General features: G+C 47.3%; 461 protein-coding genes, 23 tRNA genes, 3 rRNA genes, 1 other RNA gene, 10 pseudogenes, 4 riboswitches and 1 other annotated feature (2 of these 503 cut by a window edge). Of the genes and pseudogenes, 134 read left to right on the forward strand and 364 right to left on the reverse strand.

Going from position 1 to position 455,191, the window contains the following annotated elements; all coding sequences use genetic code 11:
- The 3 genes from ytrA to NYE62_RS15215 all read right to left on the reverse strand — a co-directional run.
- On the reverse strand, positions 1 to 369 hold the 5' portion of the coding sequence (gene ytrA, locus NYE62_RS15205) for a GntR family transcriptional regulator YtrA (RefSeq protein ID WP_003152275.1). 24 nt of this gene lie to the left of the window's left edge; only the first 369 of its 393 coding nucleotides appear in the window; it begins with the start codon at positions 367 to 369; its stop codon lies off the left edge, out of view.
- 38 nt (positions 370 to 407) lie between these two features.
- A complete protein-coding gene (locus NYE62_RS15210; RefSeq protein ID WP_003152273.1) occupies positions 408 to 524 on the reverse strand; it encodes a hypothetical protein in 117 nt (38 codons plus the stop codon).
- Between the two features lie 193 nt (positions 525 to 717).
- Entirely contained in the window at positions 718 to 990 is a 273-nt protein-coding gene (locus NYE62_RS15215; RefSeq protein WP_003152272.1) for a YtzC family protein, read from the reverse strand.
- 237 nt (positions 991 to 1,227) lie between these two features.
- On the opposite strand from NYE62_RS15215, the gene NYE62_RS15220 reads away from it, so the two are divergent.
- From NYE62_RS15220 to NYE62_RS15230, 3 genes are all read left to right on the forward strand, one after another.
- Positions 1,228 to 2,196 carry a TIGR01212 family radical SAM protein gene (locus NYE62_RS15220; protein WP_007408822.1) on the forward strand — a complete coding sequence of 323 codons (969 nt, stop codon included), beginning with the start codon at positions 1,228 to 1,230 and terminating at the stop codon, positions 2,194 to 2,196.
- On the forward strand, positions 2,193 to 2,774 hold the full coding sequence (locus NYE62_RS15225; protein ID WP_040237837.1) for a class I SAM-dependent methyltransferase: 582 nt from the start codon (positions 2,193 to 2,195) through the stop codon (positions 2,772 to 2,774). The genes NYE62_RS15220 and NYE62_RS15225 overlap by 4 nt, the downstream gene beginning before the upstream one ends.
- Before the next feature lie 122 nt (positions 2,775 to 2,896).
- Complete coding sequence (locus NYE62_RS15230; RefSeq protein WP_003152265.1) at positions 2,897 to 3,091, forward strand: hypothetical protein; 195 nt, start codon at positions 2,897 to 2,899, stop codon at positions 3,089 to 3,091.
- Between the two features lie 17 nt (positions 3,092 to 3,108).
- Here the strand turns inward: NYE62_RS15230 and NYE62_RS15235 are convergent, their stop codons facing one another.
- From NYE62_RS15235 to NYE62_RS15245, 3 genes are all read right to left on the reverse strand, one after another.
- Entirely contained in the window at positions 3,109 to 3,918 is an 810-nt protein-coding gene (locus NYE62_RS15235; RefSeq protein WP_061860812.1) for a glycerophosphodiester phosphodiesterase family protein, read from the reverse strand.
- Between the two features lie 110 nt (positions 3,919 to 4,028).
- Positions 4,029 to 5,108 (reverse strand): tetraprenyl-beta-curcumene synthase family protein, encoded by a 1,080-nt coding sequence (locus NYE62_RS15240; protein ID WP_031378716.1) that lies wholly within the window; start codon positions 5,106 to 5,108, stop codon positions 4,029 to 4,031.
- 20 nt (positions 5,109 to 5,128) lie between these two features.
- A complete protein-coding gene (locus tag NYE62_RS15245; protein WP_094032148.1) occupies positions 5,129 to 5,908 on the reverse strand; it encodes an alpha/beta hydrolase in 780 nt (259 codons plus the stop codon).
- A 46-nt stretch (positions 5,909 to 5,954) separates the two neighbouring features.
- On the opposite strand from NYE62_RS15245, the gene NYE62_RS15250 reads away from it, so the two are divergent.
- Positions 5,955 to 6,470 (forward strand): gamma carbonic anhydrase family protein, encoded by a 516-nt coding sequence (locus NYE62_RS15250; protein ID WP_025285156.1) that lies wholly within the window; start codon positions 5,955 to 5,957, stop codon positions 6,468 to 6,470.
- Positions 6,471 to 6,647: 177 nt separating this feature from the next.
- On the opposite strand, the gene alaP is transcribed toward NYE62_RS15250, so the two are convergent.
- The 3 genes from alaP to metK form a co-directional block, all read right to left on the reverse strand.
- Complete coding sequence (gene alaP, locus NYE62_RS15255; RefSeq protein ID WP_017418420.1) at positions 6,648 to 8,051, reverse strand: alanine permease AlaP; 1,404 nt, start codon at positions 8,049 to 8,051, stop codon at positions 6,648 to 6,650.
- 204 nt (positions 8,052 to 8,255) lie between these two features.
- The gene (gene asnB, locus NYE62_RS15260; RefSeq protein WP_003152255.1) at positions 8,256 to 10,154 is read right to left on the reverse strand and encodes an asparagine synthase (glutamine-hydrolyzing); all 1,899 of its coding nucleotides are present in this window, start codon (positions 10,152 to 10,154) and stop codon (positions 8,256 to 8,258) included.
- Positions 10,155 to 10,297: 143 nt separating this feature from the next.
- Complete coding sequence (gene metK / locus NYE62_RS15265) at positions 10,298 to 11,500, reverse strand: methionine adenosyltransferase (protein WP_003152253.1); 1,203 nt, start codon at positions 11,498 to 11,500, stop codon at positions 10,298 to 10,300.
- Positions 11,501 to 11,669: 169 nt separating this feature from the next.
- Positions 11,670 to 11,809: riboswitch (SAM riboswitch) on the reverse strand.
- A gap of 197 nt (positions 11,810 to 12,006) precedes the next feature.
- On the opposite strand from metK, the gene pckA reads away from it, so the two are divergent.
- The gene (gene pckA, locus NYE62_RS15270; protein WP_020956242.1) at positions 12,007 to 13,590 is read left to right on the forward strand and encodes a phosphoenolpyruvate carboxykinase (ATP); all 1,584 of its coding nucleotides are present in this window, start codon (positions 12,007 to 12,009) and stop codon (positions 13,588 to 13,590) included.
- 117 nt (positions 13,591 to 13,707) lie between these two features.
- A protein-coding gene (locus NYE62_RS15275; RefSeq protein WP_342497035.1) for an IS3 family transposase occupies positions 13,708 to 14,858 on the forward strand; the annotation gives its coding sequence in 2 pieces (ribosomal slippage) (positions 13,708 to 13,981 and positions 13,981 to 14,858; 1,152 coding nt in all).
- 64 nt (positions 14,859 to 14,922) lie between these two features.
- Here NYE62_RS15275 and NYE62_RS15280 read toward each other — a convergent pair.
- Positions 14,923 to 15,165: a DUF2584 domain-containing protein gene (locus NYE62_RS15280; protein ID WP_003152249.1), complete on the reverse strand. Its 243-nt coding sequence runs from the start codon at positions 15,163 to 15,165 to the stop codon at positions 14,923 to 14,925.
- A gap of 57 nt (positions 15,166 to 15,222) precedes the next feature.
- The gene (locus tag NYE62_RS15285; protein ID WP_342497036.1) at positions 15,223 to 15,996 is read right to left on the reverse strand and encodes a prolyl oligopeptidase family serine peptidase; all 774 of its coding nucleotides are present in this window, start codon (positions 15,994 to 15,996) and stop codon (positions 15,223 to 15,225) included.
- Between the two features lie 138 nt (positions 15,997 to 16,134).
- Between NYE62_RS15285 and NYE62_RS15290 the strand changes: the two genes are divergently transcribed.
- From NYE62_RS15290 to NYE62_RS15300, 3 genes are read left to right on the forward strand one after another with little or no spacing between them, the layout of a single operon-like run.
- Positions 16,135 to 17,139, forward strand: coding sequence for an ABC transporter substrate-binding protein (locus NYE62_RS15290; protein WP_032871656.1), 1,005 nt, complete (start codon positions 16,135 to 16,137; stop codon positions 17,137 to 17,139).
- An 11-nt stretch (positions 17,140 to 17,150) separates the two neighbouring features.
- Positions 17,151 to 17,933 carry an ABC transporter ATP-binding protein gene (locus NYE62_RS15295; RefSeq protein ID WP_003152246.1) on the forward strand — a complete coding sequence of 261 codons (783 nt, stop codon included), beginning with the start codon at positions 17,151 to 17,153 and terminating at the stop codon, positions 17,931 to 17,933.
- Entirely contained in the window at positions 17,908 to 18,720 is an 813-nt protein-coding gene (locus NYE62_RS15300) for an ABC transporter permease (protein WP_014418698.1), read from the forward strand. The genes NYE62_RS15295 and NYE62_RS15300 overlap by 26 nt, the downstream gene beginning before the upstream one ends.
- Positions 18,721 to 18,754: 34 nt before the next feature.
- Here NYE62_RS15300 and ytkD read toward each other — a convergent pair whose 3' ends face one another.
- The 3 genes from ytkD to NYE62_RS15315 form a co-directional block, all read right to left on the reverse strand.
- Positions 18,755 to 19,234, reverse strand: coding sequence for an RNA deprotection pyrophosphohydrolase (gene ytkD / locus NYE62_RS15305; protein WP_144665063.1), 480 nt, complete (start codon positions 19,232 to 19,234; stop codon positions 18,755 to 18,757).
- A gap of 132 nt (positions 19,235 to 19,366) precedes the next feature.
- Complete coding sequence (locus NYE62_RS15310) at positions 19,367 to 19,771, reverse strand: holin family protein (RefSeq protein ID WP_007408834.1); 405 nt, start codon at positions 19,769 to 19,771, stop codon at positions 19,367 to 19,369.
- A 151-nt stretch (positions 19,772 to 19,922) separates the two neighbouring features.
- On the reverse strand, positions 19,923 to 20,360 hold the full coding sequence (locus tag NYE62_RS15315) for a Dps family protein (RefSeq protein WP_007408835.1): 438 nt from the start codon (positions 20,358 to 20,360) through the stop codon (positions 19,923 to 19,925).
- A gap of 123 nt (positions 20,361 to 20,483) precedes the next feature.
- Between NYE62_RS15315 and ytzI the strand changes: the two genes are divergently transcribed.
- The gene (gene ytzI, locus NYE62_RS15320) at positions 20,484 to 20,633 is read left to right on the forward strand and encodes a YtzI protein (protein ID WP_007408836.1); all 150 of its coding nucleotides are present in this window, start codon (positions 20,484 to 20,486) and stop codon (positions 20,631 to 20,633) included.
- Here the strand turns inward: ytzI and NYE62_RS15325 are convergent.
- Together NYE62_RS15325 and NYE62_RS15330 are read right to left on the reverse strand one after the other, a co-directional pair.
- Positions 20,630 to 21,073, reverse strand: coding sequence for a FixH family protein (locus tag NYE62_RS15325; protein WP_020954287.1), 444 nt, complete (start codon positions 21,071 to 21,073; stop codon positions 20,630 to 20,632). The two genes, ytzI and NYE62_RS15325, sit on opposite strands and share 4 nt — an antisense overlap.
- A 114-nt stretch (positions 21,074 to 21,187) precedes the next feature.
- Positions 21,188 to 21,661 (reverse strand): S-ribosylhomocysteine lyase, encoded by a 474-nt coding sequence (locus NYE62_RS15330; RefSeq protein ID WP_003152237.1) that lies wholly within the window; start codon positions 21,659 to 21,661, stop codon positions 21,188 to 21,190.
- A 124-nt stretch (positions 21,662 to 21,785) separates the two neighbouring features.
- On the opposite strand from NYE62_RS15330, the gene yidD reads away from it, so the two are divergent.
- The gene (gene yidD / locus NYE62_RS15335; RefSeq protein ID WP_007613292.1) at positions 21,786 to 22,013 is read left to right on the forward strand and encodes a membrane protein insertion efficiency factor YidD; all 228 of its coding nucleotides are present in this window, start codon (positions 21,786 to 21,788) and stop codon (positions 22,011 to 22,013) included.
- Here yidD and NYE62_RS15340 read toward each other — a convergent pair.
- Positions 22,010 to 22,579: a carbonic anhydrase gene (locus NYE62_RS15340; RefSeq protein WP_003152233.1), complete on the reverse strand. Its 570-nt coding sequence runs from the start codon at positions 22,577 to 22,579 to the stop codon at positions 22,010 to 22,012. The two genes, yidD and NYE62_RS15340, sit on opposite strands and share 4 nt — an antisense overlap.
- 118 nt (positions 22,580 to 22,697) lie before the next feature.
- Entirely contained in the window at positions 22,698 to 22,946 is a 249-nt protein-coding gene (locus NYE62_RS15345; protein WP_003152229.1) for a type B 50S ribosomal protein L31, read from the reverse strand.
- A gap of 197 nt (positions 22,947 to 23,143) precedes the next feature.
- Between NYE62_RS15345 and NYE62_RS15350 the strand changes: the two genes are divergently transcribed.
- From NYE62_RS15350 to NYE62_RS15360, 3 genes are read left to right on the forward strand one after another with little or no spacing between them, the layout of a single operon-like run.
- Positions 23,144 to 24,475 carry a cytochrome ubiquinol oxidase subunit I gene (locus NYE62_RS15350; protein ID WP_227051564.1) on the forward strand — a complete coding sequence of 444 codons (1,332 nt, stop codon included), beginning with the start codon at positions 23,144 to 23,146 and terminating at the stop codon, positions 24,473 to 24,475.
- Positions 24,476 to 24,497: 22 nt separating this feature from the next.
- The gene (locus NYE62_RS15355; RefSeq protein ID WP_342497037.1) at positions 24,498 to 25,538 is read left to right on the forward strand and encodes a cytochrome d ubiquinol oxidase subunit II; all 1,041 of its coding nucleotides are present in this window, start codon (positions 24,498 to 24,500) and stop codon (positions 25,536 to 25,538) included.
- A gap of 57 nt (positions 25,539 to 25,595) precedes the next feature.
- Positions 25,596 to 25,754 (forward strand): DUF1540 domain-containing protein, encoded by a 159-nt coding sequence (locus NYE62_RS15360; RefSeq protein WP_007408842.1) that lies wholly within the window; start codon positions 25,596 to 25,598, stop codon positions 25,752 to 25,754.
- A 30-nt stretch (positions 25,755 to 25,784) separates the two neighbouring features.
- Here NYE62_RS15360 and NYE62_RS15365 read toward each other — a convergent pair whose 3' ends face one another.
- From NYE62_RS15365 to NYE62_RS15410, 10 genes are all read right to left on the reverse strand, one after another.
- The gene (locus NYE62_RS15365; protein WP_144665064.1) at positions 25,785 to 26,651 is read right to left on the reverse strand and encodes a metal ABC transporter permease; all 867 of its coding nucleotides are present in this window, start codon (positions 26,649 to 26,651) and stop codon (positions 25,785 to 25,787) included.
- Entirely contained in the window at positions 26,641 to 27,927 is a 1,287-nt protein-coding gene (locus tag NYE62_RS15370; RefSeq protein ID WP_144665065.1) for a metal ABC transporter permease, read from the reverse strand. Before NYE62_RS15370 ends, NYE62_RS15365 begins: the two co-directional genes overlap by 11 nt.
- Entirely contained in the window at positions 27,927 to 28,679 is a 753-nt protein-coding gene (locus tag NYE62_RS15375) for a metal ABC transporter ATP-binding protein (RefSeq protein WP_053284962.1), read from the reverse strand. Before NYE62_RS15375 ends, NYE62_RS15370 begins: the two co-directional genes overlap by 1 nt.
- A 20-nt stretch (positions 28,680 to 28,699) precedes the next feature.
- Positions 28,700 to 29,617, reverse strand: coding sequence for a zinc ABC transporter substrate-binding protein (locus NYE62_RS15380; RefSeq protein WP_144665066.1), 918 nt, complete (start codon positions 29,615 to 29,617; stop codon positions 28,700 to 28,702).
- 269 nt (positions 29,618 to 29,886) lie between these two features.
- Positions 29,887 to 31,002 carry an o-succinylbenzoate synthase gene (gene menC, locus NYE62_RS15385; protein WP_241457638.1) on the reverse strand — a complete coding sequence of 372 codons (1,116 nt, stop codon included), beginning with the start codon at positions 31,000 to 31,002 and terminating at the stop codon, positions 29,887 to 29,889.
- Positions 30,999 to 32,462, reverse strand: a complete 1,464-nt coding sequence (locus NYE62_RS15390) for an o-succinylbenzoate--CoA ligase (RefSeq protein ID WP_241457639.1) — start codon at positions 32,460 to 32,462, stop codon at positions 30,999 to 31,001. The genes menC and NYE62_RS15390 overlap by 4 nt, the downstream gene beginning before the upstream one ends.
- An 87-nt stretch (positions 32,463 to 32,549) precedes the next feature.
- Positions 32,550 to 33,368 (reverse strand): 1,4-dihydroxy-2-naphthoyl-CoA synthase, encoded by an 819-nt coding sequence (menB, locus tag NYE62_RS15395; protein ID WP_007408846.1) that lies wholly within the window; start codon positions 33,366 to 33,368, stop codon positions 32,550 to 32,552.
- Positions 33,369 to 33,426: 58 nt separating this feature from the next.
- Positions 33,427 to 34,251: a 2-succinyl-6-hydroxy-2,4-cyclohexadiene-1-carboxylate synthase gene (menH, locus tag NYE62_RS15400; RefSeq protein WP_342497038.1), complete on the reverse strand. Its 825-nt coding sequence runs from the start codon at positions 34,249 to 34,251 to the stop codon at positions 33,427 to 33,429.
- A complete protein-coding gene (menD, locus tag NYE62_RS15405; protein WP_342497039.1) occupies positions 34,239 to 35,975 on the reverse strand; it encodes a 2-succinyl-5-enolpyruvyl-6-hydroxy-3-cyclohexene-1-carboxylic-acid synthase in 1,737 nt (578 codons plus the stop codon). The genes menH and menD overlap by 13 nt, the downstream gene beginning before the upstream one ends.
- Positions 35,972 to 37,387 (reverse strand): isochorismate synthase MenF, encoded by a 1,416-nt coding sequence (locus NYE62_RS15410; protein ID WP_342497040.1) that lies wholly within the window; start codon positions 37,385 to 37,387, stop codon positions 35,972 to 35,974. Before NYE62_RS15410 ends, menD begins: the two co-directional genes overlap by 4 nt.
- A 282-nt stretch (positions 37,388 to 37,669) precedes the next feature.
- Between NYE62_RS15410 and NYE62_RS15415 the strand changes: the two genes are divergently transcribed.
- Together NYE62_RS15415 and NYE62_RS15420 are read left to right on the forward strand one after the other, a co-directional pair.
- Positions 37,670 to 38,389, forward strand: a complete 720-nt coding sequence (locus NYE62_RS15415; RefSeq protein WP_060673706.1) for a TraR/DksA C4-type zinc finger protein — start codon at positions 37,670 to 37,672, stop codon at positions 38,387 to 38,389.
- A 156-nt stretch (positions 38,390 to 38,545) separates the two neighbouring features.
- Positions 38,546 to 39,016, forward strand: coding sequence for a tryptophan-rich sensory protein (locus tag NYE62_RS15420; protein ID WP_342497041.1), 471 nt, complete (start codon positions 38,546 to 38,548; stop codon positions 39,014 to 39,016).
- Between the two features lie 35 nt (positions 39,017 to 39,051).
- Here NYE62_RS15420 and NYE62_RS15425 read toward each other — a convergent pair.
- The 24 genes from NYE62_RS15425 to NYE62_RS15540 form a co-directional block, all read right to left on the reverse strand.
- Positions 39,052 to 39,123 (reverse strand) — tRNA-Glu (locus tag NYE62_RS15425).
- A 3-nt stretch (positions 39,124 to 39,126) separates the two neighbouring features.
- A tRNA-Ser gene (locus tag NYE62_RS15430) sits at positions 39,127 to 39,217 on the reverse strand.
- A 3-nt stretch (positions 39,218 to 39,220) separates the two neighbouring features.
- Positions 39,221 to 39,295, reverse strand: a tRNA-Asn gene (locus NYE62_RS15435).
- A 10-nt stretch (positions 39,296 to 39,305) separates the two neighbouring features.
- Positions 39,306 to 39,382 (reverse strand) — tRNA-Ile (locus tag NYE62_RS15440).
- 15 nt (positions 39,383 to 39,397) lie between these two features.
- Positions 39,398 to 39,471 (reverse strand) — tRNA-Gly (locus tag NYE62_RS15445).
- An 8-nt stretch (positions 39,472 to 39,479) separates the two neighbouring features.
- A tRNA-His gene (locus NYE62_RS15450) sits at positions 39,480 to 39,555 on the reverse strand.
- 20 nt (positions 39,556 to 39,575) lie between these two features.
- Positions 39,576 to 39,651 (reverse strand) — tRNA-Phe (locus NYE62_RS15455).
- Positions 39,652 to 39,661: 10 nt separating this feature from the next.
- Positions 39,662 to 39,738: transfer RNA gene (locus NYE62_RS15460), tRNA-Asp, on the reverse strand.
- Between the two features lie 6 nt (positions 39,739 to 39,744).
- Positions 39,745 to 39,821, reverse strand: a tRNA-Met gene (locus tag NYE62_RS15465).
- 19 nt (positions 39,822 to 39,840) lie between these two features.
- A tRNA-Ser gene (locus tag NYE62_RS15470) sits at positions 39,841 to 39,933 on the reverse strand.
- A gap of 7 nt (positions 39,934 to 39,940) precedes the next feature.
- Positions 39,941 to 40,017, reverse strand: a tRNA-Ile gene (locus NYE62_RS15475).
- Positions 40,018 to 40,019: 2 nt separating this feature from the next.
- Positions 40,020 to 40,096: transfer RNA gene (locus NYE62_RS15480), tRNA-Met, on the reverse strand.
- 20 nt (positions 40,097 to 40,116) lie between these two features.
- A tRNA-Ala gene (locus tag NYE62_RS15485) sits at positions 40,117 to 40,189 on the reverse strand.
- A gap of 4 nt (positions 40,190 to 40,193) precedes the next feature.
- Positions 40,194 to 40,270: transfer RNA gene (locus tag NYE62_RS15490), tRNA-Pro, on the reverse strand.
- 16 nt (positions 40,271 to 40,286) lie between these two features.
- Positions 40,287 to 40,363: transfer RNA gene (locus NYE62_RS15495), tRNA-Arg, on the reverse strand.
- Positions 40,364 to 40,372: 9 nt separating this feature from the next.
- Positions 40,373 to 40,458: transfer RNA gene (locus tag NYE62_RS15500), tRNA-Leu, on the reverse strand.
- 19 nt (positions 40,459 to 40,477) lie between these two features.
- Positions 40,478 to 40,552, reverse strand: a tRNA-Gly gene (locus NYE62_RS15505).
- 9 nt (positions 40,553 to 40,561) lie between these two features.
- Positions 40,562 to 40,645: transfer RNA gene (locus NYE62_RS15510), tRNA-Leu, on the reverse strand.
- Between the two features lie 10 nt (positions 40,646 to 40,655).
- Positions 40,656 to 40,731, reverse strand: a tRNA-Lys gene (locus tag NYE62_RS15515).
- Between the two features lie 37 nt (positions 40,732 to 40,768).
- A tRNA-Thr gene (locus NYE62_RS15520) sits at positions 40,769 to 40,844 on the reverse strand.
- A gap of 29 nt (positions 40,845 to 40,873) precedes the next feature.
- A tRNA-Val gene (locus tag NYE62_RS15525) sits at positions 40,874 to 40,949 on the reverse strand.
- A gap of 23 nt (positions 40,950 to 40,972) precedes the next feature.
- Positions 40,973 to 41,088 (reverse strand): 5S ribosomal RNA (gene rrf, locus NYE62_RS15530).
- Between the two features lie 50 nt (positions 41,089 to 41,138).
- A 23S ribosomal RNA gene (locus NYE62_RS15535) occupies positions 41,139 to 44,068 on the reverse strand.
- 233 nt (positions 44,069 to 44,301) lie between these two features.
- A 16S ribosomal RNA gene (locus NYE62_RS15540) occupies positions 44,302 to 45,851 on the reverse strand.
- Together the 16S, 23S and 5S rRNA genes with 21 tRNA genes alongside form the textbook arrangement of a ribosomal RNA operon.
- Positions 45,852 to 46,217: 366 nt before the next feature.
- Positions 46,218 to 46,318, forward strand: a riboswitch (TPP riboswitch).
- A 100-nt stretch (positions 46,319 to 46,418) separates the two neighbouring features.
- Here NYE62_RS15540 and thiT point away from each other — a divergent pair.
- Positions 46,419 to 47,000 carry an energy-coupled thiamine transporter ThiT gene (thiT, locus tag NYE62_RS15545; RefSeq protein WP_012118271.1) on the forward strand — a complete coding sequence of 194 codons (582 nt, stop codon included), beginning with the start codon at positions 46,419 to 46,421 and terminating at the stop codon, positions 46,998 to 47,000.
- Between the two features lie 30 nt (positions 47,001 to 47,030).
- On the opposite strand, the gene NYE62_RS15550 is transcribed toward thiT, so the two are convergent.
- On the reverse strand, positions 47,031 to 48,560 hold the full coding sequence (locus tag NYE62_RS15550; RefSeq protein WP_007613317.1) for a flotillin family protein: 1,530 nt from the start codon (positions 48,558 to 48,560) through the stop codon (positions 47,031 to 47,033).
- Between the two features lie 19 nt (positions 48,561 to 48,579).
- The gene (locus NYE62_RS15555; protein WP_007410165.1) at positions 48,580 to 49,110 is read right to left on the reverse strand and encodes an NfeD family protein; all 531 of its coding nucleotides are present in this window, start codon (positions 49,108 to 49,110) and stop codon (positions 48,580 to 48,582) included.
- 146 nt (positions 49,111 to 49,256) lie between these two features.
- On the opposite strand from NYE62_RS15555, the gene NYE62_RS15560 reads away from it, so the two are divergent.
- Positions 49,257 to 49,745 (forward strand): DinB family protein, encoded by a 489-nt coding sequence (locus NYE62_RS15560; protein ID WP_144664216.1) that lies wholly within the window; start codon positions 49,257 to 49,259, stop codon positions 49,743 to 49,745.
- Between the two features lies 1 nt (position 49,746).
- On the opposite strand, the gene NYE62_RS15565 is transcribed toward NYE62_RS15560, so the two are convergent.
- The 3 genes from NYE62_RS15565 to betB all read right to left on the reverse strand — a co-directional run bounded on the left by NYE62_RS15565 (position 49,747) and on the right by betB (position 53,098).
- Entirely contained in the window at positions 49,747 to 50,328 is a 582-nt protein-coding gene (locus tag NYE62_RS15565; protein WP_003152182.1) for an MOSC domain-containing protein, read from the reverse strand.
- 71 nt (positions 50,329 to 50,399) lie between these two features.
- The gene (gene gbsB, locus NYE62_RS15570; protein ID WP_003152181.1) at positions 50,400 to 51,608 is read right to left on the reverse strand and encodes a choline dehydrogenase; all 1,209 of its coding nucleotides are present in this window, start codon (positions 51,606 to 51,608) and stop codon (positions 50,400 to 50,402) included.
- A 17-nt stretch (positions 51,609 to 51,625) separates the two neighbouring features.
- On the reverse strand, positions 51,626 to 53,098 hold the full coding sequence (gene betB, locus NYE62_RS15575) for a betaine-aldehyde dehydrogenase (RefSeq protein WP_342497042.1): 1,473 nt from the start codon (positions 53,096 to 53,098) through the stop codon (positions 51,626 to 51,628).
- A 200-nt stretch (positions 53,099 to 53,298) separates the two neighbouring features.
- On the opposite strand from betB, the gene NYE62_RS15580 reads away from it, so the two are divergent.
- The 3 genes from NYE62_RS15580 to NYE62_RS15590 all read left to right on the forward strand — a co-directional run bounded on the left by NYE62_RS15580 (position 53,299) and on the right by NYE62_RS15590 (position 55,383).
- Entirely contained in the window at positions 53,299 to 53,853 is a 555-nt protein-coding gene (locus NYE62_RS15580) for a GbsR/MarR family transcriptional regulator (RefSeq protein WP_032869843.1), read from the forward strand.
- Positions 53,854 to 54,011: 158 nt separating this feature from the next.
- A complete protein-coding gene (bslA, locus tag NYE62_RS15585) occupies positions 54,012 to 54,551 on the forward strand; it encodes a biofilm surface layer hydrophobin BslA (protein WP_015240450.1) in 540 nt (179 codons plus the stop codon).
- A gap of 163 nt (positions 54,552 to 54,714) precedes the next feature.
- Positions 54,715 to 55,383: a TrkA family potassium uptake protein gene (locus NYE62_RS15590; RefSeq protein WP_007613331.1), complete on the forward strand. Its 669-nt coding sequence runs from the start codon at positions 54,715 to 54,717 to the stop codon at positions 55,381 to 55,383.
- 33 nt (positions 55,384 to 55,416) lie between these two features.
- Here the strand turns inward: NYE62_RS15590 and NYE62_RS15595 are convergent, their stop codons facing one another.
- Positions 55,417 to 56,262, reverse strand: coding sequence for a glucosaminidase domain-containing protein (locus tag NYE62_RS15595; protein ID WP_014418724.1), 846 nt, complete (start codon positions 56,260 to 56,262; stop codon positions 55,417 to 55,419).
- Between the two features lie 141 nt (positions 56,263 to 56,403).
- On the reverse strand, positions 56,404 to 57,579 hold the full coding sequence (hmpA, locus tag NYE62_RS15600; protein WP_338683725.1) for an NO-inducible flavohemoprotein: 1,176 nt from the start codon (positions 57,577 to 57,579) through the stop codon (positions 56,404 to 56,406).
- A gap of 219 nt (positions 57,580 to 57,798) precedes the next feature.
- Here hmpA and NYE62_RS15605 point away from each other — a divergent pair.
- Positions 57,799 to 58,314 (forward strand): annotated as a pseudogene (locus NYE62_RS15605) (cupin domain-containing protein); the annotation flags it as partial.
- A gap of 186 nt (positions 58,315 to 58,500) precedes the next feature.
- Here NYE62_RS15605 and NYE62_RS15610 read toward each other — a convergent pair.
- Both NYE62_RS15610 and NYE62_RS15615 read right to left on the reverse strand, forming a co-directional pair.
- A complete protein-coding gene (locus NYE62_RS15610; protein WP_015240452.1) occupies positions 58,501 to 58,821 on the reverse strand; it encodes a hypothetical protein in 321 nt (106 codons plus the stop codon).
- Between the two features lie 1,225 nt (positions 58,822 to 60,046).
- Positions 60,047 to 61,177: a Rap family tetratricopeptide repeat protein gene (locus NYE62_RS15615; protein ID WP_338683726.1), complete on the reverse strand. Its 1,131-nt coding sequence runs from the start codon at positions 61,175 to 61,177 to the stop codon at positions 60,047 to 60,049.
- Positions 61,178 to 61,499: 322 nt separating this feature from the next.
- Between NYE62_RS15615 and NYE62_RS15620 the strand changes: the two genes are divergently transcribed.
- Positions 61,500 to 61,703 (forward strand): hypothetical protein, encoded by a 204-nt coding sequence (locus tag NYE62_RS15620; protein WP_080130012.1) that lies wholly within the window; start codon positions 61,500 to 61,502, stop codon positions 61,701 to 61,703.
- A gap of 507 nt (positions 61,704 to 62,210) precedes the next feature.
- Here NYE62_RS15620 and NYE62_RS15625 read toward each other — a convergent pair.
- The 3 genes from NYE62_RS15625 to NYE62_RS15635 all read right to left on the reverse strand — a co-directional run bounded on the left by NYE62_RS15625 (position 62,211) and on the right by NYE62_RS15635 (position 64,494).
- Positions 62,211 to 62,283, reverse strand: a tRNA-Ala gene (locus tag NYE62_RS15625).
- 128 nt (positions 62,284 to 62,411) lie between these two features.
- On the reverse strand, positions 62,412 to 63,242 hold the full coding sequence (locus tag NYE62_RS15630) for an undecaprenyl-diphosphate phosphatase (protein WP_015240453.1): 831 nt from the start codon (positions 63,240 to 63,242) through the stop codon (positions 62,412 to 62,414).
- Positions 63,243 to 63,333: 91 nt separating this feature from the next.
- On the reverse strand, positions 63,334 to 64,494 hold the full coding sequence (locus NYE62_RS15635; protein ID WP_007408629.1) for an AI-2E family transporter: 1,161 nt from the start codon (positions 64,492 to 64,494) through the stop codon (positions 63,334 to 63,336).
- A gap of 179 nt (positions 64,495 to 64,673) precedes the next feature.
- Between NYE62_RS15635 and NYE62_RS15640 the strand changes: the two genes are divergently transcribed.
- Complete coding sequence (locus NYE62_RS15640) at positions 64,674 to 65,660, forward strand: Gfo/Idh/MocA family oxidoreductase (protein ID WP_060561859.1); 987 nt, start codon at positions 64,674 to 64,676, stop codon at positions 65,658 to 65,660.
- A 31-nt stretch (positions 65,661 to 65,691) separates the two neighbouring features.
- On the opposite strand, the gene NYE62_RS15645 is transcribed toward NYE62_RS15640, so the two are convergent.
- From NYE62_RS15645 to NYE62_RS15665, 5 genes are all read right to left on the reverse strand, one after another.
- A complete protein-coding gene (locus NYE62_RS15645) occupies positions 65,692 to 66,216 on the reverse strand; it encodes a type 1 glutamine amidotransferase domain-containing protein (protein ID WP_342497043.1) in 525 nt (174 codons plus the stop codon).
- Between the two features lie 65 nt (positions 66,217 to 66,281).
- Positions 66,282 to 68,288, reverse strand: coding sequence for a methyl-accepting chemotaxis protein (locus NYE62_RS15650; RefSeq protein WP_039254117.1), 2,007 nt, complete (start codon positions 68,286 to 68,288; stop codon positions 66,282 to 66,284).
- A gap of 115 nt (positions 68,289 to 68,403) precedes the next feature.
- A complete protein-coding gene (locus tag NYE62_RS15655; RefSeq protein ID WP_007408632.1) occupies positions 68,404 to 70,389 on the reverse strand; it encodes a methyl-accepting chemotaxis protein in 1,986 nt (661 codons plus the stop codon).
- Positions 70,390 to 70,516: 127 nt separating this feature from the next.
- Positions 70,517 to 72,505 (reverse strand): methyl-accepting chemotaxis protein, encoded by a 1,989-nt coding sequence (locus NYE62_RS15660; RefSeq protein WP_039254114.1) that lies wholly within the window; start codon positions 72,503 to 72,505, stop codon positions 70,517 to 70,519.
- Between the two features lie 184 nt (positions 72,506 to 72,689).
- Positions 72,690 to 74,675, reverse strand: a complete 1,986-nt coding sequence (locus tag NYE62_RS15665) for a methyl-accepting chemotaxis protein (protein WP_039254112.1) — start codon at positions 74,673 to 74,675, stop codon at positions 72,690 to 72,692.
- A gap of 141 nt (positions 74,676 to 74,816) precedes the next feature.
- Between NYE62_RS15665 and NYE62_RS15670 the strand changes: the two genes are divergently transcribed.
- Positions 74,817 to 75,554, forward strand: coding sequence for a protein-glutamine gamma-glutamyltransferase (locus tag NYE62_RS15670; RefSeq protein ID WP_007408635.1), 738 nt, complete (start codon positions 74,817 to 74,819; stop codon positions 75,552 to 75,554).
- 17 nt (positions 75,555 to 75,571) lie between these two features.
- On the opposite strand, the gene NYE62_RS15675 is transcribed toward NYE62_RS15670, so the two are convergent.
- From NYE62_RS15675 to NYE62_RS15705, 7 genes are all read right to left on the reverse strand, one after another.
- Positions 75,572 to 75,823 carry a hypothetical protein gene (locus NYE62_RS15675; protein ID WP_007408636.1) on the reverse strand — a complete coding sequence of 84 codons (252 nt, stop codon included), beginning with the start codon at positions 75,821 to 75,823 and terminating at the stop codon, positions 75,572 to 75,574.
- A gap of 25 nt (positions 75,824 to 75,848) precedes the next feature.
- Entirely contained in the window at positions 75,849 to 76,880 is a 1,032-nt protein-coding gene (locus NYE62_RS15680; protein WP_199022121.1) for a nitronate monooxygenase, read from the reverse strand.
- Positions 76,873 to 77,295, reverse strand: coding sequence for a secondary thiamine-phosphate synthase enzyme YjbQ (locus tag NYE62_RS15685; RefSeq protein WP_012118289.1), 423 nt, complete (start codon positions 77,293 to 77,295; stop codon positions 76,873 to 76,875). The genes NYE62_RS15680 and NYE62_RS15685 overlap by 8 nt, the downstream gene beginning before the upstream one ends.
- Before the next feature lie 121 nt (positions 77,296 to 77,416).
- Positions 77,417 to 79,075, reverse strand: coding sequence for an alpha-glucosidase (locus NYE62_RS15690; RefSeq protein ID WP_342497044.1), 1,659 nt, complete (start codon positions 79,073 to 79,075; stop codon positions 77,417 to 77,419).
- 89 nt (positions 79,076 to 79,164) lie between these two features.
- Positions 79,165 to 80,454, reverse strand: coding sequence for a hemolysin family protein (locus tag NYE62_RS15695; protein WP_003152126.1), 1,290 nt, complete (start codon positions 80,452 to 80,454; stop codon positions 79,165 to 79,167).
- A 42-nt stretch (positions 80,455 to 80,496) separates the two neighbouring features.
- Positions 80,497 to 81,174, reverse strand: a complete 678-nt coding sequence (locus NYE62_RS15700; RefSeq protein WP_003152125.1) for a zinc metallopeptidase — start codon at positions 81,172 to 81,174, stop codon at positions 80,497 to 80,499.
- Between the two features lie 46 nt (positions 81,175 to 81,220).
- Positions 81,221 to 81,484 carry a hypothetical protein gene (locus tag NYE62_RS15705; protein ID WP_015418085.1) on the reverse strand — a complete coding sequence of 88 codons (264 nt, stop codon included), beginning with the start codon at positions 81,482 to 81,484 and terminating at the stop codon, positions 81,221 to 81,223.
- Between the two features lie 132 nt (positions 81,485 to 81,616).
- Here NYE62_RS15705 and NYE62_RS15710 point away from each other — a divergent pair, with 132 nt between their 5' ends.
- Positions 81,617 to 81,871 (forward strand): atypical membrane-integrating protein, encoded by a 255-nt coding sequence (locus NYE62_RS15710; protein WP_023357104.1) that lies wholly within the window; start codon positions 81,617 to 81,619, stop codon positions 81,869 to 81,871.
- Entirely contained in the window at positions 81,868 to 82,854 is a 987-nt protein-coding gene (locus NYE62_RS15715) for a potassium channel family protein (protein ID WP_007408644.1), read from the forward strand. Before NYE62_RS15710 ends, NYE62_RS15715 begins: the two co-directional genes overlap by 4 nt.
- Here NYE62_RS15715 and NYE62_RS15720 read toward each other — a convergent pair.
- From NYE62_RS15720 to NYE62_RS15730, 3 genes are all read right to left on the reverse strand, one after another.
- Entirely contained in the window at positions 82,851 to 83,255 is a 405-nt protein-coding gene (locus NYE62_RS15720) for a YugN-like family protein (RefSeq protein WP_012118292.1), read from the reverse strand. The genes NYE62_RS15715 and NYE62_RS15720 overlap by 4 nt on opposite strands.
- A 22-nt stretch (positions 83,256 to 83,277) precedes the next feature.
- Positions 83,278 to 83,631 (reverse strand): hypothetical protein, encoded by a 354-nt coding sequence (locus NYE62_RS15725; RefSeq protein ID WP_015418089.1) that lies wholly within the window; start codon positions 83,629 to 83,631, stop codon positions 83,278 to 83,280.
- Positions 83,632 to 83,696: 65 nt separating this feature from the next.
- The gene (locus NYE62_RS15730) at positions 83,697 to 85,049 is read right to left on the reverse strand and encodes a glucose-6-phosphate isomerase (protein WP_007408647.1); all 1,353 of its coding nucleotides are present in this window, start codon (positions 85,047 to 85,049) and stop codon (positions 83,697 to 83,699) included.
- Between the two features lie 397 nt (positions 85,050 to 85,446).
- Here NYE62_RS15730 and NYE62_RS15735 point away from each other — a divergent pair, with 397 nt between their 5' ends.
- Together NYE62_RS15735 and ycaC are read left to right on the forward strand one after the other, a co-directional pair.
- Positions 85,447 to 86,013: an NADPH-dependent FMN reductase gene (locus NYE62_RS15735; RefSeq protein ID WP_144664230.1), complete on the forward strand. Its 567-nt coding sequence runs from the start codon at positions 85,447 to 85,449 to the stop codon at positions 86,011 to 86,013.
- Positions 86,014 to 86,137: 124 nt separating this feature from the next.
- On the forward strand, positions 86,138 to 86,782 hold the full coding sequence (gene ycaC / locus NYE62_RS15740) for an isochorismate family cysteine hydrolase YcaC (RefSeq protein ID WP_014418745.1): 645 nt from the start codon (positions 86,138 to 86,140) through the stop codon (positions 86,780 to 86,782).
- A gap of 280 nt (positions 86,783 to 87,062) precedes the next feature.
- On the opposite strand, the gene NYE62_RS15745 is transcribed toward ycaC, so the two are convergent.
- A complete protein-coding gene (locus NYE62_RS15745) occupies positions 87,063 to 88,235 on the reverse strand; it encodes an iron-containing alcohol dehydrogenase (RefSeq protein WP_015418091.1) in 1,173 nt (390 codons plus the stop codon).
- Between the two features lie 86 nt (positions 88,236 to 88,321).
- The gene (locus NYE62_RS15750; RefSeq protein WP_007408652.1) at positions 88,322 to 89,485 is read right to left on the reverse strand and encodes an iron-containing alcohol dehydrogenase; all 1,164 of its coding nucleotides are present in this window, start codon (positions 89,483 to 89,485) and stop codon (positions 88,322 to 88,324) included.
- A gap of 231 nt (positions 89,486 to 89,716) precedes the next feature.
- Between NYE62_RS15750 and NYE62_RS15755 the strand changes: the two genes are divergently transcribed.
- Positions 89,717 to 89,953, forward strand: a complete 237-nt coding sequence (locus NYE62_RS15755; protein ID WP_003152104.1) for a DUF378 domain-containing protein — start codon at positions 89,717 to 89,719, stop codon at positions 89,951 to 89,953.
- 47 nt (positions 89,954 to 90,000) lie between these two features.
- On the opposite strand, the gene yugI is transcribed toward NYE62_RS15755, so the two are convergent.
- The 3 genes from yugI to NYE62_RS15770 all read right to left on the reverse strand — a co-directional run bounded on the left by yugI (position 90,001) and on the right by NYE62_RS15770 (position 92,260).
- Complete coding sequence (gene yugI, locus NYE62_RS15760; RefSeq protein WP_007408653.1) at positions 90,001 to 90,393, reverse strand: S1 domain-containing post-transcriptional regulator GSP13; 393 nt, start codon at positions 90,391 to 90,393, stop codon at positions 90,001 to 90,003.
- Between the two features lie 196 nt (positions 90,394 to 90,589).
- Complete coding sequence (locus tag NYE62_RS15765; protein WP_095352724.1) at positions 90,590 to 91,759, reverse strand: aminotransferase; 1,170 nt, start codon at positions 91,757 to 91,759, stop codon at positions 90,590 to 90,592.
- Positions 91,760 to 92,260, reverse strand: a complete 501-nt coding sequence (locus NYE62_RS15770) for an Lrp/AsnC family transcriptional regulator (protein ID WP_003152098.1) — start codon at positions 92,258 to 92,260, stop codon at positions 91,760 to 91,762.
- A 152-nt stretch (positions 92,261 to 92,412) separates the two neighbouring features.
- Between NYE62_RS15770 and NYE62_RS15775 the strand changes: the two genes are divergently transcribed.
- The gene (locus NYE62_RS15775; RefSeq protein WP_007408654.1) at positions 92,413 to 93,234 is read left to right on the forward strand and encodes an alpha/beta hydrolase; all 822 of its coding nucleotides are present in this window, start codon (positions 92,413 to 92,415) and stop codon (positions 93,232 to 93,234) included.
- Positions 93,235 to 93,258: 24 nt separating this feature from the next.
- Here NYE62_RS15775 and NYE62_RS15780 read toward each other — a convergent pair whose 3' ends face one another.
- Positions 93,259 to 93,519, reverse strand: coding sequence for a DUF1871 family protein (locus NYE62_RS15780; protein WP_015418093.1), 261 nt, complete (start codon positions 93,517 to 93,519; stop codon positions 93,259 to 93,261).
- An 86-nt stretch (positions 93,520 to 93,605) separates the two neighbouring features.
- Here NYE62_RS15780 and NYE62_RS15785 point away from each other — a divergent pair, with 86 nt between their 5' ends.
- The 3 genes from NYE62_RS15785 (at position 93,606) to NYE62_RS15795 (ending at position 96,609) form a co-directional block, all read left to right on the forward strand.
- Positions 93,606 to 94,769 (forward strand): MalY/PatB family protein, encoded by a 1,164-nt coding sequence (locus tag NYE62_RS15785; protein WP_015240471.1) that lies wholly within the window; start codon positions 93,606 to 93,608, stop codon positions 94,767 to 94,769.
- A gap of 122 nt (positions 94,770 to 94,891) precedes the next feature.
- Positions 94,892 to 96,175, forward strand: a complete 1,284-nt coding sequence (locus NYE62_RS15790; protein ID WP_144664232.1) for a HAMP domain-containing sensor histidine kinase — start codon at positions 94,892 to 94,894, stop codon at positions 96,173 to 96,175.
- Positions 96,176 to 96,222: 47 nt separating this feature from the next.
- Positions 96,223 to 96,609 carry a kinase-associated lipoprotein B gene (locus NYE62_RS15795; protein WP_015240473.1) on the forward strand — a complete coding sequence of 129 codons (387 nt, stop codon included), beginning with the start codon at positions 96,223 to 96,225 and terminating at the stop codon, positions 96,607 to 96,609.
- A gap of 24 nt (positions 96,610 to 96,633) precedes the next feature.
- Here NYE62_RS15795 and kapD read toward each other — a convergent pair whose 3' ends face one another.
- Positions 96,634 to 97,251 (reverse strand): 3'-5' exonuclease KapD, encoded by a 618-nt coding sequence (kapD, locus tag NYE62_RS15800; protein ID WP_003152084.1) that lies wholly within the window; start codon positions 97,249 to 97,251, stop codon positions 96,634 to 96,636.
- A 151-nt stretch (positions 97,252 to 97,402) separates the two neighbouring features.
- Between kapD and NYE62_RS15805 the strand changes: the two genes are divergently transcribed.
- The 3 genes from NYE62_RS15805 (at position 97,403) to NYE62_RS15815 (ending at position 101,046) form a co-directional block, all read left to right on the forward strand.
- A complete protein-coding gene (locus NYE62_RS15805; protein ID WP_342497045.1) occupies positions 97,403 to 98,647 on the forward strand; it encodes a multidrug efflux MFS transporter in 1,245 nt (414 codons plus the stop codon).
- Positions 98,648 to 98,736: 89 nt separating this feature from the next.
- The gene (locus tag NYE62_RS15810) at positions 98,737 to 100,611 is read left to right on the forward strand and encodes a transglycosylase domain-containing protein (RefSeq protein ID WP_342497046.1); all 1,875 of its coding nucleotides are present in this window, start codon (positions 98,737 to 98,739) and stop codon (positions 100,609 to 100,611) included.
- A gap of 21 nt (positions 100,612 to 100,632) precedes the next feature.
- The gene (locus NYE62_RS15815) at positions 100,633 to 101,046 is read left to right on the forward strand and encodes a thiol-disulfide oxidoreductase DCC family protein (RefSeq protein WP_014305710.1); all 414 of its coding nucleotides are present in this window, start codon (positions 100,633 to 100,635) and stop codon (positions 101,044 to 101,046) included.
- Between the two features lie 14 nt (positions 101,047 to 101,060).
- Here NYE62_RS15815 and NYE62_RS15820 read toward each other — a convergent pair whose 3' ends face one another.
- Positions 101,061 to 101,618, reverse strand: a complete 558-nt coding sequence (locus NYE62_RS15820) for a YufK family protein (protein ID WP_007408662.1) — start codon at positions 101,616 to 101,618, stop codon at positions 101,061 to 101,063.
- Positions 101,619 to 101,792: 174 nt separating this feature from the next.
- Here NYE62_RS15820 and malK point away from each other — a divergent pair, with 174 nt between their 5' ends.
- From malK to nupQ, 6 genes are all read left to right on the forward strand, one after another.
- Positions 101,793 to 103,394, forward strand: coding sequence for a malate sensor histidine kinase MalK (malK, locus tag NYE62_RS15825; protein WP_342497047.1), 1,602 nt, complete (start codon positions 101,793 to 101,795; stop codon positions 103,392 to 103,394).
- Positions 103,387 to 104,094, forward strand: a complete 708-nt coding sequence (locus NYE62_RS15830; protein WP_003152077.1) for a response regulator — start codon at positions 103,387 to 103,389, stop codon at positions 104,092 to 104,094. Before malK ends, NYE62_RS15830 begins: the two co-directional genes overlap by 8 nt.
- A 400-nt stretch (positions 104,095 to 104,494) precedes the next feature.
- Entirely contained in the window at positions 104,495 to 105,568 is a 1,074-nt protein-coding gene (locus NYE62_RS15835; RefSeq protein WP_007408665.1) for a BMP family protein, read from the forward strand.
- Positions 105,569 to 105,709: 141 nt separating this feature from the next.
- Positions 105,710 to 107,242, forward strand: a complete 1,533-nt coding sequence (locus tag NYE62_RS15840) for an ABC transporter ATP-binding protein (protein ID WP_342497048.1) — start codon at positions 105,710 to 105,712, stop codon at positions 107,240 to 107,242.
- Positions 107,235 to 108,281, forward strand: coding sequence for an ABC transporter permease (locus tag NYE62_RS15845; protein ID WP_007408667.1), 1,047 nt, complete (start codon positions 107,235 to 107,237; stop codon positions 108,279 to 108,281). The genes NYE62_RS15840 and NYE62_RS15845 overlap by 8 nt, the downstream gene beginning before the upstream one ends.
- The gene (gene nupQ / locus NYE62_RS15850; protein WP_003152071.1) at positions 108,282 to 109,241 is read left to right on the forward strand and encodes a guanosine ABC transporter permease NupQ; all 960 of its coding nucleotides are present in this window, start codon (positions 108,282 to 108,284) and stop codon (positions 109,239 to 109,241) included.
- A gap of 45 nt (positions 109,242 to 109,286) precedes the next feature.
- Here the strand turns inward: nupQ and NYE62_RS15855 are convergent, their stop codons facing one another.
- Complete coding sequence (locus NYE62_RS15855) at positions 109,287 to 109,505, reverse strand: hypothetical protein (RefSeq protein WP_007408668.1); 219 nt, start codon at positions 109,503 to 109,505, stop codon at positions 109,287 to 109,289.
- 243 nt (positions 109,506 to 109,748) lie between these two features.
- Here NYE62_RS15855 and NYE62_RS15860 point away from each other — a divergent pair, with 243 nt between their 5' ends.
- Genes NYE62_RS15860 through mnhG form a run of 7 tightly spaced genes read left to right on the forward strand, consistent with a single transcriptional unit; the run spans position 109,749 to position 115,518 of the window.
- Positions 109,749 to 112,151 (forward strand): Na+/H+ antiporter subunit A, encoded by a 2,403-nt coding sequence (locus NYE62_RS15860; protein WP_342497049.1) that lies wholly within the window; start codon positions 109,749 to 109,751, stop codon positions 112,149 to 112,151.
- The gene (locus NYE62_RS15865) at positions 112,148 to 112,579 is read left to right on the forward strand and encodes a Na(+)/H(+) antiporter subunit B (RefSeq protein WP_342497050.1); all 432 of its coding nucleotides are present in this window, start codon (positions 112,148 to 112,150) and stop codon (positions 112,577 to 112,579) included. The genes NYE62_RS15860 and NYE62_RS15865 overlap by 4 nt, the downstream gene beginning before the upstream one ends.
- Positions 112,579 to 112,920, forward strand: a complete 342-nt coding sequence (locus NYE62_RS15870; RefSeq protein WP_003152063.1) for a Na(+)/H(+) antiporter subunit C — start codon at positions 112,579 to 112,581, stop codon at positions 112,918 to 112,920. Before NYE62_RS15865 ends, NYE62_RS15870 begins: the two co-directional genes overlap by 1 nt.
- Entirely contained in the window at positions 112,913 to 114,394 is a 1,482-nt protein-coding gene (locus NYE62_RS15875) for a Na+/H+ antiporter subunit D (protein ID WP_342497051.1), read from the forward strand. The genes NYE62_RS15870 and NYE62_RS15875 overlap by 8 nt, the downstream gene beginning before the upstream one ends.
- A gap of 5 nt (positions 114,395 to 114,399) precedes the next feature.
- Positions 114,400 to 114,876 (forward strand): Na+/H+ antiporter subunit E, encoded by a 477-nt coding sequence (locus NYE62_RS15880; RefSeq protein WP_327954468.1) that lies wholly within the window; start codon positions 114,400 to 114,402, stop codon positions 114,874 to 114,876.
- On the forward strand, positions 114,876 to 115,160 hold the full coding sequence (locus tag NYE62_RS15885; protein WP_012118311.1) for a Na(+)/H(+) antiporter subunit F1: 285 nt from the start codon (positions 114,876 to 114,878) through the stop codon (positions 115,158 to 115,160). The genes NYE62_RS15880 and NYE62_RS15885 overlap by 1 nt, the downstream gene beginning before the upstream one ends.
- On the forward strand, positions 115,144 to 115,518 hold the full coding sequence (mnhG, locus tag NYE62_RS15890) for a monovalent cation/H(+) antiporter subunit G (RefSeq protein WP_003152056.1): 375 nt from the start codon (positions 115,144 to 115,146) through the stop codon (positions 115,516 to 115,518). Before NYE62_RS15885 ends, mnhG begins: the two co-directional genes overlap by 17 nt.
- Before the next feature lie 39 nt (positions 115,519 to 115,557).
- Here the strand turns inward: mnhG and NYE62_RS15895 are convergent, their stop codons facing one another.
- From NYE62_RS15895 to degQ, 6 genes are all read right to left on the reverse strand, one after another.
- Complete coding sequence (locus NYE62_RS15895) at positions 115,558 to 115,941, reverse strand: hotdog fold thioesterase (RefSeq protein WP_007408674.1); 384 nt, start codon at positions 115,939 to 115,941, stop codon at positions 115,558 to 115,560.
- Between the two features lie 21 nt (positions 115,942 to 115,962).
- Complete coding sequence (locus NYE62_RS15900) at positions 115,963 to 116,607, reverse strand: response regulator transcription factor (RefSeq protein ID WP_003152052.1); 645 nt, start codon at positions 116,605 to 116,607, stop codon at positions 115,963 to 115,965.
- 80 nt (positions 116,608 to 116,687) lie between these two features.
- Positions 116,688 to 118,994, reverse strand: a complete 2,307-nt coding sequence (locus tag NYE62_RS15905; protein ID WP_342497052.1) for a histidine kinase — start codon at positions 118,992 to 118,994, stop codon at positions 116,688 to 116,690.
- Between the two features lie 22 nt (positions 118,995 to 119,016).
- On the reverse strand, positions 119,017 to 119,193 hold the full coding sequence (comX, locus tag NYE62_RS15910; protein ID WP_013353396.1) for a competence pheromone ComX: 177 nt from the start codon (positions 119,191 to 119,193) through the stop codon (positions 119,017 to 119,019).
- A gap of 18 nt (positions 119,194 to 119,211) precedes the next feature.
- On the reverse strand, positions 119,212 to 120,087 hold the full coding sequence (locus NYE62_RS15915) for a polyprenyl synthetase family protein (RefSeq protein WP_144664417.1): 876 nt from the start codon (positions 120,085 to 120,087) through the stop codon (positions 119,212 to 119,214).
- A gap of 151 nt (positions 120,088 to 120,238) precedes the next feature.
- The gene (degQ, locus tag NYE62_RS15920) at positions 120,239 to 120,379 is read right to left on the reverse strand and encodes a degradation enzyme regulation protein DegQ (protein ID WP_003152043.1); all 141 of its coding nucleotides are present in this window, start codon (positions 120,377 to 120,379) and stop codon (positions 120,239 to 120,241) included.
- 465 nt (positions 120,380 to 120,844) lie between these two features.
- On the opposite strand from degQ, the gene NYE62_RS15925 reads away from it, so the two are divergent.
- Entirely contained in the window at positions 120,845 to 121,186 is a 342-nt protein-coding gene (locus NYE62_RS15925; protein WP_144463936.1) for a hypothetical protein, read from the forward strand.
- 6 nt (positions 121,187 to 121,192) lie between these two features.
- Here the strand turns inward: NYE62_RS15925 and NYE62_RS15930 are convergent, their stop codons facing one another.
- The 16 genes from NYE62_RS15930 to NYE62_RS16005 all read right to left on the reverse strand — a co-directional run bounded on the left by NYE62_RS15930 (position 121,193) and on the right by NYE62_RS16005 (position 138,891).
- Positions 121,193 to 122,416: an EAL and HDOD domain-containing protein gene (locus NYE62_RS15930; RefSeq protein WP_007408678.1), complete on the reverse strand. Its 1,224-nt coding sequence runs from the start codon at positions 122,414 to 122,416 to the stop codon at positions 121,193 to 121,195.
- 129 nt (positions 122,417 to 122,545) lie between these two features.
- Complete coding sequence (locus tag NYE62_RS15935; RefSeq protein ID WP_015418109.1) at positions 122,546 to 124,012, reverse strand: nicotinate phosphoribosyltransferase; 1,467 nt, start codon at positions 124,010 to 124,012, stop codon at positions 122,546 to 122,548.
- A gap of 17 nt (positions 124,013 to 124,029) precedes the next feature.
- Positions 124,030 to 124,581 (reverse strand): isochorismatase family cysteine hydrolase, encoded by a 552-nt coding sequence (locus NYE62_RS15940; protein WP_003152033.1) that lies wholly within the window; start codon positions 124,579 to 124,581, stop codon positions 124,030 to 124,032.
- Positions 124,582 to 124,677: 96 nt separating this feature from the next.
- Complete coding sequence (locus tag NYE62_RS15945; RefSeq protein ID WP_061862533.1) at positions 124,678 to 125,076, reverse strand: YueI family protein; 399 nt, start codon at positions 125,074 to 125,076, stop codon at positions 124,678 to 124,680.
- 65 nt (positions 125,077 to 125,141) lie between these two features.
- Complete coding sequence (locus NYE62_RS15950) at positions 125,142 to 125,390, reverse strand: YueH family protein (RefSeq protein WP_003152028.1); 249 nt, start codon at positions 125,388 to 125,390, stop codon at positions 125,142 to 125,144.
- Between the two features lie 72 nt (positions 125,391 to 125,462).
- A complete protein-coding gene (locus NYE62_RS15955; RefSeq protein WP_007408682.1) occupies positions 125,463 to 125,684 on the reverse strand; it encodes a spore germination protein in 222 nt (73 codons plus the stop codon).
- Between the two features lie 61 nt (positions 125,685 to 125,745).
- A complete protein-coding gene (locus NYE62_RS15960) occupies positions 125,746 to 126,852 on the reverse strand; it encodes an AI-2E family transporter (RefSeq protein ID WP_015418110.1) in 1,107 nt (368 codons plus the stop codon).
- A 136-nt stretch (positions 126,853 to 126,988) separates the two neighbouring features.
- The gene (locus NYE62_RS15965; protein WP_003152023.1) at positions 126,989 to 127,225 is read right to left on the reverse strand and encodes a DUF2642 domain-containing protein; all 237 of its coding nucleotides are present in this window, start codon (positions 127,223 to 127,225) and stop codon (positions 126,989 to 126,991) included.
- Positions 127,226 to 127,362: 137 nt separating this feature from the next.
- A complete protein-coding gene (locus NYE62_RS15970) occupies positions 127,363 to 127,893 on the reverse strand; it encodes an HD domain-containing protein (protein ID WP_007613450.1) in 531 nt (176 codons plus the stop codon).
- A 163-nt stretch (positions 127,894 to 128,056) separates the two neighbouring features.
- Entirely contained in the window at positions 128,057 to 128,788 is a 732-nt protein-coding gene (locus tag NYE62_RS15975; protein ID WP_015418111.1) for a (S)-benzoin forming benzil reductase, read from the reverse strand.
- Between the two features lie 60 nt (positions 128,789 to 128,848).
- Entirely contained in the window at positions 128,849 to 129,322 is a 474-nt protein-coding gene (gene essA, locus NYE62_RS15980) for a type VII secretion protein EssA (RefSeq protein ID WP_007408686.1), read from the reverse strand.
- Positions 129,323 to 129,329: 7 nt separating this feature from the next.
- Positions 129,330 to 132,455, reverse strand: coding sequence for a type VII secretion protein EsaA (gene esaA / locus NYE62_RS15985; RefSeq protein WP_342497053.1), 3,126 nt, complete (start codon positions 132,453 to 132,455; stop codon positions 129,330 to 129,332).
- Positions 132,452 to 136,927, reverse strand: a complete 4,476-nt coding sequence (gene essC, locus NYE62_RS15990) for a type VII secretion protein EssC (RefSeq protein ID WP_342497054.1) — start codon at positions 136,925 to 136,927, stop codon at positions 132,452 to 132,454. The genes esaA and essC overlap by 4 nt, the downstream gene beginning before the upstream one ends.
- Positions 136,928 to 136,981: 54 nt before the next feature.
- Positions 136,982 to 138,268, reverse strand: a complete 1,287-nt coding sequence (essB, locus tag NYE62_RS15995; protein WP_039063744.1) for a type VII secretion protein EssB — start codon at positions 138,266 to 138,268, stop codon at positions 136,982 to 136,984.
- A gap of 14 nt (positions 138,269 to 138,282) precedes the next feature.
- Entirely contained in the window at positions 138,283 to 138,522 is a 240-nt protein-coding gene (locus NYE62_RS16000) for an EsaB/YukD family protein (protein ID WP_007408690.1), read from the reverse strand.
- Positions 138,523 to 138,597: 75 nt separating this feature from the next.
- The gene (locus NYE62_RS16005) at positions 138,598 to 138,891 is read right to left on the reverse strand and encodes a WXG100 family type VII secretion target (RefSeq protein WP_003152013.1); all 294 of its coding nucleotides are present in this window, start codon (positions 138,889 to 138,891) and stop codon (positions 138,598 to 138,600) included.
- A gap of 315 nt (positions 138,892 to 139,206) precedes the next feature.
- Between NYE62_RS16005 and NYE62_RS16010 the strand changes: the two genes are divergently transcribed.
- From NYE62_RS16010 to NYE62_RS16020, 3 genes are all read left to right on the forward strand, one after another.
- On the forward strand, positions 139,207 to 140,436 hold the full coding sequence (locus NYE62_RS16010; protein ID WP_007408691.1) for a PucR family transcriptional regulator: 1,230 nt from the start codon (positions 139,207 to 139,209) through the stop codon (positions 140,434 to 140,436).
- Between the two features lie 103 nt (positions 140,437 to 140,539).
- On the forward strand, positions 140,540 to 141,670 hold the full coding sequence (gene ald / locus NYE62_RS16015) for an alanine dehydrogenase (RefSeq protein WP_003152011.1): 1,131 nt from the start codon (positions 140,540 to 140,542) through the stop codon (positions 141,668 to 141,670).
- A 117-nt stretch (positions 141,671 to 141,787) separates the two neighbouring features.
- Positions 141,788 to 142,465 carry a YukJ family protein gene (locus tag NYE62_RS16020; RefSeq protein WP_342497055.1) on the forward strand — a complete coding sequence of 226 codons (678 nt, stop codon included), beginning with the start codon at positions 141,788 to 141,790 and terminating at the stop codon, positions 142,463 to 142,465.
- Positions 142,466 to 142,509: 44 nt separating this feature from the next.
- On the opposite strand, the gene NYE62_RS16025 is transcribed toward NYE62_RS16020, so the two are convergent.
- From NYE62_RS16025 to NYE62_RS16060, 8 genes are all read right to left on the reverse strand, one after another.
- Positions 142,510 to 142,725: an MbtH family protein gene (locus NYE62_RS16025; RefSeq protein WP_007408694.1), complete on the reverse strand. Its 216-nt coding sequence runs from the start codon at positions 142,723 to 142,725 to the stop codon at positions 142,510 to 142,512.
- An 18-nt stretch (positions 142,726 to 142,743) separates the two neighbouring features.
- Positions 142,744 to 149,871: an amino acid adenylation domain-containing protein gene (locus NYE62_RS16030; RefSeq protein WP_342497056.1), complete on the reverse strand. Its 7,128-nt coding sequence runs from the start codon at positions 149,869 to 149,871 to the stop codon at positions 142,744 to 142,746.
- 14 nt (positions 149,872 to 149,885) lie between these two features.
- Positions 149,886 to 150,812, reverse strand: a complete 927-nt coding sequence (locus NYE62_RS16035; protein WP_342497057.1) for an isochorismatase — start codon at positions 150,810 to 150,812, stop codon at positions 149,886 to 149,888.
- Positions 150,813 to 150,829: 17 nt separating this feature from the next.
- The gene (locus tag NYE62_RS16040; RefSeq protein ID WP_007408697.1) at positions 150,830 to 152,455 is read right to left on the reverse strand and encodes a (2,3-dihydroxybenzoyl)adenylate synthase; all 1,626 of its coding nucleotides are present in this window, start codon (positions 152,453 to 152,455) and stop codon (positions 150,830 to 150,832) included.
- A gap of 18 nt (positions 152,456 to 152,473) precedes the next feature.
- Entirely contained in the window at positions 152,474 to 153,670 is a 1,197-nt protein-coding gene (gene dhbC, locus NYE62_RS16045; RefSeq protein WP_033574907.1) for an isochorismate synthase DhbC, read from the reverse strand.
- 23 nt (positions 153,671 to 153,693) lie between these two features.
- The gene (locus NYE62_RS16050; protein WP_040238941.1) at positions 153,694 to 154,479 is read right to left on the reverse strand and encodes a 2,3-dihydro-2,3-dihydroxybenzoate dehydrogenase; all 786 of its coding nucleotides are present in this window, start codon (positions 154,477 to 154,479) and stop codon (positions 153,694 to 153,696) included.
- Positions 154,480 to 154,614: 135 nt separating this feature from the next.
- Positions 154,615 to 155,484 (reverse strand): alpha/beta hydrolase, encoded by an 870-nt coding sequence (locus tag NYE62_RS16055; protein ID WP_342497058.1) that lies wholly within the window; start codon positions 155,482 to 155,484, stop codon positions 154,615 to 154,617.
- 175 nt (positions 155,485 to 155,659) lie between these two features.
- Positions 155,660 to 156,256 carry a sulfite oxidase-like oxidoreductase gene (locus NYE62_RS16060; protein ID WP_251257637.1) on the reverse strand — a complete coding sequence of 199 codons (597 nt, stop codon included), beginning with the start codon at positions 156,254 to 156,256 and terminating at the stop codon, positions 155,660 to 155,662.
- Between the two features lie 99 nt (positions 156,257 to 156,355).
- Between NYE62_RS16060 and NYE62_RS16065 the strand changes: the two genes are divergently transcribed.
- Positions 156,356 to 156,949: a biotin transporter BioY gene (locus NYE62_RS16065; RefSeq protein WP_007408702.1), complete on the forward strand. Its 594-nt coding sequence runs from the start codon at positions 156,356 to 156,358 to the stop codon at positions 156,947 to 156,949.
- Between the two features lie 46 nt (positions 156,950 to 156,995).
- Here the strand turns inward: NYE62_RS16065 and NYE62_RS16070 are convergent, their stop codons facing one another.
- Positions 156,996 to 158,324: a Na+/H+ antiporter NhaC family protein gene (locus NYE62_RS16070; RefSeq protein ID WP_144664251.1), complete on the reverse strand. Its 1,329-nt coding sequence runs from the start codon at positions 158,322 to 158,324 to the stop codon at positions 156,996 to 156,998.
- Positions 158,325 to 158,456: 132 nt separating this feature from the next.
- Positions 158,457 to 159,947: a leucyl aminopeptidase gene (locus NYE62_RS16075; RefSeq protein ID WP_040238937.1), complete on the reverse strand. Its 1,491-nt coding sequence runs from the start codon at positions 159,945 to 159,947 to the stop codon at positions 158,457 to 158,459.
- A 147-nt stretch (positions 159,948 to 160,094) separates the two neighbouring features.
- Between NYE62_RS16075 and NYE62_RS16080 the strand changes: the two genes are divergently transcribed.
- Positions 160,095 to 160,571 carry a divergent PAP2 family protein gene (locus NYE62_RS16080; protein ID WP_085342294.1) on the forward strand — a complete coding sequence of 159 codons (477 nt, stop codon included), beginning with the start codon at positions 160,095 to 160,097 and terminating at the stop codon, positions 160,569 to 160,571.
- Positions 160,572 to 160,600: 29 nt separating this feature from the next.
- Here NYE62_RS16080 and NYE62_RS16085 read toward each other — a convergent pair whose 3' ends face one another.
- From NYE62_RS16085 to NYE62_RS16100, 4 genes are all read right to left on the reverse strand, one after another.
- Positions 160,601 to 161,242, reverse strand: a complete 642-nt coding sequence (locus NYE62_RS16085) for a 3D domain-containing protein (protein WP_015418127.1) — start codon at positions 161,240 to 161,242, stop codon at positions 160,601 to 160,603.
- 100 nt (positions 161,243 to 161,342) lie between these two features.
- Positions 161,343 to 161,663 carry a YuiB family protein gene (locus NYE62_RS16090; protein WP_003151989.1) on the reverse strand — a complete coding sequence of 107 codons (321 nt, stop codon included), beginning with the start codon at positions 161,661 to 161,663 and terminating at the stop codon, positions 161,343 to 161,345.
- Positions 161,664 to 161,731: 68 nt separating this feature from the next.
- A complete protein-coding gene (locus NYE62_RS16095; RefSeq protein ID WP_007408708.1) occupies positions 161,732 to 161,857 on the reverse strand; it encodes a YuiA family protein in 126 nt (41 codons plus the stop codon).
- A 173-nt stretch (positions 161,858 to 162,030) separates the two neighbouring features.
- Positions 162,031 to 163,251 carry an NAD(P)/FAD-dependent oxidoreductase gene (locus NYE62_RS16100; RefSeq protein WP_033574903.1) on the reverse strand — a complete coding sequence of 407 codons (1,221 nt, stop codon included), beginning with the start codon at positions 163,249 to 163,251 and terminating at the stop codon, positions 162,031 to 162,033.
- 311 nt (positions 163,252 to 163,562) lie between these two features.
- Here NYE62_RS16100 and yumC point away from each other — a divergent pair, with 311 nt between their 5' ends.
- On the forward strand, positions 163,563 to 164,558 hold the full coding sequence (yumC, locus tag NYE62_RS16105; protein WP_003151984.1) for a ferredoxin--NADP reductase 2: 996 nt from the start codon (positions 163,563 to 163,565) through the stop codon (positions 164,556 to 164,558).
- 40 nt (positions 164,559 to 164,598) lie between these two features.
- Here the strand turns inward: yumC and NYE62_RS16110 are convergent, their stop codons facing one another.
- The gene (locus tag NYE62_RS16110; protein WP_003151982.1) at positions 164,599 to 164,742 is read right to left on the reverse strand and encodes a hypothetical protein; all 144 of its coding nucleotides are present in this window, start codon (positions 164,740 to 164,742) and stop codon (positions 164,599 to 164,601) included.
- A gap of 217 nt (positions 164,743 to 164,959) precedes the next feature.
- Between NYE62_RS16110 and guaC the strand changes: the two genes are divergently transcribed.
- On the forward strand, positions 164,960 to 165,940 hold the full coding sequence (guaC, locus tag NYE62_RS16115) for a GMP reductase (protein WP_012118338.1): 981 nt from the start codon (positions 164,960 to 164,962) through the stop codon (positions 165,938 to 165,940).
- Positions 165,941 to 166,002: 62 nt separating this feature from the next.
- Here the strand turns inward: guaC and NYE62_RS16120 are convergent, their stop codons facing one another.
- The 7 genes from NYE62_RS16120 to NYE62_RS16150 all read right to left on the reverse strand — a co-directional run bounded on the left by NYE62_RS16120 (position 166,003) and on the right by NYE62_RS16150 (position 170,973).
- Positions 166,003 to 166,224 (reverse strand): DUF5970 family protein, encoded by a 222-nt coding sequence (locus NYE62_RS16120; protein ID WP_003151978.1) that lies wholly within the window; start codon positions 166,222 to 166,224, stop codon positions 166,003 to 166,005.
- 16 nt (positions 166,225 to 166,240) lie between these two features.
- The gene (locus NYE62_RS16125; RefSeq protein WP_015418130.1) at positions 166,241 to 166,768 is read right to left on the reverse strand and encodes a stage II sporulation protein M; all 528 of its coding nucleotides are present in this window, start codon (positions 166,766 to 166,768) and stop codon (positions 166,241 to 166,243) included.
- Positions 166,765 to 167,469, reverse strand: coding sequence for an ABC transporter ATP-binding protein (locus NYE62_RS16130; protein WP_015418131.1), 705 nt, complete (start codon positions 167,467 to 167,469; stop codon positions 166,765 to 166,767). Before NYE62_RS16130 ends, NYE62_RS16125 begins: the two co-directional genes overlap by 4 nt.
- Complete coding sequence (locus NYE62_RS16135; protein WP_342497059.1) at positions 167,462 to 169,117, reverse strand: hypothetical protein; 1,656 nt, start codon at positions 169,115 to 169,117, stop codon at positions 167,462 to 167,464. The genes NYE62_RS16130 and NYE62_RS16135 overlap by 8 nt, the downstream gene beginning before the upstream one ends.
- 82 nt (positions 169,118 to 169,199) lie before the next feature.
- On the reverse strand, positions 169,200 to 169,535 hold the full coding sequence (locus NYE62_RS16140) for an uberolysin/carnocyclin family circular bacteriocin (protein ID WP_003151973.1): 336 nt from the start codon (positions 169,533 to 169,535) through the stop codon (positions 169,200 to 169,202).
- Positions 169,536 to 169,602: 67 nt separating this feature from the next.
- Complete coding sequence (locus tag NYE62_RS16145; protein WP_007408715.1) at positions 169,603 to 170,175, reverse strand: hypothetical protein; 573 nt, start codon at positions 170,173 to 170,175, stop codon at positions 169,603 to 169,605.
- Between the two features lie 258 nt (positions 170,176 to 170,433).
- The gene (locus tag NYE62_RS16150) at positions 170,434 to 170,973 is read right to left on the reverse strand and encodes a GNAT family protein (RefSeq protein ID WP_032867147.1); all 540 of its coding nucleotides are present in this window, start codon (positions 170,971 to 170,973) and stop codon (positions 170,434 to 170,436) included.
- 376 nt (positions 170,974 to 171,349) lie between these two features.
- Here NYE62_RS16150 and NYE62_RS16155 point away from each other — a divergent pair, with 376 nt between their 5' ends.
- Complete coding sequence (locus NYE62_RS16155) at positions 171,350 to 172,111, forward strand: SDR family NAD(P)-dependent oxidoreductase (RefSeq protein ID WP_342497060.1); 762 nt, start codon at positions 171,350 to 171,352, stop codon at positions 172,109 to 172,111.
- A gap of 142 nt (positions 172,112 to 172,253) precedes the next feature.
- On the opposite strand, the pseudogene NYE62_RS16160 reads toward NYE62_RS16155, so the two are convergent.
- A pseudogene (locus tag NYE62_RS16160) lies at positions 172,254 to 172,346 on the reverse strand (iron-sulfur cluster assembly accessory protein); the annotation flags it as partial.
- A 276-nt stretch (positions 172,347 to 172,622) separates the two neighbouring features.
- Here NYE62_RS16160 and NYE62_RS16165 point away from each other — a divergent pair.
- Entirely contained in the window at positions 172,623 to 173,297 is a 675-nt protein-coding gene (locus NYE62_RS16165) for a hypothetical protein (protein WP_327955387.1), read from the forward strand.
- 120 nt (positions 173,298 to 173,417) lie between these two features.
- Here the strand turns inward: NYE62_RS16165 and NYE62_RS16170 are convergent, their stop codons facing one another.
- From NYE62_RS16170 to NYE62_RS16360, 39 genes are all read right to left on the reverse strand, one after another.
- Positions 173,418 to 173,867, reverse strand: coding sequence for a putative toxin-antitoxin system toxin component, PIN family (locus NYE62_RS16170; protein WP_327955385.1), 450 nt, complete (start codon positions 173,865 to 173,867; stop codon positions 173,418 to 173,420).
- Entirely contained in the window at positions 173,857 to 174,003 is a 147-nt protein-coding gene (locus NYE62_RS16175; protein WP_327955383.1) for a hypothetical protein, read from the reverse strand. Before NYE62_RS16175 ends, NYE62_RS16170 begins: the two co-directional genes overlap by 11 nt.
- A 307-nt stretch (positions 174,004 to 174,310) precedes the next feature.
- Positions 174,311 to 174,532, reverse strand: a complete 222-nt coding sequence (locus tag NYE62_RS16180) for a phage holin (RefSeq protein ID WP_327955381.1) — start codon at positions 174,530 to 174,532, stop codon at positions 174,311 to 174,313.
- A 19-nt stretch (positions 174,533 to 174,551) separates the two neighbouring features.
- On the reverse strand, positions 174,552 to 175,463 hold the full coding sequence (locus NYE62_RS16185) for an N-acetylmuramoyl-L-alanine amidase (protein WP_342497061.1): 912 nt from the start codon (positions 175,461 to 175,463) through the stop codon (positions 174,552 to 174,554).
- 76 nt (positions 175,464 to 175,539) lie between these two features.
- Positions 175,540 to 175,749 (reverse strand): BhlA/UviB family holin-like peptide, encoded by a 210-nt coding sequence (locus NYE62_RS16190; RefSeq protein ID WP_013351581.1) that lies wholly within the window; start codon positions 175,747 to 175,749, stop codon positions 175,540 to 175,542.
- 3 nt (positions 175,750 to 175,752) lie between these two features.
- Positions 175,753 to 175,953: an XkdX family protein gene (locus NYE62_RS16195; protein WP_166705830.1), complete on the reverse strand. Its 201-nt coding sequence runs from the start codon at positions 175,951 to 175,953 to the stop codon at positions 175,753 to 175,755.
- Between the two features lies 1 nt (position 175,954).
- Positions 175,955 to 176,239, reverse strand: a complete 285-nt coding sequence (locus NYE62_RS16200; protein WP_082998420.1) for a hypothetical protein — start codon at positions 176,237 to 176,239, stop codon at positions 175,955 to 175,957.
- Positions 176,240 to 176,253: 14 nt separating this feature from the next.
- Complete coding sequence (locus NYE62_RS16205; RefSeq protein WP_342497062.1) at positions 176,254 to 177,657, reverse strand: BppU family phage baseplate upper protein; 1,404 nt, start codon at positions 177,655 to 177,657, stop codon at positions 176,254 to 176,256.
- A 46-nt stretch (positions 177,658 to 177,703) separates the two neighbouring features.
- Positions 177,704 to 180,259, reverse strand: a complete 2,556-nt coding sequence (locus tag NYE62_RS16210) for a peptidase G2 autoproteolytic cleavage domain-containing protein (RefSeq protein WP_327954955.1) — start codon at positions 180,257 to 180,259, stop codon at positions 177,704 to 177,706.
- A gap of 16 nt (positions 180,260 to 180,275) precedes the next feature.
- Positions 180,276 to 182,156, reverse strand: a complete 1,881-nt coding sequence (locus NYE62_RS16215; protein ID WP_327954994.1) for a prophage endopeptidase tail family protein — start codon at positions 182,154 to 182,156, stop codon at positions 180,276 to 180,278.
- 23 nt (positions 182,157 to 182,179) lie between these two features.
- Entirely contained in the window at positions 182,180 to 183,007 is an 828-nt protein-coding gene (locus NYE62_RS16220; RefSeq protein ID WP_327954956.1) for a phage tail domain-containing protein, read from the reverse strand.
- A complete protein-coding gene (locus NYE62_RS16225; RefSeq protein WP_327954958.1) occupies positions 183,007 to 187,287 on the reverse strand; it encodes a phage tail tape measure protein in 4,281 nt (1,426 codons plus the stop codon). Before NYE62_RS16225 ends, NYE62_RS16220 begins: the two co-directional genes overlap by 1 nt.
- Before the next feature lie 201 nt (positions 187,288 to 187,488).
- Positions 187,489 to 187,851: a hypothetical protein gene (locus NYE62_RS16230; RefSeq protein WP_147786002.1), complete on the reverse strand. Its 363-nt coding sequence runs from the start codon at positions 187,849 to 187,851 to the stop codon at positions 187,489 to 187,491.
- Entirely contained in the window at positions 187,851 to 188,456 is a 606-nt protein-coding gene (locus tag NYE62_RS16235) for a major tail protein (RefSeq protein WP_327954959.1), read from the reverse strand. Before NYE62_RS16235 ends, NYE62_RS16230 begins: the two co-directional genes overlap by 1 nt.
- A complete protein-coding gene (locus NYE62_RS16240; protein WP_166705836.1) occupies positions 188,457 to 188,837 on the reverse strand; it encodes a hypothetical protein in 381 nt (126 codons plus the stop codon).
- Entirely contained in the window at positions 188,834 to 189,247 is a 414-nt protein-coding gene (locus NYE62_RS16245; RefSeq protein ID WP_327954961.1) for an HK97-gp10 family putative phage morphogenesis protein, read from the reverse strand. Before NYE62_RS16245 ends, NYE62_RS16240 begins: the two co-directional genes overlap by 4 nt.
- Positions 189,231 to 189,572, reverse strand: coding sequence for a phage head closure protein (locus NYE62_RS16250; RefSeq protein ID WP_327954962.1), 342 nt, complete (start codon positions 189,570 to 189,572; stop codon positions 189,231 to 189,233). Before NYE62_RS16250 ends, NYE62_RS16245 begins: the two co-directional genes overlap by 17 nt.
- A gap of 6 nt (positions 189,573 to 189,578) precedes the next feature.
- Positions 189,579 to 189,818 carry a head-tail connector protein gene (locus NYE62_RS16255; RefSeq protein WP_327954963.1) on the reverse strand — a complete coding sequence of 80 codons (240 nt, stop codon included), beginning with the start codon at positions 189,816 to 189,818 and terminating at the stop codon, positions 189,579 to 189,581.
- 2 nt (positions 189,819 to 189,820) lie between these two features.
- The gene (locus NYE62_RS16260; RefSeq protein WP_327954964.1) at positions 189,821 to 190,111 is read right to left on the reverse strand and encodes an Ig-like domain-containing protein; all 291 of its coding nucleotides are present in this window, start codon (positions 190,109 to 190,111) and stop codon (positions 189,821 to 189,823) included.
- Positions 190,112 to 190,349: 238 nt separating this feature from the next.
- The gene (locus NYE62_RS16265; protein ID WP_268540724.1) at positions 190,350 to 191,504 is read right to left on the reverse strand and encodes a phage major capsid protein; all 1,155 of its coding nucleotides are present in this window, start codon (positions 191,502 to 191,504) and stop codon (positions 190,350 to 190,352) included.
- Positions 191,504 to 192,262, reverse strand: a complete 759-nt coding sequence (locus tag NYE62_RS16270) for a head maturation protease, ClpP-related (RefSeq protein WP_327954965.1) — start codon at positions 192,260 to 192,262, stop codon at positions 191,504 to 191,506. Before NYE62_RS16270 ends, NYE62_RS16265 begins: the two co-directional genes overlap by 1 nt.
- The gene (locus NYE62_RS16275; RefSeq protein ID WP_327954966.1) at positions 192,207 to 193,487 is read right to left on the reverse strand and encodes a phage portal protein; all 1,281 of its coding nucleotides are present in this window, start codon (positions 193,485 to 193,487) and stop codon (positions 192,207 to 192,209) included. Before NYE62_RS16275 ends, NYE62_RS16270 begins: the two co-directional genes overlap by 56 nt.
- A gap of 11 nt (positions 193,488 to 193,498) precedes the next feature.
- Positions 193,499 to 195,280, reverse strand: a complete 1,782-nt coding sequence (locus tag NYE62_RS16280) for a terminase large subunit (RefSeq protein ID WP_327954969.1) — start codon at positions 195,278 to 195,280, stop codon at positions 193,499 to 193,501.
- On the reverse strand, positions 195,255 to 195,578 hold the full coding sequence (locus NYE62_RS16285; RefSeq protein ID WP_168748409.1) for a P27 family phage terminase small subunit: 324 nt from the start codon (positions 195,576 to 195,578) through the stop codon (positions 195,255 to 195,257). The genes NYE62_RS16280 and NYE62_RS16285 overlap by 26 nt, the downstream gene beginning before the upstream one ends.
- Positions 195,579 to 195,732: 154 nt before the next feature.
- Entirely contained in the window at positions 195,733 to 196,041 is a 309-nt protein-coding gene (locus NYE62_RS16290) for an HNH endonuclease signature motif containing protein (protein WP_342497063.1), read from the reverse strand.
- A complete protein-coding gene (locus NYE62_RS16295) occupies positions 196,031 to 196,339 on the reverse strand; it encodes a hypothetical protein (protein WP_327954971.1) in 309 nt (102 codons plus the stop codon). Before NYE62_RS16295 ends, NYE62_RS16290 begins: the two co-directional genes overlap by 11 nt.
- A 115-nt stretch (positions 196,340 to 196,454) precedes the next feature.
- On the reverse strand, positions 196,455 to 196,715 hold the full coding sequence (locus NYE62_RS16300) for a hypothetical protein (RefSeq protein ID WP_268540731.1): 261 nt from the start codon (positions 196,713 to 196,715) through the stop codon (positions 196,455 to 196,457).
- 1,061 nt (positions 196,716 to 197,776) lie between these two features.
- A complete protein-coding gene (locus NYE62_RS16305) occupies positions 197,777 to 198,661 on the reverse strand; it encodes a replication/maintenance protein RepL (RefSeq protein WP_342497064.1) in 885 nt (294 codons plus the stop codon).
- Between the two features lie 63 nt (positions 198,662 to 198,724).
- Positions 198,725 to 199,015, reverse strand: a complete 291-nt coding sequence (locus NYE62_RS16310) for a hypothetical protein (protein WP_327954974.1) — start codon at positions 199,013 to 199,015, stop codon at positions 198,725 to 198,727.
- A gap of 1 nt (position 199,016) precedes the next feature.
- Positions 199,017 to 199,829, reverse strand: a complete 813-nt coding sequence (locus NYE62_RS16315; protein WP_327954975.1) for a hypothetical protein — start codon at positions 199,827 to 199,829, stop codon at positions 199,017 to 199,019.
- A gap of 66 nt (positions 199,830 to 199,895) precedes the next feature.
- A complete protein-coding gene (locus NYE62_RS16320; RefSeq protein WP_327954977.1) occupies positions 199,896 to 200,267 on the reverse strand; it encodes a MarR family transcriptional regulator in 372 nt (123 codons plus the stop codon).
- A 102-nt stretch (positions 200,268 to 200,369) separates the two neighbouring features.
- Complete coding sequence (locus tag NYE62_RS16325; protein WP_076984065.1) at positions 200,370 to 200,600, reverse strand: helix-turn-helix transcriptional regulator; 231 nt, start codon at positions 200,598 to 200,600, stop codon at positions 200,370 to 200,372.
- A 516-nt stretch (positions 200,601 to 201,116) separates the two neighbouring features.
- Positions 201,117 to 201,293 (reverse strand): hypothetical protein, encoded by a 177-nt coding sequence (locus tag NYE62_RS16330; protein ID WP_164461506.1) that lies wholly within the window; start codon positions 201,291 to 201,293, stop codon positions 201,117 to 201,119.
- A complete protein-coding gene (locus tag NYE62_RS16335) occupies positions 201,286 to 201,627 on the reverse strand; it encodes a hypothetical protein (RefSeq protein ID WP_327954980.1) in 342 nt (113 codons plus the stop codon). Before NYE62_RS16335 ends, NYE62_RS16330 begins: the two co-directional genes overlap by 8 nt.
- The gene (locus NYE62_RS16340) at positions 201,624 to 201,824 is read right to left on the reverse strand and encodes a hypothetical protein (protein WP_040221626.1); all 201 of its coding nucleotides are present in this window, start codon (positions 201,822 to 201,824) and stop codon (positions 201,624 to 201,626) included. Before NYE62_RS16340 ends, NYE62_RS16335 begins: the two co-directional genes overlap by 4 nt.
- Positions 201,825 to 202,145 (reverse strand): hypothetical protein, encoded by a 321-nt coding sequence (locus NYE62_RS16345; protein ID WP_327954982.1) that lies wholly within the window; start codon positions 202,143 to 202,145, stop codon positions 201,825 to 201,827.
- A 37-nt stretch (positions 202,146 to 202,182) separates the two neighbouring features.
- On the reverse strand, positions 202,183 to 202,725 hold the full coding sequence (locus NYE62_RS16350; protein WP_327954984.1) for a hypothetical protein: 543 nt from the start codon (positions 202,723 to 202,725) through the stop codon (positions 202,183 to 202,185).
- Positions 202,718 to 202,855 carry a hypothetical protein gene (locus NYE62_RS16355; protein ID WP_327954985.1) on the reverse strand — a complete coding sequence of 46 codons (138 nt, stop codon included), beginning with the start codon at positions 202,853 to 202,855 and terminating at the stop codon, positions 202,718 to 202,720. Before NYE62_RS16355 ends, NYE62_RS16350 begins: the two co-directional genes overlap by 8 nt.
- Before the next feature lie 467 nt (positions 202,856 to 203,322).
- Positions 203,323 to 204,498 (reverse strand): AimR family lysis-lysogeny pheromone receptor, encoded by a 1,176-nt coding sequence (locus NYE62_RS16360; RefSeq protein ID WP_327954987.1) that lies wholly within the window; start codon positions 204,496 to 204,498, stop codon positions 203,323 to 203,325.
- 119 nt (positions 204,499 to 204,617) lie between these two features.
- On the opposite strand from NYE62_RS16360, the gene NYE62_RS16365 reads away from it, so the two are divergent.
- A complete protein-coding gene (locus NYE62_RS16365) occupies positions 204,618 to 204,833 on the forward strand; it encodes a helix-turn-helix transcriptional regulator (RefSeq protein ID WP_101605383.1) in 216 nt (71 codons plus the stop codon).
- Between the two features lie 315 nt (positions 204,834 to 205,148).
- Here NYE62_RS16365 and NYE62_RS16370 read toward each other — a convergent pair whose 3' ends face one another.
- Together NYE62_RS16370 and NYE62_RS16375 are read right to left on the reverse strand one after the other, a co-directional pair.
- The gene (locus tag NYE62_RS16370; RefSeq protein WP_327954988.1) at positions 205,149 to 205,487 is read right to left on the reverse strand and encodes a hypothetical protein; all 339 of its coding nucleotides are present in this window, start codon (positions 205,485 to 205,487) and stop codon (positions 205,149 to 205,151) included.
- A 270-nt stretch (positions 205,488 to 205,757) separates the two neighbouring features.
- A complete protein-coding gene (locus NYE62_RS16375; protein WP_342497065.1) occupies positions 205,758 to 205,901 on the reverse strand; it encodes a hypothetical protein in 144 nt (47 codons plus the stop codon).
- Positions 205,902 to 206,082: 181 nt separating this feature from the next.
- Between NYE62_RS16375 and NYE62_RS16380 the strand changes: the two genes are divergently transcribed.
- Positions 206,083 to 206,310 carry a helix-turn-helix transcriptional regulator gene (locus NYE62_RS16380; RefSeq protein ID WP_014470972.1) on the forward strand — a complete coding sequence of 76 codons (228 nt, stop codon included), beginning with the start codon at positions 206,083 to 206,085 and terminating at the stop codon, positions 206,308 to 206,310.
- A 272-nt stretch (positions 206,311 to 206,582) separates the two neighbouring features.
- Here NYE62_RS16380 and NYE62_RS16385 read toward each other — a convergent pair whose 3' ends face one another.
- From NYE62_RS16385 to NYE62_RS16410, 6 genes are all read right to left on the reverse strand, one after another.
- Complete coding sequence (locus NYE62_RS16385; protein WP_327954990.1) at positions 206,583 to 207,314, reverse strand: helix-turn-helix domain-containing protein; 732 nt, start codon at positions 207,312 to 207,314, stop codon at positions 206,583 to 206,585.
- Between the two features lie 158 nt (positions 207,315 to 207,472).
- Positions 207,473 to 208,504, reverse strand: coding sequence for a tyrosine-type recombinase/integrase (locus NYE62_RS16390; protein ID WP_327954992.1), 1,032 nt, complete (start codon positions 208,502 to 208,504; stop codon positions 207,473 to 207,475).
- Positions 208,505 to 208,733: 229 nt separating this feature from the next.
- A complete protein-coding gene (locus NYE62_RS16395; protein ID WP_003151967.1) occupies positions 208,734 to 209,096 on the reverse strand; it encodes an iron-sulfur cluster assembly accessory protein in 363 nt (120 codons plus the stop codon).
- 78 nt (positions 209,097 to 209,174) lie between these two features.
- Positions 209,175 to 210,029, reverse strand: coding sequence for a diaminopimelate epimerase (gene dapF, locus NYE62_RS16400; RefSeq protein WP_144664257.1), 855 nt, complete (start codon positions 210,027 to 210,029; stop codon positions 209,175 to 209,177).
- Positions 210,030 to 210,152: 123 nt separating this feature from the next.
- Positions 210,153 to 211,370, reverse strand: a complete 1,218-nt coding sequence (locus NYE62_RS16405) for a NupC/NupG family nucleoside CNT transporter (protein ID WP_007408720.1) — start codon at positions 211,368 to 211,370, stop codon at positions 210,153 to 210,155.
- A gap of 134 nt (positions 211,371 to 211,504) precedes the next feature.
- Positions 211,505 to 211,741, reverse strand: coding sequence for a YuzB family protein (locus NYE62_RS16410; protein ID WP_007408721.1), 237 nt, complete (start codon positions 211,739 to 211,741; stop codon positions 211,505 to 211,507).
- Between the two features lie 266 nt (positions 211,742 to 212,007).
- Between NYE62_RS16410 and NYE62_RS16415 the strand changes: the two genes are divergently transcribed.
- Entirely contained in the window at positions 212,008 to 213,075 is a 1,068-nt protein-coding gene (locus NYE62_RS16415) for an NAD(P)/FAD-dependent oxidoreductase (protein ID WP_007613539.1), read from the forward strand.
- Between the two features lie 37 nt (positions 213,076 to 213,112).
- Here NYE62_RS16415 and NYE62_RS16420 read toward each other — a convergent pair whose 3' ends face one another.
- Positions 213,113 to 213,439 carry a YuzD family protein gene (locus NYE62_RS16420; protein WP_015240509.1) on the reverse strand — a complete coding sequence of 109 codons (327 nt, stop codon included), beginning with the start codon at positions 213,437 to 213,439 and terminating at the stop codon, positions 213,113 to 213,115.
- Between the two features lie 79 nt (positions 213,440 to 213,518).
- Here NYE62_RS16420 and NYE62_RS16425 point away from each other — a divergent pair, with 79 nt between their 5' ends.
- Positions 213,519 to 213,854, forward strand: coding sequence for a NifU family protein (locus NYE62_RS16425; RefSeq protein ID WP_169510385.1), 336 nt, complete (start codon positions 213,519 to 213,521; stop codon positions 213,852 to 213,854).
- Between the two features lie 40 nt (positions 213,855 to 213,894).
- On the opposite strand, the gene NYE62_RS16430 is transcribed toward NYE62_RS16425, so the two are convergent.
- The 5 genes from NYE62_RS16430 to yutH all read right to left on the reverse strand — a co-directional run bounded on the left by NYE62_RS16430 (position 213,895) and on the right by yutH (position 220,477).
- Positions 213,895 to 215,871, reverse strand: a complete 1,977-nt coding sequence (locus NYE62_RS16430; RefSeq protein WP_327941870.1) for a S9 family peptidase — start codon at positions 215,869 to 215,871, stop codon at positions 213,895 to 213,897.
- Positions 215,872 to 215,973: 102 nt separating this feature from the next.
- Positions 215,974 to 216,903: a homoserine kinase gene (gene thrB / locus NYE62_RS16435; RefSeq protein ID WP_040238923.1), complete on the reverse strand. Its 930-nt coding sequence runs from the start codon at positions 216,901 to 216,903 to the stop codon at positions 215,974 to 215,976.
- Positions 216,900 to 217,958: a threonine synthase gene (gene thrC / locus NYE62_RS16440; RefSeq protein ID WP_032867132.1), complete on the reverse strand. Its 1,059-nt coding sequence runs from the start codon at positions 217,956 to 217,958 to the stop codon at positions 216,900 to 216,902. The genes thrB and thrC overlap by 4 nt, the downstream gene beginning before the upstream one ends.
- Positions 217,958 to 219,259, reverse strand: a complete 1,302-nt coding sequence (locus NYE62_RS16445) for a homoserine dehydrogenase (RefSeq protein ID WP_003151938.1) — start codon at positions 219,257 to 219,259, stop codon at positions 217,958 to 217,960. The genes thrC and NYE62_RS16445 overlap by 1 nt, the downstream gene beginning before the upstream one ends.
- A gap of 201 nt (positions 219,260 to 219,460) precedes the next feature.
- Positions 219,461 to 220,477 carry a spore coat putative kinase YutH gene (yutH, locus tag NYE62_RS16450; RefSeq protein ID WP_342497066.1) on the reverse strand — a complete coding sequence of 339 codons (1,017 nt, stop codon included), beginning with the start codon at positions 220,475 to 220,477 and terminating at the stop codon, positions 219,461 to 219,463.
- 154 nt (positions 220,478 to 220,631) lie between these two features.
- On the opposite strand from yutH, the gene NYE62_RS16455 reads away from it, so the two are divergent.
- Positions 220,632 to 221,132 carry a phosphatidylglycerophosphatase A gene (locus NYE62_RS16455; RefSeq protein WP_003151934.1) on the forward strand — a complete coding sequence of 167 codons (501 nt, stop codon included), beginning with the start codon at positions 220,632 to 220,634 and terminating at the stop codon, positions 221,130 to 221,132.
- A gap of 27 nt (positions 221,133 to 221,159) precedes the next feature.
- Here the strand turns inward: NYE62_RS16455 and NYE62_RS16460 are convergent, their stop codons facing one another.
- The 4 genes from NYE62_RS16460 to lipA all read right to left on the reverse strand — a co-directional run bounded on the left by NYE62_RS16460 (position 221,160) and on the right by lipA (position 223,813).
- Positions 221,160 to 221,930 carry a TIGR01457 family HAD-type hydrolase gene (locus NYE62_RS16460; RefSeq protein WP_040238919.1) on the reverse strand — a complete coding sequence of 257 codons (771 nt, stop codon included), beginning with the start codon at positions 221,928 to 221,930 and terminating at the stop codon, positions 221,160 to 221,162.
- 33 nt (positions 221,931 to 221,963) lie between these two features.
- A complete protein-coding gene (locus NYE62_RS16465) occupies positions 221,964 to 222,398 on the reverse strand; it encodes a DUF86 domain-containing protein (protein WP_020956293.1) in 435 nt (144 codons plus the stop codon).
- Between the two features lie 25 nt (positions 222,399 to 222,423).
- The gene (locus NYE62_RS16470; protein ID WP_003151928.1) at positions 222,424 to 222,699 is read right to left on the reverse strand and encodes a YutD family protein; all 276 of its coding nucleotides are present in this window, start codon (positions 222,697 to 222,699) and stop codon (positions 222,424 to 222,426) included.
- 217 nt (positions 222,700 to 222,916) lie between these two features.
- On the reverse strand, positions 222,917 to 223,813 hold the full coding sequence (gene lipA, locus NYE62_RS16475) for a lipoyl synthase (RefSeq protein WP_003151923.1): 897 nt from the start codon (positions 223,811 to 223,813) through the stop codon (positions 222,917 to 222,919).
- A 202-nt stretch (positions 223,814 to 224,015) separates the two neighbouring features.
- Here lipA and lytH point away from each other — a divergent pair, with 202 nt between their 5' ends.
- Positions 224,016 to 224,993 (forward strand): L-Ala--D-Glu endopeptidase, encoded by a 978-nt coding sequence (gene lytH / locus NYE62_RS16480; RefSeq protein WP_032876720.1) that lies wholly within the window; start codon positions 224,016 to 224,018, stop codon positions 224,991 to 224,993.
- Positions 224,994 to 225,030: 37 nt separating this feature from the next.
- Here lytH and yunB read toward each other — a convergent pair whose 3' ends face one another.
- From yunB to NYE62_RS16510, 6 genes are all read right to left on the reverse strand, one after another.
- On the reverse strand, positions 225,031 to 225,789 hold the full coding sequence (yunB, locus tag NYE62_RS16485; RefSeq protein WP_020954305.1) for a sporulation protein YunB: 759 nt from the start codon (positions 225,787 to 225,789) through the stop codon (positions 225,031 to 225,033).
- A 126-nt stretch (positions 225,790 to 225,915) separates the two neighbouring features.
- Positions 225,916 to 227,310 carry a bifunctional UDP-sugar hydrolase/5'-nucleotidase gene (locus NYE62_RS16490; RefSeq protein ID WP_015240513.1) on the reverse strand — a complete coding sequence of 465 codons (1,395 nt, stop codon included), beginning with the start codon at positions 227,308 to 227,310 and terminating at the stop codon, positions 225,916 to 225,918.
- Positions 227,311 to 227,327: 17 nt separating this feature from the next.
- Positions 227,328 to 228,149, reverse strand: coding sequence for a sulfite exporter TauE/SafE family protein (locus tag NYE62_RS16495; protein ID WP_007613562.1), 822 nt, complete (start codon positions 228,147 to 228,149; stop codon positions 227,328 to 227,330).
- A 19-nt stretch (positions 228,150 to 228,168) separates the two neighbouring features.
- Complete coding sequence (locus tag NYE62_RS16500) at positions 228,169 to 229,020, reverse strand: DUF72 domain-containing protein (RefSeq protein WP_015240515.1); 852 nt, start codon at positions 229,018 to 229,020, stop codon at positions 228,169 to 228,171.
- 26 nt (positions 229,021 to 229,046) lie between these two features.
- Positions 229,047 to 229,400 carry a hypothetical protein gene (locus NYE62_RS16505; RefSeq protein ID WP_007408736.1) on the reverse strand — a complete coding sequence of 118 codons (354 nt, stop codon included), beginning with the start codon at positions 229,398 to 229,400 and terminating at the stop codon, positions 229,047 to 229,049.
- A 72-nt stretch (positions 229,401 to 229,472) separates the two neighbouring features.
- Positions 229,473 to 230,837 (reverse strand): allantoinase, encoded by a 1,365-nt coding sequence (locus tag NYE62_RS16510; RefSeq protein ID WP_032867130.1) that lies wholly within the window; start codon positions 230,835 to 230,837, stop codon positions 229,473 to 229,475.
- A 179-nt stretch (positions 230,838 to 231,016) separates the two neighbouring features.
- Here NYE62_RS16510 and NYE62_RS16515 point away from each other — a divergent pair, with 179 nt between their 5' ends.
- A complete protein-coding gene (locus NYE62_RS16515; RefSeq protein WP_251257633.1) occupies positions 231,017 to 232,612 on the forward strand; it encodes a PucR family transcriptional regulator in 1,596 nt (531 codons plus the stop codon).
- A 144-nt stretch (positions 232,613 to 232,756) separates the two neighbouring features.
- Here NYE62_RS16515 and NYE62_RS16520 read toward each other — a convergent pair.
- Positions 232,757 to 233,012 (reverse strand): annotated as a pseudogene (locus NYE62_RS16520) (XkdF-like putative serine protease domain-containing protein); the annotation flags it as partial.
- Positions 233,013 to 233,110: 98 nt separating this feature from the next.
- Between NYE62_RS16520 and NYE62_RS16525 the strand changes: the two are divergent.
- The gene (locus tag NYE62_RS16525; protein WP_158676941.1) at positions 233,111 to 233,476 is read left to right on the forward strand and encodes a hypothetical protein; all 366 of its coding nucleotides are present in this window, start codon (positions 233,111 to 233,113) and stop codon (positions 233,474 to 233,476) included.
- 71 nt (positions 233,477 to 233,547) lie between these two features.
- Here NYE62_RS16525 and NYE62_RS16530 read toward each other — a convergent pair.
- The 4 genes and pseudogenes from NYE62_RS16530 to allC all read right to left on the reverse strand — a co-directional run.
- Positions 233,548 to 233,714, reverse strand: a pseudogene (locus NYE62_RS16530) (hypothetical protein); the annotation flags it as partial.
- A 941-nt stretch (positions 233,715 to 234,655) separates the two neighbouring features.
- A complete protein-coding gene (locus tag NYE62_RS16535; protein WP_144664266.1) occupies positions 234,656 to 235,852 on the reverse strand; it encodes an MFS transporter in 1,197 nt (398 codons plus the stop codon).
- 121 nt (positions 235,853 to 235,973) lie between these two features.
- A complete protein-coding gene (locus NYE62_RS16540) occupies positions 235,974 to 237,227 on the reverse strand; it encodes an alanine--glyoxylate aminotransferase family protein (RefSeq protein WP_060561910.1) in 1,254 nt (417 codons plus the stop codon).
- 18 nt (positions 237,228 to 237,245) lie between these two features.
- Entirely contained in the window at positions 237,246 to 238,487 is a 1,242-nt protein-coding gene (gene allC / locus NYE62_RS16545; protein ID WP_040238909.1) for an allantoate deiminase, read from the reverse strand.
- A 199-nt stretch (positions 238,488 to 238,686) separates the two neighbouring features.
- Here allC and NYE62_RS16550 point away from each other — a divergent pair, with 199 nt between their 5' ends.
- Entirely contained in the window at positions 238,687 to 239,556 is an 870-nt protein-coding gene (locus NYE62_RS16550; RefSeq protein ID WP_032876691.1) for an endonuclease, read from the forward strand.
- 49 nt (positions 239,557 to 239,605) lie between these two features.
- Here NYE62_RS16550 and ugpC read toward each other — a convergent pair whose 3' ends face one another.
- Complete coding sequence (gene ugpC / locus NYE62_RS16555) at positions 239,606 to 240,712, reverse strand: sn-glycerol-3-phosphate ABC transporter ATP-binding protein UgpC (protein ID WP_327954749.1); 1,107 nt, start codon at positions 240,710 to 240,712, stop codon at positions 239,606 to 239,608.
- A gap of 155 nt (positions 240,713 to 240,867) precedes the next feature.
- Here ugpC and NYE62_RS16560 point away from each other — a divergent pair, with 155 nt between their 5' ends.
- Positions 240,868 to 241,596, forward strand: a complete 729-nt coding sequence (locus NYE62_RS16560) for a GntR family transcriptional regulator (protein WP_053574106.1) — start codon at positions 240,868 to 240,870, stop codon at positions 241,594 to 241,596.
- 24 nt (positions 241,597 to 241,620) lie between these two features.
- Here the strand turns inward: NYE62_RS16560 and NYE62_RS16565 are convergent, their stop codons facing one another.
- The 5 genes from NYE62_RS16565 to NYE62_RS16585 form a co-directional block, all read right to left on the reverse strand.
- Positions 241,621 to 242,475, reverse strand: coding sequence for a PfkB family carbohydrate kinase (locus NYE62_RS16565; protein WP_040238907.1), 855 nt, complete (start codon positions 242,473 to 242,475; stop codon positions 241,621 to 241,623).
- A gap of 13 nt (positions 242,476 to 242,488) precedes the next feature.
- The gene (locus NYE62_RS16570) at positions 242,489 to 243,373 is read right to left on the reverse strand and encodes a carbohydrate ABC transporter permease (protein WP_095284433.1); all 885 of its coding nucleotides are present in this window, start codon (positions 243,371 to 243,373) and stop codon (positions 242,489 to 242,491) included.
- Positions 243,374 to 243,376: 3 nt separating this feature from the next.
- Positions 243,377 to 244,255 (reverse strand): sugar ABC transporter permease, encoded by an 879-nt coding sequence (locus NYE62_RS16575; RefSeq protein ID WP_023357120.1) that lies wholly within the window; start codon positions 244,253 to 244,255, stop codon positions 243,377 to 243,379.
- 36 nt (positions 244,256 to 244,291) lie between these two features.
- The gene (locus NYE62_RS16580; RefSeq protein ID WP_199022658.1) at positions 244,292 to 245,557 is read right to left on the reverse strand and encodes an extracellular solute-binding protein; all 1,266 of its coding nucleotides are present in this window, start codon (positions 245,555 to 245,557) and stop codon (positions 244,292 to 244,294) included.
- A 73-nt stretch (positions 245,558 to 245,630) separates the two neighbouring features.
- The gene (locus NYE62_RS16585; protein WP_032867108.1) at positions 245,631 to 246,617 is read right to left on the reverse strand and encodes an SIS domain-containing protein; all 987 of its coding nucleotides are present in this window, start codon (positions 246,615 to 246,617) and stop codon (positions 245,631 to 245,633) included.
- Between the two features lie 196 nt (positions 246,618 to 246,813).
- Between NYE62_RS16585 and NYE62_RS16590 the strand changes: the two genes are divergently transcribed.
- Positions 246,814 to 247,740: a MerR family transcriptional regulator gene (locus tag NYE62_RS16590; protein ID WP_039063594.1), complete on the forward strand. Its 927-nt coding sequence runs from the start codon at positions 246,814 to 246,816 to the stop codon at positions 247,738 to 247,740.
- A gap of 33 nt (positions 247,741 to 247,773) precedes the next feature.
- On the opposite strand, the gene NYE62_RS16595 is transcribed toward NYE62_RS16590, so the two are convergent.
- Genes NYE62_RS16595 through NYE62_RS16605 form a run of 3 tightly spaced genes read right to left on the reverse strand, consistent with a single transcriptional unit; the run spans position 247,774 to position 249,828 of the window.
- The gene (locus tag NYE62_RS16595) at positions 247,774 to 248,364 is read right to left on the reverse strand and encodes a sporulation delaying protein family toxin (protein ID WP_007410098.1); all 591 of its coding nucleotides are present in this window, start codon (positions 248,362 to 248,364) and stop codon (positions 247,774 to 247,776) included.
- Entirely contained in the window at positions 248,357 to 249,301 is a 945-nt protein-coding gene (locus tag NYE62_RS16600; protein WP_017418970.1) for a sporulation-delaying protein SdpB family protein, read from the reverse strand. Before NYE62_RS16600 ends, NYE62_RS16595 begins: the two co-directional genes overlap by 8 nt.
- The gene (locus tag NYE62_RS16605) at positions 249,298 to 249,828 is read right to left on the reverse strand and encodes an SdpA family antimicrobial peptide system protein (RefSeq protein ID WP_040238904.1); all 531 of its coding nucleotides are present in this window, start codon (positions 249,826 to 249,828) and stop codon (positions 249,298 to 249,300) included. The genes NYE62_RS16600 and NYE62_RS16605 overlap by 4 nt, the downstream gene beginning before the upstream one ends.
- Positions 249,829 to 249,952: 124 nt before the next feature.
- Here NYE62_RS16605 and NYE62_RS16610 point away from each other — a divergent pair, with 124 nt between their 5' ends.
- Positions 249,953 to 250,225 (forward strand): DUF1648 domain-containing protein, encoded by a 273-nt coding sequence (locus NYE62_RS16610; protein ID WP_007410095.1) that lies wholly within the window; start codon positions 249,953 to 249,955, stop codon positions 250,223 to 250,225.
- Between the two features lie 38 nt (positions 250,226 to 250,263).
- Here the strand turns inward: NYE62_RS16610 and NYE62_RS16615 are convergent, their stop codons facing one another.
- From NYE62_RS16615 to NYE62_RS16625, 3 genes are all read right to left on the reverse strand, one after another.
- Positions 250,264 to 250,638 carry a nucleotide excision repair endonuclease gene (locus NYE62_RS16615; protein ID WP_007410094.1) on the reverse strand — a complete coding sequence of 125 codons (375 nt, stop codon included), beginning with the start codon at positions 250,636 to 250,638 and terminating at the stop codon, positions 250,264 to 250,266.
- Between the two features lie 65 nt (positions 250,639 to 250,703).
- Complete coding sequence (locus tag NYE62_RS16620) at positions 250,704 to 251,819, reverse strand: FAD-binding oxidoreductase (RefSeq protein WP_199022135.1); 1,116 nt, start codon at positions 251,817 to 251,819, stop codon at positions 250,704 to 250,706.
- Positions 251,820 to 251,856: 37 nt separating this feature from the next.
- Positions 251,857 to 252,558: a class I SAM-dependent methyltransferase gene (locus tag NYE62_RS16625; RefSeq protein WP_199022136.1), complete on the reverse strand. Its 702-nt coding sequence runs from the start codon at positions 252,556 to 252,558 to the stop codon at positions 251,857 to 251,859.
- A 73-nt stretch (positions 252,559 to 252,631) separates the two neighbouring features.
- On the opposite strand from NYE62_RS16625, the gene NYE62_RS16630 reads away from it, so the two are divergent.
- Entirely contained in the window at positions 252,632 to 253,093 is a 462-nt protein-coding gene (locus NYE62_RS16630) for a DUF2691 family protein (RefSeq protein WP_199022137.1), read from the forward strand.
- Between the two features lie 136 nt (positions 253,094 to 253,229).
- The gene (gene csn, locus NYE62_RS16635) at positions 253,230 to 254,066 is read left to right on the forward strand and encodes a chitosanase (RefSeq protein ID WP_342497067.1); all 837 of its coding nucleotides are present in this window, start codon (positions 253,230 to 253,232) and stop codon (positions 254,064 to 254,066) included.
- Positions 254,067 to 254,101: 35 nt separating this feature from the next.
- Here the strand turns inward: csn and sufB are convergent, their stop codons facing one another.
- From sufB to NYE62_RS16730, 19 genes are all read right to left on the reverse strand, one after another.
- Complete coding sequence (sufB, locus tag NYE62_RS16640) at positions 254,102 to 255,499, reverse strand: Fe-S cluster assembly protein SufB (protein ID WP_007410090.1); 1,398 nt, start codon at positions 255,497 to 255,499, stop codon at positions 254,102 to 254,104.
- A 19-nt stretch (positions 255,500 to 255,518) separates the two neighbouring features.
- Positions 255,519 to 255,962 carry a Fe-S cluster assembly sulfur transfer protein SufU gene (sufU, locus tag NYE62_RS16645; protein WP_003151877.1) on the reverse strand — a complete coding sequence of 148 codons (444 nt, stop codon included), beginning with the start codon at positions 255,960 to 255,962 and terminating at the stop codon, positions 255,519 to 255,521.
- On the reverse strand, positions 255,952 to 257,172 hold the full coding sequence (sufS, locus tag NYE62_RS16650; protein WP_007410089.1) for a cysteine desulfurase SufS: 1,221 nt from the start codon (positions 257,170 to 257,172) through the stop codon (positions 255,952 to 255,954). Before sufS ends, sufU begins: the two co-directional genes overlap by 11 nt.
- Positions 257,172 to 258,485, reverse strand: a complete 1,314-nt coding sequence (gene sufD / locus NYE62_RS16655) for a Fe-S cluster assembly protein SufD (RefSeq protein WP_015240539.1) — start codon at positions 258,483 to 258,485, stop codon at positions 257,172 to 257,174. Before sufD ends, sufS begins: the two co-directional genes overlap by 1 nt.
- Positions 258,486 to 258,502: 17 nt before the next feature.
- Positions 258,503 to 259,288 carry a Fe-S cluster assembly ATPase SufC gene (gene sufC, locus NYE62_RS16660; RefSeq protein WP_003327022.1) on the reverse strand — a complete coding sequence of 262 codons (786 nt, stop codon included), beginning with the start codon at positions 259,286 to 259,288 and terminating at the stop codon, positions 258,503 to 258,505.
- A 176-nt stretch (positions 259,289 to 259,464) separates the two neighbouring features.
- A complete protein-coding gene (locus tag NYE62_RS16665) occupies positions 259,465 to 259,617 on the reverse strand; it encodes a hypothetical protein (RefSeq protein ID WP_003151857.1) in 153 nt (50 codons plus the stop codon).
- 192 nt (positions 259,618 to 259,809) lie between these two features.
- Positions 259,810 to 260,196, reverse strand: a complete 387-nt coding sequence (locus NYE62_RS16670) for a carboxymuconolactone decarboxylase family protein (RefSeq protein ID WP_015387747.1) — start codon at positions 260,194 to 260,196, stop codon at positions 259,810 to 259,812.
- Positions 260,197 to 260,280: 84 nt separating this feature from the next.
- Positions 260,281 to 261,096 (reverse strand): methionine ABC transporter substrate-binding lipoprotein MetQ, encoded by an 816-nt coding sequence (gene metQ / locus NYE62_RS16675; RefSeq protein WP_012118382.1) that lies wholly within the window; start codon positions 261,094 to 261,096, stop codon positions 260,281 to 260,283.
- A 13-nt stretch (positions 261,097 to 261,109) separates the two neighbouring features.
- Positions 261,110 to 261,778, reverse strand: coding sequence for a methionine ABC transporter permease (locus tag NYE62_RS16680; RefSeq protein ID WP_003151851.1), 669 nt, complete (start codon positions 261,776 to 261,778; stop codon positions 261,110 to 261,112).
- Complete coding sequence (gene metN / locus NYE62_RS16685; RefSeq protein WP_003151850.1) at positions 261,771 to 262,796, reverse strand: methionine ABC transporter ATP-binding protein MetN; 1,026 nt, start codon at positions 262,794 to 262,796, stop codon at positions 261,771 to 261,773. The genes NYE62_RS16680 and metN overlap by 8 nt, the downstream gene beginning before the upstream one ends.
- 105 nt (positions 262,797 to 262,901) lie before the next feature.
- Positions 262,902 to 263,008, reverse strand: a riboswitch (SAM riboswitch).
- Positions 263,009 to 263,118: 110 nt separating this feature from the next.
- Positions 263,119 to 263,469, reverse strand: coding sequence for an SCP2 sterol-binding domain-containing protein (locus NYE62_RS16690; RefSeq protein ID WP_007410085.1), 351 nt, complete (start codon positions 263,467 to 263,469; stop codon positions 263,119 to 263,121).
- A gap of 96 nt (positions 263,470 to 263,565) precedes the next feature.
- The gene (locus NYE62_RS16695) at positions 263,566 to 263,886 is read right to left on the reverse strand and encodes a thioredoxin family protein (protein ID WP_003151847.1); all 321 of its coding nucleotides are present in this window, start codon (positions 263,884 to 263,886) and stop codon (positions 263,566 to 263,568) included.
- A gap of 2 nt (positions 263,887 to 263,888) precedes the next feature.
- The gene (locus tag NYE62_RS16700; RefSeq protein WP_033574882.1) at positions 263,889 to 264,254 is read right to left on the reverse strand and encodes a toprim domain-containing protein; all 366 of its coding nucleotides are present in this window, start codon (positions 264,252 to 264,254) and stop codon (positions 263,889 to 263,891) included.
- A gap of 69 nt (positions 264,255 to 264,323) precedes the next feature.
- A complete protein-coding gene (locus NYE62_RS16705; RefSeq protein ID WP_033574881.1) occupies positions 264,324 to 264,560 on the reverse strand; it encodes a YusG family protein in 237 nt (78 codons plus the stop codon).
- Positions 264,561 to 264,614: 54 nt separating this feature from the next.
- On the reverse strand, positions 264,615 to 264,998 hold the full coding sequence (gene gcvH, locus NYE62_RS16710; RefSeq protein WP_003151844.1) for a glycine cleavage system protein GcvH: 384 nt from the start codon (positions 264,996 to 264,998) through the stop codon (positions 264,615 to 264,617).
- Between the two features lie 59 nt (positions 264,999 to 265,057).
- Positions 265,058 to 265,414: an arsenate reductase family protein gene (locus NYE62_RS16715; RefSeq protein ID WP_003151843.1), complete on the reverse strand. Its 357-nt coding sequence runs from the start codon at positions 265,412 to 265,414 to the stop codon at positions 265,058 to 265,060.
- Positions 265,415 to 265,527: 113 nt separating this feature from the next.
- Complete coding sequence (locus tag NYE62_RS16720) at positions 265,528 to 267,312, reverse strand: acyl-CoA dehydrogenase family protein (RefSeq protein ID WP_033574880.1); 1,785 nt, start codon at positions 267,310 to 267,312, stop codon at positions 265,528 to 265,530.
- Between the two features lie 18 nt (positions 267,313 to 267,330).
- Entirely contained in the window at positions 267,331 to 268,506 is a 1,176-nt protein-coding gene (locus NYE62_RS16725) for an acetyl-CoA C-acetyltransferase (protein ID WP_003151841.1), read from the reverse strand.
- A gap of 10 nt (positions 268,507 to 268,516) precedes the next feature.
- Positions 268,517 to 270,886: a 3-hydroxyacyl-CoA dehydrogenase/enoyl-CoA hydratase family protein gene (locus NYE62_RS16730; RefSeq protein WP_144664275.1), complete on the reverse strand. Its 2,370-nt coding sequence runs from the start codon at positions 270,884 to 270,886 to the stop codon at positions 268,517 to 268,519.
- Positions 270,887 to 271,076: 190 nt separating this feature from the next.
- Here NYE62_RS16730 and NYE62_RS16735 point away from each other — a divergent pair, with 190 nt between their 5' ends.
- Complete coding sequence (locus tag NYE62_RS16735; protein WP_003151836.1) at positions 271,077 to 271,217, forward strand: YuzL family protein; 141 nt, start codon at positions 271,077 to 271,079, stop codon at positions 271,215 to 271,217.
- Between the two features lie 29 nt (positions 271,218 to 271,246).
- On the opposite strand, the gene NYE62_RS16740 is transcribed toward NYE62_RS16735, so the two are convergent.
- Positions 271,247 to 272,155, reverse strand: a complete 909-nt coding sequence (locus tag NYE62_RS16740; RefSeq protein ID WP_144664277.1) for a proline dehydrogenase family protein — start codon at positions 272,153 to 272,155, stop codon at positions 271,247 to 271,249.
- 556 nt (positions 272,156 to 272,711) lie between these two features.
- Here NYE62_RS16740 and NYE62_RS16745 point away from each other — a divergent pair.
- The 5 genes from NYE62_RS16745 (at position 272,712) to NYE62_RS16765 (ending at position 277,350) form a co-directional block, all read left to right on the forward strand.
- Positions 272,712 to 274,337, forward strand: a complete 1,626-nt coding sequence (locus tag NYE62_RS16745) for an MDR family MFS transporter (RefSeq protein WP_251257629.1) — start codon at positions 272,712 to 272,714, stop codon at positions 274,335 to 274,337.
- A gap of 195 nt (positions 274,338 to 274,532) precedes the next feature.
- Positions 274,533 to 274,790, forward strand: a complete 258-nt coding sequence (locus NYE62_RS16750; RefSeq protein ID WP_015418171.1) for a hypothetical protein — start codon at positions 274,533 to 274,535, stop codon at positions 274,788 to 274,790.
- An 11-nt stretch (positions 274,791 to 274,801) separates the two neighbouring features.
- Positions 274,802 to 275,134, forward strand: coding sequence for a spore coat protein (locus NYE62_RS16755; protein WP_007613617.1), 333 nt, complete (start codon positions 274,802 to 274,804; stop codon positions 275,132 to 275,134).
- A gap of 138 nt (positions 275,135 to 275,272) precedes the next feature.
- A complete protein-coding gene (locus tag NYE62_RS16760) occupies positions 275,273 to 275,734 on the forward strand; it encodes a MarR family transcriptional regulator (protein ID WP_003151828.1) in 462 nt (153 codons plus the stop codon).
- Positions 275,735 to 275,754: 20 nt separating this feature from the next.
- Positions 275,755 to 277,350: an MDR family MFS transporter gene (locus NYE62_RS16765; protein ID WP_033574876.1), complete on the forward strand. Its 1,596-nt coding sequence runs from the start codon at positions 275,755 to 275,757 to the stop codon at positions 277,348 to 277,350.
- A 113-nt stretch (positions 277,351 to 277,463) separates the two neighbouring features.
- On the opposite strand, the gene NYE62_RS16770 is transcribed toward NYE62_RS16765, so the two are convergent.
- A complete protein-coding gene (locus tag NYE62_RS16770; RefSeq protein ID WP_031378373.1) occupies positions 277,464 to 278,351 on the reverse strand; it encodes a LysR family transcriptional regulator in 888 nt (295 codons plus the stop codon).
- Between the two features lie 120 nt (positions 278,352 to 278,471).
- Here NYE62_RS16770 and NYE62_RS16775 point away from each other — a divergent pair, with 120 nt between their 5' ends.
- Together NYE62_RS16775 and NYE62_RS16780 are read left to right on the forward strand one after the other, a co-directional pair.
- A complete protein-coding gene (locus NYE62_RS16775) occupies positions 278,472 to 279,218 on the forward strand; it encodes an acetoacetate decarboxylase (protein ID WP_342497068.1) in 747 nt (248 codons plus the stop codon).
- A 13-nt stretch (positions 279,219 to 279,231) separates the two neighbouring features.
- Entirely contained in the window at positions 279,232 to 280,272 is a 1,041-nt protein-coding gene (locus NYE62_RS16780; protein ID WP_014418834.1) for a 2-dehydropantoate 2-reductase, read from the forward strand.
- Positions 280,273 to 280,464: 192 nt separating this feature from the next.
- Here NYE62_RS16780 and NYE62_RS16785 read toward each other — a convergent pair whose 3' ends face one another.
- From NYE62_RS16785 to NYE62_RS16800, 4 genes are all read right to left on the reverse strand, one after another.
- Positions 280,465 to 280,710 (reverse strand): YusU family protein, encoded by a 246-nt coding sequence (locus NYE62_RS16785; RefSeq protein WP_003151822.1) that lies wholly within the window; start codon positions 280,708 to 280,710, stop codon positions 280,465 to 280,467.
- A 24-nt stretch (positions 280,711 to 280,734) separates the two neighbouring features.
- Entirely contained in the window at positions 280,735 to 281,559 is an 825-nt protein-coding gene (locus NYE62_RS16790) for an ABC transporter ATP-binding protein (protein ID WP_012118397.1), read from the reverse strand.
- A gap of 155 nt (positions 281,560 to 281,714) precedes the next feature.
- Entirely contained in the window at positions 281,715 to 282,152 is a 438-nt protein-coding gene (locus NYE62_RS16795; protein ID WP_025285240.1) for a YusW family protein, read from the reverse strand.
- Between the two features lie 118 nt (positions 282,153 to 282,270).
- A complete protein-coding gene (locus tag NYE62_RS16800; RefSeq protein WP_144664281.1) occupies positions 282,271 to 284,052 on the reverse strand; it encodes a M3 family oligoendopeptidase in 1,782 nt (593 codons plus the stop codon).
- Between the two features lie 132 nt (positions 284,053 to 284,184).
- Here NYE62_RS16800 and NYE62_RS16805 point away from each other — a divergent pair, with 132 nt between their 5' ends.
- Positions 284,185 to 285,024: an oxidoreductase gene (locus tag NYE62_RS16805; RefSeq protein WP_174747297.1), complete on the forward strand. Its 840-nt coding sequence runs from the start codon at positions 284,185 to 284,187 to the stop codon at positions 285,022 to 285,024.
- Between the two features lie 89 nt (positions 285,025 to 285,113).
- A complete protein-coding gene (locus NYE62_RS16810; RefSeq protein ID WP_251257627.1) occupies positions 285,114 to 285,578 on the forward strand; it encodes a Dps family protein in 465 nt (154 codons plus the stop codon).
- Positions 285,579 to 285,624: 46 nt separating this feature from the next.
- Here NYE62_RS16810 and NYE62_RS16815 read toward each other — a convergent pair whose 3' ends face one another.
- Complete coding sequence (locus NYE62_RS16815; RefSeq protein WP_025285242.1) at positions 285,625 to 286,986, reverse strand: S1C family serine protease; 1,362 nt, start codon at positions 286,984 to 286,986, stop codon at positions 285,625 to 285,627.
- A gap of 276 nt (positions 286,987 to 287,262) precedes the next feature.
- Between NYE62_RS16815 and NYE62_RS16820 the strand changes: the two genes are divergently transcribed.
- On the forward strand, positions 287,263 to 287,940 hold the full coding sequence (locus tag NYE62_RS16820) for a response regulator transcription factor (RefSeq protein ID WP_007410069.1): 678 nt from the start codon (positions 287,263 to 287,265) through the stop codon (positions 287,938 to 287,940).
- Positions 287,937 to 289,292: a HAMP domain-containing sensor histidine kinase gene (locus NYE62_RS16825; RefSeq protein WP_033574868.1), complete on the forward strand. Its 1,356-nt coding sequence runs from the start codon at positions 287,937 to 287,939 to the stop codon at positions 289,290 to 289,292. The genes NYE62_RS16820 and NYE62_RS16825 overlap by 4 nt, the downstream gene beginning before the upstream one ends.
- Before the next feature lie 26 nt (positions 289,293 to 289,318).
- Here the strand turns inward: NYE62_RS16825 and spxO are convergent, their stop codons facing one another.
- Positions 289,319 to 289,483 (reverse strand): anti-adapter protein SpxO, encoded by a 165-nt coding sequence (spxO, locus tag NYE62_RS16830; RefSeq protein ID WP_003151811.1) that lies wholly within the window; start codon positions 289,481 to 289,483, stop codon positions 289,319 to 289,321.
- Between the two features lie 178 nt (positions 289,484 to 289,661).
- Between spxO and NYE62_RS16835 the strand changes: the two genes are divergently transcribed.
- Positions 289,662 to 290,537, forward strand: coding sequence for a TetR/AcrR family transcriptional regulator (locus NYE62_RS16835; protein ID WP_094032474.1), 876 nt, complete (start codon positions 289,662 to 289,664; stop codon positions 290,535 to 290,537).
- Between the two features lie 36 nt (positions 290,538 to 290,573).
- On the opposite strand, the gene fumC is transcribed toward NYE62_RS16835, so the two are convergent.
- Both fumC and NYE62_RS16845 read right to left on the reverse strand, forming a co-directional pair.
- On the reverse strand, positions 290,574 to 291,962 hold the full coding sequence (gene fumC, locus NYE62_RS16840; protein WP_007410064.1) for a class II fumarate hydratase: 1,389 nt from the start codon (positions 291,960 to 291,962) through the stop codon (positions 290,574 to 290,576).
- A gap of 67 nt (positions 291,963 to 292,029) precedes the next feature.
- Positions 292,030 to 292,215 (reverse strand): YvzF family protein, encoded by a 186-nt coding sequence (locus tag NYE62_RS16845; protein ID WP_003151806.1) that lies wholly within the window; start codon positions 292,213 to 292,215, stop codon positions 292,030 to 292,032.
- A 116-nt stretch (positions 292,216 to 292,331) separates the two neighbouring features.
- On the opposite strand from NYE62_RS16845, the gene NYE62_RS16850 reads away from it, so the two are divergent.
- From NYE62_RS16850 to NYE62_RS16860, 3 genes are read left to right on the forward strand one after another with little or no spacing between them, the layout of a single operon-like run.
- Positions 292,332 to 293,774 (forward strand): spore germination protein, encoded by a 1,443-nt coding sequence (locus NYE62_RS16850; protein WP_020954311.1) that lies wholly within the window; start codon positions 292,332 to 292,334, stop codon positions 293,772 to 293,774.
- Positions 293,749 to 294,849, forward strand: a complete 1,101-nt coding sequence (locus NYE62_RS16855; RefSeq protein ID WP_007410062.1) for a spore germination protein — start codon at positions 293,749 to 293,751, stop codon at positions 294,847 to 294,849. The genes NYE62_RS16850 and NYE62_RS16855 overlap by 26 nt, the downstream gene beginning before the upstream one ends.
- Positions 294,846 to 295,961, forward strand: a complete 1,116-nt coding sequence (locus tag NYE62_RS16860; protein ID WP_020956323.1) for a Ger(x)C family spore germination protein — start codon at positions 294,846 to 294,848, stop codon at positions 295,959 to 295,961. Before NYE62_RS16855 ends, NYE62_RS16860 begins: the two co-directional genes overlap by 4 nt.
- Positions 295,962 to 296,003: 42 nt before the next feature.
- On the opposite strand, the gene NYE62_RS16865 is transcribed toward NYE62_RS16860, so the two are convergent.
- The 11 genes from NYE62_RS16865 to NYE62_RS16915 all read right to left on the reverse strand — a co-directional run bounded on the left by NYE62_RS16865 (position 296,004) and on the right by NYE62_RS16915 (position 305,843).
- Positions 296,004 to 296,636 carry a response regulator transcription factor gene (locus NYE62_RS16865; RefSeq protein ID WP_251257625.1) on the reverse strand — a complete coding sequence of 211 codons (633 nt, stop codon included), beginning with the start codon at positions 296,634 to 296,636 and terminating at the stop codon, positions 296,004 to 296,006.
- Entirely contained in the window at positions 296,614 to 297,696 is a 1,083-nt protein-coding gene (gene liaS, locus NYE62_RS16870; RefSeq protein WP_003151796.1) for a two-component system sensor histidine kinase LiaS, read from the reverse strand. The genes NYE62_RS16865 and liaS overlap by 23 nt, the downstream gene beginning before the upstream one ends.
- Positions 297,693 to 298,424, reverse strand: coding sequence for a cell wall-active antibiotics response protein LiaF (gene liaF, locus NYE62_RS16875; protein WP_033574865.1), 732 nt, complete (start codon positions 298,422 to 298,424; stop codon positions 297,693 to 297,695). Before liaF ends, liaS begins: the two co-directional genes overlap by 4 nt.
- A 26-nt stretch (positions 298,425 to 298,450) precedes the next feature.
- A complete protein-coding gene (locus NYE62_RS16880) occupies positions 298,451 to 299,320 on the reverse strand; it encodes a DUF4097 domain-containing protein (protein ID WP_033574864.1) in 870 nt (289 codons plus the stop codon).
- 105 nt (positions 299,321 to 299,425) lie between these two features.
- On the reverse strand, positions 299,426 to 300,103 hold the full coding sequence (locus NYE62_RS16885; protein WP_007410057.1) for a PspA/IM30 family protein: 678 nt from the start codon (positions 300,101 to 300,103) through the stop codon (positions 299,426 to 299,428).
- 13 nt (positions 300,104 to 300,116) lie between these two features.
- On the reverse strand, positions 300,117 to 300,497 hold the full coding sequence (locus tag NYE62_RS16890) for a protein liaI (RefSeq protein WP_033574863.1): 381 nt from the start codon (positions 300,495 to 300,497) through the stop codon (positions 300,117 to 300,119).
- A gap of 166 nt (positions 300,498 to 300,663) precedes the next feature.
- Complete coding sequence (locus NYE62_RS16895; RefSeq protein ID WP_007410055.1) at positions 300,664 to 301,932, reverse strand: MFS transporter; 1,269 nt, start codon at positions 301,930 to 301,932, stop codon at positions 300,664 to 300,666.
- A 165-nt stretch (positions 301,933 to 302,097) separates the two neighbouring features.
- Positions 302,098 to 302,667, reverse strand: a complete 570-nt coding sequence (locus tag NYE62_RS16900; protein WP_007410054.1) for a cob(I)yrinic acid a,c-diamide adenosyltransferase — start codon at positions 302,665 to 302,667, stop codon at positions 302,098 to 302,100.
- Positions 302,664 to 303,893, reverse strand: coding sequence for an ATP-binding cassette domain-containing protein (locus NYE62_RS16905; RefSeq protein ID WP_256683632.1), 1,230 nt, complete (start codon positions 303,891 to 303,893; stop codon positions 302,664 to 302,666). The genes NYE62_RS16900 and NYE62_RS16905 overlap by 4 nt, the downstream gene beginning before the upstream one ends.
- Positions 303,890 to 304,936 carry an iron ABC transporter permease gene (locus tag NYE62_RS16910; protein WP_025285248.1) on the reverse strand — a complete coding sequence of 349 codons (1,047 nt, stop codon included), beginning with the start codon at positions 304,934 to 304,936 and terminating at the stop codon, positions 303,890 to 303,892. Before NYE62_RS16910 ends, NYE62_RS16905 begins: the two co-directional genes overlap by 4 nt.
- The gene (locus NYE62_RS16915) at positions 304,899 to 305,843 is read right to left on the reverse strand and encodes an ABC transporter substrate-binding protein (RefSeq protein WP_012118415.1); all 945 of its coding nucleotides are present in this window, start codon (positions 305,841 to 305,843) and stop codon (positions 304,899 to 304,901) included. The genes NYE62_RS16910 and NYE62_RS16915 overlap by 38 nt, the downstream gene beginning before the upstream one ends.
- A 187-nt stretch (positions 305,844 to 306,030) precedes the next feature.
- Here NYE62_RS16915 and NYE62_RS16920 point away from each other — a divergent pair, with 187 nt between their 5' ends.
- The gene (locus tag NYE62_RS16920) at positions 306,031 to 306,822 is read left to right on the forward strand and encodes an SDR family oxidoreductase (protein ID WP_007410049.1); all 792 of its coding nucleotides are present in this window, start codon (positions 306,031 to 306,033) and stop codon (positions 306,820 to 306,822) included.
- Positions 306,823 to 306,873: 51 nt separating this feature from the next.
- On the opposite strand, the gene NYE62_RS16925 is transcribed toward NYE62_RS16920, so the two are convergent.
- The 5 genes from NYE62_RS16925 to NYE62_RS16945 all read right to left on the reverse strand — a co-directional run bounded on the left by NYE62_RS16925 (position 306,874) and on the right by NYE62_RS16945 (position 311,217).
- Entirely contained in the window at positions 306,874 to 307,752 is an 879-nt protein-coding gene (locus NYE62_RS16925) for an SMP-30/gluconolactonase/LRE family protein (protein WP_007410048.1), read from the reverse strand.
- Positions 307,753 to 307,815: 63 nt separating this feature from the next.
- Positions 307,816 to 309,558 carry a HAMP domain-containing sensor histidine kinase gene (locus NYE62_RS16930; RefSeq protein ID WP_012118418.1) on the reverse strand — a complete coding sequence of 581 codons (1,743 nt, stop codon included), beginning with the start codon at positions 309,556 to 309,558 and terminating at the stop codon, positions 307,816 to 307,818.
- On the reverse strand, positions 309,555 to 310,274 hold the full coding sequence (locus NYE62_RS16935) for a response regulator transcription factor (protein WP_003151779.1): 720 nt from the start codon (positions 310,272 to 310,274) through the stop codon (positions 309,555 to 309,557). The genes NYE62_RS16930 and NYE62_RS16935 overlap by 4 nt, the downstream gene beginning before the upstream one ends.
- A 173-nt stretch (positions 310,275 to 310,447) precedes the next feature.
- On the reverse strand, positions 310,448 to 310,684 hold the full coding sequence (rsoA, locus tag NYE62_RS16940; RefSeq protein WP_061047091.1) for a sigma-O factor regulator RsoA: 237 nt from the start codon (positions 310,682 to 310,684) through the stop codon (positions 310,448 to 310,450).
- Positions 310,681 to 311,217 carry a sigma-70 family RNA polymerase sigma factor gene (locus tag NYE62_RS16945; protein WP_087920805.1) on the reverse strand — a complete coding sequence of 179 codons (537 nt, stop codon included), beginning with the start codon at positions 311,215 to 311,217 and terminating at the stop codon, positions 310,681 to 310,683. Before NYE62_RS16945 ends, rsoA begins: the two co-directional genes overlap by 4 nt.
- A 243-nt stretch (positions 311,218 to 311,460) precedes the next feature.
- Here NYE62_RS16945 and NYE62_RS16950 point away from each other — a divergent pair, with 243 nt between their 5' ends.
- The 4 genes from NYE62_RS16950 to NYE62_RS16965 all read left to right on the forward strand — a co-directional run bounded on the left by NYE62_RS16950 (position 311,461) and on the right by NYE62_RS16965 (position 314,646).
- Positions 311,461 to 311,616: a YvrJ family protein gene (locus NYE62_RS16950; RefSeq protein ID WP_012118419.1), complete on the forward strand. Its 156-nt coding sequence runs from the start codon at positions 311,461 to 311,463 to the stop codon at positions 311,614 to 311,616.
- Between the two features lie 117 nt (positions 311,617 to 311,733).
- Entirely contained in the window at positions 311,734 to 312,894 is a 1,161-nt protein-coding gene (locus NYE62_RS16955) for an oxalate decarboxylase family bicupin (protein ID WP_342497069.1), read from the forward strand.
- 66 nt (positions 312,895 to 312,960) lie between these two features.
- On the forward strand, positions 312,961 to 313,383 hold the full coding sequence (locus NYE62_RS16960) for a YrvL family regulatory protein (RefSeq protein ID WP_031378358.1): 423 nt from the start codon (positions 312,961 to 312,963) through the stop codon (positions 313,381 to 313,383).
- Between the two features lie 112 nt (positions 313,384 to 313,495).
- Positions 313,496 to 314,646, forward strand: a protein-coding gene (locus NYE62_RS16965) for an IS3 family transposase (protein ID WP_342497024.1) whose coding sequence is annotated in 2 segments (ribosomal slippage) — positions 313,496 to 313,769 and positions 313,769 to 314,646 — 1,152 coding nt in all. Because the reading frame shifts where the segments join, the coding sequence is not laid out codon by codon here.
- Positions 314,647 to 314,710: 64 nt separating this feature from the next.
- Here NYE62_RS16965 and NYE62_RS16970 read toward each other — a convergent pair.
- The 3 genes from NYE62_RS16970 to NYE62_RS16980 are packed head-to-tail and all read right to left on the reverse strand — an operon-like array spanning position 314,711 to position 317,580.
- Complete coding sequence (locus NYE62_RS16970; RefSeq protein WP_007613715.1) at positions 314,711 to 315,514, reverse strand: ABC transporter ATP-binding protein; 804 nt, start codon at positions 315,512 to 315,514, stop codon at positions 314,711 to 314,713.
- A gap of 18 nt (positions 315,515 to 315,532) precedes the next feature.
- On the reverse strand, positions 315,533 to 316,543 hold the full coding sequence (locus NYE62_RS16975; RefSeq protein WP_007410040.1) for an iron ABC transporter permease: 1,011 nt from the start codon (positions 316,541 to 316,543) through the stop codon (positions 315,533 to 315,535).
- Positions 316,543 to 317,580, reverse strand: coding sequence for an iron ABC transporter permease (locus NYE62_RS16980; protein WP_029973587.1), 1,038 nt, complete (start codon positions 317,578 to 317,580; stop codon positions 316,543 to 316,545). Before NYE62_RS16980 ends, NYE62_RS16975 begins: the two co-directional genes overlap by 1 nt.
- A gap of 247 nt (positions 317,581 to 317,827) precedes the next feature.
- On the opposite strand from NYE62_RS16980, the gene NYE62_RS16985 reads away from it, so the two are divergent.
- Entirely contained in the window at positions 317,828 to 318,766 is a 939-nt protein-coding gene (locus NYE62_RS16985) for an iron-hydroxamate ABC transporter substrate-binding protein (protein ID WP_012118425.1), read from the forward strand.
- A gap of 45 nt (positions 318,767 to 318,811) precedes the next feature.
- Positions 318,812 to 318,889: pseudogene (locus tag NYE62_RS16990) on the forward strand (SAM-dependent methyltransferase); the annotation flags it as partial.
- 52 nt (positions 318,890 to 318,941) lie between these two features.
- On the opposite strand, the gene NYE62_RS16995 reads toward NYE62_RS16990, so the two are convergent.
- Positions 318,942 to 320,354: an amino acid permease gene (locus tag NYE62_RS16995; RefSeq protein ID WP_007410036.1), complete on the reverse strand. Its 1,413-nt coding sequence runs from the start codon at positions 320,352 to 320,354 to the stop codon at positions 318,942 to 318,944.
- 108 nt (positions 320,355 to 320,462) lie between these two features.
- A riboswitch (Lysine riboswitch) is annotated at positions 320,463 to 320,644 on the reverse strand.
- A 122-nt stretch (positions 320,645 to 320,766) separates the two neighbouring features.
- Entirely contained in the window at positions 320,767 to 320,907 is a 141-nt protein-coding gene (gene sspJ / locus NYE62_RS17000; RefSeq protein WP_007410034.1) for a small acid-soluble spore protein SspJ, read from the reverse strand.
- A 183-nt stretch (positions 320,908 to 321,090) separates the two neighbouring features.
- On the opposite strand from sspJ, the gene NYE62_RS17005 reads away from it, so the two are divergent.
- Both NYE62_RS17005 and NYE62_RS17010 read left to right on the forward strand, forming a co-directional pair.
- Entirely contained in the window at positions 321,091 to 321,573 is a 483-nt protein-coding gene (locus tag NYE62_RS17005; protein WP_003151759.1) for a metal-dependent hydrolase, read from the forward strand.
- Positions 321,574 to 321,614: 41 nt separating this feature from the next.
- On the forward strand, positions 321,615 to 323,471 hold the full coding sequence (locus tag NYE62_RS17010; protein ID WP_342497070.1) for an LTA synthase family protein: 1,857 nt from the start codon (positions 321,615 to 321,617) through the stop codon (positions 323,469 to 323,471).
- A gap of 30 nt (positions 323,472 to 323,501) precedes the next feature.
- Here the strand turns inward: NYE62_RS17010 and NYE62_RS17015 are convergent, their stop codons facing one another.
- Positions 323,502 to 324,428 (reverse strand): substrate-binding domain-containing protein, encoded by a 927-nt coding sequence (locus tag NYE62_RS17015; RefSeq protein ID WP_043020702.1) that lies wholly within the window; start codon positions 324,426 to 324,428, stop codon positions 323,502 to 323,504.
- A 117-nt stretch (positions 324,429 to 324,545) separates the two neighbouring features.
- Here NYE62_RS17015 and modA point away from each other — a divergent pair, with 117 nt between their 5' ends.
- The 7 genes from modA (at position 324,546) to NYE62_RS17050 (ending at position 331,178) form a co-directional block, all read left to right on the forward strand.
- Entirely contained in the window at positions 324,546 to 325,343 is a 798-nt protein-coding gene (gene modA / locus NYE62_RS17020) for a molybdate ABC transporter substrate-binding protein (RefSeq protein WP_342497071.1), read from the forward strand.
- Complete coding sequence (gene modB, locus NYE62_RS17025; protein WP_039253873.1) at positions 325,324 to 326,007, forward strand: molybdate ABC transporter permease subunit; 684 nt, start codon at positions 325,324 to 325,326, stop codon at positions 326,005 to 326,007. Before modA ends, modB begins: the two co-directional genes overlap by 20 nt.
- Before the next feature lie 94 nt (positions 326,008 to 326,101).
- Positions 326,102 to 326,749: a response regulator transcription factor gene (locus NYE62_RS17030; protein WP_007410028.1), complete on the forward strand. Its 648-nt coding sequence runs from the start codon at positions 326,102 to 326,104 to the stop codon at positions 326,747 to 326,749.
- On the forward strand, positions 326,746 to 327,858 hold the full coding sequence (locus NYE62_RS17035; protein WP_052250236.1) for a sensor histidine kinase: 1,113 nt from the start codon (positions 326,746 to 326,748) through the stop codon (positions 327,856 to 327,858). The genes NYE62_RS17030 and NYE62_RS17035 overlap by 4 nt, the downstream gene beginning before the upstream one ends.
- A gap of 119 nt (positions 327,859 to 327,977) precedes the next feature.
- Positions 327,978 to 328,913, forward strand: a complete 936-nt coding sequence (locus NYE62_RS17040) for an ABC transporter ATP-binding protein (RefSeq protein ID WP_020956334.1) — start codon at positions 327,978 to 327,980, stop codon at positions 328,911 to 328,913.
- A 23-nt stretch (positions 328,914 to 328,936) separates the two neighbouring features.
- On the forward strand, positions 328,937 to 330,031 hold the full coding sequence (locus NYE62_RS17045; RefSeq protein ID WP_119001919.1) for an ABC transporter permease: 1,095 nt from the start codon (positions 328,937 to 328,939) through the stop codon (positions 330,029 to 330,031).
- A 1-nt stretch (position 330,032) separates the two neighbouring features.
- A complete protein-coding gene (locus tag NYE62_RS17050) occupies positions 330,033 to 331,178 on the forward strand; it encodes an ABC transporter permease (protein WP_039253868.1) in 1,146 nt (381 codons plus the stop codon).
- A 32-nt stretch (positions 331,179 to 331,210) separates the two neighbouring features.
- On the opposite strand, the gene NYE62_RS17055 is transcribed toward NYE62_RS17050, so the two are convergent.
- Positions 331,211 to 332,041, reverse strand: a complete 831-nt coding sequence (locus NYE62_RS17055; protein WP_007410023.1) for an aldo/keto reductase — start codon at positions 332,039 to 332,041, stop codon at positions 331,211 to 331,213.
- Positions 332,042 to 332,262: 221 nt separating this feature from the next.
- Between NYE62_RS17055 and NYE62_RS17060 the strand changes: the two genes are divergently transcribed.
- Positions 332,263 to 332,748 carry a hypothetical protein gene (locus tag NYE62_RS17060; protein ID WP_039253864.1) on the forward strand — a complete coding sequence of 162 codons (486 nt, stop codon included), beginning with the start codon at positions 332,263 to 332,265 and terminating at the stop codon, positions 332,746 to 332,748.
- A gap of 39 nt (positions 332,749 to 332,787) precedes the next feature.
- Here the strand turns inward: NYE62_RS17060 and NYE62_RS17065 are convergent, their stop codons facing one another.
- The 5 genes from NYE62_RS17065 to NYE62_RS17085 all read right to left on the reverse strand — a co-directional run bounded on the left by NYE62_RS17065 (position 332,788) and on the right by NYE62_RS17085 (position 341,976).
- Entirely contained in the window at positions 332,788 to 334,803 is a 2,016-nt protein-coding gene (locus tag NYE62_RS17065; RefSeq protein ID WP_039253862.1) for a Na+/H+ antiporter, read from the reverse strand.
- A gap of 347 nt (positions 334,804 to 335,150) precedes the next feature.
- A complete protein-coding gene (cysI, locus tag NYE62_RS17070) occupies positions 335,151 to 336,866 on the reverse strand; it encodes an assimilatory sulfite reductase (NADPH) hemoprotein subunit (protein WP_039253860.1) in 1,716 nt (571 codons plus the stop codon).
- A gap of 27 nt (positions 336,867 to 336,893) precedes the next feature.
- Positions 336,894 to 338,702, reverse strand: a complete 1,809-nt coding sequence (locus tag NYE62_RS17075; RefSeq protein ID WP_007410019.1) for an assimilatory sulfite reductase (NADPH) flavoprotein subunit — start codon at positions 338,700 to 338,702, stop codon at positions 336,894 to 336,896.
- Positions 338,703 to 338,876: 174 nt separating this feature from the next.
- Positions 338,877 to 341,195: an RNA polymerase recycling motor HelD gene (helD, locus tag NYE62_RS17080; RefSeq protein WP_039253856.1), complete on the reverse strand. Its 2,319-nt coding sequence runs from the start codon at positions 341,193 to 341,195 to the stop codon at positions 338,877 to 338,879.
- A gap of 172 nt (positions 341,196 to 341,367) precedes the next feature.
- Positions 341,368 to 341,976, reverse strand: a complete 609-nt coding sequence (locus NYE62_RS17085; RefSeq protein ID WP_039253855.1) for a trimeric intracellular cation channel family protein — start codon at positions 341,974 to 341,976, stop codon at positions 341,368 to 341,370.
- 222 nt (positions 341,977 to 342,198) lie between these two features.
- Between NYE62_RS17085 and NYE62_RS17090 the strand changes: the two genes are divergently transcribed.
- On the forward strand, positions 342,199 to 342,999 hold the full coding sequence (locus NYE62_RS17090; protein WP_015418210.1) for a zinc-dependent metalloprotease: 801 nt from the start codon (positions 342,199 to 342,201) through the stop codon (positions 342,997 to 342,999).
- A 33-nt stretch (positions 343,000 to 343,032) separates the two neighbouring features.
- Here NYE62_RS17090 and NYE62_RS17095 read toward each other — a convergent pair whose 3' ends face one another.
- The 6 genes from NYE62_RS17095 to csoR all read right to left on the reverse strand — a co-directional run bounded on the left by NYE62_RS17095 (position 343,033) and on the right by csoR (position 349,592).
- On the reverse strand, positions 343,033 to 343,452 hold the full coding sequence (locus NYE62_RS17095) for a disulfide oxidoreductase (protein WP_039253854.1): 420 nt from the start codon (positions 343,450 to 343,452) through the stop codon (positions 343,033 to 343,035).
- Complete coding sequence (locus NYE62_RS17100) at positions 343,442 to 344,113, reverse strand: DsbA family protein (protein ID WP_012118444.1); 672 nt, start codon at positions 344,111 to 344,113, stop codon at positions 343,442 to 343,444. Before NYE62_RS17100 ends, NYE62_RS17095 begins: the two co-directional genes overlap by 11 nt.
- 117 nt (positions 344,114 to 344,230) lie before the next feature.
- Entirely contained in the window at positions 344,231 to 346,342 is a 2,112-nt protein-coding gene (locus NYE62_RS17105; RefSeq protein WP_342497072.1) for a heavy metal translocating P-type ATPase, read from the reverse strand.
- A gap of 149 nt (positions 346,343 to 346,491) precedes the next feature.
- Entirely contained in the window at positions 346,492 to 348,921 is a 2,430-nt protein-coding gene (locus NYE62_RS17110; RefSeq protein WP_342497073.1) for a heavy metal translocating P-type ATPase, read from the reverse strand.
- 83 nt (positions 348,922 to 349,004) lie between these two features.
- Positions 349,005 to 349,211, reverse strand: a complete 207-nt coding sequence (gene copZ, locus NYE62_RS17115) for a copper chaperone CopZ (protein WP_015240581.1) — start codon at positions 349,209 to 349,211, stop codon at positions 349,005 to 349,007.
- 75 nt (positions 349,212 to 349,286) lie between these two features.
- Entirely contained in the window at positions 349,287 to 349,592 is a 306-nt protein-coding gene (gene csoR, locus NYE62_RS17120) for a copper-sensing transcriptional repressor CsoR (protein WP_003151723.1), read from the reverse strand.
- A gap of 138 nt (positions 349,593 to 349,730) precedes the next feature.
- Here csoR and NYE62_RS17125 point away from each other — a divergent pair, with 138 nt between their 5' ends.
- Positions 349,731 to 350,771 (forward strand): oxidoreductase, encoded by a 1,041-nt coding sequence (locus tag NYE62_RS17125; RefSeq protein ID WP_342497074.1) that lies wholly within the window; start codon positions 349,731 to 349,733, stop codon positions 350,769 to 350,771.
- A gap of 63 nt (positions 350,772 to 350,834) precedes the next feature.
- On the opposite strand, the gene NYE62_RS17130 is transcribed toward NYE62_RS17125, so the two are convergent.
- The 11 genes from NYE62_RS17130 to NYE62_RS17180 all read right to left on the reverse strand — a co-directional run bounded on the left by NYE62_RS17130 (position 350,835) and on the right by NYE62_RS17180 (position 359,993).
- A protein-coding gene (locus tag NYE62_RS17130) for an IS3 family transposase (RefSeq protein WP_241457897.1) occupies positions 350,835 to 351,985 on the reverse strand; the annotation gives its coding sequence in 2 pieces (ribosomal slippage) (positions 350,835 to 351,712 and positions 351,712 to 351,985; 1,152 coding nt in all).
- A gap of 119 nt (positions 351,986 to 352,104) precedes the next feature.
- The gene (locus tag NYE62_RS17135) at positions 352,105 to 352,740 is read right to left on the reverse strand and encodes an FMN-dependent NADH-azoreductase (RefSeq protein WP_015240584.1); all 636 of its coding nucleotides are present in this window, start codon (positions 352,738 to 352,740) and stop codon (positions 352,105 to 352,107) included.
- A gap of 194 nt (positions 352,741 to 352,934) precedes the next feature.
- Entirely contained in the window at positions 352,935 to 354,263 is a 1,329-nt protein-coding gene (locus NYE62_RS17140; RefSeq protein ID WP_342497075.1) for an LLM class flavin-dependent oxidoreductase, read from the reverse strand.
- Positions 354,260 to 354,547 (reverse strand): glutaredoxin family protein, encoded by a 288-nt coding sequence (locus NYE62_RS17145; RefSeq protein ID WP_061860873.1) that lies wholly within the window; start codon positions 354,545 to 354,547, stop codon positions 354,260 to 354,262. Before NYE62_RS17145 ends, NYE62_RS17140 begins: the two co-directional genes overlap by 4 nt.
- A gap of 2 nt (positions 354,548 to 354,549) precedes the next feature.
- Positions 354,550 to 355,566 (reverse strand): LLM class flavin-dependent oxidoreductase, encoded by a 1,017-nt coding sequence (locus tag NYE62_RS17150; RefSeq protein ID WP_053574073.1) that lies wholly within the window; start codon positions 355,564 to 355,566, stop codon positions 354,550 to 354,552.
- Entirely contained in the window at positions 355,563 to 356,342 is a 780-nt protein-coding gene (locus NYE62_RS17155; RefSeq protein WP_342497076.1) for an amino acid ABC transporter ATP-binding protein, read from the reverse strand. Before NYE62_RS17155 ends, NYE62_RS17150 begins: the two co-directional genes overlap by 4 nt.
- On the reverse strand, positions 356,339 to 357,046 hold the full coding sequence (locus NYE62_RS17160) for an amino acid ABC transporter permease (protein WP_342497077.1): 708 nt from the start codon (positions 357,044 to 357,046) through the stop codon (positions 356,339 to 356,341). Before NYE62_RS17160 ends, NYE62_RS17155 begins: the two co-directional genes overlap by 4 nt.
- A gap of 15 nt (positions 357,047 to 357,061) precedes the next feature.
- Entirely contained in the window at positions 357,062 to 357,784 is a 723-nt protein-coding gene (locus tag NYE62_RS17165) for an amino acid ABC transporter permease (RefSeq protein WP_342497078.1), read from the reverse strand.
- A 22-nt stretch (positions 357,785 to 357,806) separates the two neighbouring features.
- Positions 357,807 to 358,619: an amino acid ABC transporter substrate-binding protein gene (locus tag NYE62_RS17170; RefSeq protein ID WP_061890826.1), complete on the reverse strand. Its 813-nt coding sequence runs from the start codon at positions 358,617 to 358,619 to the stop codon at positions 357,807 to 357,809.
- Between the two features lie 25 nt (positions 358,620 to 358,644).
- The gene (locus NYE62_RS17175; protein WP_342497079.1) at positions 358,645 to 359,457 is read right to left on the reverse strand and encodes an amino acid ABC transporter substrate-binding protein; all 813 of its coding nucleotides are present in this window, start codon (positions 359,455 to 359,457) and stop codon (positions 358,645 to 358,647) included.
- Entirely contained in the window at positions 359,454 to 359,993 is a 540-nt protein-coding gene (locus NYE62_RS17180; RefSeq protein WP_039253835.1) for a GNAT family N-acetyltransferase, read from the reverse strand. The genes NYE62_RS17175 and NYE62_RS17180 overlap by 4 nt, the downstream gene beginning before the upstream one ends.
- 151 nt (positions 359,994 to 360,144) lie before the next feature.
- On the opposite strand from NYE62_RS17180, the gene NYE62_RS17185 reads away from it, so the two are divergent.
- Positions 360,145 to 361,035 carry a LysR family transcriptional regulator gene (locus tag NYE62_RS17185; RefSeq protein ID WP_032867938.1) on the forward strand — a complete coding sequence of 297 codons (891 nt, stop codon included), beginning with the start codon at positions 360,145 to 360,147 and terminating at the stop codon, positions 361,033 to 361,035.
- A 38-nt stretch (positions 361,036 to 361,073) separates the two neighbouring features.
- Here NYE62_RS17185 and NYE62_RS17190 read toward each other — a convergent pair whose 3' ends face one another.
- The 8 genes from NYE62_RS17190 to NYE62_RS17225 form a co-directional block, all read right to left on the reverse strand.
- Positions 361,074 to 361,868, reverse strand: a complete 795-nt coding sequence (locus tag NYE62_RS17190) for an SDR family oxidoreductase (RefSeq protein ID WP_085342326.1) — start codon at positions 361,866 to 361,868, stop codon at positions 361,074 to 361,076.
- A gap of 114 nt (positions 361,869 to 361,982) precedes the next feature.
- Positions 361,983 to 362,288 carry a barstar family protein gene (locus tag NYE62_RS17195; protein WP_144463900.1) on the reverse strand — a complete coding sequence of 102 codons (306 nt, stop codon included), beginning with the start codon at positions 362,286 to 362,288 and terminating at the stop codon, positions 361,983 to 361,985.
- Positions 362,289 to 362,363: 75 nt separating this feature from the next.
- Positions 362,364 to 362,726, reverse strand: a transfer-messenger RNA (tmRNA) gene (gene ssrA, locus NYE62_RS17200).
- Between the two features lie 167 nt (positions 362,727 to 362,893).
- Positions 362,894 to 363,364 (reverse strand): SsrA-binding protein, encoded by a 471-nt coding sequence (smpB, locus tag NYE62_RS17205; RefSeq protein ID WP_003151688.1) that lies wholly within the window; start codon positions 363,362 to 363,364, stop codon positions 362,894 to 362,896.
- Positions 363,365 to 363,503: 139 nt separating this feature from the next.
- On the reverse strand, positions 363,504 to 365,837 hold the full coding sequence (rnr, locus tag NYE62_RS17210) for a ribonuclease R (protein ID WP_007409987.1): 2,334 nt from the start codon (positions 365,835 to 365,837) through the stop codon (positions 363,504 to 363,506).
- 18 nt (positions 365,838 to 365,855) lie between these two features.
- Positions 365,856 to 366,596 carry a carboxylesterase gene (locus tag NYE62_RS17215; protein ID WP_007409986.1) on the reverse strand — a complete coding sequence of 247 codons (741 nt, stop codon included), beginning with the start codon at positions 366,594 to 366,596 and terminating at the stop codon, positions 365,856 to 365,858.
- 118 nt (positions 366,597 to 366,714) lie between these two features.
- A complete protein-coding gene (secG, locus tag NYE62_RS17220; RefSeq protein ID WP_003151681.1) occupies positions 366,715 to 366,945 on the reverse strand; it encodes a preprotein translocase subunit SecG in 231 nt (76 codons plus the stop codon).
- 123 nt (positions 366,946 to 367,068) lie between these two features.
- Positions 367,069 to 367,254: a helix-turn-helix transcriptional regulator gene (locus tag NYE62_RS17225; protein ID WP_087920807.1), complete on the reverse strand. Its 186-nt coding sequence runs from the start codon at positions 367,252 to 367,254 to the stop codon at positions 367,069 to 367,071.
- A gap of 195 nt (positions 367,255 to 367,449) precedes the next feature.
- Between NYE62_RS17225 and NYE62_RS17230 the strand changes: the two genes are divergently transcribed.
- The 3 genes from NYE62_RS17230 to NYE62_RS17240 all read left to right on the forward strand — a co-directional run bounded on the left by NYE62_RS17230 (position 367,450) and on the right by NYE62_RS17240 (position 368,715).
- Positions 367,450 to 367,860 carry a helix-turn-helix transcriptional regulator gene (locus NYE62_RS17230; protein WP_039253821.1) on the forward strand — a complete coding sequence of 137 codons (411 nt, stop codon included), beginning with the start codon at positions 367,450 to 367,452 and terminating at the stop codon, positions 367,858 to 367,860.
- Between the two features lie 24 nt (positions 367,861 to 367,884).
- Positions 367,885 to 368,316: a helix-turn-helix transcriptional regulator gene (locus NYE62_RS17235; protein ID WP_003151674.1), complete on the forward strand. Its 432-nt coding sequence runs from the start codon at positions 367,885 to 367,887 to the stop codon at positions 368,314 to 368,316.
- An 81-nt stretch (positions 368,317 to 368,397) separates the two neighbouring features.
- Positions 368,398 to 368,715, forward strand: coding sequence for a winged helix-turn-helix transcriptional regulator (locus NYE62_RS17240; RefSeq protein ID WP_003151672.1), 318 nt, complete (start codon positions 368,398 to 368,400; stop codon positions 368,713 to 368,715).
- A gap of 84 nt (positions 368,716 to 368,799) precedes the next feature.
- Here NYE62_RS17240 and NYE62_RS17245 read toward each other — a convergent pair whose 3' ends face one another.
- The 9 genes from NYE62_RS17245 to NYE62_RS17285 form a co-directional block, all read right to left on the reverse strand.
- A complete protein-coding gene (locus NYE62_RS17245; protein ID WP_342497080.1) occupies positions 368,800 to 370,203 on the reverse strand; it encodes a HAMP domain-containing sensor histidine kinase in 1,404 nt (467 codons plus the stop codon).
- The gene (locus tag NYE62_RS17250; RefSeq protein WP_007613820.1) at positions 370,194 to 370,856 is read right to left on the reverse strand and encodes a response regulator transcription factor; all 663 of its coding nucleotides are present in this window, start codon (positions 370,854 to 370,856) and stop codon (positions 370,194 to 370,196) included. The genes NYE62_RS17245 and NYE62_RS17250 overlap by 10 nt, the downstream gene beginning before the upstream one ends.
- A gap of 21 nt (positions 370,857 to 370,877) precedes the next feature.
- Positions 370,878 to 371,648: a lantibiotic immunity ABC transporter MutG family permease subunit gene (locus tag NYE62_RS17255; protein WP_342497081.1), complete on the reverse strand. Its 771-nt coding sequence runs from the start codon at positions 371,646 to 371,648 to the stop codon at positions 370,878 to 370,880.
- Positions 371,645 to 372,379 (reverse strand): lantibiotic immunity ABC transporter MutE/EpiE family permease subunit, encoded by a 735-nt coding sequence (locus NYE62_RS17260; protein WP_326150655.1) that lies wholly within the window; start codon positions 372,377 to 372,379, stop codon positions 371,645 to 371,647. Before NYE62_RS17260 ends, NYE62_RS17255 begins: the two co-directional genes overlap by 4 nt.
- Positions 372,376 to 373,089 carry a lantibiotic protection ABC transporter ATP-binding protein gene (locus NYE62_RS17265; RefSeq protein WP_007409980.1) on the reverse strand — a complete coding sequence of 238 codons (714 nt, stop codon included), beginning with the start codon at positions 373,087 to 373,089 and terminating at the stop codon, positions 372,376 to 372,378. Before NYE62_RS17265 ends, NYE62_RS17260 begins: the two co-directional genes overlap by 4 nt.
- Positions 373,090 to 373,200: 111 nt before the next feature.
- Positions 373,201 to 373,878: an ABC transporter permease gene (locus NYE62_RS17270; RefSeq protein WP_015240601.1), complete on the reverse strand. Its 678-nt coding sequence runs from the start codon at positions 373,876 to 373,878 to the stop codon at positions 373,201 to 373,203.
- 18 nt (positions 373,879 to 373,896) lie between these two features.
- Positions 373,897 to 374,766 carry an osmoprotectant ABC transporter substrate-binding protein gene (locus tag NYE62_RS17275; protein ID WP_223252814.1) on the reverse strand — a complete coding sequence of 290 codons (870 nt, stop codon included), beginning with the start codon at positions 374,764 to 374,766 and terminating at the stop codon, positions 373,897 to 373,899.
- A 62-nt stretch (positions 374,767 to 374,828) separates the two neighbouring features.
- Positions 374,829 to 375,482: an ABC transporter permease gene (locus NYE62_RS17280; protein ID WP_061047073.1), complete on the reverse strand. Its 654-nt coding sequence runs from the start codon at positions 375,480 to 375,482 to the stop codon at positions 374,829 to 374,831.
- Between the two features lie 16 nt (positions 375,483 to 375,498).
- Entirely contained in the window at positions 375,499 to 376,644 is a 1,146-nt protein-coding gene (locus NYE62_RS17285) for a betaine/proline/choline family ABC transporter ATP-binding protein (RefSeq protein ID WP_038459874.1), read from the reverse strand.
- A gap of 285 nt (positions 376,645 to 376,929) precedes the next feature.
- On the opposite strand from NYE62_RS17285, the gene NYE62_RS17290 reads away from it, so the two are divergent.
- On the forward strand, positions 376,930 to 377,463 hold the full coding sequence (locus NYE62_RS17290) for a GbsR/MarR family transcriptional regulator (RefSeq protein ID WP_003151660.1): 534 nt from the start codon (positions 376,930 to 376,932) through the stop codon (positions 377,461 to 377,463).
- A 33-nt stretch (positions 377,464 to 377,496) separates the two neighbouring features.
- Here NYE62_RS17290 and opuCD read toward each other — a convergent pair whose 3' ends face one another.
- From opuCD to opuCA, 4 genes are read right to left on the reverse strand one after another with little or no spacing between them, the layout of a single operon-like run.
- Entirely contained in the window at positions 377,497 to 378,171 is a 675-nt protein-coding gene (gene opuCD / locus NYE62_RS17295) for a glycine betaine/carnitine/choline/choline sulfate ABC transporter permease OpuCD (RefSeq protein WP_003151658.1), read from the reverse strand.
- A 17-nt stretch (positions 378,172 to 378,188) separates the two neighbouring features.
- The gene (gene opuCC / locus NYE62_RS17300; protein WP_088005516.1) at positions 378,189 to 379,082 is read right to left on the reverse strand and encodes an osmoprotectant ABC transporter substrate-binding lipoprotein OpuCC; all 894 of its coding nucleotides are present in this window, start codon (positions 379,080 to 379,082) and stop codon (positions 378,189 to 378,191) included.
- A gap of 37 nt (positions 379,083 to 379,119) precedes the next feature.
- Entirely contained in the window at positions 379,120 to 379,773 is a 654-nt protein-coding gene (locus NYE62_RS17305; protein ID WP_003151654.1) for an ABC transporter permease, read from the reverse strand.
- 19 nt (positions 379,774 to 379,792) lie between these two features.
- Positions 379,793 to 380,932, reverse strand: a complete 1,140-nt coding sequence (gene opuCA / locus NYE62_RS17310; protein ID WP_003151651.1) for an osmoprotectant ABC transporter ATP-binding protein OpuCA — start codon at positions 380,930 to 380,932, stop codon at positions 379,793 to 379,795.
- A 260-nt stretch (positions 380,933 to 381,192) separates the two neighbouring features.
- Here opuCA and NYE62_RS17315 point away from each other — a divergent pair, with 260 nt between their 5' ends.
- Positions 381,193 to 381,750, forward strand: coding sequence for a GbsR/MarR family transcriptional regulator (locus NYE62_RS17315; protein ID WP_014418904.1), 558 nt, complete (start codon positions 381,193 to 381,195; stop codon positions 381,748 to 381,750).
- A 20-nt stretch (positions 381,751 to 381,770) separates the two neighbouring features.
- On the opposite strand, the gene NYE62_RS17320 is transcribed toward NYE62_RS17315, so the two are convergent.
- Positions 381,771 to 382,403 (reverse strand): NAAT family transporter, encoded by a 633-nt coding sequence (locus tag NYE62_RS17320; RefSeq protein WP_015418237.1) that lies wholly within the window; start codon positions 382,401 to 382,403, stop codon positions 381,771 to 381,773.
- A gap of 438 nt (positions 382,404 to 382,841) precedes the next feature.
- Here NYE62_RS17320 and NYE62_RS17325 point away from each other — a divergent pair.
- Positions 382,842 to 383,551: pseudogene (locus NYE62_RS17325) on the forward strand (zinc ribbon domain-containing protein).
- Positions 383,552 to 383,591: 40 nt separating this feature from the next.
- On the opposite strand, the gene NYE62_RS17330 reads toward NYE62_RS17325, so the two are convergent.
- Positions 383,592 to 385,382, reverse strand: a complete 1,791-nt coding sequence (locus NYE62_RS17330) for a hypothetical protein (protein WP_342497082.1) — start codon at positions 385,380 to 385,382, stop codon at positions 383,592 to 383,594.
- Between the two features lie 131 nt (positions 385,383 to 385,513).
- Between NYE62_RS17330 and NYE62_RS17335 the strand changes: the two genes are divergently transcribed.
- Positions 385,514 to 385,975, forward strand: coding sequence for a GNAT family N-acetyltransferase (locus NYE62_RS17335; protein WP_095352649.1), 462 nt, complete (start codon positions 385,514 to 385,516; stop codon positions 385,973 to 385,975).
- Positions 385,976 to 386,018: 43 nt separating this feature from the next.
- On the opposite strand, the gene NYE62_RS17340 is transcribed toward NYE62_RS17335, so the two are convergent.
- From NYE62_RS17340 to NYE62_RS17420, 17 genes are all read right to left on the reverse strand, one after another.
- Positions 386,019 to 387,254 (reverse strand): MFS transporter, encoded by a 1,236-nt coding sequence (locus NYE62_RS17340; protein ID WP_015418240.1) that lies wholly within the window; start codon positions 387,252 to 387,254, stop codon positions 386,019 to 386,021.
- The gene (locus NYE62_RS17345; RefSeq protein ID WP_020956359.1) at positions 387,229 to 388,149 is read right to left on the reverse strand and encodes a TIM barrel protein; all 921 of its coding nucleotides are present in this window, start codon (positions 388,147 to 388,149) and stop codon (positions 387,229 to 387,231) included. The genes NYE62_RS17340 and NYE62_RS17345 overlap by 26 nt, the downstream gene beginning before the upstream one ends.
- A 7-nt stretch (positions 388,150 to 388,156) precedes the next feature.
- Positions 388,157 to 388,834 (reverse strand): PIG-L family deacetylase, encoded by a 678-nt coding sequence (locus tag NYE62_RS17350; protein WP_023357140.1) that lies wholly within the window; start codon positions 388,832 to 388,834, stop codon positions 388,157 to 388,159.
- Entirely contained in the window at positions 388,797 to 389,555 is a 759-nt protein-coding gene (locus tag NYE62_RS17355; RefSeq protein ID WP_007409964.1) for a WbqC family protein, read from the reverse strand. The genes NYE62_RS17350 and NYE62_RS17355 overlap by 38 nt, the downstream gene beginning before the upstream one ends.
- Positions 389,528 to 390,409, reverse strand: coding sequence for a GNAT family N-acetyltransferase (locus NYE62_RS17360; RefSeq protein WP_023357141.1), 882 nt, complete (start codon positions 390,407 to 390,409; stop codon positions 389,528 to 389,530). The genes NYE62_RS17355 and NYE62_RS17360 overlap by 28 nt, the downstream gene beginning before the upstream one ends.
- Before the next feature lie 11 nt (positions 390,410 to 390,420).
- Positions 390,421 to 391,677 carry an aminotransferase class V-fold PLP-dependent enzyme gene (locus NYE62_RS17365; protein WP_039253797.1) on the reverse strand — a complete coding sequence of 419 codons (1,257 nt, stop codon included), beginning with the start codon at positions 391,675 to 391,677 and terminating at the stop codon, positions 390,421 to 390,423.
- On the reverse strand, positions 391,643 to 392,572 hold the full coding sequence (locus NYE62_RS17370) for an NAD(P)-dependent oxidoreductase (RefSeq protein WP_032867004.1): 930 nt from the start codon (positions 392,570 to 392,572) through the stop codon (positions 391,643 to 391,645). Before NYE62_RS17370 ends, NYE62_RS17365 begins: the two co-directional genes overlap by 35 nt.
- Entirely contained in the window at positions 392,569 to 393,699 is a 1,131-nt protein-coding gene (locus NYE62_RS17375) for a DegT/DnrJ/EryC1/StrS family aminotransferase (RefSeq protein WP_032876966.1), read from the reverse strand. The genes NYE62_RS17370 and NYE62_RS17375 overlap by 4 nt, the downstream gene beginning before the upstream one ends.
- A 48-nt stretch (positions 393,700 to 393,747) precedes the next feature.
- Positions 393,748 to 395,082, reverse strand: coding sequence for a nucleotide sugar dehydrogenase (locus tag NYE62_RS17380; protein WP_064116018.1), 1,335 nt, complete (start codon positions 395,080 to 395,082; stop codon positions 393,748 to 393,750).
- A gap of 265 nt (positions 395,083 to 395,347) precedes the next feature.
- Positions 395,348 to 396,628 carry a M20/M25/M40 family metallo-hydrolase gene (locus tag NYE62_RS17385; RefSeq protein ID WP_144463893.1) on the reverse strand — a complete coding sequence of 427 codons (1,281 nt, stop codon included), beginning with the start codon at positions 396,626 to 396,628 and terminating at the stop codon, positions 395,348 to 395,350.
- Positions 396,629 to 396,796: 168 nt separating this feature from the next.
- Positions 396,797 to 398,089, reverse strand: a complete 1,293-nt coding sequence (eno, locus tag NYE62_RS17390) for a phosphopyruvate hydratase (RefSeq protein WP_007409956.1) — start codon at positions 398,087 to 398,089, stop codon at positions 396,797 to 396,799.
- 27 nt (positions 398,090 to 398,116) lie between these two features.
- Positions 398,117 to 399,652 carry a 2,3-bisphosphoglycerate-independent phosphoglycerate mutase gene (gene gpmI, locus NYE62_RS17395; RefSeq protein WP_003151620.1) on the reverse strand — a complete coding sequence of 512 codons (1,536 nt, stop codon included), beginning with the start codon at positions 399,650 to 399,652 and terminating at the stop codon, positions 398,117 to 398,119.
- Positions 399,645 to 400,406, reverse strand: coding sequence for a triose-phosphate isomerase (gene tpiA, locus NYE62_RS17400; RefSeq protein WP_003151618.1), 762 nt, complete (start codon positions 400,404 to 400,406; stop codon positions 399,645 to 399,647). Before tpiA ends, gpmI begins: the two co-directional genes overlap by 8 nt.
- Before the next feature lie 25 nt (positions 400,407 to 400,431).
- Complete coding sequence (locus NYE62_RS17405; protein WP_003151616.1) at positions 400,432 to 401,616, reverse strand: phosphoglycerate kinase; 1,185 nt, start codon at positions 401,614 to 401,616, stop codon at positions 400,432 to 400,434.
- A 321-nt stretch (positions 401,617 to 401,937) separates the two neighbouring features.
- On the reverse strand, positions 401,938 to 402,945 hold the full coding sequence (gene gap, locus NYE62_RS17410; RefSeq protein WP_007409954.1) for a type I glyceraldehyde-3-phosphate dehydrogenase: 1,008 nt from the start codon (positions 402,943 to 402,945) through the stop codon (positions 401,938 to 401,940).
- A 33-nt stretch (positions 402,946 to 402,978) separates the two neighbouring features.
- Positions 402,979 to 404,013, reverse strand: coding sequence for a gapA transcriptional regulator CggR (gene cggR, locus NYE62_RS17415; protein WP_003151607.1), 1,035 nt, complete (start codon positions 404,011 to 404,013; stop codon positions 402,979 to 402,981).
- 264 nt (positions 404,014 to 404,277) lie between these two features.
- Entirely contained in the window at positions 404,278 to 405,672 is a 1,395-nt protein-coding gene (locus NYE62_RS17420; protein ID WP_003151605.1) for a sugar porter family MFS transporter, read from the reverse strand.
- 256 nt (positions 405,673 to 405,928) lie between these two features.
- On the opposite strand from NYE62_RS17420, the gene NYE62_RS17425 reads away from it, so the two are divergent.
- Positions 405,929 to 407,017, forward strand: a complete 1,089-nt coding sequence (locus NYE62_RS17425) for a GntR family transcriptional regulator (protein ID WP_141137941.1) — start codon at positions 405,929 to 405,931, stop codon at positions 407,015 to 407,017.
- A gap of 35 nt (positions 407,018 to 407,052) precedes the next feature.
- Here NYE62_RS17425 and NYE62_RS17430 read toward each other — a convergent pair whose 3' ends face one another.
- A complete protein-coding gene (locus NYE62_RS17430; RefSeq protein ID WP_094032506.1) occupies positions 407,053 to 408,060 on the reverse strand; it encodes an LLM class flavin-dependent oxidoreductase in 1,008 nt (335 codons plus the stop codon).
- A gap of 275 nt (positions 408,061 to 408,335) precedes the next feature.
- Between NYE62_RS17430 and NYE62_RS17435 the strand changes: the two genes are divergently transcribed.
- Positions 408,336 to 408,743, forward strand: a complete 408-nt coding sequence (locus NYE62_RS17435; protein WP_003151600.1) for a hypothetical protein — start codon at positions 408,336 to 408,338, stop codon at positions 408,741 to 408,743.
- A gap of 33 nt (positions 408,744 to 408,776) precedes the next feature.
- Here the strand turns inward: NYE62_RS17435 and NYE62_RS17440 are convergent, their stop codons facing one another.
- Positions 408,777 to 409,655 carry a LysR family transcriptional regulator gene (locus NYE62_RS17440; protein ID WP_040238863.1) on the reverse strand — a complete coding sequence of 293 codons (879 nt, stop codon included), beginning with the start codon at positions 409,653 to 409,655 and terminating at the stop codon, positions 408,777 to 408,779.
- Positions 409,656 to 409,752: 97 nt separating this feature from the next.
- Here NYE62_RS17440 and NYE62_RS17445 point away from each other — a divergent pair, with 97 nt between their 5' ends.
- Positions 409,753 to 410,670 carry a DMT family transporter gene (locus tag NYE62_RS17445; RefSeq protein WP_003151595.1) on the forward strand — a complete coding sequence of 306 codons (918 nt, stop codon included), beginning with the start codon at positions 409,753 to 409,755 and terminating at the stop codon, positions 410,668 to 410,670.
- A gap of 34 nt (positions 410,671 to 410,704) precedes the next feature.
- On the opposite strand, the gene NYE62_RS17450 is transcribed toward NYE62_RS17445, so the two are convergent.
- Positions 410,705 to 412,045, reverse strand: coding sequence for an amino acid permease (locus tag NYE62_RS17450; protein ID WP_040238862.1), 1,341 nt, complete (start codon positions 412,043 to 412,045; stop codon positions 410,705 to 410,707).
- 61 nt (positions 412,046 to 412,106) lie between these two features.
- Positions 412,107 to 412,346: a binding site (T-box leader), on the reverse strand.
- 91 nt (positions 412,347 to 412,437) lie between these two features.
- Positions 412,438 to 412,596 (reverse strand): hypothetical protein, encoded by a 159-nt coding sequence (locus NYE62_RS17455; protein ID WP_186314438.1) that lies wholly within the window; start codon positions 412,594 to 412,596, stop codon positions 412,438 to 412,440.
- A gap of 151 nt (positions 412,597 to 412,747) precedes the next feature.
- Here NYE62_RS17455 and NYE62_RS17460 point away from each other — a divergent pair, with 151 nt between their 5' ends.
- The 3 genes from NYE62_RS17460 to NYE62_RS17470 all read left to right on the forward strand — a co-directional run bounded on the left by NYE62_RS17460 (position 412,748) and on the right by NYE62_RS17470 (position 416,689).
- Positions 412,748 to 413,605: a MurR/RpiR family transcriptional regulator gene (locus tag NYE62_RS17460; protein ID WP_342497083.1), complete on the forward strand. Its 858-nt coding sequence runs from the start codon at positions 412,748 to 412,750 to the stop codon at positions 413,603 to 413,605.
- A gap of 184 nt (positions 413,606 to 413,789) precedes the next feature.
- Positions 413,790 to 415,334 (forward strand): gluconokinase, encoded by a 1,545-nt coding sequence (gene gntK / locus NYE62_RS17465; protein ID WP_342497084.1) that lies wholly within the window; start codon positions 413,790 to 413,792, stop codon positions 415,332 to 415,334.
- A gap of 26 nt (positions 415,335 to 415,360) precedes the next feature.
- Positions 415,361 to 416,689 (forward strand): GntP family permease, encoded by a 1,329-nt coding sequence (locus NYE62_RS17470; RefSeq protein WP_007407373.1) that lies wholly within the window; start codon positions 415,361 to 415,363, stop codon positions 416,687 to 416,689.
- 35 nt (positions 416,690 to 416,724) lie between these two features.
- Here NYE62_RS17470 and NYE62_RS17475 read toward each other — a convergent pair whose 3' ends face one another.
- The 5 genes from NYE62_RS17475 to NYE62_RS17495 form a co-directional block, all read right to left on the reverse strand.
- Positions 416,725 to 417,447, reverse strand: coding sequence for a lactate utilization protein C (locus NYE62_RS17475; RefSeq protein WP_342497085.1), 723 nt, complete (start codon positions 417,445 to 417,447; stop codon positions 416,725 to 416,727).
- Complete coding sequence (locus NYE62_RS17480) at positions 417,447 to 418,877, reverse strand: LutB/LldF family L-lactate oxidation iron-sulfur protein (protein WP_007407375.1); 1,431 nt, start codon at positions 418,875 to 418,877, stop codon at positions 417,447 to 417,449. Before NYE62_RS17480 ends, NYE62_RS17475 begins: the two co-directional genes overlap by 1 nt.
- Before the next feature lie 27 nt (positions 418,878 to 418,904).
- Complete coding sequence (locus tag NYE62_RS17485) at positions 418,905 to 419,621, reverse strand: (Fe-S)-binding protein (protein WP_060562541.1); 717 nt, start codon at positions 419,619 to 419,621, stop codon at positions 418,905 to 418,907.
- A 181-nt stretch (positions 419,622 to 419,802) separates the two neighbouring features.
- Positions 419,803 to 420,993 (reverse strand): PLP-dependent aminotransferase family protein, encoded by a 1,191-nt coding sequence (locus NYE62_RS17490; protein WP_342497086.1) that lies wholly within the window; start codon positions 420,991 to 420,993, stop codon positions 419,803 to 419,805.
- 30 nt (positions 420,994 to 421,023) lie between these two features.
- Positions 421,024 to 421,743 (reverse strand): FadR/GntR family transcriptional regulator, encoded by a 720-nt coding sequence (locus NYE62_RS17495; RefSeq protein WP_007407377.1) that lies wholly within the window; start codon positions 421,741 to 421,743, stop codon positions 421,024 to 421,026.
- Between the two features lie 205 nt (positions 421,744 to 421,948).
- Between NYE62_RS17495 and lutP the strand changes: the two genes are divergently transcribed.
- Complete coding sequence (gene lutP, locus NYE62_RS17500) at positions 421,949 to 423,625, forward strand: L-lactate permease LutP (protein ID WP_342497087.1); 1,677 nt, start codon at positions 421,949 to 421,951, stop codon at positions 423,623 to 423,625.
- Positions 423,626 to 423,662: 37 nt separating this feature from the next.
- Here the strand turns inward: lutP and rpoN are convergent, their stop codons facing one another.
- Positions 423,663 to 424,973, reverse strand: a complete 1,311-nt coding sequence (gene rpoN, locus NYE62_RS17505; RefSeq protein ID WP_064115370.1) for an RNA polymerase factor sigma-54 — start codon at positions 424,971 to 424,973, stop codon at positions 423,663 to 423,665.
- 77 nt (positions 424,974 to 425,050) lie between these two features.
- Here rpoN and yvfG point away from each other — a divergent pair, with 77 nt between their 5' ends.
- Positions 425,051 to 425,269, forward strand: a complete 219-nt coding sequence (gene yvfG / locus NYE62_RS17510) for a protein YvfG (protein WP_003151570.1) — start codon at positions 425,051 to 425,053, stop codon at positions 425,267 to 425,269.
- 13 nt (positions 425,270 to 425,282) lie between these two features.
- On the opposite strand, the gene NYE62_RS17515 is transcribed toward yvfG, so the two are convergent.
- The 15 genes from NYE62_RS17515 to NYE62_RS17585 form a co-directional block, all read right to left on the reverse strand.
- Positions 425,283 to 426,248 (reverse strand): polysaccharide pyruvyl transferase family protein, encoded by a 966-nt coding sequence (locus tag NYE62_RS17515; protein ID WP_251257267.1) that lies wholly within the window; start codon positions 426,246 to 426,248, stop codon positions 425,283 to 425,285.
- Positions 426,227 to 427,399, reverse strand: coding sequence for an aminotransferase class I/II-fold pyridoxal phosphate-dependent enzyme (locus NYE62_RS17520; RefSeq protein ID WP_144664352.1), 1,173 nt, complete (start codon positions 427,397 to 427,399; stop codon positions 426,227 to 426,229). The genes NYE62_RS17515 and NYE62_RS17520 overlap by 22 nt, the downstream gene beginning before the upstream one ends.
- A gap of 4 nt (positions 427,400 to 427,403) precedes the next feature.
- The gene (locus NYE62_RS17525) at positions 427,404 to 428,051 is read right to left on the reverse strand and encodes an acetyltransferase (RefSeq protein WP_039253774.1); all 648 of its coding nucleotides are present in this window, start codon (positions 428,049 to 428,051) and stop codon (positions 427,404 to 427,406) included.
- On the reverse strand, positions 428,048 to 428,656 hold the full coding sequence (locus NYE62_RS17530; RefSeq protein WP_007407383.1) for a sugar transferase: 609 nt from the start codon (positions 428,654 to 428,656) through the stop codon (positions 428,048 to 428,050). The genes NYE62_RS17525 and NYE62_RS17530 overlap by 4 nt, the downstream gene beginning before the upstream one ends.
- Positions 428,653 to 430,170 carry an MATE family efflux transporter gene (locus NYE62_RS17535; RefSeq protein WP_031378306.1) on the reverse strand — a complete coding sequence of 506 codons (1,518 nt, stop codon included), beginning with the start codon at positions 430,168 to 430,170 and terminating at the stop codon, positions 428,653 to 428,655. Before NYE62_RS17535 ends, NYE62_RS17530 begins: the two co-directional genes overlap by 4 nt.
- Positions 430,167 to 431,201 (reverse strand): glycosyltransferase, encoded by a 1,035-nt coding sequence (locus NYE62_RS17540; protein ID WP_039253771.1) that lies wholly within the window; start codon positions 431,199 to 431,201, stop codon positions 430,167 to 430,169. The genes NYE62_RS17535 and NYE62_RS17540 overlap by 4 nt, the downstream gene beginning before the upstream one ends.
- Positions 431,198 to 432,274: a polysaccharide pyruvyl transferase family protein gene (locus NYE62_RS17545; RefSeq protein ID WP_039253768.1), complete on the reverse strand. Its 1,077-nt coding sequence runs from the start codon at positions 432,272 to 432,274 to the stop codon at positions 431,198 to 431,200. The genes NYE62_RS17540 and NYE62_RS17545 overlap by 4 nt, the downstream gene beginning before the upstream one ends.
- A gap of 4 nt (positions 432,275 to 432,278) precedes the next feature.
- Positions 432,279 to 433,316 (reverse strand): glycosyltransferase family 2 protein, encoded by a 1,038-nt coding sequence (locus NYE62_RS17550; protein ID WP_031378303.1) that lies wholly within the window; start codon positions 433,314 to 433,316, stop codon positions 432,279 to 432,281.
- A gap of 18 nt (positions 433,317 to 433,334) precedes the next feature.
- Complete coding sequence (locus NYE62_RS17555) at positions 433,335 to 434,438, reverse strand: EpsG family protein (protein WP_007613926.1); 1,104 nt, start codon at positions 434,436 to 434,438, stop codon at positions 433,335 to 433,337.
- Between the two features lie 3 nt (positions 434,439 to 434,441).
- On the reverse strand, positions 434,442 to 435,578 hold the full coding sequence (locus NYE62_RS17560; RefSeq protein WP_095352637.1) for a glycosyltransferase family 1 protein: 1,137 nt from the start codon (positions 435,576 to 435,578) through the stop codon (positions 434,442 to 434,444).
- A complete protein-coding gene (locus NYE62_RS17565) occupies positions 435,571 to 436,413 on the reverse strand; it encodes a glycosyltransferase family 2 protein (RefSeq protein ID WP_039253760.1) in 843 nt (280 codons plus the stop codon). The genes NYE62_RS17560 and NYE62_RS17565 overlap by 8 nt, the downstream gene beginning before the upstream one ends.
- Entirely contained in the window at positions 436,410 to 437,549 is a 1,140-nt protein-coding gene (locus tag NYE62_RS17570; RefSeq protein ID WP_199022173.1) for a glycosyltransferase family 4 protein, read from the reverse strand. Before NYE62_RS17570 ends, NYE62_RS17565 begins: the two co-directional genes overlap by 4 nt.
- 15 nt (positions 437,550 to 437,564) lie before the next feature.
- Positions 437,565 to 439,382, reverse strand: coding sequence for a nucleoside-diphosphate sugar epimerase/dehydratase (locus NYE62_RS17575; protein WP_185156493.1), 1,818 nt, complete (start codon positions 439,380 to 439,382; stop codon positions 437,565 to 437,567).
- Positions 439,383 to 439,603: 221 nt separating this feature from the next.
- Positions 439,604 to 440,284, reverse strand: a complete 681-nt coding sequence (locus NYE62_RS17580; protein ID WP_007407393.1) for a CpsD/CapB family tyrosine-protein kinase — start codon at positions 440,282 to 440,284, stop codon at positions 439,604 to 439,606.
- A 5-nt stretch (positions 440,285 to 440,289) separates the two neighbouring features.
- Positions 440,290 to 440,997, reverse strand: a complete 708-nt coding sequence (locus NYE62_RS17585) for a Wzz/FepE/Etk N-terminal domain-containing protein (protein WP_095352635.1) — start codon at positions 440,995 to 440,997, stop codon at positions 440,290 to 440,292.
- Positions 440,998 to 441,241: 244 nt separating this feature from the next.
- On the opposite strand from NYE62_RS17585, the gene NYE62_RS17590 reads away from it, so the two are divergent.
- Both NYE62_RS17590 and NYE62_RS17595 read left to right on the forward strand, forming a co-directional pair.
- On the forward strand, positions 441,242 to 441,697 hold the full coding sequence (locus tag NYE62_RS17590; RefSeq protein ID WP_003151541.1) for a helix-turn-helix domain-containing protein: 456 nt from the start codon (positions 441,242 to 441,244) through the stop codon (positions 441,695 to 441,697).
- A gap of 80 nt (positions 441,698 to 441,777) precedes the next feature.
- Entirely contained in the window at positions 441,778 to 443,226 is a 1,449-nt protein-coding gene (locus NYE62_RS17595) for a carboxylesterase/lipase family protein (RefSeq protein ID WP_342497088.1), read from the forward strand.
- A 38-nt stretch (positions 443,227 to 443,264) separates the two neighbouring features.
- Here the strand turns inward: NYE62_RS17595 and NYE62_RS17600 are convergent, their stop codons facing one another.
- Positions 443,265 to 443,795 (reverse strand): dihydrofolate reductase family protein, encoded by a 531-nt coding sequence (locus tag NYE62_RS17600; RefSeq protein ID WP_342497089.1) that lies wholly within the window; start codon positions 443,793 to 443,795, stop codon positions 443,265 to 443,267.
- A gap of 80 nt (positions 443,796 to 443,875) precedes the next feature.
- Positions 443,876 to 444,505, reverse strand: coding sequence for a YitT family protein (locus NYE62_RS17605; RefSeq protein ID WP_342497090.1), 630 nt, complete (start codon positions 444,503 to 444,505; stop codon positions 443,876 to 443,878).
- Positions 444,506 to 444,638: 133 nt separating this feature from the next.
- Between NYE62_RS17605 and NYE62_RS17610 the strand changes: the two genes are divergently transcribed.
- Positions 444,639 to 445,157 (forward strand): GNAT family N-acetyltransferase, encoded by a 519-nt coding sequence (locus NYE62_RS17610; protein ID WP_342497091.1) that lies wholly within the window; start codon positions 444,639 to 444,641, stop codon positions 445,155 to 445,157.
- Positions 445,158 to 445,213: 56 nt separating this feature from the next.
- Here the strand turns inward: NYE62_RS17610 and NYE62_RS17615 are convergent, their stop codons facing one another.
- The 4 genes and pseudogenes from NYE62_RS17615 to NYE62_RS17630 form a co-directional block, all read right to left on the reverse strand.
- Complete coding sequence (locus NYE62_RS17615) at positions 445,214 to 445,702, reverse strand: phenolic acid decarboxylase (RefSeq protein WP_014305882.1); 489 nt, start codon at positions 445,700 to 445,702, stop codon at positions 445,214 to 445,216.
- Positions 445,703 to 445,723: 21 nt separating this feature from the next.
- On the reverse strand, positions 445,724 to 445,882 hold the full coding sequence (locus tag NYE62_RS17620; protein ID WP_342497484.1) for a DUF3237 family protein: 159 nt from the start codon (positions 445,880 to 445,882) through the stop codon (positions 445,724 to 445,726).
- 254 nt (positions 445,883 to 446,136) lie between these two features.
- Positions 446,137 to 446,420 (reverse strand): annotated as a pseudogene (locus tag NYE62_RS17625) (DUF1433 domain-containing protein).
- A gap of 238 nt (positions 446,421 to 446,658) precedes the next feature.
- Positions 446,659 to 446,995 (reverse strand): annotated as a pseudogene (locus tag NYE62_RS17630) (DUF1433 domain-containing protein).
- 193 nt (positions 446,996 to 447,188) lie between these two features.
- Between NYE62_RS17630 and NYE62_RS17635 the strand changes: the two are divergent.
- Positions 447,189 to 447,362: a helix-turn-helix transcriptional regulator gene (locus NYE62_RS17635; protein WP_342497092.1), complete on the forward strand. Its 174-nt coding sequence runs from the start codon at positions 447,189 to 447,191 to the stop codon at positions 447,360 to 447,362.
- A gap of 49 nt (positions 447,363 to 447,411) precedes the next feature.
- On the opposite strand, the gene NYE62_RS17640 is transcribed toward NYE62_RS17635, so the two are convergent.
- Positions 447,412 to 447,756, reverse strand: coding sequence for a DUF1433 domain-containing protein (locus NYE62_RS17640; RefSeq protein ID WP_342497093.1), 345 nt, complete (start codon positions 447,754 to 447,756; stop codon positions 447,412 to 447,414).
- 60 nt (positions 447,757 to 447,816) lie between these two features.
- On the opposite strand from NYE62_RS17640, the pseudogene NYE62_RS17645 reads away from it, so the two are divergent.
- Positions 447,817 to 447,933, forward strand: a pseudogene (locus tag NYE62_RS17645) (sporulation transcription factor Spo0A); the annotation flags it as partial.
- Between the two features lie 181 nt (positions 447,934 to 448,114).
- On the opposite strand, the gene NYE62_RS17650 reads toward NYE62_RS17645, so the two are convergent.
- Positions 448,115 to 448,429 carry a DUF1433 domain-containing protein gene (locus NYE62_RS17650; RefSeq protein ID WP_014305887.1) on the reverse strand — a complete coding sequence of 105 codons (315 nt, stop codon included), beginning with the start codon at positions 448,427 to 448,429 and terminating at the stop codon, positions 448,115 to 448,117.
- A gap of 51 nt (positions 448,430 to 448,480) precedes the next feature.
- Here NYE62_RS17650 and NYE62_RS17655 point away from each other — a divergent pair.
- Positions 448,481 to 448,834: pseudogene (locus NYE62_RS17655) on the forward strand (lipase); the annotation flags it as partial.
- Between the two features lie 202 nt (positions 448,835 to 449,036).
- Here the strand turns inward: NYE62_RS17655 and NYE62_RS17660 are convergent.
- Positions 449,037 to 449,378, reverse strand: coding sequence for a DUF1433 domain-containing protein (locus NYE62_RS17660; RefSeq protein WP_342497094.1), 342 nt, complete (start codon positions 449,376 to 449,378; stop codon positions 449,037 to 449,039).
- 50 nt (positions 449,379 to 449,428) lie between these two features.
- Between NYE62_RS17660 and NYE62_RS17665 the strand changes: the two genes are divergently transcribed.
- The 3 genes from NYE62_RS17665 (at position 449,429) to NYE62_RS17675 (ending at position 452,287) form a co-directional block, all read left to right on the forward strand.
- Positions 449,429 to 450,850, forward strand: coding sequence for a lipase (locus NYE62_RS17665; protein ID WP_342497095.1), 1,422 nt, complete (start codon positions 449,429 to 449,431; stop codon positions 450,848 to 450,850).
- A gap of 16 nt (positions 450,851 to 450,866) precedes the next feature.
- Positions 450,867 to 451,178: a hypothetical protein gene (locus tag NYE62_RS17670; RefSeq protein WP_144463886.1), complete on the forward strand. Its 312-nt coding sequence runs from the start codon at positions 450,867 to 450,869 to the stop codon at positions 451,176 to 451,178.
- A gap of 257 nt (positions 451,179 to 451,435) precedes the next feature.
- A complete protein-coding gene (locus tag NYE62_RS17675; protein ID WP_015240651.1) occupies positions 451,436 to 452,287 on the forward strand; it encodes a pentapeptide repeat-containing protein in 852 nt (283 codons plus the stop codon).
- A 105-nt stretch (positions 452,288 to 452,392) separates the two neighbouring features.
- On the opposite strand, the gene NYE62_RS17680 is transcribed toward NYE62_RS17675, so the two are convergent.
- The 3 genes from NYE62_RS17680 to NYE62_RS17690 form a co-directional block, all read right to left on the reverse strand.
- Positions 452,393 to 453,436: a tyrosine-type recombinase/integrase gene (locus tag NYE62_RS17680; RefSeq protein WP_144463885.1), complete on the reverse strand. Its 1,044-nt coding sequence runs from the start codon at positions 453,434 to 453,436 to the stop codon at positions 452,393 to 452,395.
- Positions 453,437 to 453,636: 200 nt separating this feature from the next.
- A tRNA-Arg gene (locus NYE62_RS17685) sits at positions 453,637 to 453,712 on the reverse strand.
- A 215-nt stretch (positions 453,713 to 453,927) separates the two neighbouring features.
- On the reverse strand, positions 453,928 to 455,191 hold the 3' portion of the coding sequence (locus tag NYE62_RS17690; protein WP_144664385.1) for a glycoside hydrolase family 32 protein. Its footprint extends 206 nt past the window's final position; the window shows 1,264 of its 1,470 coding nt (coding positions 207-1,470); the start codon falls outside the window, past its right edge; it ends in the stop codon at positions 453,928 to 453,930.

A 455,191-nucleotide genomic window follows, 5' to 3' on the forward strand; every position in this document is an offset into this window, starting at 1 on the left:
CACATCAGCGCTGATTTCCTTTATCCATTCCTGCAGCTTCTCCAGCTCAACTCCCGCGTAATGGGCATCGATGATGAGCTGTTTCAATTGCTCTTTTATCATCGTCATCTTCCCTTCAACCAATGTCGTTTTTGCATTCTCCGATATATACGTTCCTCTTCCCCTCAGCGTTTCAATGACACCATCGCGTTCGAGCTCCTTGTACGCTTTGCTGACTGTGTTCGGATTGGCGATAATGATCGTTGCCAATTCCCTGACAGAAGGAAGTTTATCCCCCGGCTTCATGATCCCTTTTAAACAAAGCTCTTTCAATTGCTGTATGATCTGCTCATAAATCGGAGTTGAGCTTCTCGGATCGATTTGAATCATTTACTTCCCTTCTTTCTTTTACGAGCTGCTCTCTTTCTTTAAATGTTCTGCCATTGAAAACCGATGACGACAAGAACGACAAACAGACTGCTTGCCAAAACCGAGGCGGCGATAATAAGAGGCACATCTTGTTTTACGGATCTTTTGTTTTTCATGAAAGTTCCCCTTCCCTATGGTTAACATTTATATGTCGATTTCATTTTTCGAGTGTTTTATGTGTATTACATCAAGTAGTACACGTAATACAATAAACACACTCCGCCCTATTGTCAATTCTTTTTTTAAAAGAAATACAAAAAAACCCGCCGGGATTCCGGCAGGTTTGCTGAACCATTTGAAATGGCGCGGTCAGTAATCAAAATTACGCTGCAAAATCATATTGTTTTGCAAGGTCTGCAGCTGCAATCTCATTCGGTAAAGCTGCTCTCTTTGCTGATCATTCGCAGATAATGACAGCTTGTTTAATTCATTCACCGCGTTTTCAAGCATCATTTGCGCTTCACTGTACTCATTATCATTATAATGCTCTTGTTTCGAAGCGGTCATAAATTGCTCATTCGCAAATTCATACGCCTGTTCGCTTCTTTGGAGATGTTCATCTACTGATTGTCTTGTTGCCAACGAAACCCCTCCTCAGTGAATGGGAAATCAAACTTAGTTTGAGCGGACCAAAAATAATAACACCCGAAGGTTGCAGGAAAGAGAACCAAATTTTCCGCGTTTAAGCTAAAAGAATGAGAATCCTGCCCGCAGTCATAATAAACAAAAGAAAGCCGCATCCTGTTTTCAGATTGTGAACCCCCATCATTCATGCTACAATTTTAGGATGCATCTGATGTGAGGGAGGCTTTTTGAACATTGAACGAGAATAACCCTTTTCCTTATTCAAATACGGAAAAACGGTACCATACATTAAATTATCATCTGCGGGAGCATTTCGGGCATAAAGTGTTTAAAGTCGCGCTTGACGGCGGTTTTGACTGCCCGAATCGGGACGGCACGGTTGCACACGGAGGCTGTACATTCTGCAGCGCGGCGGGCTCCGGCGATTTTGCCGGCAATCGGGCCGATGACTTACTCACGCAATTTCACGATATCAAAAACCGCATGCACGAAAAGTGGAAAGACGGCAAATATATCGCATATTTCCAAGCGTTCACGAATACGCATGCCCCGGTAGAGGAGCTGCGTGAAAAATTCGAATCCGTCCTCAAGCTTGACGGCGTTGTCGGCATGTCGATCGCGACCCGTCCGGACTGCCTTCCGGACGATGTCGTGGAATATTTGGCCGAACTGAATGAGCGGACCTATTTGTGGGTTGAACTCGGGCTGCAGACCGTGCATGAGCGGACCGCCCTTCTGATCAACCGCGCCCATGATTTTGACTGCTATGTTGAGGGCGTCAATAAACTGAGAAAACACGGCATCCGCGTTTGTTCCCATATCATTAACGGGCTTCCGCTTGAAAACAGGGACATGATGATGGAGACGGCCAAAGCCGTCGCTGATTTGGATGTGCAAGGCATTAAAATTCACCTGCTTCACTTATTAAAAGGCACACCGATGGTGAAGCAATATGAAAAAGGAAAGCTGGAGTTCCTTTCTCAAGAAGAATATGTAAGTCTTGTATGTGATCAGCTCGAAATCATTCCCCCGGAAATGATCGTTCACCGCATTACGGGAGACGGGCCGATCGAATTAATGGTCGGACCGATGTGGAGCGTCAATAAGTGGGAAGTACTGGGCGCCATTCAAAAAGAGCTGGAAACACGGGGAAGCTATCAAGGAAAGCTCTTCAGAAAGATCGGGGAGGAGACCGCCCTATGACCTTGATGCACATCCTCCCTTTCAGTAAAGAATTGCTGAAGTCCGCCGCACAGGAAGGTGATATCACGGTTGACGCGACGATGGGCAACGGACATGATACATATTTCCTGGCCGGCCTTGTCGGTGAGACAGGACATGTCCATGCCTTTGATATTCAAGCGGACGCACTCGCTAAAACGAAGGAGCGGCTCGGTGCCGACTTCAGTCCGCGCGTCACGCTTCACCATAAGAGCCATGATCAAATAAAGGCATCGCTGCCTGAGGATGCGCACGGTCGTGTGGCTTGCGCCGTGTTTAATCTCGGCTATCTGCCCGGCGGCGATAAAAGCATTACGACAAACGGCCGCTCAACCATTTCCGCGATCGAACAGCTCCTTGAACTGCTGAAGGAGAACGGGCTGATCGTTCTCGTTGTGTACCACGGGCATCCTGAAGGCAAGACGGAAAAAAGTGCATTACTGGAGTACTGCAGCAATCTTGATCAGGAAAAAGCGCGCGTGCTGAGCTACGGCTTTCTCAACCAGCGAAACGACCCGCCGTTTATTATAGCGATTGAAAAGAAATCTGCCGGCAAATAAAGAATCGGCCTGTCATAAGCGGGCCGATTCTTTTTGTGTTTACTTTTCAAGAAAAATCAATTACTATGAAATAATGGAAAAAAATACATCTTTTAAGTGTAACATCTGGGAGGAGCGGCAGTTTGAATATTCTTCGCATCATATTTTCAAGTGTTCCCTATGTGATGTTCGTCATCATTTTATCAAGACATTTAGGATTTGAGTTCGCGAAAACCTATTACTGGTGGTTTGCTGCATTTTTTGTCATCGGGCTGATCGGCAAATTCGCAATGCACCTTGCGGCAAAAAAGAAACCGTTAAAAAAAGAGACAGCGTAAAATGCGCATGTCTCTTTTTATTTACTGTTTTGCAGCACGCCGCGTGTATAAGCGGGATTGTTTGTAAAGACACCATCTGCTTTTTGTTTCAGCATAATAGGCGTCAGCGTATGCTCGTCTTCCTTATCAAAAAACACGTGCACTTTCATCTTATTGTGATGAATGCGCTTCACGACTGCTTCATTTGCCAATTTGGCGTTGAGCCCGACTGTATCAGCATACGTTCTGATGGTTTGCAGCTGCTTATCATTTATCTCCTCAGCCTCGTTATCTTTTAATAATCGAACAAGAGGAACTTTTTTATCCATAGATCGAACTTTCTTTAAGCTCTTCCCGCTAAAAGACTCAATGACTGCTTTATGGCTGGAAATCAGCTTATGTTTTTGTAATATGTCAATCAGTTTCTTTTCCATCACCAGGCTGCCGTTGCTTTCTCTTGTCTCAATATAGTAATTGGCAGTTTGTCCGAATTTCTGTATGATTTCTTCTAATGTTAAAATCTTTTCTCCTTTTCCCGCATTCAGTTTCTTAATCTGAGCCAAAGACAGATCATCTGTCATCCCTTTACCATCTGTTGTCCGATCTACCGTGTTATCGTGAATTGCAATCAGATGGCCGTCCTTTGTCTCCCGTAAGTCTATCTCAATATAATCTGCTTTGTCTTTAATGGCACGCGCATAAGACAAAGCTGTATGTTCCGGCTCAATCGCAGAAGAGCCCCTGTGCGCTATCAAGACAGGATGATAGCCGGCGGAAGCATGGATGACGGAGCAGCCTCCGGAAATGGAAAGTAATGCTATGACCGCTAAATACTTTAATTTTTTCATAAAATTAAAGTATCATATTCTGCAGGCGCAAACAATGTTTCATTTCATACTTCACGTCATAAATAAAAAACTGCACCGTCATGATTTACACGAGAGGCGCAGTTCACCCATTACGAACTTTTCGTCCAAGCCATCTTCTGAAATTTGCGGTAGGCTCTTCCGTTGATATAAAAGAAAAATGACGTTTTTCCGCTTGCCCTGATCAGCTTTCGCGCGAGGCGGCCCATTTCTTTTTGGCCGGCGACTTTGTCATCGGATAAATAGACGCCGAGCAGCCCCCTGTTGATCAGCCGATGAAAATTTTCATGCGGAATGCCTTGCAAATGTTCATCCGCTTTTTCAATAAAATGCTGCAGTCTCTGCATCATTTCTTCATGAGACTGATAATACGTACAGAAATTCAGATCGCCTTCAAGCAGATCCTCTTCCTGGTCAATTAAATAATCAAGCAGTATATGCAGCCCTTGTATGTACGGAAAATAACTGCTGCGGATTTTCTCAGCGGTATGTTCGTTAAAATCAGGCTGGAATGAGTAAGCAACGAGACAGAAAATACCTAACGTCGATCCGGCGCAGGCCGAGAACTCAAACCACTCCATTTCCGGAAGCTGTGACCGGTACTGCTCAAACCAGGCTTTAAGCCTCGGAACGCGTTCATGCTCAACGACATGCTTATGAACCTGAAGGTCGCAATAATAATCACACAGCTCAAGCAAATAAGGTTTAATGATACCGTAATGTTCTATTGACCCGAGCACCCGCTGGCATGTTCTGACCAGCTCATGAAGATAACCGCCGTCATCCCGCTCGTCTCTGTACTGATAGTACGGCCGCACCTCGGCACCGACCGTCAGCGCGTCACGCATGGAGAGATGAAGCATGCGGAAGTCCTCGGGATCAAGCGAGGTGCTGCGGTCGCACAGATTGTCCAGATAATCACTGATTGTCTGATACGCGATGATAAATTGCACGCATTTCTGTTTCTGCTCTCCCGAAAGCAGGGCTAAAATGCCGCCGCCTTCACAATGAAATGATTTATCGCGGATACTTGCGGCCGCCTGCTGCCGCAGTTCGGTATTTTTAATGGAATCTGATTTTTCCCGCCACATGTTCAATTCCTGATGAACGAGCGGAAAAATTTCCCGATACACTTTTGCCATAAGGTTAAAAGGATGTTCCGGTACTGTCAACATATGCACCCCCAGCGAATTCAAATATACTGATCTGTAAAGGCTTTTGCCGCCTTAAACACAGTTTCTCTTTCCGGTTCATTAAAAATTTCATGATAAAGCCCTTCCCATTCCCGGTACGATTTATTATGGGAAGCCACACCGGAAAACCATTTGCGGACCTTCATTTTATCGACGATTTTGTCATCTCCGCCCTGCATAAGCAAAAGCGGCACCTTTAAAAACGCATCAGTCGGCACCATAGCGGCATCAATGGTTTTTAAAAGCTCTCTGTACCATCTTACGGATACCTTCGTGACATATAAAGAATCGTTTTGATCCGCTTCAATCATATCCGCATTCCTCGTTGCCATATCAGGTGATAAGCCGGAATCCACTCTGAGGGACGGAGCGAGGACGTTCAGTCCTTTAGACGCAAAATCAAGGACTTTATTGACTTTTATTTGCAGACCCAGACAAGGTGATGATAAAATGAGTGCCGTAATGCGGGGATTTCTCTGCTGCTTAAACCATTCTATCGCAATCAGTCCGCCCATGCTGTGGCCCAAAAGGAAAACGGGCGCTTCAAGCGTTCTCGCTTTATCAACCCATATATCTACTTCATCAATGTATTCTTGGAAAGAGCGAATATGCCCTCTGGCGCGGGTCGACGTTCCCTGACCGGGCAAATCGCCCATCACCACGTTATATCCGGAAGATCTCCACATTTCAACGAGCCATTTATAGCGCCCGTGGTATTCGCTCGCCCCGTGGATAATGACAATGGTACCGACGGGCCTGTCTGCTTTCCAAGTCCACATGCAGTTCACCTCTTACATAAATTTAGAGAAAGAAGGATGAGACATGATAATCTACCCTTATAAACAATTTACGCCTGACATACATCCTGAAGCGTTCATTGCGGATAACGCCGTCATTACGGGCGACGTCGTGATCGGAGAACAATCAAGCATTTGGTTCTCAGCCGTCATCCGGGGGGATGTTGCGCCGACAAGGATCGGAAAAAGAGTCAGCATACAAGACTTGAGCTGTCTGCATCAAAGTCCGAACCGCCCGCTTCTTATTGAAGATGACGTCACGATCGGCCATCAGGTTACACTGCACAGCGCAATCATCAAAAAGAATGCTTTAATCGGTATGGGCTCCGTCATTCTTGACGGGGCGGAAATCGGAGAAGGCGCGTTTATCGGCGCCGGAAGTCTCGTTCCTCCGGGCAAAACCATTCCTCCCGGCTGTCTTGCGTTCGGCCGGCCCGCAAAGGTTATCCGCCGGCTGACAGAAGAAGACATACGGGACATGGAAAGAATCAGAACGGAATATGTTGAAAAAGGCCGATACTATAAAACACTGCAAGAGAAATAAAAATAGATCAGCTTTGTTTTACTACTGTACCATTTTTCAAAATATTATTTAAGTAAAAACCATTTGCATTCTCCCGATTGTCAGGAAACAGAAGCAAAATGTTCAGGAATTTGTTTTATTCTTTCCCCGCCGGCCCGATCCTATGAAAAAAAGAGCCCATGTCCCGGGCTCTTTTTTTTACGCTTTTTCGGCGAATGTCTGTCCGTTTTCCAGACCTATGTCTTTTCTTTTATGGAAACCTTTCCCGTAATAGGCGGCTAATAATATGCCGAACCAGACAGGCCCGATGATGACGGCCACCCGGGTCTCTGCATCAAAAGCCATCAGCACAACGACAAAAGCGAGAAATGCCAGCGAGATATATGAGGAAAAGGGGTATAAAGGCATTTTATATTTGAGTTTTTTCCGTTGTTCCGGCTGTAAGCTTTTACGGTATTTCATTTGGGAAAGCAAAATAATCGACCATGTCCAAATCGCTCCGAACGTCGCAATGCTCGTCACCCACGTAAACACTTTCGCCGGCACCACGTAGTTCAGCAGAACGCCGATGCATAACGCACCCGCTGAAACCAATACCGCTTTTCCCGGCACACCGCCTTTTGTGACCGTACCGTATGCTTTAGGCGCTTCATTTTGCTCCGCCAGATTGAACAGCATGCGCCCCGTGCTGAAGATCCCGCTGTTGCAGGAAGAAAGAGCCGCCGTCAATACGACAAAATTAATGATTCCGGCTGCAGCGGGTATTCCGATTTTTTCAAATGTCAAAACAAACGGGCTTCCGCCTGAACCGATTTCCTGCCACGGATAAATTGACATAATGACAAACAAAGCTCCGACGTAAAAAATGAGAATGCGCCAAAAAACAGTATCTATGGCCCGCGCCAGTGATTTTTCCGGATTTTTGACCTCACCGGCTGTGACACCGATCAGCTCAATCCCGAGATAGGCAAACATGACCATTTGAAGCGACAGCAGCACCCCTTTAATCCCATTCGGGAAAAAGCCGCCGTGACTCCATAAATTGCTGATTCCGAGCGCAACGCCTCCGTTTCCGAGACCGAATACGATCATCACCAGACCGATCGCGATCATTGACAGAATCGCCAAGACTTTAATGAGCGCAAACCAGAATTCAAGCTCACCGTACGCTTTGACCGCCAGAAAGTTGACAGCCGTCATAATGACGAGTGCACAAAGCGCCCATATCCATGACGGCACGTCAGGGAACCAGTAGCCCATATAAATGCCGACCGCGGTGATTTCCGCCATGCAGGTAACAACCCATAAAAACCAATAATTCCAGCCTGTTAAAAACCCGGCAAGCGGACCGAGATAATCTCTGGCATACCGGCTGAATGAGCCGGCTACAGGCTTTTGAATCGCCATTTCCCCTAATGCCCGCATAATAAAAAACATAATCAGCCCGCTGCAGGCGTAGGCGGCTAAAATCCCCGGCCCGGCAAGCTTTATGGCAGAAGCCGACCCGAGAAACAGCCCGACTCCAATCGCGGCGCCCAACGACATAAGCGAGATATGCCGCTCTTCCAAGCCGCGGTGAAGCGTTTTTTCTTTGTTTTGCATAACTCTCCCTCCCCCTGATTTTGACAAAGAAACAACAAACCGAGACGAAATAGCCAGAAAACACTTTCCGGAATCTACCCGATTAGTCCTATTATAACCTTTTTCTGAATATTGCGTAATACTTTGTCGAAAACAGAGCGGAATAGACGGTTTACAAAAAAACAATAGAAAAAAGGCTTTCGATAACATCGAAAGCCTTTTGGATTAAACGAAAATGACTTCTTTCGGCTGATGATTCAGCTCTTCCGGCACCAGTCTTTTTTCAACATTGATGCTGTGCCAGATCATGAAGATCAGCACGGTCCAGATTTTGCGGCTGTTGTCCGCTCTGTCGGCACAATGATCTTCCAGAAGCTGAAGGACATAATCCTTTTCAATATAAGCATCTGTTTCACTTTCACGAATGATGTTGCGAACCCATTCGTTCATTTCATTTTTCAGCCAGTGGCGGATCGGCACAGGGAAGCCGAGTTTTTTGCGGTTAAGCACATGATCAGGCACTACCCCTTCAGCAGCTTTGCGCAGAAGGTATTTCGTCGTGCCGTTTTTCGTTTTCAGTTCATCCGGAATTTTAGAAGCCACGTCAAACACGACTTTATCAAGGAACGGCACGCGCAGTTCCAATGAGTTGGCCATCGTCATTTTGTCAGCCTTTAACAGGATGTCGCCGCGCATCCACGTATGGATGTCAACATACTGCATTTTATTAATGTCGCTGTATGAACGGCTTTCCGTAAAGTACGGCTTCGTGACATCACGGTATGAAAGCTCTGGATTGTAATGTTTGAGCAGCTGTTTTTTCACGGGCTCTTCAAAAATCTTCGCATTACCGATATAACGCTCCTCAAGCGGTGTGCAGCCGCGGACTAAGAGGCTTTTCCCTCTCATTCCTTCAGGCATGACGGACGCCACATGAAGAAGCATTTTTTTCAGACCGGACGGAATGCGTTCAAACGGTTTAAGCGAAAGCGGTTCGCGGTAAATATTGTACCCGCCGAACAGCTCGTCCGCGCCTTCCCCGGATAACGCGACCGTTACATGTTTTTTCGCTTCTTTCGCGACAAAGTACAAAGGAATCGCCGCCGGATCTGCAAGCGGGTCATCAAAGTGCCAGACGATTTTCGGAAGCTCGTTCATATACTCCTCAGGAGAAATGACTTTGCTGATGTTTTCAATTCCGAGCGCGGCAGCCGTTTCCTTCGCTACGTCAACCTCACTGAAGCCCTGCTGCTCAAAACCGACGGAAAATGTTTTAAGGCTCGGGTGAAATTCTTTCGCAACTGAGACGATAAAAGAAGAGTCAATACCGCCGGATAGAAACGAACCGACAGGCACGTCACTTCTCATGTGGACTTTGACAGAGTCAAAGATTGCGTCTCTGACTTCTTTCACCAATTTATCTTCATCAGACTGAACAGGCTTGAAGTTCGCTTTGAAATATGTTTTAAACGCGATGTCGCCTTCCGGGCGGATCGTAAACTGGCTGCCCGGCTCAACTTTTTTCACTTCAGCGTCAAGCGTGCTCGGTTCAGGAACGAATTGGAAAGACATATATTGCTGTAAAGAAGCTGTATCAAGATCAATGCCGTTTTGAGCGGCCATTAAACTTTTTCTTTCAGATGCAAAATACACTTTGTCCCCGATGGTTGTGTAATACAGCGGTTTAATGCCGAACGGGTCTCTCGCGCCGTACATGACGCGGTCAGCTTTGTTCCAGATTAAAAACGCAAACATTCCGCGAAGCTTTGAAGCAGCTTCTTCTTTATAATGACGGTATGTCGCAAGGAGCACTTCGGTATCGGAATCTGTATTGAAAGTGTAGCCTTTCGCTTCAAGCTCTTCTCTCAATTCAATGTAGTTATAGATTTCGCCGTTAAAAATGATCCAATATTTTTCGTCTTCATATGATAAAGGCTGTCCGCCGTTTTCTACGTCAATAATACTGAGCCGTCTGAAGCCGAATCCGACGTGCTCGTCATGATAATACCCATCGCTGTCAGGACCGCGGTGAACGATCATTTGGTTCATTTGTTTGATTAGCTCTTCTTGATCTGCGGTTTGAGTTAATGGATGCTTATTAAAAACACCGACAAATCCACACATAGTATAGCCTCCATAAGTGTAATTTTCTAATTGGACCCCCTTTTTATAGACGCTTTGTTACGCCATTGGTTTCACGCTATGTAAAAAATAAGCATGGCAGCATCTACAAAAAGGGAAAGCCGCTTAAGTAAGCGGCTATAAAATTATTCTCCTAGTGCTTCTTTGCGAAGCGCATCCGCCTTGTCAGTACGCTCCCAAGGAAGATCCACATCATGACGTCCGAAGTGGCCGTAAGCAGCTGTCTGCTTATAGATCGGGCGGCGCAGATCAAGCATTTTAATAATGCCGGCAGGTCTCAGGTCGAAGTTATTCCGTACGACTTCGATCAGTTTTTCTTCAGAAGCTTTTCCTGTATCAAATGTATTGATAGAAATAGAAACAGGCTGTGCCACGCCGATTGCGTATGCAAGCTGCACTTCACAAGAATCAGCAAGACCTGCTGCCACGATGTTTTTCGCTACGTATCTCGCAGCGTATGCCGCAGAACGGTCTACCTTCGTCGCATCCTTACCGGAGAATGCGCCGCCGCCGTGGCGTGCATATCCGCCGTATGTGTCAACGATGATTTTACGGCCGGTAAGACCCGCATCACCTTGAGGTCCGCCGATTACGAAACGTCCCGTAGGATTGATGAAGTATTTTGTCTCTTCATCGATCAGTTCCTCAGGCACGACAGGGTTAATGACATGCTCTTTCAGATTGCGCTGAATCTGCTCAAGCGTAATTTCCGGGTGGTGCTGAGTTGAAATGACGATCGCGTCGATGCGGACCGGCTTGTTGTTTTCATCATATTCAACGGTAACTTGCGTTTTGCCGTCAGGGCGAAGGTACGGAAGAATGTCTTCTTTGCGGACTTCGCTCAAACGGCGGGCTAATTTATGCGCTAAAGAGATCGGAAGCGGCATAAGCTCTTTCGTTTCGTTACACGCATAACCGAACATCAGGCCTTGGTCTCCCGCTCCGATTGCTTCGATTTCAGCATCGCTCATTGTGCCTTCACGCGCTTCAAGAGCCTGATCGACACCCATTGCGATATCCGCAGACTGTTCATCAATTGATGTTAAAACAGCGCAAGTCTCCGCATCAAATCCATATTTGGCGCGTGTGTAGCCGATTTCTTTAATCGTTTCACGGACTGTTTTCGGAATGTCAACGTATGTTGATGTAGTAATCTCTCCGCTTACCAGCACAAGTCCTGTCGTTACAGATGTTTCGCAGGCCACGCGCGCGTTCGGGTCATTTTTTAAAATCTCATCTAAGATACTGTCAGAAATTTGGTCACAGATTTTGTCCGGATGACCCTCAGTAACAGATTCAGATGTAAATAGTCGACGGTTTTTACTCATTCACTTTTCCTCCTGAAAAAAGATCTTTTGCAAGACCTTTTCATATGATACGGAACTCGCTCCCTCTTAATACAATGTCATACTATATCAGAGAATGTTAATTGGCATATTTTATGAAATAAAAAAACCTTTTCCACTCGAGGAAAGGGTTTGGTCTGTGTGCCTTTCACTCTTATCGCTCAAGGAAAATATTAAACCTTGCATCAGGTTAGCACCTTGGTTTCCCACAGTGTTTTCACCTGCTTTTTTACAGAGAAACCGGTTGCTGGGCTTCATCGGGCCTGTCCCTCCGCCAGCTCGGGATAAGAGTATCCGCTCAATGAAATATCTTATCGTAAAAGGGCGGAAAGTGTCAATATGAATTAAAGCGATTACGCGCCTTTATTTCGGGAAGCAATGGAAAAACACAAACAAAAAACCGCAAATAGTATAGACTATTTTCAGATATATGTTATACTAATTCCACATTCAGCGAAATACAAATAAACCGGCAAAGGAAGGTTTTTATGAAATTAGTTGATTTAACCGCAGATCTTCAAGCATTACTTGCAAGTCCGAATGTGCATCATAATTTATCGGCTCCAAAACTTACCGAAAAAGTGATCAGCCGAAATGAAGGAACGCTGACATCAACGGGCGCCGTACGCGCCACCACCGGCGCATATACAGGCCGGTCACCTAAAGATAAATTTATCGTCCGTGAACAAAGCACAGAAAATCAAATTGATTGGGGCGCGGTGAATCAGCCCATTTCTGAAGAGGCGTTTGAAAAGCTGTACGCCAAAGTCGTCAGCTACTTAAAACAGCGGGATGAACTGTTTGTGTTTGAAGGATTCGCGGGAGCGGATGAAAAATACAGACTCCCGATTACGGTCGTAAATGAATTTGCGTGGCACAATTTATTCGCGCGCCAGCTGTTTATCAGACCGGAGACGGATGAAAGAGACACGCAAGCGCAGCCTTTCACCATTCTCTCAGCTCCGCATTTTAAAGCAGATCCGGAGACGGACGGCACGCATTCGGAAACATTTATCATTGTCTCTTTCGAAAAGCGCGTCATTTTAATCGGCGGCACCGAATACGCCGGAGAAATGAAAAAATCAATATTCTCCATTATGAACTTCCTGCTTCCACAGCAGGATATACTGCCGATGCACTGCTCAGCCAATGTCGGTGAAAAAGGCGATGTCGCCCTGTTTTTCGGCCTTTCCGGCACAGGGAAAACGACGCTTTCAGCCGATGCGGACCGCAAACTGATCGGCGATGACGAGCACGGCTGGTCAGATTCCGGCGTTTTCAACATTGAAGGCGGATGTTACGCTAAATGTATCAATCTGAGCGAGGAAAAAGAACCGCAGATTTTTCGTGCGATCCGCTTCGGGTCTGTTCTTGAGAATGTCGTGCTTGATGAAAAAACGGGTGAAGCGGATTACGACAATTCCTTCTACACGGAAAACACAAGAGCCGCATATCCGATTGAGATGATCGGCAATATCGTGCAGCCGAGCATTGCCGGCCATCCGCAGGCGATCGTCTTTTTAACGGCGGACGCATTCGGTGTGCTCCCTCCGATCAGCAAACTGACGAAGGAACAGGCGATGTATCACTTCTTAAGCGGGTACACCAGTAAACTCGCGGGAACCGAGCGCGGCGTGACATCTCCGCAAACGACTTTCTCGACGTGCTTCGGTTCACCGTTCCTTCCGCTTCCGGCGCATGTATATGCCGAAATGCTCGGGCATAAAATCGACGAACACGGCGTTCAAGTCTTCCTGGTCAACACAGGCTGGACCGGCGGAGGGTACGGAGTCGGAGAACGGATGAAACTTTCGTATACAAGAGCGATGGTCAAGGCCGCTATTGAAGGCAGACTGAACCAGACTGAGATGACGGCAGACAGCATTTTCGGCCTGCGCAGTCCCGTTCATGTTCCGGGCGTTCCGGATGAAGTTCTTCAGCCTGAAAACACATGGAGCGATAAACAAGCATACAACGAAAAAGCGCTGTTTTTGGCCAATGAGTTTAAAGAAAACTTTAAAAAGTTTTCCCATGCGGACTCGATTGCCAAAGCCGGCGGACCTCTCGTGTAATCAAAAAAGCCAAGGGCGTTTAGGGACTGACCCCATAATATGAGACAAACAAAAAACACCTTCAAGTTTGAAAACGGATCGTTGTTATCCGAAATTAGACTTGGAGGTGTTTTTTCTATGGGGACAAGAGTGAGTTATCCGGTTGAAGTGAAACAGAAGGCTGTAGAAATGAGATTGGCAGGCGTACCTATGAAAGAGATCCTGCAGGAGTTGAATATTAAGAATAAGACACAGGTTCAGACATGGGTTAGATGGTATAAGGCTGGTGATACACATCGATTCGAACAGCCTGTTGGAAAGCAATACACTTACGGAAAAGGTCCGGAGTATTCTTCCGATTTAGAGAAACTGCAGGCAGAGATTCGTTACCTGAGACAACAGAATGAAGTTTTAAAAAAGTACAACGAATTGGAAAGGAAGTTGATAGCGAAACGTCAGTCGAACTTGTAGAAATATTGCACAGCACAATGACCGTACAGGATATCTGTATTCATTTAGGTATCTCTCGAGCGTCTTATTATCGTTGGAAGAAGAATCTGATGAAGGATCATCCCAAGCGCCATTTGGAAAAACAAATCGGCACGTTGTGCCGAGAACACAAGTATCGATATGGCTATCGGAAAATCACAGCCATATTAAAAAAGGGAATGCGTATGAATCATAAAACGGTTCAGCGCATTATGCAGAAGAATCAGTGGCAATGCCGGGTTAAGGTGAAAAAGCGCAAGAAGAATGGGCAGCCATATGCCGTGGCCGAGAATATATTGGATCGGAACTTTCAGTCTGATCGCCCTCTGGAAAAGCTAGTAACGGATATCACATATTTGCCTTATGGGCAGAAACAATTGTATCTTTCCAGTATATTGGATTTATACAATGGAGAAGTGATTGCTTTTACGATTGGCGATAGACAGGACACAGATTTTGTCTTACACACACTTGATCAGCTGCCCGTACTGCCAGAGAACTGCGTGTTACATAGTGACCAAGGTTCTGTTTATACATCTTATGAGTATCAGAAAGCTGTTAAAACAAAAGGCATTACCATGAGCATGTCCCGCAAAGGGACACCCGCTGATAATGCCTCCATCGAATCGTTTCATTCCTCACTAAAGTCTGAAACGTTCTACCTCGACAGGTTGGAAAGCACTACGACGACCATCGTAGAGCAAACTGTCGAAACCTATATATACTATTATAACAACATTCGTATTCAAACGAAACTAAACAACCAGCCGCCGGTCACATACCGACAGCTGGCTGCTTGAAGGTGTTTTGATCCCTGTCTCAAAAACGGGGGTCAGTCCCTTTATGCCCTCGGCTTTTGTTTTTTCAGTTTGTCGAATGGAGCGACGTGAGTCTGTATGTAATGCTTGTCCGGCCGTTCGCCCATTCGAGCTTTTGGACCTCGCCGGTGCCGGATTTCTCGCCGGTTTTCGTTTTGCGCACGTCCATCGGAATATCAAGAGGATAGACGCGGTAGCCCTCTTTCTCCAATAAAAAGATATTTTCCTCTATCCTTTTTTCATTGCCTTTTGTCACAATCATGGTATTAAATTCAACAGGCATTCCCAAAATGAAAATCCCCTTTCATTCTCTTATTCTTTATTATCATATCATAAATCAGGCATCTTACCGTGTCTTCATCCATTCCGCCAGCCGCCGGACAATGCGTCTGTTTTCCTGCGGCGGAAAATAATGCGTAAAACCGCTGTAATACCAAGTTTCCACCGGTTTCCCCGCCTCTTTCAGCTTGTCCTCGATCATTCGGGCGTGTTCGATCGAAACATTCTCATCATTCTCTCCATGGATGAGCAGCACAGGGGCCTGAATGCGGTCTGCTTTTTCAAACGGCGAACGCCATCTGTATTCATCCGGCACCTTTTTCGGCGTGCCCCCGATCACCCGCTTCATCATCCGCCGCATATCCTTCCGCTCTTCATAAGTAAGCACCATATCGCTCACACCGCCCCATGATACGAGCGAAGCCGCTTGACGCCCCATTTCAATCGCGGTCAAAAGCCCCATGATACCGCCCCGGGAAAAACCGAAAATATGCACCCGCCCTTCCCTGACGTTCGGATGCTCCCGAAGCAGGCGGAAAGCGGAGAACGCGTCCTCTCTGTCCTCTCCCGCAAAATCTTCATTTCCCTCGCCGCCCTGGTTGCCTCTGTAATAAGGCGCAAACACGACAAAACCCTGGGAAGCGAATTGAACGATTCTTCCGGGGCGTACCATGCCGACATTTTTTATGCCGCCGCGCAAATATAAAAAACCGTCATATGTTCCCGGCGACGCAGGCTCGGCAAGGAGCCCCTTTACCTTCAGCCCTTCTGACTCATAGCATACCTCAAAGAGGCGGATATGCGGACTCGGAGACGGGAACCTTTTCTTTTCTGCCAGCAAAACAATGGCCTCCTTATATCATCAGTTTTTTTATTCTTTCCCAACGTGAATATGGGCACTCACACATTTTTTATACCCATCATACGATATGTAAAGCAGAAAAGGTTATTTTAACGCTTAAAACAAGGAGGTTACACCGTGAACAAATGGCTCAAAACGGGCTGTGTTTTTGTCATATGCGCCTTTTTCCTGCTCATTCTTCCGGCTTGCAGACAGGAAGAAAGTCTGACAAAGGTAAAGGTGGCGGAAGTCACACACTCCATCTTCTATACGCCTCTGTATGTCGCTGAAGCAAAAGGTTTCTTTAAAAAAGAAGGGCTCCAAGTGTCACTTCAAACAACATGGGGCGGAGACAAAACAATGACATCGCTTTTGTCAAACGGGTCTGATATCGCGCTGGTCGGTTCTGAAACATCCATTTACGTGGAGGCGCAGGGAGCAAAAGATCCGGTCATCAACTTCGCGCAGCTGACACAGACGGACGGCACATTTCTCGTGTCGCGGAAGGATGAGAAATCATTCAAATGGAGCGATTTAAAAGGAAAAACATTTCTCGGCCAGCGAAAAGGCGGCATGCCCCAAATGGCCGGTGAGTACGTCCTGAAAAAGAATCACATAGAGCCGAAAAAAGACATTAACCTCGTTCAAAACATTGATTTCGCCAATATTTCCAACGCATTCGCATCCGGAACGGGTGATTATGTGCAGCTGTTTGAACCGACGGCATCCCAATTTGAAAAAGAAGGCATCGGCCATATCGTCGCATCCTTCGGAGAAGCTTCCGGCCAAATGCCATACACAACCTTTATGGCAAAAGAAAGTTATTTGAAAACCAATGAAAAGACGGCGGAAAAATTCACCCGCGCCATCTATCGCGCCCAGCAATGGGTGGAAAGCCATCCGGCCAAAGACATCGCAAAAACGATTCAGAAGGAATTTGCCGATACCGATCCGGCCATTATCGAAACATCAATAGAGCGATATAAAAAACAAAAGTCATTCTCTGCAGACCCAGTTCTGCAAAAGGATGAATGGGAACAGCTTCAATCTATTATGGATGAAGCCGGAGAGCTCCCGAAACACATTCCGTACAGCAAACTCGTCAACACAAAAATCGCCAAAAAAGTCACCTCAGAACAATAGGAGGAACATGAATGTCTTTTTTACATGTGGATCATGTAACACATACTTATTTCTCGCTGAAAGAAAAGACAACCGCCGTGAAAGATATACATTTTCAGATTGAAAAAGGGGATTTCATCTCCTTTCTCGGACCGAGCGGATGCGGAAAAACAACACTCCTGTCCATTCTGGCCGGCCTTATTACTCCTGCGCAAGGCCGGGTGCTGATTGAAGGAAGTGTGCCGAACCATAAAGAACACCAAATCGGTTATATGCTTCAGCAGGATTATTTATTTCCTTGGAAATCAATTGAGGAAAATGTGCTGCTCGGTTTACACATTTCAAAAACATTAACAGAAGAAAAAAGAGCTGAAGTTCTCAGCCTTCTGCCTAAGCTCGGATTAATCGGCGTTGAAAAGAAATACCCGAAAGAGCTGTCAGGCGGGATGCGGCAGCGGGCGGCACTTGCCAGAACTCTTGCGCCGGACCCGGGACTGCTGCTCCTTGATGAACCGTTTTCCGCGCTGGACTTTCAAACGAAGCTTTCCTTGGAAAACCTTGTCTTCAGAACATTAAAGGATTTTCAAAAAACCGCCGTGCTCGTCACCCACGATATCGGTGAAGCCATCGCCATGAGCGATACGATCTATTTATTTTCGAATCAGCCGGGCACCATCCACCAAATATTCACCGTGCCTAAGGAGCTCGCGGCTTTAGATCCGTTTGACGCGCGTCAGGATCCGGCCTTTCAGCCGCTGTTTCAAACCATATGGAAGGAGCTGAATTCCCTTGAAAAACAGCAGCGGCACGATTGAACAGCTTCATCAGCAGTTTAAGAAAAGACACCAAAAAGAAAAGCTCCGGATCCGTGCGTATCAGGCCGCCATTTTTATCGTATTTTTTGCCGGATGGGAAATATCGAGCAGGGCGGGCTGGATCGATCCGTTAATCTTCAGCTCACCCTCCGCCGTTTGCAGGCTTTTAGTTGAAAAGATTGCGGACGGATCCCTTGCGGCGCACATCGGCGTAACCTTAGGAGAAACCGTTCTCGGCTTTTTGCTCGGCACGCTCCTCGGCACATGCCTCGCCGCTCTGTTATGGTGGTCAAACAGGCTCGCCCGGGTTTTAGACCCGTACCTCGTCATTTTAAACGCGATGCCGAAGGTCGCACTCGGACCGATTCTCATCGTGGCACTCGGACCGAATTTCACAAGCATTGTCGCCATGGGAGCAGTCATCAGTGTCATTATCACGACAATCGTCGTCTTTACGGCTTTTCAGGAAGTGGATGAAAACTATATTAAGGTGATGAAAACCTTCGGAGCGAAAAGAAGCATCATGTTTAAAGAAGTCATTCTGCCGGCATGCGCTCCCGCGATTATTTCCGCGCTTAAAGTGAACGTCGGTTTATCCTGGGTCGGTGTCATCGTCGGCGAGTTTCTCGTTTCCGAAAAAGGTCTGGGCTACATGATCATTTACGGATTCCAGGTCTTCAATTTCACTCTTGTGTTCTTAAGCCTTCTGATCATCGCAATTTTTGCGACATTGATGTATCAGGGAGTCGAACTGTTAGAAAGAAAATGGACGAAAGGAAAAATTTAAAAAAGACCCGTGCGTAAACGCCGGGTCTTCGTTTTTATGATTGAAATACGCCGTCCTCTTTCAGCTTTTTCAGACTGATCGGAAGCACCGAATCTTTCATAATGAAACTGAATCTTTTATTTCGCGGGAGATTCTCCGGCAGTTCGCTGAACAGCACCGGCCCCTTTGTTTCAAAATAGTCAGCCTGTTGTTCAAGCTTTTCAATATCGGCAAAATAAATATTCTTCACGATTACCTTTTCCCTGCCGAGAACTTTATACTGTCCGACGTACTTCAGATGTCTTACCGCGGCGCCGGTTTCTTCTTTCACCTCGCGCAGGGCCGCTTCCTCCGCACATTCCATCGGCTCCACTTTTCCGCCCGGAAATTCAAACCCCCGGTCTTCGTGCTCAGTCAAAAGCCACTTATCTCCATATCGGCATATGACCCACACGTGCTTCGGGCTGTCTGAAAAAGGCTGGTGCTCAAAGGAGAGCTGAACAGTGTTCTGATAATAGTCTTTAAACTCGTACATGTTTATCCCTCTAATCCGTTCCTTCATATCTTCCATACATCATACCACAGTTGCGTTTGTTCGGAAGCCCTTTATCAAAAATTCAGAGGAAAACCATCATACCCGCTAGTATAGCCTCCTTTGAAGCAAATGTTACGGTTTGCGCTTGAATTTATTTTTCAAAGTATCCAATAGGTCGACGAGCACCTGCGGAACCGGTATGCCCAGCGAGCTTGCCGTAATCACGATCTGAACCGATTCGTATAAGATATAAAACATGATAGCCAAATTACGGATGGCGCCTTCGGTATGAAGCAGCTGGTCAAAAAAATGGCAAACTGAGACTAATGCCAGGGTCACGATTTTTTTGACCAGCCGCGCAAAAAGCTTTCTTGCGCTCAGCTGCTGCAAAAGAGATTCTTTTAAGCTTGTACTGATAAACTCAATCGCCATGACCGATAGCAAAATCAGAAACGAATACTGAAAACCTCCGAAGAAAAACCCCGCTGCCGACACGATCACTGCAAAAAACGAAAAGATGCCAAAGTCTTTGCCCACTTGATCCAACATCCTTTCACAGAAACGGCCTTACATTATTCTATGAAAAGTGAATGGAACGGACTGGATTTTTCAGAAAAATGGACAACACCTCTCTTCGGCAGCCAAATAAAAGACCGAGTGCTTTATAGCCCCGGTCTTCCCTTGTTGATTATCCCAAATACGCTTTCAGCATCCAGTTATGTTTTTCGATATTCTGGTGAATGGCAAGCAGCATATCACCGGTCGTTTCGTCTCCTACCTCATCTGCGAGATCCATGCCGCTTTTCAGCTCTTCCGCAATGACAGTGAAATCATCATAAATGTTCTGTACCATTTGTTCTGCGCTCTCATTGCCTTCCGCTTCTTTTACAGACGCTGTCTTCAATGATTCCGTCATTGTGCCGATCGGCTTGCCGTTTAATGCCAGCAGACGTTCTGCCAGATCATCAATATATGTAGCCGTTTCGTTATACAGCTCCTCGAACTTTTCATGCAATGTGAAAAAGTCCTTCCCTTTGACGTACCAATGATAGTTATGTAATTTCACATACATGACCGTCCAGTTTGCAACTTGCTTATTGACTGCGTCCAATAGTTTTTCTGACATGCCTATCTTCCTCCTTTGGTTTACTATTGATATACCCTATATATCGTGTGTTAAAACAAAATTTTTAGCCCTTGATTTTACGGATGGAAAATATGTTATGATTTGTTAAAAAGGAGGGATTTCATGCTGCTTCTTCTGAGCTTCGGCTTTCTTATCGTGCTCGCCGTGCTGCTTTTATCCATCTGGTCGACTGTAAGAGCTTATAATGTAAAACATACGATTGACCCGCCGGAGGACGCATCAAAAGGCTTGACGGATAAAAAAAATCCTTAATGATGATGCGTCTGTTCCTCATGGCCGGAGGAATCATCGGCAGCTTCAGCACCCCCGACACGCACTTTTACAGTCGGCATATTATGCTGCTGTTTTGCCGTTACGTGGGATTGAACGGTATACACACCCTCTTCATCAAATTCAGTCCGCAGGTGATACGCCCCTTTTTCCTCCTTGGCCTTGCTTGTTTTGCTGCTGCCTTTTTTTCCTTCTTTCCATACTTCAAACATGACTTCATCCGCATCCGTGACACGCTTGCCGCCGTAAAAAACTTCCGCCTTGTATTCCGCTTTTTCATGCGGTGCAGTCGTTTCCGGTCCTGTAAGCTTGACCTCAAGCGCTTTAGGCTCTTCATCCGCGGAGGTTTTGTCCGAATTGCCCCCGCAGGAAGATAATAGAAATACCATACCGCACATACCTGCCAATACAGCCCGTTTCATCCCATCACTCCTTTATGTTTGCTTCTATTTTAGCAAACGCTTACACATAAGGTGTGACATTTTTTAGAAATATGTAAAAAAGCCTTTTTGCATGTCAGCAAAAAGGCCTGTTTTTTATCCGAACACTTTCAGCAAATCTTCTTTATCTTGTGACAGCCAGAAACGCATCAGGCGTTTCGCGCCTTCTAAGTCATGAAGTTTCGCCTGGCCGCACTGTTTTTCGTTGGCCGCCGGAATCTCCGTAATATCGATGGCTTCTTTCAGCGTAGCGTCAAGCAGGTCTACAATTTCTTCCGCTGTCGGCTCGCCGCTGACAACAAGATAATAGCCTGTCTGGCAGCCCATCGGTGAGATATCTATGATGTCGAAGTGATCGTATTTCTCAGAATGTGTGCGAATCGTAAACGCAAGCAAGTGCTCAAGCGTATGAATCGTATCCGGCTTCATCGCCTGTTTGTTCGGCTGGCAGAAGCGAATGTCAAACTTATTCACGACGCCGTCTGTTCCGACTTTATGCACTCCGCAATGTCTTACATACGGAGCCACAACCGCATTATGGTCAAGCTCAAAACTTTCTACTGAAGGCATAATGGCACTCCCTTTTTTTCAGAATATGCATCCATTATAACACAGTTTTCCGATAAGAATTGTGGCGGAAGCTTTTCAATCTGAAATTTTTTTTCTATACTAGCATCAGAAAGGTGGTTTTTTGATGAAAACCATAATGATTGCTTTAATCCGCGGATACCAGAAGTTCATCTCTCCGCTGACGCCGCCGTCATGCCGCTTTTATCCGACGTGTTCGCAGTACGGAATCGAAGCCGTCAAGACTCACGGCGCATTAAAAGGCGGATGGCTGACACTGAAGCGGATTTTAAAGTGCCACCCTTTTCATCCGGGCGGTGTTGATCCCGTACCGGACAAAAAAGAAAAACATTAGTCCATATGCTGGTAGCCGTCGATCACCAGATCAAGTTTACCGGTTTCAGGATCAATCACCAGACCGTGCACCGGCACATTGTCAGGGAATAGCGGATGGTGTTTAATGACGTTTACGCTGTCTGTAACACTCGCTTCTACTGAATCAAAGCTTTTCAGCCATTGATCAAGATCAACTCCTGAGTGCTTCAGCATGTCAATCCGCTCTTTCGGAATACCGCGGTCGATAATTTTATCGAGCATATCCTCGCTGTTGATTTTGCTCATGCCGCAATCATGGTGGCCGATAACGCAGACTTCATCGGCGTTTAATTCGTATACGGCCACTAAAAGGCTGCGCATGATACTTCCGAACGGGTGGGCGACAAGCGCGCCGGCACTTTTAATAATTTTCACATCGCCGTTTCGCATGTTCATCGCATGCGGAAGCAATTCTACAAGACGTGTGTCCATACAGGACAAAATCGCCATTTTTTTATCCGGGAATTTAGATGTTTGGTATTTTTCATAATCTTTGTTTTTAGTGAACTGCTCATTAAATTGCATGATATCGTTTAGAAGACTCATCTTGGTGTTTCCTTTCTGCTTTTTTATTCACAATATAACATAAGACGGGTCATTTCGTCACTCCCCGCACGAGATGACAAAGTGCTCAATAAATAAGACAAACCCCATTGGGCTTGTCTTATTTCCCCATATTGTATTTTTTGTTGAACTGTTCGACTCTCCCGCCTTTTTCGTTGAATTTTTGGCGGCCTGTATAAAACGGATGCGTATCTGAGCTGACCTCTACTTTAATCAGCGGGTATGTCTTTCCGTCTTCCCACTCTGCCGTTTCCTCTGACGTTTTCGTAGAATGGCTTAAAAAGCGATAGCCGCTGTTCACATCTTGAAAAATCACTTGATGGTTATCCGGATGAATATCTTTTTTCATGCTGATCTCCCTTTCTCAAATCGTAATAATTACGTTTTATTTTAAACCTTAAATACCCGCTTGTCAATCATATATGCCCTGATCCCTTGGTTTCTAAACCCTGCACATATATGGAATCGGAAGAATAATCTAATCGCTTCAGCAAATAATATAACCACATTACATAAAACGGTAATTTAGAAAGGCGGTTTATGATCGTGGATGATTTAGTATTAGCCAGAAGCCTGTTCGGGACAACCATGGGCTTTCATATTATTTTTGCGACGCTTGGTGTCGGCTTGCCTCTGATGATTTTAATGGCTGAATTGATTTATCAAAAAACAAAAGATCCGCATTATGCCATTATGGCGAAAAGGTGGACGAAGGCGCAGGCTGTTCTGCTCGGCGTGGCGATACCGACCGGAACGATCGCGGGTACACAGCTTGCCCTTTTGTGGCCCGGATTCATGGAAGTCATCGGCAGGGTGATGTCACTCCCGTTTCAGATTGAAATTTATGCTTTCTTTATCGAAGCGCTGTTTATGTCCATTTATGTCTACGCCGCTGACCGGCTGACTCCGGCGATGCGTATCATTGCCGTTATTTTCGTTTTGATCGGCGCCGCGGCATCCGCCGTCTTAATCACAAATGTTCACGCATTTGAAGGAACGCCGGCCGGCTTTAAAATTTCAAACGGCAAAATCACTGACGTCGAACCTTGGGCAGCGTTTTTTAATCCAAGCTTTTTCACCACCGCGGGCCATGTCGTTCTGACGGCTTTCATGACCGGGGCATTTATCGTTGCGTCAGTTGCGGCTTATAAAATGCTGAGAACGAGAAAACAGGAGCAGGTATACCGCTTTCACCGAAAAGCGCTGCTGCTCGCCTTAACGATCGGCGGAATCTTTTCCATTCTTGCCTCTTTAAACGGTCACGAGTCAGCCCAGCTTCTTTACGAATACCAGCCTGAGAAGCTTGCGGGCGCAGAAGGGCTCTTTGAAACTAGATCACACGCTCCGCTTGCGATCGGGGGTTTTACTGATGCAAAAGAAGAAAAAGTAAAATGGGCGATAGAGGTGCCGTGGGCTTTAAGCTTTTTGGCCGCAAACAGCTTTGATACCGTCGTCAAAGGATTGAACGCGTTTCCGAAAGACGAGTGGCCGCCTTTATTCATCCATACACTGTTTAACGGAATGGTCGGCATCGGAATGCTGCTCATTTTGTACTCAATCATCGGCATCGTGTGGAGAAAAATTTTAAAGAAAGACAGCTTTCCGACTTGGCTTTTGATTTTATTTTTAACCGCAGGACCGCTCAGTCTGATCGGAATTGAATTCGGGTGGATATTCGCTTGTACGGGGCGGCAGCCATGGGTGATTTACCATCTCTTGAAAACGTCTGATGTCGTCACGACAACCGGTTCAATCGGTTTGCTGTTCATCCTGTTTACGGTCGTTTACGCCATTTTGGCAGCCGCAGTCATTTATGTGCTGCTTTATTATTTCCGCAAACATCCCGTTGAGGAGGATGTAAAAGCGGCGGAATCCTAACTATAGAAAGGGCTGAATTAAAATGGACATTACCATGGATGCTCTCATTGCGATATCAATCGTATGGGGCTTCGTGTTTATCTACGCGGTCATGGCAACGATGGACTTCGGAGCCGGCTTTTGGTCGATGATTTATTTAAATAAAGAACAAACAAAGGCGACAAACATCGCCAACCGTTATTTGTCCCCGACATGGGAAGTGACCAACGTCTTTATCGTCGCAATCGTTGTCGCCCTATTCAGCTTCTTTCCAGGGGCAACCTTCGTGCTGGGAACCGTTTTATTGATCCCGGGGAGTCTTATTTTGCTGCTTTTAGCCATCCGCAGCGGCTTTCTCGTCTTCTCCAATACGGCGAAGGAAAGAAAAATCATGAGATATATCTCCGGAATTTCGGGCTTCATTATTCCCGCTGTGCTGATTTTGGTCCTTCCGGTCACACACGGAGGATTTATTGAGAAGACGGGCGGAGTGTATCAACTGAATTTGGCAAATGTCTTTACAAGCCTTAATGCGTATGCGTTTATCGGCTTTGCCATTTTAAGCACTTTATTTTTATCTTCACTGCTTCTGGCCGATTTTTCAAATGTTGCGGAAGAGGAGCATGCGTACCGCATCTACAGACGGAGTTCTTTACTAACAGGGCCGCTTTCGCTTCTATTTGCCTTCTTCATTATGCTGACATTACGAAACGAAGCCGGCTGGCTGTATACGGGGATGATGAAAGACAAGACATGGCTTATCCTGTCTGTTATCATGTTTTTCATTGCCGGCGCGGCCCTGTTTTTGCCGAATAAACGCTTCGGCCGCAACCTCGGCAAACCAAGAATCGCCATGATCGCCATTGCGCTTCAATACTTTCTGGCAAGCTATGCATACGGACGGGCGCATCTTCCTTATATGATTTATCCTGATATTACGGTCATGTCAGGATTTACGGAGCCGGCCACCTTCAGGGCGCTGTTTATGACGTATATCGTCGCTTTCATCATTTTGTTTCCCGGGTTTTATTTCTTCTGGAAGCTCTTTATGAAAGACAGACGTTATATCCGCCAGGAGGAATAACAAAAATCAGGGCGGCTCATACTAATGGCGTACCTTTTATCTTGGAGGGGAGCCAGCATGGACCAAAAAATTCTGTGTGAAGTCAATAACTGTTCATATTGGGGCAGAGGAAACAAATGCACGGCCGACGCGATTTATGTGGTCAGCCATACAGGCGAAACCGCTGAAAAAAGTGAAGAAACGGATTGCAAAACCTTTAAACCGCATGATTTATAAAAGAAAAGAGCTGTTTTATACAGCTCTTTTTCATTTCCGCGCCGCAAGCCTTTTTGAAATCAGCCCCTGAGCCGGGGAAAACAGAAAGGCCAGCAGAAAAAACACGCCGGTCATCGCAGCCATCGCACCTGAAATTGACACGTTGAGCCATGTGGCGGCCCCATATCCCAATACGGCTGACACCCCGCCGATACCCGCGCTGATGAAAAGCATGGAAGAAAGACGGTTTGTCAGTAAATAGGCGGCTGCAGGCGGTACAATCAGCATCGCAACGACTAAAACCGCTCCCACTGAATCAAAAGAAGCAACCGTCGTAAGCGACAGCATACCCATCTGCACATAATGAATGACCAGGACAGGAATGCCGATGGCTATCGCCATTTCCGGGTCAAAGGCGGCGATTTTAAATTCTTTATAGCAGCAGACAATCAGCAGCACATTGATGATGAGCACAGATAAAATCATCCAAAACGCTTTAGGGCCGATATCGAAGCCGAACAGCTGAGCTGTATTCCACGGAACGAAAGCAATTTCTCCCATAAGCGAATGTTCTATATCAAGATGTACATGTTTGCCGTATACAGACAGCAGAATGACGCCGACCGCAAACAATGACGTAAAGACGACACCGATAGCCGCGTCAGACTGAACGCCTTTACTGTGCAGAAACTGTACGAAAAAAGCCGTCAGCAGCCCAGATGCCGCAGCTCCGATAAACATCGGAATTCCGTTAAGGGCTCCCGTCACAAGGAAAGCGCCGACAATTCCGAGCAGCACCGTGTGGCTGATCGCGTCAGCAAGCATCGCCATGTTTCTCAGCACAAGAAAAGTGCCGATTAACGCGCAGCTCACCCCGACTAAGATTCCCGTTGCGATAATCCACGCTTCATAACTCATTGTAAGCGCCTCCTTTCTCCTTTTGAAGTGATTGGTTCGGCATTCGCCCGTGCAATCGTAAAAGCTGCAAAAGCTTTTCTTTCAGTTCTTTCGGCAGAAGATCCGGATGAAACTCGTCCCTGGCGGCCGTTTCTATACCGGCCAGTTCTGTTTCATGCATGAGGTAAACTTCATACATGCGCTGTGATAAGACAATTTCGTATCCCTTCGTCAGCCCTGCGTCCGTCATCCGCCATTGTTCGGCTCCGCTGCGCTTGAGGTATCCCTTTTTCTCCAGTTTCCTGATAGGGCGCTCCCACTCTTTTTTCAACATCTGCCCGGTGACTGAGGTTTCATTCGTTTGTTCGCTCATCTCGTAAATAGCTGAGAGCGTTTGTTCAAAAGCGGTCTTTTTTCTCAGCCGGAAAAGTTTAACCGTCTTTGACACCAGCCCGCGGCCCGGAGCGAATAATAGAGAAAACAGAAAAACGGAAGCCGCGCTTAAAATAATTAACGGCCCGGTCGCCATACCGTCCGTCGTCGTACTTAAAAGTGTTCCCGCCACACCGGATAACCCGCCGATTAATCCGGACAGCACGATCATGACCGTTAAACGCTCCGTCCAATACCTTGCGGCGATCGCCGGCGTAATAAGCATGGCCGCCATTAAGATGACACCGACCGTCTGCAGCCCGATCACAACCGCACAAACAATTAAAAAAACCAGCAGTCCGTTCAGAAACCTGACAGGCAGTCCCGCCCCTTTCGCAAATGCCATATCAAATGTGATCAATTTAAATTCCTTAAAAAAGACGGCGCACAACAAAAGCAGCACGGCAGAAATGACTCCGATGATGACAATGTCCTGTTTAACGAGTGACGCCGCCTGACCGAATAAAAAAGAATCAAGCCCGCTTTGGCTTCCGGAACCGAGTCTTTGAATATAGGTCAGAAGAATAATGCCGATCCCGAAAAACACGGACAATACGATGCCGATCGCAGAATCCTCCTTCGTTTTTGAGTGCTCCGTGATGTTCTGGATGCACCAAGTCCCCGCAAGCCCCGCGGCAGCCGCTCCGATCAAGAAGAACAGCATCGTCTTTTCTCCGGCAATGAGAAACGCAAGACATACTCCGGGCAAAGCCGAATGAGCCATGGCGTCGCCGATCAGACTCTGCCTCCTGAGAAGCACAAAGCTTCCCAACACGCCGCTTGCCATGCCGAGAAGCAAAGTTCCCGCCAACACCCATTGGGTATTCGGTTCCTGAAGCTGAAGCCATATATGATGCAGCGCCATCAGCCCGTTCCCCCTTCGGCCAGGAGGTGATCTTTCAAAAATGCCAGCCTTCCTCCGTACGTTTTTTGTAAATTTTCGATTGTAAACACGTGTTCAGTCGGTCCGAAAGCAATCTTTCTCATGTTCAGCAGCAGCATCCAATCAAAATACTCCTTTGCCGTCTGCAGGTCATGATGGACGACGAGCACGGTTTTTCCTTTTTGTTTTAATTCCGTCAACAGCGTGATAATCGCCCGCTCCGTAGCGGCGTCAACTCCCACAAACGGTTCATCCATAAAGTATATATCCGCATCCTGACATAAAGCCCGGGCCAGAAAAACCCGCTGCTGCTGGCCTCCTGAAAGCTGGCTGATCTGCCTTTTGGCATATTCAAGCATACCGACCTTATCCAAACAGGTTTCAGCAAAATCAATATCACGTTTTTTCGGACGCCTGCACCAGCCGATATGCCCATATCTTCCCATTAAAACGACATCCAGAGCGCTTGTCGGAAAATCCCAATCCACAGAACCGCGCTGCGGAACATAGCCGATCCTCTTCCGCTCCTTTTCTGATGATTTCCCATAAATAGAGACCGTTCCGGAGGCGCTTGGCGTTAATCCTAAAACAGCTTTTATCAACGTTGATTTTCCGGCTCCGTTCGGCCCGATAATCCCGATCAGTTTTCCTTCCGGCACCTGCATGGTGACGTTCTGCAGGACCGGTTTTTTGTGATAGGCTACCGTCACATTTTCAATGCTGACAGGATACACGTCATTCTCTCCCTTCCTGTTTATTTTAATGAGCTGACAATCGTATCTATGTTATGGGCGAACATACCGGCGTACGTGCCCTCTTTTGTCCCCTTTTCGCCCATGGCATCTGAATACAGCCAGCCGCCGACCGAAACATCATGACCTTTTTCTTTGGCGCCCTCAACAACCGCGTTTATTGACTTTTTCGATACGCTGCTTTCCGTAAACACAGCTTTAATTTCCTTATCCGCAAGCAGACTGACAAGTTTTTGAACATCTTTCAGTCCGTAATCAGAGTCCGTGCTCAGCCCTTGAAGTCCTCTGACCTCAAATCCGTATTCCTTGCCAAAATACGCAAAGGCATCATGTGCCGTAACTAGTACACGGCTTTTTTCGGGAATTGTCCCGATTTTTTCTCTCGATTTTTTATCTAAAGATTTCAAATTCTCTTTATACTCTTGAGCGTTTTTGGTAAAGTCGTCTGCATATTCGGGTTTTGCTTTTTTTAATTGCGCTTCGATTTCGTCAACGGCATACAGCCATAACGGAATGCTGAACCATACATGCGGATCATACATATTCTCACCCGCTGGAATCAATTTCTCCTTCGGTATTGATTCAACCACTGCTGCGGACGGCTTTTGCCTGCTGATTTTCGTTAACATATGCTCCATTTTCCCCTCTAAGTGAAGTCCGCTGTATAAAACAACATCCGCCTCCGTTAATTTTTTCGTATCTCCTTGTGATGCTTTATAAAGATGCGGATCGACTCCAGGCCCCATCAGTGACGTCACTTCAACATGGTCTCCGCCGATATGTTCAGCGGCGTCAGCCACCTGAGAAGTGGTAGCCGTAATCGTGAGCTTTCCTTTTTGTCCGCCTGAAGATTCAGAGCTGCATGAAGACAATGCAAAACAAACCATCAGCACAGACGCCATTACACTGCTTTTTTTCATATCCGTCCCCTTTCCTTTGTCCCGTTCTCTTTTAAATGTGATGTTGATGTCAGTCTTATGACAATTCTTTATATTTAAGAACAAATGATTGATACAGGACAAAAAGTTTCCTCTGTGCAAAATTATCGCACACACTCACATTTGTCAAGTGTCCGCTCATTAAAAAAACCGGCTGATACAGCCGGTTCAAACGGGGGAAGGGGTGATGATGAACAGTTTCAATATAACAGCAGCATACAGGCAGCTCAACTCGCTGAAATGTCTTTTTATCAGTTGTTTGTCGTAAAAACGTCCATTTGGGTGACGTATTTTCTCATTATTTCCTGATTGACTTCGACACCCAGTCCGGGACCGTCCGGAACAGAGATGAACCCTTCTTCGATACGGATGTCGGGAGTGACAATATCCTCCTCCCAGTATCGGTCTGATGAGGAAATATCACCCGGTATCGTAAATTGCGGCAGCGAAGCAAGCGCGACTGTCTGCGCTCTCGAAATGCCGGTTTCAAACATTCCGCCGCACCAAACCGGCATGTGATGCTCTCTGCATAAGTCATGTATTTTTAAAGCCTCTGTCAGGCCTCCTATACGCGCCGGTTTTATGTTAATGATTTTACAGCTCCCAAGCTCAATCGCCCGCCTTGCGTCATCATATGAGCATATGCTTTCATCAAGGCATACCGCGGTTCTTAAATGTTTCTGCAGGTGGCGGTGATCGACAATATCATCTGCCTGAAGCGGCTGTTCTATCATCATGAGCTGGAATTCATCCAACTCTTTCAGCCTGCTGATGTCTTTCAGTTCATATGCCGAGTTGGCATCCGCCATCAGCGGTACGTTCGGAAAACGGCTGCGGATGGATCTGACCAGATCAACGTCATGGCCGGGCTGAATTTTTATTTTTATACGTTGATAACCTTCTTTTACGTATTGCTCAATTTCCCGAAGCATCTCATCAGCCGAAGCCAGACCCACCGCCACGCCGGCGGGCACTTTATCTCTTTTGCCCCCTAAGGCTTCTGCGAGAGATATCCCCTTTTTCTTGGCATATAGATCCCACACGGCTGATTCAAGCCCCGCTTTTGCCATGCGGTTTCCTTTGAAACGCGCGAGACTGTCAGGCACTTCTGACGGATGGAAAAACTCGCGGCCTACGACATTTGGGATGAAAAAATCTCTCAGCATATGCGCGCATGTCTGAATCGTTTCTTCTGTATACCACGGAGAAGAAAACGCCGATACCTCCCCCCAGCCGGTTCTCCCGGTTTCATCGATCGCTTCCACGATCAAAAATTTACGATCCTGCAGCGTTTCAATACTTGTTTTAAACGGTTTTTTCAGCCTCATACTTACATGATAAAGGGTGATTTTTTCAATCTTAATCATGACAATTCTCCTTTACGAAGCTCATTCAGCCGATGCCTCATCAGTTTATTGGACGCGTTCCGCGGGAGCCCGTCAACCTTGAAAAAAGCAACCGGTATTTTATATTTAGCAAGCCGCTCACGGCAAAAGGCGGTCAGCTCCTCAGAACTGACAGAAGAAGTCAGTACGAGAAAAGCATGCGGCACTTTCCCCCATTTCGGATCTTCGGCTCCCGAAACACCGGCCTCCGCTACAGCCGGATGGGCAAGCAGCGCCGCTTCCACTTCTGCCGGGTAGATGTTTTCTCCGCCTGAAATAATGAGGTCCGACCGCCTGTCCAGCACGTATAAAAACCCTTCATCATCCAAATAGCCAAGATCGCCCGTTTTAAACCATCCATTATGAAAAGCGGCCTGGTTCGCGTCGTCACGATGATAATACCCTTTCATTACATTCGGGCCTTTCACCGTAATTTCACCGTGTTCAAACGGCGCACAAGGGTTTCCGTCTTTTTCAATTCTAATTTCGCATGAAAACAGCGGTTTACCGGCCGAGCCGAGCTTGTCCATGCTGAATTCCGGAGAAAGCGTGACAATCTGTGAGCAGGTTTCAGTCAAGCCGTAAGATTGGAATACCGGAAATTGTTTCCTGCGGCATTCTTCAAGGAGCGGCAGCGGTGCCGGACCCCCGCCAAGCAGAATGCAGCGCAGTGATTCAGGACATTGTTCAGTTTCCGCAAGCAGGCCCGAAAGCATGGTCTGCACCGCTGAAATGATCGTGACCTGATGGGAGCTGATGCTGTCCAGCACATCAGTGACAGAAAATTTTTGATGAAGCACGACAGGCATACCGTAAATGACCGACTTAAACAGCGCAGACAGACCGCTGATATGAAATAGCGGCAGCGCAATAAGCCAGCGGTCCCGCTCCGTGACCCCCAGATTCAGCGCAGACGATACAGCGCTGGAATAATGATTACCGAAAGTCTGCTGCACCCCCTTCGGCCTTCCCGTTGTTCCTGACGTATACATAAGAGTCGCCGTATCATCAAGCGTTACATAAGCTTCAGGTTCAATGTCTCCCGCGGCTTTGGCCTGCAGCTCGTCCACGTCCGCGGCGGCGACCGCAGATGCATATTCTTCACGGCAAAAACCGTCCTCCGTCAATAAAAGCTTAGCCTGTGAATCTTTGAGCTGAAACATCCGTTCCTGTTTCGAGAGCTTCGTATTCAACAGCACAGCTTCCGCCCCTAATAAGAAGCAGGCGTGAACGGCATAAACCATTTCCGGTCTGTTAGAAAGCAAAATCGCGGCCCGGTCTCCTTTTTTAAGCGAGCAGTATTTATACAGCCGCGCGGCCATTTGTTTAGAAGCATGATATAATTCTCTGAATGTCATCTGTTTGTTTTCAAATATGAGAGCGATTCTCTCTGGTGTCAGCTGAGCCCTTTGAATGAGCCAATTCGGCTGTTCTGTCAGCATGTTATCATCTCCGAGGTAAAAGTACTGTTTTTGAAAAGAAAACAGCTTGGACCAGAGCGGCTCAAGCTGTTTCGTAGTGTCATCTGATCACGGAAAACGAGGGAATTGACCGAAATCGGGACTGCGTTTCTCTTTAAAGGAATCGCGGCCTTCTTTCGCTTCGTCAGTCGTATAATAAAGAAGCGTTGCATCTCCTGCAAATTGCTGAATTCCGGCGAGGCCGTCTGTATCAGCGTTAAATGCCGCTTTAAGGAAACGAAGGGCTGTAGGGCTTTTCTCAAGCATTTCTTCACACCATTTAATTGTTTCCTCTTCAAGTTTCTCTAATGGGACAACTGTATTGACAAGCCCCATGTCGAGCGCTTCCTGCGCGTTGTATTGACGGCACAGGTACCAGATTTCACGGGCTTTCTTATGTCCGACGATACGCGCCAGGTAACCTGAGCCGTAACCGGCATCAAAGCTTCCCACTTTCGGTCCGGTTTGGCCGAAAATCGCGTTATCGGCCGCAATCGTTAAATCACAGACGATATGAAGCACATGGCCTCCGCCGATGGCATAGCCTGATACCATCGCTACGACCGGTTTAGGAATCACGCGGATCAAACGCTGAAGATCAAGCACATTCAGACGCGGGATCTGATCGTCTCCGACATATCCGCCGTGACCGCGGACTTTTTGGTCTCCGCCTGAACAGAATGCTTTATCTCCCGCTCCCGCAAGAACGATGACACCAATATTGGAGTCATCACGCGCACGAGCAAACGCGTCAATCATTTCTGATACCGTCTTAGGAGTAAATGCGTTATGTACCTCCGGGCGGTTAATTGTTATTTTTGCAATACCGTTATACGTCTCGTACAGGATTTCATCGTACTGACGTTCACTTTTCCATTCTGCAGCCATTGATATGACCTCCTTCATTTTTGCCTGAGTCCGGCCGAAAAGCTATTTTCTTTATGCTTTACAAGCCGTATAAAAACTCACTTACTATCTTACCAAAAATTCGCGGCTGTTCCACATGTACCGTGTGCCCCGCCTTTTTGACAACCTCTATTTTACTTGATGGGAGCAGGTTATGCACCTTTTGATTAATAACGCAAAACTTTTCATCCCATTCACCGCATATGAGCAGAACTGGCGCTTTGATGCGGTGTAATGCCTCCCACCAGGAAGGTTGTGAGCCCGTCCCCATTCCGAGCAGGCTTCCTGCAAGTCCGGACGGATTATTCTTCAGCCTGCCGGCACGGATGGACGCCTTTACGCTGTCCGGCAGAGAAAGCTGCGTGGCAAACAACGGAATGCCCTCCCAATAATCAACAAACGATGTTATACCTTCCCGCAATATAAAGTCAGCAAGCTTCCGGTCTGACTGAATCCGCTTTTTACGTTCCTGAAGCGTGCTGAGGCCCGGGGTTGTACTTTCCAAAACAAGCGCTGACACCCGATGCGGAAATGCCTGTGCAAAGGAATAAGCAAGTCTTCCCCCCATAGAATAACCAATAAGTTTCACTTTGTGAAGTTTTAATTGATCAAAAACGGCGGCAAGGTCCGCAACCTGCCGGCTCGCACTGTACCTTGCCGCTTGCACAGGCGCGTCTGTCTCCCCGTGACCCAGGCAGTCAATCATCACCATTCGTTCGCTGGGAAACATGCCGCGTAAAAACATCCATGATTCTTTGCTGCCCGTAAATCCATGCAGACAAACAATAGCTTCAGATGATTCGTGTCCGCTATCAGCAGCACGATAGCATACGCCGTCGGCCGTTTTAACTGTTACAGTTTCCATTCTTTTTTCACTTCCCGCACTGCGGCCTGCAGCAGATCGCGATGGAATTGAACTCTTGATGTCCGATCTGTTTTCAGCTCGATTATATGAAGTCCGGGCTTGTCCGCCTGCGGCTGATACGCATCCTTAAATGCTTCCCATGTCTCAGGGCAAGTATACGTCCCGCCGTACAGTGCGGCGGCATGCCGGAAATCAAGGCCCGTCGGCGTACCGAACAGTTCTTCAAAATGAGACTTATCAGATGCCTGCGGCAAAAACGAGAAAATCCCGCCGCCATCATTGTTTATTAAAATAACCGTAAGCGGAATTCCAAGTTTTTTAGCCGCTAACAGCCCGTTTAAATCATGATAAAACGATAAATCTCCAATGACAAGCGTGACAGGAGCTTTTGTACCTTCACACAGTCCCATAGCCGAGGAGACAACTCCGTCAATTCCGTTAGCGCCGCGGTTGGCATAAACACGGAAGGAACGATCTTGTTTTTCAAAGAACGTATCCACGTCGCGAATCGGCATGCTGTTGCCGACAAAAATCGAACTGCCTTCAGGGACAAGGTGCTGAAGCTGACGATATACATTTCCTTCAAATGATAAATCATCCATTCTCGCGGCCTGTAAATGACTCCGGAACCGCTCATTGACAAACTGCCATTTCTCAAGCCATCCGGACAGCCGTTTTCCGATTTCAGCTGAACGGACCGCTTCCAAAAACACAGACGGATGGCAATGAATCATATGCGCGCCGGCCTGGGTGGGATCTCTCCATCCTCCGTCTTCATCGACGATAAACTGCTCAATGGCAGGATCATCTCTGAGCCATAAAAAGAGCGGTTTGGAAACCGGCATCGGACCGAAGCGGATCACAGCGTCGGGACGCAGCGCCTCTTTTATTTCTTCATCTTTTAAAAACGAGTCATAAGCATCAATAATCACCGTCTTATCATGCTCCCCGTTTCGGAGATTTGAAAGCGGATCAGCTAAAACCGGGAACTGAAGCATCTCGGCAAGCGCGATGATTTGCTGCTTTTCTGCTTCACCGTGAATTTCGCCGCAGACGATCATACCTCTTTCGGTCCCCGCAAGACGCTCTGTAATATGATAGAGAGAATCTTGATCAGCTGACTGAATCCCTGTTGTGACTGAGACGTGCCGCCCCTTTCTCATTCTTTCAAAAGGTCCGGCTGATAAATCCGGCATCAAAGGCTCTCTGAGCGGCACATTGATATGGACTGGCCCCATCGGGCGCTTCCCGGCTTCACTTACGGCTCTGCCGGCCAATGTTCTGATATAGCTCAGCATTTGAGGATTTTCTTCAGGCAGAGCCGAGTCTGTGAAAAACTTAACAAAGTTACCGAACAGAAAATGCTGGTTAATCGCCTGAGGCGCCCCCACTTCCCTCAATTCATGAGGCCGGTCAGCAGTCAGGACAATAAGAGGCACTCTTGAATAATGAGCTTCAATCACGGCCGGATAGAAGTTAGCCGCCGCCGTTCCTGACGTACAAATCAGCATGACCGGACGCTGGCGGGCTTTTGCAAGACCGAGTGCGAAAAAACCTGCGGATCGTTCATCAATCTGTATATGGACTTGAATATCCGGGTGGGCCGCCGCCAAAACCGCCAAGGGAGTTGACCTCGATCCCGGGCAAACAACTGCGTCGGTGACACCCGATAGAGCGAATTCATCAATAAAACTTCCGATATAATGTGTAATCGGGTTTGTCAAAGCCTTTCACCTCCTAAAGCAGAGATCATCGGCTTTAGTTTAATTTGTGTTTCTTCATATTCTGATTGCGGATCTGAATCTTCAACAATGCCGCAGCCTGCGAAAAGCCGCGCACTTTTGCCTTCAATCAGCCCTGATCGGATAGCCACGACAAATTCTCCGTTTTCCCTGCCGTCCATCCAGCCGATCGGTGCCGCGTACCATCCACGTGTCATCGGTTCAATATCAGCGATAACTTCAACAGCTTTCTGCTGGGGAGCTCCGCCCAATGCCGGTGTGGGATGCAGCTTTTCAATTAAATCAAACAGCGAAGCGGACGTTTTAAGATGGCCTGAGATCGGTGTATATAGATGCTGAACACTTTTCGTTTTATATAATTGCGGACCTGCAGGCTTTTTCACATCGCTGCAGCTCGACAAGAAAGAATCGTGTATCATCTGAACCACAAAATCATGTTCCGCGAGATTTTTTTCGTCATGCAGCAGCTCTTTGCCGAGACGGTTATCTTCTTGTTGATTTTCTCCGCGCTTAATTGAACCTGCCAGACAGGTGGACATGACGTCTTTGCCGGATTTTTTGATCAGCCGTTCCGGTGAAGCGCCGACAAAGCATTTATCTCCCTGCTCAATCGCAAAAACATAGCTTGTCGTTTGGTCCTTCAAAAGCTTGCGGACAACGCTCTCCGCCGGAATAGGCCCATCATATGACAAAACGACTTCCCTTGCCAGCACGACTTTATCATATTGATTTGCTTTCATATCATTTGTTGCTGTTTTAATGGCTTCAAGCCAGTTTTCCACATCAAGTTCTTCCGCTTTTGTTAAAACAGGATATTCTTCATACTCGATTGAAGAAACTGAAAAAGCTTCCGAAAAAGATTTCAGACGTTTCAGCGTATCTTCTGCCTGATTACCGTCTGCCGCCCATTGATTGACGGTTAAATAATCACCATCTGCCGTCTTTGTCAGCATGAGTGAGGGGATAAAGAACAGTCCTTCTTCGAACCCGTTCCATTCGTCTCCTCTCTCTTCAGCGGGATTAAATGAAAAACCGCCGAATAAGACAGGGCCGACCGCGGTATGCGCCGCCTCTTCTTCTTTATGAATATGAAAAGCCGTCTTTTTAAAGCGCTCCCATTGTTCAAAAACGTCGTGATAACGCTTTCCATTTTTTTCATTCGATTGGAACAGCGCTTCTGTGCCAAGACCGACTATTGTTAATTCACTACCGGGTTCTGACCAAAAAAATCGTTTGCCTTTATATTTTTTTGCTCCGTCTTTGAAAAATGATAGAGGGTCTAAAGACGCAATACGTCTTGAATAGCTCAATAAGACAGCATGGTTGACTTGTTTGGCTTTATGTAATGCATGATCTGCTTCCTCTCGGAACGTATGCTGCACCGTTGTCACCATGAGACATTCCTCCATAATCCGTTAAATGCTTTTAATACAATACACCTGTGATGACTTTGTGTCAAACACACAGATTTGAGCACGACAAAATGCCCGCATTTCTTATTATAAACCTTTTTGCGCAAATGAATAAAGAAACAAACTCGAATTTTCTTTCCCCACTCTCGGCAATCACTGTATCCTTTTACTTCCTCATGGGAAAATGACTATTTTTATCCACCATTTTTCTGCGCAAAAGCGTTCATACTAACAGTAAGTATCACATAGAAACGAGGGATTAATGTGCTTACAAACGAACAGATCACACACTTAAAAAAAGAATTGGAAGAAGCCAGACATGATATTTTGAGCCGCTTTAAAGAAAATGACGAATTTCAGTTAACTGATGAATTCCCGTATCAGTCATCCGGCGAATTGTCTTCCTATGACAATCATCCCGGCGATCAGGCGACCGAATTATATGAGCGGGAAAAAGACCTGGCTCTGCTCGACCATGAACGAGAGCACCTTCGCGACATTGATTACTCTCTGAAACAAATTGAAAACGGCACATACGGCACATGTGAAGTCAGCGGCAAGGACATTCCTTATGACAGACTCGAAGCTCTGCCGACGGCTACGACATTGGCGGAATATTCCTCGCAGGATGCCGTTTCCAAAGACAGGCCGATTGAGGAGGAAACACCGTTCGGACAGTTTGAATTTGATGATGATGAATCAATCCGGGCGGCTTACGATAGTGAAGATGCTTATCAGGATGTTGAGGAATACGGAAACTCAGAAACGCCTCAGGATTTAGAGGATCCTCCGCTCAGCTATGGGGATATGACAATGAACTCGGAAGAAAACATCGGCTATGCTGAGGATTATGAAAACTTTATCGCGACAGATATTACCGGAAAAAACATTTCCGTGTACCCAAGCAAAGCACACGAAAAATATGAACAGGAACTGGACGAAGAAGGAATTATGACGACCTTTGGCGATCTTCATGCTGATTAAAACCCCGGCCTGCCGGGGTTTTTGAATACAAATAAATGGTTTGCTGCATTTTTACACTGAAAACTCATACACTTAATGATGCATGAGCCTTTTAAAAGGTTTAATATTTCCAAAAAAGGGAACTAACGTATTGACATTGAATGACGGAGGGAACAAATGAAAAAGAAGTATATCGGTGCGATTATTGTATTTATCATTACATATGTCTTGTTTTCTTTAGCGGGGGTTCTCTTTCCCATCGACCGTGAATGGTATGACGCGCTGCAAAAACCTGACTGGACGCCGAGCGGATCAGTGATCGGCATCATATGGGCGGTTTTGTTTGCGCTTATTTCGCTCTCAGCAGCCATGATATACGCAAAGTTTTCATGTAAAGAATCCAAAGCTTTTTGGGTGATGCTTCTCATCAATTATATCGTGAATCAAGGATTCAGCTATTTTCAATTCACACAGAAAAATTTGCTTGCTGCATCTATCGATTGCCTGCTTGTGGCTGTGACAACACTCATTCTGTTGCTCATTGCCGGTAAATACAGTAAAGCTTCAGCCTGGCTTCTGGTTCCTTATTTATTATGGAGCGCTTTTGCCACATACTTGTCTTTTACCATTTACGCTATGAACGCATAATAAAAAACCTTGCATAGTATGCAAGGTTTTTTTAATGACCCGTACGGGATTCGAACCCGTGTTACCGCCGTGAAAGGGCGGTGTCTTAACCGCTTGACCAACGGGCCTTATGGCGGAGAAGGAGGGATTTGAACCCTCGCGCCGCTTACACGACCTACACCCTTAGCAGGGGCGCCTCTTCAGCCACTTGAGTACTTCTCCGTATGGCTCCACAGGCAGGATTCGAACCTGCGACCGATCGGTTAACAGCCGATAGCTCTACCACTGAGCTACTGTGGAAAAATCATCATGGTGGGCCTGAGTGGACTCGAACCACCGACCTCACGCTTATCAGGCGTGCGCTCTAACCAGCTGAGCTACAGGCCCATGACAATATAAAAATGGAGCGGGTGATGGGAATCGAACCCACGACATCAGCTTGGAAGGCTGAGGTTTTACCACTAAACTACACCCGCATGTTGTATGGGGCGATTGATGGGAATCGAACCCACGAGTGCCAGAGCCACAATCTGGTGCGTTAACCACTTCGCCACAACCGCCAAAACAATATTAAATTAAATGGTGGCTCGGGACGGAATCGAACCGCCGACACACGGATTTTCAGTCCGTTGCTCTACCAACTGAGCTACCGAGCCTTTTTATAAATGGCGGTCCGGACGGGACTCGAACCCGCGACCTCCTGCGTGACAGGCAGGCATTCTAACCAACTGAACTACCGGACCATTTTTTGGTTGCGGGGGCAGGATTTGAACCTGCGACCTTCGGGTTATGAGCCCGACGAGCTACCGAACTGCTCCACCCCGCGATGATAATTAAATTAGATATGGCGGAGGAAGAGGGATTCGAACCCCCGCGGGCTTTGACACCCCTGTCGGTTTTCAAGACCGATCCCTTCAGCCAGACTTGGGTATTCCTCCGTATAAGTGGTGGACCTTGTAGGACTCGAACCTACGACCGGACGGTTATGAGCCGTCTGCTCTAACCAACTGAGCTAAAGGTCCAATGGTAGCGGCGGAGGGGATCGAACCCCCGACCTCACGGGTATGAACCGTACGCTCTAGCCAGCTGAGCTACACCGCCAAAAAACAATTAAAATCAAGTGGAGCCTAGCGGGATCGAACCGCTGACCTCCTGCGTGCAAAGCAGGCGCTCTCCCAGCTGAGCTAAGGCCCCAAAATGGTCGGGAAGACAGGATTCGAACCTGCGACCCCATGGTCCCAAACCATGTGCTCTACCAAGCTGAGCTACTTCCCGTTTTCAAAAGTATGTATGGCGCGCCCGAGAGGAGTCGAACCCCTAACCTTTTGATCCGTAGTCAAACGCTCTATCCAATTGAGCTACGGGCGCAACAATAAGTGCCGAGGGCCGGACTTGAACCGGCACGGTAGTCACCTACCGCAGGATTTTAAGTCCTGTGTGTCTGCCAATTCCACCACCCCGGCATGGATGGTATAGTATAGTTGGAGCGGAAGACGGGATTCGAACCCGCGACCCCCACCTTGGCAAGGTGATGTTCTACCACTGAACTACTTCCGCGTTTGGCAATGCGGATGAAGGGACTTGAACCCCCACGTCTGTAAAGACACTAGAGCCTGATTCTAGCGCGTCTGCCAATTCCGCCACATCCGCAAGAAAAACATGGTGAGCCATGAAGGACTCGAACCTTCGACCCTCTGATTAAAAGTCAGATGCTCTACCAACTGAGCTAATGGCTCTTATTACAAGAGACTTATATAGTATAACATATAAAGGTGGTGCCGGCAAGAGGACTTGAACCCCCAACCTACTGATTACAAGTCAGTTGCTCTACCAATTGAGCTACACCGGCTTAATACGCCAACTTATGTATGATAGGAATGGTGGAGGATGACGGGCTCGAACCGCCGACCCTCTGCTTGTAAGGCAGATGCTCTCCCAGCTGAGCTAATCCTCCGTATATTACACTTACGTGTAATGGCTTGGCGGCGTCCTACTCTCACAGGGGGAAACCCCCGACTACCATCGGCGCTGAAGAGCTTAACTTCCGTGTTCGGCATGGGAACGGGTGTGACCTCTTCGCTATCGCCACCAAACCATTGAGAGTGTTCTCTCAAAACTAGATAACAGTAAGCATACATTCAAATTGGTTAAGTCCTCGATCGATTAGTATCTGTCAGCTCCATGTGTCGCCACACTTCCACCTCAGACCTATCAACCTGATCATCTTTCAGGGATCTTACTTCCTTGCGGAATGGGAAATCTCATCTTGAGGGGGGCTTCATGCTTAGATGCTTTCAGCACTTATCCCGTCCGCACATAGCTACCCAGCGATGCCCTTGGCAGAACAACTGGTACACCAGCGGTGCGTCCATCCCGGTCCTCTCGTACTAAGGACAGCTCCTCTCAAATTTCCTGCGCCCGCGACGGATAGGGACCGAACTGTCTCACGACGTTCTGAACCCAGCTCGCGTACCGCTTTAATGGGCGAACAGCCCAACCCTTGGGACCGACTACAGCCCCAGGATGCGATGAGCCGACATCGAGGTGCCAAACCTCCCCGTCGATGTGGACTCTTGGGGGAGATAAGCCTGTTATCCCCGGGGTAGCTTTTATCCGTTGAGCGATGGCCCTTCCATGCGGAACCACCGGATCACTAAGCCCGACTTTCGTCCCTGCTCGACTTGTAGGTCTCGCAGTCAAGCTCCCTTGTGCCTTTACACTCTGCGAATGATTTCCAACCATTCTGAGGGAACCTTTGGGCGCCTCCGTTACCTTTTAGGAGGCGACCGCCCCAGTCAAACTGCCCACCTGACACTGTCTCCCCGCCCGATAAGGGCGGCGGGTTAGAAGGTCAATACAGCCAGGGTAGTATCCCACCGATGCCTCCACCGAAGCTGGCGCTCCGGTTTCCAAGGCTCCTACCTATCCTGTACAAGCTGTACCAACATTCAATATCAGGCTGCAGTAAAGCTCCACGGGGTCTTTCCGTCCTGTCGCGGGTAACCTGCATCTTCACAGGTACTATAATTTCACCGAGTCTCTCGTTGAGACAGTGCCCAGATCGTTGCGCCTTTCGTGCGGGTCGGAACTTACCCGACAAGGAATTTCGCTACCTTAGGACCGTTATAGTTACGGCCGCCGTTTACTGGGGCTTCAATTCGCACCTTCGCTTACGCTAAGCGCTCCTCTTAACCTTCCAGCACCGGGCAGGCGTCAGCCCCTATACTTCGCCTTACGGCTTCGCAGAGACCTGTGTTTTTGCTAAACAGTCGCCTGGGCCTATTCACTGCGGCTCTCTCGGGCTTGCACCCTAACAGAGCACCCCTTCTCCCGAAGTTACGGGGTCATTTTGCCGAGTTCCTTAACGAGAGTTCTCTCGATCACCTTAGGATTCTCTCCTCGCCTACCTGTGTCGGTTTGCGGTACGGGCACCTCTCACCTCGCTAGAGGCTTTTCTTGGCAGTGTGGAATCAGGAACTTCGCTACTATAATTCGCTCGCCATCACAGCTCAGCCTTCACGGGAAACGGATTTGCCTATTTCCCAGCCTAACTGCTTGGACGCGGATATCCAATACCGCGCTTACCCTATCCTCCTGCGTCCCCCCATTGCTCAAATGGTGAGGAGGTGGTACAGGAATATCAACCTGTTATCCATCGCCTACGCCTTTCGGCCTCGGCTTAGGTCCCGACTAACCCTGAGCGGACGAGCCTTCCTCAGGAAACCTTAGGCATTCGGTGGAGGGGATTCTCACCCCTCTTTCGCTACTCATACCGGCATTCTCACTTCTAAGCGCTCCACAAGTCCTTCCGGTCTTGCTTCACAGCCCTTAGAACGCTCTCCTACCACTGTTCGAAGAACAGTCCGCAGCTTCGGTGATACGTTTAGCCCCGGTACATTTTCGGCGCAGAGTCACTCGACCAGTGAGCTATTACGCACTCTTTAAATGGTGGCTGCTTCTAAGCCAACATCCTGGTTGTCTAAGCAACTCCACATCCTTTTCCACTTAACGTATACTTTGGGACCTTAGCTGGCGGTCTGGGCTGTTTCCCTTTCGACTACGGATCTTATCACTCGCAGTCTGACTCCCAAGGATAAGTCATCGGCATTCGGAGTTTGACTGAATTCGGTAACCCGGTAGGGGCCCCTAGTCCAATCAGTGCTCTACCTCCGAGACTCTTACCTTGAGGCTAGCCCTAAAGCTATTTCGGAGAGAACCAGCTATCTCCAGGTTCGATTGGCATTTCACCCCTACCCACACCTCATCCCCGCACTTTTCAACGTGCGTGGGTTCGGGCCTCCATTCAGTGTTACCTGAACTTCACCCTGGACATGGGTAGATCACCTGGTTTCGGGTCTACGACCACGTACTCAATTCGCCCTATTCAGACTCGCTTTCGCTGCGGCTCCGCATCTTCTGCTTAACCTTGCACGGGATCGTAACTCGCCGGTTCATTCTACAAAAGGCACGCCATCACCCGTTAACGGGCTCTGACTACTTGTAGGCACACGGTTTCAGGATCTCTTTCACTCCCCTTCCGGGGTGCTTTTCACCTTTCCCTCACGGTACTGGTTCACTATCGGTCACTAGGGAGTATTTAGCCTTGGGAGATGGTCCTCCCGGATTCCGACGGAATTTCACGTGTTCCGCCGTACTCAGGATCCACTCAGGAGAGAACGAAGTTTTGACTACAGGGCTGTTACCTCCTATGGCGGGCCTTTCCAGACCTCTTCATCTACCTCGTTCCTTTGTAACTCCGTACAGAGTGTCCTACAACCCCAAGAGGCAAGCCTCTTGGTTTGGGCTGGTCCCGTTTCGCTCGCCGCTACTCAGGGAATCGCATTTGCTTTCTCTTCCTCCGGGTACTTAGATGTTTCAGTTCCCCGGGTCTGCCTTCTCATATCCTATGTATTCAGATATGGATACCACTCCATTACGAGTGGTGGGTTTCCCCATTCGGAAATCTCCGGATCAAAGCTTGCTTACAGCTCCCCGAAGCATATCGGTGTTCGTCCCGTCCTTCATCGGCTCCTAGTGCCAAGGCATCCACCGTGCGCCCTTTCTAACTTAACCGTTAAAAAGAATCACTACGTGATATCTTGCATTACTAATTGAATGTGAATTACTTCTGTTATCTAGTTTTCAAAGAACAACGCATAGGACATGCTAACACATGCGTTGCCACAGGAAGTGGCGCATTTAGCAGGTGTTCCTATGTTTTGAAGGAATGATCCTTCAAAACTAAACAAGACAGGGAACGTTCTGTTTATAAGACCCAAGGTCTTATATTCCGTTAAAATCCTTAGAAAGGAGGTGATCCAGCCGCACCTTCCGATACGGCTACCTTGTTACGACTTCACCCCAATCATCTGTCCCACCTTCGGCGGCTGGCTCCATAAAGGTTACCTCACCGACTTCGGGTGTTACAAACTCTCGTGGTGTGACGGGCGGTGTGTACAAGGCCCGGGAACGTATTCACCGCGGCATGCTGATCCGCGATTACTAGCGATTCCAGCTTCACGCAGTCGAGTTGCAGACTGCGATCCGAACTGAGAACAGATTTGTGGGATTGGCTTAACCTCGCGGTTTCGCTGCCCTTTGTTCTGTCCATTGTAGCACGTGTGTAGCCCAGGTCATAAGGGGCATGATGATTTGACGTCATCCCCACCTTCCTCCGGTTTGTCACCGGCAGTCACCTTAGAGTGCCCAACTGAATGCTGGCAACTAAGATCAAGGGTTGCGCTCGTTGCGGGACTTAACCCAACATCTCACGACACGAGCTGACGACAACCATGCACCACCTGTCACTCTGCCCCCGAAGGGGACGTCCTATCTCTAGGATTGTCAGAGGATGTCAAGACCTGGTAAGGTTCTTCGCGTTGCTTCGAATTAAACCACATGCTCCACCGCTTGTGCGGGCCCCCGTCAATTCCTTTGAGTTTCAGTCTTGCGACCGTACTCCCCAGGCGGAGTGCTTAATGCGTTAGCTGCAGCACTAAGGGGCGGAAACCCCCTAACACTTAGCACTCATCGTTTACGGCGTGGACTACCAGGGTATCTAATCCTGTTCGCTCCCCACGCTTTCGCTCCTCAGCGTCAGTTACAGACCAGAGAGTCGCCTTCGCCACTGGTGTTCCTCCACATCTCTACGCATTTCACCGCTACACGTGGAATTCCACTCTCCTCTTCTGCACTCAAGTTCCCCAGTTTCCAATGACCCTCCCCGGTTGAGCCGGGGGCTTTCACATCAGACTTAAGAAACCGCCTGCGAGCCCTTTACGCCCAATAATTCCGGACAACGCTTGCCACCTACGTATTACCGCGGCTGCTGGCACGTAGTTAGCCGTGGCTTTCTGGTTAGGTACCGTCAAGGTGCCGCCCTATTTGAACGGCACTTGTTCTTCCCTAACAACAGAGCTTTACGATCCGAAAACCTTCATCACTCACGCGGCGTTGCTCCGTCAGACTTTCGTCCATTGCGGAAGATTCCCTACTGCTGCCTCCCGTAGGAGTCTGGGCCGTGTCTCAGTCCCAGTGTGGCCGATCACCCTCTCAGGTCGGCTACGCATCGTCGCCTTGGTGAGCCGTTACCTCACCAACTAGCTAATGCGCCGCGGGTCCATCTGTAAGTGGTAGCCGAAGCCACCTTTTATGTCTGAACCATGCGGTTCAAACAACCATCCGGTATTAGCCCCGGTTTCCCGGAGTTATCCCAGTCTTACAGGCAGGTTACCCACGTGTTACTCACCCGTCCGCCGCTAACATCAGGGAGCAAGCTCCCATCTGTCCGCTCGACTTGCATGTATTAGGCACGCCGCCAGCGTTCGTCCTGAGCCAGGATCAAACTCTCCGATAAAGTAGTTTGACTGACTACGCACATCGCTGTGCGATTTATTTAAAACTTTGAATTAACAGGTACGTTTTGTCTTGTTTAGTTTTCAAAGATCATTACCGCTTGTTGAAGCAGCTTTATTATCTTACCACTCAGCTTCTTTTATGTCAACAACTTTTTTTAAGTTGTTTGCGAAGCTTTTCGTTGTTGTCTGCTGTTCATCAGCGACGTTTAATAATATAACACCCTTTTGAAAATATGACAATAGTTTTTTTAAAAAAATCATTAATTATTTTCTTTAATACTTATTTCAGTTTCTCTTCTATAGAAAGATAAGCTGTCTTGTGGTTTGGCATATTTTCTTGTATAGTAAGATTGAACTAAATACTTGATGACCACAAGGGGAGCATTAAAGCTGAGAGTGAACATTTTGTTCTGACCCTTTGAACCTGTTAGTTAACGCTGGCGTAGGGATGTGGCAAAGCCAAATGATTTGCAGTTTATGCAAGCAGCGCGCGGACCTTTTCCCATCCTTCCCCGCGCTGCTTTTTTGTTTATCCTTGTTACGGTTGTCTGACCAGGGGGAAAACTATGAATCATTCAACACGGCTTGTGCGCTTAATTGAAATAGCGATTATGACCGGGGCGGCTGTCATTCTGGACATTGTCTCAGGTATGTTTCTCCGGATGCCCCAAGGCGGTTCGGTCTCTATTATGATGATTCCGATTTTTTTGATTTCATTCCGCTGGGGAGTGAAAGCCGGGCTTACGACAGGCTTTTTGACAGGGATTGTCCAGATCGCCATCGGCAATTTGTTTTTGCAGCACCCGGTGCAGCTATTTCTTGATTACATCGCGGCATTTGCAGTTCTCGGTTTCAGCGGCTTGTTTGCTTCCGGTGTACGAGAATCGGCATTGAATAAAAAAAGAGGCGCTTTAACGATGTATGTTATAGGCGGTGTTTTCATCGGCAGTGTGCTGCGCTATGCGGCACATGTGGTCTCCGGAGCTGTCTTTTTCGGAAGCTATGCTCCGAAAGGCACGCCGGTATGGATTTATTCGTCCGTCTACAACGCGACTTATATGATTCCTTCTTTTATCCTTTCGGCCATTGTCCTTATCTTATTATTCATGACTGCGCCGCGGCTTCTTGAAGCTAAGCGGACAAACTGAAACAGCAGGCGGTTTACGCCTGCTGTTTTTTTATTCCGGGCTGTGCCGTTCGTTTGAATCACTCAGTTCTTTTGTAAGTTCATTTATACTTTGTTTTATGTTTCCTTTGCCTGAAAAATTCTCAATAAGCTCTTTTACATTGATTCCGGAAGATGCTTTTAAGCTTTCCTGAAGACCGGCCATTAAATTGGTTGCGTAGCCTGTGACTTTATTGGCCCCGCCATTTTCACCGCTTCCTCCCGTATCAACGACGGTTATTTTATCAATGTTGGAAAGAGGCGCTGAGACTTGCTTCGCATATTCAGGCAGCATTTTCACAATCATATCAAGGATTGCAGCCTGCCCGTATTTTTCGAATGCTTCGGCGATTTTTTCTTTAGCTTCCGCTTCTGCGAGACCTTTCAGGCGGATGACTTCCGCTTCGGTTTCTCCTCTCGCCTTTTCAGCCTCTGCTTTAGCAAGACCGTCAATTCTCACGCGTTCCGCTTCCGCCTTGGCCATCGCTTCGATGCTGTACTGCTCGGCATCTGCTTCTGCGAGCTGCTTCGCTTTTGCGGCCGCGGCCGCTTGTTCCACCGAGTAACGGTCAGCATCGGCTTTTTTCTTCACTTCAGAGTCATATTGGCGCTCACGGCGCAGAATTTCTTTTTCCTCCAATTCAATCTGCTTTTGCCGCTCAATAATTTTAATTTGCATTTCCTGCTCTGTCACCTGCTGGCGGGCTTTTGCTGTTTCAAGATCATATGCCTGGTCGGCATTGGCTTTTGCTGTATCCTGCTCTCTTCTGTATTCCGCCATTTTCAGCTGATTGATTTTTTCCGCTTCAGCTATTTCCGTCGCCCGCTCCAGCTCTGATTTTTTTGCGTCTTTATCAGCGGCCGCGCGTTTAATCCTCGTCTCTTTATCCGCTTCTGCCGTGGCAATGTCCGCATCCCGCTTGACTTGGGCGATTCTGGGCTTACCTAATGATTCAAGATAGCCGTTTTTATCTCGGACGTCTTTAATCGTAAAAGAAACGATCACGAGCCCCATTTTAGCAAGATCCTGAGACGCGACCCGCTGGACTTCCTGAGAAAACTTTTCCCTGTTTTTATAAATCTCTTCAACGGTCATAGAGCCGAGGATGGAGCGCAGATGGCCTTCCAGCACCTCCCGCGCCTCCTGCTCACGGTCTTCCTTAGATTTCCCCAAAAATTGTTCAGCTGCTGTTGCGATTTCACCGATGGAGCCTCCGATTTTAATAATGGCGGTTCCGTCGGCCATTACCGGCACGCCTTGTTCTGTATAGACTTCAGGTGTAGAGACATCAAGTTTGCTTGACAGTAAACTGAGAGGTTCTGCCTGCTGGAATACCGGGAGCACGAACGTTCCCCCGCCCCGGACGATTTTTAAACGATTTCCGCCTTCATCAATGTGGACGTTCTTATTTCCCAAATAACTTCCGGTCACGATAAGGGCTTCGTCCGGCCCCGCCGTCCGGTACTTCGTAATAAATACAGCAATAAGTGCGATGAGTAAAAAGAATACGATTCCGATGACGATGATAATCGGCATAGTCATAACAGTTCCCCCTTAGATATCAGATTGGTTCATGCGGCGTCACAAAAAGCACTCCGTCTTTTACGTCAATCACTAATACGGCCGTTCCGTACTTGATCTGTTCTTGATCAAAGCTGACGGCTGATTTAGAGATGGCGCCCCCTATTCCCTCTATGATCACTTCTCCATAGCCGTCTTTCGGGACGGAAGTAATGACCCTGCCGACTCTGCCCTTTAAATCCGTCTCTCGATAAGCGAGCGATTCTTCCGCTGATGAAAGCGGGACAAGGACGAAGAAGTGAAGCAGGCTGACCAAAAGAACCGAAAGAACAAATGAAAGCAACGCAATGACAGAACTTGATAGCGGAGCGGCGATTTCGCCGATATAACCTGAGGCTGAAAAGATTGTTAAAAAAGACAGAATCAATGCAGGGTTTAAAAATGAAACAGGAATGGCTTCCGAGAGGCCGTGAAACACATCTTGAAAAAACAGAATCAAAAGCGTGAGACTTCCCGAAATAATCAATGTGTAAAGATAGACCGTTTCAAGCGGCAGATGAAATATGTCCATCTTCTATCCTCCTTTCGGCCGAGGTGTCGGAGTGTTACTTTATATACGGATGTAAAGGTGAATGGTTTCAATTTTCTGATAAGGAAGGCTGATTACATGATTATCCAATCCGGATATGATATGTTTACTCTAAAGGAGGAGATAGGATGAGCATTTTTAATGAAGCCAGACAGCAGATCTGGGAAGAACTGAAAGGACTCTCTGATGAGGAATTCAACCGAAAGCCCGCGGCTGATGAATGGAGCGTGCGGGAAGTCCTTGACCATTTAAAGAAAATTGACGAAACAGCGCAGACCCTTTTATCAAAGCAGGCAAAAGACGCACCGTTAAAAGAAATAGAAGAAAAACCGATGGAGTTTATAGAGGACAGAACAGATAAACGGCCGGCGCCGTCACACCTCGAACCTGAGCAAAACCGATTACCAGTCATTGAAGCAAAACAGGAATTAGATACGGCAAGACAGCAGCTGACCGCAGTTATTTCATCATTAAACGAGGAAGACTTTGAACGTGTGCTTCCCCATCCTGTTTTTCAAGAACTGACGATCCGCCAGTGGATTGATTTTATCGGCCATCATGAAAAGCGTCACATTAATCAAATAAAAGAAATCAAACAAAAAATCGAAAAGGTCTGAGTCAGACCTTCTCGATTTTTTTCTTGGCGCGTTTCGGTTCATAAGAATGGATGGTGACCGCATCGCCCGTGCATATGTCACCCGGGCGTTCAACAATACAGACAATTCCTCTTCTGCCCATCGCGTGCCTCACAAACGCCGCGGCGAGTTTTGGCTGATCCGGATAAAAGGATTGAATGACTTCTCCCGGCTGAATGCACGGATCATTTTCTCCCTCGCACAACAGAGACGCACCGCTCGGAAATATCATTCTGCTTCCTTCCTTAAGCGGCGTCAGTGCAGAAAAACCGCTGATTGCGATATTAGCGCCGAGCCATTCGGGAAAGATATGAGAAATCCCCATCTTCTCCGCAATGTCATCACATTCCTCCATGGACACGATTGAAATCTGTCTCCGGTTAAAAATTTCTGTTCCTCTTTCATACATCGGCTCACGCGCGCCGGCCTTTTTTGTCAGTCCGAAATGCAGGTCACCGGGAAACCCGCCGTATTCCGCACGAAGCTTGTCCATCTTTTTGGTAACAAATTGTTCGGTATCCGCTATATATACGCCTTCCGTCTTTGCTGTTATGCGTTTCCACATCAGCCGCCACCGCCTTTTTCTTGACATTATCCTTAAAAAACCCCGCTCTGTAAAGGAGCGGGGTTCATTTATTATACCGTTTTCGGCGTTAAGTCAAAGCAGCGTTTGTAAATCCAGTTGTATGCTTTCTCATTCAAATCTCTTGGATTTCCGAAAGTTTGCGGATCTTTCATGGCTTCTTTTGATAAACGTTCAATCATGTCCGGAGACACACCTTGTTCTTCTAAACTCGGCACCTCTAAATCTTTTACAAGATCATACATCCAGTTGACGGACGCTTTTGCCGCTTCTTCGGTTGTCATGTTGCTTGTATCGATTCCGAATGCTTTGGCGATGCGGGCGAATTTTTCCGGATAGCCTTTCCAGTTGTATTCCATTACCGGCCCCATCATAGCTGCGACGCATTGTCCGTGAGCGACAGGGATGATGCCGCCGAGCGTCTGGCTCATCGCATGCGCCGCGCCTGCTGATTCACTGCCGTATGAAAGGCCGGCAAGCATCGCCGCCTGCGCCATGCCGTATCTTGCTTCCAAATCCTCTCCGTCCGCAAACGCGCGCTTAATATAATGCGCCGCATATTCAATGGCCATTAAAGCGACGGCATCAGTGATCGGCTGCGCGAATTTCATCGTATAGCACTCGATGGCGTGCGCAAGTGCGTCAATACCTGTCATGGCCGTCACATGCGGAGGCATGGACGTGTGCAGCTCAGGGTCAATGACCGTTAAATGCGCGGCGATAAGCGGTCCGCCCGTATTGAATTTAAATTCTCTTTCCTCATCTGTAATGACCGCCCATTGTGTGACCTCTGAACCTGTTCCCGCAGTCGTCGGGATCGTTGTCAGCGGAGGAATACGGTTTTCCAGCGGCTTTTTGCCTTCCGCGGCTTCATAATCAAGCACGCTTCCTTCGTGTGTCGCTTCTACCCCGATCGCTTTCGCTGTATCCATGGAGCTTCCGCCGCCGACAGCCACAAGGCCGTTGCAGTTTTCTTTTTTATACAGTTCTGATCCTTCGTTTACAAGACGTACAGGCGGGTTCGGCTCCACTTTGTTAAACAGGACGACTTCGATGCCCGCTTCCTGTAAAGATTCAATGACCGGGTTTGCCACTCCCGCGTTATAAATTCCCGGGTCTGTTACGAGCAGCGCTTTTGTGACGCCAAGCGCTCTGACTTCACTTCCCGCGTGCTGAATCGCACCGATTCCGTGTTTAATGACTGTCGGGATTTCGAATGTATGGAATTTATGCATGCTTTCTACTTTCATATTTAATGTCATATTGTATCTCCTCCTCGTTATGCTTGAAACCAGTTCACAGCCGCTGGTTTCGTGTTGCGGTAAATATGTTTGATTTCCGTGTATTCTTCCAGACCGATTTTGCCGAGTTCGCGGCCGAAGCCCGATTGTTTGTACCCGCCCCATGGCGCTTGCGCGAAATACGGGTGGAAATCATTGATCCATACCGTTCCCATCCGCAGTTTGGCGGCTACGCGTTCGCATTTTTCAATATCCTTTGACCATACCGCTCCGGCCAGCCCGTAAATGGTATCGTTGGCAAGTCTGATCACTTCTTCTTCAGATGAAAATGACTCAACTGTTAAAACGGGGCCGAAAATCTCCTCTTGGACTATCCGCATATCAGACTTGCAGTTTGAGAAAATAGTAGGTTCATAGAAGAAACCGTTTTGAAGGGCGGGATCATCAGGACGTTTGCCGCCTGTTTCCAGTTTTGCCCCTTCTTCGATACCGATTTCTACGTATTTTTCGACTTTGGCCCGATGCTCGGCGGAAATCAGCGGACCGCTTTCCGTATCTTCATGAAAACCATTTCCTAATTTGATGCGTTTCGTGCGCTTGATCAGCTCGGCTAAAAATTCATCATGAATGGCTTTGTCCACCAAAAGACGTGACCCTGCCGAACAAACTTGGCCGGCATGGAAAAACACGGCGTTCAGCGCTTGATCTGCAGCTGTTTCGAGATCTGCATCTTGAAATACGATATTCGGATTTTTGCCGCCAAGCTCCAGGGCAATCTTTTTCACATTGCCGCTTGCCGCCTGCATGATTTTTTTGCCTGTTTCAATTCCGCCCGTAAAAGAGACCAAATCGACGTCGAGGTTTCTCGCCAGCTCATCGCCGACAGAGGCGCCCGGCCCCAGCACAAGATTGGCGACCCCTTTCGGAATACCGGCTTCTTCTATTAATTGAAAGACTTTAATGGTTGTCAGCGGAGTAATCTCGCTCGGCTTTAAAACGATCGTGTTTCCGGCCGCAAGAGCGGGAGCGATTTTCCAGCTCGCCTGAAGGAGCGGATAGTTCCACGGCGTAATTTGTCCGCATACGCCAATTGGCTCTCTGACGATTTTACTTACGGAATCGGGAATCGGAGATGAAATGACCTCGCCTCCGTCTTTATCCGCCAAACCGGCATAATATTGAAATACATTTGCGATATCATCCATATCGGCTTTACTTTCTTCAATCGTTTTTCCTGTATCGAGCGATTCCAGCTCAGCTAATTCGTTCAGATCGCGTCTGATTAATTCCGCAATTTTCAGAACAAATTGTCCGCGCTCGAGCCCGGAAAGCACCGGCCACTCCCCTTCATCAAATGCTTTTCTGGCTGCGGCGATGGCTTTCACCGCATCGTTCCGGTCTCCTTCGCATACCGTTGCAATTTCTTCTTGATTAAATGGATTAATGATACGGCGGGTCTGTTTTTTTTCTGCACTGATCCATTCGCCGCCGATATAAAGCGTTTTGCTCATAAGAGTCCTCCTTACCGAAAAGTAAGTTTGTTAAATAAAAATTTAATGTTTTTAACAATATTAATTTAACATATGTTTTTTTGCCTGTCAAAACCCGGTCAGTCCGTTTAGATTTTGACATTTTGTCATGATTCGTTAAGATTAAGAACATAAAGAAATGACTTAACAAATTTAAACTTCAAGAGGAAAAGAGGGACAGTATGGATGAGAATCCAGAATTCGCAGCTATAGAACAAGCTAGGGATCTTGTCATTGATTCCATTGCAGAGACGATGGATCTTTACGGAATCACTCGAAGTGTCGGGATTTTATACGGAACAATGTATATGAGGGATGAAATGACGCTTGACGAAATGCGTGAGGAACTGCAGATGAGCAAACCGAGTATGAGCACAGGCGTAAAAAAGCTGCAGGATTTAAATGTGGTCAAAAAAACCTTTCACCGCGGCACACGGAAGCATACGTTTGTAGCGGAAAAAGATTTCTTTACGTTTTTCACGAATTTCTTCCCGCCGAAATGGGATCGTGAAGTTCAGGTGAATTTGTCCGCCATCGAACAGGCCCAGGCGGATTTGCAGTCCGTTTTGCTGGCCGAGGAAGGCAACACGGAATTACAGGAAGAAGCGCGGCAGTTATATGATCAGCTTGAAAGTTCGAAAGCTTATTATCATTGGCTGAAGCGTCTCGCTGACTCGGTTCAGAGCGGGGAAATTTTTAAATTTATTCCGATAGAAACGGACGAAAAAAACGCCTGAATCAAAATCAGGCGTTTTTTGTCGTGATTTGATTATTTTTGAGAAAATATAGGAACATAACCCCATTTACTTCCATTAAAATTGATGGTAAATTTTTATAGGTATGGTCGTTCTTTTTTAAGAACAATCAACAAATTTTTTTAGGGGGATTTATGAAAATGAAACAGAAATTTTTCTCAACTGTCATGGCAAGTTTATTCGGCCTGGTTTTGCTTCTTTCTCTGCCGACAGCGTCATTCGCCGCTGAGTCAGGCTCAACCGTTCACGAACCGGAAATGTCCACGAAAGCGACTGCTACCTTATTTGCAAAATATACAGGTGCCAGCCAGCAGGAATGGTCATTTTCTGATATCGAATTGACGTACCGTCCGAACACGATCCTGAGCTTAGGCGTTATGGAATTTACCCTTCCTAGCGGATTTGCGGCTACAACAAAAGATACAGTCAACGGACACGCTTTGCGTGAAAGACAGATTCTGAATAACGGCAAAACAGTCAGACTTCCGTTAAACATTGATTTGCTCGGCGCAGCGGAATTCAAGCTTTCTCTTAATAATAAAACATTGCCTGCTGCAGGTACATATAAGTTCCGTGCAGAAAATAAATCATTAAGCATCGGCTCTAAATTCTATGCTGAGGACACAATTGTTGTTCAAAAACGCAGCACACCGCCGACACAGCCTTGCAACTGCAAATAATTGCGAAAAACGGACCGGCACAAGCCCATCGCTTGTCAGCCGGTCTTTTTTCGTGCTGTTTTCTTTCTTCCGGCCCTCGCATTGACAAACCCTTGAAACAGGAGTACATTCTTGTTTGTTGTATTTGGAGTGACGAAAACAGTTTCTTAAGGAGTTATGAGGATTGGGAAAAATCAAAAATAAACAATTTGCCGTCATCGGACTCGGACGTTTCGGCGGAAGCATCTGTAAAGAGCTTTTTAAAATGGGGCATGAGGTGCTTGCGGTCGATATCAGCGAAGAGCGGGTCAACGCATACTCCTCTTATGCCACGCATGCTGTGCGGGCAAATTCAACGGAAGAAAGCGAGCTTCAGTCGCTCGGCATCAGAAATTTTGAATATGTCATCGTAGCAATCGGCGCCAACATTCAGGCAAGCACGCTGACGACGCTGTTATTGAAGGAGCTGAACATCCCTAATATTTGGGTGAAAGCGCAAAACTATTATCATCACAAAGTGCTTGAAAAGATCGGTGCTGATCGTATTATCCATCCCGAAAAGGATATGGGCGTGCGGATTGCGCAAAGCCTCTCGGATGAAAACGTCTTAAATTATATTGATTTGTCAGATGAATACAGCATCGTGGAGCTTTCAGCCACGAAAAAGCTGCATTTAAAATCCATTCTTGATCTTGGCGTCCGGGCCAGATTCGGCTGCACCATTCTCGCCTTGAAACATAACGGAGACATTCAGCTGTCCCCTTCTCCGGAGACTGTCATTCATGAATGTGACTGCCTTGTGCTGATGGGGCATAAACGTGATATTAAAAGGTTTGAAACTGAAGGAATGTAAAAAAGCCGGCGGGCTGCCGGCTTTTTTTGATGCTTATGTTTCTTCACTTAACTGGACGGCGGTTTGGTCAACCCAGCCGATCAGCTCATCTTTCACTTGAATTTGGTACCAGACGGATTCTCCGTTTTGTTTTTCAGATACGACTTTAATATGCTGGCCGGTAAACTTTTGCGCCGATGCCAGTTTAATAGAATGCCGCTCTTTTGACGGCTTGGACCACACGTCTTCAATGGCGTGGTCTTTGATGGCGCCTTTCATATCAACTGCTTTAAGAGAGGCATTGATTTTGTCATATTCATTCAGGTTATAGGTTTCTATGACATCTTTAATTTTTTCAGCATAGCCGGGGTCTGTGGCGTAGCCGGATTTTTGAAGGGCAGCCGCCGCTGTTTTATAATTGTCCGCTTCAATGACAGGCTTATACTTCTTTTTATTCCAAGACGTTCCGTTGACAAATAATTTGGCATGGTCATCCATTGATTCAAAAAACGTGCTGTATTTACGGAATTTTGCCCGAATCGTTTTTCGTTTTCCTTTTTCAAATTCATCCGTTTTCATCGTGACGTGTTTTCCTTTATAATCACCTTTTACACCGAACAGGTTGCGCGCTTTCCCCGCAAGCTCACTGTTCCCCCAGTCCGATTCGAGAATGGCCTGTGCGAGGGTGATGCTCGGAAGGACATGATATTTCTCATATAAAATTTGAGCATGCCCCGAAAGGCTGTCAATAAAGACCTGCTGCTCGTCCACCTCTTCAGGCGGTTTTTCTTCCGTCACTATGAATTTCGAAAACACCATTGATACCAGAAATAATCCGAATATAAGAGATACAGCAAAAAGGCACCCAAGCACCCTTTTGGTCTTTGCTTTCTTTTTCATATCAACCTTCCTTTAATTCCGGAATCACTAGATTTATAATTTTACTGGTCATTGATGAAAATTTCAATAAAATAGGGAAAAAGACGGAGAAAGAACACATTGTGCAAATAAAAAAGACTCCTCTTTGAGGAGTCTTTTTGGTTATGCCATGCTCAGCTGAGGGCCGAACAATTCATATTGAACGGAATCAGTGTCAAACCCGAGTGCAAGAATCATATCTTTCATTTGCGTCATAAACTGCGCTGATCCGCACAAGTAAAATTCAGCATCTTGATTCAGATGAAGCTGCTCCAAGAAGGTTTGATCAATCCTGCCGCTGTAAAAAGGCTTGTCTCCTGAGCGGTCTTGTTCTGCCGGTTCACTGTATACATAAATGACGTTAATATTCGGATGATTCTCCGCAGCTTGTTCAGCCTCTTTGCGGAACGCGGCGTACTCTCCGTTTTTCGCGGCATGAATAAAAGTAACGGCACGCTCCGGCTGTTTTTCGGCGGCTGTTTTCAGCATGCTCATCATCGGCGTGATTCCGGAGCCGGCACTGATAAGAACAACCGGTTTTTCGGAAGAAGACAGCTTGAAATCCCCAGCGGGTGCGCTGACTTCAAGTTTATCTCCCTCTTGAACTTCATTGTGGAGATGAGAAGAAACCGCTCCGTCCTTTTTCACAGAAATCCGATATGCCCCTTTTTGAGAAGCATCAGACAGGCTGTACTGGCGAATGTGCGTATAAGGAGAATCCGCAATCCGCACTTTAATGCTGATATATTGTCCCGCTTCAAATCCAGGAAGCGAAGAGCCGTCACTCGGTTTGATATAAAATGATGTGATATCTTTGCTTTCTTTCGTTTTCTGTATAACCGTAAATTCTTTATACCCCTGCCATCCGGCTTCATTGTACATGTCTTTTTCAATGCCGATGAAAGCCTCCGCAATAACACCGTAGGCTTTTTCCCATGCCTGCATAACCTCAGGAGTTGCGGCATCCTGCAGCACATCCTTAATTGCCAGAAGCAGATACTTTCCGACAATCGGATAATGTTCCGGTTTTACACCGATGCTTGTGTGTTTATGGCCGATCTGTCTGACCGCCGGAATGATTTGTTCTAATTGATCAATATTCGCCGCAGCCGCAATGACTGCATTTGCCAATGCTGCGCGCTGAGTCTGTTTCTTTTGGTTCGTTTGGTTAAACATATTTAACAGTTCGGGATGATCTTGAAACATCAGGTTATAAAAGCGTCCGGTGATGTTTTCTCCATGTGTTTTCAATACGGGTACTGTGCTTTTGATGATGTCTATTGTTCTCTCATCCAGCATGTTAATCCTCAACCCTTCTAAAGATGTATTTTCAATATATCTTTATAGTAAGAGATATTTCGAATAAAAGATATATTGAAAATGAATCTTTAAAAAAGTCGTCACAATATTGTGTTGGATTTGGAATTTATGGATTTCACCTCCTTTTTTTTATCACCCGGTGAAACAGGGACACATATATTTGGGAATATACGTTTAAAGATGAAAGCGGGGGAGTGCATGGTTTCCGATATCGATTACACGTCTCCGAATACACAATTCACTTATGATGTGAATGAGAGCCGTTTTTTTACGAAAGATGCTCGGAACTTTATCAATGTATTGGGGATTAAACAGTTAAACACGCTTGAAAATATTTCATTATTAGATATCTTTCTGAGCAAAACAAATGTGATTGAACCGCATACCCATCAAAACGCCGCTGAATTGGTGTACTGTATTTCGGGTTCCGCGGTGGTGTCGATGCTGAATCCGTTCACCCAGAAAATACGGAATTATCCGATCTCTTCAGGACAAGTGGCGAATGTTCCGCAGGGGTGGTGGCATTATGAAGTCGCCACTTCAGACAAAACCCACCTTTTGGCCATATTTGACGCCCCTTCGCCTGAAGTGATATACGGCTCGGATATTCTCCGTCTGACGCCGCCAGAGATCATGGCGCATACGTACTGTCTGAATGAGCATGAGTGGGAAAAAGCCGTTTCACCGATCCGGCAATCAACTGTGATAGGCCCCGATAAATACTGCGGACAGACTGAAAACACGGGGATTCATGATATGAATACGCCTTATCAGCCAAATACGCATTATCCGAATGATCCGTATCGGCATTATGATACGCCGTTATATTGGGGATATTAAACGGAGAGCCAGAGCGGCATTGACAGAAAGAGCCCCTCATTGAAGAGGGGCTCTTGATCATTACGGTCCGGTTCCGCAGCTTACTTTGTACTCGCCTTCGGACGATTTTTTTGAATAACATACGTGCGGCGTCTGTCCGGTATCATCTTTCCAATTGAACCAATTTACATAATAAAGGTTCCCGGCCTCTCCGCCGCCTTCTTCTTTTCGAAGAATCGCAAAGTAGCTTTGATACGGATATCCTTTTTTATAAATGTCATGCCTGATGGCTCCTTTTTCTGAAGCAGACGTGAAGACGACGGGAGAAAGAGCCGGGAGCGCTGTTAAAAGAAGTGCCAGTGCCGCTGAAAGAGTTAGTAGAAGATAGATTTTCTTTTTCATTTTTCTCTCTTTCCTTTATTTTGAGTTGTTAGAAATGAAGCAGAACATAGAGGCTGCCGCAGAGGATTAAAAACTTATAAAGGTATGGACCCAAGGGGGCTCGAACCCCTGACCTCTACGCTGCCGGTGTGGAGATGAGTTCCTGATACGAACAGACGTTTTGTTTCAAACCCTAATCTTTTATTTGGCTAAAAATGAATAAGTTGGTCCCCAAATTGGATAATAAATTAAAGGTTAATTTTCCACTAGACCTGCCATCAAAACGCCCATCACAATCAATAATAATAGTAAAAGTAAACAAAGTGCTAGGATAACAAAAGAAATGTTCTTTGCAATTCCTTTAGGCGATTTGATTGCTAGAATACTCCCCACGACAATTCCTAGGATTCCAAGCGCCCAATGAATATGAGGCAGAAAGCACAATGCGAATAAAAGGATGATAAGCGACACTATTCCAAAATACTTTCTCATTTCTCTCCTTTCTATTTTCCCTCCATTAAATTTGAAAATTGAGCTTATCAATTCTTATATATTCTTAAGATCTAAAAATATAGAGTGCCATATTTTTTTAATATTAGCATAGATTTATCGTTCGAGCTTTAAGACGACGAATACATACGCGAGGTTATCTGCGCAGTTCATAAGGGGGATACATGGCTTATTATATTTGATTCTCTTTTATCCGTTGATACTTATGAAGTTGGGAGATGATCAAATGACTGATTTCGAATGAAAAGTGTACCGGATTATCTTTAACATGATCCAATTCGGAAAAAACCCCTCCTTGGATGAATTGAAGAGAAAAACCGGCAAGGATGAACGCGCTATCCGGGAAGCAGTGAAGAACCTCATGAGGCAGCGTATGCTGAAATGGGATAAGAATAAAAACAAGTGGATGTTTTGAAACAATATAATGAAGAAAGGAAAAAAGCCTTTTCCGAAGAAAAGGCGTAAGCTGATCAAGTCTGGAAACGATCTGAGGCAGTTTGAAAGGTATCATGTGTTTGTTTTTCCACTGTGTTCACACCCACTTCGCATATAAAAGATAACGACAGACCCAAAATAATGAAAATGCTTTTTTTAAAATTCATACAGGCACTCTCCTTCTTAGGTTTGATTACGATCAGACGAAACTTGATAAGATCCATCAAATGAAACAGCCGATGTTGCTAGACCGATCCCTGACATTAAAACGACAGCCGACACAATGATAAATACGCCTTTTCTAAAATTCATACAGGCATTCTCCCCTCTGAATTTGTTTTTGCGTTTGAATCATTTTTTGATGATAAAAATAAGATTTGTCATATTGCTTTGACTCTGCATAAACAGCAGCCGTATCAAGAGCAATATCTTCTACATACGAATAGTTTTTATTTTTCTCAAGGTAATCAATTGTTTTTTTGATTCCCATTTGGTCTATTGCATTAATATATAAAGCCTCCAAATATTTTTGCAGAGATTCAAACAGCTTATCTCCTTGAAATATCGCTGATGAAAGTCCCTTTTTGCTGATTTGAATCGCCTCGCTTGTTTTCCCTTGTTTAAATAGAAGCTTTGCGTATGTAAACAAGGAATGCGGAAGGTTACCCAATTTATACTTTTCAGATATCTCCGCTGCTTTTTTTAAGTAGATTTCAGCTTTATTGTATTCTTCTAAGTCTCCGTAATTCTTTCCTATGTTGTAATAAGCAGAACTGAGCAGCCTTTCATTATTGTTTACTTGTTTCGACAACTCTAAAGCTTTTTCTAAATGCGGCAAGCTTTTTTCATAACGTTTAAAGTCTACATAGTTCCCTGATACGACAAATAGACATTGAATTTTCCGGACCTTATACAACTCATACTGATCGTAAATATCGAGCGCTTGCTTTACGTGATGCATGGAGACGTGGCTTTGTTTCATACCGTAATATGCTTCAGCCAGTTTAAAATGAAACTCCGCTCTCTCAATTTCATCATGCACATGAACGAGTTGTTTTTCAGCCTCTCTATAAAAGCCGATCGCCTTTACATACTGCTTTTGATCAAATTCATACATGCCGCGGAAAAATAAAGAATAATAGCACAGCAGGCCGGAAATTCCTTTATTTGATGCTTCGATTTTTTCCAGCAGCTCGTCAATTGTCGGTCTCACGCGGGTAGTCACCGGTTCTAAATAATCCAGCATAAGCTGATGGCGGAATTTCATGAGGGTGTAGTAAATCAGTAGATACTCGTCTTCTTCCATCTCATTTATTTCTTGTTCCACTTCCGCTTTCAAAATCTCCGCATCCGGAACACTGAACTGACATATCATTTTGTACCATTCATTGATCTTAACGCCAACCTCTGATGATGGTAAAACAGAACTCACAAGGCCACTCCTCCTTTTATATAATATTCTAACATTTCCAAATTATGTTTGAACGAAAAAAAACCGCAATTTGTTTGCGGTCTACCAGATTACTTATTTTCACGTAACTGTTGGAAACGACCATCCCATTTGCGATAATAAAACTAATGTATGGGGAATATAATTGGGAGGGATTAAGGATGTGTCATTTTAAAATGCGCCTTACTTTATCACTCAAATGTTTAAAACTCTATGAAAATGTTTACTTTGGGATAGTGTTTATAAGTAGACTCTCTACAAGTCTACTTTATTTTTTTCTCATAAATAAACGAGGTGAAAATCAATGGATGGTATAAAATTTTTAGAAGATATGACACGACTCGGAGTAATCATTTTGGTGTTCTCCGGATATGCTGTTTATTGGAAATTAGGTAAAACAAAAAGAGAGCGAGGGCTTACAAAATTTGAAGCTTGTCTTAGGTTCTCTGTGATGTTTGGTATATTAGCTTGGGGGATTTCGACTCTTGCTTTGAGTTTATGGTCATAATCCTTTTTGTCAATATTCGATCTATAGTCTAAACAGATTAAAATCAGATAAATGCACCCGCAATTTTCCAAAATAGGGGGTTATAATATGGCGTTTATACAGTGCAATGATTGGGCGGTTTTCGGCATGGTGAAGGACTTGCCTTTCAATCGCATTTGGATGTGGATTGGGAAAGAGGCGGCTTCTATGTAAATCGATCAATTTCTAAAACGGTCAACGGGCAGCCTCTTGTAAAACCACCTAGGCTCTCCTTATAGAAGCCGCTGAAAATATAAGCGCCATTCAGAAACGCGCCGATCATGCAAGCCGAAGACATGTAACTAGAAAACCTTGGAAATGAGACAGCTCAATATTTTGATCAATTCAATCCTAATTTGAAGGCGAAAAGCAACTAAACTTCCTCAAAATAAATTTTTCGTCCCCAAATTGTCCCCAATTGCTTTTTGGGACTATTGGCCCTGTTCCTGACAAACAAAAAAACCCTTATAGAATAAGGGTTTAAAGGTATGGAGCCAAGGGGGCTCGAACCCCTGACCTCTACGCTGCCAGCGTAGCGCTCTCCCAGCTGAGCTATGGCCCCGTGCTGTAACGTCATGTTTTATTATAGACGAGTCTTCTATGAATTTCAAGCAGAAAATTCAGTTTGCTCATATTTTCCTGAGACGTTTTTCGAACATAAAAAGAAGACCCTCCGGGGGGCCTCTTCGTTTATCGCACGAGCATGATTAAAATGATGCCGAGGATGACACGGTAAATGGCGAACGGGACAAGCTTAATCCGGTTAATAAGCCGAAGAAAAAATTTGACGACTAAGAGGGCGACGATAAAGGCGCAAATAAAGCCGACAAGAAAAAACGGAATCATGTCATAAGAAAGACTGCTCCAGTATTTCACCAGCTTCAGAAGGCTTGCGCCCGCCATAATCGGAATAGCCATAATAAATGTGAAGTCTGCGGCTGCCCGGTGATTCAAGCCGACAATGACACCTCCGGCAATCGTTGAGCCTGAGCGGGAAAATCCGGGCCATAAGGCGAGACACTGGAATAATCCGACACAGAAAGCCTGTTTGTAGGTGATTCTGTCCACCGTATCGATCGTTTCTTTCCTTTTATTGATCCAGTCCGCTATAAGCATAAGCACGGCTCCGGCAATTAATCCGTAAGCGACCGTTCTGACGGAGAATAAATAGCGGTCAATGAAATCCTCAAATAAAAAGCCGAGCACCGCCGCCGGAACAAGACCGACGGCGATTTGCGCGATGGTCAGCCTGTATCCCTTCTGCTGATCGCGCGTGACGTTTTTTTTGAGGCCGAGTAAATGTAATATCCGATCCTTAAACACAATGGCCACCGCCAGAATCGAACCGAGCTGAATCACCACTTTGAAGGAATTGGCGGCTTCCGGATTCATCAGGCTTCCGGATTTCAGCCAGATGTCATCCGCTATGATCATATGTCCCGTGGAAGAAACCGGCGCATACTCCGTCAGCCCTTCCACGATTCCCAAAACGGCTGCTGTGAACATCTCCCATAGTGTCATCCCATTCTTCCCTTCATTCATCATTTACAAAAGAGAAGCTCTCCTCTGAAGGAAAGCCTGTCTTATAATAAATATCATATCCGTTCCGATTTTATGACTTCGATCCAGCATCATTTTTTTCTTCTTCATATAAATGCGAACGCATTTTGAACCAATCAAACAGATGGGTCGTGACCACTTTGATGACCGCATACCCCGGGATGGCTAAAATAATGCCGACAACCCCGAACAGCTTTCCGGCGGTTAAAAGAACAAAGATGATGGTAATCGGGTGAATGTGAAGATTTTTCCCCATGATCTGCGGCGAAATTAATTTCCCTTCCACGAGCTGGACAACGGTCCATACAATCGCAAGCTTCAGCAGCATAAGGGGCGAAGTGACCAACGCGATAATAATCGCCGGCGTGATGGCAATGGTCGGCCCTAAATACGGAACAACGCTCGTACAAGCGGCAATGACCGCAAGCAGTGACGCATAATCAAGTCCGATAATCAGATAGCCGATAAATAATAAAAACCCGATGCAGAAGCTGACGATGACCTGTCCTCTGATATAGGAACTTAATCTGTGGTTCATTTCACTAAGCATCGTATACGTTTGTTCTTTCAGACGGGTGGGCACAAACTTTAAGATATAAATCGGCAGTTTTTTGCCGTCTTTCAGCAAATAGAACAGAATAAACGGCACGGTCACAATTGAAATAATCACTTCGGTCAGCGCGCCGATAAAATTCCCGACTCCGGTAAATGTGCTGTTTGCAATTGTCGCCGCCTGCGCCGATACTTTATTAGCAAGATCGGAAATGTTGATATTCATCGTCTTTTGCGCCTGATTTACAAAATCGCTTCCGATCAGGCTTTTCGTCTGATCTTCAACGATATCCACATATTTCGGCAGATTGTCGATCAGGCTCATGATCTGTTCCTTTAAAAACGGAATAATTGAAACGACCGTAATCGTAATCAGCCCTATAATAATGAGGTAAAGGAGCAGGATGGAATAGACTCTTTTCACTCTTATTTTTTCCAATATATCTACGATCGGATTAAGCAGATAATAAACAATTCCTGTCAAAATGACGGGGAGCGCAATCGTTTTGAGCAGGACGATAATAGGTGTGAAAATAAATGATGTCTTCATAAAGACAAGGATATTGAGACCGATGAGCAGCAATACAAGCAAAAACAAGACAAATTTATTGTCTAAGAAAAACTGTTTAAATCTGCCGCCCCATGTTTGCAATGTTTCCACTATTGTTCCTCCATCATATGTATTTTACTTAAATTGTACACTATCGTTCCTGTAATGAAAAATAATAACCGGTCTCTATGGGAATTTTTCCTATCCCTTTAGCTGGCAGCCTTTTTTCCATTTATGTTTCTCAGAAAAAAAGCTATAATGTAAGCCAATACATAGAAGGAGCGATAGCAATGATTCGATTTGCAACAGTCGGAACGAATTGGATTACAGAACGATTTCTGGAGGCGGCTTCTGCTATTGATGATTTTCAATTAACGGCGGTTTATTCCAGAACTGAGGAACGCGCGGCGGAATTCGCCGGCAAACACGGCGCTGCTCATTCTTTCACCAGCCTGAAAGAAATGGCGGAAAGCAAAGCCTATGACGCGGTGTATCTCGCCAGCCCGAATGCATTTCACAAAGAGCAGGCGGTCCTTTTTATGGAACACGGCAAGCATGTACTGTGCGAAAAACCGTTTGCGTCTAACGCAAGGGAAACGGATGAAATGATTCACGCAGCCAAAACGAACGGCGTTCTCTTGATGGAAGCCATGAAAACAACGTTCCTGCCGAACTTCAGCATGCTTCAAAACCACTTACATAAAATCGGACCCGTCAGGAGATTCACGGCAAGCTACTGCCAATATTCATCACGATATGATGCATATAAGAACGGTACGGTGCTAAACGCGTTTAAGCCTGAATTATCGAACGGTTCGTTAATGGACATCGGCGTGTACTGCATTTATCCGGCAGTCGTCCTGTTCGGCAAACCGAAAAACGTCATTGCGACCGGTCATAAACTAGCATCCGGCGTTGACGGCGAAGGCACGGTCATTCTGTCATACGACGGATTTGAAGCGGTGCTGATGCATTCGAAAATCTCAAATTCGTTTGCCCCGGCGGAGATTCAGGGTGAAGACGGCACGATCGTTCTGGACAGCATTCACGGACCGGAACGGGCGGAAATCCGCTATCGTGACGGCCGGACGGAAGACATTTCAGTCCCTGATCTGAAACCATCGATGTACTACGAAACGGCTGAATTCATCAATCTTCTTCGAAACGGACAGCGGGAGTCTTCCGAAAATACATTTGAACGTTCTTTCATTACGGCAAGCATTATGGAAGAAGCGAGAAAACAAATCGGAATTGTCTTTCCCGCCGATCAAAACTAAAAACATCCGCCCGGATTCGGGCGGATGTTTTTTATTTGGACGCTAACAGGTCAGCAAACGCTTTTGCATACTGCGGAAGGTCGGGCGGGCGGCGGCTTGATACAATGTGTCCGTCAGTTACGACAGCTTCATCCAGCCACTGTGCCCCTGCATTTGTCATGTCGTCTTTGATACCGGGCGTGCTCGTTACTTTTTTTCCTGCGAGAATTCCGGCAGATATGAGCACCCAGCCCGCATGGCAGATCTGGCCGATCGGCTTTTTCTGCTCGTTCATCGTACGGATGATGTCCAAAACTTCGGGATATCTTCGCAGTTTGTCAGGAGCCCAGCCGCCAGGCACGAGCACGGTATCATACTCCTGGATAATCAGGCTCTTAACATCGTAATCCGCCGTCGCGGGCACGCCGTATTTTCCTTTGTATGAACGGCCCGCTTCTTCTCCTATTAAATGAACGATCGCGCCTTCCTCTCTCAGCCGGTAGACGGGATACCAAAGCTCTAAGTCTTCAAAATCGTCACTGACAAGCGCTATGACTTTTTTACCTTCTAATCTCATCACTGCCACTCCCTTCTTTTATATTAGTGTATCGCTTTTTTCAGATGAGGAAAAGAAACAGCTCGCTACAGCTGTTCTTCGTCTTCAGACTGAATCGTAAATTTCCGTGTGACCTGCTGCAGTTCTTCAGCCATATGCGCAAGCGTTTCGGCGGATGAACTGATTTCTTCCATGGAGGCCAGCTGCTCTTCAGCTGAGGCGGCGATGTCTTGAATGCCGGCGGACCCTTCTTTGGCGACTGAGGTAATGTCCTCCACCGCGTTTGTCACATTTTGCGACCCGGCTGCAAGCTTCTCAAGCGTTCCGTTCATATGCTGCAAGGCGCCTGAAATCTGAGTCGTCATTTCTGAGATTTTTTTGAAGCTTTCGGCCGTTTGATCCGTAATATCGAGGCCTTCCTTCACATCTTGATTCACCGCTTGGAATACGGAAAGCGATGTGGCGATTTCTTTGACGATTTCCTGAATCAGCGTTTCGATTTCCTTCGCGGAGCCGGCTGATTGTACGGCAAGCTTTCTCACTTCTTCCGCAACGACGGAGAAGCCCCGCCCGTATTCGCCTGCTCTGGCTGCTTCAATGGCAGCGTTTAAGGCAAGCAGATTTGTTTGATCGGCAATGCCGTTAATGACGTTGAGAATGCTCTTAATGTCGTGCGACTTCGTTTCCAGCCCTTTTACGACCGCTTCCGCCTGCTGTACGGAACGATCAATTGTTTTCATCTGGCCTACCGTTTTCGCCACTAATTCTTCTCCGCTTCCGGCCGTTTCAGAGGTTTGGATGGCGGATTCAGTGATTTCCGCCGATACATTCGCCGTCTCGGCAATGCCGGCATTCATTTGGGAAAGATGATCAGCACTTTCTCCCAATTTCTCGCTTTGTGATTCGTTTCCGTTTGAGAATTGTTCAATCGCCAGTGTAATATGCTCTGTCGCCTTGCTTGTCTGTCCGGCGGATGCCGTCAGCTCTTCGGATGAAGAAGCGACATGTTCGACGGATGATTGGATGACGCCGATGACAGACCGGAGTGATGCCGACATCTCATTGAAGCTTTGGCTGAGCTGCCCGAATTCATTTTTTGACTTGATGTCAATGACTTCCGTTAAATCGCCGTCACTGATTTTAGCTGATGTTGAAACAAGTTTTTTGAGCGGTTTTGCAATCGAGCGAATGATAAAAAAGATTAAAATACCGCCGACGATAAGAGAAACCGCCAGGATGATCAGCGCCATTTTCATGACAGGCGAGGCTGCGTCATGGATCTCACTGACAAAAAATGTGCCGGCGATTTTCCAGCCCGTCAGTTTGTTTGTCGTGAAGGCCATTTTCTTCTGCTGTCCTTCAAACATGTATTCAAACGATCCGCTTGATTTGGAAAATACTTCTTTCATCCACTCTCCGGAGCCCTCCGTTCCCGCTTTTATAGTCGGATGGGCGATGTATTTTTTATCTCCCGTTGTAATGAAGGCAAATCCTTTATGACCGATCTGCACACGTTCGGAAGCGTTCAGCAGGTCGCCCAGATTAATATCAAGCGCCACAACGCCTGATCCGTCTTTTGTCTGCTGGGCAATCGTAACGACCGTCTGTCCGGTTGCAGCGTCTTTATAAGGCTCGGTAAACACCGGCTGTCCGCTTTTTTCAACCGCTTTTGTGTACCACTCGCGCGTGAGCGGATTATAATCGGACGGCATATCAACGGACGGATATTTCACGAACGCTTTGTCGCGAGACGCGGCGTAAATTGACGCGACATCGTCATTTACGGTGACATACTGCTTCATATTGTCGAGCAGTACCGATTTATTTTTTGTGTTCAGTTTTTCCTTAGTGATTGATTCGCTGTAGTAGTCAATCGCTTTCAGCTTGCCTTCGAGCATGTTTTCCAGCACGCTGTTCAGTTCGCTGACATTTCCCTGGGCGCTGTGGGTCAGTTCGCTTTCTAATGTACTCCCCGCCGTTTGGTAGCTGAAGTAGGCGAGTATGCCGACCGGAAGCACCAATACGGCTAAAAATGCCGCGATCAGCGGCTTGCTGATGGATGGCTGTTTGATCCAATGTATCAGTTGTTTCATTTTTTCAGTCTCCTTCTTTGAAAAGCTAAATCTAATATCGTCAGATAGGACAAAAGATTTATTAAAAAAACTAAAAAAAACACCCAAACAGCACATTTGGGTGTTCTATGACCTATTAATCTATTTTAAATCGTTTCGTCATATCACGTAATTCTTCCGCCATTTGGGATAACGTTTCCGAAGACGAACTGATTTCTTCCATTGAAGCCAGCTGTTCTTCGGCGGAGGCCGCAATATCCTGAATGCTGGCGGAGCTTTCTTTTGCGATGGACGCGATTTGCTCAGAAGCTCCTGAAATCTGCTGAGAGCCTGCTGTCAGCTGTTCTACCGTCGCATTCATATTTTGAATTTCTCCGGCGATCTGGTTCGTCATTTCAGAAATCCGTTTGAAGCTCGTTTCGGTCTGATTCGTAATATCCAGTCCGCTCTCCACCTCTTTGTTGACGGATTGGAACATGCCGAGAGATGTATTGATTTCGTTGACGATTTCTATGATTAAGCTTTCGATTTCTTTCGCTGAATCGGCAGACTGGACCGCAAGTTTTCTGACCTCTTCGGCGACGACTGAGAAGCCCCGCCCGTATTCACCCGCACGTGCGGCTTCAATTGCCGCGTTCAGCGCAAGAAGGTTTGTCTGGTCAGCGATTCCGTTAATGACACGGAGAATGTTTGTAATGTCTTTTGATTTTGTTTCAAGTCCGCGCACCACTTGTTCAGCTTCTTTCACTGACCGGTCAATGACGTTCATTTGGCCGACCGTCTGGTGGACGAGCTTTCCGCCTGAATTGGCGACTTCCGCTGATGTGGCGGAGGATTCGGTAATGACGGCAGATGCTTTCGCCATATCTTTAAGCCCGCTGTTCATTTGGTAAATATGTTCCGCCGCGCTTTCAATGTTTTCACTTTGGCTTTCATTTCCGTTAGAAAATTGTTCGATCGCCAGTGTGATATGTTCGGTTGCCTTGCTTGTCTGCTCCGCTGAAGCCGTCAGCTCCTCTGAGGAAGATGCGACGTTATTCACGGAATCCTGGATGGCATGGATGAGAGACCTGAGCGAAGCGGCCATATTGTTAAAGCTTTTGCCAAGCTCGCCTAATTCATCTTTTGACTGAATCTCGATCGTTTCTGTTAAGTCGCCTTCACTGATCTGTTTCGATGATGTCACAAGCTGCTTGAGCGGTTTTGTGATTGAACGGATAATTAGCACCATGACGATGGTTCCGATCACAATCGCTAATACGAGAACGAGCAGGGACAGATGAAGGATCGGCAGGGCCGCTTCATGAATTTCGTCCAGATACATCGTTCCGGTAATCTTCCAGCCTGTCAGCCCGTTTGTATCATAAGCCATTTTCTTTTCCTGGCCGTCGTATTTGTATTGAAAATCACCTTTTTTGCTGGTGAACAGCTGTTCAGCCCACTCCCCGTTTAATACTGTGCCTGACGTGCGGTTCGGGTGGGCGACCACTTTTTTGTCTTTCGTCAGGATAAAAGCGTAGCCTGATTTTCCGATGTTCACTTTCTTTGTCGTTTTCAGAAGCTCATCGATTTTCATATTGATGGCGACGACTCCTGAGCCGTCTTTCGTCTGCTGAACGACCGTCACGACCATCGTATTGGTGGAAGCCGTGCGGTAAGGATCTGTTACAACAACTTTCCCCTTATTTTCCACGGCCTTTTTATACCAGTCTCTTTCAAGCGGATTATATCCTTTAGGCATCTGCAGATCCGGATACCGTGTGAAATGTCCTTCCGTGTCACTCGTATAAATGGATTCCACGTCTTTATTGATCTTCATGTACTCTGTGAATTTATCGGTAATTTGCGATTGGTTTTTCGGCTTGTACCGATCCTTTGTGAGCCAGTCGCTGAAATATGCCGTTCCGTCTTCCTTTTGGCTGATGCTTGTGTTGATCATATCGTTAATCTGCTGCACATTATCTAGTGCGCTTCCCATCATCTGCCTGTCAAGCGTGCTTACCGCCGATTGATAGGCGATAAAAGCCAGCGTTGAAATAGGAAGAATGAGTATGGCCAAAAAAGAAATGAGCAGTTTTCTTGTAAGCGATCTCTGCTTGATGATTTGCACAATTTTTTTCATCTGCTATATCTCCTCTTGCGTGTTTACCCTTCATATCGGCAATTATGGGTAATTATACACATCCAAAAAGAAGAAATATAACGAAACATACTTTTTACCTATCTTAAAATTAGTCTTTTAGACTTAATTAAGAGTTTATCTTAAAACGCTTTGTCAGTTCGCGTAATTCTTCCGCCATTTTTTCCAGCGTGACGGCGGAGGAACTGATTTCCTCCATGGACGCAAGCTGCTCTTCAGCTGAAGCCGCGATGTCCTGAATGCCGGCCGCGCTTTGTCTGGAGACGGCCGCGATATCCTCTGAAGCGTTTGATACTTCCTGAGACCCGGCAGAAAGCTGTTCCACGGTTGCATTCATATTTTGCAGTTCACCGGCAATCTGATTTGTTTTAACGGAAATGTCCCGGAAGCTTTTTTCCGTTTCGTCCGTTAACTGAAGTCCGCTTTTCACCTCGTGATTGACGGATTCCAGCATTCCGAGCGAAGTATGAATTTCTTTGACGATTTCATGAATTAAGGATTCGATTTCTTTCGCTGAATCGGCGGATTGGACGGCAAGCTTTCTCACTTCTTCGGCAACGACTGAAAAACCGCGTCCGTATTCTCCCGCTCTTGCCGCTTCAATGGCTGCATTTAAAGCAAGGAGATTCGTTTGATCGGCAATGCCGTTAATGACGCGCAAAATGCTGGTGATGTCCTGCGATTTGAGTTCAAGCCCTTGTACGACTTGCTCCGCTTTACTTACGGATTGGTCAATGGCGCCCATCTGGCCGGCTGTTTTCTTGACAAGCCGCTCACCGGCGCCGGATATCTCCGCCGATTCAATTGACGTTTCCGTCACCACGGCTGCCGCTTCCGCCAGATCACTGAGCCCGTCTTTCATCTCATTCACTTGGGCTGTCGCTTTATCAATACTCTCACTTTGGTCTTCCGTTCCATTAGAAAACTGTTCAATCGCAAGGGTGATATGTTCCGTTGCTTTGCTCGTCTGCTCAGCCGAAGCCGTCAGCTCCTCTGAGGAAGAAGCGACATGTTCAACAGAGTCCTGAATTCCCTGAATAAGCGAACGGAGTGAATCTGTCATATGATTAAAACTTTTACCGAGCACGCCCAGCTCATCTTTAGAGCTGACATCAATGGTTTCCGTCAGATCTCCGCCGCTGATTTTTTCCGCTGAAGCTACGAGACGTTTTAACGGTTTGGTAATTGAGCGGATGACAAAATAAATGAAAATCATCCCTGCGGCAATGGCTATCGCCAATATGATAACGGCCAGAGTCAGAACCGGTCTTGCCGCATCCTTGATTTCTTCCACGGACATGGTTCCGCTGATCTTCCAGCCCGTCGCTTCATTGGTCACGTACGCCATTTTTTTCGCTTTCCCGTTCAGCGTATATTCAAAGTCGCCTTTTTGCCCGCTGAATAATGTATCAACCCATTTTCCCGATACCGCCGCGCCGGCTTTTTCATCACTGTAGGCAACGGCTTTTTTATTTTTGCTGAGGATAAAGGCGTATCCTTCTTTTCCGATGTTCACTTCTTTTGTCATCGTGATGAGATCGTCGATTTTTATATCAATGGCGACGACGCCTGATCCGTCTTGCGCCGCGCGGGCCATGGTGACAACCATCTTTTTGTTTGAGATGGACTCATAAGGGTCTGTGATGATGGTTTGGCCTTTATTCTCCATAGCTTCCTGATACCAGCTTCTTTCAAGCGGATTGAAATCGGCCGGCATATCGGCATGCGGATAACGGGTAAACGTTCCTTCCTTGCTGCTTGAAAATACGGCGGATGCTTTATCATTGCTTTCAATAAACTGTTTGAACCTTTCTTGCATTTCCGTTTGGTTTTTTTCTTTAAATTTAGCGCTTGTCGCCCATTCGCTGAAATATGCTGAGCTTTTTGTAAACATTCCGATCCGGTCATCAATCATATTGTTTAAGATTTGCACATTTCCTTCGGCGCTTTCCATCATTTGCTTTTCAACGGATGAAGCCGCCGAACGGTAGGCGCCGGCAGCCAATACTGCTACCGGAATGATTAAGATCAGTAAAAATGAAATGATCAGTTTTTTGGCTATTGATTTTCTGGCGATTTTTTTTGCTGTTTTTTTCAATTTTGTAAACCTCTTTCAATCATTTACTGTTTATATCGGCCAACTCCCTTTTTATTACATTGAAAATTAAGTCATAAATGAAAAATAGTTCTATGTACTCCCTTTGTATGCAAGACTTTTTATTCAATTATCCGGCTGTCACTATAAAAAAGGACGCCTTCCCTCCGGAAAGCGTCCTTTTTTACTAGTTGATTTTAAATTGTTTCGTTAATTCCCGCAGTTCTTCGGCCATTTGCGCCAAAGTATCGGCGGATGTGCTGATTTCTTCCATTGATGCAAGCTGTTCTTCTGCGGATGCGGCAATATCCTGAATGCTTGCTGCGCTTTCCCTAGATACGTCCGCAATATCCGTCACTGCGGCTGAAACGTGCTGGGAGCTGTCTGACAGCTGTTCAACCGTGCCGTTCATCGATTGAAGCTTCTCGGCGATATCGTTTGTCATGCCGAAGATATTCTGGAAGCTTTCTTTCGTGCGGTCCGTCACGGCAAGTCCTGATTGAACTTCTTCATTAACGGATGTGAACATGTGAAGTGATGTATTAATCTCAGCCGTGATTTCCTGAATGAGTTTTTCAATCTCTTTGGCAGAACCGGCGGATTGGACGGCAAGCTTGCGCACTTCTTCGGCTACCACTGAGAAGCCCCGCCCGTATTCACCGGCTCTTGCCGCTTCAATGGCTGCATTTAAAGCAAGCAGGTTTGTCTGATCGGCAATGCCGTTGATGACTCTTAAAATATGAGTGATGTCTTTTGATTTGGCCTCAAGGCCTTTTACAACCGCTTCCGCCTGCTGGACCGATTGATTGATGAGATTCATCTGCCCGACGGTTTGCTGCACATATTCTTCCCCTGTGCCGGCAGCTTCCTTCGATTGTTTAGATGCTTCCGTAATGGATGATGATGTGCGGGAAACGGCGGCGAGTCCGTCATTTATATGATTCAGCTTGGCTGAGCTTGAATCGACTTTTTCGCTTTGCTCTTCGTTTCCGTTTGAAAACTGCTCAATCGCCATCGTAATATGTTCCGTCGCTTTGCTTGTCTGCGAAGCTGAAGCAGTCAGCTCTTCTGATGACGCGGCCACATTGTCGACAGAGTTTTGGATCGCGCTGATCAGTCCGCGCAGAGATTCTCCCATTTCATTAAAGCTCGCGCCGAGTTCGCCCAATTCATCTTTCGAGCGGATATCAATGGTTTCAGTCAAGTCTCCGCCGCTGATTTGTTTAGAAGAGCGGACAAGCCGTTTCAGCGGTGACGTAATGGATCTGACAATCAACAGAATTAAAATTCCCCCGATAATAATGGATGCTGCAAGGACGATCATTCCCATCGTCAGCACCGGTTGTGAGGCGTCTTTAATTTCGGTGAGCTCCATGCTCCCCTCTATTTTCCATCCGGTCAGTTTATTTGTCGTAAACGCCATTTTTTTATTTTGATCATCGAGCTTGTATGAAATAATGCCGCTGTCTTTGCTGTATACCTCATTCAGCCACGGGGTTGAAACTTTATCGCCAGGTTTGTGGTCTTTATGCGCGACATAGGTTTTATTTTTGGACGTGATAAACACGAATCCTTTTTGTCCGATTTTGATTCCCTGCATTTGCTTCAGCAGCTGGTCAATCGTAATATCCATGGCCACTACGCCTGTTCCGTCCTGCATCTGCTTTGCCACGGTAACGACCATGCTGCCGTCGCTTGCCGCGGTGTAAGGGTCGGTGACAACGAGCGTGCCGCCAGCCTTCACAGCGTCTTTATACCAAGTGCGTGTTCTCGGATCGTAATCGGCCGGAGTATTCTCCTTCGGCGCCTGTGCGTAGCTGCCGTCTTCCGTTCCTCCGTAAATGCGGGCTACGTCCTTATGAATAGACGTGTATTGCCCGAACTTTTCTTCAAGAGCAGACATGTTTTTCTTTGAGAAGGATGACCCTTTTAACGTTTCACTGAAAAATTCAATTGCCTTTGCTTTTGCGCCGATATCATTTGTAATCGTTGTGTTAAAAGATTCGATGTTATTTTTCGCGTTGCCTGAAATCTGATCATCCAGCGAATTGCTCGCCGTATGGTATGAACTGAATTCTAACACGAGAATCGGTATGATTAAGATCACGATAAATGAAATGATTAATTTACGTGAAATCGATGCCTTTGTGCACCAATTAATGAATTTTTTCATATTAAGCTGCTCCCTCAAGTGTGATACCTTATATATCGGCTCAGTCTTCACATTTTGTTAACATTTCCTCCTTTTTTATGACTTGATTTTCATTGCCCAAGCTTCCTGCATATCTTATAAAAAAAGATAGGGGGCGCGCAGATGATTATCATATCCGGCCAAGTGCTACGGCCTCAGGACATCGCGAACTGGCAGACGGAAGAAAGCCTTGTTCCGTATATAAATGAACTGCTCAATTCTCCCGTACAATTCGATTACGGGTCGATTGCTGAACTGATGTTCGAGGTGCGGCTGCGCCGCCATATTGTGGAAGCCGCAAGAGAACTGCACGGATCAGGTGTGAAATTTGCAACTTTCGCCAAAACATACGGAAATACGGCTTATTGGAGAGTGACGCCGGAAGGAGCCTTGGAGCTGAAGTACAGAATCCCCGCTTCAAAAGCGATTCGGGACATTATTGAAAATGGGGCGTTTTACGCATTTGAATGCGCTACCGCCATTGTTGTGATTTATTATCTGGCCGTCTTAAAGACAATCGGTGAAGAACGGTTTAACCGGCGTTTCCGGGATATCACTTTGTATGACTGGCACTATGAGCATCTGCCGATCTACACGGAAACCGGCAGCCACTTTTTACGGGGAGATTGTTTATATTTTAAAAATCCTGATTTTAATCCTGCAAAGGCTCAGTGGCGGGGAGAGAATGTCATTGTGATGGGGAATGATCAATATTTCGCCCACGGTCTCGGGATTCTGACCGCTGAACAAATCATCCAGAGATTGAATTCTTTAAGAAAAAAAAATGCCGTGCAGCCGGCTTATCTGCTTAACCAGGCAACAAGGCTTGATGCACCCGCGCTTTATCAGATCATGCATTAAAACAATCCCATCGTCTGTCATTGTGACGATGGGATGCGGAATGCTTTTCTTTTCCGGTAAAAAGCCGTCGTGCCGAGCGCTTGGTTTGCAGCCCATTCAAACTTCTCTAAATCATGTCGGGTGACGGCTCTGTCCCGTCGGCTCCATTTAATGGCGCGGACAAAGTAATACCCTTTAATCGGCGCCATGGTGACTTTGGAATGCGGAAAATCTTCAAAGACAAACTCAATAGTCCCTCTTTTTTTATAGGACATTTGAAGAATCTTCATCATCCATCACCTCACGATTTCTGGATTATGATTCGCACAATCCGTCCAAAACGGTTTTCACGTCTGTCGGCCCTTCAAGTTTCGCGGCGGACTGGCCGGCCCATAAAGACATATACTCCGCGTCTCCTGATTGAGCCGCGTGCCCGCGCATCGGCTTTGTCAGCGTATTATGCAGCGGATAAGGCAGCGTATTTCCCTCGTCAGCCTCATATGTTTTCATGAACTGATTCACGATTCCCCGCGCCTGTTTTCCCGAAAACAGAGTGGTCAGCCGCGTGTCGGCTCCTTTTGATTCGGCAATGGCTTTTTGATATGCCGGTGAGGCGCTGCTTTCTTCACAAAGGAGAAACGGTGTTCCTACTTGAACGCCGTCCGCACCCAAACATCGGGCCGCCTGCACGCCGCGGCGGTCAAAAATGCCGCCTGCCGCAATCACCGGGATATTCAGCGCGTCTCTAGCCTGCGGAATCAGCGCCATAAGGCCGAGAGCCGGTTCTCCTTTAACCGGCAGAAACGACCCGCGATGTCCGCCGGCTTCTATTCCCTGAAGGATAACGGCGTCCATCCCCCGTTCTTCAAAGGCCTTCGCTTCCTCCGGCGTTGTCGCCGTGCCGAAAAGGAAACAACCGCTTTTCTTCAGCTTTTCCGCCGTTTCTTCCGGCGGCAGGCCGAAGGTGAATGAACACGCTTTGACTCCGTAACGGATCAGAAGCTCCGCTTTTTCCTCGAAATCATTCCATTCTTCTTTCAGATCAGAGAACGGCTTGGCGTCTTTGGCCCTCGGGATGCGGGCTTTCCATTTTTCAACAAGTTCCGGCTCAGGCATCTTCCTTTCTTCCGGGACGAAAAGATTTACTTGAAAGGAGCGGTCCGTCAGCTCTTTCATCTCGATAAGCTGTTTTTCAAGCGCTTGCGGACTGACGTATCCTGAAGCGAGGCTTCCGAGCGCCCCTTCATTTGATACCGCCGAAGCCAGACGCGGCGTGACCAGCCCGCCGGCCATCGGCGCCTGAATGACGGGCTTTGTTAATGATAATGCACTCATCCACTCACTCATTTGTGTTTTCCTCCGGTTCAGCCTGTATTTTGATATAACATGTTCTGTTTCGCGGACCGTCAAATTCGCAAAAATAAACGCCCTGCCATGTTCCGAGTATCAGGCGCCCGTCTTCTATGATGACATGCTGGGAGGCGCCGGTTGTACTCGCTTTCATATGTGCTGCCGTATTTCCCTCCATATGCCGGTCCAGTTCGTGCTCCCACGGATACATTTCATCAAACCTTCTGAGCATATCCCTCTTCACATCCGGATCGGCATTTTCATTTATGGTAATGCCGGCGGTTGTATGGGGACAGTATATGAGCGCCAAACCGTTTTTTACGCCTGTTTTGCGGAGAAACGCTTCAGCTTCATGTGTGATGTCGATCATTTCATCCCGTCTGTTTGTTTGAATCTGCAATTTTTTCAGCATATAGATGCCTCCTTTCTTTTTCTCTTCCTTTCCCATATTCGTTTCTGTATTTGTCTTTTCCTGTCGGATCGCGATGATAAACGCAGATCACAAAAAACTTCAGCCTCGGGACTGAAGTTTTTCACCATATATATACGCGGGCCTCATAAGGCTTTAAAAGAAAGGATGTTACATGGCGGTGCGCTTCTGTCTCTGCGTTTGCAAGCACGAGAGAATCGGAGTCAAGCGGATAACCGGGATGCCTGTATAAAGCGGGGGTTCGGGACAGATTTGTGATGATCAGGGCGGTTTTTGTTCCGTTTTTTCTTAGATAGGCATAAATCTGCCGGTCATTCGGAAGCAGCAATTCGTATGTGCCGCTGATCAATACGCCGTGTTCTTTTCTGAGGGTGAGCAGCCGTCTGTAGAAATGGTATACGGATGTTTCATCCTGCAATTGTGATGCAGCATTCAGCCATGTGTGGTTCGGATTCACTCCGAGCCACGGAGAAGCATCAGAAAACCCGCCGTTCGCCTCACCGCTCCATTGCATCGGTGTCCGTGAATTATCCCGGCCCTTCTTCCAGATGATCTTCATCACTTTTTCATGCGGAACGCCGCGGGACGTCTCTTTTTCATACAGATATTTCATTGCGGCGTCATCATAATCTTCAATGGATGGGAACGAAACATTGGTCATTCCGAGCTCCTGCCCCTGGTAAATAAACGGCGTGCCTTTCATCAGCATATACATCGCGGCGAGTGCCTTGGCGCTTTCTGTCAAAAACCGTTCGTCACCCCATACCGAGACGGAACGGGGCTGATCGTGGTTCTCCATAAATAACGCGTTCCAGCCCTTTCCTTCAAGACTGTTCTGCCAGCCGGACAAGACGCGCTTAAGCGCCGGAATGGAGATGCTTTGATCATCTTCCGTATCCCAGAGGCCGAGATGTTCAAATTGAAAAATCATTTGAAAGACGCCGTTTTCTTCACCGGCCCAATCAGCCGCCTCCCAAGCCGCCACTCCGTTCGCCTCGCCGACCGTCATGATCGGATAGCGCGAAAATGTTTCCCGTTTCAGCTCTCTTAAGAGATCCATTATGGCTTCCCCATTCATATGATACGGGAAAGACGGGACGTACGGGAGACCGTCCGGATTCGGCATGTCAGGGAGCCCTTCTTTTTTCTTAATGTGAGAAATGGCATCCACCCGGAAGCCGTCTATGCCTTTATCAAGCCACCAGCGGACCATCTCATAAACGGACTGCCTCATCGCTTCGTTTTCCCAATTTAAATCAGGCTGTTTTTTGTCAAACAGGTGCAGGTAATACTGGCCGGTCTCTTGATCATATTCCCACGCTGATCCGCCGAAAATGCTTTCCCAATTGTTCGGCTCTTTGCCGTTTTTTCCGTCTCTCCAGATGTACCAGTCCCGTTTTTCGGAATCTTTCGCCGAGCGTGATTCGATAAACCAAGGGTGCTCATCGCTTGTATGGTTGATGACGAGGTCTATAATCAGCTTCATGCCGAGCGCATGGACATCCGCAAGGAGCCGGTCAAAATCCTCCATCGTCCCGAATTCGCCGGCAATTTGTTTATAATTCCGAATATCGTAGCCGTTGTCCGCGCCCGGCGAGTCAAAAACGGGACAAAGCCAAATCACATCCGCCCCCAACTCTTTTATGTAACGAAGTTTTGCTCTGATGCCGTTCATGTCGCCGATTCCGTCCCCGTTCGAATCCATAAAGCTTCGGGGATAAATTTGATAGACGGCCGCCGTTTTCCACCAATCCGTTTTCATACCGACACTCCTTTCTTTACAGCATATGAAGGAGCGGGACGAAGAAGCATTTTTTCCATAAAAAAAGCCTCATTGCAAAAGCAGGAGGCTCAGAAATCAGTTTTTTTAATTTCAACGAAGCGGATATGATGGTCTTCCGCTTCCAGCACCTTAAATTCACACCCTTCGGCATGAAACACATCACCATTTTTCAGCTCCATTTTTTGTGTTAAGAGCCAGCCGGCAATCGTGTCAATGTCTTCATTTTCGATGGCGATATCAAGGAGATCATTCACCTCTTCTATGAGCGCCTTGCCGTCCATCACATAGTGGTGTTCGCCTTTTTTGACGATGTGGGGCATTTCATCCTGGTCATATTCATCACGGATTTCCCCGACGATTTCCTCCAATATGTCTTCGACGGTCACAAGTCCCGCCGTGCCGCCGTATTCGTCAACGAGAATCGCCATATGAATCCGCTCCTTCTGCATGCGGATCAAAAGCTCCTGAACGGGGATGCTTTCAATGACTCTGATGACCGGACGCATAATTTCTTTTAATTCAATGGAGCGGCCGAGAAAATACGCCTTAAATAAATCCTTATTGTTAATAATGCCGAGAATGTGATCTTTGTCTTCCTTAATAACCGGATATCGCGTATACCGTTCGTTGATGATCAAATGTATGGCTTCATCAACTGACTGTTCAAGCGAGATGACGGCGATTTCGGTGCGCGGCACCATGATTTCTCTGGCGACCCGGTTATCGAATTCAAATATTTTATTGACGTAACGGAATTCAGATTGATTGATTTGACCTTTTTTATAGCTTTCAGACAAAATCAGCCGCAATTCTTCTTCACTGACCACGACCTCATGTTCTTTCACCGAATGAAAACCGAACAGCTTGACCAAAAATCCGGCTGAGCCGTTTAACAGCTTAATAAACGGATACATCACTTTATAAAAGAGGATGAGCGGTTTCGCCGTCCACAGACTGACGGCTTCAGCTTTTTGAATGGATATCGTTTTCGGCGCAAGCTCGCCGATGACGACGTGCAGATACGTGACGGCGATAAACGCTGCAATAAACGTGACGACGTGCGTAATGGATGACGGCATTCCGATCAGGCTGAAAACAGGATGAAGAAGCCGCTGAATCGTCGGTTCACCGAGCCAGCCGAGTCCGAGCGCCGTAATCGTAATGCCGAGCTGGCACGCTGATAAATATTCATCGAGATTTGAAATCACCCTGTGCGCCGCGAGCGCCCGGCTGTCTCCGGTTTCAACCAGCTCCGCGATTTTTGAACCGCGGATTTTGACAATCGCAAATTCCGCAGCGACAAAGATGGCCGTTAATCCGATTAACAGCATAATGAGAATCAGTTTTAATATAAGCAAAAAAACCCCTACCGCAAACGGTAAGGGGCCACCTCCTTCGTGTTAATTCTCATCACGACCATTTAAGAAAATCATCACAAAACGAAGCAGCTCGAATAATGAAACGAGCGCCGCAGCCACATACGTCAGCGCGGCGGCGTTCAGCACTTTATTCACGCCGTGTTCTTCACTGTTGCGAATGAATCCTTCCGACACGATAATCCGCTTCGCCCTCGCGCTGGCATTAAACTCGACAGGCAGTGTGACAAGCTGGAAAAAAACAGCGGCCGAAAACAAAATAATGCCGAGTCCGATTAAGTTCAAGCTGCCCAGGAGCATCCCGCCCAAGAAAAGCAGAGGGGCAACCCCGGAGGCAAAATTGACGACCGGAAAAATTTTGTGCCTCAGCACAAGCGCGCCGTATGATTCCTGATGCTGCAAAGCATGTCCGACTTCATGGGAAGCGACGGAAATGGCGGAAATGGAGCGGCCGTAATATACCGGCTCAGATAAACGCACCACCCGCTCCGTCGGGTCGTAATGGTCTGTTAAAGTGCCTCTTACCGGTTCTACCGGCACATCATATAAACCGTTAATATCAAGAATCCGTCTTGCCGTTTCCGCCCCCGTCCGCTGACTGGAAGCTTCTACGTCTGAGTATTTCTGAAAATTGCTTTTCACTTTAAATTGTGCCCAAAACGACAATCCCAATGCAGCAATTGTTAAAAAGATAAACAGCATATTATCCTCTTCCTTTTTCTCTTATATCGTACGATTTGCTTATATATTATTTTAATGATTGTCCGCTTTCCTGTACAGAAATCCGCTTCTTTTTTCTGACAGGAATCAAACCTCCGAGCATGATGAGGATACACCCGGCCAATCCGATGTAAAACGGAAACGTGCCTGCGGTCTCTTTTGCAAAAACAAGCCATGAAAATCCGCCGGACATATGATTGTATCCATTCAAATCGAAAATAAGCAATACGGCCGCCGAAGCGAGCAGCTGCGCTCCGGCCAGCGCCGCCAGCAGTTTTTGAATGACTGTCATTTGACTCACCCTTTTTCGGTCCGCTTTCTTTATCATATGAAAAAATGAGGGTGAATATGTTTTCGGCGATTTTTGAAAGACATCAAACGAACTGGGACATACTGTATAAAAAAAGATACAGGTGTGATCGACATGAAAGTGACAAATGGCGAGAAAGAACAGCTGAGCAATGCGATAGACAGAATGAACGAGGGGCTTGACGCCTTTATCCAGCTCTATAATGAGGCGGAAAACGACGAACCTCTCATACAGTTTGAAGATGAGACGGCCGATTTAATCAGACATGCGCGTGACTCATACGGCCAGGAACAGCTGGACGAAAAACTAAACACCATTATTAAGCAGATTTTATCCATCTCTCTGTCGAAAGAAGAGCCGGGCGAATGAAATCAAACCGTTTATTTATTTCCTGGCTGAGATGGCCGTTATATGTTCGGATCGGACTGATCATTATCGCCTTGATTTTATTGTTCGGCCAACTCATTTACATGCTTGAACCGAAGCAATTCACGTCTGTGTTTGAAGGGGTTTGGTGGGCGGTTATTACGGTGGCCACAGTCGGCTACGGCGATTACGTTCCCCAGACGCCGCTCGGGCAGATTGCCGGCATGGTGCTTGTATTAAGCGGAGCGAGTTTTGTGACCGCCTATTTCGCCACGCTTTCTTCAGCCGTGTTCAGCAAACAGCACCGCTATGTCGAAGGCAAGGTCGCCTTTAAAGGCAAGGGGCACGTCATTCTTATCGGATGGAATGAGAAGTCGCATATGCTGCTGAAAGAACTGCAGCACATCGCACCGTCAAAAACTGTCGTCCTGATTGATGATTCATTAAGGGAAGGGCCGCTTATTGAAAACGTCCATTTCATCCGCGGACATGCCGCTGATGACAGTACGCTCAATAAGGCGAATATTACGGAAGCCGATACCGTCATTTTGACAGCAGACCAGCAGAAAAATGAATCCGAAGCTGATATGCTGTCGGTATTAACGCTTCTCGCCATCAAAGGGCTGCATCCGTCCGTTTATTGTATCGTGGAAATTTTAACGGAACGGTATGTCAAAAACGCCGAGCGCGCAGGAGCCAATAAGATTCTGTGCACATCACGCCTGTCGAGCCGGGTGATGTTTGAGCATTACCGGGTCAAGCTGCAGCTTGCCAAACCGCAAACGCTGTCAGATCTGACGCTGGAGAAAAAGGTGCGCATCATTCCCGTCCCCGAGGAATTAAAGGGTTCATCTTATCATGACTGTGCGCTCTATTATCTCAAACGGAATACCACGATCATCGGCATACAAAAAGAAGAGGGGCCGATGCTGACCCCTCCCCTGTCATACCAGGTGCTCGATACTGATCTGTTTTTGGCTCTTTAATGCAGCAGGACGTCTTCCAGCTCTTTCACAAGCGAGATGCCGATATCTGTATATGAGCGGTCAATTGCTGCATCCCGCCGTTTCGGCTCGGAGAATTGGTTGAATAATGACTCAAAAACACCGCCGCCTGCGTGATCATCCGTTTCCTCCTGATAGACGTGCCTCAGCAAAAAGGGGGTGCCGATTGTAACGGCGGCCCCCCGTTCATCCAGGTGTCCCTTATTTGCTTCAACAGGGATACGGAGAAATAAATAGCCGTCCTGATCGGAAATTTTGTAATCAAAGAACCCGCGGTCATACTCCCAGCCGCCTCCGATGGTATAACCGATCGGTTTCAGCACCTGTTCCAGTTCGCGGAGTAAAAACGATTGCCCTTCAAGTGAAGATGGAATGCTGATCATGTGCATATGCTCCTTTTTGTCTTTAGCGTCCCCGCTCTGCGGCATCTTCATACGGCGCCCGGGAAGAATCGGGAGCGGCAGACAGACGCCGGAAAGAGATAACGGCGCATTCAATCAGAACATACGTCACAATTGCGGAGAGAACGGCTTCCGTTGAAATATAGAAAACGGCGGCATAGAGACAGCACTTCGTGATCAGCGACTGCATCCGGCCAATCTTCAGTTTCAGCCGGACCATGTCCGTAAACAAGCCGAGAGGGAAAGCGAAAAACAGGATGGTTTGTAAGAGGGATTCAGGAGACAGTTTTAGTGCCGAATAGACAATAGCGGCGGAACAGACGGAAATGACGGCATGCTTACATAAGAGTCGTATCATTCATCATCACACCTTTCACGGTTTAAAAAAGGCTGACCCGTCATGCTGAGGGCCAGCCTTTCTTTTTATTTTTCAAGGCGTTTTTCAAGCTCTGCTTTTTTCTCTTCAAAGCCCGGTTTGCCGAGAAGCGCGAACATATTCACCTTATAGGCTTCAACACCCGGCTGATCAAACGGGTTGACTCCGAGCAGATAACCGCTCATCGCCACCGCTTTTTCAAAGAAATAGACGAGATATCCAAATGTATATGCATTAAGCTCCGGAATATTGACAATTAAGTTCGGCACTTTTCCGTCTGTATGGGCAAGCATCGTGCCTTCGAACGCTTTTTTGTTGACGAAATCGACCGTTTTGCCGGCTAAGTAATTTAAGCCGTCGAGATCATTTTCCGCTTCTTCAATTGTCAGCTCATGCTTCGGTTTTTCAACGTTTAATACAGTTTCAAACAGATCGCGTCTGCCTTCCTGCACGTATTGACCGAGAGAGTGAAGGTCTGTTGAGAAGTTAGCGGAAGAAGGATAGATGCCTTTTTCATCTTTTCCTTCACTTTCGCCGAAGAGCTGCTTCCACCATTCCGCAAAGTATTGCAGCGCAGGCTCATAGTTGATAAGCATTTCAATGGTTCTTCCTTTATTATACAGAACGTTGCGGACGACGGCGTATTGGTAAGCCGCGTTCTCTTCTAATTCCGAGCTGGAAAAGTCTTTGCTTGCATCAAGAGCGCCTTTCATCATTTCATCGATATCAGCCCCGCTTACCGCAATCGGCAGAAGACCTACCGCAGTCAGAACGGAGAAACGTCCGCCGACATCATCAGGAATAACGAATGATTCGAAGCCTTCTTCATTAGAAAGAGTTTTTAAAGCGCCGCGCTCTTTATCTGTCGTCGCGTAAATCCGCGCTTTCGCTTCTTCTTTTCCGTATTTTTCTTCAAGAAGTTTGCGGAAAATCCGGAAAGCGATTGCAGGTTCCGTCGTCGTGCCTGATTTAGAAATGACATTGATAGAGAAATCAGCGTCTTCCAAAAGATCCATAACATCTTTCATATAAGTTGAGCTGATATTGTTGCCGATAAAGATAACTTGAGGGTTTTTGCGCTTGTCTTTCGGCAGAACGTTATAGAAAGAATGATTGAGCGCTTCAATCGCCGCGCGGGCGCCTAAGTATGAACCGCCGATACCCACGACGAGAAGCACGTCTGAATCTGATTTGATTTTTTCAGCGCTTTTTTTAATGCGCGCGAATTCTTCTTTATCGTAGTTTTCAGGGAGGTCCACCCATCCTAAAAAGTCGCTTCCGGCGCCTGTTTTTTCATGGATATTATGGTGTGCCGTTTTTACGAAATCACGTGCGTATGTAAGTTCATGTTCATTGAAAAAAGGTAACGCTCTTGAGTAATCAAAGCGTACATGCGTCATTTGCTTGTCCCTCCATCACGGTGAATTGTTTTCTCTTTCACTTTATATGAACTCACCCGCTAAATCAAGTCATGAAGAAAGCATGATGAATACGGGATTTGCGCTAAAAATGCATTCATTTTTTATACAATATCCCGGATTCGATATGGTTATATTTGTAATAATCGTGAGAGGCATAACGAATCGAATGTTGGTGATCCAGGAACGTATCACCTTTACTTTGGAGCAGGATGACATCCATCGCCAATCCCGATGGGACGTTTCTTTTTATACAGTACTCCTCTTGAGAGGCTGCCACGAAGGAATATTAAGGAATAAATGTCCAATTTTAAAAATAGTGTCTATATTTGGAGTATCGTGTTAAGATGAAAGTGATTTTAAACCGGGAGGTGATTTTATGACTAAAACCATTGGTCTTATTTGTGGAAGTTTACGAAAAAACTCGTATAATCGAGCAATTGCTCAATCATTGATTGACTTCGATAATGCGGCTCAATTTCGTTGGGTTGAAATAGACAGTCTTCCTTTTTTTAACGAAGATTTAGAAATTGCCGGAGCACCAGACTCCGTAACATCCTTTAGAGCTGATATACAAGACGTTGACGGCGTCATCATTGTAAGTCCAGAGTACAATTCCGGAATTCCAGGGGTATTAAAAGATGCATTGGACTGGGCATCGAGACCGCGGACCTCTTCTGTTTTAAACAGAAAACCGGTTGGCTTAATAGGAGCAACCCCCGGAGGGTTCGGTACTGCCTTTGGTCAAACGCAAATGCGAGAAGTACTCGAAGCTATGCAAGTCAATGTTTTGCCCTTTCAAAAAATGCTGATTTCGCAAGTCCATGAGAAAATTGATTCCGCTCAAAACATACTTACGGATGAACAAACAAAACGTTATCTTCAACGCTATTTACAACAGTTCATCCATTGGATTGATCATGCTCCGGTTCCCGTTCCAAATTAATTGAAGGATCATCCCCCTCACGAAAAGTCACCTCAGAAATAACTTTCTTTCTATACAGCATATGAATAGATTTACCGTTTTCAATTCACAAACTTACTTGCCTTAATTCAAGGAGGATGATAAAATGTCTGATCTTTATTCCCGTCTTTCAAAAGATGATGCTGCCGTGCTTTTAGTTGACCATCAAACCGGCCTTATTTCCGGTCTCGTGCGTGACTATGGCGTTGATGAATTTAAAAACAATGTATTGGCTCTCGGTGATACGGCTAAATTCTTTGATTTACCGGTTATTTTAACAACGAGTTTTGAAAATGGACCCAACGGACCGCTCATGCAAGAACTCGTTGATCTCTTTCCTGATGCGCCAAAAATAGCCCGTCCCGGACAAATTAATGCATGGGACAATGAAGACTTTGTTAAAGCCATTGAAGCGACTGGCAAAAAACAGCTGATTATCGCGGGGGTTGTAACAGACGTCTGCGTTGCTTTTCCTGCGCTTTCTGCCATTAAAGCAGGCTACGAAGTGTTTGTTGTGACAGATGCTTCGGGGACGTTTAATAAGCAAGTAGCAGATGCATCATTAACGCGTATGGCTCATGGCGGCGCGCAGCTTATGAACTGGTTCAGCGTAGCATGCGAGTTACAGCGTGATTGGCGCAACGATGTTGAAGGTTTTGGCGCATTAATCTCCAGTCATCTTCCCGGTTATCAAAACTTAATGGGAAGCTATATGGGGGCGCAGCGGGATCTTAGTACACAAAATGCATAAAAGGAGCGCTGATTGAATCAGCGCCCCTTTTTTAAATTCGCGGCTCTTCATGATTTAGATTTTGTGTAAATAGATGATCGGCAATCGCAAAGTCAATTGATCCTTTTCTGCTAAATGTACAGAAACAGGGAGTCAAATCCGCATCATGTGAGATTTCCATAGTTGTCTCATGGCAAGGGGTGTTTCACTTGCTCTTGATGCACTAATGAAGGGACTCCCAAAACGGTTACATCTGCATCTTGAAAATCTATTTCATCTTCACCCCGGCCGGGAATGTATCTTACAGTGACGCCTTTAAGATGGCAAGTACGTCATCTTTGTTCAGTTTTTGGAAATTGCCGAATCCGCCGTATTCCATTTCTTTTGCGGCGATGTCTGCGATCAGCTCAAGCTTGTCTTCACCGATGTCATAATCCGCAAGGCGGGACGGTGCGCCGAGGCTTGTCCAGAACGCGGACAATTTATCAATCCCTTCAAGCGCAATTTCTTTATCCGTTTTGCCTTCAGTATCAATGTCAAACATGTTGAGCATCAGGTTTTTAAAACGGTCTACATTTGTATCCAGCGTGTATCTCATCCAGTTCGGGAACAGAATCGCAAGTCCTCCCGCGTGAGGGATGTCATAAACCGCTGATACGGCGTGCTCCATCGTATGGGAAGCCCAATCGCCGAAATAGCCCATTTGCAGCGTGCCGTTTAATGCGATCGTACCCGCGTATAAAATCGTTTCACGGTGCTTATAGTTCTCAAGGTCTTCCAAAAGTTTCGGCGCTGTTTCAATTACCGTCTGAAGGACCGCAAAACACATTCTGTCCTGAAGCGGCGTGTTTTCAACATTGTGGAAGTATTGTTCAAATACGTGGCTCATCATATCCACCATGCCGTATACGGTTTGGTTTTCCGGAACGCTGAAAGTATTCTCAGGATCTAAAATGGAGAAACGCGGATGAGTGACATTGCTGCCCCATACGAATTTTTCGTTTGTTTCCCAATTTGTGATAACGGAATCAGGGTTCATTTCAGAGCCTGTCGCCGCAAGCGTCAGCACCGTGCCGAACGGGAGCGCGTCCTGCGCCGTTACTTTTTTGCTGTAAATGTCCCATGCGTCGCCGTCATATTTCGCACCGGCCGCAATCGCTTTTGTACAGTCGATGACACTTCCGCCGCCGACTGCGAGAAGGAAATCTATCTCATGCTGTCTGCACAGCTCAATTCCTTTATTTACCGTTTCCAGACGCGGGTTCGGTTCAACGCCCGCAAGCTCATGAACGGCTGCGCCTTCTTCTTTTAAGATGCCTGTTACTTGGTCATACAGGCCGTTTCGCTTAATGCTGCCGCCTCCGTATACAAGCAGCACGTTTTTCCCGTATTGCTTCAGCTCTTTTTTCAATTGGTCGATTTGACCTTTTCCGAAAATCAGTTTCGTCGGATTGTAGTACGTAAAGTTCTCCATTTATCATGACCTCCAAAAAAATCGTAAGGGAATTACTATAACACAGAAAAAAAGGAGCTGCCAATCCGGCCGCCCCCTTTATGTTATTACAATGATGCTTTCAGTATCGCAAGCACGTCTTCTTTCTGCAGTGACTTGAACTGTCCGAATGCTCCGTTTGCCATCGCTTTATCTGCAATCGTATCCAGCTTCTCATCAGAAATATCATAATCAGCGAGTCTGTTCGGAGCGCCCAGGCTCGTCCAGAAATCAGATAGCCTGCTGATTCCTTCAAGTGCGATCTCTTCATCTGATTTGCCTGTCTCGTCAATATCGAAGACACGGACGGCAAGCTGTTTAAAGCGGGCCGGATTTTCTTTGAGCACATGTCTCATCCAGTTCGGGAACAGAATCGCTAAACCTCCGGCGTGCGGTATATCGTAAACCGCTGATACCGCATGCTCGATGTTGTGTGTGGCCCAATCCCCTCTTGCGCCCATTGACAGCATTCCGTTTAATGCGATCGTGCCTGTATATAAAATCGTCTCACGAAGCTCGTAGTTCTCCAGATCATTGATCAGCTTCGGCGCTGTTTCAATCACCGTGCGCAGAAGCGATTCACACATCCGGTCCTGATACGGCGTGTTTGACGTGTGGTGGAAATATTGTTCAAACACATGGCTCATCATATCGACCATGCCGTAAATGGTGTGGTCTTTCGGAACGGTAAATGTGTTTACCGGATCGAGAATAGAGAATTTAGGGTAAACGAGCGGGCTCCCCCATCCGTATTTCTCTTGTGTCTCCCAGTTTGTGATGACTGATCCGGAGTTCATCTCTGAACCGGTTGCCGCAAGTGTCAGCACTGTTCCGAAAGGCAGCGCTTCTTTCGGCTGGTGTTTTTTCGTGACGATATCCCACGCGTCGCCGTCATATTTAGCGCCCGCCGCGATGGCTTTCGTGCAGTCAATGACACTTCCGCCGCCGACGGCCAATAAGAAATCGATGCTGTTTTCTTTACAGAGCGCAACACCTTTGTTCACCGTTGAGACACGCGGATTCGGCTCTACGCCTGCCAATTCATGTACGGTAACTCCCGCTTTTTTCAGAAGTTCGGTTACTTGATCATAAAGACCGCTGCGCTTAATGCTGCCTCCTCCGTATACGAGCAGCACGTTTTTTCCGTACGGTTTGATTTCTTCAGGAAGTTTTTCAACCTCTCCCTTTCCGAAAATCAATTTGGTCGGATTCCAATATGTAAAGTTTTGCATGACATCTCCTCCTTTGGATTTATATTATGCAGAAAGATGACGTTCAATGTAAAGCAATCCGCTTTTTTGACGGCGCATCACATGGTTTACAGACAGCGGCTTCCCGGGAAAGGCACTTGTACAGCCTGAGACAGTGTGTGATTTTACACGGCGGAGAATGTAGTATGCATAGATTCTTTGCTTTGTCACAATCTATAACTGTTTCACGAATTCATAGAGGAGGTTGTTTACATGAGTGTTATTCAGCGTATCTGTCTCGTATTAACGATTATCGGCGCTATTAACTGGGGACTGATCGGGTTTTTCCAATTTGATTTAGTAGCAGCCATCTTCGGCGGCCAAGGATCAGCTCTGTCGCGGATTATTTACGGCCTTGTCGGCATCGCCGGTCTGATCAATCTCGGCCTGCTGTTTAAGCCGAACGAAGAAACATCCCGCGAGGAAGCGGCAAATCCGGAAGTCAGATAAACATAAAAAAAGCACCGAACATACATATCCGGTGCTTTTTTTAATGATTATTTTTTGATAAGGTCTTTGCGGTTGGACTGTTCAATCCACTCTTCAAGCTTATCTTTCAATGTGTTGAAACCTTGCGGAGCAGATGTTTCTTCAGAAGCTTGAGCCGCTTTCGGTTTTCTTGGTTTGCTTTCTTTTCTTTCAGGCGCCGCTTGAGTCGCACGGATAGAAAGGCTGATTTTGCCTTTTTCTTCGTCAACCGCAAGTACTTTTACTTGTACTTCGTCACCGATAGAAAGGTGCTCGTTAATGTCTTTTACGAAACCGTGAGTGACTTCAGAAATGTGAACAAGTCCTTGAGTTTCTTCATCTAATGCAACAAACGCACCATACGCTTGTAATCCTGTTACTTTACCAGTGTAAACACTGCCCACTTCAAATTTTGCTGCCATTCATAACAACTCCTAAGTTAAATTAAATACAGATTATACGCAATTTAAAATTATATCATACAAGTTTGTTTTTCGCAAAGAGAACTTTTTTACATCATCATGTTTAAGCACAGATAAAGGAGGGTATACTATGATTACGAAGGCTTTCTAGTATTCCCCCCTTTTATTTGGATGCGAACCGGGTTCGTATCTTTTTTTATGCCCTTTTTTCAACAAACCGTTTGATTCTGACGAGCGCTTCCTGAATCTGCTCAATGGATGTCGCATAGGAACATCTGATGTAGCCTTCGCCGCTCGGGCCGAATACATTCCCCGGAACGACGGCTACTTTTTCTTCAATGAGCAGCTGTTCCGCGAATTCTTCTGAACTCATGCCGGTCGACTGAATGGAAGGAAAGGCGTAAAATGCTCCGCCGGGGTGGTGGCAGCCGAGTCCGATTTCGTTCAATGTCTCCACAATCAGGTTTCGGCGTCTCCGATAGCTTTTCTTCATTCTTTCGACGTCTTCCTGGCCGTTTTTCAGCCCTTCAAGCGCCGCGTACTGAGCCATGGAAGGCGCGCACATCATCGCGTGCTGATGAATTTTGAGCATGGCATCCCTGATCACGGGAGGCGCCGCCGTAAATCCGAGTCTCCACCCCGTCATGGCAAATGCTTTGGAGAAGCCGGAAATAAGGACCGTGCGTTCCTTCATGCCGCGGATGGCCCCCATGCTCGTAAATGGCTCATCATACGTCAGCTCGGCATAAATTTCATCGGCAAGCACGATCAAGTCGTGTTTTTCAGCGAAAGCAGCGATGGATTCAAGCTCTTCTTTCGAATAGACGGAACCTGTCGGATTTGACGGCGAGCATAGAAGCAGCGCTTTTGTTTTGTCCGTCAGGGCCGCTTCAAAATCGTCTGCAGATGCTTTGAAACCTTTTGCAGCGACAGTCTGAATCGGCACCGGCTTCGCCCCCGTCAAGGTCACGAGTGATTCATATGCGACAAAACACGGTTCGGGAATTAACATTTCCTCTCCAGGATTCATAATGGCGCGGACAGCGAGATCAAGCGCCTGGCTTGCCCCTACCGTAACGATCAGTTCACTGTCAGGCGAATAACTCAGGCCGAACCGCTGATCTAAGTAGCGGCTGATTTCTTCTCTCAGTTCATAAAGACCCGCATTTGCCGTATAAGCCGTATAACCCTGTTCTAAAGAAAGAATACTCGCTTCCCTCACGTTCCAGGCCGTCACAAAGTCAGGCTCTCCCACTCCCAGTGAAATGACGCCTTCCATCGTGGCGGCCAGATCAAAGAACTTGCGGATGCCTGACGGTTTAATCTGCTGCACGTAGTCAGATAAATAAGAAGTCTTCGTTTCCATTTACGGAGACACCACGATTCTTTTGTCATCGTCTCCGCTTTCAAAGACTTTGCCGTCATGCTTATATTTTTTCAGGATGAAGTGCGTTGTCGTGGAAACGACAGACTCAAGGGTGGACAATTTTTCAGACACGAAGCTTGCCACGTCTGACATCGTGTTGCCGCGAATAACGACAGATAAGTCATACACCCCTGACATCAGGTACACTGATTCAACTTCCTGGAATCTGTATATCCGCTCAGCGACTTCATCAAAGCCGACATTTCGTTTCGGAGTGACTTTTACGTCAATCATCGCCGTGACGCCTTCCAAACCGTCGACTTTGCGCCAGTCGATCATCGCCGCATAATCAATGATGACTTTTTCCTTTTCAAGCTTTTCAATGATGCTTTTGACTTCTTCGGCGGGAATGTTTGCCATTTTCGCAATCGTTTCCGCATCAACGCGGCTGTTTTCGTCTAAAATTTCTAATATTTCTGTTTCTTTTTCGGTCAGCTTCATACGTTTCACACCTTTGCATTATCAAAAATCTTCATGACATTATATCACGATTTTCGACAAATGCTAAGAAAAACCCGAAAGAAACCAGAGCTAAAATCTGACAATCAAAAAAGCCTTTACATTACAACAAAGAAAGGACGGCGAAGGCTCTCATGGAAGCTGTTTCACCGATTAAACGGGCCGCGATAGACGGAGTTGAGCTGTATTACGAGCATTATGAAAATCCCGGCAGACAGACACTCGTCTGCGTACACGGTTTTTTATCTTCGGCATTCAGCTTCAGAAAACTGATCCCGCTGCTCAGAAACCATTATGATATTATCGCCGTTGACCTGCCTCCTTTCGGGCAATCGGAAAAGTCACGGACTTTCGTATATACTTACGCAAACCTCGCCAAGCTTCTGATCGGACTTCTGGAAAAGCTCGGTATCAGCCGGGCCGCACTCATCGGCCATTCAATGGGCGGCCAGATTTCCTTATCCGCGTCTCTTCTCAGACCCGAGCTTTTTTCTAAAATCGTCCTGCTGTGCAGCTCAGGGTATTTAAAGCGCTCGCACCCGTCGATTATATTCGGGACGCATCTCCCTTGTTTTGACCTGTATCTTAAGTATTGGCTTTCAAAAGACGGCGTGCTGAACAACCTGTTAAATGTCGTTCACGACCGGACGCTTATCGATCAGGAAATGATTGACGGTTACGAAAAACCATTTACAGACCGCCAGATTTTCAAAGCGATGACAAGGTTTATCAGACACAGGGAGGGCGATTTAGAGCCCGAGGATTTGAAGAAAGTGCAAAACCCCGCTCTTTTAATCTGGGGAGAAGAAGACCGTGTCGTTCCGGTCTCAGTCGGAAAACGGCTTCATGACGACCTGCCGGATTCCATTCTGTATTCACTCAAGGATACGGGGCACCTCGTACCCGAAGAGCGCCCGGAGTTTGTTTCGGAGCGGATTTTTGAATTTATTCAATAAAAAAACCGGCGGAACCGCCGGTTTTTAAGGGGTGCAGGAGCTGCTTTCTTTTATGAACAGAAGCTGCTCGGCGGCCTTTTGGCAGCCTTCGATCGGAAGCTTTCGCTCAAATGAAGCTTCAAAGATATCCTGAATGGCTGCTGCCAGCTTGTCGGCACGGTCTTCACTGTAGACGGCCTGAACGATATCGACGGCTTCTGTCTCATAAAAATCTTCTCCATATTTAAACGGATCCCACTTGGCAATGATTTTCATCATTTCCATGACCGCTTGGCTTTCTTCCATTTTCATCACCGCTTATAATAAAGTTTGCAATTCTATTTTATCATAGATACGCTGTGCAAAATAATGATACTACAGGAGTGACATACATGAACTTTGATCTTCGAGAAAACCGTCTTGGCACACAATCGGTGAAATGGGACAAGGCGGAAGCGTTATTCGGCGTATCGGATGCGCTTCCGATGTGGGTTGCCGATATGGATTTCCGCGCTCCCGAAGCGGTCACTGACGCCTTAAAAGCCCGCCTTGACCACGGCATATTCGGTTATACGTCTCCTGACGAAAACACAAGAGAAGCCGTCGCTTCATGGCTTGAGACGCGGCACGGCTACCGGCCCGATCCCGCAAGCATAGCGTTCAGTCCCGGTGTTGTCACGGCAATCAGCATGGCCGTACAAGCCTTTACCGAACCGGGCGATCCGGTGTTGATTCAATCACCGGTGTATACGCCTTTTTATCAGATGATCAAGGAAAACAAACGGCAGGTTTTACATAACCCGTTACGGGAAGAAAACGGCGTCTACTGTATGGATTTTGAGGATCTTGAGAAAAAGCTGAACGATTCTGAGGTCAAGCTGATGATTCTTTGTAATCCCCACAATCCGTCCGGCAGAGCGTGGAGCCGGGATGAGCTTATGAAGCTCGGATCGCTGTGCGCCGCCCATAACGTCACCGTCGTTTCTGACGAGATACATTCCGACTTGATGCTGTACGGAAAGCCGCATACGCCTTTCGCTTCTCTGTCTGAGGAGTTTGCGCGGATTTCCGTTACTTGTGTCGCGCCGAGCAAGACGTTTAATATTGCCGGCATTCAGGCATCCGCCATTATCATTCCCGATCGGTATAAGCGGGCAAAATTCTCCGCCGCATTGCATCAGAACGGAATTTCCAGCCTCAACACATTTGCGGTTGCAGCAATCGAAGCGGCTTATACAAAGGGAGGCCCTTGGCTTGACGCGCTGATTCCTTACATTGAAGGGAATATGAAATTGGCTGAGGACTTTTTAAGAAAAGAATTGCCGAAAGTCCGCATGATGAAGCCTGACGCTTCCTATTTGATCTGGATGGATTTCAGCGAATACGGATTTTCAGATGCCGAGCTCAAAGAAAGAATGCTCAAAAAAGGGAAAATCATATTAGAGCCGGGAACAAAATACGGACCGGGCGGCGAAGGATTTATGAGACTTAATGTCGGCTGTTCAGCCGCCGCCGTAAAAGAAGGGCTTGAGAGAATGAAAGCAGCGCTCGCTTAGCAGCGGAAAGAACGCCTTTATCAGATGAGATAAGGGCGTTCGCTTTAGAGAAATATATACTTTTTTTTCCGGTAAAGATGTTATAATAGATTCATATTTACATAGGAAAGGATTTCGCATAAATGGAGATTGTAAAGGATTACCTGCTTCACTTCTCTTTTATTTTATTCCCTATTTTTCTTTATCAAGTCTTCTGGCTCAGCAAGCCCGATTTGCTTGTGCCGAGAGCGAACCGCCTGCTGGTCGCCGTATTTGCAGTGTCATCTTCCTTATTATGTACGGCTTTTCCCATCCAGGAGCTTCATTCCGTCCGTTACGGTTTGCAGCTGATTCCCATTATCGTCTGCCTGCTTTATTCCGGTACCGCCGCAGGACTTGCCGCAGGGGCGGCATCCGTTTTTTTTCAGCTCATATGGTTTGAACCTTCCGCTCTTTTTTTCTTATCCTTAATTCCTTTTTTAATCATCATCCCTATCCAGCTCCAAACGAAATGGCCTTTTTTTTCAAAGCGGAAGAAACTGCTTTTCGCTCTTCTCATCGGCTGCACTGAAACCGCCTTATTAACCGCATCTGTCTTCATCTATTCCGCGACCAATATTTTCAATTTTCAAAATCTATCTTCCGTTTATTATGAGGCGGCAGTATCTGTTTTTTTTCAAGTCAGCGCCCTTTTGCTGTGCATTTATTTGATTGAGATCATTGATGAGAATGCGTCCATGCGGGCAAGGCTGATTCACTCAGAAAAAATGGCCGTCGTCAGCGAGCTTGCGGCAAGCGTCGCCCATGAAGTCCGCAATCCGCTTACGGTCGTCAGAGGTTTTGTGCAGCTGCTGTTCAGCGGCGAGCAGCTTCAGGACAAATCCCACTCCGGATATCAGAAACTTGTGCTGTCCGAACTCGACCGGGCTCAGACGATCATTACGAATTATCTCGATATGGCGAAGCAGGATGACTATGAAAAAGAAAAGTTTGATATTTCTCTGCTCGTAAAGGAAACAGGTTCCTTAATGGAGTCTTATGCCAATTTTAAATCGGTGACCGTTACGGTTCGAAGCGAGCCTGATTTATATGTGTTCGGCGATGTAAAAAAACTGAAACAGGCCTTCATTAATCTGATTAAAAACAGTATTGAAGCCGTGCCCTCTGAAAACGGCCGAATCGAGGTCTCCGTCCAAAAACAGGAAGAGATGATTCTCATTCAGATTACGGATAACGGAATCGGCATGTCCGATGAAGAACTGCAGAAACTCGGCAAGCCGTATTATACGCTGAAAACGAACGGCACCGGGCTCGGGCTTACCGTGACATTCTCGATTATTCAGCATCATGAAGGCTCCGTCTGTTTCACCAGCGGCGAGCACTCGGGCACAACGGCCTCAGTCAGGCTTCCGGCAGCTGTTCACTAGCCAACCGCGTTGATCTTTTATAGAATAACTAGAGAGAGGTGAACGCTATGAATACGTTTGAAATCGGCACAATCGTAAAAGGGTTTTATAAAACAGGAGCATACATAGGGGAAGTGACAGACGTCAGGCCCAATCACTATTTAGTGAAAATTAAAGCCGTTCTGACGCATCCCGCTCAAGGAGATCTTCATCATCCGAAGCAGGCGGATGTTCCGTTTTTTCATGAAAGAAGAGCGCTTGCATTCGGGGAACAGACAAACATACCGCATCAGATGGTCAAACCGTTTGATGGCGAGGTGCCTGATTATACGGCTTCCTTACAAGCGGCGTCTGCCCGGCTGAAAGATCAGCTTACAGCGGACGGCTCAGAATGGGCGGAACGTTCGCTCGACAACTTGGCCGCGTTAGAGCGTGACTATTTTAAAAGAACTTGACCCAGTCGGCATGATTGGGTTTTTTTATGTGGCCCGGCGAAACAGTTCAGTCAGATCGACGCGATCACCGATCGTCGGAGGTTTCGGTTTTTCAAGATATTGTTTATCCCGCTCGACAAGCTTGAATAATTTGTATGTCGTCCGCGCATCATCCAGCGCTTTATGATGCGTGCCCGTCCCTTTATCGCCATACTCTTCTGCCGCTTTCCAAAGGCCGGTCAATGTTCTGTCGCCGAAGAAATTTTTGTATTCAAGGGACAGATCCCGAAGTTCTCCTTTGAACGGAAAAGGGATGTGGTTAAACATGCAATTTTGCTTTAACACTTTCATATCCATATTGCCCCAGGTGACGATCGTGCAGTTTTTATCAGGATCAAGCTCATTTAATTTGCGGATGAATTCATTAAACGTGATTCCGCCGTCCACGTCTTTTTGGGTGATGTTCAGAAAGGTTTTGCATCGTTTCGTCAGCTTCGGAAATTTTTTCGGTTTGATATAACTCGAAAACGTTTCAGTCACTTCATCATTCACTGTCTTGACAATCCCCGCTTCAATAATCTCGGGAAAGAAATTTTGCGGGCTGTATTTTCCGTCAGGCATTGTAAATTCAAAATCAATAATGAGCAGACTGCGCTGATCCACTTTTTTTACACCTGCCTTTCCTCCGATCAAAAATGATATTTTATGATAGTATATCAGTTTCCCCTCTGAAACTTTCTTCATTTTCTAAAAATAATGAATTTTCCTATATCCGCATCGAAAATACAAATACCGGATTCATTCCTATATACTAATGATTAGATACACGAAAAGTAAAGAAGGTGATGTTATTTCTGTCCGTAAGAAGAACTTCGTCGTCATTTGGATTACAAATTTCTTTATTTCCGCCAGCATGACCATGATTGTTCCGTTTCTTTCGTTATATATCGAAACGATCAGCCCCCATTCGGGCGGGTATGTGCAGAGATGGAGCGGGTATGTGTTCGGCGTCACGTTTTTAATGGCGTTTGTGATTTCCCCGTTTTGGGGCAGATTCGGCGATAAACGCGGCTACAAAAAAATTCTCTTGATTACAGGAACCGGCATTGCCGTCAGCATTTTATTGATGGGGTTTGTGACATCCGTTTATCAGCTGTTTGTCCTGCGGCTGCTTATGGGTCTAGTAACAGGCTTTGTTCCGACATCGCTTGCCATGATTTCGGCGCAGACGCCGAAAGAGACTGCCGGGAAGACGCTCGGCACGCTGCAGATGGGTCAGGTGTCAGGCACTTTATTCGGACCGATGCTGGGCGGGCTGCTCGCTGACAGCTTCGGGTTTACGTACACGTTTTTTATTACGTCTTTTGTTATTTTCGCATCCGTGCTTCTCGTTTTATTTCAGGTGAATGAGCAGCCGCTCGGCGAGAAACAAAACAAGCGGAAAACCTATTCCAGAAAACAGGTGCTCTCTTATATTTTTCACCAGCCCGCGCTTTGGGCGATGATGGTGCTTACCATGATCGTGCAGACCGGCAATTTCAGTATTCAGCCGCTGCTCGCTTTATATGTCAATGAGCTGCACGGACCTGTTAATTTAGCTTTTTTCTCCGGAATGGCGTTTTCAGCGACCGGACTCGGAAGCTTACTGCTTGCCCGGAAATGGGGGGACTTCGGCGACCGCTTCGGCCACAGCCGGATCTTAATCGTGCTTTTGATTGCCTCAGCGGTGTTTTTCATTCCGCAGGCGCTCGCCTCCTCCCTCTCCATTCTGTTAGTCTTCAGATTTCTGTTCGGCATGGTCATGGGCGGCACGCTCCCCTGCATTACGGCCGCAATCCGCGTCAGGGCGCCGGGCAGCATCCAGGGAGAGGTGCTCGGCTATAACGTCAGCTTTCGTTTTCTCGGAAATGTGCTCGGCCCTCTGCTCGGAGGTGCGGTCTCAAGCGGTTTTTCCATTTCGGCTGCTTTCTACGTCACCGCCTTTCTCTTTTTAATAGGCGCGGGGCTCTTATGGATGGCGGGACATCTGCACAAGGATACAGCGTCAAATGCGGGCTGACCGGCAGCGATCACGATTTCTTCTAAATTTAACCTTCTCGTATTCTTAAAAGAATGATACGATATGGCTAGAAATCAGGAGAAAAGAGAGTGACCATGGTACGTAAAATAATCGGATGGATTTTGCTGCTCGGCATTATCCCGTTGTGTGCATTTACAGTTATTGCTTCCGGCAAAGAGGTAAAACAAATCAAGCCTTTTGATCAGGTGCTCGATAAACATATTGATTTAAAAGCGATCAACCTGGTTCAAAACAGTTACATGTATGACAGGGACGGAAGCCTTGTTTCTGAGATTGTCAGCGATCATGAGAACCGCGTGATCGTGCCCTTTAATAAAATACCGAATGAGGTAAAACAACTGTTTTTAACCTCTGAAGACCGTCATTTTTATGAGCATAAAGGGTTTGACTTTATGGGGATGGTCAGGGCGGCCGCCTCCAATTTCAAAGATCATAAAATTGATCAGGGCGCCAGCACCATCACCCAGCAGCTGGCAAGGAATGTGTATTTAAGCCATGAACGCACCTTCAGCCGAAAACTGACGGAGCTGGCCTATTCCTATCAGCTTGAGAAAAAATACAGCAAAGATGAGATTTTAGAAGGCTACTTAAATACGATTTATTTTAATAACGGCGTATACGGTGTCGGTTCGGCGGCACAATTTTATTTCAGCAAGCCGCTGAAATCTCTCACTTTGGGAGAAATGGCCTTTATCTGCGCCATCCCTAATAACCCTACATTATATGATCCTCTCAAGCATTTTGATTATACGAAAAAGCGACAAGTCAGATTGCTTAACGGATTAAAAAAAGCAGGCGTTATATCCGGGAAACAGCTGAAAAAAGCCGAAAAGGAAAAGATCAAGCTTGATATAAACGAAAAAACAAATAAATATCCTGACTATGTTTCCTATGTAAATGATGAATTCACACAGCTTGTTTCATCATCCGAAGGCTATGACAAACGTCTTGAAAAAGCTTCCGGAAAGGCGAAACAAAAAATACAGAGTGAGCTTTCAGACAGAGTCAGCACATTGTTAAAAGACGGCGTGAAGATTTATACGGCGCTGAATCCGTATATGCAAAACCAGGTCGTCGCCCAAGTGAATCAAAATCTGCCGTATGCAGGTGTCCAAGGCGGAGCGGCCGTGATTAATCATCAGACACATCAGATTATCGCGCTTTCAGGCGGGAAAGATTATCATAAATATGATTTCAACCGTGCCTATCAGGCATACAGACAGCCCGGTTCATCCATTAAGCCGCTGCTTGATTACGGACCTTACATTGAAAAGACCAGCGCAACGCCACACAGCAAGATTGACGCAAGCAAATTCTGCAGTGCGGATTACTGTCCGCAAAACTACAATAACCGCACGTACGGTACGGTCACGCTGGAAACGGCGTTTAAATACTCGTACAACACACCAGCCATCAGAATCATGGACCGCGTCGGCGTCAATAAGGCGTTCAGCTACCTTGAACCGTTTCATTTCGCGAAGCTGGTCAGCGCGGATTACCGTCTGCCTGCGGCGCTTGGCGGTTTTACAAACGGCATGACGCCGCTTGAAATGACCAATGCGTACACCACGTTCGGCAACAACGGCGTTTATACGCCGAGTCACGCGATTACAAAAGTGACTGATTTAAAAGGAAAAACGATATTAAAATGGAAAGATGAGCCGACGCAGGTATTCAGCGTGCGGACCAACATGCAGATCAAAGAAATGATGAAAGCCGTCGTCAAGAGCGGTACAGGAAAGAAAGCGAACTTTAAAGCTCCGTACGTCGGCGGAAAATCAGGAACGTCAAATGACTATCACGATATGTGGTTTGTCGGCCTGACGGACGCTTATACGATGGGGGTATGGGTCGGCAAGGATACACCGTCAAGCGTCGAATACCTTCATGACGCAAGCCCTCAGCTTTCGATCTGGAAAAACACGCTGCAGGCAGCTTATTAAAGATAACGGAGGGGATCCGCTTTGAAACCAGCTCAGCTTCCGGACCGCGTACTTTTGTTTGACGGCGTCTGCAACTTATGCAGCGGCGCCGTTCAATTCATCATTAAACGCGATCCGGCCGGCAAAATCTCATTTGCATCATTGCAATCAGATACCGCCCGGGAGCTTTTGGCATCAGAAGGACTTCCGACAGAACAATTTGACAGCATGATTTTTATCGAAAACGGGCGGATATACAAAAAATCCGCAGCCGTGTTAAAGGTTTCCCGTCATCTCCGCGGAGCCTGGCGGCTGTCAGCGGTTTTTTTCGCAGTGCCCCGCCCCCTCAGGGACAGAGCCTATTCTTTCATCGCCCGGCGCCGTTACAAATGGTTCGGAAAAAGGGAAGCATGCATGCTCCCCTCCCCTGAGATCAAAAACAGATTTCTGTCTTAACAAAAATGGCTAGCTTACACAGGTAAGCTAGCCATTATGCTATTATAAAGCTTGATAAAGATGTACAAAATACCGATAACAAAAGTAAACCAAAACAGAATCTCAAGCAATATAAAACCGATCAGCGAAACGATCGAGAGTGTCGAATAGATTCTGTACACCATGAAAATCAAATAAACGAGCGTAACAACGGCAAATAACGCCGCAATCCAAAAACCATTCTGCACGAGCGCAAAGGAAAGAATTCCTCCGCCTACATAAATTAAAGAGCCTAATCTGATTTTTTTCAGATTGTCCCCTTCAGGGTCATTTGTGAAAAACAAAAGAGACAGCTCTGTCACTGTGTTTGCAATCAGCTTCAAAGCCGAAAAGAGCATAAAATACACAAGGGCGAACGCTGCAAAAAGCGCCAGTCTGATCCCTTTCTCAGAGAAATAATCCAGCATCCCCTGATACATGCCGAGCGTCTGAAGTATCTTCATGACATAAAGCGAGGTAGAAATGGATAATGACGAACTAAAAAGCAGAATCGCAACGAGCGGAAAATAACCCGTCCAATAAGTATTTTTCATATAAAAAGTCCCTTTCTGTAATCTACCTCACTTATTATGGAGGACTTAAAACACATTGACAAGATAAAAAATACCATTTTTCCTCACTTTTACGAAATAAGGGCCTGATCTTCACAAACCGGCTTTTTCGGAGTAAAGTAGAACGCGGGAATGATAAACGTAAGGAAGGCTGTTATGAAAAAAACATTAAAATTGCAAACCCGATTAACGATATTCGTCTGTATTGTCGTCCTTATCGCACTTTGTATCACCTTTTTCACGATCAGCGTCCAAACAGCAGACCGCGTGAAAGAAGAAGAACGGACGACCGCGCTGCGCACCGCAAAGCTGGTCGCGGAAACACCGAGTGTCGCGCGGGCATTGCAAACAAGAAAAGGGCTGAAAGAGCTCCGGGATTATACATTAGACGTCCAGCATACGACAGGAACCGAATTTGTCGTGGTGATGGATATGAACAGCATCCGCCTCACCCACCCCGACGCAAATAAAATCGGGAAGAAATTCACCGGCGGAGATGAACAGCCGGCGATGCACGGGCATATCAAAACGAGCACATCAGCGGGAACTCTCGGAAAATCCATGAGAGCCTTCGTACCGATCTATGGAAAAGATAAAAAACAAGTGGGCGTCGTTTCGGTCGGAATTTCGCTTAACAAAATACAGGATGTCGTCAGCCACAGTTTGAGACCGCTTTATTTCATCATCTGCGTAAGTATTTTTGTCGGCGTCATCGGAGCCGTCATTGTCGCCCGCACCGTCAAAAACATTATGTACGGTCTTGAGCCTTATGAAATCGCCACCCTCCTGGAAGAGCGGAGCGCCATGCTCGAATCAACGAAGGAAGGCATCCTGGCGGTTGACGCGCGTGGAAAAATCAAGCTTGCCAATGCGGAAGCGAAACGGCTTTTTATTAAAATGGGTATTCCGACTAATCCGGTCGATCAAGATGTGAACGATATTCTCCCGAAAAGCCGGCTGAAACAAGTGATTGAAACGAAAAAACCGCTTCAGGACAGGGATATCCGCATTAACGGGCTTGAGCTGGTCTTTAATGAGGTTCCGATTCATCTGAAAGGACAAACCGTCGGAGCGATCGCCACTTTCAGGGACAAAACGGAGGTCAAACATTTAGCAGAACAGCTGTCCGGTGTTAAAATGTATGCAAACGCATTAAGAGCCCAGTCTCATGAATTCATGAATAAGCTTCATGTTATTTTAGGGCTTGTCCAGTTAAAAGAATACGATGATCTCGGCACTTACATTAAAGACATTGCCATTCAGCAGAAGACGGAAACAAGCGAGATTATAAGTGATGTCAAAAGTCCGGTTCTCGCAGGGTTTCTTCTAGGAAAACAAAGCTACATACGCGAACAGGGCGCTGATCTGGACATTCAGCTCGGCAGCCTGATCCCGAATGCGGCGGATCCGGCCGCCATCCATGAGCTCATTACGATTATCGGAAACCTGTTAAACAACGCGCTCGACGCGGTGGCGCAGATGCCGAAAAAAAACATTACGTGCTCGATGCGGTTTCAGGATCGCCAGCTTGATATAGAGATTACGGACACGGGAGCCGGAATGTCTGCGGCAGACCAAGCCCGTATTTTTGAACAAGGTTATTCCACGAAAGGGACAAACCGGGGGTTCGGCCTCTATTTCACCCAGCAGGCAACAGAAAATTTAAAAGGCCATATGATTGTGACAAGTGAAAAGAATGAAGGAACGACTTTCAGTCTTCGCATTCCGTATGAACCGAAGGAGGAAAATGATGATTAATGTACTCATAGTTGAAGACGACCCCATGGTGGGTGAATTAAATAAACGCTATCTCAGCCAGATTGAAGGATTTCAGCTGAAAGGGATCGCATCATCCTTTCAAAGCGCGCTGCACGTGCTGAGCGAGCATCATATCGATCTCATCCTTCTTGACATTTACATGCCGGGAAAAAACGGGCTTGAGCTTTTAACGGAAATCCGCAAACAAAATGAATCGGTTGATGTCATCGTCATTTCGGCCGCAAGCGAGCTGGACGTCATCAAAAAAACGCTTCGGTACGGCGCCGTCGATTATCTAATCAAACCATTTGAATTTGACCGCTTTCAAACCGCTCTTTCCGACTACAGACGCAAGCAGAAAGTTTATCAATCACACAGAAGCATGACACAGAAAGAATTGGATGCCGAGCTTTTTCAAAAGAAAGAAGCGGCGGAAAAGGTTCACCTTCCGAAGGGATTGACAAAAAGCACGCTTAAACTCATCTGGGCGAGCATTGAGTCTTTCGGTGACGGCTCTTTTACCACAGAAGATCTCGCCAAGCATACTGAAATCTCGCAAGTCTCCATCCGGAAATACCTTAAATTTCTGGAAGACATACAAGTGCTGAATGTAGAGATGGCGTACGGCACGATCGGCAGACCCGTCTTCCAATATCATATCAACACCGGCAATGTCAGCAGCATCAAACAATATTTATAATGTCAAAAAGCGCCGTTCCGCTGTGAACGGTGCTTTTTTACTGTCATATCCCGTGACAAAAGGCTTGAGATTCCTTTTTTGTATGCTATATAAGGATAATGACCCGGCTGATTCTCCTCTGTTTTATCCAGATGAGGAAGCCGATTCATAAAATTGATATTTTTTAAAAAATAAGCAAATTTCTATTTATTTATGGCGGGTAAAATGATAAATTATGATTGGTTAGCAGCTCTTTTCAGATAAGTCATAAGTCCCGAACACGGAAGAGACAGCCGCTCAAGGCGGGAAAAAGAGAGACGTCTCATCATTATTATCAGAAAGTTTTTTCGATTCTGCATCCGGTACGGGGACTCAGTCTGAATTGAACGGCACAGCCATATTTTACAGGGGGGTTATATCTTTGAAAAAACGCAAAATCGGAATGGCGATGGCGCTCATCGCGGCGGCCGGAACCATATTAAGCGCATGCGGTTCAAGTGACAAAGCAAACGGCTCCGGCAGCAAAAACTTTACCGTCGGCATGGTAACGGACATCGGCGGTGTCGATGACAAATCATTTAACCAGTCCGCCTGGGAAGGTATTCAGGCATTCGGAAAAGACAACGGGCTTACAAAAGGCAAAAGCGGTTTTGACTATCTTCAATCAAAATCAGATGCAGATTATACAACGAACTTAAATAAATTAGCGCGGGAACACTTTGACCTGATTTACGGCGTCGGGTATCTGATGCAGGATTCCATCAGCGAAATCGCCGATCAGCGCAAAGACACCAATTTTGCGATCATTGACGCCGTTGTCAAAAAAGACAACGTGGCGAGCCTTACATTTAAAGAGCAGGAAGGTTCATTCCTCGTAGGAGCGGCCGCTGCGCTATCGAGCAAAACGGGAAAAGTCGGATTCGTGGGCGGAATGGAGTCTGAATTGATCAAAAAATTCGAAATCGGCTTCCGCGCGGGTGTACAAGCCGCAAATCCAAAAGCGACCGTCGAAGTGAAATATGCGGGCGGATTTGACAAAGCCGATGTCGGCAAGGCGACGGCTGAAAGCATGTACAAATCAGGCGTTGACGTCATTTATCACGCGGCCGGCGCAACGGGAACGGGCGTCTTCACAGAAGCGAAAAATCTAAAAAAAGAAGATCCGAAGCGGAACGTATGGGTTATCGGTGTTGATAAAGACCAGTACGCGGAAGGTCAAGTCAAAGGCACAAAAGACAATGTCACTCTCACATCAATGGTCAAAAAAGTGGATACGGCCGTGGAGGACTTAACGAAAAAAGCGAGTGACGGCAAATTCCCGGGCGGCAAAACATTAACATACGGTTTGGCGCAAGATGCAGTCGGCATCTCGGATCACAAGGAGAACCTTTCTGACGATGTCATTAAAGCAACAGACGATTGGAAGAAGAAAATCGCGGACGGACTCGAGATCCCTTCAACTGAAAAAGAATTGAAATCCTTCAAGGCTGAGTAAGAACCAGGGGATAAGGAGACTTCCGTGCTTATCCCCTCTCTTTTATGAAAAGAGCGGTGAAGGAAAAGCTGCATCTCTTGCAGCTTTTCTTTTGCCAAGCTCTTTCTCATCAAAGTATCTCTGAAAAGGAGCGTCAAATCGGTGGATTATATCATTGAAATGCTTAATATACGCAAGGAGTTTTCCGGAATCGTCGCCAATGATGACGTCACGCTTCAAGTAAAAAAAGGCGAAATACACGCCCTTCTCGGTGAAAACGGCGCCGGAAAATCGACACTCATGAACGTTTTATTCGGCCTGTATCAGCCGGAAAAAGGCGAGATCCGGGTGCGGGGCGAACGCGTTCACATCAACAGCCCGAACAAAGCCAACGATCTCGGCATCGGGATGGTGCACCAGCATTTTATGCTTGTGGATACCTTTACCGTCTCAGAAAATATCATTCTCGGAAAAGAGCCGAAAACTTTCGGCCGAATTGACAGACAGCGCGCCGCCCGGGACGTGCGCGATATTTCCGACCGTTACGGCCTGCACATTGATCCTGAAGCCAAAGTTGCCGATATTTCCGTCGGTATGCAGCAGCGGGCGGAAATATTAAAGACCCTCTACCGGGGCGCCGACATTCTCATTTTTGACGAGCCGACCGCGGTGCTGACCCCGCACGAAATTCAAGAACTGATTCAGATTATGAAAAATCTTGTCAATGAAGGAAAATCAATTATCCTCATCACCCACAAATTAAAAGAGATTATGGAAGTCTGCGACCGTGTCACCATCATCCGGAAAGGAAAAGGCATTACAACACTCGAGGTCGCACATACGGATCAAGATGAACTGGCAAGCCTTATGGTCGGACGCGAAGTGTCATTCAAGACGGATAAACAAGCGGCCGATCCGAAACAAGAAGTGCTTTCACTTTCTGATGTAACGGTTAAAGACGCGCGCGGCGTTGAGGCGGTCAAACAGCTCTCCCTCTCAGTCAGAGCCGGTGAAATCGTCGGCATTGCGGGCGTTGACGGAAACGGCCAGTCTGAATTAATTGAAGCCATTACAGGTCTCAGAAAAACGAATGCCGGCACGATCACGTTAAACGGCAAACAGCTGCAAAACATGCCGCCCAGGAAAGTCACTGAAGCCGGCATCGGGCATATTCCGCAGGACAGGCATAAACACGGGCTCGTCCTTGATTTTCCGATCGGAGAAAATATCGTGCTGCAAAGTTATTACCAAAAGCCCTACTCTTCTTTCGGCATATTAAATAAACACACGATTTATGACAAAGCGCGAAGCCTGATTGAAGAATACGACGTCAGAACACCTGATGAATATACGCCTGCGCGCGCTCTCTCCGGGGGGAATCAGCAAAAGGCCATTATCGGCCGGGAAGTGGACAGAAATCCGGATCTTTTAATTGCGGCCCAGCCGACGCGGGGACTCGATGTCGGTGCGATTGAATTCGTCCATAAAAAGATCATTGAGCAGCGTGACGCCGGTAAAGCGGTGCTTCTGTTATCTTTTGAACTTGATGAAATAATGAATCTCAGCGATCGCATCGCCGTCATCTTTGAAGGCAGCATCATCGCAAACATCAATCCGCTTGAAACAAACGAGCAGGAGCTCGGACTTTTAATGGCGGGAAGTAAGCAAATGGAGGCGGGGAAAACACATGATTAATCGACTTTCTCATCTGGCTGTGCCGCTGATTGCGATCATCCTTGGGTTAGCTGCGGGTGCGGTCATCATGCTCGCCAGCGGCTACAATGTCGTAAGCGGGTATTCGGCTCTTTGGAGCGGCATTTTCGGAGAAGTGTATTACATCGGGGAATCGATCCGCCAGATTACGCCATATATTTTGTCCGGATTGGCCGTGGCATTCGCATTTCGGACCGGCCTGTTTAATATCGGGGTTGAAGGACAGCTCCTTGTCGGCTGGACCGCCGCGGTGTGGGTCGGCGCTTCCTTTGACGCCCCCGCTTACATCCACCTTCCGCTTTCGTTATTGGCGGCTGCGGTTGCGGGCGGCATTTGGGGCCTGATTCCCGGATTTTTAAAAGCCCGTTTTTTTGTCCACGAAGTGATTGTCACGATCATGATGAATTATATCGCTCTTCATTTAACCAATTATCTCATTTCCGATGTCATGACGGACCACCGGGACAAAACAGACAAAATTCATGAAAGCGCGTCGCTCCGCTCACCGTTTTTAGAGCAGCTGACAGATTACTCCCGCCTTCACTGGGGCATTCTGATCGCTCTGTTTGCGGCAGTCCTCATGTGGTTTATCATTCATAAAACAAAAAGCGGATTTGAATTCCGGGCTGTCGGCTTTAACCAGCACGCCGCACAATACGCCGGAATGAGCGTCAGAAAAAATATGATGTACGCCATGATGATTTCCGGCGCCTTCGCGGGGCTTGCCGGCGCGATGGAAGGACTCGGAACCTTTCAATACGCGGCGGTTAAGGGCGCCTTTACCGGCGTCGGCTTCGACGGCATTGCGGTTGCGCTTCTCGGCGGCAGCACGGCAATCGGCGTTGTTCTGGCGGCATGTCTTCTCGGCGGCCTTAAAGTCGGGGCATTAAATATGCCGATTGAATCCGGGGTGCCTTCTGAAGTCGTTGACATCGTCATCGCCATTATTATTTTGTTTGTGGCATCAAGCTACGCCATCCGTCTCATCCTTGATAAATTGAAGAAAAAGGGGGCGAAGTAAGTGGACTTCCTGCAGATTTTATCCATTATTGTCCCGGCAACACTCGTATATGCGGCTCCGCTTATTTTAACCGCTCTCGGCGGCGTGTTTTCTGAAAGATCGGGGGTTGTCAACATCGGTCTTGAAGGACTGATGATTATCGGCGCCTTTACAAGCGTCATGTTCAACTTATTTTTCGGACGCGAGCTTGGCGCCGCCGCTCCGTGGCTCGCCTTGGCTGCGGCTATGATTGCCGGCGGACTGTTCTCACTGATCCACGCGGCCGCCGCGGTTTCTTTCCGCGCCGATCAGACGGTAACCGGTGTGGCGATCAATATGCTCGCGTTAGGAGCGACACTGTTTATCGTCAAGCTGATCTACGGAAAGGCGCAGACTGATAAAATCCCGGAGCCCTTTTACAAAACGAACATTCCCGGGTTAAGCGATATTCCGGTTTTAGGAAAGATTTTCTTTTCCGACGTATATTATACGTCGATTTTAGCCATCGTACTGGCCTTTGTTTCCTGGTTTATTTTATTCAAAACGCCGTTCGGCCTCCGCATCCGTTCTGTCGGGGAACATCCGATGGCGGCCGATACGATGGGAATCAACGTGTTCGGCATGCGCTATATCGGCGTCATGATCAGCGGGCTGTTCGGCGGGCTCGGCGGCGGTGTATATGCTTCCACGATCGCGCTTGATTTCACGCACTCCACCATTTCCGGGCAAGGCTTTATCGCTCTCGCCGCGCTGGTTTTCGGCAAATGGCATCCGATCGGCGCGCTCGGGGCTGCGCTGTTCTTCGGGTTTGCACAGAGTTTGAGCATTATCGGCTCGCTTTTGCCCCTGTTCAAAGACATTCCGAATGTATACATGCTGATGGCTCCTTACATTCTGACCATTCTCGCGCTTGCCGGCTTCATCGGCCGCGCGGATGCGCCTAAAGCCAACGGCATCCCTTACATTAAAGGAAAACGCTGATTGCCACAAAAAAAAGAGTTCCGCACCCTGGTGCCGGAACTCTTTTCATCTATATACGATTCTGATATACTCACGCGGCTGAAACGGTGTTTGCATTGATTCAGCCGCACTCAGCTTGTCTTCTGCGTATTCCGCACCGAGAAAAAAACGCTCCCAATTATCTGCCTCCGTCTGCTGCCGCGTTTTGCAGAAATCGTCCGCTATGAATGTTCCTGCAATAATAGAACAAAATATTCCAATACAGGCCGCCGCCTTTCTCTTCATCTGACCAGCTCCTTTTTTAAAAGCTTGATCTGAAAGATAAATGTATATACAAAGATCAGGATATTTGATAAATTTATTTTGGGTTCAAAAGACCACAAAAACACAGAGAGGAATACATTATGCCGTAGCAGGGTAAAAAAAAGTGCGATATAATTTGTACTGGGTCCTATGACCGTGAATTGATTAATTCACTCTTACATAAAGCAGTTGCTTGATGAAAAAACAAGCAAAGGAGGTCTTCTGTTGCAGCTGTTACATTTCGCGATTTTGGCGCCTTTTTTATTTGCATTTATCGTTCCCTTTCTTTATAAACGGGTAAAACAAGTCCATACAGGCTGGTTTGTGCTGATAGTGCCCGTTGTGCTGTTTGTTTACTTTATCAGCAAGCTCCCTGTCACAATGGCTGGGGAAACCGTCCGATATGCGGCCGAATGGATTCCGTCCCTCGGTATTAACTATACCGTTTATCTTGACGGACTCGGGCTGTTATTCGCTTTATTGATTACGGGCATCGGCTCTTTGGTGACGCTTTACAGTATTTTTTACTTATCGAAGGACAAAGAAAAGCTCGGCCCCTTTTATGTGTACCTGCTGATGTTTATGGGCGCGATGCTCGGCGTTGTGCTCGTCGATAACGTTATCGTGCTTTATATGTTCTGGGAGCTGACAAGCCTGTCATCCTTCTTATTAATCGGGTATTGGCATAAGCGGAAGAAATCACGCTACGGTGCGGAAAAGTCACTGCTGATTACCGTCGGCGGCGGGCTGTGCATGCTCGGCGGCTTTATCCTGCTGTATCTGATGACGGATTCTTTCAGTATCAGGGAAATGGTCAACCAGGTGCATATTATCGCAGGCCATCCGTTCTTTATTCCGGCGATGGTTCTCCTGTTATTGGGAGCCTTTACGAAATCAGCGCAGTTTCCGTTTTATATCTGGCTGCCTGATGCCATGGAGGCGCCGACTCCTGTCAGCGCCTATCTGCACTCGGCTACAATGGTGAAAGCGGGAATTTATGTGATTGCCAGATTCAGTCCGGTTTTTGCATTTTCACCCGTCTGGTTTTGGACGGTTGCCTCAGTCGGTCTGATCACGATGGTATGGGCTTCCTTTAATGCGATTAAACAAACCGATTTAAAAGCGATTCTGGCATTTTCCACAGTCAGCCAGCTCGGTATGATTGTATCGATGCTCGGCGCAGGAGCCGCCGCGCTTCATTACCAGCATTCAGAGTATTTTACGGCGGCTGTCACCGCGGCTGTGTTTCACTTAATTAACCATGCTACTTTTAAAGGAAGTTTATTTATGGCGGTCGGCATTATCGACCATGAAACGGGAACACGGGACATCCGCAGGCTCGGCGGACTGATGGCGCTTATGCCGGTAACGTTCACCGTTTCACTGATCGGAACGTTTTCCATGGCGGGCCTCCCTCCGTTTAACGGCTTTTTAAGTAAAGAAATGTTCTTTACAAGTATGCTGCGGATTGCTCATGCAGATATTTTCAGCCTGGATACGTGGGGCGTGCTGTTCCCCGTTCTCGCATGGATCGGGAGCGCCTTCACTTTCATCTACAGCATGAAGCTGTTTTTCAGAACGTTCAGCGGCGCGCGCAAACCTGATCAGCTTGAAAAGACGCCGCATGAAGCACCGCTCGGCATGCTGATTTCGCCGGTGATTCTTGCCGCTTGCGCCGTCAGTCTGTTTTTTGCACCGAACGTTTTGTCTTACAGCCTGATTGAACCGGCGATGAACTCCATTTATCCGGCTCTGTTAACCGGCGGAGATACATTCCATGTCCATATTTCCCAGTGGCACGGGGTGACGGCTGAGGTAATGATGACCCTCGGCATCATCATTGTCGGCACGATCGGTTACGTAACGCTGTCTAAATGGGAGCGGTTGTACGGTCTGTTTCCGAAAAAACTGACGCTGAACAAGCTTTACGATGCGGTGACGGGCAGTATGGAAAAAAGATCTTACCAGCTGACGTCATCTTATATGACCGGATTTTTGCGGGATTATCTGCTGTATATCTTTGCGGCGTTTATCATTCTCATCGGGGCGGCGTTCGTCACAAAAGGCGGCTTTTCCATGACAGCGAAAGGCATGGCTGAAATCGGCCTTTATGAAATCGTGCTGTCCCTCGTTATGGTGAGCGCAACGATTGCGACTGTGTTCGCCAAATCGCGGCTGACGGCCATTATCTCACTCGGTGTTGTCGGGTACACACTCGCGCTGTTTTTCGTGATTTTCAGAGCGCCCGATCTGGCGCTCACGCAGCTCGTCATTGAGACGATATCCGTCGCCTTGTTTCTTCTTTGTTTTTACCATCTGCCGAAAATGCGGCGGAAAAAGAAGACAAGAACATTCCGGATGACGAATTTTATCATTTCTCTCGGTGTCGGCGTCATCGTGACAATGCTCGGAATCGCGTCTTCCAGCGAAAAAACAAACGACAGCATCTCCTCCTTTTTCACCGCTTACAGCCATAAGCTCGGGGGAGGAAACAATATCGTCAACGTCATCCTCGTTGATTTCAGGGGATTTGATACGATGTTTGAAATCACGGTGCTGTCGATTGCCGCACTCGGGATTTACGGCATGATCAGAACAAAAGTAAAAGAGGAGGGAGAAGAGCGTTGAGACAGCAAAACACAAACGACATCATCCTTCAGACGGCAACGAAGCTTGTATCTTTTATCATTCTGCTTTTCTCTTTCTATTTATTTTTATCGGGACATAACGCTCCCGGCGGAGGATTTGTCGGCGGACTGATTACGTCTTCGGCCACCGTGCTGTTGCTTTTGGCCTTTGATTTAAAAACCGTCAAATCGATTTTGCCCGTCAATTTTATTTATGTGGCGGGCGCGGGTCTGCTTATCGCGATTGCAACGGGTGCAGGTTCGTTCTTATTCGGAGCACCCTTTCTCACCCATACATTCGGTCATTTTCATCTCCCGGTGCTTGGGAATACGGAGCTTGCGACGGCCACTTTGTTTGATTTAGGTGTGTATCTTGTTGTTGTCGGCGTGACGATGACCATTATTCAAACGATTGGAGAGGAAGAATAATGGAAATCTTAATGTCTGTCATTGCCGGTATTTTGTTTATGGCGGCAACCTACCTGCTGCTTTCTAAAAGTCTGCTGCGCGTGATTATCGGCACCGCGCTTTTAAGCCACGGCGTCCATTTGCTGCTCCTGACCATGGGCGGACTGAAAAAAGGCGCTCCTCCCATACTGGGCGGAAAAAGCACGTCGTTTGTCGATCCGCTGCCGCAGGCACTCATACTGACGGCGATCGTTATTTCGTTCGGCGTCACGTCCTTTTTGCTTGTGATGGCGTTTCGCGCCTATCAAGAACTGAAAACGGACGATATGGATCGAATGAGGGGAAATGATCAACATGAATAACTTTGTGATATTGCCTATTCTGGTGCCGCTGCTTGCCGCAGTGATGCTGATTTTTATGAACAGGCACGTGATGCTGATGCGGATATTCAGCACTGCCGCTTCCTGTGTCTCCATCGTCATCAGCACCGCTCTCGTTCAGACGGTTTTCACACACGGAATTCAGACGCTGACACTCGGCGGATGGAAAGCGCCGTACGGCATTGTGCTCACCGCGGATCAGCTCGCCGCACTGCTTGTTTTGACAACCGCCATAATCGGGCTGCTCGTCACCCTGTACTCCTTCCGCTCCATCGGAGAAAAAAGGGAGCGCGCTTTCTATTATTCAGGGGTGCAGTTTCTTCTGGCCGGCGTAAGCGGAGCGTTTTTGACGGGTGACCTGTTCAACATGTATGTCTTTTTTGAGCTTCTGCTTATCGCGTCCTACATGCTGATCGTGCTTGGCGGAACGAAAATTCAATTAAGAGAATCATTGAAGTATATCGTGTTTAACATTGTATCATCCGCGTTTTTTGTCATCGGCGTCGGTTACTTATATGCGGTGACGGGCACGCTGAATATGGCTGATCTAAGCGTAAAAATAAGTGAATCGGGCCAGACCGGGCTGATCACCGTCATCGGCGTCCTTCTTCTCGTCGTTTTCGGTTTAAAGGGCGGGATATTCCCGCTGTATTTCTGGATGCCGGGCTCTTATTACGCCCCGCCGGCTGCGATTTCGGCCTTATTCGGGTCTCTTTTGACGAAAGTCGGCCTGTACGCCATTTTAAGAGTATTCACCCTGATCTTTATTCACGATACGGGCTTTACCCACCAATTGATGATGTGGCTTGCGATGCTGACGGTGCTATTCGGCGTCATCGGATCTATCGCCTTTTCGGATGTCATGAAAATCGTCATCTACAATATTATTACAGCCGTCGGCGTGATTTTGTTCGGCATTGCCATGAACACGCCGGACTCCATTCAAGGAGCGGTTTATTACTTGATTCACGATATGCTGATTAAAGGAGCGCTTTTCATGCTCGCCGGCACGCTTATCGCATTGACGGGCACTGCCAGCCTGCATAAAATGGGCGGACTGATCACCCGTTATCCCGTTTTGGGATGGATGTTCTTTATTTCAGCCATATCTCTGGCCGGCATCCCGCCGTTCAGCGGATTTGTGGGCAAGCTGAAGATCGCGGAAGGCGGGTTCGATAAGGGGGAAACTTTGTTTTCCGTATTGATTCTCTTATCAAGCCTGCTTGTGCTCTATTCCGTGCTGAAGGTGTTTACGACGGCTTTTTGGGGGGAAGAAAAAGAAGTCCCCGGCGCAGGCGGACGGTCCGCAAAAGGACTTCTTTATCCGGCAGCCGCTTTTCTCCTTTTGTCGCTTCTGTTCGGGCTCGGAACCGAATGGGTTTCACCGTATGTCAATCAGACGGCTGAGAATCTGCTGAATCCGGAAAAATACATTGAAGCTGTTTTGAAGGAGTAGATGGCATGGCTTTTCAACTATTATTAAATGTTCTTCTCGCTGTTTGCTGGATGTTTCTCACAAACAGCCTCAGCGCGGCGGGTTTTATGACCGGATTTATCGCGGGCTTGGCGGCGCTGTTTTTTTTCCGGCGCTTCTTCTCGCGGCCGTTTTACATTTGGAAAGTATGGTCAGGCATCAAACTGGCGCTGATCTTTATAAAGGAATTATATTTGGCCAATGTCAGCGTACTGAAAACCGTTATATCGCCGAAACTGAACATCCGCCCGGGCATTTTCGCGTTTAAGACGGAATTGACGGAGGATTGGGAGATCACGCTGCTCTCGCTGTTAATCACTTTAACACCGGGTACGCTCGTGATGGATATCTCCGATGACCGGTCGATTCTCTATATACACGCCATGGACATTGAAGATGCGGAGAAAGCGATCCATGACATCCGCGTCTCTTTTGAGAAAGCCATTCAGGAGGTGAGCCGCTGATGTTTACGTTTATTCTGCAATTATCACTCGGCATTATGGCGGTTTCGACTCTTCTGTACGTCATTCGCGTCATAAAAGGGCCTACGATACCGGACCGGGTCGTCGCGCTTGATGGGATCGGCATTAATCTGATTGCCATGACCGCGCTTGTATCCATTCTCTTAAACACATCGGCCTTTTTGGACATCATTCTGCTGCTCGGCATTTTATCGTTTATCGGCACGATTGCCTTTGCTAAGTTTTTGGAGAAAGGAGAGATTATCGAAAATGATCGAAATCGTTAAATGGGCCGTCGCCGTTTGTATTCTGATGGGATCGCTGATCTGCCTGGTCGCGTCTTTCGGCACACTCAGGCTTCCTGATGTGTATACGCGCGCCCACGCCTCTTCAAAAGGCTCGACACTCGGTGTTAATTTGGTATTGCTCGGGGTGTTAGGCTACTTGTGGATGCTGACCGGAGAAATTTCTGTAAAAATACTGCTCGGCATCATTTTTATCCTGCTGACGGCGCCGGTCGGAGCGCACCTCATATGCAGGGCCGCGTACAATTCGGGAGCGGCGCTTGATAAAAGAAGCGTTCAGGATGATTACAAAGGGATCAGAAACTTTGTGATCAAACGTAAAGAAGATTCATATTTGTAAAAACAAACAGCCGGACGATTCAGGGTTCCGGCTGTTTGTTTATTTTGTTATAACAGCCAGCGTGCAGCGGGAAACACAGATCAGCCTTTCCCGTTCATCGAAAATGTTAATCCCGTACACAATGGTTGCCCTGCCTGTGTGAACGGGTTTCGCAATCGCCGTGACCGTCCCGCCCTCTTTCACGGATTTTAAATGATTGGCATTAATCTCAAGCCCGACACACGCCTGGTTCGACCGGTCGATAAAATGCTGGGCCCCGACACTTGCAACAGTCTCCGCCAGCGCTGCTGACGCGCCACCATGCAGATATCCGAAAGGCTGCACCGTCCTCTTATCCACCGGCATCACCGCCACGCATCTCTCCGGTGTGTTTTCAGTGATTTCAATACCGAGTGCGCCGAGCAATGTATTGTTCAGATTCATAGGTCATTCTCCCTTCAAGATTTATAGTACGTTATCTGACTTGGCGATCAGCACCGCTTCAGTTCGGGAGCCGACATTCAGCTTGTTAAAAATGGATGTCAGGCTGTATTCAATTGACCGCTTGCTTAAGTGAAGCGCATCTGCGATTTCCTGATTGGTCAAACCTTTTTCGACCTCTTGGAGAATATGGCGCTCTCTCGGGGTTAACCGATCCTGCTCACTTTGAGGGGAAGAAGACGTTTTTGTTTTTTGCTGGGTCATCAGCTGTTTGAAATAGGAGAAATCAACTAAAATCTGTCCGTTGAGCACGTGATATATGTATTGCATGATTTTCTCTTTAGATTCGGTTTTGCTGATGGCGCCGTGCAGGCCCGCGCGGATGGATTCTTCAAAATAATCTTCAACCTCATAGCCTGTGTAGACAATGATTTTACAGAGAGGATTCTCTTTTAAGATTTTCTTAGAAAGCTCTATGCCGCTGATGTCATCACCCAGATTTAAATCCATTAATATGAGATCGTAAGCTGAAAAATCATGCCGGAGAACGAATTGTTCACTGGCATCAGGACTGAGGCAATCGACAGAAAGATTCGTGTCCGTTTCCAGAATCGTCTTGGTGCCCTCCATGACAGCCGGATGATCATCAATCACTAGTATCTTTTTCATGGTTTCCTCCCTTTTACTCACTCATTTCCATTTTATTAAAAAGACTTGGCTTCTGCCAAGTCGATTTGGTGATAAATTGGTTACAATTCCATTTCAATATCTACTTTAAAACCGTTTCCTTCACTTGTGTCGATTTTCATCCGTCCGTCAAGCGCACGGACGCGCTCCTTAATACCCGAAAGACCCATGCTCATCGACTGGCCGCCGCCTTTTTCCTGATTGCAGCCGACACCGTCGTCTTCATAATGCAGAATCACTTTATTTTGAATGCTGATCAGCATAATCAGCACCTCATTCGCCTGTGAATGCTTCATGGCGTTCGAAAGAAATTCCTGAATAATGCGGTACAAATTCAGCTGCGTATCCAAATCCAGCGCCGCCGTAAACCGGCCCGTATTCAGACGGATATGAAACGGCGCACGCTCCTGCTGCTGCGCGGCAAGCTTGGATACCGCCTTGACCAGACCCAAATCATACAGCAGCTGAGGACGCAGCTCATGGCACGTCTCCCGGGTCATCAAAATGACATCCGACATCTGCTCATTCATCTGATGAAGCTTGTCCTGCACCTCTAACTGGCAAGGCTCTTCTTTCTTAAAATCTGCCAGAAACAGCTCACACTGGCGCTTCAAAGAAATCAAGTCCTGCAGCACTGAATCATGCAGATCACGGGCCAAATCCGAACGCTGCTTTTCCTCGATCGTAAACATCAGCTTTTTGAGCCAGACCGGGTTTGAGCCTTGTTGTTTTAGATCTTGTAAATGGTTCATGAGTTCTTCGATCTGTAATATGTTTTCCATTGAAACACTTGTATAAAAAGACAATGTCTTTAACCAAGATATCTCATCTCTTGTCAGTCTCGGAGTATTAATGCTCGACAAACAAAGCAGAACGTATGAGTTTGCCCCTCTTTCTCCAATCTTCATCAGAAAACCTTGATTTACTTCAATAATCTTTCCAATCTCTGATGTGACTTTAACAAATTCTTTTTTATACGGCTGCCAGTTCGGTTCACTGTTCTGTTTATCAAAATACAGAATGTCTCCGTCAGAATTGATTTCAAATATATAAGCTTTACTAACAGGCAAGACGTCCAAAATAGTCTTTTTCAAATTCATAAACACTTGATTTAAAGCTGATACGCTTTTAAGAAGCTGTGTATATTTATAAATGCTGTCTTGATAATTATATTTTTCTGAAAAACGTTTCAGGCGGAATTTGTAGTCTAATACCTCTTTAGTGTAAAAGACTGCTAAAAAAATCAAAAACACATATAAAGTGATTTGAATGGTGTTAAAGTGATTCCCTTTACTTTCATATAAGATAGAAAGCCATACAACCCCTATTGTAGGAACAATAGACAAAAAACTATAGTATCTAATTCTTCCCAACAAAAAGTCTATATCATAAATCTTGTTGACAACAAATTGATAAACCAATGCCAACGGAATAATGAGCAGAAACGGAGCCGTTACTATAGCTGAATAAATATACTGTCCTAAAATAATTTCAGAAAGAAGATAAAGAACAGTAAATGGTAAAAAAGCTATTGTGTTAGATATTAGTAACACTTTTAATAGATAAGCATGATCTCTCTTTCTATAAATAATGCCATAATAAATAATGTACATATACACTATTATTATCTCGATAAAAAATGTTAATAAATTCATATCTCTAACAAAGTATAAATCATATCGATATCTAAAAAGTTCTGTAACAACGTTAAGGACAGGTAAACTGTAAAGAATATATACTATACTCTTTGCGGAAAATTTTATTTTTAATTCTTTAAAATATTGATATAAAAAATGCAGGTATAGTACAGGCACATTTAAAAAAGTGAAAAGATTAACATATCTATTTATCTCATATCCTCTTGTTACACCGCCTGCACTTAAATAAGCTATCGATATAAAAATTAAGAAGCAGATTAAAATATAAGCAGAAACTGTATTTTTTATACGATTGACTTTGTATATATAGAAAATACATAATAAGCTTAGTGCAAATAATATACAAGGGACAATATAAATAAAGAAACTGACTGAACTGTTTAAAGACAAATCCTCTGAACCATGCAATTGAATTTCATGATTACCTCTCTCAACCTTTAAGTTATTAGCCTTTGCTAAATACCCATTTTTAACATTTTGAGAAGAAGGCATGTGCCCATTTATCTCTAGAATTTTGTCCCCTTCTTTTAAATTCAAGTATCTCCCATAAGAGGACTTTGTAATTTTAACAACTTCAAGCTCATGTTTTGATGTTTCAACAACATAGGTTCCGACTAAAATTCCATTCTGGGTAAAGTATATAATATGTGCAATATAGAAAAAACTAAATATCAACAGTGCGATTGAAAGGTGCTTAATAAAATACCTCAATGGATCACAACTCTCTTAAAAATTATTGATCCCAAAATGTAAATTCAGGTTTTTTCTTATAAGTGCTGTTACTGAATATCTCTATAATTGCAGGAATAATTGAATGCGGAATTCCGATCAAGCAAACTTCCCCCTCTTCCAATTGATGGATCACTCTTGGATTTTCTATAAGATAATTCACAATGTCTTGTTTCTTCATATTACTCCCCCATAATTCTCACCATAGATTAATTCTTATGTTCAACTTTTCTATTTCGTTATTAATTTCATTTTCATATATTTTAATTAACATTAAAACATATTGTCTGACTCCTGCTTTACTAAGCAATTCTTCAAAATAATCTCTGTCCGATATGAGAGAGTAATAGCTGTTTTTAGAATTCATCATATTTAAAACTTTTTTTGAGGCACTATTAAACTGACGATTTAAAAACAAGTTTATCAAAGTTCTTTTCTTCTTCTTTATATCACTGCGGCTTTTATCAAATAAACCATAATAGTCATTTTCGATTTGTTTAATCATGCCAATTTTATAAGAGTAATTCTCAATTGCTTCGTTAAATTCGCCACTTGCAAGCATCGTCCCTAAAACAGCAGACATTGCAGTTAACGATCCTGATTTCTGTTTTATCATACGTAGACATTCTTCTTCAGTCTCCGGAAAATTTCTTAAATCATTATGCTGACCTTGCATTGCATTTAAGGCATATTTTATTGCATACTGTGAAAATTCGATGTTTGATTCAAGCTCACAAATGGTTTGCAGGCTTATTGAATACAGAGAAGTCGCCGCATTCAGAGATATAGCATGGTCAGTTTGCATCCATGCCTTATTAGAGTTGTCTTCATCTTCAATATCGTCAAAAATATCAAAAGCTAAAATTAAAAGTTCAATTCCGGCTGCCAGTTGTGTGATTTCCGAGGAATGTGTACCCTTAAAAGCAACATAATGCTGGAAAGCAAGGATACCGAATGAAAAATGCTTCTTTTCATTAATGAAGGTCAAAAGAGTCTCTTCTAAATGAAGATTATCGACTTTCTCCCTAACAATTTCCTTCATCTTCTCTTTAATCGTTTCGGCATCTAAACATATTTGCTCAATAATTGTCTTCACCCTCCCATTCTATTTTACTAAATGCAGGTGATGAAAGACAGCAGGTTTTTCGTTTTTTAACAATCGTATAATACTTTATCCACGAAATGGATAAAAAATGCACAAAAAAAAGACTTGTTTCCAAGTCTTTTTAAGAAATTTTCATTGCATATGAGAATTTATCGAGCTGATCAATGCTTTTGTTAATGTTTCGTAATGAGTCGGTTGTTTCTCTGATATCATTTTCAAGTCGGAATAATAATTGCTTTACTTCTTCTAATTTGTTTTCCACCGTTTCCACACTCCTTTTTTTGAAAGATCAATGAATTGTGTATGGTGAACGAGTCCTAGGTATTTGATCTGTTACTAATAGTGTAAACGTTTTTGCGGGATTTTTCACCGAAAAGTATGTGTAAAAGTATCTGCGTGACACCGCAAACCAGGGTAATCCCATAGTCCCGAATGGAGCATTTAGCGAACAGGACTATATAACTACCAGAAAGGCAGACGTTTAGGATGAAGCAGACCAATCTGGCGGTTCTGCTGTTTTTTTAACGGTTTTCCGACAAACCGGCAAGGACTATAGTCCCTGCCGTCGCAATTTCAAAACAGAATGGGCGAACAGCGTCGCATAACCACCGACAAACACCGAAAAGACCGCAACCCCCGCATTGTGGTCTTTTTGCATGTCATAACTCGTTATCACGCCGCCTATACTCATGTATAACCAATGTTTTCTCAGGAAGGAGGCCGCCGTATGCATTATGTGTATCCATGCTTCCCTGTTTTCGCCGCGCCATACCGGCATCCTGCGCCCAGTGCCCCGGTTCACGCAGATATTTTGACAGCGTCCGCAAAAGAGGCTGCGGGCATGCTGGAGGATGCGCGCCTGCTCCTTGCGCGGCTGTCGGCGTCAAAAGAGCTTGCGCGCCGTATCCTCACCGCAGCGCAATCATCTGACACCGCAGCGGTCAAGCGGCTCATTAAGCAGACCGGCATCAAAAATGACTTTGACGTGACGTATAATCCCGACGGCATCCGTGTCAGTCTGATCAGAGAGCAAAGCCGGTTTATCATCGCCCTCAGGTGGTCGGTTTAAAGCGGCTCAATCCACGATCAGCTGCCGGCACCATTCGATCGCCTGTAAGTAACATTCATACGCTTCTTCTTTGTTCAGTTCTTTTCCCCACTCGTCACAGTCCCAGTTGTTGCATTCAATGGCTTTGACGAACGCGAGCATCTTATAATAATCGTTTTCATAACCGAGCAGCGCCTGTCCGACTTCATCGATTAAAGGCAGTTCTTTGATGATATCCTCCAGCTCCCTGTGGAGAAGCGTATCGATGAGCGAAAACATGCCGATCAGCATGTAAGAAGAGGGCTGGGGCCTTCCGGTTCTTTTCGCCAGCAGTTCGCACAGTTTGGCCCTGATTAAGGAAATCTTAATGATTTCTTTTTGGCTTGAGTGGCTTTTCGCCGTTAAATCTCTGAATGAAAGAATGTAAATCAAGCGCTTAATCTCATTCAGCCCAAGCATCATGATGGCCTGCTGGATGCTGTCTATCTTTTTTTTCAGCCTTGTTTGCGATCCGTTTAAAAAACGCAGAATCTGATACGATAAGCTGACGTCCCGCTCTATGTATTCCGTCACGCGCTGTATATTGGGCTGGTCATTGTTTAATTCGCTTAAAAGCTGGTAGTAAGAATGAAAATGAAACGTCAGATCATTTCCGCTGATGACACGCGGTTCACTGAAAAAATATCCTTGAAACAGGTGAAAGCCGTCTATGGCCGCCTGTTTATAATCTTTTCTCGTCTCCACTTTCTCCGCTAAATAAATCAGACTTTTACAGCTGTACGTCTGAATGATTTTTTTGCGCTCCAGACGCGAGGATTGCAAAAAGTCGATTTTTAAAATATCAATATATTTCATCAGCTGTTCCACTAACTCTTCATTTTCCGGATTGATGGCGTAAAAATCATCAAGTGCTAATGTATATCCTAATTTCTTCAGCTGTCTGCATCTTGAGATGAGTGCCGGAGTGATCGGTATGTCCTCAAGAATTTCGATAATAAGCTGGTCAGGATCAAAGGAGGTAGGGAGATCTGAAAACATCAGGCTTTCTGTAAAATTCACAAAGCAGCGTTTCCCCTCAGTCAGCTTTTCGATTCCGATGTTGATAAAGCTGTTAATAATGAGATCCGTCGTAGCTTTATCTCCATCAGCGGCCGAATAACGGTTCTCTTCGCTCTCCCGGTAAAGAAGTTCATAAGCAACAACCTGTTCGTTTCTGTTGAAGATAGGCTGTCTCGCAACAAACACCTTCATTCATTTACCCCCTTAGATGCGGCCTTCGAACATAAGTATATCAAATAACTTGACGAAATTTGTCTAAATGTGAAAAATATTATCACAACAAAAAGGCCTTTCCAGAGAAAGGAAAGGCCGCTTTGTCTTCTATTCAAGTTCCCGTTTCAGCTTGCTTTTGATTTCATGAATCCGCTGCATCTTGTTGCTCCAGCAGTCTTCGCTTAAATCGACCGGATATTCTTCCGGCTTGCTGATCCGTTTGTATTCCTCCCACAGAAGTTTGAGGTTATCCTGCACGTATTGCTGGATGTCGGTAATTTCGGGATTATCATAGCATAAAACGCCGTTTTCAAAAATCGGCTCATGCAAGTCTTTCGCATAGAAATCAGTGACGAATTTGCTGACGAACGTGTGGACGGGATGGAACATTTTTAAGCGTTTCTGATCATTTACCCGCTCGTCATAAAGCGCGATATAATCACCTTCCGAGTGGTGATTCAGCTTGTTGATAATCCGGTATACTCTCTTTCTTCCCGGCGTTGTCACTTTTTCAGGGTTTGACGAAATTTTAATGGTGTCAGTCAGTTTGCCGTCCTCTTCAATGGCGACAAGCTTGTAAACCGCGCCGAGGGCCGGCTGATCGTATGCGGTAATCAGCTTCGTGCCGATGCCCCACGTATCGATTTTCGCTCCTTGGGATTTCAGATTTAATATCGTGTGCTCGTCAAGATCGCTTGAAGCAATGACCTTTGCGTCTGTGAAACCCGCTTCATCAAGCATTTCACGCGCTTTTTTTGACAGGTACGCCAAGTCCCCGCTGTCCAGGCGGATGCCGATGAAGTTGATCCGGTCGCCGAATTCCTTTGCGACTTTAATCGCATTCGGCATGCCCGAACGGATCGTATCGTACGTATCTACGAGAAACACGCAGTCTTTGTGGGTCTCCGCATATTTCTTAAATGCCGTATATTCATCGCGGTACGCTTGTACGAGCGCATGAGCGTGCGTGCCGGATACCGGTATATTAAAACGCTTTCCGGCTCTTACATTACTCGTCGCGCTGAAGCCGCCGATCAGAGCCGCTCTCGCTCCCCACATAGCCGCATCCATTTCATGGGCGCGCCGCGTTCCGAATTCGAGGGCGTCTTCGTCACCGACAACGCCTTTAATGCGGGCCGCTTTCGTGGCGATTAATGTTTGGTAATTCACAATGTTAAGCAGAGCCGTCTCAATCAGCTGGGCTTCGATCAGGGGCGCTTCGACCCGCATAATCGGTTCGTTGTTAAAAACGAGCTCGCCTTCTTTCATGCTGTAAAGAGATCCGGTAAAAGAAAGATCCCGTAAATACTCAATGAAATCATCAGCATAGTGCAATTCCGTTTTTAAATAATTCAGATCGCTGTCGGTAAATTTGAAGTTCTCCAAGTATTCGATTGCTTTTTCTAAGCCCGCAAATACCGCATAGCCGTTTTCAAAGGGAAGCTTTCTGAAAAAAAGCTCAAAAATCGCTTTTTTCTCATGAATGCCGTCTCTCCAGTACGTTTCGGCCATATTAATTTGATAAAGATCTGTATGTAAAGACAAACTGTCGTCTTTAAAACCATGCTCCACCAAAATTGTTTTCCCCTTCCTTACTCTGCCACTTGCGCTCCGATGCTGTTCTTAAAATGGGACAGGGCCCATTCATGCCCTTCCGGATTAAAGCTGGCCACAGCGTTTTGATGAATGACAATCTGAAAGCCCTTGTTGTAGGCATCAACCGCCGTGTGAAGAACGCAGATGTCCGTGCACAGGCCCGCAAGATGCAGCTCAGTGATCTGCCGTTCCCGCAGTTTCAGCTCTAAATCCGTTCCCGCAAAAGCAGAATATCTCGTTTTTTCCATATAATTTACGTTTTTTGCGTGTTTATGTTTCTCATAAAGAGGCGATAGCCTTCCGTACAGCTCTTTGCCCTCCGTGCCGTTGATATTATGCGGAGGAAACAGGCGTGTCTCGGGATGAAAGTCATCGTCTGCATCATGCGAATCTACCGCAAAGACAACGTAATCACCGTTTTCTATAAATGCTTGCGTCAAACTGACAATCGTATCTTCAATCTGTCTCGCGGGTTCTCCGCAGGTTAATGCCCCGTTCTCTGCTGCAAAATCATTCGTATAATCAATGCATATAAATGCTTTTTTCATAGCCGGCCTCCCCGCCATTCATATGAAAACCATTATATCCTATCTCCACTTGTAAGTGAATTGGCATTGTAAAATGACAAACGGTGTTTTGCCCTTTTAAGATTTCAGGAGTGAGCGCTGAAAAATGTCATCCTGTACGTAAATGCCGTCAAGGTTCACGGCATAATCGGCGGCAAAAACCAGGCCGAGCGGCGTTTCGAATTGAAGATCCGATATGACGGAGCTTCGGACACCGGCAAGTGCGGCAAGCTTCATATATGGTGAATAAGCATGATACGGGAGCCTTCCGTTTATATAGAGCACCGCGTCTTTTCGGCTTTTCAGCGCCTGTTTCACTTCTTCATACGGCTGCTTTTGCAGCACCTGCCCCTTCGTCAGGGCAATGATGACTCTTTCACGCAGCGAGCCTAAAAATAAATGGCGTTCATCCGGTTTCGTCTGCAGAGGGCCGTACATCCCCTGCTGTAAATAAAGGTCAACCGTTTTTTCGCTCATCGGCCTGTCCCTCCTCAGCTTGTTTTACAATTATCTCCCCGGACGGGACGCGGTAAACCGCTTCGTTACATTTCAGCCACCCAATGGGAGATCTTGCCGGCGAGCTCTCCGGCGGGTTCTTCTTCAATCAGCTTGCTGAATGATTGTAAAAGCCGCTGCGCCAGCGCCTTTTTCTCTTCTTCATAGGAAATGATCGTGCTCCACTCAAGTTCCGGAACGGCTACAAGGGTATGCTGTTCTTTTTTATTTTCATGCAGATATACATCACCGATCATTCCGGACTGCACGGTAATATTCGCTTTTCTGATTTTCATAAAAAATTCCCCTTTTATAAAGACTGATTCTATTATACTACAAAAAAGCGACAGCCTCCTAAAAGGAGGCTGTCACGCGTTAAACCAATCAGGTTCGTCAAACACATCGATGTCTTCAAAGCGCGTTTTGCTGAATTTATTAGTGACTTTGACAAAATCTCCGGAATGAAACGCCCCTGCCCCCGCGCCTGAGTGGTCAACGGCTTTGGGAGAAATGGCAAACACGTCACCGAAGCTCGCCGCAGCGTCTCCGGCTAAACTCATAATATAAATCGGTCCCACAATTGCAGGCATACCCACACCTCCGCTTTTCTTTACAGCATTTTATGCGCTGCATCGGGAGTTGTGCCCGTTTTTATTTCGGCTTGCGGCTGTCTTCTAGCTTTGACCGCTGACGAAGTTTGATAAGCCGGACGATATTTAAGACAAAAGCTTTTAAAACCGCGTAAACCGGCACGGCCAGAATCATTGCGAGAATGCCGCCGAAACTGCCCGCTCCGATAAGCAGAAGAATAATGGTGAGCGGGTGGGTATTGAGCCGTTTCCCGATGACAAGCGGAGAAAGCAGGTTCCCGTCAAGCTGCTGGACGACAACGACAACAATAACGGCAAACAGCGCCTTAGCCGGCGAATCCATAAACGCGATAATCACTGCGGGCGCCGCCCCGAGAAACGGCCCTAGGTACGGAATGATATTGGTGACGGCTATCACCATCCCGAGAATTAACGCATACTGCAGGCCGATGATCCAATATCCGATAAAGCATGCCGTTCCGACAAAGAGACAAATCAGCAGCTGGCCTTGGAAATAGGCGGCCAATGTGACATATAAGTCATTAAATATTTTCCGACCTTCCGCCCGGTAGGAAGTAGGCAGGATTTTAACCGCCAAGAGCGGAAACCGCCGGCCGTCCTTCAGCATATAAAACAAAATGAACGGAACGGTGATCACGACAAGCGTGATATTCGTAACGACGCCGAACACGGCCGACAGGCTTGCCGTAATATTTTGCGGAAGGCTTTGTAAAAATCCCGTCAGAGACTGCTGGATTTTTTCTATCGACACATAATCCTGCGTCATCATCCACGTAAACCATTTGGAATGGGATAATTGCGCCGTCAAGACTTGAATCTGATGAATGTAATCAGGGAAATTGTTAATCAGCCCCGTGACCTGGGAAGCCACAATCGGTCCGATGGCGGTGAACATAAAGGCAATCAGGCCGATGAAAACGAGATAAATGAGCAGGATCGCCAATGTCCGGGGGATTTTTTTCTCAAGCAGGCGTACGATCGGATTAAAAATGAAAAACAAAATGCCCGAGATCAAAATCGGAAAAAACAGCGTGGTGATAAAACCGAAAAACGGCTGAAAAATAAACGAAACTTTCGTTGATACGTAAATAATGAGCAAAACGAGCAAAATTTGCAGCGTCCAAAAATGGACCTTTGATTTCAACAAGCGGTTTCCTCCTATTGTCATGTGAACTTGTACTGTGATTGTACCAAAAAAAGCCGCCGTGCATCTATGTATCTCAAAAAAGAAGACGCACCGGGGTTCTATAGGGCCGCCTCCGGTTTGCGCCTTATTCGGGCTGTTACACGCGTTCGGTATAATCAGGCATGACGGAAACCACATGGCGGTTTCTGATATAAAATACACGGTCATGCGTTTCTTCAATGGCGATGTGATCCGGAGTGGCATCAATCAGCCGTCCTCTGACAATGCGTCTGACGGTTTGAATGATAAACCTTGAGCCGATAAGTTTATGGATGGTCTGATAAACGTAAGGGTCCACTAACGAGACGATTTGCGGGCTTCCTTGATGGGCCATTTTCGCTGATCCCCTTTACTATGTTTTCCTTCAGCATATGCAGCGGACAAAGGCTTTGACACAGTACGTCTATCGGAGCGGAAAAGGTGTTAGTGAGCATGCGGAGTTATGTAAGCGGAAAAGGCCGCATGAGTGGCCTAGACTGAGCTTCTTATGGGATATTGGGCTTGGTCAATTAACTGATCAAGCTTTTGGATTTGTTTGAGCGCGGCCGTGTGATCCATTTGGCGGTAATGGTGATGCCCGCCGGGTTCTTCATCGAGTTCATCTGCTTGTTTCACGATTTGCTGGAGCGTATTCTTGTCCAGTTCGCCTTCAGGCAGATAGGAATCGGTGTGAAGCAGAATCGCCAGCGCAATGTCCTTCGCCGCTTTCGGTTCTTCACCGAGCCGGATGAGCAGCTTATGCGCCCGTTCCGCGCCTTTAATGGCATGGATATCGTTTCTTCTGTACTTTTCATAATCCCATTTGCCGTCTGTGTACCATTCATAATGGCCGACGTCATGCAGTAAAGCCGCTTTCGCCGCAAGATCCGGGCTGACACCTGCTTTTACGGCAAGACGGTATGCATGAAACGCGCAGGCGATCGCATGGGCGACACCGGAACGCTGTAAATACTTTTGTGCGATTGGATGGGTGAAGACATCCATTAACGTTACATTTCTCATGGAAACCCCTCCTTAATATATTTTTAGAATCCTAACATAAATCGAGAAGAAACTCAATTCATCTGATATATTTCTTATACCCCTTATACGTTGTTTCATTCATCATATGCCGCCGGACCCCGAAGTGATTGTACAAACAAAAAAGAGCAGCGTAAAAGCTGCTCTACAAAAATTCTTTAATATCGTATATCCGTCCGTTTTCCGGCTCGCCCGCGATCAGTGAGTGAATGACGCCGGCGATGTATTCCGGGCTTCTGAGGTTTTTCGTTTCTTTCAGATTGCGGAACCGCTCGATGTCATGGAAATCTTCTTTTGACGAAGAACGGATGACGGCCTGCATGTCTGTATCCATCACTCCCGGCGAGAATGAGATCATGCGGACCGGCAGCTCTTCATCTTCCTGTTCAAACCCGAATGTTCTCGTAAACATATCAAGCCCCGCTTTTGAGCTGCAATACGCGCTCCAGCCTTTATAAGGATTTTTCGCCGCGCCCGATGTGATGTTGACAATTGTTTTGCTGCCGCTGAACGCTTCGAAACGCTTTGTGAACATTTGGCTGAGCAAAACGGGCGCCGTCAGATTAAGGGTGTAATGGCGGTTCAATTCTTCGGCGGAAGCCTCTTTCGCCCGCTTGATCGGTTCCACCATGCCGGCATTATTGATCAGTGTGACGGCGGAGTACCGCTTCTTCTCAGCTTGATCAAGAATCGCCTTCATCTGCCGCTCTGTATCTGCCAAATCGGTTAAATCAACACTGTATTCTGTCAGCCCCTCACGCTTTTCCCCGCTTATCGTTCTTGAAAGCGCGGCGACTTCGGCTCCTTCTTGCAGCGCCTGTTCCGTCAGCGCCCGGCCCAAGCCTTTTGACGCGCCTGTTATAAGAAAAAACTGCATGAAACTCCTCCTTTTTTTCTTATTTTACGGGCTGTCTTCCCGCAAACACAAGCGATCCGTTTACCGTTTTGCCTTTTCCTGCGCCGTGACTTTCGGGATCAGATAGATCATCGCCGCAATCCCGAGGAGGATCAAGACGGCATAAATGACAGGAAGCAGATAAGAAGTCTTTTTCTCTTCCGTTTCCATATCTGCCGAGGTACGCCGCACCGCAGGCTCGGCAAATGTGATACCCAGTTTTTTCGATTGCGCTTTGATCGTATTCGGCTCCGTGTCTGACGATGTAAACAACTTTGATATCAGTTTGTCATCCGGGTTTTCGGCCGGCTGATCAAAGGTAATATCCTTCTGTTCTTTCGGAAGCGCCGTTTTTTCCTCGGAGTAGGCATCGTCGTGCAGGTAATCCGTACGAATTTCAATGTCTTTCTTTTCATATTCATTCGGCTTGACATCAGTATTTTCCTCATTCGCGGCTGCGGCTTGGGGAAGGAAAAGGAAAAAGGAGAGAGCAAACAGCAGCAATCCTTTTTCCATGAACGTGTTACGCCTCATAAGACTGATCACTTTCCTCCGTTTTTTCCGCAAACAGCCGAATGACGAGCGGAAGCGCCGCCGCAATCAGCGTAATGATCGCAAGAACCGTTACCCCCATCGCAAACAGATGGCCCGTTCCGTATTGAATATCGATATAGACTTTCGAAACCGGACTGTCAAAGGTGAAGTTCGGCATAATCAGGTCGATCAAAGGCGCCACATAAAAGAGAATGAGCGCAGATGATGCAATCCATCCGGTGATTGAGCTGAAGACAAAGGCTGCCCGGATAAAAGCTGAACTCGCCGCAAGCAAGAGAATCGTAAAGACTGACCATTTAATGGTCTGATCGTCCGGAAGCGAGTAGATATTCAGACCGAACAGACTGATCATCAATCCGACCATAATGTTTAAAATCCCAAAGAGCGCGCCTTTGACAAGAAGCGGCGCCTGCTGATAATACGAGCTGAAATAGCCGATCAGAAGACTGCTGATCAGGACGATCACCAAAATGACGACCGGCGGAACATTCTGAACCCGGTCTTCCGGCACCTCTCCGCTGATTTTAAGCGGGTTGGCGAGATAATCGTAAACGTAGCCGTTTTCCTGTCCGTCAACGAGCGCGTTCCCTAAAATGCCGTACACGTCATTTCTGATCAATTTCGTGGAATTGACGTTTTTGCCCCAGTTGCTGTTCAGGGTGTCCGCTTTATGCTGGACGTCATTTACGCTTTGCTGCATATTGTCGGTATAGCTGATGATGCCGGACTGGCGTTCTGACAGATGGCCCATCGTGTCAGACATTTGCAGGACTTCGCGGCCGACTGTATCCTGAGCGCCGAGCGCCACCGTTCCGGTTAATCCGTCTCCGCTGAACGCGGCCGCTTCCTGCACGGCGCCTTCAGCCAGCTGATCGGATGCTTTCGCCGCGCTGTCTGAAATGCTGGCGAGCTCATCGAGCACTCCGGCTTGTTCATCTCTGATATAGGTACTGTAGTTATCCGAGAATTCGGTCATGCCTTTAATGAAATTGCTGATGTCTTCATCTGTCTGCATCTTGTTGTTTTTCAGGTTTTCCCAGCTTGCCGTTTCTTCCGGTTTGATCGCGAGAACGGTTTGGACTTCGCCTTGCTGAGCTTTCAGCACCCTGTTTTTCACATCAGGCAGCGAGCCCGCGTCAAGAGAGTGATAGAGTGTCGCCTCATACAGGGATAAATCATTATAGTAACTCATTAAATCGGATATCTTTTTTGTATTAATGTCAGCGGCAAATATCTGTTCAAGAGCAGATTTGCGGCCGCTATCCAATGACGGGTAGTTCAGAATGTTCTGTTCCGTTCTTACAATCATTCTGTAAATGGTATTGAAGTCTTGTTTTCTCGTTTCTTCTGATTCTTCCAGCTTTCTCTTTAATTTTTCTGCACGTTTTTCAACTTTGGCAATCTGGTCTTTAAGGCCTTGGATTTCTTCATCAAGAGCATCGAGACGTTTTTTCAGTTCTTCATTATGAGTCTGCTGTTTCTCTTCCAGCTCTTTTTCAATTTGCTGAATGCGCTCTGCGGCTTGGTTCAGCCTTTCTTTCGCCTCAGATATGTCCGTGCCGCCGTCCCCTTCAGAATCGTTCGGATCGTCCGCCGGCTCATCAGCAGGCGGAGTGACGTTTTTAGCGGCAGTGGCGGTCTGGACGGTTTTTGGCTCCTGATCGCCTGTGTTATCGGAAGCAGGCTGCTCTTCTTTTGTGCCGTCTTCCGTTTTTCCGTCTTCTCCGGGATTCGTTCCGTTATCCGGATCGGTATCGCCGGAGTTTTCACCGTCATCGCCTTGGCCCGGTTTTTCAGGGGCCGGATTTTCTTCTTCCGGTTCTTTTAATCCGTCAGAAATGTGATTGATTTCAGCGGAGATGCGCTTTAATTCGTCACGCTGATCATCAAGGTCAATTTTCAGATCACCGGGTTTTTCTTCTTCCGGTTTTTCTTCTTCTTTCGGTTCATCCGAGCCGTCATCACCCGGGTCCTTTTCCGGAACGGTTAATGCCGGCCGATCCCTTTTCATAAGGGTTTGGATACTGTTCAGTGTTTCAAATCTTGCTTGAGCTTTATATTGAGTCAAATAATTGTCCAGTAAATTGGATTGAATATTCGCCATCCCGTGTTCCTGATCAGGAACCTGCGCTTCTCTCACCTGTTGGGCGGCAAAAAGAGCCGATCCCGTCTGGTCAAGCTGTGTCTGCGCCCGGTTTATGCCTGAAGACAGCCCGCTCATCATCGTGCTGAACTGGTTGGCGGCCTGCTGTGCTTTAATGGCGTTCAGTCCGGCTGTGATTTGCTTTTGATTTTGTTCCTGCGCGGCCATCAGCAGTTTTTTCTGATTTTCTTGATATTGTTTATAGCGCTCGACCGTGTCGGCAAAGTCTTTAAGCGTGGTTTTGGCTTCATCTGCCGAAGTCAATTTTTCTTTTGCCGCGCCCTGCGCTTCATTCATTGATTTTTTCAGTTCGTCAATCAGGTCTTTTTGCCGTTTGATTTCACCTGCCAAGTCATTGGAGCTCGGCTTGTAAAAGTTGTACATGACGTTTTGAAACTCTGATTCTTTATTGACGATCTTGTCAAAATCGCCTCGGACATTGTTCACTTTTTGTGAGACGAAATTCCAATATAATGCCGACATTTTTTTATTCATTGATTTTTGGGCGTCTTCTAGCTCACGCTGCACCTTTTCTTTGTTGACGGCGTTCAGGTTGCTTTGAATATTGAATGTCAGCGTGGCTTTTTGCGGACGCTCCTTGTCATAGCTTAAGATGTCTTTTGAAAAATCGGATGGAATGTAAACGACGGCGTCATACTTCTTAGCCGCCAGACCGTTTTCAGCCGCGCTCCTATTGACAACCGTCCATGAATAATCCGGACGGCCGCCGAGAGCGGCCGCTACTTCTTTACCGAAATGGACGGATTCCTCTTCCTCATTTTCATCTGTTTGTAAGCCCATGTCTTCGTTCACGACTGCGATTTGGCGGGTGGCGTTGATTTTTTGTTTTCCCGGGTCATCGCCGATAAACCGGAAAAACAGCACCGGCAGCAGCAGAATGATGACGACCGCGGCTATTAATTTGATCAGGCTTTTTCGTTGTTCAGTCATCTGACGGCCTCCCTTTCCGCTGAACATAAAGGTATTTGGATTTTTTGCTCTTTCCCGTTTTCAACCAAATAGCCGAAGCCCGGCTGAATGTCCGGTTCCTGCCTTTGGTAAGGCAGCGGAATGACATTTTGTTCGGATTTTTTCACAAGCAGCATCGCGTGGCGGATCTGTTTCATTTCCGTCGTTAAGGAATCATAACCTTTTGAGAATTCGCTGTGATTGCCCGCTGGGATAAAACTGAAGCCCACATGCGCGTAAGATTTCATAAACATCGCCAGCTTGTCCTGAATGGCGGTGTCGATCGTCTGCTGGAATCTTGTAATGCCGTCGGCCATTAACACGACCGGAGAGAAACTGAGTTTGTACACATCGCCATTTTTGACGGCCTGCGCATACTGAGCTTCGCGCTCCGTGAAAATGGCTTCTGCCGTTTCGATCCACTGCCGGACGTCTTCTTTTGTGTCCAGATAGCTGACCTTTGTTTCCTGCGCATACTGCGACAGTCCGCGGTCAATCGAGTCAAACAGCCCGACCCGTTCCGTACCTTCACGCAGCAGGTGATTCAGCATCACTTTCAGGATGTTTGTTTTTCCACGCTGTGTCTGGCCTAAGATAAGGCAATGCTTATTTTTGCCCAGATCAAAGTACACAGGGCTGACCTTTTCCTCATGAAGCCCGACAGGAATGCGGAACGGCTCTTGATCCGGGCCGAGACGGAGTGAAAATTCGCCGGCCGTCAGCCTATCCGGAAGCATCGGAATCGGGTCTGGGCCGGCTGTTCCGGCGTGGCGCTCAGCTAATGCTTTGACATCGGCTTTCAGCGCCTGGAACATCTCGAGGTCATTTTCCGCTTCAGCCGGAAGAAACATTTGCGCGAAATACAGTTCTTCTTTTTGGATCATCACGCGGCCCGGGATCGGTTCGAGACTGAACGGCGGACGCCCGTAAATGGAGTATCCTTCTGACTGATCCATTAAATAATGGACGACTTTCGTTTTTATGTTGTTTAACAGCGACTGGCGGACGGCGTTTACCCTCGTTGCGGTCAGCAGGAAGTAAATGCCTAAGCTTTGCCCGTCGCGTGAAATCTGGATAAATTCCGTTTCTAATTCATGCATTTCATCTTTTACGATGTCGAAATTGTCAATTGTGATAAATATAAACGGCAGCTCTTCTTCACTGAGCGAATTGTACATTTTGATATGGCTGACTTCTTTTTCTCTGAACAGCCGTTTCCGCCGCTCGATTTCTTCCTTGATGCGGATCATGAATTTTTCGATCTTTCTCATTTGATCCATTAAGAAATAGTCTGCGGTGTGCGGAAGCTTTGCCAATGGCAGAAGTGTGCCGTTTCCGAAGTCAAAGATGTACATATGAAGCTCTTCCGGCGTGTATCCTTCCGCGAAGTTCATCAGGAAGGTGATGGCAGCCACTGACTTGCCGTAGCCGGATGAGCCGAAAATGCCGATGTTGCCGTCATCCATCATCGTATAAGCGAGAGGCGCCTGTCTTTGCTGATCAGGCTCATCAACGCAGGCGATGAAGAAGCGGTCTTTTTCCTGCGCGGGGTAAAGCGTGCGCGGGATACGTTCGGCAAGCGGCGGAAGCCACGGGCTTGGCAGCTTTTCAATGCCCATTTCATTTTGAATCCGCTCGATTTCTTCGACTACGGCTTCTATTTCTGCCGGGGCGTCTTTTTTCGCCGCATCATCCGCGTCCACCTCAGACAGCGGAATTAAGCCGGTGTCGGTAACGATGGCAATGTCATCCTCGGTGCCGTATACATCTTCCATGTAAGGGGCGCCGCTCCAGGCAGACTGGAACTGCTCATACACTTCGTTATTTCCGACTTGCAAGTAGCCGCGTCCGGTGACCGTAATATTCGCCGCATCACTGTTTTTCAGGATTTCTTTACTGTCACTTGCATCCTGCACTTTCAGCGCGACCTTAAAGCGTGAGTTGCTCCATATTTGGTCGTCAATGATGCCGCCCGGCTTTTGCGTGGCGAGAATTAAATGCACACCAAGGCTCCGTCCGATGCGGGCCGCGCTGACAAGCTCCCTGATAAAGTCAGGCTCTTCGCTTTTCAGCTCGGCGAATTCATCTGAAATCAAAAACAGGTGCGGCATCGGAATATCCGTTTCTCCCTGTTTATACAGCTTTGTATAGTCATTGATGTGATTGACGCGATATTGATCAAACAGCCGCTGCCGTTTTTTCAGCTCGCTCTTAATGGATGCAAGCGCCCTGATACTGAAGTTTCTGCTTCCTTCAATATTCGTGATGGTCCCGAGAAGGTGCGGCATCTTGCGGAACGGCTGGGCCATTCCTCCGCCCTTATAGTCAATCAGCAAAAACGCCGCTTCATGCGGGTGGAAATGAACGGCCAATGACAGGATGTACGTTTGCAGAAATTCACTTTTCCCGGAGCCGGTCGTTCCCGCCAGCAATCCGTGCGGCCCGTGCGCTTTTTCATGCAGGTTTAAATAGACGATGTCGTCTTTTCCTTTATAGCCGATCGGAACAGCCAGCGATTTTGCAGACTCACTTGTCTCCCACTTCTGTCTGATGCCGATTTCTTTTACTTCCTTCGCATGAAACAGCTCCAGAAATGAGACCGTTTCAGGAATGGAATTCGTCATTCCGACCTGATGGTGCAATGTCCGAAGCGTCCGGGAAAACCGCTCGTTGTTTGTCCGTTCATGCCTGTCCAGCTTAAACGGGATCTGCACCGCTTTTTTCTGCTGAATGAGAATGTCTCCCTCATCTTCATTAATGTAGCGGACGAGGGTGTGAATGTTTTCTGCCAGGCTTTCCTTCGTTTCCGCGGCAATGATTGCCGAGATGCCGAGATGCTCATGCCGGCCTTCGATGTATTCTAAAATGACGTGCTCTGCGATCAGCTGCTGATTTGTGATGACAAAGACAAAATGCGGCTGGAAGATCTTCTTTTCTTTATCTTCTTCCAAATCCCGCTCCCGCAGCAGCTCGTAAATGGACGATAACAATTGATCGCGGGTCTGTTCATTGTAAATAAATCCTTTCGCGTACATATGAGGCAGCTGAAATTGCGGCAGCCACTTCATCCATTCCCATTCCTTATATTCGTCCTCATGAAAGATAAAGACAAATCGCAGGTCATGGTAGCTGTTGAAGAACGCGAGCTGGCCGATCAGCTGATGAATTTCATTTTTGACGATCTGGGGTTTCCCGACAAGCCCCATCGGCCCTTCTTGTAAATCAACGGTCACGGGCGCATGGCGGATATCTTTATACACACGCTGCATGTGCTGCGACTGCTCCATCAAGTCATCCACATCACGGTTCGCCAGGTCTCCGCCGCTCATTGAAATCTCGTAGCTTGCCGGGACCGTGCCCGTTCCGAGCCGAAGCATCAGAAAATCCCTGCTTTCCAGCGATTTCTCCCAAATGCGGCCGCTGATTTCAGAAGTTAAATATTTCATTTTTTCAAACGGGGGAAAATGATGCGTCAGCACTTGCAGCTGTTTTTCCGACAGCGTCTGAAGCTCTTTCCGCTTGCTTTCTAAATACTGCTTGTACACACGCTCCCGTTTTTCCTCCCGTTTTTTCCGCTGGTTTTTTTCACGGAAATACTGCACGGTGGACGTAATGAGAGTCATCATAAACATCGCCAAAGAGACAAGGATGAATATGCCCCTCGGCTGTATAATGGCGACAACCCCCATTACAATCAGCATGACCAAAGGAGGCAGAATGACGAGCCACAGCCCCCGGTTATTCTGTTCGCTTTCCTGCGAGGGAAAGCTGAATGAAACGCGGTCTTCTGGAAGATCGTAGACCATACGCGGCGTTCTTCGATATTGCGGGTATTTCTTTTTCATTTCGGTGCTTGGTTTTACCGTTTTGGTTAAACCGGTTTGAAGCTTTTCGTGATGAACGATTTCTAAAAGGTCGTCCTCCGTCAGCCTCACACGCAGAAAATTCCACAGCAGCTCATCTCCCGTCCGGAGCCTTTCGGGAGCTTCTGCAAGTTTTCCGTTCACATAAACGTCCTGGCCATCAGGGACGACAGACCAGCATCCTCCCGACTTTCGCAGATAAAAAGCCCCTGTTTGAGCGGAGGACGGCTCTTTGTATATATCCGCTTCCTCTGTTTCTGATGAGAAAACGATCTCATCCTTCCCGCCGATAAAATAAACGGAGTATTCTTCTTTGTCAGGGGTGAGCAGAAGCCGCATCGTCTCTTCTTCAATCCGGCAGGGCATTTCATTTCCTATTGTCAATTCGCCGGCACAGTTATTTCCCAGGAAAACATCATAACGATCTGTTTCTTTTCGATAAAGGGTTGCGGCGTTTTGCCGTAACGAAAGTGTGCCGACCGTGATTGTATCTTTCATATCCGGACCGACCGTAATCGGCTGAGACGGCGGGAGTTCAGACAGCTGAATCTTTTGTACGTGTTCTCGGTAAAAGACCCATAACAGACTCATATGGCGAACCTCCTGACAGCCTGATCGTTACCTGCGGCCATTTGATGTGTGCTGTTATTTTTTTTCATCTTTTTTCTCATCTTTCTTGTCGTTCTCTTTGTTATCTTTCGCTTTGTCTTGTTTGCTTTCATCCTGTCCGGCGGAAGCTTCGGCGGTGTCACCGTTTTCCTCCGCTTCTTTATGCTGCTCCTCCGCCTCTTTTTTCGCCTTCGCAAGCTCGCTTTCCACGGCGTCCAGTTCTTTCTGCTTTTCGTCGTCTTTCATACTGTCATCCGCTAATAATTGCTGTTTATATTTTGTAAGTCCGAGCCAGATGTACGGGTTGTACTCAAGATTGCGGCCGATTTTGATGGCTTCTTCATTTTCCCCTCTGCCGATATCAATCCAATAAAGGAAATGCTTCGGGTCTGATTGCAGCGTGACCAGATTCCCGATGTTTTTCCGCTGCTCTTCCCTCAGATTTTCAACTGCCACATAAGAGGAAGCAAGCTCGTACTGGACAGATTCCGGGAGGCTTTCCGCATCGTATTTGGCGAGTGTGTCAATGACTTTGCTGTACTGCTGATTTAAAAAATAGCGGTTGCTTTCCGTAATTGCCTCTTGCTTTGGCTGGGCGAAAAACAGAACGTATAAGGAGTAAAGAAGTGTCGGCACAAGGAGGACGGCAAGCGCCAGACCGGCGTATCTTTGGATTTTCCATTTCTTTTTCGGCAGTTTTATGTATGTCTTGTCCCTTTCTTCGAGGGAATCAATTGCGGTTTGAATGGTTTCTTCCAGTTCTTCAATCGTCTCCGCCTCTAGCACGCTTTTCACCTCAGGAGAGAAGTGAAGCGTCTCCTTGTACTTCAAATATTCATCGAAGGTGTACGCCCCGTCAGCTGCAAGCGCCGCACAGGCTTTGAGCTCTTTTAACACCCTTTCTCTATCTTCCTCATAAGGCGGAAGGCTTTCCTTTACGCCGTAATGAAGAAAGTAAGGCGTCAGCGCTTTATCAAACACGATATTTTCAGGGGCGGCAATCAGATTGAGACGTTTCAGCTTATGCTGTTTCACGGCTTGGACGAGACGGTAGGCAAATTGCCACCTGCTTTTTTTATCTTTTCCTTTTATATAGCGGAAAGCCTGATAAGAAGAAGGAGGTTTGATTGTGATGGTTACTTCGTCTTCTGAAACTGAGACCTCTTTTTGAAAAAAAGGATCAGCATCTTTAATCACGTTTGCTTCCAGCCCGTCAAGAAGCTTGATTTTTTCCCGCTGGAAGGTGAACGTGAAGCCTGATTCGGTTTCTTCCCGGACGGCGTCTAATTCTGTTTCTAAATAAGATCTGTTATGACCTGTCATTCCACCATGTCCTTTCATAAAATTTCAAGGCGGTCTCCGTTCGTAATGCCGCAGTCAGATAGCTTTTGTTCTCCGGAAAAAACCGCTTCTTTATTGACCACTCTGATCCAATAGCCTTCACGCGGCGGAACGGATACATGCTGAGCCTGCCGGGCAATATCAATGACTTTTTTCACAGAATGGTAATCTGACAATCTGAGATCGAAGACGCTGCCGTTATAATGTGTTAAATCTATTGTAATATCGATATACATATTCATATCACCCTTACATAGAAAGAGCGCCGTCTTCTTGATTGAATCAGGCGCTCCGTTTCTTCATTCATCTTATTATCCGCGAATTTGGTTAGCGATATCTTGGTCAGTAGACTCAAGCGTATTTGCCGTTTGATCGAGCTGATGATTCACATCTTGAAGCAATTCAGACATTTTAATAAATGAAGGTTTCAGCTGCTCATATTGATCTGCGAATGCTTCACTTGAAGCACCTTCCCACATGCCTTTCAAATCAGAAATCATGCGGTTCAGGCGGTCAACCTGATTCATGACTTCCTGACTTTCAACGCCATATTGCTTAGCCATCGCTCTTAGCTCTTCGGGTGTGACACGAATTAATCCAGACATATTCCTTATACCCTCCTGTGTCATCAGCCTAAATATGGGCTAATTCACTTATTTTTTGAACGTCATTATTATAAAAACAACCATTCGGCACAGTCAAACAAATCTGTTTTAATTTTACAAAATGAGTCTTATGATATATTGGATTTTTCGTCACATTTACACATTTTGTAAATATAGTAGTATGATTTTCTTATTATTTTCGTTTTCATCGAATGATCTTATTGTCCTAGTCTATTTCCCTGCAAAGATGCCTTTCAGTCTGAAAAGCAAGATGGTAAGATCAAGATATGAAGCTATGAAAAAGTAGGGATACAGATGACCAATCCAAAGGATCCATTTAAGTACAGTTTCGACAGGCTTGAAGATGTTGCCGACCATATCAGTGAAGTTCTTCAATGCCCCATTACAATAGAAGACGTTAATCATAAACTGCTTGCATACAGCACGCACAGCGATTGTACAGATCCGGCCCGGACGTCGACGATTATCGGGCGGAGGGTGCCGGAAAAAGTCATCAACAAACTCTGGAAAGACGGAACCATTCCGGCCCTTTTAAAAACGGACCAGCCGATCAAAGTGAAAGAAATCGACGAGGTGGGCCTGAGCAACCGCGTGGCGATTTCCATCTGGAAAAACAGTCAGGTTCTCGGATTTATTTGGGCGCTTGAGATCAAAAAAAAGCTCAATGACGAAGATCTGAAGACACTTCAGCTGGCAGCCAAAGCGGTGCGGAACAAGCTTTTGCACCTGCAGATCCGCAAAACGAAAATCGAAGAGCGGGGCCAGGAGTTTTTTTGGAAAATGCTGACCGGCCATATTTATCAGGAAGCCGAAATGGCCGAAGGGTTTCATAAGCTCGGGATGGCGCTGCCGTCCGTGTTCAGCGTCATGATCATCCGTTTACATGATGAGCTGACTGAAAAGACGGAACAGCAGCTGCAATATTTGCAGGAAACGACACAGCAGATTCATGTCATGCTGGCGACTGTTGATTCAAATGAATTAATCTTATTAGCCGCGCCGAAAACCGATCAGCCTTTTAAAGATGTAAAGCACTTCGCCCTTCATATTCAAAAACAGCTGAAGGAACGATATAAAATTGAGGATGCGTCGATTGCGGTCGGCGGTATTTACGAATCGATTTCTTATGTTTACCGCTCCTATCAGGAAGCGCTTTCCGTATTAAAAGCGAAAGAGCGGTTTGTGAGAGAAACCAAACACCTTTTCAGCTTTTCGGAACTCGGCATTTATCAGTACCTGGATGTGTTGGATGAAAAACGCAAGCACAGCGGCTATATGAACTATTCCCTCTCAAAGCTTGAGCAGTATGACAGGGAGCACCAAGCCGATATGGTAAAAACGCTCGAACATTTTATTGATGCCGACAGCAACGTCAACACCGCCGCTAAAGCGCTTAACATCCATGTCAATACATTGAATTACAGGCTGAAAAGAATCAGCCAGATCGCAGAAATCGACTTAAAAAATGTGAATGAAAAGTTTACGATTTACCTTGATATCAAACTTCGCAGCATGGGTTCGTGAAATTTCACAAATCCGTGTTTTTTTATTTTCTGTTTCAAACAAAGAATTTTCGCAAAAATCGCGCTACACTTGAAACATCACACAAACATTGGGGGAAACAGACATGATTATCGGGGTTCCAAAGGAAATCAAAAACAATGAAAATCGAGTGGCTTTAACACCTGGAGGCGTTTCACAGCTTATCGGAAACGGCCATCGGGTTCTTGTGGAATCCGGAGCGGGACTCGGAAGCGGCTTTACAAATGAAGATTATGTATCAGCAGGGGCGGAAATTCTGGAGGACAGAAAGCAAGTATGGGATGCGGAAATGGTCATGAAGGTAAAAGAACCGCTGGCTGAAGAGTATGCGTATTTCCGTCAAGGTCTGGTCTTATTCACTTACCTTCATTTAGCTGCAGAGCCGGAATTAGCTAAAGCGCTTACAGAAAAAGGCGTGACAGCTATCGCGTACGAAACGGTAACGGACGGACGTTCCCTTCCGCTGCTTACGCCGATGTCCGAAGTGGCCGGCAGAATGGCCGCGCAGATCGGGGCTCAGTTTCTTGAAAAACCAAAGGGCGGAAAAGGAATTTTATTAGCCGGCGTACCGGGTGTATCCCGCGGAAAAGTCACGATCATCGGAGGGGGCGGCGTCGGAACAAATGCCGCGAAAATGGCTGTCGGACTCGGTGCCGATGTGACAATGATCGATTTGAACGCAGACCGCCTGCGTCAGCTTGATGATATTTTCGGGCATCAGATTAAAACATTGATGTCAAACCCTGTAAATATTGCAGATTCCGTCGCGGAAGCGGACCTTCTGATCTGCGCCGTGCTCATCCCGGGAGCCAAAGCGCCGACTCTCGTTACGGAAGAAATGGTTAAACAAATGAAACCGGGTTCCGTCATTGTTGATGTTGCCATCGATCAGGGCGGCATTGTGGAAACCGTTGATCATATTACAACCCACGATAATCCGACTTACGAAAAACACGGCGTCGTTCACTACGCTGTCGCCAATATGCCGGGCGCCGTACCGCGTACGTCTACGCTCGCATTAACGAATGTAACCGTTCCTTACGCGCTTCAAATCGCCAATAAAGGCGCGGCACAAGCCATTGCAGACAGCCCTGCGCTTAAAGCGGGCTTAAATACGGCTAACGGACATGTCACGTATGAAGCGGTAGCCAAAGACTTAGGCTATGACTACGTGCCTGCTGAAAAAGCAATGCAAGGTTCGGCTGCAAAAGCTTAATAGATATGAAGAGGACAGCCTGATCAGCGGGCTGTCCTTTTTTCTTTCTCATAAAAGGAAAAACGGCCCCCTGTCTCGAATATCAATTCATATCCCGGAAGAAAAAGGAGGATTCATATGGCTGTTCAGCACTATGGTGTATTAAAAGGCACTGTGTCAGATATGAAAAGGGAAACAGATGATGATTCTCCGCATTTTCAAGTCGAGGTGCTAGGCGAGCCTTATACGCGCTATCGCTGTGCGATCAATGTCATGTCAAGTTCAAAAGAATCAGAGGTTCTGTATGCGGCACGCGATCATTTTGACGCAAGCGCGATCACCCTGCTGCCCAACATTCCGTATGGATATACCCCAATTGATGAAACCAGCCGTGAGCTGGCGCTGGATTATGTCCGCGGCGGATTGTTTGATCCCCGGAACATGGTGCCCCTCCCGCATGAAGTCACCGGTCCGGATAATGACTTAAATGACTTTATTGAGACGTACATGCAAAAAGCGAAATCAGAAAAAGCCACCGTCTATATTTACGGCTCTAAATTCGGGCCGGAGCCGGGCGCTGATAAGATTTTCGGGTTCAAGCCGACAAACGGCATGCATAATATTCATATGAATCAGGGAAACCCAATTGATACACGCTGGAAGAAGGATAACGGAACGTGGCACGACGGCGGTATTTTAATCCAGTTTGCAGACCAGTGGGCCGCGGTCTTTTTGGCTTTTCTGTCTCAGTCATGGTGCACGGATGAAGAAGGCCACCCTTATACATTTTGTGATCATACACAGCTTAACGGCTGATGTCCGCATAAAAAGCCTGCCGAAATAACGGCAGGCTTTTCTTATTACATTTTAGCGGCTTCGGCCTGTTTCAGGCTTTCCGGCCTCATATCACGCCAGTTTGTTTCAATATATTCGAGACAAACTGGGCGGGTTTCATTCGTGAGGCGGGTTTCCCAGCCGTCCGGCACATCCAGATAGGCCGGCCACAGTGAGTACTGGCCTTCAGCATTGACGAGCACATGGTATGAGCCGTCTTCCCGTTCAAATGGATTTGTCATATCATCTCTTTCCTTTCTTTACCGGACTGTACGCCGTCCGTTTAATTTCTCTGCCAGAATCGCGCCGATGTCGGCAAGCGGGCCCGGCTGGCACATATCTTTATGGCGGCAGTCTAAGTCATACCGCTCGATTTCCCCCGTAATATACGGTTTCCAAGTATCCGGCTCAATCGGGTCAAACCACTCCGGAATAATTGTGGATCTGAAGAACAGCACATCTCCGTGGAACGGTTTCGGCTTGTATGTTCCTAACAGCCCGACAGAATTAATGTACGTGTCTTTCAGATTCATCATCACTGACTCGTCCAGGCTGGCTAATGCGCTTCCCTCACGGCGGAGAATGGTCAGCGCGGTGTCAAAATCAAGCGGCTGATCCCCGAGGCTGTCCGGGTCGTACCCTCCCAGGGCAAGCAGCGCGATGACGGCTTCCTCGTCATCAGGCGCATTTTTTATCGGCAGAAAATGATTCGGATACGCGTCAAGCATCACCAAAAGCGAAACCTCTTCACCCCGGCTCTGTAATTGTGTCGCCATGGCCTGAATGACATTCCCTCCGAGAGACCAGCCGAGCAGACGGTACGGCCCTTTCGGCTGCACGGTGCGGATTTTTTCAATATAATCCGCCGCCATGTCATCTAGGCTTTGCGGAAGCGATTCTTTTTTTCCGATGCCTCTCGCCTGTAAGCCGTATATCGGATAATCAGCCTCTAAAGAAGACATCAGCCCGGCATAACACCAGCTGAGACCGCCGGCCGGATGGACACAGAACAACGGTGTTTCTTCTCCTGCCGTTCTGAGCGGAAGAAGAACATCAAGCGCGCTTGCGCCCGTTCCTGACTCAAGTCTTTCAGCAAGACTTGCCACCGTAGGAGCTTCAAATAATGTTCCGATACTCAGCTCGGCTCCCATCGCTTCCCGAATACGGCTCATTAAATGAACCGCAAGCAAAGAATGGCCGCCTAAATCAAAGAATCTGTCATCAATACCGACACGCGGCAGGTGAAGCACCTCTGCGAACAGCTCACACAGCATTTCTTCCTGCGGCGTTCTCGGCCCCCGGCCGGTGACCTCCGTTTGGAAGTCAGGCACAGGGAGCGCTTTTCGGTCAAGCTTTCCATTCGGTGTCAGCGGCAGTTCATTCATTTGGACAAAAGCTGACGGAACCATGTAATCCGGCAGGCTTTCTTCGGCAAACCGGCGCATGTTTCCCGTGTCCAAGGTGCTGCCGGCAGATCGGACAAGGTAGGCGGCCAGCCGTTTATCTCCCGGCCGGTCTTCACGGACGACTACGGCGGCATCCTCAACATCCGGATGTTTGACGAGAACCGCTTCGATTTCTCCCAATTCAATCCGGAAACCGCGGATTTTAATCTGGTGGTCCGCCCTGCCCATATAATCAAGAGAACCGTCCGTCCGCAGACGGGCTAAATCCCCCGTCCGGTACATTCTCGTTCCCGGCGGGCCGTACGGATCAGCCACAAAGCGTTCGGCGGTCAGGCTTTGCCGCCCTAAGTAGCCGCGTGCCACGCCTCCTCCGGCCACATACATTTCGCCCGTGATGCCCGGGGGCACAGGCTCCAGCCGATCATCAAGCACATATACGTTCAGATCAGGAATGCCGCAGCCGATGAGGCTGTTTGCTCTCAGTTCGGCAATGTTTTTGTCTAATTCAAGGTAACTGACGTGCACCGTCGTTTCCGTAATGCCGTACATATTCACGAGTACCGGCTGATTGTCCGCGTGGCGGCTGTACCAATCCTCAAGCCGGCTCAGCTCAAGCGCCTCGCCGCCGAAGATGATATATCTGAGTACGAGCTGACGCCCCAGCTCTTTGTGTTCTTTTTCCGCATGCATCAGCTGGTAAAACGCTGACGGCGTTTGGTTAAGCACGGTTACCCGCTCTTTCACGAGGAGATGTAAAAACGCTTCCGGCGATCTGCTGATGTCATGCGGCACGACGACGAGACGTCCGCCGTGAAGCAGCGGCCCCCACATTTCCCAGACAGAGAAATCGAAAGCGTAGGAGTGAAACATCGTCCATACATCATCAGAATGAAAGTGATACCAATGCCGCGTCGACTCAAACAGCCGGATAACATTGCTGTGCGGAATGATGACACCTTTCGGCACACCTGTTGATCCCGACGTGTAAATGACGTAGGCCGGGTGAAGCGGTGACAGCGGCCGAATCCGGTCAGCGTCCGCAGGGTTCGTGACGGCATATCGCTCAAGTGTTTCTTTATTCTGCGGGTCATCCAAGATGAAGGCCGGCATGCCGCTTTCGATAGAGAGCTTACTTGCGCCTTCACGGTTGGTAAGCATAAATACGGGCTTGGCATCATGTAACATAAAAGCAATGCGGTCCGCGGGATAATCAGGATCAAGCGGCAGATACGCTGCCCCCGTCTTCAGGACGGCTAACAGCCCGACAATCATATCTAAAGAACGCGGCAGCGCCAGTGCGACAAACTGCTCCGGGCCGACGCCGCGGGCAATCATCATGTGCGCGAGCTGATTGGCTCTTTCATTCAGCTCTTTATAAGTGAGTCCGCTCTCTTCAAAAACTGCCGCCGTTTCATCCGATTTTGCGGCGGCTTGTATTTCAAACAGTTCAGGCAGTGTCTGCCGAGGCTGAATATGCTGTTTTGCCCGTTTAACCGGCAAAAGCTTCCGGCGCTCTTCATCAGAAAGAATGGTTAAGCTTCCGATCGGTTTTTCCGGATGTGATGCGGCATCTTCGAGCAGAAGAAGCAGGCGTCCGGCAAGTGCTTCAGCCGTTTCTTTTCTAAATAAGTCCGTACTGAACTCCAGCAGGCCTTCAATACCGGCAGGCGTGCCGTCGTCATGGCGCTGTTCAGCCAATTCCAGCGTCAAATCAAATTTGGACGATCCGACACTGCTGATTTGCAGGCTTGTTTCCATATCAGGAAGACTGAGTACAGGGTCAGGCGTATTTTGGAATGCGAGCATCACTTGGAACAGCGGATGTCTTGACCGGGAACGAACCGGATTCAATTCTTCCACGAGACGTTCAAACGGCACGTCCTGATGTTCATATGCTGCGAGATTCATTTCCCTGACCCTTTCAAGGAGCTCACAAAAGCTCGGATCGCCAGAGGTATCGGTTCTCAGTACGAGTGTATTAATGAACATACCCACAAGGTCTCCCAATGCGTCATCACTGCGGCCGGCTATCGGACTGCCGATCGGAATATCGGTCCCTGCACCGAGCCGGGTCAGTAACGCGGAAAGCCCTGATTGAAGCACCATAAACAGGCTTACGCGCTGATTTCTGGCAAGTGAGAGAAGACGGGCATGAAGCTCTTGGCCGATGTTGACCCGAATGACGCCGCCCCTGTAGCTTGATTCAGCGGGACGCGGAAAATCAGACGGCAGCTCCAGCTGATCCGGTACATTTTCAAGCGTTTTCTTCCAGAAATCCAGCTGGCGCGCAATTAAGCTCTCAGAATCAGACGCGCTGCCTAAAAGCTGCTGCTGCCAAAGCGCATAATCCGCATATTGAACCGCCAGCGGCGCCCATTCTGCTTTTTCACCTGTTTGCCGGGCGATATAGGCTATGGATAAGTCACGCATGAGCGGATTCAAGGACCAGCCGTCACCTGCAATGTGATGCAGGAGAATCATCAGCGTATACTCGCCGTCACCAAGATCAAACAGCTCGGCTCGGACGGCCGGCTCTTTAGCGAGATCAAACCGATATCGTGCCGCAGCGGCAAGCATGTCTTGGAGCTCGTTTTTGTCTGCACGTGTCACTGTAAACACAGGGCGGGCTTCTTCAGCAGATAAAATGAGCTGATGAGATGATCCCTTATTTTCCGGAAAAACGGTGCGCAGGCTTTCATGACGGCTGACAACATCGTAAAAGGCGTGTTTCAGCGCTGATTGGTCAAGCTTGCCTGACATGCGGACAATCACCGGAATGTTATAAGTCGGGCTTGGCCCTTCAAGACAGTAGAGAAACCATAGACGCAGCTGCGCAAATGACAGCGGGATGTGCTCCGGCCGGTCAAACGGCTTGAGCTTAGGCCGCGCACTCTTTGCGGTGTCAAGCTGTGCGGCGAGCCCGGCAACGGTCGGCGTATCAAACAGGCGGCCGATGCCAAGCTCTGCGTCCATCGTCTCCCGAACCCGACTCATCAGGCGTCCGGCTAAGAGCGAATGTCCGCCCAATTCAAAGAACCCGTCATCAATTCCGACCCGCGCGAGACCGAGAACCTCGGCAAACAGATCGCATAATATTTCTTCCTGCGGCGTCCGCGGCCCTCTGTCAGACAGGACAGCGGAAAAATCAGGTGCAGGCAGAGCGCTGCGATCGAGCTTCTTATTCGGCGTCAGCGGCAATTCTTTCAGCTGTACAAACGCGCCCGGCACCATATAATCGGGCAGGCTTTCGGCCATATATGCACGAAGTCCGCCGATATCAAGGGGCTGATCCGCGACAGCGTAAGCCGCCAGCCGCTTATCTCCGGGCTGGTCTTCACGGACAATGACGGCGGCCTGCGAAATACCCGGATATTTCGACAGCACCGACTCAATTTCTCCTAATTCTATCCGGAACCCGCGGATTTTAATTTGATGATCGGCTCTGCTGATATAATCAAGCGAGCCGTCCTCACGCCAGCGCACGAGATCTCCCGTCCGGTACATCCTCGCGCCCGCGGGCCCGTACGGATCGGCAATGAATCTTTCCGCTGTTAAATCAGGACGGTTATAATAACCTCTGGCAAGCCCCTCGCCCGCGATATAAAGCTCGCCCGCGATTCCCGGCGGGACGGGCTGCAATGCGGCGTCCAGCACATATACCCGCGTGTTCCAAATCGGCTTTCCGATCGGAGGCGCCCCTGTATGGCCTTTTGCAAGCGGCTGTGCGGCCGACCAGATTGTTGTTTCAGTCGGCCCGTACAGATTCGTCACTGTACACCTTGATTCAAGCAGAGCATGCATAAGCGCGTTCGGAAGCGCCTCACCTCCGACAAGCACCTGCAGCGCCCGGAGAGAATCCGGTTCATTGGTGACTAATGAATGCCACAATGTCGGCGTTGCCTGCATGATTGAAATACCGTATGAGTGAATCATGTGCGCAAGCGCCCGCGGTTCCTGAATCGTCTCTTTACGTGCGATGACGCACCCCGCCCCGCTGATGAGCGGAAGGAAGAGTTCAAGTCCGGAAATATCAAACGCCGCAGTCGTAACGGCAAGCAGGCGGTCTTGTTCGCCTAGCGGGAACATTTCCCGCATGGATAAGAGGAAATTGCTTACGCTTTTTAATGTGACGACTACGCCTTTCGGTTTGCCCGTTGAGCCCGATGTATAAATGATATAAGCGGGGTGCAAAGGCGAACATTCCGCCTGAGCGGGACAGTCAGCATTTTGAGCGGCAACGGTTTTTACCGTATTCGGGTCATCGAGAATGATCCTTTTTGCATCACTGTCTTCCGGCATGCGGCCGGATAATTCCATCGTTGTAATCAGGCATGCAGGCTGTGCATCTTTGAGCATGTATGTGATCCGCTCAGAAGGAAAATCAGGATCAAGCGGCAGGTATGCGGCTCCCGTTTTCAAAACGGCCAGCATGCTCACGGCCAACTCCTGTGACCGCGGAAGCAGCAAAGCGGCAAATTGTTCCGGTCCGAGCCCCTTTTCCTTTAGCATGCCGGCAAGCTGGTTCGCGCGCTTGTTCAATTCGGCATAGCTGAGCTCTTCGTTTTCGGTGATGATTGCCGGCCGGTCCGGTGTTTTTACGGTCTGTTCGTAAAACAGCTCCGGCAGACTTTTCTGCTTCTCGGCCTTGCACGTGTCATTCCAGCTATCCAGTACGCGGAGACGTTCACTTTCAAGCAGAAGGTTGAGTGTGCCGATTTTTTGTGTCTGGTCTTTCACAGCTGATTCCAACAGAAGCAGGAATCGTTTTTGATGGTTTTCAATATCTTCGGCGCTGTACACTTCCGGATTCGCATCAAAGTCCACACGCATTCCGCTTCCGTCCGCTCTGTCGTAAACGTTAATTGACAAATCATCAACAGGCCCTGCTGATAAATTATGGACGGTCCCTGGCGCTCCGGCGAAATCAAGCGCGTAGTCAAACGGCATCACATTGACTTGCGGGCCGAACAGCCTGCGATTTTCTCCGAGCAATTTAAGGTCGCGGCGCATGTCTTCATGGCGGTATTTCTGATGGCGCCGGATGTTTCGGATTTCTTTTGCCACTTGGCTGACGGCCTCATGAAAATTCATATCCGGGCGGAGCGAAAGCCGCAAAGGCAGCAGATTCATGACCATACTCGGAATATTCAGTGAAATTGAGCCGATCCGCCCCATCATCGGTAAACCGAGCACGATATCCCCTGCGTTTGTCATCCGATGGACATATACCGCCGCTGCGGCCGTGACGGCTTCATGCCAGTTCGGAATCGCTTTTACATGCTGTAAAGCCGTTTCAGAAAGATAAGCCGTGCTTCTCCGAAAACGTGTTGACGTTCGCGGCGCTCTTTCTGCCAAACTGACGACATCAGGTTCATCCGCAAATTTCTCCATCCAAAATTCCCGATCTTTCAGGAATTGATCAGACGCGCGGTACTCTTGATCTTCTTTTACCAGATCCTCCAAAGAACCGAAGGAGCGCCCGTTATCCGGACGTCCTTCCCGTATTGCGGTGTACATTTGCGCCGTACGCCGTGCCAGCAGTGAAAAACCGTAGCCGTCTATCGCAATGTGGTGAATGCGCTGATACCAGAAAAAGCGTTCCGGTCCCGCCTGAAATAAAATGTCGCGGAACAAAGGCCCGGCCGCCATATCAACGGGCTCAGCCAAATCTGTCTGCATGAGTCTGAGTGCGGCCTGCTTCGGATCAGCTTCTGAACTCACATCTATGACATCGATCGCAGCCTCAAATGGAGGATTGATGATCTGCTTCGGCCCGTCTGCTCCCTCCTCGAAGCGGGCGTGTAATGACGCGGCTTCCGTCAGCACGCGTTCGAGAGCGGTTTTAAATATGTTCACATCGATCGCGCCGTTTATCTCAACGTACTCGCCTGTATTGTAAATCGGATTATCAGGATCAAGCTGCTGCGCAAACCAGATACCGGCCTGTGCGCCTGTCAGAGGCAGCTGTTGTGTATCATGCATTCTATTCTCTCCCTTTATAAATAATCTGCGTTCGGCAAGACTTTTTGAGATCGGGAAGAAAGAAGTCTCCACCACTCTTCCAGCGTCGGGTTCTCCGCCAGTTCCACAAACGTCACTTCAGCTCCGTCACGGCGCCATTGTTCGACAAGGCTCATGATTCTGACGGAGTCAAGACCTCTGTCCAGCAGGTCTTCATGATCCGGAATATCAGACGGTGATTCTTGAAGAATCGCCGCAATTTGTTCCCGCACCCGGTCTTTTGTCAATACGGCGGAAACCTTCTCTTCTCCTTCAGAAACCGGCGCGTCGCCCAGCAGCTCCAGCACTTCGTTTGTCAAAGCTGTGTAAGCGCAGCGCTGAGACGCATATTCGATGGCCATCTTATGTTTTTCTGAAGAAAAATCAGCAACGGCGTCTCCGATAAAGAAGCTTTGGATATCATCCATAAATGCTTCACAGGCTGTGACGAGACAGCCGATGTGTGCATAAATTCCCGTAATCATGAGCTGGTCTCTGCCGCTTTCACGCATGATCTCAAGGAGATTCGTCCGTTTAAACGCGCTGTATCTCCACTTTGTGAGGACAATGTCCTGATCATCCGGGGCAAGCTCCGGAATGACCTTTTCTTCATAAGGCCCGCTTTTTAGCCCCGGCCCCCAAAAATCCGTCAGCAGCGCACGGTCCGCCGGGTCTTGGCTGCCCGGCTGTGCGGTATACACCACCGGAATGCCAAGTGCTTTGCATTGCTCTTTTATTTTTTTGATATTCTGAGACGCCTCTGTGATCGGAGCTTCACCTTTCGCAAAAGCATCGACGAAATAATTCTGCATGTCATGGATCAGAAGCACCGCGCGTTTCGGATTCAGCGTCCACGATACTTTATTTTCAGGCATATCTGACGCTGTCGGCAGCGCATATGCGGGAATAGACGGTATAGCCAATGTAAACACTTCCTTTTTTAAGATTGTTTGATTTCAGCCGGCTTTACTTTTTGGGCGATCGTTTCGCGAAGATCCTTTTTACTGACCTTGCCGACGCCGGTTTTCGGGAAAGAAGCGATAAATTCAATCCGGTCGGGGATTTTATATGCCGCCAGTCCGCGCTCACGCAAAAATGCTTTCAGCTCTCCCGGTTTCGGCGCTTCTCCTTTCGGGATGACGAACACACAGGATCGCTCCCCGAGAAAATCGTCCGGCATTGAAACCATGGCCGCGTCATGAACGGCAGGATGCGCAAGAAGGTGATTTTCCACCTCCTCAGCGGCTATTTTTTCACCGCCCCGATTGATTTGATCTTTCGCACGCCCTTCGACGATGATATAGCCGTCCGCCGTCAGTTTGACGATATCGCCGGTCTGATAAAATCCGTCGGCTGTGAATGATCTTTCATTATGTTCAGGCGCTTTATAATATCCGCGAATCGTGTAAGGGCCGCGTGTAAACAAATGTCCCGCTTCACCGGGGGCGACATCCCGCCCGTCATCGTCTAAAACCCTTACCTCATCAAAAGGTGACATCGGTCTGCCTTGCGTATTGACAATGATCTCTTCAGGATCATCCAGTCTCGTATAATTCACCAATCCTTCCGCCATTCCGAAAACCTGCTGAAGGGTGCATCCGAAAGCGCTCTTTACGCGGCGGGCCGCCTCAGCGCTGAATTTGGCGCCTCCCACCTGCAGCACTTGAAGGCTTGATAAATCATCACTTCGCGAACCGGATGCGTCCATCCACACCATCGCAAGCGGCGGGACGAGCGCTGTAATCGTGACACGTTCTTTCTCAATTAACGGGAAGCAGTCATCCGGGCTCGGCGTCGGTGACAGAACAACCCGGCCTCCGGCATATAAAGTTCCCAGCACACCTGGCGAGCTGAGCGGATAATTATGCGCTGTCGGCAGAGCAGCCAAATAAACGCTGTGTTGATCCAAGCCGCATATTTCCGCGCTGATGCGCAAACTGTATATGTAATCGTCGTGTGTTCGCGGAATCAGCTTGGACAGCCCCGTACTGCCTCCTGAAAGCTGTAAAAAGGCGACTTCCGCCGGGCTTACCTCTTCCAGCTGAACAGGCTCTCTATGCAGGCTGCTCAGTTCTTGAAACTCTTCAGCTTCGCCGGCCACAATGACATGCGCCAAATCCGGAAGTTTGTCTTTCACCTGTCTGGCAAGCGCCCTGTAATCAAAACCTGAATGCATATCAGGAATGATGTATGCTTTCGCCTCTGCAAACTCGCAGAAATACGTAATCTCACTGCTTCTATGAGAAGGCAGCGCGAAAACGGGCAGCGCTCCCAGCCGGAACAGCGCGAAAATCACTTCAAAAAACTCAGCGATATTCGGCAGCTGAACGACAACGCGGTCTTCCTTTTGAATTCCGAGCTTATGCAGCCCCGCCGCTAAACGATCTGCCCTTTCATCTAATTCTTTGTAGGTCCAATGTACATCTTTACACGTCACGGCAGTTTGATTTCCGTATAAAGCCGCGCGCTCTTTCAGCATTCCTCCGAACGTCTCACCCTTCCAGCAGCCGTCTTTTCGGTATTTGTCAGCCCATTCTTCCGGCCATGGCGTAAATCCAGTCAGCACGATCCGTTCCCTCCTTTTTTACAACTCATCTTGGTAAAGCCCCATCGCCCGGAGCATGGTGCGGAATTTGGCCGAGGTCTCGTCCAATTCATCCTGCGGCTTTGATCCGGCGACAATCCCGGCACCCGCAAAGAGCCGGAGAGACCTTGTTTCCGCTTCGGCGCAGCGGAGTGCGATAATCCATTCTCCGTCACCCTCAGCATCACACCAGCCCGCCATTCCCGTGTAGAAATTGCGGTCAAACGGCTCAATATCCTGAATCGCTTCTCTCGCCGCATCCGTCGGCGTTCCGCATACCGCGGGTGTCGGATGCAGGGCGATGGCCAGCTCAAGTGATGTCGTTGACGGATCACGCAGCTCTCCCTTTACCTCGGTGGACAGGTGCCACATCGCCTCAGTTTTAATGAGTGACGGTTTTTCCGGCACATCAAGCACACGGCAGAACGGTTTAAGGGCGGCGGCCACGGCGGCCACGACTACGGCATGTTCATGCAGATCTTTTGCTGATTGCAGCAGTTCTTCCGCTCTTCTCTGATCCTCGGCGGGATCTGTGCTGCGAGGTCTGGAACCTGCCAGCGGATTGGACAGAATCGATGTTCCGTTTTTGGACAGCAGCAGTTCAGGACTTGCGCCGAAAAGCGTTTTTCTTGTTTCTGACGTTCCCGTCACATCCGCAGCGAATGTATAGCCGCGCGGGTTGTGCTGCGCCAAATGCTTGACGGCCTGTGGAATGTCGATATTCTTTTCAGCGGTCAGATGAAGCGTCCTTGACAGCACGATTTTGCTGAGCGGACCGTCCGTAATGTTGAATACGCCTTGTTCCACACCGCTCATAAAGCCCTCAGGCTCCGGAACGGGACGGATGTCATATGTATTGGATTGCGGCTTTTCTGCGGAAGATTCCGCAAACGAAAGCGGGCCTGCCGTATGAACATTCTTCGGTACAAAAAGCCGGGAAGCTTTTCTGCCGTCAAAAGGAATGGCGCCGGCCGCAATCGGATGTTTGATGCCGGCTTGCTTTGCCTCAAGAAGCGTCTGTCTCACGCGTTCAGGCAGTGAATCCAGCTGATTTTCCGCGTCTGTATCAGGCACTTCCGCAAACATTCCTTCCGCAAGCATCGTACTTTTCGGGGAAGCTAAAAAGAACGCCCCGGGCTTGTAAGCATCCAGCACCTCTTTTGCAGACACTTCCGCCAATAAATGTTGATTTGTCATGTTTGTCCCTCCTTCTCGTTACATCAAACGCCTAAAGTAGCGCCGCCATCAACGCATAAATCATGCATCGTAATATGGTTTGCCTGTTCAGAAGCCAGAAACAAAACGGCATTTGCAATATCAGAAGGCTTCGCCAGCTTTTGAAGCGGAATTCCCGTTTTATATGTATCAAGCGAACCTCTGATGACGTCCCAGGCTCCGTTCTCGTCCTGCCACAGCGCCCGCTGCATGTCGGTTTCCGTTGAACCCGGAGATACGATGTTGCAGCGGATATGATGGGCCGCAAGCTCCAGTCCGAGGCATTTCGTAAACATGACGGCAGCCGCTTTTGACGCCGCATAAGCCGCCATGGAAGCACGCGGAACGCCGGCTGCATTCGAACCGACCGTAACGATGGCGCCTTTTTGACGCTCAATCATGTATCGGCTTACAGCCCGTGACACATGAAATACGCCGGTCGTATTAACAGAAAATGTTTGATCCCAATCTTCATCACTGAGGGATTGCACCGGACCCGGCCGCAGCACGCCCGCAACGTTCGCCAATATTTCAATAGGTCCCATGTCGCGTTCAACGGCGGCGATGATATCATTGACAGCCGCACTGTCAGATACATCTGCGGCAAACCCCTGCGCCTGCACGCCTTTTTTCCGAAGTCTGTCAGTAAGCCCGAGAAGCAGGTCTTCATTTGTATCTATAGCTGCCACATTTACGCCTTGTTCAGCAAGGGCAAGCGCTGTTGCTTCTCCGATGCCTTGAGCGGCGCCGGTGACAACGGCCGTTTTCCCTTTCATTCCCAATGCGTCCATATTATCATTCCCTTTCTATATTGATAATGATTATCATTATCAACTATGATTCAAGACAATCATATCCAAATCAAAACACGCAGTCAATTAGAAAATTAGAATCAGCCGCATTTAGTTCGAAGGGCCTGTTTTTTCTCATGCGGGAGAATACGGGGTATGCGGTCCTCCCGGATTCAGGCAGAAACGCAGGGCCCTGCTGATTAAAACGGGCAGGACAGAAATATGGCCCTCTCCTTCAAACTCGCTGTATTCAGCACGGACTCCATCATCTTCAAATCCGGATAATAAAGAGTACAGCGCCTCTGCGTGCTGCGGGATTCTGCTTTTATGTGTTTTTTCAATTTCTCCCGCAGCCAGCAATACGCTGACTTGAAGATTTTCCGCAGAGAGCCGGTCTGACAAACGTTCCGCTTTTTCCTGAATAAAACGCTTGTTCCAGTGAATTGACGGACTCCCGGCAACATAGGTCTGGAACATGTCCGGCCTCATCAAAAGCACTTGCAGCACAAAAAGACCGCCCAGCGAATGGCCGAAAATCGTCTGCCTGCCTCTGTCGATCGGATAATCCCGCTCCATCGCGGGCTTTACTTCTTCTTCTATAAAACTCAGAAACGCTTCCGCCCCTCCCTGTTCGGGCCATGCCGCGCCGCGCGGATGCACCGGCAGTTCTGATTCAGAAAGCGGCATCGTAAAATCACTGTGACGTTCGGCGGAAAACGGCTGATCTGTCGGGTAGCCGATTCCGACAATCACCGCCGGAACAACGCCTGTTTTTTCAGGCCGTCGGCTTTGCACCCGCAAAGCTTCGGCCATTGTGCCGAATACGGAATTCGCATCGAGCAGGTATATGACGGGGAAGCCGGATGCAGGCGGTTCTTCCTGAGGAAAAGAGACAAAGATACGATACATACGGCCTCCTTTTGAGCGCATTTCTCTTACTTCTGTGCCCGGAACCGCGTATCGGCCGTCCGGCGCGAAACCCCGCTTTATTTGTTTTCCGTCCATTATGTGTTCATCCCCTTTGCGGCAATTGCTTTATCTATGCTTATTGATAATGATTTTCAATATCAAAAGACACCTCAAATAATAGGTTTTTTGCCAAACAAAGTCAATGGATTTTTGATATAAAAAAAGCACCTTATTTCAATAAGGTACCTAAGAACTATATAGTGATAGGGGCTTAATCCCATGTAAAGCGCTCATTCTTCCATGGATCTCCCCTTATATGGTAGCCGTTTTTCTCCCAAAAGCCGGGGTGGTTTTCCTTTGTGAACTGAATGCCGCGCAGCCATTTTGCGCTTTTCCAAAAATAAAGATGGGGGAAAACGCCTCTGAGCGGATAGCCGTGCTCTGGCGTTAACGGCTCGCCGTTATGCGCATATGCCAGCAGGGATGTTTCCCGCGCAAAATCAGAAAGCGGCAGGTTGGCCGTCCAGCCCTCTTCAGCGTGCAGAATGACGAATCCCGCTTCTTTGTGCACGCCCGCTTTCTCAGCGATGTCTTTGGCGCGTATTCCCTGCCAGATATTATCAAGACGGGACCAGCCCGTGACGCAATGAATATCATTTTTCACTTCGGCTTCAGGAAAGGATTTGATATCTTCAAAGCTTAACAGCATAGGACGGTCAACAAGTCCGTACACTTGCAGATTCCATTTTGACATATCTTCATAATAAGGAACATTTCCGGCGTGAAGCACGGGAAACTTCGTTGTGACATTTTGGTTTGGCGGAATCCGTTCCGACTGTTTTGTTTGTTTCGTTTTCCCGAAAAACATATGGCTCCCTCCATTTAGTAAACCTATATTAAATCTTTGTTGACAATCAATCACCCTTCGATTACGCTAATCTGGTACAAGTGTAAGGGGGAAAAACAAATGAAACAACGCAACCTTCGCGCGGGCGATATGGCGCTTATCGGCATGTTTGCCGCACTGATGGCCGTCGGCGCCAACATTACATCAATGGCTCCTTTTTTGCAAGTTGCGGGAATTCCGTTATCGCTGCAGCCTTTCTTTTGTCTGTTAGCCGCGATGCTTCTCGGCGCCAGACGGGCAGCCATTGCAATGACGGTATACGCATTGGCCGGACTCGCGGGGGCGCCTGTTTTCGCTCAATTCTCAGCAGGCTTTGCGCCGTTTATCGGAAAGAGCGGCGGATTTATTCTCGCTTATATCCCGGCGGCATTTGCAGCCGGATGGCTGCTGGAAAAAACAAAAAAACCCGGCCGCCTGCATTATGCATGGGCCTCTTTGATCGGTACCGCCGTCATTTATATCATTGGCACGACCTATACGTATATTGCGCTGAAATTATGGCTTCATGCTCCGATCAGCTACGGAATGGCCTGGTTTTACATGATATGGTTTTTCATAAAAGATATCGTTTTAGCACTGTTATTGGCATCAATCGCGCCTGCCGTTTACAGGTCTATTCATAAAGCGACGGGGTTCAGCAGAAACCCGGCGTAAGATGTTCTCAGCATACAAAAAGGCTCCCCTTTCCGGGAGCCTTTTTTTACAGGACAAGCGCGGCAATCCAGCCGAATATCACAAGCGGAATGTTATAGAAAAGAAATGTCGGTACGCACGTATCCCAAATGTGGTGGTGCTGTCCGTCGGCGCTGAGGCCTGACGTCGGCCCGAGCGTACTGTCACTTGCAGGAGAACCCGCATCGCCGACCGCGGCGGCCGCTCCGATTACGGCAATCGTCGCCATCGGACTGAATCCGAGCTGAGCGCACAGCGGGACAAATATGGTCGTAATGACGGGTACGGTTGCAAATGATGATCCGATTCCCATCGTGATTAATAAACCGACCACCAGCATCAGGAGCGCGCCTAATGATTGGCTGTGGCCGATAAAGCCTGTTGATGCTTTGACCAAGGAAGCCACATCGCCCGTTTTATTCAATACATTTGAAAAACCGGCCGCAACAAGCATGACAAACCCGATAAAGGCCATCAGAATCATGCCGTCCGTGATCAGCTTATCCGCTTCATTGCGCTTCATGACTCCGCTGATAAACAGCGTAAACAAGCCGGCAAGCGCGCCCATGATCATACCTTCCACTCCGAGCACTTGTGACAGATAGAGCTGAACGGCAAGCGACACGGCAATGGAGATCAAGGCGATGGCAATGCTTTTTTTCGTATAAGGAGAAGACGATAGTCCGGCAATCTCCTTCGTCTCATATTTCTTCGGTTTCCGGAAGACGATGACGGCTAAAATTAAACCGACCGCCATCCCGGCCGTCGGGATGATTAAAGCATACGGGATATCACTGAGCGGCACCTTTAAACCGGCTGACGCCATATTATCTCTCAGCATCCCCTGGAAAATCTGTCCGAATCCGACAGGCAGAACGATATAAGGCGCAGTCAGTCCGAATGTCATCACACACGCGATCAGTCTGCGGTCTATTTCAAGTTCGTTAAATATTTTTAAAAGCGGCGGAATCAATACAGGAATAAACGCAATGTGAACGGGCACCACGTTTTGCGAGAAACAGGATATGATTAAAATAATCAGTACGATTAACACTTTTGACAGTGCTTTTTTCCGCGAATCTTCCTTTTTTCCGATTAGTTTGACAGACGCTTCCACCATTGCATCGGGAAGCCCCGTCTTTGTCAGCGCCGCGGCAAATGCTCCGAGCAGCGCGTAGCTGACCGCGACGGTGGCATTTCCGCCGAGACCGTCCGTAAAAGCCTTCACCGTCTCTCCTAGGCCTAAGCCGCCGGTCAGCCCGCCGGCAAGCGCGCCGATCATTAAAGCTATAATAATATTGACACGCAGCAGGCTTAAGACGAGCATAAGCAATACTGCGACAACAACAGCATTCATTGATGAGTCCCTCCAAAAATCCTTTAGTTTGCTAATGTAGTAGATAATTAAAGTTACCATATATTCTGCGCTTTAGTCAACTAAAGATTTTGGAAATCGAAAAACCCGCTGCATCAAGGCAGCGGGATGCTGTTATCTTTCGGGCGTAAAGCGCTCAGTCAAAACAGCCAACGTCCTTGCCATGACGCCTGTTGCGCCGGCAGGGCCGAAGCATGTCGCTTTATTCGCCGTTGCGGTTCCCGCAATATCGAGATGAACCCACGGCGTGTTTTCCGCGAATTCACCAATGAATGCCCCCGCCATAATCGCGTGGCCTTCTCTTCCCGGAGAATTGTTCAAATCAGCCATCTGACTGTTTCTCACCCGTTTTTTATCCTTTTCTGTAATCGGAAGCTGCCAGATCGGCTCGCCGGATTCTTTCGCCGATTCCGCCACCTGTTCATAAAACGCGGCGTGATTGGTCATGGCGCCCGTCATTTCGTTTCCTAAGGCGACAATGACACCGCCCGTTAACGTTGCGACGTCTACGAGGACAGAGGCTCCGTGCTGCTTGGCATATGTGATGCCGTCGGCAAGCACGAGACGCCCTTCCGCATCGGTGTTCAGGATCTCAACGGTTTTTCCGCTGAGCGAAACGATGACGTCATCCGGCTTCATCGCATCGGACGAAATCATGTTGTCCGTAGACGGTATGACAGCGAGCACGTTTTGTTCAGGCCGCAGTTCGCCGATAATTTCCATTGCCCCTAATACCGAGGCGGCCCCTCCCATATCGCTTTTCATGCCGACGATGCCGGTTTTCGGCTTAATTGAATATCCGCCCGTATCAAAGGTAATTCCTTTACCGACCAGGCCGATAACGTCTTCCCACTGATCTTTGCCCTGATACTTCAGAACGATCATTTTCGGCGGTTCGGATGAGCCCTTGTTAACAGCAAGCAGCCCGCCCATGCCGAGCTCTTCCATTTCATCTTTTTCTAAAATTTCACACTCGAAATCGTATTTTGCCGCCAGCTCAGCGGCATATGACGCCAAATCAGTGGCCGTCAGCATATTACCCGGCATATTCACAAGCGTGCGGGCTGAATTCGTCCCTTGGCCGTATGCCGCGCCGACGTTCAGGCCGGCCTGCACTTCCCTCAGGTCTTCTTCGGTCACGGCGCAGACTGATTTCAGTTCCTGATCCGGCTCATTTGATTTATGTTTATAATCCTGCACTTCGTAAACCGCAAGCAGACAGCTTTCTGAAAGCGCATGAGCGGCATCGGCGGCAGGCACTTCCCCGGAGACGAATGTATCGAGCAAAACGGATACTTCCTGTTTTTTATCTTGATGAACCTGCTGAAATACTCGTGCAAAGCATTCTTTCGTATCTTCAAACGAATAATCCGCTTCTCTTCCCAGGCCGATAAAATAAATACGTTTCATACCGGTCGCAGCCGGAGGGTATACTTTTGATACACGATTGCGTTTGGCGGACACATCACCATCCTTTAACAGCTGGGTCAGATGACCGTCCAATTTATCATCCAATTCCTTCGTAAATCCGTTCAGCGTGCTTTTTTGAAAAAGACCGATGACCAGTGTTTCGGGATGCCGCAGTTGATCAGATGCATAAAACATGAGTACACACTCCTTATGTGGGTATTTGTTATGTAAAGTGGTATAATGAAAAAACATTTTTCATTGATTTTATTTTACCAAACTAAGGGCGTTTTCTGCAGTTTTTCGATACGATCGGAATCAGCAGATACAGAAAGGATGTTGCATATGGATGTACTTATGAATTTTCCTTTACTGGCGAGTTTTGCCGCCATTATTTTTGCCCAAGTTGTAAAAGTGCCTATTCAATTTATCGTATCCAAAAAACTTGAATGGTCTCTTGTGACGAGCACCGGCGGCATGCCGAGCTCCCATTCCGCCGCCGTCACCGCGCTGTCAACCGGAGTCGCTTTGGAACAGGGACTGGACTCGCCCCTGTTTGCAGTCGCCGCGATTTTCGCCGTCATTACGATGTTCGACGCTACAGGTGTCAGGCGGCATGCGGGTGAACAGGCGACGGTCATTAATAAACTGGTCATCGACTTTAATCGGTTTGTCAGCGAAGCGAAGGACTTTCAGAAAGCGGAAGAGAAGGAAAAACAGAAGAAACTGAAAGAACTGCTCGGCCATCAGCCGATTGAAGTGTTCTTCGGCGGCGTCACCGGTATTGTGCTGACATTGATTTTAGATTATTTCTTTATGTAAAAAACGCTTCAGCGGATGCTGAAGCGTTTTTATTCTTTTACCGTTTTGTATTGATTTCTGAACACTTGCATCGACTTGGTTTCGTTCAGCTTTACAAGTTCGTCCTCGGTCACTGTGCCGTTCCCTTTTTTAATCATGTAGACCTCAAGTGTTTTTTTGCCCCAATTGTTATAGACGTCCTTGACGGTGTCAAAGTAGAGGTCAAGGCGGCTGCCTTTAATTTTTGAGCCGGTATCGGCGACAACCCCGTATCCGTAATTCGGTATAAACAGAATCGTCCCGATCGGGAAAACAGACGGATCGGCCGCAACAGTTGAATATAAATCGCGTTTGACCTTCACGCCTGAATATGTAATTCCGTACTGCGGATGACCCGGAGATTTTCCGGTAGATTCCGCTCCGGCGGTATAACCGGTGGCCGTCACCTTTTGTGACGGATAGCGTTCCCAGTCAAAAGCTTCTTCCAGCGGTTTTATCCTGCCTGATGCCTTCTTTTCCGGCTGATTCTGTAAGGATTGAAACGGAGTGCCGATGTTTTTCAAAACGGCGCCGCGATGTTCCGTCATCCAATTTGTCAGATCCTTTGCTTCAACACCGGTTATGGAAAAGTATGTCGCATGGCATGCGCCCAAAAAGAGCACGATCATGAATACGCGTCTGATTATCGTCAATCTGAAATCACTCTCCTCCGAGTCATTGTTCCCAACTCGGTGAGGTGCTATACAAAAAGCGCCGCGGCACAAAAAAAGCTTTCTCGAATAAGAAAGCGGCTTAAAACATTTGATATCCTCTTTTTCTGAGCGCCTTTATGGCAATGCCTGACATGATGGCTCCCGCCAGTCCGCCCGCCAAAATCACGACATCCGCAACCGCTAATGACATGATGCGCTGAAACAGGCTTTGAAAGGATTCCCCCGGCGCCTGCACGTAACTGATCATCTTTTTATTGCTGATAATGAAAAGGCATACAATCGGATAAACAACAGCCATAATCCACGACATTCTAAGCAGCATGTTCAACAGAAAGCCTATGCCGAAAAACAGTACAAAAAATAGTACAATTGAGATCAGGACAACCGGCAAACTAATCACAAACATCCACCCCCTACAGCACTTTCAGTGTACCTCGGGGGCGGTAAAAAAGTCAACGTCTGGAAAAATCAGCGTCTCTCTTTGCCGCTTCCCTGGCAGGAGGGACATGTTTCGGAGCCGCCAAGAAGCAATTGAAAATACCCTTTACCTGAGCAGAACGGACACGCCGCCGTGCTTTTTGCTGTCGTTTTCATGCGGATCACCCTTTTTCTTAATTTTCTGATAATATATCATATTTACTTGTCAAGCACCAAGTCAGAATATGTAACAAAATAACTCATGTAAGCGAAAACATTCATTTTTTTCTTTTACATTCTTTTGATAGCGCTCTTTTTTAAAAGAAGAGAAAACCCGCGGCCGCGGGTTTTCAGAAGAATTTAAACTTCCCTTTTTTCAGCGTCAGGCCCAGCCCGCCGATCATAAAGAGCGAGCGGTTGTCAATGACCTTTTTCATAAAGGATGCCGGCGTGCCTTTGAGCTTCCTGCCGTATACGACTCCGACGGCGTTATGCTCACCGAGGGAGGCAACGGTTCCTTTAATGTCAGGCTTGAACTCTTCAAGCTGGCCTCCTTTAATCAAACCGCCCAGATTTTTGGCGACCGTTTCTCCTTGCTGCATCGCGATCTGAGCAGTCGGCGGGTACGGCCGTTCCGTCTCTTCATTGATAAAGAGCGAGCTGTCGCCGAGAATAAAAACATCATCATGACCCGGCGCCCGAAGATCAGGGTTGACCTTGACACGGCCGCGCATATTTTCAAAACCCGCTTCCTCCACGATCGGATGTCCGCGCACGCCCGCGGCCCAGACAACGGTCTGCGATTTGATTTCTTCCGGCTCTTCATCTTTCTTGCCGACTGTGACACCGTCTGCGCGGCATTCTTGAACCGCGGTGCCGATTTTAAATTCAACGCCTTTGCTCTCAAGGTATTGAACGGCGTATTCGACAAGCTCCGGATCAAATCCCGGCAAAACCGTCGGGGCGGCCTCGACACAGACGATCCGGACGAGACTTTCATCTATATCATAATATCTGCATAACTCCGGCTTGCGGTTCGCAAGTTCACCGAGAAATTCAATTCCCGTAAAGCCCGCTCCGCCGACAACGATGGTTAAGCGGTCAGGGCGTTTTTCGGCCTCCGTATTGTATGTCGCAAATTGGAGCTCAATATGGTCTTTCAGCTGGCGCGACGTATTAATATTCGCGATCGGAAAAGCGAATTCTTTTAAGCCTTTAATCCCGAATGTTTCAGGGACGGCGCCAAGCCCGATGACAAGATAATCATAAGGGATGTCCCCTTGTGAAAGCGTCACCTTTTTATTTTGCACATCTATCGCTTTTACGGTATCCTGCACAAATTTGACCCGTGATTCATTGATTACATCTTTTATTTGATATCTGCAGCGGTCATGATGCAGCGTTCCTGCGCTCGCTTCATGCATCCATGTCGTTTCATAATGATAATTGTGTTTATTGACCAAAGTAATGTCAGCGTCATTTGCCCCGATATGCTTCGGAAGCCTTGTTACTGTCATTAATCCACCATAACCTGCACCTAAAACCACGATTTTGGGTTTATTCAATGCCATCACATCCACCTTCTTTTTTTTGCTGTTAGACGCATAATCAAATCAACATTTGTATTAGCTTCAGCTTATTGGCAGGATTTTATGAAATGAAATATAAAATTTTTTAGAAAACCGCACATGTCTGCATATCACCATACTATCCGGAAGAATCAGAAAACATTCAGGAAAAAACAGATTGGAATTTGTCCCCATATTAGCGGCGGCCGCAACTTTTTTCAAGAATGAAGCGGCCGGGCGGTTTTCGGCACTCGTCATCCTTTTAAATTGTATGTTATAATTAATAACAATTTTCAATTAGGAGGCAATTTGGTATGCAAGAGGATTCAAAGGTTTATGATATTACGGTCATCGGCGGCGGCCCGGTCGGCCTGTTTACCGCTTTTTACGGGGGAATGAGACAGGCGAGCGTCAAAATCATCGAGAGCCTGCCTCAGCTTGGCGGCCAGCTCAGCGCGCTGTACCCTGAAAAATATATTTATGACGTAGCCGGATTCCCGAAAATCCGCGCCCAGGAACTTGTGAACAACTTAAAAGAGCAAATGGCAAAGTTCGATCAGACCATCTGCTTAGAGCAGGCCGTTGAATCTGTTGAAAAACAGGCGGACGGTGTGTTTAAGCTTGTCACGAATTCAGAAACGCATTATTCAAAAACGGTTATTATCACCGCGGGAAACGGCGCATTTAAGCCGAGAAAGCTTGAACTGGAATCAGCGGAACAATATGAGGGCAAAAACCTGCACTACTTCATTGACGACCTCAATCAATTCGCAGGCAGACGCGTTGCCGTTCTGGGCGGCGGCGATTCCGCGGTTGACTGGGCGCTCATGCTTGAGCCGATCGCGAAAGAAGTCAGCATCATCCACCGCCGTGATAAATTCCGCGCGCATGAGCACAGTGTCGAAAACCTGCATAATTCTAAAGTCAACGTGCTGACACCGTTTGTTCCCGCTGAACTTGTCGGTGAAGACCGGATCGAACAGCTCGTTCTCGAAGAAGTGAAAGGCGACCGTAAAGAAATCATCGAAATTGATGACCTGATCGTAAACTACGGCTTTGTTTCTTCTCTCGGCCCGATTAAAAACTGGGGACTTGACATCGAGAAAAATTCCATCGTCGTTAAAAGCACGATGGAAACGAATATTGAAGGCTTCTTTGCCGCCGGAGATATCTGCACATATGAAGGCAAAGTCAAGCTGATCGCCAGCGGTTTCGGCGAAGCTCCGACAGCCGTGAACAACGCGAAGGCTTACATGGACCCGAAAGCGCGCGTCCAGCCTCTGCATTCTACAAGCATGTTTGAAAAATAATATAAAAAAGAGTCTGTGTCATACCGGCACAGACTCTTTTTTATTTAAACATCCAAATATAATTCATGACGGTTCCGACAACGAGCGCAATGACAAGCGCCGACACGACCCAAATCGTGCCTAAAATAATCCGGTCCTGAATTTTTTGGGCTTTCGGGCTGTGCCCGGGCTGTTTTTGTTCCACACCGGCCCCTCCCTTCTTCTGCAAATCTATCTATCGTAACAAATGTCTTACAACACCCAATACTACTATGATAACCAAACTGCAAATGGATGACAAGCTGACCGCATATGAGGCAGCTTGAAATCATTTGACATTCCTGACAAAACAAAGTACATTATAAAAAGACGAACATTTTAATTTCATTCAATTATATTATTCGCTTTTAGGGGTGTTATATATGGAAAATGTATTTGATTACGAAGATATTCAGCTGATTCCTGCAAAATGCATTGTGGACAGCCGATCTGAATGTGATACATCAGTTACATTGGGCGGACACACGTTTAAACTTCCGGTCGTGCCGGCCAACATGCAGACGATAATAGATGAAAACATCGCGGCCTGGCTCGCGGAAAACGGGTATTTTTATATCATGCACCGCTTCGAGCCGGAAAAACGCCTGGCTTTTGTCCAAGATATGAAAGCGCGCGGACTGATTTCTTCCATCAGTGTCGGCGTGAAGGAAAATGATTATGAATTCATCCGGGAGCTGAAAGCACAGGAGCTTGTGCCGGATTATATTACCATTGATATCGCGCACGGCCATTCCAATGCCGTGATCAGCATGATTCAATTTATTAAAGAACATGTCCCGGAAAGCTTTGTCATCGCAGGGAATGTCGGGACGCCTGAAGCCGTAAGGGAGCTGGAACGCGCGGGCGCCGACGCGACAAAAGTGGGAATCGGCCCCGGGAAAGTCTGCATCACCAAAATTAAAACCGGCTTCGGAACCGGCGGATGGCAATTAGCCGCGCTTCGCTGGTGCGCAAAAGCGGCGAGCAAACCGATCATTGCTGACGGCGGCATCCGCACGCACGGCGATATCGCGAAATCCATCCGATTCGGCGCATCTATGGTCATGATCGGATCATTATTCGCCGGCCACGAAGAATCACCGGGACAAACGATCGAAATCGATGGAAAGCTGTACAAAGAATATTTCGGCTCCGCTTCTGAATTTCAAAAAGGCGAAAAGAAAAACGTCGAAGGCAAAAAAATGCATGTCGAACATAAAGGGTCTTTACAGGACACGCTGGTTGAAATGGAGCAGGATCTGCAATCTTCCATCTCTTACGCCGGCGGCAATACACTCGAAGCCATCCGCAATGTCGACTACGTGATCGTAAAAAACTCTATTTTCAACGGCGACAGATTTTAACACGCAGCAGAGCCGCAAAAAAAAATAAAAAAATGACATTCAATATGAATGTCATTTTTTTATTAAATACCGAAATAAAGAGCCGCACTGGCCAACAGATTAATCACAAAAATAAACAAAAAGATGTAACGAATGAATTTATTTTGCACCGGAGCAAATATAAAGAGATATAGTCCTGCCACCCCAAAAGTAAGAACAGGAAACAGCCACTCAAAGGATAAAGAAATGATATAACCGATAATCATAACAATCGGCACACCGATTAATGATAATTTACTTCTCATATGATTTCTGCCCCTTTTACTTAAAAATTGGTGTGATGTAAGCTTCAATAATGGCAGCGGCGATCAGCAGACAAATAATTATGAGCACCAATATTCCAATATGCCTGAACATTGAAGCCATTATCTTTTTTTCCTTAGAAAAACACAGCCTGATGACCAATTCAACGCCCTTAAAACCAATGGCGCCACTTAATAATAACGCGGGAACTTCAAATATACCATGAGGAATTAGCAGTAAAAAAATCTGATAAAAAGGAACCCCGCTATGCAGATTTTCTATAATAGAGCCGCTTAAAATAAACCCGTTGGTGAATAAATAAAAGATTGAGGTCAACCCAAAGGTAAAAAAACCCGCGGCTAAAAACAGACAAGCGATTGCATTGTTTTTCAGCAGTTCAACCGCGCCTGATGAGCCGTTGTAAGACGCGGTTGAAACAAAGTGATCGGAAAAAAACGCAGCGATCACACCGCCTGAAAAAAACAGCAATGATGCGGTTAACGGAATGGCGGACGTCCTGATTGCCGGCAACATGCGGTTCATCATGTATAGATACTCTCAGCCAATTTTTCAATCTCTTCTAATGAATGCTCGGATGACTGATACTCCGCCGCAAAAACGCCTTCATGTATAATACCGATCGTATCGCACAGCGAATGCGCCAGCTCCAGCAAGTGAGTCGATAACAGGACCGTATGTCCCTGCTTGACGTACTCCTTTAATAACGTCCGTATCGTTTTACCGCTGATTAAATCAATGCCCGTCAGCGGTTCGTCAAGAATTAATATCTTTGGCTGATGAATGAGCGCGGCCGCAATTGATAATTTTTGTTTCATTCCATGTGAATATGTTTTAATCAGCTGATTTCCGTCTTGAGCAAGCTTCAGCGTCTCTAACATATTCTTTATATACTCATTTGTCCGCTGAGACGGCACTTCAAACATCTCCGCTGTAAAACGCAAGTATTCGACTCCCGTTAAGTAATCATATAAAAAGGCATGGTCGGGCACAAAACCGATATCAGCCGATATTTGCCCCCCCTCTTCTGAATCCAGTTCCTTACCGTCAATCATGACGCTGCCTGAAGTCGGTTTAAGCAGGCCCGAAATGATTTTCAAAGTCGTTGTTTTCCCGACTCCATTAGTCCCCAGCAAAGCATAAATTGAGCCTTTTTTCACCTCAAACGAAATATCTTTCAACACCTGTTTTTCACTATAGTTTTTTTGTATATTCACTAATTTAATCATTGTTCGCAAACCTTTCCGCCATATTGATTCTGCGAAGAAACAGAAACATGACTCCATAGTTTAATAGTGTGAACAGGACAAAAATACCTGATGCAGAATGAATAAGCATCATTTCAAGTTCCGGCTTTTTATAGATAAAATACGACGTGATCGCAGCGATTTGAAGCGACACAATGAAAATGAAAGATCCGTATAAGTTGTTATACGTCTTTGCTTTCCCCGCTTCTCCAATTTCGTACATATGCTCCCAGTTTTTCTTAGGATACAGGGCGGTGCTTGAAATCTGGACAAGACTGTATAAAAAACCCGAACATAAAAACACAATAAACAAGTAAATCGTCAGCGCAGCGGAAGACGAAAAAAACACCGTAATCAAAATGGTGATGATGAACGAATAGATAAGAGCGGCGAGATTATAAATACATACTTTCGGAAACACCAGCTGCCACGCATGTTTGATATTCCGGTGAAACAAATGCTGATTTTTTATTTCCCCGTCAACTGATAATACTGTTTTGAGCGCATCTCCGACGAGCTGATACGAAAAGTTCGCAATGATAACCGCCGCAGACACGATGGCGGCTGCCGAATACCCGATAAAATGATGCGATAGAAGCGGAATACAAAAACCTAAAAACAGCATGAACAAATACAGCATACTGCCGAAGTTCCTGATAAAAAACCCGTCAATTCTCGATAAAAACAGCAGATCCTTTTGAAAAACGGCATGAAATATTTTGTTATTTCTATATAATTTCAGCTTTGGCGCAAAATCTGCGTTTTTCAAAAACATATAAGGAATAAGGTCCATTTTCTTCAGCGTGGCCGACCACAGTTTAAACATCCCCGCCGTTAAAAGGACGGCGGCCGCAAACACCGCGGCGAAAACGAGCACGGAATGTGAGCGGAATGCTAACCATACATACGGCGTATTCATGAGGATGTTCCGGAAAGCCGGTGACTCCGTAAAGCTTGAAATATCCTTTGCGGTATACTCCCCAAACACGAGAAGATAAACGGCATACCCGACTGCAAGCGGAACCAGCAGGCTGACGCTGAATAAAATGCCTTTTATGATTTTCAAGTAAAACAATTTGCTCCACATATTTGTAAGAAGATAAACAACATAAGAAAACAGCATAGATAAAAATAAATTGAGAAGAAAATAAACGAAGCCCAAGAAAAATACGATGACCGCCGCAGACCCGGTCATGCCTGCGCTTGATAAAAACAAAAAGACCGGAAAAACAAAAAGATACCATACGAAAATGGTTTTTTTGATCGCCTGGCCGGCAAAAACAGAAAACAGCTGTAAAAAACGAACCTTTTTTAATTGATGAATGACCTTGCGCGTATCCAGCAGAAAGGCATTGTGGTGTTCTTTAAAGAAGCCGGCAGCCCAAAAAAGCTGCTCAAGTGAAACGGCGATTAAAACAAATTGCCCCCATGCGCTGAGGGGCAGCTGAATCAGTTTTGTCCCGAATACAACACCGCATCCCAGGAAAACGAGATATAAACATAACAGAGAAATAATAATGGCAGACAGCAGTTTGCTGTTGAGTTGAGGAATGCCCCAATCTTCCTTTCTTTTTCGAAACGATGACAGGGTATTATATTTGATAAGAGCCGCAATTTGTTTGACTATCATACTTTCAATCCTTACATATGTATTTGGGAGAGAGGCTCTTTTTGCAGCTTGTACAAAAAGAGCAATTATTTATTGATCGATTTTACCAAGCAGCTGCGTATTTTTTGCCGTATTTCTTAATCATTGTTTTTGCTGTTGCAACGATTGCATAAGAAATCGCGCCTGCGCCTGTAACGATACCGATAAGAGAAATGATAGAAGCAATTGTTGATGCCGCATCAATAATATCAATTGCTTTTTTAGCTGCGGCTGTAGAGATGCCGAGAGTAGAAGCTAATTCAGCATTGGCTGAGAATGCATGAGCCGCCGCCACGTTTAATTCAGTTCCCGTTAATAATAGTGCATAAACCAATGTTGCTGCAGCAAGAGCCGCGCCAAACAAAATGAAAGACTTTTTATTAGATTTTACTAAGTTCATCATAACATCTCCCTACTCTGTTTTTTTAATTTATAATAAAATTCAGCTTAATTGACTCTCTCCCGAGCTAAATTTTATCCGCCATAAAATAGTTTAAGAAAATAGTAAAGAGTTTTAGTAAAACAAAACATCCAGTCAAAATGATTCTCTTGCCTTTACTGAGATCGGTCAGTTTTCCCGCAGCAGCATAAAGAGCCGCGATTGATATGAGCAGAAATGGATCCAGCAGCTGCAGACTCAAGCTGGTGCCGCCGGCAGAATATATAAGCGAGGAATCAGCCGTTAAGTAGTTAACAACTGAAAGAATCAACATTTTAAATGCCGAGATTAAAGAAGTCAGCGTATATAGAAGCAAATATATTTTTTTCGGTTTTTTTGTACCGAGAATAAAAGCGGCAACGAATAACAGAAATCCGCCTATCAGAATTTCCACAAAAGTTGTGAAGATCATAAACCCTTGCAGAAACATGACAATCGTACGAACACTTTTCTCCCCGATATCGTAGGTATTTTCTCCGACGGAAGAATAATACGACTGCAGAACTTTATCTGAAATACTGAATTGGAAGAGTAATGAACAGATCAAAATGATGAAAAAAGAACTTAAAAATATTTTTTTATTGCTCAATTGACCTATCATATTATCATCCTTTTCTTACAAAATAAATTAACTATTCTATACTTTTACAATTTAGTTTAATCCTATCAAAAAATCAATATCCTTTCGAAAAATATGACTTTAGAACGCGTTGACAAAGAGCACAACTTTCAGAGTTTTTGGTGCTATGTACCCTTTATTTTTTTTCGAATTTGCAAATAGTATGATTTAGACAATTGATTTGAAGTTTTAGGAAGAATCTGTCGAAAGAGACGCAGGATATAAAAAAGGAGGATATCGTCATGTATCCTCCGGATGTATGATCGCCAGCACCTGATGATCTTCCCATTTTCCATTTATTTTTACATTTTTTCTCGCAATGCCTTCTTTATGAAAGCCAGCTTTTTCGAGCACCCGGATTGACGCCTTATTGTTCGGCATAACTCCGGCTTCTATCCGATGCAGTTCCAGCTCATTGAATGCATATTCGACTGCCAGCTTAACAGCCTTCGTCGCATAGCCTTTCCCGTTATATTTGCCATCTAAAAAATAACCGATAAAAGCGCTTTGGAGGGAACCCCGAACCACCTGAAAAAGGCTGATCGTGCCAATCAGGGTCTGATCCTGAAGAAAAATGCCGAAGCTGTATTCAGTATCATTTTCTGCATTCTTCAGTGATTGTTCAATTCGTTTTTTCCGGCCTTCCAGCGTATAAAAATCCTCTTGTCTCGTCATGGCAAACCGTTCAAAAAACATGCGGTTTTCCGTCTGCAAAACCAGTTCCTGCTCTGCATCATTCAAGCTGAGCGGCCTGATATCAACGCTGTTTCCTTCCTGCATATGCATCGCCGTCCTTTTGTTTTGATCAGAAACGTTTTTTTAATTGCCTCTCACCCATATGATACGGTACGCTTTATCGCATCAAGAAAATTCCAAGACTTTACGTTCACCTTTCCTTTCGTGACCTATGTCTGATGTGAGTAACCGAAACGGAAGCACAAGGTTCTTTTGTTGACTTAAACCGTGCTTTAAGCCGTATCATCATATTGTGACAAGGAAAGAATAGTTTTGGCGGGTTTCCCGATGATCTAAAAATCAATTTTACAGAATCACTGCTGTCTTATTTCATGCCTATTTGCGGGATGAATATATTGATTGGATCAAAGCTGAAATGTTGACAAAGAAATGTAAAAACAATCGGAAAAGAGGAGTTAATATGAAACTGACGGGAAATACAATACTGATTACAGGCGGAAATGCCGGAATAGGATTGGCTTTCGCAGAACGGTTTTTAAAAGCGGGAAATAAAGTTATCGTGACCGGACGGCGTGAGCACGCTCTTCAAAAAGCAAAGGAAACATTCCCGGATCTTATTACATATGTCAGTGATTTGAGCATTCCATCTGAACGTATATCACTGTTTGATTGGGTGAAAGAAAATTATCCGGAAGTGAATGTGTTAGTAAACAACGCGGGGATTCAACAACGTTTTCATGTGCTGAAAGTGGATGCGAAGGACAATTGGGACTATTTCAATAAAGAAATCACAACGAACATTGAAGCTCCCTTCCACCTGTCTATGCTGTTCGCTCCGTTTTTTGCCGGAAAAGAAGATGCGGCTTTCATTAACGTCTCTTCGGGATTGGCTTTTACACCGCTTGCCATTGCACCGATCTATTCAGCAACGAAAGCGGCGCTTCATTCATTTACAATGAGTCTGAGACATCAGCTTTCTGATTCATCTGTAGAAGTGATTGAAGTTGCGCCTCCGGCGGTGAATACAGATTTAGGCGGAGCAGGGCTGCATACTCAAGGAGAACCGCTGGATGAATTCGCTGATGGGATTTTTAAAGGACTGAAAGAGGGCAAACAAGAAATCGGATATGGTTCTTCAGAAGAACGGCTGCGCATGTCACGGGATAAAGCCGATGAACATACGGAAAATATGTACAATGCGATGAAACATACAATCGAATAACCTCTTTGAAAAAGGAAAACCCGCTTCTGTTGAGCGGGTTTTCCTTTTATTAAACAGATAAACGCCTTTTTTAACAATGGTGCAAGCGCCACCGGAAAGAAAGACGTCATATTTTTTCATCCTAATAATGGCGGGTTGACCCTTAGCACTCTTCCGGCGTACCGGCGTTTTTGGCCGTGCGGAAAGATGAACCGCAGCCGCAGGAAGCGATGGCATTCGGGTTGTCAATGGTGAAACATACGATCAGTTTACGTTAGATGAAAACCCGATCATATCAACGTTTATGTACGATTTGTACGATTGTTATTATTCGTTTAGATTGTTAACGCCGCGTATTCCTAGCGACGAATCTCGTTAACAACATAATACCCAAACTTTCCTCGAATGACAAGCGTTGTTATCCGAATTCTCACGTTTTATTTTAGCTTTTATAAACGATGAAAAATTCTGTATCTTTCCCACATCGAATAATTTAAAATTAAGTCGATATAGATAAAAAGGGGGAATACGTATGAAAAAATCGTTATGGTTTGCGGTTATAGTCGGCTGTCTCGTTTTCGTCACGGCTGCTTGCGGCAAGGGAACGGAGTCATCTACGGGGGCTACCAAGAAAGAAGAAACATCGTCGTCTGAGGCAGCAGAAAAAGACACATCTTCTACTGAGAAAAAGACGTTATCAAAAGCCAGCGACAGCTTGAAAGATCCTAACGTCGGTACGATCACGGCCGATTCCGTGAAAGATAATAGCGACAAGTCGTTAAAGATCGGAGATTTAAAGATCACGTTTAAAGACGCGAAAGTATTAACTGCGACTAACTTGACGGATGGGTTTAAGACATCGCTTAACGATGCCTTCGGCGAAGACATGGACGAGTTCACATATGCGCAAATATCATACGATATTGAAAACGTAGGCTCAGATGAAATCAAGAAATGGAACGGATTCGAAACCGCTGTTGATAGCGAAGGGCAGCAAGCTGATTTAAGCTTTAACGATACGTTGGGCGCACCTAACCCGTCAGCTACCGAGATAATGTCCGGCGCAAAAGTCGGAGATAATATGGTGCTTGTTCCGGTGCTGAAAGGCGAGAGTAATGTGCGGATTAAGGCTGCGGATGTACTAAAAGATTCGCACGCAAAAGACTTCATCGTGCACGGGAAAGATATTAAAATTGATCTATATTAAACAAAAAAAAAACTCCCCATCCTATTAAAGATGGGGTTGTTCGCTTATCAAAAAGATTCGCGTAATCACAAAAAGACCGTCGATCGGTTTCGGCAGTCTTCGTCTGATTGAGTTATGTACTTAAGAGATGATTTGTTCATCGGATTCGATGTATTCTGTGGGAGTGCAGCATGTGAAAGGCACGTTACTTAAGCTTAACATTCCACTCTTCTTGTCTAACGTCACTAGATGAGTAGCGTCTGCAACGTAAGCAGTATCCACAAACATCTGGTCATCGGGATCTTTTATTTGTTGCGTTGGTACTTTTAGGTGCTTAGTGTTTACTGATTTCCCTAATTGAAACATACGTGATGCATTATTCAAGACTTCACTAGTCAGAGCTTCGTCTAATCGAAGGTTGTTGCATTCTCTCTTTAAGATATACATCAACTCACCTATTGTTTCCCGTGAAAAAACAAGCCTTGCATCTTTATGCTCAAGGCTCGAAAAGAAAATTTCACTAGCATTTCCATCAAGACCGAATATACTCTCTACAAAGACGCATGTATCCGCAACAATTCTATCTCCCATTCTTATCATCTTCGATTGATCTTACAATCTGTTGGTAAGAAACTCGATTTTCCTTCATCTTCGTTTGCATTATCTGTCTAATATTTTTCATAGCCTCGGATTGAGTTTTGGGAATAGTCATATGATTAATAGCCATATTTTCATCCTCCTTTTTCTCACGCATCAAATATCACCTCACCATAATTCTATTACGGCGGTCTATTATATATTCGACGAATGTATAGTCATTGTAATACATAGTGACCGCACAAACAAGGTTTTTCCACTTCTTAGTAGACCTTTCCCTTATTCTTTCTAATTTATGCCTTGTTTTATACATTCATTCTACCCAGCTCCTTTATTACCAAGTGGCAATAGTACGACAACACCAATGCATCCAAAAATTGAACGAAAAATGACCGGAGAAAACGTCTCAAACGCCCTCTCCGAAATCGTTTCGTTATTTATTCGCCTTTTGTACGCGCAATCTTCGTCACTTTGTTATCCTTCCAGTACGCCCACAACGAAGTCGCTCCGAGGAACATTAACGAAATAAAGTCCTGCACGCCGGCTTCGTCAACCGGTATCGGACTATGTCCCGTCATTGTTAAACCGCTATTTACGAGCGCAACCAAAAGAAGCACGAATCGAGCGACCGTGCCTGCGCTAATTTTCTCCGTATTCATATTACCGTCTCCCTTTTCGTTATTTTATTGTTGCGCCGGTCGACTTCGCAGCGTAGATGTTTACCTTTCCGAACTGATCCGTCTTGATCGTGTACACGTCGGTCTGCGGATTACCGAGAACCTCGTATTTCAGGCCACCGAATTTCTTAGGACGCAATAGGCCGCATTCGTTCCCTTTGACCGGCGCCTTGTTTGTCGGATAGATGCGCCATGAATCGGCCGAAGCCGGAAGGTAAACGTATTTCTTACCGCTGGATGACGGTTTAGAAGAGCCGGCCGCACCCGTCAACTTTAGAACTTGGCCGACCGAAATCTTATTCGCATTCTTAATGCCATTATATGCTTGTAACTTCGCCATACTGACGCCTGTTTTCACCGCAATTTCGGACAAAGTGTCGCCTTTCTTAACGGTGTACGTCGCCCCGCCTGTCTTGGTTTCTGTCTTCGCTGGTGAAGATGGCGCGCCGCTTATACCGGCCTTAAAAGAGTCCCACCGATCAAGCAATTTGCGCGGACAATACTTACCGGACCAGTGTTGATGTGGAACGACATTTGCAAGGGAAATACCCTGTTCCTTCATGAGCTTTTTGATCAACCATTGAGCATTCGTCACGGCTTTCTCAAAATCTCCATCGCTATTCTCACAAATTTCAATACCGATAGATTTCCGGTTGCCGGTTCCGCTGTTCCCGTCTCCCGCGTGCCATCCGTTTTCATTCAATGGCAGATGTTGATATATCTCTTTTTCGTCAACCGTAAAATGCCAGCTGGTAGGTGTTTCTGGATTTTTCTCATAACGGGCGTGCATGGCTGCGCTTGCCCCTCTCGCCGTGTTCGCCGTGTTGTGAACTGTGATGTATGCCGGGTCCATTGCGTATCCCGGTCTGTTATTGTGTCCTACTGGAATAAAGTCCTTTGTGATTTTCACCATGTTTCATCGTCTCCTTTTTCATAATTTAAAAAGCCCGCCGGGACTCTCACCTGACGAGCGTGTTGCGTTTATTCAGTTATTCTCTTCCGCGGAATTTCTCTTCGAGTCTATCGATCTTGTCGATGATGACGTCATACTTATCGCTAAATTTATCGAGTAAGTCCTGTAGCCGCGATTCGCGCTCCCTATTCGATTTCATTACGTAAATCAGCAGCCACGTAAAAAGGACCGCGAACGGTCCCTGCGTTAAAAAATATTTGAGTACGTCTAATTCGCCGCCGTTCAATAACTACGCCTCCTGTCCGCTCACTTTTTCGTTACTTCCGGTAGAGTCTTCGCTGGGAGGCGTGTTGGGATCGTACGGTTCACCGGTAATCTCTTCGTATTGTTCCGGCGTGATGCGGCCGACCGCAACGACATCATAAACTTGTTTTTTCGTCCATCGACCCGTTTCATAAAACCCTTTGATATACGTGAACCAATCTATCATATTATGAGCCTCCCATCGCAATTAGATAGTATAGATCCGCGACCTGCTGCGACAGGACTTCAATTTCGCTTGGTTTTGGCGCAGGTGGTTTTACACTGTCGATATAATCTTGTGTTGCCGCCTCAACCCAAACGCCCTTTTTAGGATCATATTTCGGATCGTATAATCCGGCAGGAATTAACGCCGTTGTGCAATTTGGGGGCAGTTTCTCGCCTGCCTCCGTATTTATTTCGATATCCGCTTCGCCGTCATATTTGAAATTCTCATCGTAGAAAAGAACGTGCACATTCATCGCCTCCATTACCATAGTGGAATCCCGATATTAAAAGATACTCGCGTAACACTCGCCGAGTCGGTTGCTGAAAAACCATCGAATCTCAAATCGCCATCAATCGTAAAGGCAAAGCGCGCAGTCCCGTAAGATCCGATCGTAGGCACGACAAAGTCCACGGTCTGCGTCGGCTTATAAGTGAATTTGGCAACCGAAGTACCCGCGGCCGGTAGTGACCCGAATGTACCACGCAGTTTAATTTCGTTATTCGCAACGGAAAACTTGAACGGATAGCTGGCGTTTTGTTGCGCACCGTTAATCAAAGTAACGTTATTCCATGTCGCGGTCCACGGACTATTCCACTTATCTTTATCCGCCTGTACAACGTGAATGTCCGTTCTGTTGGCGTGGGCATCTACCTTTGATTGCGCTCCTTCTACCGATTCGAGCTCTCGCCACGACGTCCAAGATTCCGAACTCGCGACCTTATTACGCATAAATTTCCGCCGGCCCGAAGACGTCGAATCGTTGCTGCTATAGGTCATATATTCCTGATACGCGTACGTGCTATAGTTATGAACGAGCAGATATCCGTTGTTATTTACCGGTGCATTTAACGCTGTCGTTGCGCCGCTCATGTAATAAAATCCGGTATCTGTCACCGTATTAAAATCGACGCCCGTCATGTACTTTGCCGCGCCGGTATCCTGCGTCAATTTAAACAACTGCGATCCGTTCCACTTGTCCTTCTCAACTTTTGATGTGTGACGTTCTCCGTTGTTGTCGTGTTGGCGAAACGCATAATAGTCGGCCTGTCTAACATTTTCAACGTTACTAAGTCCGATCTGATCCTTCGTCACTGAGTGCGGGTTATCCGTCCGATCTGCGTGTTCGTCCGTGTACGCTTTGCTGTCCGCAAGAGCCTTATCGGCTTTTTCTTGCGCCCCTTCTTTCGTTTCAATATTTTCGAGGTCTTCAAATTTCTTGCGTAGCTCTTCGATGGTTTGGATTGCTTCGTCATATAGTTCGTCGATTTTCTTGCGCAGTTCTTCGAAGTCATCGATATAATACTCCGCAATAGGAACAATATCCGTATCAATCAGCGCCTTGTCGATAGTGAACGAAAATTTATGAACGGAAAGCGCCTGGCTGTTCGCGTAATATAGATTAAGCTCCGCGTTGACTGTTCCGTAATGCTTGATTTCATTAGCAGTTAAGACGTATTGTGATACGCCGTCAATCGGATCTACAATTTCTACGTTCTTTATAAACCGGCTGCCGTCCGCCATATACATTACAAGTTTTCCGCTAACAGCCGACAGGGGCAGAGGCGCCCCGTCTTTCGTTAACGAGAAGATCAAACGCGCTGTATCGATATCCTGCGTACTGAATTGAATATTCGTGTGTATGTTCGTTTTAGTCCGGCTCGTCACTTCAAACGCAAGTGGTGCGTTATTGTATATCACTACAAAACCTCCTTTACCGCATAAAAATAACGGCTACACCGTATCCCTTTTCGGAATCGTAAGCCGTCTTAATTCGCATTACTTTAAATCCGCCATTGTCCGCTGTTTTCGTTGCAATACCGTCGGTACCCGCCGTAACTCTATCGCCTACTTTGACAGTGTCGTCAATGCGTACGTGTATTTGCCCGATAAGCCCGACTATATGCCACTCAACGCGCTCATCACGCGGAATATATTCAAGGGTCGGATCATAGTTCGGATTCTCTTTCGGTACGGTCAGCTCGCGGCCATTCTCGATGATTGTTTCGTAGATCATGCCGCCAAACTCGTTACGCAAGAACCGATCATTCCAGTAAAAACCCGCGCCTCCCAATACAACGCCCGCAGTTTCAGATATAATGCCGTCCACGCTATCCCCTGGCTGCGCTTTTCGGATTTTATCGCCTTCGAGCGTTACCATGAGGCCGGAATCAATTCTCTGTCCGTCCAGTGACTCGAAATACTCTGCGACGTCCTTAAAGTCTGAAACGCTTTCGACCCGGCCGACGCCTTGAATATTACCGTTCATGGAGTCGATCTTCCATTTGATGTTCCCTGCAGATGCTTCGCCAGAACCATATCCGCCTACAACCGTATAACCGTCATCGTTTATTACGGACTGTGACGATAAGATGGTACGGGCCGGGCCGTCGCCTTTTGTATGCGAATTGTTCGTTGCGAGAATAGCCTGCCGCGATCCTTCAGTCGATGAGCCTCCCGAAACGCCTCCCATAAAGTTTCTAGGCCCTTTCGCAACATTATCACCCGTGGCCGCAATGATTGCGCTCGTCGGATCTAGTGGTGATCCGCTCGTGGTAGCGCCTTTGAATCCGCCTTTAAAATTCGTAGGAACAACGCTATACGACCGCCCTCCGAGGTTTGCCGCAGACGCATATCCAGTCGCGTTAATTGCCGCAAGTTCTACTTGGTTGTTCGGAGAATAAACGCCCATCTCACCACTATCTCCGATCAATGTGGCGCCAATCAGGGAAGCATTATAAACCCCGCCACCGAACGCGACACCAATCGGTGAAGACTCGGAGATGGTTACGCCGGAGATCTGTACATAGTCAGTTCTTTGCGCGCCGCCAAAAGCTCGAATGTCATGGCTGGCCGTTTTAAATCCGCGCATTTTGATACCGTCAACGTTGATATAGCGAGACTTAAATTGAAACGCGACCATCGGATTATCCTTGTAATCGTATTGCGGATCGCCAATCGCAGTAAAATTCGAAATTTGAACGTGCTTATAGGCTGAGATAACCAGCGCTCTCGGAGAAATTCCCTCATATAAACTATTAAAGACCGGCTCAATTGACGTGCAGTTAGCGAAAGTCACATGGTATGCTGATTTACTCTCCGGGTCAGATGCGCTATGGTGTCCGATGTGTCTTGCGTCGTAAGAGCGAACGTCTCTATAAGAGATATGGTTCGTCACATGGACGTTTTGAGATGCCGGCCATTCTGTATGCGCCTTGACTTCGACACCTCGAATATTTCCGCTTGTATAGCAACTATCTACCCAAACGTTTTTTGAACCGTCATCGATTTCGATCCCATTCGAGTTAGATTGGCCGGCTGCGTGCGCCTTTCCGCTAGGATTCATACAATGCGAATTTGAAATGAAAATGTATTCGCTATAATGCGTCGTAATACCGTCGTCACCGTATCCGGACGCGACGCAGTTATCCAGCCAAACGTAATATGAACCGTCAGCCGTATAATTTTCCGCAGTAATATCGTATGTCGAAGCCGTTATGTCAAAGCCATGTAGGCCGGGATTTACCGCCTCTACATCCTTAACCCAACCGAATTTTACTTTCGCGTAAGTTAAACAGCTCGAATGAATACCGCCAGTCGCTCTCACGCCGCCTTGGCGATCCGGATTCCAATCGAGTGTCATCCCCTCTACGTAAATATTTCTGTTTCCCCCGGTATGGTCTGCGTTTGTAATAACCCACTCGCTCGCCGGCGTATCTTCGTGCAGCTTCAGCGTAGTAACGCCTTTTCCCTGACCGACAAGATATGTCCATGACGGCAACTTGACGCCTTTAACGATATACGTGCCGGCCGAGAGATTAAGCCGCACCTTACCGTCACTAAGCGCCTGTACGAAAGCTTCCGTACTGTCTGTTTCACCGGTAGGATCGGCACCATAGTCGTCTACATTTACATCACGTTGAATCTTTCGGAGTAACTTATAATACTCTTTATCTAGCCGCTCTTTTAGTAGAGGTTCGATGTTACCTTCCGCATCGACGCGGGCGTCTACGACCTCTTTTACGTTCGTTCCGTCTGCGTTTAAAATAAGATTTCGCAGCCTGTTGTACAATCCGTCGATATATGTGCGCAAAGAAAAACCGCCATGACTGATTTGCTCAGAAGTATGGGCGGTCTGCGCTTTCTTATGTTTATCCAGGTTACTATTTACATCATTTATTCCGTTTTCAGTAAGCCGTGCGTTTTCGTCTAACTGCGATAATAGCTTCGAGTTAGGATACGGCTCGTGTTGCTTAATCAACCGGACCAAATTGAACACCCCTTTTTTATTTGAATGCCACTACATTAACGTATATCTTTGAGCCACCGGAAACCGTCGCAGGATTCACTATCGACTCATTCTTAAATAGAGTGATGGAAAAGCGATTTGTCGGAGTACCGTTGTAATCAAGACCCGCAACGTAGCCGCCTTGTTTAAGGTTAGAGGAAGTGTCTACGTCGGCAGAAACGACTTGAAGGTCATCGTCTGTATCCAGGTTGATCGTATTTCCCGATAAGGATGCCTCTCCTGCGCCGCTAATTACGTCCCACGCGCCTGCATTGAATTGAAGTACATACGAGAGGCTGCTCGGGGTAGACCCCATATCCGTTTTGACTGTCGCTAATATTTCCTTTTTTGCAGCTTCTATGCTCGCGGCTACTGATGCAGTTTGAGACTGAAAATACTTCTGCTGCTGATTTATTCGTCTTCGGCTGTCAGTCTGAAGATCGTATATATCCTTACGGAAATTATTAAAAGTAATCTCCGGCTTATCTCTTTTGTCTAAAGGGTTATACGTCATACTAATTGCACGGACATCATCCTCGAATGTAGTTCCGTTCCGCTCGGTGTCTGCAATAACATGCAGCGTGTCTCCTTTTGTGATCTCGTCCTCAATCCCTTCAAGTCCCGGATCGTCGAATTCTTCGAAATCTACATCGAGAGCAACTTCGGGGAATGGGTTTACCTTCTTCTTTAAAACCGCGAGCATATCCGCCTCTTTAGTGATTGAGTCGTCTCGCACCGTATCCGCCCATATCGGCCGCCCGTCAATTAAAAAATTCTTCTCGTCCGGGTGAACGTAAAGGACCGGCGGGAAAACGTACTTTTCGTTATCGTTTTCAAAATTGCGGTATGTTTGAATTATGTTGCCGCGAAGCAGGTACATGACCGGATCAACTTTTTTCGCTCCCTTTGTGTTCGGATTACTTGAATCTCTGCCCGAAAAAGTCGCAGTGACATCGTATTTCTTACTCGTTAAACCGCGCACTACCTCAATCGTCTGCTTTTCAGGATTAGAAACGTCTTTGTATACCGATATGCTTTTGCTCGTATCTTTATCGATCTGAAACTTCCATTTACCGCCGAGCTTCGAAACTAACGTCGTAAAACTGAAACCTGTGCCCGTAAAAGAAAACTTAAACACGGCGCCAACCTTTTTTGTGTAATCCGCATTTAGCACTGAGTCAAACGACCATTCACCGGTCTTTGAATCGTAGGAAATAAAATCGTTGCTAAGTATGTCTTTTTCATCCTTTAGTTTTCCGTAACCTCGAATTCTAGTCGTTGTGTTAGTTTCGGACACAGACAACTGAATGCCGTTAACGTTTGCCTGAACATCGAGGGTTTTGTTGATCTTTCGTCCCATTTTTTTATAGACGTAAATAGTAGTATTATCCACGTCGAACTCCACCTCGAAAGTGGATTGAATATCATCCATCAATTCTATGGAAAACTTATCACCGAAATTGTCCAGTTTTTGGGCCGCAATATTCGCGGCATCAGGCATGATTTTATACGAAAAACCGGAATCTTCTAGTGCGTGTTTTAGAGCACTATCAAGCGATTGGGTTCCCGAAATTATTTTATCAATTCGGTGTCCTTGCAATCTCATTAGATATAGGTGCGTCGCAGTGACCGTTTTTGTCAAACTTTCACCATCTTGGGAGGTTTGGACGTCGCGAATAAAGTACCGTTGTGACTTATGAACCCTCTCATCGATGTATATAATATTTCTCCCTACCAATGCATTAAAAGGAAGTTTAGTTGCCTCTTCTAGTGAGTAGGTAAACGTCATCTCTTTCTTACCGGTAGTAGCGTCGTTAACGCGGGGAGCAGCGTCGATCAATTCGTATTTTTGCCCCGTTTGTTTATCCTCTACAAACATTTGATTCACGCGACAAACCTCCTTTACTTATAATAAAAATGCGTAATGAACTGTAGATCACTATAAGTCGCATTAGAGATGATGAATTCGTTTTTTCCAGGCAAAAGAGTCGGGAACCTTCCCTGCTTATTTACAATCGACGACCCTTTGATTACGTATTGTTTATTCAATGTCAGTAAATCGCCCTTTTTAAACGTCCCTAGTAGCTTCACGCTTTGATTCGTTGTTTTATTGGTGATAACGATGTCTTTTCCCTCAAAGTACATACGAGCATTGTAATCGTGTTCGATCGGCGATAATCTTACGTCACCGACATTATAGACGTTGAACCTTTTAAGATTAGTAAACCTGTATTGAGGATTATCGAACTCCCCAACGTTCATTCCTAAGCCGTAGTGCTCGCCGTTTAGATCTACCGGAGTCAGACTATTAAAAATAGATTCAGCCAGCCCTTGAACAGCGGTAAGGTTAAACGTAATCGTTCCCCACGTTTGATGAGAGTTTTGTTGTACGGAGAAGCTATCGTCACACGTAACTAACCAGCGCTTATGGGGCTCGTAAGTACACGTTACATAGTACGGATCTTCTTTTACGAAGAGGTTATAGATGTCGTGACGGTATGTGTAAAACTGTTGCGCGTTAGCTACATCCAACGCAAGCTCGACCGATATTTTCCTCTCCGTATATCGCCCCGCATTTCCTTTTCTCGGAATTAATATCCCATTTCGATAAGGTAACGTAGTAGATTTGCGCTCAAAAACCGGCGCATCTGGTGTAAATGCCGCTAGACTAACGCCCGGAAGGGACTTGCTAACCGGTACGCCGTCTACTAATAAATCTAAATCCTTCATCAGTTCGTCCCTCCCGTTGCAAATAGTCTATTATTCATCGTTTGTGTGCTTCTTGCGTCTAGTACTTTACCAACCTTCTTTGTGTCGAGGTAAATATCCGGGTTCTTACTAGCGATCTCCGCTAAATAAGCGTTCTGCTCCTCTAATAGAGCGATTTGACGGTCTTGGCGCGCCGTAACCGGTTCAAGTGATGGAACTTGCGGAACACTCTGCGCTGGGACTCCGAGCTCCTGTCCGGCCCGCGCCCATATACCGATACTTCTTTCCCGATATTTCGGATCTGTCGTAATGATATGTTCGTCATACCCGCGTTCATTTAATGCGGCAAACTTGGTACCGCCCGCACCAGGCGAAACTCCGCCCGCAGCGTACCCAATATACGGGCCGCCCCGAGCCATCGACACTAACCCCGGATGATTAAAGATACCGCCGTATCTGCTGTTCAAATAGTTGATAGCAGCAAGGATCTGGTCAACCGGATTTTTTATATTTCCGTGGCCAGGCTCCTTGTGGGCGTTGAAGGTACTCGGAATAAACTGCATGAGCCCCTGTGACGGATGTCCGGCTTTGGCGTTGCTATCCCATCCGTTAACCACGTTAGGATTTCCGCCAGACTCTTTCATCGCAATAGTTTCGAGAGCTGAAGCGAACTGAGAACCGAGGCCCTTTATCGCTAAGGCTTGCGCAACCCACTTTTTAACCGCAGCAGAGCCGCCTTCTCCGACAAATGATCCGATTGAGCCCATAAGGCTGTCTATGCCTTTAATCGCAAGATTTCCGACCGCCTTTAACGGGCTGCCGCTGATATTGGTGAACCAGCTAGGAACAAGGCTATCCGCAATACCAAACATTCCGCTTGCTTTTTCCCACAGGAAGTCGGCGCCTTTCATAATCCAATCGAAATACTTACCGACACCGCCCTCATAGCCAGGGAACCCGTGATTTTTTAAAATTCGCTCAGTCTGCTTGTTTGGTAGAACCGATGTACCCGGGCGCAAATTACGAAGCTCCGGGCCACTGCTGCCGGATAAATAGGTGCCGACGCCCGGCTCGTGAATTAGTTCGCGGCCTTTCTCACTCGTAATCGCTAAACCGCCTGGGTGTCCGCTAGATGGCGTCCCTTTTGCGTAGGCTCCGATTTGCGCGCCGCCGAGTGATCTTCCCGCGGTTTTTGGTGCTGACTTCTTTTTCGTTTTAGGCTTAGATTTTTTTTCTCCGCCTGAGAAAATGCCCTTAATCCAGTCCCACGCGTCGCCGACTTTATCCATCATCATGTCCCATCCGGATTTAACCGATCCAGTTTCGGTATCGATCTCATCCGCATGCTCTCCGGCTTGCTTTTTGGCTTCAGAGACGACTTTTTTATGCATACTCTTCGCAGCTTTTACGGAATCATCCCGTTGCCGCTTCGCCTCTTTAATCATTTTGTCTGCCTGCGCATTCGAAATTGAACCCGTTTCGTCACGTTCCCGAATAATGGCCGCGACAGTTTTGTCATACTTCGAAGTGGCCGCCTTCACTGCCCCGTCGCGCGCTTTTATGCTGTTCTTAATGGTGTCCGCTGCTTGTCGAGCTGTGATATTTTTTGATTCATTGCGAAGTTTTCCTAAAATCGCCTTCTGCTCGACCTCGCTCTTACTCATCGTTTTGACAGCCGTAGTCATCATGCTCTTTTGAATACTGTTGATCGTACTCTTCTCTTTTTGAGTGAGTTGACGCTTTTCTGAGCTTGCTTTGTTCAAAATCTGTTTTATCTGTTCTTGCCCTTTGCTTACAGCGCCTTTCTGTTCGTCTTGCTTTTTTCTTACATTTTCGAGAATCGCCTGCTGCTCTTTTTTACTAAGGCTTTTGCTAGTAGATAAAAACGCACTAAGGGATTTATAGCTTTGATCTCCCTTCGTCTGAATACTCGTTTTGATCTGATCGCCCATTTGGTCGAAATTCTTAACAATGCTATTCGCGGCTTCTTTTGATACCTTTTGCCCGGACCAGTTCAACTGATTAAGTTGAGCAGTCGCCTTATCATTCAAATTCTTATAACCGAGAACTGCTTTGGTTGTTGTGTTGGAAACTTTATTGCCGAAGCTATCAAGCGCCGGGATCTGCTCCTTTTGAAGATGCTTATAAAGTTTATAACCGCCTTCCGCGAGTAAGCTTACGCCGGTTATCGTCAATCCAATCGGGCCGCCTAACGCAGCAAAGCCCAACCGGGCAACGCCGGCCACCCGTGCGACACTTCCGATATTTTTTACAAGTCCTAGAGCTTTGACGCCTAAACCGCCGAAACGTCCCGCAGTTTGAGCAACCCCACCTGTTAAAGTAGATGCCGCCTTTCCTGCTGCTTGCGCCTTACTTCCGAACCCAAGCATACCGCCGGCCGCAACTAACGCCTTTTTACCGAATCCTAGTAACCCGGCGCCACCTTTTAATATCTCGGGGAGAAACATCGTCGCAATGCCGAGTACGTTCCCCCACTTGCCTCCGAACATCGCCATAGCCCCGCCGGCCGCGACTGCACCGCCCCGTAGACCTCGAAGACTTCTCGTGCTCCGCCCAACAGCCGCCGTACTCACGTTCATCTTAGTTGTTGCCGCAACGTTTGCGGCCGCTAGCTGTGCGGTAGACGTCCGGGTCAACGCGGTTTCTGCGCGAAATCGCCCTAATGCTGCAGCACCTCGTCCGGCAGCCCCGACTAACTTACCGACACTAGAGACGACTGCTCCTAGCGCGATTACGATCGGAGGAAATGCGGCTGCCAAAAGACCGGCGATTACTACGGTATTCTGCATCGACGGCGACAGGTTGTGAAACCACTCGGTAAAGTCACCGATCACTTCTCCGGTTTTCTTTAAAGCCGGCTCCAGTTTATCCATGAGTATCTCGCCGACCGGAATAAGATTAGTTTGTAATTCTCGGAAGGCTTTCGCAGCTCGGTCGTTTAGGTTATCCCGAAGCGCTGCTCCCGTTTTCTTAGTCGCACCCTCAACGTCAGAAAAACTATTTTTAACGTTCGCAAGTGCTGAAACGCCTTTTTGCCCCAGGTCTTCAAACTGAGTTCCCATAATGGCCTGCCCGGCTTGATAAGCCTTGCTTTTATTCGACATGCCGTCGATATCTTTCATTATGGCGGTAAATACTTGATCTCCGCCTTTTCCGGTCTTTTTAAACTCAGCATACAGGTTCTGCGTATGTTTTGATAACGTCTTTATCGCGTCGCCTGCGCTACCGTCTGACAAACGGATGTTCATCTCTTTGACCAGGTCGCCGACTTTATCAAGCTGGAAAGCTCCGGTTTCTGCGCCCGCCTCAAAGATGGAAAACATCTGCTCGACGGAGAAGCCCGCTGCCGAGAACTGATTGGAATACTCGTTAATTGAGTCCAAAAACTCTCCGGAATAATCTAGGCCCTTTTGGAATCCTGAAGTAATCATATCCATCGACTGATCCACGGAGAGATTATCGAAAGAGTTTTGCATGGCGTTAATTGATTTCGTGATGTCGTTTCCTTCTTGATCGAAGGCTTCAGCGATTGTCATCGTACTTTGGGTCACGCGTTGGATTGTATCGTTTGAAGCATCCCCGAGCGACTTTATATTTCTGCGAACATTGCTCAATACGTTTGTTACTTCTCCGACATTCTCTCCGAAGCCCTCTTTCCAGATGTTCGTAGCAGCCTTGGTCGCCTTCTCGGCTTCTTCTTTGGTGAGGCCCATCTGCGCCTGTATTGATCCCTGCGCCTTTTTTACATCGCCCGCTGATTTAAGAGCCATAACGCCGAGCGCCGCGACCGGGGCGGTAATTCCCGCGACTCCCACCTTACCGAGTGTTTTTAGTCGATCACTTTGTTTTTCGAGCCGCTCGCTGTAATCCTTTAAGCTGTTACCGGCCTTGGTCCACGCGGAATTCTGCGTATTTATTTCGAGAGTTGTTTGCTCTAATTGCCGGCCGAGATAGTTATACGCAGCAACTTCGTTATTAATCTGTTGGGCCAACTGCAAAGCGACTTTAGAGTTTTCGCCTTTCTCACGCGCAAGTTCTTGATATTTATTGCGCATTTGCTCAATCTTAGATGACTGTAGTTGGTATAGCTTCGAGAGCCCTTCCTGACGTTCTCGCAACTTATCAGATGCATCCCCAAGTCGGCCAAATTGCGAAGATGACGCCTTCATTTCGCTACGAACTAACGCCATCTTTTCTTTGATGTTATCTACGCCCTGCGAAAAGCCGTTGTCGTCAAAGCTTAACCGCATTACCATATTTCCTAAAACTTCATTAGACACTTACTCACCTCCTCGTTTAAAAGACATGATCGATTGGTACTGTCTTAAGAGTCGCTCGCTCCCGTTTCTTCTTCTCGATCGGATCGTCTAACATCTCTTGCCGTTCCAGTAATCGAATATAAAAAAGGTAGTCGCTTTCATCGATTTGATGTAGCGACCACCCTTGTCTCATAAGTGAAAGGTAAGCGTCCTCCATGTTTTCTATTGCTTGGTCGATTGTGATTCGGCGACCAACTTTTCTATCAACTTTCCCATATCAACTTCTTCCGCGCGCTTTTCTAATTCCTCGCGCGTAGGATACCCTAAAATATTTACGCCGATGATGTCATAAATCACATCTCTGTGACCAATTGTGTTTAAGCCATTATCCAAGTCTGATTTAGTGAATTGCTTGTCGAAAGCTTCTACAATCAACTTGAACTGCCTATCCAGTAGCTCAATCGGATCGTGGTCGGGATCTTGGGCGTACTTCTCAACCTCTAAAGCCTCGCGCTTGATTTTAAACTTTACGAAGCTCTGCGTGTACGTTTTTTCTTCTCCCTTAATATTAAGAGTGATTTCCATTAAGCAGCACCTCCCTCAGTTGGGGTAGTAGTTCCAGTGTCCGCTAGTTTAGTAACATCGAATACTTTATCGAAGAATGTGCTTTCGAATTCTTCAAAACCTGGGATACCACTATCACCAACGATTTTAAAGACCTTATCGCTACGCTGAATAAATGTACCTTCGATTTCATCGGTTTGAAAATCGATCTTGTCTTCCGCTGTCTTACGATCTTCTGACGGAAGGCCAAATCGTCCTTTTGTAAGCCAAACCATACGCTTAGTTCCGTCCTCTTTTGTCCCTGTAAATCCTAGCGCGACATAAGGAGGTACGGCATCTTGTTTAAACGCGATAACACCTTTTACTAACTTCTGGCCTGTGATATCGGCTAAAACGTCCATAGGAATTTCCGAAACTCCTAAACTTACTTTTGTTTCACCGATCTGTGTCTTAGCGATAATTGGTCCGTTATTTGCATATAGAGTCCCATTCTCGCTACTCGTATCTACTTTCGCAGAAATAACCGGCGCAAAGTCCTTAACTTCACCGTATTGAATATCGCCTTTTTCGTCTTTAACCAACTTTGCATATACTAAGTTCTCAAGCCCAACTGATACACTACCCATCTATATTTCCTCCTTTAATTTTACGGTTGTTCTATAAAGCAGCGCCTTCCGGAAAGCATCACGCTCGTTTTCGTCGAAAGACGAAGACGTGACTCTCCGGCATCTGAGCGCCTTCATTTTCCTGTCAATGGCCGTTTGAATCGGGCCTATATTGTCATCTGCTTTGATCCATACGTTTACCTGCAAATCGATATCAGATGCGACAGCTTCGTTTCCCCAATACTCCGTATCGATGTTGTCTGTCTCGATAACAAGAATGCACGGAAACTCTGCCGCGACTTCTTGCGGTAAGTTGCCGGCGTATACCCGGCCGCCTGTCATTTCGTTAATGATCGGATCATTAAAAAGTTCTCGCGCAATGACCGGTTCATAATTAATCATGTCCCTAACCCCTTACGCATTTCAGCCGCAATTGCACGCTGAACGGCCTCACTTTTCACACGAAGAGCTCTTGTCATGAATGGGTTTCCTCTCACAAACTTTCCGTTTTTCGCGGTAAAGCCTTCATGTGTAAACTTTGCCCGCCATGCTGTCTTTGCAGAAGGACCGACATCAAAACTTACAGAATCAGGAATTATTCGATCTCTTTTAGGCGTCTGTTTTACTTGAATGTCATCTCGAATGTGCTCATGGTGGATGTCGGAAACTGGAACTTCTTGCTTAATGCCCTCAGCCAATACCTTGCCGCCTGCACGCAGGGCTTTTATTTGCGCTTTTTTTACATCCTTGCCCATCAGGGATAAGCGCCGTTCTAACTCGTCGATACCATCGATATTAGTTGATATCCGCATGATCCCACCCCACACATTGCAGTGTCAGTAAGGTCCTATCCTGGAGGTCCGGGATGGTTTGTTCAATTTTAAATTCCTCATCGTTGAACACCACGCGCATTCCAGGCTCTATTCCTTTGCGGTATCGAATGCGAAACCATACTGTGGTTTCTTGATGTTCGGCGGCCGCCTGTATAATCCAGCGCCCCCGTGGTTGCATGATTTCCGCCCAGGGTTTAGCATAAGAAACCCATTTGTGCTCCGGCTTCATTGTTTCCTCGTTCTGTCCAGTGATTCGCTTTTCAATTCGAATGCGATTTTTCAATTTTCCCGGATCAAATCCCAAATCTCATCACCTCAATTGCAGAATCATACCGGCGATTTTTGTTCCGCTGTTAGCTGTCGTCCTGTTTTCGTAGGCGTCCGCAACAAAGATCAGCGCCGCCATCTTGTACAGGTCCGACGTGGTGTCCGTTACGCCTGCGTTTTCCATATGCTTTTCTGCTGCGGAAATAAAAAAGGAGATGAGGTTATCGTCCTCATCTCCATCAATCCGCAAGTATTCTTTTGCTTCATCAAGCGTAAGTGCCATCGTTATTCACCTGCCGGAGGTGCCGGTTCGTTAACCGTAATAGCCACCGTTTTCTTAATCGAAGGTTTCGACTTAGACGCAACAGTGATCGTGGTTGTGCCGGCCGCTTTAGCCGTTACTAAGCCGGAGCTAGATACGGTTGCTGTCGCGGTGCTGCTAGACGTAAAAGTCACGCTTTGGTCTGCGCTTGAAGGCGTGACCGTTGCGTTAATCTTATACGTATCGCCCACCGTTAAGGTCTTGGAGGTTTCCGTTACGTTGACGCTTGTAGGCTCGGTCGCTAACGTAGTCACCGAGAGCTCGGCGCTAAGTGGCGACGGGTCGCCGGTGTTAGGAATTGCGCGCACCTGATACTTATATGTTGTTAATTGCGTCAAGCCACTGTCTGCAAACGATGTCCCTACGCGAGATCCGATAGATACTCCGTCTCTGTATACCTCGTATTCTTTAATGCCCCCATTAAAGGTTACGGCGTCCCAACTAAGGGACACCGATGTGTCTTTAGGAGTCGCCGTTAACCCTTGGGGCGCATTAGGGCGTAGTTACAACGGATGCAATTCGGAACGCAGATTTAAGCTTGATTTTATGATCGAACCAAGCAGTCAACACGAATAGGTTTTCGCCTGTGTTGATATCTTTGTCGCTCTCGTAAGTGATCGCTGGATCGTAGTTAAAGTGAGAATAACGGAAGTCACCAACGATTGGTTTAACTGCCGCATCAGAGAACACAACTGGCTTGCCGATAATTTGCTCCGGTTGAGCGTTATAAAGAGTTGCGCTTCCATTTGCGAGCGTTTCAATAATTTCCAAGTAATCCGCATAAGTCATCATAACCTTTGCGTTCTCGCGGAAATCTTCTGGAAGGTCAGCAATCGCCTTTTTAATAGCCTTGTACGTAGATTCTCCGGAAACTTCTTTGATGCCAGCGCCATAGAAAGACATCTCTTCTTCACCAGTTTTCGGCTTTGTAGCAAAAGAAACTTTCTTTTCCTTTGCGGCTAAACCAGATTGAAGCGCACCCTCAACAGTTGCGACTAATGCCGTATCCGCTGCCGCGAGAATAGTCTCAGAAACTTTAGCCTTTACTTTGAATTTTTTACGACCGAAAGTAACTACATCTCCATCGACTTCGATCTCTTTAGCAGTCTCTGTATCTTGAATAAAATCGTCATCATCTAAAGTGAAGTCTACTTTAGGAATTTCAAGGTTAGTAACGCTTGTGTACGTAGATACATCACGAAGTGGATTCTTTACGAATGGCTCATGGATTAGTTCTTCAGAAACCGTTTTCGGCAGTAATTTCTCTCCACCTGTTCCATTGTTATCTCCGAGGACCGCTCGCACTTCTTGTGCCGGAACCTCACGACGCATTGCAGCACGGATGAGGCCAGCTTTTGCGGCTGCTCTGCGCACAGATGCGTCAGAACTTTCAAGCCCTGCGCTTGCTCCTGCGTTCTCTTTCTCCATTGTCGCTTGAATTCTTGCCTTTTGTTCCGCTTCTTTAGCATCATGCTGACTTTTTAAAATGTCATAACGGGCTTGTAACTCTGTTTTTCTCTCTTTAAGAGCTTTTAATTCATCCATGCTTGCTTTAGGATCAGCAGCCTTATTTACAATCTCCTGATCAATATTTGTCAATTGAGAACCAACAGTATTTAGATTTGCCTTCAGATCAAATAGTTCCATTAAATAATTCCCCCATCATTTTTTAATTTAAGTAAACTCGTCTCTGCTTCCGCGATAAGTTGCTCACGGAACAGGCGCTCTCTTTCCGCCTGTTTTTCGTCATCTTGCGTCTGATTAAGTAAAGCGTCAGGCGTATTCCTGTAACTCGCGAATAACTTTGTATCTACCTTCGCGGCCACTTGTTTAGGGGCTTCGATACTGTCGCAGAGCCCTAATTCGAGGCATTCTTGCGCTGTAAGCCACGTTTCATCATCCAAAAGCGCGATTAAACGGTCGCGATCAAGCTTTTCGCCTGCTTTTCCGAGATAAGCCTCGATAAGACTTTCGCGAATACGGTCCATGTCATCGGCCTGCTTGCGGAGTTCGTCCGCGTTTCCTTGCGCTAAGGTCCACGGGTTGTGAATCATCATCATCGTGTTTGCGGGCATAAAAATAGCATCACCGGACATTGCGATGACGCTTGCGATACTGGCCGCCAGCCCGTCGACGTAAACGTTAACGTGGGCTTTGTGCCGCTTTATGATGTTGTAGATCGAATTCCCTTCGAAAACGGAACCGCCTGGCGAGTTAATGTAAACGTTTAGCGTAGAAACGTCGCCAAGTTCGTCTAAATCCGCCTTAAAGGTCTGCGCTGTTACTTCATCTCCCCAAAATTGGGTCGAACTAATTTCGCTGTAAATGTAAATCTCACCAGCTTTAGCGTCATTCTTCGCCGCTTTGATTTCCCAGAACTTCTTTATTGTTCTCACCTCCTTCATCTGATTCGCTTAGTGTCGGAGGCTTCGGTGCGTCGGTGCTCGTGATTTTCTGCTGCGCGACTTGGTCGATCGGGAATAAATCTTTGCTCAAATAAAGCGTGTCCCCGCCCTTTTCTGGCGGTAAATCCTCCCACGCACGCACTTCATTCGGCTTAAACCAGCCGCTCCGGATGCCTTGTTGATAGAAATTACCGCGAGTCTGCATGTCCCCACGCAATAACGCGTTCATGCTGAACTTAAAATAATAACCGGCCTTGCGTTCCTGATCGGTCAGCAGCTTCCGGTTAAATTCCTTTTCGTATTGAGTTGCGATAGGCATCAGCGTGCCTTGCACATAATCGATGTAAAGTTGCTCCATGTTCGATACGCTGCCTTGCGTTTCGCCGAGCATGTATAACGGTATGTTAAAAGCCTGCGCAACCCTTGAACGAGTCACCTTTTCGACTTCAAACGCTTTCGTATCGATGAATTCCTTTTTTAATTCACGTATTTTTACGCCCTGTTCTTGAATTAAGATGCCGCCGTTATCTCTATAGAAGCTTTTAAAGTTCTCGAGCATCTTCGCTTTGCGTGGCTCGTCTAATTGTGTAGCCAGTTCGAGAATAAACGATATCTTAGCGCCGTCCATCTGTTCGAGACTGAACGTCCTTACATCGCGATCAAAGTCCAGCGCACCTCGCAGAACCTTTAACGGCGAGATTCCTTTGAGGCCGTCAATTGATACATGCTTTACGTGAATCATATCCATGTTGTGGACGAAGTAATTTCCGTTATCACCGAACACCTCGTACCAGAGTTCACGGGTTGTTTCTTCAACGATCGGCTGTACTCGTGAAGGGTCTAAAACTTCCAACCCGATTACTTCGTAACGCATTCCGTAACGTTTTATGGCGTATGCATTGCCGTAAACCGCCCGATGCGTCTCTAAAAGTCCGATCATTTCACCGGAAGTCATGTTATGGTTCGGCGCGTACGTTAATAGTTCGGATGCCTGCGACTCGATCGGTTGGTAGTTCTTGTACGCCTTGATAGGTAGGCTTGCCATCGTGTTTGATAACCGCGATACAGCCGAGAACACCGTTTCGTTATCGGCCAGCGATTGCTCTCCATAATTTCCGAAAATACTGGCGCGAGGAATAAACCAATGCGCGATATCCTTTTTAATGGCCGCCTTTGCTTCAGGTGCACCTCTGAAAAAGCTTCGTACGTTGCTCCAAAAGCCCATTTTCTCACCTCCTAACCGTTTAATAGATCGTTAATCGAGATAAATCCGACGCTTCCGGCTTCAACCGGCTTTGCCATGTCGAGATATACCTGCGAATGAGCGTTAAGGAAAGCAGCAAATCCGTCTATTTTCCGGTAGCGCGTTTGCTTGGTCGGCAGCCAGTTTCCGTTGCGATCCTCAACGAGCTTGACGTTGTTTAAGTACCACGTAAAGAGTTTGTTTTCGTTATGCACCACTCCACCGTCGAGCAGTAACTCTTTGACGTTCTTCAACGGATCACTCAGTGTGATATAACCCTGCCGCACAACCTCCGTCTGGAATCCGTAGTTTTGCAAGTCTTGGACCAACCGCATCGCATTCGCCGGGTCAAACGTGATCTTTTCGATCTGATATTTGCGCGACATTTCAACGAACCAGTCGTAAACGTACTCGTATTCCACGTATTCGCCCGGAATAATAGTCAAATAGCCGTCATCTTGCCACTCTCGGTACGGTATTTTCTCGTTATCTTTCTCGACCTTTGCCGCCGGGACCCATGAATGAGACAAAACAAAAACGCGATTATCCGGCAAAATAAATTCCAGACACGCGCTCGTAAAGTCTTCCGTTTGCGATAAGTCGAATCCGCCGATGCATCTCATGCCGCGCAATGATTCCGGATCATGATATTTGTTATTGCGTTTTATGACTTCGAAGTCTACGAAGCTCTGCTCGCCATTATCTACGAACATATTAAACTGCTTCGTAATCCAATCGTTCCTTTCTTGCGGGATGTCCCTATCCGATCGGTAGTCCCTAATCATTGTCGGAAGTTTCATCGTCACTCCCATATTCGGGTTTGCTTTTATCCATTCAGTCGGCTGATCAATCTCCTTTTCATCGTCTAACTCTGCAATAAAGTAGAATTTCTGATCCTGTTCATTCGAGCCTTCGAGAACATCGGATGCCACCTCGTAATACTCAACTAATGGGCCGTCTAAAACGTATCCTGCTGTCGTAATATAAATAACCATCGGCTGTCTTCGAGCAGTCCAGGATCGCTTCATTACGTTTATCAACTTAAAGCCTTGAAACTCGTGGATCTCATCAAAAATTCCGAGATGAGTATTAAGCCCATCAAGCTTTTTACTATCGGATGCTCTCGGCTCAATACGACTCAGAGATTTTTTATCGAATATCCCTTTTTGGTTTTCCCTCATATTTCTCCGAAGCGCCGGCGACTTCTGAACCATCGCCCGACTTTCATCGAAAAGTTCCCCGGCCTGCTGCTTCGAATTGGCTAAGACGTAAACACGCGCCCCAGGTTCATTATCTTTTGATATCGCAAAGTTTGCTAATCCACTAATCATCGTTGTTTTACCATTTTTACGCCCGATGAATACGAGCCCTTCACGAAATCTTCGCATACCTGTATCGCGATGAACCCAACCGTACAGTGACCCGATTACGAAATGCTGCCACGGCTGAAGCGTTAAGTTTGAATAATCCCCTTTCGAAGGTTTGCAGTATTTCTCGATAAACCGGATAGGTCGGTGACCTTTCTCGATATCAAATACGTAAGGGAACTCGTCAGTTCCGGCGCGATCCAAGTCTCGTAGATGACGTTTACACGCCAAAACATTTTTCCGACTTGCCTTGATTTCTCCCGTAACAACTTTCTCAGCATAAAAGGTCGTAAGCAGATTTTCGGCAGGTTTTTCGCATATAAATCCGGCCATTTTTTGTGTTTTTAGCCAGTTTTCGAACCATTTTTCGAGCTCTGTAAGGCTAGAATTCGTCGTAATCGTCGTCATTTTCACCACCACCCGCGTTTAGTTCTTTGCGCTGTGCCGGCGTAAGATCGAGCGATTTCAGAAGGTTATTCAACGTCGTAACCGTCTTCGTAAGCTCAATCGCTAACGGATTTTTGACGAGGTTTTCCGCGCCTGCCTTGTTCGTATGCCGCATCATTAAAGGGTTTTCCGCCACTTCCTTTTTTAATCGGCGGTAGAACTTATGCGTATCGACGTATAAATCGATAAGCTCCTCGTCCGATTCCGTATACCTGTCGCCAAGATATTCGCGCAGTCTTTTCGCAGTTGGTACCGCCATATGATCGCTCCTTTCGTCCGGGGATTTACCCCCTTTAATGTAAAATTTCCGTTCGCGCTACAAGCGAAGGACCCCCGCCGGTCCTTACGTTTTTGCCTTCGGATGCCAACGGGTAGGGGGCTATATATCCGGGTTAGCCTGCGCCTTCACCACGTTAATCTTGCTTCTTCTTCTTCGCCTTTCCAGCTGGTCCAGCGCCTTTTTCCGGGTGCCTTCGGTTGTGGCACGGATTGCATAAACTTACGAGATTTTCGAGCGTTAACGATAATTCCGGATGATCGCGGAGTTCTTTGATATGATGAACCGTCTGAGCCTTCGTTATCTTACGTTCTTTGAGGCAGTCTTGGCATATGCCATGGTCACGCGCGAGAGCCAACGCCCTACACTCCGTCCATGCCTTCGACTTATAGAACGCTCGTGCTTCGGGATCACGCTTGTGTTTGTCGTAGTAGTTATGCGCCATAAGCCCGTTCGCCTACCGCCAGTTCCTTCGTCTCTACAACCGGAGCGCCTGCGCTTTCCTTAGTGTGTTTGATGCGGTAATAAGTAGAGCCGCATTGGTCAGCGTCCTTAGTGCGCCATTCGAAGTCTATCGCAATACGACCGGTAATCTCCTCGCCTTTGTATACGATGCGTGGTATCGATTGTTCATCCGTTAGTTCTATCGTTAGTAAGTTCGATGCGGGTTCCACGCGCTTACATTCAGCACCACATGGCTTACTATCTTTACGATGAATGCGGCTGCCTTTTAGTTCAATCACACTGCCTCTCCCCTTTCGTTAAATAAAGCGTCAATCACTCTATAGTGACTTAGGCCTTCGTTTAGTCTGTTCAAGCAGTTCCGCCATCCCATCTCTGTTGTAACTTGGGCTTCGCTTAGAATACTTCATCAATAAAGCGAGGTTTTGTTACGGCTTTGCCTATCTCAGAAGACACAGGGACGTACGCCCCATCCTCACGAACTGCGAAGTAATGGACATGGTCACATCCCTTAATACAAGATGAAAAGCCATGCTTAACCTGTTCTTCTCGCAACTCTCTCAATACCTGAATCGCTGCATTAGCTTCGTGTTGAATCGTTTTTAACCCGGCAACAGTTTCAGATACATCAACGTTCCTCAGAATACGGTTATCCATCATCTCATCTCCTTTTCCTTTAAATGTTTTGCTTCTCGATAATCCAAGTTAATTTTGAAGGAAAAAAGAACTTTCAGGACCGTCTTTAAAATAAGCCATAGACATAGCGTCCATCTCTTCCTTTTCATTCAGCACACATACAAACACGAAAAGACCGCCAAAATCGTTGGCAGCCTCGTCCTGGTTGCGGAACGTACAGTAAAAACGGTAGATATACGTACAGGTTGCAATCCTATACGGTGAGACAGTGTTTGCAGCTCCGTTTTCCGCCGGAGTACGCAAGCACAAAAAAGCCTCCGCCGTAGGGTGCGGAAGCCTCGTTCTGATTGCGTATGTTGGCTTTTAGCAAGTTGCAATAACTTGACACGCCGCCTTGGCTATTCGTTTATTGTGCGGACGAGGATTTGCACCTCGCATGGACGGATTTCAACAACCGTTAGCCAAATCGGCTATTAAGTAGCCCCGTAGTCTACTTCACAGTACCGTCTTTATGTTCGTCTAAGCGTCTACCTATTCCGCCACCGCATTCGTTTATTGTAGAAACACGAGCATGATACCATAAAGAAAGGCGCCCAATTGTCGACCGTTTTCTAGTTAGTTATTTCCGAAAATGACGCCCTTCTTTATAGTCATCTCTCTACTACGTATAGACAGCTAACGCCCTATAATGTGCATGCTTCTTCTCATAACGTAAGACAGCATATCGGTGTTTTGTGTGCATATCATTCTCATAAAACATAGATAACTGAAGGACTGGAATGTGCATAAAAAAGAATAGCGTCCACTACGTCGCTTACGCTCCTCCGTGGACGCGGATATTAATTATTTAGTACCTTAATCGCGATAGAAGTAATATTAAATGAATATCCCCGCCGGAGAGAGTGAAACGAACGGCAGGCGGAATGTATTTATTCCCTTTAAGACAGGGTTTAATATAGATAAGAGGAGATTTACACTTAAAAACATGACAAACCCATACGCACCAACGCCTCAACCCACTTTCATACCACGTCATATTTGATACGCAACCTGCCGACTACACGCCATATTTGATACGCAACTCACTCCGGACGGTCTAATTCACGGAAATGGCCTCGGACCGTGTTCGTGTATTCCGTCTCTTTTTCCGCCCGAAACATAACGTCAGGGTTTACGACGATCGCTGAATTTCTCGCTCGCATCTTCATTACGAGGTTTGCCTGCATAAGCGCGCTCATATGCCGTTTGACTGTCGGTAAGCTTTCGCAAATCACTTCCGATAGTCTCTCCTGCGTCATGTGCTCGATCGTTTCGCCTTTAGACGTTGGATTCTCGCATAAGTAGTATTCGGTTTGGTGAAAATACGGCAGCATCTTGTATAAGAGGCCGCATTCCGGAAGCGTCAGATCACGAATACGGCGCTTTGTCTCCTGCTGATACAGTTTCGTATAGGTTGCGCCGGCAATCGTCTTCCCGATGCTGTGAAAGCTCTCTGAAACGTAATACTGCGTCCCGGCGCCGTGCCCTTTACGGATAATCGCGCCAGCTTTTGTCAATGCGGCCAGCGTGCGGCTTGTTTGGCGCTTCTTCTTTCCGATTATCTCCGCAATCATATCGAGGTTCATCGGTTCACCCTTATGGAAGAGTAATCCGCGTTTCTGAAACTTCAGGTACGGAAGCAACTTTATAAGCGCACCGAGCTCCGAAAGAGATAGCGCTGCTGTGAGGGCCTTTACAGGCTCATCGTAACAATTAACATAATACTTCGAAGAACGGTCCTCATTTTGGCGTTTAATATAGCTATACCGACGGCGACTTTCGATCTGGTCGGTTGTTATAAACCGGCCGGTTCTTCCCTGCTTATCCATGTAGAATGGCCCGTTGATACGGTGCAGCTCCGCGTCAGGCGCTTCCGTCTTAATCTCTGCGAATTTACGCTGCCAGTCCTTCAATTCCGGTTTCGTCAAGTAATTTCCTCCTGTAGTTTAGTTGATTAGCACAAAATGTGACAAATAAGCCGGCAGGCCCGTTTATTCAGGGGGCCCGCCGTTCAACTCTTCAATTGTAACAATATTCTGTAAAGATTGGATAATAATCGGTTTTACATCGTAGCCGGAGCCAAGGTGCTCTGACATGATAGCGCAGGCAAGCATAGATTTCGCAAGCTGTTTATTGGGTGCCGTAACCGTTTCTTCTCGTTCTCCCGACACCGTCCCATATCCGGTAAATTCGGGCATCGGAAACGCGTGGGTATCATAAGGATCTGAAAGCTTAAATAACGGCTTTATCATCGGTTTATAGACAATTTTGTAAGTTTTCATATTACGCTTCCCCCTTAATTGCATTTATTAGTTCATTTAACGGCATGTCTCTTTCGTAATAATCAGCAAGCTTCCCGTCCAAGCGATCGTGTGATGCTACGCTTATATCAGTGAGGTATAACGCCAATGCCTCGATCCCCTGAACGTCGAACAGCAGCTCGATATGGCTGCCTTCGCTTTTGAAGAACAGGTTTTTAATTGCTTCAAGAACCGCTACTAGGTAGTTATCGAAATCAACCGGAGTATCCCAATCGCTCAATTCGTACACAATATCGACAATTTCCTCCAACGTCTTGGCTCCGGATAAGAACTCATCTATATAGGCCGCAATGCCCTCGTGCCACACAACAAGTCCGGATAGTACAACCCCCTCGACTTCCCTTAACTCTGCCGCTAGGCTTGCGCAGTTTTCTTCGGACTTCGCGTTCAGCTTACGGACAGACTCAAAGAATTCGCGTAAAAGCAACTTCCTCTCGCTGACTTTATATTGCTCGCGGCCGGTCAGCTCGATCGCTTCTTCGACGTCCGGGACGTTTTCCCAATTGCCATTAACTGCGGCTTCCAGTGCGTTAATCATAACTTCGAAGCTAACATTATCGCATTCTGTTTCGTACAAAAGATCGTAAATAATCTCGGGAGCTCCATCTGCTCCAAACAGCGCATCGTCCAACAAAAATGTGCGGCCTTCTGCAAGATCAATAGTAGCGTTACGTCCGAATACCTTTTCGAAATCATGCTCTTTTTTGTAGTCATTGCGACGACTGTCCAAGATAACTGTAATAAGATTGCGCTCAATTTCCGTAAATTTTTTCATTATAAATTCCCCCATTTAGTAGTTTTTATTGTTAATCTTTTGTACATCATCCTGATTTGTAAGATGTTAACTTGCGCAGTATCCCTCGCCGCGAGCCGCCCAATATGCATATACGCTCGCTATTTTTCCGACGGCCGCCGTTATGTGCTTAGAAACGACACTTCTATCAATGCCGAGATATTCAGCGGCCATCTGTTGCGTAAGATCGTCGAAATAGATAAGCTCTAATGCCCTATGCTGAAGCGCTGTAAGGCCTGCCACATCTATAGCATCCTTTAAATCTAAGAGTATGTCTGATGCGGCTGTATCGCCTACAAATCGCCGAGAATCAATGGCGTTATAGTCACGCAATAGATTGCGAACGCCTTCCGCATCATTTAATTGATATGTCGCCTCATATCGGCGATGGTAGTCCGGTCTGTTGGTCGCTGATCCCATTGCGTCCCCTCCATTTTTGTGGTAGTTTTTAATTGGGTACTTTTACTCTCTTATCTTATTTTGATATAATGATCACCACCTTAAAGCCGCGAAGAACTCTGTTTAATTTACAAGTTCTCGCAGACTGTCATATTTTTCTTTGTATTCGAGAAGACTCTCTGTAATCTCTATCCGTTCAATAATTCGGTGTTGCGTGCGTCTTGATACCGAGCGTTCCTTTCTTTCAATTGCACTGACTGTCTTTTTGCTAATCCCTAATAACTCCGCAAACTGTTCTTGTGTCATGTTCTTGTGTCGTCGAAGTAGTTCAAATAATTCGCTAGTGATTTCCATAAGCAGGCTCCTTTCTGCGCTTAATTAGCTGTTTCTGGCCGAAAGTCTACATCCAGTGTAAATTGGCCCCTCTACTTTATAACGGGCAGGCGGCCTTCATTTGTGCGACGACCTAATTTTTTACAAATTTCTTCTAAGCCTTGCCACGATTGAAGTTTAGTGACAAAAAATTTTTTTTCAAACCAACCGATAATATGCACTATTTTTGAAAATCGCGCATTTATTTTCGAAAATCCAAAGATGTTTTCCGTATCAACTAAAGCACCCGGCAGCCTCCTTAAGAGATAATACCCGTGACCTTTTCAGGCCGCACAATTCAACGTGAATTTGTTCCCTCGCTATTAACTGCGTATTAACTTCCGGATTGGCACAACCTCTTCGTATAATAGATGCGAAATAACTTTGAAAAACGGACACTTTTCTGTTGAACTTTCTTCCGTCACTATTAACTGCGTATGCACTTCGGAAATTGGACAAAAAATGAGCCGGCGTTTAACCGGCTTTTATTGCGGAACCTCAATCAATTAACTTTTCCGGAACATCGTGAACGGTTCCCGACTGTCCCTCGATCTTATAGATCCGCTCTTCGTGCTGCCGGCCGATTATCTTACCGGTCATGGCTTCGGCTGATAACCACGTCAGGCCCTCCGACCGCGTTCCCCAATAACGTACAGTTTCGCCTACTTTATACACGGCTTTCGCCTCCCGTGAAAAGCATCCGCATGAACTGCGCGACACTCATATCTGCTATTTCGCGGCCGTCGAGCATCTTTAGGGCCGCCGTAGCCTTAGCGAACTCAAATGAGAACGATTCCGGGTGTGCATCGTCGTACAAGTGGTATCCGTCATTCTTTTGCGTTAGGCCGCCCGTGTCGTAAAACGCAAACCTGCCGCCGCCCCACGCATCAAAGTCGCACAATGCTACCGTATCCGCTGCGATGAGGTAGGCGTCGTGGGTTTCTTTATATGGGAAGTCTGTCGATCCGTGTCGGACCAAATGCACCTTCTGCGCTTGGAACTCGCTCATGCCGGCAGCACCTCCTGCTCACCAAAAAGTTCAAGTGCCGCAGTGGCAGTAATTTCTCCGCAGCCAGAACGTGCCAACTGAGATACTTGCGGTAAAAGAGTGAAAAAGTCCTCCGGCTTCAAATTGACATAACGGTCAGTTCCTGCCGGATACACGTTAAACCATCCGACAATTGTGCGTACATAGCGAACTTGCATTTACGCCGCCTCCTTTCCGTACTTACCGGCCAAGAACAACATAAGCTCGACTGCGGACATGGCTGCGATCTCCTCTAAGCTCGGAACAGATCCGCTTTCCGGCACCGAATACGCTACATCTTCGTGAACTTCAGAGAACCATCCGATTTCCGGTCCGTTTAAGCCTTCATACAGTGAGTAGAGGCAGACTAGTTGCTCGTTTTCCTCAGCATTTGTCATGGTGATTACATGACCATTCCCGATATTAACTGCGTCAATTTCTTCTTCAAAACGCTTACCGTCCTCGACCAACCAAAGATGATTTACTTTTACTTTTTCCATTACGTTTCCCCCTCGAATTTTAGTTCCGTCCGCAATCTTAGATATAAGGTACAAGAGCACGCTCTAATTCAGTCCGTTCTTTTCTGAATGCTGATCTATCCTCATGTAGTCGCTTATTATCTGCGCAAAGGTCCGCTAAACGACTGTTTAACGTCGCGGCTTCTTCGACGCTTGCGTCAATTAATTCGAAGCGTACTTTAGCGATTTCGTAACTATTTTCGTGAAAAGCGAGTTCAGCTTCGCACCATTTACGGTGGGTTTCGTCTCTTCTCGCGATCAAAGTCTCTTTAGTCGACTCCTTAAGCGATTGTCGTACCTCTTCTGATAAGTTGTGCGGTGACTGTAGCGCGTAATCAATAGGGAAAACATCTAAGACGGTGCCATTCTCAGCGATAACAAGACGGACTTTTTCTTTGTAGTTGTCATATACCGCTTGGCTGCCGCTTGTTGATTCGAGCGACCAAACGAACACGGCGCCTTGTGCGTATTTAATTAATGCGTTCGGTGCCAGTGCATTTGTAAGACTGAGACGAGATACCGCATTTTTTACTGCTGATCGAGAAACGTTATATTTAATCATTGTCGAACCCTCCGAAGTTGTTGTTTTGAGCGCCGGAATCCGTTTTCCAAATCGCCCATACCATGCAGCCTAAGATAAACACTACGATTACTGCGGATATTTCCAATATCCATGCGAAATCGACTGGCATATCGTTGACCTCCATTCAATTTTCCGAAGGTGTTCGCATACTGTTCGCCTTGTAAAATCCGGTGACAACGGATAAAATACAAAATAAGTAACTAAACCTTCGGGTTTTTTGGTTGCTTAAAAATGCTGTTATGTGAGAGTAACAGCGATGACAAATACGATTACTCCGCCAAGAGTGTAAATGTCGTGTTTGTTGTATCTTCTAACTGAGATTTACGGGTCGCCCGCGCCAACGGGTCGGCCTTTTTGTTGTGCGTTCGCCAAAACGCGTTTGCCTTTAAGAAAAATATACCACTACTTTACAAAAGAGTTTGAATTTTTAAGCCATTTCGCAATTTTTAAATTTCCCTGAATTTTAGGGTTAGCCCGCCGACAAGCACCAGCGGGCAAAAGCATCAGGCTCCAGGATTAAGCTCAGCTACTTTGAACTCGCCTTTTGCACTGTTTGTTACAGGTTGTTCTTTGTGGCTAAGATACCCGGCAGATACCAATACGATCCCAGTGATTAAAACAGCTAATAACTTCTTTTTCAAAACTAATCTCCACCTTATCAATTAATTTTATCGACTTCAAAGCCTCAACTTGCTCACCGTCGACACCAAATCGAGCAAGATCATCGGCAATTAAATAAGCAAATAAAAAATTCTTTTTACTGAAGAAATAGCTTATACCTTCATATATCGATGACAGGCTATTCTTTGATATAAAACCAAAGTATTTTATGAAATCAGCCTCATCTCGTAATGTCATATTCATTAAGAAGCTCTTCATCTCCGGAATAGACATTCCTTCTCGAACATCGAAATACAATCTAGCTAGTTCGAAGTTTGTTTTAGTTTCAGCGATAAGATCAGTTCTTTCGATTTTGCTCATCGCCTGATAACTGCGTTCAAGATACTTCAAACATAAAGATTTATTGCTAAGTAAGTAAGACATCCCAAGCCCATAATATCCATCCGATAGCGCTTTGTAGCTTATATTGGAGTGAATTAAAATTTCTGCGAAACGTCGCGCTGCTTCAAAATTAGAGAAATGAAGATGTACCGGCATCATAACCTCAGATAATCTGTAAGTATAGCATTGCTTAAAAAAAGATCTTCTGCCATTTCCTAGTTTTTGAATTTCTTTCTCGATCTTCTTAGCTCTCGTTAATATCCCAAGGAAGTCCTTTTTGTAGTAAAGCATGTAGCAGTTATAGATATTCACTATGATCGACAAGCTTTTGTCCTTCGACGTGCGAACACTTTTAAGCTCGTTATATAGATCGAGAAACGGAATCTTTCCTCTCATAAAACTGTAGATTAATCCATACACACTTCGGTACAAATCTAGGTATTCATCATTTTTCGTTTTACACAACAACTCTCCAAGAAGATCCACGTCCCTCTTAACCGCCGCATACTCGAAAGCGTGTTTAAGTGATTCGGTCGTGACAAGCACCCGACACCACTTCTTCATGACATCGTGATACTCAGACCCTTTGCAAACTTGCGCTATCTTAAGCATTGAAATGAATCCGATGGTATCAGACTCCTTCAAATCAGACAGAGTAGTCCCTGATATCCCAGCCATTCCTGCTACTTTTGTAGGTTTTAGATCGCAATCTTCAATCAAATTGAAAATTTCGTCCGATAAACTTTTCAAACCCTTCCCCTTCTTCCTCCAAATTATTGTGCATCCAGGAACGAATAGAAAAACAGACGGCAATAGTTTATAATTTCCTTCGTAAAGCCCGATAAAAGCTTTACGGAGGTGTTTAATCGGTGAAGTACAGACCAGGACGGTGTCTACTTCGCGACTTGTTAATCGAATGTGGCTTTACACAAACGATGCTTGCGGACAAAAGCGGTTACGATAAGAGTCATATCTCTAAGTACGTACAGGGTAAACAAGAAATGACCCTCGGAACTGCTCGAACATTTGCGCAGATCTTAAACTGTACCATAGACGATCTGTACGAATGGATTCCGCAAGAATAGATGGTCGCTGGCGGGGTTAAGCATCACCCGTCAACCGATAAGTGGCTTACATAAGCCACCTACATTTTCACCCGTACAAGTGTTCCCTTGTTGTTCACTATATTACCTGATTATTGAGAATTTTTCCGTCGAAATATGTCGAAAGTCACAAAGTTTTTAGAGGTAATTGTTGACAAATGAACCTAAACTACTTGAAAAGTCTGCCGAGAGCCTTCCCGGCCGCCCTCCGAACGATCCTTTGACCGATTTTCCCGCGTTTGACTGCGTTGATATCGCCGAGAATTCGCGCAATTAGGTACAGTGTACTACGGATATTCATGAAACCACCGCCTTTTTCTCCGCTTTCCTTTCGGCAACCGTGAGCATGAATTCAAGAACCGACATACTTGCGATCTTTTCGATCGGGACATCGGAGAGCCAACCGTCGTCGTATATATCATGTAAAACCCGGTCATTATCTCCGATTTCCCAAGCGCCATGATCGCCAGCCATTTCATAAAGCATAATACCGCAACCCTCTTCGTAGCCAATCGCCAAGTTACCGCCTACGTGAACGAGCTGTTTGTCCTTCCGCAAGTCTTTTCCTTCTCCTGCGAAATTGTATATAACGTACTCAGCCGGAATAAGGCTGTTTTTATTGATAACGTTTGTCATAACGGATCATCCTTTCGTTTAGTGGCGTCCGACGACTTCGCTGCCGCCGAACGCCGTTTTGTTTTTCATCGGTACAGCAATTTCCACACGATCAAACCGCAATATACGACCGCTGTGCCAATTCCGATGAAGTCTAAAACAGAAAGTGCTGTAAAATTCATGCTTGCGATCCAGAAGCAAAGGGCAACGATTAGAAAAATTTCGATTGTATCAATCTTTTTCATATGTGGTATAATTGATTGAACAGCCGGGGCTTTCGCCCCGTCTTGGTTACTTGCGACGTTTCTTCTTGGAGGGAGAGCGTCGCTTTTTGCTTTTCGTCTCTTTTCGCATCTTTCGAAGTTCTAACAAGAGTTTCAGAATCGTCAGCCAAGATGCGGTGATAACGGAAAGCTTTGTTATTAGTTCAATCAATCTTCCGTCCTCCTTTCTGTTTTTGAAGGACTGTTGTTCCGTCCTTCTAATACTATAATACACTTTTGTGTAGTTTAAGTCAACACTTTTATGTATTTTTTCTATACTTTTTTGTATTATTCCTATGCATATATGTTATAATAAGTGCATAAACATAGCAAGCATTTTCGGAGGTATTAGAATGACGAAGAAATCATTAACCTTAAAACCAAATTATAAACCACTAGAGATGACTTTATTAAAGAAAGACATAACAAAGAAACAACTGAAGGATGATCTACGCATCTCCCCGACAATCATGGCGAAGTTCTCAGCCGGCGAATTTGTTTCGTTGACTACAATCGCTTATATTTGCGAATACTTAGACTGTCCGATCGAAGAGGTCGTCCAGTTCGAACGCCAAGACTGACCCGCCCTCCACACAACGCCTTTCTACGCTGATATAATTGACGTAGGGAGGTGTTTTTAATGGAAAATATAAAATGTGCAGCCTGCGGCTTTGCAGAAGGCGAGCGAAGTTTTGTCACAATTGTGACAGATAGTGGCTACGTTTTTCTTCTGAAAAGTAGAGGATTGAACTCAGCAACTCAGGATAGAGATCCAGCTAAACTAGTTATGTGCCCAGATTGCAAAACGGTCCGCATTCGAGAACTTAGACGCTGAATGTTCAGCGTCTTTTTTTTATGCTTCCAAGTCATCGAATCGATCTGAAAGCAAACGATCGAGCATCCGGTCCAGTACACCATTATAATAGCCGGCCAAGTTGCGGATAGGCTTCCGTTTAGTCGCTATAAACGTTTGGCGAACGGCTTCCAGTCCGATTCCTTGAAGAGTATCGGCAGCATACACGCCTTTTAAATACGACGTATGCGCAAGGTATATGCCGTACAGCTTGCTCGTTAATCTGCGATCGCTGACAAACGTTTTGACCGCAGACTTAAACGCAGCATACGTATTCTGTAAGAACTTTAATTTGCTTTGAGAAATAACAGCTTCGTTCTCCCGTTTCGGGACTTCCGGCTTTGTCTCCGTTGGCTTTTCGGCTTCTTGGCGGGGTAACACGGACGGAGTAGCATCGGTCTTAACAGCCGGCAGGATAACGTACATATTGGCGCCGTTGCCGCCGGATACTGGCCGATATTTAATTTCTTTGCGGATAATTCCGAGATCGACTAAACGCTTAACGGCCCGAATCACGGTAACACGGTGCCGGCCGATTAATTCTGCGATAGATGCGAGCTTCAGGTACGCCACACCCGGCGTTTTGACGGCATGACGAGACAACACCTTTAGAACCTCGATTGAGGCAGGCGTTAGATCGGATTTATTGCGGTATATGTGCGTACGGATGGCGCCGTTAAGCTCGTCCACTGAACGGAATGACGCCATTTTAGAGGCTTCTTTCGTATACATTCGGCTCTCTCCTCGATAAGAGACGCCGGTCCGTCGGAAAAATGGACGCACTTAAATAAGCGTTGACAAGTACGCTTTTTTCCGATAAGATAGACGTAGGGTAGGGCGTCATATCTATCGGATTTATTTCCGCTGGATGGCGTTCTTTTTTTTTGTTTTTAGGCTTTTTTCTTTCTAATTGTCGTCAGCGGTGAAAAGTCGTCGTGGCTTCTTCGCATTGCTCTCGTATCCATTTGTATATAACGACGCATTGTTCTAATGTCCGACCATCCTCCGATCTTCTGTAACGTAAACGGATCACAACCGTTTAGTATCATCGTTTTAGCCCAAGTATGCCGGTATACGTGCGCAGTAACCTTCTTATCTTTTACACCGGCTTTTTCCGCATAATACTTCAGCCTCTTATTAAAATGATTTGCGCCCAAGGGCTCGCCATAACTGGATAGAAAAATACGATCAGTCGTAAAGTGTGATTTATTTTCTGTGATAAGCTGAAGCAAAAGCTTTACGCAATGAGCAGATATAGGTACTAACCGATGCTTTCTGTTTTTACTAACATCGGCGTTAATCGTTATGAATCGGCTTGAAAAATCTATATCCTTTTCACGTAGGCTCAACAACTCCTCGATGCGAAGCCCGGAATCTAGCAGGCAATTCATAGCGCAGTAATCACGAAAGCCCACATAATCCCGTAAATTCGGTTGCCGCAATATGTCTTTAATTTCATCATCAGTAAAACAGTTTGTAAGATCGATGTCCTGCCGGAGCAGCTTAACGCGTGCAGTCGGATTTACCTCAATCAACTCTTCACGGTCAAGATAATTAAACATCGCTTTAATTGTTCGCAAATTAATATTTATCGTCGTATCTGAAAGCCCGACTTTATTATCGTCTGATTTTATATACTTGTGCCCGTGATACCGCGGCTTGTCGTATTTCATGTAGTTAATATAGTTCCTTAAAATCTCCGTGGTGATCTCATCGATATATGTAACTTCGTAGTTGTCGTTAAGCCATTCGGTAAAATACCGCCACATCTTTTTATAATCTGTGAGCGTTCTTTCGCGAAGTCCTTCCGTTCTTTTACCGGCCAAAGCGATTTCTAATGCTTCGCTAAGTAGTAACCGCGGGTAGTCTTTTTTGGCCGCTGAAACATTCGTAACTCTTCGTCGTTTCTTATTTAACGCCATAATAAAAACGCCTCCCTTAACGATGATTTAAGTTACATCGCTAAGAAAAGCGTCATCAACAATCCTAACAACCGTAAAACAGGGTTGTTTTTATTCCGAATAATAACGATTAATCGCGGATTTTTCACTGCAATCCGTAATCCTCCGATTCAGTTTCCGATTAGATGATCGATTCATATCTCGGAAATAGGATCGAGTAGAAAAACGTTGATATACCAACGGTTGACCCTTAGCACTCTTCCGGCGTACCGGCGTTTTTGGCCGTGCGGAAAGATGAACCGCAGCCGCAGGAAGCGATGGCATTCGGGTTGTCAATGGTGAAACCGCCGCCCATCATGGACTGTTTGAAGTCAATGATCGTGCCGGTCATAATATCAAGGCTTTCGCTGTCGACCAAAACGGTGATTCCGTGCTGTTCAAACATGCTGTCTTTTTCGCCTTTTTCGTGCTCAAATCCCATTCCGTAAGACAGGCCGCTGCAGCCGCCGCCTTTTACGCCCACACGGAGAAACGCGTTTTCTTCTTCATGCTCTTTCATCATATCTTTTATATGCAAAGCCGCTGCTTCAGTGATGGTTACTGGAACACTCATAGGTAGACCTCCTTTTTTTAAAAACGGATGCTGATATCTATTATAAACCTTGAGGAGAGTATTTCTCAAACGAGCTGTTTACAAATAATAGACGCCGCTGCATACGGTTTCGGCGGGTCCCGTCATCAGCACGTGCCCGTTGTCCTGCCAATTAATCACAAGGTCGCCTCCCGCTAAATGAACGGTGATATCCCGGTTTCGTTCGGAAACACCGTTCAATACGGATGCGACAGCCGCCGCACAGGCGCCTGTTCCGCAAGCCTGTGTAATGCCGGAGCCGCGTTCCCATACGCGGAAATGAAGTTCATCGGCGCTGACGGTTTCCACAAATTCGACATTGACGCCTTCCGGAAATCTCGAGTCTTTTTCAATGACGGGACCGAGCGTTGTAAGAGGCGCTTGATTGATATCCGCAACCGGAAAAACAATATGGGGGTTTCCCATTGATACGGCTGTTCCGGAAAGCTCCGTTTCTCCAAAAACAAAGGTTTCATCGATCGTCCGTTCATCTTCATTGCCGAGCATCGGCAGCTCTTTTTTGGTGAGGCGCGGTTCGCCCATATCAACGGCGACTTCACGCACAATCCCGTTGTCCTCTGTAATGTCTGCTTTCACTAGACCTGAAAGCGTCTCAATGAAAAAGGACGTTTCTTCTGTCAGCTTATGTTCGTATGCGTACTTTGCCACACAGCGAAGGCCGTTGCCGCAATTTTTCCCTTCAGAGCCGTCATTATTAAAAATCCGCATTTTGACGGGCGCTTTTTCTGACGGACAGATGAGGATCATTCCGTCAGAGCCGATGCCCGTGTGAATGCTGGACACTTTAACGGCAATCTCAGACAGCCGTTCTTCCGGCAGCTGTTCTTCAAATTGATTTACATATATATAACTGTTTCCAAGACCGTGCATCTTGGTAAAACGGAATGAATTCATATCGGCCTCCAACTTTTTTTCTTTTACTTAGTATAAAAGCTCTTCCCCTCGGACACAATACAAATATCCCCCGTTTTTCATACATAAAAGCTCCCTGCATATGCAGGGAGCTTTTATTGTTTACTAAATAAACATGCCGGCAATCGCCGCGCTGAGAAGGTTTGCGAGTGTTCCCGCAATAACCGCTCTTAATCCGAGGCGCGCAATGTCCGAACGGCGGCTTGGGGCCAAACCGCCCAGTGTGCCGAGCATAATCGCAATCGAAGAGAAGTTGGCAAATCCGCACAGCGCAAAGCTGATAATCGTAGACGTTTTTTTAGAAAAGTCCGCAATATGCGGACCGAAGTTTGAATAAGCGACAAACTCATTCAGCACAAGTTTCTGTCCGATATAGCTTCCCGCTCCGAGCGCTTCATGCCAAGGAACGCCGATTACAAATGCGATCGGTGAAAACACGTAACCGAGAATGGATTCTAATGTAATATGTTTGAAACCGAACCAGCCGCCGATTCCGCCGAGAATTCCGTTCACTACGGCGATGAGCGCGACAAACGCAAGCAGCATGGCGCCGACATTTAGAGCAATCTGAAGGCCCGTGGACGCGCCTTTTGCCGCTGCATCAATCACGTTAGCGGCGCCTTCGCCTTCTTCGTCCATATTAAAATCGCCTTTTATCGTCTGCGTTTTTTCCGTTTCAGGTATTAAAATTTTTCCGAACACGAGACCGGCGGGAGCCGCCATAAAGCTGGCCGCCAGCAGGTATTCGATCGGAATGCCTAACAGGGCGTAACCGAAAAGCGTCGAACCCGCTACAGCCGAAAGGCCGCTCGTCATAATCGTAAACAGCTCGGAACGGGTCAATCCCGCAATCAGCGGTTTAATGGCAAGCGGTGATTCAGACTGTCCGACAAAAATATTCGCAGCCGCCGCAAGCGATTCCGTTCTGCTTGTCCCAAGAAGTTTTGACAGTCCGCCTCCGATGACGCGAAAGATGAGCTGCATGATTTTCAAGTGATACAAAACGGCAATCAGCGCTGAGAAAAAGATAATGACCGGCAGAACGCTCAGCGCAAAAGCCGGGCTGCTGCCCACTTTTATCAGCGGGCCAAAAATAAAGCTGATGCCTTCGTTCGCATAATCAATGAGAAGCTGCACACGGCTTGAGAACCATAAAAATACGGCCCGTCCGGCGTCCCACTTTAATACGATGAATCCGAAGGCCATTTGTAAACATAAACCGACAATGACGGTTCGCAGGTTAATTTTGCTTTTCTTCTCTGATAACAAAAAAGCAATGGCTAATATAGCAACTGCCCCGAGCAGCCCCCAAACGATATTCAATGAATCCACCTCTAAAATTTTATTTAAAAAAAGTCTTTATTAAGATAACAATATTTATTTTTGCTGTCTACAAATTTTTTATTTTGCCAAAACCCGGGGCGCAATAAAAAAGAGACCCCGTTCGGAGCCTCTGATTAAAACATCGGATTTTCTTCTATGAATGTATATATGTTGTCAACCAGTTCAGCAGGCGTGCCTCCCGTAACCACTTCGCCGTTGACCAGGGCGAACAGGGACTCCATGCATTTCCCGCAATAGCTTAAACAGCCGTATTCAAGCACGTCCAAGTTCGGATCCTTCTCTAAGATCTCAAGTGCTTCCTGGGAACCGCGCGCTAAATTGCTGACACAGAATTCAATCATCGGATTCATGCGGTTTCACCTCACATATGTACCTTATCCTAACGGAATTTCCTCTATTCGTCAAAGATCCGGTTTCACACTCAATGTTATCGTAACATATTAATTCAGGTTAAAGGTTTTACTATTACGTGTTTTCTGGTCAATTTGTAGGTTATTTTAAAACTATTATTGTGGTTTTAGATCAAATTCGATATAATTCAAGATGTTATTTTACATAGTTCGTTATTTTGTAACAACATTGACTACCATATTTTTCGGGCAAAAGGGGAATCATTATGAAAAAATTGGTCTTGATCGGCGGGGGTTACGGAAACATGCGGGTGCTGCACCGCTTACTGCCGAACCAGCTTCCGTCAGATATATCCATCACGCTGATTGACAGAAACCCGTATCACTGCTTAAAAACAGAATATTATGCGCTCGCCGCCGGCACGATTTCTGATCATCATATCAGGGTGTCTTTTCCTGAGCATCCGAATCTGGATGTTCAATACGGTGAGGTGGCTTCCGTCGACACGAAAAACAAACAGGTTCTGTTTCATGACCGCGAACCGATTTCTTACGATGACGCGGTGATCGGACTGGGCTGCGAGGATAAGTATCATAACGTGCCCGGCGCGCCGGAACATACTTACAGCATTCAGACCATTGATCAGTCACGCGAAGCCTATCAAAAGCTGAACAACCTCGGCGCCAATGCATCTGTCGCTATCGTCGGAGCGGGATTAAGCGGCGTGGAGCTTGCCAGTGAATTAAGAGAGAGCCGTGACGATCTGAAGATTATGTTATTTGACCGGGGCGACCTGATTTTATCAAGCTTTCCGAAAAGACTCAGCAAGTATGTTCAGAAATGGTTTGAAGAACACGGCGTCACCATTATCAATAATGCGAATATTACAAAAGTGGAAGACGGGATCGTTTATAATCATGATGAAGGAATACCGGCCGATGCCATCGTGTGGACGGCGGGAATTCAGCCGAATAAAGCCGTCAGAGAACTGGACGCTGAAAAAGATCCGCAAGGCCGCATCGTTTTAACACCGCATCACAACCTTCCGGGCGATGAGCATGTTTACGTCGTCGGTGATTGCGCGAGCCTGCCGCATGCGCCGAGCGCCCAGCTGGCTGAAGCGCAAGCGGAACAAATTGTGCAGATCCTCCTGAAACGCTGGAACAATGAAGAGCTGCCGGAAACAATGCCGCAATTTAAGCTGAAAGGCGTTCTCGGTTCACTCGGAAAAAAAGCGGGCTTCGGTCTTGTCAACGACCGTCCGCTCATCGGGCGTGTGCCCCGTTTATTAAAATCAGGCCTTTTATGGATGTACAAGCATCATAACGGCTGATAAGAAAAAAGCCGCTGATTGCGATCAGCGGCCATTTTTAAGAGCCTGCAACATAGCCGCGCTTTTCCATTTCTTCATATATATCTTTTAAATGCGGATTCCCTTCCCCCACAATGACATCCTCCACCAGCACGAGCGGATAGAAAAATTCATCGTTTCTGATGCGCTCCGCAAGCTCTTCTGTCTCCTTTTGCTGAGGCGGTGCGTCAATATCAATATACCGCATGTGAAAAGGCTGCTCCGGATATTTCCGTTGCAGCGCCGCCTCCAGCCATTCAAACGTATCTTTGGCGCTCGGCATATTCACGCAGCTTGCGCAAAGCGTTTCAGCGCCGTAAACACTGAGCGTAACCGGCTTTGTCATGTATATCATCCCCTTTACACCAGTATACAAAGGACGAGGCAGCTTTTGTATAAAAAACGGTTTTTATGTTCAAGTTTAAATATGCTATAATGGGGAAAGCAGCTTTGCAAACCAAACATTAGATTTTTACCGTTACTGTGAATATAATGGTTTTATGTATATGAAAGGAGCGAATCTCATGACTGAGGTTGAAATGAAAGAGCAAGTACAGGAAGTATTGGATAAATTACGCCCGTTTCTGCTTCGTGACGGCGGTGACTGTGAGCTTGTTGATGTAGACGAAGGCATTGTAAAGCTTCGCCTCCTTGGCGCATGCGGCAGCTGCCCAAGTTCAACGATTACGCTGAAAGCCGGAATCGAACGCGCCCTTCTTGAAGAAGTACCGGGTGTCGTTGAAGTAGAACAAGTATTTTAATCATAAAACCAGGCTGCATGACAGCCTGGTTTTTTATTTTTTACAAATAGCCATCAAACCATGAACAAATATAACGGATGCGTTTCATCCGCTGTTCCGGATGGCCGCTTCTCGACAGCTCATGCGTAGCTTTCGGAAATCGGATGAACGACGTCGTTTTGTTCAGTTTCTTCAATGCGGTAAAGAGCTGCTCCGCCTGCTCTATCGGACAGCGGTCATCTCGCTCACCATGCAGGATCAAAAGCGGCGTCGAAACGCGGGACGCATATTTTACAGGAGAACGATCCCAAAGCTTATCCGCTTCCTCAAACAAATCATGTCCGAGCTGCCAGTCGGTAAAAAAGAAACCGATATCGCTGACACCGTGGAAGCTGAACCAATTTGAAATGGAGCGCTGCGTGACGGCTGCTTTAAAACGGCCGGTCTGCCCGACAATCCAATTCGTCATAAACCCTCCGTAGCTTCCGCCCGTCACACCGAGACGGCCGCTGTCAATAAACGGATACGCCTGAACGGCTTCATCCACCGCCTGCATGACATCACGGTAATCTCCGCCTCCGTAATCACCCCTGACACGATTGACAAAATCCTGCCCGTAGCCATGGCTTCCTCTCGGGTTGACATACACGACAGCATATCCTTGTGCGGCCAGCACTTGGAATTCGTGAAAATACGTATGGCCGTACATCATGTGAGGCCCGCCGTGTATGTATAGAATGAGCGGATAGGTTTGATCCTCTTCAAAAACGGCGGGCTTTAAAAACCAGCCGTTTACCGTCAGCCCGTCCTTTGTTCCATATTGCAGCTTTTCCGGCACGGATATGATGCGCTCCTCAATAAACCGATTATTGTCAAATGTCAATTGCTTCTCTTCCCCATCTTCAAGTGAAATGCTGTAAAGCTCGGAAGGCTGTACGGGTTTGGCAATGACAGCGATACAGCTTTTCTGATCAGGATGAAAAGCAAAACCATTCACGTACTCTTCTTCTAATCGGATCGGATATACGAGGCCGTCAATCGAGATATAATAAATACCGGTGCTTCCCTGCTCGCTCCCGAGAACGTAAAATCCCTGCCCGTCGTTTGTCCATACCGGCCGGGGCGTCACTCCTCCTATGATTGAATCCGCAATCAGCGCATCGCTCAAATGAACATCCAGCATGTCGGTCAGGCAGGACAGCCGCTCAGTTTTCACGTCGTACAGCCACGCTTTCTCTAAAGTCGCATTGCGAAATTCATTTTCATGGCCAAGCATCGCGATATAAGAACCGTCCGGTGAAAACACGCAGGAACCGAAAGAACCGCGGTGCGGCGTAATCTGCTTCAGGCTTCCATCCGCCAGATTCATCAGATAGACATCGCTCGGCTTTCCGGCGTCACCCGGCTCGCATAAATTGGCGGTAAACGCAAGCTGCCTGCCATCCGGTGAAAAGGCCGCGCCATAATGATCCGCTTCATGATCCGTCAGCTGCTGAATCTCCCCCGTTTCAAGATGAATCAGCACAAGCTGGGACCAGCTTCCGTTCAGCAGGCCTTTCCCGTCACGTTTATATGTTAATGACTGAATATCAACCGGCTCATACTCGTCATGCTTCTTTTTTTCTTTCTCATCGGCGCGCTCCGCTGATGTCAGACTGACGGACACAAGCACGGATCTGCCGTCGGGCGCCCATATCGGATCTGATACGCCCCAAGGAATATCGGCCGCCTGTTCCGCCTCTCCGCCGGCAGCGTCGATGATGTACAGCTGAGGGATGCCGTTCTCCCTGTCAGAAACAAAGGCGAGGCGCCGTCCGTCAGGTGACCACCGCGGACTTGTATTTCTGTTGTCCCCGAAAGTCCACGGGTTTGAGATGCCGGATTCTGTGTCATATACCATAATGGCTGAGGAATAGGAATCACGCTTATGATTGACTGTTGTCCGGACGTAAGCGGCTCTTCTGCCGTCAGGGGCATATTGCGGGTCTGTCACGGATACGAGTGACGCAATGTCCTCCTCGGTTATGAGTTTTTTCAATCGTATCTCCTCCTTTTCTTTTTTATTTCGCTTCCCTAAATAAAAATCCTTCTCCAGAAAAAGAAAGCGTCCTTCTCTGATGGGAAGAACGCTTTTTTATCATTATACACTTTTCACCTGCTCTAAAGGATTCCGTTCAATTACGCTTCCTTCTGACGGGACGGTAAGCGCCGCAATCTCACAGTGGGGGAAATGCTCAGAAAGCTGTTTTCTCAGCTCTTCTCCCTTTCCTTTTTCAATCAGGACAAGAATCGTCGGTCCCGCTCCGCTCAGCGCCGTCCCGTAGGCGCCTTTCATTTCGGCCGCATGTTCCACCTTTGAAAGCTCAGGAACAAGCATGGCGCGGTACGGCTGATGGAGGATGTCTTTTCTCATCATTTTCCCGGCGAGCGCCCAGTCATTTGACATGATCGCAGCAACGAGAAGGTTGCTGACGGCGCTTGCTTTAACGGCGCGTCGGTACGGCAGCTCTTTCGGGAGCACGTCTCTTGCGTCCCTGGTCAGAACTTCGTAAAACGGAATCACTGCCACAACGTCGATATCCGCTTCGGCAACACGCACGATATGTGTTTCATCTTTTTCGTGAAGGCCGATCACAAGCCCTCCTGCAAGGGAAGCAGCGGCATTATCAGGGTGCCCCTCTTCAAGACTGGCTAAGTGCAGCTTGTCGCTTTCCGACAGCTGCAGGCCGCATAACTCATCCGCAAGCTCAATGGCGGCGACGATAGCGGCCGCGCTGCTTCCGAGACCCCGCGCAAGGGGGATGTCACTCCACACTTTGACATGGGCGGGCGGCAGCTCTTTCTGATAGCGGTCAGCCGTCCGTTTGGCGACTTGGTAGATGAGGTTGTCCGTTCCTTGAGGGATGCCCGCGACAGTTTCGGTTTCCGCCGAGAACTGCCATTCATCGTTTCGGAAAACCGAAAGCTTCAAATATCTGCTGAGCGCCATCCCGACGGAATCAAACCCAGGCCCTAAGTTGGCGGTGCTTCCCGGAACCGTAATGGAAAACAGCATCTCCGCCTCATTCATACACGCGCCGCTCCATTTAAGTATTCCAGAATACTGTCCTCATCTGTCGGCAGTGTAATCGGTTTTATGTCAGATACGTCTACAGCCGTGTTCGGATCTTTCAGGCCGTTTCCGGTCAAAACTGCGACAACCTTGCTGCCTTTTGGAATTTCACCGGATTTTACCTGTTTCAAAACGCCGGCGATGGATGCACAGGAGCCCGGTTCGGCAAACACGCCTTCTTCACGGGCAATCAGCTGATAAGCGTGAAGAATTTCTTCATCTGTGACTTCATCAATTTTCCCGGCTGATTCTTCCGCAGCGAGCACCGCTTTGTCCCAGCTGGCAGGATTCCCGATTCGGATTGCCGTCGCAACGGTCTCTGGATTTTTAATGACTTCGCCGCGGACGATAGCCGCAGAACCTTCCGCCTCAAAACCGCGCATTTTCGGAAGTCCGGTGCCGTTTTTCTCATGATATTCTTTGAACCCTTTCCAGTAGGCCGTGATATTCCCGGCGTTTCCTACCGGGATCGCCAGAATGTCCGGCGCTTCGCCGAGCTGTTCGCATACTTCAAAGGCCGCTGTTTTTTGCCCTTCAATCCGGTAAGGGTTTACTGAATTCACTAATGCAATCGGTGATTTTTCGCAAATCGACCGGACGATGGCCAGCGCGTCGTCAAAGTTTCCGTCAATCGCGATGATTTCCGCACCGTACATGACGGCCTGCGCAAGTTTTCCGAAGGCGATTTTTCCGTCCGGGATGATGACGATGCATTTCATGCCGGCTCTCGCCGCGTATGCCGCAGCTGCCGCGGATGTGTTCCCTGTAGAGGCGCACATGATGGTATCATTGCCTTCTTCTTTCGCTTTGGCGACCGCCATGACCATGCCGCGGTCTTTAAAGGATCCCGTCGGATTAACGCCCTCTGTTTTCACATGCAGTTCAATTCCGAGCTTTTCGGAAAGTTTCGGCAGGTGAATCAGCGGCGTGTTGCCTTCATGCAATGTCAGGGCCGGCGTCTGATCCGTCACCGGCAGAAATTCTTTATATTGATGGATGAGTCCTTTCCACATTAGCTCCAACCGTTCCCTTCTACGCGATATGTGCTTTTTACTTCTTGTACGACTTCGAGGTCATTTAAGTTTTGCAGAATGTCACTGAAATCTTCTTCCGATGTATGATGCGTGACGATGACGATTTCCGCGAGGTCGTCATGGCCTTTGATCGGCAGCTGCAGAATTTTTTCAAAGCTGACGCCGCGCTCTGAGAAGGCCGATGTGATTTTTGAAAAAGAGCCGACCTGGTCTTTGACGTGAATTCTTAAAAACTGCTGGGCATAGATATCAGACGGCTGCTTCAGATTTCTTTCAAACTGCGGGGCGACAAAGCTGTTTCCGTTTACGCCGAGACGCATGTTTTTCATGACCGCGACCAGATCGGAAACGACCGATGTCGCAGTCGGCATGCTTCCGGCTCCGGGGCCGTAAAACATCGTTTCGCCGACGGCTTCTCCGTACACGTAAACGGCATTAAACTCGTTATGCACCGCAGAGAGCGGATGATGATCCGGCAGCAGTGTCGGCTGAACGCTGACTTCGATTTTATTGTCATCACGCTGGGCGATGCCGATCAGCTTCATCGTATAGCCGAGCCGTTTGCTGAAGCTGATGTCTTCATCCGTTATCCGGGAAATTCCTTTTACTTTGACATCGTCCAGATCGACATTCATAGAGAAGCCGAGACGGGCTAAAATCGCCATCTTGCGTGCGGCATCGAGGCCTTCTACATCGGCGGTCGGGTCCGCTTCCGCGAATCCGAGATCCTGCGCTTCCTTCAGCACTTCTTCATACGGGCTTTTTTCTTTAATCATTTTCGTTAAGATAAAGTTCGTCGTTCCGTTGACGATTCCCATCATTTTTGTGATCCGGTCAGAGGAAAGGCCTTCTTCGAGCGTGCGTAAAATCGGGATTCCGCCGGCGACACTCGCTTCATAATACAAGTCACAGCCATTTTCCTTTGCGGCGGCTAAAAGCTCTGACCCGTATACGGCGATCAGATCTTTATTTGCGGTCACAACATGTTTTTTCGCTTTCAAGGCATCAAGAAGATATTGCTTCGTCTGTTCGACACCGCCGATGACTTCAATAATCACGTCGACTTCAGGGTCATCGATCACATCATAGACTTCTGTCGTCAGCACTTCTTTCGGCAGGTCTGCGTCTCGTTTTTTATCAATATCTTTAACTAGCACTTTTTTGATCGTCACCGGACAGCCGACCTGGTGCATAAGCTTATCCTGATGATCTTGTATAATTTTGACGACTCCGCTTCCCACGGTTCCCAGTCCTAACAGTCCAATACGAATCGCTTCCAAAGAGAAACTCCACCTTTCTTCCTTTTGTCCACTAGAAAAGGACAATTGTTAACCCTTCACAGACATTTAAGTTACAAATATTATATAAGCCCGCATTTGTTTTGACAAGCGGCTGAATATTGTTTCTACGGATATGAAAACGCTTAACACACTGATATGACAAGATTCCCTATTTTCTAAATATTTTTACGTCATATTTTCTTACGAACTGATTCCTTTTCCGAGCCACGCCACAGGCGGGACAAAAACCTGCGCCGACCTGACATTCATCATGTTGTGACATGTCTGTAAAAACTGTTCATAGCGGGTGCAGTCGGCAAGAATGTAGTCAAGCTGCTCTTCGTAATACTGTTTTTCAGAATCATGAGAAATGTAATAGCTCTCCACCGTCTCGAAGAAATGGAGCGGAAACAGCAGGCGGCTGTAAAACAGGCGTTTGGAAAAGGAGGATAACGGCGTAACTTGCTCATATTCCTGCAGAAACAAAAACCCATCTTTGAGCAGGTCGTCACGATGATACAAATATGTGTTGCGCATATATTCCGCAATATCACGGGCAGCATGGTCGAATACCCAATCGCCCGGAATGCGGATCAATGATTCCTCCGACCAGGTATCCCGTTCCATCCGCTGATGGCAGATTGTCCCCGAGTCTTCTGCGCCGGGATTGTCATCCAGCTCCGTATCCACTAAATATTGAATGGCGTTTTCCGCTAAGCCTGAATAATAAGGAAATGCTTCGATCATTTTCTTTTCGAACGGTTCAAGCGGAGACATATGAATTTTCTGCATCCAGAATGATTCCAGCTGATCCACCCGTTTTCCCCATAAGTCCTTCCATTGGCCGATCCTGCCCGCTTCTTTCACTTCGTACGGAAAACCCCGCCCTTTTCTGTGAAATTCGGCAAGCTCCCCTCCGACAGAAAACGACCGGTTTGAGACGGGAATCGGCGCTTTTAAGAGCGCATACGTTTTGCCTTCGTCCTCAAAGGTCAGTTCTCCTTCCTTCGTAAAGATAAACACTGAAACGTATGGGTCACTTTGTTCTTGTAAATACTGACTCATGTAGTAAAGCTCCGTCAGCTCTGATTGCGAAAACCCGGAAACGGGAATTATAAGAAAGAAGGAATTAGGCGTCTGGAAGCATTGGTATTTCTGATAAACGGAGAGCTGTCTGACGTGGATGCCGTATTTTTCTTTAATGATGCTTTTCATCATAATCACCTGCCTGAAAAATTAGAGCTATTCACATCGTAGTCATACGCCGGCGGAATTATGAATACATATTGTAATCCTTTGAATCAAGTGGAGAAACATCGTACACATCGGAAGAGTGTTGTATAAACTAGTAAAAAAAGATTGGGTGAAGCAAATGTCAGAAAAGGAACAACTGAATCAGGTGGAAGCTGTCGCCAGGGCGCGTTTAAAAGAACGGGGGGTTGAGACGGACGATATTGCCGAGCTGGTGTATTTCCTTCAAAAAAAATATCATCCTGATTTGACGATGGAGGTATGCAGGCTCAATGTGGACCGTGTCATCGCAAAACGCGAGGTGCAAAACGCCATTTTAACGGGAATAGAATTAGATGTGCTCGCCGAACAAAAAAAGCTGTCTGAACCGCTTCAGACTATTCTGGCCATTGATGAAAGCCTGTATGGGGTTGACGAGGTGCTCGCCTTCTCTATCGTGAATATATACGGCTCAATCGGCTTTACGAATTACGGCTACATTGACAAAGAAAAACCCGGCATTCTCGGGCGGTTAAATGATAAATCTACGGGCGAATGCCATACGTTTCTTGATGATATCGTCGGCGCAATCGCAGCAGCGGCTTCAAGCCGGCTTGCTCACAGCGCCAGAAATACAGAATAAGGACGGCCGTCATGGCCGTCCCTTTTTTTATAGATGTTCAATCCATTCGGTTAAAGAGTCAATCGCATATGTCGGCTTTTGGTCGTAATCTGCCATATGCTCACGCTTTGTCACTCCGGTATGAACCAGCAGCGTATCCATGCCCGCATTGATGCCGGCCATAATATCCGTTGCATAGTTATCGCCGACCATGAGTGTTTCGGAAATATCCGTTCCGAGCACACGCATCGCCTGTTCCATAATAATGGATTCAGGCTTGCCGATAAAGACAGGCTCAACGCCCGTTGACACCGTCAAAACGGATGTGAGCGAACCGTTCCCTGGTAAAAGCCCTCTTTCAGTCGGAATGGCAACGTCGCCGTTTGTTGAAATGAACCGGGCGCCGTTTCTGATCGCAAGGCATCCCGTTGCCAACTTTTCATATGTAATGCCGCGGTCGATTCCCACAACGACAAAGTCCGCGTTTTCTTCTCCGAAGCTCAGCCCGTTTTCTTCAATGGCCTGACGGATGCCTTCTTCGCCGATCACATACACCGACGCGTCTTCTTTCTCCTGGGCGATATGCTGCGCAGTCGCCATGCTCGTCGTGAAGACCTGCTCTTCAGATGCCGGAATGTCAAAGCTCATCAGCTTGTCCGCCACCTGCTTCGGCGTCCGGGAAGAATTGTTCGTCACGAATAAATACGGAATGCCGCGCGCTTTAAGCGTTCTCACGAATTCACACGCTTCTTCGATTTTTTCCGTCCCGTTGTACATTGTGCCGTCCAAATCTATCAAATATCCTTTATAATCCTTCATACTCAACACTCCTGTGGATTTTCTCACTCGTTGTTATTTAAATGCGGAAACAGGCCCTAATTCTGTTTCCAGGTAGGTTCTTACACGGGCCGGAAAGGCTTTCAGCACATCTCTGTTTGACGTGATCAGCGTAAACAGCTCCTGATGATCGGCGTGCTGATATTCCTGGACAAGCTGCTTTCTGGAAGAGATCAGCTGCTTCAGCTTATTTCCTTCATCCTCAGCTACCACCTTTTCATCCGTCAGAATATCCATGATGTCGTCATAACTCCCCGGATCGCGCATGATAAAGCCGTCAATCATATCATTTCCGACATCGAGAATGCATTCGATCATAAGATGGCTGATCCGCTCAAGCGCCCTTTTTTCGATCTCGCTCTCCCATGCAGGCGTGCTGTCAAACAGCGCCAGCTGGGTCTCAAAAAAACGGAGTGTTTGTTCGATATTATTTCTGTCAACAAAATACACGTGACAGCATCCCCTTCTGCATCAATTATTTTCTGATTCGTTTTAAAACAAAATACGCGCAGCCGAAATTGCAGTATTCGTAAATGTATTCGTCCAATGTGCTGATTTTCGTTTCAAAGGTTGCTTTTTGATTCTGGTCATCAAAGAAGCCTTTGAGCCGCAGCTGACTGTATCCCCAGTCTCCCACAATGTAATCATATTTATTTAATATGTCTGAATAGCGGGCTTTGAACGCTTCTTCATTAAAGCCGTTTTTAAAATCGTGTACGAGTTCAAACTCGGCATTTTGAATAAGAATCATGTCTTCACCTCTTTTATCACTCTTTACTATCATAATTCATTGACTTCTGTCCATCAATTGCAAAATGAGACGGTTCGGACGGACGGAGAATTTTTCCTCTTTATATCCAGTGTAGCGGTTCAGACGATCCTTATTCAAGAATGACTTTTTCCCTGCAAAAACGGCTCCATCACAAAAAACCCAAAACCTGCGGCGTTTTGGGTTTTTTCGGCTTATCTTATGCTTGGGCCTGGCGTTTTTTAGACGCTTCGTTCACTTGTTCATCCGCATGGTAGGAAGAACGGACAAGCGGGCCTGCTTCACAGTGGCTGAAGCCTTTTTGCATCGCGATTTCTTTCAGTTCGGCAAATTCGTCCGGATGATAATATTTTTGGACTTTTAAATGTTTTTTCGACGGCTGCAGGTATTGGCCGATCGCCATGATGTCGACATTGTTCGCAAGCAGGTCGTCCATCACTTCAATAATTTCTTCCTTCGTTTCGCCGAGACCGATCATAATGCTTGATTTCGTCGGGATGTCAGGCTGCATTTCTTTCGCACGGCGCAAGAATTCCAAAGAACGGTCATATGTTGCGCGGGCCCGGACTCTCGGTGTCAGGCGGCGGACGGTTTCAATGTTGTGGTTCAGAATATCAGGACGGGTATCCATTAATGTTTTCAGGTTGTCGTAATTTCCGCCCATATCGGATGGCAGCACTTCAATTGTCGTGAACGGGCTTTTTCTGCGGATCGCCCGGACCGTTTCCGCAAAGACGCCTGCTCCGCCGTCTTTCTGATCATCACGCGCTACGGCCGTGATGACGGCGTGTTTTAAATTCATCAGCGCGACGGAATCAGCTACGCGTTCCGGTTCCTGCAGATCCAGCTCGGTCGGCAGACCCGTTTTTACAGCGCAGAAGCGGCATGCTCTCGTACAGACGGAACCGAGAATCATGAACGTCGCCGTACGTCTGACAGCCCAGCATTCATGGATGTTCGGGCATTTTGCTTCTTCACATACGGTATGCAGATTATTTTCACGCATTAATTTTTTCAGACCCGTATAGTTTTCATTCGTGTTCAGCTTTATTTTGAGCCATTCCGGCTTTCTCAGATGCTCGTCTTTCTTTGCCATTTCCCCATCATCTCCATTATCCCTTTATTCATGTTCGTGTGCGAAAAATTTCTATTTCACGATGGATATAAAACTTGCGGATTTCTATTCAATAGTCACTTTAACATAGGAAAAATTTCTCGACAAGGGAAGAGAATTACTTACATTTTCTCGGATTGTTGCCGCAAACTATTTGTATTCAATCCTGAAAGGAGATCATGTTGTGAAAGTTCTGTTATCTGCTCTTCTCCTTTTATCAGTTTTCTGTCCGGCTGCAAGCGGAAAAGAACAATCGGCTCCTGTTTACGGCGAACGGATGCAGTTGTACCGCAAAGCCGAAGCAGTCACGCAGATTCCTTGGTATGTGCTTGCGGCAGTTGATCAATATGAAGAAAATGTCCGCTCAAACCGAAAGGATCTGCCGGAAAAAGCGGGAATCATCAGCATTTATATTCCGGATCATTTGTGGAGCGGCCCTGAAAATCCAAATCCTAAGGACGATGCGCCTCTCAGCATTAAAGTATTTGACGGGATCGGCCTGGACGGCGACGGCGACGGAAAAGCCGAGGTAAGCAATGATGAGGATATCCTTTATACATTTGCTCAGTATTTAGCGGGATTCGGAACCGATCTTGACCATATCCGCATCGGTCTCTGGAATTATTACCGCCGTGATCAGACGGTCGGCATTATCACCGAATTCATGACACTGTTTAAAACGTTCGGCCGCCTTGATCTCGGAGAGCACGCTTTTCCGCTTCCCGTGAAGACGGATTACAGCTACCGCAGCACATGGGGCGCCGCACGGGGTTTCGGCGGGCGCCGGATTCACGAAGGAACGGATCTGTTCGCTCATTACGGGCTCCCCGTCAGATCGACCTGCTACGGTATTGTTGAAATGAAGGGCTGGAACCGTTTCGGCGGCTGGAGAATCGGCATCAGGGATATCAATAACACGTATCACTACTTCGCTCACCTGAACGGCTTTGCAAAAGGTGTGCATAAAGGCCAGATCGTCAAACCCGGAGAGGTGATCGGCTCTGTCGGCAGTTCTGGGTACGGACCGCCGGGCACCGCGGGAAAATTTCCGCCGCATCTTCACTACGGGATGTATAAAGATAACGGCAGATCGGAATGGTCTTTTGATCCGTATCCCCATTTAAGGGCATGGGAACGAAAAGAAATCCGCAGGAAAAAGTAAACACACAGCCGCCAGGAAAGATTGCGGCTGTGTGTTTTTATTTATCTTTCTTCTGTTTTTCACTCGGCAGCTGGACGGAAGGCGTCACACCTGACCCGCCGCTTCCGTTATAAAACTGCGGCACCTCTCCTTGAATCGCTTTAATGGAGACCGGAATATTATTTGTCACGACTGATGTCTTACTGGCAAACGGAATAATGACCTTCACTTTTATTTCCACAAAAATACTGATATCGATCAGGGCATTGTTAATGCCATACGGCTTTATTTTTGTTTTCACATCAGTTAACGCATCACCGATCAGGTTAAAGCGCACGGGGATTTTCGGCCCCAGATTTCCGAGAATGCTGTTTCCCGTGACCTGCCCTAAGGGAATATCGATCATAATTTCATCGGCCGTTTTCGCGCCTTTTTCCGTTTCATGCTGCTTATTGTTCGACTCCGCTTCCTTCAGATGAGCCTGAAGCTGCTTTGTCACTTTCGCCTTCATGCTGTTGACCATTTGTGTATTAAAATCCATCGTTGTGACTTTTCCGTTTTCATCCGTTTTCATATCGACCATATCTTTCACATTGTCGCTGTGAGACATGTATTCTTCAATGGATTCCGTAATGACCTCTGTCGCCACCCGTTTGGTTTCCATTTCTCCTATGTTCATCAGCACCGGTTTGATTGAGGAGTTGATCATCCAAAGGCTGATGACCGTCGATATGATAAAAAAAGCAAACGACAGAAGAAGCACATATCGAAAAGGCAAAGGCCCTCTCTTGCGAAGAGCGCTCCGGTATCTAGGCAAGAAAAATCCCCCCTTACATATCACAATGTATGCTTGTAAGAGGGGACATAGTATTTTATTTTCACTCTTAAAAAGTCCCGCTTACCTTCACTCGGATGTAAAGGAACGGTCGGCGGATATCTGACATTACGGCTGCCGCGCGAGCTTCCAGGCGAGCAGATCCCTTAAAAACTCCGGCATAAAGTATTGCTTTTCTTTTGAATCGCGGATGTAAGGGAACAGCTTTCCGAGTGTAAACATGTCGAGAACGGCAACCGAGTATATCCGCTCCGGATCAATCTCTTCTCCGTTCACTTTCACATTGAGGAGATGTGTCACACCGTCTTCAAGAATGCCGGCCTCTGCCTCCGCTCCGGCATATACCATCCTGCCCATCACTTCCCCGCGGAAGCCGAGGCCTTTTATCCGCAGCTGCTCCATTTGTTCCGAGGCAGCCTGGCTGATTGTTTCCTGGAGTTCCCTGCCTGATAGACGAACGGCCACCGGATTGATCGGATGAGGGCAGATGCGGTGCAGGTCAAGCTTTGTGACAGGCCCCTTCTGTAAAGGCCCCAAAATAACGCCTGAATTCACCATGCTGACTTCACAGCCGCACCAGCTTTTCAGCGCTTCGGCTAATAGAAGCGGGAGCGGCGATTCCTCAAACCACTTCACGCCGGCTTCTTCATTCAGGTTGGCGACTTGTTCGGAGAGCAGGTTTTCCGCTTCCCGTTCCTTCTCTTTCAGAAAAGCCGCCGTATCTTCAGATTCCCCTTGCCAATCAGCCATTTTCTGTACAGACGCCTGTTTGCTGACAATGGTTCGTGATTCACTTTCTATCGTCAGCTCGACACAGCCGACATAGTTCCCGTATTTCTCCGCACATGCAAGCAATACGCCGTTTATGTCCTGTCCGTCCTCAAGAAGGTGGTGCGTATGTGATTCAAGAATGACATCGATGTCCGGAAATTTTTCCGCTGCGGCCCGGTCATCGATCAGGCCTAAATGAGAAAGCAGAATGATGATGTCCGCTTTGCCCTTGATATCGTCAAGTGATTCTTGAATGCTTTTTTCCGCATCCGTCACCGTCCAGCCTAGTTTTTGATAGACGGGATAATACGGCACCGTGACGCCGAGTATGCCGGCGGTCATCCCGTTTTTCAGCGTTTTGATCACGTAGGGCTCGGCCCATTCCGGCCGCTGTCCATCCGCGTCAAACAGGTTAGACACAATGACGGGAAACGCGGCATGGGTATATAAATCCGCCAGCTCATCGTGAGGCAGCGTAATTCCTTCATTATTCCCGACGGCAGCCGCATCGATCTCAAGCCGGTTTAACAAGTCGACATTCGCTTTGCCGAAGGTCGCTTCCGTTATCATTTGGAATCGGTCCATATGATCGCCGATGTCGAATACGAGTGTTTCCTCCCCGTTTTTTTCATGCTCACTTCTCTTCTGCTCAATATAATGTACGATTTTCGGCCAATTTTCGAAATGGCTGTGCAAATCATTCGTATGATATAAACGGAGCTTCTCTAACATACCATCTCTCCTACCTTTTAGCTGAATATCCCTTGATAAATCAATTCACAGCCGATCAAAATCAAGACGACCCGCATGAAAAGCACGATCGTTTTCGTCTGCACCCGCTTATTGACCCACGCGCCCATTTTGCCGCCGAACCACGCGCCCGGAACGAGGCACAGCGCATACAGCCAATTGACATGGCCCTCTGCGATATGTGACACGGAACCCGTCACGGAGGATAAGAAAATAATGAGCATTGACGTCGCCACAGCCACTTTCGGCGGGAACAAAAATAACAGCATCATGGCCGGAACCATAAGAGAGCCGCCGCCAATGCCGAAAAGACCGCCCAATAAACCGACGAAAAAGGCAATCACGATACCGGTAAAAATACGGTACGAATATGTATAAAGCTCACCCGATTCATCCTCATATGTCCGGATCATGCCTTTATGCGCTTTATTGACCGGTTTTGCTTTCGCCTTCAGCATTAATGTAATGGAAATCAAAATCATAAAAAGTCCGAACCAGACGGAAAACGTATGCGCATTAAAAAGTTTAGACAAATACGCGCCGATGATGCTTCCCGGGCCGGAACCGATAAAAAAGATCAGTCCGCTTTTGTAGTCAACGGTTTTATATTTCATATAGGCCAGAGTTGATGACAGGCCCGTAAAAATAATCACCAAAAGGGACGTGCCGATGGCAGTCTGCGGTGTTACGTCATGGAAAAACGGAGTCATCGTGCTTAAATAGAGCATTGCCGGCACGATGATAATTCCTCCCCCAAGCCCGATCAGGCTGCCGACCGTTCCCGCGATAAATCCTAATATGATCAAAATAAGATAAGACATGTGTCTTGAAACCTCTTTTCTAGCTGAATAGGTCGAGCTGCTTCGGAGCAAGCCCGGTATATGAGATATTTAACATTTCAAGCATCTCAAGCCCGTTATCGGCAGCGTCTCCGCCTGAGTTATTATTGAAGAGCACATACAGATTGCGCGACTGTTTTTTCAGCACCTGAAGATTGTTTTTCCAATCTTTGAGCTCCTGTTTGTTATAGCGGTATAAATATCTGACCTCACGCCAGTTTTGTCCGCCGTCTGGTTTGATCCAGCCCTGTTTGTTCCGCCCGTGAAAACGGACAAGCGTTTTTTCTTCATCCGTTGCTTTCAGGACGGTCGGAATGCTGCCCTCGCCGATTTGCGGCTCGTCACATATGCTGTGAATCCAGCCTTCCTCCTTCATAAAGGAAAGCGTCTGTTCATAAAATGGCGGGGAAAACCAAGACCGGTTGCGGAATTCAAGCGCGCACGGGATATCGCCCATCTGCTGCCTGCACCATCTTAAATATGCGACGTTTTCTTTCTTGCAGTCAAACCACGGCGGGAATTGGAACAGCACCATGGCAAGCTTTCCATGCTCTATATACGGCGATAATGACAGCTTAAACGCCTCAAACATTTCTTCCTTCGATTCATAGGGAATATCGCCGCGCTGATGGCCCGTCATTCCTTGATATGCCTTAATGACAAATTGAAAAGATTCCGGCGTCTCTTTGACCCATCTTTCATTATTGCGGGCGGGCTGTATCGCGTAAAAGCTCGCGTCCAGCTCAACGATGGGAAAATGGGAGGAATACGCCTGCAGTTTTTGCGGGCCCGCTGTTTTAGGCGGATAGATGCTGTCATGATCCCCCCACCCCGTCAGTCCGATATAAATCACAATCCTTCACCTCTCACTCTAGTTTATCACAGGTGTTTTTCTCTTTCTGTTTCCATGTTTTTTCTGAATGCACTTTTCAGGAACCGATACTGATGTTCATTGGTGTCCGAAAATGCCTCATCTCTGGAAGAAAGAATGTGCTGATAGACGATCGGCTCTGAAAACTGACCGCTCGTGAAATCATATATCTCCCCGTCTATTCGGTTATAAAAATGCCAGCTTGTGCCGGTTTTTGTTTTGAGAATGTCACCGCCGTAAACATCTTGGATGACTAAAGCCGTCACGCCGCACTGGCCTTTGGCCGGGCAATCTTCCGTCCATTTTGTACTAGTCTTGCGCGACCAGGATGCCGTTAATATGTTCAAGATTTGATCATACAATGTGTTTTACTCCTTTTTATAAAAAGATACCACGAGACCCGCTTTCCAAACGACAAAAAAAGCCGATTCTCATCAGAGAATCGGCTCTTTTATTTGAGAAGGCTTCAGGAATGTTCCGAAAGCCCCGCTCTGCTTACGGCCTCCATCCTGATACACACAGCGTCCCTTGCTGTAGGTCGCAGCAATTCGGTATGGAAAGGTGCGGCCTTCATACAGGCTTTGCTTATGTTTGGAAAACATCGTTTCTTTTGTGACGGTAAAAGGTTCCGGCCGGACGATGGCAAAATCAGCGTCAAATCCCTCTTCAAGCCGTCCTTTATTCGTTAAACCGAAGCGCTTGGCAGGTGCTTCGGCCGTCCATCGGGCCACATGTTCAAACGGAATCCCATGATCGATCGCTAATTGAATCATGCCGAGAAGCGTAAATTGGCCTCCGCTGATCCCGCCCCACGACAGAAACATATTATCCTCGCGTTTCAAAGACGGATGACAGGGAGAATGATCCGAAGACACCATATCAATCAGGCCCTCAGCCAAAACTCCGATCAATTCCTCTTTATCCGCCTCTGAGCGGAGCGGCGGAGCGCATTTGGCGGCCGCCCCTTTTTTGAGGAAGTCTTCAAAGCTGAATAATAAGTAGTGCGGACACGTTTCAACGGTGACATCCAATCCGTCTTTTTTCGCCTGCTGAATGGAGAGCACGGCCCGTTTCGTGCTGATATGTACAAAATGAAGCGCGCATCCCGTCGCTCTTGCATATTCAATCGCCCGCTGCACAGCCTCGCATTCGGCTTCTTCCGGACGTGAGGAAGCGTAAGCGCGGGCATCAATTTTCCCTTGGAGCGCGTACTCGGCTTCAAGGAATCGGGTGAGGGCGTCGCTTTCTGCGTGCAGGGCCAAAATCTTGCCGCACGCTGCGATTTCCTTCATTCCCTTTAAAAGAGTCCGTTCATCGGCTGATTGAAATTCATCCGTTCCCGATTTAGACAGAAACGCTTTAAACCCGATTGCCCCCGCTTCTGCCATCGGCCGGATATGTTCGGTATATCCGGGCATCAAACCGCCCCAAAGCGCAAAATCAACCGCTGACTTCCGTTCGGCGATTTCCGCCTTTGCCAGCAGGTTTTCAGCAGTTACCGTCGAAGGGATGCAGTTAAGCGGCATATCAAAATAAGCCGTACAGCCGCCGGCAGCCAGCATGTTTGAGCCGGTTTCAATGCCTTCCCATTCTTCTCGGCCGGGTTCATTGAAATGGACGTGACAATCGACCGCGCCCGGAAACACATACATGCCGTCCGCCTGCACCACTTGTTCCGCGTTTTCGTCAATGCCGGGTCCGATCAAGGCGATTTTCCCGTCCTTGACGGCGATATCAGCCCGCTCTGTTCCGCCTTTTCGTACAGCTTTCGCACCCTTTACAATTACGTCATAGGCCATTTTATCTTCCTCCCTGTAAGGATGACGATTTTCTGTCAGTTTTTATCACAACATGCGTCTATGATTGCCAGTTTACTGCTACTATGATCGTAATACATCAGCAAAACCGCTATAATTTTTGATGATTTTTATTCATATTAACCAATGGTTGTCTTTAGAACCTGAAAGGAGACTGACTGATGAATATTTATGACGTGATGAAGATTCCCGCTTATGAGCGGGCAACATTAATCGCAGGCAAATCCGGCGGATGGAGGGGGGTGCAGCACGTCAACATGATGGATGCGCCGGACATCGCTGATTTTTTACATAAAAACGAATTGCTCGTCACCACGGCTTATCACTTGAAGGACCGCCCGCAGCTGTTGAAAGATTTGATCCGCCTCATGGCAAAACGGGGCTGCGCGGGACTGGGGATCAAAACGAAGCGTTATCTTAATGTCATTCCGAAAGATGCCGCGGAGCTTGCCGACCGGTATGAATTTCCGATTATTGAGCTGCCGGAAGACATCAGGCTCGGAGATATCGTCAACGCCACACTGAGCCATATTCTTGATATGCGTTCAAATGAGCTACAGCAGGCCATTTACGCCCATAAAAAATTCACAAACCACATCATGAGCGGCAAGGGGCTGCAATCCCTGCTTAAGAAGCTCTCAGACATTCTCCGGCTTCCCGTGCTGCTTTTGGATCAGCATACAAAACTCTTATCATCGTCCCACCGCATACCCATTGACACGTCTTTATTGAAACACATCTGTTATTCCCTTTCCGGGCCTTATTTCACCTGCTTTTCCATGCTGTCCGACAGAAAGGCGTATTCTGTCCTGCCGATTCTGAATGTTGAAAAAAACTGCGGTTATCTGGTGATTCCGGAGCTCGTGCAGACCGCTGATAAAGGCATGATTTTGACAATTGAACAGGCGGCCAACGTCATTTCCTTTGAACTGCTGAAAGAAAATGCCGTCAAACAATTCGGCAGACGGGCGCGCAATGAATTTTTCAGCAATTTCATCGACCGCTCGTTTACCGGCCATGAAGAAATCAAAAGCCGCGCCAAAGAATTCCGGCTCCGCTGGGATCAGAAATACATGTGCATTTGCGGAAAACTCGACCGAAATGAGAAAACGATCAGCTTTACCGAAAATCAGCTCGTTTCCGATCATGTATTTGATCTGCTTGAAGGGGAGCTGTCATCCTTTCCGTTTCCCCCTCATCTCTTTATTAAAGGAAATGTCGGTATTCTTTTAATTGAAGCGACAGACAGCTGGAATGAAATGCACGCGTCTGTCATCAGCTTTTTGGAGCAGTTTCAAAAGCAGGTCCGGACGCAATTTAAACGGACTGTCTCCTTCGGCATCTCAAACATATGCCAAAAGCTGATCGACGTCCCTGACGCTTTTACTGAAGCTTCAGACGCCATTTCATCCGGGCATTTGTCCAGAAGCGCCGAGTTTATTCAAATCTATCATGCCAAAGACGTGCCGGAGCTGCTCCGCCTGCTTCCGGCGGAAGATGTGAAGAAGTTTTACGAAGCCACCCTCCAAAGCCTGGCCGACCGGCAAAAGGAGGACCAGAGCCTGCTTCATACGCTGTCTGTTTACCTGGAGACCCACTGCCAGATTTCAGAAACGGCTAAGCGCCTGTACGTCCATCGAAATACGGTGATCTATCGTTTAGAAAAATGCGAGGAACTGCTCGGCAAAAGCTTAAAAGATCCGGAGACGACGATGCGCCTGCGGCTCGCGCTGAGAATGCAGCGGCTGATCGGTTAAGGAATCGTTAGAGACAGGGATGCGGGTGTTCTCCCGCATCCTATTTAAGAGGGATTCATTCAGCTAAATTCTCAAAATGCTGCCATCAAAATCTGCTTCCAGTGATGTCATCAGGCTTTTTCTAATATCCGGGATGCAACCGATAATCTCACCCTTTTTAATTTCATCCCAAATTGCCTCGGAACCTTTGTCACAAGCACCCATGATCCTTTTTTGATGGTTTCGCCATTCATTTAAAAATCAGCGGGGAGCGACATAAGACTCAACCACTTCACCAACGCCGCCCTGAAAGTCATGTTGCTTTTCCTTTTCTGATTTCATAAAAAAACTGCTTTTGATTAGCAGCCTTGTCTACGTAAGAAACATGTGTGATTTTTGCATTTATCAGTTCTCTTGGCATGTGTTCACTCATTTCAAAGAATATTTAACAATTTCTCCATTGTTACATTTCCGTTAAGTGTTATTTTTATCCTATAAAAGACAAAAGGAGGTTTCACTTTGAAACTAGCTAAAAATGCTTTGTTATCACTTGCAATTGTTTCATTCGTTTTCGCGCCTTTTTTTAACTCTTCAGCATCAGCTGCCGGGCCCACTACTAAAGTGAATAAGAACATATGGGACCCAACAGAAACCCGTATCACCTTAAAAGTTGGAGATGTAAGAACTTTTGCTAATGCAGGTAACCACATTTCCTTTAATCCGCTCACAAAACCCAATGCTATTAAATATACAACGTTAGGTAGCATCAGCACTGTCCAAGTCTTTGCAGTAGCTAAAGGACAAGCATACATCGAATTCTATGATGACTCCTTCACTTGGAGAACCCGATACTATTTTTTGTTGAGTAATAACCTGAAGAGATAGATTCTATCTCTTCTTTTTAATTAAATGATTGCGGCGTTTCGAATTTTTTATTTTTCCTCAGCTGACAGCCCCTAAATTTCGTTATTTACCACAGGCGATAGAACGCAGTGACAACTAACCCGCTCACGGCGGAAAGCTTTGTGTCTCGCTGATACATACAAGTTTCGCTGCTTCCTGGTATCTTGAATTCTTTGTCAACACCAACAGTCGAACACATCAAGACCAAATACCGCTTCTGACGGGCCGTGCAAGGGGATTTTATAAAATTTCCAAAAAAGGAGGGGCGCTTCCCCTCCGTGAATCGTAATGAAGCTTCTTATGTTGGCTAATGGCTGTCTGGATAATGGTCTCACTGTCATCTTGGAAAGATCACTTACTTCTATAAGTCTTTCTTTTTAACAAAAACCGCAGATATAGCAGCAGAAATAACTATCCGCTCCGCTTCTTATGCACTCTCTGTAACATGGAGAATTATAAAAAGGAGGGCGCGCGGAAACATAGGTGGAGCTCCCTGAATGGGTCAATTGATGGGCCCATGGATAAGAATTAAATTCTTGCCGCTGATACAAATGGAATGACGGGTAATAATACAATATTTTCAACTCCTTTTCAGTACACCTTATTGTACTTACCGACACCCTTTTTAGATGATTGTCTCTTGCATAATTGTGTGTTGGCCTAATTGCGGGTTTTAATCTGCAAAATTCGTGCAGGGGAACCATCACAAAGTCATCCGAGAAAGGTTTTATAAGACCACCACTCCTTAATGTCACCAATAGACCCCTTCTGAACAGTTCGTATTATTTCAATGACCCGTTTTATCAGAATGCTCTCCCCCCTGCATACGAAACAGCAAGTTCCAAAACACTGCTTTTTCCTTCTCACCCATTTACCGCTCAATGATGTCCCCGCCTGACTGCCTTCTTTTTTGATCAACTTCCGGCATCAAATTCGTCAGACTCGTCAAGCGATAAAGCTGGTTTTCCTTTATCTACACCTGTTCCGGTTTCCATTCGCGCCATGCTTGAGCATGCGGAACAACGGTTTTTCCTATAATTCACAATGGCGTTCGATATGATTTTCCCTCTATGCGCATCTCTGCAAATTCAGAGATGCAGACAGCCAAAGAATAAACGGCAATCAGCAAAAAGCCTCCGGATACCCGGAGGCTTTTGATTCTTATCCTTGCTGCGTGAACGGCCGGGTCTGTGTCTTTTTGCCCCAGCCAAGCGCGGCCAGAAAACTGATGGTGAGAATGGCCGCTCCCAGCATATACGGAAATTCCATATTTACATCAAAGAGAAAACCGGCGGCTGACGGTCCGGCGATATTCGCTAAGCTGATGAATGAGGTGTTCATCCCGCCCGCAAACCCCTGCTGGTCACCGGCGAGCTTCGACAGCATCGTGTTAACCGCCGGCCGGAGCAGCGATGTCAGCGTCAGGAAAAAGATTGCCGCGGCAAAAACGGCCCAATATGAACCCGCAAACCGGCACCACACAAGTCCTGCAGCAGCCCCGATCAACGTCACGTTAATCACGCGTTTTTCCCCGAACTTGCGGACGAGATAACTGACGCCGACCGCCTGCACAAACACGCCGATGAGACCCGCGGCCGTAATAATAAAGGCAATATCAGACGCTTTAAATCCGTGTTTATGGTCAACGTAAAGACCGAAAACGGATTCAAAGTTCATAATTCCGAAGTTCAGCACAAAAACCAGAATCAGCATAAACGCGAACGGCGATTTGAGCGCGCGTGACATTTGCTTAAACAGATGCTCACGTTTTTCCGTTTTTGCCCGGGCTTCCAGCTGCTTTTCACGTCCCAGCGTTTCGGGCAGAAAGAAAAATGAAAGCACACTTGAAAAGCAGGCAAGACTTGCAGACACGATGAACGGCACAGACATGCCGTAATGAACCAAATAGCCTCCGACACCGGGCCCGATGACGACACCAAGCGTCATCGCCGCGCTGAACAGCCCCATTCCTTTCCCGCGTTCTTCTTCGGTCGTAATATCCGCAATGTAAGCGAACATTGACGGCATTAAAAACGCCGCGCCCATTCCGCCCAAAAGGCGGGATGCGAACAATTGCCAGAGGCTTCCGGCAAAGGCGAAGATCAATTGTGACACGGCAAAGGCGGCGATGCCGAAAATAATCAGTTTCCGCCGTCCGTATTTGTCGGTTATTTCCCCGGCAATAGGCGCAAATAAAAGCTGTGTAAGCCCCGCCGCCGCAACAAGCAGACCCATCGTGCTGCCCGTCGCTCCGAATTCGGTAATATAAGTGGGCATAATCGGAATAATCAATCCGATTCCAAGCATCGCAATAAACATATTCAGCATTAAAATTGACAATCGGCCTATGTACGCCATGATTTCTTACCTTCTCCCCAGACAAACAGATGATCATTCCATATTTGTCATTTTTTATACCACTCAGTATAACGGGCAAAAGGGAAAAAAGTCCAGATGATTTCAATCTCGTTTTCAAGTCTCATGACAGCACACCAGTTTCAGCCGGCAGATCATATATGTTAAGGGCCGCCTGCAGCGCTTCCCCGGCTTTAACGGCAACTCCGTGTCTGATAAGAACCGCTTCAAGTCCGGCCAGCACAAACAGCACATTTTCCTTTCTGCAGCTGTAGCCCATCGTTCCGATTCGCCAAATTTTCCCCTGCAGCGGACCGAACGAGCTGGCGATTTCAATTCCGAATTGAGACAAAAGCATCCTTCTGATCGATTCGCCGTCTGCTTCCGGCGGAATCTTCACACATGTGACGACAGGTAGCTTCGCCTCCGGATCGCCGAATAAATCAAGGCCCATCGCTGCAAGTCCCGCCGTAAGCGCTTTTTCATGACGCTGATGCCTGCGGAACCGTTCTTCAAGTCCTTCTTCCAGGACAAGGCGCACACCCTCCCGCAGCGCATAAAGCATTGCTGTCGCTTCTGTATGGTGATTCAGCCTTCTTTCACTCCAATAATCTTCGAGCTGGCTCAGATCAAAATAGTTGCTCGTAACCGGTCGATGACCGGACAGCCTTTTGCCGTCGGCTGCCGTCGCAATGCCCCGTTCTACCTTTTTACGCGCGGCAATGACAGCTGCCGTCCGGTCATTATAAGTAATCGGCGCCATTCCGGAAGGGACCGACAGGCATTTTTGCGTTCCCCCGATGACTGCGTCAATCTTCCATTCATCCGTTTTTACGGCGCAGCCTCCGATCGTGGCCACGGCATCCACGATAAAGAGTGCGTCTTGGGCGCGGCACGCTTCCCCGATTTCTTTCAGCGGGTGAATCCGCCCCGTTGATGTTTCTCCGTGCACCATAGCGACGATTTTCGGGGAAATCTTTTTCATCTCGCTGATAATCTCTTCAGGCCGGAAGACCGTTCCCCATTCACACTCGATCGTATGAACGTCCGCTCCGTACCGCTCGGCGATTTCAGTCAGCAGGTATCCGAAGCGCCCGTATATCGGAACGAGCACGCTGTCGCCCGGTTCTATCACACTTGCGAGAACAGCCTCAATCCCCGCTCTTGATGTACCGTCAATCGGATAGGCCCAGCGGTTTTCCGTTTGAAACAATTCACGGAGCATTTGCATCGTTTCGTTCATGATGCCGGTAAATGCCGGGTCAAACTGGCCGATGATTGGAGCGCCCATCGCCCTCAGCACTCTCGGTTCAGCTTCTGTCGGTCCCGGTGTCATAATCGTTCTTTGCGGAATGCACAATTCTTTTCTGGTCGGCACGCCGATTCCCCCTTTACGTTAATAGGCAAGTTTATGTAATACATTCGCCAGCGTAAGGACGCCGGTTTCAAGCTGATGTGCGGGTGTGAATTCAAGCGGCGAGTGGCTGATCCCGCCACGGCTCGGCACAAACAGCATGCAGGCCGGAAAGGTTCTGCCGAGCATCTGGGCGTCATGTCCCGCTCCGCTTACGATTTTCTCCGGGTCCGCCCCCTGTTCTTTTGCAGCCTCCGCTGCGGTACGCGTCAGTGTCTGATTCATTTGAACCGGCTCTATCCTCATATATTCATCAATAACGGGTCTGACTCCTTTGCTGCGGCTGATGTTTTCAACAATCGACACCAGTTTCTGATGGAAGGCTGCCAGCACGTCTTCCTCCGGGTGGCGAATATCAACGGAAAACTGGATACGGCCCGGAATGACATTCGCCATATTCGGTTCAACCGTCATTTTCCCGCACGTCAGGCGGAGCTCTTCCGGCTGTCTTTCCGCTGAGAGCATGAGTTCGTGGATGATGCTGCTTCCCGCCGCGAGCGGGTCTTTCCGCCATTTCATTGAAGTGGTGCCGGCATGGTTGCATTCACCGTCAAGCGTAACGGTATAGCGTCTCTGTCCGGCAATCCCGGTGACAATCCCGATATCCCTTCCCGATCGTTCAAGCGTTTGCCCCTGTTCAATATGAATTTCCAGAAAGGCACTAATATCAGTGCGCAGCGGTGCTGGATAACGGCCTGCACCGAAGCCGTTCTGCCGCATGGCTTCTTTCAGAGAAATGCCGGACGCGTCTTTCGGCGTTTCCGCATCTGATAGCGAGAAAGCACCGGTGATATTGCCTGAGCCCCAATAGGTGATGGGAAAACGGCTCCCTTCCTCTTCACAGAGCGACACAGCCTCCAGCGTTTTTTTCGGACGCCCGCACGTCTCATGCAAATACCGGATCGCCAGCATGCCCGCCAGCACGCCGAACGCACCGTCATATTTGCCGCCGTCAATAACGGTGTCAATATGCGACCCGGTCAGAATCACCTCATCAGGCGATTCTGTGCCGTTCAGCCGGCCGAACACGTTTCCGACATCGTCAAATGCCGTTTCCAGCCCGAACGCCTCCATTTTCTTTTTGACGGCAAGCTGGGCGTCCATCCATTCTTTCGTATATAAAAGCCTCGTCACTCCGCCGGAAGCGGAAGCGCCGAATTGAGACAGCCATTGTATGTCATCGGAAATCCCGATATTCGCCGCCGAAAGCTGCTGATGTTCCATACACGCCCTCCTTTTAAACTGAAAAACTGACAAGATGATCTTCATTATAGAAGGAGCGCATAACGAGTTCATTATCATATCCTCTAAAAAATCAATGATTTTCCGGATACTTTGACCAATAAGCCGAAGGAACCATTTTTCAAAAAAGATAGAATATTAGATTTATTTTTTGGATAATAGAGGTAAAGGAGGGCAAGTCATGACAAAAAAACTTTGGTTTCTGCCGATTGTCTGCCTGTTTTTCATTTTTGGATGGGCCGCGCCGTCAGCCTCTGCGGGCGCGCCGGCTGACACGAATCTGTACAGCCGGATGGCGGTTTCAACTGCCGGCGGCACAACTCTTTTTCCGCAAACTGCCTCAGCTGTCATCACTCCGTCTGCGGATACGGACACATATTACAAAGAAGCTTCCGGAAAAAGCGGAACGGCCTTAAAGAGCGCCCTGCACCGCATCATCAGCGGACATACAAAGCTGTCTTACAGCCAAGTATGGAATGCATTGAAGGAAACTGACGAAGATCCGGCAAACCCGAACAATGTCATCTTGCTCTACACCCAGGAATCACGGGCCAAAAGTAAAAACGGCGGCAGCGTCGGGGACTGGAACCGCGAACATGTGTGGGCAAAGTCACACGGTAACTTCGGAACAGCTGCAGGCCCCGGGACGGACATTCATCATCTGCGCCCTGCAGACGTCCAGGTGAATAGTGCCAGAGGAAACATGGATTTTGATAACGGCGGCTCAGAATACCCGAAAGCGCCGGGTAATTATTACGACGGTGATTCCTGGGAGCCGCGCGATGAGGTTAAAGGAGACGTCGCCCGCATGCTGTTTTACATGGCGGTGCGTTATGAAGGAGAAGACGGGTATCCCGACCTTGAGCTGAATGATAAAACCGGAAACGGCTCAGCTCCTTACATGGGAAAACTGTCCGTTTTGCTCAAATGGAATCAACAAGACCCCGTCGACAGTAAGGAAAAACGGCGGAACGAAATCATTTACGAAGACTATCAGCATAACCGCAATCCGTTTATCGACCATCCGGAATGGGCGGATGAAATCTGGTAATCGTATCATAAGAAGTGATAAGGGAGCCCCGATCATCAAGCTCCCTTTTTCAATATACGGCGTTTTCAGTGTCGGCATCAAAAAAGACGGCCCGGTTCATATTGACCGCAAGCAGAATGGCATCGCCGGGTTTCACCTGTGAAGCGCCGTCAAGACGGATCGTCATGCGGTCATCTCCGCTCACCGCATGAACGTACATCTCCGCGCCTAAGTTTTCACATACTTCCGCCACAGCGCGGCACACCGCTTCAGGCGGGTGCTCTGATTGTCCGGCAAGCGTCAAATGCTCCGGACGCAGCCCCGCAATCATCTCCTTACCGCTGTATCCTTTCTGCACAAGAACAGCCGCTTTTTCTTTCGGAATGGGCAGACGAACGGACGAACCGGCAAAATACCATTGCCCGTGACTTTCTTCAATGACGCCTTTTATAAAATTCATACTCGGAGAACCGATAAAACCCGCCACAAACATATTCGCCGGATAATGATAAATCTCATGGGGGCTTGCGGCCTGCTGAATATCTCCTTCATTCATCACGACAATCCGGTCGCCCATTGTCATCGCTTCCGTCTGATCATGCGTCACATAAACGATGGTCGCTTTCAAACGCTGATGGAGCTTGCTGATTTCGGCGCGCATCGTCACTCGCAATTTCGCATCTAAGTTGGAAAGCGGCTCGTCCATCAGAAACACTTTCGGCTCCCGCACGATCGACCGGCCGAGCGCAACCCGCTGCCGTTGCCCGCCTGAGAGAGCCTTCGGTTTCCGCTTGAGCAGATGCCCGATTTCCAAAATATCGGCGGTTGTCCGGACTCGCTCTGCGATTTCTTTTTTCGGCAGCTTTCTGAGTTTCAAACCGAACGCCATATTGTCAAACACCGTCATGTGGGGATACAGCGCGTAATTCTGAAAAACCATCGCGATATCGCGATCCTTCGGGGGCAGATCGTTCACCGCGTCTCCGTCGATATAAAGCTTCCCCTCAGAAATGCTCTCCAGTCCGGCAATCATTCTGAGTGTCGTAGATTTGCCGCAGCCGGAGGGACCGACTAGCACCAGCAGCTCCTCATCTTTTACATCTAAGTGAAAATCCTTCACTGCCGCCGATTGGGCGCCGTATGTTTTTTTGATATGGTCAAATGTTAATGATGCCATTCGAAACCTCCTCCAATACTGGAAACCGCCACATCTTTCTGTTATGTTAAAAATGTTCGGGGTTTCTGACAGATTCATAAATGAAAAGCAAATTTGTATTATAACGTCATAATACATATAATAGTACTACTACTTGACAAAGGAGGTCCGTCCCATTGTTAAATAACGGGAGCTCGAAACCTTTATATATTCAGCTGAAACAAATTATCGCGGACGATATCAAGAAGGGCGTTTATTCGCCGTCCGTAAAACTGCCGACCGAAAATGAGCTGTGCGAAACGTACAACGTCAGCCGCATAACGGTCAGGAAGGCCATCCTTGATCTTGTGGAAGAAGGCTGGCTCGTCCGGCAGCAGGGAAAGGGAACGTTCGTTAAAAGCCCTAAACTGAAGCGGGAGCTCATCGCGGTCAACGGCTACTCTGAATTTATGGAATCAACGGGGAAAAAACCGAAACATCAGATCCTTTCCCATGAAATCATTGAAGCGCCTAAATCCATCGCCCAAAAACTTCGCGTCGCTTCCGAAAGTCCCGTTCTTGAATTAAAACGCATTTTATTTCACGACGACCAGCCGCTCTCATTCGAAATCGCCCACTATCCGCTCAGTTTATTTCCCGACATCGGCAAGCATATTAAAGGAGGTGTGTCGATGCATGACATTTTGAAACAGCACTATCAAGTGGTGCCCACCCATAATACGAAGCTGTTAAATGTCGTATACGCCAAGCAGGAAGAAAGCCGCTATCTGGCTTGTGATATCGGGGATGCACTTTTTGAAATTGACAAAACCGCATTTATGTCAAAAGACAAGCCGATATACAGCTCGCTGTTTTTAATGCATACCGACCGCGTTACGTTTACCATTAACAGTCCCTATGCGTAACAAGTATAAAAAACGAGACAATGCTTATCGTATTCTCGTTTTTTCACTGCTTTTCCCGCCGCCCGGCCTGTAGGGATGCCCGTAACCGAACGCTCCGAACCCTCCGCATGTTTTGGCAGCCGTCCCGGCGGCCGCAGTAAGCGCTCGCCGAATATCCTGATGCTCGAAGAAATCGGTAAGAAACCCGGCGATAAAAGAATCACCCGCGCCTAATGTATCTATTATATCAGCTCTTACCACCGGCTGATGATAGACGCGTTCCCCATCCGATAACACCGCGCCATGTTCTCCCCTTGTCAGACAGACGATTTTCGCTCCGAAACCGCGGGCTTTTTCGGCAAGCCGCATACATTCACTTTCACTCAAATCACTCCCGGAAAAAAACGCATACGTCACGTACGGACAGACCGCTTCTAAATAGGCTTCGTCACGTTTTACAGAGAAGTCAAAGGAAATCGGCACATGGCCGCTCAGCATCGGAAGGTCACGTTCTATCCTGCTGTATACGCTCGTATGCAGCAGATCATGTCCGGCGATAAATGAGATGTCATTCTCCTGAAAAGCGAGCGTCAGACGCGATTGCACGCCGCCTTTATTTGACCCGGCAAATATCCTGTCCCCTCTTTCATCAAGCGTGACGACCGCCATCCCGTTTTCTCCGTATGCCCGGCGGATCAGATCGGCATTCACCTTTTCCAGTTTCAGCACATTCAATACGTGATCCGCCGCTTCATCACTGCCGAGAATCCCGATATAAGAAGTTTCGTGGCCTAAGCGCCGGGCAAGCACGGCTACGTTTAACGCATTTCCGCCCGGATAAAACGTCTCCTGATCCTGATAATAATCTACTACATTATCTCCGGCCGCTATCAGTTTCATCTTTTCATCCTCCTTATCCTTTTACGCTTCCCGCAGCAATGCCGCGGATAAAATATCTCTGCATCAATAGAAACAGCGCGATGATCGGAGCAGCAGAAATCGTCAGCCCGGCCAGCAGCACGCCCCAATCCGTCTGCAGCGCATCTCTGAACTGCATCAGCCCGGCCGGAATCGTCCGTAAATTTTCATCATCGATAAAAATAATCGCAAACATAAACTCATTCCATGTATGGTAAGCCGTCAAAATGCCTGATGTCACCAGAATCGGCACGCTCATAGGTAAGAATATTCTGAAAAATATTCCGAAACTTGTACATCCATCCAGATAGGCAGCTTCCTCAAGCTCTTTGGAAATCGACAAAAAATAGGAACGGATCAAAATCACGGTAAACGGAATACGGTAGGCGGCGTACGGAAGAATCAATGCCCAATACGTATTGTACAGTCCCAATGACTGGATAATGGAGTACAGCGGCACAAGACTGACCTGCGGCGTCAGCATCAAGCCGCCAAGACAAATGATCAGCACAAACCCTTTTCCTTTAAATTGAAAACGGGCAAGCCCGTATGCCGCCCAGGCGCTCACAAATACGGTGATGAGACAAGTCAGCACGGTCACAATGACGCTGTTCATAAAATAAGCGGAAATCCCTTGATTCCATGCGGATACGAAGTTTTCGGGATGCCAGACAGAGGGCAGCGACCAGCTGTGCTCAAAAATCTCATCCGAGCTTTTAAAGGCGCTGACCGCCATCCATAACAGCGGATAAGCAACGGCAATGAGGTAGATAATGAGAAACAGCCACACAGACGTTTCCCCGACATACCATTTTCTCGGTTTTCCGCCTGTTCTGACGGCCTGACGGGCATGACGCAAGTCCGTCTTTTCAGGAAGCATCGGCTACTCCTCCTTTCCGGTCTTAAAGAATTTCATCTGAATAAGCGACAGAGCAAGCGTCAGCAAAAGCACCACCGTCGCGATCGCAGAAGCGTAGCCCATCATATCCTTTGTAAAAGCGCTCTTATACAAAAATGTGCTCAGCACTTCTGAAGCATTGCCCGGCCCTCCGCCGGTCAGAATATACGGTTCATTAAATACGGTAAATGCGCCGGTCAGCGTCATCACCACAGCAACAAACGACATTTCTTTCGTCTGCGGCACCGTAATGTGAAAAAACTGCTGGATTTTTCCGGCTCCGTCCAGCTGCGCCGATTCATATAATTCAGCAGGAATGCTCTGAATCGAGACAATGTACAGCATGGCGATGTAACCGACAGACTGCCATTGAGACACAAAAATGACAGACAGCATAGCGGTGTTTTCATCGCCCAGCCACGCCCGGGTCAGTTCATCAAGTCCGACGGCTTCCAGCAGCTGATTCAAAAGCCCGATTTCCGGGTTATAAATAAAATCAAACAACAGCGCAATGACGGTCATGGAAATGACGACCGGAAGAAAAAAGACCGTGCGGAAAAACGGCGACCATTTTCTTACCAATCTGTCTTCCAGCACGGCCGCCAGAATTAAGCCGCCGCCAACCTGGCAAATCAGCGATATGACCGCATACAGCACATTGTTGCGGAGCGCTGTAAAAAATACGGGATCGTGAAACAGGTCAATATAATTTTTCAAACCGATAAACGTCTTTTCGGGTTGAAATGAGCTCCATTCAAACAGACTGAAAAACACATTCTCAATAATCGGAATGTAAACGAACAGCAGAAAAATCAGCGCGGGCGCGAGAAACAGATACGGAATGAAACGTTTTCGGCTGACCAAGGAAATCCTCATCTCCTTTCTCCAAAGAAATCTGTTCTATTCAGATGACGCTTTGACCTGACGCGCCGCTTTCTGCACGGAATTCATCACCTCGCGCGGTGTCATTGTGCCGCCGAGCATCTGCTGAACGCCTGCCGCATACACATCGGCGATTTCAACGTCAACATCCATATCAAACCACGGCACCATTGATTCGGCGCGGACGATATCCTGCACGGCTTCACGCTGGATCGGGGCGGAATTGTTTTCTGTCGCCGTTCCTTGAACCGCGCTGTATTTACCGACGTCTTTTATCAGCTTCTCTCCCATTTTTTTCGAGGTTAAAAACTGTAGAAATTCCATGGCTTCTTTCGGGTGCTTCGTTTTTGAGGAAATCATAAATCCTTCCGGAGATCCGGTCAGTGCACGGGGAGATCCCTTTTCGCCGCTGAGTTTCGGGAAAGGAAACAAGCCCAGATTGACCGGTTCGACGAGCTTAATTTCTGCCGTTTCCGCATAAATCATCGCCGCTTTGCCGCTCGTAAACTGCTGGCGCACGTATTCGTGATCAACGGAGTTCACGTGCTTTGTAAAGTACGGCAGAAGTTCCTGAAGCTTTTCAAGCGCTTTGACATAGCCTTCGTCCATAAACTCCCCGGTTTCCGGGCTGTAATCCTTCGCCCGCGTTTTTTCATCCACCATACGCTGGTTCAGCGTCCCGATATAATGAGAAATCGTCCAAGGCGCTTTTGTGCCGAAACTGATCGGAATATATCCGTTCTCTTTCAATTTCTCAGAGACTGTGATCAGTTCATCCCATGTCGCCGGGGGCTTCAAATGTAATGTATGAAAAATGTCCTTATTATAAAAGAATGATTTAGCGTCCATTTGCCACGGAACACCGTACTGTTTTCCGTCATGCGTAAAGGGTTTGATTTGTGACTGCACAAGCTGTGAGGACCAATCTTTATCCTGCTGATAGTAAGACGACAGATCGAGGGCTTTATCTCCTTTGATGAATTTATAAGCAAACCGGTCGCTCCATGAAAAGAAAATATCAGGGGGGCTCGTTGTTCCGAGCATGACTTTCACCTTGTCTTTATAAGAATCGTTTAAGACCGCTTCCGTTTGGATATGAATATCCGGATGAGCAGCTTCAAATTCTTTGACCGCTTCTTCGAAATAGCTTTTTTCCGGCTCCTTCGGCCACCTGTGAAAAAACTTCAAGGTCACTTTTCCGTCAGAGGAACTGCTTTGGCTTGAACAGGCGGCGGCTGACAGACATACGGCTAACAGAACGAACAGGCAGATGAGCTTTTTCAGATGCTTTTCCTCCTTTGTCACCGGACTATAACGTTATATATCATTATAGTCCGGTGAAATATAATGCGCGTTCTTAATATTCGACTTTCCACATGTAACGCCGCTGGCTTAACGGATGGTTCCTTGCTTCCGCCAGCGCATCCGCATAGCTTCTGAGCACCCGGTTTAATACGAGAGGAGCCAGATAGCCTTTTACAGAATCGTCAATTCCGGAAAAATCATATGCTGCCGCATCAAGCACAGTCAGTTTTTTGCCGTATCTTTTTGAGAAGGAAAGCGCCCGCTCTTCAAGGGGTCTTGTTTCGTCTAAGCCGAGCAGGATAATAAATGGAACGGATTCATCAATGATTTCGAACGGTCCGTGAAAATATTCTCCGGCATGAATGGCGTGGGAATGAATCCATTGCATTTCCATGAGAATGCAGATGCTGTAGGAGTAAGCGACGCCGTAGTTCGCACCGCTTGCCATCGTGTAAATGATATCTTCTTTTTCGTGGGCTTTCGCGAATGCCTTTGCGTGATCCGCTTCTTGTTTAAGCGCTTTGTCATATACGGTCTGGAGCTTATTGAGTCCGTCGATCGCCGGCTCAAACGCGGGATGGTTTTCCAGCACGTGTAAAGCGCCGAACACGATTTGATACAGAACCCCGTAATTCGTATTTATCGCCTGTGCATTCTCACCCCAGTCATACACCGCGACATATTCGGCTTCTTTCGCTAGCGGCGAATCAGGCTCAAAGGTCATCGCAATCGTAAGCGCGCCTTTTTTTCTGGCGAAACCGGCGGCTTTCACCGTTTCCGGCGTATTGCCTGACTGAGAACATAAAATCACGAGAGAGTTCTCCCCGAGCTGAACGGGATTGCGCTGAATAAATTCATTTGAACTGTAGAGATCAGAGCTGATGGCTTTCGCCTCTCTGTCAAACACGTACTTGCTCGGATACATAATGGCTGAAGAACCCCCGCAAGCGACGAAAAAGACGTGGTCAATCGTTTTTCCTTTCAGATCATCCAAGAAAGCCTGAACTTTGTGATTCACTTGTGCGGCAGTTTGACTCAAATCCTTCACTCCTCAGTGTTTTATTATATAACGTTATATAACATTATATAACGTTATATTAATCGCAACAAAGGTGCGTTGTCAATCATATTTTCTGAAATTTCTAAAATATAAAATAAACCCGTCTTATTTCCCGCCCTCTCTTGACCTGACCCTTAGAGACACGTTTAGAATGAAAAACAGGGAGTGATTCAGAATGAATATAAAAGAAGCCGCCAGACAGACGGGTCTCACGAAAAAAGCCATCAAATATTATGAGCAGGAAGGTTTAATCACCGTCAGCAAAAACCCTGATAACGGATACCGTGAGTATTCCGCTCAGAACGTGAATACGCTGAAAATGATTGCCGCCCTCCGAATGCTGGCACTGTCTGTAAGCGATATTAAAGCGTTCCTCTTAGAGGGCAGCAGTCTGCATGATATACTGCGCCGGCAGCATCAAAAGCTCAGCCGGCAGATTGAAGAGCTTGAGCAGGAACGGAAACTGACTGAAATGCTGATCAAGCGCGTGGAAGATGCGGAAAATGTCGATTCAATTCTGCATGATATCGGCGAGGTCAAAATAGATGAACCGAAGTATATGGGACTTCAGCTGAAAAAACTGTTCCCGGGAGATTTCGGAGAATTTATCGCCGCGCTGTTTGAACCGTTCCTCGACTTTTCTATTGATACAGATGAGAAAAAAACGATATGGGCGGAGCTTATTAAAGTATTGGATGATATGGAAGAAGTTCCGGCTGCACACCCGATGATGCAGCTGGTCGGCAAGGAGGATCCGGCTCAGCTCCAGCAGCACAAAGTACAGCATGACCAATTTATCGAGCGGATTTTGGAGAGAGACCCCGCCACTTGGGACACTCATAAAAACATCATCATTCAGCTTGTGAAAAGAGTGCAGACAGATGAAGAATACAGGGAAAGCCTGATCAAGGTCGGAGAATCCGCTTCTGATCTGCCCGCGCTGAAGGCGGGATCGCCTTTCAGCAATCTTCTTCAAAAGCTCAGCCCGAAATATGACACGTACGTGCGACTTCAGCTTGAACTGAAAAAAGAAGCCGACGAGGAACTCGGCTTTGATTCAGAAGCATATTTAAAACAGATGCTTCAATCAAAAAAACGCTAAGGTTCGTTTCCTTAGCGTTTTCTTTCTTCAGCCTCAGTGCTGCGCGTTAATGCGGTCAACGACATTAGCGATGAGCTGCTCTTTTCCTAAGTCGGAATCTTCGTCAACGCTTGCTACTGTCAAAATGATGGCCGCTACCGCAAGAGCGATCGTCTCAATGGCGGCCGCCGCGTTTAAAAATACCCATACAGCCGTTGCGCATTGGCCGATGGCCGTTGATTTTCCTTTGTCCATGCTCTTTTTGTCAAACTCTTCTTTCAGCACTTTCGCCATAATCTGCGAACCTTGATCAATGACGCTGTTCACTTTCTCATAATCGCCGCTGTAGACCGCCGCTTTCAACTCTTTAAAATAATCCGGCGATGACTTTTTAATATCAGCGATCACCTGATCGGAAACTTGCTTTAATTCATCCTGATCAATCTTTTTGACAGCCTTGGTATCCCATACTTCAGGAAGGAGCTTTGCGACCTCACCTTGTCCGAAAAAGATGCCGGAAAAAATGTCTTCACCCGAATAAGAGACCGACGGCTCAGTTTTCGCCGCGGCATGCGGGCCGACTAATGCGACCATTAAAACAAACACCAGCATCATGGCAGCTGCGGACTTCTTGCTTTTAACCATATAATTTCCTCCTTTTCCTTTTATTGAAAAAATTGTATCTGATAAAAAGGGGATTGTAATGGTTCAAAGCTACTGTTTTCTCTGCCGGCACCAAAAACAGGACCAAAATACCAGCCACCGTAATGGAAAACGAGGTAAGCCCCAGCATAACGGCAAAGATTTCGTGCATAAAAATGGAGATAAACAATATCAGACGCCAATATGTTTTCGGAGCGAACAAAGCGCAGAACATAATGGTTTGCACAATGAGCGTGCCCCACGTCGGGATGATGACAAGCTTGGACTGCAGGATAAAGTCAAACAGACCGTGAAGCGCATCCGGCAGACCCAGCATCGGATCGTTCAAATAGTAATAAACGGCGGTTCCGTTCTGCCATTCTTCTTCCATCAGTTTGGCAATGACAGAGTTAAAGTACAGCATCGCGACCTGTATTCTGATGATTGTCAGTGTCGCCCAGCATAAGGAGCGGTAATAAGGCTCAAGCGGTCTTTTCTCAAAAGACGCCTCGTACGGAGACCAGTGCCATTTCCGCGGATCGGTTAATGTCAGCGGGAGCAGCAGCAGTGTAAAAACGGCAGCCACCTGATCTCCTCCGTCAAGGGTAACGGCGGAGTTTTGGAAGCTGTACGAAATCCACCAGTGAAAAAAACCGGTGATTCGCGGCCGCCAGCCAATGACGACAAGGATTAACATACAGATACAAACGGCTTTGACGATCTCAATGTAACGGAAATCGGGAAACAGCAGAAACAGGCTGAACGTGTCGGAAAAACTGAGCATTTGATTTTGCGTTTTGAAGAAGACAGACGCCGGATTAAACAGCAATGTCAGCAGCGTGCCGAGCGCGATTAAGCTTCTGGCAAGCCCGTACACATTTGTCCAAGGCGGATTCTTCATCATCCATAAGGTGAGCTGCTTTTTTGCATCCTGAATCAATTGACATCCACTCCGATGTATTTTTTGATGGTTCTTTTCGTTTCGGTATGCTGGCTCCATGCCCATGGGGTAATGCGTTCATATGTAATGATCATTTTCCCTTTCAGCCTTGGGGAGGGAGACTCATTTTTCATTTTCAAAAATGTGGTATCCTTAATGTCTTGGCCAGTCGTGAAGTCGTTCCACTTCTCTTTGGAAGGCAGCTTTTCCAGCATAAGGCCGAGCTCTATCCCTTGCGTCCGGCCGTAGCGGTTTAAGCCGATGACATTTTTCAGAGAATTATTCGGCCATCTGAGCTCCTCATCGGCATCAAGAAGATAGATGTTCAAGCTGTCTTCTCTCGGATCTTTACTGAAAAATCCCCAGCTTTGCGGATAAATCATGGAAACGGTTTTGGATTGATGCTTGGTTAATTGGATGGCGGAGCTTGGCAGTGCCGCGATGACGGTAAAAAACAAAACGATGATCCAGGCGGCCATGATAAAAAGAAAGAATGAAAACATGCTGGTTTGCTTCTTGTCAGTCAATTGAAACCCTCCTAGCGTATGGAAATTTCATTGACATGATTATACACCAATCAACAGGTAAAATATTGATAAATTAGATTTTTCGGACTAATATACTATTATATGTAAAAAAGGGAGTGTTCATATGTTTTTGATGAATGATAAAGTGCTGTGGGGAGCGGTGGTTCTCGCCTTTATTCTGTCGATTGTGTTTTATCCGTTTCTTCCTGCTGATATGGCCATTCACTATGACGTGTCGAACCGTCCGAATACATCAATCAATAAAACGGCCGGCGTCCTGATTTTTCCCGTGCTCATGATGATCTGCATGTTATTCAGAAAAAAGGTCGTCCAGCTATTCCTCGTCGTTTACTGTCTGCTGATCGTGCATATTGCCGTGATGTGGCTGGCACTGTAAACATAAAGAAAACCGGAGCCCTTAAGCTCCGGTTTTTCTTATTTATAAAATACTTTCTCAATGTTGTATTTCGACTGAAGGGTATTGATCGCGTACGTTTCGTAAATCTCCCTTTCCATCGGATCATTTACGACACATACTTCAATTTTATACACTTCGTCCCTGTGATGTTTAACAGGCGACACATTGTCTTCAAAATGCTTTTTGATTCTTTGTCTTAATTTACGGGCTTTCCCGACAAACAGCAGCTCATCATGAATGTTATAAAACATAAAGATGCCGCCTTTGTCTCTCGGAATTTGGTGAAAATCAATGAAACCGTAAATCGCTTTAATCGCCGGTTCATTCTCCGACGGTGACTGCTGCCGTTCCGTAATGGTTACATCAGGAGCAGGAAGGTTTATTTTTATCAAATGGGTCACGTCCTCTTATTCATTAAAGCTCCATCCTATCATAAGAATGCGCCAAAAGCTATTTTTTATTCAAGCGCCCCGGCCGGATCATAAAGGCTTACATCAATTTCCGTCTGCTGCCCGAGCGCGAGTTTCGCCAGTTCAGCCCCCAGATACGGCCCGCTCGTCAGTCCTGAGGCGCCCAGCCCGTTGGCAACGAGGAGTCCGCTGATATTCGGCACTTTGCCGATGACGGGAAGAAAACCGGGAGTAAACGGCCTGAAACCGACTCTTGTCTCTATTACAGTACTGTCTGAAAGCCCCGGCGCCACGGTTAATGCTTTGTCAAAAATCTCGCGGAGACCGCCGGCCGTCACCCGCAAATCCATGCCGGTATCGTTTTCATGAGTCGCGCCCGCTATGATTCTGCCGCTGTCAAAGGCGAGAATGTATTGATCGTTTGGAGGCATGACGACGGGCCAGCCGCCCGTATCCTCTCCCTGAAGCTCTAAATGAACGATCTGCGCCTTTTGGTATGATACTGAAAAACGGATGCCGAGCGGCTCAAGCAGCTCTCCCGCCCAAGCGCCGGCCGTTACGAGAACCTGGTCGGCAGTAAGCGTGCGTTCTGCGGTTTTCACACCGATGACGGCACCGTCCTCTGTCAATATTGACGCTTCTTCATTGTAAACAATCGCGCCGTGCTTAACGGCCGCGTTTAACAGCGCCTTACGAAGCGCCCTCCCGTTCACCCGGGCCGCGCCGCTGACATGAACCGCCCCGTATTCCTCCGACAGCGCGGGGAACAGCGCCTTCGTTTCTTCCGGAGTCAGTCTTGTAATGTCACCGATTTCAGGGGCGTCCTCTCTTCTTTTATAAGCTCTTTCCTCCATTTGGCTGAGCTTTTTTTCATCCGTATGGAGGCTGACGGCACCGACCTTTTGATAACCGGTTTCTGTTTCTCCGTCCGCTTCAAGCTGCTGTATCAATTGGTTATAATAGCGGGCTCCGCCTTTTGCGATCGCATACCATGCCTGATTGCGGCGCTGTGACAGCCACGGGCAGACGATCCCCGCCGCGGCGTCAGTCGCCTGCCCCGGGTGCTTCCAGTCAATGACCGTTACATCCGCCCCGGCCTTTGCGAGATGATAAGCCGCGGACGCACCGAGAATGCCGGCTCCGATAATTATATAAGACTTCATGTGTAACACCTTTTCTATCTGTTTTGTCTTATTTATTTTAACAAATGGAGCGCCCGGTTCCTACCGGAGTCCTGACAGCAATGATGAGTTTTGAAAACGGAAACGTATAATAAAAGGAATACGTTCTTGTGTGAAAGCCGTTTTCCTCAAGAATTGCTCTGTATTGTGATGTATTTTTTATATCTGACACGGCCAATGTGCCGCCAGGCTTCAGCACCCTCACCATTTCCGCAATCGCCCGTTCCCTCTCTTTTCTGCCTGAAATGTTGTGTACGGTAAAATGCGAAATGACAAGGTCAAACGTTTTATCAGGAAACGGCATGGCTTGCGCGAGCCCGTCATACAAATCAATTTTCGGCGCTCCTTCTGCCCGTCTGTTCTTTTCGAATGCGTCTCTCCCGTTTCCGCCCAGATCCCAGCTTGACCATTTGTCAATCGCTGAGACGTCAGCGCCTTTTTGAGCCGCGGCGATCGCTAACAGCCCCCGTCCCGTTCCAATATCAAGCACCTTCATGTCCGGCTTTAAACCGGAAAGCGCAAGAATGCGATGGCGGTGTAAAAGTTTAATGGCCGTTGAATACAAGAGCATCCAAAGACCGAGCAATAAAAACAAGGTGCCCGTCAGCCAGCCCCAGTAAGGAGGAATCATACCGCATAACGTGGCTGCAGCATAAAGGAGCGCAAGAAAGATAAATCCAAACGCTCCATAAGGCGCATCAATTCCGTATCGTGTTGTCATACTGTCAAGTCCTTTCAATATTTATCCAACTATTATACCATAATATTCAAAAGCCGAAAGGAGATACGACCATGTGAAACGCGGCATTACATTTAACATCCCAAATCAATTCGGACGGTTTGCGGCAGATATATTACAACCGTTCCCCATCTCTTCCTATACGTGGTTTATCGGTGATGGAGAGGCGTATACTGAATTCAAAGAAGACACCGATACAGACCTGTTTCCGCAAAATCAGCGCATCATTCAGGGTCAAGAACTCCGTCAGCGTCTGGAAGGAAACCCTTATTATATGATTTTTGCTGAATTGAAAGCTTTCCCGGGCGGGAAGGTAACGGAAATCAATACGTACGAGGAGTATTTGGAGAGTTCCTGTGAGCTTGTGCTTCTCATTGCAGATTGCTCGTATGTAACGTTATATTGCAAAGATCCGGATATGCTCGAAGCCCTTTATCAGCAGGCTGTACAATGCGGGTTTCACCGCGTTGACTATGTTACAGATGAGAATGACGCGAGAACGGGATTGTCTGTCTGATGAAGGTGCGTTCTTTTTATGAAGCACCTGATAGGGCTTAGGATTCAAAATATTGACAAATTCGTGTGTTTTCAACAAAAAAACAACCCCCTCATGTATACTGAGTGCGTAACTTACATATGAAAGGGGTATGGCAATGAAAATCAGCTTAAAGAAAAAAGCAGATTTTTGGAAGAAGACGGCGGTTTCGTCACTTATTTTCACCATGTTTTTTACCCTGATGATGAGCGGTACGGTTTTTGCGGCCGGGCTGAATAAGGATCAGAAGCGCCGGGCAGAACAGCTGACCAGCATCTTTGAAAACGGAAAGACGGAAATCCAATACGGATATGTTGAAGCGTTGGATGACGGAAGAGGTTACACTTGCGGGCGGGCCGGCTTTACGACGGCTACCGGAGATGCGCTGGAAGTAGTCGAAGTATACACGAAAGCGGTGCCGAATAACAAATTGAAAAAGTATTTGCCTGAATTGCGGCGTCTTGCGAAGGACGAAAGCGATGATATCAGCAATTTGAAAGGATTCGCTTCTGCCTGGCGCTCACTTGGCAATGATAAAGCCTTCCGCGCTGCCCAAGATAAGGTAAATGACAGCTTGTATTATCAGCCGGCGATGAAACGTTCAGAAAATGCCGGACTGAAAACGGCCTTGGCAAAAGCAGTGATGTACGATACGGTGATTCAGCATGGCGACGGCGATGATCCGGACTCCTTTTATGCCCTGATTAAACGCACGAACAAAAAAATGGGCGGGTCACCGAAAGACGGAATTGACGAGAAGAAATGGCTCAATAAATTCTTGGATGTGCGCTATGACGATCTGATGAATCCGTCAGATGAGGACACCCAGGATGAATGGAGAGAATCGGTTGCCCGTGTCGACGTTTTTCGCGATGTTGTCAAAGAGAAGAACTACAATTTAAACGGGCCGATTCATGTCCGGTCAAGCGAATACGGTAATTTCACTATTCAATAAACAAAAAAACCCCGCCATATGGCGGGGTTTTACTATTAACCGATGGAGCCTTCCATTTCGAACTTAATCAAACGGTTCATTTCAACTGCGTATTCCATCGGAAGTTCTTTTGTGAATGGTTCGATGAAGCCCATAACGATCATTTCTGTTGCTTCTTCTTCAGAAATACCGCGGCTCATCAAGTAGAAAAGCTGTTCTTCAGAAACTTTTGATACTTTCGCTTCGTGCTCCAATGAAATGTTGTCGTTCAGGATTTCATTGTAAGGGATTGTATCAGAAGTCGATTTGTTATCCATAATGAGCGTATCACACTCGATGTTTGAACGGGCGCCGTCCGCTTTTCGTCCGAAGTGGACGATACCGCGGTATGTTACTTTTCCGCCCTGTTTGGAAATCGATTTTGATACGATTGTGGATGACGTATTCGGTGCAAGGTGAATCATTTTCGCGCCTGCGTCCTGATGCTGTCCTTTACCCGCAAGAGCGATAGAAAGCGTCATGCCGCGCGCGCCTTCACCTTTCAGAATGACAGCCGGATATTTCATCGTCAATTTAGAACCGATGTTTCCGTCAACCCATTCCATCGTCGCGTTTTCTTCACAAACCGTACGTTTCGTTACTAGGTTGTAAACGTTGTTCGCCCAGTTTTGAATTGTTGTATAACGGCAGTAGCCGCCTTTTTTGACGATGATTTCAACAACCGCGCTGTGAAGCGAGTTTGTTGTGTACACAGGAGCCGTACAGCCCTCTACGTAATGAACGCTTGCTTCTTCGTCAACGATGATCAGCGTACGTTCGAACTGACCCATGTTTTCAGAGTTGATGCGGAAGTAAGCTTGAAGCGGTGTTTCAACCTTCACGCCTTTAGGCACGTAGATGAAAGATCCGCCGGACCAAACAGCTGAGTTCAGCGCCGCAAACTTGTTATCAGTCGGCGGAATGACTTTCGCCCAGTGCTCGCGGAAAATGTCTTCATTTTCTTTCAGCGCGCTGTCTGTGTCTTTGAAGACGATGCCTTGCTCTTCAAGATCTTCTTTCATATTGTGGTAAACAACTTCGGATTCGTACTGTGCAGAAACACCGGCAAGGTATTTTTGCTCAGCTTCAGGAATACCGAGTTTGTCGAATGTCTGTTTAATTTCCTCAGGCACTTCATCCCAAGAACGCTCTGAACGCTCAGACGGCTTTACGTAATACGTAATTTCGTCAAAGTTTAAAGAGTTTAAATCCCCGCCCCACTGCGGCATCGGCATGTTGTAGAAATGCTCAAGAGATTTCAGGCGGAAATCAAGCATCCATTGAGGCTCTTCTTTCATGCGTGAAATTTCTTCTACGATTTCTTTTGTCAATCCGCGCTCTGAACGGAAAATGGAAACGTCCTTATCGTGAAAACCGTACTTGTATTCACCAATTTCAGGCATTTTTTTAGCCATCCATTTTCACTCCAATCTTTTAATTGCCGCCTTTTTCGCCAGCGACTCCTTTTTCAAGTGCTTTCCATGAAAGGGTGGCACATTTAATCCGGGCCGGGAATTTCGAAACGCCTTGAAGAGCTTCAATATCCCCGAGATCTATCGAGTCGTCATACTCTTTCCCTTGCATCATGTCTGAGAAAATCTTAGACATGGAAAGGGCGGTATCAATATCTTTTCCTTTAATCGCCTGCGTCATCATGGAAGCTGAAGCCATGGAGATAGAACAGCCTTCCCCTTCAAACTTCGCTTCCTGAACGGTATCGCCGTCAAGCTTCATTGTCAGTCTGATCCGGTCGCCGCAAGTCGGGTTGTTCATATCGACGACGATGCTGTCATCCAAAACCCCTTTGTTGCGCGGATTTTTGTAATGATCCATGATCACTTGTCTGTATAATGTATCTAAATTTGCATTAAAAGACATTTGTAAAGTACTCCTTTGTCTTTTGGAGGGCTTCCGCGAGCTTATCGATCTCTTCCTCTGTATTATACAGATAAAAACTCGCTCTCGCAGTAGCAGATACATCCAGCCATTTCATGAGCGGCTGGGCGCAATGATGTCCGGCTCTGACCGCAATGCCCTCAGCATCGAGGACAGTCGCGACATCATGAGGGTGAACCTCATCAAGATTAAATGTCACAAGTCCCGCCCGCTCTTTCGGACCGTATACCGTCACGCCGTCTAGCTGCTCGAAACGGTCAAGCGCATAGGCTGCAAGCTTATGCTCATGCCGGGAAATCTCGTCGAGTCCGATCTCTTCAAGAAAATCAATCGCGGCTCCCAATCCGATCGCGCCTGCGATAATCGGCGTGCCTGCTTCAAATTTCCACGGAAGCTCTTTCCAAGTTGATTCATAAAGCCCTACAAAGTCGATCATCTCGCCGCCAAATTCGGCCGGCTCCATATTCTCAAGCAGTTCTTTCTTGCCGTACAGCACACCGATTCCCGTCGGGCCGCACATTTTATGGGAAGAAAGGGCGAAGAAGTCGCAATCCAAGTCCTGAACGTCGATTTTCATGTGCGGTGTGCTTTGCGCCCCGTCTACCACGATGACTGCGCCATTGTCATGAGCGATTTTGGCGATCTCTTTAATCGGGTTGATCGTGCCGAGCACGTTTGACACATGAGCGACTGCCACGATCTTCGTATGGCTTGTGACAGTCTGCCGGACGTCGTCTAACGAAAGCGTGCCGTCTTCCTGCATCGGGATATACTTTAAAGTCGCGCCGGTTGCTTTTACAGCCTGCTGCCACGGAATGATATTCGCATGATGCTCCATTTGGGTGATGACCACTTCATCACCGGGTTTTAAGCTGGCGCGGGCATAGCTCAGCGCCACCATATTCAGTGAAGTTGTCGTGCCTTTTGTGAAAATGACCTCAGCCATTGATTTCGCATTGATAAACTTACGGACTTTTTCACGCGCACCTTCATAGCCGTCTGTCGCTCTCGTGCCAAGAGTATGAACGCCTCTGTGGACATTGGAATTGTATTTGCTGTAATACTGATCCACTGCTTCAATGACAGCACGCGGCTTCTGGGAAGTCGCCGCGCTGTCAAGGTACACGAGGTCATGTCCGTTCACTTGCTGATGAAGGATCGGGAACTGTTCACGAATATCGGTGATATTCATTATTTTACTTTCCTTTCGATGACGGAGACGAGCTGTTTCTTAACTCCTTCAATCGGAAGCTCTTTTACCACCGGAGCAAGGAATCCGTAAATGACTAAGCGCTCCGCTTCTTCTTTCGGAATTCCGCGGCTCATTAAGTAGTAAAGCTGGATCGGGTCCACACGGCCGACAGATGCCGCATGTCCTGCAGTTACATCGTCTTCATCAATTAAAAGAATCGGGTTTGCATCTCCGCGTGCTTTTTCACTCAGCATCAGAACGCGGGATTCCTGTTCAGCGTTTGCTTTAGACGCGCCGTGCTCGATTTTGCCGATTCCGTTAAAAATGGAAGATGCGGCATCTTTCATGACTCCGTGCTTCAGGATATAGCCTTCAGAAGCCTTACCGAAGTGGATGATCTGCGTCGTAAAGTTTTCCGTCTGTTCTCCTCTTCCGACAACTACGGTTTTCGTATCGCCGTATGTGCCGTCTCCGTAGAGGTTTGTCGTGTTTTCAGAAATCGTGTCGCCGTCGTTCATCAGTCCGAGCGCCCACTCGATTCTGCTGTCGCGTCCGCGCGCGGCTCCGCGGCGGTTGACGTATGTTGTGACGCCTGCTGACAGGTTGTCAACAGCGCCGTACGTCACGCTGGCATTATCACCTGTGACCACTTCACTGATAATGTTGAATACAGCTTCTTTCGGATTCACCGTGCTGATATAGTTCTCAACGTAAGTGACGGAGCTGTGGTCTTCAGCGACGATCAGCACGTGGTTGAACAATGCCGTGTCATTGCTTTCATGAACGTAAACGGCCTGAACAGGCGTCTCCACCTGAACGTTTTTAGGAACATAAAGGAATGCCCCGCCGTTCATTAATGCTGCATGAAGCGCAGTCAGTTTATGTTCGTCGACCTTAACGCCGTCTTTCATGAAATACTTCTCAACGAGGTCGCTGTGCTCACGGGCAGCCGTTAAGATGTCCGTAAAGATGACGCCTTTGTCTTTCAGTTCTTTGGAAAGAGAAAGGAAAGCGGGCGTTTGGTCACGCTGCACGTATAACGTTTTGTCTTCGTTTTCGATATCGATCAGCGCTTTTGCTTCATCAGCTAAATCTTCTAAAGAAGCAAGCGGCGCATTTTCTACTGTATGCTTGTTGAACTTTGTAAAGTTCCAATTTGTGATTTTTGTTTTATCAGGCTTAGGCAGCGGCAGATCGTCAGCTTTTTCAAGAGCCTGTAAGCGCAGGTTTTTCAGCCAGGCAGGTTCTTGATGCTTTTCGGAAAAGCCTTTGACATATTCCTGATCTACGGATAGTTTCGTTTCCAATGTCATGATTATCCCCCTAACGCTTACGCTTCTTGGCCTACAGTTTCGTCTTCAATGCCTAGTTCTTGTTTAATCCAGTCATAACCTTCCGCTTCAAGGCGCTGTGCAAGCTCCGCGCCGCCGGATTTCACTACGCGTCCCTGCATCATAACGTGAACGACATCAGGCGTAATGTAGTTCAGAAGGCGCTGGTAGTGAGTGATCATTAAGCAGCCGAAGTTTTCGCTGCGCATTCTGTTGATTCCTTTAGAAACGACTTTAAGCGCATCGATATCAAGACCTGAATCGATCTCGTCAAGAATGGCGATTTTCGGCTCGATCATCATAAGCTGAAGGATTTCGTTGCGTTTTTTCTCCCCGCCTGAGAAACCTTCGTTCAGGTAACGCTGCGCCATTTCAGGGTCCATTTCAAGGAACTCCATGTTTTCGTCCATTTTGCGGATGAATTTCATAAGAGAAATTTCATCGCCTTCTTCACGGCGTGCGTTAATCGCAGAGCGAAGGAAATCGGCATTTGTCACACCGCTGATTTCGCTTGGGTACTGCATCGCCAGGAAAAGACCCGCCTGAGCGCGCTCGTCCACTTCCATTTCCAGTACATCCTTGCCGTCAAGCGTGATGCTGCCTTTTGTAACTTCGTATTTCGGGTGTCCCATAATCGCTGCTGAGAGCGTGGATTTACCGGTACCGTTCGGCCCCATGACAGCGTGGAATTCGCCGCCTTTTATTTCAAGGTTTACACCTTTTAAGATCTCTTTTCCTTCGATTTCAACGTGAAGATCCTTGATCGTTAATGTTGAAGCAGCCATATCTATACCTCCAAAATATATAATCATTATTCTCAATTTATTCTCATTCTAATTTTATAACAAATGAAAAGTAAATACAACTTTTTATATTACCCGGAACATTCCTAAAGTTTATCAAAGATCAAGGCGTAATTAAAGCTGTTTGAAACAGAAAAAGGGCGGAAATCCACCCTTTTTTACTGACCGATTTTCTCATTAAGCTGCGCTGCGAGGAACTTGCTTTTTTGATATTCAAGCTCCCTCTGCCGTTCGACTTCCATCCTTTTTGAAAGACGCCGTCCGTATTCCTCGTAGCCGATGCCGTGTGACTTCTGCATCGCTTTTTCCATTTCAGGCGTATAGTCAAGGTCCAGTCTCTCGTGGCTGGTGCAGATAATGAATCAATCCCTTCATCTATTTGTTTCTATTGTAACAATGATCCGCTGCTCCGGCCAAAGAGAGTGTGCCCCTGAATCCTTTCGAATGTGCCGGAATCCGGCGCTCGCTTTATCTGAAAAACGGTATTCACACGATTGCTCTTTCTAATGCGTCGTATGTCCGAATTCCTGAATGCACTGCTGCACGAGGGTCACTCCCTGACTGAGAGCCGCGCCGCCCCCGAATGCCGCCGCGACGCTGATGACCTCAAGGATGTTTTCTTCTGTCGCCCCTTGGTCAAGGCAGCCCTTCGTATGATAAATCATGCAAAATTCATCTTGAGCGCTGATGCTGATGCCCAGAGCGATTAATTGTTTCTCTTTTTCAGTTAATGAATCCGCTGAGAAACACTGTTCAGTAAATTCATTAAACTTCCGCCCCATCATCGGCATTTTTTGCTCGAATATGCCTAAACCTTCTTTATATTGTTTCAATGCGTCATGCACGCTTTTGCCGTTATCCTGGTATTGAGCCACTGCCATTCCCTCCAATAAGTTAACCTTCCTTTTTATTATGGACAGTTCTCCGATTAATACCCGAAAAAAACCCCGGATGATTCACCCGGGGTTTTCGTTTTATTCAGATACGGGAAGCACGGCTCCGTCGTATTTTTTCTCAATAAAGTCTTTGATTTTCTTAGAGTGAAGCACTTCCATAAGCGCTTTGATTTTCTCTGATTTTTCGTCACCTTTGCGTACGGCGATGATGTTTGCGTACGGGTTGTTTTTCGTTGATTCCACTTGAATCGCATCTTTTAACGGATTCAGTTTGTTTTGAATCGCATAGTTGACGTTAATGAAGACTGCATCGCCTTCTTCTTCATTATATGCTTTCGCCGTTAATTCAGGGGCGATTTTTTTGAATGTCAGGTTTTTCGGGTTTTTCGTAATGTTTTTCGTAGTGGCTTCAATCGTTTTTACCTTCGGATCAAGTGTGATCAGTCCGGCTTTTTCAAGCATCGCCAGCATACGGCCTTGTTCAGCGACATTGTTAGTCATGATGATGGTCGCGCCTTTAGGCAGGTCTTTCAGTGATTTGTATTTTTTCGTGTAAATTCCGAATGGCTCAAGGTGAACGGCTCCGGCATTCACGAGTTTGTAATCTTTATTTTCTTTCATTTCCTGTTCAAGGTAAGGAACGTGCTGGAAGTAGTTCGCATCCACTTCATTATCAGCTAACGCTTTGTTGTACATTTTGTAATCGTTCAGCACTTTTACTTTTAATGTGTAGCCTTTTTCCTTCAAGAGCGGTTCCGCTTCTTTTAAGATTTCAGCATGCGGTGTTTTTGTCGCGGCGACGACGATTTCCTTTTTATTCGAGCCGTTTGATCCGCAGGCGGCCAAAACTCCCGCGAACACAAGCAGCAGCGCACTTAATACAATCTTTTTCAATGTAAATCCTCCCTTATCTTTTGTCTATTATATTTGTAATTACATCACCGATAATCTGAATGATAAAGACGATGATGAGTATAAATACTGTCGCTACAAACGTTACATCCGTATTATTGGACTGGTAGCCTTCTACATATGCAAGGTTTCCGAGTCCGCCTGAACCGATGGCGCCGGCAATGGCGGTAGATCCGATCAGGGCGATGGCCGTAACGGTGATGCCTGAAATTAACGCAGGCATTGATTCAGGAATCAGCACTTTGAAGATAATCGTCGATGTCTTTGCTCCCATTGATCTGGCAGCTTCGATGACTCCTTTATCGACTTCCCGCAGCGCAATTTCCGCAAGACGGGCGTAAAACGGCGCGGAGCCGATAATCAGCGCCGGCAATGCGGCGTTCGGTCCTAAAATCGATCCGACCAAAATCTTAGTAAAGCCGAGAAGCAGAATAATTAAAATAAGAAACGGAATAGACCTGAAAATATTAACGACCGCCGCAATCACGGTGTTAATGATTTTATTTTCCCATAAGCTTCCCTTGCCCGTTAAAAAGAGCAGAAGACCGAGAATCGCTCCGATGATAAATGAAAAAACTAAAGCGATGACCGTCATATAAAGGGTCTCGTATGTGGCCGTCCACAGCTCGGTTATATCAACGTTCGGGAACCATTTTTCAAACATTTGTGATCACCTCTGCTTCTACCTGTTTGTCTTTGATGAACCGGATCACGTTTTCTACTTCTTTTTCCTGACCGTCAATATGAATGAATAAAGAACCGTAGGCTCCGTCCTTCGTCTGTGAAATTTTCCCCTGCAGAATATTGACGTCCACATCAAAGTTTCGGATCATTTCCGTAATGAGGGGCTGCTCGGCTGCCTGCCCGACAAATGAAAGCTGAATCGTTTTTCCTGTCGCTGTTTCCTGCAGAAAATGCTGGATGGTTTCTTTCGTCTCCTCTGGTTCTGTCACCTGCTGAACGAAACGCTTGGTCATCGGTTCGCGCGGGTTTCTGAAAACTTGGAGTACTTCGCCTTCTTCAACGACTTTCCCGTTTTCCATGACGGCGACTCTGTTGCAGATTTTTCGGATGACGTGCATTTCATGGGTAATGAGCACGATCGTCAGGCCGAGTCTGTCATTTATATCGGATAAAAGATCCAAAATTGAATCGGTCGTCTGCGGATCGAGCGCTGATGTCGCTTCATCGCACAGAAGGACTTTCGGATTATTGGCGAGCGCCCGGGCGATGCCGACACGCTGCTTTTGACCGCCGCTCAGCTGCGACGGATAAGATTTTTCTTTCCCCTCTAATCCGACCAGTTTAATCAATTCATCAGCGCGGCGGACCCGTTCGCTTTTTTTCACGCCGGCGATTTCCAGCGGGAACATAATGTTCTCCCGGACGGTGCGCGACCACAGAAGGTTAAAATGCTGGAAGATCATGCTGATTTCCTGGCGCGCTTTTCTCAGTCCGCGGCTGCTTACTTTATTTAATTCCGTCCCCGCGACTTCCACGGTTCCCGACGTCGGCTTTTCAAGGCCGTTCAGGAGACGGATTAAGGAACTTTTACCAGCTCCGCTATATCCTATAATTCCAAATATTTCGCCCTTTTTGATATCAAGAGTGACATCTTGGACAGCATTGACATCCCCATGCTTCGCTTTGTAAATTTTTGAAACATTTTGAAGATGGATCAAAGCAATCACCCGCCTTACACTATTCTAAGAAATCTTCCGGGTTTCTCCGCAAAAGAAAAGCCTTTCTGCAAAAATGAGCAGAAAGGCTTATTGAAAAAGGCCTTTCTCTCATCTTTCAAAGCAGACCGCTTCGAGTGAATTGGCACCATTTCAACATTGTTGATGGTTGCCGGGCTTCATAGGGCACTTCCCTCCACCTCTCTTGATAAGAGAAAACATATCGTATTTTCGTCCGGAAATTCTTACTGTAGAATAGCACGGCGAATGATAAAAAGTCAATAAAATAAATATTGGAAGCTATTGTCACATAGTAGATTGGCAGTTACGGCCGTTTACTGATCGCCTGAAAAAATCCGTTTGTCAGCCAGAGGATGGCCTCCAGCTTCAGCAGAGCTCTGAATGATCCTTTCACTTTGAGTTTTCCGCTTTGGATAAGCTTTTGCAAAGAGACATCACCATGCAGGAGATGGATGATTTCCGTCTGGTTTCCGTAAAAGGTCAAATTAGATTTTTCCTTGGAAACCGACGTTTTTCTCATTTCTCCCTGTCCGTTAATTGAGACCGTTAAGGCTTCTGTTTCTCCTTGGAATGTAATCAGCAGCGTTGAGGCGTTTAATAGCGGTTTCAAAAACAGATGCTGTCCGTCATTCTCTGAAACTTCTATTTTCTCCACTCGTATAACCTCCCGTTTTAATGGCCATACATACACTTTCTCTTTTTAACGGACAGAACCCTTTATAAACCGCACGACATTTTCCTGTAAATATTGTCACATCGGGAACGTTTGCGATGTTTTTTGTTTAATCAGCTCATATAAATAGGAAACGGAGCGGAAGGCGTATCCTTTCTCAACAAGCTCTCCGCCTTTAAACAGCAAAAAGCACGGAACGCTTTCAATCTGATAGGCTTTGGCGAATGCGGGGGAATAATTCACGTTGTTTTTATAGAAGGCGGCGCCGGGCAGCATTTCTTCGACGACAGTAAGCATTTTGGACGCCAGCTGGCATGTGCCGCAAAACGGGGTGTACAAATACAGGAGATAAACGTCATCCTGAATCGATTCGAGTTCATTTTCTTGGAGTTCTTTCATGATTACCACCTCAGGTCGTTCTTTTTCAAAAATACAGTGTCAGCATCAAAGCCGGCTCTGATCAGCACAGATGCGAGATGATGGCCCGGGCACGACTCGACTTGCCTGTATGTTCTGTCTATATAAATGTGGCGCGCTTCGGGAAGCTCCCGTTTCAGCTGTTTTCTTAATTTTTCTCCGGAGTCATCTTCGTCCGTTAAAATATAGACGTCTCTGTCAAACAGGCGGTCCGCCAAATCTTCCAGTTCGGTTTGGCCGATTGTCCCGTTTGTACAGACGATTTCCGCGGGTTCGATGAGCACTTCCCTGACTTTGATTTTATCAGATTTTCCTTCTACGATAATGACCTTTTCATCTCCGTTGTACATAAGCGCGTCACCTGCCGATTGTTTTAGCGTCAGATTGAAAAAGAAGGCAGTGAAATTCACCGCCAACTGTTAACACCAGCCATTCTCATAATCGCAATCGACATATTTCGGATCGCTGCCGTTTATGACATCGGCTGTTTTATAAAATTTTTGATTTTCAAATGAAAAGCCCTGTTTGAGCTCGTACTGGTCCATGCCTGTCATCTCGCCGATGGCTTCATTTTCATAAAACAAGGAAAACCGGCCGTTTTGAAAGCGGCCCGTAACGTTCTCCGTCACATCGACCTTTTGTTTATCAAAAGCCATTTTAGACACCTCCCGTTACAGATAGAATGTCCAAATGGCCCCTTTGCTATCCGATCAGTCTTCCTGTGTCATTTCGTCATATTGCTCGGAAGTCATGAGGTTTTCGATTTCTTCAGCATCAGCCGGTTCCACGACGATCATCCACGCTTTTTCATACGGAGACTCGTTTACGAATTCAGGACTGTCATCAAGGTCTTCGTTCACTTCCGTCACCGTTCCGTTAATCGGTGCGTACAGTTCGGAAACGGTTTTGACGGATTCCACGCTGCCGAATGGCTCGTCCGCTTTAATTTCGGCGCCGACTTCCGGAAGCTCGACAAATACGATATCGCCAAGTTCGGCTTGCGCGAAATGTGTAATCCCGATCCGGGCTTTTCCGTCCTCAACTTTGACCCATTCGTGCTCTTTGGAATAACGCATATCTTTCGGTGTGCTCATCTAAATCCCTCCATTTTTTTCTTATAATAAGAAGATACCATAATTCTTTGAACCTGGCATTACATCCAATATTTTTCGAATTGGTCTTCTTTAAAGCCGACAGTGACTTTTTCGCCGTCTGTCGTAATCGGGCGTTTCAGGAGCATACCGTCTGATGCCAAAAGTTCGAGCTGTTCATCCTCTGACATATGGTACAGTTTTTCCTTTAAGTTCAGTTCGCGGTATTTCATTCCGCTCGTGTTGAAAAACTTTTTGAGCTCAAGACCGCTCTTTTCATAGAGGTCTTTAATTTCTTCTTTCGACGGAGTTTCCTCCGCGATATGTATTTCGTTTATTTCCTTACCGCGGTCTTCCAGCCATTTTTTCGCATTACGGCACGTTCCGCATTTAGGGTACCAGTAAAAATTTAACGACATCTTCTTCACCCCTTGTAAATGATCGTCGTTATTTTAACACAATCACTTGTAAAAACCTATAACGTTGCTTCATGAAAAAGCGCCCCTGATGAAGGAGCGCTTTCAGCATGTGATCAGACCGTATATTTTTCTTCACGGAAGACGGCGGCTGCCGCTTCACGTTTTTTCTGAATGAGGTTTTTCGGCGTCAGGCGCGTCAGTTTGCGCAGCACGGAAAGCATCATGCGGAGGGAATCTCCTTCCTCCATGGCGATCAGTGATTCTTTGGCGTGCGCTTCAATGTTCTGAAGGGCTTCCTGGGCAAAGATTTCCGTATATAACAGCTTCTGCGCGGCTTTTTCGGCACCGTCCGCCGCAATTGCTTTTTCCGTTCTGAGGACGGCAGATTCCAAAGCGTACAGCGCGCTGACGATATCGGCAATGTTCACCATGATTTCCTGCTCGCCTTCGATCTCTTTGCCGTATTTCTGCGCCGCGAGACCCGCTGTCAAGAGGGCGATCTTTTTCGCCTGTCTGACAATGTATTTTTCCTGTTCAAGAGGTTCTGAGCCCGGCTCTTCAGGCATCAGCATCATGAGTTCTTCTTGGAGCGCTTTTGCTTTTTCAAAGAGCGGCAGCTGACCTTTTACGGCTTTTTTCAGGAACGTGCTCGTTACGATCAGGCGGTTGATTTCATTTGTGCCTTCAAAAATTCTGTTGATTCTTGAGTCGCGATAGGCGCGCTCCACTTCATATTCCTGCATAAATCCGTAACCGCCGTGAATTTGAACGCCTTCGTCGGCAATATAATCAAGCGTTTCAGAGCCGCACATTTTGTTGAGCGAGCATTCAATCGCGTACTCGGCGATTGACTTCGCGACTTCGCGTCCGTCTTTTTGCTCCTCTTCCGTCAGTCTGCTCATATTATCTTCGAATAAGCCCACTGTTCTGTATACAGAGCTCTCCATGGCGTAAAGCCGAGCTGACATCGTCGCAAGCTTTTCCTGAGTGAGCGTGAATCTTGAGATCGGTGTTTTAAATTGCCGGCGCTGGTTCGCATAAGCGGCAGACAGCTCAATCACCCGTTTTGAAGCGCCGATTGTGCCGACGGCAAGCTTGTAGCGCCCGATATTCAGAATATTAAAGGCGATGACATGGCCTTTTCCGATTTCGCCAAGAAGGTTTTCTTTCGGGACTTCCGCCTGATCTAAAATCAGCGTTCTTGTCGATGAGCCTTTAATCCCCATTTTTTTCTCTTCCGGTCCCGTTGACACGCCCGGATAGTTCTTTTCTACGATAAATGCGGAAAACTTATCTCCGTCCACTTTAGCGTAGACGACAAAGACATCTGCAAAGGCGGAGTTTGTAATCCATTGCTTTTCTCCGTTAAGAATATAGTGTGTGCCCGCTTCATTCAAAACAGCCGTGGTTTTCGCGCCGAGGGCATCTGAACCTGAACCGGGCTCAGTTAAGGCGTATGCCGCGATTCTTTGTCCTGAAGCCAAGTCCGGCAAATAGGTTTTTTTCTGTTCTTCCGTTCCGAAGAACACGATCGGCAATGAGCCGATACCGACGTGAGCGCCGTAAGACAGCGAAAAGCTGCCGGCACGTGAAAACTTTTCCGTAATGAAGGCTGAACTGATTTTATCCAGGCCGATACCGCCGTACTCTTCAGGCACGTCTGCTCCGAGGAGGCCCAAGTCTCCGGCTTTTTTCAGCAGTCTGACCGAATGCTCAAACTGATGGTTTTCAATTTCATCGATATAAGGAAGCACATCGTTTACGACATAGTCTTCTGTCGTTTTGCCGATCATTTTATGTTCGTCTGTAAAGTCCTCCGGAGTGAATATTTGATCATATCCCGTCTCTTCAATCAGAAAGCTGCCGCCTTTTTTGACGTTGACCGTTTCCTGTTTCATATTCATTTCCCCCTTTTTTTAAATGAGTTCAAATACGCCGGCAGCGCCCATGCCGCCTCCGATGCACATCGTCACCACGCCGAATTGCTCGTTTCTCCGTTTCATTTCATGAATGAGTGACAGGGTCAGCTTCGTTCCCGTGCATCCGAGCGGATGTCCGAGCGCAATGGCGCCTCCGTTGACGTTCACCTTTTCTTCATCTATTCCAAGCGATCTGATGACTTGAATGGCCTGTGAAGCAAAGGCCTCATTCAATTCAAAAAGCCCGATATCCTGTAATTCGAGTCCGGCAAGCTTGAGCGCCCGCGGAATGGCTTCAATCGGACCGATTCCCATTACCTCAGGCGGAACGCCGCCTACGGCAAAGGAACGGAATTTGACAAGCGGCGCCAATCCGAGCGACGATGCTTTTTCGCGATCCATCAGCATGACAGCCGCCGCGCCGTCACTTGTTTGTGAAGAGTTCCCGGCCGTCACGGTTCCCGTTTTAGAAAAAGCCGGACGGAGCTTCGCCAAGACGTCAGCCGATGTGCCGGGACGAACACCTTCATCTTGAGAAAAGGTAAATTGTTTTTTCCGCGGCTTATGGTCATCACCGACTTCTGTCAGCGATACTTCAACCGGCACGATTTCGTCATTGAATTTGCCTTCTTTAAGGGCTTTTGCGGCATTCTGATGGCTGCGGACGGCAAATGCATCCTGGTCTTCTCTGGATACGCCGTACGTTTCGGCGACCTGCTCCGCTGTGTGCCCCATGCTCATGTAATACTCAGGCGCATGCTCCGCCAAAGCGATATTCGGGCGGGTCACATGCCCCATCATCGGAACTTGCGACATGGATTCCGCACCGCCCGCAATGACGGTGTCGCCCGCGCCGATCATGATTTTTTCAGCACCGTAAGCGATGGATTGGAGTCCGGAAGAGCAGTAGCGGTTCACCGTAATGGCCGGCACCGTATGAGGAAGCCCCGCCAGCGCACCGATATTCCGCGCCATATTTAATCCTTGTTCGGCTTCAGGTGTTGCACAGCCTATAATTAAGTCATCGATATTTCCTTCATACCCGCCTGCCCGTTTCAGCGTTTCTTTTACACAAAGCGCGCCTAAATCATCAGGACGAACGGCTGCAAGCGATCCTTTTTTCGCTTTACCGACCGGGGTTCTCGCACCGGCCACAATGACTGCTTCTCTCATAAACACCCTCCTAGTTCCGTAAAGGTTTGCCTTTGACGAGCATATGCTGCATTCTCGCTTGAGATTTCGCCTCGCCAGCGAGGCTTAAAAAGGCTTCTCTTTCAATCTCGAGTAAATATTCTTCTGAAACCTCCGTGCCGAACGGGACTCTTCCGCCGGCAATGACATGGGCCAGCTTCTTTGCAATCTTCATATCGTGATCGGATAAATAACCCGACCGTCTCATTTGGTCCGCTCCGAGCAGTAACGCCGCACATCCGGTTTCCCCGGTGACTTTTACTTTTTTGCGGGCAGGCGGGCGGTATCCGCTGTCATATAAGGAAGCAGCCAGCTGTTTCGCATCGTGCAGCAGGTGATCCTGATTCATGCTGACGCGGTCAGCCGCGGACAAAATCTGCATATCACGGGCTTCGTGTGCCGAACCGGACACTTTGGCAAGCGCGATTGTTTCAAAGGTTTTGATGGCCGCGTCCATCAGTTCACTTCCGCCATCCAAATAATTCATGTACAGCTCTTTGTTTCCTCCGCCGCCCGGAATAAGGCCGACGCCGGTTTCAACGAGACCCATATACGATTCGCTCGCCGCCTGAACGCGTGCCGCCGGGAGACAGACTTCCGTGCCGCCGCCGAGTGTCATCCCAAATGGCGCCGCTACAACGGGTTTAGCGCTGTATTTGATGTTCAGCATCGTCTGCTGAAAACGGCGGATGACAAAATCGACTTCCATGAAGTTATCATCCTGAGCTTCCATCAAAATCATCGCAAGGTTTGCCCCCGCGCAGAAATGTCTGCCTTGGTTACCGATGACAAGACCTTTATAATTCCGCTCCGTTTCCTCAAGCGCATTGTCAATCATCTGAATAATGTCTAAGCCGATCGCGTTGCTTTTCGTATGAAATTCCAGCAGCGCGACATCATCGCCGAGATCAATAAGACTTGCTCCGCTGTTTTTAGTGATCACGCCTTTTGTTTCTTTTAACGTTTGCAGGCTGATCAGTTTCGGATTTTCTTTCACAGCCCTGTATTGGCCGTCTGAATAGTAAAATGGTGTTCCGTTTTCCTTCATATAAAATGTTTCATGGCCCTGATCAAGCATTTCTTTCACCCAGCCGGGGAGTGCTGCGCCTTCTTCTTCGAGCCGCTCCGCTGATTTTCTGACGCCGATGGCATCCCACATCTCAAACGGGCCGAGCTCCCATCCGAAGCCCCATTTCATGGCGTCGTCAATTGCTTTGATATCATCAGCGATCTCCCCTAAAAGCCGGGCTGAGTATAAGAGTGTTTGCGATGTGATATTCCAAAGCAGGCGTCCGGCGCGGTCATCGGAGTATATAAGCGCTTTCATTTTGCCTTTGGCACCCTTTGCCTGTTTGGCGGCTTCTAAAGCGGGCGTCTTCATTTTCGAGCGCTCACCGTATGTCATGGTCAGCGGATCGAGTTCATATATTGTTTTACCTTCTTTTTTGTAAAAACCTTGGCCTGATTTGCTGCCCAGCCAATTGTTTTTCAGCATGTCATTCATAAATTCAGGAAGCTTAAACATGTCTTTTTCAGCGCCGTCGGCTTTATCATACACATTTTTTGCCACATGGGCGAACGTATCAAGCCCCACAACGTCAAGGGTTCTGAAGGTCGCGCTTTTCGGTCTGCCGATCAAAGGCCCGGTCACCGTGTCCACCTCGCCGATGCTGCAGCCGGAAGAAAGCATTTCTCTTACCGTGACCAGCAGGCCGTACGTACCGATGCGGTTGGCGATAAAATTAGGCGTGTCTTTTGCGATGACGACACCTTTACCAAGCGTGTTTTCTGCAAATGAAGTCATAAACTCCAGCACGTCAGGATCTGTTTCCTGAATCGGAATGATTTCCAGAAGCTTTAAGTAGCGGGCCGGATTAAAGAAATGGGTTCCTAAGAAATGAGCTTTAAAATCGGCAGATCGGCCTTCCGCCATTTTTGTGACGGAGATACCGGACGTATTGCTCGACACGATGCTTCCCGGTTTCCGGTATTCATCAACGAGTGAGAAAATCTGTTTTTTTACGTCAAGATTTTCGACGACGACTTCAATAATCCAATCAGCATCCTTCAATTGAGCTGCGTCATCTTCCAAATTCCCCGCCGTTATATAGTCGAGATTGGCAGCCGAAGTCAGCGGCGCCGGTTTTTGCTTCAGCAGCTTTTGCATGGCCGATCGGCTCAGTCTGCTGCGGACCTCCGGGCTTTCTAATGTCAGCCCTTTTTTCATCTCATCCTTTGTCAGCTCGTTTGGCACAATATCAAGCAGCAGGACGGGAATTCCGATGTTAGCCAAGTGCGCGGCAATTCCGGACCCCATAACGCCTGATCCGAGAACGGCTGCTTTCTTTATAAACTTGTGCATGAGTCATCCCCCTTGAACTTTGAATGAATAGTCATTCATTTTTTCGGCAAAAAAAATGAAACCCTTTTCTTCTTTCATCTTAAAAGATTTTCAGGATGACTTCAATAGCAAATATGGAATTTTTTTAAATTTTTCTGCTTCCGCATGTTCCATGGCGCGGGCGGGAAACTTAAACCCGGAGGTGAAGGGAATGGTGCGAGGGAGAAAAGATCCGTCTTCTGCCGCAGTGAGCGCGGCCAGCATGAAAGGAAATGCGGGACCGAAACAAAAATACGGCGGCGGCAAACGGACGAGCCAAAATCAGCAATATAAAAAAGACAACATGGAATAACATGCTGCGGCTGCTTTTTGGAGCAGCCGTTATTTTTTGAAGATCCCTTTCAGCACAAATGCCGCATTTGCCGGGCGCTCGGCAATTCTTCTCATCAGGTACCCGTACCAATCGGTTCCGTACGGGACATACACCCTCATCCTGTATCCTTCTTCGGCAAGCTCCTTCTGGCGCTCCGTTCTGATGCCGTACAGCATTTGGAATTCAAACTGCTCCCGGGGAATCTGATGTTCGCTGATGAGTGTTTTCGTATAAGAAATGATGTCATCATCATGTGTCGCCACCGCCGTTTCATGGCCGCTCAAAAGCTGCAGCTTAATCAGCTGCTGAAAATGAAGATCGGTTGCTTTTTTATCAGGGAATGCAACGGCCGCCGATTCTTTATAAGCGCCTTTTACAAGCCTGAGCCGCGGCTTGTATGGCATCAGACCGCTGATATCTTCAGCTGCGCGGTACAAATAAGCCTGAATGACGGTGCCGAGCATCGGGAAATCCGGCTTGCACCGCTTATACAGCTCAAGCGTACGGCCGCATCTTGAATAGTCCTCCATATCAATCGTTACAGGCACGCCGCGTTCTTTTGCCTCCGTCAATATGTCTCTGACATGCTGTTCCGCAAGTTTCTCGGAAATATCCAGACCGATGGATGTTAATTTCAGCGACAGCTCACAATCCAGTTGATTCTCGGCAATCGCCCTGATTGCTTTTTTACATTCTTCCGCCGTCCTTTTCGCATCCTTCTCTGAACCCGCATATTCACCTAGATAATCAATCGAAGCCGACAGCCCTTTTTGGTTCAGCCGCTTTACCGTTTTCACAGCTTCCGTGAGTGTTTCCCCTGCAACGAACCTTCCCGCACCGAAGCGGATTCCGTAAGCCTGGGCGAATTTTGTAAGCATTTTATTTTTCGACAAAAATAAACATATGCTCCGCAGCAAGGATGAACTCCCTCCTTTTTCTTTTATTCGTGTATGAAATCCCGATCGCAGAGAAAGCTAAAACACAAAAGCTATGCAAATTGCCAAGATATCAGTTCATATATCCATACAGACTCTGATGTCAAAGCAATGTATTATATTATCAAGATATTCAAACGGTTTTAATGAGTCACAAAAAGAGTCAATAAAAATCACTACTTCTCCAATTGAGTTTTCGAGCTAAAACTTTTAATTTATATTTCTTTATCCCCTTATAATTTGAAAATATTCCTTAAAAGATAATTGATTTATAATTTACAATGGCTTATATTTAAAATTGATAATTCAGTTTATTGAACGTATCTATTAAGAAGGAAAAGCAGAATTTCAAAATGATAATTCTGCTGAATTTATCTTTGCCTCACAAACATACCTCCAAAGCATTATTATTTCTTTCTAATAGCTTTACGATCCTTCATCTTTAAAGATGGCTTCCCTTCCCTAACGGAATTTAAAGAAGGGACCTGCCTGAGTTATCCATTCACCTTATTTTGAAGAATCACTATGCTCGAAACATATGAAAAGAGGGAACCTTCAAGTGGATTCAACAGGAAAATCTAAACGTACACTTTTATTAATTGGACTTATTATAGCCATGTTTTTTTCTGCTCTGGACGGAACAATCGTAGGAACGGTTATGCCTAAGATTGTAGGAGATCTCGGCGGCCTGAGCATGATGACTTGGCTGACTACGGCCTACCTATTAACATCTACCTCCATCGTTCCGATCGCTGGAAAACTTGCAGATCTATTAGGGCGCCGGGCAGTATATGTGGCCGGGCTGATTATATTCATGATTGGCTCTTCACTGTGCGGCCTGGCTGATAATATGAAAGAATTAATTGTGTTTCGAGGTTTACAAGGTCTTGGCGGAGGCATTATGATGCCGATGGCTATGATTGTCATTGGAGATTTATTCACAGGCAAACAGCGTGCCAGATTTCAAGGCGTATTTGGCGGTATTTACGCTCTTGCTTCTGTAATCGGACCGCAAATTGGGGGATGGATTGTAGATTCTTTCAGCTGGCATTGGGTATTTTTTATCAATTTACCCGTGGGAATGGTAGCTGTGTTCTTTATTGCGATGGGATTGCAGGCCAGAAAATACACGGGTCCGATTCATTTTGATTTCATCGGGATGTTTACAATGATTACGGGTGTAGTCTGTTTGCTGCTTACACTCAGTTTCGGCGGAAAAGAATTTGACTGGTTATCATGGCAGACATTTTGTCTGTTAGCTTTGGCCACTATAAGTATTATTAGTTTTGTATTTGCAGAAAAAAAAGCTGAAGAACCAATTCTGCCTATGCATCTTCTAAAAAGCAGAACTTTTATCTTCCTAAATTTGATAGGGTTCTTTATGAGTATTGGGATGTTTGCAGCAATCACCTTCGTCCCTTTCTTCATGCAAGGAATAATCGGCATGAGTGCATCTGAGTCCGGGACAATCATGATGCCGATGATGGTTGCAATGATTATCTCCAGTATTATAGGCGGGCAGCTGGTCTTTAAAATTGGCATTAAAGCGCAGATTATCACAGGGATGGCAATCATATCATTTGCCTATTTTTTATTATCCACATTAGAAGCTGACACCAGCAAATTAACTGCAACTACTTATGTAGCTATCATCGGCTTCGGTATGGGCCTTGTTATGCCCATTATTACTCTGGCACTTCAAGAGAGTTTCTCTAAAGAAACGCTCGGCGTGGTTACTTCGTCAAGCCAATTTTTCCGCTCTATCGGAGGTACGTTTGGAATTACGATTCTGGGAGCAGTGATGAATGCCAAGTCAGGAAATATATTAACCGATAAATTAGTTCCTTTTTTAGACAATTTCCCAAAACAAGAAAACGCATTGGCAGCTCATCTCAAAGACTTGATCAGCAGCAATCCTCAAGTCCTGCTACAGAGGCTATTCAGTTCTGATTCATTCGAACAATTTCCGCATTCTATAGCAAAGCACATCATACCGATAATGAAGACAGCATTAATGGACTCCCTTCGCAGTGTATTTTTCGCAGGGCTTATACTATTAATTGCCGGAGTACTTTCTGCTTTTCTTTTACCAAAAATAAAAATAACTGAAAGAAAAGCCGGCACTGATCTAGACAATAAACCGGCAGCTGAAGTCCAATCCTAGTGCCGCTGCTGACTTTCGCATATATTGAACTGTTAACATGAACAGGCATTATCCGAAGATTTATTCTTCTGATAGTGTCTTTTTTTATTGTAAATATTGATGTCTCTCCTGCAAATCGTGGTTATTTTAATTTATCTGTATGAAATCCCGATCGCAGAGAAAGCTAAAAAGAACAGAATTGAAGGAGGCGTTTATATGAACAACCAAGAGCAGCACGGAAACTTGCCGCCTGCCGTCATCTCAACGAAAGACCATTTGTATCTTGAGGACATGCTGAACTGGAATCTGCTTGCCATGAAAAAAGCGCATTTTATGGCGGAACATTGCCAGAATCAGACGTTAAAACAAGAGCTTGATCAGATCGGCCGGATGCATCAGAAGCATTATCAGCACATATTAGGCCGCTTGAACCCCGATCAAGGCGGACAGACAACAACAGGCTATATGCAATAGGAGGACAATACATGGAACAGCAAAACCAAAAAATCACGAATCCGCAAACGCCCGTGCCCAATACGGCGCAAATGAATGACAGAGACTTGGTGAATGAGCTGCTGACGACGGAAAAATACATCACGGCTTCATATTGCACAGCCCTGCACGAGTTCAGCCACGAGTCTCTTTATCAAGATATTCAGGCGATTTTCGATGAGTCACAAAAAGCGCAAAGAAGATTATACGATGTGATGTTTCAAAATGGCTGGTATTCCATTGAAGCAGCCGATACCCAAAAGCTTCAGCAATCGTATCAGAAGTTCCAGCAGACCATTCAGCAGCAGTCTCCCTACCAGCAGTAAAACGAAGAAGGATTTGATGTTTTCGACAAGCATCAATCCTTTTTTTATTTTTGCACAAAAAGATTGACTTGTCATTAATCCTTATTTATATTTAACTAATGTTAATTATTTTCTCAAGGAACAAGATGAGGAGGAGTTATGAAAAACGCGGATCAATATGTGTCTGACATCCAGAAATCTCTTCAGACGCTGCTGCAAAACATACAGCCTGAAATGGTGGAAAGCATGGCAAAACACGAGGTGACGCCTGCCCAATTATTTGTTTTAGCCAGCCTGAAAAAACACGGGAGCTGCAAAGTTTCCGAAATTGCGGAACGCATGGAGGTAAAGCCGAGCGCAGTGACGCTGATGGCCGACCGCCTCGAACAAAAAGGACTTATCGTCCGCAAACATAACCAGCAGGACAGACGCGTCATCGACATCAGCCTCACCAAAAAAGGCGAAACAAAATTCGAAGATGTTGTTGAAGGACGGAAAGCGATACTGGCGCGAAACCTATCCGTTCTGACTGACGATGAACTGATTCAGTCCGTGAACATCATCCGCAAAGTAGCGGAAGCCGCCGAGAAATACGCGGCTGATCAAAAAGAAAACGAATAGAAAAGAGGAGCTGCCGAAACATGAGCATTGAAAAGAAAGATCCAAAACGCACATTATTAATAACCGGCTTAATCATCGCCATGTTTTTCTCAGCCCTTGACGGCACCATCGTAGGAACGGCGATTCCTAAAATCGTGGGTGACCTCGGGGGATTAAGCATGATGACGTGGCTGACCACGGCATATCTTTTAACTTCGACGACGATCGTTCCGATTGCGGGGAAACTTGCAGATTTATTGGGGCGCCGCGTCGTCTATGTATCAGGTTTATTGATTTTTATGGGAGCTTCCGCACTGTGCGGAATGGCCAGCAACATGACGGAACTGATTATTTTCCGCGGACTTCAGGGAATCGGCGGCGGTGTCATGATGCCGATGGCTATGATCGTCATCGGGGATTTGTTCACAGGGAAACAGCGTGCCAAGTTCCAAGGGCTTTTCGGGGCGATTTACGGGCTTGCTTCCGTGATCGGTCCGCAAATCGGGGGCTGGATTGTTGACTCATTAAATTGGAAATGGGTTTTCTATATCAACCTGCCTGTCGGAATTTTAGCCGTGATCTTTATCGCAAGAGGACTACAAGGCAGAAAACAGACCGGGCCGATTAACTTTGACATCGCCGGCATTTTCACAATGATCGTCGGAATCGTCAGCCTCCTCCTCGCGCTCAGCTTCGGAGGAAAGGATTACGCATGGGGCTCTTGGCAGATTCTCGGTCTCTTTGCGCTTGCACTTGCCGGGATTGTCGGATTCATTTTCGCTGAAATCAAAGCAAAAGAACCGATTCTGCCAATGTACCTGTTTAAAAACAGAACGTTTACCGTACTGAATCTGATCGGCTTTTTCATGAGTATCGGCATGTTCGGCGCCGTTACGTTCGTTCCTTTCTTTATGCAGGGAATTATCGGAGTCAGCGCCACCGCGTCCGGCACGATTATGACACCGATGATGGTATCTATGATTATCACAAGTATTATCGGAGGCCAGTTGGTTTATAAGATCGGTATTAAACCGCAAATCATGATCGGCATGCTGATCATGGCCGTCGGCTTCTTCTTATTAACGACCTTACAGCTGGATACAAGCAAGCTCGCGGCTACATGCTATATGGCCGTGATCGGTCTGGGAATGGGGCTCGTCATGCCGCTTCTCACACTCGCTCTGCAAGAAACGTTTTCAAAAGAAGAGCTGGGTGTTGTGACCTCTTCAAGCCAATTTTTCCGGATGATCGGGGGAACGTTCGGTATTACGGTGCTCGGCGCTGTCATGAATGCCAGATCAGGAAGCCTTTTAACCGACAGACTGGTGCCTTACTTAGACTCACTCCCGAAACAGGCAAGTGCCTTTGCCGCCCAGTTTAAAGGTATGATTGACAAGAATCCTGAAGGGCTGCTTCAATCCCTGTTCAGCCAGGAATCGATTAAGCAGATTCCGGCCGCATTTTCTTCCCATATCGTGCCGGTTTTGAAAACGTCACTGATGGATTCGCTTCACAGCGTGTTTTTCACAGGCCTGGCCTTTATCGCTGCCGGATTGATCCTCACGCTGTTTGTTAAATCAATTAAACTGACAAACAAAAAGACAGACAAACAAGAAGAAAAGGCGAAAGCCGTTTAACAAAGAAAAATCCCGCGGATGCCGCGGGATTTTTTTATATCATCTGGGAATGACCAGTCTTCCGCCTCATTGGAAATGGGGGAAAAAACTCAAAAAAGTAATGATGAAATCCTTCAATAAACCTTAAACATTTCATAGTTATCTTTATAGTACGACATAATAAAGTCACGAAAATTTCTTACCGAAGAAGACAACAGCTTATGTCTCATCCAAGATAAGCCGACTGGATATGAAGCAGAGTGATCAGTCACTTTTATAAAATTCAGCCCCAATGTTCTGCAAACTGAAATAGGAAGCAACGCCACACCTTGATCCAGCTTTATAATCTCGACCAGTAAATGAGAATCTGCCTCAAATGCAATATTTGGGGTGAAACCGGCTTTCTCACAAAGCGAGGCTGTAAAACCGCTATACTCTTCATTATTAGCAAGGGTAATAAATGGTTCATCGGCGACAAGGCGTAAAGAAATTTCTGTTTTACCCGTAAATCGGTGGTTTGAGGGCAAAGCCAGAACAATATCTTCATTTACCAGCACCCAACTCTCTATCTCTTCATCTTGAATCGGATGACCTGTTATTCCTAAATCAATGTCCCCTTTTTTTAAACTTGTTATGATCTCGCTTTTAACTCCGATTGCTTGGAGAATTTTTGATTGAGGGGAGCGGTTGATATATTCACTCATCAGTCCTGCAAGGAATCTTGGATTGGAAATAGATATTCTGATGGTGTCAGAAATTTGATGTTCCTCCAATTGAATTTCCGTTTGTGCATTTTCAATCTCAGTAAAAATCCTGTTTACATGTTTTAAAAGAATTTTCCCTGCTGAACTCAGCTTAATATTTCTGCCTTTTCTCTCAAACAAGGTTGTTCCCAGTTCATTCTCAAGTCTTTTTATAGTGAGACTTAAAGAAGGCTGGGCAATCTTTAATTGTTCTGCTGCTTTAGATATATGTTCAGTATAGGCAACTGTCTGAAAGTATTTTAGCTGCAGCAATTCCATCTGTCTGCACCCCCTCATTTATTTCAATAAATATATATATACCTTATTATGTATTGGATTAAATGTAAATGCGAATGTAAGATAATAGCATAGTTAAAGAAAAGGAAAGGGTGTCATTCAATGAAAATTGATGTGAAAGATATAGCAAAAAATTTAAATACGCCACTAACAGCCCCTGCTTATCCTATCCCAAATTATAAATTTGTTAACCGTGAATATTTAAATATTATTTACCGAACGGATGAAAAAGCTTTACGTGCAGCAGTGCCGGAACCTCTTGAAATTACTGAACCTTTAGTGAAATTCGAAGTCATGTGGATGCCCGATGTTTCCGGACTTGGTGCCTATACAGAGGCTGGACAAGTCATCCCTGTCAGCTTTAATGGTGAAGAAGGAGATTATGTACATTCTATGTATGTTGACAATTTCCCGGCTATTGCAAGCGGACGGGAACTTACTGCATATCCAAAGAAATTGGGTGCCCCTAAGCTGTATATAGACTCTGATACTCTTGTTGGCACATTAGATTATGGCAGTCTTCGTGTGGCAACTGCGACTATGGGATATAAACATTTCGAAATGGATAAGGAAAAAGCGAAAAGGGAAATTTGCCGACCTACTTTTATGGTTAAGATTGCTACTGATTACAATGGTGATTTAAGGGTTTGTGATTTGGTGCGGACGCAAATAACGAATATAGAAGTTAAAGGTGCCTGGACTGGACCGGCGCGGCTTCAATTATTTGAACATGCTCTGGCACCGCTTGCAGATTTGCCTGTATTAGAAGTCGTTTCAGCATCTCATATCCTTACAGATTTAACCTTAAATGCAGCACAGCCAGTTTATAACTACTTAGAGGAAAAATAAGGAGACGTTTACAATGAGAATTGCAGTTTTAGGAGCAGGTTCTTTAGGAACCATAGTTGGAGCATATCTGTCTGCTGGCGGAATGGATGTCGAATTGATTGATTCGTACAAAGAACATGTAGATACTCTAAATCAAATAGGTGCTAAAGTAGTTGGTACAACGGAATTTCAAGCAAAGGTGAAAGCCATCACCCCTGAAAACAAGTCAGGCAAGTATGATTTCATATTACTCCTGACGAAACAATTATATAATGACTCCATCCTTAAAGAGTTACTGCCTTTTTTAAAGGATGACAGTGTAGTATGTTCCTTGCAAAACGGTATACCTGAACAGAAAGTTGCTTCGATCGTTGGTGATGAACGTGTTATTGCAGGTTCTGTTGAATTTGGTGCTACATTTATTGAACCGGGCGTATCCAGACTTACAACTGAGTATACTCAATTTAAAGAGTACGCTTTTCAAATTGGAGAATTACATGGTGAAACAACAGAAAGAATCCAGCGTATTAAATCGGTTTTAGACCTTATCGGCGGAACACATATTTCCGATAATTTAGTTGGAACGAAGTGGTCAAAATTACTTATCAATAATGCATTCAGTGGTTTATCGGCTGCATTAAACGGAGAATACGGAGACATTCTTGACCATGAAATCGGCATTGTTAGTGCAGTCCATATCGCAGATGAGACGATTAAGGTTGGACACGCCAATGGTGTCAAATTTGCGAAAATGGGCGGCCTTGATTTAGAATCTTTGGAATTAAGAAGTGAAAATGACATTCCTGAACGTATCCAAACATTTAGGTCAGCCATGGAACCATCTAGGCTGCTAAGAGCAAGTATGCTTCAGGATCTTGAGAAAAAACGCAAAACAGAAATTGATTATATTAATGGAGTTATTCCCAAAATGGCAGAAGGTACTGGCATTTCAACACCTTTTCATGATTTGGTTGTAGCACAAGTCAAATGTGCCGAAGAATCTCAAACAGTGCCCAATTTTGATACAAATATAAAAGCATTTGAAGAGTTATTACGTATCCGAAAGGAAATGTGATATATAGGAAAGAGAGAAAGGGATTGCTACGGCGGTCCTTTTTTCTTGGTTCAGCAAGCGGAAGAAATATACGTTAACAAACGGGTGCGTCAGTTACATTAAAGTTCTTCGCTATGAATTGAACGGCGCCTTTATTGATTCCTTTTCAGCAAAAAAAGCTTCCGGCACCTCTCTTTGATGCCGAAAGCTTTTTTATTGTTTTTTTCTGTGTGCTTCATTGAGCTGTTTAATATGCTGTATCGCAGCTTTGATGCCCTCTTTGGCGTCCGGGTAGGATTGATTCCAATGTTTGACGAGCGGAGGCATGCTTTTTGCGATATGTGTATACAAAATCCACTGCCTGACTTCTTCCTTTACATCCGGGTTTGTTTCGCCAAGCAATAGTTCCGTGTATTTCTCAAGCAGGCCGTCCAGCTGTTGCTGCAGTTTCTCTTCCATACCGTTCCCTTCCCTTTTTTATGATTATGACAATCGGGCAGTGAGGGCCGCTTCCTGCACGATACATCTGCCGCGTCCGTGCGGAATGCAAAGCGGCGTGCCGAACAGCGGATCTTGGGTTACCTGGCAGTTCATCGCAAAGACCTGCTGTACAAGCTCGCAAGTGATGACTTCTTCGGGACGGCCCTCTGCGTAAATCTGTTTATCCTTAATGGCGACCAGATAATGGGCATAACGGCATGCCAGATTGAGGTCGTGCAGCACCATGACGATTGTGCGTTTTTCTTTTTCATTTAATTCAAACAGCAAATCAAGAATTTCAATTTGATGCGTCATGTCGAGATAGGTTGTCGGCTCGTCAAGCAGAATGATATCCGTATCCTGAGCGAGTGTCATCGCAATCCATGCGCGCTGGCGCTGTCCGCCTGACAAGGAATCCACCGGACGGTCGGCCATTTCCTCAAGCTTCGTCGCTTTAAGCGCTTTTGCCACTGCGTCTTCGTCCTCTTTGGACCATTGCTTCAGCCAGCTTTGATAAGGGTATCTTCCCTGCTTCACAAGCTGATGCACCGTCAGGCCTTCGGGAGCTGACGGACTCTGCGGCAATATAGCGAGCTCTCTTGCCACTTCCTTCGTCGGAAGCTTAGCGATGGCTTTTCCTTCTAAAAGCACAGAACCGCCCCTCGGTTTCATCAGCCGGGCCAATGAACGTAAAAGCGTCGATTTTCCGCAGCCGTTGCTTCCGATCAATACAGTGATTTCGCCTTTTGGAATCGCGACATCCAATTCGTCAATGATAACAGTTTCTCCGTACCCTAAGCTCAGCGTCTCTGTAGAAATTGCACTCATACCGCTAACCGCTCCTTTTTTGAGTTTCCCAACACTATGTATATAAACAAATTGCCTAAACATTCAACGTGAGATCATGATTATATTGTAACAGAAATTAATGACTCTGAATATCATTATCAATTAGTTTTGGGCAAAAAAGCAGCGGGCGGCAGTTATTTTTTTATTTCCGTCATTTCTCCGTCGTTCTTTTTCAGTTTCAAATAAAAATGGTCATAGCGGCTGTCCAAATTAAAAGCCGAGAGCACCTGCCGGACGACCTCGCTTTCCTGCATCCGGCTGTTTACGGCAAGTTCTCCAAGGATCATCTTCATTTCATCAAGCGCTTCCTCGCCCTCTCTGTGAACCCCTGAGAGCTTGTCCCGGATGTCAGCCTTTTCATGACCGCCTTTACTTTCATACAAACCTTCATAGCGGTTATGCTCTCCGGCTCCGTAGCTGACGCGAAGCGAAAAGCTGCTGTAAGGAACCGGCTTCGCGGATGACACGGGTGTGCTGTCTTGTTCCGCTTCCCGTTTTTCTTCATTCAATCGGCAGCCGGCAATCAGCATCAGTGTAAGACATAAAACGCCCGCCGTTCTGATCCATTTCATGCGATTCACTCCCATTCCATTCCGATCGTTTTTAGGTATTTCCAAGGGAGGCGGCTGTCATTCATTAAACAAAAAAGAACCGGAGCGGTAACACTCCGGCCGGTTCATCTCAAGATTATCATTCAGTCAGCTCTAAAAATTCCTGCACATCCTGTACGGCTAGGCGGACCGCGTCTTCCCAAAACGACCGTTCCGTCAGATCCGCTCCAAGGTGCTTCATCGCCAAATCCTCAACAGTCATCGAAGCCGTGTCACACAAAAGCGCGATATATTTTTCTTCAAAATCCGCTTTTTCCCGAAGAGCTCTTGCATATATTCCAAGCGAAAATAAATAACCGAACGTATACGGAAAGTTGTAAAACGGCACTCCCGTAATATGAAAATGCAGTTTTGACGCCCAGAAATGAGGGTGGTATTCCCCTAATGAATCGCAAAATGCTTCTTTCTGCGCCGCTTCCATCAGTTCATTCAGTTTCTCAGCCGGAACGACGCCCTGCTTGCGCTCTTCATAAAAACGCGTTTCAAATAAAAATCTCGCATGAATATTCATAAACATGGCTACGCTTCTTTGAATTTTATCTTCAAGCAAGAACACCTTTTCATCCTTTGTCTCCGCTTGTTTCAAAGCGGCGTCGGCGACGATCATTTCCGCAAAGGTCGAGGCTGTTTCAGCCACATTCATAGCGTAGGCTCTGTTCAGCTGCCGCACTTGAAGCATGGCCTCCTGATGGAACGCGTGACCGAGCTCATGCGCCAGCGTCGATACATTCGAAGCGCTTCCGGAAAACGTCATAAAAATCCGGGATTCTCCGCTGTCGGGAAAGCTGGTGCAGAAACCGCCGACCCGTTTGCCGCTGCGGTCTTCCGCTTCTATCCACCGATCACGGAATGCTTTTTCCGTAAATGCGGACAGCTTTTTGCCAAACGTCGAAAATTGGCTGACGATCAGATTGGCCGCTTCATCAAATGTGTATTCTTTCGGAGCCTCGCCGATCGGCGCGTCCACATCATACCAGTTCAGCCGCTCAAGCCCTAAAAGAGACGCCTTTCGATTCAGGTATTCGGCAAAAGGCTTTTTATGATCGGTAATGACCTGCCACATGACATCCAGCGTTTCTTTTTTCATCCGGTTGATCGCAAGCGGCTCTTCCAAAGCGCTTTTCCAGCCCCGCGCTTTATAGATTTCCGTGCGGAAGCCGGCCAGATGGTTCAGCGTGCTGCCGAAAAGCTCCTCTTCTCCTTTCCACGCTTCATTAAGCTCTTTAAACACTTGACGCCTGATGCGGCGGTCCGGGTGCGCCATCATATTTTCCGCTTGGCCGACCGACAGCTCTTTATCCTCAAACGGAATCTTCATTCTGCCGACAGCCGCATTATACAGGTCGCCCCATGCGTGATAGCCGTCAACGGCCAGGCCTTCAATCAGCCTTTCTTCTGAAGCGCTGAGCTTCTCTTTGACCCGGTCTCTTCTTTCATTTAAAACATATGTGAGATCCTGAAGTTCCGGTTTTTGCAGCAGCTCCTCCCAGACCGGCTCGTCAATCCGGGCAAGTGTATCGTCAAGGGTGACCAGAGCGGATTTAAAATCACTGCTCAGCTGATTGATCCGCGCCCTCCATTCATTCGCTTTCTGATCATGAGTGTTCTGAGCCTGAAGACAGCCGACGAACGCTCCCGCTTGCCTGATCATGATCGCTGACCGTTCAAACCTATCAATCAGATTGATCAGCTCCCGGCTTTCATCCGCATGCGTCGGAGCTGTAAACGCTTCAACCGCATGTTGAAAAGCGCTTAGATGCTTTTTGAGCTCTTGTATGTATTGCTGAAACTCTTCCGACCGGCTCCCGCCCTCAAAAATGGAGTTTAAATCCCATGTTTCCTTCAATCCCTCTAATGCCATCTTTTCTTTACCCCTTTCTATCCGAAGCTGACTCCATTATAAAACAATTCTGACATATTTCCGAACGATTTCTCCTTCTTTCCGCGAGATGTTATACACTATGAGATAAGAACAAACGGGGAGGATTATAAGATGAACAGAAAAATTGCCATTGTAACCGGCGCGACGAGCGGATTCGGGCTGCTGACAGCGCTGAAGCTCGCCCGGTCTTATCACGTCATCGCAACAGCCAGACAGCCGGAGAAAGCTGAAATACTGAAAGAGGCCGCCGCTCAAGCGGGTGCATCCGAACATGTTACGGTCGTTTCTTTAGATGTGACAAATGAGCAGTCGGTGTCTGACTTCGGGAACACCATCAGCGGTTTCGGACCGATTGACCTGCTCGTCAATAACGCCGGCACTGCGTACGGGGGGTTTATTGACGATGTGCTGATGGAACATTACAGACAGCAGTATGAATCAAATGTATTCGGTCTGATTCACGTCACAAAAACCGTGCTGCCTTATATGCGAAAACATGGCGGGAAAATCTTCAATATCAGCAGTATCAGCGGACTGACCGGTTTCCCGGCTCTATCTCCGTATGTCTCTTCCAAATTCGCGGTTGAAGGGTTTACAGAGAGCCTGCGCCTCGAACTGCTGCCGTTAGGAATTGATGCCGCTTTAATAGAACCGGGCTCCTACAAAACATCTATATGGGAAACGTCTCTCTCCAATCATCTTACGGCACCCGGCAAAGATTCGCCTTATTACCGCTATTATCAGCAAATCGAAGCTTACTTCAAAGCCAACGCATCCAAAAGCGGCGATCCTGATGACGTAGCGGAGCTGATTTATCAATTGGCACAAAGGAAACGGCTGAAGAAACTGCGGTATCCGATCGGCAGGGGCGTTAAGCTGACATTGGCTTTCCGCTCACTCTTTCCGTGGTCCGCCTGGGAATCGATTATAAAGAAAAAGCTGTTCACTTGAACCTAAATTATAATTATTATAATTTAGTATTGATTTTTATTTAATACGTGATATAATTAAATTAACAGATCACAGGGAGGACGATGAATATGAATACACAAAACACGAAAAAAACTGAAACTCTTGTTGAGAAATCAATGAACACACAATTATCAAACTGGTTTATCCTTTACTCTAAACTGCACCGCTTCCATTGGTATGTAAAAGGCCCTCATTTCTTTACGCTTCATGAAAAATTTGAGGAACTGTATAACGAAGCGGCGGAAACGGCGGATGCCATCGCAGAGCGTCTTCTGGCCATCGGCGGACAGCCTGCGGCGACTTTACACACATATCTTGAACAAGCTTCCATTACGGATGAAGGCCAGGAAAAAACGGCTTCTGAAATGGTGGAATCACTGGTTCAAGACTATAAACAAATCAGCCGCGAATCAAAATTTGTCATCGGCATCGCCGAGGAACAAAATGACCCGTCAACTGCCGACCTGTTTGTCGGATTAGTTGAAGAAGCGGACAAGCATGTGTGGATGCTGTCAGCCTACTTGGGAGAATAACGAAAAAAGCTGAACCTCAGTTGCAGGTTCAGCTTTTTTTATGCGTTCAGCTTGCGCTTTCGGTTTGTTTCGTTAATGTGACGTTCAGCGTCTTTTTGCTTCCGCTTCTGAGCACTTGAACAGTCGTTTTATCGCCGATTTTCAGCTGGTTATATAAGATCTGTCTGATATCAGCGCTGCTGCCGACATCTTTGCCGTTCAATTGTACAATGACGTCATTTGATTTGATGCCCGCTTTCGCAGCCGGTGAGCCGGACTGCACTTCTTTTACGTAAACACCCTTTGACAGCTGGTCGCCGAACAGTCCGAGCGTGTTTTCCTGATAAGTTTCCGGCACTTGCGCCATGTCAATCATCTGCACACCTAAAAATGGGCGCTCGACTTTTCCTTTTGCAAGCAGCTGGTCGACTATCGGTTCTACATCATTGCTCGGAATAGCAAAGCCGAGTGACTCCACGCCGTTTTCACTGACTTTCATGCTGTTGATCCCGATAACCTGGCCGCTCGAGTTGATTAACGGGCCGCCGCTGTTTCCGGGGTTAATCGCCGCATCCGTCTGAATCACGTTCATTTCCACTGTGCCTTGGGATGTATCGGCGTCTACCGTTCTGTTCAGCCCGCTGATGACACCTTGTGTGACGGTGCCGGAAAACTGCTGGCCGAGCGGGTTGCCGATGGCAATCACTTTATCGGCAATGCGGAGCTTGGAGGAATCCCCGAAGCTGGCCGCTTTTTTGACATTGGACGAGCTGATTTCCAATACAGCCAAGTCACTGATGGCATCCTTTCCGACAAGCTTTGCCGTTTCGGTTTTCCCATTGTAAAGAGTGACCGACAGTTTGTTCGCACCTTCTACGACATGGTTGTTTGTAATGATGTACGCTTTTTCGCCGTCTTTTTTGAAGATGACGCCTGACCCCGTGCCGCTTTCCGTTTCAGAGCTTGAACCGCCGTCAAGTCCGAACTGGCTGCTTTGCGAAGCTTGGTAGTTGGACACTCCCACAATCGCAGGCTCCAAATCTTCTACCATATCCGCTACGCTTGAGGTATTTTTCAAAGGCGTTGACGTAAAATTCGAAGACTGAACTTGTTTCGTATCAGAAACGGCTTCTGTCTTATGCTGCTCACCCGGCAGGTTTGGCACAATGCCAAGCACGAGGCCTCCGCCGATAATGCCGCCTAAAATCGGGCTCAGCCAAGCGGCTCTCCGTTTTTTTTCTTTTTTCACGGCAGCCGTTTTTTCAAATTCCGTACCGGCCGCCGTCTCGTTTTCCGCTTCTTTCGAGACGGGCCCTTCGAGCAGCTCGGGCTCCTGATGGCTGATCTGCTGCTGTTCATTTCTGTTTTGTTCCGTATGTGAAAGATCTGACTGATCGCGGCTTCTGCCGTCATCTCGATGATCATTCATATTCACGCACACTCCTTCAGCATGTTTTCATTCTATCGATTACATATTCATCGCATGTACAAGTTCTATTGTCCCAATAATAAGGAGAAAAGCAAAGCTCCAAAACAAAATGTGTTTGAACATGTTATCTTCCCCGCTTTTTTTCTTCCTTTCTTCCCTTATACACATCATAAACAAACATTGTGGGATAAAAATGAAAAGAATATGTGAAATTATGAAAATGCGGCTTGAGTGTGTTAAAACTAGTATAATGACGTTGAAAGGATGTGAAATGCCTTGTCATACACCATTTATCTAGTTGAAGATGAGGATAACCTGAATGAACTGCTCACAAAATATTTAGAGAATGAAGGCTGGAACATTACATCTTTCACAAAAGGCGAAGATGCCAGAAAGCAGATGCAGCCGTCTCCCCACTTGTGGATTCTTGACATCATGCTTCCGGATACGGACGGCTATACATTGATAAAAGAAATAAAAGAAAAAGATCCCGATGTGCCGGTTATTTTCATTTCCGCGCGGGATGCCGATATTGACAGAGTCCTCGGGTTGGAGCTCGGAAGCAATGATTATATCGCCAAGCCCTTTTTACCGAGAGAACTTATTATACGGGTCCAGAAGCTGCTCGAGCTCGTGTATAAAGAACAGCCCGCCGCAAAGAAAACCGGCATCACCGTTTCTTCCTACAATGTGATCGAAGATGCCCGAGAGGTTTATGATGAAACCGGCAGCCTGGTCAATTTGACGTCTAAGGAATTTGATTTGCTGCTTTTATTTCTTCATCATAAAGGACACCCCTTTTCCAGGGAAGATATCCTGCTGAAAATATGGGGCCATGATTATTTCGGCACTGACCGGGTGGTCGATGATCTTGTGCGGAGGCTGCGGAAAAAAATGCCCGGGTTAAAGGTTGAAACCATTTACGGATTCGGCTACAGGATGATGACGTCATGAAAAATAAGCCGCTTGCTTTTCAAATATGGGTGGTCATCTCAGGCATCCTCTTAGCCATTTCGATTCTGCTTCTCGTGCTGTTCTCAAATACGCTGCGTAATTTTTTCACGGATGAAACGTATACGACCATTGAAAATGAACAGCATGTACTGACGGAGTACCGGCTGCCCGGATCGATCGAGCGGGGATATTACAGCGAGGATGCGACCGCGCCGACGACTTTCCGATCCGTTCAGCACGTTCTTCTGCCGCAACGGGAGGAATCGGCCAGTGACAAAGACTTGAACTACTTTTCTTCTTCCTTTATCCATAAGGTGTACAAGCTCGCGGGCCGCCAGCACAGCGTCACGAAACGATACAGCGCGGACATCAGCGGTGAAAAAGTATTTTTCGTCATTAAAAAAGGCCTCACCATTAACGGCCAGGATGCGATGATGCTGTCTTATGCCCTTGATTCTTATCGTGATGATTTGGCATTCACCCTGTTCAAGCAGCTGCTCTTTATCATTGCCGGCGTGATTTTGTTAAGCTGGATTCCGGCGATTTGGCTTGCCAAATATCTCTCGCGCCCGCTCGTTTCCTTAGAAAAGCATGTCAAACGGATTTCAAAACAGGATTGGGATGATCCGGTCATCGTCGACAGAAAAGACGAAATCGGAAAATTAGGCCAGACCATTGAAGACATGCGGAGCAAGCTGGTGCAAAAAGACGAAACGGAAAGAACGCTACTGCAAAATATCTCTCATGATTTAAAAACGCCTGTCATGGTGATAAGGGGCTATACTCAATCAATAAAGGACGGGATTTTTCCTAAGGGGGATCTGGAAACCACAATTGATGTCATTGAAGGCGAAGCAGAAAAACTTGAGAAGAAAATTAAGGATTTATTATATTTAACGAAGCTTGATTATTTAATGAAGCAGCGGGTGCACCATGAGACATTTGACATTGTGAAGGTCACGGAAGAAGTCATTGAACGGCTCAAATGGGCCCGGAAGGAATTATCGTGGACCGTTGAAACAGAAGATGCATTAATGATGCCCGGTGATCCGGAACAATGGAGCAAACTTCTTGAAAACATTCTCGAAAATCAAATCCGCTATGCAGAAACGGCGATTCACATTCGGATCAGCCAAAATCAGCAGCAGATTGTCATGACGGTTAAAAATGACGGGCCTCCGATTGAGGATGAGATGCTATCCAGCTTGTACGAGCCTTTTAATAAAGGGAAGAAAGGCGAGTTCGGCATAGGACTCAGCATCGTAAAACGGATTTTAACCTTGCATAAAGCATCAATTTCAATTGAAAATGACCAATCGGGTGTAATCTACCGAATTATCATACCAAAGTAGACTGTAGTGTTTCATTGCAGTCTTTTTTATGTGAAGGAATAGCCGTTAAAATCTCTGTAGTTTGCTTTCAGCGGTTTTTGGCATTGATGAACCCATTTCTTTTCACAAATTGTCTTTTTCGGATATTTCACCTTTTCGACTTTAATTCCTCTGTTTCGCAAGCGGCTGATCATTTCATCTAATTCTTTCATTTTCAGATTCACCCTTTCGCCAGAACTTTGACCATTCGGTCAGCTCACTTTATAATATAAATAAAACAAAACAAAAAAACAAGTTACAATCAGGTTAAATTTACGGAATATCAATATGACCATATAGTCATACATGAGAAGCACAAGCCAGCCTCCTGGCTCCGAAAGGGTGGAACCATTGAAGGAAAAAGAAAAGCTGATCATTGAAGCAGCAATCAAACTGTTTGCCCGAAAAGGGTACAAATCTACATCGGTTCAGGAAATCGCCGATGAATGCAAAATCTCAAAAGGCGCTTTTTATCTTTACTTTCCTTCCAAAGAAGCACTGCTTCTATCCATGCTGAATTACTACTATGATAAAACGTTTACCCGAATCACGACGATCCAAACGGAGGGTGACAGTCCGAGAGCCGCTTACCAAAAACAGCTTGCGGTGTTTTACGAATCGATCCTCGCCCATCAGGATTTTATTACCGTGCAGATGAAAGACGGTTCACTTCCTTATACCGAAGAAGCGGCGCAGTGCGGAAAGAGAATCCGCCGGTCGATCCTGCAGTTTCATATCGACAGTCTTCTTGCGATTTACGGAGAAAAAGCTGAACCATACACAGCCGAGCTTTGTTTTTTAATAGAAGGAATCAGTCAGATGTATCTTGAATATCTCATTCTGACCGGCCGGTCCGTACAGCCTTCGCTTTTGGCAAATACCGTGATTCACAGAATTGATGACATCGTAAACGGAATGGCGGACAGACATGATGAAGCGTTTATTTCTCTTGATGAGGCAAGCTCACTGTTTGGGCCCCTTCATAACGGGCAGCCCGATCCTTTAAGCCAATCGATCTTGCAGACCCTCCGCACGCGCATCGGCACGATGGACAAGACGCAAGCAACTGAATTCACCGAGAGCTTGGATATTCTGGAAGCGGAAATGAAGAAAAAGTCGCCGAAACCGGCAATCATCAAAGGAATGATTTTGAATTTGAAGGAATCCGACCTGCTGGCTGAAGATGCAGAACAGCTCAGATTTTTGCTGAAACAGCAGTTTATTTAGAAGAACGGCCGCAATGACTGCAGCCGTTCTTTCTTTTTATGCTTTCGGGTGCACCATATCTTCCGGACGCACCATTTCATTAAATTGTTCTTCTGTCAGAAGGTTCAGCTGTAATGCCGCTTCTTTCAGCGTCAGGCCTTCTTTGTGGGCAAGCTTGGCGATTTTCGCGGCGTTTTCATAACCGATGTGCGGGTTAAGCGCCGTAACAAGCATTAATGAGTTAGAGAGATTTTCCTGAATCGTCTCTTGGTTCGGCTCAATACCGACAGCGCATTTGTCATGGAAGGAATTCATTCCGTCACTGAGCAGCTGCACGGTCTGCAGGAAGTTATAGATAATAACCGGTTTGAAGACATTCAGCTCGAAGTTTCCTTGGCTGGCCGCAAATCCGATTGTCGCGTCATTTCCCATCACTTGCGCGGCGATCATTGTCAGCGCCTCACTTTGCGTCGGGTTGACTTTGCCCGGCATGATAGAGCTTCCCGGCTCATTTTCAGGAATGACGATTTCGCCAATTCCGCAGCGCGGGCCGCTTGCCAGCCATCTGACATCGTTGGCAATCTTCATCAGGTCGGCAGCCAATGCTTTTAACGCGCCGTGAACGTGAGTGATTTCATCATGGCTTGTGAGCGCGTGGAATTTGTTAGGCGAACTCTTGAATGTCTGCCCCGTTACTTTTGTGATTTCTTCCGCGACGAATTCACCGAACTGCGGGTGGGCGTTGATTCCCGTGCCGACTGCCGTGCCTCCGATGGCAAGCGCGCGGATTTTTTCCGTTGACTCAAGAATCATTTCTTTCGAACGGTCAAGCATGTATACCCAGCCGCTGATTTCCTGTCCGAGCGTCAGCGGAGTGGCGTCCTGCAAATGCGTGCGTCCGATTTTCACAATATCCTGATAAGCTTTCGCTTTTTCATCAAGCGTCGCGCGCAGCTGATCAAGCGCCGGAACGAGCTGCTCATATACGGCAAGAACCGCCGCAACGTGCATCGCCGTCGGGAATGTATCGTTTGAGCTTTGGCTGCGGTTGACGTCATCATTCGGATGAATCTTCAGCTCGGAATTTTTTTCTTTCAATAAAGCAGTCGCGCGGTTGGCCACCACTTCATTCATGTTCATGTTGCTTTGCGTGCCGCTTCCCGTCTGCCAGACAACGAGCGGAAAGTTATCGTCGTATTTGCCGTTTAAAACATCGTCACATACAGCGGCAATCGCCTGTGCTTTTTCAGACTCTAAGTTGCCGAGGCGTTCGTTGGCGATCGCTGTGCTTCTTTTCAATATTGCAAACGCCTTCACAACACGCTGAGGCATTTTTTCTGAACCGATTTTGAAGTTCTCTTTGCTGCGCTGTGTCTGAGCGCCCCAAAATTTATCTGCCGGAACTTTAACTTCTCCCATGGTGTCTTTTTCAATTCTGTAGTCCATTTATGTATCCCTCCATAACAGTTGCTTCACCCTGAGTATTATTCGCCAGTAACAGATGAAACCCTTTTTATTTTTCGGCCTTGGCCGTTTTTAATTTCAGCTCAAGATAGACGCGCGAATCCTTAGAGTATTTATACTTCGGATTTGTTTTACGGTATTCTTTCGACGTGTAAGCCACTTCGTAATGCGCTTCAAATGATTTGATGAGCTGTTCAATTTCTTCGGCATTTCCTGCCAGTCTGACTTGTGCCACATCTCTCCTCCGCTTTCATAAAAAAACTTGTACCATTAAATACTTTATCATAGTATATCATTTTTTTAACAGGAAAAGATAACCTCAATTAAGGATTGGAAGGCGGGTGACTGTCGATGGCGCAATCGGAATTCAAGGAATACATACACGTTAATCTGGCACTGGTGCTTCCCCACGTAGAGCAGAATGATGATCTGGTTCAAAATAAAAAGATGCTTCCGAACGGGCTTGTTTTTTATTATATGTATCTGAGTGAAATGAACGACGAAGACAAAATAAAAGAGGCGATTGAAACGCTGCTTCGGGAGGAAGACACTCTGACGCTGGATACGGTGACGAAACGTCTTGATAAGATCGACGCCCGTCCCGTCTTTACGTCGAAGGAAGCCGTCATCTCCATTCTGCGGGGAAAATGCGCCGTGTTTATTAACGGACTTGACAGCGTATACATTTTGTCCACGGGAAAAAGAGAAAAAAGAAGCGTGAATGAACCCACATCCGAAAAGGTCGTAAGAGGTCCGAAAATCGCCTTCATAGAAGATTCTGATACAAACGTCGCCATGATCAGGCAGCGCACGAACCATCCGAAGCTGAAAACGAAAAAGGTTCCGATCGGAGAAAATAAGTTAAAATACGCCACGGTCATGTACATAGATGATAAGGCGGACCCATCTGTCGTCAGCGATGTTGTAAAGCGCCTCAGCGAAGTGAAGATGGACGACATCCAGGATTCCGGGACGCTTGAGGAGCTTATTGAGGATAATAAGTATTCGCCGTTTCCGCAAATTCAAAATACGGAACGGCCTGATAAAGTCTCTTCCGCCTTGTTTAACGGCCGCGTCGCCATCCTTGTCGACAACTCGCCATTTGCGCTGGTGGTTCCGGCTTCTTTAGGAATTTTAATGCAGTCTCCCGACGATTATTATGAACGGTGGATTTCCGCCTCGCTTATCCGGGTGCTGCGGTTTACGTCTATTTTTATTACGCTGTTTTTTTCGTCCATTTATATCGCCCTCGTTTCGTTTCACCAAGGGCTGCTGCCGACATCGCTTGCAGTCACCATCGCGGCGAACAGAGAAAACGTTCCCTTCCCGCCTATCATTGAAGCGATGGTAATGGAAATTACGATAGAGCTGCTGAGAGAAGCGGGCTTGAGGCTTCCCAGCCCGCTCGGCCAGACGATCGGATTGGTGGGCGGAGTCGTCATCGGCCAGGCGGCCGTTGAAGCGAATATTGTCAGCTCCATCATGGTCATCGTGGTCAGCATTGTCGCGCTTGCTTCATTTACGGTGCCGCAGTACGGGATGGGTCTGTCATTCCGTGTGCTCCGTTTCATTTCGATGTTTACCGCCGCAGCTTTCGGGCTGTACGGCATGATTTTATTTATGCTGGCGATCTACACTCATTTATCGAGACAGCGAAGCTTCGGTTCTCCGTATTTCTCGCCGAATGGATTTTTCAGCTTAAAAAACGCAAACGACTCTATTCTCCGTCTCCCTATTAAAAATCAACCAAAAGAGGCGAAAAACGTAAATGAGCCAGAAAACAACTCTCAATAAGCTTACAAGCTATCAAGGGACGGCATTGATTTCCAACACGATGCTCGGGGCGGGACTCCTTACCATGCCGCGGTCGCTGTCATCAAGGGCGAATTCGCCGGACGGCTGGATTGCATTATGTCTGGAAGGCGTCATCTTTATCTTTTTGATTTATCTCAATACGCTCATTATGAAAAAGCATCAGTACGGATCATTGTTTGATTATATGAACGAAGGCCTCGGCAAATGGGCGGGAAATATCGTCAATCTTATGATCTGTCTCTATTTTATAGGAGTCGCCAGCTTCGAAGCCCGGGCGATGGCGGAAATGGTCAAGTTCTTTTTATTGGAGAGAACGCCCGTGCCGGTTACGCTGTTTATCTTTATCGCCTGTTCCGTTTATTTAATTATCGGCGGCATGAGCGATCTCGGCAGGCTCTTTCCTTTCTATTTAACGATTACGATCATTATTTTGCTGGTGGTGTTTTCTTTCAGCTTTAAAATATTTGATCTGGACAACCTGCGGCCGGTGCTCGGACAGGGGTTTTCTCCCGTTATGGCTTCCTTGACCGTCGTTTCTGTTTCATTCTTAGGAATTGAGATTATGCTGTTTCTCCCTGAGCACATCAAAAATAAAAAGCACACGTTCCGTATGTCGGCCATGGGCTTTGGCATCCCGATTATTTTATACATCATTACCTACGTGCTCGTCGTCGGCGCCTTAACCACCCAGGATGTCAAAACAATGATCTGGCCTACGATTGCGCTTTTTCAATCATTTGAAATCAAAGGGCTTTTTATCGAAAGATTCGAGTCTTTTTTGCTTGCCGTCTGGATTATCCAATTTTTCGCCACCTATGTATCGTACGGATATTTCGCGACATCGGGTCTTAATAAAATTTTCGGGCTGAAGCACAAAAAGGGCATCATTTTCGTAGGCATTGCGACATTCTTCGGATCATTGATGCCAAAAGACGCTAACAAGCTGATGCTGTTCAGTGATATTCTCGGCTATATCTTCTTGGTTTTCTTTTTGCTGCCTTTACTGATGTTTGCAGTCGTCGCTGTGAAAAGGAAGGTGAAAAAAGCGCAATGAAGAAATATATCGTAATCATTCTTTGCACATTGCTTTTGGCCGGATGCTGGGACAGCCGCAATATAGAAGATTTGAGTCTCGTTATCGGCGTCGGGCTCGATAAACCCGAGGAAGAAAACGTGGAAGTGACGCAGCAGATTCTGGTTCCGCAAAAAGCAAGTTCCCAGCAGTCGTCGTCAGGGAGCGACACGACAAAGGTGACTTCCACTTCCGGAGAAACCGTCCATCAAGCCTTACGAACGGCATCATTAAAAAATCACCCCGCTTTCTCCCAGCACTTGCGTATCATGCTGTTTTCCGAGGCGCTGTTAAAGGACGACATCCCGCTTGACGCATTGATGAACCAATTTATCAGGGACAACGGTACGAGAAGAAGCTGCAATGTGATGACGGTGCCGGATAAAACGAAAGATATTTTCAAAATCAGTGACCAGGGAGAGCCTGCGTCAAATACGATCTATGACTTAACGGAGAATAATGCGGTCACCATCCGGATGATGGAGCCCGTGACATTGGGGGAAATATCCGAGAGAATCGCCAAGGGCGAGACCTTTGCCCTTCCTCAAGTTCGCCAAGTGGGCAGCAGACTGGAAATCTGGGGCGCTACCATTATTAAAAATAAATTCTGGTATGCGAATCTAACTCCTTTACAAGTCCAGAATATGAACCTGTTCACAGGCACGGTAAAGGGAGGCGTTACGTTTGCAAAGCATGACAATTATTATTTGTCTTTCGAGGTATTTTCCAGCAAATATGATGTAAAAACACAATATAAAAACGGAAAATTCAAGTTTATCGTTACCCGGTTTGTTGAAGGCCGTCTATCTGAGGATTGGAACCCGAAAGAAGATTCCTTCAAGGAGTCCTATATAAATGAAATCAAAAACGCGGTAAAACGCAGCATTCATTCAGATGTCATGGCATTCATTGATTACATGCAGCATGAGTTGAAAGTGGATATTACCGGGTTAGGCGATCAAGTCCGGATTCATTATCCCGATAAATGGAAAAAGATATCCTCTGACTGGGATCATCACTTCAGTGAATCGGATATTGAATACAAAGTCAAAGTCGCCATCAGGGATTTCGGAACAAAGGGAATGTCCCAATGACCCCGTTCCTCGGGAGAGTGTGCTGGCACCGCTCTCCTTTTCTTATGTCACGAGATGATTGCGGTGGGCATATACGGCTGCCTGCGTGCGGTCACTGACATCAAGCTTTGACAATATATTCGTAATGTGGGTTTTCACCGTTTTAATCGTAATGAACAGCTCTTCACCAATCTCTTTATTCGTCTTGCCTTCCGCGACGAGACAGAGGATTTCCAGTTCTCTTTTTGTCAGCGTTTCATGCGGAAGCTGATTCTCTGAATGGCGCAGCCTTGACAGCACTTTTCCCGCCACCTTCGATTCAAGCTTCGGTTCGCCCTTGGCAGCCGCTCTGATGGCTTCGGCTATTTCTGCCGCCTTGGACGTTTTCAGCAAATAGCTGAGCGCTCCCGCTTCGATCACCGGATACACTTTGTCGTCATCAATAAAGCTCGTCAGCACGATGATTTTCGGGTCATTGAGTTTCGCGCAGATCTGTTTTGTCGCTTCGATACCGTCCATGCCGTCCATGACGAGGTCCATTAAAATCACATCCGGCAAAAGCTTTGCGGCCAGATCGACGCCCTGCTGCCCGTCTGATGCTTCACCGGCGACTTCAATGTCCGGCTGTGCTTCTAAAAATGCGGCCAGACCCATCCTGACCATTTCATGATCATCAATCAGTAACACTCGAATCACTGTCGTTCTCTCCTTTTGTTTTCTGATAAATCGGGACTTTCACGTCGATCTGCGTGCCTTTTCCCTTTACGGAGATAATTTCCGCTATGCCGCCGATTTCACTCGCTCTTTCCTTGATGGAATGCAGGCCGTATGAGGATGCTTTCACTTGATCCATCGTAAAACCCGCCCCGTTATCAATGACTTTAAGCTGAAGTTTTTGATGTTTCGCGCCGAGCCTGACGGTGACCTTGGTCGCCTTTGAATGTCTGAAAACGTTGGAAAGCGCCTCCTGCACGATGCGGAACAGATGGTCTTCAACGCCTTTTGACACACCCGTATCGCTGATGTCCCACTCAATATCCAGCGGCTGCTTCGCTTTGAACTCTTTTAACAGCTCAATCAGCCCTTCTTTTAAGCCTTTTCCTTCTAAAGTGACGGGCCGCAAATGCAATAGCAGCGCTCTCATCTCGTTTTGCGCTTCCCCCGCCATATGTTCAACCATGCGAATCCGTTTGACGATTTTGTCATCCGCATCTTTCACCTGCTCTAAGACGGCGGATGTCATCATAGAAATGGCAAAGAGCTGCTGGCTGACGGCATCGTGCAGATCGCGCGCCAGCCGCTGGCGTTCTTCAGTGATGACCGATTTTTTCATTTGATCCTGCCATTCCGCACGTTCGTTGGAGAGCTTTTGCAGCGATGTGACCTGGAGCTCGACCCGCTTGGCCATTTCGTTGAGCTGATCTGCCGCCAGACCGATTTCATCATCGCCGAGCGGCGGCACCCGATAAGCAAAATTGCCGTTTTCAAATTTCAAAACCGCTTCAATCAGTGTATCCATCCTTGTTTTCAGGCGGCCGCCGTATACATAACCGGAAATCAATCCCGCCGAAAGAGACGCCAGAAGCAGGATCACCACAAACGGAATACCGAACCAGCCGGAAGAAAACAACAGCATTGGGTCAAGCCCGTAATACAGCAGCATCAGCGTAATAAACACCGCGCAAAGGAGCAGACTGAGTCCCGCGGTCATCCGCATGGCGCGCCACTGAATATTGGCGAGTAATTTTTTCCTCATAAATACTTCACATCCACATCGCCGATGAATAACGAAATTGAAATTTTAATCCGCCGCGGCGAGTCGCCGTACTCAGACGATACTTTATACAGATTCGGGCTCATGCCGCTTTTCTTAGAGCCGAGCAGGTTCATTTCGCCGATAAAAGCCGATGAACTGACGGACACTTCGATATCCGGCGGGACGTACACATCGACATTGCCGATGACACCGCTGATGGTCATCGTGCTTTCTCCTTCGGGAATCATCGCTTTTGACAAATCAATTTTCACATCGCCGATGAATCCGGAAACATTTAAATCATTCAGCTCAAACGGGTCCTTCATCATCCGGAGCTCGCCGATAAAAAAGCTGCGGAGGTCCGGCTGTCTGCTTTCCGTCTGGGCGGAAGGCTTTGGCTGCTCTTCTTTTTCAAGATTGATTTTCTTCTCTTTATGTTCATGCACGCGCTTTCCTTTCAGGAGCCTGTAGCCCGCGTATATGAGAAAGGCGGCGAAGGCATAGCCGAACAGGTTAAAGGTGGCGCTGAACAGGTTTCTCAAAAATAAAAAAGCGGCGAAGATATACAGGACGGAGCCGAGCCAGCCGCGGGAATATTTATTAAAAATATAACCTGTGATCAGAAAAAAGAGCGGCCAAAACAAGAAGTCGCCGATGCCGATAATACGCAAAAACATGCTGACGCCTAATAAGGCGATGATAAGTCCGAGAATCTGTTTTTTTGCCATCAGCTGCCTGCCCCTCCTTTCCTTGACTATTGCAGTGCAATATTGCCGCTCGTCACTTTTATATCAATCGGCCTGGCGCCGCTGCCTTTCATGCCGGTAAATGCCCCGCCTTCCTTACTCGTTTTCTCAAAGGAATAAGACGGCCGGATCCTTCCGCTTGCCGTCTCGGCGTTCACCGTAAAACTTCCGTCTTTCGGCAGGGTGATCGCTGCGCTGCCGCTCGCAAGCCTGACGGATACGGGAGCATCCGCCGTCTCAAGCGAGGCGTCGACACTGCCGGAAGCGACCCGCACGTCAAGGGCGCCCGACACATGTTGAAGCCCGACATGTCCCGAGGATAAGCGGACAGCCCCCGTTTTTGCCGCAAGGCCTGCTGCTGTGAGATTGCCCGACAGCCCCTTCGCTTCAAACACATCCGTCTTCACGTGCTTCAGCGACATGTTCCCGCTTACAGAACGGACGCCGAGGTGCGCAAGAGACAGCCCCTTGTTTCCGTCGACGGCAATGCTGCCGCTTGACGTATGGACGGTGATGTCCCGATGATAATCGTACGGTATGCGGACAATCAGCAGAGGGCGCTGAAAGAGATTCAGAAATTGGAACCCTTTCTCCTTCGCTTTGAGATTGAGGGTCTTTCCCCTGCTTTGGACAAACATTTTCCCCGCCGGTCCCGCCATGTTTGCTGCGATATCATTCCGCGCTTCCGCGATGATTTTCACATCCGTCTGTTCCGATGAAACCGACAGGCTGTTGACGGCACGCGGCGGTATGCTTGCCGATTCCGCTTCTGTTTCGCACAGCGGAAAAAAACGCCCGGCAAACACTTCTTTCACCAAAAACAGACAGCAGATCAGAACGGACGCCGCCATCAGTCCTTTGGCAATCTTACGCTTCATTACGTTCCATCCTTTTTCATTCATTTTATTATAAAGGAAAAGCCGGATAATTGATACGTGCGTATAGGGAAGAGGCGTAAACGCGCCGATCTTCCCTTGTGCACATTATTCATGAGCCGCTTTTTGACGCTCTGTTTTTTCCAGAGAAAGCGAGCGCATTTTTTCAATCTCAGCTTCCACCTCGTCTGAATATTGGGAGCGGCTGTATTCTGTGTTCGCCTCAGCTGAAGTGCCGTATTTGACGCGGACTTCCATTTCTTCAATGCGGCTTTCCATTCGAAGGAACTCTCTGTAGGCGCTTTCGCTGTCAATTTTGTCGAAAGAAGCGTTCATATGTTCCTTCGCATTTGCCGCGTTCGCGCGGGCGATGAGCGCCTGTTTTTTATCCTTTACGTCGCGGAGGCGCGTTTCTAAAGTTTCCAGCTGCTCTTTCAGCTCTGCCAGCTGTGTTTTCGCCTGCTCATACGCTTTTTCATGTTCAGCCGCTTTTCCCTCAAGGTATTTCATTTCAGTCAGCGCCTTTTTCGCCAGCTCCTCTTCCCCGGCGTCAAAAGCAAGCTGAGCTTGGTTTTTCCGTTTTGCCGCCGTTTCGGAGGCGTCTTCCTGTTTTTTCTTAAACTGATGGACGATCGTATGCTGTTTGACAATCGTTTGTTTCGCCTTAGCGATGTCACTTTCCATATCACGCACATATTGATTCAGCATGACTTTCGGATTTTCTAATTTATCAAGCCCTTCGTTAACAGATGCGACGAACATATTTCTTATTCTTTTTAAGACCATTTTGTCTTCCTCCTTATTTTTTCTTCAGAAATTCTTCCCATTCAGAGTCAAATCCGGATTGATAGCCCGGTGATGCCGCTTCCGGTTCATACTGGCGGGAAGCGGTATCTGAGCCGCCCTGCTTCATCATCTTCCACCCGAAATACACCATGGCGCCGGCCAGTCCGATCGCAACGATAAATGGAAGAGAACCGACGAGAATCATAGCTCCGATGACGCCCGCGATGATACCCGATACCGCCCGGCCTTTTGAAAAACGTTTGATTCCCCAGTAAAGCATCAGGCCTCCGATCGCCAGCGGGATGATAAATGCGAAATGGCCTCCTCCGAAAAAGACAGAAAGTCCGAACACCATCAGCAGAAAGCCGCCTGCCGTTTTGCCATTTATATTCATGCAGATCCTCCTTTCGTTTTCCTTGTCTTTACTATAAACAAATCCCGCGGCCGGCAAAACGAGTCAGAGATTGATTTTCATATCAGACCGGAGTCGTATAAGCCCCCGGACCTTCGCATAAAAAAACGCCGCTGCACCGGACGGCACAGGGCGTTTCACGAAAAATCTATATTCTGATGCTCGCTTCTTTTTCCCTGATGAGATCTGAGCGTTCGGCTTTGGCCAGCTTCGTAAAGAACAATATTCCGAGACCGGACAGGACTTCAACGAGACCGCCGGCGGCAATGACTTTTCCGGGACCGAAGGCGTTAGCCGCGTATCCGCAAAGAACCGCGCCGAGCGGAATGGATATGTTTGAGATCATATGGATGACGGCATAGACTTGCGGCTGGTCATCATGGTCCACAGACGTCTGAATAATCGTATATTCCGGCACATTAATCGCGCTGACGGCAGATCCGAACGCAAACGCGGCGAGGAAGACGAGCGGCAGAAAAGTGTTGAGGCCGGTGATGAAAAATGCCGCTCCTTCTATGATTCCCGCTGACACAAACAGGAGACCGTATTTGTTCACCTTCACCTTAGCCAAAATAAAACCCATTAAAAAGGCTCCGCCCGTGCCTGTCGCTTTCAAAAGCGAGTAGATGATCGGCGGCATGTTTAAATCTTCGGCGACATAAACGGCAGAGAGCGCCTCCCACGGAGCGGCCGCAAAATTCATGAAGATACAATAGATGGCGAGCGGGTATAAAATCTGGTGTTTCCTGACAAGAACGAAACCCCGTTTGAGCCTTCCGAAATACGTCCCGCGCTGTCTGACGGCGACTGTATCCTGTTTGGCATGCTGGACTTGGTATGACATAAAGAGTACGAGAAAACCTGATAGAAGATAGAATATAAGAGCGATAAACAAAGAATAAGCGGGACTGATAAATGTTAAGAACACCCCGCTCAGCGTAATGGCGGCAAGCCTGACGATCTGGCCTGATGACTGGATGACCGCATTCGCTTTCTGCAGGCTGTTTTCTCTGACAATATTGGGGATCAATGAGATAGATGCAGGATTATAAGCGGCTCCCGTGGCTGAATGCACAATCATGAGAAGCATGACAAACCATAAAGGAGAAAAACCGTTAAAGTAACAGACCGGAATGATCAACACGACCGCCGCGCGCGTCAGGTCGGAGAAATACATCCAGAATTTCAGCGTATGCTGCTTCATAAAAGGCCCGGTAATCGGCGCCAGCATCGCCTCCGGAAGGAACGTGACCGCAATGAGCAGGGACGTGCCGATCGCGCCTTCCCCGTCAAAAATCAAAAACCACAGAATGGAATTAAAGGCAAAACCGTCGCCTGACAATTTAACCAGCCTTGAGATAAACAGAAGGGTGAAATTTTTATTCCAGATGCTCTCGCTCTTATTATATGTATCCATCTATCAAATCCCCCATTATTTTACAATGTTTCTTATAATATCTCATTTTTTAATTTTTCAGTCAATAATGCATAAGATACATTTTCCTCCTGTCAATAAAGGTTCAATTGATGGATATCTCTATAAAAAAAACAGCCGGCTTGCTGCTGCCGGCTGAACAAAACATTATTCATCATCACGGAATACCGCGGCGCTTCTTTCATACTCTATATCCTGAACGCCCTGTCTTGCGTTAACTGCTCTTGCCGCCGCGAAAAAATAATCAGACAGGCGGTTCAAGTAACGCATCACCGTATCATTTATCTCTTCTGTTTTGCCGAGTTTCACGATGAGACGCTCAGCCCGTCTCGTGACGGTCCGCGCGATGTGAAGCTGAGCAGCCGCCTTATGCCCGCCCGGAAGAATAAATTTCTCAAGCGGGGGCGCTTCAGCCGTGTAACGGTCTATGCAGTCCTCCAATGCGGAAATAGATGTCTCTCTTAATGTATAGCTTCTATGTTCAGTGACCGTCGCCAAGTCGCCGCCGCAGTCAAACAGCTCATGCTGAATGTTTCGGAGTTCGGCTTTCACATCACCGCAATTCTCACAATCATCAAGCTCCGCAAGCGCAAGCCCGATAAAGCTGTTCAGCTCATCAATCGTCCCGTAGCTTTCAACCCGCAGACTGTCTTTATCCGTTCTGCCGCCGATCAGGCTTGTCTGTCCTTTATCACCGGTTTTCGTATACAGCTTCATCGTTGTATTCCTCCTTCTTCCGCCGCTTTTACACATGCCGCGGTTCCTCTTCTGACGGCTCTTTCCGCGTGAGGGACATCCATCGCCTCTCCTGTCTGCAAGGCGCAAATGACAATGTCGCCTTTTGCCTGTCTGCCGGAAAGAGCCTGCATTCTCGCTTCAGCCGCTGCCGTTAACAGCCGTACAAATCCCTGTTCCGATAAACGTCCGCTGATCAGCACCCAAACGGTATGCTGCGCAGTCACGGCAATTGTGACCGAATCAAACGTACGGCAGATCAAACCAGCGGCCGCTGAGCCGGAAAGCCGGCGGCTCCACGAAAAGCCCGGGCCGTCAGATGCGGTTGACAACATTCTGAACGGCCGTTCTGTATGAAGCGTTACGGTATTTCCGCTTTTGTTTATCAGAGAGGCGAACGGAACGTTGACAGGCTCTCTTTCCTCCTGCGCTTCCGGCATGAAAGCGATCAGCGGTTTCGGTGACGATTGCTGGGCAACAGCGCTGACGGTGATGCCGTAAATGTCTTCAATCGTCTCTTTTTTCAAAGCCTGATCCGGCGTCTGCTTCGGAAAAGCGCGTCCGTCTTTCATCATCAGGAGCTGATCACAATATTGGCCTGCGGCGTTTAGGTCGTGAAAAATACTGATGACCGTCAGGCCTCTTTCTCTCGTCAACCGCTTCACCGTATCAAGCAGGTCTTTCTGATATTTGAGATCAAGAAAGGTCGTCGGCTCATCCAGACACAGCACCTCAGGCTGCTGAGCCAGCGCCTGCGCCAGAAAGACGCGCTGCCGCTCCCCGCCGCTCAGATTGCGGACGGATTGCTGCGCATATCGGTCGATGCCCGTCATTTCCATCGCTTCCCGGACAATGTCTTCGTCATCATGTTGATCCATCTGTCTGAAGAGTCCTTTTTGATACGTGTATCTGCCGAAGGACACTGTTTCCTTAACGGTAAATGTAAAAGCTTGCTCCGTATGCTGCGGCAAAACGGCCATGATTTTCGCAAGTTCCCGCGGCTTGTATCCGCCGATGGGCCTGCCTGCTACGAGCACCTCGCCTTTTGACGGAGAGAGCATTCCCGTCAGCAATTTCAACAGCGTTGTTTTTCCCGAGCCGTTCGGACCGAGTATGCCGACAAATTCACCTTTTCCGGCGGTAAAGCTGACATCTTCCACAATCATCCGGCCTCCGTACCCGCCGGACAGGCTGCTCACCCTGATCATAAGCGTTTCCCTCCATGATGCTGGCGAAGCAGAATCAAGGCAAACACAGGCGCTCCCGCCAAAGCCGTCATAATGCCGATCGGCAATTCGACAGGCTCAATGACGGTGCGGGAAAACAAATCCGCCAAAATGAGAAAACCGGCGCCCGTCAATGCTGACAGCGGCAGTAAATGGCGATGATCCGTTCCCCATAAAAGCCGTGTCACGTGGGGAATGACAAGGCCGACAAATCCGATCGTCCCCGAGACGGCAACCGCTCCTCCCGTCAGCAGAGATCCGGCGGCGATCATCAGCCATTTTCTTTTTCCCGTACTGACGCCTAACAGCCTTGCCTTTTCTTCTCCATAAGTCATAATGTTTAATTCTCTGCCATTGATAAGCAGAAGCGCCGTCCCGGCCAGAAAAAAAGGCAGAAACAGCGCGACATAGCCCCAGCCCCTCATTGACACGCTTCCTAACAGCCAGCGGACAATCGGGAGCAGATCATTGCCCGTTAAAGCGATCACAAGCGATATGAGAGCCCCGAGAAAAGAATTCATGATGATGCCTGTCAAAATGAGCGTCGAAACCGACATCGACGCATGAACGAGGCGGCTGAAAAACAGAACCGCCGCCATGACCGCAATCGCTGCGGCGATGCTGACAACCGGTAGTGTGAACCGGCCGATGACGGGAATCTGAATGCCGAAAAACAAGGTGATAACGGCTCCCGCCGAGGCTCCCGAAGATACCCCGAGTGTATAAGGGTCGGCGAGCGGATTTTTCAGAAGTCCCTGAAACGCCGCTCCCGCAATGGATAACGCGGCTCCGACAAGGGCAGCCAGAACGACTCTCGGCAGGCGGATATTCATCATAATATTTACATTCATAGGGTCAGCCGAGGATGTCCGGCCGATCCCGATCCAAAAAACGTCGGATAAAGGAATATGCAGACTGCCGATTGAAATGCCGAGTGCCGTACAAACGGCTAAAAACAGCAGGCTGACCGTGTAGGCCAGCGGGCGGTTACTTTTTAAACGTTTCAGGATAAACGCTTTCTGCAAGCTTCTCGACCCCTTTGACAAGGCGCGGGCCTGAGCGTGTGACAAGGTCGGGATCAACAGAATAGACATTGTGGTGTTTGACCGCATTGACGGCACCCCAGCCGGCGCGTTTTTCCACTTCAGCGGCCTTTACGCCGTCTGTCGTAATGATGACGTCCGGATTCATTTTGACAATCGCTTCATCCGTCAGCTGAACCCAGCCGGTCTGGCTGCCGGCGGCGTTTTTCGCGTGTATATCTTCAAGCATTTCGTTCATAAACGTGCCTTTCCCCGTCGTGTAGCCGTCAGGAGACACTTCGACGAATACTTTCTTTTCGTCTTTTTCAGAAATGGCCGCCGCTTTCTTTTCTATGCCGGAAAGGTCGGATTTCATCGATTTGATCAGCTTATCCGCCTGCTTTTCTTTGCCGGCCGCTTTTCCGATCATGCTGATTGATTTGTACACGTCTTGGAACGATTGCGCATCATTGACCGTTAAGACGGTGATGCCCGCATCTTTCAGCTGCTTCATCGCATCGGCGGAAGCGGACATAGAGGACGCGTGGGCAAGCACGAGATCCGGCTTCAGCGCGATGACTTTTTCAGCGTTCACATTCATATCTCCGACTTTCGGTTTTTTTACCGCTTCTTTCGGATATGTATCATTTGTCGTGACGCCTGCGACCTTATCTCCCAGTCCGAGCGCGTATGTAATTTCCGTATTGCTCGGCATGAGGGAAACGATTTTTTCCGGTGCCTGCTTTATGGTTACTTTTTCGTTCGCGGCATCCTTAATGGTTACCGGGAATGCTTCGGTTGAGACGGCTTTTTGTTTGGCCGCGCTTCCTTCTTCCTGTGCGCCGGAACAGCCGGCGATCACAAAGGCGGTGACCAAAAGCGCCGCCCAGACGGCAGTGATCTTCTTCATTCTTTTAACTCCCCCTGATTATGGTAAACGATTGTCTCTTTGACATTCGTATCCTTTTTTCGCAGTAATTATACTATAAGTCTTTAAGGCTTGTATATCCGGCCTTTTTGCATGAAAGCAAATTGTTCGTACACACTAAAATTCATCATGTATACTGTTACACAATGGTGTAAAAAGGAGGATTATCATGGAATTACAGCTTGAACGAAAGCTCGTTTTGATTACAGGATCAACCTCAGGCATCGGAAAAGCCGCGGCAAAAAGCTTTTTAGCCGAAGGCGCCGAGGTGATTATAAACGGAAGAAAAAAAGAAACTGTGGAACGGACGGTTGAGGAGCTTTCCGCTTACGGAACGGTCCACGGCATCGCTGCGGATTTATCGCGTCAGGATGAGGCGGATGACTTGATAAAGCGCGCGGGTGTAATCGGGGAAGTCGATATTCTCGTCAATAATCTCGGTTTTTTTGAAGTAAAAGACTTCGCTGAGGTGTCTGATGACGAATGGACTCGGTATTTTGAAGTGAATGTTATGAGCGCCGTGCGCCTGTGCCGGCGTTTTCTGCCGCAAATGCTCGAGAGAAACAGCGGACGGATTCTGAACATCTCCAGTGAAGCCGGTGTCAAACCGCTTGCGCAAATGATTCCGTATTCAATGACGAAAACGGCGTTAATCAGCTTGTCCCGGGGAATGGCGGAAATGACGAAAGGCACAAATGTCACGGTCAACTCCGTGCTGCCGGGACCGACATGGACCGAAGGCGTCGCTTCTTACATGGAAGGAGCCGCAAAGGCTGCCGGAGAAGACACAGACAGCTTCGTCCGGGATTATTTTAAAGTGAATGAACCGACATCATTGATTCAGCGCTATGCAACCCCGGAAGAAGTCGCCAATACGATTGTATTTCTCGCTTCATCAGCGGCTTCTGCCATTAATGGCACCGCACAGCGGGTTGAAGGCGGCATCATCCGCTCCATTTAACACAAAAAAGCCCGGCACAATGGGAACTTCCCCATATGCCAGGGCTTTTTTTTACATCATGCCTGCAAACGGAACCGGCTCCCAGCCGCCCGTCTCAAGCTCTGCTGAAAACAGGCCGCCCGCATGCGGCTGCTCAAGTCTTTCGGCTTCCGTCAATTTTTCCGTCGCGGTCGTAATGTATAACGTGTTCAAGTCTCTGCCTCCGAACGCGCAGCAGGTGACGTATTTCGCCGGAACTTCGATAGATGCAATTTCCTTATGCAAAAACGGGTCAATCCGGACGGCACGGCCGCCTCCGAACAGAGCCACCCACAGCATTCCGTCACGGTCAATGGTCATTCCGTCGGGAGATCCTTGCGACTTCGGAAAGCGGTAGACCGTTTTCGGATCTGATACGGCTCCGGTTTCAGGATCATATGAATAACAGACGATTTCCTGCGTCGGAGTATCGATATAGTACATCAGGTTTCGGTCCCGATCCCAATCCAAACCGTTCGAGGTGGAGACCTGGTCTTTTATTTTGGCAAGGCTGCCGTCCGTATTCAGACGGTACAGCGAAGCCTCCTCTTCTTTGCCTTCCATGCTCGTCGTTCCCGCCCATAATCTGCCGGACGGATCGCATTTTGCGTCATTGAAACGGATATCTTCCCGCATGTCTTTCGGCTGCTTCATCTTCGTCAATGTGTCTTCCCGAAGATTGTACAGGTAAAAACCGTCTTTCATCGTCATCACCAGCTCTTCCTTTGAATACAAGGCCAGAGCCGTGACAAATGATTTGAATTTAACGGAACGGTTGATTCCGTCAGCCGGAGTGAAGATATGGAGCTGGCTGCCCAGTATATCCACCCAGTACAGGCATTGCTTGTCCTTGTCCCATAAAGGGCCTTCTCCGATAACTGCTCTCGTATCTGCTCGTAATGCTGCTTCCATGTGTGAACACCTCTTTTGCTTGTCAGTCTTCTATTGTTATTCCCGACAAAGCGGCGTCCAAACTCAATCTTTTTTAAAAAGAATCGTAATCACCGTTCCGGCGCTGATTCTGCTGTTGACATGGATGGTTCCGTTATGAAGGTGAACCAGCTCCTTGGCAATGGCGAGCCCGAGTCCCGTTCCTTCTGACGGTCCCTTCGTATTCGTTCCCCGGTAATAACGGTTAAACAGCTGGTGAATCGTTTCGTCGTCCATTCCTCTTCCGTTATCTTTCACCTTCAGAATGAGCTGTTCGGCTGATTCCTCAAGCACGACCCGAATGGCGGTCCCTTTCTTATTATGCTTAACCGCGTTTGCCAGCAGATTCTCCAGAATACGGCGGAACCACGCTTCATCAATGGCGAAAAGAATGTCTTCCTTTTTGGTTTCAAAGGCGATGTCATAGCCTTCCGAGAACGTGTTTTTCGTGAAATCGTTCGTGACGTTTCTGATAAACGGCACGACGTTGATCAGCCGCCGTTCGATCGGGAGGGCCGCGTTTTTGAGGCGGTATGTTAAGTTTAAGTCCTCAATCAGCTTCGACATATATTCTGATTTTTCCCGGACGATCTGCCCCATTTCTTTGACTTCTTCCGGGGTCCAGTCGTATTGCTTCGATTCAAGCATCATGCTGTAGCCGTAAATCGTGCTCAGCGGGGTTTTTAAGTCATGGCTCAGCCCGGCGATCCACTCTTCCCTTGTCGCCTGGATTTTTTCTCTGTTTTTCTTATCCCGCTTCAGCGTGTCGGTCAGCTGATCCATCGATTCGAAAATCTCGGCGAAAAAGCGGAACGGCTGTTTTGTTTTGCCTTTTTTGTTTTTGCTGACCGGCTGTCCTTTGCGGTTCTTCGGCTCTTCAAGCCGGCCCTTTGATAAATTGACGAGCCATTTGATGGTATGAAACAGCGGCCAGCCGAAACGGAAAGAGTACCAGATGGTCAGGATGCAGATCATAAATACCAGGATTCCGATCAAGAGGAAGAGGGTTTTCATCACATTTCTCAAAAATGATTTGTTAAACTCGTGATCGGGGATGTACACGGGGTTCGGCACCGACGCGACCATCCATTTCGTTTTATCGAGTCTTTTAAAAGAAATTTCCCGTTTGTAATTCCACGGCTTGGAACTGTATTTCAGCAATTCAAGCTCATTGACGGTGTTCCGTTCTTTTTTCGTGCTGTTGATATCCCCGAGCAGTCTGCCGCTGTCTTCGAGAAGGTAGACCGCCCCTTTTTCCCGTTTAATATAATCAATCGTGCTCTTTTTATATTGAGAAAGGGAAGCGAGGGATGGCTCCTGTGATTCGATGTAAGTGAGAAGCTGCTCACTGGCGGATTTCCAGCCGAACAGAATCAAATAGGTCTCATCATTTATCGTGACCGTCCAGTAATTCAGCTTGTAGTTGTCAAAATTCCGGTACTGGTAAATGGATAAGAGATCTTTTCTGCTGTAATGGCTCGGGACGTCTTTCGGCACTCTGTACGCGTAGTCCGTTTTTTCATTGTCATTAATGATCTGCAGCCAGCCCTTCTGCTTTCGGACCGACATCTTTAAAAACTCATCGACATCCCATGTGCCGTCTTCGTTTTTATCAAGCCACGCTTCAAACGAGTCCGCGGTCGCTTTGGTCAGTCCCGCATTGGCTTCCGCTTCGCTGAAACGCCAATCCAAATAGAAGAAAGAAGCGACGGCCAAAACGGACATCAGCAGGATGACAAGCAGAAGCTGTCCGAAAAAGTGGAGCAGAAATTTTCCGCGCATTCTCATGAGCGGGTTCCTTTTTCTCCTTGATCGGGAATAAACCGATAACCGAGGCCGCGCACCGTTACAATATAGGACGGATTGCTGGGGTCTTTTTCAATTTTTTCTCTGAGCTTGCGGATATGCACCATGACGGTGTTGTTGTCGCCGTAAGACGGATATCCCCATACTTTTTCATAGATCTGATCTTTTGAGAGCACCACATCAGGGTGTTCACAGAAATATTGAAGCAATTGCAGAAGCTGTGCGGAGCAGCTGACGGGCTCTCCCCCGACGATCAGCTCGGCGTTTTGCGGTGAATAGGAAAAATGACTGTATGAATACGTCTTTACCGCCGTTTTCTCTTCGCGCTTATAGGTTCTCTTTAACGTCGCTCTGATCCGCGCCGCCAATTCGAGCGGATTAAACGGCTTTGTTATATAATCGTCAGCTCCCAATGCAAATCCTGACAGCTTATCCGCATCAGAAGAACGGGCGGTCAGAAAAAAGATCGGAGCGTCGGTATAGTTCCGGATTTCGGTGCATGCTTCAAAACCGGACATGCCTTCCATCATCACATCCAGCACGAGCAGATCCGCGGTTTCATGTTTAACAAACTCGATCGCTTCCTCAGCGCTTCCGGCTGTCTTAATGTTGTGATAGCCTTCTTTGACGAGAACGCGTTTGACCATATCAACGATCGCCTTCTCATCGTCTACAATTAAAATTGACGCATTTTCCACCTTGGACGTTCCTTTCTCTTTGTTTTTTTCATCATATCATTATATGGATAAGATTTGGTACCTTTTTAGTGCGGAGGTCTTGCGGGGAAACAGAAAAGAAAAACGAGACCGGACATCTCTTCTCGTTTTTCTCACGTTGTCAGAGCGGAATATCCATCATTCCGCCGCTTTTGTCAGGAGCTTTCATTTATAAGATGAAGAATAAATTCCCAAAAACCCGGCACTTCCTGGCATAACAGCATGTCCGCTTTTTCAACTATTTTAATCTTCAATTCTTGTTCAAGGTCTTCTCTTTCCTGGTAAGATGTATTGCTCAGTTTTTTTTTTATCATTGGCGAAAAACGCGAAATCAAAAGTTCCATTTCGTCGGTATGTGTGTTCTCTTTGTTGAAGTCAAATGGCCCGTTCACTGCTTATTTTCCCCCTTTTTTTGCTTGTCCAGCTGCTTTCTGAGATTGTCGAGCCCTTTTTTATGAATATTGGAAATGTTCTGCCGTGATTCACCCAGCGACTCGGCAATCTCCTTCATCGTCGCTCCGTGAAGATAAATATTCGTCAGCACGCTTTTTTGTTTATCGGTTAACGTCTGAAGCGCTTCGTATAAATCACGGTTTTGGACATGCTGGCTCAAATCCCCCTGCTTCCGCAGAAACTCTTCATACGCGTCTTTTCCCATTTCATAGGGAAGCGCTTCACCTCCCTCCGGCTGATCCACCGTCAGCGGATAGCGCTTCTGATTTTTACGGATGCGCTTGTCAAAATCGATGGAGAAAATCCGGATCATAGAGTTCATATATTTGATGATCCGGATTTCCTTATAAAACTGTTTAAAATGGTCGTCCAGTGATTTTGCATCCTTCTCGTCTGAATGTTCCAGCACATTTTTAAATTTCTCGTAATGCTTTGGGTCACTTAAAAAATGTTTAACGATCGGATGTTTCATAATTTCCTCGCATTTTGACCGTAAAAGAACTTGATAGTCCATAAAACCGCCCCCTATTTAAATTAAATGAAAGAAAGCAAAAAAAAGTAAACTACTCCTTTCCGACTAAGATTCCGCACTCCTTATGTCCCGTATTTGCCGGAACAAAAAAAAAGACCCTCAACCGGGATATCAGGTTTACAGGAGCCGCTCTTTCTTTCACTTATATACATGACTGCAGGTCAAGTCAGGAGGTGGCTGATAATGGATCAGGTTTTTATAGAAGAAGCGGTCAGACAGATCGGCAATCTCGGCTTTCCGGCTCTGATTGCCATGTATCTTCTCACACGGTTTGAGAAGAAGTTTGACGCCCTGATCGAACTGATGACGGAACTGAAAGATCAGAAAATGAAAAATTAATTTTCACACGAAGTTGACTTTTCATCGGAACGCATCACTTAACAAAGCAGAAGGGAAAACGAAAGGCCTTTCACATTCTCTTTCTGAAAAAACAAAGCTTGAGAGGAGACGATTTACATGTCAAAAGAAAACAACTGCAATATCCCGCAGCCGATCAGAGGAGACAAAGGGGCGACCGTCACGATTCCGCGCAACCTTGAAAGAGACCGCCAAAATCCGGATATGCTGACGCCGCCGGAAACGGATCACGGCACAGTGGATAATATGAAATTCTCTTTCTCAGATGTGCACAACCGGCTGGAAAAGGGCGGATACGCGCGTGAGGTGACCGTTCGCGAGCTGCCGATTTCTGAGAATCTGGCATCTGTCAACATGCGTTTAAAACCGGGCGCCATCCGTGAGCTGCACTGGCATAAAGAAGCGGAATGGGCATATATGCTGACGGGCAAAGCGCGGGTCACGATTGTTGATGAACAGGGACGCAGTTTTATCGATGACGTGAAGGAAGGAGATCTGTGGTACTTCCCGTCAGGCCTGCCGCACTCCATTCAGGCGCTGAAAGAAGGCTGTGAATTCCTCTTGGTTTTTGATGACGGTTCTTTCTCAGAAAACAGCACATTCCAAGTGACTGACTGGCTTGCCCACACACCGCTTGATGTCATCGCCAACAACTTCGGGGTTTCAGAAAAAGACCTCGCCGGCCTGCCCGGGAAAGAAAAATATATCTTTGAAGAGCCGGTTCCCGGGAAGCTGAAAGATGACATTGTGGAAGGCTCGAACGGTGAAGTGCCTTATCCGTTCACTTACCGCCTGCTGGATGAAGGTCCGACTGCTGAGACGGATGGCGGCAAAGTATATATCGCGGATTCCACAAACTTCAAAGTGTCCAAAACGATCGCTTCAGCGCTTGTCGTGGTCGAACCGGGCGCAATGAGAGAGCTGCACTGGCATCCGAACACGCATGAATGGCAGTATTATATTTCCGGTAAAGGACGGATGACGGTTTTTGCATCGGACGGCCATGCGAGAACATTTAACTATCAGGCCGGGGATGTCGGTTACGTCCCGTTCGCAATGGGCCACTATGTGGAGAATTTGGGAGATGAGCCGCTCGTCTTCCTGGAAATCTTCAAGGATGACCACTATGCCGATGTGTCCCTGAACCAATGGCTTGCCATGCTTCCTGAGAAATTCGTCCAGCAGCATCTGGATCTGGGCAAAGACTTTACGGATATTCTTTCGAAAGAGAAACACCCTGTCGTCAAAAAGAAATGCTGAAGATACACACCGGCTTGCAGAGTTCCGTCTCTGCAAGTCTCCTCTGTGTGAAAAGGAGCTGAACAGATGATCAATCAAAACGGGACGAAAATGTTTTTTCTTCATGTGCTTCGGTATGCCCTGGCAGCCGCTGCCGTATTATTCGGGTATTTCATCGTGATGATGGCCGTATTTTCATTAGCCGGGACGAGCTACGGATCGATGGCGTACGTCCTGCTTTTTTCCGTGCTTTTTATTTTTCTCGGTTTATGTTTTGAACCGCTTGAGCGGCTGATGATACATAGCTTTACCTTTTTTGGGACGGGCAGGCTGCCTTTTCTCCTTTTAGCCAGCACCGTTCAGCTGCTGTTCCTCTGGATGACTGCGTATACGACGGATAAACTGATTGAAAAGATTTGGCTGTCAACGACGGAGGAGCTGATTGTGGCGGGGGTTTTTTTCGTTTTGGATAAATGCGTCTCCGGACAAAAGCAGCCCCGGGCGCAATAAAAAAACGCAGGCCGGAATGGGACTGACCCCATAATATGAGACAAACAAAAAACACCTTCAAGTTTGAAAACGGATCGTTGTTATCCGAAATTAGACTTGGAGGTGTTTTTCTATGAGGGCAAGAGTGAGTTATCCGGTTGAAGTCAAACAGAAGGCTGTAGAAATGAGATTGGCGGGCGTGCCTGTGAAGGAGATCATGCAGGAATTGAATATAAAGAATAAGACGCAGGTGCAGACATGGGTCAGGTGGTATAAAGCTGGGGACACACATCGATTCGAACAACCTGTCGGAAAGCAATATTCTTATGGAAAAGGTCCAGAGTATTCTTCCGAATTAGAGAAACTGCAGGCAGAAAATCGTTATCTGAGACAACAGAATGAAGTGTTAAAAAAGTACAACGAATTGGAAAGGAAGCTGATAGCGAAACGCCAGTCGAGCTTGTAGAAGCATTGCGCGGCACAATGACCATACAGGATATCTGTATTCATTTAGGTATCTCACGAGCATCTTATTATCGTTGGAAGAAGAATCTGATGAAAGATAACCCTAAATACCATTTAGAAAAACAAATCGGCACGTTGTGCCGAGAACACAAGTATCGATATGGCTATCGGAAAATCACAGCCATATTAAAAAAGGGAATGCGTATTAATCATAAAACGGTTCAGCGCATTATGAAGAAAAATCAGTGGCAATGCCGGGTTAAGGTGAAAAAGCGCAAGAAGAATGGGCAGCCATATGCCGTGGCCGAGAATATATTAGATCGGAACTTTCAGTCTGATCGCCCTCTGGAAAAGCTAGTAACGGATATCACATATTTGCCTTATGGGCAGAAACAATTGTATCTTTCCAGTATATTGGATTTATACAATGGAGAAGTGATTGCTTTTACGATTGGCGATAGACAGGACACAGATTTTGTCTTACACACACTTGATCAGCTGCCCGTACTGCCAGAGAACTGCGTGTTACATAGTGACCAAGGTTCTGTTTATACATCTTATGAGTATCAGAAAGCTGTTAAAACAAAAGGCATTACCATGAGCATGTCCCGCAAAGGGACACCCGCTGATAATGCCTCCATCGAATCGTTTCATTCCTCACTAAAGTCTGAAACGTTCTACCTCGACAGGTTGGAAAGCACTACGACGACCATCGTAGAGCAAACTGTCGAAACCTATATATACTATTATAACAACATTCGTATTCAAACGAAACTAAACAACCAGCCGCCGGTCACATACCGACAGCTGGCTGCTTAAAGGTGTTTTGATCCCTGTCTCAAAAACGGGGGTCAGTCCCGAATGGCTCTGCGTTTTTTTTTCATCATACCGTTGCGTTTTCATGCCGGATTAAATCGTAGGTTAAGCAGACCGGTTTGTTCGTGCGCGGATCTTTTACAATCTGTGCGTCAATTTGGAAAACGTCTTCCAATATGCCGGGAGTCATGACTTCCTCCGCCGTTCCTTCCTTGATGACGCGCCCTTTTTTCAGGGCGATCATGTAATGGGAAAAACGGGCGGCATGGTTCAGATCATGAATGACCATTAAAATGGTGCGGCCCTGCTCCTTGTTTAATTTGTCCAGCAGCTGCAAAATTTCAAGCTGATGGGCGAGATCTAAATAAGTGGTCGGCTCATCAAGAAGCAGCAGCTCCGTTTCTTGAGCGAGCGCCATGGCGATCCACACACGCTGCCGCTGCCCCCCGGAAAGCGCTTCGATCGGCCGGTCGTAAAATTCGGCCATCCCCGTCTCTTCCAGCGCCCATTTGATCATGTCACGGTCTTTATCACTCAAACGGCCCATTCCGGACTGATGCGGAAACCTGCCGTAAGAAACAAGTTCGTACACCGTCAGCCCGCTCGGCGCTTCAGGCGTCTGCGGAAGAATTGCCATTTCCTTGGCGATGTCCTTCGTGGATTTTTGCATGATCGCCTGTCCGTTTAAATAGACGGCGCCGGATTTCGGTTTCATGATTCTTGACATCGTTTTGAGAACCGTCGATTTTCCGCAGCCGTTCGGACCGATCAGCGTTGTAATTTTTCCTTTCGGGATGGCGATATCCAATTCTTTCGCTATCAAACGGTCGCCATAACCGACAGTAAGCTGTTCCGCCGATAATGAGTTCATCGCGGCAGTCTCCTTCCTCTATTTCGTTTTCATCAGCAAATATACAAAATACGGCGCTCCGAGCACGGAAATCACCAGGCCGACGGGAACTTCGGACGGTGCAAGCACATTTCTCGCCAGCGTATCGGCAAGCAGAAATAAAAATGCGCCGATTAAAGCCGAAACCGGGATAAGCGTCTGGTGGCGCGGTCCGGTAAGCCTTCTGGCCAAATGCGGCGCAATGAGTCCGAGAAAAGCGATTCCGCCGGCTGCCGCAACACATGACGCGGTCAGGGCAACGGCGCACATCAGCAGAACGCGCCGCTCCTTTTCAACCCGGGTGCCAAGCCCCGCCGCCAGCTGATCACCGAGCTGGAGCACATTTAAATACCTGGCTTTATAGAGGCTGAACGGTAAAAGAACCAGCAGCCACGGCAAAATGGACAGTACCATTTTCCAATTGGCGTTCCAAATCGAACCGGAAATCCATACAAGCGCCTGCATGAAATCCCGCGGGTCCATTTTCAGCTGAAAAATCAAGAGAAGCGCATTAAACCCCGCATTGACGCCGATCCCGACCAAAACGAGCCGGACAGGTGAAACGCCTTTTTTCCAAGCCAGCACATAGATGAGCAGCGCAGCCAGAAAAGCCCCCGCTAAAGCGCTCACCGGAAGCAGCCATGTACCGGCCATGCTTAAATCAGCAGCTGATCCTTGGAAAAAGAAGATAAACAAAACGACCGCCAAAGACGCCCCGGCGTTAATCCCGAGAATGCCCGGCTCCGCCAAGTCATTTTGAGACACGCTTTGAAAAATCGCGCCTGAAACCGCGATTCCGGCGCCGACCAGCAATGACAGCACCATGCGCGGCAGTCTGAATTCAAATAAAACGAGCTGATCCCGGGCATCCCCTTGTCCGAAAAAGACACGTAGCGTATCAAGAGGCGCAATCCGGATCACGCCCATGTTTAAGCTGATAAAAAAGACGATGCATATGAGCAAAAACGTAACGGCCATGACCGCCAGCGGTTTTTTCGATTTTACATTCATTACAGCCCTCTCCTTTCCCTGCGCGCCAAATAAAAGAAAAAGGGAACGCCGATAAGGGCGGTTAAAGCGCCGACCGGTGTTTCAAACGGCGCATTGACGAGTCTTGCGGCAATATCACTGAAGACTAACAGAACGGCGCCGAATACCGCCGAACAGGGAATGATCCACCTGTAATCTACCCCGACTAAAAATCGGGTGATATGCGGAATCACCAAGCCGATAAAAGAAATGGCTCCGGCGACTGAGACTGAAGCCCCCGTCAAGAGGACAACGACAAACATTCCGATTACTTTCACAAGCGATGTGTACTGCCCGAGCCCTTTGGCCAGCTCCTCACCCAAGCTCAGCACCGTCACTGAGCGCGCAATCAGAAATGCCAGCAAAAGTCCGATAACCCCGACCGCCAACAGCAGCTGCACGCCTTCCCATTTCACGGAAGCAACTCCTCCGGCATACCAGAACTTCACATCCTGGGCGACATCAAAACGGATCGCAATCGCGCTTGAAAGCCCCGTTAAGAAATAGCCGACTGCCGTACCGGCCAGCGCGAGCTTCACCGGTGTCAGACCGCCTTTTGAAAACAGGCCGATGCCAAACACAATAAGCGCTCCGATTCCCGCTCCCGCGAAGGACCACAAAACAAGTCCCGCCGCAGACAGGCCCGGAAAAAAAGCAAACGCCAATGCGATCGCAAATCCTGACCCCGACGTCACGCCCATAATGGAAGGCTCAGCAAGCGGGTTCCGCGTCAGCCCCTGCATAATCGCCCCGGACACAGCTAAAAAAGCCCCGACGAGCGCGGCGGCGGCAGTTCTCGGCAGCCTCAGATCGCGTATGATTTGATGAGATGTATTTTGCGGCTGAAAGTGAAAGAGAGCATCCCACACCGTCCGCAGATGAATATCGGCAGCTCCGATGGAAACAGACAGAGCCGCGCCGATCAATAAAACCGCAATCCCGGCACACAGCAGCACAGCCGCCCGGAATGAACGCGCCGTCCACTGGATTTCACTCCCTGATGCCCCTTGAGCCGTCATTGTCTGTTTCTTTTTCAATAGACCCAACACTCGTTCTTCCTTTCTCAAAACAAGAATGTTAATGATAATGATTATCAATGACTTGTTTCAGTATAGCACTTTTATCTTCTCTTTTAATAGACCTAATTTCATATAAAAAAAGAAAGTTTTTCTTAAAAAAGAGCGTGCTTCTCTATGAAAGCAGTGATATAATCACACTGATAATGATTCTCTTTATCACTAATTTTTATGAAAGAAGGAATGTCAAATGTTCCATACATACAAAAAAATCGGCGCAGCGCTGATTGCCATGCTGCTCATCGCCGCTTTGGCCGCATGCGGCAATTCTTCAGACACGAAAGGTTCTTCTGAAAAAGAAGAAACCATCACGTATAAAGCCGAAAACGGCAATATTAAAATTCCGAAGCACCCGAAACGGGTCGTCGTCATGGCTGACGGCTACTACGGCGACTTTAAACAGCTCGGCATCAATGTTGTCGGCGCGCCGCAAAACGTATTTAAAAACCCTTATTACAAAGGGAAAACAAAAGGAGTGACAAACATCGGCGACGGCACGTCCGTTGAAAAAATCATTGACTTAAAGCCGGATTTAATCGTGGTCTGGACGACACAAGGCGCCGATATTGAAAAACTGGAAAAAATCGCGCCGACCATCGCTATTAAATATGACAAGCTCAGCAACATTGATCAATTCAAAGAGTTTGCGAAAATGACAGGCACTGAAGATAAAGCAGACAAATGGCTGGCTGAATGGGATAAGAAAACCGCTGCCGCTAAAACAAAGGTTCAAAAAGCGGTCGGCTCAAAAACCATCTCCATCATGCAGACAAACGGAAAAGACATCTATGTATTCGGTAAAGACTTCGGCCGCGGCGGAAGCATCATTTATGACAAACTCGGGCTGAAGGCCACAAAACTGACGCAGGAAAAAGCCATTAATCAAGGGCCGGGCTACGCCAGCATTTCACTCGAGAAACTGCCTGACTTCGCGGGAGACTACATCTTTATGGGGCCATGGCAGGCCGGCGGTGACGACAAAGGCGTGCTTGACAGCTCAATCTGGAAGAACCTCGATGCCGTCAAACAAAACCATGTCTACCGCATTGATCCGATCGGCTTCTATTTCTCAGACCCGATCTCACTTGAAGGCCAGCTTGACTACATCACAAAAAGCTTAACGAAGTAACCCCGAAGCCGCTGTCACAGCGGCTTTTTATTACGCTTTACACTTGACCGTTTTTTCAGCGGACGCACTGACCATTTAACCGCATTCGAGACCATTCATTATATACATGCCGTCAAAAAGTAATCAGCTGCCGCAAACAAAAAAAGACATCTCACAGACGTGAGATGTCTTTTTGTCATACCGATTGTCTGTTGTTTGCAAATTTCTTTGAAACGAAAGGATATAACAGCAAACCGACGAAAAACAGCCCGATACCAAGAATAAAGGTCGTTAAATCGGCCGTTCCGGTAATAATGACATAAAAAGAATAAATGCAGGCAAGGATGGCGATGATACCGTCTCTTACTCTTGAACCCTTTATCTCGTCATACGTTTCACCCGTAAAAATGAGCTTCAGGCTGTAAAACGCTGAAACGAGATACGGAATCAGATAAGCGAGCGTCGCCGCCGTCGTTAAAAACGTAAACGCGTCACTGATCGTCCGGGAAATAACTGAAAAGATAAAGATCTGTGACATCACGTTCGTTACGATTAACGACACAACCGGGCTGCCCTGTTTATTCGTTTTTGCAAAAGCAGCGGGAAAGTCTCCTGATTTCGCCGCTTGATACGGAACTTCAGAGCCGAGAAGAATCCAGCCGAGCATCGTTCCGAACAGACACAAAATCGCCAGAATCGCCATGATGACGCTTCCCGCATTGCCGACGATCGCGTACAATACGTCAACAAACGGTTTTTCCGAGCCGACAAGCTTACCATGCGGAAGCACGCCCATCGTAATCAATGTCACGATGATATAGATGCCAAGCGCGATCAATAATCCGGTAATGGTGGCGCGTTTCACGTCACGCTGCGAACGGGCGCGCCCGGATAAAATGACTGCCGATTCAATTCCGACGAACGCCCATAATGTTGAAATCGCCGCATTGTGGATCTGTCCGCCGATTCCCTCAACCGTGTGAGGACCTGTTTGAACCGGAAAATAAAAATGATCGAAAAACGACGTTTGAAACACAAATAAACCTGCAATGATAAAGAAGATAAATCCTAATACTTTTGAAAACGTCGTGACAAAATTTAATTTACTCGCACCGTTAATGCTGGTGACGAGAATCGTGTGAGTGCCCCATAATAAAACCGTACATACGGCAAACGTCAGCAGCTGGCCGAGCGTAACCGCCTGACCGCCGATCGAAAACATTTCACGCTTATCCGTTAAAATCGGGAAAAATGATGTTAAATATCCGGCAAGGCTCGTGATGATCGCCACGTTGCTGATCCAGCTCGCCACCCAGTAGCCCCACACCATCGTGAAGCCCGCTGCATTCCCTTTTTTCCGATCGCTGAACAGCGCACGCGCATAGCTTTGCGGCCCCGCCGTCAGCTCAGGCTTGCGGATGGATAAGTGGCCGAAGACCAGCGCGATCATTAACACACCGGCTCCCGTTAAAAGCCATGCCGATGTGGCGCCGAACGGGCTCGCGATTTTTGCGAGCGTACTCGGAAGCGAAAAGATGCCCGAGCCTACCATATTTCCTACGACAAACGCCGTTAATAACCAAAAACCCCATTTTTTCGTCTGTTCCATTCCTGTACCTCCTGGTTGTTCATTCGTACGGACCAGACCCCGAGACCATATTTACACGCAAAAAAAGCCTGAACAAAAGTCCATGCTTAAAGAAACACACACCCTTGATCTCCGGATAGCCCTCCGCGAAAAAGCACGCGGCAGTCCTGCACTTATTCAGATACAGTCCCAGCATAAAGAAGGATCGGCTTTCTTTACACTTCGGCGCTGATGCCTTTAACACATGTTTTGCGGCCCCCTATCAGCCTGGCATGTGCGACTCATCATCAAGCGCAACCTCTACCTCACCGAGAAAGAGTGAGGATTTTTATCATTCAATTCTACTCAGAGGTTATCAGAGATAAAAAGATCTGTCAAAGGGAAAAATTAGATGGAAAACGGATAGAGCGTTCGCCCTACCCGTCTTATATGGTCAGCGGTTGTTTTTTTTCTTTTGAACAGCTTCTTGAAGTGGATCGTCTTTCAGAGCTGCACCGGCGTCTTCAAGCGCGCCTTGAATGACGTTTTTGTTTTTATCGCTGTTTTTTCCTTTTTCTTTGTTAAAGAAAGCCATCTGTATCACCTCTTTATCAAATATAGGTACACCTATAATGTGTCTTTTTCCGCGGCAGAATATGCGGAATCCGCGTCTCCTTCCTTTTGGCGGAACAGGTAAAGTTTGTTGATCAAACATGCATTCTCTTGATATATTTGTAATTCAGGGGATTTTGGCAAAAATAAAAAGGAGAAGCGAAAAATGACAGGAAAAACACACATCATGGGAGGCATCGCTTCTTGTTCCGCAATTGCGTATTATTACGGGTATGATCCGGTCCTTATGACCTCAGCGGGTGCCCTCGGGGCGCTGATTCCCGACATATGCCATACGAAAAGCAAAATCGGCAGAACGCTGCCCGTTCTGTCCAAAATCGTAAGCACGGTGTTCGGCCACAGAACGTTTACACACAGCCTGCTGTTTATGCTTATTATGTTTTTCATTACGGCAACCTATATTCCGAATCCGAGCATTTCCGCCGGACTGATGATCGGAATGGCGAGTCATCTTGTGCTTGACGCATGGACCGTCAACGGCATTAAACTGCTGTTTCCGTCCGCCATCCGCTTCCGTCTTCCCCTTTATATGAGAACGGGGAGTTTTTCGGAGCAGCTTGTGCTGGCCGGCTTAACGATTGTATCCTGCTATTATTTATACGAACTGGTTCACGGCCGCATCTCTTAAACAAAAAGCATCTTTCGCTTTTAGGGTGAGGAGTCATACATATGAAGAAAACCTTTTTCAGCAATCATCGGTTTTTATGCCTGTCCATCCTGTTCATGTGGATGAAAACCTATGCCGTTTATAAGCTCGGTTTTGATCTGCAGAACAATTCGGTTCTTGAGGAATGTCTGCTTCTCATTAATCCGCTGAGCTTCATTGTGCCGCTGTTCGGCATCGCCCTGCTGCTGACGGAAAAAAAACAGCGGATCTTTCTGCTTTCGGCAAATGTGATGCTGACGGGAATTTTAATCGCGAATACGGTGTTTTACGGGTTTTATATTGATTTTATCACCATACCGGTTTTGTTTCAGGCGAGCAATATGGGTGATATGGGAAGCAGCGTCCAAGAGCTGTTTCACCCGCTTTATATCGCTTTATTTTTGGATATTGCGGTTTTGTTTTATCTTGGTAAAAGGCATAAAGCTGGTAAAGGAAAAGCGGGCGCCCGTACCGTTAAAGCGTATGCGTGGGCATCAGCCGGCCTCATGCTGTGCAACCTTGCGCTGTCTGAGGCCGAGCAGCCGAAGCTGTTCAAGCACCCTTTTGATCGTGAAGCGCTCGTAAAAGGAATCGGCCTGTTCCACTTTCATTTGTATGACACCATTTCGCAGACGCTGAATGCAGGGGCTAAAGCGTTTGCCGACGAAGACAGCCTTGCGGCGGTCGCGAATTACACTCAAGCCGACTACAGCAGGCCGTCCGAATCAAAGTTTGGGCTCGCAAAGGGGCGCAATGTGATTTTTGTAACGCTCGAATCAACCCAGCGTTTTGTAATGGATGAGCGGGTCAACGGACGGGAGATTACCCCGTTTTTAAATAAACTGCGGAAAAAAAGTTATGACTTCACTCATTTTTATCAGCAGACTGAACAGGGAAAAACCTCAGATTCAGAATTCATTACTGCGAATTCGCTGTATCCGTCTTCAAGCGGCGCCGTTTTTTTCACAAAAAGCGGCCACCGGTTCAATACGATGTACCATATGTTAAAAGACCGTCAATACTATTCAGCCGTTCTGCATGCCAATCATAAGGCCTTTTGGAACCGGGATCAGATGTACGGGGCATTCGGAATCGACCGTTTTTTCGACGCGGATGAATTTAAGGTGACACAGGAAAATTCAACAGGCTGGGGCCTGAAGGACAAGGAATTTCTCGAACAGTCAGCGGAAAAATTAAAGAAGCTTCCGCAGCCGTTTTACGCGAGCCTGCTGACTTTGACCAACCATTTTCCTTTTGAAATTGATAAACAGGATCAGCTCATTGAGGAACCGGACACAAGCAGCGAGTTATTAAACCGCTATGTGACGACGGTCCGCTATGAAGATGAGGCCCTGAAACACTTTTTCAAGAAGCTGAAAAAAGAAGGACTGTATGACAACGCGATGATCGTCCTGATGGGAGATCATTACGGTATATCCGAAGCCCATAATCAAGGACTTGCCGAATTCTTAGGGAAAGAGGAAATCACTCCGTTTGATACGGTTCAGCTTCAGCGCGTGCCGTTTATCATTCATATTCCCGGGGTGACCGACCGTGCGCCGGAAACGATTGCTTCGGCCGCGGGACAGGTTGATGTAAGACCGACGCTGCTTCACCTGCTCGGCATTGAAACGAAAGGCAGCATTCAGTTCGGCAATGATCTGTTTTCCGGAGAGCGGACCCCGTTTGCGGTGCTGAGAAACGGCAGCTTTATCACGGATGATCATATTTATACGAAAAATACGTGTTACAGCCGTAAAACGGGTGAACCGCTTTCTGACATGAGCGCGTGCAGCGATGAGAAAGAAAAAGCGGAACAAGAGCTGATGCTTTCCGATAAAATATTAAACGGCGACCTGCTGCGGTTTTATAAGCAATAAAAAAATCCCTCCGTTATATGGAGGGATTTTTCATGTTTCATATATGAGCCGTCCGGTCATTTTCGTATCATATCCGGATAATTGAGAAAGCTGAGACTTGAATTCCTCAGAATTGAGAATGTCCTGCACGCTTTGAACAAGCTCCCGGTTTTGTTTTAAGACGACCACATCGTACTGCTCACTGATCACCGGGATAAAGTCCGTGCCCGCCATATGCGCCGCATGCTGCGACCCGACTCCGATATCCGCCTTTCCGCTTGATACTTGTGAAGCCGCTGACAGATGATCCGTGACAATGTCATGATAGCCGGCGACATCAGACGGCGTAATGCCGAAAGATCTGAGCTGTTCATCCAGCAGCACCCTCGCGCCTGATCCTTTTTCGCGATTGACGATACGGACATCCTTTCGGCTCAAATCCTGAAAGCCCTGAATGTTCAGCGGATTTCCCTTTTTCACATATAATCCGGCTTGCCGCAGCACGACATGAAAAAGCGCAAACGGCTCCCCTGAAAGAATGCGCTTCACATACGGGATGTTATACTGCCCCGTCTCCCCATCGTACAAATGCAGACTGACGATGTCACAAGCTCCGCGGTACATCTCGATCAGGCTGTTCAAACTGCCGCTGTACTTGCGGAGCGGAGCCGCCTGTATTGTTTGTTCCAGCTGTTTGCTGAGGAGGTCCATCGACACATCCTGCCCGCTGATGATAACGGACTGCCTTTTTTCCGGCTCCCGCCCGCGGGACGGGTCAGGCGCTTCTGCTGCGGATGGCTTTTTTGACATTCTCATGTTTGCTTTATATTGTTTTAAGTCCTCTTCATCGACCCTCATCTGTCTTCCGACCCTGTACGCCGGAATGAGTCCTTTTTTTATCAAATCATATACTGTCAGTTTGGAGACCTTCAAAAGGCCCGCAACTTCTTCTATTGTATAGGAAGTGGCTTCTGTCATATTATCACGCTCCGTTTTTATTATAACTGTTCAGATATTGAAAAAAAACCGCACCATCACGTACAATTGCGTTATAATTAGTTTGATCTAATGATATTTAGCTATAAGGGGTGCACAATGTTGAAAAAGAAAGCGACACTACTCACAACTGCGGCTATGGCCGTTTTCCTGGCAACTGCGGGCTGCTCATCCGGACAATCGTCCAAAGGCGGACAAAACGAAAAAGTCACGCTGACCGTTTCTGCGGCAGCCAGCGCTCAGGATGCACTTGAAGAAATCCAGACCAACTACGAAAAATCACATTCAAACGTAACCATTCAAGACAACTTCGGATCATCAGGCACATTGCAAAAACAAATTTCACAAGGCGCGGGAGCTGATTTATTCTTCTCGGCAGCCGAAGATAAATTCGAAAAGCTCGTTCATGACGGAGATATCGACAAAAAGGACACCACGGATCTTTTGAAAAATGATCTCGTCATGATCGTGCCTGAGAAAAACAGCGCACACCTGACACATCTGAATGACCTGAAAAAAGACAGCGCGGAAAAAATCGCGCTCGGCACGCCTGAATCCGTTCCGGCCGGACAATACGCCAAACAGTCATTGACGGCATTATCCCTGTGGGACAAGGTAAAAGATAAAGTCGTCTATGCAAAAGACGTTCGCCAGGTGCTTTCTTATGTTGAAACCGGAAATGTCGATGCCGGGCTTGTCTATAAAACAGACGCGCTGATTTCGAAAAAGGTGAAAATCACCGATGAAGCGCCGGCGAAAACGCACGATCCGATCGTTTATCCGCTCGGCATCGTCAAGGATACAAAGCACCGTAAAGAAGCAGAAGCGTTTTATCAGTATCTGCAGTCAGATGAAGCAATGAAAGTGTTTAAGAAATATGGATTTACTGCCAAGTAACATTACGGCTTCGGAATTTTTCACCCCAGTCGTATTGTCTTTTGAGGTGGCTTTGGCATCAGGCATCGCCGTCATCATTCTCGGGACGCTTGCCGGCGCCTGGATGGCGAAAGCGCAATTTCCCGGAAAAACGGCTGTGGAGACCCTGTTTATGCTCCCGCTTGTTCTTCCGCCTACCGTTGTCGGCTTCATTCTCATTATTATTTTCGGGAAACACAGCTTTATCGGCCGGGCGATTGAGCGGATTTTTCACCAGCCCGTCATTTTCACGTGGTCGGCCGCGGTGATCGCTTCGGCCATTGTTGCCTTCCCGCTTATGTATCAGTCCGCTAAAACGGGCTTCGCCGCGGTTGATGCTGACATCGAGGGAGCGGCGAAAGTAGACGGAGCCGGCAGGTGGCAGGTGTTCACCCGTATTTCCGTCCCGCTTGCCTTTCCCTCCCTCTTGACCGGAAGCATTCTCAGTATTGCACGTGCGCTAGGTGAATTCGGGGCGACTTTAATGTTTGCGGGAAATATTCCCGGTGTCACCCAAACGCTGCCGACAGCGATTTACGTCGCGATGGACTCCGGCAATGAAACACTCGCCTGGGTGTGGGTGATCTGTATTGTAATCATTTCTTTCCTGATGCTGTTTTTCATCCAATTGAAAAAACCCGCTTGACCGATCCGCCTTCCGCGCACCTTTCGCCGGGAGGCTTTTTGATTTAAAATCGGATGGTATATAATGAAACAAAAAACACACAAAGGGTGCGGCCATGAAGATTAATGTCATTATCGCGGATGATAATTCTTTCATCAGAGAAGGAATGAAAATCATTTTGCATACATATGAGGAATTTACTGTATCGGCAACGTTGGAAAATGGCCTGGAGGCGGCAGAGTATTGTAAACACAATCCCGTCGATATCGCCTTGCTGGACGTCCGCATGCCGGTGATGAACGGCGTCGAAGCCGCAAAACGGATCGCTGAGGAAACGGATACGAAGCCTATGATCCTGACGACATTTGACGACGATGAGTATATTTTAGAAGCGATTAAAAACGGCGCGAAAGGATATTTATTAAAAAATACCGAACCGGAACGGATACGCGATGCGATCAAAAGCGTTTTCAACGGACACAGCATTCTTCAGGACACCGTGCTGGATAAAATAAAAGACAGCCTTTTCCGGCCGGCGGAAGCCGCGCATCAGATTGATGAAAGCCAGTTTACTGAAAGAGAGCTCAGCATCATGTCGCTTATTGCGAAAGGACTGTCGAACAGGGAAATTTCAAAACAGCTTTTCATTTCTGAAGGGACGACGGCCAATTATATTTCATCTATTTTAGGGAAAACGGGGCTTGAGCACAGAACGCAGATCGCGATTTATTATATCACCGGGAAGGTGGATAACGGGCGTTGAACGGTATGGATTTTTGGATGCTGATGAGCAGACTGATCGCCATTTTTTATACGGCTTTTTTGTTTGTATCGGCAGACCGCCCTTACACACCGTACGCCGTCTTGTTTCTGCTCGCTTATCTGTCTTTGGGCATTGCGGTCTGCATGATCAGGCCGCCCGCTTGGAGGCGCGGGGTCACCCTCATGGCGCTGGCATTGACCGCCTGGCTTTCCGCCTTAGGCCATCCGGCGTTTCTATTTCTTTTGCCGCCCGCCATTTTTGCCGTTCTTGCCGAATATCCGGTTCACCGCTATGTGTTCTGCCTGCTCGTGTTTTTGCCGTTTTTATTTGTCCCGTACGGCGACCTTCCGACTTATATCGTCATGACCTTGTTCTGCTTGGCGATATTCGTTTTGGCCGCCCGGTCCAGCGACCGGCTGAAAAAATATGAAGAGCAGTCAGACAATATGCGCTCAAGCATTGAAAAACTGACGAAACAGCTGCACAGCAGCACAGAATATATCAAACAATCGGAGTATACCGGCAAACTCGAAGAAAGAAACAGGTTGTCCCAAGCCATCCATGACAAAATCGGCCATTCCATGACAGGCGCGCTCATTCAGATGGAAGCGGCGAAGCGGATGCTCGGCTCCCATCCGGACAAAGCGGCTGAACTGCTCCAAAACGCCATTACCATTTCCAAAGAAGGCATAGAGGATATCCGCATTACGCTTAAAAATATGAAACCTCCCGCTGAACAAATGGGCATTCACAGATTAAGAACGTTTATTGATGAATTTTCGGCCAAAAACGGGATGCCGGTTCCGTTTACGCATCAAGGCGATTTGGACAGACTGACGCAAATGCATTGGAGAGTCATTCAGGAAAACGTAACCGAAGCCTTGACCAATGCAATGAAATACGCCGATGCCACACAGATTTTCATTGATGTCCATGTGCTGAACAAAGCCGTAAAAGCGGAAGTGAAAGATAACGGAAACGGCGCCGGCCGCTTTAAAAAAGGCCTCGGCATGCTCGGTATGGAAGAACGGGCGGCCGTTTTGCACGGAACCGTTATTTTTGACGGCACGGCCGGTTTTTCCGTCACGACATTGCTTCCGGTTGAATAAGTGAATGTTTTCATGTGAAAAATATGAAGATTCTCATGTCAAAGGAATGAACAGCTGCACTAACGGCCGTTCATTCTTTTTTTTATAATAAGAGCATCATAAGACATAGAGGTGGAAACATGAACATTTTGGAGCTCAAACAGCTGAGTAAGAAATTCGGTGATTATGCCGCCGTTGACCAGATGTCGCTTGCCGTAAAAGAAGGTGAGATTTTCGGGTTTCTCGGCGCAAACGGAGCCGGAAAAAGCACGACGATCAATATGATCTCAGGCCTTTTAAAACCTTCAGGCGGAGACATTCTGTTCCTCGGAAAAGATATTTTCAAATATAGCAAAGCAACGAAAATGAATATCGGCATCGTCCCTCAGGACCTCGCGATTTACGAAGAATTAAACGCCTATGAAAATGTGAAGTTCTTCGCCGGGCTGTACGGCCTGAGAGGGGCGGCTCTGAAAGAACGGGTCGAGGAAGCCCTGACATTCGTCGGCTTGAGCGATAAACACAAATATTTGCCGAAGCATTTTTCCGGCGGAATGAAGCGCAGGCTCAATATTGCGTGCGCTCTTGCCCACCGGCCGAAACTGATCATCATGGATGAACCGACGGTCGGCATTGACCCGCAATCAAGAAATTATATTCTGCAATCAGTGAAAAAGCTGAATGAAATGGGCTGCACGATCATCTACACGAGCCACTACATGGAGGAAGTGGAAGAAATATGCACACGCATCGCCATCATCGACCACGGAAAAGTCATCGCAGAAGGCACAAAAGAACAGCTGACCTCCATCATTACCGACACGAAGGACGTCGTGATTGAGCTGTCATCCGGAAACGGCATCAGCCTTGGCGATATTCAGGAGCTGCCAGGCGTCAGAGCCGCCACACTGGAAGAAAACAGCGTGAAAATCAGCTCTGACACAGGGGTCAACAATTTAAACCGCCTGATCCGGTACTTCATGGACAAAGGAATTGAAATCCGCTCCTTGCAGGAACAGGCCCCTGACTTAGAAACGGTATTTCTCACGCTGACAGGCAGAAGCCTGCGCGACTGACCTCACTGAAAGGAGGATTGCAAATGAATATTCTGCACATCGCCGGGAAAGAAATCAAAATCAGCTTCCGCGACAGACGGACTTTTATTTTCATGCTTGCTTTTCCGATCGTCTTCATGCTGATTTTTACTGCGGCATTATCAAACGCCTTTGATTCAGAGGTGACGGTCGGGAACATCGAGGTCGTATATACGGACCAGTCAAACGGCCCTCTTTCTCATGATTTTACTGAGTTTATGAAAGCCGCCAAAAAAGAGCATGTCTATTTTCAAAAAGCGGACACGGAGGCAAAAGGCAAAAACGAGGTTCGAGAAAATCAGGCGGATGCTTTCGTCACTGTAAAAAACACCGGTTTTCAAGTCTATACAAATGACCGGAGCGGCATAAACGGCACGATCGTCCAAGGCATGCTGACCGCTTTTACCAATCAATACAAAGCAGGCGCCGCCGCTTACAAGGCGCATAAGGCGCCTTCCGCCGGACAAATCAAAAGCGATTATATGAAGCAGACGTCTTTACACAAAGCGAAAGAACCGAAAGCGAAAGATTTTTACGCGATATCCATGACGACGATGATCGGGCTGTACGCCTCGATTTTTGCAAGCACCTTATTCCGCGGGGAAAGAATACGGCACACCGCAGATCGCCTGATCGCCGCCCCGCTCCGGAAAAGCGATATCTTTCTCGGAAAGATGCTCGGCATTTTGGCTGTGAATGTTCTGACGATTCTTGCCGTTGTCGCCTTCAGCAAATTTATCTTAAAAGCGAATTGGGGCAGCCACATGGGACTTGTGCTTTTGATTCTCGTTTCTGAAATTCTTTTGGCCGTCAGCTTCGGGCTCAGCCTGAGCTATTTGACCAGAAAACCCGAAAGCGCCAGATTAATCACCGTCATCATCGTTCAGGTGATGTCCATTATCGGCGGCGCCTATTACAAATATGAAGGCGGAGGAATTTCCGCCCTGTCGCCCTTATCCTGGATCAATAAGGCGATTAACAACATCATTTACGCAAATGATGTATCAGCGGCATGGCCTGCACTCGGTTTAAATACAGCATTGGCGGCACTCTTTTTGCTGATCGCCGCATTTACGTTTCAAAGACGGGAGGGACTGTAATATGAAAAACTTCTGGTGGCTGTTTGCGCACACTCTCAAAGGGATTACAAAAAGCAAAAAACAGCTCATTCTTTATATCGGGGCTCCGCTGATCGGCGTCTTCCTCTCCTTCATGACCAATGCCAACGGCGGAGCCGAAACGCTCAATATCGGCATTCTCGATCAAGACGGCGGAGAAGTGGCGCAGGATACGGCCGCGTTTTTAAAAGGACTGGATCATGTGAAGATTTCGGAGGAAACGGCTGCGTCCGCCACATCAAAAATCGCTTCAGGAAAAATGGAGGCGCTCATTACGTTTGAAAAAGGCTTCTCCCAAAGCGTAAAAGACGGGAAACCGTCTCACATCGGCATGACCTCGCTGAAAGGCGCCCAGGTCACCGGATATGTCAGCTCTTATTTGTACAATTATATGAACAGCATCGCCTCAATCGGCAAATCCTCCGGCGGAGACGCAAAGGCCTTTCAGGCGATGTACGCCGATTTCAAGCATTCTCCCATTCAAACGGAGTCCGCTGTTTTACAAGATACATCGAACCATAAAGAAATGACCTACTCAGTCATCGGGTATCTCATTATCATTATGCTCTATTCCGCCGGCAACCTGACGGAACTGATGATTAAAGAGAGAGAAAACAGGACATACTACAGGCTTCTGTCAACGCCGATCACATCAAAGCAGTATGTATTGGCGAACGCGGCGGTGAATATCATTATCATGGCCGTCCAAATTCTATTCGCCGTTCTCTTTATGGGCGCCGCTTTTCATATTCATCCGTCATTCCCGCTGTGGCAGCTGTTCGTCCTGATGATGCTGTTTGCATTAAGCGCGATCGGGGTCGCCTTTATTGCCGTCGGTTTTTCCACCAGCAGCGCTTCGGCATCGGCGCTTTTGAATTTGATCGTCGTGCCGACATGCTTGCTGGCCGGCTGCTTCTTTCCGGGCAATATTATGCCGAAAACGGTGCAGACAATCGCCGAATTTCTGCCTCAGCGCTGGGTGCTCGATACGGTGGATCAATTGCAGCAAGGCCGCACGTTCCAAAGCCTGATGCTGAACATCATCATTTTGGGAGCCTTCGCCGCCGCCCTGTTATTAATAGCCGCATACAGGTTCAGCGTAAAACGTCAGACACAGACATTTATGTAAAGAAAAACAGCCCCGTAAAGGGCTGTTTTTTCTTAGAACAGAAGCTCGTCCGGATTCGGGCCGACACGCTCGTCTTTGTTCAATGCGCTGATCTTTTCCATTTCTTCCTGTGACAGTTCGAAATCAAAAATATCGGCATTTTCTATGATGCGGTGCTCTTTAATCGATTTCGGAATGGTAACGACTTCGTTTTGAAGATCCCAGCGCAAAATCACTTGAGCAACCGATTTGTTATGTTTTTCCGCAATTTGTGACAGCACTTCGTTATCGAGAAGCTGTCCCTGCATCAATGGAGACCATGCTTCCACTTGAATGCCCTGCGCTTTGCAGAAATCTCTTACTTCTTTTTGAGTCAGGCGCGGGTGGAATTCAATCTGGTTGACCATCGGCTTGATTTCAGCATCTTTCAGCAGTTCTTCTAAATGATGCACTTGGAAGTTGCTGACGCCGATGGCGCGGATTTTGCCGTCTTTGTACAGCTTTTCAAGAGCGCGCCATGTGTCTTTATATTTATCCTTGCCCGGCCAGTGAATCAGGTAAAGGTCGAGGTAATCGAGGCCGAGGCGCTCAAGGCTTTTCTCAAACGCGTCAAGTGTCGTTTCGTATCCTTGATCTTCATTCCACACTTTTGACGTGATGAACAGCTCTTCTCTGGCAACGCCCGCAGCTCTGATGCCTTCGCCGACACCCTCTTCATTTTTGTAAATAGCCGCCGTATCAATGCTGCGGTAGCCGTTTCTGATTGCCGCTTCGACGGAGTCCGCCGCTACGCTTCCGTTTTCCACCTTGAAGACGCCAAGGCCGAACCACGGCATTTCAACGCCATTATGAAGCTTTACAGTATCTTTTAAGCTTTTTGCCACGTTGAACCATCCTTTCTAGTCATTATGTAAACGGTTATTATTATCTCACATTTCCGCCGTAAGAAACCAATTATACGCTCATCGTTATCACAAAAACCATCTTTAGTGCCCAAGCACCACTTCCGTTATTATTTTCCTATTTTTCAAAAATTCCGGTTAACTGGTTAACTGTCCGGGTAAATCGCTACTGTAGCCACCACACAATTGAAGGAGGAAATCATATGAAACGTATGCGTATCCCGATATCCGTTGCCCTTGGCGCCGCTTTGTCTCTGACTCCTCTGTCCTTTGTATCCGCAAAAGAAACCCCGGTCCCTCAAAACATGGCACAGCAATCATCAGATGTCTCAGCAAAAGATGTCGGATTAAACATTGACGTTGACCTGCTCGGCATCGGCAATTCGATTGCTGACGCGATTAAGTCGGCGCAAAACCGTGACGGCTTCGTCAAAAACTTAATGGAATCTTCATTCTACGCTTCCGGACAAAAATATAACGTCATGGTGTTTAATTTAAGCCAGGAATATGAAGATCATTTTAACGGTGTTCAGTTTTACGGTTCCGCCGTTTATGACGGCATCACGTACGGCATTTGGGTGTTTGAAGACGGAAGCTTCACCAATAAAGGTGATGGCGGCTGGATCAACTGGGCCTTCAGAGGCTGGTTTGACCGCGACGGCGATCACGTCGAATTCCATCGTCCGTAATCAAAAAAAGTCCGGCGACAGATGCCGGACTTTTTTGATTTATTCATCTCCGTCAAGCATGGCCGCTTCCACATCATTGATGTATTGGCGAAGCTCATGTGACATATCGCGGGAAATTTCCCGCTCTTCGAACAATGTTTGGATTTCGTTGCGGATGGCCTGCACGGCCCGCAGTTTGATTTCGAGTTTTTGATTTTCAAAACGGCGGCTCGGACTCTGTTCGTGATACGAGTGCCCCAGCCTGAAAATCAAGTGATTGTAAAAGGAAATGACGGCAAGCGTCACATCTTTATTTTCTTCAGTCATGTGTTTTTTCAGGCTTTCAATGGCCGCTTTTGCCGTTTTAACCCTTGTGGCGCGGATGAGGCCTTCTTCATTTAAAATCGTCATTTCCGGCTTTTTTTGTTCACCGAAAAAGATCCAGTACATCAGGCGTTTCAGCTTTTTCTTAGATAAGCCGACTTTAAACGGATTCGTATACAGCACTTCCAGTTCATCAAACCGTTCCTGAAGGCTGTCAGCCGTTTCTTCCGGTATGTCGCCCCGCTCAATCAGCCGCAGCAATTCTTCTTGTTCAGCCTGTATCCCTTGGGCGCGGACTTTCCGCTCATCTTTTTTCGTGCGGTTTTTGACGGTGAACTGCTGAAACCTGAGATTTTTCATTTTCTCATTGTATTCGGCAATAACCGCAAAAGAAGCCGTTTTGTTTGTCTCATTCATATTTTCTTTAATGGCCGTTAAGGCTGCCTTTATCAGCTTCCGTCTCGCTGTCAGCAATTTGACTTTCTTCTCTTTCACATTGTCTTCCGGCTTATCTGTCAAAATCGGCAGTACGATTGTCGCCAGCACCAATGTGCACATAATAACACCCGCGGCTAAAAAGAGAATCAAATTCCGTTCAGGAAACGGTGAGCCGTCAGAGAGCACGTAAGGAATGGAAAAGGAACCCGCAAGCGTGACCGCTCCCCTGACGCCTGAAACCGAAATCAGCAGGGTCGAGCGCAGGCCGGGTTTATAAATGCTCTGATCCTTGTTAAAAAACCACTTGCCGTTCCAAAAAAACAGCACCCACAAAAACCTGAGAATCATTAACGTCAGCGTAATGACGATAATGTACCCGATGACCATCATATTGTTAAACGCGGTATCATTAAAGATGACAGAAACCACATCCGGTATTTGCGCACCTAAAATAACGAAAACAAGACCGTTCAGAATGAACAAAATAATATTCCACGTACTTGAAGAGACGATTTGCAATTTGACCATCGTTGATTCAAGACGGTCCTGCTCCACCGCATGCGTGATGCCGCCGGCCACAACAGCTAAAATGCCGGAAACGCCGATTTCTTCAGCCGCGAGATAGATGACGAACGGCGTCAGAATTTGAATCAGCATATGCATCGTGACATCCTGCATGCCGAGGCGGCGCAAAAACAGCCGGAAACGGATAATCAAAAAAGAAATGACGACACCGCTGAGTAAACCGCCGGCTGAAATCAGAACGAAACTGAAGGCGGCCTGCGCCAGCGAAAATGCGCCCGTCACGGCAGCCGCAATCGCAAATTTAAAAGCGACCAGGCCGGATGCGTCATTCATCAGTCCTTCTCCTTCAAGGAGACGCAGAATGCCTTTTGGCATCTTCACTCGCCCTGACAGCGCGCTGACCGCGACAACGTCAGTCGGTGACAGTATCGCCGCCAGCCCGAACGCGGCAGCCAGCGGGATGCTCGGAATCATCCAATGAATCGTGTAACCGCCGACAATCACCGTGGCAAACACGAGCCCGAGCGCAAGCAGCAGAATCGGCGCTCTTAAATTCCAAAGTTCCGCACGCGGCGTCCGTTTTCCATCGTTAAAAAGCAGCGGAGCGATAAACAAAACAAAAAACAATTCGGTATTCAGTTCAAAATGAAGCCCCTGCGGAAATGACGCCGCAATGATACCGAGCGCCACCTGAATCAAAGGCACCGGGATAAAGGGGACAAACCGATTTACGATATTTGAGATCGCGATGATGGTTAAAAGTACGAGTACGACTAAAAATATGTCCAAAGCATGACCTCCTTCATCTGCTGCATCATATCATTATTGCCTGTTCTCTGCCTTTGCCAAAGGCCGGAGCCGATGATCGGGCAGATTCCATATATTTTCCGCACGCAACCATTCTTCTTTTATTTTACCCGTTTTTATTTAAAATTTCTCATAACGTGCTCACGGCGAACTTTTTTGGCTTCAGCTACATTTTTTCCGGAAAAAGAAAAAGCCTGTTTTCTCTGAAAACAGGCTTTTTCGCAAGCTGCGTCATCTGTTTCATGACGCGGTGCAGCGTTTATGCTGCTTAGTAAAGGATAGAGAACGCACCGTCAGTGTGTCTCTATCCTTGGTTTTAAGTGCTCATCTTATTCGTGAAAATTCGTGCCGTCTGTCGTCGCTTTAATGATGCCGGCGCGGATAACGAAATCGCCGAAGTGTTCGCCTTCCTCACGCTCTTTCGCGTAGCGCGGGAGAATGGTGCGAAGCTCATTCAGAATTTCCTCTTCACCGATATTTTCCCGGTACATTTTGCTCAAACGGCTGCCGTCAAACGCCGCTCCTAAATACATATTATATTTTCCGGGCGCCTTTCCGATAAATCCGATTTCGCCGAGCGCATGGCGGGCGCAGCCATTCGGGCACCCGGTCATACGGATGGTGATTTCTTCATCCCGCAGCCCGTTTTCGTCAACAATGTCTTCAATCTTATCAATCAATTTCGGCAGATAGCGCTCGGCTTCGGCCATGGCGAGCCCGCATGTCGGAAGCGCGACGCAAGCCATTGAACTGCGGCGGAGGGCGGAATGCTGCCGGCCGTCTGTCAGACCGTATTGTTCGATTAATGCGCTGATTTGTTTCTTTTTCTGGCTCGAGACATTGCCGATAATCAGGTTTTGATTAGAGGTGAGACGGAAATCTCCCGTATGGACTTTGGCGATTTCTCGTAATCCCGTCATCAGCTTATAATTCTCATAGTCCGTGACGCGGCCGCCTTCGATAAACATCGTAAAGTGCCATTTACCTTTTACACCCTTCACCCATCCGTAACGGTCGCCGTTATGGTCAAAATGATAAGGTTTCTCTTCATCCAGCTGCCAGCCGAGGCGGTTTTCCAGCTCGGCTTTTACGTTTTCCAGCCCGAGACGGTCAACAGTGTACTTGAATCTGGCATTCTTTCTGACGGAACGGTTTCCGTAATCGCGCTGAATCGTAATGGTTTTTTCCGCTACATCATACAGCTGCTCCGGTTTGCAGAAGCCGATGACTTTTGAAAGCTGCGGATAAGTGGCCTTATCGCCGTGCGTCATTCCCATACCGCCGCCGATTGCAACGTTGAATCCGATAAGACGGCCTTCCTCCACGATGGCAATGAAGCCGAGATCTTGAGAAAAGACATCGATATCATTGGACGGAGGCACGGCGATTCCGATTTTGAATTTCCGCGGCAGGTACAGCGGCCCGTACATCGGTTCCGTTTCCGTGTCAGGAGTGCCCGCCACACGTTCCTCATCAAGCCAGATTTCATGATAGGCTCTCGTGCGCGGAAGAAGGTCATCGCTCAATTTCTTCGACCATTCGTATACTTCCGCATGAATTTCAGACTGGTGCGGATTTGAAGCGCACATGACGTTTCGGTTGACATCTCCGCAGGCCGCAATGGTATCAAGCAGCGCCGCATTGATTTTCTGAATCGTTTTTTTCATGTTCCATTTTAAAATTCCGTGCATTTGGAACGTTTCACGCGTTGTCAGCTTCAATGTATTGTTTCCGTATTTTTGCGCCAGTTCATCCATAACAAGCCATTGTTCCGGAGTTGACACGCCGCCTGGCATCCGAACGCGCAGCATGAACTGATAAGCCGGTTCAAGCTTTTGTTTTTGACGTTCATTACGGAGATCGCGGTCATCCTGCAAGTAGCTTCCGTGATGCTTCATCAGCCGGTTGTCATCGTCCGGGATGCCGGCTGAAATCCGGTCGAGCATGACTTCTTTCAATGTGCCGCGCAAATAATCACTTTTTTCTTTAATTTCCTCAACATCACTTGGAGGGCCTTCCGGCGCTTTTAAAATGTTGTTCACCATGCTGAATAAGCTCCTTTCAAACCAAAATCAATATACGTCACGCTGATAGCGTTTTTTCTGCTGCATGTCTGCCAGGAAGCTTTCCGCTTTTTCACGGCTCATGCCGCCTTCTTCCTGAATGATATCGAGAAGCGCCTGGTGCACGTCATGCGCCATATGCTGTTCATCACCGCAGATGTATACGGCGGCTCCCTGCTGCAGCCATTCATAAAGCTCTTTGCTTTGTTCTTTCATGCGGTGCTGCACATATACTTTTTCCTCCGAATCCCGGGAAAAAGCGACGTCCATTTTTGTGAGAACACCGTTTTGCAGCCATTTTTGCCATTCCGTCTGGTACAGAAAATCAGTGACAAAGTGCTGATCCCCGAAAAACAGCCATGTTTTCCCTTCAGCTCCGGTTTCTTCACGCTCCTGCATAAAGGAACGGAACGGCGCGATGCCTGTCCCCGGCCCGACCATAATGATCGGTGTATCCGGGTTTTCCGGCAGCTTGAAGTTTTGGTTGTGCTGAATGTAAATCGGAAGCGTATCTCCCGGCTGGAGTCTTTCCGCACACAGAATGCTGCAGACGCCTTTTCGTTCTCTGCCGTGCGCGTCATATCTGACCGCTCCGATTGTCAGATGCACCTCTTCCGGATTCGCTTCTAAACTGCTTGCGATCGAATAGAGCCGGGCCGGCATTTTACGCAGGATGGAAAGAAAGTCTTCCGCTGTCGCTTCCCACGGCCCGAAATCCCGGACGAGATCAAGCAGATCACGGCCGTTGATGTACGCTTTCAGCTGCTCTTCGTTTCCTTCGGCCAGAAGTTCACTCAGCTTTTGGTCAGCCGTAAACTGTGCGGCCTTTTGCAGGAACGGTTTTGTTAAGACGGTTATTTCAAAATGAGAAGTAAGCGCATCTTTCAGCGGGAGGCGCTCTCCTTGTTTATTCACCGCCACTTCCTGTTTTGGGTCCCATTTCAGCTCATTGATCAGCTCATCAACGAGCGCCGGATCATTTTCCGGATAGATGCCGAGGCTGTCTCCGGGCTGATACGCGAGGCCCGACCCTTCAAGCGAAAGCTCGAGATGGCGTGTTTCTTTATTCGAACCGCGTCCGTTCAGATTGATGTTCTCAAGAACCTCCGCCCGAAACGGGTTCGTTCTGGAATAAACGGATTCACCGAGAGCCGGCGTCTCGGCAGGCGCTTCGGCTGTTTGATTTCCCGCTCCTTCGTTCAAACCGCCGATGACCGCGTCAAGCCATTCCGAAAACGGCTCATCATAATCAAGATCGCAATCAACCCGCGGCGCAAGCTGGGTGCCGCCGAGCTCTTGAAGACGCTCGTCAAACTCTTTGCCGGTCTGGCAGAAAAATTCATACGAGCTGTCCCCGAGCGCCAAAACGGAGTAACGGAGCGCTTCAAGCTTCGGCGCGCGTCTGCCGTGAAGAAATTCATGAAAGGCCAGCGCGTTATCCGGCGGATCGCCTTCTCCGTGCGTGCTCACCACGATCAGTAAATTGTTTATTTTTTTCAGATTATTCGGCTTAAAATCGTTCATCGACGCGACGGTGACCTGAAATCCCCGTTCCTCAAGCGTCTTTACCGTCTGTTTCGCAAGACCTTCCGCATTTCCCGTTTGCGATCCGTATAATACGGTCACTTCTCTTGAAACTGCCGGGCTTTCTGCAGGAGCCGGAGCAGCGGGCGCGGCCGTTTCACCGGATTCGGACCGGGCCGCAGCCAAATAACCGCTCAGCCAGATTTTCTGTGATTCTGTCAAGGTCGGCAGAAGGCGGTTAAGGAGCTCTGCCTGCTCCTGATTAAACGGACTGTTCATGACCTGAAGTTGCAACGATATCCACCTCACAAGGAATTAAACGTAACGTACGTTATTTCTATAGGAATTGTCAAAATAATATTCTAATTGAAACTTTACCGAAAGTTTGTATGTAAGTAAAATATATAATCATGATGACAACGATTAAGATTACTAATGGTAAAAAGCCCTTTGCACTTGGCAAAGGGCTTACACGAATAAGCCGGCGGGCACTTCTTTAATAAAAGGAGAGGGTTCTCCCGGAGACAATACGGTCAGATGATGCATCGCGCGCGTACAGGCCGTATATAACAGCTTACGGTCATGTTCGCTTTTGTACTGGGCAGCAGAGGCGTCAGCAGCAATGACGGCGTCAAACTCAATGCCTTTTGCCAAATAAACGGGAATGACGCATACCCCTTTTTGAAAAGGCTGGTTTTCTTTATTGATCAAGCGGACACCGCTCTCGGCGCTGACCGCCTGAAACACTTTTTTGGCTTCCGCGGCCGTTTTGCAGATGACGGCGACCGTCTCCCAGCCTTTTTGTCTGAGCTCCTGGATTGTATCCGCCAATTGTTCCTGCCGCGCATTTTCTGTATCCGTCCGCAAAACACGCGGTTTTTCCCCGTTCCGGTTAAATGGCTCAATGTCATTACCGTCAGCCAGCAGCGCTTTCGTAAATTCAACAATCTGCCGCGTCGATCTGTAAGTCCGCTTCAGGCTGACATACTTTTCTGCACCATTGCGAAAGCAGCCGGCGAGGGAAGAAGGGCCCGTAATGGTGTGGGCATAAATCGACTGGCTGACATCACCGAGCACCGTCATCTTTGCAGCTGGGAAGATGCTTTGAATATACGTCAGCTGAAATGGAGAATAATCCTGCGCTTCATCAATGAAGACGTGCTTCATTTGTGTGTTTTTTCTTTTTCCTTCTAACAGATCCTGCAAATACAGATACGGAGCGGCATCTTCATACGGAAGTGACCGTTCTGCAAATGCGTTTCTGGTCAAAGCGCCGATGCTCTCCCAATGATCGGGCTTTTCATCAGCTCCCCAGTCTGAAAACAGCCGGAGATACATCCGTTTTATATCGAGAAAGCCGAGCCGTCTGACGGCCTGCTTAATCGGTTTAAAGGCTTTGCCGACAATAATGGCGCCAAGCAGCCGCTGTTCGCGCTGATGGTCGTCAAATGCAGGTTCATCATCATCTGCCGCCTGCTTCTTGAGTGTTTGATAAACCTCAGCATAGTCTTCCTTATCAAGCAGCTCGCTCTCCTGCAAGACCCATTCCTTCTTACGCTCCTTTTTTTCGAGAGCGCTGATTTCCGCGAGAAGCCATTCCGCTGTCAGCTCCGCTCTGTTCGGAATCGGCAGCTGCTGATCAAGCGAATAAAAATAGGCTTCAATCCGTTCTTTTGAAATCAGGATGTCTCCCCGGAAGCTGATCTGTTTACACATCAGACCCGAGCCGGAAAGCGAGCCGGCGTAGCGGTCAATCATGGACTCGAAAGCTGATGACGCTTTGTAAGCAATGGCTGCAAGCCTTACAGAAAGTGCGTCCTGATTTTGTTCAGTCAGGCAATATTCAAGCTGCTCGTACGGGCTTTCACAATCAAACTTTCGTCCGAGCCGGCGGATGATATATTCCTGAAAGGTGGCCTGCTCCATATTCTCTTCTCCCAATTCCGGCAATACGGCGGAAACATAACTGTTGAACAAAATGTTCGGGGAAAACAATACAATCTGACGGGCATCAAGCACCCCGCGGCCGCGGTACAGCAAGTAAGCGGCCCGCTGAAGCGCCGCGGATGTTTTCCCGCTTCCGGCGGCTCCCTGAACAATGAGATATTTGCTTTTTTCATCCCGGATGATTTCGTTCTGTTCTTTTTGGATGGTTGACACGATGTTTTTCATATGCTGTCCGGAATGCCCACTCAGCACCTCTTGCAGCATTTCGTCACCAATCGTCATATCCGTGTTAAACATCGCTTTAAGCGTCCCGTTTTTAATGATAAACTGCCGCTTCAGTGTGATGTCTCCCTCTATCGTTTCTTCGGGAACTTCATAGCGGGCTTTTCCCGGGGAATATTGATAGTAAAGAGATGAGATGGGCGCGCGCCAATCATAAATGAGAAATTGCTCGTTGTTTTCATCCATCAAAGAAGTCAGCCCGATATAAATCCGCTCGGAAGAAGACTCCCCTTTTTCCGTAAAATCGACACGGCCGAAGTAAGGAGAGGTTTTCAGCTTTTGGATTTTTTGAAGCTGCCGGTATTGAAGCCGATGCGTCCGTTCACGTTCTGAAAGCATTTCTGCCTGCTGTTTAATGCTTGAAAATGTCTCAGCCGCTTCATGGGCGTCATCCATATTCACGGTGACATCATCCCAAAACGTTTTTCTCAGCCCGACAATATCCTGCTTCAATCCGCCCGATGAGGCTTCAAGATGAGTTTGTTTCTGTTCCAGTTCCTTCATGACAAAATTGATTCTTTCCTGCTCTTCTTTCCACTCTTTATCACGTTTTGCCATCAGCGGCACCTCCGACATCAAGCTGACAAATCCGGCTTTCATCATACAAACATATATGCAACATATTATTCAGCATTATGGTCAAATACCCTTTTTCTTATCATATCGGGCGTCTTTTTTTATCAGAAGCCGTTATGCAAAAAAAACCGATTTCGTTTGTGAAATCGGTTTTTTACTGATCTATATGATAGGAACGATTCGGCAGGCGCCACCTGAACACATAACTGCAGATGCGGCATGCCACAAGCACAAGAAACAGCACATACAAACCGGCGGCATCCCCGGCCCAGCCGAGGCCCACGATTAACCCTCCGAGCGCGGCCCAGACCGCGTAAATTTCCGCCTTGAGCACAAGCGGCTTCCTGCCCGCGAGCAAATCCCGTATGATGCCGCCCCCGCTTCCGGTCAGGACCGCTGCCGCAATTACCGCACTGAGCGGATGGCCCATTTTCACGGCATATAAAGCGCCTTGGATGGCAAACGCCGAAAGCCCGATGGCATCGGATAGGTTGCCCCATTTACTCCAATGCCTTAACAGCAGCTTCGGAAACAAAAAGACAATCGTAACTGATGCGAGAGCGATTTGAAAAAACGCGCCTTGCTCCCACAAGGCGAAGACCGGAACACCGATCAGCAGATTTCGGATCGCTCCTCCGCCGAACGCCGTTACAATCCCCAAGATATACACGCCTAAAATATCATACTCCTCTTCCATCGCAACAATCGCTCCGCTGACCGCAAACGCAATGATGCCGATTACACTAAGCAGCTCCCAGGCCATTCCATATGCTCCTTTTTATTTGTTAAATTTTCTGACGACCATTAGATTTTATAATCGCTTTCTCTTAAAATCAACCTTATTTTTGAAAGATTCTGATTCCTAACCCGGGACAACCTCACTCGCAACGGCTGGGAGCAAGAACATTTACCTATTTTATACTATTTTGGGAGGTTTATTGGAAGTTTCATTGAATACTTTCTCTAACAAAAAGGGGGTTATGAGATGAAAATCAGTTCACTTGTTTTTCCTGTTTTATTGGCCGCCGGATTAATTCCCGGCCTGCCGTCAGCCGAAAGCCATACGCATTCGCACACTCATGCGGAGCCGGCGAAAACGGTGTATACGGACCCGCTTCCGAAAGCCGATCATTTTAAAGATCTGAAGGGCCCGGTCCAAGTCGAACAGACGGTTGACACAAAAATTCTGGATGAAAACGGCAAGCAGGTCGGCACGAAACGATTCAATGCCAATGTCAGTCAGGATAAAGCCTCAACTAAAGCCAGCACGGGCTCTCAGAAGGTCAGAGTGCTGGCGGTGGCGGACGCTGAATACCGCGCCAAATACAGCGACTGGCAAACGCGAATCGTCCAGATCGTGGAGCAGGCCGATGTTGCTTTTAACCGTGATCACAACATTGATTTCGTCGTACAGGCTGTGCAGGCTTGGAATTCCTCCGGCTCAAACAGTTCTCAGATTTTATCGAATCTCCAAGGCAGCTTCAGAAATCAAAATTATCATTTTGTCGTCGGTTTTACCGCAAAATCAAGTTTTGACGCCGGCGGTATCGCGTATGTATATAACGGCAAACCGAGCGGCCCGGCTTTCAGCGTGAACCTTGATCAAGGAACGGCCAACACGGCGAAAGCGGCACAGCACGAGTTTTCCCATAACTTCGGACTTCAGCATGACGCCCAAGGCAGCGGCATCCGCTGCGTCATGAATTATGATTATGCCTATTCCGTGGATATTTGGGACAGCTCCCATAACAGACAGATTGAGACAAACAAAGCTTGGTACAAATAATAGAAAAAGAGCCGCTCCCATGGAGCAGGCTCTTTATTTTGCCGTGCGTTCCGTTTTGACAAAACACATGCAGATAATAATGAGAATAAATGCCGTCAATGCCAGGAAAGGAATGGTAATGAAACCGAACCAGTTAATATATTCAGATGAGCAAGGCACGCCGTAGACACACGGCTTGATGCCGCTGAAACCGGGCACCTTCTGCTCAAGGTAATGCATGATCGATATAAACGCGCCGATGACGGCCATCGGCAGCACGTATTTTTTTACGCGCGTGTCACCCTGGAAGGTGGCGATTCCTAAAATCAGGACAAGCGGGTATATGAGAATTCTTTGATACCAGCACAGCTCGCACGGTATGAATTTTCTGATCTCGCTGAAATAAAGGCTGCCGAGCATAGCAGCAAGAGCAATCACCCAAGAAGCATATAAAAATACGATTCTATTTTTCATTTTTCAGCTCTTTCTTAATCGTTTTTGAAATCTCATCATATTTAGAGAAGTCATTAATCACCTTGTCATTTACGTAAATCGTCGGTGTCGCCGTAATGTTTAATTTATCATTCAGGTCAGTGTCAGCTTTCAGCTCTTTTGCAAATGTCTCTTTATCAAGGTTTTCCTTCAGCTTGTCAGGATCAACCTTTTTCGCAGTGCTTTTGACCGTTTTTTCAAGCAATGCAGGCGTGACCCATTCCTGTTCGCTTGACGGCTGCTGTTCAAACAGCTTTTCATGGAATGCCCAGAATGATGCCGGGTCTTCTTTCCACACTTCTTCTGAAGCAAGAGCCGCCAGACGCGAGCCGCTTCCGTGGTACATGACGTTCACAAATGAAAATTTCACGTCGCCTTTATCGATAAAATCTTTTTTGATTTTCGGAAAGATATCGCTGTTAAATACTTTGCATGACGGACATTTGTAATCTCCGAATTCAACTACCGTAACAGGCGCGCTGTCTTTGCCGAGCACGGGCTGTCCTTTAATGGAAGGCTGTTCGGCGACTGTTTCGCCCGCTTTTTCCGTTTGGTTGTTAATAATTACGATGGCCGCAAATAAAACGACAACGATTAACGTCAGTATCACCGCAAATTTCGCAGACGATTGTTTCTTTTTCACTCAGACACCTCATTGTTTTTAAAATAAAAAAGAAGCGGATGCCGGATGGCCCGCTTCTCTATTTTACCAAGACAACCTTGTTTAAGAAAACCCTGAAAAACGAATTATCTTTGACAATTATTCCGCTTTCACTCTCATGACGCGCATCGCGTTGGCAACAGCGATCAGCGTGACGCCGACATCTGAAAAGACCGCTTCCCACATGGTGGCGAATCCGAATGCGCCAAGCAGGAGAAAAATCATTTTTACGCCTAAAGCAAATCCGATGTTCTGCCAGACGATCCGGCGTGTGCGGCGTGCAATCCGGATGGCTTCGGCTGCTTTTGACGGCTGGTCTGTCATCAGGACGACATCGGCCGCTTCGACGGCGGCATCAGAGCCGAGAGCCCCCATGGCAGCTCCGATGTCAGCTCTGGCAAGCACAGGCGTATCATTAATCCCATCGCCGACAAACATCAGTTTTTCATTCGGTGCAAGCGCCGCTTCAAGTTCTTCGACGCGGTCTACCTTGTCACCCGGCAAAAGCTCTGTGTACACATCATCAATACCGAGCTCTCGGCCGACAGCTTCTCCGGTCTGCTTTGAATCACCCGTCAGCATCACTGTCCGCTTCACGCCGAGCGCTTTTAAATTGGCAATGGCCTGTTTGGCGTCCTCTTTGATTTCATCGGCGATCACGATCGCCCCCGCATACTGCTGATCAACGGCGACATAGACGACGGTTCCGTTGTTTTCAGCTGTGCCGGAAGCGATTTGTTCTTTTGCCATCAGTTTTTGATTTCCGGCTAAAATCGTTGATCCGCCGGTTTTCACCCGAATGCCGTGTCCGGGTATTTCTTCATATTCTTCAATCTCCTCAGCCGAGAGCGGTTGATTGTAAGTTTCACGGATGGAAGAAGCAATCGGATGATTGGAATGGGCTTCTGCAAGCGCGGCCGCATGAAGCAGGCTGTCTTTCGTAAACCCCGCCGCCGGTCTGATATCAGTAACGGCGAAATTGCCTTTCGTTAAGGTTCCCGTTTTATCAAACACGGCGTATGCCACCTGATTGAGCGCTTCTAAATAGTTGCTTCCTTTCACGAGCACCCCTGCTTTAGACGCAGCTCCGATACCGCCGAAAAACCCGAGCGGAATGGAGACGACGAGTGCGCACGGACAAGAAATCACAAGGAAAATCAGCGCGCGGTACACCCAGTCGGATAGCGCAGCTGAAGGCACGAGAAGCGGCGGTAAAAAGGCGAGAAGCACCGCAACAATGACAACGGCCGGTGTATAATACTTGGCAAACTTCGTAATAAAGTTTTCCGTTTTCGCTTTGCGTCCGGCCGCATTTTCGACCAGATCCAATATTTTTGACACGGCAGAGTCTTCATATCCTTTAGAGGTTTCAATATGAAGCACGCCGTTCTGATTCATAAATCCGGCCATCACATCTTGCCCCGGCTCCGCTTTTCTTGGCACGGATTCGCCCGTTAAAGCGGATGTATCAACCATCGAAGAACCGCTCAGCACCTTTCCGTCCAACGGAATCCGTTCTCCGGGATTCACGACGATGACCTGTCCGACTTTGACGTCCTGCGGCGGAACGGCAGTCATGCCGTTTTCCGTTTTCACATTGGCGTACTCAGGACGGATGTCCAATAACGCGCTGATCGATTTTCTGGATCGGCTGACGGCCGCTCCCTGAAACAGTTCACCGATTTGGTAGAACAGCATGACCGCGACGCCTTCCGGATACTGATGAATCATAAATGCGCCGATCGTGGCAAGCGCCATCAGAAAATGCTCATCAAATACCTGGCCGCGGACAATGTTTTTTCCCGCTCTGGCTACGATATCGCCGCCGATAATCAAATATGAAGCAAAAAAGAGCAGAAACTCAAGGACGGCGCCCGTGTGTGCGAAGTAAGCGATGACGGCCAAAACGGCTCCCGCTGCCAATCTCACTAACATCAGCTGCAGCTTTTTGCGGTATTCATCCTCGTCGGGTTTGTCTTCGTGCTTCGAACGAACGGTCACATGAGGATCAATGGACTTTACTTTTTTCGCAACCTCATCTTTCATCCATTGCTCGTTTTTGCCGCCGGCTGAGACCGTGATGGTGCTTGCCGCAAAATTGACAGCACAGCCGTCTATGCCGTCAATGGCTTTTACGCCGTTTTCTATTTTTTTTGCACAGTTGCTGCAATCAAGTCCGTCTAATACAAATTCACCTTTGGCTGATTTCATTTTCGACTCACCCTACTTTCCGTAATAGGATTCCCATAACATCAATACAGCTAAACGAATTTATATATATGAACATATACTCATATATGTGTTTTCTCTATTATATGCAGGCTTTGAATAAAGTGTCAATAAAAAAGACAAAACAGGCATCAGCCCATTTTGTCTTGTTTCACCTTCTGTAAACGCAAAGCATTAAGGACGACCGATACTGAGCTGAACGCCATGGCAGCGCCTGCCACCCACGGGGCCAGAAAGCCGGCCGCCGCAATCGGAATGCCGATGCTGTTGTATCCCAATGCCCAGCCTAAATTCTGCTTGATGTTTCTCATGGTCAGCCTGCTCATGCCGATGGCGTCGGCAATGCCGTTCAGGTCACCGCGGATCAGCGTAATATCCGCCGCTTCCATTGCGATATCTGTGCCGGTGCCGATGGCCATTCCGATATCAGCCACAGCCAGCGCCGGAGCATCATTGATGCCGTCACCGACCATCGCCACGCGCCGGCCTTCTTTTTGCAGCCGGGAAATTTCCGCCGCCTTTTGTTCGGGAAGCACTTCGGCGATCACGCTGCCGATGCCCGCGGCTTTTGCAATGGCTTCCGCGGTCTTTTTGTTGTCACCGGTCATCATGATGACGTCAAGCCCCATATCATTCAGGCGTTTCACCGCGGCCGGAGATGTGTCTTTGATTGTATCGGCGACTGCGATAAGCCCCGCCGCTTTGCCGTCTGCCGCAATAAGCATCACCGTTTTTCCTTCCGCCTCCAAGCGGGCCATGTGAGGAAGCAGCGCCTCATGTTCGATGTGTTCCGATTCCATCAGCCGTCTTGATCCGGCAAGTATCGTTCTGCCGTCAGCCTCGGCGTATATTCCCGAACCGATCCGGGCTTGGAACCGGGTGATTTTTGGGATGGCAATCCCCCGTTTTTCGGCTCCTGAAACGATGGCTTCTCCAAGCGGGTGCTCTGATCCCGTTTCGGCGGCCGCCGCCAGCCGCAGGAGTTCCTCTTCGTTCATTCCCGCTGCCGGTACGGCATCTGTCAGAACCGGTCTGCCGTTTGTCACCGTTCCTGTTTTATCCAGTACGATGGTCGTCAGACGCTGTGTTTTTTCTAAATGCTCTCCGCCTTTAAAAAGAATGCCGAATTCAGCTGCGCGGCCGGAGCCCGCCATAATGCTCGTCGGAGTGGCAAGCCCGAGTGCGCACGGACAGGCAATGACAAGCACGGCGATGAATTTGCCGATCGCTTCAGAAAACTGTCCCGGCGCGACCCATACATACCAAATGAGAAAAGTCAGCACGGCCAGCCCCAGCACAATCGGGACGAAAATGCCTGAAATGTGATCTGCGAGCCGCTGAATGGGGGCTTTTGATCCTTGGGCTTCTTCCACGATTTTAATAATGTGTGCAAGCGCGGTATCTTTCCCGACATTCACCGCTTTGATTTTGAGAAAACCGTTTGCATTGATCGTCGCCCCGGTGACGGTGCTTCCGGGAGACTTATCGACAGGCATGCTCTCTCCCGTAATCATCGATTCATCAATCGCGGAATGGCCTTCAATCACTTCGCCATCGACAGGGACGCGTTCTCCCGGTTTCACATATACGATGTCCCCCGTCCGGACCTCATCAATCGGAATCACCTGTACTTTGCCGTCCCGCTCAACCGCCGCCGTCTTCGCCTGAAGCTTCATTAACTTTTTAATCGCTTCTGATGAGCGGCCTTTTGCTTTCATCTCTAAAAGCTTTCCAAGCAAAATCAAAGTCAGCAAAATGGCGCTCGTTTCATAATAAAGCCCCTCAACATGTCCGTCTCGTCCGAGAGACGCAATCGTCATGTACAGGCTGTATGCGTAAGCGGCCGTCGTTCCGAGCGCAACGAGAACATCCATATTGGCGCTTTTGTTTCTCAGCGCCTTGTACGCTCCCATATAAAAAGGCCAGCCGATGACGAGCTGCACCGGGGTGGCAAGCGCGAATTGCAGCCACGGATTCATCAGGATATCCGGCATCCAGATAAAAGAAGTAAAAGAAAAATGGCTGACCATCGACCAGAGAAGCGGAAATGAGAGAACGGCAGAAAATATCAGCCTGATCAGCTGCTTTCGCTGTTCTTTTTCCTTTTGAGATAATCCGCCGTCTTGGCCGTCCGCTTCCTTTTCTTCTAATCGGTAGCCGAGTTTTGCCACGGTCTCTTTCAGTTCTTTCGGTGTCACCTCTTTGGGGTTGTATTCAACGGAGACCGTTTCAAGGGCGAAATTCACCGGTGCGCTGTCAACTCCCCCTACTTTGTTCAGGCGCTTTTCAATCCGATTGGCGCAAGCGGCGCACGTCATGCCTTCAATCTGAAACTCGGTTTTTTCCGTCACGACATGGTAGCCGAGTTTTTCAATTTTTTCTTTTATGGCGCTTGCTTCGATTTTGTCAGGGTGATAGGAAATGTTTGAAGTCTCAAGTGCAAGATTGACGGAAGCGTCATTGACGCCGTCCATCCGTTTCAACCCTTTTTCAATTCTTGAAGCGCAGGCGGCGCATGTCATGCCCCCCACTTGAATGGTCATTTCTTTCGGTTCACTCAATGTCCTCATCTCTCTTCATAAACCCCATAGGGGTATAATTATGATAAAAGAAAACCGCGCCCGTTTCCGCAGCGCGATAAATCCTATACGACGTCATAACCTTGATCTTCAATCGCGTCTTTTATATCTGATACGGAGACTTTGTTCTCATCAAACGTCACATCCACCTGTCCGGCTTCCAATTTCACCTGAACCGCCGTCACTCCGTTCAGTTCTCCTACTCCGGTCTCTACTGCTTTGACGCAGTGCTGACATGACATGCCTTCGACTTGCAGTGTTTTTTGTTCCATGATGATTCCCTCCATGTCTTGTTTTTTCTTCTTCATGTTACCATACCCCTGTAGGGTATTTCAAAACATTTTATTTTACGATTTTGCGATTTTTTTCACAACATCAAGCAGCTCGGCAATCGCCTGCTCCCCGTTTCCGCTCTCAATGGCGCCGGCTACGCAGTGATGGGCGTGATCTTCCAGCAGATGAAACGCGACTTTCTGCATGGCCGCCTGTACGGCTGAAATCTGCACGAGAATATCCACGCAGTATCGTTCGTTATCCACCATATTCTGAATGCCCCTGACTTGGCCTTCAATCCGTTTCAGCCGGTTCAGGATCTGGTCTTTTTCCTTGGCGCTTTTATGATTTAACGATTGATGCTCGGTATGTTTGTCCATTTTCCACCTCGGTTTTTTTCTTCGTTATCTTCATTATACAGACTTGAAAATCCGGTGTAAAAAATTTTCAACACACAAGTTTTACCAGTACACCCGCGGGGTATATAATGTTATCACTTATCAAGAGGGGGAAACTCATTGAAAACGATACAAGTTGGCATATTGGGATATGGTTTGTCGGGTAAAGTCTTTCATGCGCCGCTTTTGGACGTCCTTGATGATTATCAGATCAAAAAAGTCATGACGTCCAGAACGGATGAGGTCAAACGTGATCTGCCGGGGGCTGAAGCCGTGCGCGCGATTGAAGACATTACCGGTGATCCTGACATTGATCTCGTCATCGTCACGACACCGAGCGGAATGCATTATGAATCAGCGATGAAATGTCTCCTGGCGGGAAAACACACCGTCGTGGAAAAACCGATGACGGCGACTTCAGCAGAAGCGGAGGAGCTGAGAAGAACGGCTGAAGATAAAGGCGTCTTGCTGAGCGTGTACCACAACCGGCGCTGGGACAATGACTTTTTAACAATACAAAAGCTGATTCGGGACGAGGCGCTTCAAGACATTCATACATATCAAGTCAGCTACGATCTATACAACCCGGTTGTACAGGAAAAATGGCGCGAAAAGAACGGACCCGCCACGGGAACGCTGTATGATCTCGGTTCACATATTATTGACCAGACACTTCTGCTTTTCGGAATGCCGGAATCCGTCACCGCACATGTGATGAAACAGCGGGACAACAGTGAAACCGTTGATAATTTTCTGGCCGCGCTCCATTACGGCAAACTTCAGGTCATTCTTCAATCCGGCTCCATGAATGCGGCAAGCGGCCCGCGCTATCAGATTCACGGACGGAATGCAAGCTTTATCAAATACGGAATGGATGGACAGGAAGATGCGCTTTCAGCGGGCAAAAAGCCGATTGACGACAGCTGGGGCGCCGATGATCCTGACAACTTCGGAGAGCTGACAATCGCAACGGGTGAGAAAAGGCATACAGAAACAATCCCCTCTGAGAACGGCTCTTACCTTACGTACTACAAACTGCTGGCAGACAGCATCTTAAACGGAAAACCGCTTCCCGTTACGGCAAAAGAAGGCATCGATGTCATCCGTGTCATTGAAGCCGCAATGAAAAGCAGCGAACAAAAACGGACGATTGCCCTTTAATATAAAAAACCTCCCAGCAGTACGGGACTGACCCCCGTTTTTGAGACAGGGATCAAAACACCTTCATACAGCCAATTGCCGATATTGTATCGGCGATTGGCTGTTTAGTTTCGTTTGAATACGAATATTGTTATAATAATGAATGTATTCTATGGCAGTGCGTTCTACGATGGCGGTCGTAGTTCGATCAATGCTGTTAAGATAGAACGTTTCAGACTTTAGTGAGGAATGAAACGATTCGATGGAGGCATTATCAGCGGGTGTCCCTTTGCGGGACATGCTCATGGTAATGCCTTTTGTTTTAACAGCTTTCTGATACTCATAAGATGTATAAACAGAACCTTGGTCACTATGTAACACGCAGTTTTCAGGAAGTGTTGGCAGCTGATCAAGTGTGTCTAAGACAAAGTCTGTGTCCTGCTTATCTCCAATCGTAAAAGCAATCACTTCTCCATTGTATAAATCCAATATACTGGAAAGGTACAATTGTTTCTGTCCATAAGGCAAATATGTGATGTCCGTTACCAGTTTTTCAAGAGGGCGATCAGACTGAAAGTTCCGATCCAATATATTATCGACCACAGAATATGGCTGCCCACTTTTTTTACGCTTTTTCATCTTAACCCGACACTGCCATTGATTTTTCTGCATAATACGTTGAACAGATTTATGATTAATACTTATTCTCTTTTTTAGTATGGCTGTGATTTTTCGATATCCATATCGATACTTGTGTTCTCGGCACAACGTGCCGATTTGTTTCTCCAGTCGCATCTTAGGATTACTCTTAGTCAGATTCTTTCTCCATCTATAATATGAAGTGCGTGAAATATCTAAATGGACACAGATGTCCTGTACCGTCATCGTCTTGCGCAATTCTTCTACCAGTTTGATTGTCGTTTCCCTATCAGCTTCCTTTCCAATTCGTTGTACTTTTTTAACACTTCATTCTGTTGTCTCAGATAACGATTCTCTGCCTGGAGTTTCTCTAATTCAGAAGAATACTCCGGACCCTTTCCATAAGTATATTGCTTTCCAACAGGCTGTTCGAATCGGTGGGTATCCCCAGCCTTATGCCATCTAACCCATGTCTGAACCTGAGTCTTATTTTTGATATTCAATTCCTGCATGATCTCTTTCATAGGCACGCCCGCCAATCTCATTCCTACAGCCTTCTGTTTGACTTCAACCGGATAACTCACTCTTGTCCCCATAGAAAAACACCTCCAAGTTTTATTTCGGATAACAACGGTCCGTTTTCAAACTTGAAGGTGTTTTTTGTTTGTCTCATATTATGGGGTCAGTTCCGTACGGCGGGGAGGTTTTTTTAAGATCAGAATGATTTTCCGGCTTCTTTCGCGCGGGCAATCGCATCTTCTTTAATTTGCTGTGCTTTATTCGGTTCAGCATTATGGCCTTCAACGATTAAACCGTCAAAAGAAGGAACGCCGAAGAAGTTCATCATGATGCCGATGTAACGGTGGCCCATTTCCATGTCAGCCGCCGGCCCTTCAGAGTAATAGCCTCCGCGCGCCTGAATGTGGAGCGCTTTTTTGTCTGTCAACAGACCGATCGGGCCTTGCTCTGTATATTTGAATGATTTTCCGGCTACAGCCACAGAATCAAGGTACGCTTTCATAACAGGCGGGAATGAAAAGTTCCAAAGCGGTGTGACGAATACGTATTTGTCAGCTGCCGCGAATTGATCGCTCAGCTCGTTCAGACGGCTGACTTTCGCTTTTTCGTTTTCAGAAAGCTCTTCAAAACCTGTGCCGGATTGAAGTTTTCCCCAGCCGCTGAATACATCCGCGTCGATATGAGGAATGTTCTCTTTGTAAAGGTCGATATGTACAACCTCATCATTCGGGTTTGATTCTTTATAAGAATCGATAAACGCTTTTCCTGTCGCCATGCTGTAAGATGTCTTTTCATCATGAGGATGAGCAGTTATATAAAGTACTTTTGCCATTGTAAACAGCCCTTTCGTTTTCAGATTACACACACATTTATTATGAAATATGAATGTTTTTTTATACTGATCAGTTCTGTAATAATTATAGTTACAAAAAAATCTTTTCGCAACAATAATATCTCGAAATCAGTGTATTTTTTTGAAAAGGCTGCAATGACGGGAATGACAAGCAGCGGAAAAAGCAGAAACATTTAGTTTCTGCTCAAAATCGGATTGGGTCTGCAGGCCGGAATATCCAACCCGAGATTCCCCCGCAGTGTATCCGCCGGATAGCTTTTTCGGTACAGCCCCTTTTCCTGGAGGATCGGTATGACATGATCCACAAAAGCTTCAAGCATGCCGGGGATGTCAGAGTGAATGATAAACCCGTCCGCCGCTTCCCGCTGAAACCATGTTTCAATTAATGATGCCACATGTTCCGGTGTGCCGATAAAATGGGTTCGCGGAAACGCGGCTTCGCGCGCCACTTGACGCAGCGTAAGATTCCGGGCTTTCGCCTCCCTTTTGATACGGTCTGTCGTGCTTTGAAACGCGTTTTTCCCGACGTCGCCCAAATCAGGGAACGGCTCATCCAGCGGAAAACGGCTCAGATCATAATCGTCAAAAAATCTGGCCACATATTTAACAGCGTTCTCTATCGGAATCAGCTCGGCGAATTCTTGGTATTTCGCTTCCGCTTCTTCTTGTGAGCCGGCTATAATCGGACTGATTCCCGGAAAGATCCGCAGCTTGGAAGCGTCCCGGCCGTAATCCGCCGCCCGCTTCTTCACATCATCATAAAAAGCTTTCGTTTCCTCAAGTGAATTGGAGTGCGTAAAGACTGCATCTGCATTCCTCGCGGCAAACGACCGGCCGGTTTCTGAAGACCCCGCTTGGAAAACGACCGGCTCTCCCTGTTTGGACCGGCCGATATTCAGCGGGCCCTCCACTTTGAAATACTCGCCTTTGTGATACAGGCGATGCAGTTTGTCAGGGTCAAAAAACTGCCCGGTTTCTTTGTTGCGGACGAAGGCATCTTCTTCCCAGGAATTCCACAGACCGCGCACCACGTCCACATGTTCCTGGGCGATGGCATAGCGCCGGCTGTGGTCGGGAAGGCTTTCTTTGCTGTGATTGCGCGCGGCTCCCGCCTGCGGAGAGGTGACGAGATTCCAGCCCGCCCGGCCGCCGCTGATATGGTCAAGAGACATCAGCTGTCTTGCGATGGTGAACGGCTCAGTGAACGATGTGGAAAATGTGCCGATTAAACCAAGATGGGTTGTAGAGGCGGCAAGCGCCGATAAGATAGTGATCGGCTCAAACCGATTTAAGAAATGCGGGATGGACTTTTCAGAAATGAACAAGCCGTCCGCAATAAAAGCAAAGCTGAACAGCCCTCTTTCTGCAGTCTGCGCTTTTTGCCTGTAAAACGCCGCATTCGTGCTTGCTGTCGGATCGGCGTCGGGATGACGCCAGCCGTCCGTTGTGCCGCCGACACCGTGAATCATGGCTCCGAATTGAATTAGATCCGCCCGGCTCATTTTCTCTCCCCCTTTTTCCCCTCGTAATCGGCAAGCGCCCGTTCTACATGTTCAATGCCGACTTGAGTAACGGCCTGATACACACGGCTGTCACCGCTGCCGAGTTCAACGACGGGGACATGACGGATGCCGTATTTCATCTGCAGCACGTCACGCAATTCGTCCCGCTCCGTCACATCAATTGTTTCGTACGCAATGGCCTTTTCCCGCAAATATCCTTTCACTTCATCGCAATAGGAGCAGCCCTGTTTGCTCCAGACCACTACGTTTACTTCATGACTCATGTTCATCCCTCCTGTAATTGTGGGGCCGGCTGCACCGCTTCGCTTAACAGCCGGTAAGACAATCGTTTTTCCTCAGCGTTTTTGATAGGCGACAAAATCACAAAATCAGTAATGCTGTACTGAACGGATAATCGTCGCAGCTCGGCGGCAGTCTCTTCTTTTGTCCCGGCAATCACACCCGTCTTTTGTGTAATCAGCTTATATGGCTGCGTGACTTGTTCAAGAAACGCTTCCGCTTGTTCCCGGGAACCGACATTCACCTTTTTGCCGTCTTCGAGAATGATTTTGACCGACTCACGCGATACGACGTGTTTTTCCGCTTCTGCTTTTGTATGCGCGGTAAAGACCATCGGCGCAAGGTGAAATTCCGCCTTCGATCCTTTCGGCAGATGCTCGTCAAAGGCGTGGCGCGCTTTTTCTAACGCAGCCTCTTCACCGTTTATGAAATAGGCGAAAACGAAGGAAATGCCGAGTTTGGCCGCGGATATCGCGCTTTCCGCGCTGCCGCCGAGCAAAAAGAGGTCAGGCGCATACTCAGTATGCGGCGCCGGCCGCAACGACGCGTAGCGGTGCGAGTCCGGAAAATCATTTCGGATGAAATGAGTCAGCTCCTCAAGCTTTTCTTCAAATAAACGGGCGGGCTGGATAAGCTCCCGCTGCAGCGCATCGGTTGACAGCTGAAATCCGCCGGGCGCTTTGCCGACACCGAGCGCCACACGGCCGGGAGCAAGGGCGGACAGAACCCGGAACTGCTCCGCCACTTTATAAGGACTGTAATGCTGCAGCATCACTCCGCCGGATGCGAGACGGATTTTTTTCGTGCTTGCGGCAAGATACCCCAGAACAATTTCCGGCGCTGATCCCGCTATCTCTTCATTGTTATGATGCTCCGCCGCCCAGAAACGGTCATATCCGTATTGTTCGGCCTCCTGAGCCAATTTCACCGTTTGCCGCAAGGCTTCTTCTGCGGTTTGGTTTTCCGCGGTGACACTTTGGTCTAAAATGCTTAAACGAATCATACGACAGGCTCCTTTATGCGCTCTTTTATGTCATAACCGTAATCAGGCAGCACGCGGCGGAGGAACTTCTTCGTTCTTTCTTTTTTCGTCTTGTAAAAGACTTCCTCAGGCGTTCCTTGTTCCACGATTGCTCCTTCATCCATAAACACAATTTGGTCGGACACTCTTCTGGCGAATTCCATTTCATGAGTGACAATGATCATGGTGGCGCCGGTCCGCACAATGTTAAGCATCACCTCGAGCACCTCGCCGACAAGCTCCGGATCGAGGGCTGCGGTCGGTTCATCAAACAGCATCACATCAGGATAAATGGCAAGCGCCCTGGCAATTCCGACCCGCTGCTTTTGGCCTCCCGACAGCTGATTCGGATAGGCGTGCAATTTATCCTGAAGCCCCACCTTGGCCAGTTCCCGCTCGGCAATGGCGTACGCATCTGGTTTTTTCATTTTCCTTGCGACCGTCAGGCCTTCCATAACATTTTGAATCGCCGTTTTATGCGAGAACAAATGATATTGCTGAAAAACCATCGCCGTCTGTTTCCTCAGTCTGAGAATGTCTTTTTTGGCAGGCTTTTTGCAGTTAATGACTTCACCGTGCAGCGAAATGGCGCCCTCATCCGGCCGCTCAAGTAAATTAAGGCAGCGCAGAAAAGTGGTTTTCCCGGAACCGCTCGGGCCGATGATGGTCACGACTTCTCCTTTCCGGACACTTAAATTGATCCCCTTTAGCACGTGATGACTGCCAAAATGTTTTTGAATGTTTCGGATTTCGATCATAATGCGCCTCCTTGATATCTGGCTGCCCTTTTTTCCGCCAGACTGTTTACAGCTTCGAGAATCAGCGTTAATCCCCAATAAATCACGGCAGCCCCGATAAATGCTTCCAGAAATGCATAGTTATCGGATGCCGCAATCGTCGCCGTTCCTGTAATCTCAGGCACCGCAACAATGGCCGCGATGGAAGTGGTATGCAAAAAGCCGATGCCTATGTTGGTGAAGTTCGGAAGCGATATCATGAACGCCTGCGGCAGAACCACGCGCCGAATCATCTGGCCCCGCGTCAGGCCGATTGAATATGCCGCCTCCGCCTGCCCCGTATCGACGGCCATGATCCCGGAACGGAGAATTTCCGTCATATAAGCGCCTGCCGTTAATGACAGTGCCATGATGACAAACACGGCGACCGGAATCTGATTGGCCGACCAGCCGAGATGAAACGCGCGGCTGAATTGATCGGCAATCAGCGGAACCCCTAAATAAATCAGCATAATATGGAGAATCGCCGGGGTGCTGCGGAAAAAAGACACGTAAAACGATGAGCAGGCCAGCAGCCATTTGATGCGGAATATACGCACCGTGATATTGCCGAGAGCTATGAAAAATCCGGCAATAATCGGAATGACCGTCATCGCCAATGTAAGCGGAACGGTTTTCATCAATTGTTTGATCGCAGTGCCGATAAATGGAATGTCCAGCTCCACTGTTCTCCCTCCTTTTCAGCCGTGCGCGCTCATGTCAAAAACCGTCACAAGGCGCGTCTCATCTTTCTTGATTCGTTTTTCGGCCCATCTGAAGACACATTCAAATAAAAGGGCGGCCGCATAATACAGAACAGAAAGCGAGATATACACTTCTAAAGAATGATTGCTCGATGTAATCAAGGTCTGTCCTCTGCCCGACATATCCATCACCCCAATCGAAAAAGCGAGTGATGTATCTTTTAAGAAACCGATCACCATATTTCCGATGTTGGGAAAGGCCTGCACAAGCGCCTGCGGCAGAATGATGCGCCAGAATGTCTGCCCCCCGTTCAGCCCGATGCTGAAAGCCGCCTCCGCCTGCCCGCGGTCGACGCTGTTCACACCTCCCCTGATGATTTCGGCCGCTCTTGCCGCGCTGCTCAGCGCATACGTGGCGATGGCCGCATACAAAGGGTCCATTTTGGAGGTATCAATCCCGGCGAGAGCCGTGAGCGCCGGAATACCGTAAAATACAATGAACAGCTGCACCATGATGGGCGTTCCTCTGAAAAAAGAGATATACAGCTTCGCAAACTGATTCAAAACGGGAATGCGATAGATGCGGGGCAGCGCCAAAAGCAGCCCCAATAGAAAGCCGAACAGCAGAGACACCGCCAATATATACAGCGTGACGGGCAAATACCCGAGCAATGTCGGCACAAAGGACGCGATCATACTGATATCAAACGCTTTTTCCATTACCGATCCCTCTCTTTTTCACTTAATATTGCTCCTTTGAATAATCCGCGCCGAGCCACTTTTCACTCAGCTTTTTAAGCGTGCCGTCATCAATGATTTCCTTGAGGGCTTTATCAATGTCATCGCTCAGCGTTTGTTCATTTTTGTTAAACATAAAGAACACTTTGGCATTTGACAGCACCCCGCCGACCGTTTTTTCTTTGATCGCGCTCGTTTTGTTTTGGAAATCGACGGCAAACGGCGTAGAAATCGTCGCATCGGCGCGGCCGGATTTCAGCTGATTGGCCGCATCGTTTGAACCTTGGCCCGCATAAGCGATTTCAAACGGACTGCCGTGTTTTTCATTCCATTTTTTCAGCACAAGCGCGCCGTTTGACGTCGGACTTGTAATGACCCGCTTTCCTTTCAAGTCATCAATGCCGTGAATGTTCCCGTTTTCTTGAAGCACCGTGATTTTCAGCGGGAAGTTGTTATACGCGACTTGATTGAACAGAAATTTTTTCTCCCGTTCGGCGCTTTTCTCCATTTGATGGGCTACGATATCGACTTTATGCTGGCCGAGGCTGACAAGCAGGTTGGAGAAATCCATCGTTTTAAAAGTGAAACGATAGTCCGGCAGGCGCCTGTCAAGCTCTTTCACCAGCTCAACGTCGTAGCCCGTCAATTTGCCTTCATCATCAATAAAGCAAATATTCGGAAATTGAGTGCCGGTGCCGACCGTAATGTTCTTCACGTTTTTCTGATTGCCTGATGCCGCCTCCCCGCCCGCGCCGCAGGCTGATAACGCCGCCGTTGCAGCAATTGTTAATGACATGACCGCCAGTCTTATTTTCATGTGATCGCCCCGTTTTCTGCTTCAATTATTTCGTGAAACTTGATTTTGAATAATCCGCGCCGAGCCATTTTTCACTCAGCCTTTTCAATGTGCCGTCCTTCTCAAGCTTTTGAATCGCCCGATCCGTATCGTCCGCCAGGGTTTGGCTGTTTTTATTGAACATAAAATACACCTCGGTATCCAGTAGCACATCACCGACCGTTTTTTGTTTGAACGCGTGCGTCTTATTTTGAAAATCGACGGCAAACGGCGTGGATACGGTGGCGTCAGCGCGTCCCGTCTCTATTTGGTTTGCTGTATCATTGCCGCCCTGCCCGGCGTATTTCAAATGTATCGGGCTGCCGTGGGTTTTGTTGTATGCCGTCATATAATCCGCCGCGTTTGACGTCGCGCCGACGATGACGGTTTTCCCTTTTAAATCCCGGAGCGTGTGTATCGCGTCATTATCCGCCTTCACCGTGAGGTACATCGGCGAGTAGTTATATGGGATCTTGTGATACAAAAAGCGTTTCTCCCGTTCCTTATTTTTCGCCATATTATGCGCGATCACATCAATTTTCCGGTTTCCTAGACTTGTAAGCAGATTCGAAAAATCCATCGTCTTAAAGACAAATTTGTATTGCGGCAGCTGTTCATCAATGGCTTTCATCACTTCAATGTCATAGCCGGTCAGCTCGCCTTTTTCATCCATAAAAGCAATGTTCGGAAAATCAGTTCCCGTGCCGACAATGACGGTCTGCACGCCGCTCCCCGCTTTTGTGCTTTCTCCTTGCCCGCACCCGGCCAGCACGCCGAGCAGCAGAAGCAGACAGCCGGCTCTGATCCGTTTTTTTATCATTGCGCCCAGCTCGGTGTGCCTAACAGCGACGCGTCAAACCGCTCCGATATGAGCACCTTTCTCATCATGACTCCGATGTCTCCGTCTTTCTCCTGCTCAAAATACACTTCATACCCCCTCCGTCTGTACATATCTACAAGCCAGGGATGCTTGCGCGCCGAAGTGCCGAGCGTGATGGCCGGGGCCTTCAGCGTATCCCGCAGCACGTGTTCCTCCACATAAGTCAAAAGTTTGCTGCCGATGCCCTGCCCCTTCAGCTCAGGAAGCGTTGCAAACCACCAGACGAACGGATATTTTGACGGAGGCGTGTCACTCTCCCACGGAAAACGGATCGTAATGGTTGAAAGAATCCGTCCGTCCCGTTCGAGCACGACGGCTGAATGATTTTCAATATTTTCTGTTACCATATCGATGTCGGCCCGCGCCGACGGCCAGTCAATCTCCAAATTGCGGATCGGCTGAAACGCGCTGTACAGCAGCTCTAAAAACTCCGGCGCATCCTTTTTCTCAGCCAATCGAAATATGTCTTCACTCATTCCGGTCACTCTCCCCGCAAAAATATATAATTCCAATTTGTTTACTAAGCTTTGATTGTTTATACTATAAAGCAAACTGATTTATTTGACTAATCAAAAAAAGTAAAGGAAAGGTTCAAGAAAATTAATGAACAGCCGGGAGGGGATTTCGTTGGAATTACGCACCATTAAAACGTTTCATACGATCGTACAGTCAGGCAGCTTTTATAAAGCCGCCGAAATTCTGAACTACTCACAGCCGACGATTTCAATGCGGATTAAACAGCTGGAACAGGATGTAGGCGCGCAGCTGTTTGAACGGGGAAAGAAGCTGAAGCTGACAAGGGCGGGGCGGCTGTTTCATGAGCGGGCCGGGCAGCTTCTCGCGCAATACGAGGTGCTTGACCATACTCTGGCCGATATCAGACAGGGGCAGGCCGGCCTTATTCAGATCGGCATATCCGAACCGACGGCAAGCCTGATCTTCCCTGCCGTACTGCGGGGTTTCTTAAATGATTATCCGGACATGTCGGTCAATGTCAGCGTGGATGACGCCAATACATGCAGCCGCAAACTGCTGGAAGGCGCCATTGATTTTGCCGTATGCGGCGAGCCGGAGCTGATTCTGGAGAATTATTTCGATCCGTTTTTTCATGACTCGCTCAATGTCATCGTGTCAGACAGACATCCCCTTGCCGCCAAAGCAAGCGTCAATCTCGAGGATTTAGAAAATGAATGCCTGATTTTTACGCCCGCCAATTGCCCGATCCGGATTCAAATTGAACAGCACCTGCAGCGGTCCATCGGCAGCCGCTATCGAAAAATGGAGCTGACCAGCAGCATGGCTCACCAATACTATGTCAGGGAAAATATCGGCGTCTCAATCTTTACGGCGACGGCGCATTCAGAACCGATCGAGGGCACGAAGGTCATTCCGATCCATAACTTAACAATTTCACCGCCGGTCGGGCTGTTGACAAACCAAAAAGAAGAGCATTTTGACTCCGCCACAAAAGATTTAATCAGCAGGATCATCAGCCGGTTTCAGCGTGATCCACATTAAAAAAACCCCCGCTTTACGGGGGTTTTTGTACGTTCATCTTATATAATGCTCCGCACCAAGCCGCCGTCGATCCGCAATGCAGATCCGTTAATGGCAGACGACAGCGGGCTGCTTAAAAAGGCGACAAAGTGGGCGATTTCTTCCGGACGGATCAATCGCTGAATGATCGACGTCGGACGATTTTCCTTCATAAATCGTCTCTCCGCCTCCGCCGCGGTCAGGTTTTCACCGGGATAAAGCGACTCAAGCATCGTTTCGACGCCCTCTGTTTTCGTGGAGCCCGGCATGACCGTATTCACCGTCACATTCGTCCCTTCCGTGAGCTCGGCCAGACTGCGTGACAACGACAGCTGCGTCGTTTTCGTGGCGCTGTAGTGGGCCATTTCCTGAGAAGGCATGACGGCCGCTTCACTCGCGATAAAAATAACCCGCCCTTCCTTCCGTTCAATCATCCGCTTTGCATACCGGCGTGTCAGCCTCACGCCGCTCATGATATTCACCTCGAAAAACCGGAGCCACTCTTCGTCAGGAATATCAAAGTATTCCGCAGGTTCAAAGATTCCTAAATTGTTGACGAGAATATCCACATCCGGATACTGCTGAAAAATCGCCCCGCATCCTTCCGCCGTGCCTAAATCAAATGCGGCCGGATAGAGACGGGCATCCGGCGTCTGTTTCTCTAGTTCCCGGATCGTTTCGTTCACCTTTTCTTCACGGCGGCCGTTAATGATCACGGCCGCACCTTCTGCAATCAGCGAAGCCGCAATCGCCTTCCCGATGCCTGACGTAGATCCCGTCACAAGCGCCGTCTTCCCTTTCAACCGCAAATCCATCATCCATTCCTCCCTATCGCAAGTCTCTTCTTATATATGGACTGAAATCGAAAGCCTGAAACCCTCCGTCCCTATTATCGGATAGAAAAATGGATGAGGGGAAGTACGCACTTTTTAGTGCCTGTCCGTTGTCCCAGCTGACGGCTGATCGATTTGAATGACAAACCGATTCCCTAACTCTTCTTGAGCCTCTTGAAACAGCTCCAAGACATCATCAGCATCCGAACCCAATTCCTTCTGACTGATGTCAAAATTCTTCCACACCAAAGTCAGCGGAAGTTCGATCCAGCCTGTCAGACAATCCCATAAGGCATTCAGATTTTCACCATAAAAGTCCGGGAAATCTAATTGATCTTTTAAGATTCGGTGTAAAGCTTCTGTGCTTGTAACATCTTTTCCGTCTATGATGACGACTATCATTCAAATGGACTCCTTTATTTCGGCATGAAAAAACCGCAGTGCGGTCAAGTGACGGCACTGCGGTTCCTCTGTTATGTATGGAGACGGTGGGAGTCGAACCCACGTCCAGAAACATCGATTACTTAAGCGTCTACGAGCGTAGCCTGCATATTTCGTGTTTCACTCGTCTTCGTGCCTGCGGGCGGGCCTTCCGAGAGCTAGTCTGTCAGTCTCTTCTTACGTTCTCAGACGGGAACGCAAGCGTAGCCTACTTGGATGTGCTCTTCACGGACACATAGGCAATGTCAGGAAGAGCTCGCTGCGTTTATTAGGCAGCTAGTGCTAAGTTTTGGTTAAAACTTTTAGTTTTGCCAGTTATATTTAGGTGCGTGTTAACGAGATCGCCTCTCGGCTCGCAGCTCAAGCTCGATCCATCCCTGTCGAATCCGTAACGTCCCCTTGTTAAGGGTATACGGGAGATCTATCAAGCTCTTGCTCAACTGGCTGTACTGTTATTATACCATGATCACAGGCAAATTCAATTGGGAATGTCTTCAATAAACAGCCTGTGAATCTGATGTGTGAACAGTATAGCATACGGCAGTTATCACATCAAGGCTCAGGCATCAGAAGCCTTTTTGTCTGTCTCTGAACGCTCTTTCGATTTCTCTTTTGGCGTCTTTTCGTTTTAAATCTTCGCGTTTATCGTATGTTTTCTTCCCTTTTCCGAGGCCGATTAACACTTTGGCAAAGCCGTTTTTCAAATACAGCTTCAGCGGCACGAGGGAATAGCCTTTCTCTTTCGTCAGACCGATCAGCTTATTGATTTCTTTCCGGTGCATCAAAAGCTTTCTCGTCCGGAGCGGGTCGTGGTTATAGCGGTTTCCCTGCTCGTACGGGCTGATGTGCATGTTGTGGAGGAACACTTCGCCGCGCTCGATTTTCGCAAAGGAATCCTTCATGTTTACGCGGCCGGCGCGGATGGACTTAATCTCTGTTCCCTGCAGCACGATGCCTGTTTCATAGGTTTCTTCTATAAAGTAATCATGGTTTGCTTTTTTGTTTTGCGATAATACTTTGCCTGATCCTTTTGGCATGCCTTCTCCTCCTCTCTCCGCAAAAACCGTTCATGTGTGCGATACGCTTTATTTTAGCAAATGGAGCGTTCCGCGACAATGAAAATGCGGCTTGCGAAAGAAAGCAAACAGAGCATTTTGCCCCATTTGCTTTTCGCATTTACTTCTTCTTTTTGCGTTTTTGTTTCGGCGCGTTTTGGAAACCGCGTTTTTTCTTTTTCTTCTTCGGTTTTGTAAACCATTCCCCTTTTTCCTCCGATTTCGGCGGTGAAGCCGGGGTATTGCTGTTTAACACGCGTTTCCGCGCCGGTCTGCCGCGTTTTCTGCGGTCGCCTGTCGTTTCTCTCGGACGGCGGGTGCCTTTCATGCCGACAATCTCAAAGTCGATATTTCTCTCATCTTTATTGACGTCGACGACTTTGACCGTGATTTCATCTCCGATCCGGTAAACGTTGCCCGTGCGTTCGCCGATCATGGCGAAATGCTGCTCGTCAAAACGGTAATAATCATCCGTCATAAAGCTGACGTGCACAAGCCCTTCAATCGTATTCGGCAGCTCGACAAACATTCCGAAATTCGTGACGGAACTGATCATGCCGTCAAATTCCTCGCCGATTTTATCAAGCATATATTCCGCTTTTTTCAGATCGTCCGTTTCCCGCTCTGCATCAACGGCGCGACGTTCCATCGTTGACGTATGGTCAGCGATTTCCGGAAGGCGTTCGGCCCACTTTTCTTGAGTCGCTTCGTCCGATTGTCCGTTGATCAAATACGTTCTGATCAGCCTGTGAACGATTAAGTCAGGATAGCGGCGGATCGGCGATGTGAAGTGCGTATAAAATTCAGTCGCCAGCCCGAAATGGCCCAGGCTTTGCGGGTCGTATTTCGCCTGCTTCATGGAACGGAGCATGACGGTTGAAATCACCGTTTCTTCCGGACGATCCCGCACTTCATCAAGAATGCTTTGCAGCGCGCGCGGATGAATGTCTCCGGCTTTTCCTTTGACGATATAACCGAATGTCGTGACGAACTCCAGGAACTTTTGCAGTTTTTCGGCGTTCGGCTCTTCGTGAATCCGGTAAATAAACGGCACGTTCATCCAATGGAAGTGCTCGGCCACCGTTTCGTTTGCGACAAGCATGAATTCTTCAATCAGCTTTTCCGCTACTGAGCGCTCTCTGATGACGACGTCTTTAACGGCGCCTTCCTCATCGACGAGCACTTTCGCCTCTTTGAAATCAAAATCCACGGCGCCGCGGTCCATCCGTTTCGCCCGGAGAATTTCCGCCAGACGTTCCATGTCTTTAAACATCGGGACGAGCGGCTCATATCTTTCTTTCAGCTCGGCGTCGTCTTCTGTGAGGATCTGGTTGACATCTGAATAGGTCATTCTTTCCGTCGTTTTAATGACGCTTTGGAAGATCTCGTGCTCTGTCACCTGGCCCTGCTGGTTGATTGTCATTTCGCAGGAAAGCGTCAGCCGGTCGACCTTCGGATTTAAAGAACAGATTCCGTTAGACAGTCTGTGCGGAATCATCGGAATGACCCGGTCAACCAAGTACACGCTTGTCCCTCTATCCAGCGCTTCTTTGTCAATCGGGGAATTCTCCGTGACGTAATGGCTGACGTCCGCAATATGGACGCCGAGCTTGTAGCTGCCGTTATCAAGCTTTGTCACGGTGACGGCGTCATCCAGATCCTTCGCATCCGCGCCGTCAATGGTGACAATGACCTGATCGCGGAGATCACGGCGGTCTTTGATGTCTTTTTCATCGATGGTATCGGGCGTGCTTGTTGCCTGCTCCATCGCTTCAGCCGGAAAATCTCCCGGCAGGCCGTGCTTATGGATGATGGATAAAATATCGATGCCCGGATCATTTTTATGGCCGAGTATTTCAACGATTTCTCCTTCGGCGTTCATTCTGCCTTCAGGGTAGCTTGTCAGTTTGACGACGACTTTATGACCTTCCGCAGCCCCGTTATTGGCATGTTTCGGAATAAAAATATCACTCGTGATTTTCTTATCATCCGGGATGACAAAACCGAAGCTTTTCGTTTCTGTGTATGTGCCCACGACGCGGTCGATGCTTCTTTCCAAGATGCGGATGACCGTGCCTTCCTGTCTCGATCCGCTTGACTGGGAATTGAGCCGCACCATGACGATATCGCCGTTCATGGCCGTATTCAGCTCATTCGGCGGAATAAACACGTCGCTTAAAGAGGTATCCTCCGGCAATAGAAACGCGAATCCCTTTGCATGCGCGGAAATTTTTCCTTTTACTAAATTCATTTTTTCCGGAAGCCCGTAGCGGTTGCTTCTGGTGCGGACGATCTGTCCCGTCTCCTCGAGCGCCACCAGCGCTTTTACCAGCTCTTTAAATTCATCTGCTTCCGTGATGTTCAGCATCTCCTCGAGTTCCTGAACGGTAAGGGGCTTGTACGCCTCTTCCTTCATAAACGCGAGAAGACGGTCCATAAACGCTTCTTTTTCCATTATTCGACCTCCTGTTTGTTACCAATCGAGTTTCTCTAAAAATTCGTACACATCCTGATGAACGAGGTCCCGTTCTTTATCGAGCGTAATGACATGGCCTGATTCTTCATACCATTTCAGCTGTTTGTCGTCCGTTTCCACCTCGTTGTAAATGATGTTCGCACTTTCTGTATTAATCATATGGTCATGCCGTGCCTGAACCACAAATGTCGGGGAATAGATCATGTCGACGTTTTTGCGCACATCGGCAATCAGCTCCTGAAGCGATTTGAGCGTATTCATCGGTGTTTTTTCAAACTCCTTCATTTCCTTTTCAATCTGCTCCGGCTGTTTTCCTTCGAATTTTTTATAATTGCGCGCGTAGGAAAGAACTCCTTCGTACATAACCTCTTCACTTTTAATGTGCATCGGCGCACACATAGGAACAATTCCCTTTATGGGTACAGTGTAACCCAATTTCAATGAAAAAACCCCGCCAAGCGACAGTCCGCAGGCCGCAATGTTTTCATAGCCTTCAGACCGTAAATACTCATAACCGTCCATGACGTCTTTCCACCAATCTTCAGGCCCCGTATGTACCAGTTCTTCCGGCGGAACGCCGTGCCCTTTATATTGAGGCGCGTGACAAGTGTAGCCGCGCTCATTCAAGTAGCGGCCGAGCATTCTGACGTCTGCCGTATTTCCCGTAAATCCGTGCAGCAGAAGCACCGCTTTGTCTCCGCCTTTAAATGTAAATGGTTTTGGTGTCACAATTTTCATGCTCATAACCCCTTTTTTGCACATTCAATTTAGTTTTCCACAGTTTTGCGAGAAACAAACGCCGTCTCTCAACAAGAAAAAGGCCTGATATTAAATCAGACCTTATACAAACATTGCCTTATACGATATACGCCAGCGAAATCGTCAACACGAAAAACAAGACTGCCAGCACAACGGTTGTGCGGTGAAGAATCAGATCAAGGCCCCTTGCTTTCTGTTTTCCGAAAAGCTGCTCCGCCCCGCCTGAAATTGCACCCGATAAACCGGCGCTTTTGCTGGTTTGAAGCAATACGACAATAATAAGTGCAATACTGACGATGACCAATAAGGTAATCAATAATGTGTGCATCCCATACACCTCCAGACTGACTGGCCTACATTGCTTCTATTTTACATGAAAAACAAAGGCATGTCACGCCGTATCGGTGCACATCATGTCAGAAAAACGGAAATGCGTTTGAATCTTCCATCATCATTGACTTTTGTCAACAAAGTCGTAGTAAAAAAGATCTTCAAATTTCATGTCAAAGTAATAGAGCATTTTTCCGATGACCAGCTGGCCCGGCCTCCGCTCTCCATTCAGTACACGGCTCAGTGTGGCGGGGGATATTCCGATCTCCAGGGCGAGCTGGTTTAACGAGTAGTCATTATTGACCATATACTGCAGCACATAATCTCTTCTGATCTGTATCTTTTCGACCACTTTCTTCACCTTCCGTTCTGTCAAATACTTTCTTTCTTATACATAAGATACGGCTTTTGTTAACTTTTGTCAACACTTTTCCAGCCCGGCTATTCCCTTTAGTCAATAAACATACTAGAATATAAATAGACCGCGGGAGGGGGAGAGACTGTGGAAAGCTTCGGGAAACAATTGCGGACATTGCGGGAAAAAAGGCATCTGACAGTGAATCAGCTGGCAACGTATTCAGGCGTCAGCGCCGCGGGAATCTCGCGGATTGAAAACGGCAAACGCGGGGTGCCGAAACCTGCAACCATTAAAAAGCTCGCAGATGCGTTAAAAATCCCGTATGAGGAACTGATGCAGACGGCGGGATACATAGAGACCGTTCAGGAAACGAGAGCCCCGTACGACACGGGCTGCACCTTGCTGGAAAAAGCCGAAACGTTTGAGCTGCATGATTTATCCCTGTTGGAGCGGGAGAACTGGCGGCACCTGTCGAAAGAAGACTTGGTTCTGCTTGATAAATACTTTGCGTTCTTATCGGCTGAAGCCAAAAAAAGAACAAATGAAGACTCATGACTTTGCACATGTGAGGCGATCTTATTGAACACATTCGGAAAGCAATTAAGAGAGCTGCGCCGCGCCCGGAAGCTTACCGTCAATCAGCTTGCCGTCTATTCCGGCGTCAGCTCGGCGACCATTTCCAGAATTGAAAACGGGCACCGCGGCATTCCTAAACCCGCGACCATCCGAAAATTGGCGGACACATTAAAGATTCCGTACGAGGAGTTAATGGCGCGGGCCGGACACATCAAGGCATTTCAGGAAGAAATCCGCGAAACCTCCGAAAGCTATCAATCCATCTGCGCCATCTATCAGACCGCCGTTGACAGAGGCGCGGAGCATCTGCCGCTGTTTGACAGCAAAAAGTGGCAGCACTTCACAAAAGAAGATATTGAAAGCGTCAGCAAATACTTTGATTTTATCGCGGCTGAAGCGAAAAAGCGCTCCCCGGATTCCTCATCCTCTTTTTGATCCTCTCCTCAACTTAACAAGCGCCAGACGTACGTTCCCTCCGATTTTGCGGTATAATAGCAGAAGACGAGGTGAAAAAGCATGAACCAATCAGAAATGTGCCCCAGATTCGAAAAAGCGGTCGACATCCTAAGTAAACGCTGGGTGGCTCTAATCGTCTTTCAGTTATTGAACGGACAGCAGCGATTTAGCGAAATTGAAGCGGCGCTTCCGAATTTAAGCGGAAGAGTCTTGTCAGAACGTCTGAAAGAACTTGAAACAGAAGGTGTCATCAAACGGGATGTTATCCCCGAAACGCCTGTCCGCATTGAGTATTCTTTAACGGAAAAAGGCTGCGCATTAGCCCCTATTTTAGAGGAAATTTCCAAGTGGTCTTCAACATGGATTGATCCTTCCTGATAAACTCTTTTCCGCATAAGCGGCTGATCTCTCAAACGGACAGCCGTTTTTATTTTTGCTTTTCTTAAACAGAAGAACAAGCCCTCAGGCGTGCAGGGCTTGTTTTTGTCTGACGCCTTCCAGCGGAATTCGAATCTCCGCCCGGGCTCCTCCAGACTCCTGATTTTCAAGTATTAATTCGCCGTGGTGAAGATGTACGACATGATGGGCGAATGTAAGCCCCATGCCGTGATGCCCCGCCGAATGTCTGCTTTTATCCTCCGTGTAAAAAAGCTGTGTCGCTCTTTTCAGCGCTTCCGGCGAGAACCCGCTTCCGCTGTCGGATACGGCGAGATGGAGGGCGGAATCGGTGCACAGGACGTCCACACGGATTTCCCCTCCTTCCGGCGTATAGTCGACGGCATTTGCCGCGATATTCATGACCGCCCTGTGGAGCAGCTCATGATCGATCGGCGCTTCAATTCGGTCAATTCCCCGTTCGCTGAGGACGAGATCAATCTGTTTCGGCCCCGCAAGCGCCGCCGCGTCACGATATATGTTTTGAATCCACTCTTTGAGGTCGGTATATTCCACATGAACGGCAACTGCCTCCTCCGCTTTAGAAAGCTGGATCAGCTGTCCGACATAATGCTCGATTTTGTTTCCGGCATCCAGAATATACTGCGCATATTCCGCCTGCTCCTCATCAGGCTCTGTTAACTGAAGCAGCTCGGCATTTCCTTTAATGATCGTTGCCGGAATTTTAATATCATGCGCAAGCGCGCCGATTTGTTCTTTCTTTATCCGCTCCGCCTCCCATTGCGCCGCCAGAGATGCCTGAAGCGCGTCTTTCATTTTCAGCAGAGAGTCAATGACATCGTCAAATTCCTTTATGCGCGACCTTTTTGGATTGATATTTAAATTCTGTTTTTGAATGCTTGCCGTAATGGAGCTGAGTGTGCTGAAATGCCGTCTCAGCTGATTGGCGAAACGCGTCGTCACGATAAAAACGGTCAAAAGAAGCAAAGTGATCAGAATCGTAAGACCCGTCCATTCATAATTCGGCAGATAGCGCCTTAACAGCGGCGACTGAAATTCCGACCTAAGTGAATATTGGAGAACGCCATATTCATCTTTCCGATTTATCACCATGAATCCTTTTTGAGCATAATTAAAATACGGCTGATGCTGAATCTTTTTTCTGGCGTTGGCCGCATCTTGTTCCGTCATCGTTCCTTTTGTCATCCGCTTTGTTTTTTTATCAAAAACGGCGTATGTCATACCTGCGGGGATCATGTCTTCTGTTATCTTTTCCGCTGATTTCAGGCGGGGTTTGGTCTGTTCCGCCTCATGCTCGCTGTAGTTTGCGGGCAGAATCGCTCCGGCATTCATGGCAATGGCATTTAAGGCGACACATAATGCCGCCACCCCCATCGTGCTCAGACACAGCGTGATGGTAAATTTGACAAGCTCTTTGCGGATACTGGATTTTCCTTTTGCTATTCCCATTTGTATCCGACACCCCACACCGTTTTGATCGGATCAGCCCCGTGTTCTTTACATTTTTTCCGGATGGTTCTGATAAACTCCGTAATGGTTGAATAGAGCGCATCGCCGTCCAAGCCGTACACTTCCTCGTAAATCTGCTCCCGCGAGAATGTTCTGTTTTTATGCTGTGCCAAACATTCAACGATTTTATATTCGTTTTTCGTAAGAGGAAGTTTCCGGTCATCAATCCATACTTCTTTATTGTCAAAATCAAACATGAAGCCAGATATCAGCCGTTTCGTCTGATGCTTTTCCCGCCGTTCCCTTCTGACATGCGCGTTTACCCTTGCCATCAATTCCTGTACGCCGAACGGCTTTGTGATGTAATCATCAGCGCCTGTCATGAGGCCTTTCACAATGGATTCTTCGTCAGACTTTGCCGTTAAAAACAGGATCGGGCTGTCCACCAGCGGCCGAATCCGCCGGCAGAGTTCAATCCCGTCCGTTCCGGGCATCATGACATCAAGAAGAATCAAATCATAGCCTTGAAAAAAATCCAATGACTGATCCTCCGCTTTTTCCAGAATCGTTACTGTATGCTGATCACGCTGTAAAATGTTTCTGATCAGAACGAGAATATCTTTTTCATCATCAATTGCTAAAATGTTTGCCACCGGCCGAATCGCTCCTTGCCTTTATTCATATGAACGCCGCCCTTCCCATCTTCTGCACCAATAGAGGCCGGCCAGACATAATATCACTATAGAAAAATATAACATTATTTCTCCGAATCTCATATCGTATCTTACATAAGGGAGGAACTCTTTTTTGACTTTGTCAAAATGCAGCAGTCCTGCAAGGCCTGAAAGCCGCACGCTCCATGCCCACGGGAAAAAACGCCAGATGATATCGCCAAGTCCCGTATTCATGAGCGCCGCCATTAATAATCCCGCACCCCCTAAAAGCCCGGACGGCCCCATGCCGTATTTTATGCCGACAAAAAAAGACATCATATAAAGCGGAATACTGCCGGCAATCAGCCACGCCCCTCCTTTTAAAAAGAGAAGATACGGGAGATCATTGATGTGAAGAACAAATTTCATCCCCGCCAAATAAAGACAGATGGCGAGACCTGCCGATAACACATTCAACAGCAGCAGCAAAAGCAGCTTGCCCGCAAAACTGATGATTTTAGAATGCGGAACCGCCAGCATCATCTGAAAATGGCCCGCCTGTTCCTCAACCGAGGCAGACATGCCGCAGACAATACTGATGATTAAAGGGTATAAAACGGCAATCGCACTGAAAAACACACTGTACAGCATATAAGGCTCCTGAACCCTTCCATACATATACAAAAGGAAAAATCCCGCGCATAAAACCGGCGCCGCAGCATGCATCCATATGAGCGGCGTGCGCTTCATTTTTAATACATCGGCCCACATATATCGTAAAAGCACGGTCATGACCGGTTTCCCCCTTTTGAAAAAGACACGGCGGAAACAAAACTTATTGCGATAAAAGAAAGAATAGAAAGAATAATAGCCGGAATGATCACGTTTCCGTTTAATAAGCCGCTGTTTGCGGGAAGCGGAATCCCGTTCGGATGGATCCCGAGAATCGGTGACATCAGCCGGACTGACCAGCTCCATGGACTCAGCCACCACAATGAGCCTGACGCCGGCACAATGCCTAAAACAAAGGCGGCGATCATATTGATGAGAATGACTGCCGTAAACCCGAACTGTCTGGCAATCCATAAGCAGAACGGAATTTCCCAAAGCGTAGACAGCCACAAAAGGGAGCTTGCTTCAATACCTTTCAGCTGAACCGCAGCAATTGCCGGAAACACAAGGCCGAGCAAAAACATGATGACTAAAAAGACGATTTGCGATAGGAGTGAATACAGCGCGATCAAGCTTATTTTTGAGAACCATATGCTCTTCAAGTCAGCCGGCAGTGAGTACACCGCACGGTCATTCGCTGATTTTTTCTCTTTTTTAACAGATAAACCGCACATTAGAGCAATCATGAGCGGCATGAAAATAACCGCCCACCAATTGAACGTGCCCGTCATAAAATAGGCGGCATTCAGCAGAAAAGAAAAAGCCGTGTTCAGAAGCGGGATAAGAATGATCAGCTTTCTGATAAATGTTCTTTTAGATGTAAGGTGTTCCGCCTGCATGTACTGAATCATTTTCCTGTCCCCGCTTTCTCCCGTGTTGATTTGACTACCTCCAGAAACAGCCGCTCCAGATCGTCTTCCCGGCTGATTTCTCCCTGATATCCTAAAACGCCGTCACTGATGATTCCGATATGGTCTGCGATCTGCTCGACTTCTGATAACAGGTGGCTAGATAAAATAACCGTCATTCCCTGTCCGGGCAGGGAGCGGATAAATTCCCGCAAATCCTGAATTCCCATCGGGTCCAATCCGTTTGTCGGCTCATCAAGAATTAAGAGCGACGGACGGTTTAATAATGCCAACGCAATGCCGAGACGCTGCTTCATTCCCATAGAAAATTGTCCGGCGCGCTTTTTTCCGGTTCCCGTTAATCCCGTGATTTCCAGCACTTCCGCAATTCTTGAATCAGGCAGTCCGAGCATCACGCAGCGGACTTTCAGATTTTCAGCGGCTGTCAAGTTGCTGTAAAGCGGCGGCGCTTCAATCAGGGAACCGATGCTTTTCAAATCTTCGCGCTTCCATGTATGTCCGTCGAACAGAACCTCGCCGGATGTTTGCTGCAAGATTCCGGTCAATATTTTAAGAGTCGTTGATTTTCCGGCGCCGTTCGGACCGAGCAGGCCGTATATACTGTTGCGCTTAACCGATAGAGACACATCAGCCACTGCCTGTTGTCTGCCGAATGATTTTTGCAGCTGTCTCGTTTCTATGATGTTGCTCATTTGATTACCCCTCTGCTTTGTTATTTGATAAGTAAGACTTTACAGCGCAGTTATCAAAATTTAATCAAGAAATCAAAAAAAAGCATCCTTCACGCGGAAGAATGCTTTTTTTCATGAGGCTGAGCGTACGATCAGCTTTCTTTTTTGTTTTTTCACCGGGCTGAGGGCTCGTTCCAGCCACGCCATCAGCAGGTCTGCGGCTACCGCCATCAGCGCGGTCGGGATGGCGCCCGCCAAAATAATGGCGGTTCCGTTTGTCGCGTTCGACCCTCTGACAATCATATCGCCGAGGCCGCCCGCCCCGACGAAGGTGCCGATCGCCGTGATGCCGATCGCAATGACGAGCGCCGTTCGGAGACCCGCCATAATGACGGAAAGCGCAAGCGGCAGCTCCACCATACGAAGGATTTGGTATTTCGTCATGCCCATCGCTTTTCCCGACTCGAGATAAGCGTGCTCGATATTGATAATGCCCGTGTGCGTATTTCTGAGAATCGGCAGCAGTGAATACAAAAACAAAGCCGTGATGACCGTATTGGCGCCGAGTCCCATGACGAGCATCAGGACGGCGAGCATCGCAAGCGCCGGAACGGTTTGAATCACGTTCGCCACAGCAAACACCCAGCCGGCGAGACGCCCGTGCCTTGCTGTCACAATTCCGGCCGGAATGGCGAGAACGGCGGCGAAAACGACGCCGTACGCCGACATGAGAAAGTGCCGCCAGCACTCATACAGAACATAACTGCCGTTTTGAGCATAATACGTAAACAGCTCCTTCATCGTGTCCATCCGCACATCTCCTTTCCGTTATTCAAAGTAATGATGTTTTTCTAAATATTCCTTGGCCACGACGGACGGCTCTTTTAATCGGCCGTCAACTTCGTAATTCATTTTCTGCATCATCTTTGTATCAATCGCGCCGATCATTTTATTGATCACGCCCTCCAGTTCGGGATGCTCTTTTAATACTTGATCCGGAACGACGGGTGAACAGTCATACGGAGGAAAGAACCGCTTATCATCCTTCAGCGTTTTCAGTCCGTAAGCGATGATTCTTCCGTCGGTGGAATACGCGAGCGCGATATCCATCTTTCTGCTTTTCAGCGCGTCGTAAACAAGGCCGATCTGCATCGGATACGTACCTTCAAATGACATTCCGTATGTGTTCATAAAATCCTGATATCCGTTGCCTCTCAGTTTCATCCAGTAGTTATCGACGCCGAATTTCAGATGAGACGCTTCTTTTTTGACATCGGATACCGATTCTAAATGATACTTGCGGGCAAGCTGTCCGGAAACGGTAAAGACGTATGTATTATCAAAGCCGTAAGAATCAAACCATTTCATGTCATATCTGTTTTGAAATTCACGCTGAACAAGCCGCAGCGCTTTGTCCGGGTCTTTTTCCGGCTCCATGCGAAGCGTGCCCGTCAGCGCGTCTCCTGTATAGCGCGTCGCGGCGATATCAATATCACCGTTTATCAAGGATTGCTGCTGTACGGCATTGGAGCCGAGATTTTTAATAACCGTTGTCTTCAACCCGCTGTGATGTTCGATCATCTGTCCGAGCATGCTCGCGATGATTTCTGATTCGGTCATGCTTTGCGCGCCGATTTTAATGGTGTCCTCCGATGCGGCGCTCAATCCCGGGAGCGAGCATCCGCCAAGGAGCAGCATGCCGATACAGGCGATTGCGAGCAGCCGTTTTTTGCATCTATTCCCCATGAGAGACCTCCTCCTTATGAAGCGTCCTTTATGCTTTTCAGCCCGTCAGGCGTGACTTTCCGTTCTGTCATCCCCAGCATGTAATCGACGGCTGCCGCCAGCACTGTGACCGGAACGGCGCCTGCGATAATATACTCCGGCTGGTAAAGGTTCAAGCCGATAAAAATGTAATCTCCCAGCCCGCCTCCGCCGATAAAGGAGGCGAGCGTCGCCCAGCCGATTAAATAAATCGAAGACGTCCTGATGCCCGCCATGATGACCGGAGCGGCAAGCGGGAGCTCTACAAGCCTGATCTGCTCCCATGCCGTCATGCCGATTCCTTTTCCCGATTCCAGAAGATGCCGATTGACGCCGAGAATCCCCGTATACGTGTTTCTGAGAATCGGCAGCATGGAATAGAAAAACAGCGCCGCAACGGCCGGGACCTTTCCTACGCCTAAAAGCGGAATAAAAAACGCAAGAATGGCAAGGCTCGGCAAGGTTTGAATGATGTTGACGATGCCGATGACGGCGCCGGCTCCTCTTTTCATCCTCGTCAGCACGACGCCGAGCGGAACGGCGGCGAGAATGCCCGCCATGACGGCGATTAATGAGATGTACAGATGCTCCCATGTTTTATAAAGCATCTCTCCTCCATTTGCCTGTAAAAATTGCACGGTCTGATTCATATCAATTGAAGCCTCCTCATGACATCACCGCGAGCTGATTCTCTTCTCCCCAGATGGAGTCATAGACGATGTCAACGAGGCTTGCCCTTGTCACGATTCCCGTTAGCCGGCCGGCTTCATCAATGACCGGCACAAATTTCATGCCTCTTTTTAAAATTTTATGGACGGCGTCGCGAAGCAGAGTGCCGCTTCTGACCGTGTACAGATCCCGCTCAAGCACTTCCGCGACGGTTACCGCTTGTCTTCGTTTGCGGTCAATCATCTCCACATCGACATAACCTTGGAGAACGTTCTTTTCATCAATGACGAGCAGCGAATCCACCCGCTCGGCACGCATCAGCTGAATGGCGGCTGACAGTGTTTTCTCAGGTGTTACCGTCACGGGATCGGGATTCATGATCTGCTCCACCCGTTCAATATCAGGGCTGGATGATTGGATCAGCCGTTCCTTGCCGATAAACTCCTCAACAAATTCATTCGCCGGAAATCTGAGAATCTCATCAGGCGTTCCGGCCTGGACGATTTCTCCCGCTTTCAGAATGACGATTCTGTCCGCAAGCTTGATGGCTTCGTCCATATCATGGGTAACAAATACGATGGTTTTATGTAAGGTTTTTTGCAGTTTTTTAAATTCTTCCTGAAGGGAATCTCTCGTAATCGGGTCAAGCGCCCCGAACGGTTCATCCATTAAGATGAGCGGCGGCTCTGCGGCAAGTGCCCGTAATACACCTATTCGCTGCTGCTGTCCTCCGCTCAGTTCATGAGGGTAACGGTCTAAATATTCAGGCCCCATATCAACGAGCTTTAAAAGCTCCCGCGCCCGTTCCTTCCGTTTTTCGGCAGGATGCTTTAAAAGCTTCGGAACGAGCGTAATGTTCTGCTGAATGGTCATATGCGGAAACAGCCCGATCTGCTGGATGACATAGCCGATGCTTCTTCTGAGTTCCACCGGGTCTTGTTCCATAATGTTTCGGCCCTCTATCAGGATTCTGCCTTCTGTCGGTTCAATTAAGCGGTTGATCATTTTCATCGTCGTCGTTTTGCCGCAGCCGCTCGGCCCGATAAAACAAATAAATTCGCCTTTGGCGATATTCAGGTTGATGCTGTTGACGGCTTTTTTCCCGCCTTTATACATTTTCGAGACATTTTCTAATGTCAGCAAACACTCACACCTCCATGATTAAATTTATTCAATTCGTTAAATTCAAATTTAACTTTTCAGACAATTGAACGTTTTCCATTATAAATTAAACTTTGTAAATTAAAAAGTTTACAATTTGTCCATATTATATATAAAGGTTGTGTAAGCATTGATTAACCCGTATTGACCGGCAAAGTTCTTCTTATTGCTCCGGATTACTGCCAAATTCTCTCGGAAGAGCATTTCCGCCGGTTTAAAAATGTGGTATATTGACATCGGAATTGCTGACTGAAAGGATTGAAACTGTTGGAGAAAGATCCGTTACACGTAATCGAACAAGCTGAAGATCATTTGATAGAACGAATCGCTGAAAATATGCATACATTCGGAATGCCCGCGACGGTGGGGCGCATTTTAGGCATTATTTATATGAACCGCAAGCCGATGACCTTAACTGAATTATCAGAAGCGACCGGCATGAGCAAGACGAGAATGAGTCAGGCGGTCCGTGAAATGCTTGACGTCAATCTGGCGGAAAAAGTGTTTGAAAAAGGCGTCCGCAAAGATTTATACGACGTCGAGCAGGATTATTACCAAACCTTTATTACGCTGTTTACGGCCACATGGAGCAAGGTCGTCAGCAAAAATAAAATGATGCATAAAAAGCTGAACCGCGAACTGACAGCCGTCCTTGAAAACGGCGTGCCGGAAGAAGCTGAGGAAAAAATCAACGAACTGCTGAAAGAATTAAAGGATTGGCTTGATTACTACAACTGGATCAGCCGTCTGATCGAGTTTTTTGAAAGCGAAGAAATTTTCAAGCATGTTCCGAAGCCATAAGAAAAAAACGCCCTGACCCGCAAGGCGTTTTTTTCATGCCGCATTCGGCGCTTTGGTTCGTTTTTTCTTTCTCACCGGACTCAGCGCCCGCTCCAGCCATGCCATCACAAGATCTGCGATAACGGCCATCAGCGCTGTCGGAATGGCGCCGGCCAAAATAATCGCGGTTCCGTTCGTGGCGTTTGAGCCCCTGACAATAATGTCACCGAGTCCGCCCGCGCCGACAAACGTACCGATTGCCGTAATGCCGATCGCGATGACGAGCGCCGTCCGCAGCCCCGCCATGATGACGGAAAGCGCAAGCGGCAGCTCCACCATGCGGAGCACCTGAAATTTGGTCATGCCCATCGCTTTTCCCGATTCAAGATAAGCGTGTTCAATGCTGGCGATTCCCGTGTACGTATTCCGGATGATCGGAAGAAGCGAATATAAAAACAGCGACAATATCACCGTATTGGCGCCGAGCCCCATGACGAGCATCAGCACCGCAAGCATCGCAAGCGCCGGCACGGTCTGAATCACGTTTGTCACCGCGAATACCCAGCCGCTTAATGTTCTGTACCTGGCAATGAAGATGCCGAGCGGAACCCCCACGATCGCCGCAAATAAAACGCCGTATACCGACATGAGAAAATGGCGGTAAAACTCCTGAAGCACATAGGCGCCGTTTTGAGAATAATAAGTGCCGAGCTGCTGCAGCACTTCCATTTGCCCCACCTCATTTCTTATTCAAAATAATGATGTTTCTCCAAAAATTCTTTAGCGACGACGGACGGTTCTTTCAGCTTGCCGTCCACCTCGTAATTCAATTCCTGCATCGTTTCCGTATCGATTTTGCCGATCAGTTTATTCACAATGCCCTTCAGTTCAGGATGCTGCTTCAGCACGCTGTCGGGAATGACCGGCGAACAGTCATACGGCGGGAAAAACTGCTTGTCGTCTTTTAAAATTTTCAGATCATACGCCTTGATCCGTCCGTCCGTTGAATAGGCGAGGACGGCGTCCATTTTCCCGTTTTTCACGGCATCGTATACAAGTCCGATCTGCATCGGATAGGTTGTGCCGAATTCAAAGCCGTACGTGTCGGTAAAGCCTTTATAGCCGTCGCCTTTTCTTTTCAGCCACGCATTGTCTACACCGAGCTTAAATTGATCCGCATGCTTCTTAATATCGGACACTTTGTCTAAATGGTCTTTTTCCGCAAGCTCTTTCGTGACGGTAAAAGCGTATGTGTTCTCAAATCCGTAAGAATCAAACCATTTGTAATGGAAGCGTTTCTCAAATTCTTTCTGTACGATGGATAATGCTTTTTTCGGGTCTTTTTCCGCTTCCATGCCGAGAGTGCTCGTTAAATCCGTTCCCGAGTAGCGCGTCGCGGCGATATCGATTTCACCGCCGAGCATCGCCTGCTGCTGGACATAGTTCGATCCGAGGTTTTTAATTAATGCCGTATTCAAGTCTGTATTGTGTTCAATCATCTGTGCGAGCATATTGGCGATAATTTCTGATTCCGTCATGCTTTGCGCCCCGATTTTAATCGTATCATCGGAAGCCCCGCTCAGGCCGGGAAGGGAACAGCCGCCTAGAAGCAGAGCAGCTGACAGCGCCAGTGCGCACATCCATCTCTTTTGGTTTCTTTTCACAACAGCCAACTCCTTATGATACTTCCTTCAGCCCTTTCAGCCCTTTCGGCGTCACCTTCCGTTCCGTCGCCGCCAGCAGATAATCAATGATAATGGCTAAAATGGTGACCGGCACGGCGCCGCCGATAATATATTCAGGCTGATAGAGGTTCAGGCCGATAAAAATATAGTCTCCGAGCCCGCCGCCCCCGATAAAGGAAGCAAGCGTCGCCCAGCCGATCAGATAAATGGTGGATGTGCGGATGCCCGCCATGATCACCGGAACCGCAAGCGGCAGTTCCACAAGCCTGATCTGCTCCCAGACCGTCATGCCGATGCCTTTTCCCGATTCCAGCAGATTTTTGTTTACGCCTTGAATGCCGGTATACGTGTTCCGGAGAATCGGCAGCACCGAATAGAAAAACAGCGCGACGATCGCGGGCACCTTTCCCACGCCTAACAGCGGGATAAAAAACGCCAGTATCGCGAGACTCGGCAAGGTCTGCACAATGTTGACGGCGCCGATGACGGCGCCTGCGCCCTTTTTCATTCTCGTCAGCGCCACTCCGAGCGGAACGGCGACGACAATGCCTAATATGACGGCGATAATCGAAATGTATAAATGCTCCCACGTTTTATATAAAAGTTCTCCGCCGTTCGTCTGCAAAAACTTGATCATTTCATTCATTGTAAGCGTTCCTCCCTTGTCAGCCTGTCACCAGCTGGTCTTCCTCGCCCCAGATTGAATCGTAAACGATGTCGACAAGGCTCGCTCTCGTGACAATTCCGACTAAATGCCTTTGTTCATCAACGACGGGTACATATTTCATTCCGCGCTTTAAAATTTTGCGTACGGTATCGCGCAGCAGTGTCCCCTGCTCGACTGTATACAGATCAGAGCGGAGCACGTCGCCGACGAGGCTCGCTTTTTTCCGGTTCTGATCAATGATTTCGACATCAACATATCCTTGCAGCACATTCAGGTCATCAACGACAAGCAGGGAATCGACACGGTGTTCCCGCATCACCTGTATCGCCTGCGAAAGCGTTTTGTCCGCCGTAACGGTGACAGGTTTTTTGTTCATCATCTGCTCGACGCGTTCAATATCCGGTCTTGATTGCAATAACCGTTCTTTGCCGATAAATTCTTCGACAAACTCATTAGCCGGATTCCGGAGGATGTCATCAGGAGTGCCGGCCTGAACGATCTCTCCCGCTTTTAAAATGACGATCCGGTCAGCCAGCTTAATAGCTTCATCCATATCGTGGGTTACAAACACAATCGTTTTATTTAATGTTCTTTGCAGTTTTTTAAATTCTTCTTGAAGGGAATCCCGCGTAATCGGGTCAAGCGCTCCGAACGGTTCATCCATGAGAATAAGGGGAGGTTCCGCTGCAAGGGCGCGCAGCACGCCGATTCTCTGCTGCTGTCCCCCGCTCAGCTCGTGAGGATAGCGGTCTAAATATTCCGGGCCCATATCGACGAGCTTCAAAAGCTCCCGAGCCCGTTCCTTCCGCTTTTGTTCCGGCCATTTCAGCAGTTTCGGCACGAGGGAAATGTTCTGCTGAATGGTCATATGAGGGAAAAGTCCGATCTGCTGAATGACGTAGCCGATTTTCCGTCTCAGCTCCACCGGGTCCTGCTCCATAATGTTTTCGCCATCGATAAAAATCTTTCCGGATGACGGCTCAATCAGTCTGTTAATCATTTTCATCGTCGTCGTTTTTCCGCAGCCGCTCGGCCCGATAAAACAAATAAACTCGCCTTTTTCGATATTTAAATCAATGCTGTTGACAGCTTTTTTTCCGCCTTTATAGACTTTTGATACATTTTCTAATCTCAGCAATCCGTGCACCTCCGAAGGGTTCCGTTATTTTTCTGAAAAGTATAATCTTTATTATAAGATGAAATTTGTAAAATAAAAAGTTTACAATGTGTTGAAATTATATACAATATACGTATTTTTTCATGTTATCCCGCTGACAATGCGGATGTTCTTACAATCGCTCCCGATAGCTCGCATATCCTGCCGCATCATCTTTTTCATCAACTGTAAAAAATATGATATATTGTCAGCATGAAAAGCCAGTGAAGGGATGATCAGCCGTGGAAAAAAACGCTCTTGATATCATCGGGCATGCTGAAGAGCATCTCATTGAGAGAATCGCCGAGAATATGCATACATTCGGAATGCCGGCCACACTGGGACGTGTGCTCGGTATTATTTATATGAACCGCAAGCCGATGACGTTAAATGAGCTGTCAGAGGCGACCGGGATGAGCAAAACGAGGATGAGCCAGGTGGTCCGCGAAATGACCGATGCCAATCTGGCTGAAAAAGTGTTTGAAAAAGGCGTTCGGAAAGACCTTTACGACGTTGAGCGTGATTATTACCAGACGTTTATCTCCCTGTTTACGGCAAATTGGACAAAGGCGGTCAGCAAAAACAAAATGCTCTATAAAAAGCTGAACCGCGAGCTGACTGAGCTTCTGGAATCGGAAAATCTCAGTCCCGATATTGAAGAAAAAGCCCGTCAGCTTTTGGATGAACTGACGGATTGGCTCCATTATTATGACTGGCTGAGCCGTTTGATAGAATTTTTTGAGAGTGAAGAAGTGTTTCAGCATGTGCCGAAAATAGAAAAAAGCAGCACCCGAAGATAACCGGGCGCTGCTTTTTTAAGTCAGGAAACCAATATCGGGAACATGCCTTTCAGACCGGCGCCGATCATGCCGATCGCCACCACCGCCAAAATCAGCCCCATCAGCCGGGTAATGACGTTCATTTCGGTTTTCCCGAGCTTATTGCTGATGAAAGATGAATAGTGAAAGAAGATGAACGTCATCGCGATGACGGCCGCAATGCCGATAAGCACGCTGATGTAATGGAAGATGCCGCCATGGCCGGCCGACAGACTCATCACCGTCGCGATCGTACCGGGTCCGGCGATAATCGGAATCGACAAAGGCGTCACAGATATATCAGCTTTCTCCTTGCTCTCCCCTTTCTCTTCATGATGGAGAGACTGCACATGAGATTTCTTCGCGTTCAGAAGATTATAAGCGATGCCGAAAATAAAAATGCCGCCCGCGATACGTAAGGCATGAATGTTAATGTCAAACAGTTTAAAGATCAGATGGCCGAAGATTAAAAAAGCCGCCAAGATGATAAACGACAGCACGGAAGCCTTGCGCGCGATCGCTGTCCGTTCTTTCTCCGGGTACCCTTCCGTCAGTGAAAGAAAAATCGGCACGTTTCCGATGGGATTGGAGACTGCAAACAGTGAAATGAAGACATGAATGATGAATGAAAACATGCGTACCTCCTTATGACTTGCCGTTATTGAGTTATGTTTTGTTCTCCGCTGTTTCTTATGCATGGTTTTTACCCCAGGGTCTGCTTTTTATAACCTCAGCCGGACGATCCGGAAACAGAAAAAAACCGTCCTTGTAAGGACGGTTTTTTCTGTTTGCTATCTCCATAAGCCTTTTCCGAATTTCAACAGCCGATAAAGCATTTTCAATTTTTTTAGCATGCGTTAATTTCCTTTTTCACTCTGAATCAATGCGCCGAGAGACATGATATCTATCAGCTCCAATAAAATTCTACCATAAAGGGTACTTTTTCTCTATTATCAATTCATAGAGAAGGTGATTTGTATATCTTTAGAAAACTCCGTTACATCCGCCCTATTTTCTTTTATAATGTAAATATTGAACAAAATCCCTATATTACTTGTAAAAGGAGTTTTAGAATGTATTGTTCTCAATGCGGCCATCATACTGATGGCGGGAAGTTTTGTGAAAAGTGCGGGGCGCCCCAGCCCGGGCAGGGAGGCGCAGGCCAAACGCAGGGCCAGGCCGCTCAGGCCGGCGCCGCGGCTAAGCAGGCTTCAAAGCAATTTGCCTTATTCGTGCTTGATGTGTTAAAGCGACCGTATCAAACATGTAAAACGACAGGCGGCGAACAGCTTGTCAGCAGCATCATCAACATGGTGCTTTTCTGCCTGGTGACGCCGGTTATGTTTTATATTCTCTTATCAGACGGCTTTCGTGACGTCAGTTTTACCGCGGTTGTGATCAAACCGGCGCTTACCTTTGCATTATGCGTTTTTTGCCTGTATCTCTTGATTTTTATCGCTTTGAAGGCCGGCGGCGCCCAGGTGTCATTTAAAGATTCGCTGTCCAGATTCGGGGCATTTTTGATTCCGTTTACAGCTATTTTGCTTCTTGCACTTATTTTTATGCTGCTTCATACAACCGTTTGCTTCACCATTCTGGCTGTCGGTCTTTTAGGAGCGGCGTTTGCCGTGCCTCCGCTCATGCTGGCGAGCTATCAGCATCACTCACTACTAAGGCGGATATCATTTATTCTGTTATCGTCATCTATTTGATCATTTGCGTAACATTTCAATTCACGATCAAGCATTATATAAAAGAACTCATGAATTATTTCTTCTTTTAAAAACGGAAACCCCCGCCGCCTGATTGGCGCGGGGTTTTTTTTATTGAATGGATGTTAAATAAATTCTTCCGTCTTTAACAACGCCGCCATACGTCCAATTGTATGTTCTGAGCTTCGGACTGCCGCCGGCTTTCGTAATATAAAACTCCTCGTACGTATGAATCGTCAGATGAGAGCCTTTCTGTGAAAAGCTTTTGACATTCACTTCATTAAATACTTCGGTCGTCCCCTCGCTGTGCAGTTTTTTGACCAGTTTCTGCTGATCAGCATACAAAGGGCTTCCCTCTTCTAAATTGCCCGCCATGATGGCAAAATTGTTAAGGCTGACGGCGCTTGATTGATTTGTCAGGTAATCAGTCATAAACGATGTGACTTGCTCGTTTGTCACGCTGCCTGAAGCTGTATTTCCTTTGGATGATGCCCATGCGGATGTATAGGTTTTCGGCTGGTCGTTTTTTATTTTTTTTACATTTGTCCCAGAAGAATCTGAGGCAGGATCAGCTTTTTCGAAAACCCATTTTTTATGTTTTGTATCATATGAGAGTACATAATGATAGCTCGGCTCAGCCTCTTCCATATCAGGCTTCGTATTCCCGTCGAAATAAGCAGACTCATGAAGCTCTTTACCCGTAACAGTTATTTGCCAGCGGCCGTTCTCTTGAGAAATCGCAAATGAATCCAGATCAAAGCTTGTCTCTTTATACTGATCCTTCAAAAAGGTGCCGGAACTCTTCATGCCGGATACCACTTCTTTCGTCTGCTCTTTCCAGGCGGAACCAGCCTCGGTCATCTGATCGGTATTTCCGTCTGCCATCGCTTTTGTATACTGCTTCGTTGTTTTGACAATCGTGTCCATGATTGTTTGTTGTGTATCTTGATCCGGGATAAGCGTTAATTCCATATCAGTACCGTTGATCGGAACATCGGCAGTTTTCATTTTTCCCCAAGGAAAATCAGCCTCCACGGCGGCTGTCATGGAACCGTCAGTTAAGAGCGGACCGTATGTAACGGATGTAAACGGATCTTTATGGACGGACTTGCCGTTTATCAGCAGATCGCCTTTCGCGCTTTTGAAGCTGTCTGCCGGAGTGAACGTCACATCCTCGGCGTCTAACGGCAGGTCAAACTCAACATTCCGGCTGCCGGCCGCCTCTGCCTCTTGTTTTTTGACAACGTCAACCGTCTCATTTTTAAGCTTGGCTTCCGCCGTGTAGACACCGGGTGCATACGGGCCGAAGATTTGGGTTTCATCGGCTTTTTTGACCGTACCTGTTTTCTCGCTGTTGATATAAAGATCGGCGCCTTTATAATTGCTGGTGACGCGGAAATAAACCGGATCGACTTTCAGTTCGTAATGGTCAAACAAAAGAAGGGTTTTTCCCTCTTTTTTGACGTATACCGCATCTTTTTCTGATGACTTGCCGCGAAGCGCTGCCAGCAGTTCATCGTGTTTCTTTGCGTATGCAAGGAGCGGTTTGACATTGGTCTCATTCAGCTTCAGTTTTTTGTCTGAAGGAGTGAGCAGGGCTGCGAGCTTTTTCGTGTCCCCGTCATGAACCGCCTGTTCGAATTGATCCGTGAGCCTTTTTTCAGATGTCAGCCAGGCTCCGGTTTTATATGCGGCAATCAATAAGATCAGCGCTGCGGCAATGCCGCCCCACATGAAGAGCGTTTTTTTAGGGATCGGCTTTCTCATTTGTGAAGCAGGTTCAGCCGCTTTTACAGCCGCCTGCCGCTCCAGCCGGCTTCCTTTCCCGATCGGTTTTCCGCATTCTTTACAGAAATGCGCTTCTTCATTGTTCTGCTGGCCGCAATGCTTACAAAAAAACATGACTTTCCTCCTATTCAATCTGCAAAACTTGTATAACTTTTCCTATGTTTCATATTTTATAATAAAGTAGAATGATTTTGGAGTTATTTTCAAAAATAGCTGTCGATCATAACAAAGGAGGGGAAACGGACATGCAAAAACTGAGCATCCGAAAAGCCGCGGAGCCGGATGAAGCGCTGTATAAACTATTGCTGCTGGCCGATCCGTCGAGGGAGATTGTCGATGATTATCTTGTAAGAGGAGAATGCTATACGGCTTGGACGTCAGACGAGCTTGCAGGGGTTTACGTTTTATTGCAAACAAGGCCTAAAACGATAGAAATCGTAAACATCGCGGTAAAAGAATCGCTGCAGAACAGGGGATTCGGAAAACAGCTGGTGCGGGATGCCATTGAAAAAGCGAGACAATCGGGGGCTGACACGATTGAAATCGGCACCGGAAATTCCAGTATTCATCAGCTGTCACTCTATCAAAAATGCGGATTCCGCATTCAGGCTGTCGACCATGATTTTTTTATCAGACATTATGATGAAGACATTTTTGAAAACGGCATTCAATGCCGGGATATGATACGGCTTTATTTGGATTTATGATAAAAAGGGCGCCGGCTGACATCGGCGCCCCTTCGTTTACCATTCAGACGGATTGATCCGCTTGTTTCTCTGTATTTCTTTGACTCCCTTGTCTGACTGAAAAAACAGCAAAAACGATCGTAAGGGTCAGTCCGACCGCCGCAAAAATATAATCCGCATTCATCAACAGCAGAAGCCCTGTGTAGACAGCGGCCGACAGCGGTTCACCCATTTTGACAATGGAAAAAATCAGTGCAAAGACCCTTCCGAAATATGCGGCCGGAACCGTCTTTTGGAAATACAGCACCGTTTGCACATCAATATACGAGATGATGATGCCAAGCACCAGGAAGATGATGCACTCAAACCCATGAAGGGGAAAAAACAGGAGCATAATGAGCAGTCCCGCTGCCGTTAACGTCCGCGGGTACAGCCGGTTCAAGCGTTTTGTATTCCATTTGAAAAATACGGCCAGATTGCCCAAAAGCATCCCCGCCTGAAACATAGAATACATGACGGCAAACCATACAGAATAGTTCTGCTGAAAACGCTCCACAGCAAGAATCGGCCCCATTACTGAAATAAGGCCGGCAATGACGAGATTTACGACGAAAAAGTATCCGACCGATGTCAGCCATGCCGCATTTCCTTTCAGCATTCTGTAACCGGCTTTTACATCTTCAGTTCCGTTGCTTTTTTCATTGGGCTGTTCTGAAATACGAATAAACGCGATAAATGCCGCGGAGATCAAAAAAGCAGTTCCGTTTATGGCAAACAGCATCCCGAACGGAATAGCCGCAATCATGATCCCGCTGATCAATTTTCCGACGATGAGTCCGATCAAGTCACTCGTATTGATCAGAGATGTCGCCTGATCAAGATGCTGTTTGCGGACGAGCAGCGGAATGATCGCGACTTTCGCCGGCGCAAACAGCATCGATTGCAGAGATAGACAAAAGGCGCACACCCCGGCTATCCATACGGTTAATAAATCGTTCGCGCTGAGCACCGCCAAGAGGATCATAATAACGGCCCGACCCGTATTGCACAAATACAAGATCGACTTTTTTCGGAATAAATCAATCAGCGGCCCCGCCAGCACGCCAAATGTCAACGGCACGAGTTCGATAAAAGAAATAACGCCGACTAGAATTTTGCTGCCGGTCAATTCCAGCACTAACAGCGGCAAAGCAATGAGCCAGACCCCATCCGCTGCTGAAGAAAACACCTGTGCACACCAAAGCTTTGCATAGTTCGGTGTTCGATATGTCATATCAGGCCCTTTTTTGATCCTCGTCATCAGAAACACCGCCGAACCATTCCAGCGTTCTCCATGATTCCCGTCTTTCCGTATAATCCTCTTCCATCACCTCAAATACAATGCCGGTATCTTGATTCCGATAAAGCTCCTGCAAAGTATCTGCAGCCCGTCTCAGCAGCTCCTCAGCGATCGTCCCTTCACTCGGATGGCGGCCCTCAAAACAGCGGACGCCGCCATGCGGGAACGCAAGCTGGCGAAATGAGCTGAAGTGATAATGCTTAATGCTCTCTTTTATCGAAAGAAACTGAAAGAAATCGGGATATTTCAGCTGATCATTTCTGAACATAAGGGCAGATGACAAGTGAGTCTGATAGGTAATCGCCCAATGGCACAGATCCCACGTAATACCGACATGCTTCAGATCCATCTGCACCAGCTCTGTAAAATCCTCAGGATAAATGAAAATCGGATCAAAATCCTCTCCCAGATTCCCGATGATCGGAAGGTTTTCCACACCGATCCAGATGTCCGTCCCTTTCAGCCGCTCATCAAACTCCGCGAAAAACTCAACGATTTTTTTACGGTTTCCTTCCAGGTCATAGACTTGAAATTCCTCAACCGTCATAAATTGATTCGCATGAACGGTTATGCCTTTGGCGCCGTATTTCACAGCGAGCTCCGCAAAGTGATAAAGCTGTTTTTTGATGTGATCTTCATTCACATAATCGGCATGATCTGTCGGGAAATGCAGCGTCAATAATGAAGGATCAAGCTGTTTCGCATATTCCAGCGTCTGATTAAATGTTTTGATATAATCCGCTTCCTCAAAGGAATGGCCGTCAAAAATATTCGCTTCCAGACCGTATCCCGCTTCCACCCATTTCTCATCGATTTGCTTCGGATCAAGTCCGAAAAACGGAATTTGAGCAATCATAGGACAGTCACCATGTTCCTCTCACAAGCATAAACGCTTCCGCAGCGGTAAAACCCGATTTTGCTCCCCACACACGGGCATTATGTTCGATCGCCTGCAAAGAGCGGGGATGAGGGAAGTCTCTGAGCTCGGAGCCGTAACACGCCATCGATTTCAATTTCGTTTCAAGCTCGTCTTCAATATTAACGAAGAAATTGGCATGAAACTGATCCTTCTGACAGTAATTCCATTCCGTCGAAGACAATGTTTCATAGGCAAAAACCCGTTTTACCGTATGACCGGGAAGCGGACGGGTTGCCGTCATGACCGCTCTGAATACGACGGAGTGGTCAATATTAATGTCACCGCCGTACTGGGTATACACAATGTCAGGCTGAAAACGATTGATTTGTTTCTCCGCTTCCTTCACGACATCCAGCAAATCCATTGAATCCATTCTGTTATCAGGAAGGTTCAGCCTGACAAAATCATGGATGCCCAAAGTGCTGAGCGCCTGCTCCGTTTCTTGATTAGAATGCTCCATAACGGAATCTTCAGGCTTTTTGTAATCCGTTTTTCTTGATGATTTGCCTTCCGCCATAATGACTGCCGACACGCTGTCACCTTGGCGGACATGTTTGGCGAGCGTGCCGCCGACGCCGATAATTTCATCGTCGGGATGCGCTGCAAATACCATTACTTTCATCATATTGCCCTCCTTTAACTAACATTTCAGCTGTATCCGCTCCGCAGTTCATCAGCATATCGAGCATGGAGAGGTGAGGGATATGCTCCCCGAATAATTGAGGATAGCCAAAATGCCGGATCTGCTGATACTCAATGACAATTCCGTTTCTTTCAAAATCGCTTTCTATTAAATAGTCGGAACCCTGACTGCCTGAATAATAACGGTCCGCCCCCAGCTCCTGACAAAGCGCTAAAACAAAATCGCTTTTTTTCTCCTTCCGGCATTCAAGCTCAGAGACATAACAGAGCGGCGTTTCAATTCGGAGCTCTTTTCGGAAAAATTCAATGATGTGCATATTCAAATCATGGAGATATTCCCACTCCCGCTGATAGACATCTTGAAAAAAATGCTGGTATCGCTCAAAATAGGGAGCTTTCGCATAGTTCATTTTAATCGCCATCCAATGTTTTTTCCGCCAATCCTGTGTCTGGTCGATTTTCATATGCCGAAGCTCTATGTCTTTATATTGTTTCATCTGCAAAGGCACTGTCAGCCATCTGGGGCCTTGCGGCGTTTTGATTCTGTTGCGGTTGAGAAATCCTTTTTTCTCAAATTGAGCTGTGTCATGAATGGCAAACAGATCCGACTTATACATTTTTTCAAAAAAACCGTACCACGGCAGATAACTGGATTGATGGCCGCTTATTGTTTTCATTCCGGTTTCGTAAAAAGTCGGCATTGTTTTTCTTCAGCTCCCCAATATCGTTTCGGTCTTGCGATTTCTTTACTGTGTGAATAGCCAAAATCAGCCCATTGAAGCTTGCGGCAAATGGCGAATTGCAGGGCGTCACGCATCAATAAGTAAGAGGCCTGCGCTTTTTTTCCCGCCAGGCTGTTTACATTCTGCCAATAATAGAAATGAGAGCGGTCATAGAGAAAAATACTGCTGCTGATCAGCGTCTCATCCTGATATGCTCCGATCCAAAACATCCGGTCCGCAAACGTGTCAAGCAGCTTTTGGAAAAAGCCCTGGCTCAGCACATAAGCCGCGCCGATTGCCGCCGTATGCTCTTTGTAGAGGTCATAAAACGCGCCAAGTTCTTTTCGCCCGATCAGCCGGGTGACAATATTCTCTTTTTCAGCGTATCTGACTGCCGTCCGGGCTTTTCCGGAAATGCCCGTCCAAAGCTCGTCAAACGTGTCCGGAAGCGATAGAATCCGCGTTGCCTTTTCCGTCCATCCTTCCCTGATTTCTTCTGTAAAAGAAGTCTGACCGTACGGCAGCAGCATCCGGGATATGTTCCGGCCGAATATGGCCTGGATTTCACTTTGAAGCCATTCAAATGAGATGGGGCGATCTGAAATAACGCCGCCGTATCCGATCATATTGCCGGATAATACGCCCTTCTGTTCAAAAAGCGGAAGATAGATGACTTGTCCTCCGTCCGTTGTCAGTCTGACAGGGTGAAATGACGTGCCGGGAAGCTCTTCCATGAGGATTCCCCAATCATAGCTTTGAAACAACCCCGCCTGATACATGTCAGCGGCCCGATCCCATGCCTGGCGGGTCGTGCATACTGCTGTTTTTTGCATAGTTATCACCACTATTCAGTCTTATTCTTTTGCTCATAATATGATAAAACGGATTCGGCTATATATCTGACTTGCTCCTTTTGAAGAGGAGGTTTAAAAGGCAGAGAAAGAACTCTCTTCCAAAGCGGGTCTTCCCCGCCTTCCCCCGCGTATGTTTCATAAATCGGAATACGTTCGAGGGGAAGGTAGTTCCAGCATGTTTGGATGCCTCTTTCGGCTAAATAAACGGAACACCCGTACCGCTCTTCATCCCGGGGAAATACAATTGTTAAATAATTCAGATGTTCTCCTTCTTGGGGCTGGATCATTCTTATGCCGTTTGTTTCTCCCGCCTTTGCAAAGATTTCTCCCGCCGTCTCTAAGTTTCGAAGCGAAGCTGTTACAAGCTGATTCATACGTGAAAGCTGATCATCAATAATGGCTTCCCTTGCCGGATGCATGCGAAGCACGGGTACAACAGCCGGTTTATCCGGCAGAGCTTCGAGCTTTGTGGCTTTCATGGAAGGCATGGCGCCCGCTTTTCTAAACATATATGAAATAGGATGATGCCGTTTCCGTTTCATTACAGCTTGGATTCTTTGATTTCTGATATAGATTCGATAGTCAGCTGCCACTTGGCTGCGCTGTTCCATCGGGAGATTTGCTTTTTGCCGAAGCCATTCTTTCGGCGCGATTAACGCGCCGCCTCCGATACTCGCAAGCGGCTTTGAGGGGCCGAAGCTTAAAATGCCGAAATCGCCCAAACCGCCGGCAAATGTATCCGCTTGTTTTGTAAACATGGCTTGAGCGGCATCATCAATGACAGCAATTCCGTGTTCCTTCGCCCAGTCAATGATAGCGGTATTTTCTCTCCGGCCGTATACATGCGTGAGGATAACCGCACACGTACGCCTCGTCACTTTTTTTTTGACATCCTCAAAAGATAAGAATAGATGCTCATCCAGCTGCGCAAACACAGGCGTCGCACCGGATTGCAGCACGGCATCAATGACATTCGGGCAGCTGAAGGATGAGAAAATCACTTCTTTCCCCGGCCCGGCCCCCGAATAAGTTAATGCGAGCACCAGTGCCGCACTGCCGCTGGAGGTCAGCACAACCCCTTTTCCGTAACGTTTTTCCAATTTTTCAGTCAGTCCGCTTTGTCCGGCAGTAAGCAAGTGTTTCACTGCGCGCAGACGGCCGCTGACGGAAAACTGTCCGGGATAAACGGGATATTTGACCACTTCCGGGTTTTTAGGAAAGTGAAAGTTTGTGCTTTTGTCTTTCATCTTTTATGATCTCCAGGCCTTCATTCAGACTTACTTTCGGAGCGTAACCGAGCAAACGTTTCGCCTTCTCGATTGACGGCGCCCGCTTAAAAATTTCGATGTCTTTTCCCCTCACGCCGTCTTCGCCCAGCTTTTTAAACAGATAGTTATCCTTCTCTCTGCCTGAGAGCACATTGACTTTTTCAGCCAGTTCTTTTATCGTGATCGGCTGGTCGTTCCCGATATTGAAGTCCTCAAAGACGGCTCCTTCATGAATGAGAGCGAGATAAGTTCCGGTGACGATATCACTGATGTAGCTGAAGCAGCGTATTTGTCCGCCGTCCCCGTAAAGAGGCAGCTCAGAGCCATTCTCGGCCAGGCTGAAAAACTTGTTGATGACAAAATCCTCGCGCTGTTTCGGCCCGTATACATTAAAGTACCGGACGACCCGAATATGAAGTTCGTCGGAAGCCTGTTCTCTCAAATATTCCTCTGATTGCAGTTTGGCTTTTCCGTAAGCTGATTTCGGAAGCTTTCTGCTTGTCTCGGTATAAGGAAAATCCGGTGAATCTCCGAACACTTCTGAACTCGATGAGAAAAGAAGTGTGCTGATTCCCAATTCACCGCATACCTCAGTGACATTTTTTGTTCCTTCAAAATTGACCCGTATGACGTCTTCTTCATTGCTTCGGCAGCTGTCCACTCCGACCATTGCCGCCAAATGGACAACCGCATCCGCTCCCCGCAGTGATTCGCGGAGGGACGTCCGGTCAAGGATATCCGTTTGGCGGTATTCAGTGTCAAAAGCCGGCTTCTTCTGGTCTGCAATGATGGTGTGATAACCTTTAGCCTGTAATAATGCCGCCAGTTCGCTTCCGATAAAACCGGCTCCTCCGATAATCGCAATATGTTTCATGATCCTACCTCCTGGCTGATAGTCAAAACTTCTTTTATAGACTTGACAATATAGCTGCAATCCTCATCTGATAACTGGCTGTAAAGAGGCAGTGACACGATCTCCCGGAAAACACGTTCAGTTACCGGAAGCTCCGCAGGAAAATGTTTTTTATAGTAAGGATGCAAATGCACGGGAATAAAGTGCACGCTCAGCCCGATTTGTTTTTCTTTCATTTTCTCAATAAACAGATCTCTGTCCATACCGCCGTTTTCTCGAATCCGCAAAATAAATAAATGCCATGAGTGCGTTATGCCGCTTGGAATGTCAGAAAGCGGAAGCGCCGCTTTATCAGATTGACCTGACAGTTCACGTACATAAAATTGAGCAATCTGTTCCCGTTTTTCTTGAATTTCGTTTGCGCGTTTCAATTGAACCAGACCGAGCGCGGCCTGAATATCCGTCATATTATATTTGAACCCCGGCAGTAAAACGTCGTATCTCCAGCTGCCTTTTTCACCGTACCGGTTCCAGGCATTTTTTGTGATGCCGTGCCAGCCGTACAGCCTCGCTCTTTCTGCGGCCTGTTCGTCTTTCATGACGAGGGCTCCGCCTTCCCCTGTTGTAATATTTTTGGTGGCATAAAAGCTGAAGCACACGGCATCGCCGTGAGTGCCGATCATGCTTCCGTTATATTTTGTACCGAGCGCATGAGCGGCGTCTTCAATCAGATACAATCCGTTTTCTTTACAAATGGATTGCAAGTTTTCCAGATCAGCCGGATAGCCGGCAAAATGAACCGCAATTACCGCTTTTGTGCGCGGCGTTATTTTCTTCCTGACATCTTCAGGATCGGCACATAGACTTTTCTCGCATATATCCGCAAACACCGGAACGGCTCCGGCGTGCAGGATGACATTGACGCTGGAACAGAACGTGAAGCTCGGCACGATGACTTCATCGCCTTCTCCCACACCGAGCGCCAATAAAGCCATATGTAATGCAGCGGTGCCTGAATTACAGCTGATGACGTGTTCGGCTCCTATACATTCTCCCAGCTTTTTTTCAAAATCGATTACCTTCGGGCCTTTCGAAATCCAGCCCGATTGAATCGTTTCGGTTACGCTTGCGATTTCTTCGTTTGTCATATCAGGTCTGTGAAAAGAGATAAATCGATTACTAATGACCGTTCCCTCCTATAAAGTGACAACTCTGCAATTGTCGGCTGATTTTTCCTTGCATACATTTCTTGTGTCAAAGATAATCGGTGAGGCATCCTTCAAAATACTGTAGTCGATGACATCGTGATCTGTATGAATGATGATGACGTTGTACTGATTGATTTGTTCTTTTGTGAAAGGGACAGATTGTTTGCAGCTTCCGTCATTCAAGCGGATCTCGCTGATAAACGGATCATGATAATCAATCGCGCATCCCTTGTCCATCAATTCTTCCATTATCGTAAACACTGAGGATTCACGCGGGTCATTTGTATTTTTTTTATAAGCGGCCCCTATTATTAAGATGCTGCATTTGTCTTTGCCCGCCAGTTTCAAAGCATAGTCAGAGACAGAAATCGGCATGTTGGAATTGATTTCGTCCGCGAGATCAATTAATTTTGTCTGCAGCCCTTTTTCATTCGCGATCCATTTGAAGTAAAAAGGATCAATCGGGATACAATGGCCTCCGACTCCGGGGCCCGGGATAAATTTTTGAAAGCCGAACGGCTTCGTGTCCGCCGCGCAGATGACTTCCCATATATCAATATCAAGTTCACGGCAATTAAGCGCCATTTCATTGATAAGAGCTATATTGACATAACGATAAGTATTCTCTAGGAGTTTAGCTGTTTCAGCTACTTCGGGTGAGGTGACCGGGTGAATGCTTGTAACAATGGTGCTGTAAAACGCTGAGGCAAGTTCTGTGCAAGTCTGTGTGGTTCCGCCGACTACTTTAGGAATATCTGAAACTTCATATTGCCTGTTGCCCGGATCGATTCTTTCCGGAGAATAAGCCGTAAAAAAGTCTGTTCCTATTTTCATGCCGCGGCTTGCTGCCATTCTGTCGGCAATCTTTTTTTTCGTTGTTCCGGGATAGGTGGTGCTTTCTAAAATTAAAAGCTGATGCTGCCTTCCATAAGCAATCATGCTGTCAACTGCACTGTCGATGTAGGTTAAATCGGGGATCTTGTCTTTTTTGTTCAGGGGTGTCGGCACACATATCACAATGATGTCGCATTTTTGGATGAGCGACATGTCGGCGCTGATTTGAAAGCGTTTTGTTTGTAAAGCCGAGTTCAGTCTGTCGTCCTCTATATCTTGAATATGGCTGCTTCCGGCGGCTAACAAGGAAACCTTTTCACTGTTTTTGTCGAATCCGATAACATTGTATCCTTTATCGACACATTCCAGCGCAAGAGGGAATCCCACATATCCCATGCCTAACACGCCTACAATCGCCTGCTTCGTTTCAATCAGATGTAACAGCCGTTTTTGACCAAGGTTGCTGGCTTCTTTTGTGACAGTATTCATTTTTCGCCCCCTAATAGATAGAAAAGAGTATTGTTTTTTACAATTTAAAACAAATATCGATCGATATCGCAATTATAACAAAAGTTAAAATTTGATAAATGAGTTTTACATCCTTTTATAAATTAGGTATTATCTATTTATTTTTCTTTTATTTGTAAAATAAAATCCTGTCAAATGGTATATATCTGGTAACGAGTGAGAAAATCTCCCTCAATTGAGAGAATATACAGAAAACAATATAAAAAAACAGGCCGAAGCCTGTCTTTTATTCTTTCACTGCCTCAGTTACAGCCGCGGAAACGAGTGCTCCCGCTTTCTCTAATCGTTCTTTGCTGATGTGTTTCATATTATCATTCTCGGTGTGATACCAAGGCCCCGGCTCCTGTGTATCGGGGCTGAGCCAAATCCAGTTAGCCGACGGAATCCCTGCTTCATAAAAAGAGACATGGTCTGAGTAACCGAGCTGAATCAGGTTTGGCTTGACCAAGCGGGATTTTTCAGCGGCTTTTTCAGCATACCGGACGCTCGGGTTTTCCTTGCCGTCAGGAGTCGTGACACACATTTGACTCGCTTCTTCCCAGTCAGTCGCAATCATATCGGCATTAAAATTGGCCTGGCTGTGCTTTCTTTCATTGTTCGTGAGTGTACTGACGTAATAAGATGAACCCGCAGACCATAATTCTTCTGCACCGAACAGGATAAAGCGGATCTCTTTGTCTTTCGGTATGTGTTTGAGTTGCTTGCTGATTTCCAGAACGGCAGATGTGCCTGAGGCGTTGTCATCCGCTCCGGGTGCGCCTTTTACGCTGTCATAATGCGCTGTGACATAAATAATATCAGCATCAGAAGAGTTGGCCTGTGCTGCTTTGCGCGTTCCTATAATATTTTGTGAGGTGCGGTTTTTATAGTTTTTAAATTGAATGACTGCCTGCTTTTCCTTCAGCAATGCTTCACCGTCTTCTTTTTTCATACCCGCCGCCGGTATTGTGATTCCTTTATCGGTATGCGGACGGACGGCGAGCGGTTTTGTTGTCTGATTATAAATAATGACTGCTTTGGCTCCCGCTTGTTCGGCATGTTTGATCTTTTGAGAAACGGGGATCTTTCCTTCGCGTATCACTGCAATCTTTCCTTTGGCTCCTGTTACGTCATCGCGTGATCCGCAGCCGCCGTCAAAAATCCCTCCCTCAATTCTCAGCTCTTTTTCAACAGCGGATTGATCAGCGGAGCGGAGCGGAAATTCATGATCTCCCGCTGTGACTGAACCTGAAAAGTACTTTTTCAATGGAAATGACTGTACTTTGACACTGGCGCCCTGAGCCCGCAGGCGATTCGATATGTATTCAGCCGCTTCCTTTTCTTTCGCAGTTCCGGTTTCCCGCGGTCCGATGGTTTCACTCAGATCATGCATCGTGTCCAATGCCTCATCAGCATCAAAAACCGGCGCGGTCACGGCTGAATAAGCATGAGTTTCGGACAGCGGCCCGGCAGACGCGCCCCATATGACGCTTGCTGCCACCGCGGCTGACATAAATGAAAATTTCATCATAATCCCTCCTCTTATTAACACCTCTTCCCTTTCGATTGAAGAACACTGATTCCTTTAAAAAGGGGAAAAATGAATATTATTGACCAAATGAAGATGATGAAAAAGGAGGGAAAAGCCCGGGAGCATAAAAAAACGCCGGGAGAATATCTCCCGGCGTCCATTCCATTACTTATTCAAGTTATAGAAAGAGTTGATACCGTGGTATTGAGCAGTTTCAGCCAACTGATCTTCGATGCGAAGAAGCTGGTTGTATTTCGCAACACGGTCCGTACGGGACGGAGCACCTGTTTTGATTTGTCCTGCGTTTGTTGCCACAGCGATGTCAGCGATTGTGCTGTCTTCAGTTTCACCTGAACGGTGAGAGATAACGGCAGTGTAGCCCGCGCGTTTCGCCATTTCGATCGCATCGAATGTTTCAGTCAATGTACCGATTTGGTTTACTTTGATCAGGATAGAGTTGCCTACGCCGTTTTTGATACCTTCAGCAAGCTTTTTCGTGTTTGTAACGAAAAGGTCGTCACCGACAAGCTGAACTTTTTTGCCAAGACGCTCTGTAAGAAGTTTGTGGCCTTCCCAGTCGTTCTCGTCAAGTCCGTCTTCGATAGAGATGATTGGGTATTTAGAAACCATTTCTTCGTACCAGTCAACCATTTCAGCAGATGTTTTCACAACGCCTTCGCCAGACAGATGGTATTTGCCGTCTTCTTTGTTGTAGAACTCAGAAGATGCAGCATCCATCGCAAGTTTCACTTCTTCGCCAGGTTTGAAGCCGGCTTTTTCGATCGCTTCAACGATTGTTTGAAGCGCTTCTTCGTTAGAACCAAGGTTCGGAGCGAATCCGCCTTCGTCACCTACAGCTGTGTTCATTCCTTTAGCAGAAAGAACTGATTTCAGGCTGTGGAAGATTTGAGCGCCCATGCGAAGCGCTTCACGGAAGTTAGGCGCGCCTACAGGCATGATCATGAATTCTTGAATGTCTACGTTGTTGTCAGCATGCTCTCCGCCGTTTACGATGTTCATCATCGGTACAGGAAGCGTTTTTGAGTTGAATCCTCCAAGGTATTGGTAAAGAGGAATCTGTAAGAAATCAGCAGCTGCGCGCGCACAAGCCATAGATACGCCAAGGATTGCGTTCGCACCGAGTTTGCCTTTGTTTTCAGTTCCGTCAAGCTCGATTAAAAGCTGATCGATAGCGTTTTGTTCAGTTACGTCAAAGCCGAGAAGCTCTGGAGAAATGATTTCGTTTACGTTGTTAACAGCAGTTAACACGCCTTTTCCAAGGTAACGGTCTTTGTCGCCGTCACGAAGCTCAACCGCTTCGTATTCACCTGTAGAAGCTCCGCTTGGCACTAATGCGCGGCCGAAAGCTCCTGTTTCTGTATATACTTCAACTTCAACTGTTGGGTTGCCGCGGGAGTCAAGGACTTCGCGTGCATAAACATCAACAATGTATGGCATGAGTTTGTCTCTCCTTTTGATTTACGCTTATTTTTGAATTAAAGATGTTCCGGTCATTTCTTTCGGTTTTTCAACACCGAGAAGGTCTAATAACGTTGGTGCGAGGTCGCCTAGGATTCCGCCTTCGCGCAGCGTCACGCCTTCTTTCGTCACAATGACAGGGACTGGGTTTGTCGTATGGGCAGTGTGCGGTTCGCCTGTTTCTGTAATCAGAATGTCCGCATTACCGTGATCAGCGGTAATGATGGCATGTCCGCCTTTAGCGATGATGGCGTCAACCACTTCGCCTAAGCATTCGTCCACTGCTTCAATTGCTTTAATCGTCGGTTCGACCATTCCGGAGTGGCCGACCATGTCAGGGTTTGCAAAGTTCAGGATGATCGCGTCGTGCTTGTCAGCCGCGATTTCTTTTACAAGAGCATCCTTCACTTCATACGCGCTCATTTCAGGCTTCAGGTCATATGTCGCGACCTTCGGCGAGTTAATGAGGATGCGCTCTTCGCCCGGGAATTCTTCTTCGCGGCCGCCGCTCATAAAGAACGTAACGTGCGGATACTTTTCAGTTTCTGCAATGCGAAGCTGTTTTAACCCGTGCTGTGCTAATACTTCACCGACTGTATTGTCAAGGTTTACCGGTTTAAAAGCCACATATCCGTCAACAGATTCACTGAAGTGAGTCAGGCAGACGAAATACAGGTTTTTCGGATGATTTTCACCGCGGTCGAAATCGCGGAAATCTTTGTTGGTAAACGTGTTTGAAATCTGGATGGCGCGGTCTGGTCTGAAATTATAGAAAATCACAGAATCGCCGTCATGAATTTTCGCAACGGGTTCACCGTTTTCTTTTGTGATGACGGACGGAATGACGAATTCATCATGAATGCCGTTCGCATAAGAATCGTCGACTACATCCATCGCGCTGCGGTAAGACGGGCCTTCGCCGTAAGCCATTGCGCGGTACGCTTTTTCCACACGGTCCCAGCGTTTGTCGCGGTCCATGGAGTAGTAGCGTCCGGAAATGCTGGCGATTTCGCCGACACCGATTTCTTCGATCTGCTCATTCAGCTGCTGAATGTAAGTTTTCGCTGTTTGCGGACCTACATCGCGGCCGTCGAGGAAACCGTGAATATACACCTTCGTCAGTCCTTCACTTTTCGCAAGCTTCAGCAGCGCGAATAAATGATTGATATGACTGTGTACGCCTCCGTCAGAAAGAAGGCCGAACAGGTGAAGCGCTTTGTCGTTGTCTTTCGCGTTTTTGATGGCGTCAAGGAACGTTTGATTGCGTTCGAATTCGCCTTCGCGGATGGCAACGTTCACGCGTGTTAAGCTTTGGTACACAATACGTCCTGCGCCGATATTCAAATGACCGACTTCAGAGTTCCCCATCTGTCCTTCAGGCAGTCCGACTGCTTCGCCTGATGCCGTCAGCGTCTGATGAGGGTATTGGTTCCAATAACGGTCGAAATTCGGTTTTTTCGCTTGTGCGACTGCGTTTCCGACTGTTTCATTGCGTAATCCGAACCCATCAAGAATGATGAGTGCAGCTGGTTTTTTACTCATATTGACCTTCCTCCAATAATTGAACGAATGACTGCGGTTCAAGGCTTGCGCCGCCGACCAAAGCACCGTCAATATCGGACTCTGCCATATATTCTTTAATATTTGCAGGTTTTACGCTGCCGCCGTATTGAATGCGGAGCTTGTCAGCAGTTTCCTGGCTGAAGCTTTCAGCAACGACTTTACGGATATGCGCGCAGACGTCGTTAGCATCTTTCGCTGTAGAAGATTTGCCTGTTCCGATTGCCCAGATTGGCTCATACGCAATAACAGAAGCGGCAACTTGCTCTTCAGAAAGACCCGCAAGACCTTTTTTCACTTGATCGGCAACAAGATCATTTGTTTTTCCGGCTTCGCGCTCTTCAAGCGTTTCACCTACGCAAATGATCGGCACAATGCCGTGTTTGAAAGCGGCATGCGCTTTTTTGTTAACTGTTTCATCAGTTTCAGCGAACATTTCACGGCGCTCAGAGTGGCCGATGACGCAGTAATCCACGCCAAGGTCTTTCAGAGCGACCGGGCTGATTTCACCTGTGAACGCACCGTTTTCTTCAAAATGCATGTTTTGGGCGCCGACTTTCAGGTCAGTTCCTTTAACAGCAGAAGTCAGCTTTTCTAAGAAAAGAGCTGGTGCGCAAACAACGGCTTCCGCTTTGTCTGCTGCTGGAATGGAAGATTTCACTTCTTCAACGAAGCTGACAGCCTCGCCGAGTGTTTTGTTCATTTTCCAGTTACCGGCTATAATTGGTTTTCTCATCTGTTCCACTTCCTTATAGCAGTTTTTATTTATCGTTCAGCGCAGCTACACCTGGAAGCTCTTTGCCTTCCATGAATTCAAGGGATGCGCCGCCGCCTGTTGAGATATGGCTCATTTTGTCAGCAAGGCCGAATTTTTCAACGGCTGCCGCAGAGTCTCCTCCGCCGATGACAGAGTATGTATCGTTTGCCTCTGCCAATGCTTCAGCCACTGCTTTTGTGCCTTGAGCGAACAAGTCGATTTCGAATACGCCCATCGGTCCGTTCCATACGACAAGTTTGCTGTTTTTGATAACTTCAGCGTACGTTTCGCGGGTTTTCGTTCCGATGTCGATCGCTTCTAAATCACTTGGGATCTCAGAGATCGGCACGATTTGGACGTTTGCATCGTTAGAGAAATCATCAGCAACGAGAACGTCTTCCGGCATATAGAATTTAACGCCTTTTTCTTTCGCGCGGTCCATGAATGATTTTGCAAGTTCGATTTTATCTTCTTCAAGAAGAGATTTACCGACTTCATAACCAAGCGCTTTTACGAATGTGTAAGCAAGACCTCCGCCGATGATCAAGTTGTCCACTTTATCAAGCAGACTTTCGATTACGCCGATTTTGTCTTTTACTTTCGCGCCGCCGATGATTGCCGTAAACGGGCGCTCAGGATTTGTCACGGCTTTGCCGAGAACGTCAAGCTCTTTTTCCATCAGGAATCCTGCAACCGCCGGCAGATGCTCGGCAATTCCGGCTGTAGATGCGTGAGCACGGTGGGCAGCACCGAATGCGTCATTGACATATACATCCGCAAGCTCAGCAAATGCTTTAGCAAGCTCAGGATCGTTTTTCTCTTCACCAGGGTAGAAACGTACGTTTTCCAATACAAGAACGTCTCCGTCCTTCATATCAGAAATTTGTGCTTTTACAGCATCGCCGTAAGCTTCATCCGCTTTTTTCACTTCTTTGCCGAGCAGTTCGCCTAAGCGTGCAGCGACAGGAGTTAAACGAAGCTCCTCAACCACTTCGCCTTTCGGGCGGCCTAAGTGGCTCGCAAGAAGGACTTTCGCGCCTTGGTCTGCAAGGTGTTTGATTGTTGGAAGCGCAGCGCGGATACGAGTATCGTCTGTTACTTCCCCGTCTTTCATTGGAACGTTAAAGTCAACGCGGCAGAATACGACTTTGCCTTTTACGTCGATGTCTTTTACTGTTTTTTTATTCATGCCTTAGGAGATCCTCCTTCAAAATGGTTTGCATAGCACGAAAAACGTGAAACGTGAAACCGCCTCATGATGCTTCCGCCGCGGGGCAGATTGCAGCTTCCGGGCACGGGGCAGATCGTCTTCTGAGCCAGGGCAGGCGGCTCAGAAGACGAAAGTGCCGCGGAAACTTCAAAACGCGGACGTTCTGCAGCAATCCGGCGCTTTCTGAAAGCCGGTTCTCATGGAAAAAGGGAAAGGGAGTCCGTCCCCTTCCCTTGTCCGCTTTCATTATAGCGTTTCTGTCCGAAAGAACCAAGTCCGGCCCTTTCCGGGAGCTATGAATTAAAGACCTTGTTTTGCGATGTAAGCTGCAAGGTCAACAACGCGGTTAGAGTAGCCGCTTTCGTTATCGTACCAAGAGATTACTTTTACCATGCTGCCTTCCATAACCATTGTAGAAAGAGCATCGATTGTAGAAGAGTTAGCATTGCCGTTGTAGTCTCCGGATACTAATGGCTCTTCGCTGTAGCCAAGGATTCCTTTAAGATCGCCTTCAGCCGCTTCTTTAAGAGCTGCGTTTACGTCTTCAGCCGTTACGTCTTTGTTAAGTTCAGCAACTAGGTCAACAAGAGAAACGTTTGGAGTCGGCACACGCATAGCTCCGCCGTTCAGTTTGCCTTTCAGTTCAGGAAGAACAAGGGAAACTGCTTTAGCAGCACCAGTTGATGTAGGAATGATGTTTTCAGCTGCTGCACGCGCACGACGGTAGTCTTTGTGCGGAAGATCAAGAATTTGCTGATCATTTGTGTAAGAGTGAACAGTTGTCATCATACCGCGTTTGATGCCGAATTTGTCGTTAAGTACTTTTGCAAACGGCGCAAGGCAGTTTGTTGTGCAAGATGCGTTAGAGATAACATCGTGGTTAGCTGCATCGTATTTATCTTCGTTAACACCCATAACGATTGTGATATCTTCTTCGTTAGCAGGAGCAGAGATGATAACTTTTTTCGCGCCTGCTTCTAAGTGTTTCGCAGCGTCTGCGCGTTTTGTGAAGAAACCAGTAGATTCAACTACGATTTCAACGCCTTGTTTGCCCCAGCTGAGTTTCGCAGGATCGCGCTCAGCAGAAACTTCGATTGTTTTGCCGTTAACAACAAGGTTGCTGCCGTCAACTTTAACTTCTGCATCTAATTTTCCGTGTACGGAATCATATTGTAAAAGATGAGCAAGCATGTTAGCGTCTGTTAAATCGTTAACCGCTACTACCTCAACTTCAGGATTGTTTAATGCTGCGCGGAATACGTTACGTCCAATACGACCAAAACCGTTAATACCGACTTTTACTGCCATGATTATTTCCTCCTTTAAATAAGTGAGAGATATTTATATTGAGGGACTGTTATCCCTTAATAACTTCTTTGCGGCTCCTTCGTCCGTGACGAGAACCGTGTTTCGCTGCTTTTTAAAATAAGCTTCGATTGCTTCTGCTTTTGATGATCCGCCCGCTACCGCGATAATGTCGGGAATGGCATCGAGGTCATCAAGCTGCATTCCGACTGAATGCACCTTGTGAACGACTTCTCCGTCCGCATTAAAGTAGTAGCCGAATGCCTCTGTCACCGCATGATTGTCATCTATTTTCTTCAAATCTTCCAAAGGCGTGTTTCTTCGCTCCGCCATTGTTCTAGCTTCGCCGATTCCGTGAACGAGCATACTCGCTGATTTAATCGTGTGAAGCACCTCTTTTACGGAAGGTTCTTCAATAATAGATGAGTAGGCGCCTTGTGACAGCTGTCCGGGAACGAACAAAAGCCGATAAGTGCCTGAAGCCTTTTCCGCCATATGCGCGCATATGGTGTTCGCCTGGTTTTTCACATCTTCGCCTAAACCGCCTCTTGCGGGCACAAACAGGAGCTCGCGGTTTTTTGAATCCGGCGTCATCATATCGGCGACGGCTTCAATTGTCGTACCGCCGGTTACAGCGACGATATTTTTGCCTGAAAATCTCTTTTTCATACATGCAACGGCCGCTCTCCCTAATTCTTTTTTGACCCAAGGAGATTGGTCGCTGTCACCGGAAACGATAATGGCGTCTTTCAGATTAAGCCGCTCTTTTAATGTCTTTTCCAAAAGCGTCAACCCTAAAACATCCTTCATCGTATCTTCCAGAATCGAAAGCAGTGAATAGCCCTCTTCCGTCATTGTCATGCCGTTTGTTTTAATATCGATGAGATTCTGTTCTTTCAAAAACTGAACCTCGCTTCTGAGAACGCGCTCGGTCAATCCGAGACTGGCTGCAAGACTTCTGCGGCCGATCGGTTCGGTAAGCCTGATATACTGCAAGATTTCAAATCTTTTCTGCATCACAAGCAAAAGATCAGGCAATAATTTTTTTTGAGCTTGTATTAACTGGTTCATGACTCAAACGTTCCTTCCTATTCATACTGGACAGAAAATGTCCCGCTATGACAAAAAACGTCCCATCATAGCCAAAAAAAATTATGTCTGCTTTCTTTAATTATTTTAACAGGATGACATTGTTAATTCAACTGTTAAAGGTCAATTCCTCGACATTCTTCGCAGGATTTTCCAGTATCTCCTTGATACAGTCATTATATACAGAAACGGAATGAAGGTGACAGACAAAAGCCCGCCGGAGCGGACTTTTGTCGTAAAACGCTTTCATTTTATCCAGAGTTTTTCTATTTCTTCTAATGATTTATTTTTCGTCTCAGGGCAGATCGTCACGACAAACAAGAAACAGAGAATATTAATGACGGCGAATATCCAGAAGGTGTACGCGAGCCCTAACCCGCTGATCATCATCGGCACGAACTGGCCGATCGCCCAGTTGGCCCCCCATAAGAATATCGTCGCAATACCGGCGGCGCGTGCGCGGAGGTGGTTCGGAAAGATCTCCGAAATCATGATCCACGTAATCGGCCCGACTGATACGCAGAAAGCGGCGACGAATCCCAATATGATGACGACTAAAGCCGGACCGCTCGCCAGCTGAAAATAAAAGGATGCCCCGATTAAGATCATGAACAGCGCCATAAAAGCAGATCCGACCCCCATCAGCTTTTTCCGGCCCACCTTATCGACTAAAAGAACCGCGATAATGGTGAAAATCACTTCAACGACACCGACGATGCATGTCGTGATAAACCCCGCATTCTGTCCGAAGCCCATCATTTTGAAAATTTCCGGCCCGTAATACGTAATTGCGTTCATGCCGATAACCTGATTGAATAAAGCCAGCAGAATCCCGATCACAAGCGCTTTTCTCAGCCCCGGCTTAAACAGCTGAGACAATGAACCCATTTTTTCTAATTGTAAAGACGTTTCGATTTGTTTGATTTCTTCTTTCGCGGTCTGCTCGCCGTTAATGCGCGTCAGCACGGCGAGGGCTTCATTCCGGCGCCCCGCTTTCGCAAGCCAGCGCGGACTTTCCGGCACGATAAGCAGCACGATAAAAAAGATGACGGACGGAATCATGCCGTAAGCGAGCATCCACCGCCAGCCGGTGTGCACTCCCCATTCATACGAGCCGGACTGCTGGACGGCAAGGTTAATAAAATAAGTGCCGGATATCCCTAATATCGTAAACAGCTGATACAGTGAAGACAGACTGCCGCGTATGGCCGGCGGAGCGGCTTCGGTAATATACGTGACAGAAAGCGAGGAGCCCATGCCGATTCCCAGACCGCCGATGACTCTGGCGATCACTAAGGAAGACACACTTTGAGAAAGCGCAGAGACAACCGCTGACACCGCAAACAACAGCGCCGCTGCCATCAAAATCTTTCTCCGTCCGAAACGGTCACTCAAAAATCCGGAAATCCCGACGCCGAAAACACCGCCGATCATAATGCTCGAAATCACGAGCCCTTCCATAAAAGGACTTAAGCGGTACAAATCTTTCAGGAAACCGATGGCGCCGGAAATCACCGCCGTGTCATAACCGTACAAAAGCCCTCCCAGTCCGGCTGCGCATGAGATGAGAATGACAAACCACTTGGAATGCTGCCGAGTGACAGGTACATTTGAGCCAATTGGTGCCGGGTGATTCTTCATGAATTTTACCCTCCCGCGAATAATAGAATAAAAACGCTTACAAATCTGAGTGCGGCGCTTGATGTTGCTTTGTTTTCTTCAGAACCGCCACATTTGTACGTACTTATAAAGAATTTTATCTAAAAATAAGGAAAATTAGTACGTACAAATAAAGAATAAGCAGTTTTTCATAATCTGTCAATTATTTTTACAGCTTGATGAAAGGGCTTACTATGTTATACTGGAATTTGTCCGTATACATTTTGGAGGAATTGATATGCTACCGAAATATGCTCAAGTAAAAGAAGAAATTTGTTCATGGCTGAATCAGGGAAAAATACAGCCGGACGAAAAGCTGCCTACGGAAAATGAGCTGATGCAGCAGTTCGGCGTCAGCCGCCATACCATCAGAAAGGCGATCGGAGATTTGGTCTCGCAGGGGCTGCTGTACAGCGTTCAGGGCGGAGGCACCTTTGTCGCTTCACGCACGGCGAAATCAGCCATGCATTCAAACAAAACGATCGGCGTCATTACAACGTACATATCAGACTATATTTTCCCGAGCATCATCAGGGGAATCGAATCTTATTTAAGCGAACAGGGCTATTCCATGCTGCTGACGAGCACCAACAACAATACAGAAAGTGAACGGCGCGGTCTTGAAAACCTGCTGTCCAAAAATATAGACGGGCTGATTGTCGAGCCTACGAAAAGCGCGCTGCAGACGCCCAACATCGGCTACTATCTCAATCTGGAGAAAAACGGCATTCCGTTTGCCATGATTAACGCCTCTTATTCGGAGCTGGCCGCACCAAGCTTTTCCGTCAATGATGTCAAAGGCGGCATGATGGCTTGCGAATACGTCATGTCCCTCGGCCACACGCACATTATGGGAATCTTTAAAGCGGATGACACGCAGGGCGTCAAACGGATGAACGGCTATCTGCAGGCGCATCGGGAGCGCGGGATTTTCCCGTCTCCGGACATGATCGTCACTTACACGACTGAAGAAAAAGAAACCGTGCTTCTCCAAAAAATTAAGCATACCCTTGAGCAAAACAGCGAATCACACCCGACGGCCATTCTTTGCTACAATGACGAAATTGCGCTGAAGACGATTAATCTTCTCAGGGAATTCGGGTTAAAGGTGCCTGATGACGTATCGGTCATGGGCTATGACGATTCACATTTCGCCCAGATTTCCGAGGTGAAGCTCACCTCTGTCAAGCATCCGAAATCCATTATGGGGAAAGCGGCGGCAAAATACGTCATCGACTGCTTAGAACATAAAAAACCGAAGAAGGACGACGTCGTGTATGAACCGGAACTCGTCATCCGGAATTCAGTCAAGCGGATCGGCGAATAAAAAAAGCAATGTGCGCGGCACATTGCTTTTTTTGCTCAGCTGTTTTTTAATTCGGCGATGATTTCAAATGATCTCATTCTGTCGGCATGCTCAAAGCTTTCTGAATTCACCATGATTTCATCCGCCTGTGTTGTCCGAATGAAGCTTTCCAGCTTTTCCTTCACACGCTCCGGTCCGCCGACGATCGTTGAACTGAGCTGTTCATTGACCATCGCTTTTTCATACGGCGACCAGATTTGATCCATGTCTTCAACAGGAGGCTTCAGCTGGTTCGGCGTGCCGCGGACGAGGTCTAAAAATCTTTGATAATGCGATGTTGCCAGATGCTCCGCCTTTTCATCCGTATCGGCGGCAATGACGGTGACGCCGACCATCGCGTACGGGTTATCCAGTACGTCTGACGGACGGAAGGAGCTGCGGTACAGCTCAAGGGCGGGCACGGTGTTTTTCGGTGAGAAGTGAGCCGCAAAGGCGAACGGAAGCCCGAGCTCTCCCGCAAGACGCGCGCTGAAGCCGCTTGAGCCCAGAAGCCAGATCGGCACGTCCAGCCCTTCGCCCGGAATGGCGCGGACTTGATTGCGCACATTGCCTGTCGGTTTGAAGTAATTTCTCAATTCTTCAAGCTGTTCCGGAAAATCTTCCCCGCTGTTTATGTTTCTTCGTAAGGCTCTCGCCGTTAATTGGTCGGTCCCCGGCGCGCGTCCGAGCCCCAGGTCAATCCGCCCCGGATATAACGTTTCAAGGGTTCCGAATTGCTCCGCGATCACAAGTGAAGAATGATTCGGCAGCATAATACCCCCAGAACCGACGCGGATTTTTTTTGTGCCGCCGGCGATGTGGCCGATCAGCACTGACGTTGCCGAGCTGGCAACTCCTTCTATATTATGATGCTCCGCCAGCCAATAGCGGTTATAGCCCCACTCCTCGGCGCGGCGCGCTAAATCCATGCTGTTGCGGAACGATTCAGCAACCGTTCCCCCCTGTACGACCGGCGATAAATTCAATACGGAAAACGCAGTATCTTTCAATGTATGTTCAGCCATCGTTTTCTCCTTTGCGGTTTAGTGTAAGCAGATCTTAAACAAGGTCTCTACCACACACCTTACCACAGCTTTTCCCGTGAGTTAAACAATTTGATTCGATGATCTTCGAACAATCAGTCAGCGGTCGTCACTAGTGAACTCTTTATGAATGAATCTATTACATTCAGATATGATGAGCTTTTCATCCTATAAAAGTGAAAACCTATCGTTGAAAGAACAGACCCAATAATGTTAAGATATGTATGATATTGAATAGGAAGGAAGTCATAGTCTATATGCGTAAAAAAATCTTAATGGCACTCACAACAGCTTTACTGGCAGCAATCTTCTTTACAGGAAACACCGATAAGGCATATGCCGCAGACTTTTACTCCGGCACTCAGCAGCATTTAAATGTAAGCGGATTTACCGATGCCTCCTACTACACGAAAAAAGCGAAAAGTGTCGATTTTACTCTCAGTACAGCGTATCCGTCAGATCGAACTTTTAAAGGAAACCTATACTTACAGCGAAAGTCCGGAAAGAAATGGACGACTTGTAAAAAAACAACCTTTTCTTTCTCAGTAAGGGTGACTAAGTCATTCTCTTTAAAAGGATGCAAGACAGGTTATTATCGTGTCAAAGCCACGTTCAGCGGTTCAAAACTCGTCAATACGACAAACTCTTTTAAAATTAACCGATAAGATTCAGGGCCCTATGATGATTAGGGTCTTTTTTTATTCGTTCTTTGTGAGTTCCTGCGCGATTTGAATAAAAAGTTTTGCGGCCAATGAAGCCTCCTTTATAGAAGGAACGGCAAGCAGAACATCTCGGTACACCGCCTGATTGAGTTCTCTTGTCACGACATTTTCCGGCAGCGATATTCCCGACATAGACATTTGTGATAATATCGCAATTCCCAGCCCCTCTTTGATCATGCTGATGGACGTATTGACGTTGTAAACAGTGAATGCGGCAGTCAGCACAGATCCTGCCTCCTTAAACATATCAATAAACGGTGATTCGTATCCTCCGTCACAGATGATCATCGGCTGGCGGTCAAGATCTTTCAGAGTGATTGACTCACAGCTGCAAAGCGGATGATCATTTCTAAGCACGACGGCCATTTTATCTTTTTTCAGCGGCAGATATTCCATGTCTTCCGTAGGAAAAAGAGTGATACCCACATCTATTACCCGGGAGCGGAGCCATTCCTTTACTTCGTTAACCGTTCCTTCATGAAGCACCAACTCAAGCTTCGGATACCGTTTTTTAAACACGCTGATCAGCTTTGGAATGAAATAAGCGGAAGCGGCCGGAAATGTGCCGATGTGAATCGTTCCCTGTTCAAGCCCTCTTTCCGCGGCCGCCAGCTGCTCGGCTTTTTCTATGCCTTTGAGCACCTCTCTGATATGGACGAGAATTTTTCCGCCCGTGTCCGTGAGCCTTACGCCGTTGCGGCGCTCGCGGATGATCAGCTTGATGCCGAGCTCTGACTCAAGCGCAGAGATGGCATGGCTGACAGCGGGCTGCGTCATATTCAGCGCCTGCCCCGCTTTTGTAAAGCTTCCCGTTTCAGCGATTTGAACAAAAACCCGCAGTTGTGTAATCGTCATAACGTTTTACTTATGCTCCTTATAAAAAAGATTCATTTTATTTATCTTACTGATTACCGTATCATATGATGGAATTGTTCTACAAGGAGTGAACGACGTGAAACAGCTTTCGAAAATACAGACGGCTCTTATGCTGGCGTTTCTAGTCACGGTGTGGGGAATTAACTGGCCGCTGACAAAAGCCGCGCTTGCCTATTCGCCGCCTCTTCTGTTTGCCGGAATCCGCACGCTGATCGGCGGACTTCTATTATTAATGGTGGCGCTGCCCCGTTTTAAAAAGCTGCGTTTTAAAGAAACGTGGCCGATCTATCTTATTTCTGCCATTTTAAATATTACTTTATTTTACGGCCTGCAAACGGTCGGCTTGAATTACCTGCCTGCCGGCTTATTTTCAGCCATCGTGTTTTTCCAGCCGGTGTTAATGGGCGTTTTTTCTTGGCTGTGGCTCGGGGAATCGATGTATCCTTTAAAAATAGCCGGTCTTATTCTGGGCTTTGCCGGTGTCGCCGTCATCAGCGCAGCCGGTTTCGGAGGCCATATTTCCATCGCCGGCATTCTTTTGGCCTTAGGCTCCGCGGTCAGCTGGGCGCTCGGCACGGTATATGTGAAAAGAACGGGCGGACGGGCGGACTCTATCTGGATGGTCGCTCTTCAGCTTCTGATCGGCGGCGTGCTGCTTGTCAGCTCCGGCCATTTTTCAGAAAGCTTTTCAGCGATTCAATGGAAAGCTCCGTTCATTCTCAGCCTTCTGTTCATTTCAGTTTTTGTTATCGCGCTCGGCTGGCTCGCCTTTTTTACGCTTGTCGGTTCAGGGGAAGCAAGCAAGGTTGCCTCTTACACCTTCCTGATCCCGCTCATATCCATTGTCGTCAGCTCGATATTCCTGCATGAGCCGCTGACCGTCAGCCTTTTAGCCGGACTGCTTCTGATCGTCACAAGCATTTGTTTTGTGAATATAACACCGAAAAAACTGAAAACACCTGCTCTGGCCGCAGAAAAAAAGGCCGTTCATTAAAAAAACTCTTGCCGCGGGGCAAGAGTTTTTTTATTTATTGACGTCTCCCTTTCACGAGATACGCAACCGTAATGAGGAGATAGATGGCCGCAGTGATGCATGTGATGACGATGGACGTCGTCGCAATTACGCCGATCAGGATGGCCAAAAGCGCAAGCACCGCGAACCATGTCGTATACGGGAACCATTTGACGTAATAAGCCGGCTGTTCTGTTGAATGTTTTCTTGATTTTAAATGGGCGAATCCGATAATCAGCCAGATGAACAGCACGGTATAGCCGAGGGAACCCATCAAATAATTAAACGTCTGGCTTCCTGCGAATAAAGAAATCAGGACGCCTACATATAAAAATGACGTACAAGTCAGAATCGCATAAACGGGAACCTTTTTCTTCGATAGTTTTGAAAAGATTTTCGGCACCCGGCCGTCAGAAGCCTGCGTAAACAAGACGCGGGATGATCCGTACAGTCCCGAGTTCATAGACGAGATAATCGCAAGAAGAATGACGGCATTCATAATATGGTCGGCACCCGGAATTCCGATCATCTTAAATACTATGACAAACGGGCTTTCGGGAACGCTGTTGACTTGATTCCAAGGAATCAGGCTGACGATGATGAAAAACGGCAGCAAGTAAAAAGCGACAATCCGCGTTAACGTGCTTCGGACAGCTTTCGGGATCACCTTTTCGGGGTTTTTTGTCTCCGCCAGCGTGACGCCGATGATTTCCGTTCCGCCGTATGAGTAGATCACGACGAGCATCGCCGTAATGACACCCCCCGCTCCATGCGGGAAAAACCCTCCGTGATCCGTTAAATGAGACAGCCCCGGCGCCGTGTGATTGCCGAATGAGAAAAATAATAGCAGAATCCCGCATAAAATAAAGATGACAATCACTGTAATTTTAATGAGCGCGAGCCAGTACTCCGTCTCGGCAAACAGTTTCACAGAAAGCATGTTTACAACCGTCACCACGATGGAAATGATCAAAGCCAATATCCATATCGGACATTCCGGCAGCCAATATTGAATGAAAATGGCGGCTACGACCGCCTCCGCGGCAATATTGAGCACCCACATTTTCCAATAGATCCAGTCTAAAAAGTATGCAGCGTACGACCCGAGAGACTGCTGAACCAAATCACGGAACGTCCTTGCATGTTTGTTTCTGACAGCCATTTCGGCCAGCCCCTGCATAATAAACAGCAGAATGATTCCGCCGAGGAGGTAGGCCAGCAGCACGGACGGCCCCGCTTCATCAATCGCCGTGCTGCTGCCTTTAAAGAGCCCGGCCCCGATTGCGCCTCCAAGCGCCATCATCATAATGTGTCTGGACGACATCGTCCGTTTTAACGTTTGCTTGTCCTTTTCCATCTATCACACGCCCTCTCGCAAAAAATGTTCATCACATAAAAAAGCACGCCGCCTCTTTGGGAAAAGAGACGGCGTGCCTCAGGCAGCCGCGGTACCACTCTTGTTGATCCCGAATACCCGGAATCCAGCTTAAAAACCTTTTAACGAAGGTCAGCCGTTAGGACATAGGGAATATTCCGATAATTCCGTTCCGCCCTGCCACTTCCGGGTGAGTTCAAAGAACAATCAGTCCGCGTTGCACCAACCCGCGGCTCTCTTTTTCTGATTGGATTCTTTTACTGCTCCCGTTCACAGTGTTTTATGTTAAATGAATCTCTTGAGTTTTTATTTTCTGAATATAGTAACATAATATACAGTCTTCTATTTTCAAAGTCAATACTAATTTTTGCCGCCTATTGTCCTTCCCGGTCATTCGAAAGTCTCAGCTGAAATCCGGACACATGGCTTTGCTTTCCGGGCGCCGCGCTTTCCGCTTTCACCTTTGTGTTTGCGTATAAAAACAGCGCAAGCGCAATGCCGAATGATATGACGAGAATCCATGCTTTTTTCATCCAGATGCCTCCTCACTTTCTATCATCGGCGGCTTTTTCTCTTTTTTTATACGCCAAATTGAAAAAACAATTTTAAAATTCTGTTTTCCTTATATTGAAACTTGCTTTATCATAAAAGTATGCGTTTACATTCGAGTAGGGAGGTTATAGCATGACCCCTGTGAATTCAAGCAGCATCGGGAAGATTCAGGCGGCCAGCAAAGGTTTGTCGCCAAAATTGAAAGCGATTGCAGACCATATCGTGAAGGAACCGAAAGACGTGGTTCACCTTTCCATCATTCAGCTGGCGGAAAAAACGAAAAGCTCTGAAGCGACAATTTTCAGGCTGTGCAAACGGCTCGGTTTTTCCGGCTATCAGGATTTAAAAATCGCGCTTGCTCAGGAGATCGTTCAGGAGCCGGTGCAGCACATTCATGAAGAAATGAGCCCCGACGACGATATCGAAGTCATCATCCGGAAAGTTTTCCGTACAAACATTTCCGGTCTGACAGATACCTTTCAATTATTAGATCCGGCCGACGTTGAAAAAGCGGTAGAAATGATCCACCGAGCAGACAGAATCGAATTTTACGGAAACGGCGGTTCCGGGCTGATCGCCACTGACGCGTATCACAAATTTATGCGTACGGGTATAAATTGCATCGCGCACACGGATTCTCACTTTCAGGCGATGTCGGCGGGTCTTCTCGGTCCCGAAAGCGCAGTCATCGGCATTTCTCATTCGGGAAGCAACAAGGACGTGCTCGACGCGGTGAAAACGGCCAAATCGCTTGGCGCCGGCACGATCGGCATTACAAGCTACCAAAAGTCGCCGCTCACACAGATTTCCGACGTGGTGCTGTATACGTCAACAAGGGAGACGGCTTTCAGAACGGAAGCAATGTCCGCAAGGCTTGCCCAGCTGTCGGTCATTGATACACTGTATTTCGCCACGGCCCGGCTGCGGCAGGAGAAAACGCTCGCCAACTTGCAGCAAATCAGAAAAATGATCGCGCACAAACGTTTGTAATCGCTTTCTGAATATTTATTTTTCAAAAGAGAGAATGCAGATACAGCGGGAATTGAGGCAATTTTATGAAAAAAATTTTCTTCTTCATCGTTGATTTATAAAAAAATTATTCCTATAATTGACTTTGTAAGGGCATACATTATCAATCTATCTTATTATTCAATCAGATTAGGCGGGATATATTATGAAGGAAACCCAAGCTGTTATCGGTCTGGATATCGGCACGACCAGTACGAAAGCCGTTCTGTTCGGACCAAGAGGCAAAGTGTTAGCCAAGCATTCGGTTCACTATGATTTAATACAGCCAAAGCCGGCATGGGCCGAGCAGGATCCTGAGCACATTTTGGAAGCGGTTATCGGAAGCATCAGGGGCTCCGTCACAAAGGCCGGACTGAGCCCTGACAATCTGCTTGCAATCGGCATCAGCACCGCCATGCACTCATTGATAGCTGTCGATCAAAACGGCGGCCTGCTGACCAAAAGCATCATTTGGGCGGACAACCGCAGCGCCGAGCAATCAAAACGGATTTTAAAAGAGATGAACGGTTTTGATATTTATAAAAGAACGGGTACGCCGATTCACCCGATGTCTCCGCTTTCCAAAATTGTGTGGATGAAAGAACAGGACAAGGAGACATTCGCGAAAACCGCCAAATTCATCAGTATTAAAGAATATATTCTGCACGAGTTTTTCGGAACTTATGTCGTCGATTATTCGATCGCTTCGGCAACAGGGCTGTTCCGATTAGATACGCTTTCCTGGGATGAAGAAGCGCTCCGGATTGCCGGAATCCGGGAAGATCAGCTGTCGGACATCGTGCCGACCACTCATCAGCTGCGCGGCCTTGCGCCGGAAATCGCTGCACGGATGGGCATTCATGCGGATACACCGTTTATTATCGGCGCAAATGACGGCGTGGTCGCCAACCTGGGAGTCGGCGCGATCGGAAAAGGCGAAGTGGCCGTTACGATCGGAACAAGCGGAGCCGTGCGTTCGGTGACGGATGCGCCGATTACGGATGAAAAAGCGCGGACATTCTGTTACGCGCTGACTGACAAGCATTGGGTCATCGGAGGCCCGACGAATAACGGAGGCATTATGCTGCGCTGGCTTCGAGACGAATTCGCTTCTCCGGAAGTCGAAACGGCGAAGCGGCTCGGCATTGATCCGTATGATTTAATGATTGATATCGCTGATAAAGTGCCCGCAGGCTCTGAGGGACTGCTGTTTCTGCCGTTTTTATCAGGGGAGCGCGCGCCGTTTTGGAATCCGAATGCCCGCGGAACGTTTTTCGGCATCAGCCTCCGCCATAAACGGGAGCATTTTATCAGAGCTGTGCTGGAAGGCGTCATCATGAGCGTCTTTTCAATCGGTGTCGCACTGAGAGATTTGGCGGGCCCCGCAAAAGACGTGCGGGCTTCGGGAGGATTTGCGAGATCGCCGCTGTGGAGGCAGATTTTGTCCGATACGATGGGACGGGAAGTTCTCGTTCCGGAAAGTTACGAAGCCTCGGCGCTCGGAGCGGCCGTTCTCGCTTTGCACAGCCTTGGCGAAATGGAACGGATCGAGGATGTTCAGGACTGGATCAGAATTTCTCACCGCCATGAACCGAACGTCAAAAACAGCGAAACATATATTGAGCTGTTTTACTTATACGAGCGGCTGTATGACAAGCTCAAAGATGAATTTGACGTCATCAGTGAATTTCAGCTCAAACAAAGCCGTTAATTCTTCTTTGAAAGGGTGAAAAGGTCATGTTACTGTTTATTGTCATTGCCGCTATTATCGTTTTACTCTTATTGATTACGGTCGCTAAATTAAATCCGTTTATCAGTCTTTTGATTACATCCATCCTTGTCGGTTTCGCAACGGGCATGAATCTGCCGGACATTATCGCTTCGATGAAAACCGGGCTCGGCAATACGCTGTCGCTGCTTGCGATCGTGCTGGCCCTCGGTACGATGCTCGGAAAAATGATGGCTGAATCAGGCGGTGCGGAGCGTATCGCCCACACCCTGATCGGCCGCTTCGGCAAAAAGAAAGTACATTGGGCGATGATGGCCGTCGCTTTTATCGTCGGCATACCGGTCTTTTTCCAGGTCGGCTTCGTCCTGCTCGTGCCGCTTTTGTTTACGATTGCAATTGAAACCGGGGTTTCATTAGTGACGATCGGGATTCCGCTCCTTGCGGGGCTTTCCGTCGTGCACGGATTGGTTCCGCCCCACCCGGCGGCGATGGCGGCTGTCGGCATTTATCACGCCAATGTCGGAAAAACGATTTTGTTTTCTTTAATCGTCGGCATTCCGACTGCCATCATCGCAGGGCCGCTTTACGGAAAATGGATTGGTAAGCGCATTCATAAACCCGTTCCCGAACTGTTGAAAAAACAATTTATTGAACGGAATGAAAAACGCAAGCTTCCGGGATTCGCAAATACATTGTTTACGATATTGGTACCGGTGATCCTGATGCTTATGGCAACGCTTGCCGAAATTGCGCTTCCGGAAAAAAGCACGCTCTATGAAACTTTTAAATTTATCGGCGACCCTGTCACGGCGCTTTTGATCGCCACGGTTTACTCCTTTTTCAGCCTAGGTTTTTATCAGGGCTTTGACAGAGAAAGCATTTTAAAATTCAGCAATGACTGTCTGGGACCGATTGCTTCCATTCTGCTTGTGATCGGAGCTGGCGGCGCTTTTAACAACGTCCTGATTGATTCAGGCGTCGGCACGTATATCGCTGACATGGCGAAGCATTCAAGCTTCTCTCCCGTTCTTTTAAGCTGGACGATCGCGGCGGTCATCCGTGTCGCCACAGGTTCAGCGACTGTCGCCATGATGACGGCGGCCGGCATTGTTGCACCGATTGCATCTGTCATGCCGGGCGTCAGCAGCGAGCTTCTCGTATTGGCAACGGGAGCGGGCTCTTTGATTCTGTCACATGTCAATGACTCCGGTTTCTGGCTCATTAAAGAGTATTTCGGAATGACGGTCAAAGAAACGTTCCTGACATGGACGGCGATGGAAACGATTATTTCTGTCAGTGCGATCTGTTTTATCATGATCATTAACGCGTTTATATAAAAACAAACCCCGGCCGCAAACCGGGGGTTGTTTTTTTATCGGTCATTCACGAGGATATAAGCGGCTTTAACGGGTCCGTGGACGCCGACAACCAAATCCATTTCGATATCGGCCGAGTTGCTCGGTCCAGTAATATAGTTGATGCAGGAAGGAACGGTGACGCCGTCTCTGATCTGCTGTTTCAGTATATCGCTGGCCTGTGTCATTCTCGGCACAATGGAAGATTTCGGGATGATTGCGATATAGGTGGTCGGAAGCAGGCTGACAGAACGGCCGGCATGCTCTGACGCATACAAAACAACGGTGGCTGATTCCGCAAGCGTGATCTCGCTGAATGTGATGCCCACATTCGCTTGTTCCGCTTTTTCAATATTTTTCGCTCCTTGTTCCGCGTCCCATTCCCAAACGGGAACCCCTTCATCCGGCCACTCTTCTGTCGTAAGGGTCTGCAAGCCGTACGTTTCAAACCGGCTGTCCTTCGGAATGATGACAGGCCCTCCTTCAAAGCGGTTCACCTGCGTGCGCAAAGCGTCGTAAAGCCCGGCTGCATCCGTTTCGATCAGTTCGGTATGAATGTTGACGCAGTGGTCTTTCAGCATCGTGACAAGATCGTCTTCCGTACAGCCCGCATGCGTTTGATATTGAGGCTGATACTTCCATTCAGGCAGGGACACGCCTGATTTCCTGCGCTCTCTGCCCAGACGTTCGGCGATCCGGTTTAAAAAGGATTCCTGATGTGTAACCGTCCCTTTCATCATCATTCTTCCCCCTTTTGTTTTTCCCGGTCTTTAAACCAATCTCTGAATCTCGATTTATGCGGCGCCGGGAAGTCCCGTATTGCCGTCCATTCTTTTAACGGCCCCGGCCCTTTTGATATTTTATCATCTTCCGTAAACGGCGTCATGGCGGCAGGCGCCCATTTCGATCCCATTTTATAAAGGGACGGGGATGACGAGCCGAGCCCGAAGGCTTTCATCGCCAGTTTTTCGCTGATCGGCGCTTTGCCCTCTTTTTCCACGATGTTCTGCCGATGCTTGAGCAGCAGCTCGTGCAACGGAATTTTAACGGGACATGCTTCCGTACAGGCCGCGCATAAGGAAGATGCGTATGGGAGCTCCTTGTATTCGTCATATCCGCCGAGAAGAGGCGATAAGACAGCGCCGATCGGACCCGAATAGATGGACCCGTACGAGTGTCCGCCGACATGCCGGTACACGGGACAGACGTTGATGCAGGCGGCGCAGCGGATACATTGCAGCACCGATTGAAATTCCGTGCCGAGTATGCGGGAACGCCCGTTGTCCACAACCACGAGGTGGAATTCCTCAGGCCCGTCAGCTTCTCCTTGCTGACGAGGACCCGTCAGCGCCGTAATGTAACTTGTAAGCCGCTGGCCGACGGCGCTTCTCGTCAGCATGCTGACAAGCACTTCAAACTCAGAAAATGACGGAACGATCCGCTCCATTCCCATCACGGTGATCTGCGTCTTCGGCAGCGCGGACACAAGGCGGCCGTTTCCTTCGTTCGTCACGAGACTGACCGAACCGGTATCCGCGATCGCAAAGTTGCAGCCTGTAATGCCGACATCCGCTTCGAGAAATTTTTTCCGGAGAACGCTGCGCGCGTGCATGACGAGCTCTTCCGGTTTTTCCGTCTGTTTGTATTCGAGTCTCTCTTTAAACACGTCACGGATCTGCTCTTTGTTTTTGTGAAGAGCGGGAGCAACGATATGTGACGGCGGATCGTGATCGTCAATCTGGAGAATGTATTCGCCGAGATCCGTTTCAGTGACTTCACAGCCCTCTTCCTCAAGCACTTCGTTCATATTGATTTCTTCTGTCACCATGGATTTGGATTTTACGATTTTTTTGGCGTTTTTCTGCCGGATGACATCGCGGATATAGGAGGACGCTTCTTCCGCCGTTTCGGCGAAAAAGACGTGTCCGCCTCTGTTGGCGACATTTTCGGCGAGCTGTTCCAAATAGAAATCAAGATTGTCCAGCACATGCTGTCTGATTTCTTCCGCATGGGAACGCCAATCCTCCCAGTTTCCCAATTCTTCGGCCGCCTGAAGCCTTCTTGTCCTGAGCCGTTCCTGCGCTCCGGAGACGGCTCCTCTCATAAACTCATTATCTATTCCTTCTGATACCCGCTCTTTAAAAGCGGCGGTACCGATTTTCATCGCCATGATTTTCCCCCCTTGTTGTTTCTCGTGTTATCTGCTGTTCAGCACTTCGGCGATGTGCATGACTCTGACGTTTTTATCCTTACGGTCAAGACGCCCGCCGATATTCATCAGACAGCCGCAATCCGCCCCGATCAGCACTTCGGCCTCCGTGTCTTCCACACAGGCGACCTTCTCATCCACCATTTGTTCAGAGATTTGCGCCATTTTCACAGAAAACGTTCCTCCGAATCCGCAGCATTGGTGCTTTCCGGGAAGCGTGGTCAGCTCGAGCCCCTTGACATGGCGCAAAAGCTTCATCGGCTCCTCCGACACGCCGAGCAGCCTCGTCATGTGGCATGATGTATGGACTGTCGCTTTTTTATGCAGCACCGCCCCGACATCCTCCACCCCGAGAACGTTGACGATAAAATCCGTTAACTCATATGTTTTGTCCGCAAGCTGCTGCGCTTTTGCCGCCCACTTCGGATCGTCCTGAAACAGATGCGGATATTCACGGAACATCGTCGTACAGGAACCTGACGGACTGACAACGTACTCCGCTTCTTCAAACGCGGCAATCATCCGCTTCATTGCTTTTTTCGCATCCGTCACATACCCGCTGTTGTATGCGGGCTGCCCGCAGCAAATCTGCCCCTCGGGAAAATCCACCTCACACCCGAGCCGTTCCAGCACCTCAACCGTCGCCTTTCCGACATTGGTCTGGAACATATCCACAAGGCACGTGACAAATAATGAGACTTTCATGATGAACCCCTCTTTCATCCTCAATATATGATCCGGTCATCTGATGACCTGTTTTTGGGAAAGCTCTATGAATATCCTACACTATTCTGAATATGGATTGGAAGGTTTTTCTGAAAAATCCTTTCGTCCGATGCGCTGAAGGGGACAAAAAAAGAGAAGCCCGAAAGCTCCTCAAGCTGCTCTACATCCCGTTTTCCAGCAGACGTCCCAGTTTTTGCACACCCTCTTTTATCGCAGCTTTACCGGCATAACTGAACGACAGGCGAAGATATTCCGCACCGTCTTCCTGATGCAGAAAAAAATATTTACCGGGTACATAGGAAACGCCGTGAGACAGAGCCCTCGCCAGCATTGCGGATGTATCCGCTCCCGGCGCTTTCACCCATACAAAGTAACCGCCTTCCGGCACGTGCCAGGATGCGGATTCCGGAAGATATCGCGCTGATGCGGCGAGCAAAACGTCACGTTTGCTCCGGTATGCTTCCCGCAAGGCGGCGAGCCGTTTTTCAACATTCGTTTGTTCCAGATAGACGGCGGTCACCGCTTGGGAAAACGGGTGGCCTAAGTCTTTTTTTAACCATGACAATGCCGTGATGAATGCGGCGTCTCCTGCAATCCAGCCGATCCTCATACCCGGGGCGATGACTTTTGATAATGAACCGGCGTACAGCACCCGTCCGTTTTGATCCATGGCTTTCAAGGGCGGCGGAATATCGGTGAATCCGAGCTCGCCGTATGCATCATCCTCCAAGATGAGAAAATCATACGCTTCGGCAAGCTGAAGCAGGCGGGTTCTCCGCTTCGCTGACATTACGGTTCCCCCAGGATTCTGAAAAGCGGGTATCGTGTAGAGAAGACGGGGAAGCAGAAGCCCTTTTCGTCTTCTTTCCTCAAGCATGAACGCTAATGTTTCCGTTTGCAGGCCCTCTTGATCTGTCGGAATGCTCATGATATGCGGTGTGTAATTTTTAAAAATCTCGAGCGCTTCCATATAGACCGGAACTTCAACGGCAGCGGCGGTTTGTTCATCGAGGAAAACCCGTGCAGCCAGATCTATCGCCTGACAGGCGCCTGACGTCACGAGCAGCTCATCGTCCCGACAGTGAATGCCGCGGATGGCTAACCGTTCTTGAATCTGCTTTTTTAAAACGGCCGTCCTCGAGCTTCCCATATAATGCAGCGGCAGATCGCGCTCCTCATCCAGAAGGCGGGCAGCGGCTTCTTTCAGCTCCTTATCAGGAACGAGTGCGGGATCGGGATAGCCGGAATGCAGGGGGATGCACGCTTTCGGAACTGCCGGCATCCATTCCCCGGGAGGATCGTTTGTCAGAGCTTTCTTTACATGGTCAGAAAAAAAAGATTCGGCCTGCATGTGATGTTATCCCCTTTCACAAGTCAGCTTCTATACATTTTCTTCAAAATAAGCCCCCAGCACGTCTTCCACATTCGTCAGGTGCGCCGTCATCGCGGCTTCCGCTTCATCCGCGTCTTTGGCGGCGACGGCGCTGTAAATGCGTTCATGCTCTTCATACAATCGCTGCACGCTCGTTCGTTTAGAAAACAGCCAAATTTTTCTCGTTTCTCTCATCGTTTCCAAAAGGAGCGCGGAGACATGATTCATGAGATGCTTGAGCAGCCCGTTTTGTGATGCTTCTGCCAGCGCCATGTGAAAGGAGAAATCCGCTTTTTCGCCCAATTCTTCGTCTCCGTCAATGTCTTTCATCTCCAGGAGAGCTTGGCGGATTTTTTGTAAATCGTCTTCGGTGCGTTTTTCAGCGGCCATGGCGGCGACGCCGAGTTCAAGCAGCTTTCTGACTTCGAGCAGCTGTTTGACGTCCTCTTTTTTCATCAAGAGGGCGGAAGAAAGCGGCTGGGAAACATGAGACGGCTCAAATTCTCTAATGTATGTGCCTTCTCCCTGCTTCATGTCGACGAGCCCCATCGCTTTCAAAGCCGACAGCGCTTCTCTGACCGCCGAGCGGCTGACCTGAAAACTCTCAGAAAGCGCCTGAACGGAATCAAGCTTTTCACCCGGCTTAAGCTCGCCCGCTTTTATCTTCTCCAGCAATGCGTCAGCGACTTCCTCGTAGATTTTTTTCGTTTTAATTTGTTTATATTTCAACGCGATCACCCCGTCACTTGTGAATCTTGATGTTTATCGTCTATTATACTTCTTTTTTTGTATTGCCGACAGGTTCAGACAATTTGTTCAAGAAAAGTATTGTACTTTCAAAACTTTCAAAATATAATGCTAATTAACCCGGTCATCAGATGACCTTATCATAAAAAGTAATCGCTTACATGACATAAGGAGGGGTTTTTTAGGGATGCAATGGACACAGGGGTACGCTCCTTTAGGGGGAAATTTGCTTTTATCGGCAGCTTGCGCGCTCGTGCCGATTATCTTCTTTTTTTGGGCGCTTGCGGTGAAACGGATGAAGGGGTACATCGCGGGGCTTTTAACGTTAGCCGTTTCACTTTTAATCGCTGTATTTGTTTACGGCATGCCGGCGGAAAAAGCGGTGATGTCCGCTTCTCAGGGAGCAGTGTACGGGCTGCTTCCGATCGGCTGGATTATCGTCACATCGGTCTTTTTGTATAAAATCACCGTGAAAACGGGACAGTTTGAGATTATCCGGAGTTCGGTGCTCTCAATTACAGATGACCGGCGTTTGCAGGCGCTGCTCATCGCCTTTTCATTCGGGGCGTTTTTAGAAGGCGCCGCCGGTTTCGGCGCTCCCGTCGCGATCTCGGCCGCTTTGCTCGTCGGACTTGGTTTTCAGCCGCTGTATGCGGCGGGAATTTGCCTGATTGCCAATACGGCGCCCGTTGCCTTCGGCGCGATCGGCATTCCGATTACCGCCGTCGAAGGTCCGACCGGGATACCGGCAATGGAAATTTCTCAAATGGTCGGCCGGCAGCTTCCGTTTTTATCCGTCTTTATTCCGCTGTACTTAATTATTTTGATGAGCGGATTTAAAAAGGCTTTTGAGGTATGGCCGGCCATTCTTGTTTCCGGCGTCTCCTTTGCGGCCGTGCAGTACGCAAGCTCGAATTTTTTAGGGCCTGAGCTCCCGGATGTGCTGTCGGCGCTTGTTTCCATGGCCGCACTCGCTCTGTTTTTGAAATTTTGGAAACCGAAAACGGCCTTTCGTTTCGCGGCAGAACGGGAATCAGCAGCGGCCGCTGACCGGGCGCCGATCAAGTACGGGGGCGCCGCGGTGTTTAAAGCGTGGTCTCCTTTCCTTCTTCTGACGGCCATGATATCCGTTTGGGGGATTCCCGGCGTAAAGGCTGCCTTAACCGGTCATTACGAAGGGACGTCAATGTGGCTTTCCTGGCTGAATGCAGCCGGGCGTGCATTGACCTTAACGCCTCCCGTCCCATTTGTGAATCAGCAGATTCTTCAGGCGGACGGCACGCCGATTGAAGCCGTGTATAAACTTGAACTTTTCGGTTCAGCGGGGACGGCGATTCTGATTGCCGCCGTCATCTCCAAGTTCGCCCTCGGCATGTCGTGGAAGACATGGGGCGAAGCGTTTATAGAAACGGTGAAAGAGTTAACGCTTCCGGTCGTGACCATTGTTTCTGTTGTCGGCTTTGCTTATGTGACGAATGCTTCCGGCATGAGCACGACACTCGGCCTTGCGCTTGCCATGACGGGCGCGATGTTTACCTTTTTTTCGCCGGTGCTCGGCTGGCTCGGGGTATTTATTACCGGCTCTGATACGTCGGCCAATCTGTTGTTCGGCGGATTGCAAAAGGTGACGGCGCTCTCTGTCGGGATGGACCCGGTTCTCTCCGTTGCCGCCAATTCATCAGGCGGTGTCACCGGAAAAATGATTTCTCCGCAATCCATTGCGGTTGCCTGTGCCGCTGTCGGTCTGGCGGGCAAGGAAGCCGACCTTTTCCGTTTTACGATTAAGCACAGTCTGTTTTTGCTTCTGCTCGTCTGTCTCATTACATTTTTACAGCATCATCTGTTTTCATGGATGATCCCGTAATACGGAGAACCTCCCCGGGGTTTGGCTCGGGGAGGTTTCAGCTGTACCGTTTTCTCGCCGATGACGGCGGAATATTTAATTGGTCACGGTATTTGGCGACGGTGCGCCTTGAGATTCGGATGTCATATTGTTCATGCAGCAGATCGGCAAGCTTTTGATCTGAAAAAGGTTTCTTTTTATCTTCTTTACCGACCAATGCCTCCAGATGCGCTTTTACGGCATAATTGGAGGCGCCGCCGTCCCCTGACGATTCAGCTTTCGCCGAGAAAAATGTTTTCATTTCATACAGTCCGTACGGCGTCTGAACGTACTTCCCTTTGATGGCCCGGCTGATCGTTGATTCGTGGAGCTCCAGCGTTTCCGCCACCTCTCTTAAGGTCAGCGGCTGCATTCCGCTTTTTCCTGTGAGAAAAAAGGATTCCTGCCGTTCAGTCAGGACGCCGATAATTCTCGTGATCGTTTGTTTTCTTTGCGACAAAGCCCGGTTCAGCCAGCGCCATTCCTGATATTTTGCCGACAGATAATTTTTCGTGTCACGGCACCCGGCAGCTGACAAGAGCGGCTGATAATGGGTATGAAGCTGGATGTCAGGAAACGAACGGCTGTTGAGCCGCGCTTGAATGATGCCGTTTTTCACTGTGATGAAAATATCCGGTTCCACGTAAAAACCCGGCTCCTCATGCGCATAACGGAGCCCTGGCCTCGGATCAAGGGCGCTGATCATGTCAGCGATGTCCTGAATGTCTTTAAGCGGAATGCCCGTTTTCAGTGTAAGCGCTTTCCAGTTCTTTCTTGCAAATAGCTCAAAATAGGCGCCGGCAATCCATTCCGCCTGTTCGTTCCGCTCGGGAAGACGGCGGAGCTGAAGAAGGATGCATTCCTGCAAAGACCTGGCGCCGATTCCCGCGGGCTCAAGGGATTGAAGCTTTTTCAGAACCGCTTCCGTCTCCTCTTGTGAAGCGGATACATGGTCGGCGGCAGCTGGTATGTCCTCTTTTAAATATCCGTTTGAGTCCAATGAATGTATCAGATAATTGAAAATCTTTTTCTCATCATCGGACAGCTTCATGTCTAAGGCTTGCTGTTTGAGCGAATCCTGCAGTGTTTTGCGGGTAAGTCTGATCTGCTGGCTTCCGTCCCGTTCTTTCATCCTGTTTTTACTTGTTTTATGGTAAGATAGTGGCGGCGTGTCTGTTTCCTTTCGTTCAATCAGAGGGTTTTCCAGTGAGAGCTCATCAATATATCCGGCCAGTTCCGCGGAATTGTATCCGAGTAATGTGATAGCCTGTTTAAGCTCTTGCGTTAATTGAGGCTTTAACATTTGTGTTTGCTGAAGTTTGATATCCATCATGCTCACTCCCCTTTTTTCATTGTACATGATTGGTTTCATACCGTATATACTTATTAAAAGGAGTTGCTTTATAGATGTCAGAACTTTTTTCTGTTCCTTATTTTATTGAAAACTTTACACAGCACATTGAAATGAATCCGAATGAAGACCGAATTCATGCGATGAACAGCTATTACCGCTCCGTCGTCTCAACTCTTGTTCAGGATCAGCTGACGAAAAACTCGGTTGTGCTCAAAAGAATTCAGCATTTGGATGAGGCGTACAACAAAGTAAAACGCGGAGAAACAAAATAAACCTTCCGCTCATTCAAAGCGGAAGGTTTTCCTTCGTGCCGGCGGTTTCCCCGATCAGACGGACATCCGGCGCTTCGTGCATCCAGGTGTGATAATAGTTGGCATTTTTCCCGTATGAATTATCAATGACGGTATTCGGTTTCCCGAGAAGCGAGGACAGAATGTGGCCGTGAAGCCTTGACGTTTCCACCGATTCGTACCTGCTGAAAAACTGGACCGATTTCTTCGTTAAGAAATCGGAATAGCGTTTCCAAAACCGCGCAATCGGCAGCGGGTTTCCCGCTTTTTTATTCAAAACATTCAGCGTTTGGAAAAAAGCGATTCCCCTGCGGTCGCTTGCTGACAGCACATCCTGCCAGTCGCAGCTTTTAACGGAAGAATTGTTTTGCAGCTTCGGATTGATTTCCCCATCCGTGCGGATAAAATGAAGCCTGCCGCGTGACGGAGCCGCTGACGCCGCCATCGGATACAGCTGATGGGCCATATCAGGCATAAGCCCGATATGATTCGCCGAAAAAAAGCATTTCGCGGTCTCGTATGACACATGATCTCTCGTAAACAGGTGGAGATCCTTGTGCTCCGCAAAAAGCGCCGCTGTCTTCTCAAGCCGTGTCTCATCCTGATAATAGATGGATTGCGGCAGGATGACGATCCTGTTTTCCGGAAAGGATTTGACGATTTTTTCCCTGAACGTCTGATAGTACGGATAGAGATCCCCGAAATTTCCGCCACCCTGACAGACGATGATCGTCTTTTTGTCCGCCCGGCGCCCGAATGGAAAATTGTCGGGATTCCAGCGCTGTTTCACGCGGATGCCGTGCGCTTTAAAAAACGCCTCCGTCCCTTTCATAATCAATAAATCCCCTACATTTCCGTAGAGGGGATAGTCGGCATAAATGATGTCAGATTGCGGCGGTATCACGCTGAGCAGACCCGTCAGCGTCTCTTTTAATCGGCTCATAACATGGCGGCTGTCCATGTTTTCTCCCCTTTCGTTTCAAACAGTCGCGCAAGTGCGTCAATGACACGCTGCTGCTCCTCAGAAGACAAGTCAGACCCGGACGGCAGACAGATGCCCCGGCTGAAAAGGTTCTCAGAGACACGCTCATGTTCGCTGTGAGGATAAAAGACGGAAGATGAGAAAAGCGGCTGCGTATGCAGCGGTTTCCACAGCGGCCGGGCCTCAATGTTCTGTTCCGCAAGACAGGCGACGGCTTCTTCCGGCGTCACGCCGTTATCAAGCGTCAGAGCCGTCAGCCAGCGGTTTGAAACCGTTCCTTCAAGCTCCGGCATCATGCGGATGCCCGGATACGTTTCCAGCGCTTCCCGATACCTGTGAAAGATTTCTCTCCTCGCCCGGACGCGATCTTCGAGCACTTCCAGCTGCGATATCCCCACGCCCGCGAGAATGTTGCTGAGCCTGTAGTTATACCCGAGCTCGCTGTGCTGGTAATGAACGGCGGCATCTCTCGCCTGGGACGCAAGAAACCTCGCTTTTTCAATCGCGGCTTCATCGTCAGACACGAGCATGCCGCCTCCCGATGTTGTAATGATTTTGTTGCCGTTAAAGGAATAAATGCCGAAACGGCCGAACGTGCCGCTCTGCCTGCCTTTATATGTTGATCCTAAGGACTCGGCAGCGTCTTCAATCAGACAGACGCCGTATGCGTCACAAAGGCTCATTAATTCATCCATTTTCGCGCTTTGGCCGTAAAGATTGACGACGATCACCGCTTTCGGGAGTCTGCCGCGCCGCTTTGCATCCCGCAGCGCCCGCTCAAGCGCATCGGGCGACATATTCCACGTCTCCCATTCCGAATCAATAAAAACGGGCTCAGCCTGCTCATACACAATCGGATTCGCCGTGGCGACAAACGTAAAGGAAGGACAAAATACAACGTCTCCTTTTTTCACACCCGCAAGCCGCAGGGCAAGATGGATGGCGGCCGTTCCCGAGCTTACGGCCGCCGCGCTTTTCACTCCCGCATATTCCGCGAGCCGCGCTTCAAACGAATTGACGAGCGGACCGAGCGGGGCAATCCAATTGGAACGGAAGGCTTCTGCGATGTATTCCTGTTCTTTTCCGCTCATATGAGGCGGAGACAAATAAATCCGTTTGTTTGTTTGCATGAAATCATCCTTTTTCATTATGGATAGGGGAGATGACGCGGGCCGGAACGCCGACCGCCGTCACATGGCCGGGAATCCGGCTGATGACCGCAGCCCCCGCGCCGATAACGGACCAAGGGCCGATGTCAATCTGCGGTATGACGGACGCGCCGATTCCGATGTGCGTTCCTTCCCCGACTTTCACTCCGCCGGCAAGCGCCGCGCGCGGTGAAAGATGGACGTAATCTCCGATTGCATTGTCATGATCGGCAACCGCCCCCGTATTGATGATGCAATGGGCGCCGATGTCAGCGCCCGCCTGAATGACGGCGCCCGCCATCACAACCGTTCCGTGTCCGACGGAAGCCGTTTCACTGACGATCGCCCCGGGGTGAATGAGTGCGGCATAATCGTCATCTTCAAGCCCAAGCGTTTCAGCAAGCTGCTTTCTGACGCCGTTGCGGCCGATGCATATCGTGAATACGGCCTCGGAGACGAGTTTCCGAAGCATGGGCACGTCTTTCGTCCGGCCCGTATATAAACCGTTCCGAACGGCAAAACCGCTGAATCCGTCATCCAATATGCCCGCAAGCTCCATATCGGAACGGGCCTGCACGATTTCCTTCACGACTTTTCCGTGTCCGCCGTTTCCGATCAGCACGACCTTTTTCACGATGACATATCTCCGCTGCCTGTGAAGCGCTTTGCCGTCACATGGCCGGCTTGATGTATGCCTTCTGACACGAGAACTTTTTTCACTGTTAAAAGCAGAATCTTTAAGTCGAGAAGAAATGTGCGGTTGTCGACGTACCACACGTCGAGCTTGAATTTTTCCTCCCATGAAATCGCGTTTCTCCCGTTAATCTGCGCCCAGCCCGTAATCCCCGGCTTCACCTCGTGGCGCCGCGCCTGCTCTGCCGTGTAAAGCGGCAGATAATCCATCAGCAAAGGGCGGGGGCCGACAAGACTGATATCTCCTTTGAGCACATTAAAAAGCTGGGGAAGCTCATCGATGCTCAGTTTTCTGATCAGCCTTCCCGTTTTGGTCAGACGGAGATGATCCGGAAGCAGCACACCGTTTTCATCACGCGCATCCGTCATCGTTCTGAGTTTATACAACGTAAACGGACGCCCGTTATGCCCCGGTCTCGTCTGTTTGAACAATACCGGAGACCCGATGGCGCATCTGACGGCTGCCATGGCGAAGAGAAGGATGACGCTCGCGCCGCACAATAACAACACCGCGGCCGCTATATCAAATACACGTTTCGCCTTCAAATCTGAACAGCTCCTTTCACTTTTCGGCATTTCTGTAAAGCAAGCCGCCTTTCTTCTTTCGTACAAATGAAGAAAAAAGCGAATGCGGCATAGCTCATGCATACGGCAAGCCCCGCGGCGATCAGACCGGCCCAGCTGTCAAGCGGTGAAAACAGCCGGATACCCCGGCAGACAGCCCAGGCAAATACGGCCGCCGCCAACGGGCCGAACATTCCTTTGTAAAACGCGGTTTTCTGAAAGCCCGTAATATGCGAAACATACAGCGGCGTGAAGACGGCATTTTTCAAAATGAGAGAGACTGCACCGGCGATGGTGATGCCGTACAGCCCGAGATGAGCCGGACCGCTGAGAACCACGGCCAATACGACATTCAGTCCGCCTAAACATAAAGTAACGACGGCGGGCGTTTTTTGTTTATTAAAAGCCGTCCATACGTAAAAAAGCGGCATGACAGAGAGACTGACCGCCAAATACCCGGCGTGAATGTATAAAAGCGGCGCCGTCTGCACAAACGACGGGCCCAGCCAAATCGCCAGAAACGGTTCGGCAAGCCCTCCTAATAATGCGGCGGGAAGCGCGAGGAGAAGCCCGTTCATCCGCACAGCCTTATTGGCGTAAGACAGGAGACCTTCCATATCCCCTTTTGAGTAATAGGAAGTCAAAACCGGCGCAAACAGTGAAGCAAGCGTCCCGGCAAGACTTCTGAGCAGGAGCGGGAATTGAATAATCGCCGCATAGACACCCGCCTCAGACGGCCCCAGCACGAGGTTGGCCGTCATGAGGTCAATCTGCAGAAACAGCAGCACGCCGATCTGGTTGACAGAGCTCCAGGCACCGGCCGAAAACAGCACTTTGCTCGTCTGTAATGACAAGGTTTTACGGCTGAAAGAAAACCACGGAATCAATTTCTTAAAGAAGAAAAAAGTCAGCACGGCCGCACAGACGGCTCCCGCTAATGCCGAAAGCTGGATCTGCCAGATTTTCGGCGGCAGGCACGTAAACAGAGCGAGCACACACAGCACCCTGACCAGCATTTGCACGGCCTGAATGGAGCTTGTGATATAAAGCTTGTTGGCAAAAAACGGCCCCGTCGCGAACCCCGCCATAAAAAACGTCAGCATAAACAGCACGCTGCCGATCACGATAGACAGCCTCACATCCGTTAAGAGCCCGGCCGGCACATTCATAATCTTGTCAATAAAAAAAGCCGTCCCGGCGAGCGGCACAGCGAGTAATAGAGATATCACGACAGACGCGGCTAAATAATTGCTTACATACGCATTGGCCTCATCCCTGTTCCCCCTGTGGGCGGCGACGGAGAAAAACCTCACAACGACAGAGCTCAGCGCAACGGTAATAATAGAGAAATAGTTAATGATATTCTGTGTCAGATGGACAAATCCAAAAGCCTCCACACCTAATGTTTTCACAATAAAGGGCGTCATCCACACTGATAAAAACACCGATAGTAAAAACGCCGTCACATTGGCGCCGAAATTAATGGCAAATTTCATGCTCCTTCCGCACTGCCTTTCTCTTTCGATTTCCGTTCGAAAAACGCATGCAGAAGAAGAGGAAGGCGCATTTTGCACAGACCGAGCACCACGCGCTCCCCCGCCAGCAGCTGTTTATGGCGGCACGGCGTCCTGCGCACCGCCGTTTTTACCATGTCATACGTTAAGATTCTGCCGATGTGCGCCATAATCTGATGTGACGGCTGCGGGGCGGCACATGCGTTGGCGATCAGCATCGGAATCTGATGCTTGCACAAATATGTATCGATATCGTTCCGGCAGGCGTCCGTCAGCCCGTTTTCCTCATAAAAAGCCATTTTCGCTTTATATTGCTTTTGCAGTTCGTGATCTAAGTGGGGCTTAAACGGTGTTTCTGTAAGACTTTGCGGATTTTCCCGGTAGATATACAGCCCTTCGTCTATCACTTTGATACGCGCGGCTCGGCGGAACGCTGCCAAATTAAACGGAGAGTCTTCGGCAAACCGGATATCTTCATGGAACAGCAGCCCTTGCAATGCTTCTCTCCGGTATATATAGCGCCACACATACCAAATAAACCGATGTTCGTGCGCACGGGTCAGCAATGCTGTCATTTCATCCGCTGTGAAGACGCGGCCCGGCGGAAGGGACGGCGGCATATATGTTCTTTTCTTAGACGGCGTTTCTTTATAATAGCCGCAGCCGGCGATATCCAGCCGGTTCTTCTCCGCTTCTTCATAAAGCCGCTCGAACATCGTTTCCGTCACATAGTCATCGCCGTCCACAAAACCGATATAACGGCCGCGGGCGGCTTTTATTCCGGCATTGCGGGCCGAGCTAAGGCCGCCGTTTTCTTTATGAATCACCCGGATTCTCGCATCTTCTGCGGCGAATTGTTCAGCAATCCGGCCTGACCGATCCGGTGAACCGTCATTGACGAAAATGATTTCGATGTCTCTCAGCGTCTGTTTTGTTAAAGAAACCGCGCATTTTTTCATAAAAGGCTCTGTCTTATACATCGGCACGATCACGCTCACAAGCGGCGCGGTCATTGGGCATCACCGCTGATTTTCGAGCGCAGCCCGGCAAAATAAACACTGCGCAAAGAACCGCCTTCCTCATGCTTGCCGCTGAGCAGCCGGTTTACGGCGGACGTTACGGCTTCAGGGTCTGGACGTTCAAGCAATGTCATGTTCGGTATGTTTTTCAGCCATTGATAGCCTTCCATCACTTTATGATCAAACGAACGAATGACGACACAAGGCGTTTTCGTCAGCGCACAAAAAATCATCCCGTGAAGCCTGTCAGTGACGACGGCTTCCGCGCCTTTCAGCGTATTCCAAAGCGCCTCCAGCTCCTTTTCACGTGTATGGCGGCTGACCCTCCGGCCGACCGTCGTCGTAAAGGAATACAGCTCTCCGTACTCCTCCGCCAAAGCTTCTTTTACCATCGTTCTGTCCTCAGCCGTCAGCGCACTCTCCTTATCCTCCCGTAAACAGAGGTAGATCCCTTCCCGCGGGATGCGCCGCTCGCTTTTATCCAAATATAAGACCATGTCAGGCTGTTTGAGCACTGTTTTTCCGGGAAAATGACGCTTCATCCATTGATACGTCGTCTCATCTCTCGCCATTAACAAAAGGTCGGGATGCGCATTGTACACTTTTCGTGCGCGCTTCAGTTCCTTCCGTCCCTTTTTTGATTCAGAAAAATGAGCCGTCGCCGGAAGCTGAACGATCCGATATTGCCGGAATGTTTTTATGATAAAGCGGCGCGTCCATTCCTCATACCGGTACAAATCCCCCATGTTCCCGCCGCCGATGATGAATACCATATCATCGGGGTGGCGCTTTTTGATCAGCGCTTTTGCGGATCTGTATATATCCTTCATATCCACCTCGACAATGTCAAAATCGGGATACTCCCGTTCAAGAAACGTTTTGCTTGCGTAGGCGATGGCGTGGTCGCCGAGATTATCGTGGGACGGGAGCAGCGTCAGAATGATCTTTTTTCTTGCCGCTGTAAGCCCCGCCCCATCCGTTGCCGTTCCGAAATGAAATTGGGACGGGTATTTGACCTTAAGCAACAGCCATTCCGCGAGATTGATTTTTAAAGATTGTATCGACATGTCTTCACCCTCTGATTTTCATTTTGTACTCGATTGCCCGCTGATACGCGGCTGATGCCAGCGACACGAACGGAATCAGCTTCAGCTTCGCCAAAAGCAGAAGGCATGAGCGTTTGGCGTCAAACGGCGCCGTTCCGGTTTTGGAAAGGCTCAGGCGAAACACGGGATCAGCGCATATCCGGCTGATATTCTTCCACTTCTCAGAAAACCGGCCGCCGTTATTCCGCTTCCATTCATTCAGCAGGCAGACTGTTCCGTGCTGAACGATGAAAAAATCCAGCTCCTGCCGGTATTCCTGTAAGCAGCCGTTTTCACGCAAAAAAGCCTCGTTCAGCCGATAGAGAACGAGACCTGAGTCAAACAGCTTTTTCTGATAGCTTTGCACAATGGAAGTCAAGTGAATCCGATAATGATAGAGCGGCTGATCCACGTACGAGACCGCACCTGCGAAAACATGCGCCCGGAGGCTGAAGTACTGATCCTCCACGTGCTCCAGCTCATCACGAAGCGGAAAGCGCAGCTGATGATGCTCGATCATGGTTCTTTTGTACAGCTTGTTCCATGAAAAACCGCTGACTCTTCCTTCAAATAAATCTTTCAGGTACAGTTGTTTCGGGCGCCCCGCGTACGCTGAAGCGATCGTTGAAACGGCGGTTTTCCCCGTATCCGCAAACTCGGCCGCATATTCGCAAATCACGAGATCAGCCTGATCAGCCTTCGCTTTTTCATACATGCGCAGGCAATAATCAGGTTCAACCCAGTCGTCCGCATCAATAAAAGCGATAAATTCGCCGCGCGCCGCCTCGATCCCCCTGTTGCGGACTGCGCCGAGCCCCCGGTTTTGCTGATGAATGACCCGGATTCTCTCATCCCGCTTCTGATAGGTTTCAAGAATCGCCGGGCTTTGATCCGTTGACCCGTCATTAACGGCCACGATTTCGATATTGGCGAGCGACTGATTGAGCAATGAATCTAAGCATCTTTCTAAATAAGTTTCCGTATTATACACAGCAATTAATAAACTGACCGCGGGTGTTTCCATATAAACCTCCAATGTCCATTACCGGGAAAAAATCGTTCTGTACGGAAGCACAGACGAATCGACCGGCATAAGCAAGTAACTGTAAAGAAAATAACAGACAATAATGGCGATATAAATCAGCGCATTTGATTTTTCATCAAAAATTCTCACAAAATAAGGGATCAGGATCATTTGGTACAGGCCGAAATATATATTAAACCGGGCGAAAATAACATCCTTTGTCGCCAAAAGACCGAAGAGCAGGCCGAGCAGACAGAAATTCACAATGACATCAATGTCAGGCCAGAGCTTCCGCAGCCGCTCCCGATAGCAGAAAGCCAAAAACAGCGGCAGAAGCAGCACCGCGATTTTTACGACGTTCATCCCGTTCGTATTGGTCATCAGCCATTTCTCATAATGGCCGTACGAGCTGTTTTCCAGCACGACGACAAAAAGCGAAATGAACTTCTGATACAGAAACGTCATAAGAAGAAACAATGCCGACAGTCCGAAAATCGCAGGCGACCAGGCTCTTTTTCTGACGAGAAAATAAACCGGAATCATAATCAGCGCTGAGGAATGAAAAAGCGAACACAGCAGCACGATTGACATATAACGCTTCCAGCTTCCGCTGATCACGTAGCGGACGGCCCAAAACAAAACGGCCGCCACCATATACTGCCTGATCCCGTTAAAGGAAGCGTAATAGTGATACGTGCCCAAAAACAAAAACACACTCAGCTCAAACGGACGGCCGAACTCAACGAGCCCCTTTAAAATAAAGCTGCACGTCACGACCGCCACGGTGAAATACATGATTTGCGGATCTTTCGTGATAAAATTCATGAGCCAGATGAGAGCCGTAAACCCCGGATCAACGGCTGCTTTTTTCGCTCCGAACCCGAAGATCTCCCAAATGCTGCCGTAATTTCCCGCCAGCTTGTACATCAGCGCGTACGTCTGAAAATCCGTCCCGACTCTGTAGCGCAAACCGGAGACCAATACGAGCGATAGCAGCGGAACGATCATGACGAGCTGATTCGGCCGGTATCCGGTCGAAAGCGATTGATCACGCCCGCCGCACATTTTCGCGAACCATGACCAAATATACACAATTCCCATATTGACTACATATACAATCATTCGTTACTGTTCCTTTTTCCAATTCATATTGTAAAGCTTCATAACAGCCCCCGCATTTTCTCCCGCGTCATATCCCTGCCGTCTGAGGGTTTCTTTAATGCGCGCCCCGTCAGGCTTTGCCGCCTCTGCTGCCCGTAACACCGCGGATGCCCATTGTCCGGGCGGTTCTTTGAGGCTGAGCCTTTTGACCAGCCCGAGCCCGGCATCGGCTTCTTCCGTTATGCCGTCTGATATTACGCACGGCACCCCGGAGGCCTGCGCTTCAACGAGCGTGACGGGCAGCCCTTCATAAAGAGACGGCATGACAAATACATCCAGCGTTTTCAGCAGGGCATGAACGCGGTCTTCTATGCCGATAAAACGCACATCATCATCAAGCCCCAGCTTCGCCGCCAGATTTTCCATGTCGGTGCGAAGCGGACCGTCTCCGGCGAGAATCAGCTGTAAACCGATGCCTCGCTCTTTCATATCAGCGGCCAGCCGGAGCAGAAATTCGTGGTTTTTTTCTTCTGTAAAGCGGCCGATATGGCCGATCACCAAACGGCCGTCTGCAATGCCCCGCTTCCTTTTTTCAGCTTCTGTATCCGCGCACCCGCCGGCAAATAAGTCGAGATCAATGCCGTTCGGCAAAAGATGCACGTCTTTTTCTTTCCCGAATAAGAAATGGCCCGCGTCTTCTCCGCAGGCGCACAGTGCCGTGGCGTTTGCCGTGATCAGCCGTCTGAAAACAAACAGCTGCATCCCGGCAAGCCGCGACGCCCGCCCCCGCCACGACGTACTGTGCGAATGGCAGATCCGCACCGGGACGCCGGCTAAACGAGCGGCAAGCGCGATGAATCCCGACTGAAAATCGGTATGGGCGTGCACGGCGGCAAACGGGCCTTTTTCCTGAATCACCCGCTTGACCTGTTTCACAAATGTAATCGGGTTTGTGCTGCCGATGCTCGGCACATAAAAAAGCCGTCCGCCGAGAGCGAGAATTTCCTCATCATAAGCGCACGGATCGTTCCTATGGGTTAAAAAATCAAACTGCACCTTCGTTCTGTCCATCTTCCGGTACAAATTCATCATCATCGTTTCTGCGCCGCCCCTGTTCATCCCGCTGAAGATGTGCAGCACCCGCATCGATTTGTCAGTCATGTTCGGCAAGCCCTTCTTTTTGGCGGATGTCCCTGTTTTTATGATAACGGTTCATGACCGCGGGCGGCGTAATGGCGCGGATGAGAGGTTTTGCGATATACGCGTAATGGGAAAGCGGCAGCTTCAGCCGTCTGCATGCCTGAAAAACGAGGACCGCGTTATCAATGGAATACGTAAACGATCTCCTTTTAAACGCATCACTGTCCTCTCTTACTTTATACAGCGTTTCTTGGAGATTGTACCCCCGGAAACCCGCTTCAAAAAAGCGCAGCCACAAATCGATATCCTCCATCCGCCGCGTCCGCCTGACTGACCGGTAGCCGCCAAGCGCTTTGTACGCTTCAGCCCGGATCATAATGGTGCCGTGGCAGAACGGTGTGCCTTTCGCCATAATTCCCGGTTTCGGCACGGGCGGCAAAAGCCGGGCGCCCCTTACGCCGAATTCGTCAAATACGAGCATCCCCGTGCCTACGACTTGATAGTGGGCGTGCTTGTTTAAGAAAGCGGCCTGTTTTTCCAGTCTCCTCGGGTTGGAGATGTCATCACCGTCCTGCCTGGCGATATAATCGCCCGTTGCGTATGTCAGACAGCGGTTCAGCGAAGCGGCAAGCCGTTGATTTGTCTTATTTTGAATCAGCGTAATCCGGTCGCCGTAATGATCCGCGTAACGGCGCGCAATCTGATACGTTCCGTCAGTTGACGCGTCATCACACATAATCAGTTCCCAATTCTTATAAGATTGGCTCAGGATGGATTCAATACTCTCCGCTAAAGTCTCTTCGCAATTATAAATTCCCATGATGACGGAAATTTTCGGTTGTGCTCCTGCATTCATACGCTTTTCTCCTTTTTATCCATATAACCGGCGTAAATGTGCGCCATTTCCTTTACCGTACGTGTTTCCGAAAAACATTCCGCCGTCCTGCGCCCTTCTTGTCCCATTGCTTTTCGCAGACACGGGGAGCGGTACAGCTTTTCAATCCGATCGGCAAATGCCGCGCTGTCCCCGGCCGGCACGAGAAAACCGTTCACGCCGTCTTCGATGATCTCACGGTGTCCCCTGTTGTCCGCGGCAACGGCCGGCTTTTCGGCAGCCATTCCTTCAAGCAGATTCATGCCGAGTCCTTCCCGGATGCTTGAGGCGACAGACAGATCGGCAAGCTGAATCAGTTCATGAATATCGCGGCAAAAACCGTAAAACCGCACCATGTCGGATACACCGAGTGATTCAGCCTTTTTTCTGTACGGCGCTTCCATTGCGCCTTCTCCTGCAAATACGAGTTTCAGCTCCGGGATGCGGTTCTTCAGCAGTGCCGCAGTCTCAATGAGAAGTCCTTGGTTTTTATTGCCGTTTAATTCAGCGGGGTATACGAGAATAAATTCCCCGGCGCCGAAGCCGTGTTTTTCTCTCAGACGTTCACTCTCTTCCCGGCTCACAGGGCGAAACCTGTCTGTATTCACCCCGATGCCGTGTATTTTTTTCGCGCCGCAAGCTGTTTTTTTCATTTGCTTGGCCCGTTCGTAATCCTCTTCATTAATCGTAATCAGACAATCCGTATAAGAAGAAAGAAATTTTTCGATCGGGTAATAAAGAAGCCAGTTTTTCAGGGGCGCTCCGTCACAGAAGTGAAAGCCGTGCGCGGTGTACAGCACCTTTGTCCCTTTTTGGCGAGCTTGTCTCGCCGCAAGGCGTGCAAGCACGCCACCGACCGGCGTATGACAGTGAATCATGTCGTAGCCGTTGTCCTGAATGATCCGTTTCAGCCGCCTGTAAACAGAAAGATTTTCGGGATGAAACGGCGAGCGCCGGATCGGAATGGAAAACTTTTCATCAACGAACGGAAGATTCATATTGCCGCCTGCCGCGACGTGCACCTCCCAGCCCATATCCTGAAACCATTGAAAATACGGAAGATGAAAGGCTTTAAAATGATAATCGACAGTGGCGCAGAATAATACTTTTTTCGTCATCTTTCTGTCCTCCCATCACACGCCTGCAGCCGCTTCTTCATGTACTGATTCGATCGCCTCAAACAGCCTTTTTCTCAGCTCTTCTTCAGGCAGACGGCTGAATTCCTCCATAAAACGGATGAGCACGGCCCAATTCCCGTCCACCGCTTTCCCGATATGGATTTTCGGAAAAATCTGTTCCGTATGTACTTCATTATGATTCAGCAATTCTTCATACATCTTTTCTCCCGGGCGGATGCCGGAGAATTCGATGGGAATCTGTTCTGTCGTATAGCCTGATAAATGAATCAGGTTTTTTGCCAGATCGACGATTTTGACGGGTTCTCCCATATCCAGAACGAAAATCTGCCGCCCTTTTGCAAGCGCCCCCGCCTGAATGACGAGTCTTGACGCTTCGGGAATCGTCATAAAATATCTTGTCATCGCCGGGTGCGTGACGGTGACGGGTCCGCCTTTTTCAATCTGCTTTTTGAAAATCGGAATGACGCTGCCGCGGCTTCCGAGCACATTTCCGAAACGGACGGCGGCGAATTTGGTGCGGCTGATCTTTCCGAGGTTCATGATGACCATTTCCGCAAACCGTTTCGTCGCGCCCATGACATTGGCCGGATTGACCGCTTTGTCAGAAGAAATCAGCACGAATGTTTCCGTTCCGCACATGTCGGCGGCTTCGGCGACATTTTTCGTGCCGATGATGTTGTTTTTAACGGCTTCTTCCGGATTATGTTCCATTAACGGCACATGTTTATGGGCAGCCGCATGATAGACGACGTGCGGCTCGTATTTTTTCATCAAAGTAAAGATTTTATCTCTGTCCTGAATATCGGCGATCTCCGCGTGAAAGAGCACCTCTTTGCCGAAGCGTGCGGACAGCTCGGTATGTACGGAATGAATGCTGTTCTCCCCGTGGCCGAGAAGGACGATTTCCCGCGGAAGAAACGCGCTGATCTGGCGGCAGATCTCAGAACCGATTGAGCCGCCGGCGCCCGTGACCAGAATCGTTTTTCCCTTGATGCTGTCAGAAATTTTGCTCGTATCAAGGGTGACCGGCTTTCTGCCGAGCAGATCTTCGGCTTTTACATCTCTGATGTGTCCGGCAGCCTGCGTTCCGAGCAGGATCTCATCAAATTGCGGCATGATTTTAATATGGGCGCCCGTCTGCACACATTCTTTGTATAACGTCTGAAGCTCATGGGTGCAAAGAGACGGAATGGCAATGATAATATGGTGGATTCTCAGCCTCTGCACCGCCGGCATAATGCTTTCTTTTCCGCCGATGACGGGCAGGCCCATGATTTCGAGCTTATGCTTCGTCTGATCATCATCAATAAAAGCCACAGGCATGATTCCGAGATCATTTTTCTGGGTAAGCTGACGGACGAGCAGCGTCCCCCCCGCACCTGCGCCGATGATCAGCGCCCGGGAAGAGTCATTTTGCTTCCTACCGATCGTTTCTTTCAGCACCCGGGAAATCATCCGGCTTCCTCCGATGAACAATAGCTGAACCATCCAGCTGACGGCCAACAGCCGGAACAAAATCGTGTGGAACACCCCGTATTGGACGGCCGCCGTTACGGCTGCTGACAGCGTGATCCCCTTCATCAAGGCAAGCAGCTCGCCTATTCCCGTGTACGTCCATACCTGCTTATACTGGTGAAACATAAAAGCGCATACATGATGGCTGATCAGCATGCTCACGGCAGTCAGCAGCAACGCTCCGGAGTCATAAAAGTGATAAGAATCCTCAAAAAATTGATATCCTATAACAACGGAAAGTAAAACGAGATACGTATCCAATGCAAAAATCATTGAAAGTCTTCTCCGGTAAGTCAATCTTTCCCCTCCTCATTTATCGGTTTAGCTGATACGGTTTTCGTAAAAACAGACATAACAGCTAAGCCGATAACAATGCATCATCTTAAGATAAAATTGGGCATTTAACCCGTCCTCACACCCCGCCACCGACGACCAGCATCTAAGGCGGCGGAAAACGCCGCCCACAGCAGAGCCGAGTGCCTCCGTTGATAAAGGTAAGGAGACATCACCTGCACCGCTCAATAAGAGTAGTGCTCCGTTTTTTTGATTTTCTTTTTATTCAGCAGCGCCCCCAAAAGCTTTGCCTTTGACTGCTGGAGCGCGTCTCTCGCCTTTTGGACGGTATCCATTTTCGTTTTTCCGCTCAAGACGACGAGAACGCTTCCATCTGTCTGGTTCGCTAAAATCTGTCCGTCCGCCACAGCCAAAAGCGGAGGTGAATCGAAAATAACCAGACTGTACCGGCTGTACATCTCCTGAATCAGCTCTCCCATCGCCTTTGAAGATAAAAGCTCAGCCGGATTCGGCGGCGTCGGCCCGCTCGTTAAGACGTAAAGGTTATCAATCAGCGTTTTTTGCACCGTTTCGCCGAGGGAAGCGTTTCCGACTAACACATTCGTAAGGCCTTGTACATTTTCAAGCTGATAGGTCTCGTGTATCGTCGGTTTTCGTAAATCCGCATCGACGAGCAGCACCTTTTTTTCCTGCTGCGCAAATACCGCGGCAAGGTTGGCGGCGCTGAATGATTTTCCTTCTCCCGGAACGGAAGAAGTGACGAGAATAGAGCGCAAATGGGTCTGAACAGAGGAGAACTCAATATTTGTCCGAATGGTGCGGTATTGTTCAGCCACCAATGATTTGTGATGTAAAACGGATATTTGAGCCAGTCCCCTTCTAGATTTCTTTTTTCTGAATCCCAAACGCCTCACTCCCCGAAATGTTTTTCATCAGACCGTGTCTGCTGATTTTTGATGTCATACACAACCCCTAAAATAGGCAAGTCTGTTTTTTCGCTGAGCTGCCGCTCGCTTTTAACGGTTTCATCAAGAAAATGGAGAAAAAACGCAAGCGTCACACCCGCCATGAGAGCCGCACCGAACGCCATCATGATATTTCGGATGCGCGAAGGCTTGACCATCGGGCTTTCCGATGCTTTTGCCTCAGACAAAACAATGACGCCTTTTATATTCATCCTGTCACGGACTTCTTTTTTAAATGTCTTCATCAGCGTGTTCGCTATAGCGGCGGCCTGTTTCGGATTCTCGTCCTGCACCGCTACGGTAATGATCTCTGAATCGGTTTCGCTGCTTGTCGTGATCTTTGCTTTTAAAGCGGATGCCGTCTCAGAAAGATGCAGCGTCTGCTTCACTTTCTCAAGCACTACCGGGCTTTTCATTATCGTTTGAAACGTATTGTTGTAATGAAGATTCAGCTGAACGTCGCTGAGATTCGAATTTTTTTCACCGCTTGTTTCATGAATGAGCACTTGGGTCGATGACTGATAAACGGGCGAAATCACCCGGAATTGGATGTATCCCGTCACCAGCGTTACAACTGCTGTCATGATAAAAATCAGTAAAAATCTGTGTTTAATAATGTCAAATAATTCTTTGAAACTCATATTCTCATTCATGTAATTACAGCCTCATCCTTATTGCATCAGGCTTAAACGCCCCCTTCTGTTAATGATTGGATTATAAAAGAAAAGGTCGAAATTTGAAAATTTCAAATTAAGCCATTTAGTTCTTTTTAAAGAACATTATCATGATTTTCCTCTTATTTACTGCACTTACCTTATAATTTTAAATTTTATAAAGAACGAAAGATTTCTTATAATGAACAAAAAAATGCCAGTATACAGGGGAGAATTCAGCACAATGATTGGAAGAATAATTCGTTTATACCGCAGAAGAAAAGGCTACTCTATTAATCAGCTAGCAGTTGAAGCAGGTGTCTCTAAATCTTATTTAAGCAAGATAGAACGGGGGGTTCACTCAAATCCGTCCATCCAATTTCTGAAAAAAGTATCCGCCACCCTGCAGGTCGATCTGACGGAGCTTTTTGATGCCGAAACGATGCTGCATCACATGGGAGGCACGGAAGATGAGTGGCGCATCCACCTTGTGCAGGCCGTGCAGTCAGGCATGCCGAAAGAAGAACTGTTCACCTTTACGAACAAATTGACTGAAAAACGCCCGGAGCCCGCACCCTACCGCAACAGAAAACTGACTGAATCCAACATTGAGGAATGGAAAGCGCTGATGCAGGAAGCCAAAGAACTCGGCTTGTCCGTTCAGGAAGTCAGATCATTTTTAGAACGGAAGCGTTACTAATGATATGCTGATGAAAAGGCTTTTATTCGCTTCATGTCTTCATCTCTGTTTATAATGAAAAGAAAAAAGGGGATGAAATCATGACAAAACTTACCGTTCAAACCCGCTCCGGCGCAATGAAAGGAACTGCCGGCCGCGGTGCCCGCACATGGAAGGGCATACCGTACGCCAAGCCGCCCGTCGGAGAGCTCAGATTTAAAGCGCCGGAGCCGCCCGCACCTTGGGACGGCGTAAAACATGCCGATTCGTTCGGATCGGTTTGTCCGCAGCCGGATGATATGCTGTCTATATCGTTTTCCGGAGATGTACCGCCTCAATCTGAAGATTGCCTTTACCTCAATGTTTTCGCCCCCGATTCAGAGGGCGAAAAAAAGCCTGTCATGGTATGGATACACGGCGGGGCATTTTATTTAGGTGCCGGAAGCGAACCGCTTTACGACGGATCTGCCCTTGCCGCTGACGGAGATGTCATTGTAGTGACACTCAATTACAGGCTCGGACCGTTCGGCTTTTTACATTTGTCTTCTATTCATGACGCGTATTCCGCCAATATCGGGCTGCTCGATCAGATCGCCGCCCTGCGCTGGGTGAGAGACAATATCTCCGAATTTGGAGGAGACCCGGATAACGTCACGATATTTGGTGAATCGGCAGGCGGCATGAGCATCGCCTCCCTTATGGCAATGCCTGACGCAAAAGGCCTGTTTCATAAAGCCATTTTAGAAAGCGGCGCCTCTCATACGATCCCGGCGGACATGGCAAAAGACATCGCGGCGGCATTTATTCATGAAGCCGGCACTGATCAATTGCAGGAGCTTTCCGTTAATGACCTGCTTAAGACTGCGGATAAAGTGCGGCGCTCACTAGATCAAAACATTTTTCAGCTTTTGTTTCAGCCCGCCATCGATCCGGCCACATTACCTGCGGAACCGGTGAAAGCCATAGCAGACGGGGCCGCAGAAGGCATACCTATGATCATCGGAACCAATCGTGATGAAGCATATTTGTTTTTCACCCCTGATACAGACATTCATTCCGAGAAAAAGCAGCAAGATTATTTGCATTATCATCTCGGAGAGAACTGCACTGAGCAAGCGGCAGATTTATATCCGCATTCATTAAAGGGACAAATCGATATGATGACGGATCTGATTTTCTGGCGGCCGGCTGTCGCTTTCGCACAAGGACAGTCGCAGCACGCACCGGTCTGGATGTACCGCTTTGATTGGCATGGCGAAACACCGCCGTTTCATAAAGCCGTTCACGCTCTGGAATTGCCGTTTGTGTTCGGAAACTTTGATTCTTTGAGAAAGACGCTGCAAGAACCGCTCGGTGATGACGCAGAACAGCTTTCCAAACAAATCCAATCCGCATGGCTCGCTTTTGCAAAAACCGGAAACCCGAACACCTCTCACTTCAATTGGCCTGAATATGATACCGATTCACGCGAAACTTTGCTTTTCAACACGGATACCGCTGTCGAAAGTGATCCCGATTCAGCAAAACGCCGCATCCTGTTTCAAGCATAAAAAACGCCAAGGGAGCCGGCTCCCTTGGCGTTTCGTTTTCATCTCACTTCATAATGCAACTCCGCAAATTGCTTGTAACGCCTGACATCAGTCAGCATCAGCCCTGTCTCCCGGTCTCCCGGTTTGAACAAAGAAATTCCGCGGCCGAGCAGAACGGGGGCGATCTGAATGATAAACTCATCGACAAGTTTTTCCTCCAAAACCGGGTGCAGCAGATCACTCCCGCCGACAATCCAAATCCGCTCGCCTTCTTGGCGTTTCAATGCTTTTATAAAATCGGCAGGCTCTTCATGAATAAACCGCACATGTTCAGTACGCCCGGTCAATGTCCGCGAAAACACATAGCATTCTTTACCTTTGTACGGAAATTCCTCAGGCAATAAAATCAATATTTCCTCGTATGTTTTTCTGCCCATGATGATCGTATCGACAGATTCATAGAAAGCTTCATAATCGGTGCCGTCTTCACCTTCAGTTCCGATTAACCAATCTAAAGAATGATTTTCCCGCGCAAGATAGCCATCTGCGCTGACAGCTCCGTAAAAAACGAGTTTTCTTTGACCGCTCATAAAAATCCCTCCCCCTTTTTTATTATACCTTGAACATGCGGATGAAATGAAAAAATGATAGAATCGGGTAAAAACCCCCGTTACCGGGTTTTCGTTTCTTCCTGCTTTGGAGATGCTGTTAATATGCAGTCTATCCATCTTCCGGTAATCGGCATAAAGAAATGAAGGATGACCCCTCCTAAACAAACGGTTAATAACGTTCCGATGCCTACCGGACCTTTTAGCATCACGGCCAGTATGAAAAATATGAAGTAAATGACCGTTCTTGAAAAAAAGATGCTTCTCCCGGTTAATTCGCGGACAATTAACGTTAACCGATCAACCGGGATCGGGGCGAAATTTGTGTGCAGATAGGTTGCGGTTCCTATCCCTATCACAACTAAACCGATTGCAAAACAGCCCGCTTTTCCGTACCATAGTTCAGGCGTTATGACTCGATGCAGAAAAAAAAGCCACATATCAATCCCGATTCCCGTTATAAACGCCGTAATCATCCCTGAAAATTCCGGCCTTTGCCTTTTTAACATTGAATTACAGCAAATTAACAGGAAAGCGATGATGATTTCCCAGCTTCCCACGGTAAGCCCTGCATGGACGGATAATCCCACAATAAGCGCATCAAAAGGCGACGTTCCAAGATCTGATTGAATCGTGACAGAAACACCAAAGGTCAAGATCATGATTCCTAAAACATAAAAAACATATTTCACTTTATCGTCCTCATTTTCTTATTTTATGTTGCAAATACAACAAAATTACGTTATGTTTACTATACGGTATTTTCATTGCAAATACAACAAAAAATCAGCTGATATGATAAATGAAGAAAGGAGCTGTATGACCATGAGTATTAAATTAAAAAAGTGCAGCCTTAACGATATAACAGAGCTCCGGGAGATAAGCATTGAAACATTCAATGATACATTTAAAGATCAAAATTCACCTGAAAATATGAAAGCTTATTTGGAAAATGCATTCCGCTCTGAACAGCTGAAAAAGGAATTATCCAATCTGTCTTCTCAATTCTATTTTGTTTATTATCATGATGACCTTGCGGGGTATGTAAAAGTCAACATGAACGAAGCACAGTCAGAAAAAATGGGTGAAGATTCTCTTGAGATTGAGAGAATTTATATAAGAAAAAAACATCAGAAACACGGGCTTGGCAAATATCTGCTGAATGAAGCTGTGAAAATCGCAACAGCACACAATAAAAAGAACATCTGGCTGGGCGTATGGGAAAAAAACGAAAATGCAATCGCCTTTTATCAAAAAATGGGGTTTGTCCAAACCGGAGAACACTCTTTTTATATGGGGGATGATAAACAAGTCGACTTTATTATGACCAAAACCCTGTCGTAATAGCCGCAGGATTTCCTGATACAAAAAAACCCGGCCAAGCTGCCGGGTTTTTTCTCTTATTTTAATTTTCCCGCACGGATATCATCGGTCATTCCTTCGTACGGCGCTTCTGAAATCAGTGTTTCGTTATTGATTCCCGCATTGTTGAGATACGTAATATCCGCAAACTCGGGAACGACATATTTCGGGTATGTTTCATATTTCTCACGTGACTCTTTCATCACGTCAATGTAATCATTTTGGTAGCACACCGTGATTTCCGGATGCTCATGCACCCATTTCGGGAAGAAAATAATTCCGTGCATCCGTTTTTCATTCGGCATAAAGTTTAAGGAAACGTCTGTGCCTGTCGGTTCAGTCCATGACACTTTGTATACGCCTTCTGTCAGCTTCACGATATTCACTTCCTGGTCGCGCACCCAGCGGCCGCCTACCATTCCGCTATGAATCCGATAGTCGATCGTATGATCATTTTTAATATAGATTTCATACTCCCAGCCGTTTTCATACGTGTAAATCATATGGCTTCCGATAAAGTTTTCCATGTTGACTCACTCTCCATATTATTATTGAACTTCATAAATATCTAACCGAATGTCATCCGGCAACCTGACCGCAGTTCCGATAAACAGCCGGTCCTGCAGATGCTGATATGCCTCGCTGCTTGTTTCAAACACAGGCACAGTGCGGAAATACACGTGCTCGGGATCAATGATGCGGTTCACTGACTCATAAATGACTTTTTTAAGAAGGCTCATTCAAGGACGTATCACCTCCCGAGACATTATGTTTATTTAAACATGTAACTATTTACACGTTTAATTGTAACGCTGTTAAAATGGACTGTCAAATAATGAGCTGTTTCTGATTATGTTATCCAATGTTCAATGAAAAAAGACAAGGGCGGCCCACGCCGAAACCCTTGTCTTTTTCATTTACTGTATGCTCATATATCAAAAAACGCCAGACGAGCGTCTTCTTAGTAATCGCAATCTTTATCTCTGCATTCTTTCTTACTTACAGCGTCTATTGAGTGGCCCATGATCCTGTCATTGGCCTTATCATAAATACCATCGAATTTATTCGATGTATCACCGTTGTAATAGCCAAATACCTCTATCCCGCCCATTGGATCTATTTCGTATTTATCTTTAAATGTAACGTTATGTATGCCTTCATAATTCGCTTTGATAAATTTCTCCATTCGTTCTGCACAATCTTTATCTCTTCAGCCTGAACATTTTTATCATTCATACTCTTCATTATAAAACCTCCGGCTGCTATAAAGATAACCAAGAGAAGATCATAATGTATGTTCTCACCAGAATCATCCTCCCATGAGTTATGATGAAGCTCGCGGACTCGCAAAAATGGTCGGTGACATCCGGTGCAATAATTCATACAAAAACAGACGCTATTTAGGCGACTTAAAATTTTTCTTCAATGTTCACAGCGGATCATATAAACCGGCAAACAAGAGAACTTCTTCATTTTGCGTCTTTTAGTATTCACATTCTTTTTCCTGACATTCGGGTTTCTCTTCCGCATCGACTGACGAAACTCCTATTTCATCATTCGTTTTGTCATAAAGTCCGAAAAATTCATTTTTCCTTATTACCATTCAAGTACCCCTTCACGGAAATACCACCCATAGGATTTATTTTATAATCGTTAATGTATGTAATTTGCTTTATATTTTTGTAATTAGCTTTTATATAGCTTTCCATTTTATTTTTCGCTTGGATAAAAAGTTCTTGTTCCGCTTCTTTTTTATCATAGTGGTACTTCTTGTAGATACTTCCTGACGCTATAGTTAGTACAAATATTAGGATAATTATGTATTTATTCACAGACTCACCCTTTATTAGATTAAATTTACATTAACCTCAGCGTGTTGTACATGTCTAAAAAACATCAATGTATCAAATAACAGTGATCGAGAATACTTTTATATAAGCGTTAGTTAGACTAGCCTAAAAGGTGTGTGAATTTCTAAAAAAGTTTATAGTCAGATCTAAATTTAATGAAGTTATGAAGGAGAAGGGAATTCAAAGCCAGAAGGAATTGGCTGATTTAGTTGGTTCAACTGAGGTTACGATAAGCAGATTTAAAACAAATACAAGATATGATAACACAACACTATTCATTATTAACAGGATTAAAAAATGCACCTATGAAAAATTTGTTTTATGTCCAGGAGATTAGAGGAAGAGCAATACAACAAAATTAGCCCAGCTCGATTGAGCTGGCTAATTTATCTTGTACAAAGCTTATCTTTACATTCTTCTTTTGGTTCGGCGTCAACCGTATATGACAATATTTCTTTATTGCCTGGGTCATATAGACCTTCAAACTCTTTTTTTTCATTAGTATAATCCTTAACACTAATACCACCCATTGGGTTAATATAGTAATCCTCAGAAAAATGGATATCTTTCACATTTTTATAGTTCGTTGTTAAAAACTTTTTCATATGATTCTGGGCTTCTTCGAATAACGCAATCTCTTTTTCCTTTCGATCATACTGATGCTTCATAAAAAGTCCCCCAACTGCTATAATTATTAAAATAAGGATAATTATGTACTTTTTCTTTTTCATTTGGAAATCAACCCTTTCCTATAAATAACTGTCGTTCTTAAGTAAACGAAATGAGCGAAAACTTGATATGAATATACTTTCAGCATGTCAAAAGCAAAGCTAACCAATTCAGAATTCATCGCGATTGTTGCTGGCAAGTTAAGAATGGAACTTAAAGCGAGTGAAATGCTGATCTGACGTTTTTCCTATCGTTGGGTTGTCATGATATTTGTACCGTTAATATCAGGGATACCTCGACAAATGAGACGGTAGAGGCGATTGATCTCAGGAATAGGTTTGAACTGTATGAGAAACATGTCACGAATTTTGTAAGATAATTAAACAAAATAAATACCCACTCATCCCTGAGGTGGGTATTTTACCTTTCTTCGGCATTGACCACTGAAATACCTATCTCCTTGTTCGTTGGATCATATATACCGGAAAATTCTTTTTCTTTATTATTATTTATGTAGCCTGAAACTTCAACTCCGCCTGTCGGATCGATATTGTAGTCTTTTGAAAAATGAACTTCCTGTACATTTTTATAGTCTTTTTTTAAGTAATTCCTCATATGATCTTGCGCCTCAATCACAAGTTTTTCTTCATTTTTATGTTTATCATATTGATGCTTCACGAAAAAACCTCCCACTGCTATAATTATAACAATTAGGATAATAATGTATTTCCTCATGCGTATCATCCTTTCGGAACTATTTTACAATATAAGAAAGGTGATGTATATATGCCAAAAGGAAAAGAAATAACCGTCTCTAATGTCACAGATAAAGAATATTACCGTTTGAGTCAAGCAGCTTACAATTATAAAATGTTAGCCCTGCACATGAAATATAAAACTCCTTATAAAATCAGTAAGACGTCATATTGGTACGTTGAGAAAGTGAAACAGGATTCTGATACGGGTCTTGATGCCTTTGTATTCTCAAAAGGCATCAAGTCCAAAAACGAAAAATGGATAAAATCAAAAAACCCCGAAAACGTGGTCGTCACCTATGCGGGAACCGATATCGCAAAAGGCCCGATCTTTGACTGCGGGAATATTGTTTTCGGGAATGATTCGAAAACAGAAGTGTATTACAAGGAGAAAAACAAGAATGGCTACTCTTTAAGGAAAGGGATTTATCCGTTAGAGTTTTTGGGGCCAGCCAATAATACATATGAAGCATACGCAACAATAGCAGGCAAAGGTACACATGTAGCTCGCGGAATAGAAAAATGGTCCACAATTTCCGAAGCAATTGAAGGTATAATACAAAAAAGACGCCACACTGGCGTCTTTTTTAATAATCGCAGTCTTTATCTCTACATTCTTTCTTTCTCACAGCATCTATAGTGTGTCCCATAATCTTGTCATTTGCCTTATTATAAATACCGTCAAATTTATTTGATGTAACATCGTTGTAATAGCCGAATACCTCTATTCCACCCATTGGATCTATTTCGTATTTATCTTTAAATGTAACATTATGTATGCCTTCATAATTCGCTTTGATAAATTTCTCCATTCGTTCTTGAGCAATCTTTATCTCTTCAGCCTGTTCATTTTTATCATTCATACTCTTCATTATAAAACCCCCAACTGCTATAATAATAATTATAAGGATAAAAATGTATTTTTTCATAGAATCACCCTTTCAATAATTCATTTTACATTATATGTGAGGAGTTTTGTATGGCCAAGAACATAAAAGTACCTGAAGTATCTGATGAAACTTATTACATCCTTAGTCAGTACGCATACAATTATAATAAATTAAAAGAAAGCCTAAAAAACAATCAACCTATTATAGCTGATAGAAACATCCCTTGGTATGTTGAGAAAATAAAAACTGATGAAGATACCGGATTGGACGCAGTTGTACTATCAAAAGGAGAAAAAACACAAAACGGTAAATGGACAAAATCAAAAAACCCCGAAAACGTGGTCGTCGCCTTCGCAGGCACTGATATCGCAAAAGACCCGATCAATGACGGCGTAAAAGCGGACGGCGGCAATATTGTTTTCGGAAATGATCCGAAAACAGAAGTACATTATATTGTAAAAAAAGACGCAAAGGATACGTCGAAAACACTTGGAACCTATCACGGAACGCCCTCTCAAGACGCCATGCTCACAACCGGAAAGTATAAGCTGATGACGAAAACTTCGCAAATCGATCAAGCCGATCAGCTGGTACGCAGCGTAAAGAAAAAGTATGCCGGAACGTCAACGATTATTTCAACAACCGGCCATTCACTTGGCGGCGCTGAGGCCGAATACAGCGCGGTGAATAATAATGTGTATGCCGTCGCGTTTAACAGTCCTTCCGTCGTGAAACTGCACGATGAGGAAACACAGAAAGAGATCAACAGCGGCATTTACGATCCTTACATCCGGTCAATTATCAATCCGGACGACATGGTCGGGGCAGGTTATTGGAACGAATATGACCGCCACAACGGGACAACAATTTATACGAAAAACCCCTCGCTCTCACAGTTCAGCCGAAACCAGCGGCTTGATGGGAAATTGAGCGAGCAGATCGGAAAAAATCTCGCTTATTTCTTCACTACTGTCATTCTGAGAAATCCGGATACACACGGCTTAAACGAAGCAAATTTCGTGTTCGACAGAAACGGAACTATCGCAAATCCGAACGGAGATGAATTAGTCTTTGACAAAAACCTCGGCGCTCTTCTGCCGGCCGGTGCGATCGGAAGCGGCGACGCGATAAAAGTAACGCCGACAAACGCAAAGAAGCTGGCTGAAAAGGTGCAGGCTATGACTGAGGATTTGCGGACGATGAAAAAAGAAGCGCAGAACGCCTATCAGGAGCACGATGAAAAAATCGCCGAGCTGAAAACGGAATTCTACGGTCAAGTCGGATACGGCTTGTATGATCAGCTTCAAGCACAGGACGTGACCAATACCATTGAAGATATTGCGCTATCTTACGATAAAGGCCCGATTTTTTATGACACTCAGGCTGAGCAGGCGTTTATTGATTCTTTGCAGGCGGCGATCACGGATCTTGAAGAGATCGGCGGATTCTTACATAAAATAGCAGACGAATTTCAGGAAAAAGACCAGATGCTCGCAAACTGGTTAAGATGATAGAGGTGTATACATAATGCCGACATTAGACGAACTTTTAGAACACAAGGACGACCCGATGAAGAAAATGCTGCAGCGGCAGATGCTGAAAACAGGGATGACGCAGGCAGCGGGGATGAAACTGGAAACAGTCCGCCGAACGCTGAAACCGACATTCGAAATGGATACGTTGAAAGATGAATTATATGAAGTGTATTCAGCACTCTTGAACAGCTTTGAAGGCAAGGCGCAAAAAGCTCTCGCACAGCGGATCAGTGAAAGTGCCAAGCTTATTGTTAATGTGGAGAACGACGGAGAAACTTTCGTTAATAGCTTTAAAACGAGATAAAAAGCCCCTCTGCAAAGCAAGTTAAGTATGAAATGAACGAAAATAATAAAGATGCGATTATCGAGTCATTAAAGCGGAAAGTTAAGCGACTAGAGCATGAGAACAAAGATTTTAGAAACCCAATTAAAAGTAGCGTATGCAGAAGTCTACAAAAAGTTCTAGTTGACAAGGTATTTATTATTTAACAATCAAGATTGTTTAGGAATCTCGTATATTAAACTCAAAAGTTATTTGACTAAAGATAAGAGGGTATAAAAATGGATAATGAAACAGCCAAAAATATTAGAGAAAGTTTAACGGCTGATTGTACGAAGTGCTTTGGACTTTGCTGCACAGCGCTTAATATTGTAGCATCAAGCGATTTTCCAATTAACAAGCCAGCAGGTGCACCTTGTGTTAATTTACAATCTGATTATGGTTGTCAAATTCACAGCAACTTACAAGAGAAAGGTTTTAAGGGCTGTACAGTGTTTGACTGTTTAGGTTCTGGACAAGTTGTTTCTCAAATTACTTTTAAAGGTCAAAGTTGGCGAGATAATCCTGAAATTCGAGAAAAAATGTTCCGAGTGTTTCCGATCATGGAACAAATACATGAAATGATTGCGTACACGGCAGAAGCCTTGTCGTATGATATTCCCCATGCTTTGTCTGATAAATTGAGTGTGCAGTTAAAAGAATTGCAGAACTTAACAAAACTCGATGCTGAAGAATTATTATCTCTTGATCTAGTGGTGTACAGATTTCCATTAAACAAATTGCTTTCGGAAACCAGCGAGTATATTCGGGAAAGCTTAATTTCAAAGTTACCTGACACTAAAAATGCCAAGAATTATAATTACGAAAGAGCCGATTGGATTGGCAAAAAATTAAGAGGTAAAGATTTAAGGGCATTAGATTTAAGGGGAGCATATTTAATTGCTGCAGATATGAGGAATGCAGATTTAAGAGGTGTTGATTTTATTGGCGCTGATTTGCGTGATGCTGATTTAAGGGGAGCAGACTTATCTACGAGTATGTTTTTAACTCAAATGCAAATTAATTCGGCTAAAGGTGATGTAAAGACAACATTCCCCTCTCATATACAACGACCTTCCCATTGGATTAACTAATTTTGTTCAGTTTGTGTATTGAAGGAAACTTTTTGAAGATGGTCTTACTATCAGTCTTAGGAAAGCACATATTAGTCATGAATAATATATGCTTTATGCTTTCCTTTATTTTTGAGGATTTTTATAATTTAGGTCATGATAATACTGTGCCATCCGGTATCTGTAGCATGTGGAGTTCGGGGAATTTAGCTTTCCGATATAATAGACGTAGGCTAGGACGTTCTTTCTTTCGGATTTATTTCCGCTGGATGGCGTTCTTTTTTTTGTTTTTAAATGTAAGGAACGTATATCGCTGCCGTTTCTTAAATAATTAATCGCAAAGGTATGTCGTAAGCTATGAAGGCTCGGTCGGCATTCCTTTTTTAAATCCGCCATTTCCCCGTACTTCGCAGCTCTCTTCCGCAAGTGATCTTTCGCAATCTTCTCTCCGTACTGATTAACGAAGACATGCGTAAATTTACCGAAATACTCCGTCATTTCCGTTAGTAATTGCCGCAACTCTTCCGCGACCTGTTCAGTCATCGGTACCATTCTGTTCTTACGGTTCTTGTTGACGGCGCCCGGCAGCATGATAACGAGGTTGTCAAAGTCGATGTCTTCCGGCTTAAGTCCTTCAAGCTCATTCGAACGAAGCCCACATTTTAACGCAATGAGGAACGCTACATAATCGCGAAAGCCTGGGAACGTATCCTTCTCGATCATTTTAAAGAATCGCCGTACCTGGATATCTGTGAGCATCTTAATCGTCTTTTCATCGACCCGCAGCTTCGTTACTCTTTTCGCTGGATTTTCGTTTAGAAGCCCGCGCTTAGTCATTCGGCTAAGGATCGACTTTATGCCGCCTAAACGGATATTTATCGTTACTGGCGAAAGATCGCGTACGTTGAACATCGTTGATATATAGGACCGCAGATGATCTTCCGTAATGTTCGTTACGTTATCCGTCGGCTGTATGCCGACCACTTCCATAAATTCCGCCCAATACTTCCGATAATCATTGATCGTTCTGTCGCGATAGTTCTCCGTTTCAAATAGCTCGCATACGATCCCTAACGCTTCGTGAACGGATTTCGTCGCTTTGAAGCTCTTTACTATTCCGTCAGTCTCGCGCCGATCCCTGACGCCTTGCCTGCGTTTTAAAACCGCCATAACAAAAAACCTCCCGGATTTATTTATCCGCGAGGTTACGTTTGCTGAATCGAACTATATCGTTTTAAGAGATACGAGCCAGCCGATTAAAGCCGGGCCCGTTCTTTACCGGTTCGCGTCCTGTCGGACACTTTTCGTACACTTGACGCCTTAACGGACCGTCGGAAAGCGTTGATATGACGGGGTTAAAACGTATTGGACGCGCTCGGAGGGATTCGAACCCCCGACAGACGTGGTACCGGAAACCACCGCTCTATCCAACTGAGCTACGAGCGCACGTTTTTTCAATCAGATACCTTTATATTATAATAAAGGAACGCGCAGAAAGCAACTCTTTTTTGATAATGCACAACAGGATTATGCAGCGTCCTCATGCAGCATAATCCTGCATCGTTTACCGGCATTGATTTTCACAAAAAACCCATTTCAGGCGGACTGCCCCCGGCTCGGTTCATTTTCAATCACTGCAGAAAAAGCAGTAATCACCCGTTTCAGCTTCTTTTCCAAATGTCCTTTAACGTCCAATAGGTGAATTCCTCAACCTTTACGGCGCCTTTCTCAGAAAACAGCTCAATCCCCAATCTGCCTTCATTCGGATAGATACGGCTTGTCATCGTTGTTTCTCCATGATTGGCGAATACTTCAATCGAGGATCTGTCAATAAAGATACGCAGCGCCAGCTTGCCGTTTGTATCCGTCTGCACCCTTCTCACACCGTCTTTCGCTTTCCCCATCTTGGTGCAATCAAGTGTCAGCTTTTTATCCGTTAGATTGTATGTCAGCACAAGTTCTTCTTCATCAAGGCCTCGAATCTTAAAACCTGCCGTTTCGGCATCAGAATCGTTTACATCAAACACGGCTCGGACTTCAAGCAGGTCTTCGGACGTCTTTGCCAAGTAACTCCCTGAAAGCGATCGTCCGGCACATTCCCGATATTCCATTTTCCGCAGCTGCTTGGTTTCTTCCACGGGATTCATCAAAAGTTTATGATCATCACGCAAAGTCAGTTCTCGCGGCAAAGTCAGTGCACCGCACCATCCGTCCGCTTTTGTCGGCATCTCAGATTCCCACATATCCATCCAGCCGATGGCAATTCTGCGTCCTTTATCATCTAATAATGTTTGCACGGCGTAAAAGTCATGGCCGTGATCCAGTTCTTTAAAAGCGCCGTGTGTAAATTTGTTTGTTTCATCATGATAGTCACCGATTAAATAGCCGGTTTGATGTAAATTTTGATAGGAATCACCGTCCGCCTCGATACCCTGGGGCGAAATCAGCAGAACATGTTTGCCGCCTAATTCAAAGAAATCAGGACATTCCCACATATAGCCGAGATTACCGTCACTTTGGGCGAGAACCCCCGCGTATTCCCAATCACGCAAATCAGGTGAACGGTATAAAACGACCCGTCCGACGTTTTCTTTTGAAGAGTTGCCGATGACCATATACCAAACATCGCGATGCTTCCATACTTTCGGATCGCGGAAATGACGGGCGCTGTCTTCCGGCGGTTCCGCAATAACAGGGTTTTTCTGAAGCTTTTCAAACACGATTCCATCTTGGCTGACAGCGATATTTTGAGTTTGATAGAATAGGTCTTTCTCTTGATCAATTATATTATGTCCTGTATAGATGAGGGCTAATCTTCCATGATCATCGACCGCGCTTCCCGAAAAACAGCCGCTTTGGTCGAATTCATCCCCCGGAGCTAAGGCAACCGGAAGGTGCTCCCAATGAATGAGATCTTTACTTTTT

It is taken from the genome of Bacillus sp. FSL K6-2861 (assembly GCF_038630725.1).
Lineage (GTDB): Bacteria > Bacillota > Bacilli > Bacillales > Bacillaceae > Bacillus > Bacillus velezensis.

What these genes read in the sequence shown, in the direction of transcription:
- NYE62_RS15210 (WP_003152273.1), bottom strand. Translation starts at nt 524, where the DNA reads ATGAAAAACAAAAGATCCGTAAAACAAGATGTGCCTCTTATTATCGCC.
- NYE62_RS15225 (WP_040237837.1), top strand. Translation starts at nt 2,193, where the DNA reads ATGACCTTGATGCACATCCTCCCTTTCAGTAAAGAATTGCTGAAGTCC.
- NYE62_RS15235 (WP_061860812.1), bottom strand. Translation starts at nt 3,918, where the DNA reads ATGAAAAAATTAAAGTATTTAGCGGTCATAGCATTACTTTCCATTTCC.
- NYE62_RS15245 (WP_094032148.1), bottom strand. Translation starts at nt 5,908, where the DNA reads ATGTGGACTTGGAAAGCAGACAGGCCCGTCGGTACCATTGTCATTATC.
- alaP (WP_017418420.1), bottom strand. Translation starts at nt 8,051, where the DNA reads ATGCAAAACAAAGAAAAAACGCTTCACCGCGGCTTGGAAGAGCGGCAT.
- asnB (WP_003152255.1), bottom strand. Translation starts at nt 10,154, where the DNA reads ATGTGTGGATTTGTCGGTGTTTTTAATAAGCATCCATTAACTCAAACC.
- metK (WP_003152253.1), bottom strand. Translation starts at nt 11,500, where the DNA reads ATGAGTAAAAACCGTCGACTATTTACATCTGAATCTGTTACTGAGGGT.
- pckA (WP_020956242.1), top strand. Translation starts at nt 12,007, where the DNA reads ATGAAATTAGTTGATTTAACCGCAGATCTTCAAGCATTACTTGCAAGT.
- NYE62_RS15295 (WP_003152246.1), top strand. Translation starts at nt 17,151, where the DNA reads ATGTCTTTTTTACATGTGGATCATGTAACACATACTTATTTCTCGCTG.
- ytkD (WP_144665063.1), bottom strand. Translation starts at nt 19,234, where the DNA reads ATGTACGAGTTTAAAGACTATTATCAGAACACTGTTCAGCTCTCCTTT.
- NYE62_RS15315 (WP_007408835.1), bottom strand. Translation starts at nt 20,360, where the DNA reads ATGTCAGAAAAACTATTGGACGCAGTCAATAAGCAAGTTGCAAACTGG.
- ytzI (WP_007408836.1), top strand. Translation starts at nt 20,484, where the DNA reads ATGCTGCTTCTTCTGAGCTTCGGCTTTCTTATCGTGCTCGCCGTGCTG.
- NYE62_RS15325 (WP_020954287.1), bottom strand. Translation starts at nt 21,073, where the DNA reads ATGAAACGGGCTGTATTGGCAGGTATGTGCGGTATGGTATTTCTATTA.
- NYE62_RS15330 (WP_003152237.1), bottom strand. Translation starts at nt 21,661, where the DNA reads ATGCCTTCAGTAGAAAGTTTTGAGCTTGACCATAATGCGGTTGTGGCT.
- yidD (WP_007613292.1), top strand. Translation starts at nt 21,786, where the DNA reads ATGAAAACCATAATGATTGCTTTAATCCGCGGATACCAGAAGTTCATC.
- NYE62_RS15340 (WP_003152233.1), bottom strand. Translation starts at nt 22,579, where the DNA reads ATGAGTCTTCTAAACGATATCATGCAATTTAATGAGCAGTTCACTAAA.
- NYE62_RS15345 (WP_003152229.1), bottom strand. Translation starts at nt 22,946, where the DNA reads ATGAAAAAAGATATTCATCCGGATAACCATCAAGTGATTTTTCAAGAT.
- NYE62_RS15355 (WP_342497037.1), top strand. Translation starts at nt 24,498, where the DNA reads ATGGACATTACCATGGATGCTCTCATTGCGATATCAATCGTATGGGGC.
- NYE62_RS15360 (WP_007408842.1), top strand. Translation starts at nt 25,596, where the DNA reads ATGGACCAAAAAATTCTGTGTGAAGTCAATAACTGTTCATATTGGGGC.
- NYE62_RS15365 (WP_144665064.1), bottom strand. Translation starts at nt 26,651, where the DNA reads ATGAGTTATGAAGCGTGGATTATCGCAACGGGAATCTTAGTCGGGGTG.
- NYE62_RS15370 (WP_144665065.1), bottom strand. Translation starts at nt 27,927, where the DNA reads ATGGCGCTGCATCATATATGGCTTCAGCTTCAGGAACCGAATACCCAA.
- NYE62_RS15380 (WP_144665066.1), bottom strand. Translation starts at nt 29,617, where the DNA reads ATGAAAAAAAGCAGTGTAATGGCGTCTGTGCTGATGGTTTGTTTTGCA.
- menC (WP_241457638.1), bottom strand. Translation starts at nt 31,002, where the DNA reads ATGATTAAGATTGAAAAAATCACCCTTTATCATGTAAGTATGAGGCTG.
- NYE62_RS15390 (WP_241457639.1), bottom strand. Translation starts at nt 32,462, where the DNA reads ATGCTGACAGAACAGCCGAATTGGCTCATTCAAAGGGCTCAGCTGACA.
- menB (WP_007408846.1), bottom strand. Translation starts at nt 33,368, where the DNA reads ATGGCTGCAGAATGGAAAAGTGAACGTCAGTACGATGAAATCCTGTAC.
- menH (WP_342497038.1), bottom strand. Translation starts at nt 34,251, where the DNA reads ATGGAAACTGTAACAGTTAAAACGGCCGACGGCGTATGCTATCGTGCT.
- NYE62_RS15410 (WP_342497040.1), bottom strand. Translation starts at nt 37,387, where the DNA reads ATGGTGACAACGGTGCAGCATACGTTCCGAGAGGAAGCAGATCATGCA.
- NYE62_RS15420 (WP_342497041.1), top strand. Translation starts at nt 38,546, where the DNA reads ATGAAAAAGAAGTATATCGGTGCGATTATTGTATTTATCATTACATAT.
- thiT (WP_012118271.1), top strand. Translation starts at nt 46,419, where the DNA reads ATGAATCATTCAACACGGCTTGTGCGCTTAATTGAAATAGCGATTATG.
- NYE62_RS15550 (WP_007613317.1), bottom strand. Translation starts at nt 48,560, where the DNA reads ATGACTATGCCGATTATCATCGTCATCGGAATCGTATTCTTTTTACTC.
- NYE62_RS15555 (WP_007410165.1), bottom strand. Translation starts at nt 49,110, where the DNA reads ATGGACATATTTCATCTGCCGCTTGAAACGGTCTATCTTTACACATTG.
- NYE62_RS15560 (WP_144664216.1), top strand. Translation starts at nt 49,257, where the DNA reads ATGAGCATTTTTAATGAAGCCAGACAGCAGATCTGGGAAGAACTGAAA.
- NYE62_RS15565 (WP_003152182.1), bottom strand. Translation starts at nt 50,328, where the DNA reads ATGTGGAAACGCATAACAGCAAAGACGGAAGGCGTATATATAGCGGAT.
- gbsB (WP_003152181.1), bottom strand. Translation starts at nt 51,608, where the DNA reads ATGACATTAAATATGAAAGTAGAAAGCATGCATAAATTCCATACATTC.
- betB (WP_342497042.1), bottom strand. Translation starts at nt 53,098, where the DNA reads ATGAGCAAAACGCTTTATATCGGCGGCGAATGGATCAGTGCAGAAAAA.
- NYE62_RS15580 (WP_032869843.1), top strand. Translation starts at nt 53,299, where the DNA reads ATGGATGAGAATCCAGAATTCGCAGCTATAGAACAAGCTAGGGATCTT.
- bslA (WP_015240450.1), top strand. Translation starts at nt 54,012, where the DNA reads ATGAAACAGAAATTTTTCTCAACTGTCATGGCAAGTTTATTCGGCCTG.
- NYE62_RS15595 (WP_014418724.1), bottom strand. Translation starts at nt 56,262, where the DNA reads ATGAAAAAGAAAGCAAAGACCAAAAGGGTGCTTGGGTGCCTTTTTGCT.
- hmpA (WP_338683725.1), bottom strand. Translation starts at nt 57,579, where the DNA reads ATGCTGGATGAGAGAACAATAGACATCATCAAAAGCACAGTACCCGTA.
- NYE62_RS15610 (WP_015240452.1), bottom strand. Translation starts at nt 58,821, where the DNA reads ATGAAAAAGAAAATCTATCTTCTACTAACTCTTTCAGCGGCACTGGCA.
- NYE62_RS15620 (WP_080130012.1), top strand. Translation starts at nt 61,500, where the DNA reads ATGGATGGTATAAAATTTTTAGAAGATATGACACGACTCGGAGTAATC.
- NYE62_RS15630 (WP_015240453.1), bottom strand. Translation starts at nt 63,242, where the DNA reads ATGACACTATGGGAGATGTTCACAGCAGCCGTTTTGGGAATCGTGGAA.
- NYE62_RS15640 (WP_060561859.1), top strand. Translation starts at nt 64,674, where the DNA reads ATGATTCGATTTGCAACAGTCGGAACGAATTGGATTACAGAACGATTT.
- NYE62_RS15645 (WP_342497043.1), bottom strand. Translation starts at nt 66,216, where the DNA reads ATGAGATTAGAAGGTAAAAAAGTCATAGCGCTTGTCAGTGACGATTTT.
- NYE62_RS15650 (WP_039254117.1), bottom strand. Translation starts at nt 68,288, where the DNA reads ATGAAACAACTGATACATTGGATCAAACAGCCATCCATCAGCAAGCCG.
- NYE62_RS15655 (WP_007408632.1), bottom strand. Translation starts at nt 70,389, where the DNA reads ATGAAAAAAATTGTGCAAATCATCAAGCAGAGATCGCTTACAAGAAAA.
- NYE62_RS15665 (WP_039254112.1), bottom strand. Translation starts at nt 74,675, where the DNA reads ATGAAAAAATTCATTAATTGGTGCACAAAGGCATCGATTTCACGTAAA.
- NYE62_RS15670 (WP_007408635.1), top strand. Translation starts at nt 74,817, where the DNA reads ATGATTATCATATCCGGCCAAGTGCTACGGCCTCAGGACATCGCGAAC.
- NYE62_RS15675 (WP_007408636.1), bottom strand. Translation starts at nt 75,823, where the DNA reads ATGAAGATTCTTCAAATGTCCTATAAAAAAAGAGGGACTATTGAGTTT.
- NYE62_RS15680 (WP_199022121.1), bottom strand. Translation starts at nt 76,880, where the DNA reads ATGAGTGAGTGGATGAGTGCATTATCATTAACAAAGCCCGTCATTCAG.
- NYE62_RS15685 (WP_012118289.1), bottom strand. Translation starts at nt 77,295, where the DNA reads ATGCTGAAAAAATTGCAGATTCAAACAAACAGACGGGATGAAATGATC.
- NYE62_RS15690 (WP_342497044.1), bottom strand. Translation starts at nt 79,075, where the DNA reads ATGAAAACGGATTGGTGGAAAACGGCGGCCGTCTATCAAATTTATCCC.
- NYE62_RS15700 (WP_003152125.1), bottom strand. Translation starts at nt 81,174, where the DNA reads ATGCTGTTTATCTTTTTAACAATTGCTGCATTGGGATTGTCGTTTTGG.
- NYE62_RS15705 (WP_015418085.1), bottom strand. Translation starts at nt 81,484, where the DNA reads ATGACAGTCATTCAAAAACTGCTGGCGGCGCTGGCCGGAGCGCAGCTG.
- NYE62_RS15710 (WP_023357104.1), top strand. Translation starts at nt 81,617, where the DNA reads ATGAAAGTGACAAATGGCGAGAAAGAACAGCTGAGCAATGCGATAGAC.
- NYE62_RS15715 (WP_007408644.1), top strand. Translation starts at nt 81,868, where the DNA reads ATGAAATCAAACCGTTTATTTATTTCCTGGCTGAGATGGCCGTTATAT.
- NYE62_RS15720 (WP_012118292.1), bottom strand. Translation starts at nt 83,255, where the DNA reads ATGATCAGCATTCCATCTTCACTTGAAGGGCAATCGTTTTTACTCCGC.
- NYE62_RS15725 (WP_015418089.1), bottom strand. Translation starts at nt 83,631, where the DNA reads ATGATACGACTCTTATGTAAGCATGCCGTCATTTCCGTCTGTTCCGCC.
- NYE62_RS15730 (WP_007408647.1), bottom strand. Translation starts at nt 85,049, where the DNA reads ATGACGCATGTACGCTTTGATTACTCAAGAGCGTTACCTTTTTTCAAT.
- NYE62_RS15735 (WP_144664230.1), top strand. Translation starts at nt 85,447, where the DNA reads ATGACTAAAACCATTGGTCTTATTTGTGGAAGTTTACGAAAAAACTCG.
- ycaC (WP_014418745.1), top strand. Translation starts at nt 86,138, where the DNA reads ATGTCTGATCTTTATTCCCGTCTTTCAAAAGATGATGCTGCCGTGCTT.
- NYE62_RS15745 (WP_015418091.1), bottom strand. Translation starts at nt 88,235, where the DNA reads ATGGAGAACTTTACGTACTACAATCCGACGAAACTGATTTTCGGAAAA.
- NYE62_RS15750 (WP_007408652.1), bottom strand. Translation starts at nt 89,485, where the DNA reads ATGCAAAACTTTACATATTGGAATCCGACCAAATTGATTTTCGGAAAG.
- NYE62_RS15755 (WP_003152104.1), top strand. Translation starts at nt 89,717, where the DNA reads ATGAGTGTTATTCAGCGTATCTGTCTCGTATTAACGATTATCGGCGCT.
- yugI (WP_007408653.1), bottom strand. Translation starts at nt 90,393, where the DNA reads ATGGCAGCAAAATTTGAAGTGGGCAGTGTTTACACTGGTAAAGTAACA.
- NYE62_RS15765 (WP_095352724.1), bottom strand. Translation starts at nt 91,759, where the DNA reads ATGGAAACGAAGACTTCTTATTTATCTGACTACGTGCAGCAGATTAAA.
- NYE62_RS15770 (WP_003152098.1), bottom strand. Translation starts at nt 92,260, where the DNA reads ATGAAGCTGACCGAAAAAGAAACAGAAATATTAGAAATTTTAGACGAA.
- NYE62_RS15775 (WP_007408654.1), top strand. Translation starts at nt 92,413, where the DNA reads ATGGAAGCTGTTTCACCGATTAAACGGGCCGCGATAGACGGAGTTGAG.
- NYE62_RS15780 (WP_015418093.1), bottom strand. Translation starts at nt 93,519, where the DNA reads ATGGAAGAAAGCCAAGCGGTCATGGAAATGATGAAAATCATTGCCAAG.
- NYE62_RS15785 (WP_015240471.1), top strand. Translation starts at nt 93,606, where the DNA reads ATGAACTTTGATCTTCGAGAAAACCGTCTTGGCACACAATCGGTGAAA.
- NYE62_RS15790 (WP_144664232.1), top strand. Translation starts at nt 94,892, where the DNA reads ATGGAGATTGTAAAGGATTACCTGCTTCACTTCTCTTTTATTTTATTC.
- NYE62_RS15795 (WP_015240473.1), top strand. Translation starts at nt 96,223, where the DNA reads ATGAATACGTTTGAAATCGGCACAATCGTAAAAGGGTTTTATAAAACA.
- NYE62_RS15805 (WP_342497045.1), top strand. Translation starts at nt 97,403, where the DNA reads ATGATTAGATACACGAAAAGTAAAGAAGGTGATGTTATTTCTGTCCGT.
- NYE62_RS15820 (WP_007408662.1), bottom strand. Translation starts at nt 101,618, where the DNA reads ATGAAAAATACTTATTGGACGGGTTATTTTCCGCTCGTTGCGATTCTG.
- malK (WP_342497047.1), top strand. Translation starts at nt 101,793, where the DNA reads ATGAAAAAAACATTAAAATTGCAAACCCGATTAACGATATTCGTCTGT.
- NYE62_RS15830 (WP_003152077.1), top strand. Translation starts at nt 103,387, where the DNA reads ATGATTAATGTACTCATAGTTGAAGACGACCCCATGGTGGGTGAATTA.
- NYE62_RS15845 (WP_007408667.1), top strand. Translation starts at nt 107,235, where the DNA reads ATGATTAATCGACTTTCTCATCTGGCTGTGCCGCTGATTGCGATCATC.
- NYE62_RS15855 (WP_007408668.1), bottom strand. Translation starts at nt 109,505, where the DNA reads ATGAAGAGAAAGGCGGCGGCCTGTATTGGAATATTTTGTTCTATTATT.
- NYE62_RS15870 (WP_003152063.1), top strand. Translation starts at nt 112,579, where the DNA reads ATGGAAATCTTAATGTCTGTCATTGCCGGTATTTTGTTTATGGCGGCA.
- NYE62_RS15875 (WP_342497051.1), top strand. Translation starts at nt 112,913, where the DNA reads ATGAATAACTTTGTGATATTGCCTATTCTGGTGCCGCTGCTTGCCGCA.
- NYE62_RS15880 (WP_327954468.1), top strand. Translation starts at nt 114,400, where the DNA reads ATGGCTTTTCAACTATTATTAAATGTTCTTCTCGCTGTTTGCTGGATG.
- NYE62_RS15885 (WP_012118311.1), top strand. Translation starts at nt 114,876, where the DNA reads ATGTTTACGTTTATTCTGCAATTATCACTCGGCATTATGGCGGTTTCG.
- mnhG (WP_003152056.1), top strand. Translation starts at nt 115,144, where the DNA reads ATGATCGAAATCGTTAAATGGGCCGTCGCCGTTTGTATTCTGATGGGA.
- NYE62_RS15895 (WP_007408674.1), bottom strand. Translation starts at nt 115,941, where the DNA reads ATGAATCTGAACAATACATTGCTCGGCGCACTCGGTATTGAAATCACT.
- NYE62_RS15900 (WP_003152052.1), bottom strand. Translation starts at nt 116,607, where the DNA reads ATGAAAAAGATACTAGTGATTGATGATCATCCGGCTGTCATGGAGGGC.
- comX (WP_013353396.1), bottom strand. Translation starts at nt 119,193, where the DNA reads ATGAAGAAACAAGACATTGTGAATTATCTTATAGAAAATCCAAGAGTG.
- NYE62_RS15925 (WP_144463936.1), top strand. Translation starts at nt 120,845, where the DNA reads ATGCATTATGTGTATCCATGCTTCCCTGTTTTCGCCGCGCCATACCGG.
- NYE62_RS15930 (WP_007408678.1), bottom strand. Translation starts at nt 122,416, where the DNA reads ATGAAGGTGTTTGTTGCGAGACAGCCTATCTTCAACAGAAACGAACAG.
- NYE62_RS15940 (WP_003152033.1), bottom strand. Translation starts at nt 124,581, where the DNA reads ATGAAAAAAGCATTTATATGCATTGATTATACGAATGATTTTGCAGCA.
- NYE62_RS15945 (WP_061862533.1), bottom strand. Translation starts at nt 125,076, where the DNA reads ATGAGCGAAAAAACGGTTGACCTTTATTTACAGCAGGGGATGTACGGC.
- NYE62_RS15950 (WP_003152028.1), bottom strand. Translation starts at nt 125,390, where the DNA reads ATGAAAATCAGAAAAGCGAATATTACCGTGCAGTCCGGAATGATCGGT.
- NYE62_RS15955 (WP_007408682.1), bottom strand. Translation starts at nt 125,684, where the DNA reads ATGCCTGCAATTGTGGGACCGATTTATATTATGAGTTTAGCCGGAGAC.
- NYE62_RS15965 (WP_003152023.1), bottom strand. Translation starts at nt 127,225, where the DNA reads ATGGCCCATCAAGGAAGCCCGCAAATCGTCTCGTTAGTGGACCCTTAC.
- NYE62_RS15970 (WP_007613450.1), bottom strand. Translation starts at nt 127,893, where the DNA reads ATGAGAAATGTAACGTTAATGGATGTCTTCACCCATCCAATCGCACAA.
- NYE62_RS15975 (WP_015418111.1), bottom strand. Translation starts at nt 128,788, where the DNA reads ATGCAGTTTTTTCTTATAACAGGCGCGTCAAAAGGCTTGGGCCGGGCG.
- essA (WP_007408686.1), bottom strand. Translation starts at nt 129,322, where the DNA reads ATGGAAAAAGGATTGCTGCTGTTTGCTCTCTCCTTTTTCCTTTTCCTT.
- esaA (WP_342497053.1), bottom strand. Translation starts at nt 132,455, where the DNA reads ATGACTGAACAACGAAAAAGCCTGATCAAATTAATAGCCGCGGTCGTC.
- essC (WP_342497054.1), bottom strand. Translation starts at nt 136,927, where the DNA reads ATGAGTCTGTTATGGGTCTTTTACCGAGAACACGTACAAAAGATTCAG.
- essB (WP_039063744.1), bottom strand. Translation starts at nt 138,268, where the DNA reads ATGACAGGTCATAACAGATCTTATTTAGAAACAGAATTAGACGCCGTC.
- NYE62_RS16000 (WP_007408690.1), bottom strand. Translation starts at nt 138,522, where the DNA reads ATGTATATCGATATTACAATAGATTTAACACATTATAACGGCAGCGTC.
- NYE62_RS16005 (WP_003152013.1), bottom strand. Translation starts at nt 138,891, where the DNA reads ATGTCTGGATTAATTCGTGTCACACCCGAAGAGCTAAGAGCGATGGCT.
- NYE62_RS16010 (WP_007408691.1), top strand. Translation starts at nt 139,207, where the DNA reads ATGACCAATCCAAAGGATCCATTTAAGTACAGTTTCGACAGGCTTGAA.
- ald (WP_003152011.1), top strand. Translation starts at nt 140,540, where the DNA reads ATGATTATCGGGGTTCCAAAGGAAATCAAAAACAATGAAAATCGAGTG.
- NYE62_RS16020 (WP_342497055.1), top strand. Translation starts at nt 141,788, where the DNA reads ATGGCTGTTCAGCACTATGGTGTATTAAAAGGCACTGTGTCAGATATG.
- NYE62_RS16025 (WP_007408694.1), bottom strand. Translation starts at nt 142,725, where the DNA reads ATGACAAATCCATTTGAACGGGAAGACGGCTCATACCATGTGCTCGTC.
- NYE62_RS16030 (WP_342497056.1), bottom strand. Translation starts at nt 149,871, where the DNA reads ATGCATGATACACAACAGCTGCCTCTGACAGGCGCACAGGCCGGTATC.
- dhbC (WP_033574907.1), bottom strand. Translation starts at nt 153,670, where the DNA reads ATGACAAATCAACATTTATTGGCGGAAGTGTCTGCAAAAGAGGTGCTG.
- NYE62_RS16050 (WP_040238941.1), bottom strand. Translation starts at nt 154,479, where the DNA reads ATGGACGCATTGGGAATGAAAGGGAAAACGGCCGTTGTCACCGGCGCC.
- NYE62_RS16055 (WP_342497058.1), bottom strand. Translation starts at nt 155,484, where the DNA reads ATGGACGGAAAACAAATAAAGCGGGGTTTCGCGCCGGACGGCCGATAC.
- NYE62_RS16060 (WP_251257637.1), bottom strand. Translation starts at nt 156,256, where the DNA reads ATGTTTTTCGGGAAAACGAAACAAACAAAACAGTCGGAACGGATTCCG.
- NYE62_RS16065 (WP_007408702.1), top strand. Translation starts at nt 156,356, where the DNA reads ATGAAACAACGCAACCTTCGCGCGGGCGATATGGCGCTTATCGGCATG.
- NYE62_RS16070 (WP_144664251.1), bottom strand. Translation starts at nt 158,324, where the DNA reads ATGAATGCTGTTGTTGTCGCAGTATTGCTTATGCTCGTCTTAAGCCTG.
- NYE62_RS16075 (WP_040238937.1), bottom strand. Translation starts at nt 159,947, where the DNA reads ATGTTTTATGCATCTGATCAACTGCGGCATCCCGAAACACTGGTCATC.
- NYE62_RS16080 (WP_085342294.1), top strand. Translation starts at nt 160,095, where the DNA reads ATGGATGTACTTATGAATTTTCCTTTACTGGCGAGTTTTGCCGCCATT.
- NYE62_RS16095 (WP_007408708.1), bottom strand. Translation starts at nt 161,857, where the DNA reads ATGAAAACGACAGCAAAAAGCACGGCGGCGTGTCCGTTCTGCTCAGGT.
- NYE62_RS16100 (WP_033574903.1), bottom strand. Translation starts at nt 163,251, where the DNA reads ATGGCATTGAATAAACCCAAAATCGTGGTTTTAGGTGCAGGTTATGGT.
- yumC (WP_003151984.1), top strand. Translation starts at nt 163,563, where the DNA reads ATGCAAGAGGATTCAAAGGTTTATGATATTACGGTCATCGGCGGCGGC.
- guaC (WP_012118338.1), top strand. Translation starts at nt 164,960, where the DNA reads ATGGAAAATGTATTTGATTACGAAGATATTCAGCTGATTCCTGCAAAA.
- NYE62_RS16120 (WP_003151978.1), bottom strand. Translation starts at nt 166,224, where the DNA reads ATGAGAAGTAAATTATCATTAATCGGTGTGCCGATTGTTATGATTATC.
- NYE62_RS16125 (WP_015418130.1), bottom strand. Translation starts at nt 166,768, where the DNA reads ATGATGAACCGCATGTTGCCGGCAATCAGGACGTCCGCCATTCCGTTA.
- NYE62_RS16130 (WP_015418131.1), bottom strand. Translation starts at nt 167,469, where the DNA reads ATGATTAAATTAGTGAATATACAAAAAAACTATAGTGAAAAACAGGTG.
- NYE62_RS16135 (WP_342497059.1), bottom strand. Translation starts at nt 169,117, where the DNA reads ATGATAGTCAAACAAATTGCGGCTCTTATCAAATATAATACCCTGTCA.
- NYE62_RS16140 (WP_003151973.1), bottom strand. Translation starts at nt 169,535, where the DNA reads ATGAACTTAGTAAAATCTAATAAAAAGTCTTTCATTTTGTTTGGCGCG.
- NYE62_RS16145 (WP_007408715.1), bottom strand. Translation starts at nt 170,175, where the DNA reads ATGATAGGTCAATTGAGCAATAAAAAAATATTTTTAAGTTCTTTTTTC.
- NYE62_RS16150 (WP_032867147.1), bottom strand. Translation starts at nt 170,973, where the DNA reads ATGCAGGAAGGAAACAGCGTTGATATCAGGCCGCTCAGCTTGAATGAT.
- NYE62_RS16155 (WP_342497060.1), top strand. Translation starts at nt 171,350, where the DNA reads ATGAAACTGACGGGAAATACAATACTGATTACAGGCGGAAATGCCGGA.
- NYE62_RS16165 (WP_327955387.1), top strand. Translation starts at nt 172,623, where the DNA reads ATGAAAAAATCGTTATGGTTTGCGGTTATAGTCGGCTGTCTCGTTTTC.
- NYE62_RS16170 (WP_327955385.1), bottom strand. Translation starts at nt 173,867, where the DNA reads ATGGGAGATAGAATTGTTGCGGATACATGCGTCTTTGTAGAGAGTATA.
- NYE62_RS16175 (WP_327955383.1), bottom strand. Translation starts at nt 174,003, where the DNA reads ATGGCTATTAATCATATGACTATTCCCAAAACTCAATCCGAGGCTATG.
- NYE62_RS16180 (WP_327955381.1), bottom strand. Translation starts at nt 174,532, where the DNA reads ATGAATACGGAGAAAATTAGCGCAGGCACGGTCGCTCGATTCGTGCTT.
- NYE62_RS16185 (WP_342497061.1), bottom strand. Translation starts at nt 175,463, where the DNA reads ATGGTGAAAATCACAAAGGACTTTATTCCAGTAGGACACAATAACAGA.
- NYE62_RS16195 (WP_166705830.1), bottom strand. Translation starts at nt 175,953, where the DNA reads ATGATAGATTGGTTCACGTATATCAAAGGGTTTTATGAAACGGGTCGA.
- NYE62_RS16215 (WP_327954994.1), bottom strand. Translation starts at nt 182,156, where the DNA reads ATGTTTGTAGAGGATAAACAAACGGGGCAAAAATACGAATTGATCGAC.
- NYE62_RS16220 (WP_327954956.1), bottom strand. Translation starts at nt 183,007, where the DNA reads ATGAAGGATTTAGATTTATTAGTAGACGGCGTACCGGTTAGCAAGTCC.
- NYE62_RS16230 (WP_147786002.1), bottom strand. Translation starts at nt 187,851, where the DNA reads ATGGAAATCACTCTTAATATTAAGGGAGAAGAAAAAACGTACACGCAG.
- NYE62_RS16235 (WP_327954959.1), bottom strand. Translation starts at nt 188,456, where the DNA reads ATGGGTAGTGTATCAGTTGGGCTTGAGAACTTAGTATATGCAAAGTTG.
- NYE62_RS16240 (WP_166705836.1), bottom strand. Translation starts at nt 188,837, where the DNA reads ATGATTAATTATGAACCGGTCATTGCGCGAGAACTTTTTAATGATCCG.
- NYE62_RS16245 (WP_327954961.1), bottom strand. Translation starts at nt 189,247, where the DNA reads ATGCGGATATCAACTAATATCGATGGTATCGACGAGTTAGAACGGCGC.
- NYE62_RS16255 (WP_327954963.1), bottom strand. Translation starts at nt 189,818, where the DNA reads ATGGCACTTACGCTTGATGAAGCAAAAGAATACTTGCGGATTGATGGA.
- NYE62_RS16265 (WP_268540724.1), bottom strand. Translation starts at nt 191,504, where the DNA reads ATGGAACTATTTGATCTGAAGGCAAATCTAAATACTGTTGGTTCTCAA.
- NYE62_RS16270 (WP_327954965.1), bottom strand. Translation starts at nt 192,262, where the DNA reads ATGAAGGAGGTGAGAACAATAAAGAAGTTCTGGGAAATCAAAGCGGCG.
- NYE62_RS16275 (WP_327954966.1), bottom strand. Translation starts at nt 193,487, where the DNA reads ATGGGCTTTTGGAGCAACGTACGAAGCTTTTTCAGAGGTGCACCTGAA.
- NYE62_RS16280 (WP_327954969.1), bottom strand. Translation starts at nt 195,280, where the DNA reads ATGACGACGATTACGACGAATTCTAGCCTTACAGAGCTCGAAAAATGG.
- NYE62_RS16285 (WP_168748409.1), bottom strand. Translation starts at nt 195,578, where the DNA reads ATGGCGGTACCAACTGCGAAAAGACTGCGCGAATATCTTGGCGACAGG.
- NYE62_RS16290 (WP_342497063.1), bottom strand. Translation starts at nt 196,041, where the DNA reads ATGGCGCATAACTACTACGACAAACACAAGCGTGATCCCGAAGCACGA.
- NYE62_RS16300 (WP_268540731.1), bottom strand. Translation starts at nt 196,715, where the DNA reads ATGGATAACCGTATTCTGAGGAACGTTGATGTATCTGAAACTGTTGCC.
- NYE62_RS16310 (WP_327954974.1), bottom strand. Translation starts at nt 199,015, where the DNA reads ATGAAAACTTACAAAATTGTCTATAAACCGATGATAAAGCCGTTATTT.
- NYE62_RS16315 (WP_327954975.1), bottom strand. Translation starts at nt 199,829, where the DNA reads ATGAAAAAATTTACGGAAATTGAGCGCAATCTTATTACAGTTATCTTG.
- NYE62_RS16320 (WP_327954977.1), bottom strand. Translation starts at nt 200,267, where the DNA reads ATGGGATCAGCGACCAACAGACCGGACTACCATCGCCGATATGAGGCG.
- NYE62_RS16325 (WP_076984065.1), bottom strand. Translation starts at nt 200,600, where the DNA reads ATGGAAATCACTAGCGAATTATTTGAACTACTTCGACGACACAAGAAC.
- NYE62_RS16335 (WP_327954980.1), bottom strand. Translation starts at nt 201,627, where the DNA reads ATGAGCGAGTTCCAAGCGCAGAAGGTGCATTTGGTCCGACACGGATCG.
- NYE62_RS16340 (WP_040221626.1), bottom strand. Translation starts at nt 201,824, where the DNA reads ATGCAAGTTCGCTATGTACGCACAATTGTCGGATGGTTTAACGTGTAT.
- NYE62_RS16345 (WP_327954982.1), bottom strand. Translation starts at nt 202,145, where the DNA reads ATGGAAAAAGTAAAAGTAAATCATCTTTGGTTGGTCGAGGACGGTAAG.
- NYE62_RS16350 (WP_327954984.1), bottom strand. Translation starts at nt 202,725, where the DNA reads ATGATTAAATATAACGTTTCTCGATCAGCAGTAAAAAATGCGGTATCT.
- NYE62_RS16355 (WP_327954985.1), bottom strand. Translation starts at nt 202,855, where the DNA reads ATGCCAGTCGATTTCGCATGGATATTGGAAATATCCGCAGTAATCGTA.
- NYE62_RS16370 (WP_327954988.1), bottom strand. Translation starts at nt 205,487, where the DNA reads ATGACAAACGTTATCAATAAAAACAGCCTTATTCCGGCTGAGTACGTT.
- NYE62_RS16380 (WP_014470972.1), top strand. Translation starts at nt 206,083, where the DNA reads ATGACGAAGAAATCATTAACCTTAAAACCAAATTATAAACCACTAGAG.
- NYE62_RS16385 (WP_327954990.1), bottom strand. Translation starts at nt 207,314, where the DNA reads ATGTATACGAAAGAAGCCTCTAAAATGGCGTCATTCCGTTCAGTGGAC.
- NYE62_RS16390 (WP_327954992.1), bottom strand. Translation starts at nt 208,504, where the DNA reads ATGGCGTTAAATAAGAAACGACGAAGAGTTACGAATGTTTCAGCGGCC.
- NYE62_RS16395 (WP_003151967.1), bottom strand. Translation starts at nt 209,096, where the DNA reads ATGAGTGTTCCAGTAACCATCACTGAAGCAGCGGCTTTGCATATAAAA.
- dapF (WP_144664257.1), bottom strand. Translation starts at nt 210,029, where the DNA reads ATGAATTCATTCCGTTTTACCAAGATGCACGGTCTTGGAAACAGTTAT.
- NYE62_RS16410 (WP_007408721.1), bottom strand. Translation starts at nt 211,741, where the DNA reads ATGAATCCGATGATTGAATTCTGTGTCAGCAATTTAGCGCGCGGTTCC.
- NYE62_RS16415 (WP_007613539.1), top strand. Translation starts at nt 212,008, where the DNA reads ATGAAAAAATTGGTCTTGATCGGCGGGGGTTACGGAAACATGCGGGTG.
- NYE62_RS16420 (WP_015240509.1), bottom strand. Translation starts at nt 213,439, where the DNA reads ATGACAAAGCCGGTTACGCTCAGTGTTTACGGCGCTGAAACGCTTTGC.
- thrB (WP_040238923.1), bottom strand. Translation starts at nt 216,903, where the DNA reads ATGAATGAGGCGGAGATGCTGTTTTCCATTACGGTTCCGGGAAGCACC.
- thrC (WP_032867132.1), bottom strand. Translation starts at nt 217,958, where the DNA reads ATGTGGAAAGGACTCATCCATCAATATAAAGAATTTCTGCCGGTGACG.
- yutH (WP_342497066.1), bottom strand. Translation starts at nt 220,477, where the DNA reads ATGATGAAAAGCATCATTAAAGAAAAATACGGCATCCACGTCAGACAG.
- NYE62_RS16455 (WP_003151934.1), top strand. Translation starts at nt 220,632, where the DNA reads ATGTCAGAAAAGGAACAACTGAATCAGGTGGAAGCTGTCGCCAGGGCG.
- NYE62_RS16460 (WP_040238919.1), bottom strand. Translation starts at nt 221,930, where the DNA reads ATGAAGGATTATAAAGGATATTTGATAGATTTGGACGGCACAATGTAC.
- NYE62_RS16470 (WP_003151928.1), bottom strand. Translation starts at nt 222,699, where the DNA reads ATGATTCTTATTCAAAATGCCGAGTTTGAACTCGTACACGATTTTAAA.
- lipA (WP_003151923.1), bottom strand. Translation starts at nt 223,813, where the DNA reads ATGGCAAAGAAAGACGAGCATCTGAGAAAGCCGGAATGGCTCAAAATA.
- NYE62_RS16490 (WP_015240513.1), bottom strand. Translation starts at nt 227,310, where the DNA reads ATGTTAGAGAAGCTCCGTTTATATCATACGAATGATTTGCACAGCCAT.
- NYE62_RS16495 (WP_007613562.1), bottom strand. Translation starts at nt 228,149, where the DNA reads ATGTCTTATCTTATTTTGATCATATTAGGATTTATCGCGGGAACGGTC.
- NYE62_RS16510 (WP_032867130.1), bottom strand. Translation starts at nt 230,837, where the DNA reads ATGGCCTATGACGTAATTGTAAAGGGTGCGAAAGCTGTACGAAAAGGC.
- NYE62_RS16515 (WP_251257633.1), top strand. Translation starts at nt 231,017, where the DNA reads ATGAATATTTATGACGTGATGAAGATTCCCGCTTATGAGCGGGCAACA.
- NYE62_RS16535 (WP_144664266.1), bottom strand. Translation starts at nt 235,852, where the DNA reads ATGGCGTACATAGGCCGATTGTCAATTTTAATGCTGAATATGTTTATT.
- allC (WP_040238909.1), bottom strand. Translation starts at nt 238,487, where the DNA reads ATGGAACATCAGCAGCTTTCGGCGGCGAATATCGGGATTTCCGATGAC.
- NYE62_RS16550 (WP_032876691.1), top strand. Translation starts at nt 238,687, where the DNA reads ATGACAAAAAAACTTTGGTTTCTGCCGATTGTCTGCCTGTTTTTCATT.
- ugpC (WP_327954749.1), bottom strand. Translation starts at nt 240,712, where the DNA reads ATGGCATCATTAACATTTGACCATATCAAAAAAACATACGGCGCCCAA.
- NYE62_RS16565 (WP_040238907.1), bottom strand. Translation starts at nt 242,475, where the DNA reads ATGAAACTGATAGCGGCCGGAGATAATGTAGTAGATTATTATCAGGAT.
- NYE62_RS16570 (WP_095284433.1), bottom strand. Translation starts at nt 243,373, where the DNA reads ATGCTTCCTGAAAAGACGGACTTGCGTCATGCCCGTCAGGCCGTCAGA.
- NYE62_RS16590 (WP_039063594.1), top strand. Translation starts at nt 246,814, where the DNA reads ATGAATATAAAAGAAGCCGCCAGACAGACGGGTCTCACGAAAAAAGCC.
- NYE62_RS16595 (WP_007410098.1), bottom strand. Translation starts at nt 248,364, where the DNA reads ATGGTTAAAAGCAAGAAGTCCGCAGCTGCCATGATGCTGGTGTTTGTT.
- NYE62_RS16610 (WP_007410095.1), top strand. Translation starts at nt 249,953, where the DNA reads ATGTTTTTGATGAATGATAAAGTGCTGTGGGGAGCGGTGGTTCTCGCC.
- NYE62_RS16620 (WP_199022135.1), bottom strand. Translation starts at nt 251,819, where the DNA reads ATGAAGTCTTATATAATTATCGGAGCCGGCATTCTCGGTGCGTCCGCG.
- NYE62_RS16625 (WP_199022136.1), bottom strand. Translation starts at nt 252,558, where the DNA reads ATGACAACACGATACGGAATTGATGCGCCTTATGGAGCGTTTGGATTT.
- csn (WP_342497067.1), top strand. Translation starts at nt 253,230, where the DNA reads ATGAAAATCAGCTTAAAGAAAAAAGCAGATTTTTGGAAGAAGACGGCG.
- sufB (WP_007410090.1), bottom strand. Translation starts at nt 255,499, where the DNA reads ATGGCTAAAAAAATGCCTGAAATTGGTGAATACAAGTACGGTTTTCAC.
- sufU (WP_003151877.1), bottom strand. Translation starts at nt 255,962, where the DNA reads ATGTCTTTTAATGCAAATTTAGATACATTATACAGACAAGTGATCATG.
- sufS (WP_007410089.1), bottom strand. Translation starts at nt 257,172, where the DNA reads ATGAATATCACCGATATTCGTGAACAGTTCCCGATCCTTCATCAGCAA.
- sufD (WP_015240539.1), bottom strand. Translation starts at nt 258,485, where the DNA reads ATGACATTGGAAACGAAACTATCCGTAGATCAGGAATATGTCAAAGGC.
- sufC (WP_003327022.1), bottom strand. Translation starts at nt 259,288, where the DNA reads ATGGCTGCTTCAACATTAACGATCAAGGATCTTCACGTTGAAATCGAA.
- NYE62_RS16665 (WP_003151857.1), bottom strand. Translation starts at nt 259,617, where the DNA reads ATGGAAAAAGCGATGCAGAAGTCACACGGCATCGGCTACGAGGAATAC.
- NYE62_RS16680 (WP_003151851.1), bottom strand. Translation starts at nt 261,778, where the DNA reads ATGTTTGAAAAATGGTTCCCGAACGTTGATATAACCGAGCTGTGGACG.
- NYE62_RS16695 (WP_003151847.1), bottom strand. Translation starts at nt 263,886, where the DNA reads ATGAAAGAACTCCAAGAAAATGAACTCGAATCGATTCAGGATGACGTT.
- NYE62_RS16700 (WP_033574882.1), bottom strand. Translation starts at nt 264,254, where the DNA reads ATGTACAACGGAGATGAAAAGGTCATTATCGTAGAAGGAAAATCTGAT.
- NYE62_RS16705 (WP_033574881.1), bottom strand. Translation starts at nt 264,560, where the DNA reads ATGGCTTTTGATAAACAAAAGGTCGATGTGACGGAGAACGTTACGGGC.
- gcvH (WP_003151844.1), bottom strand. Translation starts at nt 264,998, where the DNA reads ATGAGCACACCGAAAGATATGCGTTATTCCAAAGAGCACGAATGGGTC.
- NYE62_RS16715 (WP_003151843.1), bottom strand. Translation starts at nt 265,414, where the DNA reads ATGTCGTTAAATTTTTACTGGTACCCTAAATGCGGAACGTGCCGTAAT.
- NYE62_RS16720 (WP_033574880.1), bottom strand. Translation starts at nt 267,312, where the DNA reads ATGAAACAGGAAACGGTCAACGTCAAAAAAGGCGGCAGCTTTCTGATT.
- NYE62_RS16725 (WP_003151841.1), bottom strand. Translation starts at nt 268,506, where the DNA reads ATGAGAGAAGCAGTCATTGTGGCCGGTGCGAGAACCCCGGTCGGTAAA.
- NYE62_RS16730 (WP_144664275.1), bottom strand. Translation starts at nt 270,886, where the DNA reads ATGCACAAGTTTATAAAGAAAGCAGCCGTTCTCGGATCAGGCGTTATG.
- NYE62_RS16735 (WP_003151836.1), top strand. Translation starts at nt 271,077, where the DNA reads ATGGTGCGAGGGAGAAAAGATCCGTCTTCTGCCGCAGTGAGCGCGGCC.
- NYE62_RS16745 (WP_251257629.1), top strand. Translation starts at nt 272,712, where the DNA reads ATGAAAAGAGGGAACCTTCAAGTGGATTCAACAGGAAAATCTAAACGT.
- NYE62_RS16750 (WP_015418171.1), top strand. Translation starts at nt 274,533, where the DNA reads ATGAACAACCAAGAGCAGCACGGAAACTTGCCGCCTGCCGTCATCTCA.
- NYE62_RS16755 (WP_007613617.1), top strand. Translation starts at nt 274,802, where the DNA reads ATGGAACAGCAAAACCAAAAAATCACGAATCCGCAAACGCCCGTGCCC.
- NYE62_RS16760 (WP_003151828.1), top strand. Translation starts at nt 275,273, where the DNA reads ATGAAAAACGCGGATCAATATGTGTCTGACATCCAGAAATCTCTTCAG.
- NYE62_RS16765 (WP_033574876.1), top strand. Translation starts at nt 275,755, where the DNA reads ATGAGCATTGAAAAGAAAGATCCAAAACGCACATTATTAATAACCGGC.
- NYE62_RS16770 (WP_031378373.1), bottom strand. Translation starts at nt 278,351, where the DNA reads ATGGAATTGCTGCAGCTAAAATACTTTCAGACAGTTGCCTATACTGAA.
- NYE62_RS16775 (WP_342497068.1), top strand. Translation starts at nt 278,472, where the DNA reads ATGAAAATTGATGTGAAAGATATAGCAAAAAATTTAAATACGCCACTA.
- NYE62_RS16780 (WP_014418834.1), top strand. Translation starts at nt 279,232, where the DNA reads ATGAGAATTGCAGTTTTAGGAGCAGGTTCTTTAGGAACCATAGTTGGA.
- NYE62_RS16785 (WP_003151822.1), bottom strand. Translation starts at nt 280,710, where the DNA reads ATGGAAGAGAAACTGCAGCAACAGCTGGACGGCCTGCTTGAGAAATAC.
- NYE62_RS16790 (WP_012118397.1), bottom strand. Translation starts at nt 281,559, where the DNA reads ATGAGTGCAATTTCTACAGAGACGCTGAGCTTAGGGTACGGAGAAACT.
- NYE62_RS16795 (WP_025285240.1), bottom strand. Translation starts at nt 282,152, where the DNA reads ATGAAATGGATCAGAACGGCGGGCGTTTTATGTCTTACACTGATGCTG.
- NYE62_RS16800 (WP_144664281.1), bottom strand. Translation starts at nt 284,052, where the DNA reads ATGGCATTAGAGGGATTGAAGGAAACATGGGATTTAAACTCCATTTTT.
- NYE62_RS16805 (WP_174747297.1), top strand. Translation starts at nt 284,185, where the DNA reads ATGAACAGAAAAATTGCCATTGTAACCGGCGCGACGAGCGGATTCGGG.
- NYE62_RS16810 (WP_251257627.1), top strand. Translation starts at nt 285,114, where the DNA reads ATGAATACACAAAACACGAAAAAAACTGAAACTCTTGTTGAGAAATCA.
- NYE62_RS16815 (WP_025285242.1), bottom strand. Translation starts at nt 286,986, where the DNA reads ATGAATGATCATCGAGATGACGGCAGAAGCCGCGATCAGTCAGATCTT.
- NYE62_RS16825 (WP_033574868.1), top strand. Translation starts at nt 287,937, where the DNA reads ATGAAAAATAAGCCGCTTGCTTTTCAAATATGGGTGGTCATCTCAGGC.
- spxO (WP_003151811.1), bottom strand. Translation starts at nt 289,483, where the DNA reads ATGAAAGAATTAGATGAAATGATCAGCCGCTTGCGAAACAGAGGAATT.
- fumC (WP_007410064.1), bottom strand. Translation starts at nt 291,962, where the DNA reads ATGGACTACAGAATTGAAAAAGACACCATGGGAGAAGTTAAAGTTCCG.
- NYE62_RS16850 (WP_020954311.1), top strand. Translation starts at nt 292,332, where the DNA reads ATGGCGCAATCGGAATTCAAGGAATACATACACGTTAATCTGGCACTG.
- NYE62_RS16855 (WP_007410062.1), top strand. Translation starts at nt 293,749, where the DNA reads ATGAGCCAGAAAACAACTCTCAATAAGCTTACAAGCTATCAAGGGACG.
- NYE62_RS16860 (WP_020956323.1), top strand. Translation starts at nt 294,846, where the DNA reads ATGAAGAAATATATCGTAATCATTCTTTGCACATTGCTTTTGGCCGGA.
- liaS (WP_003151796.1), bottom strand. Translation starts at nt 297,696, where the DNA reads ATGAGGAAAAAATTACTCGCCAATATTCAGTGGCGCGCCATGCGGATG.
- liaF (WP_033574865.1), bottom strand. Translation starts at nt 298,424, where the DNA reads ATGGCAAAAAAACAGATTCTCGGACTTATCATCGCCTTATTAGGCGTC.
- NYE62_RS16880 (WP_033574864.1), bottom strand. Translation starts at nt 299,320, where the DNA reads ATGAAGCGTAAGATTGCCAAAGGACTGATGGCGGCGTCCGTTCTGATC.
- NYE62_RS16885 (WP_007410057.1), bottom strand. Translation starts at nt 300,103, where the DNA reads ATGGTCTTAAAAAGAATAAGAAATATGTTCGTCGCATCTGTTAACGAA.
- NYE62_RS16890 (WP_033574863.1), bottom strand. Translation starts at nt 300,497, where the DNA reads ATGAATATAAATGGCAAAACGGCAGGCGGCTTTCTGCTGATGGTGTTC.
- NYE62_RS16895 (WP_007410055.1), bottom strand. Translation starts at nt 301,932, where the DNA reads ATGGATACATATAATAAGAGCGAGAGCATCTGGAATAAAAATTTCACC.
- NYE62_RS16900 (WP_007410054.1), bottom strand. Translation starts at nt 302,667, where the DNA reads ATGAAGCTGTATACGAAAACCGGTGATAAAGGACAGACAAGCCTGATC.
- NYE62_RS16905 (WP_256683632.1), bottom strand. Translation starts at nt 303,893, where the DNA reads ATGATCAGGGTGAGCAGCCTGTCCGGCGGGTACGGAGGCCGGATGATT.
- NYE62_RS16915 (WP_012118415.1), bottom strand. Translation starts at nt 305,843, where the DNA reads ATGAAGAAGATCACTGCCGTCTGGGCGGCGCTTTTGGTCACCGCCTTT.
- NYE62_RS16920 (WP_007410049.1), top strand. Translation starts at nt 306,031, where the DNA reads ATGGAATTACAGCTTGAACGAAAGCTCGTTTTGATTACAGGATCAACC.
- NYE62_RS16925 (WP_007410048.1), bottom strand. Translation starts at nt 307,752, where the DNA reads ATGGAAGCAGCATTACGAGCAGATACGAGAGCAGTTATCGGAGAAGGC.
- NYE62_RS16930 (WP_012118418.1), bottom strand. Translation starts at nt 309,558, where the DNA reads ATGAGAATGCGCGGAAAATTTCTGCTCCACTTTTTCGGACAGCTTCTG.
- NYE62_RS16945 (WP_087920805.1), bottom strand. Translation starts at nt 311,217, where the DNA reads ATGAAACATCCGATCGTTAAACATTTTTTAAGTGACCCAAAGCATTAC.
- NYE62_RS16950 (WP_012118419.1), top strand. Translation starts at nt 311,461, where the DNA reads ATGGATCAGGTTTTTATAGAAGAAGCGGTCAGACAGATCGGCAATCTC.
- NYE62_RS16955 (WP_342497069.1), top strand. Translation starts at nt 311,734, where the DNA reads ATGTCAAAAGAAAACAACTGCAATATCCCGCAGCCGATCAGAGGAGAC.
- NYE62_RS16960 (WP_031378358.1), top strand. Translation starts at nt 312,961, where the DNA reads ATGATCAATCAAAACGGGACGAAAATGTTTTTTCTTCATGTGCTTCGG.
- NYE62_RS16970 (WP_007613715.1), bottom strand. Translation starts at nt 315,514, where the DNA reads ATGAACTCATTATCGGCGGAACAGCTTACTGTCGGTTATGGCGACCGT.
- NYE62_RS16975 (WP_007410040.1), bottom strand. Translation starts at nt 316,543, where the DNA reads ATGAATGTAAAATCGAAAAAACCGCTGGCGGTCATGGCCGTTACGTTT.
- NYE62_RS16980 (WP_029973587.1), bottom strand. Translation starts at nt 317,580, where the DNA reads ATGACGGCTCAAGGGGCATCAGGGAGTGAAATCCAGTGGACGGCGCGT.
- NYE62_RS16985 (WP_012118425.1), top strand. Translation starts at nt 317,828, where the DNA reads ATGTTCCATACATACAAAAAAATCGGCGCAGCGCTGATTGCCATGCTG.
- NYE62_RS16995 (WP_007410036.1), bottom strand. Translation starts at nt 320,354, where the DNA reads ATGGAACAGACGAAAAAATGGGGTTTTTGGTTATTAACGGCGTTTGTC.
- sspJ (WP_007410034.1), bottom strand. Translation starts at nt 320,907, where the DNA reads ATGGCTTTCTTTAACAAAGAAAAAGGAAAAAACAGCGATAAAAACAAA.
- NYE62_RS17005 (WP_003151759.1), top strand. Translation starts at nt 321,091, where the DNA reads ATGACAGGAAAAACACACATCATGGGAGGCATCGCTTCTTGTTCCGCA.
- NYE62_RS17010 (WP_342497070.1), top strand. Translation starts at nt 321,615, where the DNA reads ATGAAGAAAACCTTTTTCAGCAATCATCGGTTTTTATGCCTGTCCATC.
- NYE62_RS17015 (WP_043020702.1), bottom strand. Translation starts at nt 324,428, where the DNA reads ATGACAGAAGCCACTTCCTATACAATAGAAGAAGTTGCGGGCCTTTTG.
- modA (WP_342497071.1), top strand. Translation starts at nt 324,546, where the DNA reads ATGTTGAAAAAGAAAGCGACACTACTCACAACTGCGGCTATGGCCGTT.
- modB (WP_039253873.1), top strand. Translation starts at nt 325,324, where the DNA reads ATGGATTTACTGCCAAGTAACATTACGGCTTCGGAATTTTTCACCCCA.
- NYE62_RS17030 (WP_007410028.1), top strand. Translation starts at nt 326,102, where the DNA reads ATGAAGATTAATGTCATTATCGCGGATGATAATTCTTTCATCAGAGAA.
- NYE62_RS17040 (WP_020956334.1), top strand. Translation starts at nt 327,978, where the DNA reads ATGAACATTTTGGAGCTCAAACAGCTGAGTAAGAAATTCGGTGATTAT.
- NYE62_RS17045 (WP_119001919.1), top strand. Translation starts at nt 328,937, where the DNA reads ATGAATATTCTGCACATCGCCGGGAAAGAAATCAAAATCAGCTTCCGC.
- NYE62_RS17050 (WP_039253868.1), top strand. Translation starts at nt 330,033, where the DNA reads ATGAAAAACTTCTGGTGGCTGTTTGCGCACACTCTCAAAGGGATTACA.
- NYE62_RS17060 (WP_039253864.1), top strand. Translation starts at nt 332,263, where the DNA reads ATGAAACGTATGCGTATCCCGATATCCGTTGCCCTTGGCGCCGCTTTG.
- cysI (WP_039253860.1), bottom strand. Translation starts at nt 336,866, where the DNA reads ATGGTGAACAACATTTTAAAAGCGCCGGAAGGCCCTCCAAGTGATGTT.
- helD (WP_039253856.1), bottom strand. Translation starts at nt 341,195, where the DNA reads ATGGCAAAACGTGATAAAGAGTGGAAAGAAGAGCAGGAAAGAATCAAT.
- NYE62_RS17085 (WP_039253855.1), bottom strand. Translation starts at nt 341,976, where the DNA reads ATGGCCTGGGAGCTGCTTAGTGTAATCGGCATCATTGCGTTTGCGGTC.
- NYE62_RS17090 (WP_015418210.1), top strand. Translation starts at nt 342,199, where the DNA reads ATGAAAATCAGTTCACTTGTTTTTCCTGTTTTATTGGCCGCCGGATTA.
- NYE62_RS17095 (WP_039253854.1), bottom strand. Translation starts at nt 343,452, where the DNA reads ATGAAAAATAGAATCGTATTTTTATATGCTTCTTGGGTGATTGCTCTT.
- NYE62_RS17105 (WP_342497072.1), bottom strand. Translation starts at nt 346,342, where the DNA reads ATGAAATCAGCCAAAGGTGAATTTGTATTAGACGGACTTGATTGCAGC.
- copZ (WP_015240581.1), bottom strand. Translation starts at nt 349,211, where the DNA reads ATGGAACAAAAAACACTGCAAGTCGAAGGCATGTCATGTCAGCACTGC.
- csoR (WP_003151723.1), bottom strand. Translation starts at nt 349,592, where the DNA reads ATGGACAAACATACCGAGCATCAATCGTTAAATCATAAAAGCGCCAAG.
- NYE62_RS17135 (WP_015240584.1), bottom strand. Translation starts at nt 352,740, where the DNA reads ATGGCAAAAGTACTTTATATAACTGCTCATCCTCATGATGAAAAGACA.
- NYE62_RS17140 (WP_342497075.1), bottom strand. Translation starts at nt 354,263, where the DNA reads ATGAGCCGGGCGGATCTAATTCAATTCGGAGCCATGATTCACGGTGTC.
- NYE62_RS17145 (WP_061860873.1), bottom strand. Translation starts at nt 354,547, where the DNA reads ATGAGTCATGAAGTAAACGTAGTGGTCTGGAGCAAACAGGGCTGCTCC.
- NYE62_RS17150 (WP_053574073.1), bottom strand. Translation starts at nt 355,566, where the DNA reads ATGATTCGTTTAAGCATTTTAGACCAAAGTGTCACCGCGGAAAACCAA.
- NYE62_RS17155 (WP_342497076.1), bottom strand. Translation starts at nt 356,342, where the DNA reads ATGATCGAAATCCGAAACATTCAAAAACATTTTGGCAGTCATCACGTG.
- NYE62_RS17165 (WP_342497078.1), bottom strand. Translation starts at nt 357,784, where the DNA reads ATGGAAAAAGCGTTTGATATCAGTATGATCGCGTCCTTTGTGCCGACA.
- NYE62_RS17170 (WP_061890826.1), bottom strand. Translation starts at nt 358,619, where the DNA reads ATGAAAATAAGACTGGCGGTCATGTCATTAACAATTGCTGCAACGGCG.
- NYE62_RS17175 (WP_342497079.1), bottom strand. Translation starts at nt 359,457, where the DNA reads ATGATAAAAAAACGGATCAGAGCCGGCTGTCTGCTTCTGCTGCTCGGC.
- NYE62_RS17180 (WP_039253835.1), bottom strand. Translation starts at nt 359,993, where the DNA reads ATGAGTGAAGACATATTTCGATTGGCTGAGAAAAAGGATGCGCCGGAG.
- NYE62_RS17190 (WP_085342326.1), bottom strand. Translation starts at nt 361,868, where the DNA reads ATGGATTTGCGGTTGAAAGGGAAGACGGCGCTTGTGACGGGATCTACG.
- NYE62_RS17195 (WP_144463900.1), bottom strand. Translation starts at nt 362,288, where the DNA reads ATGATAGTCGTCATCATAGACGGAAAAGATGTTACAAGCACAGAAGCT.
- smpB (WP_003151688.1), bottom strand. Translation starts at nt 363,364, where the DNA reads ATGCCAAAAGGATCAGGCAAAGTATTATCGCAAAACAAAAAAGCAAAC.
- rnr (WP_007409987.1), bottom strand. Translation starts at nt 365,837, where the DNA reads ATGGAAAAAGAAGCGTTTATGGACCGTCTTCTCGCGTTTATGAAGGAA.
- NYE62_RS17215 (WP_007409986.1), bottom strand. Translation starts at nt 366,596, where the DNA reads ATGAAAATTGTGACACCAAAACCATTTACATTTAAAGGCGGAGACAAA.
- secG (WP_003151681.1), bottom strand. Translation starts at nt 366,945, where the DNA reads ATGCACACATTATTGATTACCTTATTGGTCATCGTCAGTATTGCACTT.
- NYE62_RS17225 (WP_087920807.1), bottom strand. Translation starts at nt 367,254, where the DNA reads ATGGTCAATAATGACTACTCGTTAAACCAGCTCGCCCTGGAGATCGGA.
- NYE62_RS17240 (WP_003151672.1), top strand. Translation starts at nt 368,398, where the DNA reads ATGAACCAATCAGAAATGTGCCCCAGATTCGAAAAAGCGGTCGACATC.
- NYE62_RS17245 (WP_342497080.1), bottom strand. Translation starts at nt 370,203, where the DNA reads ATGGGAATAGCAAAAGGAAAATCCAGTATCCGCAAAGAGCTTGTCAAA.
- NYE62_RS17255 (WP_342497081.1), bottom strand. Translation starts at nt 371,648, where the DNA reads ATGACCGTGCTTTTACGATATATGTGGGCCGATGTATTAAAAATGAAG.
- NYE62_RS17260 (WP_326150655.1), bottom strand. Translation starts at nt 372,379, where the DNA reads ATGATTCAGTACATGCAGGCGGAACACCTTACATCTAAAAGAACATTT.
- NYE62_RS17265 (WP_007409980.1), bottom strand. Translation starts at nt 373,089, where the DNA reads ATGAGCAACATCATAGAAACGAGACAGCTGCAAAAATCATTCGGCAGA.
- NYE62_RS17270 (WP_015240601.1), bottom strand. Translation starts at nt 373,878, where the DNA reads ATGGACACGATGAAGGAGCTGTTTACGTATTATGCTCAAAACGGCAGT.
- NYE62_RS17275 (WP_223252814.1), bottom strand. Translation starts at nt 374,766, where the DNA reads ATGCTGCTCCTTGGCGGATGCTCGCTCCCGGGATTGAGCGCCGCATCG.
- NYE62_RS17280 (WP_061047073.1), bottom strand. Translation starts at nt 375,482, where the DNA reads ATGAATCAGACCGTGCAATTTTTACAGGCAAATGGAGGAGAGATGCTT.
- opuCD (WP_003151658.1), bottom strand. Translation starts at nt 378,171, where the DNA reads ATGGAAGTGCTGCAGCAGCTCGGCACTTATTATTCTCAAAACGGCGCC.
- opuCC (WP_088005516.1), bottom strand. Translation starts at nt 379,082, where the DNA reads ATGTGCGCACTGGCGCTGTCAGCTGCTCTGCTTCTAGGCGGCTGTTCC.
- NYE62_RS17305 (WP_003151654.1), bottom strand. Translation starts at nt 379,773, where the DNA reads ATGAATGAAATGATCAAGTTTTTGCAGACGAACGGCGGAGAACTTTTA.
- NYE62_RS17320 (WP_015418237.1), bottom strand. Translation starts at nt 382,403, where the DNA reads ATGTTTTCATTCATCATTCATGTCTTCATTTCACTGTTTGCAGTCTCC.
- NYE62_RS17330 (WP_342497082.1), bottom strand. Translation starts at nt 385,382, where the DNA reads ATGTTTTTTTGTAAGCATTGCGGCCAGCAGAACAATGAAGAAGCGCAT.
- NYE62_RS17335 (WP_095352649.1), top strand. Translation starts at nt 385,514, where the DNA reads ATGCAAAAACTGAGCATCCGAAAAGCCGCGGAGCCGGATGAAGCGCTG.
- NYE62_RS17340 (WP_015418240.1), bottom strand. Translation starts at nt 387,254, where the DNA reads ATGACGAGGATCAAAAAAGGGCCTGATATGACATATCGAACACCGAAC.
- NYE62_RS17345 (WP_020956359.1), bottom strand. Translation starts at nt 388,149, where the DNA reads ATGATTGCTCAAATTCCGTTTTTCGGACTTGATCCGAAGCAAATCGAT.
- NYE62_RS17350 (WP_023357140.1), bottom strand. Translation starts at nt 388,834, where the DNA reads ATGAAAGTAATGGTATTTGCAGCGCATCCCGACGATGAAATTATCGGC.
- NYE62_RS17355 (WP_007409964.1), bottom strand. Translation starts at nt 389,555, where the DNA reads ATGCCGACTTTTTACGAAACCGGAATGAAAACAATAAGCGGCCATCAA.
- NYE62_RS17360 (WP_023357141.1), bottom strand. Translation starts at nt 390,409, where the DNA reads ATGCAAAAAACAGCAGTATGCACGACCCGCCAGGCATGGGATCGGGCC.
- NYE62_RS17365 (WP_039253797.1), bottom strand. Translation starts at nt 391,677, where the DNA reads ATGAAAGACAAAAGCACAAACTTTCACTTTCCTAAAAACCCGGAAGTG.
- NYE62_RS17370 (WP_032867004.1), bottom strand. Translation starts at nt 392,572, where the DNA reads ATGAAACATATTGCGATTATCGGAGGAGCCGGTTTTATCGGAAGCGAA.
- NYE62_RS17375 (WP_032876966.1), bottom strand. Translation starts at nt 393,699, where the DNA reads ATGACAAACGAAGAAATCGCAAGCGTAACCGAAACGATTCAATCGGGC.
- NYE62_RS17380 (WP_064116018.1), bottom strand. Translation starts at nt 395,082, where the DNA reads ATGAATACTGTCACAAAAGAAGCCAGCAACCTTGGTCAAAAACGGCTG.
- NYE62_RS17385 (WP_144463893.1), bottom strand. Translation starts at nt 396,628, where the DNA reads ATGAAATTTTCATTTATGTCAGCCGCGGTGGCAGCAAGCGTCATATGG.
- eno (WP_007409956.1), bottom strand. Translation starts at nt 398,089, where the DNA reads ATGCCATACATTGTTGATGTTTATGCACGCGAAGTCCTTGACTCCCGC.
- gpmI (WP_003151620.1), bottom strand. Translation starts at nt 399,652, where the DNA reads ATGAGTAAAAAACCAGCTGCACTCATCATTCTTGATGGGTTCGGATTA.
- tpiA (WP_003151618.1), bottom strand. Translation starts at nt 400,406, where the DNA reads ATGAGAAAACCAATTATAGCCGGTAACTGGAAAATGAACAAAACACTC.
- NYE62_RS17405 (WP_003151616.1), bottom strand. Translation starts at nt 401,616, where the DNA reads ATGAATAAAAAAACAGTAAAAGACATCGACGTAAAAGGCAAAGTCGTA.
- gap (WP_007409954.1), bottom strand. Translation starts at nt 402,945, where the DNA reads ATGGCAGTAAAAGTCGGTATTAACGGTTTTGGTCGTATTGGACGTAAC.
- cggR (WP_003151607.1), bottom strand. Translation starts at nt 404,013, where the DNA reads ATGAACCAGTTAATACAAGCTCAAAAAAAATTATTGCCTGATCTTTTG.
- NYE62_RS17420 (WP_003151605.1), bottom strand. Translation starts at nt 405,672, where the DNA reads ATGAAGAATCACCCGGCACCAATTGGCTCAAATGTACCTGTCACTCGG.
- NYE62_RS17425 (WP_141137941.1), top strand. Translation starts at nt 405,929, where the DNA reads ATGCTACCGAAATATGCTCAAGTAAAAGAAGAAATTTGTTCATGGCTG.
- NYE62_RS17430 (WP_094032506.1), bottom strand. Translation starts at nt 408,060, where the DNA reads ATGGCTGAACATACATTGAAAGATACTGCGTTTTCCGTATTGAATTTA.
- NYE62_RS17435 (WP_003151600.1), top strand. Translation starts at nt 408,336, where the DNA reads ATGCGTAAAAAAATCTTAATGGCACTCACAACAGCTTTACTGGCAGCA.
- NYE62_RS17440 (WP_040238863.1), bottom strand. Translation starts at nt 409,655, where the DNA reads ATGACGATTACACAACTGCGGGTTTTTGTTCAAATCGCTGAAACGGGA.
- NYE62_RS17450 (WP_040238862.1), bottom strand. Translation starts at nt 412,045, where the DNA reads ATGGAAAAGGACAAGCAAACGTTAAAACGGACGATGTCGTCCAGACAC.
- NYE62_RS17455 (WP_186314438.1), bottom strand. Translation starts at nt 412,596, where the DNA reads ATGAAAAAAGCATGGATTCTCGTCATATCATTCGGCATTGCGCTTGCG.
- NYE62_RS17460 (WP_342497083.1), top strand. Translation starts at nt 412,748, where the DNA reads ATGACCCCTGTGAATTCAAGCAGCATCGGGAAGATTCAGGCGGCCAGC.
- gntK (WP_342497084.1), top strand. Translation starts at nt 413,790, where the DNA reads ATGAAGGAAACCCAAGCTGTTATCGGTCTGGATATCGGCACGACCAGT.
- NYE62_RS17470 (WP_007407373.1), top strand. Translation starts at nt 415,361, where the DNA reads ATGTTACTGTTTATTGTCATTGCCGCTATTATCGTTTTACTCTTATTG.
- NYE62_RS17475 (WP_342497085.1), bottom strand. Translation starts at nt 417,447, where the DNA reads ATGATGAAAGGGACGGTTACACATCAGGAATCCTTTTTAAACCGGATC.
- NYE62_RS17480 (WP_007407375.1), bottom strand. Translation starts at nt 418,877, where the DNA reads ATGGCGATGAAAATCGGTACCGCCGCTTTTAAAGAGCGGGTATCAGAA.
- NYE62_RS17485 (WP_060562541.1), bottom strand. Translation starts at nt 419,621, where the DNA reads ATGAAAGTCTCATTATTTGTCACGTGCCTTGTGGATATGTTCCAGACC.
- NYE62_RS17490 (WP_342497086.1), bottom strand. Translation starts at nt 420,993, where the DNA reads ATGCAGGCCGAATCTTTTTTTTCTGACCATGTAAAGAAAGCTCTGACA.
- lutP (WP_342497087.1), top strand. Translation starts at nt 421,949, where the DNA reads ATGCAATGGACACAGGGGTACGCTCCTTTAGGGGGAAATTTGCTTTTA.
- rpoN (WP_064115370.1), bottom strand. Translation starts at nt 424,973, where the DNA reads ATGGATATCAAACTTCAGCAAACACAAATGTTAAAGCCTCAATTAACG.
- yvfG (WP_003151570.1), top strand. Translation starts at nt 425,051, where the DNA reads ATGTCAGAACTTTTTTCTGTTCCTTATTTTATTGAAAACTTTACACAG.
- NYE62_RS17515 (WP_251257267.1), bottom strand. Translation starts at nt 426,248, where the DNA reads ATGGACAGCCGCCATGTTATGAGCCGATTAAAAGAGACGCTGACGGGT.
- NYE62_RS17520 (WP_144664352.1), bottom strand. Translation starts at nt 427,399, where the DNA reads ATGCAAACAAACAAACGGATTTATTTGTCTCCGCCTCATATGAGCGGA.
- NYE62_RS17535 (WP_031378306.1), bottom strand. Translation starts at nt 430,170, where the DNA reads ATGAAATTTGCCATTAATTTCGGCGCCAATGTGACGGCGTTTTTACTA.
- NYE62_RS17540 (WP_039253771.1), bottom strand. Translation starts at nt 431,201, where the DNA reads ATGACCGCGCCGCTTGTGAGCGTGATCGTGCCGATGTATAAGACAGAG.
- NYE62_RS17545 (WP_039253768.1), bottom strand. Translation starts at nt 432,274, where the DNA reads ATGTCGATACAATCTTTAAAAATCAATCTCGCGGAATGGCTGTTGCTT.
- NYE62_RS17550 (WP_031378303.1), bottom strand. Translation starts at nt 433,316, where the DNA reads ATGGAAACACCCGCGGTCAGTTTATTAATTGCTGTGTATAATACGGAA.
- NYE62_RS17555 (WP_007613926.1), bottom strand. Translation starts at nt 434,438, where the DNA reads ATGATTGTATATGTAGTCAATATGGGAATTGTGTATATTTGGTCATGG.
- NYE62_RS17560 (WP_095352637.1), bottom strand. Translation starts at nt 435,578, where the DNA reads ATGACTGACAAATCGATGCGGGTGCTGCACATCTTCAGCGGGATGAAC.
- NYE62_RS17565 (WP_039253760.1), bottom strand. Translation starts at nt 436,413, where the DNA reads ATGAATGCAGGAGCACAACCGAAAATTTCCGTCATCATGGGAATTTAT.
- NYE62_RS17570 (WP_199022173.1), bottom strand. Translation starts at nt 437,549, where the DNA reads ATGACGAAAAAAGTATTATTCTGCGCCACTGTCGATTATCATTTTAAA.
- NYE62_RS17585 (WP_095352635.1), bottom strand. Translation starts at nt 440,997, where the DNA reads ATGAATGAGAATATGAGTTTCAAAGAATTATTTGACATTATTAAACAC.
- NYE62_RS17590 (WP_003151541.1), top strand. Translation starts at nt 441,242, where the DNA reads ATGATTGGAAGAATAATTCGTTTATACCGCAGAAGAAAAGGCTACTCT.
- NYE62_RS17595 (WP_342497088.1), top strand. Translation starts at nt 441,778, where the DNA reads ATGACAAAACTTACCGTTCAAACCCGCTCCGGCGCAATGAAAGGAACT.
- NYE62_RS17600 (WP_342497089.1), bottom strand. Translation starts at nt 443,795, where the DNA reads ATGAGCGGTCAAAGAAAACTCGTTTTTTACGGAGCTGTCAGCGCAGAT.
- NYE62_RS17610 (WP_342497091.1), top strand. Translation starts at nt 444,639, where the DNA reads ATGAGTATTAAATTAAAAAAGTGCAGCCTTAACGATATAACAGAGCTC.
- NYE62_RS17615 (WP_014305882.1), bottom strand. Translation starts at nt 445,702, where the DNA reads ATGGAAAACTTTATCGGAAGCCATATGATTTACACGTATGAAAACGGC.
- NYE62_RS17635 (WP_342497092.1), top strand. Translation starts at nt 447,189, where the DNA reads ATGAAGGAGAAGGGAATTCAAAGCCAGAAGGAATTGGCTGATTTAGTT.
- NYE62_RS17640 (WP_342497093.1), bottom strand. Translation starts at nt 447,756, where the DNA reads ATGAAAAAGAAAAAGTACATAATTATCCTTATTTTAATAATTATAGCA.
- NYE62_RS17650 (WP_014305887.1), bottom strand. Translation starts at nt 448,429, where the DNA reads ATGAGGAAATACATTATTATCCTAATTGTTATAATTATAGCAGTGGGA.
- NYE62_RS17660 (WP_342497094.1), bottom strand. Translation starts at nt 449,378, where the DNA reads ATGAAAAAATACATTTTTATCCTTATAATTATTATTATAGCAGTTGGG.
- NYE62_RS17665 (WP_342497095.1), top strand. Translation starts at nt 449,429, where the DNA reads ATGGCCAAGAACATAAAAGTACCTGAAGTATCTGATGAAACTTATTAC.
- NYE62_RS17670 (WP_144463886.1), top strand. Translation starts at nt 450,867, where the DNA reads ATGCCGACATTAGACGAACTTTTAGAACACAAGGACGACCCGATGAAG.
- NYE62_RS17675 (WP_015240651.1), top strand. Translation starts at nt 451,436, where the DNA reads ATGGATAATGAAACAGCCAAAAATATTAGAGAAAGTTTAACGGCTGAT.
- NYE62_RS17680 (WP_144463885.1), bottom strand. Translation starts at nt 453,436, where the DNA reads ATGGCGGTTTTAAAACGCAGGCAAGGCGTCAGGGATCGGCGCGAGACT.